Genomic DNA, 461373 nt, shown 5'->3' with positions numbered 1-461373 from the left:
TTCAAGAAATTCAATCCAAGCAGAATATATAGGGACGGCACTCCCTGACCAACTCCATGAAGTAGGAGTTAAAGGGATTCTTTCAAAGTTTTCAAATAACTGATTGTTTTCAAGAAATAGCCAAACATATTCTTTTTTTCTATCAATGCTTAACTTAGAGATGACCGAAAACAGGCAACGCATTTTTGTTGTATCGGCAGAGAACATTTGAATACAGTGTTTTATCCATTCATCTTGTTTTTTCAACAAGTTTTGTTTATTCTGAACGGGTAATAATAAAGATTCTAAAAAATATGGCACAGATATCGTAGGAAACTGACATTTTTCTATTAACTGTTCAAAAATCTTATTGTAAATTTCCAAGAAGCCATTCAGTTCAAAAAAGCAGCGATGCTGTTCTTGATAATCACCAAAAGAGCCATTACCCTTATTAATTAAATAATCTATATACTTGTCCAACATAGATGGTTTAACCGAATAAATCTCTTTTAAAAATTTGCCATTATAATCATGATGGTTATCGCATGACCACATTGCACAATAAATTTCTTCAAGCAATTCCAAGTTGCCATTGAATTTTTGGATAACTGTCTGTGGGGTATTATGTATGTGATTAAATAGCAAATCAAAATAAATATGTACCATAAAAGGAGCGTATTTCATCTTGGTTAAAATGATTCTACACCCTTTTATTAAAACATCTTTATCTACAACACTGTACTTCTCAAAAAAATCCACATCACGTAATGATGATGAAGTAATAACTCCATCAGAGGTATCTGCCAGAAAGTCATAAAGTTTCTGTAGATGTTCTTCTGTAATTAACTCTGATGGTAATTCGTGATAATATGCATACAACCACGCATTTTTTTGGTTATATGCACTGCTAATAATTAAACGAAGAACTTCCGAATCGGGCAACAAGGAAAAAAGAACACTTATCAAGCGATATGGGTTCAAATTGTTTGGCGTATCTTTTTCTATGTAATACTTAATTGCACCAACATAATAATCTTCTTTAAGAGAAATGGAATTAAAGGCAATGTCTAACCCCTTTCCAATTTTCCAAGCAGTATGACCATCAAGGTCATCAGTATCATGGCAAACATCAATTAACTGCTGGAACATTACTAAGTCACAATTGGAAACGTACTGCTCAATTGCTTGACGTTTTAAGTTTTCCAGTTCTTTGTAATCGATTTCTTCTGTGTAATCTGGTCCTTTGAGAAGATTATATAGCCGAAAGGCTTCTCCTTCAAAATATTCAGCAAATAATGCGTCACATGAAATGTTAATGCGGGTAAAAACTCTTGATAAACTACCTGCTAAAAGGCAATTGCGTAATTCATTTGTCGGAAAATATGATTCCAAAATACATTTAATATATATCAAGTCAAATTCTAAAACTGGAAGGCTTATTTCCTCAATCGTACCGCCATAAGAATCAAGAACGTATCTGATCTTTTCTTTATACTTATCGATTTTGCAAAGAGCAGACAAGGATTGCCAAATGAGCTTTCGATATCTTTCAACACCTTCAGATGTAACTAATGGGATTTGATATATAGTAAATGTGTGTTTTCGTCCCCCCTCCGTTGGGGAAAAATGTAATTTCAAGAATTCTTTTGCTACTTCTAAAAAAAGAATGACAACAGCTTCTTGTTTCCAATCATCTGAATATTCTTTTATCTTCTCAAAAAAAGTTATTTGTGTATAAAACCCATAGCACATAGAGTCTTTTTTTATACCAAAGTATTGATTAACTGCGTGATAAAATTGCATATACAAATCCGGGCGTTTTAAATAATACTGAAAAAATAAATCTAATGCCGTTGGAAAATCAGTCATATCTGCAAATCCGCCCAAAATTTCGATAACATCATTCGTTACGTTCTGATAGTTCTTTCCTTTTTCAGTATCAATATCCGAACTTTCAATAACTACACTTTCTTCAAACTCAACTTTATCTTGTAAAATCAAAAGTGCTTCGGTGGGACTAACACGAAAAAACACTTTGACAAATTCAAAGAAGTATGGAGATTCTTCTTGTGCCAATTCATCCCACAATATTTTAATTTCCTTCTCGACAAAACAGATGAGATCTTCATTCCTGAAAACATTAAGCAGGGTGTTAATGGATGTGATTGTTCGCTCCTTATAGCTTTGAAAACAGGCTTTAATCATCGCTGACAGGCTGATTAACTTTTTATCGAAGAAAACATATTTAAGCAAATAATTGGACAGACATTGCTCAGAAAAGCGAATAGCTTTATCATTGCAAATATCAACAATTTCTTGTTCATGAAGTTTACGAATATTTTCAATAAAACTATCCCGGCATAATCCTTTTTCCTGTAAAATTGGTAAGAACGAATCAATATGTTCTAAATGTATTGCTTCCAAAAAGGCAACTATACCAGCAGTTATACACATATTATTATCAATAAGCAATTGATATTTTTCTAATGAAGAGCCATAATAATCTTCATACAATTGTGATACATCATTAATAGAGTCCAAACGGTTTGAACGACAGGCCACTTTCCCTGCAAGTATGGCAATTCGTGCATTTCCCTCTGCGATTCTTATGATTCTTTCTTGATAATCTGAATTGGTAATGCCTAATGCGGTTTCAAGCAACTTCTTAATTTCATCATCTGTGAAAGCGATGATATTAACACTTTCATACAAAGCGATTTCCCGAACATCGTTTATCACTTTTTGAAGTGCATAATCTCGCACCGTAATAAGTATTTTTACATTATACCCTTCGGGTTTCCTGGTTGTATAGCGAACAATGTGCTGTAGTCCTGACAATTGATTTGCATCATCAATAAAAAGAAAATATTTCCCCGGACTATCTATGAAAAGCCTCAAGTCTTCATATATTGGCAAAGCATTACTATGAATACAGTAAAACTTTTCATTATGAGTATCTGAGTAATTTTTCGCATAATGCAAAGCCAATCGAGTTTTTCCTGTGCCCGCCGCACCACTTAGTATTACAATATCAACTTTTTGATAAGCTTCATTGATATTTTCAATTTCTTTATCTCTAAACAAAAATTTAGTGTCAATTGGTGCCGCCATTCTGTTCGAGTTATAATCCTTAACAAAATCATCACACGATTGAATTTGGTCAGTGCTTATTGATATTCCCAAAAAATCTCGAGCAATGATGTGATGAAAAAGATATAAATCTTCTGCAAGTTTGTCAATCCCTACAACTGTAAGCTTAATACCAGTATCTTCACATAAAGTTTTTACTTCATCATCTTGTGAAGGTGTAATGTTGGATGAAGTATGGCAATAAATGATTTCAGAAATTTTATCATGAGTAATGCCTGTTTTTGATGTATCCAGACATTTTACAAGGTCATCCTTAATTTTTGTAAAAAGACTTGCCTTTTGAGTTGTATATTCTACGAAAATATACTTTCCATCTAATGTATTAAAATAAGTGTCAGGTGTACCAGAAGTGGTTTTTCGTGTTCCTGCTTCTCCACCAAGAGAAACTATATTAGGATAGCCAATTTTATATAAATATGAATCGCAAAGATTTTGAAACGAGCCTGCATCCAACTGGAGTATTTTTTGTTTAATACTTTCAATATTAGCCATAATGCCACCTCTACTTCTCCGATTTAATTAGTGTATTTAAAATCCTGTTTGTACGCATCTTAACCGCAACTCTGCACTAGCTTTGGTCACATAGGCTAGTGATTCATCCCAACTCAAGCTGATAACCTCTAAACCTTTTTACCATCTCAAGCATAACCTCTGGAAACAGCCAAGCTCGAAATGCTTCTGCTATTTCTGGATGAGCCATTGTTCCGCCATTCTTGCCTGCTTTTGACTCGATGCCTGCTGCCTTAGTAGCACTAATCCATATCTTTGGCGTTAGGGTGGCGCTGCTTGTCCGGATGGTTTGAATGAGCTTTTCACACTCATCATCAAGAAAATTTGGATTAAACCTTTTCTCCCATAATCTTAAATATTCAATGGTATTGCTGCTACGCAGCCAACTTTGAACAAGATATCCTGGGGATTTGCTATTTTTTTCGCGTGCAATATTTGTAAGTGAAACATAAGGGCTGTGTCCGCAATTTGCGTTAATCATCTTTTCTCCAATAGAGGACAGATGTGAGCCGGGGACATCCAACAGATTCAGTTGTTCAAAGAGATAATCAGACATATAGTCGGCGTGCTCTTGTGTAAAGATTCCTTTCTCAACAAGGCGCTTTAGAACCTTTTCCTGCGATATCCTATATGTCCAAATTGCTTCAGCACGCCGTTTTTCAGCTTCAGTCATACCGCTCACCTCAATTCTACTTATACGAATATTATATCAAGATGAGCGTAACTTGCATAGATTAATATTCCAAAATATGCCTCATTTCGTGTTTATAGTCTATTTCTAAACTACCATCATGTCGAATAAGGATTCTCTCAATCGAGCTTCTGATAACTTCTTCATCCCATCCCGCTATATTAAGTGTAATGCAAATATGTTCCTTGATTGTAGTTTCACTGATAGACGGTTCGTTTTTACAGCCCTTCTTTCCATGCTCGACTTTATTGGCACAGCGCCAGACCACCTCACCGGAAGGGCGGGTGATGCGCCGATAATAAGCGCCGCATTCCGCACAAACTAAAAGGCCACTCAGTACATTATGTGAACTGTACCGAGTGGCCTTCCTCTGGTTAGTATCTTCATCTATGTTGCTGCGGTTTCCCTTGTCAACTTGAACGGCGAAGTAATCCTCGAAGCTGATGATATAGCCAATATACTTAGAGTTGGACAAAAGCTTGCTGATTGCCGGTCGCGTCCATCTTTCCTGCCCAGTGGGTGAGGGGATTCCTTGCACAAAGAGAAAATCAACGATGCCGCCAAGGCTATCGCCATTTGAATATCGATGAAAGATTGCTTGTACTACCTCTGCCGGCTTAGGGTCTACAAAGAGATCATCCTGCTTCTGAACAAAACCATATGGAATATATGCCATGATTCTCATCTCTCCTTCTTGAATTATAAAAGTCATGTATATTAAGATTTGAATTAAAGAAAGCACCAAAAGTCAAATATACGTGACTTTTGGTGCTTATATTTTGGTTTGATATTGGCTCCAATCCTGAATTTCGCATTACTTTCCTTATAAAATAGCAACAGACCTGTCTTTTGCTTCTGCGAAAAACAGGTCTGTTTACTTGACGGAGAAGGTGGGATTCGAACCCACGTGCCCTTGCGGACAACCGCATTTCGAGTGCGGCTCGTTATGACCACTTCGATACTTCTCCATGTAGGTAATATGCAATTCTAAATATTTGTCACATGATTTCAAGTGCGGCCCGTTATGACCACTTCCATATGCTTCCAATTATTTATCACCTGCACATAAAAAATACATCGTCCATCATATAAAAAGCACGAACGATACGATTATACACGATAATAGCAGTTTTGGGTAGTAGTTTTCATAAAAAAATTGTTTTTCCCCGAATAAGCATCTGTCCTGTGGAAATAATAGGGATGAATATAAAAATGTACATATTATATATAAATAATCCAATTATTATAAAATGAAAATTTGAAAACAAAGGTGATTATGAGAAGAGGTGCCTTAATGCAGAATATGAAATACACATTTTCTACCGTAGAAGAGTTGGTCGCATTTGTGGGAAGAGCGGAAAAATGCAATTTTGAAATAGATGTTATTTATAACCAATTGGTCATAGACGGGAAGTCCCTGATTGGAATCTTGATCATTGGAATCGGCAGGCAGGTGGAAATCGTATGCCATAATAAAGATGCCTGTCCGGAAAATCTGGTGGGGCTTGCTGCGTAACAGGCAGTACATCATTTCAAAAAAAGTCAGTCTTGTTTAATTTATAAAAGCAAGACCGGCTTTTTTTTCGTTTTTTTACTTTTTCTTGCAAACTTTGCTTATAAGGAATATAATTTTAAGTTGTTTGCAGGCAATACAGCAAAGCAATGAGTAAAGTAGGAGGATTAGATATGCAGACGGAAGAACATTCCATAAAAAACACCATTCATCGTTTCCACAGTTTTCGTTACGCATTGATATTTGAAGGGATCGTTACGGGAGCTATTTCTGGAGCCGTGGTGGTATTTTTCCGGTATTTATTGACCTATGCGGATGAGATGCTGCAGTCAATATTGACTTATGGGAAAAATCATATATGGGTAATCCCTGTATGTTTTGCCTTTTTGGCGGTGGCTGCCATAATGGTGGCCGGACTTTTAAAGTGGGAATCCTTAATATCGGGAAGCGGAATTCCCCAGGTGGAAGGAGAAATGATCGGAGAACTGGACCCTTGTTGGTGGAAAGTACTTTTGGCAAAGCTTGGCGGAGGACTTTTGTCCATTGGTTCCGGCCTGTCCCTGGGAAGAGAAGGTCCAAGCATTCAGCTTGGGGCCATGGCAGCCAAAGGCTTTTCTCGGATAACCAAAAGGGCAAGAACAGAAGAAAAACTTCTCATCACCTGCGGGGCCAGTGCAGGTCTATCTGCCGCATTTAATGCGCCCATTGCCGGAGTGCTGTTTTCCCTGGAAGAAATTCATAAACACTTTTCGCCGGAAATTCTTTTATCTACAATGGCTTCCTCTATTACCGCAGACTTTGTTTCCAGAAATGTTTTTGGATTAAAGCCTGTCTTTGACTTTCAGATTACTCAAATGATGCCTTTACATGCCTACGGTCATGTGATTTTATTTGGTGTGATTCTTGGAGGAATGGGGATTGTCTACAATACCTGTCTTTCAAAAACACAGGATTTATTTCAAAAAATCCCCTATCCGTCCGGCCGGCTTTTGATTCCGTTTTTACTGGCTGGTGTATTTGGCTTTACCTATCCATATGTACTGGGGGGCGGTCATCCTCTGGTGGAAAATCTGACCACTCAACAGATGATGGCAGGAACCCTGTGCCTTCTTTTTGTTTTAAAGTTTGGTTTTTCCATGATTAGTTTTAGTTCCGGAGCACCGGGGGGAATATTTCTGCCGCTGCTGGTTCTGGGGGCGGTGATCGGAAATATTTATTACAGTACGGTCAATCAGGTGACCGGCTCCCTGAATGGGCTTTTGGATAATTTTATCATACTGGGAATGGCTGGTTATTTTTCTGCCATTGTCCGGGCGCCCATTACGGGAATTATCTTAATCAGTGAAATGACAGGAAGTTTTTCACATTTGCTTACACTTTCAATGGTGTCACTGGTTGCCTATGTGATTCCTGACATGGTTCATTGTGCGCCGGTCTACGACCAGCTTCTTCACCGTCTTCTTTCAAAATTGGATCCTGAGAGAAAAAATGCTCCATCCGGACGGAAGGTTCTGGTGGAAGGTATGATTTTTCATGGAAGTGAAGCAGAGGGACGGAGAGTTTCAGAAATCTGCTGGCCGGAGACCTGTCTTTTAGTGTCACTCCTACGAGGAGATGCGGAATGTGTTCCAAGAGGGGATACGACCCTGGCAGCTGGAGATAAGATCGTGATACTCTGCGATGAAACGGCTCAGAAGAAGCTTCATGATGTTTTGCAGGATGTGTGTGAAACAGTGAAAATAGAATCTAAAGTCTGAATGTATCTGTAATCCTGAATTTTGGTTGACTTTCTCCTGTAAATTGACTTAAACTTAAAAAAAGCAAATCAGGAGTTTCAAATATGAAAAATCAGACGAATGAAAGCTTCGATGAACTGGAAAGGCGCCGCCGCGTCAGAGAGCGCCGCAGGAAGCAGAAGAAAAAACAAAAGCAAAAACAAGTGATATACATAGGGGGAAAGGTCCTGATCCTGGCGGCGGTTCTGACTGTAGTGTTATTTGTTGTAAATAATGTGTTCCAGAAAAATTATGTAGATGTAAGGGCTGTAAATATGCCAGAGTGGGTAAACCAGGAATTTATAACTCCCAATCCATACTCAAGACCAGGAACAGAACTAAAGCAGATCAATCAGATCGTGATTCATTATGTGGCCAATCCGGGAACTACTGCCAGACAGAACATGGCTTATTTTGACAGCTTAAAGGATCAGACAGGAGAGAAGAAGATATCGGCCAGCAGCCATTTTATCATCGGACTTGATGGGGAGATCATTCAGGGAATTCCTTTGTATGAGATGGCATATGCAACTTCAAAGGAAAAGAATGTGGATACAATTTCCATAGAATGCTGCCACCCTGATGAGACCGGAAAGTTTAACGATCATACATATGATTCTTTAGTCAAATTCACCGCCTGGCTGTGTCAGAATTTGAAACTGACGGAAAAGGATGTAATCAGGCACTATGATGCTACCGGTAAAGATTGTCCCCGCTATTTTGTAGCTCATGAAGATGAATGGAAAAAGTTTTTACAAGATGTAAAAGAGGCAAGAAAAAAAGAAATTAAATAAAGCGTGGAATTTAAAGATCCTCCATAAGAGGTTTCCAAAATCGGTCTTTGGATTTTGTAACAAAGATACTGGAAATGGAAACAGACTTATGCGGGGATTTTTTATGGCTTCTTATGGAAAGTATGATTTTATGAGACAATGGAGGGGAAAATATGGTTTTATTAGTTGTAGATACACAAAAATTACTTGTAAATGATCAGCTCTATAACGCCAGGTGCTTAATAAAGAATATAAAGGATCTGATCAGGAAAGCAAGAGAAAGAAATCTTGAGATTATATATGTCGTTCATGACGATGGAGTTAAAGGCGCTCTGACGCAGGGAAAAGAAGGCTTTGAGATTTTTGAAGATTTTAAGCCTTCCGGAAAGGAAAAGATATTTATTAAGAATGTAAACAGTTCTTTTCGAGGAACCGGTTTACTAAAATATTTAAAAAATAAAAATGAAAATGACATTATTGTCGTTGGTCTTCAGACGGATAAATGCATCGATGCTACCATAAAATCTGGATTTGAGCATGGATTTCATATGATCGTGCCAAAAGGCACGAATTCGACTATTGATAATAAGTATTTAAGTGCTGAGGAAAGTTATAAATATTATAATGAATTTATCTGGAATGGAAGATATGCAGATTGCATTCCGATTGATGAGGTCATGGAAATATTAAATAATATCTCCCAGGCCAGTCAATCCTTATAAAGCTCTGCTTCAATAATCCTTACCGCGTCTGCAATGCAGTCGTTGCAGGAACGGAGTACAGTTCCGGTTTCAATTCCCTTTAAATCCTTGCAGATCACACTGCCGTTTTGTTCCTTAAACGCCTCTAAGCATTGTTTGGACATCTGGTAGGATAGTTTCTTTGAATCCGGTTTTTCCAGATGGGCGGAGCTGTTTTTTAAGCCGGATAAAATGGAAGCGGCACCGATTGCCCCGCAGGTCCCTTCCATGCCCCCCATTCCAAGTCCCATTCCTTCGGTGATGCGGAACATGGTTTCTTCATCGATTCCGGTTTTATCACAGAATACGCAGGAAACGGCCTGTGCACAGTTGTAGCCCTGTTCGTGTTTTTTTAAAGCCTCTTTGACTCTTTTTGATGTTGTGTCTGTCATGTGAATATTCCTCCTTTAAAATAATCTTAAAAATCCCCTGCTTATAACACCGTCCGGTCAGACCGAAGATGGACCCGGTTGAAAATGCTGTGAAATAGAAAGCCTCCGAAACAGGTGGCAATTAAGTAGACCCCATTGCCGGCCGGTATGCCATATTGTAACGCAATTTCATGAAAAACGATCTGTGCAGAAGGATAATAAGGGGATATATAGAACATATCGGCCTGACCCAAAGGCTTTGCTGTTCTGTTTATTATAGAAGCAATGATGCAGCAAATCAAAAACAGAGGAAGTGTCCGGGCAAATCCCTTAAGAGATACGTCTGAATAACGGGAGAAGGCGATGACCAGTGCAATGTAAATCAGCAGCAGGTGCCAGATCAGCCCGTGGAGCGTTAAGAACCAGTAAGGGTGGAAAAGCCCGGAAGGCTCTGCCAGTGCCATAATGCCGCCCAGAAGGTTAAAATCCTGCATAAAGGTACACAATATGGTTTTGTTGCTTTTTCCGGGTGTAAAGGGAATGATCAGGCAGAAATACATGGGAAGGCTGCATAGCTGAAATGGAAAGTACCACCAGTTGTAGGTCTGTTCATTTACTACATAATATAGAAACAGCTGCTTCCATACTTCTGTGGCGGCAAGCACCACCCCGCAGAAAAACAGCAGGAGCGGGAGCTTCCTGTTATTTATGCTCCTGTTTGTATAATAAGCCAGCAGAACCACGGTTATAAGCCCTATGGCAACAAACAGGATATGAAACAGGGAATAAGGAACCGGCGGATTCATGGGCCATGCGGTTTTCTCAAGGAATTCCTTCATCAATCATTACCTTCATTTCATTGTTTGCTTCTAATTTGAGTTATATTATATAGGATTGGATAAAAACATGCAAGATAAATGAAAGTCTGTGTAAAATTAAGCGTTTTCTTCTGATGAAGTACTTGATTAATTCCGAAAATACTATATAATGTATAACTGATACTTGATTTTATAATTATGCAAATTCGTGCATATAAGGAGGAATCATTATGAAAAAGAACGTAATTACAATTGCCGCAGCAGTATGCATGGCCGCAGTTTTAACCGCATGTGGATCAGCGCCAAAGACAGAAACAACAGTAGCTGCAACAGAATCAGCAGGAGCAGAAAGCTCTGCAGCAGAAAGTTCCGCAGCAGAAACAAAGACATCAGAAAGTGAAGCAGCAGGCGGAAAGCTGGTTATGGTAACCAATGCAGAATTTCCGCCTTATGAATTCCGTGAAGGCAATGATATCGTGGGTATTGATGCAGAAATCGCAAGAGCCATCGCTGATAAATTAGGCATGGAGCTTGAAATCCAGGATATGGCATTTGATTCCCTGATTCCTGCAATCCAGTCCGGCAAGGCAGATTTTACGGCTGCTGGTATGACTGTCAATGAAGACCGTAAAAAGAATGTGGATTTTACAGATACTTACGCTGAAGCAGCGCAGGTAATCATTGTAAAAGAAGACAGTGCTATCAAGACTCCTGATGACCTGCAGGGAAAGAAAGTTGGTGTACAGTCAGGAACAACTGGTGATATTTATGCAGATGACATTGCGAATGCAGAAATTCAGCGTTTCCCTAAGGGCATAGATGCTGTTATGTCACTTACCCAGGGAAAACTTGATGCGGTAATCATTGACCGTGAACCTGCGAAGGTATTCGTAAAGGAAAACGAAGGATTACAGGTATTAGATGAGGCATTTACCGAAGAGGAATATGCCATTGCCGTTAAAAAGGGCAACACTGAATTATTGGAAAAAATGAACGGAGCCATTAAGGAATTAAAGGAATCCGGTGAACTGCAGAAGATTGTAGATAAGTACATTACTGCAGAATAAGAAAAAGGAAGAGTGCCATGTGGGAAAAGCTAAGAGATGATTTTTATCTGAATTTTATCACAGATGACCGTTGGAAATACATTGCCGATGGTTTGCAGAACACGCTGAAAATCACGTTTTTTGCAGTATTGATCGGCATTGTGCTGGGGTTTGTGGTTGCAGTCATTCGTTCGACGTATGAAAACACTCATAAGTTAAAGGTCTTGAATGCAATTTGCACCGTTTATCTGACGGTAATCCGGGGAACGCCGGTTGTTGTACAGCTCATGATCATGTATTTTATTATTTTTGCACTTCATGATCCTGGACAGGTGTTTACGGCAATTCTGGCATTTGGAATCAACTCCGGCGCCTATGTGGCAGAAATTTTCAGAAGCGGAATCAGTTCCATTGAACGGGGACAGTTTGAGGCAGGCCGGAGCCTGGGATTTAATTATGGTCAGACCATGTGGTTCATTATCATGCCTCAGGCTTTTAAAAATGTTGTTCCCACTCTGGCAAACGAGTTTATTGTGCTTTTGAAGGAAACATCCGTAGCAGGATACATAGGGCTGCAGGATTTGACAAAGGGCGGTGACATCATTAAGAGCCGTACTTATTCCGCATTTATGCCTCTGATCTCTGTGGCCCTTATTTATCTGGCCATGGTTACGGTATTTTCATATCTTGTAAAATTACTGGAGAGGAGGCTGAAGAGAAGTGAGCATTAATCATATTGGAGAGCCTCTAATTCAGGTACAGAATCTTGGAAAAAAATTTGGTGATATAGAAGTATTGAAAGATATTTCCGTGGATATCTATAAAGGAGACGTGGTCTGTGTGATCGGCCCCTCCGGTTCTGGGAAAAGCACGTTTCTCAGGTGTTTGAACCGTCTGGAGGAACCGACCAGCGGGCATATCCTGTTTGAAGGCGTTGATATTGTGGATAAAAAGACCAATATCGACAAACACCGTCAGAAGATGGGAATGGTATTCCAGCAGTTCAACCTGTTTCCCCATATGACCATATTAAAGAATTTGACCCTTGCTCCTGTAAAGCTCCAGGGCCGCAGTGTCAAAGAGGCAGAAGAGCAGGCATTAAAGCTGCTTGAAAAGGTTGGGTTAAAGGACCGGGCAGATTCTTATCCCAATCAGCTTTCCGGCGGTCAGAAACAGCGTATTGCCATTGTAAGGGCCTTATGCATGAACCCGGATGTCATGCTTTTTGACGAACCGACTTCTGCCCTTGACCCGGAGATGGTGGGCGAGGTGCTGACTGTTATGAGAGAGCTTGCCCAGGAGAAGATGACCATGGTGGTAGTTACTCATGAAATGGGATTCGCAAGAGAAGTGGGCACCCGTGTCATGTTTATGGACGGCGGATATTTCCTGGAAGAAAACAAGCCGGAAGAATTCTTTGCCAATCCCCAGAATGAAAGATTGAAACTGTTTTTAAGTAAGGTACTGTAAAAAAGCGTTCCCGGCAGCCAACACCGGGAACGTTTTTTGTATAGGATAGTTTCCTATACAAACTGTGCTCTTTATTCCAGAATTTTTGCCATGCAGTACTGGTCCACATACCTGCCGTTCACAACCATGGAGCGGATTAATGTGCCCTCTTTTTTAAATCCCATTTTTTCGTATAAGTGTACCGCCCTTTCATTGTGTGTCATGACGGTCAGCTCAAGTCTTGTGACACCGCTTTTGGCTGCCCATTTGTCAATTTCTTTAAAAAGGGCCTGTCCATACCCTTTTCCCCTGTAGTCCTTACGGATTCCAATAACAAGGTAGGCACAGTGTTTGGTCCGGTTCGCAGAGCCTCTTAGGGCTGACAGGAATCCGGCTGCCGTCTCCCCGTCATATAAGAGCAGAAGCAGGGAATTGGATTTTATCATTTGTTTGATACGTTTTTCCATATCTTCCGGCGTTGAGGTTCGTTCTCCAGGTTCCAGAAGCATAAATTCTGTCTCCTGATCCAATTGTTTCATTAATTCTAAAAATTGCTCCGAATCTTCCGGGGATGCGGGTCTGATTTTCATAAAATGCCTCCTGACTGCAAAAATTTTAATTATTATACCACACATTGACGCAAACGCAATTTTTTCTTCCTATGATTATTCATTGCCCTTTCCGACAAAATTGTGTTAGAATAGGAAAGAGTTTACATATTTATTGAGATTAAAGAGTAAGAAGGCTGAATAAAAATGATGTACTGTATGAGTGTGAGCCATAAAAAGGCTCCTGTTAAAATCCGGGAACGGTTTGCTTTTCGGGAGGAAGAAAAAAAGGAATTCATGGAACTGCTTGTCAGAAAAGAGGCAGTGACCGGAATTGTAGTCCTCTGCACCTGCAACCGGAGTGAGGTCTATGTTTCGGGAACGAAATACGCAATCGGGGAGCTGCAGCGGGAAATCGCAGATTATAAAAACATCAGGCTGGAGGAACTGTTAAAATACTTAAACATTTACAGCGGGGAAAGTGCCATCAGACACTTGTTTAAAGTGGCCTGCGGATTTGATTCCATGGTGCTGGGAGAGGACGAGATCCTGGGACAGGTAAAAGACGCTTATCAGATGTCAAAAGCCCAGAAAACCGTGGATTATGAGATGAATGTTCTCTTTCAGAAAGCCGTAACGTGTGCCAAACGCATCAAGACCGATACCAGGCTATCCAAAACTCCTCTCTCCATTGCTACCCTGGTGGCCAATGAGGTCTTTCGTTTTGAAAACGGAAGAGACATGAAAAAGGTCATGGTAATCGGAATGTCCGGAAAGATGGGAAGTATCATAACTAAAAATATTATTTCCAAACCGGGCATTGAGATTACAGGAACCGTCCGGAGGCATAATGCCTGCTTAACTGTCAATGTTCAAAGTGACCGGGTGAAGGTGGTGGATTACAGGGACCGCTATCAATATATGAATGACATGGATATCGTCATAAGTGCCACACTGGGGCCTCATTATACCGTAACTTATGAGGAGCTGTCCAAGGTCCTTGAAGATGGAAGGAAGCGTCTCTTTATTGATGTGGCGGTGCCTGTAGATATGGACCCTTCCATCGGAGAGATAGACGGACTGTCTCTTTTTGATATTGATTATTTTGATACGCTTTCAAAAAACAATACAAAGATCAAGTTAAAGGAACTGGACCGGGCAAGGGCAATTATGGAGGAGGACCTTGATGGGGCCATAAAAGAAGTGGTATTTCACCCTTACATTCAGCGCATGGAGGAGTTAAAGGCTGCGTTTTCCGGTAAGCGTCTGGAAACCCTTCTTTATCAGATCCGGGATCATGTCAGCAGTGAGGATTTGAAAGTGGTGCTTCGGACACTCGATGGGCTTGAGGACTGGATCAAGGAGGGCTGACCATGGGATATTTCCCGTTTTTTGTGGATATAGAAGGAAAAAGATGTCTGATTGCAGGAGGAGGAACCGTTTCTTACCGGAAGGTCTGTGTGCTGATGGATTATGGACCGGAGATCCGGGTGGTGGCACCCAGAATGGTTCCGGAGCTATATGAGCTGAAAAAGAAACTGGGAGGCAGGCTTATTCTTGAATGCAGGGACTTTTTGGAATCAGACCTTGACTATGCAGATTTTGCTGTGGCAGGAACTTCAGATGAAGCACTGAACAAACGGATCTCTCAGCTTTGCAGGGCCAGAAATATTCCGGTAAATGTAGTGGATGTACAGGAAGAATGCAGTTTTATTTTCCCGGCGCTTATTAAAGAAAAACATATTACCGTTGGAATCTCTACAGGTGGAGACTCTCCTACCATAGCAAAATATCTAAAGCATCGGTTTCAGGAAGCCATTCCGCCTGGATTTGGGAATCTGGCAGAACAGCTCGGCTCCTACCGGGATATGGTGAAGGAAACGGTTGATCTTGTATCCATACGGTCGGACATATTTAAAACCATGGTGGAAGAAGGAATCCGTCAGGGAGGAACTTACACCAGAGAACAGGCAAAAGAACTCATAGAGAGGAAACTTAAGGAACATGAAGGAAAAAACCATACGCATCGGAACCAGGAGAAGTGAGCTGGCGGTTGTCCAGACCAATCTGGTGGCAGAGGCTCTTTTAAATACCGGTATGGGGATAAAGACAGAGCTGGTGTTAAAGCAGACGGAAGGAGACCGGCTGCTTGATAAACCGCTTTTGGAATTCGGAGGAAAGGGCGTGTTCGTTACAGCGTTTGAACAGGCTCTTTTGCGTGGAGAGATCGATCTTGCAGTTCACAGTGCAAAGGATATGCCAATGGAGCTGGAGGAAGGTCTTAAGATTGCTGCAGTATTAAAACGGGAGGACCCTCGGGATGTGCTGGTGACTCTGGCAGGAAGTGATTTATCGGGAAACGGGGAAGTAGTCATAGGAACTTCCAGCTTAAGAAGAAGAATGCAGATACAAAAGGCCGGTGCAGATCTTTGGCCTGGTCAAACCGTTCGCTGTGAGAATTTAAGGGGCAATGTGCAGACCCGTCTTGGGAAACTGGCAGAGGGCAATTATGACGGAATCATTCTTGCGGCCGCAGGATTAAAGCGTCTGGGACTATGGGAAGACAGCCGGTATCAGTATCAATGCTTTGACTGTGAGACATTTATTCCGGCTGGCGGTCAGGGAATCTTAGCTGTGGAAGGGCGGATAGATTCTGGTCTGGATGCTGTTTTAAGGCTAGTGGATGATGAGGAAGCCAGACAGTGTCTTACCCTGGAACGAAAGGTTTTAAGACTTCTCAATGCAGGCTGCCATGAACCAATCGGTATATATTCAAGGATAAAAGACGGCAAGATGGAAGTATTGGGGATGAGCCATAGAGGGGAAGAAACAAAAAAAATCCATCTTTGGGGAGAAGTCACGGAACTGGATCATCTGGCAGAACTGGCGGCCAGAGGTCTTTCATAAAAGGAGGATGCAATGAAAGAAACAGGAGTTGTTTATCTGGTAGGAGCAGGCCCTGGTGATCCGGGGTTAATAACGGAGAAGGGATTGTCAAGATTAAAACACTGTGATGCGGTGGTCTATGACTCTCTGGCTTCCGACCGCCTTCTTTGGGAGGTTCCTGCTGATTGTGAAAAAATCTATGTTGGAAAACGGGCCGGCTCCCATTCCATGAAACAGGAAGAGATCAACCGCCTTCTGGTGGAACTGGCAGGGAAAGGGTATTCTGTTGTCCGGTTAAAAGGGGGAGATCCCTTTGTATTTGGCCGGGGTGGGGAGGAGATTCTGGCCCTTCAAGAAGCCGGAATTCCTTATGAAGTGGTTTCCGGTGTTACCTCTGCCGTAGCAGCTCTTGCAAGTGCCGGAATTCCAGTGACACACCGGGCGCTGAGCCGCAGCTTTCACGTTATGACCGGACATACCCTTTCCGGGGATGGGACTCTTCCATCTGATTTTAATGCATTTGCAAGGCTTTCCGGCACTTTGGTGTTCCTGATGGGCCTTGGGAACCTTTCCCTGATCGTGAAGGGCCTTAGAAAAGAAGGAAAGTCCGGGGAGACACCGGCAGCCGTTATTGAGAGCGGTACCCTTCCCGGACAGAGAATCGTGCGGGGAACGCTGGCAGATATTAAGGAAAAGGTCCTGGAATCAGGCATAAAAAGTCCGGCGGTTATTGTCGTTGGAGAGGCAGCTGCTCTTGACTTTTCTTCTACCCGAAAGGCTCCTCTGGAAGGATGCCGGATCGGGATGACCGGAACGCCTTCCTTTACCGGGAAGCTTCATAAGGAGCTGACTTTACTTGGAGCAGCCACAGAATATCTTTTAAGCCTTTCCGTAAAGTCCTATAAAACCGGAGACCGTATGAGAGAGGCCTATAAGAATCTGTCCGGTTATACCTGGATCGTATTTACCAGTGCCAATGCAGTCCGTGAATTCTTTTCCGGCCTTATGGAGTGCGGATACGATTCCCGTGCTGTCGGTCATGTGAAATTTGCTTCCGTTGGAAACGGTACGGCCAGAGAGCTTCTGCGTTACGGCTTCCGCGCGGATTACACACCAGAAACCTATCAGGTAAGAGATCTGGCAGTGGGGCTGAAAAAACTCATATCCGGAAAAGACCGGATATTGATTCCAAGGTCTTCCCGGGGTTCCAGAGAATTAAATCAGATCCTGGAGGAGACAGATGTCTTCTTTGACGATGTAGTTCTTTATGATGTGGTCAGCGGCAGTCTGGATTCAGGAAAAGAGAACGTGGCAGCAAAGGATCTGGATTATGTGACCTTTGCCAGCGCTTCTGGAGTGGAAGGATTTTTTGAAGCAGGCGGCAGGCAGGCAAAGGAATGGTTAGATGGTGTAAAAGTGGTGTGCATTGGAGATATTACAGCAGAAGCCTTAATAAAGCATGGAAGAAAAGCAGACTTAGTTGCGGAAGTATACAGCATCCCAGGGGTGGCAGAGGCCATATGCCGGGATTGGCAGTCAAGTACTATGGATAAAAGTATGAAAGGAAAAATACAGAATGAAGTTTGAAGAATCTGAGGCATTATTTGAAGAATCAAAAGACTATTTTCCAGGCGGTGTAAACAGTCCGGTACGGGCATTTGGTTCCGTAGGCGGGACTCCGGTTTTTGTGAAACGGGCATCAGGTTCTCATATCTTTGATGAGGATGGCAATGAATACATTGATTATGTAAATTCCTGGGGGCCATGCATTCTGGGTCACGGATACGGACCGGTGGTTGATGCGGTCCGGGAGGCATGTCTTGATGGCTTATCCTTTGGAGCTCCTACCAGAAAAGAGCTTACGTTAGGGCGGCTGATCAGGGAGTGCATTCCCTCCATGGAGATGATGCGCATGGTCAGTTCCGGAACAGAAGCAGTTATGAGTGCCATCCGTGCTGCAAGAGGATTTACGGGAAGAGATAAGATCATAAAATTTAAAGGCTGCTATCACGGCCATTCGGACGGACTCCTGGTAAAGGCCGGTTCCGGCGCACTGACAGGCTCAGCACCGGACAGTGCAGGCGTCCCTGCTTCTTATACGATGCACACGCTTCTTGCCCAGTACAATGGAGAAGCGTCGGTAAAAACCCTGTTTGAAGAATTTCCTGATGAAATCGCAGCGATTGTGGTGGAACCTGTGGCTGCGAACATGGGGCTGGTTCCGCCAAAGCCCGGTTTTCTGGAATTTTTAAGAGAAATCTCAACACGGTACGGGGCACTTTTGATCTTTGATGAAGTCATTACAGGCTTCCGTATGGGAATCGGCGGGGCACAGGAATACTATGGTGTGATCCCGGATATGACAACTCTTGGCAAGATTGCCGGCGGCGGCATGCCCATGGGTGTTTATGGAGGAAGAAAAGAGATTATGGAAACGGTTTCTCCTGTGGGTAAGGTTTATCAGGCAGGAACCCTCTCAGGAAATCCCATTGCAACAGCAGCAGGAATTGCCACGGTCAAGACCCTGATGGAACACAGAGAGTTATATTCTTCCCTTGAAAAAAAGGCGGAAAAGCTGATAAGCGCATTCACTCAGGCCCTTCCCCATACGCAGATCAATCAGGCCGGTTCCCTGTTCAGCGTTTTCTTTTCCAATACTCCGGTGGTGGATTTTGATACCGCCCTTACTTCGGATACCGGAAAATATGCAAGGTATTTCCATTATCTCTTGGAACACGGCATCTATACGGCACCGTCTCAGTTTGAGATTCTGTTTTTATGTGCGGCCCATACCGATGAGGACATAGAAAAAACCTGCAAGATCGTGAAAGAAGCGGCTGGAATCCTTTCCTAAAAGCATACGGATCAGGCTGGAGAATGGCAGATGAATGCATTCTCCGGCCTGTTTCGTTTTTCGTTTATAATCATAAAAAAATCCAATAAAAATCTAAAAGTTACATAAATTGTATTAACATTCGGATTATCTATTGATAAATAATCCACTTTGGTATATTTTATTCTTAGAGGAGGCTCAATATATGGACTATTTGGTTGTATATACTAGCAAAACCGGAAATACTCAAAAGGTAGCCATGAAGATATTCGAGATGCTTCCAGGAAAATCCAAAGATATTGTCAGTCTGGAGGAGTTGCATGGAGAGGAAGCGGATACGTATTTTGTTGGTTTCTGGAATAACCGCGGGACCTGCAAAACAGAGATGATGGATTTTCTTTCCGGTCTTCACGGGAAACGGGTCGCATTATTTGGTACCTGCGGACTTATGGGAAATAAAGAATATTTAAAACAGGTAGAACGGCAGGTCGTTGTTTTCCTTCCGGAAGATAATGAGTATCTCGGCTGTTTTTTATGCGGAGGAAAGCTACGGCCTTCCATACTTGAAAAATACAGACAGATGCAGTCAATAAACGATACCCCTCAGATCAGGGCCCTTATTTCCTCTTATGAAGATGCCATGCTGCATCCCAATGAGGAAGATTTAGAAAATGCGTGCCGGTTTGCCGAGTCTGTGCTTCGGTTAGTGACAAAAGAAAAGGAGGAGTTCGATGGGGTTGAAAGATGATAATGATTCCGGTAAAAAGCCGAACAAATCATTTTTATACTATTACACGATTGTTTTAATACTCATGATTATATTTAATGCCATGGCAGTGCCGTGGATGCAGTCAAAGACCATGACAGAGGTGCCGTACAGCACTTTCCTTGAGATGGTGGACCAGGGAAAGGTCCAGGCGGTTGCAAGGACGGAGACAGAGATTCAGTTCAAGTCTGATACAGGCAAAAAGGACTGGGAAGGAAAACCTGTATATCAGGTATATAAAACGGGACCATGGCCCGATGAAACTCTGACAGAAAGACTGGTAGCCCATAATATACAGTTTGAAAAGACCATTGTGACACAGATGTCTCCGCTGCTTTCCATTCTTCTTACCTGGATCATTCCGATTTTGATTTTTGTATTTCTGGGTAATTTTTTATCAAAGCAGCTGCAACGGCGGATGGGCGGTTCCAATGCCATGTCCTTTGGAAAGTCCAATCCCAAGATTTATGCGGAATCGGAAACAGGAAAGACGTTTCGGGATGTGGCAGGACAGGAAGAAGCAAAGGATGCCTTAAAGGAAATCGTGGATTTTCTGCATAATCCTCAGAAGTATGCAGATATTGGAGCGTCTCTTCCCAAGGGGGCTCTTTTAGTAGGACCTCCGGGTACCGGTAAGACACTTCTTGCAAAAGCGGTGGCAGGAGAGGCCCATGTCCCGTTCTTCTCCATATCCGGTTCGGAATTTGTGGAGATGTTCGTCGGTATGGGTGCGGCAAAGGTCCGGGATTTATTTAAGCAGGCCAATGAAAAAGCACCGTGTATCGTGTTTATTGATGAGATCGATACCATAGGCAAAAAGCGTGACGGCAACGGTTTTTCCGGAAATGATGAAAGAGAACAGACATTGAATCAGCTGCTGGCTGAGATGGATGGATTTGACGGTAGGAAGGGAGTTGTGATCCTGGCGGCAACCAACCGTCCCGATTCCCTGGATAAGGCACTGTTAAGACCTGGCCGGTTTGACCGGAGGATTCCTGTGGAACTTCCAGATTTAAACGGACGGGAAGCCATCTTAAAGGTTCACGGGAAGAATGTAAAGCTGTCTGATGACGTGGATTTCCACGGAATTGCGCTGGCTACGTCCGGTGCCAGCGGTGCAGAGCTTGCCAATATAATCAATGAAGCCGCCTTAAGAGCCGTCCGTATGGGAAGAAAGACAGTGACCCAGAGGGACCTGGAAGAAAGCGTTGAAGTGGTTATCGCAGGATACCAGAAAAAGGATGCATCTGTCAATGTGGAAGAAAAGAAGATCATTGCTTACCACGAAGTGGGGCATGCTCTGGTAGCAGCGTCTCAGACCCATTCGGCACCGGTCCATAAGATTACCATTATTCCAAGAACCTCCGGAGCCCTTGGTTATACCATGCAGGTAGACGAAGAAGAACGTCATCTGCTGACAAAAGAAGCGGCACTGAATAAGATTGCCACCTTCACCGGAGGGCGGGCGGCAGAAGAACTGATATTTGAAACGGTTACCAGCGGTGCCTCCAATGACATTGAACAGGCCACCAGGATTGCCAGAGCCATGGTAACCCGCTACGGAATGACCGATGAGTTTGATATGGTGGCTTTGGAAACCGTGACCAACCAGTATCTGGGAGGGGACACCTCTCTTGCCTGCGCACCTGAGACAGCGAAGAAGATTGATGAGGCAGTCATAAGAATTGTAAGGGAACAGCACCAAAAGGCCCTCCAGATATTAAAGGACAATGTGAAAAAGCTTCATGAGATTGCTGAATATCTTCTGGAACGGGAAACCATTACCGGGGAAGAGTTCATGGAGATTTTTAATAAGGAAATGGTGTAAAGGTTATTCCGCCCGGACGGAAAAAAGGAACCAGAGACAGAAAACCGTGTCTTTGGTTCTTTTTTATTGCCGGGAAATAAAAAATTTATAAAAATTAATGAACCGGATAAGATTCTGGTGACTCTAAGTATATAGATGCATCTAAAAAGGAAAGGAAACAGGTGATGGACGAAGAAAAAAAGGCTTTGGTAGAAAGCATGCTGCGCGGAAGCGAAGAAGCATTTGACGAACTATACCGTTCCTGTTCCGGAAAGCTATACCGTATGGCGTATTTTATCACCGGTAACCGGAGTGACAGTGAGGATATTCTGCAGGAGACATTTGTAAAATGCTTTCTCCACAGAGCTACCTTAAAACAGCCGGAACGGTTTGAATCGTGGCTGTACCAGATTCTGGTCAGGACGGCGTGGCGTCTGGAACGAAGAAAAAAGGGCAGGTCAGAACTCTCATTTGAAAGCATTTTGGAAAATGAAGACGATTGGAACCGGACAGAACGAATCCGGGAAGATGAGAATTCCAGGAGTCCGCTGGAGACGGTTTTGGAAGCTGAAACTGCTTCAGAGATTCAGAAGGCCCTAAAGCGGCTGGATATGAAATACCGGACTGTCATTCTTTTATATTACTATAATGAGTTGAGCACCAGAGAAATTGCAAAAATTACAGGAACCCTGGAAGGGACGGTAAAGTCGCGCCTTTATAAGGCGAGAAAACTGCTGAAGGAAAAGCTGGAAGCGGAAGGCAGGAAGAAATCAGAAAAGGAAAGGGGCGTTTGTCATGAATAAACTATCAGACCATCATTTAAAACATGTCATAAAGTCAGAAGTGGATTCCATAAAGCCGGATGCAGATTTGAACCAGCAGCGCCTTCAGGAAATTCATAAAAAAATAGGTCGAAGGAGTGATTTGATGAAACTTACAAAGAAAAAATTAGCAACTTCGGTGGCAGCTGTGATGGTCATTACCGTAATGGGAACGGTCACAGCGGTGGCAGCCGGTAAAATTACAAGTCTGATCAGTTTCAGCAGCCAGAATGATGTCATTGATTCTATGACAGAACTGGTTTTGCAGGCAAACGATCAGATGGGAGCGGTTCCAAAGCTGGTGGATGAATTTTCAAACGGAATGGCATTCCAGGAGGGAAATATTACAAAAGTAAATGGATTCGACGAAAATAACAACCAGATCATCACCTATCCGGAGCTGATGGCCAGCTATGGTAACGATTCTGAGGTTACTTTAAGCAGCCATGTGCATCAGGAGGTTTTGGCAGAGGAGTCTGATACAGCAGGAGAGCAGGAAGTCTATCAGAATGTTTCTTTGAATGCCATAGAAGAAAACTATCTCTTTCTTCCTGCGGATGCCAGTCCATCAGCGGAAGATCAGAAGCTTTATGACGAGGGAAAACTTCAGATCAGCTATGGAAGCAGCAAGGAAGAACGCAAGGTCTTTAAATCCGTAAGCTGGTCAGAGAATGGCATGGATTATCTATTGTACACATCAAAAGAGATTCCGTTAAAAACTCTGATTGATATGGCAAAAGAAGTGATTGACGCAAAGAAATAGCGCTATCGTTTCAGCCATTTGGCGGAAAAGAGAAAGTGAAACAGCCGTTCTGTTGTGGAATTCCCAAGAAGAAGGCATAAAAACAAAGACGGGAGCAGGCCGTAAACAACAATTTCATATCCGCCCCCATAAAACAGGCCGTTTGCCTTAGCCGCTTTAATAAAAAAGCCGTGTAAAAGGTAAACGGCTATTGTGTGGGTTCCGAAAGCCGTAAGAAAAGGAATCTTTTGGCTGGGAAGAAAAAGCAGAATGCCAAAAGTCCATACGCCGGCATTCAGCAGGAACAGGACACGAATCCAGACGGAGTAATGTCCTCTGGCATAGGAAAGCGAATGATACAGCCACTCCGGTTGAATTTCTGACCGGTACCTCCATAAGAGCCATGTACTTCCCGCCATCATTAAAAAGAGCAGGAAACTTATATGGGGAACCTTTTTAGAGAAAACCGGAAGCTGCTCTTTCCATACATTATTAGAGAGATACCCTGTCAGGAAAAAGGGAAATAAAACAATGGTTCTGGATAGGCTGAACGGATAGCCGATCCACGGAAAGCTGCCGGATAAAAGGGCTGAAAGGACGGCTCCTGCAAGCAGGCAAAACGGAATATGCAAATAACGGTTAATAAGAGGAAGGAGCAGATACCACAATGCCATGGAAACCAGATACCACATCAGCCAGTAAGGTCTGGTAAGAGGCTTAAAAGCCGTAACTCCAAGACCGTATTTTGCAAACAGCAGGTAAACAAGCTGAAAGCAGACATAAGGGTAAAAAATTTGTTTCACCAGCCGCCCAAAGTTCCATTTTGCAAAATACCCGGAGAAAAAGGCAAATGCAGGCATGTGAAAGGAATAAATCACTATATAAAGAAAGGATTCTAAATCCCCATGAAAAAGCTCCAGGATATGTCCGAATACCACGAGAAAAATTAAAATGGCTTTTCCGTTATCTATTTTATAGTTCCTTGCTGCCTGCTGCTCCATAGGTTATCTGCCTCTTATTTTTTCTTTAGTATTTCTGCATACATCCATCCGTTGTATTTAAACACGGATTGATCCTTCAGTATGGACATCTGCCTGCGCCAGTCCCTTGGGGATTTTCCCATGACAGCAAGAAAATGCCGGTTAAAGCTTGAGATGGAATGAAACCCCACCCGTTCCGAGATGCTTAATACCGAGCCTTCGGTCATGCGCAGTAAGTCTGCGGCTTTTCGAATGCGGGTAGCGTTTAAATATTCCAGCGGCCTGGTACCCATGACAGAGGAAAACAGCCTGCGAAAATGGGTAGGGCTTAATCCGCATAAGGCGGCCAGATGTTCCATAGGAAAGTCATCCATATAATGATACCGGATAAAATCCAGTGCCGGTGCAATGACCAGAGCGTTTTCCGGCTGCTGGTCTTTTTTCTTATCAGCAAGTGCAGCGGCCCGCATCAGATTGGAAGCCAGGGCAAGAAAAAGTCCCCGGACTCCCAGTTCATATCCAGGCTCTTTTCTTTTTATTTCTTCGATGATCTCGGACACCAGGGAATAGACGACCGGATACTCTTCTTTCCCCAGGATCAGACTGAGATGGTGCTCTGAGATAGAGAGAAAATCTACGTTATGTAAGTCGGCCCCGGAAAAAAAGGGGTGGAGCAGTTCCCCCATATCCACAAATATGTAGGACCATTTGCTGTTGGTACCCGGTGAGCTGCAGGTGGTGTGGGGAATGTCACAGGAAATGACGGTCACATCTCCCGCCTGAAAAGGACAGGACGTGTCTTCAAACTTCATGATCCCGCTGTCCGTCTCACAAATCCCGATTTCCAGACAGTTGTGGATGTGCAGACGTTCGGAAGGTACGTCGGATATCCGCCAGTGGTCACCTGTCAGAAGAAGAACAGGGAAGTGGGCCGGTAAGTCATAGTCCCGAAATTCAATGATCGTCTTTTTCTTTTTAGGCATATCTGCCTTATCCTCCTGAAATATACTTCAATTTATTATACATGATATCTAATCTCTATTTCAACCAAAATCACACGTTCAAAATAGGAAAGAAAAATGAAAATGGTTTAATAAAGTATGTGTTTTTCCAAAAAAATCTAAAACCGGAAAAAATCATGGGGCAAAGATTCAACGACAGTAATAATAAAAGGTTGAAATTGCATAGCTTTAATGGGGAATTGATTGGAAATGGGATTCTGTATTTTTTATAATATTGCTATAAATAAAATGCAAGGAAGGGGGATTGTTTATGAAAAATTCCGAAAAAAGGGCAAACCCGGGCATGGAATATGAGAGAAAAAGGCATGATGCTGTATGGTACTTGAGGCGTGACTGGCAGTTATACGTACTTATGATTCTTCCCATGCTGTTTATTCTGGTTTTTAAATTTCTGCCTTACAGTGGATTGTCTATTGCATTTAAGGATTATAAAGTTGCAAAGGGGTATGGGGGAAGCGAATGGGTGGGGTTTTCCATCTTTGAAAAGGTATTTCAGAAGAGGGATTTCGGCCAGGCTCTTGGCAATACGCTGCTTCTTAACGTTCTGGACCTGGTTTTTGGCTTCCCGATGCCGGTCATTCTTGCCCTCATACTCAATGAAATCAAAAACCGGTATTTCAAGAGCGTGATGCAGACGCTTTTGTATCTGCCTCATTTTTTATCCTGGGTCATCATTGGGGGAATCGGCTATTCCATGTTTTCCATCAGCAGCGGAGTGGTCAATGTCCTGATTCAGAATGCAGGCCACAGCCCCATTCCGTTTCTGCAGGATAACACCTGGTGGCTGGTCAGTTATGTACTGATTGGAGTCTGGCAGTCCATGGGGTGGGGAACTATCATCTATCTGGCGGCCATAACAGGTGTGAATTCTGAACTGTATGAAGCCGCAAGAGTTGACGGGGCCGGAAGATTAAAGCAGTGTCTTCATGTGACACTTCCCTGTATACGCAGCACCATCGTGACGCTTCTGATCATGAATCTTGGAAAGCTTATGGGAGGTTCCTTTGAAAGGATCTATGCTCTGGCCAATGCCAAAGCAACAGAATATACCACCACCATTCCGGTGCTTGTATACCGTTGGGGAATTGAAAGCGGGAAATTCAGTGAGGCCACGGCACTGGGACTGTTCCAGTCAATTATTGGCCTGGCACTGGTGCTGGCAGCCGATTATATTGCCAAACGTCTTGGTGAAGATGGATTGATTTAAGGAGGGAATGACTATGAGCCGCAATCAACAGAACAAACACAGGGTATGGACCAGGGCAAGGGTAAAAGATACAGCCATAGATGTATTTTTTCACCTTTTGCTTCTGCTCATTTCTCTTACCTGCCTGCTTCCCTTTATCCACATTTTTGCCAAGTCCATCAGCCGGGAAGCCTATGTCATTGCAAATAAGATTTTTTTGATTCCCAGAGAAATTAATTTTAATGCTTACAGCAAGGTGTTTCAGGATGCATCCATCGTCCGGTCTTTGTATGTATCCATCATTGTAACCGTTTCGTTTACGGTTATCGGAACATTTTTGACCATCAGTTCCGCATATGCCCTCAGCAGAGTCCAGCTAAAGGGAAGAAAGGTCATGACTTTCTTAATCATGTTCACCATGTATTTTACCGCAGGAACGATTCCCGATTACCTGCTGATGAATGATTTGCACATGCTGGATACCTGGTGGTGCATGATTCTGCCCCTTTCCTTTGCTGCTTATAACTTTCTGATCATGAAGAACAATTTCAAGGCCACGATTCCAGACAGCCTGATTGAATCCGCACTGATCGACGGAGCCAGCCATTTTAAGATATTAAGCAATATTGTGGTTCCGCTTACCAAACCGATCATTGCGACCATCGCCCTGTTTTACGCCGTAGGCCGGTGGAATGCCTATTCGGATGCGCTGTTTTATATCAAACAGCGGGCAGACCTACGTCCTCTGCAGCTGAAGCTTTATTATCTGGTGGTAGCTGCCAGTGAAACCTTTAAAGCAGAAGGCGGCGCAGCAACCGGACAGATTACCAACCCTGAGGTACTGAAGGCGTCCTGTATTATTTTTGCAACCTTGCCCATCATCTGTATCTATCCTTTTGTACAGAAGTATTTTGTACAGGGGACCATGATAGGTGCAGTGAAAGGTTAGAGATATTGGAATCAATATGAAGAAGGAGGAGGACATTCATGAGAAAAATGAAAGCATTAAAAAGAGCGGCTGCTTTTTTCATGGCATCCGCAATGGCCGCAGGGCTTATGGCAGGATGCAGCGGTAAGAAGGAAGAGGTTTCTGCTTCCAACGATCCGAAAACAGAGGAATCAAAGAAGACAGAAGATACGAAAGCAGGAGAAGGCGGAAAAAGCTATGGGGATTATTCCAAAGGGTTTCCGGAGAATGTGACGATTAAAATACCGGTGTATGACAGAGGATTTGAAGGCTGGGACCCGGTAAACAACTACTATACCCAATGGATACAGAAGGAATTCGGAGATAAATATAATGTAACCGTCCAATATGTGGCAATCAACCGCCAGAATGAGATTGCAGATTATATGCAGATGATTGCAGCAGGCAATGCTCCGGATATTATTTTCCATTATGATATGCCCCAGGCAGTCAATTACTATGCAGAAGGAGCCATGCAGGAGCTGGATCTTGATGAAATAAAGTATTATGCCCCTGATTACTTTAAGAAGACGGAAAAGATCATTAACACCTACGGAAGACTGGATGATAAGAACACTTTCTTCTTTGCGGAGCGGACTCCCATTTATTATAACTGGGTGACACTGATCCGCCAGGACTGGCTGGATAAGGTAGGGAAGGAAAAGCCGGTCACCAGAGAGGAACTGGATGACGCGGCAAAAGCATGGAAGGAGGCTGGTCTTGGGAAACTGGGCGCACAGATCGTCAATAAGAGCTACACCTACCAGTATCCGTTTATCGGGTCAGATCCGGATCAGAAGGAATTAAATCTATATCTGGACTTAAATGTAGCCCCTCTTACCTGGAAGGCCACAAAGGATTACTTAAAGACAATGAACCGGGAATTCAATGACGGCATTCTGGACCCGGAGTTTTACTTAAATGCCGACGATGCGGCCTGGAAGGCAGATTTTGTCTCCGGAAATGTCGGAACCTATTCTTTTTATATTACGTCTAATACAGATGCCATAAGCAGCTTAAAAGCAAATGACCCGGAAGCCGAAGTTTCTGTTCTCAGTCCGACGGCCCTGTCACCAGAGGGCAGCAATGCTTACTATTACAAGTACCCGCCTTTTGGCATGGTCATGGGAATCAACTCCAAGACAAGTGATGAGCAGAGAGCTGCAATCTGGATGTTCTTAAACTGGATGACCCAGCCGGATAATTTATTCTATCTGCAAAATGGAGAAGAGGGAAAAAATTATACCCTGGATGCGGATGGAATTGCAGTACCGGTCAAGGATTTTGCCGGTGAAACCAAGTTATCCAATAATAACAACAAGGATTACTGGTGTCTGGTTTCAGAGGTTGCTGATTATGGAGATGAAGAAAAGAACTTAAAAGCAAATACAAGAATCCTTGCCCCGGCAGGCTATGAGGATCTGATTAAGCAGTCCTATGATTATACCAAAGAATTGGAAAAATATGGTCTGGTCAGTCCCATCTTCACAAAGAGCGTAGAATCCACTGGTGAATACGCCTCCGATTTAACAGCAATGTGGCAGGAATTTTATGTGGATATGGTTACCTGTAAGCCGGAAGAGCTTGATGCAAAGTATGAGGAGTACTGTAAGGAGTATCTGGATAACGGATATCAGGAAATTCTTGACGAAAAGCAGAAGTTGATCGATTCAGGCGATTTTGTCGCAGAATAAGAGGTTAAGGGCTGCTGCAAATACGCATCAGCCCTGTTTTAAACATACAGCAGGCTTGTCTGCCTTAAGAAGTAGAAAAGGGAGTATTTCATGACAGAATATATATTTTACCAATCAGCTGCGAAAGGGGCAGAGGCGGTTTTAGTTCCCCCCGACAGGTACTATGATGCCGGTTCCGGCTTTGGCTTTTTTACAGAAAGCTCCAGAAGATCGGCAAAACATGGGGAATTGCCGGAACTGAATACAGGCTTTGTTCCTTCCGCCTGGTTTCAGAAAAAGACAGTGATAAGCCAGGATTCCCATGGCTGTTATGTGGATTCCAAAACCATACTGGCGGATAGGGGGATTTGGGGGAGGAGAAGGCTTCCTCTGTCCTTTCAAGCGGATTTAGACCTGCAGGGAAGCTATCTTTTGACTGTCACCCTTTATGCAGGAGAAGATGAAAAGGAAATCCTTTTGTTTGCAGGAAGGCGGCAGTTGATATGGAAAGGATGCTTAAAAAAGGGAGAAGAGTGGACCGGTTCTTTTCCTGTCACCATCTGCGACATCATTCCAAGGGGAGAAACTGCACGCCTGAAAAATCAGGCAGTAGCAGTAACCGTTATCAGCCGGTCGGCAAGGCTTTCTAAGCTGCGTCTGGAAGCGTGGAACGGAAAAACCCTGTTTATTGCCGGAGATTCAACCGTTACGGATCAAAGTGCAGAATATCCGTATGCTCCCGAAACCAGCTACAGCGGCTGGGGGCAGATGCTTCCTGCATGTTTAAACGGTGCTCTGGCAGTTTCCAACCATGCCCATTCCGGTCTTACCACAGAGAGCTTCCGGAAAGAGGGGCATTATGATATCCTGATGGACTATATTTGTCCTGGCGATATCTGTCTGTTTCAGTTCGGGCATAATGACCAGAAACTTGACCATTTAAAAGCGGAAGGTGGATACCGGGGAAACCTTTTAACCTATATTCGGGAAATAAGAGATAAGAAAGGGGTTCCTGTGCTGGTGACTCCTCTTGCCAGAAATACCTGGAAGGGCAGCGACGGAACCTATAACGATCTGCTGAAAGCGTATGCCGCTGAGGTCATAAAGATTGGAAAGGAACTGTCCGTTCCGGTTCTGGATCTTCACAGAAAAAGCATGGAATTTATTATAGCCCATGGCCTGGAAGCGTCCAAATTGTGGTTTTATCCTTCCGACTATACCCACACCAATGATTATGGTGCATGGCTGATGGCAGGATTTATCACGGAAGAATTAAAAACGGCCGGAATTATAAGTTCCGGGGGAAATGAGATTCCCTTCTGGGAGCCGGTTAAGGAAGTGACAGAAAGAATCCCGGATTGTTCTGTTTCCATGGATCTTCCCAAAGAAGCAGAAATCTTTCTGCCGGAACGGCCGGAAGATAATCTTACCCGTGTAGAAGCCCTGGATTTTGTGATACGGGCCGTTCATTTTTTCCCTACCAATGTGTACAATGATTTATTTTCCGATGTAATTGGACATGAGTGGTTTGCAGGAACTGTAGAATGTGCCGTTCAAAATGGACTGATTCCGCAGGAGATGGCAGCAGACGGACATTTTAATCCAAACCGGGATATTACCCTGGAAGAATTTTTATGGATAGCCGTGGCCGGATATAAGAGCAGAAAGCAGCTGCCTGAGAAAATAAGCACAGCACCGGAAGGAACCCTTCCATGGACCAGGGAATCTGCAGGCATTGCCTGTGCCCTTGGTGCAGTTGATCCAAAGGATAACTGGAAGAGAAGCATTACAAGAAGAGAAGCCGCCGCCATACTGGGCAGAATCGGCATTTGACAACTGAAAGGGAGAACATATATGACAAAGACAAAAAAAGGAAGCTTTACGCTTCCGGGAGAATCCGGCTATGAGGAACTGACTCTTAAGCTGGCAGACCGCTGGGGAGCCGATGTGATCCGGGACAGTGACGGCACTGTGCTATCTGAGGAGATTACAGGGGCAGGATACGGGATCTATTCCACCATTTGCCTGATCCGGGACCATAATGAATGGGCAAAAGCCCACCCGGAGCAGCTTCAGCAGACCTTTCTGATGACAGAACCAAGAACAGGAGAAAAGGAAACTCTTGTGATCCCCTTGATGGAAGATTTTTATGAGGAGCAGTTTTCCGTTAATGACAGCCCGGAATCCATGAAATACTGGCAGGTTTATGACCGCACAGAAGAGAAGGAATTATCCTCCCGTTTATGGACCTATGATGGGGAAACAAAAAATGTGACCATTCAGGAAATCATGCCTTTTCATCAGTATACGGTCAGCTTTCTGGCATACCGGATATGGGAGGAAATCTCCATGTACAACCATGTGACCAATCACTGGGAAAAGGAGCATCTCATGCCTGTGGACCCGCGTCATAAGGAAACCGCAGATTATCTGTACGGCTGGCTGAAAACCTGGTGTGAGGAACATCCGGTAACCACAGTCGTCCGGTTCACCTCTATGTTTTACAATTTTGCCTGGATGTGGGGAAGCAGTGAAAACAAGCGGAATCTGTTCAGTGACTGGGGGTCTTATGATTTTTCTGTCAGTCCCAGGGCGCTTGATGATTTTGAACAGGAATATGGTTATGCCCTGACTGCCGAGGATTTTATCAATCAGGGTAAATTCCATGTGACCCATATGCCGCCTGGAAAACATCAGCTGGATTATATGGCGTTTGTGAACCGCTTTGTGGTGGATTATGGGAAAAAGCTTGTGGAGCTGGTTCACAGCTATGGGAAAAAAGCCTATGTATTTTATGACGACAGCTGGATCGGAGTGGAGCCTTATAACTGCCATTTTAAAGATTTTGGATTTGACGGACTGATCAAATGCGTATTTTCCGGTTATGAGGCAAGGCTTTGTGCAGGCGTTGAGGTGGATACCCATGAATTACGGCTTCATCCATACTTATTTCCGGTAGGTCTTGGGGGAGCTCCTACCTTCTGTGAAGGCGGTAATCCCGTAAAAGATGCTAGGGAATACTGGAGCCGTGTAAGGCGTGCCCTTCTAAGGGAAAAGATAGACCGGATCGGTCTTGGGGGATACCTGCATCTGGTGGAAGGCTATCCGGATTTTTGCAGCTACATAGAAAAGATCGCAGATGAATTCCGTCAGATCAAAACCTTTCATGAGACAGGAGAGGTATACCGTCTTCCCATTAAAGCAGCCGTTCTCCACTCCTGGGGGAAACTCCGGTCCTGGACCTTATCCGGGCATTTTCATGAAACCTTTATGCATGATCTGATCCATGTAAATGAGGCATTGTCAGGACTTCCTGTTTCTGTGGATTTTATTAACTTTGAAGACGTAAAAGACGGTGCCTTAAAAGATGTGGATGTTCTTATCAACGCAGGTGCAGCCGGAACCGCATGGAGCGGCGGGGATGGCTGGAACGATACCTGTATTGTGGAAGAAATATCCCGTTTTGTGTATGAAGGCGGAGTTTTTCTGGGGATCAGAGAACCGTCGGCAAAAGAAGGATTTCACACCTTTTTCCGGATGTCTCATGTTCTGGGAGTGGATAAAGATACGGGAGCCAGAGTATGCCACGGGCGCTGGAAGCTTTTGGAGGAAAATATCAAGGGCCTGATTCCAAAAGGGGCAGGAGTCAAAGGAGAAAAAAACATTTATTCCACAGGGAAGGAAACTCATGTACTGGCCAGTGAGGAAGGAACCCCAACCATTGCCTTTAAGGAATTTGGAAGCGGCTGCGGAATTTATTTAAGCAGCTTCCAGCTGACCAATGAAAATACCAGAATGCTGCTGAACTTAATGCTGTATGGCAGACATATGGATCTGGAACAGAAGTATCTTACCGATAACCCTCATATGGAATGCGCATGGTATCCAAAGAGCTGTCAGCTGGTGGTGATTAACAACAGTGATAAAGTTCAAAGTGCCGCTGTAAAAACTGATTACGGGGTTTCTAAAGTCACGTTGGAGGCTTATGGTACTGCAATTATAGAGCTGCAATAAGAAGTCAAAAGCTTCTATGCTATATTGAGGACAATGCCGTAACTCAGATACTATGAAGCAGTAAATTTACTCCATACGGAAAAAATACACGGCAAATAAATAATAAAGTAACCGGAATATAGTTTTTTAAATGTCCATATTATCCAATTTAACGGATGATATGGACATTTTTAGATAAAGTAGTATATCTTTTTGATTTTTATTTTTCTGGCATTGATACATTTCTTTTCTAAAAATTCCTTCCAAACCTCTTAAGTTATATTGGTAATTAATTTCTTTATTATAATCACGTGGCTACCTGCGTTGGTTTTCATAAAATAAAGGTTTTTGTTTCAATTAATTTGAAAAAATCAAAATAAGAGATAAGCGTATATTTGCCTGTGGCAACAAAAATTACATTAGGATTTACCCACAAAAAACAAATAGTAGAAAAAGCTAAAAGAATTTTTAGACCACTTTTATCCAACCTTTCTCGAAAAATACAAACAAGATGTTATTTTATACATGTAATAGGTTATTTGTTACATTAAATGTAATTTTAACAATTTTTAGCGTAAAATGAAATTAAAAAAATATTGGAGGTTATAAAGGAAATCCAACCAAACGGGGAGGCTTTATTTTATGAATGCATTTACATCAGGAAATCTAATAATCAGCAGTGAATGGAACATTAGTGAAGTTCGGGAATTTGATATGAAGGTTGAGAAAAACTGCCATACAGTTGTCAGGATAGCAGGATTTATACCTGCTGAAGCAGGAGCGTCTCCTGTTTTTCAGAAACTGGCGGGAAGCAGTGTAACAGTTTCTGCAGCAGAAGAGAATGGAAACAAAGCAGTTTTGCCAATCTTCTGCGGTTTCATAAAAGATGTTGAAATCTGTCAGGAAGGAAATGGGTATAAAGCAGCGATTGAGGCAGTATCGCCTACGGAATTAATGGATTTAGAAAAGAAAAGCAGATCATTTCAAAACGTTGATATGACCTATCAGGAACTTGTGGGATGTGTGTTATCGGACACAGAAAATGCTGATGTAATCTTTCATATGGAAGACCGTAAGATTGGAAAACCAATCTACCAATATAGAGAAACAAACTGGGAATTTTTAAAGCGCATTGCATCGCAGTTAGAAACTTCATTGCTTCCAGGGGGAGGGTCTTTAAAACCGGAACTGTATTTTGGCCTCCCTCTTGGTGATTTTGCGGGGGTAAAAGGAATCCAACCAGAGAAAACATGGTTTGATAAAACTTACTATACCTATGACCAGAATCAATACCATTTTCAAAAGGGGCAATTCATCTGCTATGAGATTAGCAGCTATGAAAGCTGGAAGATTGGTGACCAAATATCCATGTGGGATGGGAAAACAATGGTCATCTTATCAAAAAGGTGCAGGTTGGAAAATGGCCTTCTGGTTTACCATTATACAGTGGGTTCTCCCAAGGTATTTGGGAAAGTACCATACGACAATCCTAAAATGGCAGGGGCTTCTCTGGCCGGAACAGTGCTGGAAACAAAACAGGAATCTGTACGGGTTCAGTTGGACATTGATGGGGAGCAATCTTCCGAGGAAGGGTATTGGTATCCCTGGATGCCTGAAACAGGTAATCTGATGTATTGTATGCCGGAAAAGGGAGAACGTATCACAATCACCTTTGATGATGGAGAAGGCAGTGCCAGGGCCAGCAGCAGTATCAGAAAAAATGGAACCGGCAATGCAGAGATGGGCGATCCTTCCAAGCGGTATTTTACAACGGCAATGGATAAACGTATGTATTTATTGCCGGACAGCTTGGGATTTGTGGATTTAAAGCAAAAAGTTCCGTTAAAAGCAGAAATACATGACAGAAGGGGGGCAGACATAGAGAGCAGCCGGGATGTGACAATCTTAGCCAAGAAAGGAGTCTGGCTGAAAGGCAGCAGGATATCTTTTCAAGCTCCCCAGGAGATTTCAATTGTAAGAAGGAATGTCCTGTCTCCTACGGTCATCAATATGTGCAATGGATTTGATTCCGTTGGAAAATTTGGAAAGGTAAAAATGGAAAAAAGCAAAGATACCGGATTTCCTGTGTTTGAACCTTCGGAATTAGAAAATTATGATATCAAGGGAGCAGAAAATGCTGTGATGGCTTCCACTCCCTGTTACGCTGGCTCTACCGAACTGGAACGGCAGATTATAGGAACAAAGGTGAATATGGTAAAGGCCAGATAGGGAAAGTCCTTAAAATTGGAGGTGATGAATCATGAGTAAAGTCATAAAAATCGGAGGAGTGGGGAAAAATCCTGCAATTGAAAAAATGAATCGTCTCAATGCAATCAGCAGCCAGTTGGATGCCGCAGCTGTGCTTGAACAGAAGATATTCTATTCTAAGCAGGATCAGGCACAGCAGCGCTTAGAGAATCGAAAGAAGATTATTAATGACTTTTCCATCAATTTTCAGGAAAAAGATGGGTAAGGGGTATGAACAATGAACATATTGTATGATTCGGATACGGAAGGCTGTATCCAGGAAGCAGTTGTCCTGGAACGGATTGTGTTGGCCGATGGAATCTTATCGGCAGAGATTCCGGCGGATCTAAAGGAGATGCCGGAAAGCATGAAAGAAATGTTTTACCCATATGAAGACCGGCCGGAGATGATTCTGGCAGATGCTGATGGAAAAAATCAGATGACGTTTCAGCGGATGGATAAAAAGCTTGGTATGGAAGAAACGAGAAATGCAGCAGAGGCGGTCAGGGAATACATCGGCAGAATAAATCCAAGAAGTGAGCTGTCTCTCGTTCATTTGTATGTGGATGGGCAATATCCCGCGGGCTGGTTTACTATGGAATTGGAGGAATCTGAAGAAAAACAGCAGCATGTAAAGGCGGTCTTATCCGTTTACAACAAGATGTGGCTTGTTACAGCTACCTATCCAGTGCAGGACCGTATGAAATGGGAAGTACTGTTGAAACATTTTTTTCACACATTACGTGAAGTTATTTAATATTTTATGCTAGATTCGGGGGAAACGAATGAAAGAGGTTAAAGATGATGATGTTGATAAAATATTCCTTCAATTTCAGAAGGAGCTGCAGAAAATAAAACAGGAAACAAAAGAACCATATAAAGAACTGGCTGGTTGGTCAGAGTTTCATGGCCCTGGCTTTGTTCTTAAAATACCCGATGGTTTTGAAGAAACCGGAAGGGAAAAGGCGGCATTCGTTTTCTTTTCCAAAAACCGGCCGGAAATGGTTCTCCTCAATCCGAAAGAACATGCAGGACTTACGTTCCAGGCGGCAAGACTGAAACATAAAATATCTGTTTTAAAGTTGGAGGATGAGGAGAAACAAATTCGGCAAATACTAAAACAGGCAGACGGAAAAATTGTTTTCTACGACCAGGGAAGTTTATCCGGAGATACTCCTGCCCTGTGGTTTGATTACAAAAGCTTTGCCGCTGACGAACGGGTGTATAACTTGATGTGCCTGTTTCTTTCCAATGAAAAATTAATGATAGGAACTTTTTACTGCATGTTTCAGGATTACGACAGATGGAAGCCTGCAATCCTGAAAATGCTGGAAACGATACAGACAGAGGAGACCGAAGGTGAAAGAATACAATCTTAGAACAGAACCGCTGCAGTTTTTAGAAATCAGAGAGCTTAGAGTTACCAGACAAATCAATGAGCATGGTACGGCAGTCATAAGCGGATATATTACAGATGAGGATGAAGAGGTATATGTAAGGCAGCTTGCCGGAGATGTGTGGGAGAAAATAGAGGAAATAGGAAAGGATGGGAAAACACAGACACTTTTCTGGGGGATTGTTACCGGATTTTCGATTGAAGGAAGAAGGGACCAGAAAAAAATGACGCTGGAGATCACTACGGGTACATACTTTATGGATTTAAAGCAGCATTTCAGGACCTTTCAGGATCATTCCGCCACATATGAAACCATATTTGAACAAATCACAGGGATGTATGAGAACTCTGGTGTAATTAAAAATCGGTCGCTTGCGTCTCCCATAGAAAAACTGGTGTTGCAGCACAGAGAAACGGATTGGGAATTTTTAAAGCGTCTGGCTGCCAGGTTTCATAGTTTTCTTGTACCAAGCACCATGATAAGCGGTGTGAAATATTTTTATGATTTACCAAAAGGGGATCACTATGAGATTTCAAATTCCATGAAATATACAGTAAAAAAAGATATGGGCGACTACCGGAGGAAACGAAATCAGGGGCTTTCAGAGATGCGGGAAGAAGACTGTCTGGAATATAGCTTGCAGAGCCGGGAGGATTATCAGGTTGGGGACGAGCTGACCGTAAATGGACTGCAGCTCATTGTCTGGAAAACAGACAGCAGGTATGAGAGAGGGGAGATGCTTCATACATGCCACTTAAAATCCAGACCCGGCATGGACGCTCTGGAAATATTTAAAGAAGACAGGTCCGGTTGTCTCTTCCCGGCAGAAGTTCTGCAGGTGAAAGAGGATAAAGTAATGGTAAAGGTCTTAACGGATGAAAATCAGGAACAGAATATTAATCTGTGGTATCCATATTCTACGGTTTATTCTACTCCTGACGGAACTGGCTGGTACTGTATGCCGGAAGTCGGTGATGCAGTCCGGCTGCATATACCGGAACATAGAGAAGAAGAGGCTTATGTGGTCAGCTCTGTTCATCTGAATACGGAAAGCCCGGACCGGAAAAATCCGGAGCACAAGATTATCAAGAATAAATACCAGAAAGAAGTCCGTTTTACATCAGATTCCATTGTAATTACCAACAACCAGGGAACAAAAATTGAATTAAATGACACAAAAGGGGTGCAGATTGTAAGCCAGAATGACATTGTAATCAAGGCGAAAGATGATTTGACGATCTCCAGTGAGACTGGTTCTCTCATAGCAGCAGGAACGTCCTCCGTAAATCTGAAACAGAAGACAACAAGCATTGACATTGATGAGGGGATTTCATTTACTGGAGGAGAACTAAAGGTACAATAAGCAGGAGGAAAGGTAATGGACCGGATAAAAGTATTGGAGAGGGCCGCCAAAGATGTGGAAGAAAAGTTATTTGCTTCTCAGTGTCGTAGGCTAGAGAGAGAATACCTGAAAAAGGAACGCAGGGGCGAGGCTGTAAATGCATTTGTTCGGTTGTTTAATCAGGCCGCAGATGAACAGAAAAAGTGGTCATGGCTGGGAATCACTTATCTCCATACCAGTCTCCAGACGAAAAGCTATGAATTTTTATTGTCTCTGTATGATGAAAAGTTCCTTTTTGATACGTCTCCATCAGAACTCTACTGGCGGCCTTCCTGCTTTTTTGAATGCTTTGAGGAAGATATAGAGTCTTTGATGGCAGGCCTGCAAAAACAGTATACCAGGATCTGGAGGTATGAGGAAGAGGCAGTACGCGGAGTTTGTGTGGAATATTACTATGCAGCGGTCAAGCAGCTATGCTTTGACCTGGCAGGGGAGATTATGAAAACAGAAGCTTTTCAAAAGGCAGTAAAGGAAGAAAATTTTACTGCCTTTTTTGGAAGATATCAGGGAGAGGGGGAGGTTCTTTGGCGTATGAAGGGAAAATGAAATATTTTATATTGACTAACGGAGATAAAAATCCTTTTCCGCAGATTATAAACTGGAGCCAGGCTATTGATGTAAGGAAGCTGACAAGGGAGGAGTACCAGAAAATGCCGCCTTTTATTCAGCTTAACGCAAAGCTTGGCATGGATGGGGTATTTCCTGATGTTATTGCTAAGCCCTTTCTCTTGTTTTCCAGGCCAGCGATGGAGGTGACGGCTTTATATGATCCAGATATTCCATTCTTATTTTTTGTACTTTTCGATACAGAGAAAGGAGAGTGTTCATCCTTTTTTGGGCCAGTACTAGAAGAAGAGGACTGTCTGGTAAGAGCACCTGGTCTCAGACAGTCTGAACTCATATTTGACAGGCAAAAAATGAGCGGGATTCCTTTCTTTCGCGTAAGGAATGGGCTGGAAAGTTATGCTATTGTTCGAATGGATCTGGCAGAAAGTCTTCTGGAGAGAAAAATTGTTGGTCTGGAACTGAAAGAAGTTTGTATGGCAGATAGAACGGTATGGAATATTGGAGAAAATTCATAAAGGACAAGGAGGATCTGTGATGAGCGATGCAGGGAAACTAAGTTATGGACCAGGATTAGGAACGGCTTTTAATCAGGCGCAAAAAACAGCGGACAGCACAGAGTATTTAGTGGAAGGAGCAAAGCTGTTTTGCGTGAATGGCAGCTGTATTACCCAGTTAAAGTTACCGGAAAATCATAATTATACCAGTGGCGGGAAACAAAAGGCAAATTGCAAGGATTGTAAGGCATGTGAGAATATTTCCTACTTTGGAAAGTGCCGTAAAAATGAGGACACTCATCAGTGCGAAGGATTTATGAATTTAGTGGAAAAGTGGGAGAGTACTGCAGTATCTGCTACAAAATCAGAAACGGTGGGTGGAGAAGATGCAATTAGTATGAGTTCCATTCTGGTGTGCAAAAAGGGTGGAATTATCATGCCGGTTACTTCCGGGCAAGGATATGATGGAAAGATTAACTGGGTGGCTTTTTTAAAGCGTTATCAGAATGTGGCTCGATGGGTGGCAGGAAAGAACATGCTCTGTCAGGTCTATGGCAAGGACCCTATCAATATGAATACCGGAAATTATATCTATGAAAAAGAAGACCTTGCTATAAAAGGAAATCTGCCTTTAAGCTTTCAGTTGTTCTATAATGCTATGGAATGTGGCGACCAGGAGGTTCTTGGAGAGGGCTGGAACCATAATTATGGAATCCGCCTAATAAAAATAGCGGAGGAGGAGCTATTAGGAATTGTTTTAGAGGATGGTAGGGAAATTTCTTACAGCAGAAAGTTGGAGGGAAACTATGCTCCAGTCATGGGAGACGGAGGAACTATTAGTAAATCGGAACGTGGTTACCAGTTTGCGCAGGAAGACGGCATGGTTTATGAATTTGACAATGATGGAAAGTTGCGTGGTCAGAAGAACAGAAATGGAAATTATCGAAAGTTTACTTACAACAGTAATGGACTTTTGGAGTGTGTAGAGAATAAGACGGGTGGCAGGCTGAATTATACCTATAACAAGGAAAAGAGGCTGATTTTTGTGGAGGACCATACAGGAAGAAAAATCAGCTTAAAATACCAGTATGGAAAGCTTCGGTGGTTAACTACTTCCATGGGAAATACCTATACCTATGAATATAATGAGAACGGAAAGCTGGATGGAATCATCACCCCCCGGGATATACTGGGAGTAAAGAATGAATATGATGGAGCGAACCGGGTAAGAAAGCAGATCATGCCTGATAGGGGAGTGACGGAGTTCCGCTATGATGATGAAAATAACCGCACTTACATGCTGGAGCAGAATGGAAATCTGGTCATTTATGAATGCGATAAGCGGATGCGTAATGTTCGAACCATTTATGAGAACGGGGAGGAGACGTTTGAATATAATGACAGGAACCAGAAAATTCGTTATACGGATAAAAACGGGAATACGACCCGGTATGCATATGATAACCAGGGAAATTTGGCTAAAGTTATTGACCCATTGGGACAAAAGTTTTACATGACATATGATAAGAGAAGCCTTTTGCTCAGTATAAAATATCCCAATGGAACGTCCATAAAGAACAGCTATAATGAGTATGGAAAATTGATTGAGACAGTGGATCGTCGGGGATATTCTACTAAAATAAAGTATGTGAATGGTCATAATATTGACAAAGTCCTGCAGGCTGATGGTACGGAGTGGAGATTTCAGTATGACGGGCAAGGAAATATCACCCAGGTGACAGATCCTATTGGAAATTGCAGAAGGTTTTTTTATAATGAATTAGGTCAACAGGAAAAATATTTAGATGGAAATGGCAATCAGACTTTGTATTCATACAATAAGAATGGTAAACTGGAAGAAATCACGAATGCAGCTGGAGACAAACGGAGTTATCAATATAATGATAGCGGAAGAATCAGTGAAATAAAGGATTTTGACAGCAGTATTCACCAAATGGAGTATGATGCGTGCAATCGCTGCTGTAAATATACGGATCCAGAGGGAAATGTTACCTCATATGAATACGATGGTATGGGGAAAATGGTTAAAAAGATCCTTCCTAACGGGGGAGCGTATCTGTATTCTTATTCTGGCTTGGGAAATATTGAGACTGCTGCTGACCCTCTTGGAAATACGACAAAGTTCTTGCATGACCCCAATGGGAACTGTATAAAAATCACAGAGTCAAATGGTGCGGAAACCTTGTATACTTATGATGCCTTAAATCGCCCTGTCCGTAAGACCGAGGCAGATGGTCTCATAACAACTTATGAATACAATAGTAATAACCATATAGTCAAAGTAATGGATAACTACGGAAATCAGTCTACGATTGAATACGATGATGCAGAGAATCCTGTTGGCGTGACGGATGTATATGGGAATCACACCTTGTATTCATATGATTGTTTTGGTCAGGTTGTGAGCAGAACAGATGGGGCAGGAAGAAAGACGGATTATAGCTATTATCCGGCGAAACTCTTAAAGAAAGTCCGGTACTGTGACGGGGCAGACAAAGAATTTTGGTATGATGGAAACGGGAATGTTATAAAGACAAAGAATCAAGATGGCTTTGTTGTATATTTTGCATATGATTGCCTGAATCGCTGTATTGAGGCAAGAGATTGCAGAGGATATAAGAAAAGTTATACTTATGACAAAACGGAAAATATTACTTCATTAACAGATGCTAATGGTAATATGACGCAGTATGAATATTCCCTGGGGGGAGCACTGAAAAAAATAACGGACCCATTAGGATCCATTACCTGTTATGAATATGACAGTATGAGTGACCTGATATCTGCAGTGAAATCAAAAGGAAAGCAGTCTGAAGCAACAGTTTATCAAAGAAATCTTATGGGGGAAATTGAGTCAGTAACCAATGCGCTGGGGAATACAGAATATTATGAATATGATACGAAAGCAAGGATAACAAAAAAGACGGATCGGGATGGCGGAGAGACATATTTCAGCTATTCTTTGACTGGACTCCTGGAAAAGATAAATTACCCGGATGGGCGAGAGGCTTTAATGGAATATGACGGTCTGAGAAGATTAAGAGTGATAAAAGACTGGCAGGGCTGTACCAAAATAGATTGGGGCTTATATAAACATTTGAAATCCATTACAGACCATAAAGAGCGTAAGGTTTCTTATGAATTTGAACCAATGGGAAATCTGACTGCAATTACATATCCCAATGGGAGGAAAGTAAAATATTCCTATGATGCGTGTCTGCGTCTGCTGAATCTTACCGATGGGGACCATGCTGTCAATTATCGGTATAATAAAAACGGATTACTGGAAGAGAAGCTTTTTTCAAATGAATTAAAGACAATCTTTTCTTATAATCAGGCAGGAAAGCTAACTGGATTAGTAAATCAAAGCAATGGTAAAATTTTAGATCAATACACCTATTCCTATGATCCGGTAGGAAATAAGACTGATATTGTAAAAATAAGATCAGGTGTTAAATCTGACAATGGTCATTTCCAATATGAATACAATTCACATAATCAAATGATCAGAGTGCTGAGAGATGGAGAGGCGTTGCGTGAATATGATTATGACGTATTCGGTAACCGAATTTTCAAAAGAGAAGGTGAAAATGAAACATTCTATACCTACAACTCAGGAAACCAACTGGTAAAGGAAATTGGAAGTGAGACAAAAGAGTATGAATATGATTTAAGGGGAAATCTGTCGGAGGTTTTAGTGAATGGCAGATTAAGCAGGAAATATGAATTTGATGCAGAGAACCACATGAGCGGTGTTTATGATGAAGACGGACTGCTTAGTATATATCAATATAATGCTTTAGGTCATAGAATCGGGAAAAGGGTTAGAAATAAAGATTTTCCTGGTGGTGAGAGTGAGCAGGAATATGTGCTCGATTTTACTAAAAGAGGAAAAAATCTTTTGGAGAAGATTGAAAACGGAGAAACAGAAGATTTTGTGTGGGATAAAAATGTTATAGGATCCATTGGGAAGTATACAAAAAAACAATTTCTGAATGACGAAATGGGAACTACTATCCGAGCCTGTTATAGCAATGGACGGCATGCTGGGGTATGGGAATACGATGAGTTTGGTGAAGTAGCAGATCAATGCGAGAGCACGGATCAGACATTTGGATTTACCGGATATCAATGGGATGAGTCCAGCAGGACCTATTATGCTCAGGCAAGAGAATATTCTTCCACTACAGGGACATTTATCAGTGAGGATGCTGTAAATGATATTATCGGACTCCCGCAGACTATGAATCATTATGCGTACTGCCATGGAAATCCCAATAAATGGATTGATGTAAACGGACAATTTGCCCAGCAAGAAGCGAATCAATTAATTGCTGACTATTTAGTGGAAGAATATGGAAGGGCATTTGAAGCTTGGAAGGATGATATTTCTGATAGAATTGATCAGGTTGGAAAAGCTGTGCATCATGGAGTAAATGTCACTGGGGATGCAGTAAAAGATGGGGTGGAAGCGGTAAAAGATGGAGTCAGTAATCTGGCCGTGTCAGCTAACGAATTATGGAATAATAAAATTTATGGAGTGGATACGGTGTTGTATAAGGATGATGAAACAAATCTTACTGTTAAATCGCATACGGGAGGAAATCTTATAGTAATTTCAAAAAATAAAAAGAATGTATTCCAGGGTTGGTCGTTAAATTTATCGATGGATGTACCGTATATCGATACTACGATAGGTTTTAACCTGTCAGGGAAAAATACAGATATTAATTCGTGGAAGACAAAGAACTATATAAAGGTAAAGGATGTAGACAAAAAACTTAATTATTCATCGGGGGTGGGGTATAACAAAGAGGGTGTTTATATTAATGAAAGCTGGGGAGGAGGTACAGATACACTGCCTCTTGCGCTTCCTAATGGGGTATCTATTGATTCACATACAAATGTTACATGGTCTATTTCTAAAGATGAAACAATAGTACCATGGGATACAGTAATGGAGTGTGTTAAGGTGGTAGCATTAGTTTCCATTGCGGTGTTCTTCATTCCTGAAACGGGAGGAGCATCCTTGGGCGTGCTATGTGGGGTATAGCATTAAATATTGAAGAATTAGGGTGTGTTGAGTAAATTGTAAAAGCCTAATGCTTGGATAGGCTACAATAAATTGGACAGATATTTTAAGGTCATGTAAAATAGAGGATAGAAAAGGAGAAATGATCATGACCGAAAAAAGAAAGCCCCGTTCTTATACGGATGAATTTAAACAGCAGTTAGTTCAGCTGTATCATAATGGAAAAAGAAAATGTGATATCTGTCGTGAATACGATATTGCCACCTCATTGCTGGATAAATGGCTCAAGCAGTCTGCCACCTCTGGTTCTTTCCACGAGAAAGATAACCGTTCCACAGAACAGCAAGAATTAATTGAACTGCGTAAACGAAATAAACAATTGGAGATGGAGAACGACATTTTACACCAAGGGTGGGCAGCGCCAAACAAGCAGCGCTGATTTTAGGACGAAAGTAAATGTGATCAAAGCAAATGCCCACAAATACTCTGTATCAGCAATGTGTAAAGTCCTAAACATTCCAAGAAGTTCTTATTATTATGAAGCAAAACAAAAACCACAGGAGAACCATCTGGCAGCTGAAATCCGGGAGATATTCCATCAGAGCCGGAATAATTATGGTACCCGGAAAATCAAGGTGGAGCTTTCCAAAAAAGACCTCAGGGTTTCCCGTAGGCGTATTGGGCGAATCATGAAACAGGAGGGACTTGTATCCTCCTATACCGTAGCACAATACAAACCACATGTGGATAAATGCAATGAATCCAAAGTGCAAAACATAGTAAACCGGGATTTCTCCGATCAGCCGCAATATAACGTTGTAGTCAGCGATTTGACCTATGTACGGGTAGGAAACAGCTGGAATTACATCTGTGTGCTTGTTGATCTGTTCAACCGGGAAATCATTGGTTACAGTGCTGGCAAGAACAAAGATGCCAAGCTGGTTAGTAAAGCTTTTTCCAGAGTCAATGTAAATCTGGAAAAAATACAGATTTTCCACACCGACCGTGGGAATGAGTTTAAAAATAAAACTCTGGATGAAACGCTTGAAACATTTCACATTCGCCGCTCTCTGAGCATGAAAGGGTGTCCTTATGACAATGCGGTAGCAGAGGCTACATTTAAAATCATTAAGACCGAATTTGTGAAAGGTCAGGAATATGAGACGCTAGAGCAGTTACAGTACGAATTGGCTGATTATGTAAACTGGTTTAATAACCATAGGATTCATTCCTCACTTGGTTATTTGACCCCCAAAGAGTATCGACTTACTAACCTTAAAAAGTTGTCTAAAAAAATGTTGACAATCCAGCTAAGAAGACAGGCTCAATATGAACCTTGAAAATAGAAACATTTTTGAAAGAAAGTTTAAATCCATGTAAAAAAAGCTACCTTAAACTCACGGTAGATGTAATGGAGCTTATATTTGTTTTTTTCATAATCATCTTTGAGGCGTTCCGGACGCTCTCCATATTTTTTGTCAGAAAAAGCATTTATAGTTGACGAATTTGTGAAGGAGAAAGAATTTGTGATTTTCTTAAGAACCAAAGTATGGTCCCAGTAAGAGTAGCGCAGGGTAATAGGTTTATTATGGCGAACGCTGTTAGAGGCAAAGTAGTTGGTCCAGACCTTGCCCAGGAGCTGTTGTTGGGGTATTTTTTGTACTTATGGAAATGAGAATGGTCGTAAGCCAACTGTTTAAGAGGGCTGTATCTGCAGATAAGATTAAGGAGCCAGCAAATAGTTTTATATTGTTACTGAATAATAGTGAATAAATATAATGCCCATAGCAATAAATTTACTTTATGGAATGTTTGGCGATTAACATTATACCCCAAAAACAAGGTCATTACTTTACTATTTGAAAACTTTCATAGAATTAATGTTTAACAATAAAAAAAGTAGTGAAACTTGACACTACCAGAATTAGCAGAAGGGAGATATTAATGAAAAGAATAGTAAAATATATAAGATTCTTTATGCTTGCAATGCTGGGATTATTTATAATACTGGTTATTTTGATTATATTTTCTACGTTTAGCTCAGAGAATAATAGAAGCAATGAAAGTGATTCTGGAAATATAATCGTGGAGTTTGAGAAAAAAAAGATGCCAGATCTTGAGAAAAAGGTACCAGTTTTTGCAGATACCATGGAAGAAGCACTTGCAGTGGTGAATCACGATCTTTATTTTGGAGATGATAAATATATTGATAAAGTAAGTTATACCCTAAAGGTTTTTGAAAATGATAAATATTCGACAATGTTTTATTTGTCTGATAAAAACTCAAAAGAAGGTGCATTTGTTGGAGCTAAGTTTAATATAAGGACTACAAACAATAAGAAACAATATGCATTACTTTATACAATGCACGTGGGATATGGTGACCATAGTAATAACAAAATGACGCCAGAAAAAGAATTTAGCCTATTTTGTCAGTACATACAAGCATTTGATATTGGTAATTTGAGTAAATATGGAATTAATGAAGGAGACCGTTTCATATTTGGAGGTATTGATACCGTAGATGTGAACCAACTAAAAATAGAAGGACAAAGTCCAACTGAAATTATTGAATTTTCACTTTATGGAGAAAAAAATTATTTCTGGTATTACGATAATTTAATAAGTGATAAACCAAGTTCGGAATTTGATATAGAAATAGAAGAAAAATAATGAGATGACGGTAATTTAAGAATTGTTATACCGATAAAAGTGGCAAAGTGACAAGATATCAATATGATTATTGGGGGTATTTAATCAATATTTTATGTTGTGAATTGGCCAAGGATTGTTCTCATTTTTTCTGTGGTTTCTGCTTCGGCTGTTATGTTTCTGAGGTAATGCTGAGTCATATTAAGGCTGGTGTGCGCCAGGAACTTTTGAAACTCAGTGTCTTTCATTCTATTTTGGAAGGACGATATTTCTAATAGAATTGATCAGGTTGGAAAAGCTGTACATTATGGCGTAGATGCAGTTGGGGAAGAAGTATAAGATGGAATAGAAGCAATAAAAAAATGGAGTTAGTAATGTGACCGTGTCAGCTAACGAATTTTTGAATAATAAAATTTATGGAGTGGATACGGTGCTGTATAAGGATGATGAAACAAATCTTACTGTTAAATCGCATACGAGAGGAGGGGACATAGTTGTAAATAGAAATATTTGAAATCAATTTACTGGTTGGTCGTTTAATTTATCACTGGATGTTCCGTATACCGATGCTTCGCTTGGTTTCAATCTATCTGGGAAGAATATGGATATTGATTCGTGGAAGACAAAGAGCTATATAAAGGTAAAAGATGTAGATAAAAAACTTAACTATTCAGCAGGCATTGGGTACAACAAGGAGGGGGTATATATCAATGAAAGCTGGGGAGGAGGATCAAATACGTTACCTTTAATACTACCTAATGGGGTAACTATCGATTCCCATACAAATGTTACATGGCCGATTTCAAAAGATGAAACAATAATGCCATGGGATGCATTTGCTGCTGCCTGTGTTGTAACTGCAGGAGTAGTCGTGTTGGCGGTTGCTGGTCCAGAAATTGTGCTTGGAGGATTGGTAGCAGAAGGTGGAGCGATAATAGCAGCAGTTGGAAATTATGTAGTTGCTGCATGTAGTGGTTGATGTTATTAAAAGCATTATTAGAAAATATTGCCACTAATAGATGGAGTCTCTATTTTTTCATGCGAATATAGTATTAGATAATTAGCCAGAAAGAGAGAATATTTGTGAAGAAAATAATTAAACACATAGGACTTTTTATACTTGCAATACTTGGATTATTCATGGGGGTGGTTGTTCTAATTATATTTTCTGGTTTAAGTTCGGAGAATAAGGAAAGCATCGGAAATAATTCAGAAAGCATAATACTGGAGTATGAGAGGAAAGGAAGGATTCCTACCTTTGAGGAACAGGAACCAATTTTTAAGGATACCATGGAAGAGGCTCTTATTGCTGTAGAGAATTATTACTTTAAAGATTATCCATACATGAGTAAAGTGGATAATATCATAAAAACTTTTGAGAATGATGAATATGCAGCATTGTTTTATCAATCTGTTAAAAACTCTAAAACAGATGGATTTGTGGCCAGTAAGTTTAAAATAAGAGTGTTTGACGGAAAAAAACAATATGCGGTGATTTTGGTGTTACCTGTTGAAAGTGGAGGAAAACAGGTGTCAAATGAATTAGATGCAATTCGTGATATGGCTGTATTCTTTGATTATTTTGGGGAGTTTGGAATTAGCAATGAAAGTCGCTTTATATTTGGTAGTATTCAGTCAGACAAGGTAAAAACATTAAAAATCGAAGGGCAAATGCCCACAGAGGTAATTGAATATTTTAGCAGTGGTAAAAAAGAGTATTTCTGGTATTACGAAAACTTAATCAGTGATAAACCTAGTACAGAACTTCACATAGAAGTGGGAGAATAGTAAAATGACGGTAATTTAAGGATTATTATACAAATAAAGGCAGAAATTTGATAAGGTATTTTACTATAACTGTGCGGATTTAATGCAAATTGGATTGTCAACACTTTTTTAGACAACTTTTTTAAGGTTAGTAAGTCGATACTCTTTGGGGGTCAAATAACCAAGTGAGGAATGAATCCTATGGTTATTAAACCAGTTTACATAATCAGCCAATTCGTACTGTAACTGCTCTAGCGTCTCATATTCCTGACCTTTCACAAATTCGGTCTTAATGATTTTAAATGTAGCCTCTGCTACCGCATTGTCATAAGGACACCCTTTCATGCTCAGAGAGCGGCGAATGTGAAATGTTTCAAGCGTTTCATCCAGAGTTTTATTTTTAAACTCATTCCCACGGTCGGTGTGGAAAATCTGTATTTTTTCCAGATTTACATTGACTCTGGAAAAAGCTTTACTAACCAGCTTGGCATCTTTGTTCTTGCCAGCACTGTAACCAATGATTTCCCGGTTGAACAGATCAACAAGCACACAGATGTAATTCCAGCTGTTTCCTACCCGTACATAGGTCAAATCGCTGACTACAACATTATATTGAGGCTGATCGAAAAAATACCGGTTTACTATGTTTTGAACTTTGGATTCATTGCATTTATCCACATGTGTTTTGTATTGTGCTACGGTATAGGAAGATACAAGCCCCTCTTGCTTCATGATTCGCCCAATGCGCCTACGGGAAACCCTGAGGTCTTTTTTGGAAAGCTCCACCTTGATTTTCCGAGTACCATAATTATTCCGGCTCTGATGGAATATCTCCCGGATTTCAGCAGCCAGATGATTCTCCTGTGGTTTTTGTTTTGCTTCATAATAATAAGAGCTTCTTGGAATGTTTAGGACTTTACACATTGCTGATACAGAGTATTTGTGGGCATTTGCTTTGATCACATTTACTTTCGTCCTAAAATCAGCGCTGCTTGTTTGGCGCTGCCCACCCTTGGTGTAAAATGTCGTTCTCCATCTCCAATTGTTTATTTCGTTTACGCAGTTCAATTAATTCTTGCTGTTCTGTGGAACGGTTATCTTTCTCGTGGAAAGAACCAGAGGTGGCAGACTGCTTGAGCCATTTATCCAGCAATGAGGTGGCAATATCGTATTCACGACAGATATCACATTTTCTTTTTCCATTATGATACAACTGAACTAACTGCTGTTTAAATTCATCCGTATAAGAACGTGGCTTTCTTTTGTCGGTCATGATCATTTCTCCTTTTCTATTCTCTATTTTACATGACCTTAAAATATCTGTCCAATTTATTGTAGCATATCCAGAATTACATAAAGGTAAAAGATATAGATAAAAAAATCAACTATTCAGCAGGAGTTGGATACAATAAGGAGGGAGTGTATTTCAATGAAAGCTGGGGAGGAGGAACAGATACGTTGCCTTTAGTACTTCCTAATGGAGTGACTGTTGATTCTCGTACAAATGTTACTTGGTCTGTTTCAAAAGATGAAACAATAGCACCATGGAATACTGTATTGAAATGTGTAGGTGTGGTAGTATTAGTTGCAGTGGCAATAGCACTAATTCCAGAGACAGGTGGGGGGTCCGTTGTTGTACTATGCGGAGCGTAGTACTGGAAATAATTAAGCGAGGGTGATATTAATGAAAAAAGTATTAAAATACATAGGTCTTTTTTTACTTGTAATACTCGGATTATTCATGATATTGGTTGCTTTAATTCTATTTTCTGCATTTAGTTCAGAGAATAATAGAAGTACTGGGAGCAATTCAGAAAACATAAAAGTGGAGTTTGAAGGAAATGGGAAGATACCCGGCTTCGAGGAACAGACCCCTATTTTTGCAGATACAATGGAAGAAGCACTTGCAGTAGTGAATCCCGAGATTTATTTTGGTGAAGATACATATATTGATCAAGTGAGTTATATCATAAAAATTTTTGAAAATGAAAAATATTCTACAATGTTTTATTTGTCTGATAAAAACTCAAAAGAAGGTTCATTTGTTGCAGCCAAGTTTAGTATAAAAATAGTTGATTCAAAAAAAACAATACGCTTTAATTGATATAATGCGTCAGGGATATGGTAATTCAAAGAAAAGAGAAGTTACCCCCGAAAAATCTCTAAGTATTTTTTGTCAATATATTCAAGTGTTTGATATGGCAAATTTGAGCAATTTTGGCATTGTCGAAGGAAATAGATTCATATTTGGGGGGATTGATACAGTGGATGTAAAAAGACTTAAAATAGAAGGTCAGAGTCCAACTGAAATTATTGAGTTTCCCCTCTATGGAGAGAAAAATTATTTTTGGTATTATGAAAATTTAGTTAGCGATAAACCAAGTTCGGAATTTAATATAGAAGTGGAGTAAGGGTGAAAAAGACAGAATTGGTTAAATGTCTGTGTTTTCTGGTCCCATATGGTAAATAAAGATCATCATTATTCCGGCAATTGTGATAATGAATTTCTTGTGACAACGACGTTTTTTGATGTAATAGAATCATTGATTAGGTAAGAACTTTCAGGAAAGCTGATGGAGAAGATTGGCCACCACCAAGAGCAAAATATAAAATACTGCCATTGTGATTTATTAATTTAATCATTCAAGAAGTGAATCATTTTAGCCTTTGATGTTTACTACCCAAAGCTTACATTTTATTGGAATGTGTAGGTGTGAGAGTGTTATTTTCTGTGTCCATAGCACTTATTCCATAGACAGATTGGGCAACCGTGGCTGATGCTCTATGGAGCATAGTATTAAAAATGATTAATCAAGGGAGATATCTATGAAGAAAGTTTTAAAATGCATAGGGCTTTTTATACTTGCAATATTTGGATTATTCATGGTATTGGCTGTTTTGATAGCATTTCTTGCATTGAAATCAAAAGGTAATGGAAGTACGGTAGATAATTATCAGCATATGATATTTGAGTTTGGTGCGAGGAAAATTCCGGCTTTTGAAGAGCCGGAGCTAGTTTATGCAGATACAAAAGAAGAGGCTCTTGTTTCTGTAAATCAGAAAATTTATTTTGCGGAAGATTATTTATATGCAAGTAAAGTAAGCGATATTATAAAAATCTTTGAAAATGATGAGTATGTAACAATGGTTTATTTTTCCAAAAGGGATCCAAAAGAGGGGGCGCTCGTTTTTGCTAAGTTTAAAATAAGCACAGTGGAGAATAAAAAGCAATATGCACTTCTTAATGCAATTGTTCAAGGACATGGAAGTCCAGGAGAGACTAAGATAACCCAAGATAAAGAATTTAGTATATTATGCCAGTTGATTCAAGTGTCTGACATACCTTATTTAAGGGATTTGAGTATCGTCGAAGGAGATCGATTTATATTAGGAAGCCTTAATGGAGAATACGTAAAAAGGCTGAAAATAGAAGGTCAGAGTCCAACTGAAATTATTGAATATACGCTTTATGGGGAAAGAGAATATTTTTGGTATTACAAAAATCTAATCAGTGATAAACCAAGTTCAGAGTTTGACATTAAAATTGAAGAAAGATAATAAAGTTAACGAGAATTTAAAATTGTTATACAGATAAAAGTGGGACTTTGCACATACACCAAGTAAGGGGATAAAACCCCTTACAAAACCCCTTCCAAGTCAAACGGCGGTGTATACTCTTCTTTCGCACTGCTTTTCTCCTGCATAAATCCCTGATCAAGTCCAAGCCGAATGGCCTCCTCAAGCACCTTATTATATTCATAGGAAGTAATCCTGCGGTTGATTTCAGGATAATCTTTGCTGTGGTAAAAGGGGGTATACTGGCTCATAAGGCTGATGTAAAACATTCCTTCCGGCAGTTCCTCCTTCATCCAGTGAAGAAGACGCAAAGAATCCTCTTTTGCTCCGGGAAGGACCATATGGCGCAGAATAACTCCTTTTTTCATGATGGTTCCGGAAGAATCAAACTGAGGTCTGCCTGTCTGAGTAACCATTTGAAGAATTGCTTTTCTGGCAGTTTCAAAGTAATTGGCTGCATTGCTGTAGCGCAGAGACAGCTCGGAACTATTGTATTTTAAATCAGGCAGCCATATATCCACGTAATCCCTTAAAAGTTTTACCGTATCTGGAGACTCATACCCACCGCAGTTATAGACCACAGGGATGAAAAGCTTTTCTTTTACGGAATCCAGGGCATTGAGGACCGAGGGCAGGTACTGGGTGGCTGTGACCAGATTAATGTTGTGTGCGCCTGAATCCTGAAGTCTTAAAAAGATTTGAGCCAGCTTTTCATCTGAGATTTCCTTTCCCCCTCCTTCCTGGCTGATGGTATGGTTCTGACAAAAACAGCATTTCAGGGTGCAGCCGGAAAAGAATACGGTGCCGCTTCCCTTGGTGCCGCTGATGCAGGGCTCTTCCCAGTGATGAAGTGCGGCGCGTGCCGCTTTTATGGTATCGGAACAACCGCAGTAGCCTGTGGTTACATGGCGGTTTACTCTGCAGTTTCGGGGACAGAGACTGCAGGCTTCATACATATAATCAAAATTCATATCGGTATCTCCTGTTGATTCAATATAGAAAAACGCTCTGGTCAGTACCCCTCCGGCAGCCCTTTCTGCTCCCGGTATTCCCTGGGAGAAAGTCCGAATTCCTTTTTAAATGCCCGGTAAAAGCTGGTATAATCCGAAAATCCATACTGGTGATACAGTTCTGTAAAAGGTATGCCGGACAGGACGCCGTTCTTGCTGGCATTCAGCCGTTTCTTTATAATATACTGATGTATGGAGATTCCCATATTGTCTTTGAACACATGTGAGAGATGGTATTTACTGGAATAAAAAAAGGAAGCCAGGTGATCCAGAGACAGGTTTTCATTTAAGTGGTTGTTGATATAGTCACATACGTTTAAATAAAGGACATTTTCATAGGCCTGGGGAACCTGGTGGAGCATCTCATAGGTAATGCGGTTGATATGAAGAAGAAACGAATGTACCAGCAGTTCCGCATTGAGCTCATGAAATGCTTTTTTTCCGTGAAGTTCTTCCAAAAGATCCAAAAGGCGTCCCTGGATGTTCTGAAAGGTGATAAAGTCTGTGCGGAACCGGTAATGCTTGTGTTCCTCCACATACCGGATCGTATAAGAAAAATCCCTGGACCAGGAACACATGGATTCGTAGTATTCCTTGCTGATCCAAAGCACAAAACGCTGATAATTCTCTCCGGAGGAATGAAAAATGGGATGGTGCTTTACGCCGGGGGGAATGACCAGATAGTCTCCGTACTGCAGAAGGTATCTGCTGCCTTCCACATCATAGGTCACATCTCCGTTTAAAAAGAAATACACTTCATAATAAGGATGGCTGTGATCCTGGATATGGTCCAAATTCATATCTTTATAAAAAAATACTTCAAATTCTCCTGAATTCATATACTGCCGTTCATTAAAACCGGTGGATAATTCCTTTTTCATAAAATTCCTCCTTCTGATTGATACATGCAGTAATTTCATTATAAAACACTACCGCAAGATTTGCAATGTGAACGGCAAATTCATCCATGGTATTCCGGTTGAAAGTTGTTTATACTAAATGCATACTTAAGATCCGAAAAAAAGGAGGTATTTTATGAAATTATCATTTAGATGGTATGGAGATGACGATAAGGTTACGTTGCAGAACATCCGTCAGATTCCAGGCATGCATTCCATAGTAACCGCTGTTTATGACGTTCCGGTCGGCGATGTGTGGAGCAGGGAGACCATTGCACATTTAAAGAAAGAAACAGAAGCAGCAGGCCTTGCGTTTGAAGTCATCGAAAGCATACCGGTCCATGAAGATATTAAATTAGGAAAGCCAGGCAGAGATCAGCTCATTGCCAACTATTGCGAAAATATCAGAAGAGTGGCTGAAGCAGGAATCAAATGTGTTTGCTACAACTTTATGCCTGTATTTGACTGGACAAGAACTCAGCTTGACCATGTGCTGGAAGATGGTTCCACCACACTTGTCTACTATCAGGATCAGGTGGATAAAGTAAATCCTCTGGAAAGCGATGGAGATTTAACCTTACCAGGCTGGGATGCCAGCTATACAAGAGAAGAACTGAAACAGGTAGTAAGTGAATACAACTCCATGACAGAGGAAGATCTTTGGAACAACTTAAAGTATTTTCTGGAGAAAGTCATTCCTGTGGCAGCAGAATGTGATGTGAATATGGCAATCCATGCCGATGACCCATGCTGGAGCATCTTCGGACTTCCAAGAATTATCACCTGCGAAGAGAATGTAGACCGTTTCTTAAAGCTGGTGGATGATCCGCATAACGGAATCACTCTTTGTACCGGTTCTTACGGCTGCTCCAATAAAAACGACGTGGTAAAGATGGCAGGCAAATATGCCGCCATGGGACGTATCCACTTCGTACATGCAAGAAATGTAGCAGTTTTAGATGGTGACAGGGGCTTTGAAGAACGTGCCCATTTATCAGAATGCGGTTCCCTGGATATGTTTGCCATCTTAAAGGCGCTTCATGACAATGGCTTTGACGGATATGTACGCCCGGATCACGGACGTATGATCTGGGGAGAGACCGGCCGTGCAGGCTACGGACTTTATGACCGTGCCCTTGGTGCAACCTATCTAAACGGACTTTGGGAAGCAATTGAAAAAACAAGCAAATGAGAAAGAAGGATAGTCACATGGCATTAACATTTGGAACAGATTTAAGCGGTAAAGTAGCAGTGGTAACCGGAGCAGGCGGTGTTCTGTGCGGTATGTTCGCCAAAACACTTGCACAGGCAGGAGCAAAGGTGGCAGTTCTTGATTTAAACGAGGCGGCAGCAAAGGAAGTGGCGGATTCCATCGAAAAGGAAGGGCTTACAGCCAGAGCCTATAAGGCAAACGTACTGGAACGGGGAAGTCTGGAAGAAGTTCACGCAAGAGTTCTGGCAGAGCTTGGTCCCTGTGATATTCTGATCAATGGTGCCGGCGGTAACAATGCAAGAGCCAATACCGATAAAGAATACTTTGAAATGGGAGATATCGAAGCAGATGTCAAATCCTTTTTTGATCTGGACCAGTCCGGTGTGGAATTTGTATTTAACTTAAATTTCCTTGGAACCCTTCTGCCCTGTCAGATCTTTGCAAAAGATATGATCGGAAGGGAAGGCTGCAGCATTTTAAATATTTCTTCCATGAATGCTTTTACGCCACTGACAAAAATTCCGGCTTACAGCGGGGCAAAGGCAGCCATCAGCAACTTTACCCAGTGGCTGGCGGTTCATTTCTCCAAGGTGGGAATCCGTGTCAATGCCATTGCTCCCGGTTTCTTTGTTACGCAGCAGAATGAGAAGCTGCTCTTTAAAGAGGACGGTTCTCCGACCGAACGTACGGAAAAGATTCTTGCTGCCACACCAATGGGAAGATTCGGGGAAGCAGAAGAATTAAACGGAGCATTGCTGTTCTTTTTAAACAATCAGGCGGCAGGCTTTATTACCGGCGTTGTTCTTCCCATCGACGGAGGATTCTCTGCATATTCAGGCGTGTAACGATAAAATTCACTCTGTTCATGACCGATTCGCTTTTAAAAATTGAATAAACAATTCATAAAAAAGATACTCTTTTTGATATTTGATAAAAAGGGTATCTTTTTGTATTACCGTGTCGAATTTTGTCAACTGTGAGATATGTTAAATTTTGTTTCCATTTTATAGAAACATTGACAATATATTACAAAATAGCGTATAATAATTAAAGCATTCTAAAATATGTAATGGTTTACATTTACCAAAGACAAGGAGCACGAGACTATGAAGACATCGGGGGAAAAGAAATGGTTTCAAAGAAAAGCCAAGGTGGAGAAAGGAGAAAAAAACAAAAAAACAGGTAAAAAGGGAGCATCGTTTGGCTCGCTGCTTTCTTTGAAGTCACTGAAGATGAAGATGCTTATGTTCATCATTTCCATTATTCTGGCACTGGCTGTCACCAATATGATTATCAGTATCTCCGTCAGCTATAAGGGGATCACGGATGTTGTAAAGAGTGACCTGGAATCCACAGGCAAGCTGGTAAACAGTCTGGTAGTACAAAACTTAGGCCAGATGAAGACAAATATTGAAGCCAGTACCCAGGGCGGAAGCTTGAAGTCCATTAACTCAAGAGTGGTTACGGAATATCTTAACAACCAGTGTCAGCTTTACGGTTACAAGGATTTGGAAGTTGTCAACCAGCAGGGTGTGGTTACCCGCAGCGCCAGTGGCGAACATATTGGAGACAGCTATGTCGACCGGGATTACTTTAACAAGGCATTAAACGGCACTACAGCTGTTTCAACCACGGAATTAAACGCCAATAATGAACTGGAGATCCGTGTTGCTGCCCCCTATGAACTGGGGATTTTAATCGCTACCTATGATGGTTCCGTATTGAGTGATTTAATCAAAGATCTCCGCATTGGAAAGACCGGCAATGCATATCTGATCGATCAGACCGGTACCATGATTGCCTGCATTTTTCCGGAGCTGGTCAATGAACGGCAGAACTTTATTGAGATGGCCAAGACGGATAAGTCCTATGCATCATCGGCCCGGATGTATCAGACCATGCTGACGGGAAAAACCGGAATCGGAACCTATGATTATCAGGGGGTCAAGCGGTACTGCTATTACAGCCCTGTAACCGGTACTGATGGATGGGCGCTGGGGGTTGTTGCTCCCATTAAAGAGACGACCACATCCATTTACAATGTAATATTTGCCATGATCATTCTTGCAGCCGTATCCGTTGCAGCCGGATGCTTTCTTGCGTTCCGTTTTGCAGCACCCATTGCAGGTCCGATTTCAGAAATTGCAAAACGAATGAAGCTCTTATCGGAAGGAGATTTACTCAGTGAGGTTCCGGTTGTAAAGAGGAACGATGAAATCGGTGTTCTGGCAGAAGAAGCCTCCAATTATGTAGAGAGCGTAAGAAAGACCAATCATACCATCATAACCGTATTAGACAAGATCGCTTCCGGAGATTTCCGCCGTTCAGAAATCACAGATTTCAAAGGTGATTATGTAATGATCCAGCAGGCCATTCAAAGAACGGAAGAAATGCTTTCCAAAACCATGGAAACCGTAGAAAATTCTGCTGATGAGGTGGCAAAGAGCAGTGCCCAGGTATCCCAGGGAGCACAGAACTTAAGTCAGGGAGCTGTGGAGCAGGCGGCAGCCGTGGAGCAGTTATCATCTTCTGTCAACGAGATTTCTGCCAGCCTCATGGATACTGCCAGATCTGTGGAAGGCATGAATAAACAGGCAGGCCACGTAGGAAAAGCAATGGAAGAAGGCAATGAAAAAATGCATGAAATGATGGAATCCATGGACCAGATCAGCAGGAAATCCAAGGAGATCGAAAAGGTCAATAAGCTTATTGAAGACATTGCATTCCAGACCAACATTCTTGCTCTGAATGCAGCCGTTGAGGCAGCGCGTGCAGGTGAGGCAGGAAAAGGCTTTGCCGTGGTTGCAGATGAGGTGAGAAACCTTGCAGGAAAGAGTGCAAATGCAGCAAAGGATACTTCCAGCCTGGTAGCAGACACCATTTCTGCAGTCAGCAAAGGAACGGATATTGCAGCTTCCACAGGAGAATCCTTAAATGGCATACTTGCTGAGACAAAGAGTATGGTTCTTGCCATCGAACAGTCAGCAAAGGAACTGAAAGAGCAGAGTGAGAAGGTCAATGAAGTGACTGTAGGCATTGGGCAGATCTCAGCGGTTGTACAGAGTAATTCCGCTACGGCTGAAGAAAGCGCTGCAGCAAGTGAAGAGCTTTCTGGCCAGGCAGAGAATTTAAGTGAATTGATGAGCAAGTTCCGGCTTCGTTAAATACATATTTTATAAAATCCGCGGCAACCGGAATGTAATCACATTTTGGCGCCGCGGATTTTTTGTTTTCCAATTCTAGTTGTTTCCTTATTTTGAATCGTCGTTATGGACTGCTTTTGCATGAGGAATATAGTTATAGATGTCCTGATATGCTTCCATCTCTTCTTCCGTCTCCGGAGTAGCCGGGATAAGTCCGGTACAATCCATGGCAGAGCAGGCCTGAATGTCAACATCGTAGTTGTTTTTTGCGGTGGTGGATTTCTTGTATTCCTTTTTTTCTTCTTTCTTTTCTGATTTCATATGAATTTCTCCTTCCAAGGGCTGTTTTAAGCTGGTATGAAATTAGTGTGGGGAAAAATGCCGTAATTATTCATCTTATAATCGCATTCATTCATTTCGTTATACCCATTCCTTTCAATCGTTATATAAGTTGCTAAGCGATAAATTCCATAAAAAATGGAATCATGGAGGAAATATGAGATGAAAATTGCTTTTTTTTCAAACGAAAAACAGCTGCCGGCTTTAAAAAAAGAAAAAATCAGCGGCATTGGGAACCTTTTGTTAAAGGTTGATTATTTTTCCATGGAAGAGAAGCTTCTTTTTGCGTTGGATTGCACCGTATACGATATGATAGTGATTTATCCAAAGGGTGGAGCAGTTTCCTGCGGGGAGATAATCAGACAGGTGAAAAAGAGAGGAAGAAACAGTGTGATCACTCTGCTTAATGGAACGGGGAATAACTTGAAACAAACAAAATATACCGTTTCTTTTAACGGTCAGTCCTATGTTCTTGATATCCGGGATATTCTTTTCCTGGAATCCTATTACCGGAAAACCAGTGTGGTGGTGGATAACGGCAGAATGAGAATCAGGGCCAGGCTTGACGAAGAGGAAAAGAAACTTCCCAAAGACCAGTTTGTACGAATCAACCGTCACAATATTATAAATATGCAGTATGTAAGAAATGTAAAAGGAGACGTCATTGAGATGCAGAACGGGGAGTGCCTCTATGTGAATACCAGAAGAAAAAAGAAATTTGAGGAAATATACCGGAAGTTTTTAGAGATAAATTTTATGCTTTTGTAAAAATATGTACAAAAACGCAATATGAAAGGCAAAAAACGCAAAGCGGATTGTCAGACCTTAAAACTGGTGATATTGTTGTTGCATGGAGGAGACAACAAATCCTATTCTTATTTCGGCAATTCACTTCTAAAGTTAAATCTAAGGTATTCTGGTAAGTTCAGAGCAGGCAGCGGAAATCAGCCGATTTCGCTGCCTGCTTTATATTTATTACCTGTATTTGTAAGAATTGGTAAAAAAATGTCAGAAACATTTCGAAAATTTTAGGGAAATATAAGGAATTATTCCTGATTTTAAAGGGAGTCTGTGATACAATCAGGTTAGTAACATGGATCTATGATAAAAAGGAGGCAGTGAACGGATGAAAATTGGCAGATTAATAAGAAGATTATTGTTTTTATTTGTCATGGTTTGTCTATTGACCGGATTCACTGTGGCGCATAAAGGTTATGAGCTTTACCGGCAGGCCCTTAAGACAGAAAGCCTTACGGAACAGGTGGAAGCCATACGGGAGAAGAAAGGATTTACTTCCTTTAAGGATTTACCCGGTGTCTATGTAAATGCAGTGGTATCGGTGGAAGACCACCGGTTTTTCAAACATAATGGAATCGACCTGATTGCCATAGGCCGGGCGGTTCTGCACGATATTCAGGCCGGACGGTATGTGGAAGGCGGAAGCACCATAACCCAGCAGCTCGCAAAGAATCTGTACTTTGGCCAGGAAAAAGAACTTACCAGAAAGGCAGCGGAGGTTTTTATGGCACTTGAACTGGAAAAGCAATATACCAAAGATGAAATATTTGAATTATATGTAAACTGTATTTATTTTGGAGACGGGTATTACAGCGTCGGAGAAGCCAGTGAGGGCTATTTTAAAAAAGCTCCGGGGGAAATGAGCGATTATGAAAGCACTCTCCTTGCAGGTGTCCCCAACGCACCGTCAAAATATGCTCCTTCGAAAAACTTAAGGCTTGCCCAGGAACGTCAGAAAAAGGTGATTGCCAGAATGGAAGCCTGCGGATATTTATCCGCAAAAGAAGCAGAAACCGTATCCGAACAGATTGTCGCTTTTAATTGATTTTGCTTGAAGATTAACGGAACAAAAGGTATAATAGAAGCACAACCATGCAGAACCTGTGCTGCAAAAAGATTACAGGGAAAGAGGGGAAACCGTATGGAGGATAAGAAAGTATACAACAAGATTATGTTCATTTCCTTTTGTTTGATCATTGTATTGCTTTGTGCCGGTTCCTACAGTTATTTCAACGGAAGAAAAAACGCACCGGAGATCAAAAGCCCGGTAAAGAATGCCAGAGTCCTTATATGGGAAGAACCAGTGAAGTGACGGATAAGAACGGCAATGATAAAAGAAATCAGATACCAGGAAGGTATGGGCGTTCCGATTGGATGCGTATGACTGCTTCTGGTATCTTTTTTGATACAGGAAAGGTTGAGGAATATGGATGTAAGAAACATGCTGAATCTGGTTAAGACCGGAGAAATGGACATAGAGGCAGCGGAACGGCTTTTAAAAGATCTTCCCTATGAAGATCTTGGGTATGCAAAGCTTGATCATCACAGGGAGCTTCGTTCCGGTTTTGGGGAAACGGTGTTCTGCCAGGGAAAGCCTGATCCCTATCTCGTTGAGATCTATAAGAAATTATATGAAAGAGATGGAGAAGTTTTTGGCACCAGGGCGTCAAAGGAACAGTATGAGCTGATAAAAGCGGTTGTACCGGAGGTGACCTATGATCCGATTTCCAGAATATTAAAGGCAGAGCGGCCAGGAAAGGAAAGAAAGGGCTGGGTATCGGTGTGTACCGGCGGTACGGCTGATATTCCGGTAGCGGAAGAAGCAGCCCAGACAGCGGAATATTTCGGCTGCTATGTTGACCGGGTCTTTGATGTGGGCGTTGCCGGAATACACCGGCTTCTGGCCCAGAGAGAACGGCTTTATAAGGCCAACTGCATCATCGCCGTCGCCGGAATGGAGGGGGCCTTGGGAACAGTGGTCGCAGGCATTGCGGACTGCCCGGTCATTGCTGTCCCCACATCCGTAGGATATGGCGCAAGCTTTCATGGGGTCTCAGCACTGCTTACCATGCTCAATTCCTGTGCCAACGGGATCTCTGTAGTAAATATCGACAACGGGTACGGGGCAGGATATTCAGCAACACAAATCAATCGACTGGCGGAGAGGTAAAATGAATAAAATACTGTATTTGGAATGTAATTCAGGCATTAGCGGAGATATGACAGTAGGGGCACTTCTGGATTTGGGTGCGGACCGCGATGTGCTTTTAAAAGCCCTTGAAAGCCTGGGCATCGGAGGCTATCATCTTCATTTTGGGAGAGCAAAGAAGTGCGGAATCGATGCCTTTGATTTTCATGTCCATCTGGAGGATGCTCCTGATGGGGAGCACGGTCATAGTCATGACCATAAAGAGAATCACACCCACAGTCATGAGCAGGTAAGAGATCACCACAGTCACCCCCATGGTCATCTTCACCGCAACTTACAGGACATCAATCAGATCATTGACCGTCTGGATTCCAATGACCGTGTGAAGACTATGGCAAAACGGATGTTTGAGATCGTCGCAGAAGCGGAGTCCACGGCCCATGGGATTCCGGTCTCTGAAGTTCATTTTCATGAGGTGGGGGCCATTGATTCCATTGTGGATATTATCGGAACTGCAGTCTGTATAGACGACCTGGGAGTGACGGATATTGTGGTATCTCCTTTGGCAGAAGGCTTTGGAAGTGTCAGATGCCAGCATGGGATCATTCCGGTCCCGGTTCCTGCCACTGCAAACATCGCCTCAAAATACAGATTAAAGCTGCGCTTTACAGACAGTAATGGAGAGATGGTAACGCCCACCGGTGCCGCCATTGCCGCAGCTTTACGGACAAGTGAGGAGCTTCCTGCCTCCTTCAGGATCTTAAAAACGGGGCTTGGTGCAGGAAAAAAGGATTTTGAACATGCCAATATCCTTCGTGCCATGATTCTCGAAGAGGAAGCAACGGATGAAGAAATGTGGATTTTGGAAGCCAACATTGACGATTGCAGCGGAGAGATGCTAGGCTTTGCTATGGAATCCCTGCTGGAAGCAGGTGCGGCAGATGTATGGAACACACCTGTTTATATGAAAAAGGGGCGTCCGGCCTACATGCTTTCTGTTTTATGTAAAAAAGAGTGCATACGTATTATGGAAGAAATCCTGTTTCTTCAGACTACCACCATTGGAGTCAGGAGACATTCTGTTGAAAGAACCATTCTGGACCGTGAGAAAAGAACCGTAAGTACAGAATGGGGCGAAGCGGAAGTAAAGATCTGTACCTTTAAGGATAAGGTGTTTTGTTATCCGGAATATGAAAGTGTAAGACGTATCTGTAAAAACAACGCCATAGACTTTCAGACGGTTTATGGAAGGATCCGGGATGAGGCTGTCACATCATGGAAAAGCAAATGACAGGTCAAAATGAAATACTGGGAGAGACAATAAACAATTTCACAAAATTTTAACGATGATTTTGGCGCATACAGTCGATAAATAATTGAATGATTCGATTATGAGGGGGGAGTATGAAAAAATCAATTATAGTTAAGATTGTGGTAGGAATTCTTATTTTTGTATGTGTGGTCTATGGCGCTTTGGTTTTCTTTATTTCCAATTTGTTTAAAAGCGGGAATGTTCCGGTCATGGATTTTAATGAGGAGCTTCACTTAAAAAGACCGGCTGAGGTAAAAACCAGTCCAACCATACTGTTTCTTGGTAATAGTATGACTTATATCAATGATCTGCCTGAGGTCTTTGGCCTTTTGAGTCAAAGCGGCGGATTTGAACCGGAAGTGTATGATTTAACGGAAGGTTCCTACCGGCTTCAGTATTTTGCAGACGAAACCGATGAAGTGGGAGCGCAGGTATATGCGGCACTGGAGAGTTACACCTGGGATTATGTGATCCTGCAGGAACAGAGCGGAATCGCCACCATGGGAGGAGAAGACCTGATGTACCCGGCTGCAAGAACTCTTGATGAAATGATACGTTCTGCAGAGGGAGAATCTGTGTTTCTCATGACGTGGGCTTATAAAGATGGATTTGCCCACAAGTTCTTAGGTGTGAATGTGGAGAAGACAACAGAAGAGATGCAGACCATGATTGCCGAGAATTACCGGAATATAGCAGGCGAACTGGATGCGCTGCTTGCACCGGCCGGAATCGCATTTATGAGGTGTGCAAAACTCTATCCGGAAATTGAGTTATGGGATGAGGATAAGACCCATCCGTCTCCTGCCGGAACGTATCTTGCGGCCTGTGTTCTATACAGGGTTTTATACGATCAGTCACCGGAAGGTCTTTCCTATACGGCAGATTTGAACGGGGAGACCGCATCAAAGCTGCAGCTTGTTGCTGCCGGCATAAATTGACAAGATATCAAACCATATTGGAGGATGGACGGAATGAAGAATAAATGGAAAGTCACCATTCATGGCAAGGAACATGAAATTTCTTTTAAACCAGGCTTTATTAAGGGAAAGAGATACGTTGATGGTGCTGCAACAGCAATAAAAAACACCAACTGGTATATACGCCTGTTTGATGATGTTTTTGAAATAGACGGACAAACCCTTCATCTTACGGCAGTAGGTGCGAAAGTAGACTTGGCTGTTGACGGAGTGTATGTTAATTCAAAAAAGCCATATACCCCATTTAAGACCGTACCGTCCTGGGCCAATATTCTCTCTGGTCTTTTGCTGATATCCGGGATGTTCTTAAGCGGTTTGACAGGTATGATGGTTGGTGTCATTGCAGGGATGTTACTGATTGTTCATTCCATATCCCCAAAAGCACATAACCCCATGCCTGCCTGCATCGCCCTTTCAGTAATCGGGTTCGCGCTGCAAATCGCTCTTTTTATCATGGCTTTGACTCTCTAGATACTGATTGGACTTTATGATATAAAGTTCTTATTCATGGCTTCTGGGTCCATATCCTTTTGATTTTTGATCCATTGTAACCAATAAGAAAATTCACATGCTAAATGCATTTGATGTGATTGAATAATGCTTGTAGGAGTAATTGAGGGAAATTCCACGGAAAGCTTAACTTTTATCCCGGTTTTTGTATCTTTGATCTGGTGGCGGACCCCACCGATGATGGTGCCATCTTTCAGACGGGCAACACCGGTTGATTCGTATTCATAAGAATGGTCTCTGGGTGTTTGCAGCCCGGTTTCATCGTCAAAAACAATAAAAAACTGAACCGGTAACGGAGAATTTCCGGTTGTCTCAATTACTTCCACATTTTTTTCCCCCAAAGGCCTTAATACATAGTGATCCGGGCAGGCAGCTAAATTCACCCGGGTGTTTTTAGCTGATTGATTTAACATCAGATCTTCGATGCCCTTTGCTGCCTTTTTCGCTGTTATACCGTCTAGATAGATTTCTGTTCGAGCAAACCTTCTTTTATTTCCAGATAAATAAGCGCCTGTTCCCATAATCATTTTACTTAATTCCAATTTTGTTTTCAATTTTTTATACATTTCTTGATAGGAGTAGCTCATTTTAATTTCAACTAGCTTTTTACTTATATTATTTAGATTTCTTATGTCAGCACTTTTATAGTTTAATACTTTCAATACCTTTTTTACGCGTTTTCGCTTCCACTCTGTCAGTTGTTTGGTTGTAATGTTTTTTCCGTCAATACAAATTTTCATATAAATTCTCCTTTTCCCCAAATCTTTAGATGTCATCTTTCTGATTGTATTATGGTATGTTTAATGCCATAATAAACTATCGTCTCCAAAAACGGGTGGATTAGTACATTAATGTACTTTCTGCTTAAAGTCGGTGAACAAAGGATTAATTATAGTTATCCGTTTGTTTTTCCTACATGGCCAGACTGTCAATAAAGGAGTCTGGTATTCCTGAAAATTGGACATCTAATGACATAATCCGTTAAATAAAATCATTAATTGAACAAAACATATAAAAATAAACCTATAATAATTATTAAACTATAATAAAATACATATTTTGAGTTGAAAGAACAAATTAATGGAATAATATTGACGAGCGAATGTTTTGAATATAACATTATTGTAGATGTAATGTACAAAAATACATCCATGACCATGTTTTGGACTTGGACCTTGGAGAGGAAAACTATGCGTTTGAATTATCAAATGAGGGTTATTCTTGAGGCCTCTAAAAACAGTGATGAGCCAATTGGTGTACACGAGGTAATGCAATACCTGGATATATCAAAAAGCGCAGCATATCTTCTTATACAAAACTGTCAGGTCTGGCTGAATGAAAATCAACTGGAGGAAGACCCGGCACAACAGCGGAGAGAGCTTTACATAGGGAAAGGAGAGTTAAAAAGTAAATTAAAGAATATTCTATCGAAAGCGAGTTGTGAAGAGTTTGATTTTTCCCCGGGAGAAAGAAGAATCTATATCATTGTTCTGCTGATTCGAAAAAAGCATGTTTCGACGCATGAAATCATGGAGCGGTTTCGCATCAGCAGGAATACCTGCATTATGGATCTGGCCGAAGTGAATCGTATTTTAGAAACCTTTCATGCAGGGTATACAGCAGGAAATCACGGGTATGCTCTGATGGGAAAAGAATATGATATCTACCGGCTTAGTTTATGGGTGGCTTCAAAGGTTTTTTCTGAACTGTATCCCCAAAATTATGAGATGGCAATGTCTTTGTTTGAGTTTCCTGAAAAAGATATAGAAGCGATCAATCAGATGCTTGGCACAGCTGCCAGGCAATTTGACCTTTTTGCCAACAGGGAGGCAATTTACGTCTTTGGTGTTTCCTGTACTCTGGTGTCTGAAAGAGTTCGTTTCGGCCACTGGATCACAGAGGAGATGATTCCGAATTATTACCGGATGAATACCTATAACTGCCGGATCCGCAGCATTTTGTACCAGACAGGGGTGGTAGAGGCTGTTTTTGGAAAACAGGCTTTTGAAGCAGGCAAACAGGGGATGGCTGAGTGCCTGACCAGAATGCTTGTATGTGTTTGTGAAGAAACGGGAGATGATATTGTCTCCATTCATGTAAAAGAAGAGAACTTAATCAATTATGCGGTTCAAATTGTACAAAGATTTGAAACATACGTAGGAATGCTCTTTGAGAATAAGGAGGAATTGGAAAAGAACGTGACCCTCAGCTTAAAGTGCATTCTGCTAAGAAAAAAATATGGTTTCCGGATATGCAATCCCTTAGTCCAGGAGGTAAAAAAACATTACATTCATATCATCGAACTGACCCGGAAGTCGGTAGAAGTAATCAGTGATCTTGGAGAAACAATCACAGAAGATGACTGTGTCCTGTTCAGCATTAATTTTCTGGGGGGGATGTTAAAGAATAAGCGTGTCACCGTCCAGACCCCTCATATTCTTGTGGTATATGGGGGAAATTCTGATACCAGTGTGCTGCTTCAGGGACAGATACAGAATCTCATACCGGGTGCACGGGTCCTTACTGCTTCCTTGTTTCAGAATTTGACCAGATTTTCGGAATATATGGATATGATCGTATCCACCATTCCAATTGACATACAGGGAATTCCTGTAATTGTGGTAAACACCTTTCTGACCGAGTATGACAAAGACCGGATAAGAAAACTGATCGAACATAAGATTTCCAGAGATGAAGATCTTATGAGGTTTTTAACGGATTTCACAAGGATGTCGGAAGAGTTTGTCCGTCTGGAGGACAGGAAATATCTTCGCCACAGAATAGAAGAATATTTTAAAATAAACAGGGTTAAAATTAATTATGGATCAGGAAGGCGACAGACGTTAAAAGACCTGCTGACAGAAGACAGGATCAGAATCGTTGATTCTGTAACAAACTGGCAGGAAGCGGTTCGTCTGGCGGCGGAACCATTAGAGGAAGATAAGAGTATCGAACCGGCTTACACAGAAGCTATGATCTTATCTGTTGTAAACTTAGGACCTTATATCGTACTTTCTCCTGGTATCGCAATTCCTCATGCAAGACCGGAAGCCGGTGTCCGGACCATGTCCATGTCATTGCTGAAAGTAAAGGAAAAGGTTTATTTTACCGAAGAAAAATATGCCAATCTGTTTTTTGTACTGGCTAGTGCAGATGGCAACAGTCATCTGGAGGCCTTGAAGGAGCTGACAGACATCTTTGCTGATAAAGCAGCCTATGATAAATTTATGAGAGCAGATACGGTAAAAGAGCTGCACAAGCTAATTTTATAAAGGGCCTGTTGGGAATATCGAAAATGCAAAAAGAAAGGTGATATTCAGATACGGGTCTAAAGAAATACTGAATACGGAAAATAAAGGGTAACGATAATGCTGAGGGAATTATGTAAAACAAGTCTGGAAGAGCAGATTAAGGAAATTGATTTTCGAATTGGTTATCTTAAGGAACGTAAAAAGCAATTGATTGTTGCAAAGGAACGGGAAGACCTCCGGAGGTTTGTGGAGGCTGCAGAAAAAAATGGGTTATCGCCGGCGGAACTGGCCAGGCAGCTCTTGGCCAGACAGGCGTAAGAAAAACAAATAAAAAGGCTGAGGTGGGGATCCTCGGCCTTTTTGTTATCCGCTCACAAATCTGTTTATAATTTTAATAATGCATCTCTTTGTAATATTCTTCCAAAATGTCCAGATATGCTTTGGCATACTTTGGAAGATACCGGTTTTTTTGATAGGCCGCAATCAATGTATTCTCAATCCGCTCCTTTCCAATGGACAGGCAGACCGATTCTTTCGGTTCCCGTTTCTTTAAATGCTGATAATAACTTTCCGGTGCAAATGCGGCCCCTAGTCCCTCTATGGCCAGGCGGATGGACATCTCGCTGTTTCTGGTATGAAGAAGGATATTTGGTTCCAGACCATAATCTTTAAAGAGCTTCAGAGCCAGACCGCCGGTATTCTGATCCGGATAGAGAAGAATAAAAGGTTCTTTGGCAAGCAGACTTAAGTCGATCCACGGATAATGAAATCCTTCCTTTTCTTCTGCAAAGGCTGTCAGGGGATTATCGGCGGATAAGATCAGTACCATCTCTTCCCTGCCGATGACCTGATATTCCAGATCCGTGGGGAACTCATGGACATTGTAAAAGGTAAGGTCCACCGTGTGGTCCGTCAGCGTATGCTCTGCCACAAAATTCACTTCTTCCATCATATTTACCTTAACGTGAGGATACAGCCTGTGAAATTTTAAAAGAGCAGGTCCGATTAAGCTGTTTCCAAGCATAATGGGAATGGCAATGTTTAAGCGTCCATGGTTCTGGTGCATAATATCATCAAACTCAATATCCCATTCCATACCGTATTCCACAATTTTTTCTGCATAGTGAATGTAACGTTCTCCAAGATAAGTAGGATGATAGCTGCTTCCGATCCGGTCAAACAAACGGGCGCCAAGCTGCTGCTCTAAGTTTTTTAAATATTTGCTTAATGACGGCTGGGAGATAAAAAGAGTCTCGGCGGCTTTGCTGATGTTCTTTTCTCTGGCAATGGCTATAATGTATCTGGCTTCTTTTAATTCCATAATAATTGTCTCCCCTTTGTGATAAATAATAACTTATAACTATAGCTTTAATGCATAGAAAATATAGATTATATGTATTTGACGTACAGTATATCATAATTTATAATAAAAGTATAGATATAAATTAATTGTACTTATAAATAATCATAAGGAAAACCAATGAATCACAGATAGAAAGCATGGAGAGGTAAAGATGAAGAAAAGTAGTGCATTTATCATGGTGGTGCCGGGACTTGTGATCCTGGCAGTTTGTCTGTTCCTTCCGCTTTTGAAGGTACTGGTACCGACTTTTAATATGGGAGATTATCCGTTCAGCGCTTATTTGGACTTTTTTAAGGACGGATATTATCTGAAGATCTTTTTAAGAACGGTAAAGGTAGCGGTAATCACAACCGCGGTCTGTATGGCTGCAGGGGTTCCGACTTCTTATTTTATCAGCCGGTGCGGAAAAAAATGGAGAGGGATTCTGCTTTCGGTTTCTATTTTTCCAATGATGACAAATTCGGTGATCCGAAGCTTTGCCTGGATCAACATTCTGGGCAGCAATGGAATTGTGAATAAATTCCTTATGGCCGCCGGTTTTGTGGATAAGCCGGTAAAGCTGTTATATACGGATTTTGCCATAATTATCGGTTCCGTATACTTATTTCTTCCTTTAATGATCGTTACGGTAGCCGGAATCATGGAAAATATCGGAGATGACATGATGGAGGCAGCCGTAAGCCTTGGGGCAGACCGGTTAAAGGCATTTATGAAAGTGGTTTTTCCTATGAGTCTTCCGGGTATCATTGTAGGAGGAATCCTGGTATTTACAGGAACCCTGACTGCTTACACCACTCCACAGCTTTTGGGAGGGAATAAAAATATGGTCCTTGCTACCTTCATTTACCAGAGAGCCATGAGTGTGGGCGACTGGAACGGCGCCGCCGTGATTTCCTTAATCATGATCGTCGTGACTCTGGCGGTGATCAAAGGGTTTAATGCTCTGGCAGCAAGACTGGACCGAAGAGGAGGAAGCCATGCGTAAAAATAAACTGCTTACTGGGTTTGCCCTGCTGGTATTTGCATTTTTAATTGTACCGCTGGTCATTATTACGGTAACGGCCTTTGGAGAGGGCTCTGCCATCACATTCCCCATTGAATCCTTTTCCGTAAAATGGTTTGTCAATGTATTTACCTTAAAATCCTTTCGGAGCTCATTTTTAACCAGTCTTCAGATTGGGCTGCTTGCTACGGTGATCGCACTTCTTGTAGGAATCCCGGCCGCGTATGCGCTGGCAAGATCCGGCATGAAAGGCAGAGGATTTTTAAAATCCGTATTTTTATCTCCAACCATTGTTCCAGGCATAGTCATTGGTTTTGTCCTTTACCAGTTTCTTGTGCTGACTTTACGGATTCCGGTATTTGCAGGACTTCTGGCAGGCCATTTTATGGTGACACTGCCTTATGTGATCCGGGTAGTGGGCTCAAGCCTTGACCAATTTGACTTTTCCGTGGAAGAAGCGGCATGGAGCCTTGGCTGTACAAGATCCGGAGCATTTTTCAGGGTCGTGCTCCCGAATATCACTTCGGGAATCTCTGCTGCATTTATGCTGGCATTTATCAACTCCTTTAATAATATTCCGGTTTCCATGTTTCTTACAGGTCCCGGTGTGTCCACATTTCCGGCAACTTTAATGAACTACATCGAATATAATTATGACCCTACCGTGTCGGCAGTTTCCGTGGTATTGATGGCGGTAACAGTTCTTCTCATGGTAATCGTTGATAAAACACTGGGAATTGCAGCTTTGGCAAAATAGGAGGAAAACCATGGCATTTATGACACTACAGGACATTGATGTCCGTTATGATAAAAAGAAACAGATTTTAAAAGGCCTTCATCTGGAGGTAAACCAGGGAGAACTGGTTTCTTTATTAGGGCCGAGCGGCTGCGGAAAGACTACGACGCTTCGTGTGGTTGCCGGGTTTATTGAGCCGGAGCAAGGAGTGTTTACTTTGGATGGGGAAAATTTAACAAAGGTTCCGGTTCATAAAAGAAACTTTGGCATCGTATTCCAGAGCTATGCCCTATTCCCTCATTTAAGCGTGTATGACAATGTGGCATTCGGTCTGAAGATGAGAAAGCTTCATAAGGCAGAGATCGATAAAAAGGTGAATCACATTCTTGAGGTATGCGGTCTTACGGAATTTTCCGGACGCTTTCCGCAGCAGATGTCCGGCGGACAGAGACAGAGAGTGGCACTGGCAAGAGCGCTGGTCATTGAGCCGAAGCTGCTATTGCTTGATGAGCCTTTGAGCAACTTGGATGCAAAGCTGCGCATCAACATGCGCATGGAGATCAAGAGAATCCAAAAACAGCTTGGGATCACCACCTTATTCGTCACACATGACCAGGAGGAATGCTTTTCCATCTCCGATAAGGTGGCAGTTATGAATCAGGGAGTGATCGAACAGTTCGATACTCCGGAAAATATCTATCACAGGCCAAAGACAGAGTTTGTTGCAAGATTTATCGGTTTTGAAAACTTTCTGCCCTTAAAAAAGCAGGGAGATGTATATAAATCAGAAGCCGGAGCAGTATTTACGGTAGAGCAGGCTCATGGGGAAGATACAGTCATGGGAACCATACGTCCGGAGGATATCCGTGTGGCAGAAGCCGGACAGACGAAAAATATACTGGAAGGTACCATTGGAGTGAGAACCTTTCTCGGAAAAACCTATCAGTATGAAGTACAGACGGCAGCAGGAAAATTCCTGGTAAACAGACCTGCGGAGGAAACCTATGAGGAAGGCTCCGCCATAAGCCTTTATCTGCCGGAAGGAAAACTGATCCTTGTTCAATAGGTAACATCGGCGTATCGCCGGTCAATGATAAAAAGAGAGGAATCAAATCATGAAAAAAGTATTGGCATTATCTTTATGTGCAGCAATCGTTTTAACAGGCTGCGGGAGCGCTGCTCCAAAGGGAGACAAGGAAACTGCAGCAGCAGAAAAGAAACTGGTTTTATCTACTTATGGTTTAAGCGAAGATATTTCGGAAGAAGAAGTGTACAAGCCCTTTGAGGACCAGTTTGGCTGCGAGATCGTGACAGAGACAGGAAGCACCAACGAGCGTTATACCAAGCTTTCTTCCAACGCGGAAAGCACCATTGATGTTATCGAGCTGTCCCAGGCAATGACTGCCAAGGGAATCGAAGAAGGTCTTTTCGAGCCCCTTGATTTAAGCAAGATCGAAAACAGCCAGTACCTGATCGGTGCGGCAAAGACCATGGCAGAAGCCGGCCAGGGAGTTGCCTATACCATCAACAGCATTGGAATCATGTATGATGCAGAAGCAGTCGGATTTGAGATCAAGAGCTTTGATGACTTATGGAAAGCAGAATTAGAAGGAAGCATTGCGATTCCTGATATCACGACCACCTTCGGTCCAGCCATGGTTTATATGGCAAGTGATTACAAAGGTGTTGACGTAACCACCGATAATGGAAAAGCAGCGTTTGAGGCACTGGAAGAGTTAAAGCCAAATCTGGTAAAAACCTATGCAAAGTCTTCTGACTTGATCAATATGTTTACTTCCGGTGAGATCAAAGCAGCAATCGTAGGTGATTTCGGCGTTCCCACAATCAAAGAAGCAAATCCAAATCTGACTTATGTAACTCCAGAGGTGACTTATGCGAATTTCAATACCATCAGCATTACCAAAAACTGCAAGGATAAAGAACTGGCTTATGCCTATATCAACTACCGTTTGAGCAAGGAGCTGCAGTCGAAGACGGCAAAGGCATTAAATGAAGCGCCTACCAACAATCAGGTAGAGGTGGAAGAGTCAAATGCCATCAGCATGACTTACGGCCCGGTTGCAGAAAATGCCAAAGTACTGGATTATTCCTTTGTAAATCCCATCTTAAGTGATTGGATCGACCAGTGGAACCGTATTATCAACAGCTAAGGAAAGTGAAAATATGAAGGTTGACTTATTAATTCAGAATGGATGGGTCTACCGGACATACAGGCAATGTTTTGAACAGGCGGACATTGCAATCGTGGGGGAAAGGTTTTACGACATTTCCCCTGCTTCCTGTTATGAGGCCGGTCTTGTGGTGGATGCAAAAGGAAAATATATCATACCGGGTCTTATCGATATTCATATGCATATCGAAAGCTCCATGACATATCCATTGGAATTCTCATCCGCAGTCCTTCCCCACGGTGTGACTGCTGTGGTTGCAGATCCTCATGAAATTGCAAATGTATTCGGGTTAGAAGGAATCAAAAGTTTTATGGAACAGGAGACGGAGCTGGATATTTTCTACGGGATTCCCTCCAGTGTTCCCTCCACCAGCCCTGGGCTTGAAACCTCCGGCGGCAGGATCGGGGAGGAAGAAGTCATGGAGCTTTTAAAGGATGACCGCATTCTTTGCCTTGGAGAGGTGATGAACGACACGGACCTGGTTTCTTTGGAGGATACCCTGATCAAGCGTATCGTAAAGCTATGTCAAAAGCAAGGGCGCAGGCTCCGGATCGAAGGCCATTGCCCGGCGCTTACCGGGGAGGAACTGGCAGCATTTATCGGGAGCGGTGTGGATGCAGACCATACCCAGCAGACAAAAGAATCTGTTCTTGAAAAAACAGATATGGGTATGTTTTTAGAACTTCAAAAAAAGTCTTTGACTCCTGAGGTCGTAGAAACGGTGGTTGCACATAATCTTTATGAAAATGTTGCACTTGTAACCGATGATACCATGCCGGATCATCTCATAGAGGGCCACTTAAACCAGATCCTTCGTCTTGCGGTGGAAAACGGTATGCCGGCGGAAAAGGCGATTTACTGTGGGACATTTACTCCTGCCCGGAGAATGGGCCTGCATGACCGGGGGATGATTGCTCCGGGGAAACTGGCAGATCTGGTCATTCTTGATAACCTGGCCGATTTTGTTCCTTCTAAGGTTTATAAAAACGGAAAAGCATATACTCCCTCTGTTCAGGTACCAAAGGCAGCATTTCCTGATCACTTTTACCAGTCAGTCAAATGCCGTCTGGCTCTGGCATCGGATTTTAACTTGAACCGGTGTGAGATAGAAGAAGGAACTGCTATTGTAAATGTGATGCAGATTCAAAATATGGGAACAAAGATCGTTTCCGTAAAGCGGGAGGTCCCGGTGAAAGGGGGCTGCCTCTGCTGGCAGGAGGCAGGGCTGTGCCTGGCGGCTGTTTATGAGCGTTACGGAAAGACGGGAGATATGGCTTACGGGCTATTGGAGCATGCCTTTAAGCTTCCCGGTGCGGTGGCTACCACCTGGAGCCATGACAGCCATAATCTGCTTGTCATTGGAAATTCTGTAAAGGATATGGTCCTTGCCCAGAATCAGGTAGTCCATATGCAGGGCGGTTATGTAGCAGCCCGGAACGGGAAGGTGACTGCAGCAGCATCTCTACCCGTAGGAGGTATCCTCTCCGATGGGAGCATTTCTAAACTTTCAAAAGAACTTGGGGCAGTCCGGCAGGAGATCGAAGCAATGGGATATGAAAACAGCAACGTGATCATGTCCATTTCCACCCTGACCCTTCTGGTGTCGCCGGAATTAAAGTTAAGCGACAAGGGATTGTTTGATGTGAAGACCAAAAAAAAGGTCCCTCTTGTGGAAAAATATAATCGTTTGTAAGGGAAAAGGTTGATAAGTGTGAAAACTGTAATTATAAATGTAATTGTGGTAACCATGAATGAAGCCCGGGAAATCCATAATCCGGGCTTTGTAATGTTTGAAAATGATACGATCCTGGCAACAGGACCTATGGAGTTACTTCCAAAAGAAGCGGAGGATTCCCGGATTCATTTCATCGATGGAAAGAACGGAATCTTAATGCCGGGAATGGTCAATATTCATACCCATATGGGAATGATCCCATTCCGGGGGCTGGGAGATGACTGCAAGGACCGTCTTCGGGTATTTTTGCTTCCCATGGAGCAAAAGGCCATGGACCGGGAACTGGTTTATCTATCCACCCGTTACGCCGCAGGGGAAATGCTGCTTTCCGGTGTCACTTCCGTCCTTGATATGTATTATTATGAAGAAGAGGCTGCAAGGGCAATGGATGAAATGGGAATGAGGGGAATTGCGGGCCAGACCATCATGGATGAGGGAGCCTGTGATTTTTCAGATCCTTATGAGGCCATCGCTTATGGAGAACGGCTTATAAAAAAATATGAATCCCACCCCCGCATTACGGCCTGTGTGGCTCCCCACGGAACCAGTACCTGTTCCGGAGAAGTTCTGCAGGCGGCTTACCGGATCGATTCCTCTTATCGTGTACCTTTTACCATTCATACAGCCGAAATGGAGTATGAAATGGAGTATTTCCGCAAAGACTACGGGATGACGCCGGTTCAGTATCTGGAAAGCATTGGAGTTCTTGGAGAAATGACGCTGGCTGCACACTGCATCCACATGACGGAAGAGGACATTCTTTTATTAAAAGAGAAAGGTTCAAAGGTGGCACACTGCATCGGCTCCAACACAAAGGCAGCAAAAGGAGTTGCACCTGTCACAGCCATGCTGGGGCATGAGATTCCCGTAGGACTTGGAACCGATGGCCCTGCCAGCGGAAATACTCTGGATATCCTGACCCAGATGAAGCTGTGTGCCGATTTTCATAAAAATGAGACAAAGGACAGAAGCGCATTTCCAGCTGAAACCATCGTTTCCCTTGCTACAATTAAGGGGGCAAAGGCGATGGGAATTGACCGTGTGACCGGTTCCTTAGAGCCAGGAAAACAGGCAGATATGGTTCTGGTTGAAACCGGTTCCGCCAATATGTTCCCTGTCTACGACCCCTATTCCTCCTTAGTCTACAGCGCCAATGCCTCCAATGTGGAGGCCGTGTATGTGGCAGGAGAATGTCTGGTAAAGAATAAGAAGCTGGTAAACGTGGAACTGAAAGAACTCAGAGATTCCCTGATACAGAAAATGAAAAAAACAGAATTTCGTAAACATATGGATTTTTATAAATAAGTGGTCAGATTCCGGTGCTTTTTGTCGGATATTCCCACTTTGTGCTGACAGAAATAATTGACAACCAAATTTCCCTGTGGTAAACTGTACAAGTATTAATTTGCGCCAATGCCCGGTATCTTGGATACTCCAACCAGTACTTGGTATGCGGTGAGAATCATTCATTAAAGGAGGAAATCAAAATGATTTCAAAGGAAAAGAAATCAGCTATTATTGCTGAATATGGAAGAAAAGCTGGCGACACAGGTTCTCCAGAGGTACAGATCGCGATTCTGACAGAAAGAATCACAGAATTAACCGATCACCTTCAGAAGAACCCAAAAGATCATCACTCCAGAAGAGGTCTTCTGATGATGGTTGGACAGAGAAGAGGTCTTCTTGACTACTTAAAGAAGACAAACTTAGACAGCTACCGTTCTTTGATCGAGAAGTTAGGAATCAGAAAATAATAAACCATTTAGGGTGGAGAACTTCTCCACCCTATCTGTATATTAAGAAAAGAATGTTAAAAGTAGAAGTATCCCCCGAGACCGCTGATGTGCGCGTAACAAGCAGAGCCATAAGTGAGTCATTCGGACAGGATATGCTCGCATACCCTGTCCGAATGACTCACTTATGGCGAGCAACCGCGAACGAGGGACTTATGTCCCGAGTCTGCTGTTGTGAATTCTGCCGAAGGCAGAATCTGCTTGTCCACTCACGGGCCGCATCCTCAAGTTCGGTATATCAAAACAAGAACGGGCGGTATTGCGCGTAGATCAGTAGTTTCGGCATCTTCTGCTATTTAATATAAATTAATGAATTATGTAAAAGGAGATCCAGTATGTACAAGAGTTTTAGTATGGAACTGGCTGGCAGAACATTGACTGTTGATGTCGGCAGAGTAGCGAAGCAGGCAAACGGCGCAGCGTTCATGCACTATGGTGACACTGTAGTATTATCAACCGCAACTGCTTCCGACAAGCCAAGGGATGGAATCGATTTCTTTCCTTTGAGTGTGGAATATGAAGAAAAGCTTTACTCCGTAGGAAAGATTCCAGGCGGATTTAACAAAAGAGAGGGAAAGGCATCTGAGAATTCTATTTTGACTTCCCGTGTAATTGACCGTCCCATGAGACCTTTATTCCCGAAAGATTACCGTAACGACGTTACGTTAGACAACATCGTTATGTCTGTAGATCAGGACTGCAGTCCGGAGCTTACCGCTATGTTAGGTTCTGCGATTGCCACTTCCATTTCTGATATCCCATTTGATGGACCATGTGCCTCCACTCAGATCGGACTTGTTGACGGAGAACTTATTATCAACCCGACACAGGCTCAGAAGCAGGCTTCCGATATGGCTCTTACGGTTGCTTCCACAAGAGAAAAGGTTATTATGATCGAAGCCGGTGCCAATGAAGTACCGGAAGACAAGATGATCGAAGCAATCTTTAAAGCCCATGAAGTAAACCAGGAAATCATTAAATTTATCGATACGATCGTGGCAGAATGCGGAAAACCAAAGCACACCTATACCAGCTGTGCAGTACCGGAAGAGTTATTTGCAGCCATTCGTGAAATAGTACCTCAGGAAGAGATGGAGGTTGCCGTATTCACTGATGAGAAACAGGTCAGAGAAGAAAACATCCGTAAGATCACTGAAAAGCTGGAAGAGGCTTTTGCTGATAAAGAGGAATGGCTTGCTGTACTGGGAGAGGCTATCTACCAGTATCAGAAAAAGACGGTACGTAAGATGATTTTAAAAGATCACAAGCGTCCGGACGGCCGTGCCATGAATGAGATCCGTCATCTGGCGGCTGAAATCGATATGCTTCCTAGAGTGCATGGTTCTGCCATGTTCACCCGTGGCCAGACACAGATTTTAAATATCTGTACCCTTGCTCCGTTATCCGAGAGCCAGAGATTAGACGGCATCGACGATCAGGAGACTTCCAAAAGATATATGCATCACTACAATTTCCCATCCTTCTCCGTAGGCGAGACAAGACCTTCCAGAGGTCCGGGACGCCGTGAGATTGGTCATGGAGCATTGGCAGAGAGGGCGCTTGTTCCCGTTCTTCCGACAGTGGAAGAATTCCCCTATGCAATCCGTACTGTGTCTGAGACTATGGAATCCAACGGTTCCACTTCCCAGGCCAGCATCTGTTCTTCATCCATGTCCTTAATGGCAGCAGGTGTTCCCATCAAGGCGGCTGTAGCCGGCATTTCCTGTGGTCTGATTACGGGAGAGACGGATGATGATTATATCGTTCTTACTGATATTCAGGGACTGGAAGACTTTTTCGGTGATATGGACTTTAAGGTGGGCGGTACTCACAAGGGTATCACAGCCATTCAGATGGATATTAAGATCCACGGCTTAACAAGACCGATCATTGAAGAAGCCATTCGTACCACAAGAGAAGCAAGACTTTACATCCTTGATGAGGTTATGGCTAAAGTAATCAAAGAACCCCGCAAGGAAGTTGGAAAATATGCTCCTAAGATTGACCAGATCAGCATTGATCCTCAAAAGATCGGTGATGTGGTCGGTAAGCAGGGCAAGGTCATCAACAAGATCATTGAAGAGACCGGCGTTAAGATTGATATCTCTGACGATGGAAGCGTATCTGTCTGCGGAACCGACCAGGCCATGATCGACCGTGCCATCCAGATTATTAAGAGCATCGTTACAGAGCTTGAGCCAGGACAGATTATGACAGGTAAGGTTGTAAGAATCATGAATTTCGGCGCTTTCGTAGAACTGGCACCCAACAAAGACGGTATGATTCATATTTCTAAGCTGTCTGAGAAGAGAGTGGCAAAGGTTGAGGATGTGGTAAACATCGGTGATGTTGTGACCGTAAAGGTGATGGAAGTCGATAAGATGGGCAGAATCAATTTAAGCATGAAGCCAACCGATCTGAATGCAAAAGCAGAAGATGGAAAAGAAGAGAAAGAAACAAAAGGAAACGAATAAATATCCGCTTGGATTTATCACAGGCAGCAGACAGAGCACACAGGTTCTGTCTGCTGCCTGTTTTCAATGGAACAGCAGATGAAAATTGCTGTGCCGGTGCAGGGAATTCACTCCCTGCGCAATAAAGTCCCAGGTATCATTATAATTGCCGGAAACCGTAAAATCGCTGTCTGAAAGAAAGGAAAGGAATCCTTCCGGGTCGGAGAGATAACGGTCTGCAAAATCATCTGCAAAATTGACCTTTTCTGCATCGGTCAGATTCCCGGTTCTGTTATGAAAGACATGCTCCAGATTCCGGGAGAAATAGTATACGCGGTAGGGGATAGTACCTACTTTTCCTGTTTCTGAAAGGCGGTTTAAAATCTGGGATTTTCGTTGGTTGCGGTCCAGAACACGTTTGGGAAACGGGGTTTCTATCCGGTCCTCGTAATATTGAATGTCTTTTCCCTGATTAAGGAGCACACGGTTTTCGGGAATGAAGACGCCATCCGTATCTACCAGATGAATGACTTTCAGAATATCATTTTTCTGAAATCCGTACCGTTTCCGCTCTGTCTCAATATGCTGATAAACAGTCTTCACCACACTGTTTACAGAGACAGACCAGTTGCTGGTCATATCGCCATGAACGATATGGAAGCGTACCTCTTCATTCTGAAATATCTTTTTTAAGATAGGGCTTAACGTGTCTTCATCGGTGGGGCCTTCTGCAATGAAAAGAATTACTTTTTTACTTCTGGAAATCATCAAAAGCCCCCTTTCCGGCACGGCGGAACGCACGGCTGATCTCAACCGTATCTGTCTCTGCATAAACCTCTTCCCGCTGGCCGCCCAGGGTGATGCTTCGTAAGTATAAGTCCCTTAGATTGTTGTTGTTTTTCACATTTTGCAGGCGCATGTAGCGGTTTAACGGATTGGTGGTGGAAACCACAATGCTTTTCTTGTGAAGCATCTCTAAGGCCCGCAGGTTATGGGAGGTAAAGATCAGCTGTCCCCTGGCCCCTTTTTCCATTACCGTAAGCAGTTCGCCCAGAAGGTATTCGTAAATGCCTGCATCCAGTTCATCAATAATCAGGCACATGGAAGGGTGGTTATAGATGCACATTAATACATTTAAGACAGATATTATCTTGATGATTCCTTCGGATTCGTATTTTAATGGAATGATAATGTCTTCCCGTTTTGAAATCAGTTCAATCTTAAATCCTTCCGATCCGTTTTCCAGAAGCTGCTCCCCAAAGTTGTGGATTCCGATGGAAAGTCCGGGAATCATTGCGGAGAGGACCGCATTCATGTCTTTGATGATATGATTTAGGATTTCATATTGTTTTTTCGTAATGGCAGAGGGACCGTCAAGGCGGATGGGCAGTTCTCCCTTCGCCACCTTTTCCCCCACTTCCAGCCGGAAAGCAAAGGGCAGCATGAAATTCATGCTGATGGAACCGGAGTGTGCGTTGGTAATTACAAACAGATTGATGCTTGCATACTGATGGAGTGCTTCTATAATATAAGCGTAATCCTCAGAAATATTATCGGGGGCTGATAAGAAAATGCTTCTGCCCTCTATTCCAAAGAGAAAGGAAACCATATTTTTCTGGGCCAGTTTTTTTGCAACGCTTAAGTTGATCCTGTTTTCTTCATTGCTGCGCACCAGTTCGTCAAACCGGTATTTGGGAGTAAAAACCGGACCTTTGGAAGAGAGGGAATAATCAATCAGATTTTTCTTGCTTTCAAATCTTTCCCCGTTAAAGAGAGACGTGGACAGGGTCTCATTAGAGATCTCAAGCGATTTGTCTGGCGTTTTCTGAAACTGGACCGTGTAATCTGCCATGGCTGATTTTGTGGGGGTCTGTATCATGAATTTCACATGGATCTTGCAGGAATCATGGTCTTCCGTTATATAATGACCAGTCTCCCTGGGCAGGGATTTCCCGGTCAAAAGCATCTGAATTACAGACATGGCCTCTACAACGGCCGTTTTGCCTGACCCGTTCTGACCGTAAATCCCAAGAATGTCGGCAGTTGTTGAAATGTAGTTTTTCTCAATGGCAGAGGGCATCTCAATATGACCATAGTGGGTATTCTTAAATCTGGATAGTTCAATCTCAATGATTCGGACAGTGGTATGGTTCATGGATTCGGCATCCTTTCCTTTTTGTTTCTATAGTAGCATATTACCTTTATATATCAAGAAAAAATTTGTGATTCGGTACATTTTATATCAATGGTTCCTATTATGTACGGATATAGCCTATTTATTCTTGTTAATGTGATCCATAGAATTGATTTTTCCCAAAACATGTCTTCCGTTTTAACCTTTCCTTCCATGGATTTATCCTTCCGGAAAGGTTACAGGTATCTTATTGACAAATTGCCGTTTACCACGTATAATGTCCTTACTTAAAGAAGTAGCTTCATATTAAATTTCATAAAGGCTTCATTAAAAGGGAGTAGTTTTAATGCATTGTCAACATCCTGGCTTTTATAGGCAGCCTGGTGGTGCATGCCAGCAATGGTTACCAGACTTTTAATGTATTTATTCTTCGTATTTTGTTATTTTGGAATAAATGCATTGAGAGTCTTTTTCTTTTTCCTTTTATGGCAATAATAATGAGAGAATGAAGTGCATTTTGGTGCGGCTGTCCCAATGAGACGGCAGAATGGAGGAAGGTTTGAAAGACTGGTATTTAAAAAGTGGTGAAGAAGTATTAACAGAGCTTCATACAACAAAAGAAGGATTAAGCTCAGAGGAGGCCGCAGCATTGCTCGCCAGGAAGGGAGAGAACGTTCTTTCCGAGGGCAGGAAAAAAAGCACTTTGCAGGTCTTTGCCGAACAGTTTAAGGATCTTCTGGTAATTATACTTATTGCAGCTGCCGTCATTTCCATGCTTTCCGGAAATACAGAAAGTACGGTGGTTATTGTGGCCGTCATCATCTTGAATGCCATCTTGGGCACTGTGCAGCATGAAAAGGCCCAGAAGTCTCTGGCAAGTTTAAAGTCCCTTTCCTCGCCAACGGCAAAGGTGATCCGGGATGGCCAAAAGATTGAAGTCGATTCCAGAAAGGTGGTACCCGGAGATATTCTTTTGCTGGAAGCCGGAGATATGGTGGCGGCAGACGGGAGGATTTTAAATAATTATTCCCTTCAGGTCAATGAAAGCTCTCTGACCGGAGAATCCACCAATGTGGACAAAGATAATAGTATGTTAGAGGAAGAAGCCCCTTTGGCGGACCGGACCAATATGGTCTATTCCGGCAGTCTGGTTACTTACGGCAGAGCCGTTGTGGTGATTACCGGAACCGGTATGAATACGGAAATCGGTAAAATTGCCAGCTTAATGAGTGAAACAAAGGAAAAGAAGACGCCGCTGCAGTCCAGTATGGATCAGTTCTCCAGCCGCCTTGCCATGGTCATTATGGTTATCTGCGCGCTTGTGTTCTTATTGAGTCTTTACCGGGAGATGCCTTTGCTTGATTCCCTCATGTTTGCCGTCGCGCTGGCAGTGGCTGCGATTCCGGAAGCACTGAGTTCCATCGTTACCATTGTTCAGGCCATGGGGACGCAGAGAATGGCAAAGGAACATGCGATTATTAAGGATTTAAAGGCGGTAGAAAGCCTGGGCTGTGTTTCTGTGATCTGTTCGGATAAGACGGGCACCCTGACTCAGAATAAGATGACGGTCCAGGAGGTGTATATTGACGGAAAAACAATAAAACCGGAGGAACTTGACATCAGCAGCCAGCTTCACCGGTATCTGATTTACGATGCGGTTCTGACAAATGATTCTGCTATTGTGGAAGGAAAGGGGATCGGGGATCCTACGGAATTCGCCCTTCTTGAAATGACAGGAAAGGTCAATGTGAGCCACCATTATTTACGAGATTTGATGCATCGTCTGGAGGAGCTTCCCTTTGATTCTGACCGTAAGCTCATGAGCACAAAGTACCATCTTCACGGTGTCCCTACGGTGCTCACAAAGGGCGCAGTCGATGTCCTTTTAGACCGTATGACTCATATCCGTACATCAGAAGGGGTAAGGGAGCTGACCCCAAAAGACAGGGAAGAGATCCTGCACCAGAATCAGAGGTTTTCAGAAAATGGTCTCCGTGTCCTTGGATTCGCTTACAAAGAGGTGGATAAGGATCATGTGCTTTCCCTGAATTCAGAAAATGGATTTACATTTCTCGGCCTGATCTCCATGGTGGACCCGCCGAGGGAAGAATCAAAGGAGGCTGTATCGGATGCAAAGCGTGCGGGTATCCGGCCGGTCATGATTACCGGTGATCATAAAATTACGGCGACGGCAATTGCAAAACAGATCGGTATTTTTGAAGAAGGAGACCTGGCAGTTACAGGTGCAGAGTTAGATGCAATGTCCGATGAAGAACTGGACCGGAATATTACAAAGACGTCCGTATATGCAAGGGTCTCTCCGGAGAATAAGATACGGATCGTAGATGCCTGGCAGAGGCGGGGCAACATCGTTTCTATGACCGGAGACGGTGTCAATGATGCTCCTGCACTTAAGAAGGCGGATATTGGAGTGGCAATGGGAATCACCGGTACGGAAGTATCCAAAGATGCTGCTTCCATGATCCTGTCCGATGACAATTTTGCTACGATTATAAAAGCGGTGGCCAACGGCCGTAATGTTTACCGGAATATTAAAAATGCCATACAGTTTCTCTTATCCGGCAATACAGCAGGTATCCTGTCGGTTCTTTATACCTCTGTCATGGCGCTTCCGGTTCCATTTGCACCGGTCCATTTGCTGTTTATCAATCTCCTTACGGATTCTCTTCCGGCAATTGCCATTGGTATGGAACCGGCGGAACACGATTTATTGGAGGAAAAGCCGAGGGACCCCAAAGAGGGGATACTGACCCGTGAGTTTCTGCTGAAACTGCTCTTGCAGGGAGCTTTGATTGCGGCAGGTACCATGACGGCTTTCCATGTGGGGCTTAAAACCGGCAGCTCCGCGACCGCCAGTACCATGGCATTTTGTACCCTGACCTTATCCCGGTTGTTCCACGGTTTTAACTGCAGAAGCAAATATTCTATTTTTAAGATTGGCTTTTCTACAAACTGGTACAGTCTGGGGGCATTTCTTGCCGGAGTGGTCCTGTTAAGCCTGGTGATGTTTGTACCGCTGTTATCCAGACTTTTTTCCGTCACAGCGTTAAATGGCAGTCAGATTGCCATCATCTATGGTCTTGCAGTGATTCCGACCATTTTGATTCAAATGGCAAAAGTCATAAAAAACAAGAACGAATGAATGGGTCCCAAAGGGAATCATGGAAAAAAATAGCCAAAATCAGTCGGATTGTGTTACAATAAGGTAAATCATTGAAACAGAGGAAGTAACTATGTTGTATCAGATCAAAGATGGGACAGTAAGCGCAGGCGGAACGCTCATACTGTCTCATATCGATTTTGAGATTCGTGGAAATGAAAAAATTGCAGTGGTGGGAAGCAATGGAGCCGGAAAAACCACGCTGTTAAGGCTGATAGCCGGAGAGCTTGACTTAGACAGAGATGATAAACGGAACGGTCCCGGGATTACCAGTGCCAGAAAGCTGACCGTGGGATATTTAAAGCAGCAGGCATTTCTTAAAAAGGACCGGACGGTGGAAGAAGAACTGCTTAAATCCTTCTCCTGTGAGGATGAGTATTCCTTGGAGCGTTTTGCATATGAACGGGAGTATGATATCCTGTTTACCGGGTTTGGTTTTTCAAAGGAAGATAAGAAACGAAGGCTTTCCTCATTCTCCGGAGGGGAGCAGACGAAGATTGCTCTGATCGGACTTTTATTGCAGAAACCGGATATTCTCCTTTTGGATGAGCCCACCAATCATCTGGATGTTCAGACCATCGAGTGGCTGGAGCAGTATATGCAGCAATATGAAAAAGCTGTTGTCATGGTGTCTCATGACCGTTTTTTTCTGGATCAGACGGTTTCTGTAGTCTATGAATTGTCCGGAAAAAAGCTTACCAGGTATTCCGGCAATTACACGCAATACAGGGAGGAAAAGAAAAAGACCATCAGGCTTCGTATGAAAGCATATGAGCGCCAGCAGCAGGAGATTGACCGGTTACAGGAACTGGTGGAGCGATTTAAAAACAAGCCTAAGAAAGCGGCCTTTGCCAGAGCCAAGAAAAAGGCTGCGGAGCGGATTCAGCCGGTGGAAAAGCCTCAGGAGGATGAGGTCCATATGTTTACCGGTTCCATGGAACCGGCCATCTTGGGAAGCAAATGGGTCTTTGAGTCGGAGCACTTAAAGATTGGGTATGACCGTCCGATTACGGAGCTTACCATGAGAATCCGGAGAGGACAGAAGATTGGAATCCTGGGAGCCAACGGAGCAGGCAAAAGCACGTTTTTAAAAACTGTGGCAGGCTTGATTCCAAAGATTTCCGGAGATTATTCGCTGGGAAACCAGATTACCATAGGATATTTTGACCAGCACTCTTCGGAGATCTCGTCTTCAAAAACCGTGGCAGAGCATTTCCATGATTTATTTCCCTCGTTTACTGAAAAAGAAGTCCGCAGCATTTTAGGTGCCTATTTATTTGGAGGAAAAGAAGCGGGAAAACGGGTGGATGTCCTGTCGGGGGGAGAAAAGGCCAGACTGGTTCTCATGGAACTGTTACAGAGCAGGCCCAACTTTCTGATTCTTGATGAGCCTACCAATCACATGGATATAAGGGCAAAGGAAACGCTGGAATCGGCGTTCACCGCCTATACGGGAACCATTCTCTTTGTATCTCATGACAGGTACTTTTTAAACCGGGTGGCAGAATCGATCTTGCTGTTTGAAGGACAGTCGGTGTTCTATTACCCATTCGGTTATGAGCATTATCTGGAACGAAGCAGGAAGGCGGAGAGCGGGGAGGGGATTGCAGCCCGCATCCGGGCAGAGGAGCAGGCTCTGATCGCAGGAATGAGAGCGGTTCCAAAGGCGGAGAGGCACCGGCTGAAGGAAATTTCTACAGAAGAAGCGTATCTGGATTGGAAGCTGGGGCTGGTACTTGAAAAACTCCTTCCTGCAAAAGAAAGAGTGGAACAGCTGACTTTTTCTATGGAAGCGCTTAGGAGGGAGTGGCTGGAATCAGAGGATTTCTGGCAAAACCGGTCATGGCAGGAAGCAGAGAGGCATGAGCAGTTGGGCAAAGAGCGGGATAAGGCATGGCAAGAGTGGAACCACTGGTGTATGGAATGGTATGATGCTGCGTATGGGGAAGACATGGATTAAAAAAGCGTAGAATAAGGACAAGTAATCTGTCATGATTCTACGCTTTCTATGTAACTGCTATGTGAATTTACGAAGTATGGGCTGCTTTTTTCTGACTGTAATCAGTATTTACCGGAATCGGTAACGGGTCCGGAATTGGAGCTGTATCCATAGACAGGTGCAGAAAAGGAATTGGAGGCCTCCTCTTTCTTTAGCTTGAATTTCTCCACCTCCTGCTGAAGTGTCTGGGACTGAGCGGCCAGTTCTTCACTGGATGCAGAGCTTTCTTCTGCAGTAGCGGCATTGGTCTGGATGACAGCAGTTACCTGAGACAGTCCCTGATTGATTTCTTCAATGGCTGCAACCTGACTGGAAGAAGCTGTTTCGATTTCCTGGATTGCCTGTTCTACCAGCTTGGATTTTTCTGTGACTTCTTTTAATATCCTCGCGGCGTCCAAAGCCATCTGTTCCCCTTCTGAAACGGCTTCTACGGAATGGCTGATCAGGTTTGCTGTTTCTTTTGCAGCTTCTGCGGATTTAATGGCAAGGTTGCGGACTTCATCAGCAACCACAGCAAAGCCTTTTCCGGCATTGCCGGCGCGGGCAGCTTCGATGGCAGCATTCAGTGCCAGAATATTTGTCTGGAAGGCGATATCTTCAATCACCTTTGTAATATTGGAGATCTCTTCGGATGCAGTGCCAATTTTATTCATGGAAATAGTAAGATTCTGCATGTATTCATTACTGGCAGCAACGCCGGCACCGCTTTGCTCTACATAAGATGAGGCCATACGGACGCTGGCTGCATTATGTTCTGCCTGTTTTACTACGGTGGTGATGGAGGCGTTCAGCTCTTCTACGGTTGCCGCCTGTTCTGTGGAACCGGATGCAAGTGCCTGGGCAGCAGAGGAAACCTGTTCTGCACCGGTATTTACCTGTTCGGCGGACATACTGATTAGGAGTAAGGTACTGTTTAGATCTCTTTCAATCTTACGGAGTGCAACTCCAAGAACATCTTCTTCCGAACGAAGAGGAACTTCTTTGGTAAAGTCTCCGTTGCTGATTTCTTCTGCGATCAATACCTGTTCCCGGATGCCCTGAAGCATTTCCGTGAAGGCATCAGCAAGCTGGCCGGTCTCGTCCTTTGAATCAATGTTCTTTAAATCCACATTGACGTGTCCAAGGGCGATCTTTTTAGCCGCGGTAACTACCTGTTCAATGGGGCGGCTGATCATTCTTGATATCCGCAGACTCAAATAAAGTGCAGAAATTGTGGCTGCAGCAAGGAAGATGCAAAGGATAATTGTGAGAGTGGCCGCGGTGGAGTCATTGCTTTGGCTTGTTTTTTTTGCATTGTCCATACGAATGGTAATTAACTGATCCATGTTGTCATAGATCTTCTGAATGTTTTGGGTATCTTCATCCAGTGCAGCTAATGCCGCTTTATTATTTCCCGCTTTTGCGGCCTCCAGGCATTTTTGAACCATTGGATCAAAGGAGTTGTCAAATAGCAGGAGTGCTTCATCAAGGATTGCTTTTGTAGATTCCGCTGTGATACTTTTTCTGTACTCGGCAGCATTTTGTTTAAACTGAGCCTTCTCATTTTGATAATTCTGCTCCAGAGCCGCCAGTTCTGTTTGGTTTCCGGCCTGGTTGATCATTGTCTGGATGCCGGTGCGGAGATTATAAAGATTTTTTGTGGAAACAAAGAGTTCATTCATAGGGGCAGTTTGATCTCTGTATAAAAATGTGTCCATCTGGTTGATGCGAATCATGCCGAAGATGCCCACACACCCAATAATTAACATAATTGTTACCATGCCAATAAAAGCTGTGAGCAGTTTCTTTGTAATACTGTAATCCCTGAAATTTTTCATGCGGATAGCCTCCTGATTTTAGTCGTTTCTTTTTGTGTGATTGTTTCCATTTGTTCTGCAAAAAAAGATAATTTTGTGTGCATGTGGGATTCGCAGTTTAACTAAGACTGTGCCAGCATGATAAAAATCTCAGGATTTCACAGGTTTTTAAAGGGACATGACGGAAATATCGACGGCGAATGATTAAAGCTGCATACTGGTATTGTGCATGTCATTGAATTTGTCGATGGCTATTTTTTTCTGTTCCATCAGAGAGTGGGCATATACGTTCATGGTAATAGCTACGTTGGAATGTCCCAGTATTTCACTAACGGTTTTGATATCAACATGAAGTTCCAGTGCTCTTGTAGCAAACGTGTGACGGGTGGAATGGAATTTCCGGTCTTGTACCCCTGCTTTTTGCAAGATTTTCTTATAAAGTTTCTGATAGGCCCTGGGATCAATGGGTACATCACTTCCTGTTAATATGTAAAAGTCTTCTTTTTTTCCACTTAGCATATGTTCCTTAGCCAGTTTTACAAGAAATGCAGGAAGTGGGATTTTTCTTATGGATGTCCGGCTTTTGGGAGTTCCAATATTTAACATGGTCTTATTATCTGTGACCGTAAAGTTTTTGGTTCGGGAAACCGTGCGCTTAATGGACATGGTAGCTGCTTCTAAATCAAAATCGCTCCATTTTAAGGCACAGAGTTCACCAAGACGGATTCCCGTATAAAAACACAGAACAATGCCCAGTGCCCGTTTATCTTTATCGTTCATGGCTGCCTGTTCCATAAGTCTTTGTTCTTTCATGGTAAATATCTGTACTTCCTTTTGATCTGCCTTTGGTAGTTTTACTGACTCCAGAATGGAAGAGCAGTCTTTCCTAGTTAAAAGAATCTCTTTCAGCGCGGTTTTAAAAACAGCCAGTATTTTTTTCTTATATGTTTCGGACAGAGAGGCATCTTCTTTCATGGAGGTTACAAACTCCAATACTGATTCTTCGGTAATTTCTTCGCTTCCGGTTCTTAAGTAAAATGGAATGATATATTTTTTTATGCAGTGATAATAGCTTTCATAGGTAGAAGGCTTGACCCTGTGTATGGCTTTGCATTCTAACCATGTATTAAACTGATAAACAGCATTATGAACCATTTTCTGGCTGTTTTTTTCTGCTGATTTTCCGTTTTCCAGGAAAAATTTCATTTTTTCTTTTACTTCCCGATAACTTTTGCCGTAAAAGTATTGGTATTTTCCGTCTGCTTTATGTTGCCGGCCTTCCCACCGTCCGTCTTTTCGTTTGTAAATATTCTCACCTCTGCGTGGCATCGCTAAAGTTCTCCTTTTTGACGTATTTTTTGACGGCGAATATTTTGAATTTCACCTAAAATGCTATGCATCTTTCGTATAAATGCATTTGAATTCTATTATCAATACTGTTTTTGTTAGGATTGACAAACAATAAATGAATATTATATAATGAGTGATGTCAAAATTTGTCTGAAAGTTGCGGCGTGGTTTTAGTTAAACTGCGCCTTTTATTGTTAAAAAAACAGCTGTTTTTATTAAAGTTTGGTTTTTAGCTATGTGTTTTGGGAAAGACTGTTTGTGAATACAAAGCAGGCATTGAATATAAGAAAATTGCAGCAATAGAACAGAATAATAAATTGTATCTACCTACACTTAGTACATAAAAAAGGGAGATAAAATACGTTTTGTTAATTAGATTTCAAAGTCTGATAAACTAATTATAATCATTTTTTTAAAACTTACCATACCTAAATTTTTCCAGTTTTTCTGTTGACGTTTGAAAATAAAAATAAAGACAAAAAAGCGGCCGTCAGGGATTCTGATTGCCGCCTTTTTATGAAAATATTTTGTATGGAAAAGATGCCTATTGAAACAGTTGTACCGCATTAAAACGGTCCTTCCGGTAAGGATCATAAAATCCGTCGCTGATTTCCCAGCCTTCAAACTCTTCTTTCTGAAACAGCAGGTGTTCCTCACGATGGGAGCGCATGGGGAGTTCTCCGATCAATACCCCTTTTTTCGCCACTCTTAAAAGTTCCTTTGTAGCAGCTTGTGCGTATTCCTTATTATCAAAATACAGATAGACACCATAGCAGATGACCTTGTCAAAGTATTTGTCTTTAAAAGGCAGGTCTGCAGCTTCTCCGGTGAGAACAGAATTATGGAGAATTTCAATATGTTTTTTTACCAGAGTGTGAGAGTAGTCAATTCCAACATAGTCGCAGTCCAGATACTGGGCCAGTGCCCCTGCGCCGCAGCCTACTTCCAATACTTTATCTTCCTTACGAATGTCCAGTCTTTTTACGATCTGACGGGCAACTTCTTCCATATCAACATGGGTGGCCTCATATCCATCATAAGCAAGTAAATCGGTGCTCTCTGCCTTGCCCTTTCTGGTCCAGATCTGTTTCCAGGTTTCCTTTGTTGTTTCCTGTGTGTTCATGTGTTATTGCCTCCTTATTAACGTAATATGTGTTTGAGTGCGTCTGCAAGCCGCTCATTGTCTGATTTTGTGCGGACTGCAATGCGGATAAACTCTCTTCCTTCCATTCCCGGCTTATGGGATAAATCTTTTACCAGAATGTTATAGCGGTTCAGCAGAAGTTCTGCGATCTGGGATGCGGAGCAGCCGTCCGTAATTTCACAAAGAATAAAATTGGCCTCTGAGGGATACAGCTTCAGCTGCCGGATGGAGCACAGCTCCTCGTACATCTCTTTTCTGGTCTTCTTGAATTTTTCCAGAGCCTCCACATAGTCTGACTGGTATTTCTCAAAAATCTGGAGAAAGTACTCGGCCAGGGAATTGATGTTCCAAACCGGAAGTTCCTCTCTGACAAGGCGGATCACCGTCTGGTCACTGCAGGCTAAAAGGCCCAGGCGAAGTCCGGGGACTCCGTAGGATTTGGAAATACTTTTTATGAGGACCAGATTGGGATATGCGTCAAGGGTTTCCTGATTCATCAGGGAGGGCGAATCTTCGGCGGAAGAGAAATCAAGGAATGATTCGTCCAGGATCAAAAATGCCTGTTTCTCCATGCAGTATGAGGCAAGAGAGAGCACTTCGGATCGTTTCATATAGCAGCCGGTAGGGTTATCCGGGTTTACCAAAACCAGAGCATCCAGTTCCTGATCCTTATAAAATTCCATCAGATCGTTTGCTGTGTAGGTGAAATCCGGTGTTGAGACCATAAAAGGAATGGGGAATCTGGCACAGTTTCCGTACTCTTCAAAGGAAGGCTTTATCACTCCAACACCTTTGGAAAAGGAACGGATCAGCGGCTTTATAAGCTCAGCGGCCCCATTGCCGGTAAGGACATTTTCTTTATAAAGTCCCAGGGATTTTGCCGCCAGTAAATTATTGATGTCAAGACCGGATGGGTAGCTGGTGCACAGCGCTTCAAAGCTGGCTTTGATCTCACCCATCAGCCGGCTGTTGGGAAAGTAGGGATTGACCAGATAGCAGAAATCGAGAAGTCCGGGATAACGCCAGTAACCTCCATAACGGCTGGAAAGTCTGGTAAGCCTGCTTTGGGAATCTGTGAAAATGGATTCTGCAATATCTAAGTCCTGCTCATCGTCGATCTCATACCAGAAACCATTTTCCAGTCTGGTGGCCTTTAGGTCGTGATCATCGAGCAGGGAGATGACTTTTAATACCTGCTCATAATATGCGTTATTCCCCAATGCCTTGCTGTAAGCTTCCAAAAATGGAACGTAATGAGTGGTGGAAAAGCTGCGGCTGAATTTATAAATGTTTACGGTCTTATAATAAGAATGAATGTCTTCAAAGCGGAAATCTTTTCTCGTCAGAAACTTCATAATATTGTCCTTCTCATCCAAAAGAACTACGGTTCCATCCATCCAGCTTTCAAAATGAGCCACCAGTGCCAGATTGGGATAGGGATCATTGATGATCTGGGTCAGGACTTCCTGTTCAAATATCAGGTCGGATTCCAGTAAAATCGTATCGTCCTGAAGAAGATGTTCTTTTGCCAGGTAAAGAGAATAAATGTTATTGGTCGTCTGGTAAACCGGATTGTCAATAAAGGTGACCGGCGTATGTAAGGACAGAGAACCGACAAAAGACTTGAGCTGTTCTCCTTCATGTCCTGTAACTAGAATGATTTTATTTAAATGATAGTGTTCCAGCTGTTTTAACATGCGTTCGATCATGGGAACTTCGTTTACCTGTACCATACATTTTGGCTGATGTTCCGTTAATTTTTTTAAACGCCGACCCATTCCGGCAGCAAGGATTATCGCCTGCATAATGCCTCCTTTGTTCAAAAATAAAACATATTAGTTATTTATGAACATAATAGCAGGTTCTTCCAGGTCTGTCAATGGGAAGAATGGAAGAAAGAGAAAAAATCAACGGGAGCGTGAACGGATTGAATCTTGACAATCTGAAATATCGTGCTATAATATGAAAATGATTTCTGATTTCAAAAACGAGGGAAGCATATGGCAGAGAGAGGCAGATACCGGACAAAGCAGCAGGAGATCATCCTGAGCTGTTTAAAAAAACAAAAAGAAACGTTCTGCACGGTAGAGCAGTTTATGCAATGGCTGCACCGTGATGGGATCCATGTTGGTCAGACAACTGTTTACCGGGCCCTGGAGCGGTTGACAGAAGATGGGGTAGTGGTAAAGATCCCGTCTGTCGATGGGTCAAAAGCTCAGTTTAAGTATATCGGTGAAGAAATAAATTGCAATGTGGGTAAGCTGGTGTGTTTAAAATGCGGCAGCATGATTCCGCTGGAATGCTCCAGGCTGGATGCATTTTATGAGCATATCCATGAGGATCATGGATTTTTGCTGGACCATAGGCACATGGTGCTTTACGGCTACTGCAGCCAGTGCCAGTAATGAACAGGAAGGGAGAGAAGGAGTATGGAGTATTTAAGGAATCGCAGGCGCAGTACAGCCCTGTTTCTTGCACTGCTTATAGCAGCTGCTCTTCTTTTTTCTTCTTTGTTTGTATTTACCCATCTGCAGCATGACTGTACAGGGAAAGGCTGCAGGGTCTGTTCGGAAATCGGAACGTCTATCCGCACCATTCACCTGCTTTCTCAGGCAATCGGATTGGGAGCAGCCGTAATATTTGCGTTTATCTGTGTAAAAAATCTTGGGAAATTCTATCTTGCCGGACTTTTTTTATGCCCGGCCTCTTTGGTTCGTTTAAAGGTACGTTTGAATGATTGAATTGTACGGATACCTGAATATGGCAGCGGATAAGATAATGAGATAGAAAATTGGAGGATCAATCATGAGAAAAAATGCAATAAGGACAAATTGCTTTCTGGCTTTTTCTGTCCTTGTTTTTGGTGCACTGCTTTCCGGATGTGCAGGAAAAGAAAAGGCGGCTGATGACGGGAAATTAAATGTAATGACGAGCTTTTACCCGGTTTATGATTTCACTGTAAAAGTGGGTGGAGATAAAGTAAACGTAAAAGATATGGTTCCGGCAGGGACTGAACCTCATGACTGGGAACCGGGGACCCGTGATATTGCAGATCTGGAAGAGGCAGATGTATTCGTATACAGCGGAGCTGGAATGGAGCATTGGACCGAATCGGTCATTCATAGTCTGGATAACAAAGACCTTCTGATTGTAGAAGCATCAAAGGGAATTTCCTTAAGAGAAGGCCACGGGGAGGAAGAAGAAGGGGAAGAGGAGCATGACCACGGGGAGTTTGATCCTCACGTATGGCTGGATCCCCAGAATGCAAAAAAAGAAATGGAAAATATCAAGGATGCCCTGTGTAAGGCGGACCCGGATCATAAGGATTACTATGAGTCGAATTACAAGACCTACAGCGAAAAGCTGGACCGGCTGGATCAGTCCTTTAAAGAAACGCTGGCTGCGGTTCCCAATAAATCCATTGTAGTTTCCCATGAAGCCTACGGATACTTATGTGCTGCTTACGGGCTTACCCAGGTGGGAATTGAAGGGCTGGCTCCGGACTCGGAACCGGATCCTGCAAGAATGGCAGAAGTCATTGATTTTGTCAGGGAAAACAAGGTAAAGACCATCTTTTTTGAAGAACTGGCAAGTCCAAAGGTAGCTGAGGCCATTGCAAAGGAAACCGGCGCGAAGACGGAGGTATTAAATCCGATCGAAGGACTTAGTGATGAAGAATTAAAAGCAGGAGAGGATTATATTTCCGTCATGGAGAAAAATCTCGCTGCATTAAAAGAAGCATTAGAATAAGCAGAGACAGGAGTAAGGATTGTGAATGCGATTGAAATAAAGGGCTTGACCTTTTCCTATGAAAATACACCGGTGTTAAAGGGAGCAGATTTTTCTGTTCCCCAGGGGCGGTTTGCTGCTCTGATCGGACCAAATGGAGCAGGAAAAAGCACACTGATTAAAATACTTCTGGGAGAGCTGCCATTAACGGGAGAAACAGGAACCGTGAAACTTATGGGCCGGGAGTTAAAGCAGTTTAACGGCTGGAGCCAGGTGGGATATGTTCCTCAGAACGGGATGGCAGTTTATAAGGATTTTCCTGCGTCTGTGGAGGAAATCGTTCAGGCCAATCTATACAGCCGGATCGGCAGGTTTCGTTTTGGCGGCAAAAAAGAAAAAGAACTGGTGGATTATGCCCTTAGCCAGGTAGGAATGGAGCCGTATAAGAAACGGCTCATCGGGAAGCTTTCCGGAGGCCAGCAGCAGCGGGTCCTTCTTGCCCGCGCACTGGTAAACGGTCCCAGGCTGTTGATTCTTGATGAGCCAACCTCCGGAGTGGATGAAGCCAATACCCAGGAATTTTACCGTCTGATCAGGAAATTCAATCGCAGCGAAGGAATGACAGTACTTATGGTCACCCATGACAAAAGCTGTTTATCCGGACTTGCCGATGATGTGTGGCAGATCGAGGAGGGCAGGATGGAATGTATATCGGAAGAAGGGGGAGAGAATTGCCATGGAAATATTTAGTTACGTTTTTATGCAGCGGGCATTTCTTGTAGGGATACTGCTTGCAATGGTGATTCCCTGCATCGGTGTCGTTATTGTACTAAAACGCCTTTCCATGATCGGGGATGCGCTATCCCATACATCTCTGGCCGGAGTGGCCGCCGGACTTATACTGGGAATCAATCCGGTGGCAGGCGCGGCGGCTGCCTGTATTCTTGCCGCCTTTGGAATCGAGGCGATCCGCAGAAAACTGCCCCGTTATTCCGAGATGTCCATTGCCATTATGATGTCTGCAGGCATCGGCCTTGCCGGAGTGCTTTCAGGGTTTGTGAAAAATTCTGCAAACTTTAACAGTTTTCTTTTTGGCAGTATTGTAGCAATCAGTGATATGGAGATGTACCTGGTCATAGGAGTTTCCTTAACGGTCCTTTTACTGTTTCTTCTTCTATATAAAGAACTTTTTTACATCGCATTGGATGAGAGAAGTGCAAGGCTTGCAGGCGTTCCGGTAAAACGGGTGAATTTTATTTTCACCATTTTGACGGCTGCTACAGTATCTGTTGCGGCAAGGACGGTAGGAGCGCTGATCGTATCCTCTATGATGGTGATTCCGGTGGCCTGTGCCATGCAGATTGGAAAGAATTATAAGCAGACCGTGATTTATGCGGTGAGTTTTGATGTGATATTTATGATAACGGGCCTTTTTCTGGCCTACTATTTTGGATTAAAGCCAGGGGGCACCATCGTTTTGGTGGGAGTTGCTTTCCTCCTTTTTATTTTTGTTGGGAAGAAGCTCCTTGGAATAAAGAGTTAGATTGCCGTAAGGAGTAAATAAATGACAGATCTTTATATTATATCTGGTTTTTTGGGAGCAGGGAAGACCACGCTGATACAGACGATGTCCGAACATGTTTTCCAGGACCAGAAAATCGTAGTCATTGAAAATGACTTCGGAGAAGCCGGAATTGATGCCAGCTGTCTGAAAAGCTGTGAGATTATGGTTACCAGCATCAATGCGGGATGCATCTGCTGCAGTATGTCCGGTGATTTTCATAAGGCCATCGGACAGATCGTAAAGGAATACGGACCGGATGTGATTGTCGTAGAGCCTTCCGGTGTGGGAAAGCTTTCGGATATTATAAAAGCCTGCTTAAAGAGAAAGGATCTTGTGATGATCCGCCGCTGCGTGACTGTCGTGGATGAAAGGAACTTTGATAAGTATAAGGAGAACTACGGGGATTTCTTTATGAACCAGATCCGCTATGCAGATTTGATTCTGCTGAGCCACCAGAGCGGCAATTTTGGGAAGGTGGAAGAGACCATAAAGAAGATAAGAGAGATGAATCAGGAAGCAAGAATAGAGGCGGATTTTTGGGACAGCATACCTTCTTCGGTATTTCTGACAGGGGAACGGACAGCGGCTGCAAAGGAGCTTGAACGGGAGTCTGTCCAGAGTCCTAAGATTCCGCGCTTTTTTAAGACACTTTCGTCTCCGTTTGGTCTTGCAAGAGAAATCTTTACTTCTGTTACGTTTGAATGTCATGATATTTTGACGGAAGAGCAGCTAAAAGAAAAGATCAACAGGGTGATCCGCCATGGGGACGGGACCATCCTCCGTGGCAAGGGAATTATGAGAGGTGAAACGGGCGGACTTTTGTTTCATTACATACCGGGAATGCTGAAAGTGGAGTCCAGTACGGCAGAAGGAAACAGCATCTGCTTCATTGGAACAGGGCTGAAAGAGCAGCAAATAAAATCGTTATTTCAAGGAGAATGATAACATGATTATTCCTGCATGGGTTATAACAGGATTGCTGGACGCAGGGAAGACCACGTTGATCAACCGGTTGGCGGAAGAAGAACTGAAGGAACAGGAAATCCTCGTCATACAGTTTGAAAACGGAGATGTTCCGTTAAAGGAATCAGAGCGGATCCGGCATTTAAGCTATACAAAAAGCCAGATTGAAGAAACTCCCTTTGAAGTCAGTGAAAGGATTTGTGAAGAACTTGAAAAGAATCCGGTGGATTTAATCCTGATTGAATGGAATGGGATGGAGCATTTTCATACCCTGGAACAGATGTTTCTGCAGTTTCGTACAAAGCCTCTGGTCAGCATTGAAAAGGTAATCTATGCTGCGGCCGGAGAGGCTCTTGAAAGCAGAATCGCAGACTCCGGAACCATATCCATGTCACAGGTGGCTGCAAGTGACTGTGCATATCTTCGCACAGATGGTACGGCAAAGCTGAAAAGAGAAGGCAGGGTGCGGTTAAAGGTCAGGTCAGATCTTCCGGTTTTTACGGACGATCATTGGGATAGGTTTATAAATAAGCTGCTCCGCTATGATTTAAAACCCCAGCTGTGGCTTTTGTCCGTATCTGCAGCTGCGGTTTTGTATCTGCTGGTGAAGCCGGTTCTTGGGCCTGCTGGTTATCCCCTTGATGTGTTTCTCACAGTATTCTTAGGAGTCTTTTTGCAGGCAATGCCGTTTCTTGCAATCGGAGTCCTTCTGTCTTCTGCCATTCAGGTATATGTAAGTCCGGACTGGATTCAGAGGAAGTTTCCAAAGAAGATGATTCCGGCCCAGTTGTTTGCCGTCTTTGCCGGGTTTTGCCTTCCGGTCTGCGACTGTGCTTCTATTCCGGTGTTTAAAAGTCTGGTAAAAAAGGGAGTTCCCATGTCAGCGGCCGTTACATTTATGCTGGTTTCTCCGGTCATTAATCCGGTGGTCATTCTTTCCACCTGGTATGCGTTCAATGGAAATGCAAAGATGGTCGGTGTCAGGTGCGGACTTGGAATTCTGTGTGCGGTGCTGACAGGGATCACTTATCTTTTGTTCCCTCCAAAGAAGGTGTTTGCCGGCGGAATGCTTGCAGGCAAGGCAGAGGGCTGGGAGGATTATACCTTATTATCTGGAAACCCGGAACGGTCTTCCCGGTTCTTTCAGCTGATGCGCCATGCTCAGAATGAATTTTTCAGTGTTGGAAAATATCTTTTGACAGGTATTTTCGTATCCACCCTGTTCCAGCAGCTTCAGCCTGCCATGGTCCGGTCGGGGACTGGGATCTCTATGGGAGCTTCCATTTTGTTTATGATGGCCATGGCTTTCGTTTTATCCCTGTGCTCCTCATCGGATGCGGTGGTGGCAAGAGCGCTGGCAGGAAGCTTTCCACTGGGTGCTGTTATGGGATTTTTGGTGTTTGGCCCCATGATGGATATTAAAAATGTGGCAATGCTGCTTTCCGGCTTCCGGAAAACCTTTATCGTACGTCTGATGGCAACGGTGTTTGTCATCTGTTTTACGGCGGTATTTCTCTTTGCCGCATTTGACAGCGGAGGGATCAGATTATGAGATTGAAAGGGAAAGGATTGAATCTGGAGGCACTGACAGAGTGTGCCTGCTATCTGATTTTCGGGATTTTGCTTTACCGTCTTACGGTTACAGGCATGTATCTTAATTATGTAACGCCCCGCATGAAGCCTTATTTGTATGGACTGTCTGCCCTTATGGTATTATGGGCGGCGGTGAATGGCAGAAATTTATTCCGTCCCAGATACAAAAGTCGGCTGAAACGGTGTCTGGTTCTGGTGATTCCTATTTTGCTTCTTTTGGTTCCGCCGTCTTCTCCTGCCTCGGGAGCCATGGTAAAAAGCATTTCCAGTGCCAATCTCACCTCCAAACCTTCCGGAGGCTATGAAAGCCAGGCAAATGAGACGGTGCCGGCGGCAGATGACTATGCCTTCTATGGGCAGGACGAACTGGAAAAGCCCGATGAAAGTACAAACGAAAGCCAGGAGGTTTCCGTACAGCAGCTTCCAGACCAGGCCCCATCATTTAAAAGCAAGGGGCTTAATGAAGAAACAAGAACAATCACCATTGCAGATGAGGATTTCAGCACCTGGGTCAATGAACTGAACATGAGCCCGGATAAATACGAAGGGTATACGGTTATTATCAAAGGCTTTGTCTTCTTAAACATGGAAGACCGAAGGGAGAATGAATTTGCTCTGGTCCGCTTGTCCATGTGGTGCTGTTCCGCAGATTTATCACCCATGGGACTGATTACGGAATTTACAGGCAATCTGTCCTTCCAGGAAAACGATTGGGTTACGGTTACGGGAACACTGGCCATAAAGGACGGGTATCCCACCATAGAGGCTGATAAGATAGAAGCAGCTGAAAAACCGGTGGAGGAATACGTTTACCCTTATTATTAAAAGGTGTAAGGCCCGGAAAGGATAGAGGATGAAGAAAAAGCCAGTTACGCTGTTAAGCGGTTATTTGGGAGCAGGGAAAACCACTCTGTTAAATCACATATTGGAAAATCAAAAAGGCAGCCGGCTGGCGGTCATTGTCAATGATATGGGAGCGGTCAATGTAGATGCCAGACTGATCCGCAGCCAGGCAGCCGCTGGTGGAAAGAATAAGGTTCTGGAACTGACCAACGGCTGTATCTGCTGTTCTCTGCGGGATGATTTTATCGGTGAAATCCGGAAAATTGCACAAGAGGAGGGAATCGACGGAATCGTTGTGGAGGCTTCCGGTGTCAGCAGTCCCATCAGCATTGCAGATGGGTTTGAGGAGGAAGGTGGCGAATTTCCCGCTTTTTTGGATGCTATTGTGGCAGTAGCGGATGCCAACCGTATCTCCTCGGAATTTATGGATGAACTGGAACACCGCCGGGACACCGATGAGGCCGGGGAGGAAGAGGATGTCATTAACCTTGTCATCGAGCAGATCGAGTATTGCAATATCATCATTTTAAATAAATGTGATCTTCTTACAGGGCCAGAGTTAGAACGGGTGGAGCAGGTGATCCAGACGCTGTCTCCAGAGGCAGAACTTATAAAAACCACCAACAGCGTGGTGGTGCCGGAACGGATCTTTCACCGGAGGCTCTACGATTATGACCGCCTGAACCGTTCTTCCGCCTTATCAAAGGCATTGCTGGGGGAAAAAACAGAGGAAGAAGGAGATTATGGAATCCGTTCCTTTGTTTATGAACGGAGAGAGCCCTTTGACGAAGCTTTGTTTTATGGGTGGCTGGAACAACACTACCCCAAAGAAATGATACGGGCGAAGGGGTATATCTGGTTTGTCCAGGATAGGAATCAGGCGGTTTTATTTGAACAGGCAGGAAACAGTGTCGCCATAACCCCCATATCTCCCTGGGTGGCTTCCGGAACGAAAGAGGAGCAGGAGGAAGTCTTAAAAAGCTATCCGGAGCTTATGGAAGACTGGGATGAAGAATGGGGAGACCGGATCAATCAGATCGTATTTATAGGAAAGATTCTGGATGAAGAGTCTGTCGTAGAAGCGCTTGACAACTGTCTTGTGAGATAGAAGAAAGAAAAACCGGGGATTTCTCAGTAATATGGGAAATCCCCGGTTTTTTTCTATGTATTTGAATGGGATACGTTGCGAAAATCTTTCGACATTTCAGCCAGAAAAGAGTTCCATAGATCAACGCTGAAATGCACTAATTTCATGTTGCTTTCTGTAATCACAGTTTTAAGATGATTGTTGATAATATCCGTTTTAAAATAATGGATTTTTTCCGAATCATCATCGGTGAGATAAATAATGCTCATTTCTTTTGCGCAAAGTACAGCAACCTTTGGAAATTCACTGTTTACCACCCGGATGTGGTTGATTTTATCTTTATGGATATAAGAATCAAATCTTTTTAAGTAAGGAATGCGTTTCTCTGGCGGAATATCTATTGTACCGAGTAAAGGGATGATGGCGTGGCCGCTGGATTGAAATCCAATCATGGCATCAATATTGACGTAAAATTCCGTTTCTTCCGTTAGTATGCCGTGAAATAGGTTGAGAATGGCTTTTTTGATTCCAGTGTCGATGTCAATCTCTTTTAATTCGTTCTCATGGATCAGATATCCGATGGAAATAAAATTATAGACCGCATCAACGGCTCCGTTGGTCAGGCGGGACAAAAGAGAAGGGTCCTTGATCAGAGCAGCTCTTGCTTCGTTTCCGTCATAACTGATCTTTCTGATTTTCTTCCGGATAAGGGAATTATAAAAGGTCGTCAGATAGCTTTTTTGAGTGATAAATGTCATTAGAGGAGTTCCGTCAAGCTGAATGCAAAAAAGCATGAGAAACTGATCTTTCAGCAGCAGAAATGGGCTGCCGGTTTCCTCGTTGATTTCCCATAGATTCAAGTCCAGATGTTTCTGTGCTTTGGCAATGGCCGTAAGCGTGGATAAATGGTAATCCGGACCGGAGGGTTCCAGGCAGGACATATGGATAAAGTGATTAAAGGGAACATTGTCCTGTTTTTTCGTGTCCGTTATTTTTATCCGCTGAAAGATATCAAAGTAAAGAGGATCCATCAGCGGCAGAGTGCTGAAAAATTCCAGGGGAATATCATTTTTACTGGTGATATGGTCTGAAACAAGGACACAGAATAAGTTTATAATATTTTTACTCCCAAGAAAGCTTGCTTCCCGGTCGGAAAGAACGGGATTTCCATCATTTTCGTCCTCATAGTCTTTGTCCAGTGCGTATTCTAAGGCACAGGAAAGAAACATTTCCAGTTCATATTTGGAACTGAAATCATAGATTACCGGAAAAAGAGGTAAAAACTTTAAATAGCAGCAATAACTGTAAAGGGATTCTGCAAAGTAAGCTGCCGCCTGTCTGCTAAAGCTTCTTTTTTCCTTGATGAAGGGGAGTCTGGCACCTTTTAAGATTTTACTTAAGCCGCTTGGTGTCATATTCATGTTGAGTGCGAAATCTGTTTTAGTCGTTTGTGCAGTATCAATAAGTTTTTCCAATAATAAGCCGATTTTCATTCTGTTTTTCCTGTTCTTTCTTGAGATGGAAAAATAGTTACAAGATTTTTCTAAACCTTACTTCTTATTGTAACCTTATTTTCCTGATTTTTCAAGCATTGCCTTTCTTTAGCAGATATAATTTTTGTTAGGATTTTTTTTCGTGGCATAAACCAGTGAAAAGAATGACTATACATATATGAGCTTTATAAAGGAGGGATTTGAGTTGAAACGAAAAAAACGAAAGCAGTTCATAAGCTGGTTCCTGGCGCTAATGATGGTATTAAATGTATTATTGCCGGTTCAGACAGTGTTTGCTGATGAAGCAGATCCGGCTGGAGGGATCACCAGCATGGATTCGGCAACCCCGTCAGATGCGAAACGGGAACCAGCGGCTTCAGGAACCCCTTCCAGTGCAGGGAAATCCTCCCGGGCAGATAAAATAAGACCGGGCGATCCCATGGCAACGCCTGCGGCAGCAAGATTGGCCGCTGGGGAAAGCGAAGACCGGACAGAGGATTTAGAGGGGCTTACGGTAGAAGTGAAGCAGAATGATGTGGTTATACCGGTAGGGGGAGAGATAAACGGCAATGACCCAATTTCTGTCTATGTATTTTTTAATGTGCCTGTAGAAGGAAATGATCCTACACCGCCAGTTACTGTAAAGAAAAATGATACGGCATATTTTGAGTTAAGCGATGCATTTAAGATTTTATCAGGAGCCACAGTCCCGTTAAAAGATGGAGGAGCGCTGGTTGGCCATGTGTCCTTTGTTACTGATCCGGATACCGGTATGGTTTCTGCCAGGGTCCTGTTTGATGGAGATGACGAAGTTTTTGATGGGACGGTAAATACGGTAAAGTGTAGGTTTGAGGCTCGGTTACAGTTTGATTCAACCGGAAGTCCCGTAACAGGTGAGGAACGGCTTGTGACCATACTCGATAAAGATTACACGGTGGTCATACCGCCTGCAGAGATCATTTATGAGGCAGAGAAATCAGGAACTCTGGATTTGACAAATCAGTGTGTGGAATGGAAAGTAAGAATTACCGCCACTCAGGGCGGCAGTGCCATTGATTTAGGGGGATATAAATTTTCTGATGATCTAAAGGATGTAGGAACCTATATTTCGGATTCCTTTGCAGTGACAGGGGATCCGTCTGCAGTGGCGGAGATAAATAATGGTCTTTTGGAGTATGTTTTTCCGTCTGGAGCAAAAGGCACCCAGACCGTGTCCTTTAAAACAGAAATCCCGGAAGAACTTTATTATGCGGCAGCCGGGGAACAGAAAATCTACAATAAAGCCGGTCTTTATGATAATGAAGATATTTTAAAAACAGAAGGTAAGACACAGGTTTCCTGGACGCCCAAGTGGATTGAAAAAGAAGGGGAAGCAAGCGACACAGGCAGTTCTGGCGTATATAATCCCAAAGACAGAAACATTACCTGGACGATTACTGCCAATCAAAATCAGGCATCTTTAAAGAATGTTGTTATCACCGATGTTCTCTCTCCTGGAATAAGTGATGCTGAAAAAAAGCTGGTCTTTGACTCAGCAACCCTGCAAAAATGGGAAGATTCTGATTTTGGAGATGCCATTGGCATAACTCCGGATGAAAACGGGAACTATGCAATCGGTGATATCGATACCAAAATCCTGCTGACCATTGTGACTAAAGTGCCGGATGATGTTCTGACCACAGGAACCGTCACCTATTACAATCAGGCTTCCATCAAATGGCAGGGTTCTTCCGGTACCAGTTCCGGAAACGTTGGTGTAGGCATTGGATATAATGCAATTAAAAAAACAGGTACGGCACATCCGTCAACAGGTACGGTTTCCTGGAAGGTGACAGTGGATCCAAAGCAGCAGACCATCCCAGACCCGAAGGTTTATGATCTTCTTGTCTATGGAGACGAATTCAGCGGATTTGATATTTCCTCAGTAACCGGAATCCCGGAAGGGATAGACCCCAAGGATCTAAAAGTAAGTTACGGTCTCAAATACATAGATGATACTTTTTCAGGGGATGGACTTCAAGTAACGGTCATTCCTGTTATGGAGGAAGGAAGACAGGTCGGAGATCTTTTGGAAGTTACTGGTTTTGTCACTGGTGCAGGCGCAAAAGAAAGTACTTTTACCTATGACAGCCAGGTCGTGGATCCAAAGATATTTGCCACAAACAATTGGACTACAATTTATAACACGGCCACACTTTTCAGCGGAACAGCCAAGCTTAATGAATCCACAGCAGGAGTCGATTACAACAGTAAGATGCTGTTAAAGGAAATGTTGAAACGGGAGGCCATATCCGATCCGGCAGCAGGAGTAAACAACCGTACAAGAAATGCTGGTGAAGGGTTTGATTACAAGGATAAATCCGTGATCTTCCGGCTGAATGTCAATGCCAATGGGTTAAAGCTTTCCCAGATGAAGGATTGGTCAGGAGATGAATTGGGAGAAACCACGGTTACGGATACTTTGCCGGAAGGCTGGGTGTTTGATAAGATTGACGGCGGCAGGGATTATCTGATTTTTGAAGGAACTGGAAATTGGGACGGAAGTGTGACGGCATCAGGCGGTGCATTAGAGTCCGTATCAGATCTTACTGCTGAAATCAGCGGCAGAACCGCTTCCTTTACCTTCCAGAACATGGATAGACCTTATGTCATTCTTGTAAAGGCCAGACCGGATGAAGCTACGGTGAAAAAATATTTTGCTTCCAATCAACCAACCATAGTACGAAACAATCTGAAGCTGGTCACCGAAAAATCTCCGGAAGTTACCAGTACTCAGGATATAACCATTGTCAGTGAGGTGCTGGGAAAAACATCAGCCATTCCAGGTGCCGGTGTATTGCTCTGGTCCGTGGAATATAAGCCTTCAGAGCTTATTACATCAGCAACCAGGCTTTATGATACCCTTCCTCTGGGGATTGATGTAAGAACCGATGCAAAAGGGCAACTGGATATGTCGGAAGGAAATTTCTCCGCCAACGAAATGACACTCCAGGCCAATGGAACATACGTCCTGGGGAAAGCGGTTCCGTTAAAGGCAGGAGAAACTATATTCTATGACAATGATTCCAGAGGGCTGACTTTTATGATACCCGACAGTCAGAAAGCATACCGTTTCAGCTATATTACCGATGTGACCGGTGAGCCGGGAACTATATCCAATAAGGTACTCTTATATGGAGGCACGTCCGAAGGCGTAGAGACCAGCAAACCTTACATGATCACTGATGCGGACGGTTGGGCAAGCATGCAAAGAAACGGCTGGATTTCCATTACCAAAACCGATATGGAAGGGATTCCTTTGAAACATGCGGAGTTTACTCTTTTCGCCCAAGACGGAAAAACCGTGATCAAAAAAGGATTGACTAGTGGTGACGGCACCTTAAAATTCAAGGTTATTCCTGACGGCAGTTATATTTTAAAAGAAACCGCAGCTCCGGCAGGTTATATTCTGGAGGGCGTATCCCATACCGTAACAGTCTCAAGAGAGGGCAGTGTAGTCACCTCTTCCATTGACGGAAAAACCGGAGGCGGCTCCAATGCCATAGTGGTGAGAAACCGATCCGAAGGTACTGTAGGAAATTTAAAAGTCATCAAGACCGTTGCGGGAAATGCAGCGGATACAGATAAGAAGTTTGATTTTACCGTAACTTTCCATGAAAATTCAGAGACCTATTCCTACCTTGCATATGACGTTTCCGGTAACGTGGTTAAAAACGACGGCACTATAAAAAGCGGTGATACCATTTCTCTGGCCCATGGGGAGAGCATACTCATACAAGGACTGCCAAAGGGTATGGATTATACGGTGACTGAAGCCGATTACAGGGAGAACGGTTATGTGACTGCCAGTACGGGAGCACAGGGTACCATAGAAGCAGATGGCACACAGACAGCTTCCTTTATCAACACGAAGAATGAAACTCCTCCAGTGGAGGCCCTTACTGGAAATCTGACCATCAGTAAAACAGTCTCCGGAAACGGAGCAGACTTGAAAAAGAAATTTGAATTTACCATAACCTTTGATCATGCACCCGATGCTTATTCCTATACCGGTAACGGCATAGGGGAAGGTTTGATTCGAAGCGGAGATAAAATATCTCTTGCTCACGGACAGAGCATTACCATCACCGGATTACCTGCTAATGCAGGCTATCAGGTAAAGGAAGGGGACTATACGGCAGAAAAGTATACGGCAGCCAGTGTTGGAGAGAAAGGCATCATAGAAGCAAAAGCTACTCAAATTGCTGCTTTTACCAACACAAAGCAGACAGATTCCATTTCCCCGCCCAAACCTGAAAAACCGTCCGGTGGAGGCGGCGGTGGCGGTGATAACGACGATATCGTTGTGAAAACCCCAGGTGTACCTAAGAGCGGTGCCACCCAGACTTTGAAAACCGATCCTCCGGAACCCGGTAGTACTTATCCGCCTGCCGAGACCGTACTTGTTTTCGATCAAGTTCCCAAAGGAACAATATACGGAAAGAACGGCGGATTGCCGAAAACAGGAGATGAAAGCGTCAGCTTTACAGCCATTTATGGACTGTTAATGATATTTGCAGGACTGGGGGCCTTCTGTCTTTTCCTCCTGACAATTAAGAAAACTTCCAGAGAAGAATAACCTGTGTTTATAAGGATTTCTGACAGAATAAGCCAGCCGGCCATAGCCGGCTGGCTTATTTTTGAATGAATAAACTCCTTCTTTGTCTGCAGGAGCTGCCAATTATAGGTATTTCTCCCAGTTTTTGCGCGCTATTCAAGGAATAACCATCATGGTATACTTGAAAAAACCATAAAGGAGAAGGATAACGAAATGAAAAAGTATAGGATGAAAACAGGGCTTTTAGCTGTATCCGTTTTTATGTTAATCATCTTCGGCTGCCGGAACAACAAAGATGCATTTGCTGAAAATGAAGCAGGCCCCTCCTCACAAATTCCACAGACGGAAGAAATCAGTGGGTTGCAGACGGATAAATTAGTGGGATATTATGCTGCGTGGTCGGCTTATTCCAATTTCTCCCCCAACCAGATTGATGTCTCCAGGCTGACTCATATCAATTACGCATTTGCAACTATTGATTCTGATTTAAAGCTGGCTATGGGATATCCGGATGTGGATCCTGAGAATATCCGAATATTAAATTCCTTAAAGCAGACCAATCCTGATTTAAAGACATTGATTTCCGTCGGCGGCTGGAACTGGTCAGGAAGATTTTCTGATGCAGCTCTGACAGAAGAAAGCAGAAGTGCTTTTGCAGACAGCTGTGTGGATTTTATAGTTAAATACGGGTTCGACGGTGTGGATCTGGACTGGGAATATCCGGTCAGCGGAGGCCTGACCACCAATGCCAGGCGTCCGGAAGACAAACAGAATTTCACCTTGCTTCTTCAGAAAATCCGTGAAAAGCTGGATACCAGAGGAACGCAGGATCAGACACATTATCTTCTTACCATTGCCGGAGGAGCGGACCGCTCGTATGTAAATAATGTGGAATTAAGAAAGATTGCCCCATATCTGGATTATGCCAATATTATGACCTATGACCTTCACGGAACCTGGGATACCCATACGGATTTACTGGCACCTCTTTATCCCAACAGTGATACGTCTCCCCAGTATAAAACAAGTGTGGAGCAGGCGGTCAATACCTGGTTAAATGCATCTTTTCCGGCGGAAAAGCTGGTGATGGGCATTCCGTTTTACGGTTACTTATATTCCTCAGTCGGTAATTCCAACCAGGGGATGTACCAGAGGTTTGGCGGAGCAAATTCCATCAGCTATCAGGACATTCAGACAAACTATCTACATAAATCAGGCTACACCAGATCCTTTCATTCCCAGTCCAAAGTTCCGTGGCTGTTTAACGGCACCATTTTCATAAGTTATGAGGACGCAGAATCGATTGGGTATAAATCAGAATTTATCAAGTCCAAAAAGCTTGGTGGGGCCATGGTATGGGAACTGAGCCAGGACCCGTCAGGGGAACTGCTTGGAGTGTTGTATCGTGGATTGAACCAGTAGTATCACCATATTTTGTTTAACAGCAAAGTTTTCAATGTTTAATATCTGTCTGTAGAAAAGAAGCTTGCTCAGCTTCTTTTCTTTATGTGTTTCTGTAATATGGAAGAAATAGCCTATTCTTCTTATATAGAGATATTTTAAAATCATTATCCTTGGGGCATAAAGCCGGAATTAAATAATACAATAGTCATATGAGAAGAAATATATATAAATATAGATAAAATTTATTGATAAAATTTGATATGAAAAAAACGATTTTTACAAAAAATATAAAATGAGTTATAATTAGGTATCTATAATATTTATGAGATAATTATAACAAAAAATTGTGAGGTAAGTTACTTGTATATCTGCAATAGTGTTAGCAAAAGATCATATAGAAAATTATTAATTCAAAATTGAGGAGGATTAGAATGGGATTTGATCCAGGAATATCAATTGGGGATGAGCTTACTAATGATGAGATGAGAACGTTATTCAAATGTGGCAATATGGGCGGTATGCGTCGTTCAAAGAAAACAGGAACATTGGTTATTATATCTGATGATACTAAAGGTTTATACCGTGATGAGTGGAAGAATGGTGTATTACATTATACTGGAATGGGTAAAATAGGTGACCAGGTCTTAGAAGGAAATCAAAATGGCACTCTTTATTATTCTGATACAAACGGAATAGACATACATCTTTTTGAGGTAATGAATAAATCTATTTATACATATCGTGGTGTTGTTAAGTTAGTAGACAAGCCCTATCAATCGATGCAACCAGATGATAATGGTAATATGCGAAAGGTATGGATGTTTCCGGTTAAGCCAATATCAAATGTAGATGAATTAATCGAATTGTCAGAAAGGGAAATTTCAAGATTATCTAATAGAGAATTAAACAGAAGATCTCAGATTAGTCAGGTAGAACGAAAGCCCCAAAGGAAAGAAACAACAATCTATTATCGAAATCCTTATTTAAAAGAAATAATTAAGCGTATTGCGGAAGGTAAATGTCAGTATTGTGGAAATGAAGCTCCATTTTATGATAAAAACAATAAACCTTATCTTGAAGAACATCATGTGAAAAGATTAGCAGATGGTGGAACAGATACACTTGATAATGTTGTTGCTGTTTGTCCAAATTGTCATAGAAAAATGCATGTTTTGAATGAGGAGACAGATATGATTATACTGGAAGGAATTGCAGCACAAAATGAAAATCGATTGAAGAGGCTGATGGCATATGAACGAGAAGTTCGAAAATAGAATTGTATGGAGAAAAATAAAAATATGAAAACAATACAGGTATCAGCGGCAATAATTATAAAAGAAAATAAGATATTAGCAACACAAAGAGGGTATGGAGAATTCAAAAATGGTTGGGAATTTCCAGGTGGAAAAATTGAAGAAGGGGAGACTGCAGAACAAGCATTAATTCGTGAAATAAATGAAGAATTAAATGTTTCTATTGAAATAAAATCTAAGTTAAAAATAGTGGAATATAATTATCCAGGATTTCATCTTACTATGCATTGTTTTTTATGTATAATAACTTCTGGAACACTGACATTAAAAGAACATAAGTCAGCAAGATGGTTATGCAAAGAAGAATTAGATGTAGTGAATTGGTTACCGGCGGATAGGGAAGTAATAAGTGAACTAGCGAATATTTCAAAGGAATTATGATTTATATTTAACTGCTTTGTAAAAGTGGCTTTTCTTATCTAATTAGGGTAAGGTTGTATATATTTGATTTAATAATAAGTGAATAATGAATATAATAAAAGAGCATGCAGACCTAATACTGCATGTTTGTTTTTTTAAGAATAATTATTTATAAATTTATTACATAAAAAAAACTTGACTTTGAGTTGACTCCAGGTATTACAATCAATACAGCAAGGAAAAAAGGAGGTCTTAGCGTGGCTTTAAAAAATCACATGTTTAAAGCGCATTTTTCACACAAAGGAGAGAATTACTCCGATGGCAGAATTGTGGAGCTGAATCCGGGTAATACTTCGCTTGTGGAAGAGTGTCAAGAAAAAAAGTAAAATCAAGGTCATGAAGCCAGAAGCTTTGTAAGAGGAATCCATTATGACAGTAAAAGAAGTAAGTGAAAAATATAACATAACACAGGACACACTTCGCTACTATGAGCGGGTTGGAATGATTCCCCCGGTAACACGGACTCCGGGAGGAGCAAGGAATTACCAGAAAACAGACCTGGAATGGGTGGAGCTTGCCATTTGTATGAGAAGTGCAGGACTTCCGGTAGAAGTCATGATTGAATATGTGAAACTGTATCAGGAGGGAGATTCCACGATTGCTGAAAGACTTCAGCTTTTGCAGGAACAAAGAGAGGTACTGTTTGAGCAGAGAAAACAGCTGGATGAAACTCTGGACCGCCTGAACTACAAAATCGAAAGATATGAAGCTGCGGTAGATACAGGGAAACTTACATGGAAAAAATGATACAAATAAAAGACAACAAGGAGAATGCAGAATGTATTTAGAAAAAATCAATCAGCCGTCTGATGTGCGGAAATTAAATAAGGAACAGCTTTTAGAACTGGCAGAGGAAATGCGCCGGGTACTGCTTGAAAAGTTAAGCAGGCGCGGAGGACATTTTGGACCTAATTTCGGAATGGTGGAGGCAACCATTGCGTTGCATTACGTGTTTGACTCCCCGGCGGATAAAATGGTGTATGATGTATCTCACCAGAGCTACTGCCATAAGATGCTGACAGGAAGAAAAGACGGTTTTTTGTATGAAGATCATTACGATGATGTGACCGGATACAGCAGTCCGGATGAAAGTGAACATGATTTCTTTACCCTTGGCCATACCTCAACTTCGGTCAGTCTTGCCTGCGGTCTTGCAAAGGCAAGGGATTTAAAAGGCGGAAAAGAGAATATTATTGCAATTATTGGTGACGGTTCTTTAAGCGGCGGGGAAGCATTGGAGGGACTGGACTTTGCTCCTGAATTAAACAGCAATCTCATCATCGTGGTTAATGATAATGATATGTCCATTGCAGAAAATCATGGCGGAATATATAAGAATTTAAAGCTTCTCCGTGATACCGAAGGAAAAGCGGAATGTAATTTATTCAAAGCCATGGGGCTTGATTATCTGTTTGTAAAGGATGGAAATGATACGGTTCAGTTAATTGAGGCTTTCAAAAAGGTAAAGGATCTGGATCACCCCATTGTCGTGCACATTTGTACCCAGAAAGGAAAAGGGTATTCTCCGGCAGAAAGAAACAGGGAGAATTGGCATTACTGTATGCCGTTTGATATAAAAACGGGAAAACCATCCCATTCCTTCTCCGGTGAGAATTACTCGGACATGACGGCTGAATTTCTTCTTGAGAAAATGAAAAAGGATAAGACTCTGGTTGCGGTCAGTTCGGGAACGCCTACCGTTTTTGGATTTACTGCCGAGAGAAGAAAAGAAGCCGGTGACCAGTTCGTTGATGTGGGAATTGCGGAAGAACATGCGGTGGCTCTTGCATCAGGGATTGCTGCCAATGGCGGAAAACCGGTATACGGAGTGAACAGTACCTTTATTCAGCGTACCTATGACCAGTTATCTCAGGATCTGTGCATCAATAACAACCCGGCAACAATCCTTGTATACGCGGCTTCTGTATACGGGATGAAGGATATCACCCATCTTGGAATATTTGACATCCCAATGATCTCAAATATTCCAAATATGGTATACCTTGCCCCTGCCACAAAAGAAGAGTATTTGGCCATGCTGAACTGGAGCATAGACCAGAAAAACCATCCCGTTGCAATACGTGTGCCGGGGGGAACTGTGATTTCTGATGGTAAGCCTGTAACAAAGGATTTCAGCATATTAAATAAGTATGAGGTAACGCAAAAAGGCAGCAGAGCAGCGATCGTTGCATTGGGTTCTTTCTATGGACTGGGAGAAGAAGCTGCCTTTGAGATCGCTCAAAGGACCGGGACAGCACCGACCTTAATTAACCCCATGTACATCACAGGAATTGATGAACCGTTACTGGAAGAACTGAAAAAGGATCATGATGTGGTGCTTACCCTGGAAGACGGAATATTAGATGGGGGCTTCGGGGAAAAGATTGCGAGATTTTATGGAGATTCTGATATAAAGGTCTTAAATTACGGTCTGAAAAAAGAATTTCTTGACCGGTATGATGTGAATGAAGTACTTCGCAACAATCGGCTGACAAAGGAACAGATTGCAGAAGATGTTATGAGACTTACCAGGCGTAAATAAAAGCCTGTGTTGGAAATTTCTATAACTTAAAAAAATAATATACAAAAGTACGTCTTGATTCGGGCTGTAAAGGCCAGGGCCAGGGCGTATTTTTTTGTCTCTATGACATTTCATAAGGTATTGTTGCGAGTTTATTTTATAACAGCGTCAATTCTATTAAAATAAGAAACGTTTTTGAAAAATAAGCGTCCATAGCTCAGTTACTAAAAAATTACCACATGTAGGGGCATATGTTTTTTGGCAGCTGTTGAAAAAAGGATGTTATTATCAATATATACAAATAATAAGGAGGTAAAAGCATGAAAATAGTTGGTATTACTGCATGTATTGCGGGAATTGCCCATACTTACATTGCAAAAGAAAAATTAGAAGGAGCAGCGAAAGAATTGGGTGATGAAATAAAGATTGAGACTCAGGGATCAATCGGTATTGAAAATGCGCTTACACAACAAGATATAGAAGAAGCAGATGTGGTTATCATCGCTGCAGATATCGGGATTACAAAGGACCGTTTTAAAGGGAAACCAATTATTGAGATTCCTATCAGCCTTGTAATGAAGTCCGCAAAGGGTGTTATAAAGAAAACACATGAGAAATTAGGAAAATAAAGAATTGAAGGAGAGGGTGGATCATGAAAAGTAGAAAAAATGATATTCAGCGTCATGTGATGACTGGTATCGCTTATATGATACCATTTGTAGTTGCAGGAGGTTTGCTGTGCGCACTTGCAAAGGCTTTGGGTGGATACGACATTGGCAATGCAGTAGAGGCGGGAGCAACCCCGTTCAGTAATTTAAATCCCTTTACCTGGCTGGGATTTTGGTGGGGAGTCAATAAGCTTGGGACCTTTGCCATGGATTTTGCGGTTGCAGTTATGACGGCAGGTGTGGCATATTCAATCACCGGACGTCCTGGTATTATGCCTGGTCTTGTAATCGGATACTGTTCTTCACAGTCTAAGGCAGGCTTTCTTGGGGGACTGCTGATGGCCTTTATCATCGGTTACTTTATTAACTGGATGAAAAAATGGAAAATTCCGAAATGGAGTCAGGGGCTTATGCCAGTCATGCTGATTCCTCTTATTTCCACTCTGGTGTGCGGAATGATATTCCTTTGTGTATTCTCCATTCCAATGTCCTTCCTTATGACCAAATTCCAGGCATGGATTATTACATTAAATGGCGGTGCAAAAGGAATTATTGGTGGTGTAATCGGATTTTGTATGGGGTTTGATCTTGGTGGTCCGGTAAACAAAACCGCCTCCATGGCAGCCAATGCTTTGCTGGCAGATCAGATTATGGGACCGGCAGCAGCGAAAATCATCGGTGGTATGACGCCTCCCATCGGAGCATTTATTTCTACACTGATTGCAAAGAAAAAGTTTGGAGCAACCCAGCGGGAAGCTGGAAAAGCGGCATTTCCTATGGGACTGTGTTTCATTACGGAAGGAGTATTGCCCTTCGCAGCGTCTGATCCTTTGCGTTTTATTCCGGCATCTGTACTTGGTTCCACCGTTGCCGGCGCCATCGCCGTTGGATTTGGCTGTGAAAGTCCGGCAGCAGCAGGCGGTATCTTTGTTGTACCGATGATGAAGAACCCCCTTGTGTTTATCATTGCCCTGATCATCGGTTCCGTTGTCACAGGCGTTGTGTATGCACTGATTAAGAAACCTCTCGATGAAGAGGATACGAACATAAAAGAAGACGAGGATTTTGATTTTAATATTGAAATCCAATAGTAAAAAGGAAAAGTGGAGGAATAAATATTATGCTGACTTCAATGAAAATAATTCTGGATCATGCCCATAAACATAACTATGCAGTAATGGCCATGAACAGTATTAATATGGAAATGGTAAGAGGCGCGATTATGGCAGCCCAGGAGTCATATTCTCCCATGATTATCCAGTTTGGCTGCGGACAGATGAAAAATCATGCTCATGCAGAGGAAATGCTTCCAATGATTAAAGAACTTGCGGAAAGGGTTTCCGTACCGGTCGCACTGAATCTTGACCACGCCACCGATTATCAGATTATTGCAGACTGCATCAACCGTGGATTTACCAATATCATGTTTGACGGTTCTTCCCTGACCTATGAGGAAAATGTAAAGAGAACTGCAGTGGTAGTAGCCATGGCCCATGCAGTCGGCTGTTCGGTGGAGGGAGAATTAGGCCATGTTGGAATGGCAGTTGATTCTGACGATACCAATCTGGATCTTTATACCAATCCGGACCAGGCTCTTGATTTTGTAAACCGGACAGGTGTGGATGCCCTGGCTGTGGCAATCGGTACGGCTCATGGCGATTACCCAAAGGGCAAGATTCCAAAACTGGATTTCGACCGGCTGAAATTACTGAAACAGACCGTTGATATGCCACTGGTTCTTCACGGAGGCTCCGGTTCTGGAGAAGAAAACTTAAAAAAGGCAGTCGAATACGGCATTAATAAGGTAAATGTGGCTACAGATGCATTTTCCGTAGGAAAAAAGGCAATGATGGAAGCACTGGAACGTGATCCGAATATGGACTATATGCACATGTGTATGGAAGCGGAAAAAGGAATCAAGGAATTTGTTAAACATTACATGGAGGTTCTTGGATCTGCCAACCAGTATAAGTTCTTAGATGCTATAGCGACAGGCAATGAATAATTTATATGGAGAATAAATGAGTAATACAGGTGAAAAGGCATACTTAAAGAAAATACTGAAAGCTCTTTTGGACAATGAAAATATCCCCGTATCAAAACTGGCCGATCTGCTTGGAGTCTCTGTAAAGACTGCAAGGACCAGAGTGGAGCAGGCAGATCAATGGCTGCGGCAGATGGAACTGGGACATATAGAAAAGAGGCCGGGACTTGGCATCCGTTTGTGTACGGCAAGACGTACAGAGCTATTGGCCATGGGTTATTCTGAAAGCAAGGAAGTGGCAGAAGACATTCCCAGGAACAATCAGGTCATTGGAATGCTTTTAAAGTATGCTCTGGATAAGCCGGTTACTCTTCAACAGCTGGCGGAGCGCCTGTATATGAGCGCTCCCACAGTGTCAGTTCTTGTAAGGTCTGTAGAAGGCTGGTTCCACAAATATAATTTAAAGATCGTGACGGTGCGCAGCAAAGGGATCATGATCCAGGGCGATGAGAAGTCCTGCCGGCAGGCCATGGTAAACTATATGGTCTATATCATGCCGGAAATCACAGATGCACTCTTTGAAACCTATTGTGCAGGAGTCAATTATGAAAGGGTAAAAAGCATCATTGTGGATATGGAAAACGCATGGAGGATCCAGTTTGCAGAAAATTCATTCCGGACTGCCTGGATTATGGTATGTCTGTCAATCAAAAGGGCCAGACACCCTCTAAGCGCAGAGGACAGCGAGACAGAGGAAAGCATGAGGGAATTTGCAGAATACTTATTTGCAAAGTCCATATACGACCGGGTGAAAGCAGAGTTCTCTCTCCAGGATATGGAGGAGGATACCCTGTTTCTCACCTCCATGCTGCTGTCTGCCAGGAAAATCGGAAATGACGGAACTGGGAATATGCGCACCAATCCGGGATATTTTAATCAGCTCCTTCATCAGTTTGTGAGGGAAGCCATCAACATTATCGCCAACGTTCTGAATGAAGACCTGTCTGAAGACCAGGTGCTCTACGACGGTCTGCTGATGCATATGCGTTCGGCCATATTCAGAATGAAGTACGGGGAAGAGCATACAGACAATATCAGTAAATTTGTTAAAACAGAATATAAGCAGGTGTATCTGGCCACATGGTCCACAAGCTCTCTCTTTGAATCCTACTACGGAATCCAGATTACAGAGGATGAGATATCAAATATCGCCCTGTATATCCAGTCGGCGCTTGTTCGCAAGACCATACCCATGAAAGCACTTTTTGTCAGCAACTCCGGAATGGGGTCTTCCCAGCTGATGATTGATTTAATCAAAAAGAACATCCCTGAGATTGTATCCGTAAAAGCCATCAGTGAACATGATTTCAAGCCATATATGTGTGACAGATACGATGTTGTTTTTTCCAATATCAAGCTGAAATACAACCATGACAGAATGATAAGCATCGGACAGGCTCCTTCGGATAAGGATATATATTCCATCAGAGAAGCCGTGACCAATATACGAAATATCAAGGGGAATATGCGCTTCCGGGCTTCAAGCATCTGCCATCAGCTCTTCCGTGCAGGATATATGCTGGTCCATCCCCCTGTTAAGGACAAGGATGAGCTTTTGCGTCTCATGGTGAACAAGCTGTTAGAGACCGGTGATGTGAGAGAGGATTATCTGCAAAACGTTATGGACCGGGAGAAAGCGACGACAACTGCGGTGGGGGGAGGAATAGCCATCCCTCACGGCAACAATCAGGCGGTGAATGAATCCCGGGTGGTGGTGGCAGTTCTTGATCAGCCCATCGCCTGGCACGAAGATATGGTAGACGTGGTTTTCCTGCTGGCACTTAAAATGGATACCAGTCTCCAGAAAGCATGTACCCAGCAGTTTTACAAGGACTTTATTTCCCTGACGGAAAATGATGAATTCATGAAACAGATTCGTCAGGTAAAGACAGGGCTGGATTTATATCAGTATTTTATTAAGTAGAGGAGTGAATATATGGCTGTAAAAGATATATTAGATAAAAAGGTTATTGATTTAAATATGGTTGCAGAGGATAAGGAATCAGCCATCCGGCATCTTTCCGGTCTGCTTTATAAAGCAGGATACATTACGGATATCGATGGTTATGTGAAAGACGTATTCGTAAGGGAAAGTGAAGGGATTACCGGAATCGGCAATCATGTGGCAATTCCCCACGGAAAGTCTGAACACGTAAAAGAGGTCGGCATTGCCATTGGAAAAACAGATAAAATGATTCCTTGGGAGTCTTATGATGAACAGCCGATTCACTATATATTCCTGTTTGCAGTACCGTCTGACAATGAAAATGCCATGGTACATTTAAAACTGCTTTCTGAGCTTGCAGGAAAGCTGGGCAATGAACAGACAATGAAAAAACTGGAATCCTGTAAGGATTATTCTGATATTGTAAAAGCTTTTGAGGCATAGGATAATCACGGAATAATGGAAGATAAGGAAAAGTATATGAAAATATTAGAATACCAGTATGATGGAGAAGCCTTGAAAAGGGTGTATGAAAATACCCAGTGGACCGTAGGAATCAAGAACTGGAAGCCTTCCAATGATATCGAACAGATTGGGAATCTTGAAAGGCACAATTGTACCGATGAGCTGTTTGTCCTCTTGGAGGGCTGCTGTACTCTTGTCTATGCAAATGAAAAGGAAAACGGTCTGGATCTGGAAATCATTGATATGAAACCGTATGCAGTGTATCAGATTCCGCCTTCCCTCTGGCATAATACGATTATGACAAAGGATGCGAAGTTACTGCTCATAGAAAACAGCGACACCTCCATGGAAAACTCAGAACTGCGGGATTTATCAGAAGAAGAGCTGATCCGTTTAAAAGACCAAATGAAGTAAAACGTATACTGGGGAGTATATTTGTTACGGCGCTGCCTTGTCAGATTGACAGGCAGCGCTATTTGTGTTTATTCACTCTTGTGTTTTTATTTGCCGGGAGCTATAATATGAATTGTAAGTACTTACATTCATGATTTTCCGACAGCGGATGTGATTGGAACTATTTATTTTAACAAGTCTTTATATATGGTATAAACAGCCTTCTTGCGGAAAATCATCAGATTGAAACTCAGGAGGCAAAAATATTTGTAAGGGTGGAGAAAAGATGTTTAGAAGGTTCATAAAGTACACAGACAAATACAAGAAGGAGTGGTCCATTGGTTTTTTTTGCTGTATTCTGGAAGCTGTTTTTGAAATCATGATTCCGTCTCTCATGTCAAAGATTATTGATTTTGGAATTGTAAAACAGGATTTTAATTACATCATGAAAATCGGAGGGGTAATATTGCTTCTGTCGATTCTTTCTTTCATATTCGGGAGAGGATGCAGCAGCAATTTTTCAAAGTTTGGTAATGGATTTTCGGCTGAGATCAGAGATGACGTTTACGGGAAGATCCAATCCTTTTCTTTTTCCAATATGGATCATTTTACCAACCCCTCTCTGATCACAAGGCTGACTTCAGACGTGATTATTATACAAAATGCGGTTACGCCTGGAGTCCGTTCTATTTTCAGAGCTCCCATTATGCTTATATCCGGTGTTATTATGGCTGTCTTAATGAGCAGAGAGCTGGCTGTGGTCTTTTTTATATCCATTCCCATATTGGGGATTCTGCTGTTTTTGATCATAAAAGCGCTTGCCCCCATCTATCATAAGATGCAGCGGACCGTTGATGTTTTAAACCGGGTAACGCAGGAGAACTTGAGAGGTGTCCGTCTGGTGAAGGCTTATGCAAGAGAAGATCATGAAGCGGCCAAATTTGAAAAGGTGAATCATGATCTCAAACAGATATCGACCCGTGCCTATTGCATTTCCATGCTGAATTCTCCGGTCATGCAGCTGGTCATGTACGGCACCATCGTCTCCATCATCTGGTTCGGCGGCAATCTCGTGATTACAGACCGGCTGCTGATCGGACAGCTGACTGGTTTTTTAAGCTACGTTCTTCAAATATTAAATTCACTGATGCTGATTTCTGCAGTTTTTATAAACCTGACAAAAGCAATGGAGTCATTTCGCCGTATTTCAGAAGTCTTAGAGGAAAGGGTTGAATTGGTGGATGAAGGTGATGAAAGGAACCAGATCAAACATGGTTCTGTAAGAATGGAACAAGTATCTTTTAAATACAGCAGGAAAGCAAAGGAATTTGTCCTGAAAGAAGTGAATGTCTTCATAAAACCAGGGGAAACGGTGGGCATTCTTGGCGGAACCGGGTCTTCCAAAACATCCTTCGTGCAATTGATTCCAAGACTCTATGATGCAACCGGCGGGACGGTGTATATAGATGATATTCCCGTAAAAAATTATACGCTGGAGCATCTGAGAGCAGGTGTGGGAATGGTGCTTCAAAAGAATATGCTTTTTCGGGGAACGATTGCGGAGAACCTGAGATGGGGAAATGAAAATGCCTCACTGGCAGACATGAAAAGAGCCTGTGAAGCAGCCTGTGCCAGTGAATTCATTGAGCAGAAAAAGGAAGGATATGAATTCTATGTGGAAGAAGGCGGGAATAACCTTTCCGGAGGGCAAAAACAAAGGCTTTGTATTGCAAGGGCGCTGCTTAAGAATCCTAAAATACTGATTTTAGATGATTCAACCTCTGCACTTGATATGAATACCGAAAAAAAACTGTACGAAAACCTGAAAGAACAGTACCCGCAAACCACCAAAATCATAATTGCACAGAGAATTTCATCCGTATCCCTTGCGGATAAAATCATCATATTCAATGAGGGAATGATCGATGAGATGGGAACCCATGAGCAATTGCTTTCCCATAATAAAATATATCAGGAAATCTATTATTCCCAGCAGAAGGGCGGTGTTCTTAATGATTAAGTCTTTGGAACAGAAGAATCTGTTTGCAACCATAAAAAGATTCAGCAGATATTTCGGACCCAATAAATTCTTTTTGATCCTTGTTGTGGTCCTTTCCGGACTCAGCGGTCTGGCGGGCATTGCCGGTTCTTATCTGCTGCGCCCCATCATCAACGACTATATTCTTCCAGGAGATGTGGCGGGACTGCGCACCGCAGTTCTTGCGCTGATTGCCATGTATTTGACCGGTGTGCTGTTTAACTTTTTAAGCAATCAGATCATGGTGAAAATAACCCAGAAAATCATCTTTGAACTTCGGAAGGATTTGTTTCAACACGTGGATTCCCTTCCCTTGTCCTATTTTGATTCCAACAGTGACGGGAATGTAATGAGTTATTTCTCCAATGATATCGATACGATTGAGAATGCCTTAAATACCTGTTTTTCTCTTATGTCCCAAAGCTTTATCACGGTCTTTGGCTCCATCGTTATGATGTTCGTTCTGGATGTACCTCTGACATTTTTTACGCTTATCTGTCTGGCGGTTATGATCTTTATTATTTATTATAATGGAAAACGTTCAAAGACCTATTACAGCAAAAGGCAGAAGCATACGGCTGCATTAAACGGTTTTATCAGAGAAATGATAGAAGGGCAGAAGGTTGAAAAGGTATTTGGCCGTGAAGCAAAGAACTTAAAGAATTTCCGGATTTACAATAACGACTTGCGGATCGCCTCCACCAATGCCTTTACCTATTCCAGTATTATGGGCCCTATGGTGGTAAGCATCGGATTCATCAACTATACATTTACCGTTTGTGCAGGCGGATTCATGGTCATAAAAAACCTGCTGGACCTTGGAACCCTGGCTTCCTATCTGATTTTTGTAAGGCAGTTTTCCGTACCGGTCAATCAGTTTACGCAGCAGATCAATCTTTTTCTTGCAGGGATTGCAGGAGCAGAGCGAATCCTGAACGTATTTGATATGGAAAAGGAACCGGATGAAGGAACCGTACTGTTAAGAAGGACCGGAACTGATGAAGCCACAGATTCCTTTGTATGGGAAAGACCGGGGAGCGCAAGCCTGACTCCGGTTAAGGGAGAGGTGCGGTTTCACGATGTAGTGTTTGGCTATGATTCCAGCCGGATGATTCTGAATAAAATTAATATTTACGCTAAGCCCGGACAGAAGATTGCATTTGTGGGAGCAACGGGAGCCGGAAAGACCACCATCATTAATCTGATCAACCGGTTTTATGATATTCAAAGCGGCGTCATCACCTATGATGGAATTGATATTAAAGAGATAAAGAAGAAAGACTTGAGAACTTCCCTTGCTTTGGTCCTTCAGGATACTCATCTGTTTACAGGTACAATTACTGAAAACATCCGATATGGAAATTTAAACGCCACAGATGATGAGGTGATAAAGGCAGCGAAGCTGTCAAACGCAGATTCCTTCATTCGGAGACTGCCCATGGGGTATGATACTATGCTGAAAAATGATGGAGATAATCTATCCCTTGGTCAAAGACAGCTGCTTGCCATTGCACGTGCGGCGGTTGCAAATCCTCCGGTTCTGATTCTCGATGAAGCAACCAGTTCCATTGATACACGAACGGAAAAGCTGCTGGAAGAGGGAATGGATGCAGTTATGAAAAACAAGACGGTATTTATCATCGCACACCGCCTTTCAACCGTTAAAAATGCCGATGTAATCCTGGTTTTAGATCATGGTGAAATCGTGGAGCGGGGAAATCATCAGGAATTACTTGAGCAAAAAGGCAGATACTATGAATTGTATACCGGTGCAAAGCTGCTGGTGTGATGGGCGGCTATCTTACCTGACATAAGGCGGGCCGGTCATTCCATATAAATATGTGTTTTCCAATAGGTGGCGGCCAGATGGATAAAGTCCCGGGAAGGGGCATTCAGGTAATGGTTCTTTGCATAAACAGCGCAAAGCTCCCAGTTGGCGCAGGAACCCAGGGAATAATAGGAAACATCGTCTCCTGCAGTGGCATAAGAACGGGGAATAATGGTGCAGCACTGGCCGTTGCCGGTCAGGAGACGCATGGTACGCATACTGGTGGACTCAAAAAGCAGGCGGGGAGTAAAACCGGCTTTTTCAAATAAACGGTCAATGAGTATTCGCATGGTAGATGATTTCTTAACAAGAGTGAAAAGCTCGTTGGAAAATTTTGACAGGGAAATCTCAGGATAGCAGTCAGTAGTGTCCGGAGTCTTATAAGACAGCGGGTGGCTTTTGGGAATGCAGAGATAAAAAGGCTCATGCAGAATACTTTCATAGGTCAGATGTTTGTATTTATGCTCTGCAACGGTATGAAACCCAAAGTCCAGGCGGTTGTCCGCTAACAGCTTTGCTTGCGTCTCTACAGAAGCCTCCAGGGGCTGAAAAACAGTATCTGGATATTTGGCGTGGATTTCCGGATAAATGGCGGTAAACATCTGGATTCCTCTTTCCGGTGTCAGGCCAATGGTTATGGTTCTATTCCAGTTTTTTGCAATGTCCTCTATCTGTTTGTAGGTTTCTTCCTTGATTTGAAGGATCTTTTTCCCGTTTTCTACATAAAGCTGCCCGGTTTCCGTCAGTTCCCAGTGGTTTCTGGTACGTATAAAAAGCGGCGCCCCCAATTCTGTTTCCAGCTTTAAGAGCTGCTGGTTCAAGGCGGATTGTGTTACATATAATTCTTCTGCTGCACGTGAAATGCTTTTATGTTTTGCAATGGCCAAAACATACTCGATCAGTTTTGTTTCCATATCTTTTTCTCCCTTTGTTTCATGACAATGGTTCTGTGTAATACCGTAAAACGAAATACATGTAATTTAGAAAAACTAAACACCATGTAATTTTAATTAAGTTGATTTTCCCATATCTTATTTATATAATGAAATTGCACAAAAGAAAAGGGAAAATACAAAATAAATGAATGAAATAACATAAAATAAAAATCTCATCCGGCAAAGCAGAACCGGATGAGGTGATTATTAAAAAACCCATACAGGTAAACAAAGAAAAAGGGAGTAGAGGTTCATGGAACAGAAGGAAACGAAAAAAACACCGCTTTTTATTCAGGTGAAGCCGGAAGATAATGTGGCAATCGCCATTCATGACCTGGAAGAAGGAATCGAAGTGCTGCCGGGAATTTTTACCCGCACCCCCATTCCCCAGGCCCATAAGATTGCACTGCGCAAAATCGGCAAGGGAGAAGCAGTCATTCGTTATGGGGTTGTTCTTGGTTACGCAAAGGAGGAGATTCTGGCAGGAGCATGGATTAACGAATATATGCTGGTGCTGCCGGAATCTCCGGCACTTGATGACCTGCCATATGGAACGCATCTTGTTCCGCCGGATGAGCTTCCGATGCCGCCCGTCCATACTTTTATGGGATATTCCAATGGTGAGGGATATGCAGGCACCAGAAACCTGCTTGGTATTATGACAAGTGTTCAGTGTGTGGCAGGCGTGGCCAGAGCCGCAGTGGAACGGATTAAAAAAGAATTGCTGCCAAAATATCCATATGTAGAGGATGTGGTTGCAATCACCCATTCCTATGGCTGCGGAGTCGCTATCAAGGCACCTATGGCCGATATCCCTATACGTTCTCTGAAGAATATCATGCGCCATCCCAATTTTGGCGGGGAAATTATGGTTCTGGGGCTTGGGTGCGAGAAGCTCACCTATGAATATCTGCTTGATAAGGAGGAGATCACGCCGGAGAATTGTATCACCATTCAGGATTGTCACGGACAGGATGAGATGATGAAGCAGATTCTTCAGATGGCGGATCAGAAACTCCAAAGGCTCAATGGCCGCCGCAGAGAAAAACTTCCTCTTAGTAAGCTTATGGTTGGAATGCAGTGCGGAGGCAGTGATGCTTTCAGCGGACTTACTGCGAACCCGAGTGCGGGCTATGCCGCAGATATGCTGGTACGTGGGGGAGCCACCGTATTGTTCAGTGAAGTAACCGAAGTGCGTGATGGAGTCCATTTACTGGCGGCCCGCTGTGTGGACCGGCAGGTAAGGGACCGGCTTGCAAAGGAGATGCAGTGGTATGACGATTATCTGGCAGACGGAGGAGTGGACCGGGATGCCAATCCCACACCGGGAAACAAAAAGGGCGGTTTGGCCAATATTGTGGAAAAGGCAATGGGGTCTATTGCAAAATCCGGTACTGCTCCCATTAAAGAGGTCATAGGCCCCGGGCAGCAGCCTTCTAAGCACGGTCTGATATTCTGTGCAACACCTGCTTCGGATCTTGTATGCGGGCCCTCCCAGCTGGCAGCAGGCATTGGCCTTCAGGTGTTCATGACCGGGAGGGGAACGCCCTATGGCCTGGAGATCGCACCTGTCATCAAGGTCTGCAGCAGAACGGAAATGAAGGAACACTGGTTTGATATGATTGACATTTCAGCCGGAGAGATCGCAACAGGGGAAAAGACCATTGAAGAGGTAGGAACGGAGATCTTTCATTATATTATCGATGTGGCTTCCGGCAGGAAACGGCCTTACAGTGATCAGTATGGATTCCATAACGATCTGTGCATATTTAATCCGGCACCTATTACTTAATGGATCCTGTTTAATGAAATAAACGGCTATTGATATATTGAAAATAAAAAGAGTATTAAAATAAGAAGGTATAGAATAAAATGATCTGTTGATACATGCATCAGATTCATTGGTTCTATACCTTCTTTTCGTCTTAGGTTTCGTTTCCGGTACCGTCATCAACGCCGGGGGTTCCATAAAGTTTTAAAAACTCTTTGACCAGAGCATGATCTGCTCTGCTGTCTTCCATCATGGGCCAGTATAAATCCTGCAAAGAGATATTATAGATATCCAGGGGCCTATAATCCGTTAATCCGTTGTAGAGGCCCTTTTTAAAATAGAAAAATGCATTATTAAAATCTCCGGTATGATAAAAGGCAAAGGACACAAAGAAACAGATATATAAAATACGGTCATAAATTCCGCTGTCCTGTAAGTACTTTAACAAACGGAGTCCCTCCATACAGACCGATTGATAGTTTTTGCTGTAGTAATAGCTGGTCAAAGCGTTGATATGGACTGCAATATGAGTCTGGTCATGATACATAATGGCTTTGTCGGGAATTAATTGAACAGCCTCAAACGTGGCTTTCTCTGCATCTTCAATATTGCCCAGAATGGTGTGACCGGTAGATAATAATACATAAAATCTGGCTTTTGATGCAAGGTCAACGAATTGCGTGGAAGAGTCAGATAAAATCTGGTTTAGTTTGGTGACACATTTCTCATGTTCCTTTTGTATAAACAACTGAATGGATAATTCATTAAGCAGAATTTCGGTATCCCAGGGTGCTATCTTAAAATCCTTCATGTTTTTTGCCTTGGAGTTAAGTTCCTTTAACTTAATATAATCTCCCTTCTGATGACACCAGTTAAAGCCATTGACCGTATGGCACACAGAAACTGGATCGATGCAGTCTAAAAACCTGTAATATTGAAATAAGTCCTCCTGCAGCATGTCGCTGAATTTATAAAGAATATGGGAGGAAGGAGAACGTTTCCCTGTTTCAATAAGATAAAGGTATTTTTCTGTGCAGATATGCTGAGACAGTTCGCTTCTGCTTAATCCGCAACGTTCACGGAAATTCCGGATAACCATACCAATATGTGCCATGTTTCATACCTCTTTAGAATGTGTGAATGAAAAATATAGTCCTATATTTTATACATTGCCTGGTTTGTAATACAGTCAGTGCAGGGTTACAAATTATTATATAAAAGTATTTATACATGTAATTTACCGGTTTGTCAAGAAAATGGTTTACGGATGATGGTAACAATTGTTCCGTTGTGTAACCGGATGATTTTCAACTATAATAAATTGATAGATAATTTTTTATTTTGTAACAATTAAGGAGCTTAACATGGAGTTTTATCGAGGGATAAAATATCTGGCATTGGTGTGTTTTGTTCTTTCCGCCTGTTTCTTATTTGGATATATGAATAGCAGAAGAGATTTTAAAGAGGCAAAGGAAGTATACAGAAGTGTGAACGGTTCATCTTTTTCAAAAATCCCGGTAATTCAGATACCGGAACACTCTATTTCAGCAGATCGGAAAGGGAAAGACCAGAAGGAAAAAGCCCTGGCTGATGAGCAGGAGGAATGGTTTCTTGAAAAAAAGTCTCAATGGCCTTCCATGGTAGGCTGGCTGTCCTGGGGAGGAGGAACGTACAGCTATCCGGTCATGCAGGCGGACGATAATGATTTTTATTTAAATCATTTACCTGACGGTTCCAAAAACAGACTGGGATCTATCTTTCTGGACAGCAGTGCCAATGAGGACTTTTCCTCGCCGGTATCGGTAATCTATGGACATATGGTCCAAAGCGGCGAGATGTTTGGCTCTTTAAAGGAATACCGCAGTCAGTCCTATTATGAAAAATATCCGGAAGCTGTTTTATATACGGACAAGGGCAGGAAGACAATTCAGATTCTGGCTTCCTATCTGGTAGATGGAGAAAGGGATGTCTATCCCCATGGTTTCGTTACGCAGAACGACTGGGAATCCTATATGGAAATGGTAAAAGAATCTTCATTGATTCATGGATTATGGGAGGAAGAACAGGGGGATAAGCTGGTCATTTTTTCCACCTGTGCCTATGATTTTGAGAATGCGCGTCTGGCAGTGCTTGGGCGTTTTGCAACAAAATAAAGTTGGGAGGATATGATTAAACAATATGAAACTACAAAGGAAAAAAGCGATAAGCAGGATCATTTCATTGATTTTGGCCTTTTTGCTGGTATTTAACGGGAATTATATTTCCGGTTACAGTGCACCTTTAAAAAGAGCATTGTATAAAGACGGAGAATTATTAAAAGACGGAGATGAGGTATCTGTTACAGACAAACTTTTCTGGCAGGTAACGATTGATCAGAAAAAGCTGGAGGAAGGGTATGTCGTTAAACTTCCCCAGGGAGTGATTCCAGATGTTACGGGCGGTAATGTGGACGGAATCCCTGCAAAGATAGTAGCAGGTCGTGACGTTCAATTACTTGCTGAAGAGGAGGAGTTACTTTCGATTCAAAGCAATCATGAAATTCTATCTCTAAAGGAAGATAACACGGAGTCCGAAGCGGAAATAGAATCAGAACCGGAAACAGAAATGAAATCAGAAACAGAATCCGAAACGGAAGCAGAATCCGAAACGGAAACGGATTCAGAAGCGGAAACAGAGCCAGAGTCAAAAGCAGAAACGTCTGAGGACATTTCAGAGACAGAAACAGGAGACAGCCCGGTAAGTGAAACGGAACAGGAAGCTGTCCGGGAAACAGACGTCCAGCCATCGTTAGAGAGCGGCGGAAATCTTGAAGAGAGCGGCCAGAATACAGAAGAAGAGGAGATTCAGGAAACCTTGGACAACTCCGTTAGAGAAGGAGAACAGGAAAGTAATTCAGTCTCAGATACAGGAGAAACGCTGCCACGAAAAAAAATTGAAAGCAAGGTTATTCTGGCAAGTGACTCTCAGGCATCGCTCCAGAGAGAATTGCAGACGGTGGAAATTCCCTGTGTGATTGATCCTTCCAAGGTGGTAAATGGAACGATTATGATAGACGGCATGATGCTGCTTGTCTCTCTGGTTCCGGAAGAAGGAATAGAAGTGCATCCAGATCTTGTTAAGCTGGTTTATCCAGAAGGCGATTCCGCGGACGCTTATCCAGAGGTCAAGGAGGGGTCTGACATCAGCTTAAAGGATCAGTTAGCCATCAGCTTTAAATGGGACAGCTTAGAAGAAGTAAAACCTGGTGATTACTTTGAATATGAGCTTCCGGATGCTTTTGGAATCCCTGGAAGCAGCGGCTCAAGTATGATGCTTGCAGATATTAATGCTCCGGGTTTTCCAAGAGAAAAGCCTTTTGCGCAGCTGTCATGGGAAGCGGGCAGTAAGAAGCTGAAAGTTGTTTTTCAGGACATGGGGGTATATCCTGATGGAACGGACAATGAAGCCCTTTCTCAGCTACATGATGCTTATGTCACATATAAGTGCACTTTGGATAAAGATGCGGATCATGATCCACAGGGGAAGGTAATTATCTCCCTTGGCAGCAGTTCTGTTACTGTAACAGTCACTGAATTTAAACCCAGTCCTCCAAAGATTAAAAAAGATGTTGGAGTTCTGGATGATAAGGGGGAAGTAGAATGGACGGTTACTTATACCCATCCTACGGATGCCTATACAGGTGAAAAGCCGGATAGGATTGAGGATATTCTGCCAAAAGGCTTAGAGTATGTAGCTGGAAGCGGAACGGTCATTCTGGATGGAACGGATGAAACCAGCCTTCGCTTCTCAGAGGAGAGTGGGCAACTTACCTGCAGTTTGGATGGGATTTCTGCAGGCCAGAAGATTGTCTTTACATATAAAACCAGGTTGTCTGATGAAGAACTTCAGAAAGTATGGAAGAATCCTAATATAACTATTCAATATGAAAATACGGCAAATGCTACAAATAATGGCAGTCCCGTATCTGTTGAGGGCAGCGGGAAAGCAACTCTGAAAGTAAGAGGGGACAGTTGGAATTCAGGAACCTTTATTAAAAAGGTAGGAACGCTGCCGAAGAATTTAGACCCTGACCAGGCAATTATTAAGTGGGAGGTCACTGTAAATACTGCCGGACGGAGCTTTAAGACCCTACAGATAGAAGATACGATGGGAAGGGGGCTTTTGCTGGATAAAGACAGCATTTCGGTAAATAATGCCTCACCAGTTTATCCTCCGGAGATTGAGAAGACAGGTGAAAAAACCCAAATGAATCTTCCGCTGATCAAAGCCAGCGATTCCCAAGCCGCAGAGAATACTTATACCATTAGCTATACAACAAAGATTGACCCGGAATACTTTAATCAAACCAGTGATTTGACGGATGAAGACATAAAAAATGAAGCCAGGCTGATTTATGAGTGGCCGTCCGGATCTGGTCTGACTCCGGTGGATATTCCTACTGTAACAAAGGCACCGGTTGGAATCAATAACAGCTTGCTGAATAAAAGAGGTGTAACTTATGATATGAAGGATCACTCTCTTACCTGGGAGGTTACAGTAAATCCAAACAAAGTCGATCTGACAGAGGTCACTCTGGTGGACGATCTGTCTGAAAGCAATGCTGGACACCGGTTTACATCAGATACGTTGAGCGAAGAGCAGGCCCGGGAAATAATTAAGTCTGAAGTGGAAAAAGCTCTTTCCTCCATTGGAACTGCAAAATTAGAATCTATAAATCTGGATGATAACAAGCTGACTTTGCACATAAAAGGTCTTGGGAATAATTTGTTTTCTGTTTCCTTTAAGACCTATATCAGTGACTCGGAGTTCTGGGCAGGTAACCAGTCAAAGGACTTCTTCAACACAATGACCATGCTTAAAGATGGCACGAATGTAGGAAATACACCTATAACAAAAGATATTTCCTCAGATGCAAAGATTTCTGCAAGCAGTGAAGTACTAAGCAAAGAAGCAGTTTTCTATAACCCGGAAACAAAAAGAGTAACATGGCGTCTTATAATCAATAACAATGAAACTGATTTAGGAACAGTAACCGTCACAGATCTTCCCGGTCAGTACCTAAGTGACCCCCAGGATGCCCGGTTAAATGGTGAACCATTTATGGAACCCAATACCTTTACGGCAGATGGAAATAAGATTACCATACACCTGGACGGAGTAAAGGAAAGGCAGGTGATTACCTATACAACAGCAGTTGATGTAGACGGTGCTGATTTTATCAATAAATCAGAGGTAGAGCTGTCCAATTCTGCGGAACTTACCAGCAGCAGCAACGCAGAAAGGGTCATATTAAATCCGGTTACAGTAAAGTTGTCAAATAAAGTATTAACAAAGAACAGTCCCGGAAGAGAAGGGTTAGTTGCTCATTATGCAGTGGAATTAAATCCATTGGGCCTAGATCTTTCCAGGGATATATCAGATCATAAGCTGCAGCTGGAGGACACCTTGCCAGACGGTCTTTATCTGGATCTGGATTCATTGAAAATGTATAAAGCAAATGTGAAAGAAAGTGAAATCGTTCCGGCAGGAGGAACCTGTACGGTCCAGTTGGAAAAAGGCGATGAAGTGATTCCTGCAGCCGCCTACGATTCCTCCAATCGTAAGCTTACCGTAGATATTCCTGATCCTGAGGGAAGATATCTTTTGTACTATGATGCCTATATCGTGCGTATTGGAGTAGAGTTAAAAAATGATATCCAGCTGATAGGAAGTGTTCTTCCTGACGGCGGAGAGCTTGGCAAGTCTTCCCGTGTGATGTCGGTTGCTTCCGCGGGAGGTGCAAGGCTTGGACTGCCGAAAGATAAGTTTATTTCTGTACAGATTAAAAAAACAGATAATAATGGAACTATTTTAAAGGGAGCGGAGTTCGGTCTTTTCCAATCAACGTCAGATACAGAACCCCTTGTAAAGGGAACAAGCGATGACACTACCGGAATCTGTACTCTTGGACTTAGCAAAAAATCCGTTAAAGGAACAGACTACCTGTACTGGAGGGAACTAAAGGCTCCCCAGGGCTATGCCCTCAGCGATGGCTGGCACACCATAAAACTTTCAGAACATGACTCCGATACGGTCCTTACGGCGGTCAATGTAAAGGAGGATGAGAAAAACAGCGGAGAGATCAGGATACGTAAGCTGGATGAACAGAATCTTCCTTTACAGGATGCTGTCTTTAGCGTGTACGAAGACGAGGCCTGCAAAAATCCTGTTATGGCAGAAGGCCAGCCGCTGACAAAAAGCAGCGATCCGGCTGGACAGGTCCTATTTAACGGACTTTATCCAGGTCAGACTTACTACGTAAAAGAAACCAAAGCTCCTGATGGTTATGTCTTATCAGATAAGATAACTGCTGTTGCTGCTGAGAAGGACTGGAGTGATCCCGATAAAATAAGGCTGATAAATGAAAAGGCTGACGTAACCTTAAAAGTCCAGAAAATAGACGGCCAAAATCAGAAAAAAACTTTGCCCGGTGCAGTATTTCAGTTGTTTGAAGATAACCAGTGTACCGTAGAAGCCAGCCAGCCGGTAACCTCCGGGGAAGACGGAAACGTATTGTTTACAGGTCTTTTGCCTCATCATACCTATTACCTGAAAGAAATCAAGGTTCCGTCCGGTTACATCATGAGCAGCGATGTGATTACGATTAGAACAGAGGAAAATCATCAGGTGCTGTCCTCCATGAGAATAGAAAATTATCCTGTGGGCTGGGATGAGAAAGCATCCATTCACGTAACAAAAACCAGTGAAGACGGTAAGAAAAAATTATCAGGTGCCACATTTGCCCTGTACCGTCAGGACCGGTTGACACTTACAGGAGAACAGACCACCGGAGAAGATGGAACAGCTGGCTTTGCCGGGCTGAAGGAGGGAACGTACTACTTAAAGGAAGTTGCAGCTCCGAAGGGGTACCAGTTGTCCGCAGACTGGATAAAAGTATCCGTTGCAAGAAATTCCGCAGAAAAGGTCTCTGTGAAAAATAAAGAGCTGCCGCCTAAACCCACTGAAGAATCAGGCAATCCGGGAGGCTCCAATGGTTCCGGAGATCCGGACGGTACCGGAGGTTCAGGCAACCCTGAAAGTCCAGGCAGTTTTGGAGGTTCCAGCAGTCCGAAAGGTCCAGAAGGCTCTGGCAAAAACAACCCGGGAGGTCCAGGTGTTTCCATCGGTTCAAACAACCCGGAAGACTTGGAAAGCTCCTATGCTGCGAATGAAACACAAGGTTCAGCAGAGGAAACAAACAGTATTACAGTTGAAACAGAATTAAAGCCTACCGGCAATATGACATCAGGAAAATCTTCCATTCCAAAGACCGGTATTTCGGATGATTCAGGCATATGGAAGGCTGGAGCAATGATTTTCTTTGCTGCAGGAGCAGCCCTGTGCTTCGTATGGAGGACTGGAAAAAAGAAAGGCCCTACGGCTGTAAGATTCCGCTTTAAAAAGAAAAATTAATGAAAGCACCTTGCATTCCACGAATGCAGGGTGTTTGTTATGTTGGCCTTTTTCCGGGACACAGGCCATTCCTTTCGATTAACATAAAAAGAAAGTTGACAATATCACTAATTAGTGATATATTTGAAATATGAAAAAAAATACAATATCTTATGGAAAAGAAAATGATTTTAATTTAAAAGCATTTATAGTACTTAGCAGAACGACTCAGGCACTTCATAGAAGAGCAGGTGCCATCTTTAACCAGGGAGGTCTTACAACGGCCCAATTTGCCGCACTGGAGGCATTGTATCACAAAGGTGATTTAACAATTAACGAAATTATTGACAGTATTCTTTCCACATCGGGAAATATGACGGTAGTAATTAATAACCTGGAAAAGGATGGCATGATAGAAAGACATCCGAATCCCAATGATAAAAGGTCCTGCATCATTGCGATCACGCAAAAAGGGAGAGAAAAGATAGAAGAGATATTTCCCAGGCATGTAGAAGATTTGGCAGAGAGCTTTGCCGGACTTAAGGAAGAGGAAAAAGAAATGTTAGTGCAGTTATTGAAAAAAATAGAGACGAGGAGTAAATCATATGAGCAAAGCAATAAAGACAATTGAAAAGATAGGATTTCAATGGGGGATGGACAGTCCGTTTCTGGCATGTATGCATCACCAGGATCAATACCCGGCAGGGAATGAGGTACAAGGGCCTGCGGTTTCCCTGGAAGGAAGAAGAATAGGGAATGATTTTTCCGGGAAAGACGGCTTTAGTATGTATCATGGAGAAAAGGTTCCGGGATTTCCCGTTCATCCCCACCGTGGGTTTGAGACAGTTACCATTGTACTGGAAGGAATCGTTGATCACTTTGATTCCAAGGGAGCGGAAGGACGTTATGGGAATGGAGATGTCCAGTGGCTGACAACCGGAGCCGGATGCCAGCATGTAGAGATGTTCCCGCTGGTTCATCAGGATAAGGGAAATCCTCTTGAATTATTCCAGATCTGGCTGAATCTTCCGGCAGGCAGTAAATTCACAGACCCGGATTACAAGATGCTTTGGGCAGAAGAAATTCCAGTGATAAAGCATTCCAATGAGAAGGGAAAGACTGCAACGATCCGATTGATCGCCGGGAAATATGGAGATAAAAAAAGCCTGGAGCCAACGGAACATTCCTGGGCAGCAAGGGAAGAAAATCATGTGGGGATCCAGCTTGTGGAGCTGGAGCCTGAGGCAGAGTTTCATATCCCGGCAGGTTCTAAGAGCTTAAACCGTAACCTGTATTATTATGAAGGAACCGGTTCTATTACCATAGATGGTAAAACCATTGATCCTTCCTCCCGGGTCAGGCTGTCAGGAGAAGATCAGATTACAGTGGTAAATGGAGACAGAGCCAGCTGCCTGTTACTGTTGGAAGGGGAGCCGATTCAGGAGCCGGTGGCTCAATACGGACCATTTGTTATGAATACCCAGCAGGAGATACAAGAGGCATATGTGGATTATCAGAATACCCGGTTTGGAGGCTGGCCATGGCCGGATGATGAGCCGGTTCATGAAAGGGAAACAGGAAGATTCGCCCGTTATCCGGATGGAAGAGTGATAAAAAAATAATAATCGGCCAATAGAATAAGATTAGTAAAGCAGAAACTCAGCATAAAAGGGCCCTTTTGATTTTTTTACGGAAATCAAAAGGGCCTGCGTGCTTCCAGGCTCCTTCTATTGAAGAGAGACACGGGGAATCATACGGCTTCTATAGGTAATGGCATAGATGCCCCTGCCCTCCCTCCGGTGAAGTTTTAAGTAAGTATCTGTAAAAGGGGTCCGGACAAAGCCGGTACAGGGACCATTCATAATAAATTCCCGTAAAATCCCATCCACTTTTATTTTTGGGGTGCCATCTTCAGAAACCAGAATTTCAATGGTGGTTCCTTCTCCTGATTCATAGGTGCCGGCGGCTTCCAGCAGGGTGGTTTTGTCCCAGCAGGTTTTATTCTGCAAATCTCTGCTTACAAGAGGGCTTTTTCCGCTATATGCCCGAAAGAGAGCATCAGAAATCAGACTGACCGGTACTCCGGAGGTATTGCACAATACAATGACTCCGGCTTCTGCCTCATAGGACCAGGCAATATGGGAAGAAACGCCGGGAAGGCTTCCCCCATGTCCATAAACCGTCAAATCATCGAACTGCATGGAATAAAGTCCGTACCCATAAGAGCCGTTTTCCAGATAAGGCTGTCTGGGCCGGCACATTTCATCGATCCGGCATTCACTTAAAATCTGTTTACCATCCTTCCCTTTTCCCTTATTCAAATACATCGTTACATAGTTTTTTAAATCATGGAGCGTAGACTTCATAGCGCCTCCCCCGTTTAAAACGAAAGCATTGTCATGATAATCCCGGGACCCGGTCATGACTTTGCCGGTTCTTTTATATAAGGTGGCGGCGTTGGGGTCCTGAGAAGGGCGGATAAAATCGCAGAAGCTTCGTTCCATATGGAGAGGACTTAGAATATGTCTGGTTATATAGTCCGCATAGGATTCTTCCGGCCCTGTTCTTCGGATGATTTCTGAGAGCAGGCCATAGCCGTCATTGCAATAGCTGAAATGCTGACCGGGAGTTCCGTTAAGTCCTCCGTTTTCAAAGGTCTGTGCATTTAGCCGTGCGGCCACCTGTCGGGCTCCTTCCTCAGCAATCCGGCAGTTATAAGCAAAATCTCCGCATACCGTTTCATCAAGAGACAATTCTTTTGCAACCTCCCCGATTAAGATTCTGGGAAGGGGGAAATATCCCCCGCTGTGGGAAAGAAAGTGTTCTATGGTTACCGGTATGGGACCATTACCGGTGAATTCCGGAATGTAACGGCTGACAGGGTCCGTGACCCGTAAAAGGCCCTTTTCCTCTAGCTGCATGATGGAAAGGGCAGTAAAGGATTTTGTAACAGAGGCAAGTCCGAAGATCGTGTGCTCATTCAGCCGCTTTTTTGATTCCAGGTCGCTAAAGCCGAAATATTTTTCATACGGTGTATTCCCGCTTTTGTCAATAATGGCAACGGCCATGCCAACGGCTTCAAATTCCTTCATAATCCGGTCAATCAGTAATTCAGTCTGCAGCATATTGGAGCCTTTCATACGGTTCATGGTTCATTCCTCCCTATGTGGTAATTAACTTAATAATATAGACCAAATATTTGAAAAGTCAAATACAATATCTGAATAAACATTATATGGATTAAGAATAAAGCCTTGACAGAAGGAAGGAGACATAAGATAATATCTCAAACAACTACAGGTTTCGGGAGGTATCATATGGAAACAGCACAGTTAAAATATTTCCTAAATGTGGCGAAATTTGAAAATATGTCTCAGGCGGCTCAGTATATGCATGTATCCCAGCCTTCCGTCAGCCGGGCCATACAGGCACTGGAAGAAGAACTTTCTGTCAAGCTGCTGCGAAGGAACGGGAAACGGCTCAGCCTTACGTATGAGGGACGTATTTTTCAGTCCAGGCTTGGTCCTCTTATGGCAGAGATGGAGCAGCTTTCCAAAGATATGAGCATTTTAGGCCGTCAGTCCATGGACATGATCAAAATCAATGCTATTTCAGCAGAGAACATTCTTAAGGATGCGATAGCAGAATTTAAAGAGGATCATCCGGATGTATTTTTTGAAATTATCTGCAGAAGAGAGGATACAGACTGGGATTTATGCATTCGCAGCACCCTTCCGGAGCTGGGGTATTTTGCAGATGCGGACAAGATTTTAGAAGAGGAGATATGCCTGGCAGTTCCTGATTCTTCCTGGCTGGCCTCGGCAGACATCGTGTCTCTAAAAGATTTAAAGAATGAAAAGTTTATTCTCCTTTCCAAAGGATTAAGCCTGAGAGATGTTGCAGATAAGCGTTTTAAGGAAATGAACTTCATTCCGGACCAGATTTTTGAGTGTGACAGAGGGTATATGGTCCGTTCCCTGATGCAGAAGGGGCTGGGGGTAACATTCTGGCCCAGGCTTTCCTGGAATAAAATAGAGCCTCATGAGCATATTGTACTAAAACCTCTGGATGTTCCCAATATGTACCGGTCCATTTATCTCCTGCGTCAGAGAGAACGTCATCTGACGGAAACAGCAGAGCAGTTCCGTGACTCTTTGATTCTCTGTTTTCAGAATAGGATGAAAGAAATTGAAAGAAATGGAAAAAATAAGCCGGACAGAGTATAAATACTTGAATTATATTCTTATTATGAATAAGAGGTATACAAAAATGTAATTGGACAGCAAGTTTTATTGATGATAGAATTAGGCTCATAAATTTAAGACTTCTTTTTAAGAATCCGTACGATGCCGTACAATTTTTAAAAAGAAGTCTTTTCGTTTATCAAGGGTTAATCGACGATAGGAGAGAATCAGGAGGAGATTATTATGAAGAAAATGCGTCAATGGACTATGATTTTGCTGACAGCACTTTTAACAGCAGGAGTTGTTACAGGCTGTAAAAGCTCTTCTGTCTCTACGCAAGGAAGCAAGGAAAGCGGAGAGGCTTCCTCTGAGCAGGCAGCGGGGACGGAAACAGCCGGCGGTGAAGTAAATGCAGCAAAGCCTGCAGATGGTATGGAATTAAAAGAAGACATTGTGATGGGAATGCTTTCAAAGCACACGACAGTCGATGAGATGGAAGCCAGCAATACGCAGCATAACTATGTATGGCGTATGGTGCTTGATACATTGACTCATTACAATAATAAGACCAAAGAAGTGGAGCCCTGGCTGGCTGACAAGTGGTCTACAGAAGATGGCGGAAAGACCTATACCTTCCAATTGAAGGAAGGAGTAAAATTTCATAACGGGGAGACATTAAAAGCCTCTGATGTAGTATTTACATTCAACCGAATGGAAGGGACCACAGCTTGTAACAACCTGTTTGAAAAAGTAGAAAGCGTTGAAGCAACCGATGACAGTACCGTGAAGATCGTATTAAAGAGCAGCAATTTGGACTGGCCTTATATGATGACCCTTCCTACCGCAAGCATTATGAATGAAAAAGCATGTACCGATGATCCTACAGACGGTCCGGCGGTGGGGACCGGTCCATGGAAGCTGGATTTTTATGAATTTGGAAATTTCACAAAGCTCTCTGCATTTGCCGATAGCTGGAGAAAGGCTCCCAATGCGAAGACTTTTACATTTAAATATATTCCGGATGATTCCGCACGATTGATTGCGCTGGAAAATGGGGAAGTAGATATTTGTCAGGACCCGTCAACCATAGAGCTTTCCACCATCACAGACGATCCCAGGCTGGACCTTATCTCTTATAAGGGAGGCTCGCTGACTTATATGGCCTTTAATACGAAAAAGGCACCTGCAGATAATGAAGATTTAAGAAAAGCCGTAGCCTATGGAATTGATATTGATTCTATTATTCTGGCAGCCGCAGATGGATACGGGACTAAGGCAACCTCCTTCTGGGGCTGGGATGAATTTGGATATTATGATTGCGGCGGCTATACCAGAGATGTAGAAAAAGCAAAAGAATATTTAGCAAAAGCATATCCGAATGGAGGCGCTTCCCTGGAGATCTCTGTAAGCGGTTCTGTTCGTAAGACCATTGCAGAAATGATGCAGAGCCAGTTAAAGGAAGTAGGAATTGAAGTTACCATTAATGAGATGGACTCTGCCGGAATCAGTACCAGTACGACCAATGGAGAGCATCAGGCATGTATCTACGGAATGGGATTTAATGTATTTGGTGATGATGCAAGAAGAATTCTGCAGCCTGGTTCTGCAGTAAATAAAGCACATTATGAAAGTGAAGAGGTCATGAATCTTTTAGACAAAGCCGTGGCGGAAACGGATGAGACCAAGCGAAAAGAAGATTATCAGAAGATTCAGGAAAATATTTATGAGAATGTACCTTATATTCCCATTTACTTTGCAGATGGATTCCTTGCGGCGAAAAAGGGGACTGGTGGAATTGATATCTATCCCACAAGCCACCATGATTTTTCTGAAACATTCGTACCGGTAAAGTAAGAGGTTTCAACGGGAGGGGGCTTAGGTGCCCTCCTTTTTTCTTATAGGAGAAATGAAAGAAGTTTATATAATCTGGAGGTATAACAATGTGCCGATATATTTTGAAACGGATTTTAATGATGATACCGGTTATCATAGGCGTTTCTTTTCTGGTGTTTTTCATCATGGATCTGGCACCGGGAGATGCCATTGACTTTCTTGCTCCGGAAGGTTCCACGAAAGAAGAGATGGAAGAACTTAGAAAAGAGATGGGGCTTGATGCTCCTGTGGTCGTGCGGTATGTAAAATATATGGAAGGAATGGTCCAGGGTGATATGGGAGTGTCTTATATTACCCAGAGAGATGTGTTTCAGACCTATATGATGGCATTGCCGAAGACCGTTAAGTTAGCTTTTGCTTCTGTATTTCTGGCCGTACTTTTATCCATTCCTCTCGGAGTATATGCAGCCCTTCACCGGGGGTCCATACAGGATAATCTATGTGCCGGTTTTACTATTCTGGGATTGTCCATGCCTAATTTCTGGCTGGGGCTGTTGCTGATCATTGTTTTCTCTCTGAAGCTTCACTGGCTGCCGTCAGTGGGGGATGAGCAGGCCACCTCCATAATCCTTCCGGCAATTACCATTGCTACAGGCTTGATGGCAACCCTTACAAGAACGACCCGTTCCACAATGCTTGATGTTTTAGGACAGGATTACTTAAGGACAGCCAGAGCAAAAGGATTAAAGGAGCGGCGGGTTGTTAATGTTCATGGTGTAAAAAATGCCATGATTCCTATAACCACCATAATCGGGACCCAGCTTGCGGGAGTTCTCGGCGGAAGCGTACTGACAGAAACGGTATTTTCCTGGCCGGGGGTAGGAAGACTCATTGTGGATTCTCTTAATATGAGAGATACGCCTCTTGTGACAGGAAGTATAATTATGACGACCATTCTGCTTAGTATTGTACTTCTTGCGGTGGATTTGCTTTATGCGGTCATTGATCCAAGAATCCGGGTACAGTATAAAAAAAGATAAACAGAGTGGACAGGAGGGATAGGATATGGACAACGTGACAGCAGTAAAAAAGGCCCACCGGGGCCGTGCCAAAGAGGTACTGGGCAGAGTTGCCCAGAATAAAGGTGCCTTAGCCGGAGGAATTGTAATCGTGATTCTGATTGTAATATCTCTGTCTGCCGGATTTTTTCTGGATTATGATACCCAGGTGATCGGACAGAATGTGGCGGAACGGCTGCAGGGACCAAGCCTGCGGCATTGGTTTGGAACCGATGAGGTAGGAAGAGATATTTTTGGAAGAGTTATGTACGGAACCAGATATTCCCTGTCAGTAGGTGTGGCAGCGGTTGCTATAGGACTTGTTCTTGGAGTAACGCTGGGAGCGGTCGCCGGATATTTTGGAGGAACAACAGAAAATATTATTATGAGAGGCGTGGATATTCTTGGAGCTATTCCTGGAATCCTTCTGGCTATCGTAATTGTTTCTGTTCTGGGGCAAAGCATTATGAATCTGATGCTTGCCATTGGTATTACCAGCGTGCCGCAGTTTGTACGGATCACAAGGGCTGCTGTGCTGACTGTAAAAAATGAAGAATATGCGGAAGCCGCCAAGACCATCGGACTTTCCCACAGAAAAATAATCTTTAAGCATATTTTGCCAAACTGTCTGTCTCCTATCATTGTACAGACCACTTTACGAATGGCTTCCGCCATTATTTCTGCTTCCGGACTCAGCTTTCTTGGGCTTGGAGTTCCGGCACCGGAGCCGGAGTGGGGGGCACTTTTGTCTGCAGGGAGGAAGTATATCAGAGAATATTCTTACATGACCGTATTTCCCGGACTTGCCATTATGATTACCGTGTTGTCCTTAAACCTGGTAGGGGATGGATTACGGGATGCATTGGATCCAAAGCTGAAAAAATGATTTCCGGCAGCTTTATAAAAAAGGAGGTACTCAGATGGAAGCTCAAAAGGAAAACATATTGGAAATTAAAAATCTACATACCTGGTTTCATACGGCAAACGGCATCGTAAAATCCGTAGATGGTGTGGATATCAGCCTGAAAAAAGGAACTACTTTAGGGATTGTAGGGGAGTCAGGAAGTGGAAAAAGTGTGACCGCCCTGTCTGTCATGGGGCTTCTCATGGGGACCAGAGGAAAAATAGAAGAGGGAAATATCTTTTTAGATGGAGAGGATATTGTCTCTCTTGATAAGGAAAAAAGACGGAAACTCCGAGGCGGAAAGATATCTATGATTTTTCAGGAGCCTATGACCAGCTTAAATCCCATTATGACAATCGGTAAGCAGATCGTTGAAGGGATATTGGAGCATCAGCAGATTTCCAGAAAAGAAGCAGAGAAAAAGGCACTGGAGATGATGAAGAAGACCGGGGTGCCAAGAGCAGAGCATATGATGAAGGAATATCCGTTCCAGCTTTCCGGAGGCCAGCGACAGAGAGTGATGATTGCCATGGCAATGGTGTGCAATCCGGAAATACTCATTGCAGATGAGCCGACTACTGCTCTCGATGTAACGATCCAGGCCCAGATTTTAGATCTTATGAATCAGTTGAAAAAAGAGACCAATTCTTCCATTCTATTCATTACCCATGATCTGGGAGTTGTTGCCGAAATCTGTGATGACGTGGCAGTCATGTATTGCGGGAAGGTGGTTGAAAGCGGTGATGTCAGGTCTATTTTCTTTCAGCCCACCCACCCTTATACCAAAGGGCTTTTGGCATCTGTTCCAAAACTGGGAGTGGAGGCAGATGAACTGGAATCCATACCCGGAAACGTTCCAAATCCTCAGGAACTGCCAAAGGGCTGTAAATTTGCACCAAGGTGTATGTTCGCAGAGGATAAGTGCAGACAGGAAGAACCACAGCTGTTTGATTTGGGAAATGGCCACTTGAGCAGATGCTGGCAGAGTGGGGGGCAATTATGATGAGAAAAAATCAAAAGAGTATTTTAAAAGTAGAAGGTTTAAAAATATATTATCCGGTATCCAGAGGCATTCTTAAAAAGCCCAAATATATAAAGGCCGTGGATGGGGTGAATTTTGAAGTAAGGGAAGGGGAGGTATTTGGAATCGTAGGAGAATCGGGCTGTGGAAAATCTACCTTAAGCAGGGGAATCTGCAGACTGGAATCCATTACGGAGGGAGGCATTATCTTAGACGGAGAGGACATTGCCCTTTTTAACAACAGAAAGATGCGCCCCATACGCAAAAAGGTCCAGATGGTATTTCAGGACCCCTATTCCTCTTTGAATCCAAGAATGACCGTGTTCGATATTATTGCTGAGCCTCTTTTGGAATATAAGCTGGTAAAAAACAGACAGGAGCTGGAGGAGAGAGTCACAGAGCTTTTAAAAAAGGTTGGTCTGGATACCTATCATGCATACCGTTATCCTCACGAATTTTCCGGAGGCCAGCGCCAGAGAGTGGGAATTGCCAGAGCTTTGGCCGTAGAGCCAAGGGTAATCATTGCAGATGAGCCGGTTTCTGCCCTTGATGTTTCTATTCAGGCCCAGGTATTGAATCTGATGAATCAATTAAAGAAAGAACTGAATCTGACTTATTTATTTATTGCCCATGATTTAAGCGTGGTGGAATTTATCAGTGACCGGATTGGAGTTATGTATCTGGGAGATTTTGTGGAAATCGGGGGGAAAAAGGAAATCTATAAAAATCCCTGTCATCCTTACACCCAGGGACTTCTTTCTTCGGTTCCTGTGCCGGATCCGGATGCCTCTAAGAACCGGATCCTTATGGAGGGAACCATTCCCTCCGCGATGAATCCCCCGGATGGATGTAAATTTCATACCCGGTGCAGAAAATGCATGGAAATCTGCACGGTGGAGACTCCGGCTGTATACCAGGCAGGAGAAGACCATTATGTTGCCTGTCATCTATATAAATAGGAAAGAATACCGTTGAGATACCCATAAAAGGAGGAAAAAGCAGATATGGAATCATTGGAAGAGCTAAAAGAAAAAATTAAAGAAACGGTGGACGGCAATAAGGAAGGTATCGTAAGGCTTTCCAGAGAAATCCACAGCCATCCGGAGCTTGGTTATGAAGAATTTCACGCAGTAAAATACATAAGCGGTTTTTTAAGAGAACATAACTATGAGGTAAAAGAATCCTATGGCAGCATTCCTACTTCATTTCGTGCAGATGCAAAAGGAGCAGAGACGAAAAAAGGACCTGTGGTTGCCATTCTTGCAGAGTATGATGCATTGAACGGAATCGGTCACGGATGCGGACACAATGTAATTGCTTCCTGTGCCGTGGGAGCATTTCTAGGTCTTTCCTCTGTAATAGAAAAGCTGGAAGGCAGTGTGTGTATCATCGGAACACCTGCCGAAGAGGGTGGGGCAGGAAAAGTAAAACTGTTGGAAAATGGAGCATTCGATGATGTGGATTTTGCAGTCATGATTCATCCCTCAGGAGCAGAAGGAAATATCTCAGGGAGAGGGGGGAGAGCCGCCTGCAGCGTGAATGTAAGTTTCCATGGAAAGGGCGCCCATTCCTCCGGGCCTCAAAATGGAATCAATGCTCTTAGCGCAGCCATTCATCTGTTTAATCAGATCGATATGATGCGTGCCGTATTTCAGGTTCAGGATAATATAAATGGCATTATCTCCAAAGGAGGAACAGCAGCCAATGTGATTCCTGATGAGGCAGAGTGCCAGTTTTGTATCAGAGCGGATACGATGAAGCGGATCAAAGAATTGATTGTACTTATAAAGACCTGTGCAGCCAATGCAGAGAACTTAACCGGAGCCAAAGCAAGTGTTACAGAAGGCACCATCAGTGCCGAACGGTATCCCAACCGGCCGATGTGCGAAAGCTTTAAGGCCAACATGGAGAATCTTTTAGTCTCCATGCACTGGGCAGACCCGGGAAAACTTTACGGTTCTTCGGATATCGGAAACGTTTCCATTAAACTTCCGGCTATTCACGAGTATCTTTCTATCACCAATGACTCTGGCATACAGGCCCATACCGTAGAATATGCAGAGGCTGCCAAATCACAGAAGGCGGATGAAGTGTGTATTTCAGGCGCCAAGGGTCTTGCCATGACAGGCTGTGACATTTTGTATGATAAAGAGTTCCAGGAAAAGATCAAAGCCTATCATAAGCAGCAGGTTCCAGATTTTTATTTTGATTCGGAAAATCAGCTCTTGAAGGGAGGGATTTAATCATGTACCAGGTTTCAGAATCTACAAAAAAGCAGTTTGAAAAAATGATGGGGATTGCCGCGGTAAGAGAGGGACTGGAGTTTATAAAGAAAGACCAGGAGCAGACCATTGCAGACCAGAAAGAACTGGTAGTAATAGAAGCGCCAACCTTTCATGAGGAAACAAGGGCAGCCTTTGTGGCTGAAAAATTTAAAGAACTGGGGCTGATGGATGTCCATATTGACAGAGGCGGCAATGTGACAGGAATCAGAAAAGGCAATAAAAACGGCCCTAAGATTTTAATAGAAGGGCATCTTGATACCGTGTTTCCCTTTGGGACCGTAACAGGAGTTACAGAAAAAGAAGGGTATCTTTATGCGCCGGGAATCGGTGATGACACCAGAGCCCTGGCTATGATGTTTGGTATCTTAAGAGTGCTTCACGCAACCGGAATCCAGACCGAAGGAGAACTGATATTTACGGCTACCACAAGAGAAGAGGGAGCAGGAAGCCTGGGGGGAATGAAAGATTTTCTGGAAGATCATAAGGATATCGACATATCCTTAAGCATTGATAATAATGACATGAGTATGCTGGTTTTTGAAGCTACCTGCGGGGAGACCTGGGAGGTGACTTTTAAGGGAATCGGAGGGCATGCCTACGGAGCCTTTGGTAAGATGGCACAACCCATTCATGCTGCGGCAAGGGCAGTGGCAAAAATTGCAGAATTTACGGTTCCGGAAGATCCAAAGACCTCCTTTTGTGTCTCTAATTTTCATGGTGGAACCGAGGCTGGAGTTCATGCCATTGCACCAGAGGCAGCCATTAAGATTAATTTCCGTTCCAATTCAAAAGAAGAATTGGAAAAACTGAAAAGCAAAATCTTTCAAGCCATAGAAGAAGGAGCAAAAGAAGAAAGTGATAAGTGGCAGAAAGACCGTATTACCTGTGAGAAAAAGCAGCTTGGAGAAGTACCGGGCGGAACACAGTCTCCCAATCTTCCTTTAGTGGAAGCAGCCTATCTGGGACTAAAGTCCCTGGATATAGAGCCGGTATTTGGAAAAGGCGGCTGCACCAATGCCAATGTAGCCATTTCCAAAAAGATTCCTTCCATCTGTATGGGAAGGGCTTTTGCACCGGATGAAAAATCAAAAGAAGTAAGAAATCACAGCATCAATGAAAGGTTTCCGGTGGAAGGTGCCTATAAAGCCGTACAGCAGGTATTTATGGTACTTTTAATGGCAGCGGGAATTCCGGGAGAATTTGATTCTGTTATGAGATAGGAAAAAAGGAGGAAATCCGGTTTGAGCAGGATGACATTTATTGCAACAGGAGATGCGTTTATTACAAGGCGGATTCCGGAAGATGGATACGACGGATACGAGGAACTTTGCCAGTGTATCAGAGAAAATGATGTTAAATTCACCAATCTGGAAATGACTTTTCATGACCAGGAGGGAGTTCCGGCAGCGGTCAGCGGGGGAACCTGGGCCATGGCAGAACCGGAAATCCTTGATGATCTGAAAAAAATGGGGTTTAATTTGTTTAATACGGCAAACAACCATTCCTGTGATTACAGCCACGGCGGCGTGCTGGCTACGATCAGCAATTTAAAGAAGAGGAATATGGTGTTTTCAGGTACGGGAAAGAACTTACAGGATGCTTCAAGACCCTGCTATCTGGAGACGAAAAAAGGAAGAGTGGCATTAATAAGCGTCTGTTCGACCTTTGATTTATCGGCAATGGCGGGAGGGCAAAGCGGAGACTTGCCCGGAAGACCGGGACTAAATCCTCTTCGTTATACCACCAGGTATCATGTGGACCAGAACCATTATGATATGGTAAATGCGCTGGCAAGACTGACCCGGATAAATGCGGCCAGAGATCATTCTGTGAAAAACGGATATGCAAGTCCTCTGGAACCGGGAATTATGCCGTTAGGAAAAAGCCTGTTCGTTCTGGATGAAAAAAACTGGGTGGAAAGCATCCCGGAGGAACAGGATCTGGTGCGTATTACAGAAGAGATCAAAGAGGCAAAAAGGCAGGCGGATGTGGTGCTTGTAAGTATACATGCCCACGAATCAGATACAGGTGAGACCAGTGTTCCCGCCCGGTTTATCGAGATATTTTCAAGAGCCTGTATTGATGCGGGAGCAAATGTGGTGATCGGTCATGGGCCTCATGAAGTAAGGGGCATTGAATGCTATCATAACGGAGTGATTTTTTATAGTCTGGGAAATTTTATTTTTCAGACGGAAACCGTAGGACTCCAGCCTTATGATGCTTACGCGAATAAGAAAATGCCCATTGATACGAAGGTTGGAGCTTATATGGATGCACGAAGTAAAAATGGTACTGCCGGTTATGGTGTCCTTCCGGAGATATGGAACTCTGTTATGGCCTCCTGGACCATAGAAGAGGGGGCCGTTACCCAGATCCGCTTATATCCGGTGGAGCTTTATATGAATGAGAAAAGGACGAAAAAAGGGATTCCACATCTAACAGGTGATGAACAGATTTTAGAAAAATTGAACAAACTGTGTCAACCCTATAACACTCAAATCTCCATAAAAAACGGAGTGGGGGTCATTGAGAGAAAAAAGGAGAATTCAATATGATATCAAAGGAAGTAAAGCAGTATATAAAAGAACAGGAAGAGGAGGCCTATGAACTGTTAAAAACTCTTGCACAGATACCTTCTCCGTCCAATCATGAAGAAAAGAGAATGGAATTTTGCAAGAAATGGCTGGAGGATGCAGGCGCCAAAGGAGTTTATACAGATGAAGCTCTTAATGTAGTCTATCCATACGGAGTTACAGAAAGTAATCCGGTAGTGGTGATTATGGCTCATATGGATGTCGTTTTTCCGGATACCCAACCGCTACCGTTTAAAGAGGAAGCGGGAAGGCTTTACTGTCCGGGAATCGGAGACGACACGGCAAACCTGGTCAACATCCTGTTGACGGCCAGATACTTAACACAAAATCACATTTTCCCAAAAGAAGTCGGCCTGGTATTCGTGTGCAATTCCGGAGAAGAGGGACTGGGAAACTTAAAAGGAAGCAAAAAGATCTGTCAGACCTATAAGGGGAGAATCCGGGAGTTTTACAGTATGGACGGAGGACTGGGAGGAGTCGTAAACAGAGCGGTAGGCTCCAGCCGTTTTAAGGTAACTGTGAAAACAGAAGGGGGTCATTCCTATGGAAGTTTCGGTAATGCCAACGCCATTGAAAAGCTGTCAGGGCTGATTCAGGAAATATATCAGATTCAGGTGCCTTTAGAAGGGAAGACCACGTATAATGTAGGAACCATTGAAGGCGGAACTTCTGTGAATACCATTGCCCAGGAGGCAAGCATGCTTTGTGAGTTCCGTTCAGACAGCAAAGAGTCTTTATTGTATATGGAAGAAAAGTTTAAGGAAATCTTTGATAAAGACGGAGTTACGGTAGAGGTAATAGGAATAAGACCGTGTGAAAACTTAAATGAAGAGCAGAGTGCGAAAAGAGAAGCGCTTCTTGTGAGGGCGGAAGAACTGCTTTACCGGGTAACCGGAAAAAAACCAGACAGGCATCCTGGCTCTACAGACTGTAACATTCCTCTTTCCCTGGGGATTCCAAGTGTATGTTATGGTACATATTACGGTAAAGGAGCTCATACCAGAGAGGAATATGTAGAAAAGGATTCTCTCTCAATGGGATATGAAGTAGCCTTTGAAACGGTTTTGAATTACACCGTTTGAACGCAGGTATGGCCGGAAAGATAAGACTTGACATAAAAAGTAAAAAGGTGCTATACTCTACCATGTAAAAAAGACAGTTCGTTAGTACCATCCTGTCTATAAACAAAACCAGGGCTGAATTTATATATTTGCATAATTAAGAAGAAATCAATGCTGCACGCAGACATTGAAGATTCTTTCTGGAATACATAAAGCAGGCATAGTGGTATGCCTGCTTTTTTTGTGGTATAGGAAATCCGGCCTTGTATTATGGATTGGTACAGAAAGGAAATGCTATGTATTATTTAAAATCAGAGCAAAGCTTTGATTCTGCACATTTTTTATCAGACTATCAGGGGAAATGCAGGAATATTCACGGGCACCGCTGGAGGGTAGTTATTGAAATAAAAAGCCCGGTATTACAGTCCCAGGGACCTTATAAAGGAATGGCAGTTGATTTTTCAAAATTGAAACAGGATATCAAAGAAGAGACCGGCTATTTTGACCATGCGCTCATTCTGGAAGCAGGAACACTTAAAAAAGAGGTTCTAAATGGGCTTACGGAAGGAAACTTTCGGTATGTTGAGGTGGAGTTTACGCCTACAGCGGAGGAGTTTTCCAAATATTTTTACTATAAGATAAAGAAAAAAGGATATGAAGTGGTGAGAGCCTGGGTTTATGAGACCCCTCATAACTGCGCTTCCTATGGGGAGGATTCCTGTGGCACAGTATAAGGTAGCGGAGCTATTTGAAAGCATTAACGGAGAGGGGCCTTTTGCCGGGCAGCTGGCGGTGTTTGTACGCTTTAAAGGCTGTAATCTGTCCTGTACCTACTGTGATACCGCCTGGGCTAATGAACCGGAGGCATTCTGCCGCATGATGACGGAATTGGAGATTTACCAGGCGGTTAAAGAGACCGGAATAAAAAATGTCACTCTGACTGGGGGAGAACCTCTGATTCAGCCGGATATTCTTACTTTGCTGGCTCTGCTTTTAAAGGATGGAAATTTAAGAATAGAGATTGAGACAAACGGCAGTGTCAACCTCCGGGAAATGAAACAGCTGTCCCCGCTCCTGTCCTTTACCATGGACTATAAACTTCCGGCAAGCGGAATGGAGAAAGGGATGTTTCCTGCTAATTTTCATCTTCTTACGGAAAATGATACGGTCAAATTCGTTGCGGGAAGTAAAAAGGATCTGCTGCGTGCAAAAGAAATAATAGAGCGATATGATCTGACCAACAAATGCCGTGTGTATATAAGCACAGTATTTGGCAGTTTGGATTTAAAGGAAGTAGTAGATTTTATGAAAGAAAAACGGCTGAACGGTGTGACTCTCCAGCTTCAGCTTCACAAGATCATCTGGGGAGAACAGGCAAGAGGGGTATAAGATGAGGAAAGGAGGAACCACATGGCTATTGACACGGAGGCAGTAAAAAAGCACGTAAGAGGGCTTTTGATTGCTCTTGGAGAAGATCCGGACCGTCCGGGACTAAAAGACACTCCCGGACGGGTAGCGGGGATGTATGAGGAAGTATTTGAAGGAATCAATTATACGAATCATGAGATTGCCCAGATGTTTTCCGCTGTATTTGAAGAAGAAAAACTGAATGATCCCCAGAGCAGTGATATGGTTTTTGTAAAAGGGATCGAGATATTCAGCTTTTGTGAGCATCATATGGCTCTTATGTATGATATGGAAGTGTCGGTCGCATACATTCCTAAGGGCAGGATCATTGGATTAAGTAAAATAGGCCGGATTGCAGATATGGTGTCAAAACGGCTTCAGCTTCAGGAAAGAATTGGCTGTGATATTGCTGAAATCATAGAGGAAGTAACAGGCTCCTCTGATGTGGCTGTTATGATTGAAGGAAGCCACAGCTGTATGGGAGCAAGAGGTATTAAAAAGCCCTCTGCACGGACGTATACCCAGACCCTTCGGGGGCGTTTTCGTTCGGAACCAGACCTTTTGCAGCGGCTAAAGAGTTAAATGACAGGAGGAACAGATAAAATGAAGGCATTAGTATTACTAAGCGGAGGAATTGACAGCACCACTTGTCTGGGAATGGCCGTTTCTTTATATGGAAGAGAAGAGGTATGTGCCTTGTCTTTGTCCTACGGTCAAAAACACACAAAAGAGTTAGAAGCAGCAGAGAAGACGGCAGAATACTATCAGGTGGAATGGCTTTCCATGGACGTATCAAACATATTTACTTATAGTACCTGTTCTCTTTTAAAGCATTCCCAGGAAGAAATTCCTCATGAATCCTATGCTGAGCAGCTGAAAAAACAGGAGGGTACGCCGGTATCTACCTATGTTCCGTTTCGAAATGGATTATTTCTGTCTGCAGCAGCCAGCATTGCCTTATCAAAGGGCTGCAGTCTGATTTATTACGGAGCACACAGCGATGATGCGGCAGGAAATGCTTATCCTGACTGCAGCAGTGAATTTCATCAGGCCATGAATCAGGCGATATACACAGGAAGCGGAAAGCAGGTAATGCTTGAGGCTCCCTTTGTTTCCTGGACCAAAGCGGAAGTGGTAAAAAAGGGACTGGAACTTGGAGTGCCTTATGCGCTGACATGGAGCTGTTACGAGGGGGGAGAAAAGCCCTGTGGAAGCTGTGCCACATGTATAGACAGAGCAGCGGCATTTAAAAAGAACAATGCGGAAGATCCGGCACTTTGAAAGGAGGAAAAATAATGGAACTTACTCTTTTGGGAAATCAGAATACCCGGTATGAAACGGATTATAATCCCGGCGTTCTGGAGACCTTTTCCAATAAGCATCCTGATAATGATTATTTTGTAAAATTTAACTGCCCGGAATTTACAAGTCTCTGCCCGGTGACCGGACAGCCGGATTTTGCCAATATAGTTATATCCTATGTGCCGGCAGAGAAAATGGTAGAAAGCAAGTCCTTAAAGCTTTATCTTTTCAGCTTTCGCAACCATGGTGATTTCCATGAGGACTGCGTGAACATTATAATGAAGGATTTGATTGCTCTTATGGCTCCGAAATATATTGAGGTGTGGGGAAGATTTACTCCAAGAGGGGGGATTTCCATTGACCCTTACTGCAATTACGGAAAGCCGGGAACACCATGGGAGAAGGTGGCCTGGAACCGGCTTACCGAACATGATCTGTACCCGGAGAGGGTTGATAACAGGTAAAAGACGAAGTCCAGCATCATTGCTGGATCGATAAAGGGGGCCTTTGCGGTAGGTGATTTGCTGCAAAGGCTCCCTTTGTCAGAGGGAAAAGTAGAAGTTTGATTTTTTTACCGGGAAAACCTTTGATACAAAGGTGCCAGTGATATTACCAGTCCTTTCCGTATTTTTCCCGTGTTTGCCGTATCCGTTCGTACAAATCTTTAAGCTCTTTATCGACTTCAGCCTTTTTTCCCCATTGAAATATGTTGAGTTTCATATTGACCTGTTCAAGCTCTTTTATTCGTTTCCTCAACGAATTCATGATATCGGTGTACTCTTGTTCAATGCGTTCTTTTTCTTCTTTGGCAAGTTCCATTGCAATGCGTTTTTCATTTGCCAGGGTGCGGCTTGTATTTGCTTTATCACTCGAATCTTTATATTCTTTTATGCTGTCAAATAATTTGGCAGCATATAAATATTCTGTATCGGTCTCAGCCGTCTGCATTTTACTTAATCCCGTTTGATAAATATCCTCTTTACGTTCACTTTCCAGCCGGTCTATAATTTTTTGATTGTAGCCTTCAAGGGTTGCTTTAAAACTATCATCGGCAAAACGAATAGCTTTTTTGTAATCAGGATATTCATTAAGAGGAGTATCAAGAGATGTGATTTCATCAGGATAATTCAGTTTTAACGTGACCAGGAGTTTATAGAAATACGCCTTTGCGTTTCTTGGCTCTAAGTCTAATGCCCGATTACAATATTCATTGGCTTCCTGATAATTACCATCTTCAAGAAAAAGGCTGGCGCGGTCTAACAATTGAGTAACACCAGGTGATAAGAGCGGCATATTGACAGTCCCCTGTGTCGGGCTGTCTGTTTTTTTATCGGAAGCGGATAGAACTTTATTAATTCCTCGTATCAAGTCCTGGATAAAGCCAATTTTTGTCATATCCTGGCTTTGAAATACAGATAACTCTTCCGGTAAATCGTAGGCATCCATATCGCTGTAGCAAGGAATCAGAACTTTGCTTCTATCTTTTTTTGCCATTGCCAGAAAGCGGCTCCATTCATTTTTGACCCATGTAGCATTAAAATGTTCTTGTTTTGTACCGATTACAACCATAACCTTTGCGCTATTTAAAGCAGCAAATATGTAAGGCTCATATTGTTGACCGAGCTTGTCCTCTAAAGAGATTCGAGCAAAAAATACTTTATAGCCTTCATCGGTTAACTGGTAATAGATATCTTGTGCTATAGTGCTGTCTTTCGAGCGGCTTCCACTTTCCGTTGTTTCCTTATAGCATATAAAAACATCATATGCCTCTTCTTTTGTGGATATCGAAAGAATACTTTTTTGTATTTCAGCAATGCATTTTGCTTCTGACTCATATAGCTGTTTCGTGTATAGGTCTTCTGCGTTTTCAATTGCTGTAAGATAATCGATATCTGCCAAAATGGAATCACTTTGTACACGATGGCAGGTAGGAATCCGTTCATGTGACTGCGGGTCTTCCACATATTCAATTCCATACCTTGACAACACCAGCCCCCAATGCGCTTCTGCTGATAAGGAATCAATATTAAGTATGTTCTCATATGCCATTATTGCTTTATCGAATTCGTTTTGGCGTCTAAAATGGTTTGCTCTGTTATAGAGGTTTGTTATTTGATCGTCAGTCGCTTTAGGTAAAGTCATTGTGCTGCCGCAATGATCACAGGTCCCGTATGTTTGATTAGCGGCTGCCTCAATATCCCCGCCGCACATTTTGCATTTTAATAATGCCATAGTAATACCTCCTCAATAATACGTTATTTCATTGTTTTACATATTCTGTTACGGTCAGTGATCAGTTGTTGAAGTTCGTCACAACTGGATTTTATTATAGATGTATCAAAGGCGGTTATTGCATCTGAAAGAACGATTATTTTTGATTTAATTTTGTTTTCAATTGCCGCCAGCTGCGGACTACTCATTGGATCGCTGTATCGGATTGCTTCCACAAGATTTTTTAACATTTTCTTTGTAACTTCATCCGGGGCTTTGTTAGCCAGGTTTTCTATATCTGTCTGTAAAGATTTGATATAAAAAACTTTTTCTTTTACCTTTAAATCAATTCGTTCAATTTCTTCTTTTGCAATTTCAGTAGAAACCAAGCCAATGATGCATACTCCAAAAAAAATCACATTTAATACAATTCCATACTGGAATGGAATTGAGTCTAAAATCATTTCTAACACACTGATAATTAGCTGCGCGATCAGATAGTACCATACAAGAGAAAGTAGCGAACAGCCATAGACTTTGCTTCTCAAACCTTCTCGTCCTAAAGCATAAAAGCCAACACCAGCACTCAGTATAATCGCTACCATTGAAAAGATGTATCCAGTCCAAAACATTATCCCTCGGTTGAATGGGAGCACAAAAGCAATTATATGATAAACAGCGAGAATGACAAACACTATTACGAGAGATAAGCCCTTATTTTTTGAGATATTCATAAATATAACCCTTTCTTTCATTGGTCCAATTACAGGCTGCTCAGCAGTTTTTTCTTTTCTTCATTGAATTCTTCATCAGAGAGAATTCCTGCATCTTTCATTAACTTCAGCTTTTCCAGTTTTTGTTTAAAAGAAGACATTTCATCAGATTCAGCAGGCATATTTGCAAAATTGTTTTTTAATTCGTTCGTTTGCGACATCACAGGTTGAATGGCTTCGGCAGTAATACCAGCCACCGCTGCCCCCATGCCGCCAGCAATTCCCCCCATCATTCCAAGCCCAATGCCGGCACTGGAAAAATTGCCGGATCCCTCATTTTGTGCAACCTTTTCAGCAATATCGTAACCTCGTTCCAATTGATAGGTATATCCTTCCTGCGCTCTTTTTTGCGCCATTGCAGCAGATTCAATAACCAATTTCTGCGCGCTGGTCTGCTGGTCGATGATTCCAACCTTTTGTCTTAATTGTGCATTTGCAACATCAGCATATTGCCGGATATGTATATCCTGAAAAGATTCATATGCTTTATCTCCTTCGGGCTTAACAATCGTTGTAACAAAAAAGCGTTCAAGTGACAGGCCATAATCAGCAAAGTCGGGAGTTAATTGTTTGTGCAAAGCAGTTGAAAGCTCATCCATATGCGAATCAACCTCAAATATGCTATATTCACTGTTCTGCATTGTCTGAGCCAGATATGGTTTTACTCTGGCCATTAGAAAAATGCGGAACATTTGCGTAAGCTTTGTCTTATCAAAGGATTTTTCCGTTCCAAGAAGTTTTATAAGCAGTTTTCTGGAATCGTCAACGCGTAAAGACATTTCACCCGACGCCCCAATTTTCAACGGAAATTTATAGGAAGGTTCCATGTACTGAACCTGACTATCTGTCCCCCATTTTATGGACATTAGCTCAGCCTTATTAATAAAATAGACTTCACAATGAAAAGGCGTCTGGTCATTCGTAGGTACACTCAGGAACTTTCTTACTAAAGGAATGTTTTGTGTTTCAAGTGTATGGCGTCCAGGACCAAACAGGTCTAACGCCTGACCATTCATAAAAAATATTGCTTCCTGTGACTCATGAACGATCAGTTGAGTTCCAGTGTTAAAATCTTCAACATCTGATTTCCATATAAATGTGCTGTTATCTCCTTCATACTTGACAATTTGAAATATATCTGCCATTGTGCACCCTCCCGAAACCGTATTTTTTTGATTAAATTTTCTAAACAATACTATTCCTTTTATAAGAATCAATTAATGAAATTATGACAAATATACTTTATGGTTTTAAAGTCAAGATCACATAATTGATAGCATATATAAAGGAAGAAAACTCTCTTATAGTTATACATTATGTCGTTAAATGTTTCAATATGTAAAGGATAATTTACCATTATCCTGAGTATGATCGTACTGCTATATGGCTGCATAGCAGATGAAATATTATTTATGATAAACCATTAATTACTGCGTTCAACGTTAAGGAGCTTTTGCAGCATGGCCCCCCCCATGCTGCAAAAGCTCCTTTTCAAAAAGTCTCAGTATTCTATGTCAGAAACCCATTTCACCCTTAGGATCAAAATGGTTGTAATGAGGGCGGCCATGTAATTGGAGAATAAGTTTCCCCAGAACACCGAATAAAAGCTGAGAAAGTGTTCCGTTGCCAAGATAAATATGTATCGCAGAAGCCATACCCGCAGCAGGCTGATGAAGAGGGTGATCCGTGTCTTCCCCAGACCGATAAAGGCTCCCTGCTGGACCATACAGATACCGAAGCCGATAACGGAGTAGGTATAAATATGAAGTGCATGGTTGGCCACAGCAAGGACAGAAGCATCCCTGGTAAACAGAACCGTAAGTTTTGATGACAGAGGCACGACCAGGGCGATTAAAAGTGCAGCAGTAATGGCACTGATGATACATCCCGCAAAACAGGCTTTTTTTGCCTTTTCCGGCTGTTTAGCCCCAATATTCATGCTTACCATGGTGGTGACTGCGGAACCGAAGGATGAGGGCAGTATAAAACATATGGATGTAATGTTATTGGCAATTCCCTGCCCATTTAAAACAATGGCCCCGTATTTTTCCACTTCGTTGTTGATCAGAAAAAATCCCAGGTTGAGCATCAGGCTGGAAAGCATTGCAGGAAAGCCTATACGCAAAAGGGTGTTAATGATGGACCAGTCAAAGCGGAAGCCCGTAAGAACAAAGCGTTCTCCCGACTTTTTCAGGAATAGTTCGTAATACATCCATCCCGTAATTAAAAAGTTGGATGCCAGAGAGGCCATAACAGAGCCGACAAGACCCCAGCGGAACACAGCAATAAAGAGGGCGCTGAAGATAATCTTTAATATCAGCATGATCACCATCCGGACAAATGTATCTTCCGGTTTGCCATTGGCATTCTTTATGGAATTATAAATAGATTCCATGAAGGAAAAAGGTGTCACACAGGCGCTTAATGCAAGATAGAGAAAAACATCATGGGAAATCTCTTTGTTTACATGGGCGGATATGGGAAAGGCAAGAGCAATCAGCAAAGGAGCAAGGAGAAATCCCAGTAAAAAAGTAAAAACGATAATTTGAGTGGAAATCTTCCGGCTTTTTTTAAAATCCCCATTCCCATTGGACTGGCCGATAATAGCCATTCCAGCCACACTCAGTCCCTGTGCCAGTGCAGAGACCATGTTTACAATAGGGGTGCAGTAAGTGACGGCACTTGCTGCACTGGTTCCTACAAGGTTGTTAAGAAACAAACCATCGATGACCGGTATTGCAGATTGGATGAGTCCCATCATAAGGGTGGGAACGGATAGGAATAATATGGTTGTAAAGACGGAGCCGTTAAGAATTAAATCCCGCCGCTGCCCGGTGCTTTGCTTTAAAAAGTTTGATTTCATGTAAATTCACCTGTTTAGTAGATTTGCGGTAGAGCTTTTGGCCAGTACCGTACAAATTAAAAATATACACTTAAGAATTTGGAAAGTCAAATTAAAAATTCATCTTTTTTAAAAATAAATTATTATAAGAAAAATATCTGTTTCAGTGAAACCAATCGCAATCAGGAAGAAAACAAGCTTAATCGGGTTTTGAAGAAAGTTAATTTAAGAGAGTTTGGCGGCTCGGATATTCGGGAGGGCAATGGCAGAGAGTTGCCATTGCAGGAGTAGGAACTCACGGCGAGCTATTAGAAAACAATTTGGTTTACCGGGAAATGTTTGAAGCACAGGCCCAGTGGTATCAATAATGTTTACAATTTCTTTATAAATTGTATAGAAAAAAAGAGCTTTTGCGACACATTGTATGCTGTTGCAAAAGCTCTTTTTTAGAAAATCAGTCTAAAACTTAATCCGTTTTTCTAACAAACTGATCCCCTGATACAAAACTGCCGATACAATACAAAGAATTACAATGCTCATTACCACCAGATCCATATGAAAGAGCTGTGGGTACAAAATGATATGGTCAGGGATAGTTGATGCTTATTCCTATACAAATGAATGATTAAATCTGTTATCCGGTTCTTTTTTAATAAATCACTATAATTTATTATGTCTATCTGAAAGAATACGAAATATTTGATTGCTTTTAATTTAACACCGCTTTTTAATAAAGATATCCCCTACAGCGCTTTCTGACGTATCATGCGTTTGCAAAGTTTTTCATCTGTTTTAATTCTTGGTCTGCTCCTTCCCCTTGAATACCGAAGTAAGCACTATGAATAGAAATGATTTTGGTCCTTAAGCAATTACGTGGATAAGTACTCAAAAGTATTACAAGTGATAACAAGAAGCAAATAGAAATTGTGTACAATCCATCCGGCATATCATAAAAGAAAAGGCTTTACAGTATGTGGGACAAATTTGAAGATAAGACGGACATACAAATGAGAAAGAACCTACAGGAAAAAGCAATACTGAGTCAGATAGCGATTTTATTGACTCAGGAGAAGCTAATCGATCCGGAAGAACAGATGCGTTTTTTAGCATGCTTGAAGGAGGAGGATTAACGTGGCTTTGTTGCGTGCAGTAATATATTGCAGATGCAGCACCGAAGAGGAATCACAGGTAGATGCGCTGAGAAATCAAATGATTGAAAGTGAAGCCTGTGTAAAGGCACAAGGCTGGCTTTTGATTGATAAATATGTGGAATCAAAAAGCGGTACGACTACCCGTGGAAGAAAAGAGTATAATCGTTTATATGAAGATCTTTTGTTTGACAAATTTGACGTTATTGTGATTAAAAGCCAGGACCGATTAATGAGAAATGTAAAAGACTGGTATCTTTTTCTGGACAGAATGATAAGTCATGGAAAACGTTTGTTTATGTACATAGAACACAAGTTTTATACAAACGATGATTCCTTAATTACTGGAATCAAAGCAATCCTGGCGGAAGAGTACAGTCGTGAGCTGAGTAAGAAAATAAATAATGCCCATCATTACCGGCAATTGAATGGAGGAAAAGCCATGCTTACCTCCAGAGTATTTGGTTTTGTAAAAATGCCAGATGGTTCCATTTCAGTTGCAGAGGAAGAGGCAGAAAAAATAAGAAGAATCTATGAATATTGTGCAGCTGGTTATGGCAGCCGCACAATTGCCAATATTTTATTAAAACAAGGGTATAAAAAGAGAAACGGAACCGCTTTAACGGCTACATCCATAGGCCGAATGATACGGAATCCGCTTTATAAAGGGATTCTTGTTATGAATCGCTTTCATTACGACTTTGAAATAAAACGTACGATTAAGACGCCAAAGGAAGAATGGATATACGGAACGGATATGGTACCAGCGATTGTAAGTGAGGAACTGTGGGAACAGGCGAATGCAGCTATGACACAAAGGGCAGAACGCTATCATCAAAATGGTGTTTATATAAAAGGAAGTAGTCCAGGAAAATATAATCTGTCTGGAAAAATTGTGTGTGGGCAATGTGGCAGCCCGTATTACAGGACAAGAAGACGTGGGTATGCGAACAAAAATGACATTGTAGTTGAATGGAAGTGCTCTACGTACATTGAAAAAGGAAGAAAAGAAAAAAACAGATTGAACAGCTTAAGAAAAGTTTCAGCAGAAATTAAAGAAGGCTGTGATAATGCACATCTGAAAGAAGATACATTATATTCGTTATTGGAACAAGTAAGTTCTAAGTATTATGATTTCAAGAATCAGGACAGGAACAGTATGATCAATCAAGCGGTCCGTATTTTAAGAAAAGCATTAAACGAAAAATCATCTGGCAATGAATGGGAACGGTTAGAAGTTGATGAAAAGAAAACAATACAGCAAAAAGATTTGTTATTGACAAAATTGTTAGATGGTGTTATTTCAGATGTGGATTATCAAAAGAGAAATGTTCAGCTGGAAGAAAAAATGTTGAATTTAAAGCTTCAAAGAAATAAGTTGAAGCAAAAGGAATGGGAAATAAAGAACCTTGAGCAAAGAATTGATAAAATAAAAAGACGATTGGATGAAGGAGGAATTGAAAGAGCTGCGGTGTCTAATATGCTGGAAGATATTAAGCAAATTACAGTCCATGAGTGGCATTTGGATATTACATTTGATCCATTTAAAATCATTGGTTTTTCAGAGAACAGACCAGATAGAAACATAACAGCGGCAGAAGATGTGGAAAAGGAATTTACAATTACAGTTAAATACCCGTTTTCTCCAATGACAGAACGTGGAAGATATTTGGATAAAGAAACGATTATAAAAATCATGAGAGAAACTCCTGATACGACGGCAAAGAAAATTGCTGTACAGATGAACCGCCCGGTTAAAGTTGTGCAAAATAGAATAAAAGAGCTGCGCATGGCTGGAACTATAAGATTTAACGGAAAGGGCGGACATGGATTTTGGGAGGTCTTAAAGTAACAGAACTCCCCATCCCTAACAAGTTTTTTCTTGTATCTTAAAGCTATTCAAGGTATAATAATGTAAGATTAACACATGAGAGGAGATGATTAAAATGGTTAAATCAAGTTTAGCGCAGGTATCCGAAGGCTTAACCTGTTCAGAAGCAGACGCAATCCATGCCTTAAAGTCAGAATTGGAAAAGGGAGTGGAAAGCATGAAACAAGATGATCTGTATACAATAGAAGAAGCATGGAAAGAAATTGATGCGATTTAGGAGAAACGATGGAACAGCCAACAAAGTACAAAATACGCCTGACGTCTGATGCAAAAGAGGACATTGCTCAGATAAAACGATACATTTTACATACATTCAAGTATCGGGAAACGGCAGAAGCGTTCTCAAGAAATATTAGAAATGCCATATTAAAATTGAGCCCTTTTTCTGAGGCCTATAAAAAAACAGGCCTGCTGATTCAAGGGCTCGAAGTATACTATAAGCCGTACAGCACCTATCTCATATTTTTTGTAATAAAACAGGACAAGGTCATTGTAATCAGAGTCTTAAAGGACCGTATGTACTGGCAGTCTATTATGAAACGAATCCGTTCTATCAATTAGAAATCTCTCAGAAATATCTTTTTATTAGAAAATCCCACAATCTTTAGAATCCCCAATCCTATCATATTGTACCCACAGCTAAATACCTGACTGCCGTAGATAATCAAATACCCAAGACCTTTATTGGCGGCTAAAAATTCTCCAATGATAACGCCTACCAGACAAAGTCCGATGTTGACTTTCATATTGCTGATAATCAAAGGCACAGAGCTGGGAAGCAGTACCTTTAACAGTACATCTTTTTTATTTCCCCCAAGAGAATAGATCAGCTTGATCTTATCCGGGTCAGTCTGTGCAAAGCCTGTGTGAAGAGTCATAATACAGCCAAAGACAGCCACTGAAATCGATGCTACAATAATGGTCTTAATGTTGTTGCCCAGCCATACAATTAAAATAGGAGCAAGTGCTGATTTTGGCAGGCTGTTTAGCATAACCAGATAAGGCTCCAAAACCTCTGATACGCTCCGGCTGGACCAGAGCAGTATGGCGGTCAGAAGACCGAATCCGATTACAAGGGCGAAGCTGACCAGTGTTTCCATTACGGTTACACCGGTATGGATAAAGATGGTTCTGTCCTTAACCATATCAAGAAAACATATGGTCACACGGGAAGGAGAACTGAAGATGAAGTCATTGATGATTCCAAGTCTTGCACAAAGCTCCCAAAGGGACAGAAGCAGGACTAAAAGCATCATGCGGATTACCCGGACATTGCGCCGGTGCAGCTTTTCTTTCAGAATAAATTCCTGCTGGGCTAATGAGGGATGAGTCTCAATCATGATTCTGCAGCTCCTTCCATACCTGATTGAAGTAGACGGAAAATTCCGGCATATTCCGCCTCATCAATGGTCCTTTATTCTCTTCGCCAAAGAAAACCGGTATGACGGCTTTGATTCTTCCCGGTCTTCTTGTCAGTACGATGACCCGGTCGGCCACGCTGATGGCTTCCGAAAGGTCATGAGTAATTAATATTGCTGTTTTGTGGGTGCTTTTTATAATAGAACTGATGTCATCACAGACAGATAGTCTGGTCTGATAGTCCAGTGCGGAAAACGGTTCGTCTAATAAAAGAAGGTCCGGTTCCAGGGCGAGGGTGCGGACCAGTGCGGCACGCTGCCTCATTCCTCCGGATAATTCGGACGGTTTTGCCTGCTCAAAGCTTCCCAAACCATAAGTATGAAGCATCTGGTGCAGTTTTTCTCTGGAATCGCTGTTTCGTTTTTTCTGAATTTCAAGCCCAAGCTCGGCATTGCCCATTATGGTGCGCCATTCAAAAAGATGATCCCTCTGCAGCATATAACCGATGTTCGATTCAGACTCTGTTTGTGGAACACCGTCAATAAAAATTTCACCTGTATCAGGAGTCAATAGTCCGCAGAGAAGGGATAAGAGGGTCGACTTCCCACAGCCGGATGGCCCGACAATTGCAAGGAATTCCCCGTTATCTGCCGTAAAAGATATATCAGAAAGGGCCAGTGTCTCACCCTCAAGGGAATGATAGGAGTAACTGACCCCTCGAACTTCCAGTTTTGGCTTCATGGGTCCTCCTTTTAGATGATTTAATCTGATATAGTGTTATAATATGTACAAAAAAATGGATTGTGAGGAAATGTCTCCAAAGCCCTTTTTAATTGTCAAAAGGTAGGGATGAATGTATAATTTTGAAATCCCCTTTCTTCCTTATATAATATATGACCATATTTTAATGAACTAATTGTGGGAATTATTGAAATGAACGTGATAATAAATCGAAAAAACTGGAAAAATAAGAAAAAACTCTTGCATTAGAAAAAAAATGGTGCTATACTACTATAGATAACATGACAGTTTGACGGATAAAGAGTGGGCGGAAGTCCACTCTTTCCATTTGTTTGGAAAGGTGGGAGGAAGATGGCAAAAAGGGAAGAGTACGAAGCAAAGACAGAGAGCTTTTTGATGCCCCTTATGAAAGAAAACAATTTTGAACTGGTTGATGTAGAATATATAAAAGAAGCAGGAAACTGGTATTTACGGGCTTATATAGATAAGGAAGGCGGAATCACAGTGGATGACTGTGAGATTATCAGCCGCAGGCTGGGAGACTGGCTGGATGAAAAAGATTTTATTGCCGACAGCTACATTCTGGAAGTCAGCTCCCCGGGGCTTGGAAGACCTCTTAAAAAGGATAAGGACTTTGAAAGAAGCATTGGAAAAGATGTGGACATCCGTTTATATAAGGCTATCAATAAACAGAAGGATTTTAATGGAACATTGAAATCCTATGATAAGGAAACTGTAACCATAACCCAGGAAGATGAAACCGAGCTCGTGTTTAACCGCCCGGATATCGCATTGATCCGTCTGGCATTTGATTTCTAAACAGTAAGAAATATTAGGAGGATAAAAAAATGAATAAGGAACTGTTAGAAGCACTGAATATTCTGGAAAAGGAGAATAATATCAGCAAGGAAACCCTTCTGGAAGCGATTGAAAATTCTCTCCTGACGGCGTGCAAAAATCATTTTGGGAAAGCAGATAATATCAAGGTCAGCATGAATCATGATACCTGTGATTTTAATGTTTTTGCAGAAAAAGAAGTGGTCGAAACAGTTGAAGATCCTCTGCTCCAGATCAGTCTTGCAGACGCGAAGATGACAGATCCTAAGTATGATTTGGGAGATGTCATTCAATGTCAGATAGATTCAAAGAAGTTCGGAAGAATCGCTACACAGAATGCAAAGAATGTGATCTTGCAGAAGATCCGTGAAGAAGGAAGAAAATCACTTTACAATGACTGGTACTGCCAGGAAAGAGAAGTCGTTACAGGAATTGTACAGAGATACTTAGGCAGAAATGTGAGCATTAATCTGGGAAAAGTGGATGCCGTTTTAAATGAAGCAGAGATGGTAAAAAGTGAAGTATTTAAAGCGACCGAGCGCATTAAGGTTCTTGTCCTGGAAGTAAAGGATACTCCAAAAGGACCCAGAATTTCCGTATCAAGAACCCATCCGGATCTTGTAAAACGCCTGTTTGAATCTGAGGTTGCGGAAGTCAAAGACGGAACCGTAGAGATTAAAGCCATTGCAAGAGAAGCCGGGTCCAGAACCAAGATCGCAGTGAAATCCAACGAAGCCAATGTGGATCCTGTAGGCGCCTGTGTCGGTTTGAACGGTGCCAGAGTGAATTCCATTGTCAATGAATTAAGAGGCGAGAAAATCGATATCATTAACTGGGATGATAATCCTGCTTATCTGATTGAGAATGCGTTAAGCCCTGCAAAGGTTATTTGTGTGGTTGCGGATGAAGAATCAAAAGAAGCTCAGGTTATTGTACCCGATTATCAGCTATCCCTTGCCATAGGTAAGGAAGGTCAGAATGCAAGACTTGCAGCAAGACTTACCGGATATAAAATCGATATCAAGAGTGAGACACAGGCAAGAGAACTTGGCCTTTTTGAAGAACTTGGACTGGAATACCAAGAGGTAAATGAGGAATTTGACAGCGGCTACCAGGAAGAAAGCCTGGACGTTGATAATCAGGAATAAAGAAAACAGGAAGTGATGGAAGCGTGAGTATAAAGAAAATACCCCTCAGACAGTGCATCGGCTGTGGTGAGATGAAAAATAAAAAAGAGATGATTCGTGTGCTGAAGACCTCGGAGGATGAGATCATTCTTGATGCAACAGGACGTAAAAATGGCCGTGGGGCTTATCTGTGCCCTTCTATGGAGTGTTTTAAGAAGGCAGTGAAAAGTAAAGGCCTGGAGCGTTCGTTCAAGATGGCGATACCGAAAGAAGTATACGAAACATTGGAAAAGGAGATGGAACAGCTTGGATAACAGACAGAAGATCCTGAATCTGATTGGTCTGGCCACCAAAGCAGGAAAAACTGCGAGCGGGGAATTTATGACAGAAAAATCTGTTAAGACAGGAAAGGCATCATTAGTGATCGTTTCTGAGGAAGCCTCAGATAATACCAGAAAGATGTTTACCAACATGTGTACTTACTATAAGGTTCCTGTTTACTTTTTTGCAAGTAAACGTGAACTGGGCCACGCCATGGGGAAAGAGATGAGGGCGTCTCTTGTTATCGAAGATAACGGGTTTGCTAAGGCAGTCGTGAAACTAATGAATACAATGGTCGGTAGTGATTGTGAGAAAGAGTCTTCACATCTGACCGCATGTGCTGTAGAATGTGCACAGAATGGAGGAAAGCATGAGAGTATATGATCTGGCAAAGGAACTTGGAAAAGACAGTAGTAAGGAGATACTGGATATATTGGAAAAGCATAGTATAAATTTAAAAAGTTCATCAAATATTACAGAGGAACAGGCAGCAATCGTGAAAAAAGAAGTGGGTGCCCACAGTAAGAGCAACTCTACAGGACATTCTGAAACCCCAGATGGTGATGACGATACACCAAAGAAAAAAATAGCAGCAGTATTCCGTCCGCAGAATGCACAGATGAAGCCTCAGGGCCAGAACGGGCAAAGACCGTCTCAGGGACAGAGAGGAAGAGACAGCAGACCGTCTCAAAGCTCCAATCCAGGTGCAGGGCAAAGAGAATATCCTGCCAGAAGCCAGCAGGTCACAGAACAGTCTGTGCCATCCGCAGGGGAAGCAGGCGGAGAACATACTCCAGCAGGCAATGACGGCGGAAGGCCCCAGAGCCAGGGAGGTTACCAGGGAAACCGTCCCCAGGGTCAGGGAAGCTATCAGGGAAACCGTCCGCAGGGCCAGGGAGGTTACCAGGGAAACCGTCCCCAGGGTCAGGGAAGCTATCAGGGAAACCGTCCGCAGGGCCAGGGAGGTTATCAGGGAAACCGTCCGCAGGGCCAGGGAGGCTACCAGGGAAGCCGTCCGCAGGGTCAGGGAGGCTATCAGGGAAACCGTGACGCCAGACCGCAGGGTCAGGGAGGTTATCAGGGAAACCGTCCGCAGGGTCAGGGAGGCTATCAGGGAAACCGTCCGCAGGGCCAGGGAGGTTACCAGGGAAACCGTCCGCAGGGTCAGGGAGGCTATCAGGGAAACCGTGACGCCAGACCGCAGGGCCAGGGAGGTTATCAGGGAAACCGTCCGCAGGGTCAGGGAGGCTATCAGGGAAACCGTGATGGAAGACCGCAGGGCCAGGGAGGATACCAGGGAAACCGTCCGCAGGGTCAGGGAGGCTATCAGGGAAACCGTGATGGAAGACCGCAGGGCCAGGGAGGATACCAGGGCAATCGTCCGCAGGGCGGAGGTTATCAGGGGAACCGTGATGGAAGACCCCAGGGCCAGGGAGGTTACCAGGGCAATCGCGACGGAAGGCCCCAGGGTCCGCGTACCGGAAGAGACGGTGCTCCAAAGAGCTTTGATACACCCATTCAGGCAAAGCCAACCAGTAACAGGGCAGTAAAGAATAATTATAAGAATGACCGTTTCGATAAGAGAGATAAAGATGATGACGCTAAAAAAGCTCAGGCTAAGGGCGGTAAGGGATTTAAGACTCCTATCCTGCCTCCGGTGCATAAGGAAGCTAAGGTGGAGGAAATTAAGACCATCACCATTCCTGAGGTACTGACCATCAAAGAGCTGGCAGAGAGCATGAAGCTTCAGCCATCCGTCATTGTAAAGAAGCTGTTCCTGCAGGGCAAGATCGTTACTCTTAATACGGAAATCGATTATGAGCAGGCCGAAGAGATTGCTATGGAATATGACGTACTCTGTGAGAAAGAGATTAAAGTAGACGTCATTGAAGAATTGTTAAAAGAGGAAGAAGAAGATGAGAAAGACATGGTTACCAGACCTCCGGTTGTCTGCGTTATGGGTCACGTTGACCATGGTAAAACTTCTCTTCTTGATGCGATCCGTCAGACCAGTGTAACATCCAGAGAGGCCGGAGGTATCACCCAGCACATCGGTGCTTATATGGTAGATATTAACGGACAAAAGATTACATTTTTAGATACACCTGGACATGAAGCATTTACCGCAATGCGTATGAGAGGTGCCCAGTCTACGGATATTGCAATTTTAGTGGTTGCGGCAGATGATGGTGTGATGCCTCAGACCGTGGAAGCTATCAACCATGCAAAGGCAGCAGAAGTAGAAATTATTGTTGCAATTAATAAAATTGATAAACCAAGTGCAAATATTGACCGTGTAAAACAGGAATTATCCGAATATGAACTCATTTCTGAAGATTGGGGCGGAAGCACCGTTTTTGTACCGGTTTCTGCACATACAAAAGAAGGTATCAAAGAACTTCTTGAAATGATTCTCCTTACTTCCGAAGTGAAGGAGTTAAAAGCCAATCCGAACCGCCGGGCAAGAGGTCTCATCATTGAAGCCGAGCTTGATAAGGGAAAAGGTCCTGTTGCTACCGTACTGGTACAGAAGGGAACCTTGCGTGTGGGCGATACGGTTGCTGCCGGTTCCTGCTACGGAAAGGTTCGTGCCATGATGGATGATAAGGGCCGCAGAGTAAAAGAAGCAGGTCCATCCACACCAGTTGAGATCTTAGGTCTGAACGATGTTCCAAATGCAGGAGAGGTTCTTGTTGGGACTGACAATGAAAAAGAAGCAAGAAGCTTTGCGGAAACATTTATTTCCGAAGGCAAGAATAAATTACTGGAAGATACAAAAGCTAAGTTATCATTGGATGATTTATTCAGCCAGATCAAAGCCGGCAATGTAAAAGAACTGCCGATCATTGTGAAGGCAGATGTACAGGGATCTGTAGAAGCGGTAAAACAGAGTCTTGTGAAGCTGTCCAATGAAGAAGTTATGGTTAAGGTGATTCATGGCGGTGTAGGTGCCATCAATGAATCCGACGTTTCCCTGGCTTCCGCATCGAATGCCATCATCATCGGTTTTAACGTAAGACCTGATGTAACAGCAAAATCCATTGCGGACAGGGAAAAAGTAGATATGAGACTTTACAAGGTAATCTATCAGGCGATTGCAGATGTTGAATCCGCTATGAAGGGAATGCTTGATCCGATCTTTGAAGAGCAGATCATCGGTCACGCCATTGTGCGCCAGACCTTTAAGGCGTCCGGTGTAGGTACGATTGCCGGTTCCTATATCATGGATGGTAAATTCAGCAGAGGCTGCAGTGTACGTATCACAAGAGCCGGAGAAAAGATTTACGATGGACCGCTTGCTTCCTTAAAGAGATTTAAAGATGATGTGAAGGAAGTAGCATCCGGTTATGAATGTGGTCTTGTATTTGAAAAGTTTAACGATATCCAGGAAGATGATATGATTGAAGCATATGCCATGGTAGAGGTTCCCCGCTAGGAACTTTCCGCCTGGAGTTTAAGAAGATGAGCCCGTATCTGCGGGCTGGTCTTTTTGAAAATGCGGATGAAAAGCGAAAGGAATAACATGCGTAAAAACAGTATAAAGAATACAAGAATCAATATGGAGGTCCAGAGGGAATTAAGTCAGATTATCCGTCTGGAAATCAAAGATCCAAGAATTCACCCGATGACTACCGTTGTTGCCGTACAGGTGACCCCGGACTTAAAATTCTGTAAGGCCTATATCAGTATTTTAGGCGATGAGGAAGCTGGAAAAGCAACCATTGAAGGCTTAAAAAGCGCAGAAGGCTATATCCGCCGGGAACTGGCAAGAAGAGTGAATCTTCGCAATACACCTGAAATTAAATTTATTCTGGATCAGTCCATAGAGTATGGCGTCAACATGTCCAGACTGATTGATGAGGTCACAAAAGACATCAAAGATTAAGGAGGTGCACCTTTGAGTACCCTTGATACAATCCTTGAAGATGTAAAAAAAGCGGCCATTATCGGCCATATCCGGCCGGACGGGGACTGTGTAGGTTCCTGTCTGGCGGTTTATAATTACTTAAGTGAGAATTATCCTGATGTGGAAGCCGTGGTTTATCTGGAAACTCCGTCGGATAAGTTTGGATACTTAAAAAATATTGATACCATTGTCAGTGATTTTACGGAAGACAAAGTGTATGATTTATGTATATGCCTTGACAGCAGCGACACCCTTCGGTTCGGGGAAGCGGTAAAGTATCTGATGTCTGCGAAAAAAAGTATTTGTGTGGATCATCATATTACCAACTTAAGGTATGCGGATAAAAACATTGTGGAAGACCACACCAGTTCCACCTGCGAAGTGCTTTACGGCCTTTTTGATGAAGATAAGATCAGCAGGGAAGTGGCAGAATGTATTTATACCGGAATCATTCATGATACCGGAGTGTTTAAATATGACTGTACCTCCAGGCGGACCATGGAAATAGCAGGAAAGATGATGGAAAAAGGAATCAATTTTTCCAGAATCATCGATGACAGCTTTTACCGGAAAACCTATCTCCAGAACCAGATCCTTGGAAGAGCACTGCTGGAAAGCATAACCTTTCATAACGGTCAGTGCATTTTCAGTGTAATAAGAAAAAAGGACATGGACTTCTACGGAGTGACAAGCGGGGATATGGATGGAATCATTGACCAGCTTCGTATTACGGAAGGTGTGGAATGTGCCATTTTCATGTATGAGACCGCCTGCAGAGAGTATAAGGTGAGCCTGCGTTCCACCACAGACCTTGATGTGAGCAAAATTGCCGTTTACTTTGGAGGCGGCGGTCATAAAAAAGCAGCTGGCTGTACGATGACAGGCAGTGTTCATGATGTGATCAACAATCTGTCCGACCAGATTGTAAAACAGCTAAATTAGGAGATAGGGCAATGGCAGACGGCATCATCAATGTTTATAAGGAAAAAGGATTTACCTCTCATGACGTCGTAGCGAAAATGAGAGGTATTTTAAAGCAGAAAAAGATAGGGCATACAGGGACTTTAGATCCCATGGCGGAAGGGGTTCTCCCGGTCTGCCTGGGAAAGGCCACGAAGCTTTGTGATATGCTGACCGACAAAACGAAAACCTATGAAGCAGTTATGCTTTTAGGGATGGAGACGGATACACAGGATGTTACCGGCCAGGTTCTGGCAGAATATCCGGTTGAAGCTGACGAGTCTATTGTGGAAGAAGTCATTCTTGGTTTTTTAGGCCGCTATGACCAGATTCCGCCCATGTATTCTGCTTTAAAGGTAGACGGCAAAAAGCTTTATGAACTGGCCAGAGCAGGAAAAGAAGTGGAACGGAAAGCAAGACCGGTGGAGATATTGGAAATTCGGGTGGACCGGATAGAGCTTCCCAGGGTTACGATGACTGTAACCTGTTCAAAGGGAACCTACATCCGGACACTCTGTTATGATATAGGAAGGAAACTGGGGTGCGGAGGCTGTATGGAATCCCTTCTGCGCACCCGGGTTTCCGAATTTTGTTTGGAAGAAAGCCTTACTCTTTCCCGGATTGAAGAACTTCGGGATGAAGGAGCGCTGGAGGAGCATATCCTTGCCGTGGACAAGGTATTTGAAGATTATCCGGTATTGATCATGAAGCCGGATTTTGATAAACTGGTGCATAATGGTAATCCGTTTTACCGGAATCAGGCGGTTGGAGAATACAGCCAGGAACAAGGGCCTGTCAGAGTATACGACAGCAGCAATCAGTTTATCGGGATATATGAACCAGGCAGCGAAAAGGACTTACTGAAGCCCCAAAAGGTATTTCTGGGAGGAAAATAAAGATGAAGTATATAACCGGAACCAGAGAATTTCAGATAGAAGAACCTGCAGTGGTAACATTGGGAAAGTTTGACGGCCGCCACAGAGGTCATCAGAAGCTGATTCAGACGATGGCAGAAGTCAAGGAAAAAAAAGGCTATAAGATGGCAGTTTTTACCTTTGATATGTCTCCCAATTCTCTATATAACGAAGGCCCTCAAAGGGTCATAACCACCAATCAGGAGAGAAAAAACAATCTGGAGAAAATCGGCATTGACTATCTGGTGGAATACCCCTTTACAAAAGAAACTGCACGTATGGAACCGGAGCAGTTTGTAAAGAATATTCTGGTTGAGCAGATGAATGCAAAGACCATAGTGGTAGGAACAGACTGTACCTTTGGCTATCGGGGCGCAGGAAATGCGGACAGCTTGAATCAGTGGAAGGCCCGTTACGGATACGAACTGGTCGTCATTCCCAAGGAAAAGGACGACCACCGTGACATCAGCAGTACATATATCAGAGAGCTGCTGGATGCAGGGAACATGGAAAAGGCCAATGAGCTTTTGGGGGAACCTTATTCCATCCATGGAACCGTGGTACACGGCAATCATCTGGGGGGGCCTGTATTGGGATTTCCCACAGCCAATATTATACCGGAACCGGAAAAGCATCTGCCTGTATTTGGGGTTTATGTATCCAGAGTTTATGTAGACGGTATCTATTATGGAGGAGTCACCAACATCGGAAAGAAGCCCACCGTGGAAGGCAGATCCCCTATTGGAATAGAAACTTACATTTATGGTATAAATAAGGATATTTATGGAAAGACTATAGAAGTACAGCTATTGCACTTCATCCGTCCGGAACGGAAATTCGACGGATTGGAGCAATTAAAGGTGCAGATAGAAAAAGACAGGGATTACGGAGCAGAGTATCTGAAAAAACTGTCTAAGCAGTAAAAAACAAATTGTAAAAAAGGGCGGCAGGTCCGCCTGGTTCAAAATCAAAAAACTTGCGAAGGAACGTGCATATGACTGACAAAGCATGGAAATTGCTGGGCTTTGCCATCGCATGCGGCAGTGCCGTATGGATGGCAGCAGCAGATGTGCAGGCCGCAGGTTCTGTGACGGCTGTGACTACCGGTTCTCCGGTAGCTGGTATTGAGGTCTATATGGACAAGTATCAAAAATCCCAGAATCAGAAGTCAGAAGAAAGCCCGGCCGGTCTTACGCAGGAAAAAATGAGGTATGGAACCTTTCACACCATTTTTAAAAATATTGGAGTGGCTAAAGTGGAGGATTCCTTAAACATCAGAAAAGAACCAAAGAATGACGCGGAAATCGTGGGAAAATTAAGACGCCATGCCGGCAGCAGCGTGTTGTCTGAGGAAAACGGCTGGTATAAAATAAAATCAGGGCAGGTAACCGGTTATGTGTATGGAGAATACTTAGCCACTGGAAAGGAAGCCAGAGCTATCGCTTACTATGATATGAAGCTTTTGCTCCGTGTCGATACTGAGACCCTTCGGGTCCGCAGTCAACCAAATACGGATTCGGAGATTTTAGGAAGAATCCATGAGGGGGAGACTTATAGCTTCCTGTCCAGCAAGGATGGCTGGGCCAAAATTGAATACAAAGGCCAGACAGCTTATGCCTATGCACCGGGATATGCAACCGTTGCATACACCATACCGGAAGCAGATAAAAATGATGACATTAGAAGCCAGGTAGTAAACTATGCCGTAAAGTTCGTAGGAAATCCCTACCGCTGGGGCGGAACCAATCCAAACACCGGTGCAGACTGTTCCGGATTTGTCCAGTATGTCATGGAACATGCAGCCGGAGTCCATCTGGACCGTACCTCCAGAGAACAGGCAGCAGAAGGCCAGGCCATACCGTCCTCCAGCATGGAGCCGGGAGATTTGTTATTCTACTCCAGCGGCCGCCAGATCGACCACGTCGCCATGTACATCGGAAAAGGTAAGATCGTCCATGCGGCCAACCGGAGAAGCGGAATCAAAATATCCTCCTGGAACTACCGAAAACCGGTGACCATACGCCGCGTGATCCCATGATGAAATCCGGTAAAGTACCGATTTTATATCCGCACATGAAAAAAGGAACTGTAACTTCATTGCATCTGTGTTACGCGCTATGAAGATACAGTTCCTTTCAATTGGCTCTATTTAAAAATTTCTTTCTTTATCTGCCATATACTTTCCATTCAAGTATGCCTGTTGAGCTGTTTTCTTTTGAATCCATTGTAATTGCTATGCCGTTTGTTGTTACGGGAGTAAAGGTAGTCGTATTGTATTTATTGATCTGCGTACCCAATCCTTTTGGATTTTTTACATTTTGCCATGCCGTTCCATCCCAGTATAATATTTGGTAGGAAGCGGGTACATCGATTCCCTGGCCATCCTTAAACCAATAGATATCACAGCTTGATATGGTGTGATTTTCCGGAAAGACGTATTGAACCCATTGTGTCCCTTTTTCCGGCCAGTTCCCATATACAGGGCCGCTTCTATCGCCAGAGTTTAAAGGCTCGATTCCATCATTTAATGCACGTATGTCTTCCCAATCGGATACATAAGAAGCAGATGCAGAAGCCTGTCCGGCTATATTTGTGAATTGAGGATCCGGGGTTTGACTGGAGGCTGATTGTATAAAGGTCATTTCATTTGCCAAATTGCTGATTTGTGAAATTTCTAAACCGGAAGCCGATTGATTCCACCATTTAGAATCCGGAGTGGTGCTGTCGGTAAAGGAATCTTTATAACCTCCCCGGAATAGATCTCCCCTGTTTCCTCCATTTCTATTTCTTTCCATATCAAAGGTTCCATCTGCCTGTTCAAGGGATACCAGGTAATGACTGTCAGGTGTCATATTGTTTTTGGAATTATCTCCCTTTTCGTCTATGTGCCAGATTGCAAGTCCTGCATCTGGAACGTCAGCGTACCTTCCTCTTTTTTGGATATTTTCTATAAGAAAGTATTCATCTGAGCCATTTCCGGACCATTTGTAGGAAAAAGAATCCCCATCTTCATCAGCAACTGCGGTAAATGCAGATCCTGCATCATAGGCGTTCATATTTATGGGTTTATTCCAACCGGAAATGACATTTCTGCAATAAGGATCTGGTGGTACGGGATTTTTTTCATTTGCAACTGTGCTCATTAAGCTGTAGGCTCCGGTTCCCTGAGAATCCCCGTCGTAATCGTACAGGTCCGGATATCCGTAGATCATATGTCCGCTTTCATGGCATATGGTATAAATCGATAAGTCATTTCCGATGTCCGATATCTCATATTTCTGGATTCTGGCACCATTGATATAATCGGATCCTGAATACCAGGACTGATGAGGCCATAATCCTTTTGCCCACCCTGCATCAGCGGTGCCGGCATAAAGGATATTGACGGCTTTTAAGTATCCCTTGGAGTCCGTTGTTAAAGTTGAAAGGTCAAAGCCTGTGGATTTCAGCCATTGAAAAGCTTCTTCTGCAAGTTCGTCTGACTTGGCATAGGAGCCTGTTTGCTCATAAATGTCATCATAATAAGATTTGGGATTTTTAGCGGTATAAAATCCTAATAGAGTGTTTGTATATGTAACCTTTCCGCCGGAAACATCGTAATAGTAATCCTTGATGGATCCATTGTTATTAAAGCCTGTATATCCGGTTCCGTTAAAAAAGCTATTTAATTCTGATTTGGAAATAGAACTTCTGGTATCCGGAAAATCGATGAGGATCGTCAATCCCTTTACGTCACCGGAAGCTTTTATTTTTGAATCCAGTAATCCGTTGCTGTTTTGGCTGTTGGATTGGGGAGTGTTCTTAAAATCAGAACCATGAAGTCTTTTTCTTACTTCATCAGCCTTCTTTTTTACTGCTTCATTCTTAATCTTTAAATGTTTTTCCAGGCGGTTGTTCCTCTGATCAACCTGGTCAATGGAGTTGACCGTTCTTCGGTTGTCACCGGCTTTATAAACGATTCCTGTAGAAACATAATCGGTTTCGTCTTCATTTAATTCTGCATAGCAGATCCAGCCGTCTTCATCACGGAAAAGGGTATATCCATCCGGGCTTTCAATATGCTGATAATATTCATCTCCTGTAATGTCAACTTGGACGAAAGTCCCGTCTGGCTGGATTAATTCCTGTTTTTTGTGATTATAAGGTGCTGCTAAAACTTCTGAGTTGGTAATCGTAAACATGGTTGTAACGGTGATCGCGGTTGCTAAAAGTTTCATCATTCTACGCATAATGTAGCCCCTTTCCATTTTGTCATATGCATTTTACATCTTTTTTCATGCATGCATCTTGAGTGTAGTGTTTGTTATTGTCATTTCTGCATTGTAATTCCTCCTTTTTTATTTAATTGTTACCTGATGTAATTATCGTATGTGTATGTTCATAGTTAATGTTGGTGTGAAAATATTAATAAATATTAATAGTTTTAGTACAATTGGTAAATATAATGTTAATTTGCTTAACAATAACTCGAAAAAAGCTGAAAAATGTCGAATATAATACTAAAAATATGTACTTCCGATCCTGTGAGTATCCGTGCAATGTGATAATGTTCTTTGAAGATTCCGACAAAAAAAGGCAGCAGATGGTTTTGCATCTGCTGCCTTAAATCTCAAATCGTTAAAATATTCAAACTTAATCTTTTTTCTTTCCAAGATAAGCTGCTTTCACTGACTCATCAGCCAGAAGTTCTTTTCCTGCTCCTGACAATGTAATCCGGCCTGTCTCCAGGACATAGCCGATATCTGCTGTGTGAAGGGCCATATTGGCATTCTGCTCGATTAAGAGCACAGTCACACCTTTTTTATTGATCTCCCGAATAATGGAGAACAGATCCTTTACGATGAGCGGAGCCAGTCCAAGAGAAGGTTCATCCATCATCAGGATTCTTGGCTTGCTCATCAATGCCCGCGCGACAGCAAGCATTTGCTGTTCCCCGCCGGAAAGCGTTCCGGAAAGCTGCCAGCTGCGCTCTTTTAATCTTGGAAAAAGGTCATATACCCAGTTGATATCGTCTTCCAGGCTGTCTTTTCTCAAATAAGCCCCGATTTTTATATTTTCAATGACGGTCATATCCGGGAATACGTGGCGGCCTTCCGGTACCAGTGCGATTCCCTTTGCTACGATTTCTGTCGTATCGGCGCCGATCAGCTCGTCCCCGTCCAAGGTGATGCTGCTTCCAGCAGAAGGCTTTACAAGCCCTACAATGGATCGGAGCGTTGTGCTTTTTCCGGCTCCGTTGGCGCCGATCAAAGTCACAATGCTTTTATCCGGGACTTCAAAAGAGATTCCCTTTACCGCTTCAATTCCGCCGTAATTCACTCGTAAATTATCAATCTTCAGCATCGTCACTCACCCCCAGATATGCTTCAATTACCCGCTCGTTGTTCTGGATCTCATCCGGTGTTCCGTGAGCGATCAGTTTGCCGAAATCCAGTACATAGATGCGGTCTGAGATCTGCATGACCAGATCCATATGGTGTTCAATCATAAATACTGTCAGGTGATAGGAATCACGGATCTGCTTGATGAAATCCGTAAGTTCCTGTGTCTCCTGAGGATTCATTCCTGCGGCCGGCTCATCAAGGAGCAGAAATTTTGGTTCTGTTGCCAGTGCCCTTGCAATCTCCAGACGTCTTTGTAAGCCGTAGGGAAGAGAGGAAGCGATCTCATCTTTTAAATGGAGGAGATTCTGTTCTTCTAAAAGGGCTGTGGTTTCTGCACGCATCCGTTCTTCCTCTTTATGATTGAGCCGCAGTGTGGCGGAAATTACATTCTGCTTTGCCCGCATATGCTTTGCAATAAGAACGTTGTCAAAGACCGATAACTGGCCGAAAAGCCTGATGTTCTGAAACGTACGGGCAATGCCTTTTTGTGTGATCTTATCCGGTGTATTGCGGATCACCGGAATGGATCTTGGAACAACTTCACCCAGATACATCTTCTGCATTTTCCCCTTAGGGGTATTGGAAAGAATGGTTTCTCCCATAAATTCGACCTGCCCGAAGGTGGGTTCATAGATTCCTGTAACGCAGTTGAATGCCGTTGTCTTTCCGGCACCGTTAGGACCGATTAAGGCAACGATTTCCCCTTCATTGACATCAAGGGTCAGACCGTTTACTGCCACAACGCCGCCGAACTGCATGGTTACGTCCTGCATGTGAAGGACGTTGACCGGAGTTTTTGCTTCTGCTGACATTATGCATTTTCTCCCTTCTGTGTTTTGTTTTTCTTCTTCAGCCTGTCTGGGATGCTGCGGATCAGCCGCCCAAGGCCGCTCCAGGAAAATTCATTGCTTCCCATAATCCCGCGGCGGTAGAAGAGTACCACAACCATCAAAAGGATGGAGAAGATGACCATACGGAAACCGGAGCGGAACAAAGGAATGTCAACACCTCCGATTACCAGCGGATTATCAAAGAAACGCAGCCATTCTCTTCCTGCTGTTACCAAAAAGGCACCGATCACGCTTCCGGTAATACTTCCGATTCCTCCAAGAACTACAATGAGAAGAATATCATAGGTCATATTGATGGAGAAGGTCTTGGAATCGATGGAACGCATAAAAATGGCCAGAAGGCCTCCGCCAACACCTGTAAAGAAGGAGGAGATCACAAATGCCAGTTCCTTGTAACGGAATAGGTTAAGTCCCATGGCCTGTGCGGCCACTTCATCCTCCCGCAGTGCTTTAAAGGCACGGCCGTAGGAGGAATTGATCAAAAGGACCATCAAAAGGATACAGAGGGCGCACAGTCCGAATGCAACATAAAGGTTTGGAAAACCAGGAATATTCTTAAGTCCGTAGGAACCGTTGGTTACCTTATTCAACTGAGGAGCCGCAATGACGGCGCGGATAATTTCAGAAAATCCAAGGGTGGCAATGGCCAGGTAATCACTTTTTAACCGAAGGACCGGAATTCCGATCAGCGCTGCAATGCCTGCGGAAATCAGTCCGGCAAAGATAAGTGCCAGCCAGAAAGGACACTGCAGGTTGGCGATTGCAGGAGCGATGCCATCTACGTAATACACACTGGCCCTGTTATCGACCGGAATGGTAAGAATGGCAACGGTGTAGGCCCCTATGGCCATAAATCCGGCCTGACCTAAGGAAAACAGTCCCGTAAAGCCGGTCAGTAAGTTCATGGAGACTGCAACCACGGCATAGATGGCACTTCGTTCCAGAATGGAAATCTGGTAGCTGTACTTTGCACTGTTTGCCTGCAAGATGCCCAGAATACCAATAACGAACAAAAGTGCGATCAGGGTATAAAGTTTGTTTTTGGATAATGTTTTCTTCTTCATAAAAGGCACCTCACACTTTATCGGTTGTTTTCTCACCGAACAATCCCGTAGGTTTGATCAGGAGAATGACTATTAGCAGAATAAAGGTAAATGCATCGCTGAAGGTGGAATAGCCCATAGCGACCAGAGCGGTTTCGCCCAGTCCCAGGATAAATCCGCCGATTACTGCGCCAGGAATGCTGCCGATTCCGCCGAATACGGCAGCTACGAAGCATTTTAAGCCCGGAAGGGAGCCGGAGAAGGGGAATACAGTCATACGGTCTGTAAAATAGAGCACAGAGCCTACCGCTGCCAAAAGAGAGCCAACTGCAAAGGTAAAAGTGATGACACGGTTGATCTTGATTCCCATTAATGAGGCGGTATCGTAATCCTTTGCCACAGCACGCATGGCCATGCCGATCTTTGTCTTATTGATCAGGATTATAAGTACATAAACAACAATCAGGGTCAGAACCGGTGTTAAAAAGGTAACAAAAGATGCGGAGAGTCCCCCGATCTGATAGATTTTCTTTAACCCCGGGAGTTCCGGATACCCTTTTGGCAGGGCGGTGAACAGATATGTAGCCAGATTCTGCAAAAGATATGAAACACCGATGGCAGAGATCATGACAGACATTCTGGGAGCGGTACGAAGAGGGCGGTACGCGATCCGTTCAATGGACACGCCCAATACGACCGTTATGAGTAATACCAGGGGAATGGAGATAAACCATGGAAAACTTGCCATGGCAAATATCATAAAATAACCGGCCATCATGAAAATATCGCCGTGAGCAAAATTAATCAGGCGGAGGATTCCATAAACCAGCGTATAGCCGATGGCTATGAGGGCATAAGCACCGCCTAAGGAAATACCGGTCAGACACTGCTGTAAAAAGGTTGAAAGACTCATGTGGCAAAAAGCCTCCTATCTGTAAAGTATGTGGTATAAGTACCTGTTACAAATGGAACGAGTGGGGAAGGAAATGCGTCCCCACTCATCCGTTGATGATGATATCATTAAAATGTTCTTAATTATTTTACGGTAGTAGTTGTTAAGAACTTAAAGTTACCGTCTTCTATTGTTTTGATAAATGCCATATCCTTTTTTGCATCTCCGTTTTCATCAAAGGAGATGGTACCGGTAACGCCGTCGATGGTAACACCCTTTAATGCATCCCTAATGGCTGTTCCATCGGTAGAGCCTGCAGTTTCAATTGCCTTCAATGCGCTTAAGTAAGCGTCATAGCCAAGTGCAGATACGGCCGGAATGATCTCATCCTGTTTTTGTTCTTTTAAATAAGTCTTAAAGCCGGAGATAAAAGCGGCAGCTTCGTCATTGGCTGGTGCAGCTTCATCAAAGAAAGTGGAAAGAACAACGCCTTCTGCGGAGGCTCCTGCATTTTCAATGATGGTTGAGTTCTCCCAGGTATCTCCTGCAGCGATGGTTGCGGTGATTCCAAGCTCACGGGCCTGTTTGATGATCAGGGGAGCCGTGGTAATGGAAGACGGTGCAAAGATGATGTCAGGGTTCTGAGCCTTGATATTGGTTAAGATTGCCTTAAAGTCTGTCTGGTTTGTCTGGAACTGTTCTTCGCTGACGACAGATCCGCCTAAGCCGGTAAAGGCTGTTTTAAAGAAGGAACCGAGTCCGGAAGAGTAGTCATCACCAAGCTGGGTAATGATGGCTGCTTTCTTAGCCCCATTGTCATTGGCATAGTTTGCCATAACGGTTCCCTGGAACGGATCAAGGAAGCATACACGGAAATAAAAATCATTTCCCTGAGTTACCTGAGGGTTGGTACAGGAAGCACCGATTGCAGGAATCTTTGCATCTGCAAAGATCTGTCCGGCAGCAATGGAAACACCGGAACCGTAGCTTCCAATAACAGCAGAAACTTTTTCGCTTACAAGCTTCTGTGCAGCATTGACAGCTTCTGTTTTATCAGATTTATTATCCACTTCTACTAATTCCACTTTATACTCTTCTCCGCCGATTTTAACTGTCGGGTGAGTCTGGTTGGCGTAACGGATCCCCAGCACTTCCTGCATGCCGCCGCCGCCATTCTCTCCTGTGGTCGGTTCAAATACACCGATTTTGACAACCTTTTCCCCATTGGCTGAAGATGATGAAGAACCTGAGTTACTGCAGCCGGCTACGAGACTGGCGCTTAAACATGCCGCAAGAGTGAGTGCAAATACTTTTTTTAATTTCATAATATATATCCTCCTTTATGTGTATCTCCTGCAAATACAACTGTCTTCCTAGTAGACACACGCTGCATTATATTATATCAGAAGATGAAAAAAGTGCAAGAAAAAATTAAAAGAAAATAATAATTTAAAGTAATTTCTTTTTTTCCAATAAAAACAGAGTCCGGTTCTTTTGCAAGAATACGGACTCCGTTGTCACGATTACCTTATTTATTTTCAACGGCTGCACGGATAAAATCACGGAACAGCGGATGAGGTCTGTTGGGCCTTGACTTAAATTCCGGATGAGCCTGGGTTGCGATAAACCACGGATGAGCCGGAATTTCCACCATCTCAACGATCCGTCCGTCAGGCGAAATACCAGAAAGCTTCATACCGGCCTTTGTTAAATCTTCCCGGTAATCATTGTTTACTTCATACCGGTGTCTGTGCCGTTCATGAATTAATTCTTCCCCATATACCTCATAGGATCTGGATGACTTGTCCAGAACACATGGATAGGAACCGAGACGGAGAGTTCCGCCGATATCCTCGATGTCGTTCTGGTCCGGCATCAGATGGATGACCGGGTGAGTGGTATGTTCATCCAGTTCTACGGTATGAGCATCGGAAAAGCCTGCCACATGGCGGGCAAATTCCACGATGGCCATCTGCATGCCAAGGCAAATGCCAAGGAACGGAATCTTATGTTCACGGGCATATCGAATGGAAGAAATCTTTCCTTCGATTCCGCGGCTTCCAAAACCGCCTGGAACCAGAATTCCGTTGACATCATGGAAATATTCATCTGCATTATCATCAGTAACAAGTTCAGAATCAATCCATTTGATATTCACGTCTGCGCGGTTATAAACGCCGCCATGCTTTAATGCTTCCACAACGGAAATGTATGCGTCATGAAGCTGAATGTATTTTCCTACAAGTGCAATGGTCACTTCCTTTTCCGGATGTTTCCAGTTATCGATCATGGCAGCCCATTCGGTTAAATCCGGAGTGGGGCAGGGAAGCTTTAAACTTTCACATGCGACCTGAGCCAGATTTTCTTTCTCCATGACAAGAGGAAGTTCATATAGTACTTCAACATCCAGGTTCTCGATTACATGGGTTTTGGGAACATTGCAGAATTGTGCGATTTTGCTTCGGATTCCGTCATCAAGGGGCAGTTCGGAACGGCATACGATGATGTCGGGCTGGATTCCCATTCCCTGTAAGTCTTTTACACTGGACTGGGTCGGTTTTGTTTTTAGTTCTCCGGAAACTTTCAGATATGGAACCAGGGTCACGTGAATGAGAATCGCATTTTCGTGGCCTACTTCATGTTGGAATTGCCGAATTGCCTCTAAGAAAGGCTGGCTTTCAATATCGCCTACCGTGCCGCCGACTTCGATAATGGCAATCTCTGTTTCAGAGGAATTGTGATTGCGGTGAAAACGGCTTTTTATTTCGTCGGTAATATGAGGGATAACCTGTACCGTGCCTCCCCCGAAGTCCCCGCGGCGTTCACGGGTCAGTACGGTCCAATAGACCTTTCCTGTTGTAACATTTGAATTTTTTGTAAGGCTTTCATCGATAAAACGTTCGTAGTGACCAAGGTCAAGGTCTGTTTCCACTCCATCTTCCGTGACGAAAACTTCTCCATGCTGGACCGGATTCATGGTACCTGGATCGATGTTGATATAAGGATCGAATTTTTGCATGGTGACTTTATAGCCTCGGGCTTTTAACAGTCGTCCAAGCGATGCTGCGGTAATACCTTTGCCAAGACCGGACACGACACCTCCGGTGACAAATACGTATTTCACTGACATAACAGTGTAACCTCCTTCTGTGGTGATGGTATGGGGATGTTTTCAAAGAAAGAATTATACATCTTATTTTAAAAAAAATCCAGTCTTTTTGAAAAAAATTTAAATAGTAAAGTATAACCAAGTTTATAGTCACATTGCATAAATATAAAAGTTGAAATTTGGTAAAAATATGCAAATGATATACTTGTAAGAGGGTAGTTGGCTATGTTGTATTGAAAAAATAATTTACATGTGATAATATAGTATATGTTGTACAGTGTAAGCGCTTACATTGGGTTTTATAGAAAATGCCTGGTATTTGTTCTGGCATATTAAGGTTATTCCATTTTACAAAATTGTATTTTGATATTATTTTTAGAATGAGGGGGATACCATGAAAAAAGGATATTTGACTAAAGTTTTGTCTTTTTGCTGTCTGTGCGGAATTTCGCTCGTTACGGCAGGAAGCGCGGCATGGGCTTCTGCTCCGAAGAATTCGGAGACGGCGGGAGAAAGGGCGTGGAAATTTGCATATTTCGGAACATCAACGAGTGGAAGTGTAAATACCATTAAGGAAGGCAGTTCCATTGATGGTACTGTAAGTCTTACCTCCTGTACCGTAAAGGCAGACGGGAGTATTGATAAGAAGGGAGGCAAGTTCGTATCTACCGACGGATATGACGGAATTTCCTATTATTATACAAGCATTGATCCGGAAACGGAAAATTTCTCTTTAAAAGCAGACGTGACCGTTGATTATATTAATCCATCTCCGGACGGACAGGAAGGATTTGCTTTATTGGCCAGAGACAGCATCGGAGAGAATAAGGTCAGTGATAAGGCATTTTATACCAATTCCATGGCGGCCATCGGAACAAAGCTTAGTTATAAGACAGAAGAAGGCGAGACGAAAAGCCTGAAAGACGGATTGGGATTCCGGTTCTTTTCCGGGATCAGTTCCACGGAAAAGGCTCCCGAGAAGAATAGTTTTACCGTTCAGGATGGGGTATTTGATCCCTCCATACTGATCAAGAAAAATGAAACCTATACCATGATATTAAAGCGCACCAACACAGGATATCATGCTTCCTATATTAATAAAAAGGGTGAGAAGATGGAGGAGGTCTACTATCTGGACGGTAAAGAAGACCCCCTTTGCAAAATTGATAAGGATAAGATTTATGTAGGTCTGGCCGCAGCCAGAGGATGCAATGTAACCTTTTCAAACATAGAATTTTCTGTAACAGACAGAAAAACTGATCCTCCTGCAATTCCTCGTCCCATCACCTATGTGGAGCCGGATTATGAGATCATATCTGCCTCCAGTTCTGCAACAGGCAGATATCAGGCGGTATTCAAGGCCAACGCAGATGGCTGGGTAACTCCAAAGTTAAATGGATTATCCATGCAGTCTATAAAGGTGAAGGCAGGACAGGAAGTGGTACAGCCCCTTTATCTTAACAAAGGAGAGAACCAGGTAACTATGGTTTTCACTCCGCAAGGATCGTTTCAGCCTGCTTCCTATACGAAATTAAGTTCTTACAGTTCACAGTCTGTTACAAAAACAGTTATATACAAGTCCTATCCGGAATCCGTCATTTATGTTTCTCCGGAAGGAACGGCGGACGGAGACGGAAGCAAGGCTTCTCCGATTCCCCTTGAAGAAGCGGTGAAATATGCGATGCCTGGGCAAAGCATATATCTTGCACCTGGCACCTATTACCTTTCCGGCCTTAACATGGAACGGGGCGTTGACGGTACGGCAGACCAGATGATTCGTATGGAAACTGACCCTTCGGAACATGGCCGTGCGGTTTTTGATTTCCAGAGAAAGGGTACCGGTGTTCAGCTTTGGGGAAGCTACTGGCATTTTAAAAATATTGATATTACCAATACAAAAGACTTAAAAGCAGGACTTCAGGTAGCAGGAAGCCATAATACCATTGAACAGGTAAATGCTTATAACAACGGAAATACAGGAATCCAGATCAGTGGAACATCGGAGGAACCGTTTGAAAAATGGCCTTCCAATAACCTGATCTTAAACTGCAGTTCCTATAACAATTCAGATGCTGCAATGGAAGATGCGGACGGGTTCGCAGCAAAGCTGACCTGCGGGGAAGGAAATGTATTCGATGGCTGTATCGCAAGCTATAATGCCGATGACGGCTGGGACTTCTTTGCAAAAGTAGGAACCGGTACCATTGGTTCCGTCACCATTCAGAATTGTGTTGCATACAAAAACGGCTATATCATCAGAGACGGCCAGATTATTGATGCAGGAAACGGAAATGGGTTCAAAATGGGAGGATCCGGCCTGTCCGGTCATCATGTGCTGAAAAACAGCATTTCCTATGAAAATAAAGCCAAGGGAATTGATTCCAACTCCTGCCCGGACATTGAAGTTTACCGTTCCATTTCCTACAATAATGAGGGACCGAATGTAGCTTTGTACAGCAATAAGGGAATCCCAACTGCATTTAAGGCGGACGGACTGATTTCTTACAGGGACAAATACCTTGATGTGGAAGAAAAAATTGATTTAAACGGTCAGGATGCCTCGGAGATTTACACCGATAACAATTACTTTTATCATGGGGGAAAATCGGTGAACAGCAAAGGAGAAGCGATCAGCGCCTCCATGTTTGAAAGTCTTGATACCAAAAGGATACCGGAGTGTCTGGAGGATGGCTCCATCGATATGAAAGGACTTCTTACACTGACCGCCCTTGCTCCTCAGTATGCAGGCGCAAGAAAAGGCGGAACACCGGAACGGCCTGTGGTATGGGTCGTGGGAGATTCAACAGTCAGTGCCTTCCAGGATGATTACTATTATCCCCGGTACGGCTGGGGAACCCAGCTGGGACAGTTCTTTCAGAATGTAAAAATAGAGAATCTGGCGGTGTCCGGCACCAGCTCCTTAAGCTTTGCCTCCACGGAACAGTATAAAACGCTGTTAAACGGCATGAAATCCGGTGATTTTCTTATCATTGGATTTGGCCACAATGACGAAAAGACAGAAGCAGAGCGGTATACAAATCCAAACGGAGGAATCGGTGACGCAGGGTCTTTTAAGAATTCCCTTTACACAAGGTATATTAAGAAAGCCCAGGATGTCGGAGCCACTCCGATTCTGTGCACGCCCATAGTCAGAAGAAATAAAGATAATAAGTATGACGGTCCCAGCGGCCACATTACCTCTGATCAGGTAACGGATCAGGGAACATATCCTGGCGGTGATTACGCACAGTCTATCCGTGATCTGGGTGCTGAGACAGGAGTAACCGTGGTGGACTTAACGGCAAGAACGAAAGCAATCTATGAGCAGCTTGGTGCAGAAGGGGTAAAAGACCGCCATGCGTGGACTTCCTCCAAGGAAATCAGCATTGATGATACACACACCAATCTTTACGGAGCTGCCTGCAATGCCTGGCTGGTGGCGGATGAACTGATGAAGAGCAGCAATCCGTTAAAGAATTTTATCAGACCGGGTGCTGCTGCCCCCAAAAGCCAGATGCTTACGGTCAACCCTCAGTATAAGGAACGGGTCTATGTTAGACCTTCCGGTGTCAGTGCTCTCTGGCCGGTCATTGATCCGTGGAAGGGAACTGTGTTTGGCAACGTAGGAGGAGACGGAAGCATTAATAAAGATAATTTTGCACTGGAAGCCGGGGAAAACGGAAGCATCCGCATAAGGGCAGGTGTTTTCACTTCCAATAAAGCCGGAAAAGGAGTTGGTAAGATTTCTTCTGCAAATGAAGGTCTTGCCATGTATTACCAGGCGATTCCGGCAGATAAGAACTTTACTCTGACCGCAGATGTGAAGATCAACAAACTGGTTCCCAACAATCAGGTTTCCTTCGGGTTAATGGTAAGAGATGATATTTATCTGGATATGCCTGCCAGTGAAACGCTGGGAGATTATGTGGCAGCCGGACCATTAAACCTGGCTTCGACCGTACAGACCAATTCCTTTGCCAGAAAAAATGGTGTTCTGATCAAAGGCGGGAACTGTACGAAGACTTATGGAGTGGGAGATACGGTCACTGTAAAAATACGCAAAAGCAGCGATGGCTACACCTGCACTTACGGGGAAAATGAACCGGTATCCGCAGGGTTTGACTGTAAACTGACGGCAATTGATCCTGAATTTGTATATGCCGGAATGTTTGCCAGCCGGAACGCAGATGTTACATTCCAGAATGTTCAGCTGACCCTGGATTAAGATCAGGCAGAACAGATTGTTAAAATTAAAGCAGACAGGAAGGAGAGCTTCCTGTCTGCTTTTTGCGTGAAGCCTGGTCTCAGCCCAAGAAAACTTTCTTTTTTGCCGGTCTGAGAGACATCGCGGGCTGCTTTGACAGAGACACACATCTGGCTTGTTAAAGGTGAAAATTCTGACAATAAAGAGAGCCATAACTCTGTAAAAAATTTGACATAATTTTCACTTATCAATAATAATTAAGTGTGCTTATGAGCAAAATAAATAGTACAGAAAATGACACAATTCGTATTGACAAGCCTTAAAAGAATGTTATACTGGGTAATGTAAATTTTACATTTCATAAGGGTTGACAAATGCGTCAGATATGCAAAGGGCAGTATCTGATGCATTTTTAAAAATCAACCGATGCACATGTTCGAGGAGGATTAGGTTATGAAATCAAAGAAGTTGGTTGGTCTGGCTTTGGCAGGTATTATGGCTCTGTCATTAACAGCCTGCGGTAGCTCCGGTTCCCCATCCGCCACTGGTACAGAGAAAACAGAGAATCAGACAACAGAATCCGGAAAAGCAGAGTCTGCTGATCCCAAGGGTCCAATCGCCAAAGAAGACATTAAGGTCGGCTTTATCTATATTGGTGATGAGAATGAAAGCTATACTGCTGCCCATTACAACGGCGCACTGGAAATGAAGAAGGCTCTTGGCTTATCCGATGACCAGATTATTGTAAAGTGGAATGTACCGGAAGATGAGACTGCAAAAGATGCAGCCATGGATCTTGCTGATCAGGGCTGTAACATTATCTTTGCCAACAGCTTTGGATACGAATCCTATATTATAGAAGCTGCAAAGGAATATCCGGACGTTCAGTTTTGCCATGCAACCGGTTTTCAGGCAAAAACAAGCGGCTTAAGCAATATGCATAACTACTTTACCAATGTATTTGAATCCCGTTACGTATCCGGTGTGGTGGCAGGGCTTAAGTTAAACCAGATGATCGAAGAAGGCAAAGTTAAGGAAGATGCTGTTAAAATCGGTTATGTTGGGGCTTATCCATATGCAGAGGTTATCAGTGGTTATACATCATTCTTCCTTGGGGTCCGCTCCGTATGTCCACAGGCTACCATGGAAGTGAAGTACACAAACAGCTGGGGCAGCTTTGATCTTGAAAAAGAAGCCGCTGATGCACTGATTTCCGACGGCTGTGTACTGATCAGCCAGCATGCAGATACAACCGGTGCTCCTGTTGCCTGTGAAGCCGCTGGTGTTCCGGACGTAGGTTATAATATTTCCATGCTTGCAGCTGCACCTAAGACAGCACTTACTTCAGCTTCCATGAACTGGGGTCCATATGTAACCTATGCGGTACAGAGCGTCATTGACGGCAAGGCCATTGACACCGACTGGTGCCAGGGCTACAAAGACGGAGCAGTTTCTATTACAGAACTGAACAAAGATGCAGTGGCTCCCGGAACTGAGGAAAAGGTAAAAGAAGTGGAAGAAGCAATCAAAGCTGGAACTCTTCATGTATTTGATACTTCTACCTTTACCGTAGGCGGTAAAAAACTGGAAACCTACAAAAAGGATGGAAGTGATGTGGAATATATCTCTGATGGATATTTCCATGAGTCTGAATACGGTTCTGCACCGGCATTTGATATTTTGATTGATGGCATCACAACCATTGACAATTAAATGCTCAGACGGAAATGAGTCAGACTTAAAAAGCGGCGTCAGAAACTCTGGCCCCGCTTTTTGCTATTATGAAATGGAGGTTCGTCCTGTGAATGAAAATTATGCCATTGAACTGAAAAACATCACCAAACAGTTTGGCAAGGTAATCGCCAACGATAAAGTCAGCCTCTCTGTAAAAAGAGGGGAGATTCTTTCCATTCTGGGTGAAAACGGAAGCGGAAAAACCACACTCATGAATATGATTTCAGGAATCTATTATCCTGATGAAGGGCAGATTGCCGTGAACGGGAAAGAAGTTTCCATACGGTCCCCCAAGGATTCCTTTGATCTTGGAATCGGCATGATCCACCAGCATTTTAAGCTTGTAGATGTATTTACCGCAGCGGAGAACATCATTCTCGGTCTGCCCGGCAAGGCACTTCTTGACCGCAGGGCAGTGATAGAAAAGATAAACAGCCTTACGGAAAAATACGGATTTGATCTGGATCCGGAACAGAAAATTTATACCATGTCTGTCTCCCAGAAACAAACGGTTGAAATCGTAAAGCTTTTATACCGCGGCGTGGACATTCTGATCTTAGATGAACCGACGGCTGTTCTCACGCCTCAGGAAGCGGAACGCCTGTTTGCAGTTCTTCGCAATATGAGAAAAGCCGGTCATTCCATTATTATAATCACCCATAAGCTGCATGAAGTGCTTACCTTATCTGACCGTGTTTCTGTCCTGCGGAAAGGAAAGTTTATTGGTACCATTGAGACAAAAGAGGCAACGGAAGAATCCCTGACGGAGATGATGGTCGGAAAAAAGGTCGACTTGAACATCGAACGTCCTAATCCTGTTTCCCCCAAAAAACGTCTGGTCGTAAACGGACTCAGCTATGTGAATAAGGACGGAGTAAAAACTCTTGACAATGCCGCTTTTACAGCAAACAGCGGCGAGATCCTGGGAATCGCCGGTGTGGCAGGAAGCGGACAGAGAGAGCTTTTGGAGGCCATTGCAGGACTGATTCCTTCTTCCTCCGGCTCTGCACTGTATTATCCGCCGGAGGGTGGAGAAAAAGAACTGACCGAAATGAATGCCGCAGATATTGCAAAGGCAGGGGTACGGCTTTCTTTTGTACCGGAGGACCGTTTGGGCATGGGGCTTGTAGGAACCATGGATCTAACGGACAATGTCATGCTGAGAAGCTATAAAAAGGGGCGTTCCATCTTTGCAGACCGCAGATCCCCCAAAGCCCTGGCAGAAAAGCTGATTCACGAGCTCGGAATCGCAGCTCCCGGCACTGCAACCCCTGTAAGAAAGCTTTCAGGAGGAAATGTACAGAAGGTTTTGGTGGGGCGGGAAATCGCTTTGGCACCATCGGTACTTTTGGTGGCCTATCCGGTCCGGGGATTGGATATCCATTCCTCCCACACCATCTATCATCTGCTGAATGAACAGAAGAAGAAAGGAACTGCGGTCATTTGTGTCGGAGAGGATCTTGATGTGCTGATGGCGCTGTGTGACCGTATTATGGTCATGTGCGGCGGAACGGTCAGCGGGATCGTAGATGGAAGAACTGCAACAAAAGAAGAAATCGGAGCGCTGATGATGAAAACAGGAGGAAATCAGGAATGATGAAGGCAAAAGAGCCGCTTTTTCAAATGGCAAAGCGGGAATCCATTGAACCGTGGAAGGCATGGGCGATCCGCCTGCTTGCGGTTTTTCTGTCCCTGGCTGTATGTGCAGTGGTGATTGTAGCACTGACAGGACTTAATCCTCTGGAAGTTTACAAAGGAATCGTCGAAGGTGCCATAGGTACCAAACGGAGAATCTGGATGACCATCCGGGATACTCTGGTCCTCCTTTGCATTGCAGTGGGAATCACACCAGCCTTTAAAATGAGATTCTGGAATATCGGTGCAGAAGGACAGGTGCTGATCGGAGGTGTTACCTCTGCAGCAATGATGATCTATTTGGGAAATACCCTTCCGCCGGTGGTATTGTTTCCTCTGATGTTTTTGGGAAGCGCGGTGGCAGCCATGGTCTGGGCGTTCATTCCTGCATTTTTCAAAGCATACTGGGATACGAACGAGACATTGTTTACCCTGATGATGAATTATGTAGCCATGCAGGTGATCACCTTTGGAATCATTTTCTGGGAGAATCCCAAGGGCTCCAACTCGGTTGGAACCATCAATTCTGCAACCAGGGGAGGCTGGCTTCCCAAACTGTTCGGCTTAGAGTATGGCTGGAATCTGGTCATCGTTCTGGGACTTGCCATCGCCATGTTCTTCTACTTAAAACACAGCAAGCAGGGATATGAGATTTCCGTTGTGGGAGAGAGCGGCAATACAGCCCGCTATGCCGGAATCAATGTGAAAAAAGTCATTATGCGTACGGTGGCACTTTCAGGTGCTTTATGCGGGATTGCAGGCTTTATCATTGTAAGCGGCGCCAGTCATACCATCTCTACTAGTACGGCAGGCGGACGCGGTTTTACTGCGATTATTGTTTCCTGGCTCAGTAAGTTCAACACCTTTGCCATGATTTTGGTTTCCTTTTTCCTTGTATTCATGCAAAAAGGTGCCGGTCAGATTGCTTCCCAGTTTAATTTGAATGAAAATGCTTCCGATGTTATTACGGGTATTATTCTGTTCTTTATTCTGGGCTGTGAATTTTTTATTGACTATCAAGTGAGATTCCGGGGCGGCAGACGTTCCTCGGCAGAATAAGGAGGAAGAAAAGATCATGGAATTTTTGGTAATATTTATTCAAAAAGTCATTGGTCAGGGAATCGGCATCCTGTATGGCGCACTTGGAGAGATTCTGACGGAAAAATCCGGGAATTTAAATCTGGGTATTCCGGGCATGATGTATATGGGCGGCATTGCCGGACTGATCGGTGCATTTTTATATGAAAATTCAGCAGCAGAACCAAGCGGGATCATTGGTATTTTTATTTCCTTTTTCTGTGCCTTTCTCTGTGCTGCCTTTGGAGGGCTGATCTACAGCATACTTACGATAACCTTAAAGGCCAATCAGAACGTGACCGGACTGGCGCTGACCACCTTTGGAGTGGGATTTGGTAATTTCTTCGGAGGTTCCTTATCAAAGCTTGCAGGAGGAGTTGGACAGATTTCCGTTGCTGTGACCGGAGGCGCATTTAAAACACCGGTTCCGGGACTTTCCAGTCTGGGTTTTATTGGAGAGGCGCTGTTTTCCTACGGGTTTTTAACTTATCTTGGAATCATACTTGCAATTGCACTCAGCTTTTTTTTAAACAAAACCAGAAAAGGTCTGAATCTGAGAGCCGTGGGTGAAAGCCCTGCAACGGCAGATGCAGCAGGAATTCGTGTTACAGCCTATAAATACCTGGCTACCTGCATCGGCGGCGGTTTAAGCGGGCTTGGAGGACTTTATTTCGTTATGGAATACTCTGGCGGAACCTGGACCAACAATGGGTTTGGTGACAGAGGCTGGTTGGCCATTGCTCTGGTAATATTTGCACTATGGAAACCGGTTGGTGCAATCTGGGGTTCCCTGCTGTTTGGAGGCCTTTATATTCTTTATTTATATATCCCTGGTCTAAGCCGTGGGACCCAGGAAATTTTCAAGGCTCTTCCTTATGTTGTGACCATCATTGTTCTGATTATTTCCAGTTTAAGGAAAAAAAGAGAGCACCAGCCGCCAGAAAGTCTCGGTCAGGCTTATTTCCGGGAGGAACGGTAAATACATTTATGAGAATTTAAACCAGTCCGGCTGTTTATAAGGATTTTATAATTCTTTTCTTGATTTATGGGGAGACTGACACTATAATGATAGAGATATAGAATGGGTAGAAACTATCCGGATTGGAGACTTTACACAGATGGATAACAAGAATCAGAATAAGATGCCGAAAAACGCTCAGGTGATCGTCGTATGGGTCGTTACGTTTCTGATTGCGGTGGCAGGGATCTCTTATCTGCACAATGCAATTACAACAAGGACCAATAAAGAACTGAGCTATGACACCTTTATGAATATGGTCGATGACAAACAGGTAGAATCGGTTCATGTAGACGATACAAAGATTACCATCAATCCGAAGAAGACCTGGGAGGGATATAAACCAGGTGTTTCTTATTATACGGTGCGTATGGATAATGATTTAAACCTTGCAGAGCGTCTTCGTGATGCAGGTGTGGAGACTGTCAGAACCCGCAGGGACAGTAATTTCTTCATACAGACCATTATCAGTTACCTGCTTTTGTTTGCTGCCATGGGATTTTTACTGAATTTCATGATGCGCCGGGTAGGCGGAGGCGGACTGATGGGCGTTGGAAAGAGCAATGCCAAGGTCTATGTGCAGAAGGAAACCGGAATCACCTTTAAAGATGTGGCAGGAGAGGACGAAGCCAAGGAATCCCTGACGGAAATCGTAGACTTCCTTCACAATCCTGGAAAATATACAAAGATCGGTGCAAAGCTTCCCAAAGGTGCCCTGCTCGTAGGCCCTCCGGGAACAGGAAAGACTCTTCTTGCCAAAGCAGTTGCAGGAGAAGCTCATGTTCCCTTTTATTCTCTGTCCGGTTCTGATTTTGTAGAGATGTTCGTTGGTGTCGGTGCATCCCGTGTCCGCGATTTATTTAAGCAGGCCCAGGAATCAGCACCCTGTATCATATTTATCGATGAGATCGATGCCATCGGAAAAAGCCGTGATTCCAGATTCGGAGGCGGCAATGATGAAAGAGAACAGACGCTGAACCAGCTTCTTTCTGAAATGGATGGGTTTGACTCTTCCAAAGGGCTTTTGATACTTGCAGCAACCAACCGTCCGGAGATCTTGGATCCTGCACTTTTGCGTCCGGGACGTTTTGACCGCCGGATCATTGTGGATAAGCCTGATTTAAAAGGACGTGTGGATATTTTAAAGGTCCATGCAAGAGATGTGCTGCTTGATGAATCTGTTGATTTGGATGCCATTGCCCTTGCTACTTCTGGAGCTGTTGGTTCCGATCTTGCCAATATGATCAACGAAGCAGCCATTTTAGCAGTAAAGAGCGGCCGTCATGCCGTATCCCAAAAGGATCTCTTTGAAGCTGTGGAAGTGGTTTTGGTAGGAAAAGAGAAAAAGGACCGGGTACTGAACAAAGAAGAACGCCGGATCGTTTCTTATCACGAGGTAGGTCATGCGTTAGTCAGTGCCCTTCAAAAGGATGCGGAACCGGTCCAGAAGATCACCATTGTTCCAAGAACCATGGGAGCTTTGGGATATGTGATGCAGGTGCCTGAAGAAGAGAAATTCTTAAATTCCAAGAAAGAGCTTCATGCCATGCTGGTCGGCTATCTTGCAGGCCGTGCAGCGGAGGAAATCGTATTCGATTCGATTACCACAGGTGCGGCCAATGATATTGAACAGGCCACAAAGGTAGCCAGGGCCATGATTACCCAGTACGGCATGTCTGAAAAATTCGGTCTTATAGGTCTGGCATCAAAGGAAGACCAGTACTTAAGCGGACGGACGGTCATGAACTGTGCGGAAGCCACCTCCTCCCAGGTAGATGAGGAAGTTATGAGAATGCTGAAGGAGGCTTATGAAGAAGCTAAGAGCCTGCTTATGGATAACCGTGATGTGATGGACAAGATCGCAGAATTCTTAATTGAAAGAGAAACCATTACCGGTAAGGAATTTATGAAAATATTCCGTGAAGTAAAAGGAATTCCTGAGCCGGCAGAGGGAGATAAGGATTCTGAGGGAAAAGACGGTTCATCAAAAAAGTTCAATGATCTTCAGGACTGGTCAGAAGACAAGACGGAAGAAAAAGCAGATTTAAAGGCTGAAGAAAAGGATTCTGATTTGGATATTGGAAGTGTAAAAAAATAAAGCGTATTTTCAGGGCCGCTGTAAGTGATTATTCTTGCAGCGGTTCTTTGCATTTCGTGGGATTTCCTTTTGCTGCAATAAGGTTCTGTTTTGATAATTTTATTGTAAGAAATGGGGAATTTTGTTATAATGGATATAAGAAGCCATAATAATTACAGCGGCTGTCATGAACAGGTGATAGCCGTTTCTTTTTGTCTGTTTCTGGCGGCTAAGTCCGTCAGGCCGGCAGGAACCATATGCAGGAAAAGACAGGAGAGGAAGCGAAAGAGAAATGATACTGATGAATGAGATACCGGACCGGTTCTGGGGATTGTTCCGATCTGTAAACCGGTCCACTTACATAGAAGCTCTGTTGAGAATCAACGAAGAGTATGAGTACAGCAATTACTTTTTAAGCCGGGAGGTCTGTCTCCAGGTGCTGGAGGATTATTTTGTCCAGAAGCGTTTTGTGATCTGGCAGGACGAACTGGAGGAAGAGGCCGATGAGTCAGAGCCGCCTGCTTCCAGAGTACTGAACTGGCTTTTAAGAGCCGGCTGGCTTCGAAAAGTAGATGACTATGCCTCCATGACCGTCCATATCGTAATCCCTGATTATGCGGCTGTTATGATCGAGGCATTTTTTAAGCTTACAAGCGATGAAGAGGATGAGACCCAGATTTATATTCAGAATATATATGCCATTCTGTTTTCTCTGCAAAACGATCCAAGAGCCAGCGTCAGTCTGTTAAATACCGCTTATATCAACACCAAAAAGCTCAATAAGACCTTACAGGACATGCTTCATAACATGGATAAATTCTTTGCCAGCCTGCTGGAACAAAAGGCATATGGAGAGCTTTTAAAAGAGCATCTGGAAGGCTATGTGGAGGAAATCGTAAAAAAGAAATATCACATCTTAAAGACTTCTGATAACTTCTATCTCTATAAAAATGATATTAAGCGGTGGATTGGCAGTATGCGGGAAGATTCCCAGTGGGTGGAGCAGATGAGCCGCCGAAGCGGGAATAAGGTCACGGCTGCGGATATAGGGGAAAAGCTGGATCAGATTGAGCGTGGATTTGATGACATTGAGCACCGGATCGCCAACATGGACAAAGAACATTCCAGGTATATCCGGGCAACGGTGACAAGGCTTAATTATCTTTTGAATCAGGAAGATAACATGAAGGGCCTTGTGATCCGGCTGTTGAACCATCTTTCTGATGCTGAGGATCAGGAACAGGCCATAAGGGAGGTAGGCAGCTGCATCAATCTGTCCCAGGTATCCATTTTATCTGAAAATGCTCTTTATAAAAAGAGAAAACCGAGGACCGTGTTTAAAGACCATCTGATGCCTGAGGAAGAATCCAGAGAACTGACCACAGAGGAGATCCTGAATCTAAACCGTTTAAAAAACCGTTACAGCAGGAAAGAGATTGAAAACTATATTGGATCCCATATGGAAAACGGACGAATGGAAGTTACAGAAGATACGGTAAATACTCCGGAAGACTTTGAAAAGCTGATTTTGGCCTATGATTATTCCACCAGGCAGAAAAGCCTGTATCAGGTGGAAGACGGAGAGCCGGAATTTATCGACAACGGCAGATACCGCTATCCCAGGCTGGTATTTGTAAGGAGGAAAGAATCATGACCTATGAAGAAACTGCTGGCAGCATCGGCCAGATCCCATATTTTGATACCTTAAATCAGGAGGAAAAAGGGGAAGTGACGGAAGGCTTAAAGCTTCTGCTGCGCCAGACCTTTGTACTGGAGCATAAATATGACAAGCGTTCCGGGCGTTTTAGCTATAACCCGGAGTTTAAGATATGCAACAAGCATCTGGAATTTATCCGTGCTTATTTTGCGGTAATCGGAGTGAGAGTTCTGGAAAACAGCCAGCTGGGACTGATCTATATCCAGGGAGAGACCACTATGGGAGAGAAGCTGCCCAAACTGGCCACTCTTTATTTACTGGTGTTAAAACTGATCTATGATGAACAGATGGCAGAGGTGTCCACCAGCATCAATGTGTATACTACATTAAGTGACATTCATGAGAAGCTGGGCAGTTACCGGCTGTTTAAAAAACAGCCTGCTCCAACGGAAATCCGCCGGACCATAGCGTTGCTGAAGAAATACCAGATCCTGGAACCTCTCGATCTGTTAGAGGATTTAGAAGGGGACAGCCGAATGATCATTTATCCCTGCATCAATGTGGTGCTGTTTGGCGAGGATGTCCGCGGCTTGTTAGAATCATTTGAAGAAGGAGATGACAGCGATGACGAACCAGAAATTTGAAGCCCTTTCCAGAATACTCCTTAACAACTGGCACTATATCAACCGGAAAACCTTATCCTTCCATAAAGAAATTAACTTTTTTACCGGACACTCCGGAAGCGGAAAGTCCACGGTCATTGATGCCATGCAGATTCTTCTTTATGCCAATACGGATGGAAGGGGATTCTTTAACAAAGCGGCAGCCGATGATTCGGACCGGAATCTCATTGAATATCTGCGGGGTATGGTCAATATTGGGGAGAATAACGAATTTGCTTATTTAAGGAACCAGAATTTTTCCACCACCATCGTACTGGAATTAAAGCGGACAGATACGCAGGAGTGCCAGTGTGTGGGCGTTGTCTTTGATGTGGAGACAGCCACCAATGAGATATCCAGAAAGTTCTTCTGGCATAAAGGCCCCCTCTGGGATAATGGCTACCGGACCGGTTCAAGAACCATGACCATAGAAGAGGTCATTTCGTATTTACAGACGTTTTATTCCAAAGAAGATTACTTTGCGACCTCCCATAATGAACGGTTCCGCAGGCAGCTCTACGATGTGTATCTTGGAGGACTGGATTCAGAGAAATTTCCTCTTCTGTTCAAACGTGCCATTCCCTTCCGCATGAACATCAAGCTGGAGGACTTTGTAAAGGAATACATCTGCATGGAGCAGGACATTCATATCGAAGATATGCAGGAAAGTGTCATGCAGTACGGGCGTATGCGCAAGAAGATCGAGGATACTTCCATTGAAATCGGCATTTTAAAGGATTTATCCCGAAAATTTGAGGCGGTTCAGGAGCTGGAGTCGGAAATTCAGAAACATATGTATTTCTTTCACAAGGCAGAGATTCTGGATTACCAGACAAGAATACAGGCGCTGACGGATAAGACACGGCTTGCCAGAGAAGATCTCCTTCGTCAGGAAGAACAGAAGGTAAGTCTGGAAGGCCAGATTCAGGATCTGACCGTTCAGGGGGAAGAGCTTTTAAGGCGGATATCCTCCACCGGATATGAGGACTTGAAAAATCAGTTAAGCTCCGCCGAAGAGCTGCTTGGTCATTTGAATAAAAGTGCCGTCAAATGGTCCCAGACATCAGAACGGCTTTTGAAATGGGTGGATGAAGAAACAACCTCCAACCAGACCATCTGGGACATTGAGGCGTTTCAGAAAAACCGGGTGGATGAAGAAACTCTTGTTCGTTTAAAGCGTTCCATTGCAGAGATGCAAAAGGAAACGGAAGAGACGAAAAAAGAGGCAGAGGGAGTGCTTCGCGATATCCGGAAAAAGGAGCGTCAGACCGGTGAGGAGCTTGCCCAGCTGAAAGCAGGAAACAAGGCTTATCCCAAGTATCTGGAACGGGCAAAGTCCATCATTCAGCAGCGTCTTCTGGAGGACACCGGAAAGGCTGTGGAAGTCCATGTGCTGGCAGATCTTTTAGACATCAGGGATGAGACCTGGAGAAATGCAGTGGAGGGCTATCTGGGCAACAATAAGCTGTCTTTAGTAGTCCCCCCGGCTTATGCGAAAGCGGCACTGGCCATTTACGGGGAACTGGACCAGAACGAATATTATAATGTGGCAATTCTGGATACGGAAAAGGTATCTGAAAATACCAGTGAAGTGACGGCTGGTTCCTTATCGGAAGAAGTGATTGCCAGTGAAGCCTATCTTCAGCCATACATTGATCTTCTCTTAGGCCGGGTAGTAAAATGCCAGGACCTTAATGAACTGCGCCAATGCCGCGTCGGTGTGACTCCGGATTGCATGCTTTATCATACGTTCCGGCTCCAGCACATGAATCCGGACAATTATACAAAGTTTGCCTACATCGGAAAGGACAGTGTCCGCAGGAGAATCCGCCTCTTAGAAAAGAATCTGGTATCCATGGCGGAGGAGAAAAAACCTCAGGAAGCTATTTTGAAGGAATGTGAGCGGATACTTTCCATGGAGGGCCTGTCAGAGGATACTGGTGTTTATCTGGAGTGGCAGCAGGATATGGCTGCATTAAAGGAAAAGGAAAAAGAAAAAAAGAAGCTGGAGCAAAAGCTTGAAAAATTAAAAGCCCAGAATGTCAGTGAATGGGAAAAAGAGCGGGAAGCCATCCTGCTTCTATGCGATCAAAAAAGGGCCGGGCAAAGAGCTGTGGAACGTCTGATGTTTGAGTGCAATGGAAGAATCGAGGGCTTTCAAAAGGAGCTCCTACAGCTGCAGGAGGAGCTTGTCATAAAAATGAAGTCTCTGGAGCGGGATGAAGAACTGGAGGCTGAGGCCAGACCGTACTTTGAGACAGAGGAACCGCCAAGATACGACCGGATGAAGGACCGTTTTTTTGCAATTGTGAAGAAAACGGAGGAAGCGCGCGACGAAGCCTTCCGTGAACTCCTGTCAGCAAGAGGGGAATATGCCAGAAAGTATCCGAACCGGAACTGTTCTCTCACTGCAAAGGACAATCAGGAGTATGACCGCCTGTTGGAGATCATGGAATGCGGTGATCTGGAGAAATATAAAAAGATTGCCGCAGAGCAGGCCAAGTCGGCGGTGCTTCATTTTAAAGATGACTTCATGTTTAAAATCCGGAGTGCCATAAGAGATGCCTTACAGCGAAGGGATGAACTGAACCGGATCATCAGTCGTCTGGATTTCGGTAAGGATAAATACCAGTTCGTTATTGGAAAAAATAAAGGTCCTGACGGAAGATATTACGATATGTTCATGGATGATTCTCTGGAAGTAAATCCATCCCAGCTTACAGATTCTGTAGATGACCAGATGAATATTTTCACTATGGAACATGAAAACCAGTACGGGGAAATCATAAATGATCTGATCAATATCTTCATTCCGCCGGAAAATGCAACTCCGGAGCAGATGGAGGAAGCCAAAAGAAATATGGACCGGTATGCTGATTACCGCACGTATTTGTCTTTTGACATGCAGCAGCTGATTCAGAATGAGGATGAAGTCATTAAAATCCGGTTAAGTAAAATGCTTAAGAAAAATTCCGGCGGAGAGGGGCAGAATCCTCTTTATGTGGCTCTTCTGGCGAGTTTTGCCCAGGCATACCGTATTAGTTTATCTCCGAAGATACAGAGAAACCCTACCATTCGTCTTGTAGTGCTTGATGAGGCATTTTCCAAAATGGATGGGGAAAAGGTAGCAAGCTGTATCGAGCTGATCCGGGGACTTGGCTTCCAGGCCATTATCAGCGCCACCAACGACAAGATTCAAAATTACGTGGAGAACGTGGATAAGACCTTTGTGTTTGCCAATCCAAATAAGAAGTCCATTTCCATTCAGGAGTTTGAAAGAGAAAGCTTCCCGGAGCTGATGCAGGAGCTTGATGAGGAAGAAAATGAGGGGGATTCATAAGGAATGGTGATGTTGAACCATATGCTCTGATAATAAGAGAATGGCGGTTAGAATATTATAGGAATAACCATTGAACCGTCTGCTGACATTCTTCTGCTATGGCTATTGAGAAAAGAGAACTTTTCCTTTGGTTATACACATGAAATACCGGAATTTATAACCTGTGAATTATGAATGGATGCGATTTCATAATTTCTTTTGTCTGGTTTTGGGTATATAATGAGCAAGGCGTGTCTGTTTCAATGCTGTGATCCTTAGAGGGCAGCAGGATTGGAATGATTAGTACCGAACAAATGTTTGCAATCAAAAATAAAATGTGTTATAATTGGGAAAATCAGTTGTTGCATTATGAGGAAACGGGCCGGACAGGTCCCGGTTCCAAAGCAGTGATATCAGGATATCAGTTTATTACAGGAGTACATTATGGCAAAACAGTATATTAAGATAAGAGGTGCCAACGAGCACAACTTAAAGAACGTTTCCGTGGATATTCCAAGGAATGAGCTGGTTGTTTTAACCGGCTTAAGCGGATCGGGAAAATCTTCCCTTGCTTTTGATACGATTTATGCGGAAGGGCAGAGGCGTTATATGGAGTCTCTGTCTTCTTATGCCCGGCAGTTCTTAGGACAGATGGAAAAGCCGGATGTGGAGAGCATTGAAGGGCTTTCCCCTGCTATTTCCATTGACCAGAAGTCAACCAACCGTAACCCCCGTTCCACAGTAGGTACGGTTACAGAGATTTATGATTATATGAGGCTTCTCTATGCCAGGATAGGAATTCCCCATTGTCCCAAGTGCGGCAGGGAGATCCGCAAGCAGACGGTGGATCAGATGGTGGATCAGATCATGGAACTGCCGGAAAGGACGAAGATCCAGCTTCTTGCCCCTGTGGTAAGAGGAAGAAAAGGTGAGCATGCCAAGGTATTGGAGAGTTCCAGAAAAAGCGGTTATGTAAGAGTACGTATTGACGGAAATCTTTACGAACTTTCCGAGGAAATCAAACTGGATAAGAATATCAAGCACAACATTGAAGTGGTTGTGGACCGTCTTGCCATTCGGGAAGGGATAGAAAAGCGTTTGACAGACTCTATTGAGACTGTCATGGAACTGGCGGACGGATTGATGACCGTAGACGTGATCGACGGAAAGCCGATTAATTTCAGTCAGAGCTTTTCCTGTCCGGACTGCGGCATCAGTATTGATGAAGTGGAGCCAAGAAGCTTTTCTTTCAACAATCCTTTTGGAGCCTGCCCGGATTGTTTCGGACTTGGTTATAAGATGGAATTTGATGAAGATTTAATGATTCCGGATAAGAGTCTGAGCATTGACGAAGGGGCTATTGTGGTATTGGGCTGGCAGTCCTGTACCGATAAAGGAAGCTATACCAGGGCAGTCTTAGAAGCTCTGTCCAGGGAATATAATTTCCGACTGGACACTCCTTTTGAGGACTATCCTAAGGAGGTTCATGATATTCTTATCCATGGAACCAAAGGAAAGGAAGTTAAGGTTTATTATAAGGGACAGCGGGGTGAGGGCATTTACGATGTGGCATTTGAAGGTCTGATCCAGAATGTTGCCAGAAGATACCGGGAGACTTATTCCGAATCCTCCAAAGCAGAGTATGAAACCTTTATGCGGATCACGCCATGTCCTTCCTGCGGCGGCATGAGACTGAAAAAAGAGTCTCTGGCAGTGACTGTCGGGGATAAGAACATTTACGAAGCCACCAACATGTCCATTGTCCGGTCACGGGAATTTATCGATGAGCTGAAGCTTTCACCCATGCAGCATGCCATTGGGGACCAGATATTAAAAGAGATCCGGGCCAGAATTTCATTCCTGATTGATGTAGGGCTTGATTATCTGACTTTGAGCCGTGCTACAGGAACGCTTTCAGGAGGAGAGGCCCAGAGAATCCGTCTGGCTACCCAGATCGGCTCCGGTCTTGTAGGCGTTGCCTATATTCTGGACGAGCCAAGTATCGGCCTCCACCAAAGAGATAATGATAAGCTGTTAAATACCCTCCTGCATCTGCGTGACCTTGGCAACAGTGTGCTTGTGGTAGAACATGACGAAGATACCATGATGGCGGCTGACTACATCGTGGATATCGGTCCCGGAGCCGGAGAACACGGCGGAAGGGTAGTGGCAGTCGGTAATGCAAAGCAGATCATGAAGAATAAGAATTCCGTAACAGGCGCCTATTTGAGCGGACGAATCAAGATTCCGGTGCCCAAAGAGCGAAGAAAGCCTACTGGATTTTTAAAGGTTACGGGAGCTTCTGAGAATAATTTAAAGAATATAGATGTAGCTTTTCCTCTTGGCGTCATGACCTGCGTGACCGGAGTATCCGGTTCTGGTAAAAGCTCTCTGGTCAATGAGATACTTTACAAGGCTCTGGCTAAGAAACTGAACCGTGCAAGAACTGTTCCCGGAAAGCATAAGGCGCTGGAGGGCGTCGAACAGCTGGATAAGATCATTGCCATTGACCAGTCTCCAATCGGCCGGACCCCAAGGTCCAATCCAGCGACCTATACCGGTGTATTTGATCTGATCCGTGATTTATTTGCGTCTACCTCAGATTCAAAAGCAAAAGGATATTCTAAGGGGCGTTTCAGCTTTAACGTAAAAGGCGGAAGGTGTGAAGCGTGCAGTGGTGACGGGATTATTAAGATCGAGATGCATTTTCTTCCGGATGTCTATGTTCCCTGCGAGGTCTGCGGCGGAAAACGCTATAACCGTGAGACATTGGATGTAAAGTATAAAGGCAAAAGCATCTATGATGTTTTAAACATGACCGTGGAAGAGGCTGTGAAATTCTTTGAGAATGTACCTTCCATTTCAAGAAAGATCTCCACGCTTAATGAGGTAGGACTTTCCTATGTAAAACTCGGACAGCCTTCCACGGAACTTTCCGGAGGCGAAGCCCAGAGGATTAAACTGGCTACGGAATTAAGCAAACGCGGAACCGGTAAGACCATCTATATTCTGGACGAACCGACGACAGGACTCCATTTCGCAGATGTACATAAGCTGATTGAGATTCTGCGGAAGTTGTCTGATGGAGGTAATACGGTGGTAGTTATCGAACATAACCTGGAAGTAATAAAAACCGCTGATTATATTATTGATATCGGTCCTGAAGGCGGAGACAAGGGTGGTACCGTAATCGCCCAGGGCACACCGGAAGAGGTGGCACAGTGTCCAGCTTCCTATACCGGACAATACGTGAAAAAATATTTAGAATAAATTATAAAGGTACTGAAAATTCCGCATTTCAAAAAAATACTGTTTTCAAAAATGGAAGAGTATTGAGAAGCGGAATTTTCTGTTAGAGACGAAATCGTCATAACGGAATAAAAGTAATACGTTTTTGATAAACTTTTGGGAATATATTATGAAAAAGAGGCTGGCAGAGGGGAGGTTCTGCCAGCATGATAGGAAAAAGTATTAAGAAAAAAATGGCATTTCTTCTTTACAATTCATATCTTAGCTTTTTGATGTGATGAAACTATGATAAAAATGTGAAATAACCGTGAAAAGTAAAAAAAGAAAATGCTTGTCAAGCCAATGGAAGTAGAATATAATGTAACCCAAAGCGCAATTTGTTAAAGATGAAATTAGGAGGAATACCCGTGAAAAGAGAAATGATTATCGTTCTGGATTTTGGCGGACAATATAACCAGCTGATTGCCAGAAGGGTCAGAGAATGCAACGTTTACTGTGAGGTCCATCCTCATACACTGTCTCTGGACAAGATTAAGGAAATGAATCCAAAAGGAATCATCTTTACCGGTGGTCCAAACAGTGCATATAAGGAAGATTCCCCTCGCTGTGAGAAAGAGATCTTTGAAATGGGCATCCCGATCCTGGGAATCTGTTATGGTTCTCAGTTAATGGCACATATGCTTGGCGGTAAAGTATCTACAGCTCCTGTCAGTGAGTATGGTAAGACAGAAGTGGACGTAGAAGCCAACAGCAGGATTTTAGAAAATGTAAGTCCAAAGACCATCTGCTGGATGAGTCATACGGATTATATAGAAAAGGCACCGGAAGGTTTCCGTATTACTGCACACACTCCGGTTTGCCCGGTTGCGGGTATGGAATCCGAAGAACGCGGCCTTTATGCAGTTCAGTTCCATCCGGAGGTTATGCACACTCAGGAAGGAACCAGGATGCTTTCCAATTTCGTTTACAATGTGTGTAAATGTTCCGGCGACTGGAAGATGGATTCCTTTGTAGAAACTTCTATTCAGGCAATCAAGGAGAAAGTTGGAGACGGCAAGGTCCTTTGTGCATTATCCGGCGGAGTGGATTCTTCGGTTGCTGCTGTTATGCTGGCAAAGGCTGTTGGAAAACAGCTCACCTGTGTATTTGTGGATCACGGCCTTCTCCGTAAGAACGAAGGCGATGAAGTAGAAGCCGTATTTGGACCGGAAGGCCATTATGACCTGAACTTTATCCGTGTCAACGCCCAGGAACGATTTTATAAAAAGCTGGAAGGTGTGGAAGATCCGGAGAAAAAACGTAAGATCATTGGGGAAGAATTTATCCGCGTATTTGAAGAGGAAGCAAAGAAGATTGGTACTGTGGATTACTTTGTACAGGGAACCATCTATCCTGATGTTATAGAGTCCGGGCTTGGAAAGTCAGCGGTCATTAAATCCCACCATAATGTAGGCGGCCTTCCGGAGCACGTGGATTTTAAGGAAATCATCGAACCTTTGAGACTTCTTTTTAAGGACGAAGTAAGAAAAGCAGGTCTGGAACTTAATATTCCAGAGTATCTGGTATACCGTCAGCCATTCCCGGGTCCGGGACTTGGTGTTCGTATCGTCGGTGCGGTTACTCCCGAAAAGGTAAGGATCGTGCAGGAAGCGGATGCCATTTATAGAGAAGAGATTGCAAAAGCCGGAGTAGACAAAGAACTTGGACAGTACTTTGCGGCACTTACCAATATGCGGTCTGTCGGCTGCATGGGCGATGAGAGAACCTATGATTATGCCGTTGCACTCCGTGCTGTGCTTACTTCTGACTTTATGACGGCTGAGTCTGCGGAGTTACCTTGGGAAGTTTTGGGGACGGTGACAAGAAGAATCGTGAATGAAGTGAAGGGCGTGAACCGGGTGCTGTATGACTGCACGGGGAAACCGCCGGCTACGATTGAGTTTGAATAAAGTATTTAGAGCCAGAAAACCTTGTAAGATCAAGGAAATCTGGCTCTTTTCTTTTTGAAATGGAACTAAAATGGAACTAGAAACAATCCTGGAGCTTTTCCGCCACCTCATCACGCTTGTGTGGGAACAGATGGGAATAAGTGTTTAGCGTGGTTTCTACCTTCTCATGGCCCAGGCGGTCAGCTATGGCCAGAGGGGAGAATCCCAACTCTATCAATAGGCTTGCATGGCTATGTCTGAGATCGTGCAGGCGGATGCGCTTCACTTCCCCGTCTTTGGTTCCCTGGCGCATTTCATGCTCAAAGAAATGTTTGGTATAGGGAAATATCCGGTCATGTTTATGGAGCTTGTATAGCTTGTTTGAATAGTCTTTTAATTCATCACGAAGGAATTCCGGTATAGATATCATTCGGACGCTCCTGGGGGTTTTGGGTGGCGTTATAATGTCCCTGTCACCGATACGCTGATATGACTTATTGACGTAGAGTTTGCAATCCTCAAAGTCTATGTCTCCATATTCCAGGGCCAGAAGTTCACCGATTCGTAGTCCGGTATAGTAAAGGGTGAGGAATCCGGCTCTGGCCTGCGGTTTGACTGTGATTTTTTCCAAGAACTTTTTGAATTCTTCCGTTGTCCAAAACTGCATTTCTTCTGCATGGCCTTTGCCTATGCTTCCGGCCTTTCTGCAGGGATTTTCTTTTAAGTTGTAATACCGAACCGCATAATTCATGATTGCGGTAAGTTGGTTATTGATTGTTCTTAGATAGGTTTCAGAATATGCCTTGCCATTATCGCCCCGGTAGGCCATAAGCTCATTTTGCCATTTTCGGACGTTGGCCGGGGTGATCTGGGAGACAGGCAGCTTGCCAAAGAAGGGGAGCAGCTTCTTGTCAATGACATATTGTTTTTGAACGTAGGTGTGTTCCCGTAATCGGTGCTTCATATCCTCGTTGTATATTCTGACGAAATTATCAAAGGTCATTGTAAGATCAGCTTGCTGTGTTTCAAGGAAATTACGTTCCCATTCCTTTGCTTCTCGTTGAAGCTTAAAACCTCGTTTTTTTCGTTGACGTTTGGTTCCGGTGTAGTCAATATAATAGCATTTTACATACCATGTTTTTGTTTTTTCTTCATAATGCACTGGCATTAATATCATTCCTTTCTTTAAGTGAACATGTGTTTAGGGTTCACGAAATAAAGGAAACCGGGTATAATAATGGTGTAATGGTAATCCGGTTCCTTATGGGTATCGTGATTATTTTTAGGCCCTGGGAGTTGCAGCTCCTGGGGCTTTCTTTTTTAGTATAAAAACTTATTTCTTCTTTTTTAAATATTCAGGTATTTTAGTAAGGTCATAAGCATATTTTACAACCTTCTCTTGGTTAATCTCATTTAATAAATGAACATAGTCTAAAAGTTCTTCATCTAGTCTCTTTTGCGCTTCTTCTTTCGACAATATTAACATTTCATTTTGCTCATCAATTGAAAGAGTAAAATCTTCTATAAAATCTTCCGTTGAATATTGGCTCCAATCTGCTAAATCGTATAACTCAACATTTAATGCTTTCGCAATGCGGCGAAGAGTATCAATTTTAGGATTTCTATCACCTCTTTCGTATTGCCCAATCATTACTTCTGACATGTCCAATAAATCACCAAGTTGTTTTTGAGTTAAATTCTTTTCTTTCCTAAATTTTCTTATGTTATCACCAATTAGAGATTTCTCCATTTTATCACCTCAGTGTTAGTGTAGCATATATTAGATAAAAACAAAAGCAAATGTTTCTAAAAACTAATTGACAAAAGCAAATGTTTTTGATAATATCAGAATAACAAAAGCAAATGTTTTTGTCAAGCTGATATGAAGGGAGGTATGTAAAATGAGAATAGATCGTAAGAAACTGGTGATTGCTATGATGGATAGAGATATGAATGCGAATCAGCTTGCAGAGCTTACAGGGCTTTCAAGGGCTACAATAAGTGGTATAAGGTGTGGTAAATCTTGCGCTAAAGACACATTGGTTCGTATATGTGGGGCTTTAAAATTAGAACAGGAAGAAATTGTTGAATAAACACAATTAATATGCCGGGCGGGCATGGAATGGGTGGAAATCACCCAGAAAGAATTTCTCATCTCGTCAACCAAGGACATTCGTCCCTGGCTTGATTGACCGTTCTGGTCAGCCGTAAGAAGTTGTAACATCGCAACTAAAAGGGTACTGCAAAAAGGAGCACCCCTTCATATCGTCCGTTTTGGACGGTATGAATGCAAAATCTAAAAGGGTATATGCGAAGTAAATATCCTCTCATATCAACCGGGGACATTCGTCCTGGTTCTCACCGCTCAGGGTGAAATGGTGGCTGTTCTGGCCATGTGGTAACTTTCAGTCTCGTATCAGGCAGAAAGTACCGGGTAATAACAGGTAGTAGATCAGTTACATGCAATAGATTTTAAATGAAAGGAGCGGAAAGAGTGAGTAAATTAATGATGAATGCTGCAGAGGTAGCAAGTATTATGGATTGTTCAGAAAGACATGGTTACGCAGTAATAAAAGGCTTAAATGAAGAGTTAAAGGCGAAAGGCTACATAATCAGAGCTGGGAGAATTCCCCGGAAGTACTTTTTTGAAAGAGTGGGTCTTGAAGATCAGGAAGGTGTTTCTTAATGAATCTGTCACAGCGCAGAAACATGACAGATGAAGAAGCAGCGGAAATGCTGTCCTACATGGATCAGGCGGAGCGTGAAGGTATGTTTCATAATCTGTTTTGTAGAGAACAGGTTGTAATGGAGGTTCCGGCCAGTAGGGAGCGGCTCCTACAAAGCATAAGCCCTGATATGAAACTTACAAAGGGATTCTTCCGGAAGATATACGGGTATGAGATTTCTTTCCCAGGATTCCGGGAACAGGCCATAAGCGCACTGGAAGCAGCAGGGTGCACCATGGCAAGGATTTATTATGATGATATTATCGGTGAGTGTCAGAGGGCCACAGAAGAGAGTTTGAAGCCCGTGGCAGCTTCCTATTTGAAAGAATGCGATCAAATGTGGGGGCAGAGACAGAAAAGAGGTGAGGAACAACGGAATCAACGAAAAATTCAGCTACTATCAAGAAAGAAAGAGCTTTTGAAGTTGCTGAAATCAACAGAGAATTAGAGTCATTGGAAAACGAGACAGAATTTATAGACGCACCTATGACGCTGAATTGTGGAAAGTGGTATTGTGATGAAACCGGAGTATATAAAATGCTTCCGAGCAAAAACGATCCGGATTTATTAGTGAGAGTTGAAGCCACTCATCAGCAGGTCATGCCTACGGGAATTGTTGAGAATATCGATACAGGAGAGCAGAAATACATAATTTCATTCAGTGTAAAACGGAATGGTAGATTCCTATGGAAGAGCATTAAAGTTGAACCGGCTATCTGCTGTTCTAAGACAAAGATTATTTCCATGGCTAATTTAGGCATATCGGTAACTGACAATACGTCTAAGCAGATGGTTTCCTACTTGGCAGATATGAGAAGGCTAAACCAGGAAGGAATCCCCCTTCATCATTCTGTATCGCATTTAGGGTGGGTTAAGGATAGGTTCTTTCCTTACGCAGAAGGAATAATCTTTGATGGTGATAATGAACAGGAAAAGATTGTTCAGGCAATTACTCAGGTAGGGGATTTTGAAATATGGAAAAAGGCGTGTAGACATTTTAGAAAGAATTTAAGTGTACGATTGATGATTGATGCAAGCCTTGCTTCTGTATTGATAGAAAAAATAGGTGGTCTTTGTTTTGTAGTTCTGTTTTGGGGTCCGTCTGGCACCGGAAAAACTGTAGGGCTTTTGGTTTCTGGTTCTGTTTGGGGGAATCCTGATATGTTGTATACTTCCGTGGATTCGACTATGAATTATTTTACCAATAGAGCTGCCTTTTTAAAGAATCTTCCGGTGCTGATTGATGAAACACAGTTATCCAAAGGAGATATGGATAAGCTTATATATTCCATGGCAGAGGGCAAGACCAGGGGAAGACTGGGGAGAGATAGCAAAGAGAAAAACAGCAAGGCCTGGGAGTGCATAAGTATTTTTACTGGAGAGCAGCCGATTGTAAATGCACATTCCGGAGCCGGAGCAATAAACAGGGCTTTGGAAATTGAAATCACTGGACCGCTGTTTGAAGATTTTCAATTCACTCTGGAATCGGTCAGATCAAATTATGGTCATGCCGGACGAGTGTTTGTAGAATATGTGCAGCAAGCGGATGTGAATGCCTTAAAAGCTGAATATATGGAAATTTGTAAAGAGTTAGGGAATTATGACAGCACAGGTAAGCAGATTCAGAACCTTGCCTTTCTGATTCTGGCAGATAGGATCGCAGGCCGTTGTATTTTTGATGGAGAGCAGCCACTTAAAATATCTGATATATCCGGGATATTAAAGAGCAATAAGGAAATTTCAGAGCCAGAAAGGGCTTATGAGTTTATTATAGGGTGGATAGCTGCCAACAAAAACTGTTTCAGTCAAGAATCTCCCAAGATATACGGAAAACTGGAAGTGGATAGCTGTCTATTTAATCAGAATGAACTTATCCGGGTTTTAAATGAGAATGGGTATAGCTTTGATTCTATCAAGAAGGAATGGGATAGACTGGGGTATTTAAGGAGAAATTCAGCGGGAAAGTATCAGCATTATAGCACTATATTTGGAGGACCCAGGGCCAAATACATAAAGATATGCTTAATTGATGAGGAACAGCCCACTGGATTTGTAGAAATAAGAGAAAATGATCAAATTGACTTGCCTTTTAAATGAAAATGTCAGCGAGGTCAGCGAAAGTCAGCAGTATGTCAGCAAAGAAAAGCTAGATTCTATAGGGGTTAGAGGTATGTTTCTGACATTTCTGACATTTCTGACATAAATTTAATACTAATATATATTTACACTCTATATGCGATTGTTTTATATATAGTGCTCTACAACGAAAAATCATGTCAGAATGTCAGCGAAGACTGGAAAAGCCTTATTTTATAAGGAAAATCAGGATGACATTTATAAAAATTAGGTCAAAATCAATGTCGAAATGTCAGCGAATAGGGTCTATTGCAAAGAAGAGGAAGGAGAAATACAGGAATGAATAAACATTGTTACGTTGTGCAGAACGAAGGGAATAAGGCTAAGAAAGAGTATCTAGTAGGCTTCATGTATGGAAATCCAAATGCCACAGAGGAGGAATTGACAGAATATACTAAGGCTTATTGTGAAGAAAAGAAGTATAGGCTTGCTTTGTTGGTGCAAATACCTTCTAACCTACCAATTATGAACCAAATATATCCCCATGAGAGAACAGAAGAAACAATAAGGTGTTTGGAATATGTCCTACAGGCAGCTATGAAGGAAGGTGAAAACCATGGCTTACGGATATAACCGTCCTGATCCTGCAGACGCTTTCCGGAATTGGCTTCGCTTTCAGTCGGACTTACTTTTGATAGCAACCCAGGAAGGTTACACAGAAGAACAGGCAATAGAAATGCTTAAGATTTATGCTCTGGAAGGAATCAAGACCAATACCGGACTAATTGGAGGAAACTATTAAAAATAGCCCCATAGGAAGCACCACCTTCCCACAGGGCCATAGCAGCCGAAACCGCTACACATAAGCACTTACATAATAGCATGGTTCCGGCGAGAAATCAAAGGAGGATTTTGTAAAATGAATTTTAAAATTGTTAATGCAGAATTAGGGATTGCTTCCTGCAGCAGAGATCAGGTTGCGGAGGATATCCGTAATCCAAGTACCGTTATCTTTTTCTATTATCAGAAAAGAGACTGGATCGTCTTTAATGAGGAACGCCGGGATTATGAGTTGTTTTTAGAGCTTGTCCAGGGATATATGGAACTTAATGATCGGCAGCGTAAAATATTTTTGAATCAGGTAGATATTGCCGAGGTCCGCAAGATGATTGATACCCTTAACCGGATTTTACGGATACGGCGGAAATGGCACCAGAAAATGAAAGCAGCATAAGAGGAGGAAAGGCTATGCAAAAAATGATTTTAGTTCCGGTTGAGCAGTACAGTCGCATGATTGAAAGCTATGATAAGGCTATGGAGGAGTTGCAGGAGCTAAGGGAGCAACTTAAGGCAATGGCAGGCCAGGACGAAGATGTGACCCAGGAACTTAAACTCTATGATCTTATGGACAAGCATAATTGTGATCGGGACGTTGCAGAGCTTCTTCTCCGGGATCAGGAGGAACATGATTAACCGGGTGTACTACCAAGAGCCGGGTTGCGATATCGCAACAGGAAGAGAGGAACACATGAATATTTTCTTATACAGGCTTACCCTTTGCTCCATGGTCATTAATTGCCTTCTGGCGGCGGCATTCGGCTATTTGGTGAGGGTAATGCCATGATAAAGATTAAAGTATCCTATGAGCGGCCGGAGGAGCTTAAGCGGATATTGGACAGGCTCCGGCCGGAGGTTAAGAGTATGAAGGTTGCCAGGAACAAGGAAGGGCAGTTTAAAAAGGCATATATTGAAGTGAAAGAGTAAGAGGGAGCACCTGGGAAACTGGGTGCTTTTCTTCTGGAAAAATATGGTATATGATTATAGAAAAACGACGAGGAGGAGAAATGTTTTCACGAAAGAAAGAGTTAAAGGTTGGTTATGGCTCCTATTGGGAGAGAATGTTAGGATATAATTACAGTAGAGAATTTGCAATATACAATTTCCTATGCGGGCAGGAGCTTAAGAAGAAGGAATTAATGAAAATTCCTATAGATAAGAAGTTTAAAACCTATTCTGCATGGGAATGTTATGTAAAATCTTTGTACCAAAATGGACCATTAAGCGAATTAGGTGAATTTATTAAATATTTAAACTTTAGAAAGCGAATTGATAGTGCGTCCAGTATTTTAACACATAATCTACTAATACCATTAATGATTACACTGTTGTCAGTGTGGGTGATGCCAGCTCTTAATGATATTCCTCAAAATGGTGTTAAGATAGACAACTTGGGCTTGAGCAGTTTGGTTATGGAGATAGGAGTGAGTCTCTTTATATTTTTGCTGCAATTTGGCTTTGTGATTGGAAGTATTGTCGGGATTGTATTAATGATTTCAAAAGCAGTTTTTAATTCTAAGCAGGTGGAAGTGTTTTATGAAGATTATATGAAAATAATTAATGATATTATAGCAGATAAGAAGAACTGTATCGGATCTTTTAAATATAAAAATGATATTAAAAATCCTTATAATCCCTTATGAAACCTAAGAAATCTCTTGTATACCCCCTCCCCTTCTGGTATAATAATCATAGGTTCTTTGAGGTGGAGGAATTCGTACAGTCCACACGCCGATGGCTTGACAGGGAAAACCCGAGAGACGCAGGAGAGGTGTACGCCTGCCAAGGAACTTATAAAGCAAACAAAATATTGAAGAGTACCCCAGGTCATAACCTGGAAGCCATATTAAGGCGTGGGAATAGGATGATCCAGTTTTGGATTTTCTTGTTCCTGCGTCTTTTTTGTTTGTGAAATCAAGAGAGGAAGGAGTGGATGGAATGTTTACCGGAAAAGTAGAATGGTTTGACCAGAAGAAAGGTTACGGCTTTATAGCCGGACCAGATGGAAAGAATGTGTTCGTGCATTATTCAAATATTCTGGCTGATGGATATAAGACTTTAGAAGCTGGCCAGAGTGTCAGCTATGATGTGGAGCAGACAGGGAAAGGCCCTAAGGCAATTAATATTATGATCCAGTAGGAAAGGAAGGATACGCAATGAGTAAGAAAACAGAATTAATCAATCTTTTTAAAGAATTTAAGAACCGGTATGAGACGGTGCAAGCCCAGGTGGAAGAAATCCGTAAAAGTGCAGCTTATACGGAGATTGGCAGGAATCAGGCCATAAAGCAGCTTCTTGATGGATTCGCCCCTACGGTTCAGCTTTACCATGATAAGTCCATAGCTGCCATAGATCAGGGCCTTGAAGGACTGGCAGAGAAGTGGAAGAAGGGCAGCACCGGGCAACTCTTTGATGCAGGATACCAGGCCGGGCTTACCAATGTGGTGAAGATGTTGGAAATGGGAGCCGTCACCGGAAAAGAGGACGTACAGAACATCATTGATACATACACAGGGGATTATAGTGCCCTGGCTCTCATTAAGACGGTTCTGACTAAGAGTGAAAACATAGCCTTGAAGGATTGTGCTCTCCTGATCCCAGCAGATAACCGGGAGTATAACAGACGGCTCCTGGGACAGCTCCGGGACAATGTGGATCAGAGCATGAACATTTATACTTTTAATCAAGGAGTGGTTCCAATGTCTATAGACGGCATGATCCAGTTCGTAACGGATCGCCTGGGGGATAACCTGGAATTGACTGCTTAGAGAAGGAGAGGAAAATAATATGGTTAAGTTTGTAGAAGAAATCAGAAAGATTATAAGAGAGTTTAATGCGCTGCGTGAAGCAATGAAAGAAAAGACAGCTTCCATCATGAAGGATGAGCGGTATTCCGATGATTTTAAGCGGAATCTGATTGCCCAGGAGAAACAGGCCTGCAAGGCGATCCAGGATGAGCTTATTTCAAAGGCAAAGAAGATCACAGAGGACGCAAAGATTGAGCAGTTAAAGGGCAAGACGGTAGGAACCAGGGATCAGGCTTTCGATATCAAGTTAAGCAATGCCCTGCAGCTTCTTAAGACAATCGGGGACTCCATGACCTTAGAAGAGCTTACCGAGTTGGTGGAGCCGTTCCGACAGGACTACCATACCATGAACCTGCTGCGGAGAGTATTTATTAAAGGAAATATCCAGGGAGTGATGGAGATATTCGGAATTGACAGAATTGATCACAACGTATCAGCCATGGACGAGCTCATGAAGCACATATCCCAGGAGTTTAACCGGGACATTGATCAGGCAGATACCATGCGGTTACTGATAACATTAGAGGTCATGAAGGAGTGATGCCCTTTGTATGAAAGAAATGCCCCGGACTTTCCTCTGTGATTGCCTGGGGCATTTTGTTAAGATTTGTTAAGGTCTGAATGCTAACAAATGCTAACTTTTGATGCTAAGAATTGCTAAGGTATTCGGAGATTCCGGAGGCCCCAAAAAGAATAAGTTGACATCGTTATACGCGCGGAATATTCGGACATCGTTACGCGCGCGTGAAGAGGCGGTGTACATACAAAAGTAAAAAAAAGTGCGCACCGGAATATAGCATTACGAGGATTCCCAGAACAAACACATTGGGAGTAAGAACCTAACAAAACCTAACTTTCTACACAATAACAGAAAAAGTGGTTATGGGTTGAACTCCGGACGAACCCCGGAGAAATCACACCGGATCAGGAGCTTGAAGCCCGGAGGTTTTAACGAACAGAGAGCGAACAGAGAAATCAAAGCGAGAGGGAAGCAAGGAGGAGACCAGGACATGACCAACGAGCAACTTGTAATAAGAATTAAAGCCGGGATAGATTCGGCAGAGAATATGCTTACCCTGTACAACCAGGTGAAAGCCTTTATTCATACAATAGCCTGGAAGCACCGGAGCTATGAAGATGTAGAGGACTTGGAGCAAGAGGGGTATCTTGCCTTGTATGATGCCATAGACGGCTATGATCCAGAAGCCGGCTGCAAGTTCCTTACCTATGCAGAATATTGGATCAAACAGCGCATTGTCAGGTACATAGAACGGAACTCTTCTTGCCTACGCCTTTCCTTCCAGAGCCAGGCACGTTTAAGGCAGTATAAGCGGTTCTATGATTCCTTTATGAAAGAGCATGGCCGGGAGCCATCAGAGGAGGAGACAGTTGCCCAAATGGGCTTAAGTATAGATCAGGTCAGGGATATCCATAGAAACGCCTGTATGGCGAACCTGGGAAGCCTGGACGCTCCTGTAAAGGGATATGAAGAGGAAGTTTTCTCCCTGGGTGATAGTGTTCCTTCCGGGGAGGATATGGAAGGGAATACGTTTGATCGGCTGCAGCATGAGCAGCTTAAGGCGGTGCTATGGGAATGTGTGGATAGTTTACCGGATCGTCAGCAGGAGATAATCCGGAAGCGGTACCAGGATAATATGACCATGGCAGAGATCGGGAGAGAGCAGGGCGTTACTCTGGAAGCTATACGGCAGCATGAAGCCAAAGCCATGAGGGAGCTGCGGAAGCCTAAGCGATCAGATAGGTTAAGGCCATTCTTGCCAGAGGAGGACCGTATTTACAGTATGGGCCTTTCCGGAAATGGTGTGGGGCGGTTTAATAGGACCTGGACCAGCTCCACGGAGAGGGCGGTTATAGCAAGGGAAGAATTAGCGGAACGAATGGCAGAGCATAAGCGGCAGCTTGAAGAGATCAGGGAGGAGTTGCGACGGTCGCAATAGGCCAGGAGGGAAAGAAAGGCAATGTCGGGGTAACAGATTGACACTCAGACCTATAATAACGGGTGCTCAGTTCATACCCCCGTCAGGGACAGATTGTCCCCTTTAGATTGTAGGGGTCAACATGACGTAGAACCCTGGTACTCAACAATAGGGTTAAATGGGGGCACGGATTGAGATTCCTACCGTTCATCATTAGGACGAGTGCAGGGACCTTTTAAGAGTTGTTATGACGAGCAAGGGTCGGTATTTTGTACAGGCTCCGTACAAAACTTAATAACAATACGGTATCCATTGCCAGAAGCGGCAACGGGAATAAATAGTACACCTGTCTAAAGACGGGTGTTTTCTTTTGGGGGGAATTGGTGTATTATGAAAAGAAAATATAGATTTAAATTTAGGGGGATTCTATGAAAGAGGATAAATTGATTGAAAACATAAAATCAAAAAATTTTTTTGTGGATTGTGATTATGATAAGTATTATCCTCGAAGTAGGTTTATAACAAGCTTAGGGAATGGGACAGTAGTATATGTATTAAATGAAGACACAAAGGAATGGGATAATTGCATTAATGAACTTTACAAGAGTCTATGCAAAGTAGAAAAGGATGTTTCATTTCAAGAATTCACTGATTATATACATAAATTAATAAGGTTAGATGAATTTAGTGATTTTAATAGTATAATAAGTTATTACGAAAAGCTGCCTCTAAAAGAATTTGATTTTATAAAAGTTGCTTATGGTATGACTATAAATGAAATTGATTATATAGATCATAATGGAATGACTCTAATAAAAAAAGGTTATTTAGAAGAATATTTAAAAAAGAACATATCAGATAGTGAATCTGCCTCCTTTTTCTATACTAAACTTAAGACAGACGATAATGTAATTTATATGAAGATAAGCTGCACGGCAAAAGACAGTCAAAAAGCACATGAATATGCAATTCAAAGGTTTAAAATAATTGATATTTGCTTTAGGTTTTTACTTAAAAAAGATAATTCGAATGAATTGCGTATTGGCTTTTATAATCTAAATTATGAGTCTATTTCTGGAATGTTAGGATACAACAAAAATACTTTTATTTCAATCTCCGAGAATAAAAATAGTGTTAATATTGATAAGTACATTAATTACATATTTGAATCTAATATATCAATAAACGTTTGGAGTTTAATGGGAAAGCAAGATTTGAACGATATGCAAAAGAGGATAAAAGAAGCTATAATATGGATATCAGAAGCTACTCATCAAAATGATGATGGAATTGCATACATGCAATGTTTTTTAGCCTTAGAGGCCTTATTGATGGAACAAGATGGTTTTATAAATAAGAGTATTACTGCTCAAATTAGTGAGTATGTAGCATTTATTCTCAGTGAAGAAAAGAGAGAAAGAATAATTATTGAAAAGGAAATTAAAAGATTGTATACGATACGTTCTTCAATAGCTCATGGTAAAAATAAAAAAGATGTATATGTAGAAATAGAAAAAATTTTTGGAACTGTAAAGGCAATTGTGGTGAAGTTTCTTACTGACAAAAAATTAATGGGTATACATAACGTAAGGGAATTAAGGGAATATATTACAGATTTAAAATTCAAATGATTTGATTTATGAAGTTGTGTAATCATATAGTTAAGAGATAGTAGGCGGGTATTCGGCATTCCGGACACACCTTTGCGGAACTAAAATGGAACTACAAAATTGTACATACATTGCAAAACAAACATACTTTCGAGTATACATCATAAAATACACTGTAAAACAGTGCTTTCACGATACATCAAAGTATAAAGACGTGAGTTTGAGTGACATGAAGAAACGCTACATCCCAGTAATATTAAGGGGTGTAGCGTTATTTTTTTGCTTGTGATTCTAGTTTGATTCTATTTTTAAATATTGAATTACTTGTGAATATAAAACACGTAGTTCTTCAAGAGACATATCTACTATAGGTTCATACATAAATGAATTAATATGTATATTTTCAGGAACTTATTACTGATACCAAGAAACTTGCATTGGAGAAATTGGAATTACTTCAATCCAAGGATGAACTAAAGGAAGAACGTCAAATGTTGAATAATGAGATTCTGCATATACAAGAAATGCAGAAGGTGGTTCAGCAAGATATTCGAAGATATGATTATCCAGAATGGACACTTCCAGAACCAAGTGGTTTTATGAGTGCCAAGACATTTTATGAAAGTAAAGCATTTCCCTTGGTGGCAAAATTTAAAGATGCTATCAAGAAAATAGCGGCTCAATTAACGGTGTTAGAGGAGAAAATTAAGACTTTAACAGAAGATGTAACTTGGTATAAGGCTAAGGTAAAAAAGCTAGTTGAGGAGCTCTTTGAAAAGGATAATCGAATTGAGAAGTTACAGGAAAAAGCAGATGATCTTGAACGAGTGAAACGCCATGCTGGAGCAGATCAAGTTGATAAGATTATTGAAATTGAGAGACAGCGTGATGGATTTTACAGTTTTAATAGAAACCAAGAAGATAAGCATAGATAAGAAAGAGGAATTGTTATGGATGATATGAAAAATATTATTGGTTGTGAGTTTAATGATGATAACGGATGTGTGGAGGTTGCCTATAAAGACGGCAACTTCCTAAAAATCAGATGCGAGGAAGTGGAAGCGAAACTTCGGACAACGGAGCAGTAACTGACAAAGCTGCATAGATTACTGGAAAATAATCCGCTTGAATATGCTGCTATGGCATTATCAGGAGAGATGCAGGCGTATTGTGATATCGAGGCTGAGATGGTCAAAGATATGTTTGGGAATATTGTGCAGGGGTATTTGAAAAAAGGATATAATTTGGCAACAGCGAAGATGATGGCGAGGGAGTTTTTTCGATATGAAAGTTGATTTATGGAAGATCTTCAAATAGTGCAGCTATCGAAATACCAAGTGCTTGTGAAATCTTATTACATAGATCAAGTGTAATACTATTCTCTCCACGCTCTAATCTACCATAGTATGCACGACTAACATTGCAAAATTCTGCAAACTCTTCTTGAGTCATTTTTCTTGTTTCGCGAGTTTTCTTTAAGATATTTCCAAAATCGACATTTATATTTGTTTTTTGCATACTACAAATCCTCCTCATTCAAACATTATACCATAATTTTCAAAAAACGTCATATATAGCGTTGAGAATGCGAATGTTATAGTGTATTCTGTCAATATAGATGGTGATTTAAGTCACGTATCTAAAATTTGATAGTGTCCTGAGAGACACAGAAAGGATTTAATTATGGTAAACGAGGAAAGAAGAGAATTGACATTTAAGGCACAGTCTTTTAGAAAAGTGCCGAACCCTTACTTAAAATCAGAGGAGGGAGAAAAAGAAGCAGCAATGTATATGGTTATTTGTGATATAAAAGATATTCCAGATAACTTTCCTATGGAAACAAATCCACGCGAACAAAAATTAACAACAAATGTGGCTAAAAAAATCAAAGCCTCACTTCTTGACACAAATGAATTAAATTTTTATTTGCTGAATCGAGGAATTCTTTTGTCTGCAAAAGATGTTACTTTTAATAACTATTCAAATGAAATGACTGTTGTTTTTGATGATTTTGAAGTTCATGGAAATGTAGATGGGGGTCATACATATAAAACAATATTAGAAAATCGAAATATGATTGATAATGGAAAGCAATACGTAAAAATCGAGATATTGACTGGAGTAGAGGGGATATTCCAAAGCTTAGCAGCAGCTAGAAATACATCTGTTCAAGTTCAAGATAAATCTATAGCTGAACTAGAAGATAGATTTGAAATAATAAAAAACACCTTAGCTGGTGAAAGCTACATGAAACGTGTATTTTTTAAAGAAAATGATAATGGCGACATTGATGTTGCAGATCTATTAGCAGTATTAAACATGTTCAATATAAGCCGTTACAATGCCATGGATTCATTTCCTATTAATTCATATAGTTCAAAGAAAAAATGCATTGATTTATATATAAATGAGCATAAGGAATATGGTGAATCAATAGATAATCCATATGTTAAAATGAAACCTATTATGGCAGATATTTTTAAGCTTTATAATGAGATTGAAAAAAATATGAATACATATTATCGTCAAAAAAATCCTAGTGGAAGATATGGAGCAACAAAAGGTGTGACGACACCAAAAGCAGGACAAGTGTTTAAGTCCAAATTTATGAATGAAGAGATTGAAGTGCTATCACCAAACGGATTTATATATCCAATATTAGGGGCATTCCGTGCTCTTGTTGAAGAGAAAGATGGAAGCTATTTCTGGATAAAGAATCCGTTTTCGGTTTTGAATAATATAGGACCTGACCTTGTTGAATCAACTGTATCTATGAGTAGGTCTTTGGGGAATAACCCACAGTCTGTTGGTAAAGACGCAAATATGTGGAAGACTTTATATATGACAGTTGCATTTGCACTAATGTCATAAATTAATTATACTTTAAGCAGAGAGGAAAAATCTTATGAAAAGACAAGAATATAAAGAGAAATTATACGAAGTTTTCAGAATGAATGTAGATGGATATAATTACGATAGTAAAATTGAATTAATTGAAAATATCTTACTTGATTTTCAAGAGGAAAGTGAAGAATTGCGAGATGTATCAAACAAAGGACAGAAATGGTCTGATGAAGAACTTAAGATTGTTTTATCTGATGCACCAACAAAGAAAAATTGTATGAAGTATGCAAAACTTTTCAAAAGAGGATATGGAAGCATAGAACAGATATACAGATGGTCGACTACACCAAATAAAGAATTATCTGATGTAAGAAAAGAAGATAGTTTTATACAGCAAATAAAGAAGGTCGCAAAAGAACTAGGTTTAAGAGGATAAGTTGATTCTATTTTGATTCTAAAATTCATCCACGCCATAAGATAAACAAAATAATACACGGAATTCAGCGATTTAAAAACACTAAACAGAAACAAATGTATCTGTAAAATGATTCTAAGCGCTGAGTTTGAATAACATGAACCGGTGCAAGAGTGCGATTCAGTCACTTGATTTTAAACCATTCAACAGCTCGAAACCTTGCGAAAATGTGAGGTTTTGGGCTGTTTCTTTAGGCTCTGTTGACATAGAGCCTAAAGAAACACCAATCAGACAATTTGCCCATCTTAATTATTTCTTCATTCTACTTTTCCATAAGAATTCTCATAATTATTCGTATTATAAACTTTCGTAAATCCTTTTGCTGGTGCCAGATAATTTAACACCTCACCATCTTCATCTTTGGCTAGTGCAAGAGAACCTATATAATAGCTTGTATGGGGTGGTTGATTATATCCGCTATTTTGAGAAGAAACCTGAGCACGATATTGAGCATCATGCATTAATGTTGTATTTCTATATGTGGTATGCCATGCAGTGGTAAACATTCGAATACCACCCTCCATAGGAAACAACGCTTCTTCACGCCAATCCCCCAGAATATCAGCAGTTAAACAAGGCTGCGCTTTTGTTCCATTATTCGTTCCTACTCCAGGAAACTGAGCCCAACGTCGATCAAATGCCAATCTCTCTGTCCAGCCGCTTATTGTCCCATCTTCATTGTCAATAAGGTGTGGTTTTGCAAGAACCGGCAATGGATTTCTTGCTCCAATACTACCCAGTAATTCTGTTCCTAAATCCCCATCCCATAGCAAAGTAAAATTCATTGCACTTCCGTTTTGCACATAAGGAACCACATTCTGGCCTTCGATTAAATTACCTTCCATATCAAATAATCCACTACCAATACTCCAAAATGCAGCTGATACATTGGGGTGTTTTAAGGCATAAGCATCGTCAATGTTACCGATCATACCTCTGCCAATATCGCCACCGCTTTCAAATATTGCTAAATCCTTAAAGCCATTTTCACTTGTAGGATCATACTGCCTCAAATCTGCTCCTACTCCATCTCTTCCATACTCGTGCACTTGATAAACTTCTGTTATACCGTCGTTATTATAATCAGAAACATGCATTGCATCACCATGCCCGCGCTCTGTTGAGTATAACACTGAACCATCGTGGTCAATAACTGCAGATCCTACAACAATTTCATCTTTTCCATCATTATCACAATCTGCTACCACAAGATTATGATTACCTTGTCCAAATGCCGTTTTTTCACTCATTTTTTGGGTTCCATCAGCATAAGTTACAACATTATTGGCTGTTGTCAAACCATTTATCGTATCATCTGGATGATAATTTTCACTGAACCAGTAGCGAATTAAATTTTCTCCATCCCACTTATACGCCGTATAGAAAGCATAAGTATAAATACCTCTATTGAATACTGCATAAGGATTGGTACCATCTAAGTAAGCAATCGTTGCATTATATCTTCCGCTTCTGTTATCAAACCCATCTCCCCAATTTATGTTTTTATAGTTTATTGGAGGGTCATAGTTTACCGTTTGCATAGCGGCCCCTGTTTCACCATTAAATATTGTTAGAAATTCAGGCCCATCCATGTTTTTACCACCTGGTCTGTGAATCCATTGTTTCGTATTATCGGTATTTCTTATTTCTTCTGTATTCCCAACTTCACTTACAAACTTTCCGTCGCCGCCTTTGCTTCCAGCAGATGTCTTAATCATAACTTCCGCTTTGTTATCGCCATCTAAATCATATACCAGGAAACAATTATAATGTTGCCCTGCTGTTACATTTGTACCCAGTGATATTTCCCATAATTTAGTCGTTTCACCAGTATCCCAGTCAACATCAAGCGCATAAAGATATGCGGGGCTGGTGTAGCCTGGCATATTCGTACTTTCTACAGCCAGCATTAACACAACCAATTCATACTCCCCGTCACCATCTAGATCACCTACTGATGTATCATCGGCATGATAAGGCGTATTCCATGTTTCCCCACTATTTTCCCATGTGTAAACATCATTTTCTGGAAAATCGAATTTGATATCAACATAACCAGCCCAGTTGGCACCATAACCAGCAACATTTTGTATAACCGCTGTAGTTTTTTCATTTTCGGGGCTTTCTCCAGTTCGCACAACTTGATAGGTATCCGTCACTTTTCCTTCATAATCAGCCCATTGTGTAGGATCATGGACTCCCGTTGTATGGATAAGTTCACCATTTCTATAAATGTCAAATGCCTGATTCTCCAGGCTTTCAGTTCCTAATAATCTCCATGATAGAAAGTTATTCCCCCATCCTTCTGTACCGATTACTACTAAACCTCTATCTAAATATTCCATTCTTTTGACTATATTATTTTCATTTTTTAAACTTGTTGAACTTTCATCATTACTTTCAGCAATAACTGGCGTTACCGCAAAAACCTGAACGATCAATGTTAAAACTACACAAACATATAATATCTTTTTTAATGTTTTCATTTTCCCACCATTTCATTCCTTTTTTAGATCTCTACTTCTTAATTCTAATATACAAAATAAAAATAAAGATCTACTATAATAAATGCTTTTCATTAAATCTTGTGAATAAGTTTTATTTATTGTTCATAAATTTTAATTCAATAGTAAGCACCATAACTTCTTATACTTTATATAAAAGTAATCTGGAATAAAGAACAGTTTCATTCTATGCAGTTTAGATATTTAAAAGGTAACATGTAATCTCTGCGTATGAATTATAAAAAAGCTGACTGTATAGAAAACATCGTAGTTCTTAGCAAATTTTGCTGATGCACAGTTAAAAGCATATATAAAACACGGTAGGGAGTTAAGAAATACTGGTATTGTAAATAATGAACCATCACATTTAGGACGAGGTATGTTTGATTGGTCAAAAGAAAAAGCTTTTTATAAAAATATTATAAAAGATCTTGCAAAAAAATAAAACTTCTCAGTAATCGATCTTATTTACATAAAAAAACTAAAAAGTCTTGGCCATATAATTTATATTATTACTGGAAGAAATCATGGAGAATGTGGTAACCCATATCAATTTATATTGGAAAGAATCTAATCATCACATATGTTAAATCTATTCATTGAGAATCAGTAAATACCTGAGTTTATCTTATAGGACATAAAAAAAATTTTTATGCAGGCTACCTTGTAAAAATATAATAGATGAAAGTATTGCATTAAAAGTGATAGAAGCACCTTAAAATAAAAGTTTATTTATTATAAAATCTTCTTTTTATCACTTATTAATAGTCAAAAGGTTTTAGTCTTTATCATAATAATGAGGATAAAATAGACGTTAGTTGCAAAAGCATAAAGACATACATAGGATATATAGACATGTTTGTTTATGAATATGTCTGTATATCTTAGAATGGAGGAATTAATATGGCAAATAGTGCGATGCAATTAGAGCTAAGTTCAGCTACGTCTGTTGCTTCTAATGCAAACGTCCTTTTTAACAATGTAGTGTATTCATCTGGAGGAATACTCTATGATACGGGAACCGGTGTTATAACGTTTACGGAGGCTGGAAGGTTTGTAATTGATTGGTGGCTGGCTACACAGTTTACGGCATCTACAAACGGAACGTCATTTGCTTTGGAATCATCTCAAGGGGATTCTTTGTTGGGGAATTCTCCGCTAAGAACCGGAGAGGTTTACGGTGTTGGAATTATTGAAGTTACAACGCCCCCAGTTAATTTGTCACTTGTAAATGTTAGTGATGCAGCGGTAACTTTTGCGTCAATTGTTCCGTTAACTGGAGCATTAGTCATTGTAGAAGACGATTTTACTTCAGAAGGCCCAACAGGAGATACCGGTCCTGCCGGCCCTATAGGTCCAACGGGAGATACCGGCCCAACAGGAGATACCGGCCCAACAGGAGATACCGGCCCAACGGGAGATACCGGCCCAACAGGAGATATCGGCCCAACAGGAGATACCGGCCCAACTGGTGCCACAGGCCCAACGGGAAATACTGGTCCTACCGGACCCACAGGCCCGATAATTACTAGTGATAGTATGTCGGCTTCAAACACGACTTCAGTATTAATTCCTGTAATTTTGGGAGGAACTAATATATCACTGTCTAATAACCAGAATCTTAATACTTTTATACCAGATGAAAATAATACAGAATTTATTGTACCTGCTACTGGTCAATATTTGATTAGTTATGCTATATCAACAACACTTTCAATTTTAGTATCTTCGAGGATTGTAAGAAATACAACCCCAATACCAGCATCAGTAATTACACCAGTTGCATCCATTAACAGATTAACAACATCATTTATTGCTCCATTAACAGCGGGTGATACTATTTCACTTCAGTTGTTTGGATTACTTGGCGCAGTAACCCTATTAGGTGGAGCCAGTACCTATTTGACGGTTGTGAGAGTTATTTAACAGTAATACTCAAGTTGAGGGCATCCCCCTAGTCTAAAATGACTAGGGGGATGCCCTCCTTCTTTTCATAGAAAATAGGGAACGGCTTTTTTATAAAATAGAAAAGTGTTGGAAAATTCTTGTGTCCCATCGTCTGAACGAACTAAAAAAATAGAAATCTTTGTCCCGAAGATTTGTTCTGGATGAAGAAATTACATCATTTTCTTTTACAAGAAGAGAATATAACCCTTATGTATTAAAAAAATCGTAGTTTTGGGATTTCAGGCATATTTTACCATATTTTCTTATTATAGAGAAAATACTGGCAGAAAAAGGGCTGCAAGGATACTTCTGGAGACAAGTGCAGGCTATTATGTAGGAAAAGTCGGATAGTCAGTATGTATGTAATCAGAAATTTCAAGTTAGTTTTGCAGCATATCGGACAGGCTATGGTGAAATTCGCTAAGTGTTAGTTTATATTGTTATGTAACATTCTTATTTGCTTCTAAAAACATAATAATTGTAATTTGTTTTTTCAGTCATTTCACCATCTGGATTACTTTTCAGATCCACTAAAAGAATTTAGGGAGATTCCTTACTTCTTCTCCTTTCTATAGAAAACCTCCAAGCTGAGTAATTTTATTTTACATCAGTTTGGAGGTTTTACCAAAACATTGGGCTGCGCCAATCATTGGAAATGTGTTTTGAAAAATATTATGAATCTTTTTCAAAATGCATATGCCAATATCCTTTGTTATTTAAATTTCAAAATAAAATTTTAAGTTTCATATAACCGTACCAATCGTATTGTAGCACTTGGAGTTGCAGCACCAATTATAGCACTTAATAAGGTTAAAGTTAATGTGGTGGATGCATTAATTAAAGAAACAGTATCACCTTCATTCAAATCTAATATAGCATTAATGACTATCAAGCCAGAGATATCAGTGATATTAGTTAAAAAGGCTCCGGAATATTCGGGTTCTATTCCACCATTATTTATCTGCAAACTTACAGCACCTGAATCTCCTTGAATTTGTACACGTCCGTCGACAAGATATACACCGGGAGTTTCAATTGAAACTTGACCGCCTGGAGTTATAGTGAATGCTCCAGCCGTGTTTGTACTGCTTGCAGTTGTCATTGGAATAATGACTCCTGAATTATAAGGTCCTATATCAGTTGTTTGAAAGGTGCCTTGAAGAACGAATCCTGGTCCAGTGGGTCCGGTGTCGCCAGTAGGTCCGGTAGGCCCGGTGTCGCCAGTAGGTCCGGTAGGCCCGGTATCGCCAGTAGGTCCGGTAGGCCCGGTATCGCCAGTAGGTCCAGTGGGCCCGGTGTCGCCAGTAGGTCCGGTAGGCCCGGTATCGCCAGTAGGTCCAGTGGGCCCGGTGTCGCCAGTAGGTCCAGTGGGTCCGGTGTCGCCGGTAGGTCCGGTATCGCCAGTCGGTCCAGTATCCCCGGTAGGCCCGGTGTCCCCGGTAGGTCCGGTATCGCCAGTCGGTCCAGTCGGTCCAGTATCCCCGGTAGGTCCGGTATCGCCAGTAGGTCCGGTGTCGCCAGTAGGCCCGGTGTCGCCGGTAGGTCCAGTATCGCCAGTCGGTCCGGTATCTCCAGTAGGCCCGGTGTCGCCGGTAGGTCCAGTGTCCCCGGTAGGTCCAGTATCGCCAGTCGGTCCAGTGTCCCCGGTAGGTCCGGTGTCGCCAGTAGGTCCGGTAGGTCCAGTATCACCAGTAGGTCCGGTATCCCCGGTAGGCCCGGTGTCGCCAGTAGGTCCGGTGGGTCCAGTATCCCCAGTAGGTCCGGTGGGTCCAGTATCACCAGTAGGTCCAGTGTCCCCAGTAGGTCCGGTATCGCCGGTAGGCCCGGTGTCGCCAGTCGGTCCAGTAGGTCCGGTATCGCCGGTAGGCCCGGTATCGCCAGTAGGCCCAGTGTCGCCAGTGGGTCCGGTGTCCCCGGTAGGTCCGGTATCGCCAGTAGGTCCAGTGTCCCCAGTAGGTCCGGTATCGCCGGTAGGCCCGGTGTCGCCAGTCGGTCCAGTAGGTCCGGTATCGCCGGTAGGCCCGGTATCGCCAGTAGGCCCAGTGTCGCCAGTGGGTCCGGTGTCCCCGGTAGGTCCGGTATCGCCAGTAGGTCCAGTATCCCCAGTAGGTCCAGTGTCCCCGGTAGGTCCAGTATCCCCAGTAGGCCCAGTGTCCCCGGTAGGCCCGGTGTCGCCAGTCGGTCCAGTAGGTCCGGTATCACCGGTAGGCCCAGTGTCGCCAGTAGGTCCGGTGTCCCCGGTAGGTCCGGTATCGCCAGTAGGTCCAGTATCCCCAGTAGGCCCAGTGTCCCCTGTAGGTCCAGTATCCCCAGTAGGTCCGGTATCGCCAGTAGGTCCAGTGTCCCCAGTAGGCCCAGTATCCCCGGTAGGCCCGGTGTCCCCTGTAGGTCCGGTATCACCAGTAGGTCCAGTAGGTCCAGTATCCCCAGTAGGCCCAGTGTCGCCAGTAGGTCCGGTATCGCCAGTAGGTCCGGTATCGCCAGTCGGTCCAGTATCCCCAGTAGGTCCGGTGTCGCCAGTAGGCCCTGTGTCGCCAGTAGGTCCAGTATCCCCTGTAGGTCCGGTGTCGCCAGTAGGTCCGGTATCGCCAGTCGGTCCAGTGTCTCCAGTCGGTCCGGTGTCCCCGGTAGGTCCGGTGTCGCCAGTAGGTCCGGTATCGCCGGTAGGCCCGGTATCCCCGGTAGGTCCAGTATCGCCAGTCGGTCCGGTGGGTCCAGTATCACCAGTAGGTCCGGTATCACCAGTAGGTCCAGTAGGTCCGGTATCGCCAGTGGGTCCGGTATCGCCAGTAGGTCCAGTGTCGCCAGTAGGCCCAGTGTCGCCAGTAGGTCCGGTGTCCCCGGTAGGTCCAGTATCCCCAGTAGGCCCAGTGTCCCCGGTAGGCCCGGTGTCGCCAGTCGGTCCAGTAGGTCCGGTATCACCGGTAGGCCCAGTGTCGCCAGTAGGTCCGGTGTCCCCGGTAGGTCCGGTATCGCCAGTAGGTCCAGTATCCCCAGTAGGCCCAGTGTCCCCTGTAGGTCCAGTATCCCCAGTAGGTCCGGTATCGCCAGTAGGTCCAGTGTCCCCAGTAGGCCCAGTATCCCCGGTAGGCCCGGTGTCCCCTGTAGGTCCGGTATCACCAGTAGGTCCAGTATCCCCGGTAGGTCCAGTAGGTCCGGTATCGCCGGTAGGCCCGGTATCGCCAGTAGGCCCAGTGTCGCCAGTCGGTCCGGTATCGCCAGTAGGCCCAGTGTCGCCAGTCGGTCCGGTATTCCCGGTAGGCCCGGTGTCCCCGGTAGGTCCAGTATCGCCGGTAGGTCCGGTGGGTCCAGTATCACCAGTAGGTCCGGTGTCCCCGGTAGGCCCAGTATCGCCAGTAGGTCCAGTATCGCCGGTAGGTCCGGTGTCCCCGGTAGGTCCGGTGTCGCCAGTAGGTCCGGTATCGCCGGTAGGCCCGGTATCCCCGGTAGGTCCAGTATCGCCAGTCGGTCCGGTGGGTCCAGTATCACCAGTAGGTCCGGTATCACCAGTAGGTCCAGTAGGTCCGGTATCGCCAGTGGGTCCGGTATCGCCAGTAGGTCCAGTGTCGCCAGTAGGCCCAGTGTCGCCAGTAGGTCCGGTATCGCCAGTGGGTCCGGTATCTCCAGTAGGCCCGGTGTCGCCAGTAGGTCCAGTCGGTCCGGTATCGCCGGTAGGCCCGGTATCGCCAGTAGGCCCAGTGTCGCCAGTCGGTCCGGTGTCCCCGGTAGGTCCAGTATCCCCAGTAGGCCCGGTGTCCCCGGTCGGTCCGGTATCGCCGGTAGGCCCAGTGTCGCCAGTCGGTCCGGTGTCCCCGGTAGGTCCGGTATCGCCAGTAGGTCCAGTATCCCCAGTAGGCCCAGTGTCCCCGGTAGGTCCAGTATCGCCAGTAGGTCCGGTATCGCCAGTAGGTCCAGTAGGTCCGGTGTCCCCGGTAGGTCCAGTATCGCCAGTCGGTCCGGTATCGCCAGTAGGGCCAGTGTCCCCGATAGGCCCGGTATCGCCAGTAGGCCCAGTGTCACCAGTAGGCCCAGTGTCGCCAGTAGGCCCGGTGTCCCCGGTAGGTCCGGTGTCGCCAGTAGGTCCGGTGGGTCCAGTATCGCCAGTCGGTCCGGTATCGCCAGTAGGTCCAGTCGGTCCGGTGTCCCCGGTAGGTCCAGTATCCCCAGTAGGTCCGGTATCGCCAGTAGGGCCAGTGTCCCCGGTAGGTCCGGTAGGTCCAGTATCGCCGGTGGGCCCGGTGTCGCCAGTAGGTCCGGTATCGCCAGTAGGCCCGGTATCCCCTATAGGCCCGGTATCGCCAGTAGGTCCAGTGTCGCCAGTAGGTCCGGTATCGCCGATAGGGCCTGTATCGCCAGTAGGCCCAGTGTCGCCGGTAGGCCCAGTGTCGCCAGTAGGTCCGGTATCGCCGATAGGGCCTGTATCGCCAGTAGGCCCAGTGTCGCCGGTAGGCCCAGTGTCGCCAGTAGGTCCTGTGTCGCCAGCAGGTCCAGTATCGCCGGTAGGTCCAGTATCGCCAGTAGGCCCGGTATCTCCGCCAGCAGGCCCAGCAGGCCCAGCAGGCCCAGTATCTCCGGTAGGTCCGGTATCGCCGGTAGGTCCGGTATCGCCAGTAGGGCCAGTATCGCCGGTAGGCCCAGTATCGCCAGTAGGTCCGGTATCGCCGGTAGGTCCGGTATCGCCAGTAGGGCCAGTATCGCCAGTAGGCCCAGTATCGCCGGTAGGCCCTGTATCGCCAGTAGGTCCGGTGTCCCCGGTAGATCCAGTATCGCCAGTCGGTCCGGTAGGTCCGGTATCGCCGGTAGGTCCAGTATCACCAGTAGGTCCGGTATCGCCGGTAGGTCCAGTATCGCCAGTAGGCCCAGTATCGCCAGTAGGCCCAGTATCGCCAGTAGGCCCAGTGTCACCAGTAGGTCCGGTATCGCCAGTAGGGCCAGTATCCCCGGTAGGTCCGGTATCGCCAGTAGGCCCAGTATCGCCAGTAGGCCCAGTGTCACCAGTAGGTCCGGTATCGCCAGTAGGGCCAGTGTCCCCGGTAGGTCCGGTATCGCCGGTAGGTCCAGTATCACCAGTAGGTCCGGTGTCGCCGGTAGATCCAGTATCGCCAGTAGGTCCGGTAGGTCCGGTATCGCCGGTAGGTCCAGTATCACCAGTCGGTCCAGTATCGCCAGTCGGTCCGGTAGGGCCGGTGTCGCCGGTAGATCCAGTATCGCCAGTAGGTCCGGTAGGGCCGGTATCGCCGGTAGGTCCAGTATCGCCAGTCTGTCCGGTAGGGCCGGTGTCCCCGGTAGATCCAGTAGGTCCGGTAGGTCCGGTATCGCCGGTAGGTCCGGTATCCCCGGTAGGCCCAGTATCGCCAGTAGGCCCAGTGTCGCCAGTCGGTCCGGTAGGGCCGGTGTCGCCGGTAGATCCAGTATCGCCAGTAGGTCCGGTAGGTCCGGTATCGCCGGTAGGTCCAGTATCACCAGTCGGTCCAGTATCGCCAGTCGGTCCGGTAGGGCCGGTGTCGCCGGTAGATCCAGTATCGCCAGTAGGTCCGGTAGGGCCGGTGTCCCCGGTAGATCCAGTATCGCCAGTAGGTCCGGTATCCCCGGTAGGTCCGGTATCGCCAGTAGGCCCGGTATCGCCAGTCGGTCCGGTAGGGCCGGTGTCCCCGGTAGATCCAGTATCGCCAGTAGGTCCGGTGTCGCCGGTAGGCCCAGTGTCGCCAGTAGGTCCGGTATCGCCGGTAGGGCCGGTATCACCAGTGTCACCAATAGGGCCAGTGGGCCCAGTGTCGCCAGTAGGTCCAGTAGGTCCGGTATCCCCGGTAGGCCCAGTATAGCCAGTAGGCCCAGTATCGCCAGTAGGTCCGGTAGGTCCAGTGTCGCCAGTAGGTCCAGTGTCGCCAGTAGGTCCAGTATCCCCGGTAGGTCCAGTGTTACCAGTAGGCCCAGTAGGTCCGGTATCCCCAGTCGGACCTGTAGACCCCTCATCATCATCTTCTACAATGACCAAGCTGCCATTTAATGGAAGAATTGTCGGTAAAAATATTGGTGCGTCACTTATGCTTATTAAAGATATGGTAGTTGGAGCTATAGTAACATCTACAATTCCAACCCCGACTACTTCACCAGTTTTCAGCGGAGAGCTTGCTATTATAAGATCTCCTTGTGAAGAGGACAAGGCAAATGCTGCTCCGTTTGTAGATTGAGAGGATTGTGTAGCAATCCACCAAGTTACTACAAATCTGCCGGCCTCAAGAAACGTTATTTCTCCATTTGCTGGATTGTAGGTTATGCTGCCAGCTGAATAGACTATGGTATCAAAAATAACATTGGCGTTTGGTTCAATCGTTGTAGCCGTATTTAGGTCTATTTGAAGTGCACTATTAGCCATAGTTACACCTCCATTTCATAATTTTTAAGACATATATTAATAAAAGTAATAATGTCTATATATATTTTATGAACTGCGGTTAAAAATGGCAACTTGATGAATTTACCGAGATTATCCAAAACGCTTATATTAAGTACAAGTGTAAAAGTATTTCTTATAATCTTTGGTTATATATTTACACACAAGGTTGATATATGTTCTGCAAATAAAGCCATGAGGATTTAAAATTTTCTCATGGCGGTGTCTCCTAAATACACAGCCGGAATAAAAAGATGATTACGGCGTTAAATAAGTGTTTGATTTTTTTGTGCATATAATTGTTTAAAATGCAGTAGCAGGCTATATTGCAGAAGGTAACAAAAATTTCACCTTTCTTATAGAATAACCCTTTAAAAACGATAAATTTTATTAGAATATTCTTTCTGAATGATAATAACCCCTTTTTATAATGATGTCATGTAGTCTTTAATAGAGGATTTATAAGAAATGAGTCTTTTTATAAGGTTTCTAAGGCACAGATTAAAAGATGTACTAGTTAAGAAAGAAGTAAAAGCAGTACTATACCCTGTTGCATAAATTAATTAAGCAAGTAATTAAAAGAATTAGTTACAAGGATAATAATGTCAATTCTTGAAATTCCCTGTTCTGCCTGTTAGCAGCAACTATTAAACCTTGTTTTCCTTCTCTCAAATCCAGAAGTGCAATAATATAATTGTCATTTAAAGCATTTCCTTAAAAGTAGCAAACATTGGTCAAGAGAACTTAAAATTTTATGTTAAGGCAGCCATAGACGAAAATGCTTACCATAAAATTGTATCTGAAAACCATTTAATTATAAAAATGCATGTACATAAGCGAATATAAAATTAATTTTTGTAAAAACAATAAAAAAATATCATAATTATAAAAAAATATTATGAAAGACAAAACGAAGGAATATACTTTTACAAACAGTTTCTAAGTCCTTAAGACATGGAACATATAGTAGACAAAGGTGTTTGCATAAAAGCAGGCACCTTTTTTGCGTATTAACAGAGTTAAGGACATTGAAATGTAGTTGATGAAAGCAGAGGCAGGAGGAGAAAAAGATGAAAAAGATTATAAAAAAGGCAATTCGTTCCGTAATGATTCTTACACTGGCAGTATTGTTGACAGCATGCAAAACGACCCAAAGCACGGGAGTCACAAAAGTGAAGGTGGGTACCGGCAACGCCATGCCGCCCTACTGTTCTCTTGATGAAAAGGGAGAACCGGTGGGATATGATGTAGCGGTATTAAAAGAAATCGATAAACGTCTGGACAAATACGAGTTTGATATTCAGTCCATGGATTTCAATACTCTGATTGTCTCCATCGGTTCGGGTGCCTTAGATGTGGTATCCCACCAGCTTGTGAAAAGTGATGCAAGAAAAGAAAAGTATTTATTTCCTGAACAGTACTATTGTCTTTCTCCCATGTCCCTGTGTGTAAAGAAAGATAGCAATATCAAATCCCTGACGGATATGGCAGGAAAAACCATCAATCAGTCGCCCACAAGCTACGAATATTCCATGCTGACAGTCTATAACGAAAATAATCCGGGAAAAGAATTAAAGATAAACGCAGTCAGTGATTTGTCTGCTGCAGATGGCTTTAAACAGGTTTCCAATGGTCAGATAGATGCAAGCCTTACTTATCTGTCCACTTATGAAAGCGTGCAGAAAGAGTTGAATCTGGATAATCTGTCACTTACCGGTGTAGTAATGGTAGAAGATACCTACATGATGTGTGCAAAGGGAAAAGATGACTTAAATGCTGCCATTGACGGAGCTTTAAAGGAAATGGTGACGGATGGAACCTTATCAGAGCTTTCCGCCGAATACCTGGGGCAGGATATATTTTCAAAGTATTCTGAAATGGTCAGCATTACTGCCAGATAAATGAATCCGCGTTATAAAGATGAAGTGAGAATGGAGGGAAAAGAATTTGGAGAACACGTTTAAGCCGGAGACGATTCCAGGTTATATTCCAAATATTTTAAGGGCTTTTCCTGTTACTATGGAAATTCTCCTGCTGTCTCTTTTCATAAGTCTGCTACTGGGGACGCTTGTTACCGCAGCAGTAATTGGAAAAAGAAAATGGCTGAAAGTCATTGCCAACAGCTATATTGCATTTATGAGAGGAATTCCCACGCTGGTTTTGATATTTCTCATCTACCTGGGACTTCCTCAACTGGCACAGACCATAGGAATTGATTTGTCGGAAGTCAGTAAGATTGTATTTATTGTCGCATGCCTGTCCATGGGAGCCTCTGCCAATATGGCGGAGATGATGAGAGCCTCTTATCTGGCAGTGGATAAAGGGCAGAGAGAGGCAGCCTATAGTGTAGGAATGAAGGAATTTACAGCATTTCGCAGAATTGTTTTCCCTCAGGCCTTCGGCATTGCCATTCCTGCCCTGGGAAATAACATTATCATGCTGTTTAAGGAAACCTCCCTGGCATTTGCAATCGGTGTGATTGATTTCATGGGAAAGGCAAGAGCCATCAGCTCTGCCAGTTATGGAGCAAACCGTCTGGAAGTCTATATTGCAGCCGGAATCATATTCTGGGCCGCCTGCGTAATTTTTGAATATGCAAGTAAGTTTATAGAAAAAATCTATACCAGAGGCCGGAAAAAAGCGGCAAGTTAAAGAAAGGGGGGAAAACGGATGGATTTTAAATTTATCATAGAAGCAATGCCAAAGATCGTGCTTGCAGTTCCCATCACGCTTTTCATGTCCTTTGTATCTGCAGCGGCAGGCTGGATGCTTGGACTTTTCATTGCATTGGTCAGAAAGCACCGGGTTCCTGTTCTTTCCCAATGTTCCGCTGTGTTCGTTTCCTTCATCAGAGGTGTACCTATGGTAATTCTTTTATACATATCCTACTATGCTCTGCCCATTCTTCTCTACAGCTATGGCCTGAGCATTGGAGTCACCATTGACATCAATGCAGTTTTGCCGATTGTGTACGCAATAATTGCTCTGACTCTTGATCAGGCGGCCTATTCTTCAGAAATTTTCCGTTCCGCCTTGTCAGCTGTTGATGAGGGACAGATGGAAGCAGCATTCAGTGTGGGAATGACCAGAACGCAGGCACTGGTAAGAATTGTATTTCCCCAGGCACTGGCCATGGCGGTTCCCAATTTGGGAGGAATCTTTGTTGGTCTGGTAAAAGGAACTTCACTCGCTTATTATGTGGGGGTCTATGAAATAACCGCAACGGCAAATTTACTGGCTATGCCGGCACTTAATTTCATTGAAGCATATATTATGACAACTTTGATTTATGAAGCAATCAGCTTTGTGCTGAATAAATTATTTCGTATCTGGGAGAACCGTCTTAAAAGGTTCCGGGCGGACGTATCTGCCTGACAGCAGACACGGATATGAGGAAGGAGCAGGTATTATGGCATATATGGTGGAACTGGACAATATCCATAAGTCATTTGGAAAAAATCACATTTTAAAGGGAGTCAATCTGAGGGTTGAAAAGGGAGAAGTAGTAGTAATCCTTGGTCCCAGCGGCTCAGGAAAAACAACGCTTCTGCGTACCATCAATTTTTTAGACAGTGCAGATGACGGAACGGTTACGGTCAATGGCTTTCTTCTGGATTGTAAAAAGCACTCAAAGACCCAGGTGATTGCGCTGAGAAGAAAAACTGCCATGGTATTTCAAAATTATAATCTGTTTCAGAATAAGACAATTCTTGAAAATGTAATGGAAGGTCTTGTAACGGTAAAAAAAACAGGGAAAACAGCTGCAGAAACGATGAGCCGTGAAATGCTGGCAAAGGTAGGTCTGGCGGAACGGTACGATTTTTATCCTTCCCAGCTTTCCGGCGGGCAGCAGCAGCGGGCGGGCATTGCCAGGGCATTGATTCTGGACCCTGATGTGATCCTTTTTGACGAACCAACCTCTGCGCTGGATCCGGAGCTGGTAGGTGAAGTTTTAAATACCATAAAGAACGTTGCCCGGACAGGAATTACCATGATCGTTGTGACGCATGAAATCTCATTTGCAAGAGAGGTCGCATCAAGAATTATTTTTATGGAAGGCGGCAGTATTGTTGAGGAAGGAAAGCCCTCTGAGATTCTTGTAAATCCAAAAGAACCAAGGACCCGGCAGTTTTTAAAGCGAATTACAGGGCCCCAGGCTGACGGCAAAGAATGAAAAAATAAGAACATGGAGGAAGAAACATGCACTATGATTTTGAAACCCTGGTAAGAAGAAATAATACAGGCTCATTGAAGTGGAATGATATGAAGAACAAAAATCCCAATGTAGAAGACTGTGTGGTACCGCTTTCCGTAGCCGATATGGAGTGGAAAAATCCGCCGGAAATAATTGAGGGATTGAAACAATATTTAGACCAGTCCATATTTGGATATACTGGAGCGACTGAAGCCTACTATGACAGTGTGACCGGCTGGATGGAAAAGAGGCACGGCTTTTCTCCGAAAAAGGAATGGATCGTAGAGACAGCAGGAGTCGTCCCCGGTCTTAGCCAGATGGTAGCCGCATTTACAAAGCCCGGAGATGCCGTTCTCATTATGACTCCGGTTTATTATCCATTCCGGCTGTCTGTAGAAAATAACAAACGGACTCTGGTTACATCGGAGTTGATTCATACAGGAAGTTCCTATGAAATCAATTTTGCGGATTTCGAGGAAAAGGCGGCAGGAGAAGATGTAAAACTACTTATTTTATGCAGTCCGCATAATCCGGTTGGGCGGATATGGACCAGGGAGGAACTCCTTAGGATTGCAGAGATATGTTTTAACAATCATGTTTTCATTATCTCCGATGAGATACATTTTGATCTGATTCTTCCCGGCTATCATCATGTTTCCATGGGAACGTTAGAAGAAAAATATGTGAATAACTGCGCAATCTGTACGGCTCCCAGCAAAACCTTTAATCTGGCAGGATTTCAGACATCGAACCATCTTATTGCCGATAAGGAAATGAGAGATAAGTTATCTGCAGCAAGAGGGTACCATTCTCTGAATATGATGGGGTACAAGGCATGTGAGATTGCCTATACCCGGTGTGAGGCATGGCTGGATGAATTACTGTTACATCTGGACGCCAATAAAAGATACGTGGAAACGTTTGTAGCTGCCAATCTGCCTGAGGCAAAGGTTTGTAATCTTCAGGGAACATATCTGCAATGGCTGGATTTTAGAGGGCTTGGCATGGATTACAGGGAACTGGAGAAGTTTATGCAAATGGAAGCTCAGCTGTTCTTAGATGAGGGATATATCTTCGGAGAAGGGGGCAGGGGATTTGAGCGGATTAACATTGCGTGTCCCTTATGGGTATTAAAGGAAGCGATGGAGCGGCTTCTGGAAGCTGTCATTCGATATAGGAAACGGAGGTAGTATATGGCAGCGGTCCATACGATCCGGTTTTTCCATACCTGTCATTGACATCCCCATGGGAATATACTAAAATAGCATTAACTGACAAATACTTTCAATATCAGCAGATGTTAATTCAGATAAGATGTTACATCAGACAAAAGGGGGAAGGTATCATGAATAATCAATTTACAGAAAATGAATTATTGGATTCTTTTTATAATGTAATACCATACTTATCAAATTTATTTGATGATGATGTAGCCTTCGCATTAACAGATACGGAAAAATTCATTCTGGTTGTCAACGGAAGCCGGTTGAGATTCAGCATTACGGCAGGCGAGCAGGTCCCGGCAGGCGGTGCGATCCGGGATAGCCTTAATTCCGGAAGAGTGACCATTAAGGACGTTCCGGAATCAGTATACGGAGTCCCGTTTAAGTCATATGCCGTTCCGATTATGGATAAAAGCAGAAAGGTTGTTGGAGTCTTGACCTTAGGAAAGAGCCTGGAAAAAAGAAATGAATTAGTCGGTTTAATCAACCGTCTTTCCAGTGGAATTCAGCAGATCACAGAATCTACCAATCGTGTGACTGAAGGCATGGAGAATCTAAAGAGCATGAACGAAGAGATATCTGCCAAAGTAAATGAAGCAAACGAAAGCGCCGGGAATACGGACGGTATTCTGGATTTTGTCAAAGATATTTCCATACAGACAAATCTCTTAGGCCTGAATGCAGCAATTGAGGCAGCACGAGCAGGCGAGGCAGGCAGAGGTTTTACCGTAGTCGCAGGTGAGATAAGAAAGATGTCCGCATCAACCACCGATTCCATCGGCCAGATCGATACGGTTTTAAAAAATATCAATGCTTCGATTACTACCATTAATAATAGGATCACTGAATCCAACCATATTTTTAATGAGGAAAATGACGAGTTCAGGAATATTGTAAACTCCATCAGTGAATTAAATACCACAGCAAAGAATTTAGAAAGCCTGCTGAAGCATATATAGATTTTAGATACGTACAGAATATAATCAAAACAATCAAACAGTCAGAACATTTATCAATAAGGATAGAGCAGAACACCGCACTATCCTTATTTTGCCGCAAAATCGCAGCAGCGCTTTATCAATTTTTAATAATCCTGTCTCAAAAATATTTTGATAAATTCCGGTTTTTGAGTTATGATAATTACGACTTAATCTTACAAAGAGGGAAAATAAACATGAAAATAAAAAAATCGAAAGTAGCAGTAGTCGGCTGCGGACTGGTAGGTTCATCAACCGCATTCAGTCTTGTGACCCAGGGAGTCTGCGATGAGATCCTAATGATAGATATTAATGAAGAAAGGGCTCTCGGCGAGGTGATGGATCTGCGTGATACCATAAAATATCTGGACCGCAATGTAAAAGTGCGTACCGCCTCTTATTCAGACTGTGCGGATGCAGATATTATCGTAATAACCGCGGGAGCACCGCCTCAGAAAGGCCAGACCAGGCTGGATACTTTGGAGGTCAGCGCTAAAATAGTAAAAACCATTGTAGACCCCATTATGGCAAGCGGGTTTGACGGTATCTTTATCGTTGTTTCCAATCCGGTTGATATTATGGCTCATTATGTTTATAAATTGTCCGGTCTTCCTAAGAACCAGGTCATCGGAACCGGAAGTGCGCTGGATACTTCCAGGCTTCAAAACTTCATTGCAGAACTGGTTCACGTAGACCCGAGAAGTGTGTATGCCTATTCCATGGGGGAGCACGGAGATTCTCAGATGGTTCCCTGGTCGACCGTAACCGTTGCCGGAAAGTCCTTCCAGGATGTAATTCTCGACAACAAAGAGATGCTGGGAGACGTGGATTTAGACGAGATCGTAAAGAAAACCACAAAAGAAGGCTGGGAGATCTATAACAGAAAAGGAACGACTTATTACGGAATCGCTACTACCTGCGTTGGTATCATCAAAGCCATTCTTTATGATGAGAACCGGATCATTCCGGTTTCCACACTGTTAGAGGGAGAATATGGACAAAGGGGAGTATTTGCCGGTGTCCCCACCATCTTGAACCGGACCGGTGCAGCAGACATTCTTGAGATCCATATGACAGAGGAAGAACTGGGAAAATTCATTGATTCTGTAAATGTAATACGTGAATACACCAACAAAGTTCTGTAAAGGACATTGTAAGAGCAGCCACATGATGACATGAAATACTAAAAAGCCTTTTGAATGGAATGAAAAACCATTGAAAGGGCTTTTTTGTTTAGATTTGCCCCTTTCTTTTTTAGACCTCCTTTTATATTTCCGGTAAATATACTGACTATGGAACCTGATATTTGGAAAAGCTATGCTTAATATGATACAAATATTGAAACGGATGGGAGAGTACGACAGATGTCATATCATAAGAAATCTTTTCCTTGCAAAAAGGGGAAACCCATAGCGGAAATAAAAAAAATCAATAAAAATATAAAAAACCGAATGATTTTATTGAGAGACAGCCTTAGAGATTTATGTGTAACCAGTTTTAACCGGATATTCAGATTTGCTGTTTTTGAAGGCTGGTATTATAAGCACCAGAACAAAGATTCGGTCCTGGCTCTGATTCCGGGCGCAAGTATTGATAAAAACGGTACCAGGCATCCGTTTTTGCAGATCATCTGGAATGAAACATCTTATTCCCTGGATTTTCCGGAAGAAGATTATCTGGTGGACCGAAGACAGCAGCGAATCATGCTGGGGCGCAATGTGTTTTCTATTCACGGTATTAAGTTAAATATACAGACTGAGGAACTGTCCATTCAGGGCGTGATTCGCTATGGAGCCCTAAGTCCGATTAAATATTCCATTATGGGGCCGTTGGAACTGGTGCCTTTTATGGAATGCAGACATGAAGTAATCAGTATGGCACACCCCCTTTCCGGCAGTTTGAAGGTCAATGGCAGAGTTTTGGATTTTAACGGAGAAAAGGGGTATATCGAAGGTGACCGGGGAAGGTCGTTTCCAAAGGACTACTTGTGGATAGAATGCAACCGGTTCCAGGAGGAGGCCTCCGTTATGATCGCCATAGCCCATATTCCTTTTATAGGGCACAGCTTTCAGGGCTGCATCTGTGTGGTCCTGTATAAAGGCAGGGAATACCGTTTTGCCACCTATCTGGGGGTACAGGTGGTATGTAAGAGACGGACCTCGGTTGTGTTAAAACAAGGCATATACAGCTTAAAGGTATACTTAACAAATCAGAACGCAGGCAGCAGGCCGGGATTTTCCCATAAGCTGCTGGCTCCCAGTCAGGGGAAGATGACACGGTTTATCAAAGAAGGACATCTGCAGCGGGGAAGATTTTTGCTGTATAAAGGGGAAGAACTGATCTTTAACCTGGCAAGTGATTATGTGAGTTTTGAATATGAGCCGGGAAAAGCATAACGTTTGACAGGTACACTTGCCATGGCTGGAATGTGATAAGTGTGCCTGTTTTATTGCACATATCTTTTGTATTAACAAAAGTTTTTGAAATTTTAACATATATTAATAAATGTTAAGATAAAATTGTCCATGAAAATGAATAGCTGTATTATAAGGGGAAAATTACCTTAAAGAATTGTAATGTTTGCGAAAAATGTTGAAAAGTGGCAGAAAATTGATATAATTAATACGTGATAGTTATATTTAATAACTCAGGATAAAAGGGGGGTTACCTATGGAAAAGCGCGGTAAATTAAAAATTTCCAGGCGTTTGAATCTGGTATTTGCAGTATTAGTATTTATTATTTTTTTATCGTCTGTGTTCTCGCTCATCAGTTTTCGGATCATCGGCAATAATTTTACAACCTTTTACAAGGTACAGTATGAGACAACTAAAAAACAGATGGAAATTCGAAAAGATGTCCAAACGATTAACAAACGGATTCTTTGGGCAATTATAAGCAATGATCCGGCAGTTACAGCAGAGGAAAAAGAGGATTTAGACAAAAGATATGTAAAAATACAGGAATACATAAACGCAATCAATACCAACTTAAAAAGTGACCAGACAGGTCAGACCCTGACCGGATTACTTGAAACGTTTAAAGAAGATACCAGCCGCCTGTTAGATTATGTGGAAGGCGGAGATATCAAAGGGGCAATAAGCTATTATAACTCAGACTTTAACAATACATCCGAAGCACTTGCAAACGCTCTTGATGATACAGGGACCAGATCGGATAAGGCTGCTTTGCTGAAATATGAGACAAGCAACGTGGTAGAGAATGTTGCCACAGTTTTACTGGCTGTATTTTCCGTCATTTCTTTAATTACAGCGATTGTTATGGCAAAAAAGCTGACAAAGGGAATTGTTGTTCCGTTACGAGAACTGGAAGCAGCATCGAAGGAGATTGCGGAAGGAAATCTTCATACCCGTATTGCCTACGAGTCAGGCGATGAAATCGGGCAGGTGGCAGACAGTCTGAGGACTTCCATTCAGAAAATCGCCTCCTATATTGAAGACATTGATGTTGTCATGGACCGCATGGCTTCCGGGAATTTCAATGTAAATTTCAAGCAGGAATTCCTTGGAGATTTCAGAAACATTGAAAAATCTCTGCAGATATTTACCAATAAGATTTCCAGGAGTCTGGGAGATATCAGTCAGGTTTCCGAACAGGTATCCAGCGGTTCTGTTCAGATTGCAGAATCCGCCCAGATGCTTGCAGAGGGTGCAGTCAATCAGGCTGAAATTGTAAAAGAACTTTCCGGCACTGTAGCGGATATCACTGCCCGGATTTCTGAAAACGCCCAGAATGCTGTGGATATCAGCGGCGAAGTCAGTACTGTAACAAAGAACATCACCCAGGAGAATGAGAACATGAAGGAAATGGTTCTTGCAATGGAGGCCATTAGAAATACATCTCATGAAATCAGTAAAATTATTCATACCATCAACGATATTGCTTCCCAGACAAATCTATTAGCGTTGAATGCCTCTATTGAAGCGGCAAGAGCCGGAGAAGCAGGAAAAGGATTTTCCGTGGTGGCAAACCAGGTAAGCCTTTTGGCCAGCCAGAGTACGGAGGCGGCTAAAATCTCCACCCAGCTGATTGGAGATTCCCTGCAGGCAGTGGAAAAGGGAGCAGTCATTGCAGATGCAGTGGCCAAAGAACTGAATGTGATCGTGGACAGGACCCAGGTGATTATGAGAAAAGTGGAGAGCATTGCTTCCGCTTCAAAGGATCAGGCCGTTTCAGCAACACAGATTGACGGTGGAATCGGTCAGATCTCCCAGGTTGTGGAAGTCAATGCTGCCACAGCGGAAGAAAACTCTGCAGCAAGTGAAGAGCTTACGGGTCAGGCCCAGTCTTTAAAAGATTTAATCAGCCAGTTCCGTTTTAAACAGTAAGCATGAAACAACCTTAAATTTCATACATATTATGGTAAACAGCATATAACAGTTGACAATATACGTGAACTGTTATATGCTGTTTATTAAGGAGGGATCATGTGAAGCTAATTATAAATAATTCATCCATGCAGCCGATCTACGAACAGGCCGCGGGACAAATCAAAGCCATGATTATGGAGGGGCAGTTAAAGGAAGGGGATATGCTCCCATCTGTACGGGCGCTGGCAAAAGATTTGAGAGTCAGTGCACTGACGGTAAAGAAGTCTTATGATGCTCTGGAACAGGAAGGGTTTGTTATTACGGTACATGGAAAAGGCAGCTTTGTGGCCTGTGCCAATCAGAGCCTGATCCTGGAAGAGAAGAAAAAAGAGATGGAAGCGGATATGGAAACAGCCATACGAAAAGGCCGGAGCTGCGGTATGAGTGACGAAGAGATTGCAGAGATGTTTCATATCATTTTGGAGGATTGACGATGTTATTAAAATTGGAAAACGTACAAAAACAATATGATGGATTCCGCCTGGACTGTTCTCTGGACTTAAAACCTGGATATATCACAGGACTCATTGGACCAAACGGTGCCGGAAAAACCACTGTGTTCCGGTCCGTTTTAGGATTAATTGCCATCGATGAGGGAAATATTGAGATTTTTGGAAAAAAATCAAGTGATTTGAGCCTTAAAGACAGGGAAGATATCGGGGTAGTACTGGCTGAATCAGGTTTCAGCGGTTATTTGACCATTCAGGATATCATTCCCATTTTAAAGAATCTGTATAAGAGATTTGATAAAGAAGAATTCATAAAACAATGCAGGGAGGCAGGTCTGCCCTTTCGTAAGAAGATCAAGGACTTTTCCACTGGAATGAAAGCAAAGCTGAAGGTGCTTGCTGCCATGTCCCATGATGCCAGACTCCTTATTTTAGATGAACCGACGGCAGGACTGGATGTAATTGCCAGAGATGAACTTTTGGATTATATCAGAAATTACATGCAGAACGGAGAACGTTCCATTCTGATCAGCTCCCATATCTCCAGGGATTTGGAAAGCCTTTGTGACGATGTGTATCTCATCGACCAGGGAAAGATCGTTCTTCATGAAGAGACAGATCACCTTCTTGACTGTTATGGGCTTTTGAAAGCAACGGAGGATCAGTATGAAGCGCTGGATAAAAAACACATCCTGCGCCGCCGGAAAGAAAACTATGGTTTTAGCTGCCTTACGGATAACAAGCAGTATTACTGTGAACGATATCCTGACCTGGTAGTGGAAAAAGGAGCCATTGATGAAGTGATAACCTTAATGATTCGAGGTGGACGTATATGAAAGGACTGTTGATTAAGGATCTGATGCTGTTAAAGAACCAGATGAGATTTTTCATTATGTTTTCCATGCTTTGTTTATTTATGCTGTTTATCAATTTTAATCCTGGATATGTGATTGGTTATATGACGTTGATCTTTGTAATGTTTACCTTTACCACCATCAGCTACGATGAATTTGATAACGGTTTTACTTTTTTATTTACGCTGCCTGTCAGCCGTAAGATGTATGTAAGGGAGAAATATTTATACGGAATTCTTTCAGGTATCACCGTCTGGACACTGGTTTTTCTTTTGGTAATTATTGATGCTGTCCTGACCGGCGGCATTGCTTACTTTGATGTTTTTACGACTGCACTCACTTACTTAATCATGATCCTGCTTTTTTTTGCAGTGAATCTGCCTCTTCAACTGAAGTACGGTGCGGAAAAAGGAAGAATTGTTTTGGTCGGGGTAACGGTTTCCGTATTTGCAGTGGTATTTGGTCTTGCCAAAATAGTTGAATCCTTTGATATGAATCTGTTGAAAGCAGTGGACACATTGGAACGTATGGGTTCTGTCTGGTTTTTTGGAATACTGATTGCTGCCTGTATTTTGATAATCCGTATTTCCTATTCCGTTTCTGTGAAAATAATGGAGAAAAGGCAATTTTGAAAAGGCATTGCTTATAAGTGGGCCAAAAAGGGAGAAGATAAGAAAAAGACGGTTTTGGGAGTAATGGAATGAATCTTATTTTTCTTATAATGGCCTGGCTTCCAATTGTGGTTGGAACGTTTGGAATTGTTTTGATATCCTATTATTTTTATAAATGGTGCAAAGGCGTAAGGGTTATAAAGCTGCGCATGGCAGGTGAAATCTGTTTTCTTGTGGTGCTTATATACTTTTTCATACTCTTTCTCCTGGGTTTTTATATACAGCCCAGATTGTTTTTATAAAATAAATTAACCATAATAAATACCGTATGTGCAGAGAACATGACAGATCTATCTGCACATACGGTATTTCTATTCCTGTTTTATGCAGTATTCCTTCCGGCCCTTTGTGATGCTCCGGTGCTTTCCAGGTGTAATATGAAATTCTCTTTTAAACAAACGGTCAAAATAGCTGGTGCTTTCAAATCCGGTGCGTTCAGCTATCTCCGAGATGGAGTGGTCCGTATGAAGAAGAAGCTTACAGGCCTGCTGGAGCCTGTATTTGTTTACATATTCAATGGGTGAGAGAGGGACGGAGCATTGGAAGCAGCGGAGTGCCTCCCGCTTGCTCACCCCAACAGAAGCGGCGATGTCTTCAAGCGTCAGCTTTTTCCGGTAATTCTGTTCGATAAAATAAGTCATACGGCGAAAACGGGCTTGTGATATCCGGTTGGTTCCTGTATTTTCCATGGTCACGAATTCCGTTTGGTGCTCATAAAGCACGGACCAGATCTGGCAGACCAGTGTATGAGCTTCCAATTCCCAGGCAGAGGCTGGGTTTTCACATAAACTGCAAAGCTTTGATAAAGCAAGAAGGATATGCTTTTGCCAGGGAATGCCGTTCTTTAATACCACATGGGAAATTCCCGAGTTGAGAAAAGGGGTCAGATAGTGCTCATAGATCAGGCTGTTTTCCGGAGCAATGAATTCCGGAGAAAATACCACATTGGGAATTACTCCTGTTCCGGCAGAGGCAAAACGGTGTATGGAACTTGAATTAATAAAAATGCCGTCCCCGGCCTCCAGAATATGGTTGATGTTGCCGACGGAGCACTGCACGATGCCTTTTCTCACTGTTACCAGTTCAAATTCTCTGTGCCAGTGCCAGTCGATGCAGCGGTTTTCAAATTTTCCCACATCTTCGTAATAATATTGGAACGGAAAGGCTGGTGAGCCGTGAGTAATCAGTTCCATCATGGACTCATCGGTCTGTATTCTGGTGCTTTGCATATAATTTCTCCTTTGAGTAATTGACTGGATTGTATCATAAATTGGCCATATTTTGCAACTGTTAGGAAGTATTATGCGGTATAATACAAAAAACAGAATGACAGGAGAATTAAAATGAACCCCAATTACCATAAAACAATTCGTGCCTGTTTTATGAGCTATATCGTGCAGGCCATTGTCAATAACTTTGTTCCTCTTTTATTTCTGACTTTTGAAAAAGAATACGGGATTTCTTTGCCGAGAATTGCTCTGCTGGTAAGCGTCAATTTTGGAATCCAGCTTTTGGTAGATCTTTTGTCTGCCGGAGTGATTGACCGGATCGGATACCGTATTTCCATGATTACAGCGCTCGGACTGTGTGCCTCAGGCCTTTTTTCTCTCACCATATTTCCGGAAGTTTTTTCTGATCCATGGTATGGCTTTCTTGGGGCTGTTATGATCTACGGGGCAGGAGGCGGGCTTTTAGAAGTTTTGGTAAGTCCTCTGGTAGAGGCATGTCCTACTGAAAATAAAGAAAAAACCATGAGTATGCTCCATTCCTTTTACTGTTGGGGGCATGTGGGAGTTGTTTTGTTATCCACCGTTTTTTTCGTGCTCTTTGGGCTGGAAAACTGGCGGATCATAGCTGCTTTCTGGACTCTTGTTCCGGTAGTAAATCTGATTTTGTTCTTTAAAGTACCCATTGCACCTCTTATTAAAGGAGAAGAAGGGATTTCGTTCCGTACTCTGATTGGAAAGAAAGTTTTCTGGGTGTTTATGCTCCTTATGGTATGTGCAGGTGCAGGAGAACAGGCGGTCAGTCAGTGGGCTTCTGCGTTTGCCGAGGAAAGCCTGGGGGTCAAAAAAGCCATAGGAGACCTTACAGGACCTATGTTTTTTGCAGGCATGATGGGAATCTCAAGAGCACTGTACGGAACGTATGGGGAAAGGTTAGACTTAAAGAAGATGATGATGGGCAGCGGGCTCCTGTGTGTTGCTTCTTATTTTCTGATTGCCTTGTCCTCTCACCCGGCGCTGGGGCTTCTTGGCTGCGGCCTGTGCGGTCTGTCTGTAGGAATTATGTGGCCGGGAACCTTCAGCATGGCCTCCGCCGCTATACGGGGCGGAGGTACGGCAATGTTTGCATTTCTTGCGCTGGCGGGAGATTTCGGATGCTCCGGAGGTCCTGCGCTGGTAGGCCGGATCTCGGCTCTTATGGGAAATAATCTTAAGATGGGAATACTGGCTGCAGTTATATTTCCATTTATATTTGTATTGGCCTTAAAAATGAGTGTTGGACGAAAAACTCATGCTTTGGAGTAAAAAAAGGAGAGAGCCATGGAAAAGGCTCTCTCTTTTTGCTAATATACCACAGCTTCATATCCTTCGGTCGACGGAAACTGAATGGTTACCGCCTGTCCCGGGTTGTGATAATCCAGGATCATGTTCATGGTCATGCCTGCGGTTTCATCGTCATCGACCATTGTCAGGTGAATGGCGATTTCCTCCCTTGAAAAATATCCTTCCGGTGTGATCACAGCTTTCCCGTTTATAGAATCGATCTTATAATCCACATCGTTGAGAGCCGGCCATATCTCACTGTTGATTTCTTCCAGATAAGACTCCATTCCTTCTGCATGATTGGAGTATAGGAGAATCTTACTCCCACCTTCCCCGTCTGCGGTCTGGACATTGTCAAGGAATGCCCAAAACTGACCGGTAAGTCCGCCCAGAGTAAGATTTTTTGTCATATCCTCATGCCCGATCTTCATCTTATACTTTTGATTGGGGCCCATATCCGAATAATAGGTGCCATTGGTATAAAATGAGGTCTGGGTGTCTTTAATTCCCATCATGTACATCTGTGTTTCTGAAAGAAATTCCATGTTTGGTGTGTTAAGGTCATGATATTTCAAGTGAAGCTCCATGGAAATCGGAATCTCCAGTTCGGAATAGGACAGGTTCATATGTATGTCTCCGTCGATATCCAGGCCGGGTAAGGCGGAGCTTTTCTTTATAGCGTCAAGATATAATTCTCTTCCGTTTTTTTTCGCTGCCGCTGCTGCTGCCGGATTGACAGCTTTTTGACGAACAATACCGTCAGCAACCCATGCTCCCTTCTCATTGACTGAGAATCCATCGGGAGTGGTCGTATTCATAAGTACATATCCATTTTCATCAAAATAATAGCATTCTGCCATTCCGTCTTCATTGGAATCGATCCATTCCCATTCTGATGCGGGAGAGGGCTCATTCTTTTCCTGCCATCGCCAGCCCCGGGAATCCTCTTTCCAGGTACCGGCAAATGCAGCGGATGCCATGGACACGGACAGAAGTGATGCAACGGCAAATATCTTTATTGATTGTTTCATCCTGGTTATATTCCTCCTGTTGTGCATTTCCAGGATAATAAAAAGGTCATGGAAATGCTTTTACCATTATGATTGGTTCATTGTACCATATTCTGGTAAATACAACAATGTATTTTGCAGAGGAGTGGTTATCTTAATGAGGATTTTAACTGTTCTATGAATTCCAGATCCGATGCTTTCAGCTTTAGATTGGTGGTAAGACTTTTTCCTTCGGGAGAGGTAACGTGAATTTCCACCACACTTTCTTCTTTCAGGGCACTGTTCGATACCGCATGGAGGAATAGGGGGAATTTTGGGTGATTATTTTTAAAAACAGTCCAGGCTTCTTTTAATTGCATGAGATTCATTAAATTCATTGAATCAAGTCCTTTCTTTATCAGTGATAGGCATATCCTAGCATAAAAGAAATAGGGAGTCAAATCCCGTTGAAAAGAAATGCTTTTCTGCAAAATAGTGGTGTGTTATAATAAAATTACAAAGATAAAAACACAGCTCGTGGCATCTGCCATGAAGATCCGGTTGGTAGTCCGGGCAGAAACGGGAGTTATGATACGTTTCTAAGTAACCCTCCTCCTTGGTCGTCCGTTCTTTGTTCAACAAGTAAAGGAGGAATTGTTATGGACAAAGTTACGGTTACGTTTTTCGTATTCTTCGAGGAACCATTCTGGGTAGGAATTTTGGAACGGATATCTGATGGGAAGCTTGAGGTATGCAAGGTGACATTCGGAGCAGAACCAAAGGACTATAAAGTGTATGAGTATCTTCTCAGAAATTATGAAAAACTGCGGCTGAGTCCAGCTGTGGACGCTGTTGTAACGAAAGAGGTCAAAAACCCAAAAAGGATGCAAAGGGAGATACAGCGGCAGGTGAAAAACCCTGGAATCGGTACGAAATCCCAGCAGGCTCTGAAATTACAGCATGAAGAAGTCAAACAGGAGCGTAAGGTATCTGCACGACAGAAAAAAGAGGTAGAGAAACAGCTTCAGTTTGAGCGGAAGCAGCAAAAAAAGAAAGAGAGGCACAGGGGCAGATAATGCCCCTTTTCTCTATAAAACAGATACAGGAAAAATTTTACCCATGGAATATCTGCTTTTGTGGTGTAGAATATATAGACATAAGGTATGCAAGAGAAAGAAAAGCAGGTGAATACATGTACATAGCAGATTTACATATCCATTCTCATTATTCCAGGGCCACCAGCAGGGATTGTACTCCGGAATCCCTTGACTTCTGGGCAAGGCGTAAGGGAATTGATCTGCTGGGAACCGGAGATTTTACCCATCCGGCGTGGCGGCAGGAACTAAAAGAAAAGCTGATACCGGCAGAAGCCGGACTTTATCGATTAAAGGAAGAGTATTGTAAGAAACAGGGACAGACGCCTGGATTTAAGTCACCCAGGTTTGTAGTTTCCGGCGAAATCAGTACCATCTATAAGAAAAATGGAAAGGTGAGGAAAATCCACAGTGTGATTCTCCTGCCAGGGATTGAGGAAGCAGAGCTTGTTTCAAAAAAGCTGGAAGCCATCGGAAACCTTCATTCTGATGGCAGACCCATATTGGGACTGGATTGCAGAAATCTTTTAGAGCTGGTTCTGGAATCATGCCCGGAAGCAATCTTTATTCCGGCCCATATCTGGACGCCCCATTTCTCCTTGTTTGGTGCATTTTCCGGATTTGATACGATTGAAGAATGCTTTGAAGATTTAACACCTTATATCCATGCACTGGAAACCGGGCTGTCTTCGGACCCTCCCATGATTTGGAGGCTGTCAGCCCTGGACCGTTTTCAGCTTATATCAAATTCCGATGCCCACTCCCCGTCAAAACTTGGCAGGGAAGCCAATCTTCTTGACATTGATCTGTCCTATGAGGGGCTGTCGGAAGCTGTATTAAGGGGGAATGGCTTAAAGGGAACCATAGAATTTTTCCCGGAGGAAGGGAAATATCACTATGATGGACACCGGAAATGTAATCTCTGTCTTTCTCCGGCAAAAGCCCGCCAGTATTCCGGCATATGCCCGGTCTGCGGACGAAAGCTGACCACAGGTGTATTCCACCGGATCGAACAGCTGGCCGACCGGGGGGAAGGCTTCGTGCTTTCCGGAGGGAAGGCGTTTGAACGCGTGGTTCCTTTGCTGGAAGTCATTGGCGCCTCCACCGGATACACCACTGCCAGCAAAAGAGTGCAGAGCCAGTATGAAACCATGGTGGAAACTCTTGGTTCGGAATTTGATATTCTGAGGAATCTGCCTGTGGAAGATATTAAAAAAGTTTCCGGGGAATGGATTGCCGAAGGAATCACACGTCTTCGGGAAAACAGAGTAAAGTTCAGTCCTGGTTACGATGGAGAGTATGGAACCATTCAGTTATTTGAACCTGGGGAGATTAAAAAATAAAATCAGTAAGGCTGTTGAAAATCATATCAGAAAATAAAAAGGAAAACAGATTTTCAGGAGGAAGTAAAGTACAAATGAAAAATGAACATGTTATTGATGTGCTGGATAAATTAGATGAGACCTATGGGGTTACAAAGGAAGGATTCTATCATAAGCAGCCCTGGCAGCTGCTGGCCGCAATTATGCTCAGTGCGCAGAGTACGGATAAGCAGGTGGAAGAGATACTGCCTCAGCTGTTTACGCAATTTCAGAATGCTGAAGACATGGCAGAAGCCTCTCTGGAAGAAATCGAAGATGCCATACGTTCCATCGGCCTTTATAAAAATAAAGCGAAGAATCTAAAGAAATGCTGTCAGCAGATCGTAGAAGAACTGGGCGGAAACGTGCCCGGAGACATTGACGGGCTTCTCCGTCTTGCAGGCGTGGGCAGAAAAACGGCCACTTTATTCCTGGCAGATTATTATGGAATTCCAGGCGTTACGGTAGATACCCATGTGTTCCGCATATCAAAACGGTTGGGTTGGGCCTTGGGGAAGAATCCGGCAGAAGTGGAACTGGAACTGCAAAAGGTATTGCCGCAAGAGCACTGGAACCGGATTAATTTTCAATTAATCTATCACGGCAGAGCGGTGTGCACTGCACGGAAGGCAAAATGCGAAGCGTGTATTCTGGCGGAATGGTGTGAGAAGAAGCTGGGATAAGTTATTTTTCAATGAAAAAGAAAGGAGCCGGAAAATTCGATGAAATTATTATTCAGACAACGTTTTTTCTCCTGGTTTGACAGTTATGATATATATGATGAAAGTGGAGCAACGGTATATACTGTAAGCGGAAAGCTGGCTTGGGGGCATAAGCTGGAAATCTATGACCGTTACGGGAATCATGTGGCAACCTTAAGAGAGCAGGTCTTCTCATTCCTGCCCCAGTTTGCCATTCAGATGAATGGGGAAACCATAGGAACAATTACTAAGAAATTTACATTTTTTAAGCCTTCTTTTACTGTTGACTGCAAGGACTGGCACGTGGAGGGGAATTTTTGGGAGTGGGATTACCAGATACTTAACTCTGGAGGAAGTGTTGTAGCTACGATCGAAAAGCAACTCTTTAATTTTACGGACACTTATCTCATCGATGTTTATGAGGAAACGGACAGCCTTCTTGCGCTAATGGTGGTCTTGGCAATTGATGCGGTCAAATGCAGCGATAATAGCTAAAAAAGGCCCAGGCAAAGCGGCAGTTAGATTGTTTTCAATGATATTGTTTCAAAAAATGGAAAAATTATACAATCATCATGGATCATTGTATTTATTTCAATAATTTAATAAAGTTTTTTTTGAAATACTTAATATTATCTGGAAGGTTCCGAAATATTATGAGATGGGTTCTTTCAATTCATACAAATGTTTGAGGGTTTTTGGCTTCAAACCCACTTATTTCTTTCCTATGTTATATCGTATTCCATAGCATACACGCCTTTTAAATGTACCAATCATTTTATCATACACGAATCATAGAATATCATAAGCAGGTGTAAGCTAAAATCCTGCCTCCATACACTGAGATTGAGGACAAGACATACATTATTAGCGGGCAGTAAATTTACTGGAGAAAGTAATGCACATGCCGTATTCAGGAAATGGATACACAACCATAACAGGATCGTATAATTGCCATTTGTAGATGCGAATTTGTATAACCGATCGTACCGGATCAAATACAGAATTTCCAGGTATCCTGCCGGACTGCAGTCATCGTAGCGATAACCTGCAGTCGGGTTTTTTGTATTTCTGCGGTGAACAACAACAAACAGGGGAACGGACAGATGATAAAAGCAAATGTGTCCGAAAAACAGGAACTGAAATGAGTATGGAGGAGTAAATGGAACAAAATAAAAGAAAACTGGAGATTCGTTTCGTTATATTTGGAGTTTTTGCTCTGGCTGCGGTACTTCTTCTGCTGCTGCAGGTATTTAAAAGCAGAACAAAGCCAATCTTTGATGAGAATGTCACCACAACCTTTTATGCGAAAACCAGCGTTGGGACAGCTTTGGATTTGAAAGCGGAAAGCTATTTTTCCTCAGAGCTTTATGATTATACAAAATTCCAGTTTGATCTGACCCGGTGTGACTGGAATACGCCTGGCTTATACCGTATACCGGTAATTTATGAAGGGCAGGAAACCAATTGTATCGTTCAGATTGAAGTAGAGGCAACCGATGCAGCTATGAATATAGAAGACCAGAATTTAAACAGCAATAGAGTAATTACAGGAAAGAACTGAATGGAGATAGAAGATGGCTCATAAGAATCTTACCACGCTTTGCTATATGGAACAGAACGGCTGCTATCTGATGCTGCATCGGATAAAAAAGGACCACGACATGAATCGGGACAAGTGGCTTGGCGTTGGAGGTCATTTGGAAGAAGGAGAAAGCCCGGAGGAATGCCTTTTACGTGAAGTAAAGGAAGAAACCGGTCTCCGTCTGATCTCTTATCGGCAGCGGGGGATCATTACCTTTGTATCGGATCAATTTCCCGATGAATATATGTTTCTATACACGGCCGATGAGTTTGAAGGTACCATAACAGAATGTGAGGAAGGACAGTTGGAATGGGTCCCAAAGGAAAAGATATCACAGCTTCCGCTTTGGGAAGGAGATCTGATATTTTTTGAACTCTTAAAAGACGAACTTCCTTTTTTCTCTTTAAAGCTTCAATACAGGGGAGAATTGCTGTCTGCCGCTTCTTTAAACGGAGAACCGCTGGAACTGTTAGAAGAGCGTGACTTAGAGGGAAGAAAAACGGGAAATATAAGGGCCAGGTTTATGGCTCACCGGGAAGGAACTCTTCATGGAACCTCTCATGTGTGGGTAATCAGATCCAATGAAAAAGGCAGATTTGACCTGCTTTTGCAAAAGCGCAGCGCAGACAAGGATTCTTATCCCGGGTGTTATGATGTTTCCTCCGCAGGACATATTCCGGCAGGCTGTGGCTATCTGGAATCTGCTGTCAGAGAACTGGAGGAAGAGCTGGGAATCCGGGCAGAACCTTATGAACTTACCTATGTAGGACTTCGGGAAGAACTTGATAAAACGGAGTTCTATGGAAAGCCCTTTTTCAATCATGAGATCAGTAAAGTTTATGTTTACGATAGACCTGTGAAGGAAGATGCCCTGGTTCTTCAGCCATCGGAAGTGGAGTCTGTACTATGGCTGGATTATGAAGAGTGCCTTTGTCAGATGAAAGCAGGAACGCTGGTTCATTGCCTGAATGAAAAAGAAATTCTTATGCTTGCTGACTGGTGGAATCAGCAAAAAAATCATTGACCTGCCGGTTATTTCGTGCTATATTGAGGAAAGACTAAGAATAGGAAGTGTGTGTATGTTAATTGTGTCTGAACATGGAGCATAAAGCAGTTATATATTGAGAACAGGAATCACGCAGGGAAAGCGGAATGGCTTATCCTTTGTTTTGTGTACCTGTTTTGCCCATGAAGATACAAAACAGACGGATTAGGTTTGAAACCTGGGAGATGTCGATTTGTGATCTCACAGGTTTTTTTGTTGTATAAAAGGGTGATTGCTGCCATGCTCCATGGTTTTTATGAATCTTAAAGAGGAATAAAACAAGGAGAAAGACATGGATCATACATTTCAAACATTAGAATTTTATCGGATTTTAGAAAAATTAGAGAACTTATCCCATACAGAAGCCGCAAAGGAACAAATCAGGAATCTGTCCCCCAGCTTAAAGGAAAGCCAGGTGCAAAAGGACCTTCGGGAAACTACGCAGGCGAGAACCATCATAGACCGGATGGGTCTTCCACCGGCAGTGGGAATGAAAGAACTTTCCGGCATTATAACGACGGTAAAACAGGGCGGCTGTCTCACAGCAGAGGAACTGGAACAGACGGGAATCATGCTTACGGGAGTCAAACGCTATAAGGAGTTTTTAAACCGGTGCAAGCATCTGGAGTTAAGCCTCCCTTATTATGAACTGGAGCTGGATTCCCTTGATGAGCTTTCCAGAGCTGTTTATGAAAGTGTCAGAAACGGAAGAGTAGAAGATTTTGCAAGCAGGAGTCTGAAAAACCTCCGTCAGGAAATAAAGCGGCTGGAAGAAAAGCTTCGGACAAAAGCAGAGAATCTTTTGAGAGCTAATAAAAAGTATTTTTCAGACTCCTATGTTACCATAAGAAACGGCAGAATCTGCCTTCCGGTGAAAAAGGATTATAAGTCAATGGTTCCGGGAAGTGTGATCGACCAGTCAACGACTGGTTCCACCCTGTTTATAGAACCGTCTGCCATTGCTGCATTGAACGGGGAACTGGAGCTTTTGCGGATCGAAGAGGAGAATGAAGTCAGAAGGATTCTTTATACGTTGACTGCCGGGGTAGAAGAGAACCTTCCGGCATTGGAAAAGAATAAGTATTATTTAGAAAAGCTTGATTTCCTGTTTGCAAAGGGACGTCTCAGTGCGGAAATGAATGCTGTGGAACCATCAGTTCAAACAGACCGGATCATACAGATCGTAAATGGACGCCATCCTTTCATGGACCCGGAAACAGTGGTGCCCCTCACCTTTTTACTGGGAAAAACAGAACGTGGCATCGTTATCACAGGGCCGAACACAGGAGGAAAGACCGTTGCCATTAAAACGGTAGGATTATTTTCTATTATGGCTCAATGCGGCCTTCATGTACCCTGCGACAAAGCGGATCTGTGTATGAACAGCCAGGTGCTTTGTGATATTGGAGATGGACAGAACATTACAGAAAATTTATCTACCTTTTCTGCTCATATCACCAATGTGCTGAAGATTTTAGAAGAAGCCGGAAAAGAAAGTCTGGTCATTATGGATGAACTAGGTTCCGGTACGGACCCGGCAGAAGGAATGGGAATTGCCATTGCCATTTTAGATGAACTGCGGCATAAAGGGTGCTTATTCCTGGCGACTACCCATTACCCGGAAGTAAAGACCTATGCCAAAGAAACAGAAGGCATTACCAATGCACGGATGGCTTTTGATAAAGAGACCTTAAAGCCTTTGTACCGCATGGAAATCGGGGAAGCGGGAGAAAGCTGTGCGCTCGCTATTGCAAGTCGGCTTGGAATGAAGGAAGAGATGATTAAAAAGGCAAGAAGCTATGCCTATGGGGAATGGAAAAACACCGATCACTCAATTCCTGGCTCCGATTCAGTAGAAAAACAATTTCAGCCATCAAAGGGCCCAAGAATAGAAAAAAAGAAATCGTCAGCAAAGAATAAAACTGCTATGGAAGAATTGTTCTCCATAGGTGACAGCGTGATGATATATCCAGGCAACAAAAAAGGCATCGTTTGCAGACCGGTCAATGAACAGGGCATAATGCAGGTCCAGATGCCGGATGAAAAAATATGGATTAACCATAAGCGGGTGAAACGCCTGGTTGCCGCTTCACAAATGTATCCGGAAAACTATGACTTTTCCATTATTTTTGATACGGTGGAAAATCGAAAAGCCCGGCATAAGATGGAAAAAGGATATCAGGAAGGTCTGGAAATCAGAACAGAGGGAACTCAGACCTTCCCTAAAAAACAGTAATTTATTATGTAGATCGACTGCTGTTAAATCCGGCACCGCCGGGTCTGACAGTGCCATTATTTTCTGCGGCTTTGAAGGTATTTGCAGTAACAGTGTTTTTTGTATCCTTTAAGGTATCCGCAGTAACAGTGGTTTCTTCATCCCTTAAGATATCCGCAGTAACAGTAGCTTTTGCAGCTTGAACGGTGTCCGCAGTATCAGCGTTCTCCAGGTTATCAATAGTATTAGCATTATCGATAGCCTTAGTATCATCAATAGCATTAACTGCTTCAGGCTGTCCGGCCTGATTTGCATCATTAAATGTTTCATCATTGCTTTTTAATTCTGCAGATTGGATAAAGGAATCCTGATTAAGCTCAGCCAGAATAGACCGGAATATTTCCACATGGCATAGTTCATCGGCGATGATCCGGTTCAGGATGGCTTTGATGCTGCAGTCATCGATCCATTCAGCCTGGGCCTGGTATTTCTTAATGGTTTCCAATTCCCCGTTTAAGGCATTGGTGACCAGGGCTCCGATCCTGGTGGGATAGCGGTTGCAGGCAGGGGACCAGTAGCACATGCGTCCATTTTGATAACTCCATAGTCTGGGGTCAGTTCCAAGCATAATGGAAAGCTCACCGAAGATATTTAGATGATGCATCTCCACGATACTGATTCTATGGAAGCACTCTGCGATATCAAAGAAGAAGTTTTTTGTAATGATGCTGTTGTAAACGTAAAGGCTGATTGCTGACATCTCAGAATTACAGGCGCCGATGTTTGACAGTATGGCTGCAGCATACCGTTGGTTTTTACCAGCGATTTCAATGGAAGGCCATGGAGAGCTGTCCTCAAATACCAGAGACGATAAATCCATATAATACCTCGCTTTATTTATTCATTAAAATATATCCACCAGTCCATATAGTATGACTGGAAAAAGAAAAACAAAGAAAGAAAAATAATAAAAGAACGAAAAAAGAAACGAAAGAAGAAAGAAAAATGCAAACTAGAACAAAAGAAGAAGGAGACCAGGGAACATGGACCAGAGAGGTGATTTGATTCAGGCGGTGGAAAAATTCTCCCCATGGAATGAACAGGAAACAAAAGATAAGGACCTCATTCTACGCTATCTGAACCAGGGAGATGCCTGTTTTTACCGGGATAATTACGAGGCACATTTTTCTGCCTCCGGCTGGGTGGTTAATTCCACCCGCGATAAGGTGCTGATGGCTTATCATAATATTTATGATTCCTGGGCGTGGACCGGGGGACATGCCGATGGCTGTATGGACTTGCTTCAGGTGGCCGTCAAAGAGGCCATGGAGGAAACCGGAATAAAGTATGCAGCACCAATCAGTAAGGATATATTTTCTCTTGAGATTCTTACGGTGGACGGACACGAGAAAAAGAGCGTTTATGTTCCTTCCCATCTTCATTTGAATGTGACTTATCTGCTGGAGGCGGATGAACATCAGCAGATTCGGAAAAAGGAAGATGAAAACAGTGCCGTAGGATGGTTTTCTTTCGATGAGTGTCTGAACGCGGTCAATGAACCGTGGATGAGGAATCGGATTTATAAAAAACTTCTTCAGAAGATGAAGAAAACAGGTTATTAACAGAAAACATTTAACTATTTATGGATTGGTTGTTTTATTTTTCCTTTTTATGCTTTATAATAGAATCAACAAATCAATGCAGTTTTGCCAAATAAAATAGCGAGGTGACCGATATGAAAATTATTTATGCAATCGTCAGTTCCGATGATGGGAACCGGGTGACTGATGCACTAAATGAACACCAGTACAGCGTGACAAAACTTGCCACTACAGGCGGTTTCCTGAAAAAAGGAAATACAACTTTAATGATTGGTACCGAAAACGAACAGGTTGAGGAAGTTATCACCCTTATTAAAGACACTTGCGGAAAACGCCAGAAAATAACCACCAACGTTCCGGCGCCCAATCTGGCATCGGTATCATCAGGTTTTATGATGATGCCCATGACCGTTGAGCTTGGCGGAGCTACTATATTTGTAACAGATGTAGAAAGATTTGAAAAAATTTAATGAACAGGGGAAGGGATTGCAAAGCAATCCCTTTTCGTATCAGGAGGAACGAATATGTCAGAGACAAAACGGGTATTTTTAATTGTTCTGGACAGCTTTGGAATCGGAGAGGCGCCTGACGCTGCCAAATTCCATGACGAAGGGAGCAATACCCTGGGAAGCATTGCAAAAGCAGAGGAGTTTTACACACCGAACTTGAAAAGACTGGGAATGTTTAATATAGATGGAGTGACCGCCGGAGAGAAGGAGCCTGCTCCCATTGGTTCCTATGGCCGGATGACCGAAAGGTCTCAGGGAAAGGATACCACCATTGGCCATTGGGAAATCGCAGGAATCATCTCTGAGGAACCGCTTCCCACATATCCCGATGGTTTTCCAGAGGAAGTGATTGAAGAATTTAAAAAGCAGACCGGGCGGGGCGTATTGTGCAACATGCCTTATTCCGGAACCGATGTGATCCATGATTTCGGTGAGGAACATGTAAAGACCGGAGATTTAATCGTATATACTTCTGCGGACAGTGTGTTCCAGATCGCAGCCCACGAGGACGTGGTTCCTTTGGAGGAGCTATACCGCTATTGTAAGATTGCAAGGGAAATATTAAAAGGAAAGCACAGTGTAGGCCGTGTCATTGCAAGGCCTTTTGAAGGAACGTATCCCGATTACAAAAGAACTCCCCACCGTCATGACTTTTCCTTACTGCCTCCAAAGACAACCATGCTGGACTGTTTAAAAGATGCTGGACTAGATACCATTGGAATCGGAAAGATCTATGATATCTTTGCAGGAAAAAGTATTGATAAGACAACATCCATCGTCAATAACACCGATGGTATGATCAAGACTTTAGAGGCCCAGAAGGAGGATTTCCATGGAATCTGTTTTGTAAATCTTGTGGATTTTGACATGGTATATGGACACCGCAACGATGTAAAGGGATATGCCCGGGCAGCAACTGATTTTGATGTACAGCTGGGAGAGTTCCTTGGTGCCATGAGACCGGAAGATGTACTGATCATTACCGCAGACCATGGCTGTGACCCTGGAACGCCAAGCACCGACCATTCCAGAGAATATACTCCCATGCTCATTTACGGCCAAGGAATCCGGGCAGGTGTTTCTGTGGGAACAAAGGATACCTTCGCAGATATTGCTGCCACGGTACTGGATTTATTTGGAGTAAAGGGCGGCATCGCAGGAAAAAGCTTTTTAAATGAAGTAGCAAAATGACAAGGAGGTAATTCTTTGAACATGGATGAAACAACGAAAAATATGCTGGTTGCAGAAGCCTATGAGGCTCAGAAGACGGCCTACGTACCCTATTCAAATTTTTCCGTGGGAGCAGCCCTTCTTGCAAAAAACGGAACTGTCTACCGGGGCTGCAACATTGAGAATGCCTCCTATTCTCCAACGAACTGTGCAGAACGGACGGCATTTTTTAAAGCAATATCCGAGGGCGTTACGGAGTTTGAGGCCATTGCTGTTGTGGGAAATAAAAAAGGAGAAAAAGGTGGCTTTTGTGCTCCCTGCGGAGTCTGCAGGCAGGTTATGGCTGAATTCTGTGATCCGGATGAGTTTTTGATCCTGTTGGGTGCGGGAGACAGAACATCGGTATACACCTTAAAGGATATGCTTCCGCTGGGCTTCACCAATAAAAATTTAAAATTCAGGGAAAAGGATGAGAGGCTTTTATAACCATGAGGATGTATGATATTATTGCAAAAAAGCGGAATGGAGAGACTCTGAGTGAGGAGGAAATCCGTTTTATGGTGTCTGGCTATGTAAAGGGGGAGATTCCCGATTACCAGATGTCAGCCATGCTGATGGCAATTTACTTTCAGGGAATGGACGACAGGGAAACCGCCATTCTCACCAATGAAGTGGCCCATTCCGGGGATATGGTGGATTTATCACCTATTGAAGGAATAAAAGCAGATAAACATTCCACCGGAGGTGTGGGTGACAAGACCACCCTTGTGGTAGCGCCTATTGTGGCGGCCTGCGGTGTCAAGGTAGCAAAGATGTCAGGACGCGGCTTAGGCCATACCGGAGGGACTGTGGACAAGATGGAATCCATTCCCGGCATGAAGACCACACTGTCGGAAAAAGAATTCTTTCGGGTGGTGAATACCGCAGGACTTTCCGTGATCGGTCAATCCGGCAATCTGGCTCCGGCGGATAAAAAGCTTTACGCGCTCCGGGATGTGACGGCAACGGTGGACAGCATTCCCCTGATTGCCGCATCTATCATGAGCAAGAAGCTGGCAGCAGGAAGTGACTGTATACTGCTTGATGTAAAGACCGGAAGCGGAGCATTTATGAAAACCCTTGAAAATTCCGTTACACTGGCGGAAAAGATGGTCGCCATCGGGGAACAGGAAGGCAAAAAGACCATGGCTCTGATCACCAATATGGACATTCCGTTGGGCAACCGGATCGGCAACAGCTTAGAGGTCATAGAGGCGGTGGAGACGCTGAAAGGGAGAGGACCAGAGGATTTAACCGAGGTCTGCCTGCAGCTTGCTGCCGGAATGCTTTTTCTGGCAGGAAAGGGCAGCTTGACAGAATGCAGAGCGCTTGCAGAAAAGGCCATAGAGGATGGCAGCGCGCTGAGCCGCCTGATCGCCATGGTAGAGGCCCAGGGAGGAGATACCTCTGTTATTAAGGATACCTCTCTCTTTAAAAAAGCACCGTTCCATAAAGAGGTGATAGCCGAAAAAAGCGGTTATATCACCCATATGAACACAGAACTGTGCGGAATTGCGTCCTCCCTTTTAGGGGCAGGAAGGCTCACCAAGGACAGTCTTATTGATCATACAGCCGGAATTGTCCTCTGCAAAAAAGTGGGAGATCAGGTTCAGAAGGGAGATGTCATTGCGGTTCTTTATGCATCAGAGGAAGAATTGTTTGCGGCATCGGAAAAAGAACTTATACGGGCGGTTGAAATCCATGCAGACCGGCCTGAAAAAATGCCTCTTATTTATGCCAGAGTTACAAAGCAGGGCATTGAACGCCTGATATAACAGAAAGGAATGATAACCAATGACAGATTTAGATATGTTACATTACGTAGATCATACGGTATTAAAGGCAGCAGCATCATGGACGGAGATCAAGACCCTTTGTGAGGAAGCCGTGGAATATCAGACAGCTTCTGTCTGCATTCCTCCCAGTTATATCCGCAGAGTGCATGAAGAATTCCCGACTCTTACCATCTGTACGGTAGTTGGTTTCCCTCTTGGCTACAGCGTAACCGAAGCAAAGGTTCTGGAAGCCAGGAACGCGGTATTGGACGGAGCTTCGGAAGTGGATATGGTAATAAATTTAGGTGATGTGAAAAACGGGGACTACGGAAAAGTGGAGGAAGAGATCAGGCAGCTGAAGCAGGCGGTTGGTGACAAGATCTTAAAGGTCATCATTGAGACCTGCTACTTAACCGAGGCAGAGAAGATTGCCATGTGCCGGGCAGTAACTGCCGCAAAAGCGGATTATATTAAGACCTCGACCGGCTTTGGTACTGCAGGAGCCGTTCTTTCGGATATAGAGCTGTTCAAAAAAAATATCGGCCCGGAGGTAAAAATCAAGGCAGCCGGAGGAATCAGGACTCTGGAAGATTTAAGAGCGTATCTTGAGGCTGGCTGCAGCCGTGTAGGTGCTAGTGCGGCCGTGAAGCTGGCAGCGGAAAAAGAATCATAGCATCAAATGCCCCAAATATCTGACATTTTAAATATGTCTGACTATTTGGGGCGTTTTTGTGGGAATTATAATGAATTTGCACAAATAATACCCGACACTGTACTGGTGAAATTTCACGAAAATAACGAAAAGTCAAAATAGTACTAACAAAACATGGTTCAAAGTGTTACAATTAAGTAAGAGTAGTTGTAACTTTGGTATCTTTGTGTGTTATTCAGTCAGGAGGAATATGTTATGTTTCAGGTAAATGATCTGGTTATGTTCGGTACCCATGGAATCTGTAAAGTGAAGGATATTGGATGCCTTGCCATGTCAGCAGCGGATGAGGATCGGCTCTATTATACGTTAAAGCCGCTTTATGAAGAGCAGCAAAGCGCGGTTTATACACCCGTAGACAATAAGAAGGCCCAGATGAGAGCGGTCTTTACCAGAGAGGAAGCCTTAAAACTCATTGACCGGATTCCAGAAATTGAGACCATATGGGTGCTTGATGACAGGCAAAGAGAAGGAAAATACAAAGAGATCATGCAGAGAAATGAATGTTCCGGCTGGATGCAGATCATTAAGACACTATATTTGAAAAAACAGAAACGTTTGGCAGAAGGAAAGAAAAGTACGGCAAAGGACGATTTTTATTATAACATGGCACAGGAACTTCTCTATGGGGAACTTGCGGCGGCTCTTCTGGTAGACCGGACCGGAGTGAAGAACATGGTTGAACAACAGGTGAACCGTGTAGCAAATTAAGGGATTGTCCAGAATATTCTTAATAAAGATGCGTCTTGATACAGGCTGTAAAAGCCTGCGTCAAGGCGCATTTTCACGTGAGCCATATGACTTATAAAGAAACTTTTCTGGCAGAATCATTATGCCAAAGCCCTTACTTAGTGGTAGATCTTCTTTTCCTCGTATAATGGTTCACAGGTCAGGTTTACCCCCAGCTTTTTAAAGATATTCATATCCACATCCGAAAGGATTACGGATGTGTGTGCTTCACATCCCTTCAATCTGGGAAGCTGTTCCAGTGCGGTCTGAGCATTTGGGTCAGTGGCTGCACAGGCAGACAATGCGATTAAAACTTCATCGGTATGAAGTCTTGGATTTTTGCTTCCAAGGTACCTGGTCTTTAATTTCTGAATAGGTTCAATGGCAGACGGAGCGATCAGATGAACATCATGAGGAATTTGCCCAAGCACTTTGACTGCATTCAGCAAAAGTGCAGCGGAGGCTCCCAGTAAATTGGTGGTCTTTCCTGTAATAACGGTGCCGTCTTCCAGCTCGAGAGCAGCGCAGGGAGAGGCTTTTTCCCTGGCCAGAGCATTGGCGGCATTCACGACCTTCCGCCTGTCTGTGGTGATTTTGGCCTGTTTTAAGAGAAGTTCGATTTTATAAACCTCCTCCTTGCTTCCCATATCCTTTGCAAGCCTTAACAGTGCCTGATAGTACCGTCTTAAGATTTCCTGACTGGAGGCTTCCTTGCAGGCTTCATCGTCTATGATGCAAAAGCCGGCCATATTTACTCCCATATCGGTAGGAGATTTGTAAGGGCACTCTCCATAGATCTCTTCAAAGATGGCACTGAGCACAGGAAAGACTTCCACGTCCCGGTTGTAATTAACTGCAGTATTTCCATAGGCTTCCAGATGGAAGGGGTCGATCATGTTGACATCGTTTAAGTCTGCAGTGGCGGCCTCGTAAGCTAAGTTTACCGGATGCTTTAAGGGAAGGTTCCAGACCGGAAAGGTTTCAAATTTCGCATATCCGGCTTTGGTGCCCCGCTTGTTCTCATGATAGAGCTGGGAAAGACAGGTAGCCATCTTTCCGCTTCCCGGTCCGGGAGCTGTAATAATTACAAGCGGTTTGACTGTTTCTATATAATCGTTTCTGCCGTATCCCTCATCGCTGACAATAAAAGGGATATTGCCCGGATACCCGTCGATGATGTAGTGACGGTATACACGGATACCCATGGATTCCAGCTTGGTTTTAAAAACATCGGCAGATTTCTGACCGGAATACTGGGTAATTACAACGCTGCCTACATAAAGTCCTTTGTCCGTAAAGGATTTTATGAGGCGGAATACATCTGCATCATAAGTAATGCCAAGGTCATGACGGATCTTGTTCTTTTCGATATCGGCTGCATTAATGGCAATCACGATTTCCGCCTGGTCAGAAAGCTGCATCAGCATGCGGAGTTTGCTGTCAGGCTCAAATCCCGGGAGCACTCTGGAAGCGTGGTAATCATCAAAAAGTTTGCCTCCGAATTCCAGATAAAGCTTTTCTCCGAATTGGCTGATCCGCTCCTTGATATGCTCTGACTGCATGTTTAAATACTTGTTGTTATCAAATCCAAATTTCATTTGTACCTCCATTGCGTGTGCTTTTTTCGCTTTCCTGAACTCTTTGACCGTAATACCCATAAATTGTATCATATAAAAAATGGAATTGCCATGGGATTTTTCCGGATTCTTTATTTGAATGAAATGCTTTACATTCGGGCATAAAAATGATAAAACGGTGTAGTAAGAAGGAGGTATCAAATGCTTAAAACAGGTAGAAACGATGCATGCTGGTGTGGCAGCGGTAAGAAATATAAGAATTGCCATCTGGCGTTTGACCAAAGAATTGAGAATTATGAAATTATGGGAGATGAAGTCCCGGAGCACAATATGATAAAAACACCGGCTCAGATCGAAGGAATCCGTCAGGCCGGCATTGTCAACAATCAGATCCTTGATATCGTAGGAGAACATATAAAGGCAGGAATCAGTACAGAGGATATCAATACGCTTGTTCATGAAAATACCATTCGTCTGGGAGGAATTCCGGCGACCCTGAATTTTGAAGGATACCCAAAGAGCGTATGTACTTCCATCAATGAAGTTGTATGCCACGGAATCCCGACCCCGGACCGGATCTTAAAAGACGGTGATATCATCAATGTGGATGCAACCACTATTTATAATGGCTACTATGCAGACGCCTCCAGAATGTACTGTATCGGAAATGTATCCGAAGAAGCCAAAAGACTGGTCCGCGTGACAAAAGAGAGCGTGGATTTAGCTCTCAAAGAAGCACGGGCCTGGGGACATCTGGGAGATATCGGTGCTGTGATCTCTGAATATGTCTATGCCAACGGATATACCGTTGTACGGGAAATTGGAGGACATGGAGTGGGCCTGGAATTTCATGAGGAGCCATGGGTGAGCCATATCGGTACAAGAGGAACCGATATGCTTTTAGTACCCGGCATGGTATTTACCATTGAGCCTATGGTCAATGCCGGAAAAGCAGATGTGGTACAGGACAGCAAAGATGGCTGGACGATTTACACAAAAGACGGAAGTCTGTCTGCCCAGTGGGAGTATACCATTGTAATCACGGAAGAGGGACCGGAGGTACTTGCCAGGTAATGGAGAAAAAACGCTGTATCTGGGTAGATGAAAAATCACCGGTCTACGTAAAATACCATGATGAAGAGTGGGGCGTGCCGGTTCATGATGATAAGAAGCTATATGAAATGCTTCTTTTGGAAACGTTTCAGGCAGGTCTTTCCTGGATCACCGTATTAAGAAAAAGAGAGGAATTCCGCAAAGCCTTTGATGGTTTCGATGCAGAAAAAACAGCTTCCTACGGGGAAGACAAAATTAAAGAGCTGATGCAAAATCCAGGTCTGATAAGAAACCGGAAGAAAATCGAAGCCGCTGTAAAGAATGCCAGGATTTTCTTACAGATTCAAAAGGAATTCGGATCTTTTTCAAATTATTTATGGGGGTTTACGAACGGAGAAATTATCCTGAATCAGGATGATAATTTCCCGGTTAAAACCGAACTGTCGGACCGGCTTTCCAAAGATTTAAAAAAGAGAGGTATGGCCTTTGTAGGTTCTGTCACCCTGTATTCTTATCTCCAGGCAGTAGGCGTTGTAAACGATCATGAACGTTCCTGCTTCTGCCGGAAGCGTGTACAGGAAAAAGGAGATATGCAAACTTGAGCATTGTAGAAATAAGTGATAAATCCATTTTAGAGCCTTTGTTTTCCGGCTGGGAAGAAACCATGATCTGGTCCTGCCTCCAGGGAATCATGGGAAGGGCCTATGCGGATGACGGAATATCTCCTCAGTCCGCTCAGGTGGTTATAGGAGATTTCAGCTTTTTCTCTGGAAAGCCTGACAAAGCGCTGATTTGCAATAAACCGTCAGGACGGGAATCTGACTTTATCATTATGGTACCCAGAGATACCAATTGGGCATCTGCAATTGAAGAAGTCTGGCAGTCTCATGCAAAAAAGGCAACCCGCTATGCCATTAAGAAAAATCCCAATGGTTTTGACCGGGAGCATTTGGAAACAATCATAAAGAGGCTTCCGGCACCGTTCTCTCTGCGCATGATTGATCAGGAACTCTATGAGCAGATCATGGCGGAGCCGTGGTCCAGAGATCTATGTTCCCAGTTTGACGGATATGAAGATTATAAAAAACGGGGACTTGGCGTTGCTGCTTTGGTGGATGGCCAGGTGATTTCCGGCGCGTCTTCGTATTCTGTATACAATGAGGGAATAGAGATTGAGATCGATACGAGAGCCGATTTCAGACGCCGTGGAGCGGCTCTTGCCTGTGGCGCGAAGCTGATTCTGGAATGTTTGAACAGAGGGCTGTATCCAAGCTGGGATGCCCAGAATAAGGAATCCGTGGCACTATCTGAAAAGCTTGGTTATACCTTTGATTATGAGTACATTGTATATGAAATAAGAGGCTATTAAAATAAAGCTGCATCCGGTACATATAATTTTTATTTGGAAAATTTTACAAATTGTGGTAAAATGTTAAATAATTATTACAATACAACACCTAAAACCATAGAGAAAGTGAACAAAGTATTATGAAAAGATGGCTTTTGGCAGTAATTGTTTGCTCGTTAATGGCATCCGGATGCAGCAGATACAAAAAGGTTTCCGACTTTGAGGAGACAGACCGTTCGTCAGAAGAAACAGAAGAAAGTACTGTGGCAGTTTCCGCCGAACCGGAAAAAAAACCAGTGAAGGTAAAGGGAATCTATATTTCTGGTTATATGGCAGGTTCTCAGGGGTTTCAGTCAATTCTTGATGAAATTGAAGGAACGGAGATCAATACAGTTGTCATTGATGTGAAAAACGATGACGGAAAAATCACCTTTGCCATGGATGGTGCCCCTACGGTCAGTGAGATCGGTGCAGAAGAACGGTATATAAAGGATATAGATGCTCTCATGGCGGAATTAAAAAAGAGGGGGCTTTATACCATTGCCCGGGTGGTGGCTTTCCGTGATCCTTATCTGGCGGAAAAAAAGCCGGAATGGAGCTTAAAGAACAAGGACGGAAGTCTCCACAGGGACAATAAAGGGCTGGCCTGGGTAAATCCTTACCGTCAGGAAGTATGGGATTATCTGGTGGAGGTAGGTACTGAGGCTTCCAGAGCAGGCTTTGATGAAGTTCAGTTTGATTACATCCGGTTCGCCACGGACAGTTCCATGAAACAGGTGGCGTTTGATGAATCAGATACCAGAGGCAGGTCCAAAACAGATATTATTACAGAATTTATCGAGTATGCTTATGAGAAACTTTCCAGTCAGGATATTTTTGTATCTGCCGATGTATTCGGCACTATTATTGGCAGCAGGGTCGATGCGGAGGCGGTGGGACAAGTCTATCATGATATGGCACAGCATCTGGATTATATATGTCCTATGATTTATCCATCTCATTATGGAGACGGAAACTTTGGCATTGACCATCCGGATACGGAACCGTACCGTACCATTTTAGCGGCTCTTGAACTGTCAAAGAAGGACTTGTCTGAGGGCGGAAAGAACGGCCAAAAGCAGGCCATTGTTCGTCCATGGCTTCAGGATTTTACCGCTTCTTATCTTAAAAACCACATTTCATACGGTCCGAATGAGGTCCGCGCACAGATACAGGCAGTCTATGATGCCGGATATGATGAGTGGATTCTTTGGAGTGCATCAAACCGTTATACATGGGAAGGGCTTTTGAGCGAAGAAGAAGGGAAAAAGGAAGAAAAAGAGATTGTCCGCAAAAGGCAGTCTGAGAAGGCTGCGGCCAGCACAGAAGAGACCGGTGCTGCAAAAACAGAGTCAAGTTCCGTCAGCCGCGGTACAGAAGCAGATAAGAGTCTGGAAGGAAAAATCGCAGTAGAAGAAACCGTATTGGAAGATAAAAATAAAAAAGCAAGAAAAAAACCCGAAGTAGTAATTATTACTACAGGAAGTTTTGGAAATTAGGAAGTGAGGGAAGCGATGGACAGAACGCCCAGACCAGGAGATTTTTACAGGCATTTTAAAGACAGGCTGTATCAGGTAATCGCTGTTGCCGTTCATTCGGAGACCAGAGAAGAGATGGTGGTCTACCAGGCACTTTATGGAACCTTTGGAATCTACGTCCGCCCTCTTGACATGTTTGTCAGTGAAGTGGACCATGAAAAATATCCGGAGGTGAAGCAAAAGTACCGGTTTGAAAAGGTGAGTATGGCTGCCGGTGCTGTGCAGCAGAAAGAGCCGATGCTGCCGGTAATGGAAGATGAAAATACAGGATCCAATAAAAATCTTCTTGCATTTCTTGATGCGAGGACGTATCATGAGAAGTTAGAGATCCTTCGCCAGAGAAAAGAAGATTTTTCTCCGGAGGAGCTTTCCGCCATTTGCGAGATTATGGAAATCGGAAGAGCGGATTTAGAACCGGAAGAGAAATATTACGCAGTGGAACGATATCTGGAACTGCAGAATAAATACGATGGAGCAAGATTAAGGTGAATTTGACGGACCACATCGAATTTAATATAGAAGAAGAGTTAAAAAAACTGCCGTCCCAGCCTGGCGTGTATATTATGCACGACAAGCGGGACGAAATTATCTATGTAGGGAAAGCAATCAGCTTGAAAAACAGGGTCAGGCAGTATTTTCAGAGCAGCAGAAACAAGACGGCAAAAATCGAACAGATGGTATCGAGAATCGCCCGGTTTGAATACATTATAACAGACTCGGAATTAGAAGCCCTTGTGCTGGAATGCAATCTGATCAAGGAACACCGGCCCCGCTATAACACCATGCTAAAGGATGATAAGACCTATCCCTATATCAAAGTGACGGTATATGAGGATTATCCAAGGATTTTATTTTCCAGAGAAATGAAGAAAGATAAAAGCAAATATTTTGGACCTTACACAAGTGCAGGCGCAGTGAAAGATACTATAGAACTGATTCATAAGCTTTATCAGATCCGTACCTGCAACCGGAATCTGCCAAAGGATATCGGAAAAGAGCGTCCCTGCTTATACTACCATATCAAGCAGTGCTCGGCCCCTTGTCAGGGATATATAAGCAAAGAGGAATATTGGAATTCCATTAACCAGGCACTTGAATTTCTCGGTGGGAAATACACTCCTGTGATACGCCTTCTGGAAGAGAAGATGCAGGCAGCTTCGGAAGCCATGGATTATGAAAAAGCCATTGAATACCGGGATCTGCTAAACAGTGTGAAGCAGATCGCCCAAAAGCAGAAGATTACGGACAGCGGAATGGAAGACCGGGATATCATAGCCATGGCAAAGGACGAAAAAGATGCTGTGGTTCAGGTATTCTTTGTCCGGGAGGGAAGGCTCATCGGCCGGGAGCATTTCCATGTGAACATCGGGGCTGCTGATGACAACCGGCAGATACTTACCAGTTTTGTCAAACAGTTCTATGCAGGCACTCCCTTTATTCCAAGGGAGCTGTGGACACAGCTGGAGCTTGAGGAGGAAGCCGTGATCGGAGAGTGGCTTTCCGCCAAACGGGGCCAGAAGGTAAAACTTGTGGTTCCCCAAAAAGGCCAGAAAGAGCGTCTGGTAGAACTGGCGGAAAAAAACGCTGCCCTTGTCTTATCACAGGATAAGGAAAAGATCAAGCGGGAAGAACTCCGTACCATCGGTGCCATGAATGAAGTTGGCAGCTGGCTTGGCCTTACGGACGTGAAACGGATCGAAGCCTTTGATATATCCAACATAAGCGGTTTTGAGTCAGTAGGATCCATGATTGTCTATGAAAATGGAAAACCAAAACGGAACGATTACCGGAAATTTAAGATTAAATGGGTCAAGGGAGCCAATGATTATGCTTCCATGAATGAAGTTCTGACCCGTAGATTTTCCCATGGATTAAAAGAAGCGGAAGAATTAAGGGAAAAGGGAGTGGATGAAGAGTTTGGCAGCTTCACCCGTTTTCCCGATCTGATCATGATGGATGGCGGACGGGGCCAGGTAAACATTGCTCTGGCTGTAATCCGGGATCTGGGACTTTCCATTCCAGTCTGCGGCATGGTCAAGGACGATAACCACCGGACCAGGGGGCTTTATTATAACAATGTGGAGATTCCCATCGACAGGCATTCCGAAGGATTTAAGCTGATCACCAGAATTCAGGATGAAGCACACCGGTTTGCCATTGAATACCACAGAAGCTTAAGGAGCAAAGGCCAGGTAAGATCCATTCTTGATGATATTCCTGGTATCGGGCCGAACCGGAGGAAAGCACTGATGCGTGAATTTAAGGGAATAGAAGCCATAAAAGAAGCTACCGTGGAAACCCTGGAAAAGGTGCCCGGAATGAATGCCAGGTCCGCAAAGAATGTCTATGATTTCTTTCATTGACCATTATAGCTTTTCAAAATACGGAATCTGTGTTAGTATGAAAAAAACAGATGGAAAAAGGAGCGTATCGCCATGCATGGAGTAGCGATTACAGATTTGATTGAAAAGATGAGTCTTCGGAATATGACTCCGGAGATTGATGCAGAAAAAATCGTGCTAAGTCATCCGGATGTCAATCGTCCGGCGCTGCAGTTGGCCGGATTTTTTGATCATTTTGATAATGAACGTGTGCAGATCATCGGTTATGTGGAGCAGGAATATATTAATCAGATGAGTCAGGAGAGAAAGCTTGAGATGTACGAAAAGCTTCTGGCATGTCAGATTCCCTGTCTGGTATACAGCCGCAGTCAGGTGCCCGATCAGGATATACTTGCACTCTGCAACCATTATAACGTTCCCTGTCTGGTGTCGGATAAAACTACTTCAGACTTAATGGCAGAGGTCATCCGTTGGCTGAAAGTAAAACTGGCTCCCTGCATCAGCATCCACGGAGTTTTGGTGGACGTATTCGGTGAAGGCGTGCTGATCATGGGAGAGAGCGGAATTGGAAAAAGTGAAGCAGCACTTGAACTGATTAAGAGAGGCCACCGTCTGGTAACGGATGATGTGGTGGAGATCCGCAAGGTGAGCGATGCGACGCTCATCGGAAGTGCTCCGGAAATCACCAAGCATTTTATCGAACTTCGGGGAATCGGCATCATTGATGTGAAGACCCTGTTCGGTGTGGAAAGTGTAAAAGATACCCAGGCCATTGATATGGTAATCAAATTAGAGGACTGGGATAAGGATAAAGAATATGACAGACTGGGGATCGAGGACCAGTATACAGAATTTTTAGGCAACCGGGTCGTATGTCATTCCATTCCGGTACGTCCCGGACGTAATCTGGCCATTATCGTTGAATCCGCGGCTGTCAATTACAGACAAAAGAAGATGGGGTACAACGCGGCTCAGGAATTATACAACCGCGTCCAGGCAAACCTGTCAAGAAAACAGGATGATTGAGGTGTCTGATGACTGATATTTATAAAAAACTTCTTGGTGCAGCCGATGAAAACCATATAAAGGTGGGGGAAGAGATGCGCAAGCATACCTCATTTAAGGTAGGCGGACCTGCCGCCTGCTTTGTCACTCCGGCAGATGAAAAGGAACTTGCAGCGGTGCTGCTCCTTTGCCGGAAGGAAGAGGTGCCTTATTTCATACTCGGAAACGGAAGCAACCTTCTGGTCGGGGATGAAGGTTTTGACGGAGTTGTGATTTCCATGGACGGCTTTAACCGCTGTGAAGTGGACCGGGAGCGGGGGATCATTAAGGCGTCGGCCGGATTATCCTTAGCCCGGATCGCACAGGAAGCTTATAAGGCTTCATTGACCGGCTTTGAATTCGCAGCCGGCATACCAGGCACTCTTGGCGGTGCAGTGGTGATGAACGCCGGTGCATATGGCTCGGAGATGAAGGAAGTCTTGCGTTCTGTACGGGTTCTGACTCCGGAAGGGGAAGAAAAAGAGATTCCTGTAAAAGAACTTTCTTTGGGATACCGGACCAGCTGCATTATTCCAAACCAATATGTGGTACTGGAAGCCGATATCCGGTTAAAAGAAGGGGATGAGGTCTCCATAAAAAGCCGGATGGATGAACTTGCATGCAGAAGAAAAGAAAAACAGCCTCTGGAATATCCAAGTGCAGGAAGTACCTTTAAAAGGCCGGAAGGTTATTTTGCCGGAAAATTAATTGAAGATGCCGGTTTAAGAGGTTTTTCTTTAGGAGGCGCCCAGGTATCAGAAAAGCACTGCGGGTTTGTGATCAACAAAGATCATGCCACAGCGGCAGAGATTATCGCGCTATGTGAAGAGGTAAAGGAACGGGTACGAAAGAAATCCGGAGTACAACTGGAGATGGAAGTAAAGACACTGGGAAAGTTTTAACAGTGCAAAGGAGAACGAAGTGAGGCTTGTAATCGTAACGGGAATGTCAGGCGCAGGAAAGACACAGGCGCTAAAGATGTTAGAAGATATGGGGTTTTACTGTGTGGATAATCTCCCCATTCCCCTGATCGAAAAATTTGCAGAACTGACCCTTAATAATCCGGATGCCACGCCCAATGCCGCTTTGGGGATTGATATCCGAACCGGAGAAGATCTGTCTGTTTTGAACCGGATATTTGATGAGTGGTCAAGAAAACGGGTGCCCTTTGAAATTCTTTTCCTTGATGCCGGAGACGAAATACTGATCAAAAGGTATAAGGAGACCAGAAGGGCACACCCGCTTGCTGCGGGAGGGCGTATCGACAGCGGAATTGCAAAGGAGCGGGGAAAGCTTGCGTTTTTAAAGGAAGAGGCAGAATATATCATTGACACCAGCAAGCTTCTCACCAAAGAACTCAGGCAGGAACTGGAAAAGATTTTTGTAAATCATGAATCTTACCGGAATCTGTACATTACCTTGCTCTCTTTTGGTTTTAAATATGGAATCCCATCGGATGCAGATCTGGTATTCGATGTCCGGTTTTTGCCCAATCCCTACTATGTAGAAGAACTGCGGCATAAGACCGGAGAAGAGAAAGCCGTGCGGGACTATGTGATGCAGCATGGTACCGCTGACCAGTTTCTGGACAAACTTTATGATATGCTGGATTTTCTCATTCCCAATTATGTGCTGGAGGGGAAAAACCAGCTGGTCATTGCCATTGGCTGTACCGGAGGCAGGCACCGTTCGGTGACCATCACAAAAGCAGTTTACGAAAGATTAAAATCCAGGGAAGAGTTCGGGGTTAAGATAGAGCACAGAGACATTGACAAGGACAATATACGGAAAAGGATCGGATAGAGATGTCATTTTCTTCCAAATTAAAAGAAGAGCTTTCCAGGCAGATCAGCCCGGCAAGGCATTGCCAGATTGCAGAGATGGCCGCAATCATCAGCTTGTGCGGAAAAATAATCATATCCGAAGATGACCGCTATACGATTAAAATTCATACGGAAAATGTGGCAGTTGCAAGAAAGTACTTTACATTATTGAAAAAAACATTTAATATAAGTACTGATGTTTCTATTAGAAGAAACGCATACTTAAATAAAAACCGTACGTATACGGTAACCATCCGGGAGCATGAAGATGCCCTTCGGGTTTTGCATGCGACGAAACTTCTTGATGAAAACGGAGAAGTAGGGGAAAACTTAAATGTAGTCCAGAACGTAGTCATTCAACAGTCCTGCTGCAGAAGGGCGTTTATCCGGGGAGCTTTCTTATCTTCGGGTTCCTTAAGCGATCCTGAGAAGTTCTATCATTTTGAAATCGTGTGCGCCACAGAAGAGAAAGCGGAACAGTTAAAATCCATTATTGCGACCTTTGACCTTGAAGCAAAGATTGTAAAGAGAAAGCGGTATTTTGTTGTTTATATCAAAGAAGGAAGCCAGATTGTGGACATACTGAATGTTATGGAAGCGCCGGTCACCTTGATGGAACTGGAAAATATCAGGATTTTAAAGGACATGCGTAACAGTGTCAACCGCCAGGTCAACTGTGAGACGGCCAACATTAATAAAACGGTATCAGCTGCGGTTAAGCAGATAGAAGATATAGAATATATCAGAGATACAATCGGACTTGATAAACTTCCGGAAAACCTAAGCGAGATTGCCAGGGAGAGGCTGGAAAGACCGGAAGCGACGTTAAAGGAGCTTGGAGAAGCTTTGGACCCGCCTGTAGGAAAATCAGGAGTGAACCACCGGCTTAGAAAGCTCTGCGATCTGGCAGGCCGGCTGCGAACGACAGGCATGAGCAGCAGAATCGAATAGATTTGTTCATTGGAATGAGGAGGATAATTATGGTAAGAAAAACAGTCACTGTGGAACTTGCATCAGGTTTAGAAGCCAGACCGGTTGCTATGCTGGTCCAGGTTGCGAGCCAGTATGATAGCAACATTTATGTTGAAATCGAATCCAAAAGGGTCAATGCCAAAAGTATTATGGGTATGATGACTCTCGGTCTTGCAGCCGGAGAACAGATTACGGTCACTGCTGATGGCAGCGATGAGGAGCAGGCTGTTGCCGAGATAGAAAAGTATTTAAGCAATAATGATTAAATCTGAAAAAATATGAAATTTATAAGGCGGAGACTTCCATTGGCATAGATGGAGACTCCGCCTCTTGTGCGCCCCTGGGAAAGTTTGCACAAGGTGTTTCAGGGCACCTTTGTTTATGTTATAATAGAAGAAATGAGAACAAAAGGAGATACGGACAGATGGCATTTACGCATTTACACGTCCATACGGAATATAGTCTGTTAGATGGTTCCAGTAAGATCAAGGAGCTGGTGCACAGGGTGAAGGAACTGGGCATGGACAGCGTGGCAATTACGGACCATGGTGTCATGTATGGAGTGATTGATTTTTACAGAGCTGCCAGAGAAGCGGAAGTGAAGCCCATTATCGGGTGTGAAGTGTACGTGACCTCTGGCTCCAGGTTTGACAGAGAGAACGTAAGCGGAGAAGACCGGTACTACCATCTGGTTCTTTTGGCGGAGAATAATCAGGGCTATCAGAATCTCATGAAGATCGTTTCCAAGGGATTTGTGGATGGTTTTTATTATAAACCGCGAGTGGATTATGAAGTCTTGCAAGAATATCATGAAGGTATCATTGCCCTGAGTGCATGTCTGGCTGGAGAGGTGCAGCGGTTTATCAGCCGTGGCATGTATGAGCAGGGAAAGGCAGCAGCTCTTCATTACCAGGAGATATTCGGTAAGAATAACTTTTTTCTGGAGTTACAGGATCACGGCATTCCTGCCCAGAAGACGGTAAATCAGGGCCTTCTTCGCATGAGCGAGGAAACCGGGATTGAATTGGTTGCCACCAATGACATTCATTACACCTACGCAGAGGATGTGGCTCCCCATGATATTCTTTTATGCATACAGACAGGAAAAAAGGTGACGGACGAAAACCGCATGCGCTATGAGGGAGGGCAGTATTACTGTAAATCGGAAGAGGACATGAAAAAACTCTTTCCTTACGCAGGACAGGCCATAGAGAATACCCATAAGATTGCCATGCGGTGCAATGTGGAGATAGAATTTGGAGTGACGAAACTTCCAAAATATGACGTACCGGAAGGATATGATTCCTGGACTTACTTAAATAAGCTTTGTACGGAAGGGTTTGAAAACCATTATCCGGATGACGATGGGACCTTAAAAGAACGGCTTGATTATGAACTGGATGTTATTCACTCCATGGGCTATGTGGATTACTTCCTGATTGTGTGGGATTTTATCCATTATGCAAGGTCCAGGGATATTATGGTAGGTCCGGGACGGGGATCGGCTGCCGGAAGTATTGTTTCCTATTGCCTGGGAATTACCAATATTGATCCCATCCGCTATAATCTCCTTTTTGAGCGTTTCTTAAATCCGGAACGTATATCCATGCCCGATATTGATATCGATTTCTGCTTCGAACGGCGGCAGGAGGTCATTGATTATGTGGTACAGAAGTATGGGAAGGAGCAGGTGGTGCAGATCGTCACCTTTGGTACCCTTGCGGCAAAAGGTGTGGTCCGTGACGTTGGAAGGGTTCTTGATATGCCCTATGCGCGCTGTGACGCCATTGCAAAGATGATTCCGGGAGATCTTGGCATGACCCTTGAAAAGGCCTTAAAACAAAGCCCTGATCTGCGGAATGCATACAACGATGATCCAGAGGTAAAGTATCTGATTGATATGTCCATGAGACTGGAAGGGCTTCCAAGGCATACCTCCATGCATGCGGCGGGAGTTGTGATCAGCCGGACGTCTGTGGATGAATACGTTCCTTTATCAAGAGCCTCTGACGGAACCATTACCACGCAGTTCACCATGACAACTCTGGAGGAGCTTGGTCTTTTAAAGATGGATTTTCTTGGCCTTCGGACCCTGACTGTCATTCAGAATGCGGTAAAGGGCGTAGAGAAAAACAGGAATATAACCATTGATATGGACCAAATTGATTATAACGACAAGGCTGTCCTGGATTCCATCGGAACCGGTAAGGATGAAGGCGTGTTCCAGCTGGAAAGTTCGGGAATGAAAAGCTTTATGAAGGAGCTAAAGCCGGAGAGCCTGGAAGATATTATTGCCGGAATCTCTCTTTACCGTCCGGGTCCCATGGATTTTATTCCCAAATATCTAAAGGGAAAGAATGACCGGAACTCCATCACCTATGACTGTCCCCAGCTGGTGCCCATATTAGGGCCTACCCACGGATGCATCGTGTATCAGGAACAGGTAATGCAGATCGTAAGGGATCTGGCCGGATATACTATGGGACGAAGCGATCTGGTCCGCAGAGCCATGTCAAAGAAGAAGACTTACGTCATGGAAAAGGAACGGCAGAACTTTGTCTATGGAAACAAGGAGGAAGGCGTTGCCGGATGCATTTCCAACGGAATCGATGAAAAGGTCGCCAACCGCATCTACGATGAGATGATTGACTTTGCAAAATATGCGTTTAACAAGTCCCATGCGGCGGCCTATGCGGTGGTTTCCTACCAGACGGCCTATTTAAAATATTACTATCCACAGGAATTTATGGCAGCCTTATTAACGTCTGTTATGGATAATGTTTCAAAGGTTTCGGAATACATTCTAAACTGCAGACAGATGGGGATATCCATTCTTCCGCCGGATATCAACGAGGGGGAAAGCGGCTTTTCCGTATCAGGCAATGCGATCCGGTACGGTTTATCAGCCATTAAAAGCGTTGGAAAGTCGGTGGTAGAGCTGATTGTTTCAGAACGGGAAGAGAATGGTATATTCCATGATCTGGAGGATTTTATTGACCGCATGAGTAATAAGGAAGTCAATAAAAGAACTCTGGAGAACTTTATAAAGTCAGGAGCCCTTGACACTCTTCCCGGCACGAGAAAGCAAAAACTGATGATTGCACCGGAACTTCTGGAACAAAGGAACAAGGAGCGCAAAAGTACTATGGATGGCCAGATGACCTTGTTTGACTTCGCAGGAGATGAAGAAAAAAGCCGTTATCAGGTCACGTTTCCGGATGTGGGAGAATTTTTAAAAGAGGATATTCTGGCATTTGAAAAAGAGACGCTTGGCATCTACTTAAGCGGTCATCCGCTGGAAGCCTATGAATCCACCTGGAGAAATAATATTACGGCAGTTACCAATGATTTTATTGTGGATGAAGAAACGGAAGCAGCCAAGGTCATGGACGGTGCCTATGTGACCATCGGAGGTATGATTACCGCCAAAACCGTAAAAACTACAAGAAACAATAAAATGATGGCATTTATTACTCTGGAAGATCTTTTAGGTTCTGTGGAAGTCGTTGTTTTTCCAAAAGATTATGAGAGCAAACGGGAGCTGTTTGTAGAAGAATCCAAAGTGTTTATCCAGGGAAGGGTTTCCATCGGCGATGATCCGGTAGGAAAACTGATCTGCGAGCGGGTAACTCCTTTTACGGACCTGCCTAAGGAGCTTTGGCTGAAATTCCCGGATAAAGAAGAATACGTGTCAAAAGAACGGGAGATTCTTGATGACTTAAAAGAATCCGAGGGAAATGACTCTGTGATTATTTATCTGGAGAAGGAGAGGGCAAAAAAGGTACTGCCTTCCAACCGGAATGTGAATGCCGATGGAGCGCTTGTGGATCATCTGGTAAAAAAACTTGGTGAAAAAAATGTCAAAGTTGTGGAAAAAAAACTTGAAAAGATTGGGAAAATGAATTAGAATACAACATGTACGAAATGAAAAACAAATAAAAATAGATATCCGTAAATCAGGAGGAAGTTACTATGGCAAATCAAGTTAAAACCATTGGCGTATTAACCAGCGGCGGCGATGCACCTGGGATGAATGCTGCGATCCGTGCCGTTGTCAGGACTGCAATCCATAAAGGGTTAAAGGTAAAGGGAATTATGAGGGGATACGCGGGCCTTCTGCAGGAGGAAATTGTGGATATGGACAGCACCAGTGTATCTGATATCATTCACCGCGGAGGAACCATTCTTTATACAGCCAGATGTCAGGAGTTTATCACAGCCGAGGGACAGAAAAAAGGCGCTGAGATCTGCCGGAAGCACAATATTGACGGCATTGTTGTAATTGGCGGAGACGGTTCCTTTCGCGGGGCCGGTAAGCTGTCTGCACTTGGAATCAATACCATCGGACTTCCGGGAACCATAGATTTGGATATTGCATGTACGGACTACACCATTGGTTTTGACACTGCCGTAAATACGGCCATGGAAGCCATTGATAAGGTCCGTGATACATCGACCTCCCACGAACGCTGCAGCATCATTGAGGTAATGGGACGCAATGCAGGCTATATTGCTCTCTGGTGCGGCTTTGCCAACGGTGCGGAGGATATTCTTCTTCCGGAGCGGTATGACGGTGACGAGCAGTCTTTGATCAACCGTATCATAGACAACAGAAAGCGCGGGAAAAAGCATCATATCATCATCAATGCGGAAGGAATCGGCCATTCTGCATCCATGGCAAGAAGAATTGAGGCTGCAACCGGCATTGAAACTAGGGCAACCATATTGGGACATATGCAAAGAGGCGGAGCGCCTACCTGCAAAGACCGTGTCTACGCTTCCATTATGGGGGCAAGAGCAGTGGAACTTCTTTGCGCGGGAAAAAGCAACCGTGTCGTGGGCTATAAGCATGGAGACTATGTTGATATTGATATCCAGGAAGCTCTGGCTATGACAAAAGACATTCCGGAAGACCAGTATCAGATCAGCAAGATGCTGGTGAGATAAAACAGCCATAGATAAATAAGAAATAAAAAATGCGTCTTGATAAGGCTTACAGGCCCTGTCAAGACGCATTTTTTGTATATCCTGTTGTTACAGATTTTCCATCCAGGTATGAACCAGAGGAATCCAGCTTTGACACTGAGGAACAATGTATTTTCCGTCTTCTCCGGAGACCTCCGGTGTCGCCAGAGATAACCCGTGGCAGCCTACCGGATAGATATGCATTTCCACATTTACTCCGTGCCCGGTGAGCGCGTCGGCCAGCAGATAGCTGTTTTTTACGGGAACCGCATCGTCCGTGGAGGTATGCCAGATAAATGTCTTTGGAGTATGGGGTCCAACCTGGTGCTCCAGGGATACAAGACGGCGGCTGGCTTCATCCTCTGCCCTGGTTCCTAACAGATTGATAAAGGAACCGGGATGACAACAGGGACCGGAAGAAATGACCGGATAACCAAGAATCAGACCATTCGGCTGGATATCGCCGGGAGTAACCTTAAGAGGGCCGTAAAGAAATTCCTGATTCCAGAAGGCCCCAAGGCTGCAGGCCAGATGTCCGCCAGCAGAAAAACCGGCCACAATGATTTTTTCCGGGTCAATCTGCCATTCCGATGCACGGGAGCGAACCGATGATACGGCTGCAGCCAGCTCCATCTGGGGATAAGGAAAAACATCGGGAGCCACGCTGTAATGCAAAACAAAGGCATGGTATCCCATAGACAGAAACTGCATGGCTACCGGTTCCCCTTCCCGGTCCGATAAATGCCCGTAACCGCCGCCCGGGCAGATAATCACTGCCGGACGTCTGCGGTCACTGGAAAGGGATATCGGATCAAGGATATAAGCGTTCAGACTGGCGGGAGCAGTTGATTTTTTATGACCTGCCTGCTCCTCTGAAACGAAAATCTTCTGTGTAAACTGCTTCATAATCCGGCCCATCCTTTCTCACAGCATAATAAATGTATTAGTCTTCTTCTAAAATGGTTACTACACCATCGTATAAAGTTTTTGCAGCTTCCTCTGGAGTAATATCCTTTGAGCTTAATTTACCGAATACTTTGTAATACAATCCGTCTGGGTTTGCTTTTAATTCGCTGTTGTCGAACTGAGGATCCTGAAGGAATTTGCAGTAATCCAATACTTTTGCATTTGCTTCCTTAGTCATAGCATCACCGATATTCTTTTCTTCAAGAACCTTGATAGCAGCAGCAGAGCAAGGAACACCGCGGGTCGTTGATAAAATTTCCACACCCTCCGGATCATTTAAGAGATAGTTTAATAACATGGCAGCTTCTTTTGGATACTTTGTAGATGCTTTGATTGCAAAGTTCATGGAAATCTTGGTGGAACCACCGTTAAAATCACCAAATTTGATGAAGTCACCAATGATGAATTCCTGTCCCGGCTTGTTCACACTTCCTTCCAGAGCAGCTTTTACCTTGGAAACGCCGGAATCCCATTCTAAAAGTCCTGCATATTTACCGTCGATCCATTTTGCATTCTTATCAAGGGAATCAGCCATATCACCGCTGATGGTTGCGATCGTAGGAATTACATGTTCGTCTTCTAATTTTCTTAAGAAATCCATACCTTCCTTGATCTCAGCTTCCGTGTAGTTTAATTTACCGTCTTCGATCCACTCTTTTCCGTACTTGGATTCCAGATAGTATACCATGAAGATGGCACGGTCATATTCGCCCAGAGCCAGAGGATAGTAGTCATCGCCATATGCCTTGAAAGCAGCACCGGCAGCCAGAAGAGATGCTTCATCTGTTGGAATTGCAGCCCCAACCTCATCAAAAGTGGTCTTGTTCCAGTAGAATAAACGTCCGGTTAAGGAAATCGGAACAGCCATCAGCTTTCCGTTGATTTCATTGGATTTTAATTTATCCTGTGGAAACTGAGTCAAATCAAGAACATCGGAGTACTGGTTAAGGTCTAAGTAGGATTCTCCGCCTCTGCTGTAATCCTTTACCCAGTTGGAACCGATCTGAATGATATCAGCACATTCTCCGCTTAAGATGCCAAGAGACTGTTTCTCTTCCCAGCCTGTCCATGCGCCGTATTCTGTTTCAACCTTAATGTTCGGGTATTTCTCCATAAATTTCTTAACTGCTTCTTCGGTTGCAGTATGTCTGTCATCACCGCCCCACCAGGAAATACGAAGCGTTGCATCACCGCCTTCTCCGTCTGCCTGAGCTGTGTTTTCCGCTTTCCCCTGGGAACCGCCGCATGCTGTCAGGGATAATCCCATAGCAGCTGCTAAAGCGATTGCCATAACTTTGGTCAGCTTTTTTTTCATAATTTGTTCCTCACTTTCTTTTGCCGTATGTTTTAGCAAGTAGTTACGGCTTTCTGCCGAATTTCTAAATAGAGTGTAAGCACTTACACACTCCAACTATATTACCATAAGTTACAAAAGATAAAAGGTAAAAAATGAATAAAAATAGAATAATTTATTATGAATATTATCCAAAAGAAGGCCGGATTTTGCGTGTTAAAAATCTAACATTTTGAAGTATAATGAAATAAGCATAAAATAATGCCATATAATTATGAAAATAAATAAGAAATACACAAAAAACTTCCGATTGGTTGCAAACCTTTGCAACAAGGTTCATATATGCTATGATAGTCTTAAAGGGAGGGGATAGGAATGTCAGTAACGATAAAAGACATTGCTGTTTGCGCAGGCGTCTCTTATTCCATGGTCTCACGGGCTTTAAACGGCAGCGGGTCTGTGGAAGAAAAGAAAAAGGAGAAGATTCTTAAGATTGCCCGTGCACTTGAGTATGTGCCGAATCAGGCGGCAGTTACTTTAAAAAAGTCAAGATCAAATATTATCGGGCTATGCTTTTCCACCATAAGCAGGTCCACATCACCGTTTGTTCTGCACAACGTGCTGATTGGTGTAAACAGTGTCATTGGAAGTAAATATCATGTGATCGTAAAATGTATGGATATGCATGAGCCGGGAACCTTGAACCGGAGCAATTTTGATGGTCTGCTAATCATGTCCCAGGGAGACTGGGATGGGGAATTCATAGAGGAAGCCTGGGAGAAAAAGATCCCCATGGTAGCCATCAGCCGGAGGGTATCCAAAGATATCCCTGCGGTTGTTACGGATGAGCAGGGAGGAATGGAAAAAGCCATGGAGCATCTTTTAAAAAACGGGCATAGAAAGATTGGAGTGATAGAAGGTGACCCTGATCTGGAGGCAACGCTGCTCCGCCATGAGGGCTTTAACCGGGCAGCAAAACGGTGGGGACTTGATGCCGGAAGCATTCCCGTAGAATACGGGAATTACCGCTATAACAGCGGAAGGCTGGCCGCAGGAAGACTTCTTGACAATCATAAGGAGTTGACCGCATTGTTGTGCTTTAACGATGAGATGGCCGCCGGTGCGGCCAATGCTGCTGCGGAGAGAGGGCTGAAGGTGCCGGAGGATATTTCATTGACAGGATTTGACAACCTGGATATTTCCGGTTATGCTGATATGAGGCTGACCACCGTGGAACGGAATGCCACAAGGATTGCCGTGGAGGGAACGAAAATGCTTCTAACCTACATGGAGGAGGGAATCCGGCCGGAAGATGTATGGCTGGAAAACCGCCTGGTGGAAAGGGAATCCGTAAAAAACCGAATTTGTATGGAACAGCCGCAGGATAAATAAATTCAGACAAGAACGCAGAGAGAGGAAGACGAGCATGGATGCAATTGAAAGGTATATCAATGAGCTGATGGAGAAAAGCACGCCGGACCGTCCGGTCTGGAACATTGAGAAGATTCTTCAGGGGGAAAAGTCAGGCTGGAATTATATAGACGGCTGTATGATCAAAGCAATCTTAGAGATGTATGCCATTACAAAAAATTCCAGATATCTGGAATTTGCCGATGCTTTTATTGATCACCGGGTGAGAGAGGATGGCACCATCGACGGTTATGACGTGGAGGAGAAAAATATTGACAATGTCAATGCAGGAAAAACACTGTTTGAACTTTATGACCTGACCGGTAAGGAAAAATACAGAAAAGCCATTGATCTGGTTTACAGCCAGATCGAAATGATGCCAAGAACCAAAGAAGGCAATTTCTGGCATAAAAATATATATCCCAATCAGGTATGGCTTGACGGCCTTTACATGTGCCAGCCGTTCTATATGGAATATGAGACCCGTTTCAATAACAAAAAGAACTGCAGTGATATCTACCGCCAGTTCATGAATGTAAAAGAGCACATGAAGGATACGGAGACCGGCCTTTATTATCATGCCTATGATTCCGAACGGGAGATGTTCTGGTGCGATAAGGTTACCGGATTATCCCAGAATTTCTGGCTGCGGGCACTTGGCTGGTATGCCATGGCTTTACTGGATACCATGGACAAGGCCGATCCTGCCGATGCAGAAGAATTAAAAGGGATGAAAGAAGAATTTATAGATCTTATTGATTCCATGCTAAAGTACCAGGATGAAAGCGGTATGTGGTATCAGGTAGTCAATTTAGGCGGAATGGACCAAAATTATCTGGAAACCAGCGGCAGCGCCATATTTTCCTATGCGATTTTAAGAGGGGTGCGTTTGGGATATCTTCCCGAATCCTATGCTCAGTACGGCAAGAAGGCATTTGAGGGAATCTGTGAAAGGTATCTTGATCTTGAAAAAGGCAACATGAGCCTTGGCGGTATTTGCCTTGTAGCAGGACTTGGGGGAAAGGGAAGAAGAAACGGCACATTTGACTATTATATGTCAGAGCCCGTTGTAAAAGATGATGCAAAGGGAGTGGGACCGTTCCTTCTGGCCTATACGGAGATGAAACGGACTGGCTGGGAATTTCATTGCTGATCAATAACCGAAGGACCGGAGCCAATCCATACAGGCTCCGGTCCTTCGGTTTAGCTTAAGCTGTTCTGGGCATATTTTTTCGGAGAAATACCGGTTTTTTTGGTAAATGCTTTAAAAAAATTGCTGTAATCATTAAAGCCGCACATGCTGTATACCTCATTGACGCTGTAGCCGCCTGACAAAAGCGTCTGGGCCAGTTCAATGCGGCGGGTTGTGATATAGGAGTTAATCGTAGTCCCGGTCCCTTTCTTAAAAAGTCTGCAAAGGTAAGAAGAACTTAGATAAAAATGAGCGGCTATTTCACCAATGCTTAGGGGGGAATCGATATTGTGATGGATATAGGTGATAATATCGGCTACTTTACTGTTGAAATACTGTCTCTGATCTTTGGTTGCATCACCAAGAGATGCATCAATCGTCATTTTTGTAATAAAGACCATAAATTCTGCAAAGGCAGAACGCTCCTCCACATCTTGTCCAAAGCCTCCCTCTGTGGATAATTTATTAATATAGTAAGTAAGACGTCTCTGCTGGCTCTGGTTCAATGCAATGCGGTGGGAAAATTTCTCCGGCCGGTGGGTAAAGCAGTAGGTCAAGTCCGTCAATGGTGTTGAAATGGATTTCAAATAACCGGGATCAATAAAAACAGCATACCGTTCATGGGGCGCAGAAGTATCCATCTGCAGTACCTGATGCTTTTCGTGCTGGTTGATCATAAACAAATTGCCAGGTTCTATCCGGTAATTTTTTTCATCTATTAAAAATGTCCGCCCGCCGCTGATGGAGAAGTAAAATTCATAGCATTGGTGACTGTGCATACTTAATATGCCTGATTCCTTATGAAGATGTGCAATAGAGAAGTATCTGGAGGCCATACAGTGGTCAATTCCGTCTGAATATGAGGTAAGTACTTTCATAAATCGTAATCTCCTTGGCTAATATTACTAAAATTATATCATAGGATGTCAATATATGCAATGTTTTGTGCTGTATTTGAAATGAATTATAACATAAGAGGTGTTATAATATAGAAAAAGCACAGTGTAAGCGCTTACGCAGAAGGGTAGAAAATTGTCGAAATGTGTAAATATTGCACCGGGCTTTTTAAGAACTCATTTATGAGTGTAAGAAAAAAGGAGAGAGAAAGATGAGAAAAATCAAACAGTGGACAGCGATGGGGTTAGCGGCTGTTATGGCTATGTCTTTGTCTGCCTGCGGAAGCAGTAAAAGCAGCACCACAGAATCTACCGGTGCAGCTGAAACGACCAAAGAGGCAGAGACAACTTCGGCAGAGGCTTCAGGCACAACTTCCGGAGAGCCGGTGGAACTCAAGTTTTCCTGGTGGGGTGGTGATACCAGACACGCAGCAACAGAAGAGGCAATCAAAGCTTTTGAAGCAAAGTACCCGAATATTAAAGTAACTCCGGAGTACGGTGCATGGACAGGCTGGGAAGAAAAGCAGTCCTTAAATATCTTGGGCGGCAATGCGGCTGATGTTATGCAGATCAACTGGAACTGGATTGAATCTTACAGCCAGGGCGGTAAATCATTCGCTAATCTGGAAGATTACTCCGACGTTCTTGATTTGACACAGTTCACACCAGAAAGTCTTAACCTTTGCAAAGTGGATAACAAATTAATGGCTGTTCCGATTTCTTTGACCGGACGTTTGTTCTACTGGAACAAGACTGCTTTTGATGAGGTTGGAGTTGCAATTCCTACCGATCTCGATTCTCTGTATGCAGCTGGGGAAGCATTTAAGGCAAAAGATCCTGATATGTATCCGCTTGCACTTGGCGAATATGACCGCATGATCTTAATGGTATATTATCTGGAATCTAAATATGGCAAAAACTGGGTAGAAGATGGGGCAATTAATTACACTGAAGATGAAGTAAAAGACGGTATGGATTTCATTACCGGACTTGAAACAAAGCATGTCATTCCGACTCTGGCTACCATTCAGGGCGATATGGCTGATTCTCTTGATAAGAATGCAAAATGGATTGACGGAAAGTATGCCGGTATCTTTGAATGGGATTCCTCTGCTTCCAAATTCAAAAAAGCGCTTGAAGGCAGTGTAAACAAGCCAGGACAGGAATTTGTAGTTGGTGATTTCGTTAAGATGGGCGACAACAACGGCGGATTTACTAAAATTTCTATGGCATTTGCAGTTTCAGCCAATTCTCAGCATCCAAAGGAAGCTGCTATGCTGATCAATTTCCTGTTAAATGATGAGGAAGGCGTTAAGATCAGTTCAACAGAGCGTGGAATTCCATGTTCAGCAGCTGGCTTAAAGATTCTTGAAGACAATAAGCTTGGAGATCCGCTTACTATTGAAGCCAATACAAAGGTTATGGAGTACAGCAAGTTTACTCTGGACCCCAAATTTGAGCACAATGATTTAAAGGCGAATCCAGACGGCGTTTACTACAAAGTATTTGGTAAGTTAAGTGCCGGTGAAATTGATTCTAAAGAGGCTGCAAGCGAGCTGATCAAGGGAGTTACTGATACATTGGAAAGCTGATTTGACGAGACGTTAAAAAAGCAATAAATATTTCATAAGAGCCGCCATAATGATATGGCGGCTCCCATAGAGAAAAGGGCAGACAAAAGTCATGGAATGCAGAAACGAGACATTGAAACCATACCAGCTGACAGGAGCGGTACAGATGTATGAGGCTACCGGAGAAGAAGCTTACAAAGAATTTGTGCTGACCCGTTTAAATACGCTGGAGGCCCCGGAAGGGACGGCAGAAGGTCTGCCGATGCAGGATTATTTAGCTTATTTTTTTGCTTATGGGCAAACAGACAATGAGGAATACAGGCAGAAGATTGAGTCAGCAGTCAATTCAAAGGAATGGTCTTTGGATTTCATGCCATTTATCACGGCGTATGAGACAAAGTATAAAAGAAAAGAACATTATAATGAAATTGCTGCCATGTTTCGGAATAAAGCATCATTTACAGGAAGTGAACTGATTGCTTTGATCGAAACCATCAGTCAGATGTCAGAAGAGATCTATGAATATTATAGGGAATTAAGGGATTTGTTTAAGGTTATAGTCACGGAGAAGATGAAAAACCTCCCGAATTCTTCTGAAATTTTGGAAATCGGTTATTCCATCCTGAGGGCATGCAATATCGGCGTGCTTCAAACGGAGAAATACAGCAATTTCGGGGAACTTGCATGGCAAACTATCGCGGGGAACGATAATCAAACATGGGCTGGGTTAGAAAACATGATCCGCGCACAACATATTATACTTAAAAAACAGGAGGTATAAGCAGTATGAAGTCTAAGGGTATTCACAAGTTCCTGACAGAAAATGCAGGATTCTTCTTCGTATTACCGTGGCTGATTGGATTTATACTTTTTAAGGTTTATCCGTTCGCTTCTTCACTGTACTACAGCTTTACAAATTATGATCTGTTTAATGGTGTTACAAAAACAGGTCTGATGAACTATGATAAGATTTTCACGGATTCTGATATTAGAAGAGCTTTCTTTGTAACATTCAAATATGCTATTTTTGATGTTCCGTTAAAGCTGTTATTTGCATTGTTCATTGCATATATTCTAAATTTTAAACTAAAAGGTGTTAACTTTTTCAGAACTGCATATTACATTCCTTCCATTTTGGGCGGTTCCATTGCAATTGCCATTTTATGGAGAGCTGTATTTAATACCGACGGTCTGATCAATACTGTAATTGGTGTTTTCGGTGCAGAAAAAATCAACTGGATGGCAACTCCAAACGGTGCGTTGGCTGTTATCGTACTTCTTCGTGTATGGCAGTTTGGTTCTGCCATGGTTATCTTCCTGGCAGCTTTAAAGGGAGTATCGGAAGATTTATACGAGGCGGCTTCAATCGACGGAGCAGGAAAGTGGACTCAGTTCTTCAAGATCACAGTGCCGCTTATCACACCGGTTATTTTCTACAATCTGATTACTCAGTTATGCCAGGCGTTCCAGGAATTTAACGGACCATTCCTTGTAACAAAGGGTGGACCCAACGGAGCAACAACATTGATTTCCATTTTAATCTACAATAATGCGTTCTTACGTCATAAGATGGGTATGGCAAGTGCACAGGCATGGATTCTGTTCCTGATCGTCATGACCTTTACGGCAGTAGCGTTTGTAAGCCAGAAGAAATGGGTTTATTATTCAGATGAGGACGGGAGGTAGATGACATGACGAAAGAAACAAGAAGACAAATCAGCACAGTAATCCGTTATACATTACTTATCTTGGTTGGCTTTATTATGGTATATCCCCTGATCTGGATGGTGGGAGCTACTTTTAAGACGAACTCAGAGATTTTTACCAGTGCATGGTTCTGGCCTAAGAATCCGGTAATGGATGGCTATGACAACGCATTTGTTGATTACGGCGGAAAGATCAATCTGATCAAATCCATGCTTAATACCTATAAGATCGTAGTACCGAAGGTTATATTTACTGTTATATCTGCTACACTTACTGCTTACGGTTTCGGACGTTTTGAATTTAAAGGAAAAGCAATCCTTTTCTCTTTAATGATTTCCACTCTGTTCTTACCTCAGGTAGTTTTAAATGCACCTCAGTATATTATGTTTAACCAGTGGGGCTGGACTAACTCTTACCTTCCCCTGGTAATTCCTTCTCTGTTTGCAGGTGATACCTATTTCTTATTCATGCTGGTACAGTTTTTAAGAGGTGTTCCAAAGGAACTTGAGGAAGCTGCAAGGATTGACGGATGTAATTCCATTAAGACCTTATGGTATGTAATTGTTCCTATGTTAAAACCATCACTGGTTTCTGTTGCGCTTTTCCAGTTCATGTGGACGTGCAATGATTTCATGGGACCCCTTATTTATGTTTCCGATATGCCCAAATATACAAACTCCATATACTTACGTATGTCCATGGATGGTGATGTCGGATTTCAGTGGAATAGAATTTTGGCAATGTCCTTAATTTCCATCATTCCATCTCTGATCGTGTTCTTCTGTGCACAGGATGCATTTATCGACGGTATCGCTGCCGGAGGCGTAAAAGGTTAATTTAAAAAAATGGGCGTAGTATACGATTGCTGCGCCCTTTTTGAATATTCAAAAAAGAAAAGATGAGGTTAAGTCAGAATGAAACTTAGGGTTGCTTTAAAGACTGCACGTTCTGTAACCATTGAAACAATCACAGAGCAAATCTATGAGTATGAGACTCCGGGAACAATTTTTGTAAACGGAGAGAATTATGGAACTACAACAAAAGTCGTATTTACTTTATTTGACTTAAAGCCGGATATGGATTATAATATCTGTTTGGAAAGAGACGGAGAAAAAGCAGAAGCAGCCTTCCATACAGATTATGAGTTTGTAACAGTCAATGTGCGGGAGGTCGGTGCAAAGGGCGATGGCATCCAGGATGATACTTCTTTCATTCAGGCGGCAATCATGGCCTGCCCCAAGGATGGAAGAGTGCTCATTCCAAGAGGTACCTACCGTATCACCAGTCTGTTTTTAAAGAGTCATATTAAGATAGAACTTGCCGAAGGCGCTGAACTTCAGGCGGATACGGACCGTAACAAATTCCCCAGATTTCCAGGCGTCATAGAAAGCTATGATGAAAAGGAAGATTATAATCTGGGAACGTGGGAGGGCAACCCCCTTCCGATGTTTGCAGGGATTATTACCGGTATCGATGTGGAAGATGTTGTAATTTACGGCAGAGGACTGATCAATGGACAGGCGGATTTTGACAACTGGTGGCACGATGTCCGCCAGATGAAGATTGCCTTCCGCCCCCGTATGGTATTTTTGGAAAGATGTAAGAATGTCCGCTTACAGGGATTTTCTTTAAAGGACAGCCCTGCATGGGTGCTTCACCCATACTTCAGTCAGGATTTAAAATTTATTGATCTGACTATCAATAATCCTGCCAATTCCCATAATACAGACGGACTGGATCCGGAGTCCTGTAAAGATGTTGAGATACTTGGCCTTCATTTTTCCTTAGGAGATGACTGTATTGCTATTAAGTCCGGCAAGATTTATATGGGAAGAAAGTTCAAAACTCCTTCTGAAAATATTATGATCCGTCAGTGCCTGATGGAAAACGGACACGGAGCAGTTACCGTAGGAAGTGAAGTTGGGGCAGGAGTAAAGAACATCCATGTGGAAAACTGTCTGTTCCGTCATACGGACAGAGGTCTTAGAATTAAGACCAGAAGAGGGCGGGGCAAGGACTCTGTGCTTTCCGAGATTTATTTTGACCATATCCATATGGATCATGTCATGACGCCATTTGTGGCAAACTGCTTTTATTTCTGCGATCCGGATGGAAAATCCGAATACGTACAGTCCCGGAAAGCGCTTCCTGTGGATGAGCGGACACCTGAAATTAAAAGACTGTATTTTACCAATATTAAAGCAGAAAACTGTCACGTGGCAGCTTCCTTCTTTTACGGACTTCCGGAAAAGAAAATTGAACGTATTGAATTGAGGAATGTGGAAGTTTCCTTTGCTGAGGATGCGAAAAAAGGAACTCCTGCCATGTTAAGCGGTATGGATGAGTGTTCTAAAAAAGGATTCCTGATCAATAACGTAGAAACCCTGGTTTGTGATAATGTAAAGATTTCCGGCCAGGAAGGGGAAGCCTTTGAGACAGCCAATGTGGATCATTATGAAGTGAAATAAAGGAGGGGTTTATTATGCAGATTGGAATTCGGTTACACGATGTTGCTCCTGGAACCATTGAGGAGAGGGTAAAAATAGCCCACGAACAGGGATTTACCTGTGTTCATCTGGCTTTATCAAAAACAGTCAAAGATCATTCAGTGGAGAATACTGCACTGACGCCTGGCTATGCCACCTATCTGCGCAAGCTGTTTGAAAAATATGATATGGATATTGCGGTATTGGGATGTTATCTGAATCTGGCTCATCCGGACCCGGAAGAGCTTAAGAAAATCCAGGAGCGTTATTTTGCACATCTTCGGTTTGCTTCTATGTTAGGCTGCAGCGTTGTAGGAACGGAAACTGGAGCCCCTAATGCGGAATACCGTTTTGTACCAGCCAGCCATACAGAAGAATCTCTTCAGATTTTTATTAAGAATCTGCGCCCGGTTGTGGAATGTGCGGAAAAGTTTGGTGTCATTATGGCGATTGAGCCGGTATGGAGCCATATTGTTTATGATTCCAAGCAGGCTTTAAAGGTATTAAAGGAAATTGATTCTCCGAACTTGAGAATCATACTGGATCCGGTGAACCTTCTTTCCGTGGAAAACAGCGGACATTATGAGGAAGTGATTGCAGAAGCCATCAAAGACCTGGGAGAATATACCGATGTGGTACATATGAAAGACTTTGTAATTGAAGGTGAGAAAGTAGTTTCCAGTGCACCGGGAACTGGTACCATGAAGTATGATACGATTCTGGATTTTGTAAAAAAAGATAAGCCATTTGTTCAGATGACAATTGAAGACAGCAAACCAGATAATGCAGAATGGTCAAGGAAGTTTCTTGAAGATTACAAATTCTGATATTACCTGAAGAAAAAGGACCTCCAGGAGTTAGACCTAAAATCCAACTTATGGAGGTCAGCTTTAATCCCCAGAAGTCATGTTTTCTCTGATAGAGGAAACAATATTTTCTGGTGCAGTTTTTCACCATAAGCTAATGCTGCGGAGTCTACTCCATGAGTAAGGGTCCAATCTAAAATATCCAGAACAATATCCGTTCCGAACGTCGCTATTAGTTCCGTAGATACCGCCGTTTCTGTAAATTGAATATCCAAATATTTTTTCCAGTAGTAAAAGAGAGTTTCTTTATAGTTTTTCTTTAAATCATAACCTTGTTCTGTAACATGAAAAAGTGATTGTATGATGTCTTTTTGTTTTTCGATTTCATTATAAAATTCAATTAATGAAATTTCAAAATTATTATTAAATAATGAGTTGATCCGTTTTTTTACAATATCCTGAAACAGGGCGGTCTGATTTGAAACTATTTTTTCCAGCAGATCATATTTATCAAGGTAATGCAAATAAAAGGTTGATCTGCTGGTTAACGCTTCTTCGCAAATATTTCCAATGGTAATGGATCGAAACTCTTTTTTATTGAGCAGTGCCAACAATGCTTTCTCAATATTTTGTTTTGTTTTTTTTATCCGAATGTCTTGAGCCAATTAAATACCCCCTTTTTGTCAGATTGCGGTCATTAATAGTACACATTGTCCATTTATAGACATCGTATCATATTTTGATAATTGATTCAAGGGTTAATGATGGCTATAATGAAGTCATATAACAATGAAGGGAGTAAGAAAAATGTTTTATGAATATGTTAAAGGAAATCAGCAAATGAACTTACAAATGAATCGGCAATTGTCCGCTTTTAAAGATGACTTACGGGTAAAAGAAGATCTGTCAGGTATTATTCCAAGTTTAACTGATTTAAATTCGTGGTTTGAAACATGGTATAGATTCGGAGAAAAACGGGAATTAAATGGAGATTATGATTTGGCCTGTGTATACTTTTCCTTGGCGCAGTTTTATCTGAAAAAGAATGATGAAAATAAGAAAGATACGGTCCACCGCTACTTGAATAATTTTTATCTCAGTTATAAAGGACTGGAATATGAATCATATGAAGTTCCATATGATAATTCTTTTTTGCCTGCCATAAAAATCGAAATGAATCCGAATGCAACAAAAACATTACTGGTAATCAGCGGGTTTGACAGCTTTATGGAAGAAATTCTCGCAGTAATCGGCCTGTTTAAGGGAACGGATTATAATATCATTCTATTTGATGGACCAGGTCAAGGGCGTGCTTTAATTGATAATGATTTAAAGTTTACTCCCTACTTTGAAAACCCGGTTTCTGCTCTTTTGGATTATTTTGGGTTAGATGAGGTTGACGCAATGGGAGTTTCCTGGGGTGGATATTTTGTAGTTAGAGCGGCGGCCTATGAAAAGAGGATCAAACGTGTTGTTTGTTTTGATTTCTTTTATGACGGCTTAAATGTTTTCCTAAATGGAATAGAAAAGAACTTAAAAGAGAGAATCATACAGCTTTTACATCAAGGTAACTCAGAGGAAGTAAATAAGTTGGTAAATGACGTAATTGGTGATAATCTGGATGCTCAATTCAAATTTAATAAAGGTTATGAAAATACAGGTGAAAATATCCCTTATGATCTGTTAAAAAATGTAGCGAACCATAATATAAGAGGATTGGGGGAACTGGTAACACAAGATGTCCTTTTATTAGCCGGAAAGGAAGATCAATATGTACCATTTGAAGATCTTATTTTAGAACAAAACGAATTAATAAATACAAGATCATTAGTGACAAAGATTTTCACGAAAGAAACCGGCGGAGAACAGCATTGTCAGGCAGGAAGATATGATCTGGCAATCAATGAAATCCGTTTATTCTTAGGAGAACCCGGATTATTATAATGGAAATGGAAAGAATGCAAAATAGTCTTGCGGCAAAATAGTGTGAAAAATGCGTCTTGATTCAGCTTTAAAAGCTGTTTCAAGGCGCATTTTCATACTATTAATAAGATTGTTTTTTAAAAGTGCTATCGCATATTCTTTTTGCTACAGCCTTTGCAGATCGGTTAGTTTAAGCAGTCTTTCATTACTTCATATGCACCTTTTTCTTCAATGGCCTTTAAGTATCCGGCTACTGCCTCTTCAAAACCAGGAATCTTGCTTAAATCCTCATCCCAGAAGTCAACATTGCTGCAGACTGCATGAGCAAGAGTCTGTGCATCATCATCCTTGTGGTCATAGAAGAATTGAAGGATCGGTTTATCATCCTTTACAGTATATTCATTGCCGGCAGGACGGGTTGCTACCAGGCCGTCATCGGTTAAATTCTTTCCATGATAGAATGCGATGTAGAATGCAAAAGATGCTGTGATACATTTTGGAAGAGTTCCTGTCTTATCGATATAACCCTTAAAGGAGGGCATAACCCTTGCTTTCCACTTGGAAGTAGAGTTAAGGGAGATGGCAAGCAGAGCATGATCGATGAATGGGTTTTTGAAGCGTTCTGTAACAGAAGCAGCAAAGCTCATAAGCTCCTCTTTTGGAAGAGTCAGAGTAGGAATGATCTCATCGTAAATGGTCTTGTTCATGAATCCACAGATCACTTCATCATCCATGCAGTTGCGGACAATATCCTGTCCAGCCAGGTATGCACCCAGTACAAAGGAGGTGTGGGCACCGTTTAAGATGCGGACCTTTCTCTGCTTATATGGCTTATGATCGTTGCAGATTAAGACCGGGAGGCCGGCTTCTTCAAATGGAAGTTCTTTCTTTAAATGCTCAGGACCTTCAATGACCCAGAAACCAAAGATCTCACTGGTATTGATGATGTTATCCTGATATCCTAATTCTTCGCAGATAGCAGCAGCTTCATTCCTTGGATATCCGGTTACGATTCGGTCTACCAGAGTGGAACAGAAGATATTTTCTGCCTTGATCCAGTTGATGAATTCTTCACCTAATTTCCACTGTTCTGCATATTTTAAAACACATTTTTCCAGTTCTTTTCCGTTATTGTCGATCAGCTCACAGGAGAGGATAACAAATCCTTTTCCGGCTTCTTTTCCGAACTTCTCAAATCTTCTATATAAGAACTGAGTCAGTTTTCCGGGATAACTGTCAGCCGGAACATCGGTAAACTGGCAGGAAGGATCATAGGCAATTCCTGCTTCGGTTGTGTTGCAGGCGATGAAGCGCAGCTCTGGATTATCTGCACAGGCAAGAACTGCTTCATAATCCTTATATGGATTTAAACATCTGCTTACACAGGAAATCACACGTTTTTCATTTACCTTTTTTCCGTTCTCGAATCCGCGGAGGAAGAGGGTATAAAGACCTTCCTGTTCGTTAATCATATCTGCAAGACCTGGGGCAATGGGCTGGCATAAAACGACTTTGGAGTTGAAACCGGTTTTTTCATTCAGCATATCAATAAAATAATCAACAAACGCTCTTAAAAAGTTTCCTTCTCCAAACTGCAGAACGCGCTCCGGTGCCTCTTTTAAAAGGTATCCGTCATAACCCTGCTTTTCCAGTGTTGCATAACATAACTTTTCCATTTGAATTAATCTCCTTTTTCCTTGTCACATAAATATATTATAGAGTCACGCCCCGCTTAAAGATAGCCATGTCGTGGAAGCCTGCTTCTTCGGATTTGACTTTTTTGCCGGAAGCTACTTCAATTACAAAATCAAAGAACTGATTCTTGAGAGTATCCATGTCTGTGCCTTCGACCAGGACTCCGCAGTTAAAATCGATCCAGTTACTCTTTTTGGTCGCCAGAGCCGTGTTGGTGGCAATCTTCATGGTTGGTACCGGACAGGCAAATGGAGTTCCGCGGCCTGTGGTAAATAGTACGATATGAGCTCCGGAAGCAGCCAGTGCTGTGGCAGCAACCAGATCATTACCAGGAGCGCTCAATAAGTTTAAGCCTTTGGTAGTTACGGCTTCGCCATATTTTAAGACATCTACGATGGTTGCACTTCCTGATTTCTGAATGCACCCTAAGGATTTGTCCTCAAGAGTGGAGATACCGCCCTTTTTGTTGCCCGGAGACGGATTTTCGTAAATGGTCTGATTATGGCTGGTAAAATAGTTTTTAAAGTCATTGATCAAGTTCACGGTCTTTTCAAAGGTCTCCTCATTCTGGCAGCGGTTCATGAGAAGTGTTTCCGCACCGAACATCTCAGGAACTTCTGTAAGAATGGTAGTACCGCCTTTGGAAACCAGCATATCAGAGAAAGCACCAACGGTAGGGTTGGCTGTGATTCCGGATAATCCGTCGGAACCGCCGCATTTCATTCCGATGATCAGCTCGCTGCAGCTGATTGGTTCCCTGTGAAAGGTGCCTGCATATTCCACTAACTCTTCAATCATTGCCATCGAGTCTTCCATCTCATCCTCAGATTCCTGAGCAACAAGGAATTTGACTCTGCGTTCATCATATTCCCCGATGTAGCGCTTTAATTCCTGAATGTTGCTGTTTTCGCATCCGAGTCCGAGTACCAGAACGCCTCCGGCGTTTGGATGGTTGATTAAGTCTGCAAGAATGGTTCTTGTATACTCCTGGTCATCGCCCATCTGGGAACAGCCGTATGGATGAGGAAAAGCTGCTACTTCGTCAATGGAACCGGTAACATATTTCTGTGAGGCCCGTTCAATGGCAGAAGCAATTTTATTCACGCATCCAACGGTTGGAATGATCCAGATCTCATTACGTACGCCAACTTTTCCGTTGGGTCTGCGGTATCCTAAAAAAGTACGGTCTTCTGTGGGAGCAAGATTAATTTCCTGTTTGTTATAAGTATAAGTAAGTAAGTCTCCTAAACCAGTTTTTAAATTGTGTGTGTGAATCCAGGCCCCTGCCGCAATATTCTCCTTTGCTATGCCAATGGCACAGCCGTATTTAATGACGGATGAGCCGGCAGGTATATCGGTAAGTGCAAATTTGTGTCCCTGAGGGATTTCTTCCAAAAGAGTTACTGCTGCCTGATCCACTTTCAAAGCAGAGCCGGACGCAAGAGGCTTTAATGCAACAGCTACGTTATCTTCCGGATGAATTTTGATAAAATCCTGCATAAGCTTCCTTTCCTTTCTTAGTACCAGTTTTTATATATTTACATTCAATGTAAGTACTTACATAAAACATACACCATTTTAACCTCATAGTCAATAGGGAAAGAGAAAAGAAAGGTTTTTCTTTTATGTAAGCCAAATGCGGCACAAATAATAACTCTTTTATTCCTATGTAAATAGGGAATAGCAGTTGATTTATCTGTAAATTTCCTGTATAATTGATTGAGAAAAGTGTAAGCGCTTACGCTCTCTTTCATAGCTGACGGAAAGCTGCCTTACCAACGTTGAAATTTATAATGTAAGAGGGACTACGATGAACATTTATGATATTGCACAGCTTGCGGGCGTTTCGATTGCTACTGTGTCCCGGGTGGTGAATGACAGCCCCCGTGTCAGTGAAAAGACAAAACAAAAAGTCAGGGTCATTATGGAAGAAAATGGCTATACACCGAACGTATTTGCCAGGGGGCTGGGACTGGATTCCATGAAAACTATTGGAATCATGTGTCCCGATGTGTCGGATGCCTATATGGCCGCGGCAGTAGCACATTTAGAGAGCCGCATGCATGAGTACGGTTATGACTGCATTTTATGCTGCAGCGGATTTGAGCAATCGGTCAAGGAAAAGTACGTGAGTCTTCTTCTTGCGAAAAGGATTGATGCTCTTATTATGGTCGGTTCCGTTTATGCAGGTTCCGGAGAGGATGACAGTACCGTCCAGTATGTCCGTGATGCGGCAAAGCAGGTCCCTGTATTTTTAATCAACGGATATCTTGATCATGAAAATGTTTACTGTTCTTACGGAGACGATTATCAGGCTACCTATGAAGTGACCAGTCAGATGATCGAACAGGGAAGAAAAAGAATTCTTTTTCTCTGTGATTCCCACTCCTACAGTGCGACCCAGAAGCTGGAAGGATATGAAGCCGCTTTAAAAAGTCATGGACTGCCTGTGCTAGGGGATTTAAAGCTCTATGTAAAAAACCGGATACATACGGTCCGGGATATTTTATTAGAACGCCGTGATTTGAATTTTGACAGCGTGGTTGCTACTGATGACGGTCTTGCAGTGGGAGCGATCAAGTATGCAAATTCAAAGCTTTTAAAGATACCGGAGGATTTATGCATCACCGGTTTTAACAATTCTGCCCTTTCCGTCTGCAGCGATCCGGAGCTTTCTTCTGTGGATAATAAGGTAGAAGAAATATGCAACTTAACCATCAGCAATATGATGAAAATCCTTCATGGAGATGCCGGTGAAGTCATTCGGGACAACAAAGTCCCCTGCAAGCTGATGAAGCGTTGCACCACGGATTTTTAATCTTGTTTTTTCTTTTTTGTTATGCTACAATATAAAGCCAGTAAAACATATGAAATCACCCTTTGGGCATGTTTTTACGCCTTAAAAAAGAAGGGTGTTTAGAAAGAAAGTGCGGTGTCAGGAATAAAGATGGAACATGATGGAGACAATGTGGTGCTGTGTGGTGCCAATTCCTATGAACAGAAATATTACTTTAACCAGCAGTTTTCAAGTCTCCCGGAAAGCATCAAGCAGGAACTGCAGATCATGTGTGTGCTTTATACGGAGGATGTGGGCGGAATTCTGATGCTTGAGTATAATCCGGACGGCACCCTGGAATTTAAAGTAACAGCACCGGAAAGCGATTATCTGTTTGATGAAATCGGAAGCGTGTTAAAGATCAAACAGTACCGGAGAGAAAAAAGAGAACTTCTGGAATCTTTAGAGATGTATTACCGGGTGTTTTATCTTGGAGAAGAATTGAATTACGGAGAGAAAGATACGTGAAGCTGAAAATTGGAAATGTCACGCTTGACAATAACCTGATACTGGCGCCGATGGCAGGAGTTACAGACCTGCCATTTCGTTTTCTCTGCAGGGAGCAGGGCTGCGGTATGGCAGTCACTGAGATGGTCAGCGCCAAAGCAATCTTATATAAAAACCGAAATACAAATGAACTGCTTGAAGTGGCAGAAGGAGAAGGCCCTGTAAGTGTTCAGCTTTTTGGGTCAGACCCCTCCATTATGGCAGCTATGGCAGCCCAGATTGAGTCCGGGCCTTTTGCATTCTTAGATGTAAATATGGGCTGTCCGGTGCCAAAGATCGTTAATAACGGCGAAGGTTCCGCTCTTATGAAGGATATCAAGCTGGCGGAGCGTATTTTATCTTCCATGATAAAAGCCGTAAAAAAGCCTGTGACGGTAAAGTTCAGAAAAGGATTTACGGAGAATGACATCAATGCGGTGGAGTTTGCTAAGATGGCTGAAAGCTGTGGAGTTGCAGCCGTCGCTGTCCACGGGCGGACCAGGGAACAGTACTATTCCGGTACTGCAGACTGGGATATCATCAGGAAAGTAAAGGAAGCGGTAGCCATTCCTGTTATAGGCAATGGGGATGTGTTTAAGCCGGAGGATGCAAAGGCACTTCTTGAAAAGACCGGATGTGACGGTGTCATGATCGCCAGAGGTGCCAAGGGAAATCCATGGATATTTAAAAGAACCCTTCATTATCTGGAGACAGGAATCCTTCTTCCGGAGCCGGATGCAAAGGAGATCAGCAAGATGATCCTCCGGCATGGCAGCATGCAGATGGAACGGAAAGGGGAGGAAGTTGCCATGAGGGAGATGCGCAAACACATGGCATGGTATACCGCCGGACTTCCTCATTCTGCCAAGCTGAGAAATGATATTAATCAGGTAGAAACCATGGACGAATTAAAGCGTTTCGTGGAAGAAAGAATCGGAGCTTTGTAACCAGTAAAACCAAGCAGAATTCTTGACATTTTCAGATGTTTACGCTATAATATCTGGAATGCGGATGAGCGAGTAAGAAACCAGGAGGAATCGAAAACCATGGTAGATAAGAAAAATATTTTAACCTACGAAGGTCTTAAAAGATACGAAGATGAGCTTCAGAACTTAAAAGTAGTTAAGAGAAAAGAAGTTGCCCAGAAGATCAAGGAAGCCAGAGAACAGGGCGACTTATCCGAGAATGCTGAGTATGATGCCGCTAAAGATGAGCAGAGAGATATTGAGCTGCGTATTGAAGAACTGGAAAAACTGCTCAAGAACGCAGAAGTCGTTGTTGAGGATGAAATCGATTTGGATAAGATTAACATCGGCTGTAAGGTAAAGGTCTACGATGTGGATGAAGATGAAGAGATGGAATTCAAGATCGTAGGCTCAACGGAAGCAAACAGCCTTCAAAATAAGATTTCCAACGAATCTCCGGTTGGTCAGGCGCTGATTGGCAAGAAAGTGGGAGACGTGGTTGATGTAGAGACACAGTCTGGTGTGATCCAGTATAAGGTTTTGGAGATCCAGCGAGTGTCATAGGCAAGATTTACTTAATGAAGTCGGACAAATCCAACTTCCTTCATAAAGTTCACAAAGGAGTGCAGACAGGTGGCAGAACAACAGAATCAAAACCAGAATCAGGTCGCAGAAGAGGATTTAAACCATTTGCTGAAGGTTCGCCGCGAGAAGCTGGCAGAACTTCAGGAATCCGGGAAAGATCCATTTAAAATAACAAAGTACGATGTTAATGTACACAGCAGTGAAATTAAAGATCATTATGAAGAATGGGAAGGCAAGGAAGTATCCATTGCAGGACGTTTGATGTCCAAGCGTGTCATGGGAAAAGCCTCATTTTGTAATGTTCAGGATTTAAAAGGCAATATTCAGTCTTATGTTGCCAGAGACAGCATTGGAGAAGAGGAATACAAAGAATTCAAAAAGCTGGATATCGGTGATATCGTAGGCTTAAAGGGAACCGCATTCACTACAAAGACCGGTGAGATTTCTATCCATGCAGAAAGTGTACAGTTGCTGAGTAAGAGCCTTCAGATCCTTCCTGAAAAGTTCCATGGGCTGACCAATACAGATCTTCGTTACAGACAGAGATATGTGGACTTAATTATGAATCCTGAGGTAAAGGATACATTTGTTAAAAGATCCCAGATCATTAAATCCATCCGTAACCATCTGGATGCACAGGGCTTTATGGAAGTGGAGACACCGATGCTGGTTGCCAATGCAGGCGGTGCAGCAGCAAGACCATTTGAAACTCATTACAATGCTCTTGATGAAGATGTGAAGTTACGTATTTCCCTGGAACTTTATCTGAAGCGTCTGATTGTAGGCGGTCTGGAACGGGTTTATGAAATTGGACGTGTTTTCCGTAATGAGGGCGTTGATACCCGTCATAATCCGGAATTTACTTTATTGGAATTATATCAGGCATATACCGATTATCACGGTATGATGGACCTGGTTGAGAATCTGTACCGTTCGGTGGCTTTGGAAGTTCTTGGAACGGCGAAGGTTATGTATGATGGTGTGGAGATTGACTTATCCAAGCCTTTTGAAAGAATCACTATGGTAGATGCATTAAAGAGATATAAGGATATTGATTTCAATGAGATTCATACCGATGAAGAAGCAAAAGCGCTGGCAGATAAGTACCATGTTGCTTATGAAGCCCGCCATAAGAAAGGTGATATCTTAAGCCTTCTTTTTGAAGAGTTCGTAGAAGAACATCTGATTCAGCCTACCTTCATTATTGATCATCCGGTGGAGATTTCTCCTCTTACCAAGAAGAAACCGGATAATCCGGATTATACCGAGCGTTTTGAGCTGTTTATCACAAAGCGTGAGATGGCTAATGCTTATTCTGAGTTAAATGATCCGTTAGATCAGATCGAACGTTTTAAAGCTCAGGAAGCACTTCTTGCAGCAGGAGATGACGAAGCAAATTCCATGGATGAGGATTTTGTAAATGCATTGATGATCGGTATGCCTCCGACAGGCGGTATTGGCATCGGTATCGACCGGTTTGTTATGCTGCTTACAGATTCTTATGCCATCAGGGACGTGCTTTTGTTCCCGACAATGAAGAGCATCGACAAGTAAGAATGCAGTAAAATCAAGGGTTTCAGGGCATTGTAGAACGGAAAATATACGCTTACTACAACGCTTACTACAACAAATTTGTAAGTTGATATGAAGAAATATGATGTCAACTGACGAATAGCTTTAAAAACTATAGATTGAAATTCAATGAAAAATGAGGACTTTTCTTCAGATTTATATCTGAGGAAGGGTCCTTTTTTTCGTGTTCGTATATTTGATAATTTATACGAATTCTTGCGATGTGGTATACGGAATTTATACGAAGACAGAAAGGAGATGAAGCAAATGTTACACACAGCGTTAAGTGCAACTCATATGGTAGACATTTCACTGAGAGATCCTGGAGGTGGAGAGATGATCAAAGTGAGATTGCAAGGAACCAAGGAAGATATGGAATGGTTGGAGAAACAATTATCAGAATGTCCGCAGATTAAGATTAGTCAAAGGTCGGAGACATTCAGCAACAAAGGAACGAATAAGTATTTCAGAAAATATCTAGAAATCAATAAATCAGAAGAAAAGTAGAAAAGGAGAATGAACCATATGAGTAAAGTAATAATTTGTGCAAACCAGAAAGGTGGCGTAGCCAAGACCACCACAACAGTAAATCTTGGCATTGGTCTTGCTAGATTAGGCAAGAAAGTATTGTTAATTGACAATGATCCTCAGGGATCTCTTACAGAGGCATTGGGATATCAGCAGCCAGATAGTCTTGATACAACATTAGCTAATATCATGGATGCGGTATTAAATGAAGAGCTTGTTAATGTAGAAGCAGGTATTCTTCATCATGAGGAAGGCGTGGATCTCATGCCAGCCAACATCGAATTGTCCGGTGTAGAAACATCCTTGATTGGCATTATGAGCAGTGAGACGATTTTAAAAGAGTATATAGAAATGATTGGACCAAGATATGACTATGTTATTATCGACTGCTCGCCAAACTTAGGTCAGCTTACATTGAATGCACTTGTAGCAGCGGATGAAATTATCATTCCAGTACAGGCCGCATATCTTCCAATTAAAGGCTTGGAGCAGTTACTTAAGACAATCAGCAAAGTAAAGAGAAAAATGAATCCTAAGCTTCATATCATGGGTATCTTGCTGACAATGGTTGATTACAGAACCACTTATGCGAATGACATTACAGAAATCTTATATCAGGTAAATGGAGATAGCATCCATATATTTGAAGAAGTGATTCCGATGTCAGTCAGAGCGGCTGAAACACCTGCAGAAGGTATCAGCATCTATAAACATGATCCGAAGGGAAAAGTAGCGCAGGCGTATGAAGAATTAACATTGGAGGTAAGCAAATCATGAGTAAGAGAAACTTAGGAGAGAAGATAAAATTACAGTCATATAATGACATGTTTGGAGAAGATGAAAACGCAGAAGTTATTGTTCAGGAACAGATAAAGGATGTGGCTCTTTCAGAGCTGCATACCTTTAAGAATCATCCATTTAAGGTCAGTGATGATGCGAAGATGGAAGAAATGGTAGAGAGTGTAAAGCAGTATGGAATCCTCGTTCCTGCAATAGCAAGAGAATGCGCAGAAGGTGGCTATGAACTGATATCTGGTCATAGAAGACACCATGCAGCTACACTCGCAGGTCTTGAGACAATGCCAGTAATGGTTAAGGATTGCAGTGATGATGAAGCTACTGTGATTATGGTGGATGCCAACATTCAGAGAGAGGATATCAGCATCAGTGAAAAGGCAAAAGCTTACAGAATGAAATATGATGCCATGAAACATCAGGGAATGGCTGGTGGAATCACACTCGAAGAAATAAGTGATTCAGCAGGAGAAAGCAGAAAGACAATCCAGAGACTGATCTGCTTATCTAATTTATCAGATGAATATCAGGAACTTATTGATGGTAAGAAGCTTGGAATCGCCCAGGGAATTGATCTTTCCTATATACCAGAGGAACATAGAGAAATCGTTCTTGAAGTTATGAAGGATATGGGAATGATGATAAATATGGAACAGTCTGCAAGAATAAAGAATGCTTCGAAAGAAGGATTGTTCAGTGAAGAGTGGCTTAGAGAAATCCTTAATTATAAGAAGCCAGTTATAAGAAAAGTCGTATTTAATCAGAATCGTTTGGATTCATACTTTGAACCCAATATGACAAATGAGGATATCGAAGGAATCATTGTAAAGCTACTTGATGAATGGAAAGCGAAAGGAGGACGAGATTAGTGGAGAAGTTAGAACTTGATTTTTATTATGGAAGGGAATCAGAGCAGTTTACATTTTATAGATTGCCAAAGGCGCTTATCACAGATGAACGCTTTAAGGGAGTCTCAAACAATGCGAAGCTTCTCTACGGTCTTATGCTCGACCGCATGTCACTTTCCAAGAAAAGAGGATGGCTTGATGAGGACAATAAGGTCTTCATCAAGTATTCTCTTAATAATATAGAAGAAGATTTGAATGTCAGCCGTAAAACTGCAGGAAACATCTTGAAGGAGCTTGAGAGTATCGGTCTTATTGAAATGGTTCAGCAGAACGGCATAGCCAATATAATATATGTGAAGAATTTTGTTACAGAAACACGCGAAAACACTGAGAAATCAAAGGCTTCAAAGGACAAGTGTAAAAAGGCAACCGGTGAAGAAATGTCACCAGTAGAAAATATGCACCAGTGTAATAATGATACCAGTGAAGAATTTACACCAGTGGAAAATATACACCAGTGCAACGATTACACCAGTGAAAATATGACACCAGTGCAAAACTTTCACCAGCGTAATTATGACGCAGCAACCAGTGTAGAAAGTGAACCGGTACCAGGGGAAAATCTACATACGAATAATATAGAATCTAAGAATAATTTGATTAATAATAATCTTATCAGTCAATCTTATCAGCAGGTGGATTCGATGGATGAGGCATCAGCATACATGGAACTCATCAGAGAGAATATTGAGTACGACTGTATGATGTCAGACAGAAGCTGGCGTGATGCAGAGATGTATGATGAGCTTTATCAGATTATTTGTGATGTGGTATGTGTTCCTCGAAAGACAATCAGAATTGCAGGAGAAGATTATCCATATAGCCTTGTAAAGAGCAAGTTCTTGAAGCTTAACAGCAGTCATCTCCAGTATGTAATCAGCTGCATGCAGAACAACACTACCAAGGTTGCTAATATTAAGGCATATCTGATCACAGCACTTTATAATGCACCGAATACAATAAGCCATTATTATACTTCTGAGGTTAATCACGATATGTACGGCATCAACTAAAGCACTTTTGGTCAACTTGGCCAAAAGTAAATAGTGGTTGTCGGTAATGGGATTATTCAGTAAAATATGTATGAGAGAAAGAAGGTACCCATATGGCAAAATATATTGTTGAGGACAGTTACAAACCCTCATATGAAAAGAATTATAAGCTTCCGTTAATCAACATAATACCTGCAGTTGTATGGAGCATTCCGGTTCATCAGAAGCTGTTCCCAGATGCAGGATGGTGGGCGACATTTGGATTATGTGCGTTATTTGTGATTGTATATGTGACACTTAGTTATCTTCCTATTATAGTTGCAGTTCCAGGAATAGCAGGTGTGATTATCTTTACGGCACTGTTCTGGGTGTTTGCAGATTACATAGGTAATTCAGTTGTAAGGATTATAGTGAAGATATTGATCGCAGCATTCTTTGGATTCATGGAACTGGCGATCTTTGCAAACGCAACAGTACCTTGGTTGGAGGGGAAGGAAGCAAATAAGCCACGGATCAGGGTGGAGAAATAGAATAGTACTATATTCGAATTGAAAATAAATAAAGGCTAATCCTAGAATATCTTGGATTAGCCTTCGTACTTATGCAACACTTATTTCAAAATCAATCATCAAATTTCCAAAATTACTTATAAAATATTGGTATTGTACAGGGTGCGTTTCTTTTAATCGTTGGTATCTATTTTGACCGTTTGGTTCGAGATGAACCCCAAACCCGCAGTACATGCAGCCATTTCTTGAATATCCCATATCATATAGTCTTGGAATTTTTACATTATATTTATCTATATATTCTAGAATGTCTTCGTCGTTCCAAAAGGAGAGAGGACGACTCTGGTTATCTTTGCGTTCATGAAAAACATTACAACCATACTCCAACCAGTCTTTTTCTCTTTGGTAACTTTCAGATGCTAGGATTCCAAGTATGGCACAATCTAAACCTAGTTCTTTAGCCTTTCTTCGAAGTGGCTCTTTTTTAAGCTTATCACAACATTTATCCGAGATAGGAAGGTTTTTGTATTTTTCGTATTTTTTAAAATTTCTATCAAGATAGTCTTGGGAGTTTTGCTTTGTTCTTTCAGAAAGTGCATGTTGATAGGTGCGGATAGCATTTGATACTCTTTTGGAGTACATTGGATAGCCGTATGTATCAACAACCTTTTTAAAAGTCCAGGTATTGCCTTTGGCATCTGTAGGAAGCACTACGATAATGTTGGTGCCATTTTCTTCTTTTTCCCATTTAATGTGCTGAATGGTTTCTGGATATTCGTTGGTTGTGTTTGCAAATAAGTGCAGGATATCAGGATACATAGTCTTTGCAATATGTGAGAGAACTGTAGAATCCTTACCGCCAGAGTATGAAATATATACTTTATCAAGTCCGAACTCCATAACTGCACGTCTGATTAAATATTTAGTTTGTATAATTTTTGATTCTAAATTCATTTCTCGAAGTGAAGTCAATGTTTGTCTACGTTCAGAAAGATATGTTGAGTGCTCTGTGCTGCACATAATACAGTACCTGTGATCGGATGGATAAATATTAGTGGAAGTAAGTTCTTCCATACATTTTTTACATAACATTATTGTTTTTCTCCTCTCTATTAGCACATAAAGTAACAATATATTTGTATATATTATATAATACAAATATATTGTTAGTCAATACCTAAAAAACACAAAAAACTTGTATTTTGTGTACCTTTTAGGTATAATTAATAATTGGTATGACTATGCATACTGGGTGAATTGTGCCCGTTGTATCCTTTAATTTAATGGAGTAGAAAGAATATGCAAACAATAGGAAAACGATTAGCAGAAATAAGAAAAAGCAGAAATTATAAGCAAACAGAACTTGCTGAAATGTTAAATGTATCACAGCAAGTTATAAGCAATATTGAGAGGGGTGTTACAGCACCTGATATTGAACAATTGAAATGTTTTGCAGATATTTACAAGATTTCATTAGACCAGTTGGTAGGTAGGGAATTTTTCTGCGATGATGAAGATGATGTTGAACGTAAAATAATAAGTTATATCAAACAAATGGATAACGAAGGGAAAGAGCTGAGTCTTGGATTATTATGTCAGGTTGCTCAGCATCGAGGTAACAATGATGGCAACGAATAGTTATTTTAATGAGAATACATTGGAAGAACTGATAGAAGAGATTAAGTATGTCTATCAGTCAGATAAGCGTCCGTGGGTGATAGGATATAGTGGAGGAAAGGATTCTACTGCTGTCGTTGAATTGGTTTATAAGATGTTGTTGACCCTTCCAAAAAAAGAAAGAAATAAAAATGTTTATATAGTATCGTCTGACACACTTATAGAGAATCCATTGATAAAGATATATCTTAGTAAGATGAATAAACTTTTAGGTGAAGCAGCAATTAATGATGAAGTGCCAATCATTTCAACTATGGTTACGCCGCCAGCAGATAATTCATTTTGGGCGAATGTAATTGGAAGAGGTTTTCCAACGCCAAGAATGAATGGAACTTTTAGATGGTGTACAGACAGATTGAAAATAAATCCAAGTGCTGATTATATAAGAAATGTTATAAAAAAAGAAGGCGAGGAAGTAGTAGTTCTTTTAGGTGTTCGAAAAGCAGAAAGTGAAGCCCGTAGGAGACGAATAGAAGGAAGAGAACTTGCAAATCGTCTTATGAATAGACATGAAACTATTCAGGATGCATATGTATATAATCCTATTGTTGAATTGACAACTGAGGATGTTTGGGATGTATTATTGAGGCTTGACGGAGGAAAAACACCTTGGGGGTCTAATAATAATGAATTAGTTGCACTTTATGCAGGTGCGGACAGTGGTGAGTGTCCTTTTGCTGGAATGCATGCTGGTGGACAAACACAATCGTGTGGTAATTCAAGATTTGGATGTTGGGTATGTACAGTTGTAAAAGAAGATAAATCATTAAACGGATTTATTAAAAGTGGACACAGAGAATTAATTCCGCTAGCAGAGTTCAGATCATGGCTTATGAATATTCGTGATATAGATGAATACCGCGAGAAGAAACGAAGAAATGGTACAGTTTATGAAACGAAGACTGGTGAAATGGGATATGGACCTTTTACGTGGGAAGCAAGAAAATTAATTCTGACAAGGCTTATAGAAACACAACAGAAAATGGGATATGAGCTTATCACAATGGAAGAATTAAAAGCAATTGATGAAATATGGGATGATGAGTTAGATCTTTCAAGAAGAACACTTGTTGATTTGTACAAGGATTTAACTGGAGAAATCTTGCCTTGGTATCAGTATAAGGAATCACTTATTGATAAAGAAACTGTGGATGAATTAGAAAAAATGGCACAGGAAAACGATGTACCATTTGATTTGGTTAGAAATATTATTTTATCTGTTTATCATAATAAGAATTATTCAAACCAAAGAATTATGAAAGAGGCGATGGAGAGATTGCTTAATCAGCAATGGCTACATCACGAAATCTTAAAGGAGATTGAAAATGAAAATAAATAGAATAGTGTTATATAATTTCAACTCCTATGAGGGATTGAACGAGTTTGATTTTACAAGTAATGATGGTGATAAAAACATCATTTTAATAGGAGGAAAGAACGGTGCTGGAAAGACATCGTTATTTACGGCTATTAAGATTGCACTGTATGGACCTTTAGCATTTGGCTATGTTGGTGTGAATTCAACCTACATTGCTAAAATAAAAGATTGTATAAATTCTAAGACCTTTCAAAAAGATGTTGTTAAATCTTACGTTCAGATATCCGTATCATTGATGGTAGAACGAGAGATTAAAGAATATGAAATAACCAGAGAATGGGATTATACGAAACAAAAACTTGAAGAAGATTATTTTGTAATATCTGAAGGCCATAGGCTTGATGAACAAGAGCTGTCTTATTTTCAGAACTACTTACAGGGGATGATTCCACCAGATTTATTTGAATTTTTCTTGTTTGATGGTGAAGAGGTTGGAAGTATTTTTTCAACCAGTACTTACAATACTTATGTGAAAAATGCAGTATATACACTGTGCGGATTAGATGTTTTTGAGATTATTCGTAAATATACTACTGGTTATGCGGGTAAATCTAATAGCGTAGACGAAGATGAAATACATGCGAAGTATGAAGAACTACGTTGCAACACTGAAAAAATAGAGGCAGACTATGCAGAACTTGAGTCCCAAAATGTAGTAAATCAAGAAGAACTAGAAAAAATCGAAACAGAATTGACTGAAGTTGAGACTGCGTTTAAAAATGCTGGGGGAATAACAGAAGCTGAAAGACAAACTCTTTTAAAAGAATTTACAGAGGCTGAGCATATTAAAACAGAATCCTTGACAAAAATTAAATTATTTGTAGAAGGATTAATGCCATTTTTTATTCTTAGAGATTTTACCGGGAAAATATCAGACCAATTAGATTTTGAAGAGAAGGGTGAAATTTTTTATTATATTCAGCAAAAACTTAAAAAGCATGAAATCAAAGAAACATTAAACGAAAGTCAGAATGTAAGTGACGAGACTGTCGATGATTTGTTAGAGTTCATATTAAAGAAATTCAAACCGAAAGGGTTCAAGGAGGGAGATCAACCTGTTCATGACCTTTCAAAAGAAGGAATTGGGAGAGTTAATGCGATGATTTCTTCAATTGATGACTTTGATGTCGAAGCAATGATTCAGCTGGTTGAAAATAGAAAAGCTGCAGCTGAAAAGACAATGGAAATTAATCGTATACTTAAAAATGCAATGACAGACGAGGATGCCGGAAAATTTTCTGAAAAGGAAAATGCATTGTTGAAGAAGAAAGATGAGATTACATCAAGAATTCACGCGTCAGAAATGCATTTGGCTAATATGAAAGATGAATTAACAATTGCTACTCAGCAAAGAGATCGTGCATTCCAAACGATTAAGGATAACGCACAGAATAAGCATGTATTTGAGTTGAGTTCTGGATTATCTCAGATGATGGGATCAATGCTAAGCGTTAAGACAGAATCAATAAAGAGAAATCTTGAAAAACTTATTGTTGAGAATTTACAACACATTTATAGGAAAAATAATCTTATTACACATATAGAAATAGAAGATGATTTCCAGTTTAATCTTTATCAGAATGTCAGATATAGTAATACAGAATTGCTCCATTTAATAAGAAATTTGGGAAAAGATGTGTTTGCAACAGAGATTGGCAAAAAGGGAATGGAGATATTGTGTAAAAAGTATAAGGTTGATTCGGTTCAGGCATTGCAACAGGAATTATCTTCAGATGAGTATAAAAATACCCATAATTTATATAAACGCATAGATATTAGTAGACTTTCTAAAGGTGAGCGACAGATATTTATTCTATCACTATATTGGGCAATTATTGAGTTGTCAGGACAGGATATTCCATTTATTATTGATACTCCGTATGCACGTATTGATGCGAATCATCGAAAAGAAATATCAGAAAAGTTCTTCCCTAATATCAGCAAACAGGTAGTAATCCTTTCAACGGACGAAGAGATAAATGAAGAGTATTATGGAATAATTAAGCCACACATTGCTAAAGAATACCTTCTTATTAATGACGAGAGTCAAAACAGAACTACTGTTGAACAACATTATTTTTTCGAGGTGTAGTCAATGATATTTAGATTAAAAACATCAAAGAGAACTCAAGAAATATTTCAAGAGTTAGAGAACAGAACAAATTATAAACCATACACATTGGTTAAACATGCAATTGCATGGTCGATAAAAGAGAATAGCTCTGTTGAAAATTATGAATCTGATTCAGATGGATTAGACCTTAATAGACAGACAATTACTGGTGATAATGAGACATACTTTAAGGTATTAATTGAGGAAGTAGAAGGACGATATTTGCCGGAAGAGGAGTTCTTTCCTAAGTATGTAAAGGCGCATATTGATCGAGGCAGTGAGTTGCTGCTTGATATGTACAATCATGCTGGAAATATGGATAAATATATACTTCAAGTGTTGGGAGTGGGGGATACAGTATGATTTATTTTGATAATAGTGCAACTTCTCCTGTAGATGAAGAAGTGTTGGATGCAATGCTACCATTTCTTAGAGAAGAATATGGGAATCCATCAAGTAAGTATTATTGCAAAGCAGTAAACGCTAGGAATGCAGTAGAAGTAGCGCGTGCTAATGTTGCAAAATTATTAGGTGCTAATCCGGAAGAAATTATTTTTACAGCAGGAGCTACAGAAAGTACAAATTTTATTATTAAAGGATATATGGACTATCGTCGCTATTATGGAGATGGTAAGAATCACATTATTACCTCTGTGGCAGAACATAAGGCGACCTTAAATGTTTGTAAATATCTTAATGGTGATTTGTATTCAAATAATGATCCTACAGTTAATCTGTTTGGCGAGAAAAAGACTGTTGACAGAGGGTACGAGGCTTCATTTATAGGAATCACTGAAATAGGCGAGATACTTCCTACGACGGTAGAAGAAGCTATTAGATCAAATACTGCAATGGTTTCGATAATATATGTGAATAATGAAATTGGATCCATAAGTGATGTTTCACAAATTGCAAAGATATGTGCTGAAAAAGGAATAGCAGTTCATTCTGATTTAACGCAAGCAATTGGAAAAATGTCAATTAATGTGCATACAATGGGGATAGATTATGCTTCCTGTTCAGCACACAAAATATACGGACCTAAAGGCATTGGAGCTGCATTTTTAAAAAGTGATGCATATGGTATTCCACCTATTACGGCGTTTATGCATGGTGGAGAGCAGGAAAATGGATTTAGAGCAGGTACGCTTTCTGTCCATAATATTGTTGGATTCGGAAAAGCTGCAGAAATTGCGTTAAGAGATTTAAAAGTTAACGAGAAGAAGATTATGAAGAATGATCAACTACTTGTAAAAGAATTAATGGGAATGTCTGAGATAAAACTTACGAATCCATCAGAAAAAAGAATGCCGGGAATTATAAGCATTGTAATTGAGAAGAATGATTTCAACAATGAAAGATTTATAAAACGTATTAGCGATAGATTAGCTATATCAACTGGATCTGCATGTAGTGCAGGGGAACCATCATATGTAATTTCTGCGCTGGGTTTAGAAGACAAGGTTTCAAAGGTGTTAAGAATATCAATAAATAAAAACACAACAGAAGAAGAAATTAATCAGTTGATAAAGATATTTAAAGAAGAATTGTAGAAGGTGAAAGTATGAGAATTGTAGATGCATTGGTTGAAGTTCTTAAAGAAAATGAAAGTTTAACTTATAAAGAAGCATATGTCAAAATCATAGAGAGAGACTTATACCAGTTCGGGGCTAAGGAGCCAGAGGCTGCAGTCAATGCAAAACTACGTTGCCATTGCGAAGGTTTAGATTTTCCAGGAGCATCACCAGTTAAGTATTTTAAAATTGTGGGGCAAAAAGGAACAATAAATCTCTATGCGTTAGTGAAAGAAGGGCAAGAAAAAGTTGACGCTGAAGGAGATGTTAACAAGAAATCAAAGCCTGTATCGGAAGATGATTTGTTGCCGGAAGAAAAAATAGATCTGACGTATTTATTTTATAAGAATAACATTAAGAGACAAATATTGGATCACATCCTAGAGTGTCATCCAAGTTTCTTCGAACAGTTAGTAGTTAATCTTTTGCTAGAGATGGGATATGGTTCAGATGAATTGTCCGGACGAGTATTGGGAAAATCACATGATGGTGGAATAGATGGTGTTATTTATGAGGACAAGCTTGGATTAAGCAAAATTTATATTCAAGCAAAAAGAAATGACAACAGTAATACAATAGGAAGACCACTTCTACAAGCATTTGTTGGTGCAATGCAGGATGTGCAAAAGGGTGTGTTTATCACAACGTCAACTTTTACAAAAGAGGCTAGAAAATATGCAGAGAGTCAGCAACAAAAGAGCCTTAAACTTATCGACGGAGATTTGTTGGCCGAGTTGATGATTAAATACGGAATAGGCTTAGAAAAAGTGCAAACATATACTGTTTACAAGATAAATGAGGACTTTTTCGAATAGTCAATATTGGAGGAAATTACCATGGCACTTATGATTGATAAAAAACCGGATTTTAAAGGTGAGGGGAAAGTTTGGGAGAGCTTTTCTAATAATTTACCATCAGAAGTTGTTGTGTACAATGGACGAGAGGTAAATGGTAGAGAATTTGATTTTTGTATTCTTATGAAGAATGTTGGATTAATTGTTGTTGAGGTAAAAGGCTGGCTAGCAGACTCTATTTTTGATGTTGCTGGTGTAGATGAAATTATTATTCAAGGATATGATAAACCAGAAAAATCACCTAAAAAGCAGGCTAGGGCATATAGATTTGGACTTCTTAATTTGATTAATGACAGATACAATGTAAGTCCGCTTATTTTCGATTTGGTATGTTATCCATTCATAAGTAAAAAGGAATATTATGATAAGAGATTAGATATTGTTTCTGAGGAAACTTTGACTATTTTTAAAGAGGATTTGGAAGACTCTATGAAACTTGGAAACAAGCTTCTTACTGCGTTTAATCAGTGTAAATCAATACCACATGCTGAAATGGATGAAATTTTGATGGGGAAAATACGTCAACATTTTGAACCACATTTCCAGGTGAAAAAGCCAATGGAATTAACTAATCAGATTCCATACTCTGTACTAATCGCAGAGCCTAATAGGATGAGCAAGAAAGTTATTCATGACATTGTAAATGGATATGTATCAGGAACAAAAGCAGTAATTTTTGTTGAATCAATTGATTTGGCAGATTCTGTATTATATGTGCTAGAGGGAGAATTAAGTGATAAGGGAATAGCAATAGATAAAAGTAATCTTAAATTTAAGAAAGAAACAGAAAATGATTTTTCTGTAAAAAATGGCTCTTTTAGGATATTTAATTTCGAATTGTATGTAGTGGAGAATCTGAGAGATTATATCGAAGATGCTTTGACTATTTATGAGGGCGATTGCACCGATGAGGAAAAGCAGTTGCTGAAAGTATTATCTAATAAGAGCTCATTTAATATGCAGCAATATTTTATTGAACATGCAGCTGTAGAAAAAAATATTTTAGTACGAGCTGGCGCAGGAACAGGAAAAACCTATTCTATGGTTTCGAGAATTGCGTATTTGTGCAATAAATACGCGAATCCAACGGTGAATCTTATAGATGATATAGCTATGGTTACATTTACAAATGATGCTGCAGATAATATGAAAAACAGATTAAAACAATTGTTTATTAATTATTTCGTATTAACTAGCAATCCCAAATATCTTAAGTATATAGAAGAAACTGATTTTATGCGTATTTCAACAATACATAAATTTGCTCGTGAGGTTATTAAAGAGGCCTCAATGCAAATGGGATTAGGAGATAATTTTGCAATAACATCAGGAGATTTTAACAAAGAACAAATCTATGAAAAGTATTTGAATATTTTTATTGAAAAGAAAGAAAATGAGAATCCAAACTTTATTAATGAGATAAAGCTACCACTTTATCAGTTTAGACATATGTTGGTAGAATTCTCGAATCAGTTGTATAACAAGAGTATTGATATAAAGAAAATCAAGGCAGATGAACTTGGAGTAGCCCCATCATTAATGCCGTTTTTTAATGAAATAATCATAGATGTCATTATTGCAGCAGAGCTTGAATATGAGCAGAAAATCCAAGAAAACAATAAAATAGACCTTAGAGAAACTATGATTTTATTAAATGAAGTAGTTAATCAAAAAGATAAGAAGAAAACACATCTTGATTATAAGTACATATTTATTGATGAATTTCAGGATACAGACGATGCTCAGATTGATTCATTTTTAAAAATACAGAAGTTAATAGGAGATGAATGTGAATTATTTGTTGTAGGAGATCTTAAGCAAAGCATTTATAGATTCAGAGGTGCTACTATTAGTGCTTTCAAACAGTTGGGAGCAACGCCGGACAAGTGGGAAGAACATACAATTAATACTAATTATCGTACAGACTCAAGATTACTTGAAATAATGGATGAAATATTCCAAGGAATGGGTTCAAATGCATGGCTTCCATACTCATATGACGCAGATCATCTGGTAAGCAATCTTGAAGGTGGAGCAGATGAGAAAGATTTATTTCAATGCATTCCTTACCATGGCAAAAATGATGAACAAATAGAAGTATTGCTCAAATTGTTACTGAATGAGAAAAAGAAAGTATTGGATTTAGAACAGAAGAAAAAACTGTCTAAAGAAGAGAAAACAATAGCAATTTTGGTTAGAGAAAATTGGCAAATTGAGAACATTATCAAAGGTTGCAAAGAACTGAATCCAGATATTGAAATAGAGACAAAAGTTGGAGGAGATTTATACCAATTAGAATCAACAATTGATTTTTGTAAGTTGTTGTTGGCACTTACAAATCCAACTGATCCAGTACATTTGGTAAATTTTATCGAAACTAACTATATTGACATAGAGGTTAAATATCAAGGGCTTCAAAATTTAGAAAAGAAAGAACAGATAGATTTATTAACAGGAATATTAGATGACTATTTTACTATTAGAATGAATAAGTCATGGAATGATCTTGTTGCTTATGTTCAGGCTAATCCAGTGTTGGTGGTGCTTAAGTCGATATATGAATTGCTTCAGCCATGGTTGCAGTATAGTGATGATGTAGAAAAGCAAAGATTTTATAAGTCTAATTATGAATTGCTTATAGAGAGAATTATTAAAACGTATAGTGTTGATTATTTGACATTGACAGTAATTGCAAATTCAATACAGATAAATGTACTTACAAAGCAACATGAGCTTGCTCGTGGAATTGCAGAAGATGAAACTGGAATTAGATTTTTGTGTACTACGGTTCATAAGGCAAAGGGGTTAGAATACGGAACTGTTATATTGCCATATACAGGGCAAGCTATAGATAACCTAAAAAAAGCTAATACAGATGTAAATTATTCAGAGTCAAAATTGGCATACTCAATTAAGGTGGATGAAAACAAAAAAGACTGCAATTCAAACTATGACTCGCAAGAGGAAATAGGTCAAAGAGTATGCGAGGAAGCAAGAATATTGTATGTAGCGCTTACTAGAGCTATCAGAAGCTGTATATGGATGAAAGATGTAGATAAAAAATCCAATATGAGTTGGAGTAAATTTTTGGAGGTATAGGAATGCCATTTTCTATTTATACATACAGTAATCCCTATGAAATAGATAAAGAACTATATTGGGATTCTATTAAAAATTGTCCGCATTTTTGCGTTTCTCAAACTATGGCAAACGGAATAATGGGAACCTATACAGACATGACAGCCGGTAAGGTATCAACTGTTGAAAATCTTGTTAAAGGACTTTTTTCTTATTGGGAAAGCAGTGAATGCAAGATTAAGCAATATGCAGATATAGATTGGGCAATAGGAGAACTTGATATACAGGACAACGCGGCAAAAGTACGTCAATCATTACGTTTTAACAGAAAAGGACTGAGCAACAGCCTAAGAATATTATTTGAACTTGATATGAGTCTCGATGATATGAGAGTAGATTTGATGTCGGAAGAACAGAAACATCTTGTGCAGCTTTATAGATTGATACAAAAATCGGAAAGATTAAATGATTTCAGATTAAAAAGGAAGTTTTCCAAAGAAGAAATTGAAGAGGCCATAAAACAGGGAATGCTTCTGGGAAGAGATGGAGCGGATTTAAGTTCTGTAGATATAGATTCTATTGTTGTTCATGGAGTGCATCAGTTTTCACCAATGATTTTACAGACATTGGAGATTATTTCAAAGTACAAAAGAGTCGTGTTGCTCTTTAATTATCAGCAACAATATAAAAATGTATATCAAACATGGATTGATGTATATTCATCATTTGATTTACCGATAAAGAGTCAGTTTATCAATGAATTCAAGCCAAATCCTTTGTTGTCAAATAGTTATGATGGTAATTTATTGGCTGAGAGAATGGCGAATCTTGTTGAAGGTAGACCTGAAGAAAATGATATGGAAGTACCATTTGAGATAATGGAGTTCGACAATAATACAGAATTTGCAAGCTATGTTGCAAAAGTATATGAAGATGCCATGAAGAGACAAGAGAAAGATCAACATGGAAAGCGGTCTGCACTCTACTACATGAAAGAACAGTTTTATGCGGCCAATAACAGTGTGAATAATATACTTAAAATATACTATCCAGGACAGTTCGGAGAACGTCATTTTTTAACATATCCAATAGGACATTTCTTCTTGTCTATTACGAATATGTGGAATCCAGATGAGGGTGGTATCAGAATTGAGAATATGAACGATATAGTTGAATGTCTGAATTCTGGATTTGTTAAGGAAAAGGTACCAGGAAGCTTATATGCAATATTTAATAAAACAAATGAATTCTTTATTAGAGCAGAAAGCATAGAGGAAATTGTAGAGCTACTTGGCAAATTAAGGAAAAGAATTGCAAAAGCTGAAAAAGATGCAAATGAAAAGCGCATTGGAAGAAGACTAATTTACTTTGACGTAACGGCAGAGGAAATTGATTTATTGATCGATGCATTGGAGCAATTAAATAAAATAACGAAAGTGTTTTATGAAGATTTTGAGGATGCAGAGAATAATTTCAAGAAATTTTATAAGAAAATAAAGGAATTTTTGGAAACTCGTTTATTAGAAGCTGAGGATTTAGAGGATGAATTTAGAGATGTTGTAAAACGTGTTCTCATAAGGTTAGAGGAAGTGGATAATATTGATGCTTCAGGTTCATTTGATGTTCTAAAAGAGACAATGTCATATTACTTAAAGCAAGAAAGTAAAAAGGGAGTAAGTGCAAATTGGATTGTAAGAGATTTTGAACAGATTGATGGAGATATATTGAAAAGTCAGCATCAGTATAAGGATACAGTATATCATTTTGCGAGCTTATCAGACAATGATATGAATGTGACAAATAGAGATAGGTTTCCTTGGCCGTTAGACGTGAATTTCTTTGAAGTTGCGCAGGATCCGATAGATTGGAAATATCAGGTCTATGTAAAATCACGTAGAGAGTATAAGAACTTTAAAAGATATGCACTTATCTATGGATTGCAGTTTAATCGAGTTAAATTCAAATTAAGTTATGTGAAAAATGTTGATGATAAAGAAAATGAAATGTTTTATTTGTTCAAGATATTACAGGCTAGCAAGACATTTCCGGAGAATAGTATAGGAAATGTAAGTAGCGTACAAAAAAGAGATTGCTCATTGGAGATTGATACTACAGCTAATTATGGGCAGTATGATTATTCTCGTTACAAAATCTGCAAATACAGATTTTTACTTGAATCTACAATCGAGAAGAGAACCGTTTACAGAGATCATTTTCTTTTACTTAAATATCTTGAAATTTTATTGGAAAATCAAGCAAGGGTAACATTGCAAGGACAGATTGCAACAGAAGATATACTTTTAGAAACATTAAATGATGAGTTAAAAAAACTGGAAAGAAAATTTGAATTTGTAAGAGATATGCATACAGAAAGAATGGATGCAATTACAAATGCTAAGAACTATTTATTGAAGAGCGTACTTAAAAATGGTAGTACTTTCCCTAATGTTACATTAAATGATGAAACTTACATGAAAAAAAGAGAAGAGTTTATCTATCTTCAGTTAGGTAATGGAGATAATAGTTTTTACAATAATTTCAAGGATGTTTCTCAGTCGGAAATAGATAACAGATTAGGCAGTGAAAAGGTCAATAAGGCAGGATATGGAAAGTCATGTGACGAATGGTGCCAATATTGCGCTGTTAGAGAAATTTGTATGGAACCATATCGCTACACAACAAATCAATAAATGGAAAGGGGTGAGTAAATGTTGTTAGAAAAAATGTATGTTAGATGTCCAATAGATCATGACATGATAAATCCACGAGATTTTTTAACTGGACAGATTACGAAAATTGACACATTTGCAGATACAGTGGAAGTTGTATTTAATGACCCATTTAATTATAGGTTTTACTATGATGGGTTCCCTAAAAGTGCACCATTGCCAACAGCGCTGGTTCAAAGATGTACTTTCTTTACAGGTTCAATTGTATTATATGAAAGAGAAAAATATAAAGTTGTATCATGTGTTAAGAGTGAAGATGCATATTACGATTATTACATCGAAGATTTGTATAGTAAAGAGCTTATTAGGGTTCCTGAGAACAAAATAATAGCTCCATTTACTGTAGGTAAAGTGGATCCAGCGTCACAGCTACAGAAGTATGAATTTCAGAATCCTTGCTGGATATTTGGACGAAGCATTGTAACGAAGACAATGAATGTCTTGGATAATTCCATTATGGGATTTAAGGAACTTGCTGGTTGTAAAATTTTTCTTATGCCGCACCAGCTTAAATCAATTATGAGGTGCTTACAGGACGATACTTGCAGATATATGTTGGCAGATGAAGTTGGTATGGGTAAGACAATAGAAGCTGCATCAATTTTGAAAGTGTATTTCTCTAGACATAGTGATGTTAACGCACTTATAGTTGCTCCAAAATCACTTTTAGAACAGTGGAAAACGGAACTGTTTTTGAAGTTTGATTTGTTTGAGGGTGAAAACGAGAATAATAACTACATTACATTTGCAGAAATGGAGAGTGCATCATCGAAAGAGTGCAACCAAGATTGGAATTTTACAATAATTGATGAAGCACATAGATTGCTTAGATATAGGGCATATTACGATGCTTTTCATAAGCTTAGCAAAAATACAACAAATCTTTTGCTTTTAAGTGCTACTCCGGTTCAACAAAAGCGTGCGGATTATCTGGATTTACTGAGATTAATACTTCCTTCAAAATATGACTATTGTACAAAAGAAGTGTTTGATGTTTTAGTTGAAAAGCAGGGAAATATTACAAAAGCAGCAGCAATGGTTCTATCAAATATAGAGGATATAGAAGAAGCCATTCAGGAATCGAGAGATTCTCAAGAGGATCCTCATGAGAATGAAGATTGTGAAGATTTCTTTGATGATATTCAAAGTGGATTTAAAAAACTCTACAAAATTGTAGAGAATGATATGCTAAAGGAAATGTACGAACAAGCAGATTTTGATGCTGATGATTTAGGCGTGCATCATTTCAAGGTTGCTATTTCTTATTTGTGTGAGAATTATCAGATAGAGAAGAATATTATAAGAAACAGGCGTGAGACATTAGAGGACCTTCCAGAACGTCAACTTGAAACTATTCCATACGCATTAGATCCAGATAAGAATTTTTATGAGTATGGAACATATCAGGATTTAGTGAACTGGATTACCGAAAAAGAACTTACAGAAGACGAGTTCGAAAAAACATTTAAGCCATTGTTTGGTGCTTTCTTTAGTTCTCCATGGGCATTCAAAAAAGTGTTAGACGAAGTATCAAGATCGATTGAGGTGGCAGATAACTTAAAGGAAAACTTACGACGATGGATGATTTACGAGCAGGATATCGCAGATAACATCGTAGATGCACTTGATACACCAGAAGAATATTCATCAAGAATTGTGCGAACGATGTATTATTTGGATGAATATGCAAGTGATGCAAAAATTGTTTTGTTTACAAATTTTAAAGAAACCTTTGATGTGTATGAAGAAATGTTAAAAGACTTTTATACAGAGGAAGGATTTAGCTTTTTTAGAAAAGGCATGAGTGCAGATGAATTGGAATTGAATGTTTGCAAATTCCAAAATGATAAGAACTGTACAATTATGCTTTGTGACGAATCGGGTGGTGAAGGTAGAAACTTTCAGTGTGCAGATTACGTAGTACATATTGACCTTCCGTGGGATGCCAACGCAATTGAACAGCGAATTGGACGACTTGACCGTATGGGTAGAGAAAGCGGTAGACCGATTATTTCTGTTGTCCCATACGCGGAGGAGTCATTGGAAGAAGAGTTACTTAAGTTTTGGAATGAAGGTCTTAAGATTTTTGAACACTCATTAAGTGGCTTGGAAATCATCATGAACGATATAAACAATGCTATTGTCTCGGCAATCATAAAAGATTTTAGATTTGGTTTAACGAATGAAATTCAAAATGTTATAGAGAGATCCGCAAAGCTGAAAGAAGAGGTCAGAGAAGAGCAGCATTTTGATACGGCAGCTTATATTTATAGACCGATGAATCAAGAACTTATTAGCCTTGTTAAGTACTATAACAGAAATGAAAATAAAATGTTTGCTGATGCAATGCTGCAATGGGCGATGTTATCAGGATTTAGAGATGTTATAGAAAAAGATGGAGTAATCAGCTTTAATGATAATTCTTTTTCTACCAAGTCTGCTGAAAATTCTCTGCTAATTCCACCAGATTGGGATACATATTTTGCACAGAGACAGAATCAGTTTATCAGGAAAATACATGAAATGAGGCAAGATAAGCAGGATAAAAATTCATCACATTATAGCAGGTCTATAGATGGAACTTTTAGCAGAAAGAAAGCTATTGAAAATGACTATATTCATTTCTTTGCTCCAGGTGATGATATTTTTGACTGTATTGTGGATAATGCTATGCGATCATGCCGTGGTCAGGCAGCTGCCTTTGCAATGAAAGCTGGAATTAATTGGACTGGATTTGTTTATACATGGTCATTATATCCGAATGAGAGATTACTTATAGAAAAAGAAGTACCATTGTCTTATTTGAGCGCATTTAGGAATTATTTGGCAGTAGAGCAGGTGCAGATTCCGGTAAGAGTAAGAGCTGAAGGTGAAATACCTGATGATAAGGTTATCAGAGAGTTTAATGAGATGCTCCAAAGAGACTTTGAAAGTAGCAAGGATGACATTGAACATTTGGGAAGGAGAAGTAGGCAAGAAGGATTTTTGCATATATTCTCTCAATACAGAGCATCAAATGTAGATTATTTTAAGAGTAGTTATCCACAAGAAAGATGGGATGATCTTGTTAAAAAATCGAGGGGAGTAAGTAAGAATAAGGCACTGAAAGCCCTGAGAGAGAGATCCCATGTGTCTGAAGCAAAAGCAGAAGTAGACAGAATTATTACTTCTATAATTGCCACAGCTAAGTATTATGATCAAGAAGTTGAAGATTATGACAGAATAAAGGAGATATATGATGTTGTAATCGAAGCATTAGAAAAGCCAACTGTAAGACTTGAGTCGGCTTGTTATGTTTGGATGGTGAAACGCTAATGGATGTTAAGAATTTAGAAGAGTATGCAGAAAAATATATTAATGGAACATCATCAGGTTCTTTAACTAGTATAAGTGCAAATGCGAGCGCATTAGAGTCTTTTTATTACAATACAGTAAAACGTCTACTTATCTGCTTTGATAAGTATAAAAAGAACAACGCATCTAAGGATGTTTTCCTGTGTTCACTTCGCAATTATCTTTTAGTGTTTCAGAATGAAATACGTCTTGATAATGAAGATATTGATCCGGAAAATGAATATGGATTAATGAAAAATGTAGAAGGTAAGTATTATGCCAATTTGGATATTCCAGAATACATAGATTCGGATTTTGTAGACCAGGCATATCAGAGGAAAAATACAAATAGAACGTTACCAAAACAGAATGATGTTTTTTATGGTAATAATGCTTTTATTTATAGTTTGACGCATTACAAGGAATTCAAATCATTAGAACAAAAGATAGCCGTTTTTGGAGCGTTAAATACTCCCGAGGGATATACCACATTGGTTTCATTACCAACAGGTGGTGGAAAAAGTTTAATAACTCAGACAATGGCTTATCAGAAGGATGGACTTACCATCGTTATAGTTCCAACTGTTTCTTTGGCTATCGATCAGGTTAGAAATGCGAAAAATAATGTCAAACATAATGCTGATGAAGAAATATTCTGTTATTACAGTGGTATTGAATTGGTCAGAAAAAATGCACTAAAAAATGCAATAAAGAATGAAACTGCCAGGCTATTATTTATATCGCCAGAAGCTTTAATCCGAAATAATGAGTTTGAATCGATGATAAATGAAGCAAATAGCAAGAAGTACTTGAAGAATCTTATCATTGATGAGGCACATATTGTAATTGAGTGGGGAGATTTCTTTAGAGTTGATTACCAGTGTTTAGAAGCCTGGAGAAAAGAACTCTTATCGATAAATTCGCAACTTAGAACGGTGTTACTATCAGCTACTTATACTCAGACCGCAGTAGTAAAATTAAAGCAGATGTTTGTTGATAATGGCAAGTGGATTGAAGTTAGATGTGATGCACTGAGAAAGGAACCTCGGTTTGTCCTTGTTAAAGCCAAGAGTTATATGGATAAGAAGAAAAAGATGGTTGAATTGGCAAAAAAGCTTCCTCATCCAATGGTAATTTATATTAACTCTCCTAAAGAAGCTGAAGAAATAAAGAAAACTTTGACAGCAGCTGGGCTAAACAGTTTGGAGACATTTACCGGAAATACAAAGTCAGTAGAGCGAGAACGAATAATAAAGGATTGGACAGATAATAAGATTGATCTAATGATTGCAACATCTGCATTTGGCGTTGGAGTTGATAAAGCAGATGTAAGAACTGTTCTTCATTTATATATACCGGATACACCCAATCAGTATTATCAGGAGTTAGGACGAGGAGGAAGAGATGGTCTTACAAGCCTAAGCGTAATGTGTATTAATCCTGTAGATGATATTGATTCTGCATACAAAAGAATGAATAAGGTTCTTAGTGCAGACAAGATTTGGGGACGATGGTTGAGTATGTATAAGAGTCCGACTTCATCATGGTTTAAAGGGATGGTCACACTGGATACAGCAGTTAAACCAATCTATAACGCGACAAATGAAGATGATGATGCAAGTGAAATTGATATTCAATGGAATGTATATGTAATTCTTCTGTTGAGACGACATAATATGATTTCGATAAAATCAATGATTTATGATGCTAATAACGAATGCTACAAGATTCGAGTAGAAATATTGGAGGATGAACTTAGAAGTGAATCCACGAAAGTTCCTAGTACTATTTCGGAAATGAGAGATAACGAGGCGACAGGATTTGAGAGAGAAATTAAACGTATAAAAAATGGAATCGAATATGATGAGAAGATTTGCTGGTCAGAAATGTTTTATTCAACATATGATAAAGTTTCAATCTATTGTGGAGGATGTGGAAGACATCATTATCCAGAGTCTATGGAAGAAGGCAAGTTTCCTTTACTTCTTCCAGTAAGAGAACCTCAAAAAATTATATCCGCAGAGCTTGATAAACTATGTCAGAGTGAGAAGGAAGTAATGGTTATATCTGAAGATGACGATTATTCAATTCTGAATAGGTATCTAAGTGCAGGCGTGTCAATTATTGTTCTTGAGGATACAAAAATGGACGATGATTTTGACTTGATTCTTAATATGGATAAGAGAAGTAATATTATGATAATGGGAATGACTGAATATAAAGAATTTTGTAAGCAGGCTTCAGGATATTATGTCTCTGGTGGTGTTGTTGCATTGTATAATTCGGGTGCAAATAAAGCATATGAGTTTTGTAATGCTCTTAGAAAATATAGAAACGAAGGGATCAAACTTATTCATATTGTAAAAGAAGATTTCTTTATACAGAAGGTGCAGAAACCACTGTCAAGCGTGATAGAGGGACCAAAGATTGATAGCTATATTTTAGAAAGGATGTAGGGAATATGTTTGGAAATAGAATGCAAACATCAGCAATACCTGAAAGAGTGTATGCCTTATGTAGAGAAGTTGCCAGTAAGCCAATGGAGGAAAATGCATTGAAAGCTTTATTGGAGCCGCAAAACCTTGGAGGAAAAACTTCCTATTTCGGTATTGTGAGAACAGCTGCAGAACAATTGCAACTTATAAATACAAAAGAGAATACAATATCACTTGCTGTAAGCAAGGATGTTGTAAAATCAATGGATAGTATGCGCCATTACATAAATATGAATCTTGAAAATGTATCTGATAGCCTTTTTTATAAAGTGACAAAAGGATATTTGGAGATGGATACAGAAGTATTGGAACACAACAGTGTATCAAAAATGAGTGATATTATTGGAAGAAACATTGGTGAGAAGGTCATAGAAGACGATATGCGAGCATGGCGATTTTGGATGGCATTTCTTGGTTTTGGATATATGCATGATTCCCAAGCTGGAGCTGCAGGTATTCTGTTGCCTAATACGGCTATTTTTTTAAGAGATATACTTGAAAATCTAAAATTGAAGAAGCAAACCGTGTATAGAATAGACGAATTTGTTGATATTATTTCACCATATGCTAATATTGCATTTTGTAATGCAAAGGATAATAAGAAATTCAATTATGGATTTTCTAATGCATTACGTATGCTTAATGATTTGAATATCATAAAAGCAGAGCATAGATTGGATGCTCAAGAGATTTGGTCTTTATATCCATGTGAAGGTCATGATTTGGAAAGCACGATTACTCATATTACAATAGGAGGCTAGCTATGAATTCTGAAATTGCAAAACAAAGATTATCAGAAGTTGTACGTATTGATACAATCACAAGTTCATATGGTGATTTCATGGCAACTCATGTGCCATTTAAACAAATCCAATTGCAAAAGGAATATGATGCATCATCGACTTCTTCGAAGACTTATACAGAAGAACAAATCTATAAGAAGATTGTGCTTAATCCTAAAAACGAACATCAATTTGTACTTGTGGTAGGGTCAAGTGGCGCAGGTAAATCTCATCTAATAAGATGGTTTGATGCTAAAATAGAGAAACAGAAGCCAGAAAGTGAGGTTGTTCTGTTTGTTAGAAGAAGTGACAATACGTTGAAAGGGACTATCAAGCAGTTGCTTGAAAAGCCAGAAGTTGAATCCATCCAAAATAAGGATTTGTATGACAGATTGGTAAATGCTACATCCACCATAAGTGAAAGTAAGTTAAAAAATGCCATTTATCATCAATTTATTGTTGAAATAGAGGATGATAATGGTGAGGATATTGATTATATAAACAATGCGGACAGGAAGAGAATTGCACCGTTACTTAATAATGAATTATTTAAGAACCGAATGATGGCAGATGATGGTCCAATTGAAAGAATTTATTCTAAGGTGGCTGAGAATAGTACAGCTGATACAAGAGATGTTGTTGCTGAATTTACTTCTGAAGACTTTCATATTGATATTGCTTTTTGTGATAAAGTTCAATATGACGGTGGAGATAAAAAAGCGGTTAGATTGCTTGAAAAGCTTTATATGGAGCCTGAGGTTGCAGACTCAGTCGCCAAATATTTGAATTCTAAAGTCGATACAGTAATTCAGAGCTGTGCAGGACTTGAGCCAGGTGACTTCGAACAGGTTTTTAAGGAAATTAGAAAAGAGTTAAAGAAAAAGGGCAAGTCATTAACATTGTTAATAGAGGATATTACTGCATTCACAGGTGTAAATGAAGCATTATTAAATGTTCTAACAACCTGGCATACAGGTGACTATGAACAAGAGGGGATGTGCAGGATTTCCTCGATAATTGGTACAACAAGCGAGTATTATAAGAGCAATTTTCGTGATAACTATAAAGATCGTGTTACGCAATTTATTGTTATTCCAGAAGATGTTTTTGGTGCTAATGAAAATGATTTATGTGAATTTGTAGGTCGTTATCTTAATGCTATGTCTTTACCAAAGGATGAGATTGATATTTGGGCAAATGGAGATGCTTCCGGTGCAACACTGCCACTTCATGAAGTAAAACAAGGTGATGGATGGGATACAGTGCAGACCGAGGATGGAAAAGAGCTTAATTTGTTCCCCTTTTCAAGAAATTCCATTGTATATTTGTACAATAATTTATTACAGGAAAACTATAGAACACCGAGATATTTGCTTAGGGATGTTGTAGAAAAAACTGTAAGAGATGCACTTTGGAATTTTGAAAGCTTTCCTGGGTTCAAGATCGTTAACACGAATATAAATTCAAATCTTCGTGATGCAATTCAAAAGACTGGCGTATCAAATGATGTATTTGAAAGAATGTATCTTTTCATGTGTGTATGGGGAGATGCTACAACTAATACATATGAAAGCAATGGTGTGACTTATGTTGCAGGATTATCAACAAATGTATATCAAGATATGGGATTTCCGCTTATCAATGGAAAGAAGGTAACAGGAAAACCTGAAGTAAAGCCACCAACAACACAACCAGTTAATCAGGGTGGGACTCCGGGTACTGTAGTTAAAACACCGGCTCAGATTGCAGCAGAGAAAAAATTGCAAGAAGAAAGAGCACAATTAAATGATAGCCTTCAAGTAATTGAAAACTGGATTGCAGGAGGGACAATTAACGTTGGTGCAACGACTGGAAATGTTGTGCTTATTTCAAAAGCAAGAGAGGATATGTGCAGTTATCTTTATTCTGCAATTGATTGGCAGGCTGAAGGTGTATCAATGGATAATATTGATAAGATTAAAAAGGTTAAAGATAGATTAGTTGGCTTTGATCGTCAGAAGCGTGGTGCAGATCAAATGTTTTATAAACTTCCTGCTGATAGAGAAACTCAGGGTGTAGTAGAAGCATTTTTAGAGTGGAATGTTTTAGGAAAACGTAGCTGGAATTTTGATGGAGCTGATAAGAGGGTTTACAAAGTTCAGCTTTGGACAGAAAAAATAAAGAAACCATTAATAGAAGCAATTACAACATTTGAAGATGGAGAAATTGACTATTTCAAATGTGCTATGATGGCTGAATTCTATCGAGTTATCCTTTTTGGATCAATAAAAGCAACTACGCTTGATGGCTTAAAACCTGAACATATCATAGATAATGGTATTAGAGGATTAGGCGTGAATTCTCATTCCACAGCATGGAATCAGCTACTTGGAATTATTGCGCGAGGTGAAAATGACAAAATAAACAGAGATACTGTTATACAGTATTGTAACGTTATACAGGGAGAGAGTCATGCACAGGTTTTCTTGGATAGAGAGAAATTTGATGCAATGGTTAGAACTGTTAAAAATGAAAAATTATTTGTTGATACGGAAACACTTGATTTAGTAGATCCGGTGAAACCACGTAGAGATGCAAGAGATTATCTGAGAACAATATTGGATCGTTTAGATAAGATACAAGAAGATGAACTTGCTAAGGCTGCTGAATTAATGAAAACTATAGAAGATAACTTTGGAACTACTGATATAGATGATGAAGATATCGAAGATATGGTGGAAAAAATAGTAGAGTTTTATAGAACGGCTGAGGATGGAAAATTTCCAGGGAAGTATGATCAGGAATTGTTTGATGATGTAAAAAAATATTCAACCTCAACTAGTAAGGCAATTAAAGAAATTGTGAATGCACAAAAAACAGATACAGCGATAGAATGTATTCTTGCATTTTCTCAAGATCCAATCAGAAAGGTAGAGAAACTGGATCAACTGCTCAAAAAGGTTGTAGCTGATATGAGTAAGATAAAATCAGAAGTTGATGTACGACAAGCAAAATTTGGCAGTGGTACTACTGCATCTGGTACAGATAATGTATTTGAGAATGAGAAAACAATTATTAGCAATTGTTCTGCGATTATTGCTGGATTGGAGGGACTAGGATGTTAATTGATACATTAAACGAATATATAATTGACATGAAAACTGTACATGAGTTAGAAACAGCATCTGCTGACAACAAAAAGCAAGCAACGGCTGATTATAACTTTAAACAGTTAATAGTTAGCCTTCAACAAATGGTTAATGAATTGAAACTTGCAGTAGACAATTCTGAATTTGTTCCATCAACTAATGTGTTAAGTGGATTTAAGAGCTTTTTGGCTTCTTGCGACAAAGTTGTTCAAGCAGGGGCTGCCAATAATGCTACGACGCAATTTGTTTCATCTGAGTCTAAAAAATTATATGCAGTTATGGGACAAGAATGGAGCGAATACTATACAAAAAGTACATCTAATATTCTTGGACTTATTGAAACTGTAAAAGGAATATTACCTGATGAGAATAAGGCGACTTATGCAACTAATAAGATAAAGAAAGCAGTGACATGGAATACCTCAGAAGAGAATTATAATTATCTGAAACAAGGCATTGCAGAGGCTGATAAAATTCTTGAAGATTTGGATTTAGACAAAGATTCTGAAATTTTGGCTTTTTTGAAACTTGTAAGCGAAGGAAAGGCAACGATTTTAAACTTAAATGAAGAAATTCTTGCATGGATAAAGGCTGAAAAATTAGAGAGTAAAATATACTTGAATTTTTAATTGCAAAGGAGAAAGATAAAATGGATATTACTCCATCATATGTGGAAATAGGAAAACTATTTGAACGAAATGTTTTATTTGACATTCCTAAGTATCAAAGATATTATGCGTGGGACGATGAACAAGTTGAAGATTTTATTGAGGACATATCAAAATTAATTAATCAAAATGATAAAGATCATTTTTTTGGTGGGATTGTTTGTGTTGAGAAAATTGTTGAAGGATCCAATCGACAGCAGAGAGAAATAGTTGATGGTCAACAGAGAATAACGACAACAATGCTTCTAGTAACTGCAATATATTATTCGTACCGTCAAATAAAAGATGACATACAAGATGAAGAACTCTTAGAACTAATAAGCGTTAGAATGACTAAAATTGAAAGAAAGTATTTTGTTTATGATGACGAGATAAACAGAAAACCAGTCAAAGTTAGACATCTTACAGTATCTGATGCAGATAAAGAATGTTATGAAGCAATAATAAGGGGCGAAACAATACCTGAAAATAGAGATTCTCACAAAAAACTTAAGAAAGCATATGATAAAATCAGACGCTTTGTTGCTGAGAATGTTAGTCAAAGTGATGATGTGTCTGAAAAATTGAATATGTTAGCCGCTATAGAAGAAGTAATAGACAGAAGTTGTACGGTTATCTTTATTGATGCAAAGACCAAAAAGGACGCATATGCATTGTTTCAAGTTTTGAATGATAGAGGAATGGGATTAACAGTGGGCGATTTGTTGAAATCTAAAACACTAGAGATTGTGGCAAAAGATGATAGTACATTTGATGAAGAGGCGCTGTTAAGAAAATGGGATGAAATACTTTCGGGCGAAAATAAGGCTATTGATAGATTCCTAAGATATTATTATATGTCTGTAATGGGGAAAAGGGCCGGAACTAACTCTCTTTTTGATGATTATATTGAAAAAATATTTGGTGTTGAAGAACGTAAACCAGAGTATACAGATGAAGAAATTAACAATGTAAATATGTGTGTAGATATTATTCATGAAGCGAGTTTAAAATTTTACTCAATTGAATCAGGTGAATGGCCATATGAAGATATGCAACCGATTACTTTATGGGATAGAAATAGATTAAAAAACCTAATTAGTTATCTTGATTATGATATAACATTAGCTTTATTAATTGCATCAACAAAACTTTCTCATGATAAGTTTAATGACATTGTGCAAGTATTGGAAAAGTTTATGTTTAGATACAAGGGAGTATGTAATAATAAACATCAAAAGCTAGGTAATATTTTTATGAAAGAAGCGCTTAAAATAAGAGAAAATCCTGGAGCGTATAGGATAAGTAGTTTGACTGCACAACTACGGCCATTAATTAATGAAAGTGCTGGAGATGATGTGTTTAAAGAGAAACTAAAGTCTATGAAGTATGTTGAGAGAGGAAATAATAAATTAATAAAGTATCTTTTTGCGACTTTAAATGAATATCATAAATGGTATGATGATAATGCTGAAGGAAAACCAAAAGCTGAGAAGGGGAAAATAATAAATTTCGAAGATGTTTCAATTGAGCATATTTTTTCGCAGTCTCCACAAGATGGAGATACAATACCAGATGGCTTGGATGACGTTAATGAATTGAAAAATTTGACGATCTTAACCTTAAAAGAAAATGGAGATCGTGTTAAAAATAAGAAATATGAAATAAAAAGAGATGTGTATATTGATTCAGAGTATGATATAAATACAAGATTCAGTCAGTATGAAGAATGGAATAATGAGGCTATGAATGATTGGTTAAATTACATATTAGATTTAAGCTGTAAGATTTTTGTGATTTAAGCATCACGTTTTTTTAGAATAGATTTATCGAATATAAAGAAGAACACAAGCAGAAAGGTAATAGTTTGGGCTTTTCACTTTTCGCTATTTAGTGTGGATTTCAATAAAATGGGTAAAACTATTGAATCAACTTGAAAAGACATTAGAAAAGTAAAGGATAACGATATGACACCATTAAGCTGGCAAGAATATGTATCGCATTTTGATGAATGGTCAGAGAGTACGAGAGCGAGTTATGTTTCTCGTCTTTCTGATTTTGGGAATCATAATGATGTAGCATGGTATGCTAACAACTTATTTAATATGAGTGCTTCATCAAGGCTTGTGAACATGGCCCTTGACGCAGGAGTGCGATTCGATTCAGAAGATATTTATTTAATGGAGTTTGCATTAAATGAAAGTACTATGCAGCGTGTAAATGAATTGAAGGATGATTTTGGCTTGCGCAGAAAAATTAAGAAGGAAAAGAAAAATGCATTCTGGCAAGGTGTAGCAGAGACGGAGTTCTTTGACACCTTTATTGATGATGTATTTAAGAGGAAAAAATGAAGTTATTAGTCTTAAAAATCCAGGAACCAGATTATGGTTGTGAAGAACGTCCTGCTGATTACATCATGATGGATAGGGTTGTTCTTTGTGGTGATGACCACGAGGAAATTGTTATGGAGATTTCTGATGCGAAACTCTATGAGAAGGATATCAATGAAGGTGACTGGGTTTACTTCGATGTTAATAATGTGATTTATAAAGAGTAATTGTTTGGAAGGAGGATGTCTTTGTGAGTAAGATACATGATTTTTCAATGAAATGGTTTGATGCACTCCGTAATAACAATACCAAGGATATGGATATAGTAGATGATCAATCATTTGCAGACGATTGTTTCTCTTTTGAATTCAAGATGGACTGTGGTGAAGCTATCATAAAGGCGTTTCCGGATAACAATGTTTTTAATGATTGGCAGGAGTTAGATAAGGTAATAGATACGATTGATGATGTTCAACTATTGGGATCTGCTATTTTTTCAAAATGGAGATATTTCAATCACTGGGCTGGTCTAGGAGAATCTATTACAGATGCGGCTAATAGAGCATGGTTCATTACTGCATTTGGAAGACTGGAAAGAATAACAGCTGAATCAGAAGATGAGGGATTTTTGTTTTCTGGTAGCATCAGAAAGATGAGACTTGTTGCTAATTGTCTTGGATATGGTCCATGTCCAGAAGAATCGGATGAAGTTGAGCAACACCTTACAATTACATCTGATGGGAGAATATATTATTCTGATTATTGTTTTGGCGATGGAAGTAAATATAGAAAGATTGATAGTAAAAACTATAGGATTGACATAGCGACAGCAACAAAAATGCTTTCTTTATTGGAAGAATACTTTTCAAATGAATTTGAAGCTGCGTTTGCAACAGATGTAGGTTCATGGGAATTAGTTCTTACAAATGCAGAGGGAAAAGAATTTTTGTTCAGAGGTTCTCTATGTCCTATAGTTGATAAACTGATAGATATATCAGAAGATTTTAGAACACTATTAGAAAAGCCTGGTTTGTTTATGTTTGATGGACAGGAATCACCGGATCAGATTGAATCATTAAAGATTAATTATCATCGAGTGACAAAAATAAAGCCTGGTGCCTTGCCAGAAGATGCTACATATGAGTATGTTACATGGGACTATAGTGAGAATATTGTAATCGACCGTGCTACTGAGACATTAACTCATATTCAGAATGTTGGAAGCGGATGTAAGATAAAACGAGAATATGAGATAGAAGGCGGTATTTCGTCACTTTTGGAAGGAATGGAAGAGGAAGAATTATTTACATTCACCGAGGGAAATGACGATGATGCATTATTTAATTCCTTAGAGACTAAAGATTATGAAATTGAAATCCAGTATAAGAGAGCTGGCAGAAAGGTTCTTACGGGAACATTTGACAAAAACGGTTTGCCTTATGATTTTGCTGAAGTAGCGGATAGTATTCGCGAATTTATGCTGTTCTATGGAATTGGAGAAATTCTTGATCCAGCAGTTTATAGTAAAAGAATTCGCAAAAAAGATGAATTGATTTTTTGCTACGTTGAGTTTGATTCAGAAAAGACGTATTGCTATTTGACTGATGATGACAAGATTGAGGCAGGAGATACGGTAATGGTTCCAGTGGGATATAATAATAAGGAAGTAGTCGTTGAGGTTGATAGAGTAGAATATCACACAGCTGAAAACGCCCCTTATCCGATTGATAAGATAAAAAGAGTTATCAAGCGTTGTGAAGATGAAGAATAGAAACTTTTGGTCAACTTGACCAAAGGTTGTCTTGTAGTGGAAGGTGTAGAATATGGAATCACAGTACATTAGAGTTGAATGTATTGATAATACTACGGGAGAATCAAAAGGTGGATATATGTGTGCTATGATGATGATAATGGCATTAAAACTTAATCTTTCTCCTGATATTGGAAATGAAAAGTTATTAGAAGAACTATCTAAATCAAATGACCCAGATCTTTAAGAGTTGATTCCTTTGCTTGGAACACTTAGCGATATTCCGCAGCCAGAGATTTACATTGCGGATAAAAAGAATCACGTATGTTTATATCAGATGTCGGAATTCTATGAGGAAGTCGATGATTTAGCGGAGGTATCTTTCATCTTGGAAGAAACTTCTGAAGAAAGGTATTCATTATGCTATAAACGATTTGATATTGATGAAACAGAGATTCTCTATGAAGATCCATTTCAAATTGTAATATCAAAGGAAACGTATGATGAAAAGAATGACGACTTAGATTATATTGACGTTGCTTTTGCAGTTGAAGAAACAGATGAGTTTGATGAGGAAGATTGGGACGAATAAAGAAAATATTCATATGTTTACTGTAGGGGCAGTTGTGCTAAGCTTGTCCTGTAGCGGAAGGCTCTTATTGTCAGGCATTATTGCTTGGGAGTGAGGGCCTTCTCTTTTTGCCTTCAAGCACAGCTGCGGGTTCATGCAGTCAACATATGAGTGACAACTTTTGGTCAAGTTGATCAAAGGTTCTGCTTGGGTATTAGGGTGGAAACCTTACGCGGACGACATAGGAGTACGGTATTTTCTGCCGATAGTTCATGCAACTATAGGCGTATCCTGTTATTCTCTTTACCAGTGTAGCGTTATGGTTGACCGGAAAAAAGTATGATTGGATGGAGTGTAGGAAATACAAGGGATTCAAAAGTCCAGAGCTTTGGAATCTGGTGAAATTGAAAGAAATATTTGTTTGGGACTTAGTCTGATTGGCTGGAAGAAATTCCAGTCGGTTGGACTATTTTTTTTGCCCTATTTTCTGTAATCACGATTTTTAGGCTCCAAGTACATATTAGAGGGCAAGGAAAGGAGATGGTTATATTGATTGAGAAAATTAAAAGCCTTCCAAAATATATTGGTGTTTACCAGAGTATTGGCAATGAATCGCTAACGAAATCTAATCTTTCTAAGAAACTGGAATCTTATTATGGGAAGTCAACAGTTATTGAAAAAACAAAGCAAGCTTTAGATGGACAGATTCCAATGGTGATTTCAAAGGATGACAAGGTAAGCATCGATTATGAAGAATTTAGAGGAGTAGTTGAGGGATTGTGCAAGTTATTTGGAACAGATGCAGCTGTTCTATTTACGGGTCCAGCCCCAGCACCTGGTGGTAGAAAAGGTGATAATCCTCAGATTGCCAAGGTTCCTAACAAAGTGGAGAATCCGCAGTTTACGGAATGTAAGAAGAAAAATATGGAACTGAAAAATGAAGTGGTGGCGCTTAAGGCAGAAAAGGAAAATCTTGAGAAGCAGATTATGAAGCTGAAATCAGAGAAGATCATTGCAGCTATGGCGGAACCTACTGTTCGGATCGATACTGCTCGTATTATTGGCAAGGATGTCAGAGAGGATATCTTTCTTCATAACGTGTCAGATGTACTTCCAGGAGAAAGAGATCGAAGCAAGGTAGGTGGTTGCCGCGACAGTTTTTATAAGAAAGATGCAGATAAGTCTCATCAGCTTACTGTCGCAAATGGCAGAAGGAGAATATCAGAGTTCTTATGCAAGAGCAGATTCTTTGAAAAGTTATTTAACGATTGCAAGGCTGCTGAAAGTCAGAATGCGATTAAGGGTGAGATTACACCTGAGAGAATCAGTGTAAACAGAAAGAAGTCCATTGATATGCTTCTGAAAGATGGTTCGCTTAATAACCAAGCAAAGCTGGCTTTATATGCAGGATGGCATGAGTATCACGGAACCGAGATGGAGGACTTACTTAATTATGCCGGAGATCATGGTGGATTGTCAACACTTTTTTAGACAACTTTTTTAAGGTTAGTAAGTCGATACTCTTTGGGGGTCAAATAACCAAGTGAGGAATGAATCCTATGGTTATTAAACCAGTTTACATAATCAGCCAATTCGTACTGTAACTGCTCTAGCGTCTCATATTCCTGACCTTTCACAAATTCGGTCTTAATGATTTTAAATGTAGCCTCTGCTACCGCATTGTCATAAGGACACCCTTTCATGCTCAGAGAGCGGCGAATGTGAAATGTTTCAAGCGTTTCATCCAGAGTTTTATTTTTAAACTCATTCCCACGGTCGGTGTGGAAAATCTGTATTTTTTCCAGATTTACATTGACTCTGGAAAAAGCTTTACTAACCAGCTTGGCATCTTTGTTCTTGCCAGCACTGTAACCAATGATTTCCCGGTTGAACAGATCAACAAGCACACAGATGTAATTCCAGCTGTTTCCTACCCGTACATAGGTCAAATCGCTGACTACAACGTTATATTGCGGCTGATCGGAGAAATCCCGGTTTACTATGTTTTGCACTTTGGATTCATTGCATTTATCCACATGTGGTTTGTATTGTGCTACGGTATAGGAGGATACAAGCCCCTCTTGCTTCATGATTCTCCCAATGCGCCTACGGGAAACCCTGAGGTCTTTTTTGGAAAGCTCCACTTTGATTTTCCGAGTACCATAATTATTCCGGCTCTGCCGGAATATCTCACGGATTTCAGCTGCCAGACTATCTTCTGGTTGTTTCTGCGTTGCTTCATAATAATAGGAACTTCTAGGGTTGTTTAGGACTTTACACATTGCTGATACAGAGTATTTGTGAGCATTTGCCTTAATCACATTTACTTTCGTCCTAAAATCAGCGCTGCTTGTTTTAAAATGTCGTTCTCCATCTCCAATTGTTTATTTCGTTTACGCAGTTCAATTAATTCTTGCTGTTCTGTGGAACGGTTATCTTTCTCGTGGAAAGAACCAGAGGTGGCAGACTGCTTGAGCCATTTATCCAGCAATGAGGTGGCAATATCGTATTCACGACAGATATCACATTTTCTTTTTCCATTATGATACAGCTGAACTAACTGCTGTTTAAATTCATCCGTATAAGAACGGGGCTTTCTTTTTTCGGTCATGATCATTACTCCTTTTCTAGCTTCTATTTTACATGACCTTAAAATATCTGTCCAATTTATTGTAGCCTATCCACAGTTCCGGAGAATGCGGTGAAGTCATTAGGTGATTTGTCTAAGGATGGATTTTATATTGAGGATTCCATGAAGAAGTCTCAGATGGTTCTAACAGATAACCTTGCAGGCAAGGATGAAGTGATGGATAAGTACTTAAGTGGTTATGAAGTAACATCCTTTGATGCGCAGAACTTTGCTGATGTTGTAAATGGTAGCTTAAGAAAAGGTGACATCGTGAACGTGTTTGCACTTGATCCCGCAACAGAGCTTTTAACCTTATATGCAGAGAACGTGTATGTGGCTGAAGTATATGATAATGCAGGGAATAAGGTTACGGAGCATGATGGTATTGCAACAAGCTTTACCGTGTGGGTGACACCAGATGAGGTGGAGAATCTGAACCTGGCGGTTGTGTATGGTGGGGTGCAGATGTATTTAAAGACGGAGTAAGGATTGAACCTGAAAAAAGTTAGTGGGGAGTGTGCTGTTGTAAAATGGTACACTCTTTTTTATATGTAGGAATAATTTGCAAAGCCTATTCTTAAAAACAGATAAAACAATGGCGAAGAGAGTGGATTGAGAATAAAAATGAAAAAATATTCTTAAAACTATTGACAAAAGAAAAGGGTGAGAGTATATTATAAAAAGAATAAAGCAATTGAATTATTCCTGAAAGAAATAAAAAAACGGAGGGAAGAGCGAAATGACGGAATATAAAGTTAATATGATTCTTGATGGCGGTAATTACAAGCTGTCTTATTCCAAGGATGGTAAGCAGAATAAAGTGACGATAGGTAATGAGAAGAACATTACAGTTATGGCAGCAAGAAGGGTAAGTTCAGAGGTTGAGGAATTGCTACATTCAGATTTATCATTTGATCTTCTGAAGAAAATGAGAACAATTAACACGGATGCAGAAAAGTGTGGCTATCATAGTTCAGTGTTAAAGTATCAGACATTATCAATAGAGCTGGTAACGAAGGTGTTATATCCAGAGAAATATGAAGATTTTCTAAACGACGAGTATTCGATAATTAAGAAGGAAGAAGATCCTTTTGAAATTTTGAATGTTGGGTGTACTGGATCCGGAAAAACAAGGTTTATATTGAGTGCTGTGTTATCTCCGGAAGCTTTGAAAAATTTTGTTCCGGCATTGACAAGCCTTAGAGAAACAACAGCATGTTCTATTCTTTACCACATCAACTCAGCTAGAGTTTTTATTCAGGATGGGTATGACTTTAGAGTGAAGACAGTGCTGAAGAATGAGGAAGAAATCAGATATAGTATTAAGGGACTTATTATTGAGGCAGTTGAAGAGTATATTGTTACAGTTAAGGAAAACTGTAAGAGTATAGAAGATATTGAAGAATTATGTGAAAGGTGTAGAGGCGCAGTTGTAAAAAGACTTGAGATGAATTATGACAAGACTTTTGGACTTGGAATAAGAAAAATCAATGAGATTCTTGCTTCATCAATAGAGAAATTAACAAAAGATGCACTGATGGGATTCTATGGAAGTAGCAAATCAATTGATAAACTTGCTATTGAAGATACAAACTACATTATCAAGCAGCTTGTTCGGGATTATGACGATGACCAGTTTAATATCAGTAGTGAAGATGTTAATACGATGTTAGTAGGATTTGATTATTCGGATATGGTTGAGCAGTTGTATGAAGAATTGATGGCAGATCTAGCAAAATATAATGCAGAATATTCTCAGAACGGACAAGTTGGAGAAGAAATTGATTATTCTGGAAACACAGAGGATTCATCTACATTGTTGTATCTCAGCCACGTTTTTGGAAATAAGTCAAAGCAAAGAAAAGGTGAATTCTATACAATCGAGCCTATAGTAAAGAGTGCGGAATTCTTCTTGAAATCAAACAAGATCTCGTATGAGAGAGAGGTGATTCTCTCTGACAGTGTGGGAATTAATCAGGGACAGAAAGATGCTGCGAGAATAAATGAGGTTGTATTTAATAGAGTTCAGGAGTCGGTTCAGAATCGCAAGCCGGATTTGATTCTATACCATACAAAAATCAATAATAAAGATGATTATATGTTGGATGTTGTAAAGAAATTGAATGCACAAGGGTATGGAAAGAGTACCTTTATTGTAGCTGGAAGATTGGATGAAGTATTTACAACATACATAACAGATAATTTTATTGATGAATCGGAAGTAGACGAGGAAATGTTCGATGAATTTATCGCTGAAACAAAGCAGATTTATGTGGACTCGGATGTTACCTTGAATTCAATCATTGGTTCTCATTACTTTATGTGTGACAAAACCAATAAGTTAGCGGACAAACATTTGTATGCTAGAAAATATACCTGTCCAAGCATTCTGGAAGATATTTTGATTGAAAAACTGAATGTGGGGCAGACCCCTTGCCAATATAATGATGTTGATTTTATGCAGATCATTGAGTGCAATAATGTAGCAGGAAATGTATATCAAAGATTTTTGGATAGTATCCCGAATATGATTCCGCTTTTATACAGTAAAATGAGATGGAACACATTGCAGAAAGCAATTGAGGTATTGCGATGGAACGGATATGGCTTTGATGTTTTATATCCAGCATTTAATATTAAGAATGCAATTGCAGATGAATTAAGCAGCGATGAAATCAAAGCGGAGTTTGTGAGATTATTTGGCGACGATGCAGATGAGATGAAGAAGAGATACTTGCTTGAAGTGGCAGATGCTTCTCAGATTGTCTTGGTCACAGAATATCGTACTTTTATGAAGAGATTATTGGATATGAGATATGATTCGTCCCTTAGAACTAATCTTGGGATTTCCATGACTGATGATCGCAAGCATAATTTGCAACGACTCTACGTTGGTTGTTTGGAGCAAGAGGGATTAAAAGGGGCGCATGCATTAAAGATAGTTTTCCATATTGCATGGATTAGAACTTTAGACTTTTTCAGAAGACAAGCACAGTTTTCTATGCAAGCAAAGCTGTAAATTAAGGGGGTAGGATTATTTGAATGAAGAATTAGTTATATTAAGTAAACTGAAGCCGACAGGAACGATTTCTTGCCCATATTGTAATAAAGGGAAATCGTATTCCTTTGGCTGCACTGGGAAACAGTCACAGCCATGTGACAAGTGCCATAATATGGTCCTTTGGGATTATAATAACATGAAAGGCTATAAAGCCAGAATTCGTGAATATGCAAGTTAATACAATTGCCACCTGAGCAAATAGGAGCTATAAGCTACCACATAGTCGGGGCAGATGAGATGAGAAGTACAGATTACTTCTATCTTGTTTGCTCCGTTTTTTTTGTTGCCAATCAATGTCTTCTAAAGACATTAGATTTATAAATTTATTTTTGCACTGAAAGGTGCATAAAATCTTTATTCGAGAGAACTTGAGAGGGAAGACACGAAAATTATGCTTGAAAAATTCTTCACAGCAGAGTATTATACATACAGAACATATGTTTGGGCAATGAAAAACATATGGGATCAGCTAGAGTATTCTGCAGTGGGGGACATGGGCTCGGTGTCTATCGGAAAACCTGCTTCATTAGCCGCTGGATCAAACGGCTATGGCTACATTTGCACGAGAATGACAATTCCCTTTTTTCTCGATGAAGATGAACATTATTTTTTATCTTTTTTGGAGGTGAATTCTGATGCAAGAGATCACATTTTATTGCAAGAATTGTAAGAAGAGCTTACACATGTCTTATCAGCTTACTGGTAATGATGACACTCCGGTTTTACCTAATATCATCATTAAGTGTACTCATTGTAAGCGAGCATTATGTTTAAAGAAGTACACAGAAAAACAGTTATTAGAGCATGCTGTTGGAGACAGATATTATATCTAAGCAGCTGCAAACACACAATTGAATTAGTGCTCATCACGATACACGGGCATGACCCAACAGAGGCGTGAAAAACAATACCAGTGAAGAACTGGGCGTTTTTCTCGTCTTATTTTTTTGCAACAATATAATACAGAAATTGAAGGCTTTTCTTCCTGGTATGCAACCGGGAGGGAGGCCTTTTCTTTTATGCCAATTTAATACCCAGAGGATGTGTGCGCTTCCTCCCAAGACAAATTTACAAGTCGCAGGAGGAAAAGAATTATGCGTACAACATTCTCTTTTAACAGTAACATTGAAACATTATCTGATTATATGACTAGGGTTATTGCAATCCTTAGAGCAATCAGAGATAACGTACCAGCAGCAGATGGTATTGATTACAGCGTGGAGCTTACAGATGCAGAGAAGTTAGAACTTCATCAGAGGGTGCTTACAATGGCGATTGATGAGATGGAAAAGACAGCAGGAAAACATTGTTTATTTAAACACGATTTTGGTCAGGATAGAGAGGACTTTATCAGTAACTTCAAGATTGTTATTGCTGGTAATCTGCTGAGCTTTAATGATTCTGATCACTTAGAAGATGGAGAGAAGCAGTATCAGTTCACAACATTTTTGAAACATTTATCATCTGAGGCAGTAGTTCTTACTTATGCTGGAATTCATGGCATAACCAAGGACGTGGAGAAAAAATTCAACCTTATTCTTAGCACAAGAAGAAAACTAGCTAAAACAAAGCAGATTGATATTTACGAAGTGACACCAGAGATGATTCATGAGGTAAGAGAAGAGATTTCAGTAAGAGATATCAAGGCGGTTATGGATTATCTGGATGGCAGAATGTCAGTTGATCAGTTAATGGACGAGGATGGACTCGAAGGTGATGCTTTTGAAGACAAAAACAACGAAGAACCTGATCTTAGAAATGAGATTATGGACATCAACGTGGAAAGGTTGTTTGATACTTTTCTTGGCAAGCTAACTGACGTGGAGAAATTTTTTGCTCTGATTGAAGTTGGTTGCTCAGAGAAATATGAAACGATGACTGTATCTCAATTCTCTGTAGATAGCTTGTTTCTTAATATGATTGCAGCAGATGAAAAGTATGCGAAGAATATTCAGGTAGGGGATGTTGTAATCAAGAGACCTAATCGTCATTCTTATACAGACAGAGATGTTGCACTGAAAGATGTTAAGTATGTAGCTGGTAATGTGGTCAGATATCAGAGAGAACAGTCAAGAAGTAGATGGTCTAAGCTGGCGGCTGTGCTTTCAGAAGAGGATATTACTGGGAATAAGAGTGTGGAACATTTTCAGGGAAAATGGAATGAATTAGTGGAAAAATACAATTAGTTGTTTGAATTTATGATTTATTTATGATGCCGTTTGGTAAGATGCCAGACGGCATTTTGCCGTTGAAAGGTCTTGGAAATAATAAAATATTAGTTGCATGTGATGACAGAAAATATCCATCTAGAAGGGATTGGATGTGGCTTTTGTAAACAGGTTTCGTCCGGTATAGTCTTTTATGAGTGTTTGTTTAAAATGCATATTATATCGCGCAATTGGAGTTGAAAAAAGGCAAAATGCACAATTACACATTGACAAAATTCGGTTGAGAGAATATAATTGTTTTATACGTGAATTACATACTAATTAGGCAAAGCAATTGAAAGATTGTGACGCAAAACTATAGGGTCTTTAAAATGATAGCCAGTTGCACGTTTATAGCATTGTTAGCTTAATTTTGTGTTAAGCAACAGTGCGTTTTTTATTTTAGTGAGGTATATAAAATGATAAACGGATATTTTGAAGTAAATGAAATAGCTGAAAAGTGGAATGTTACGACACGTAGAGTGCAAATTATGTGTGCTGAGGGACTAATTCCAGGAGCAGTAAAGTTTGGTAGATCGTGGGCGATTCCAGAGGACGCAGAAAGACCTACAGATGGAAGGGTAACCACCGGCGAATATAAAAATTGGAGAAAAACCACTCAAAATAATTCAGAGTGACAGTTTCTGTCATACTAATTTGATAGACTGTGTTTATCACATAGAACAGGAGTGAAGCCATGGATAATGGAAAGGTTGATAGAACACTAGGAATTTATACAAAACTTTTAGGTGGTTATTCAGTGAATAAAGCTGAAGAAGCACAACAGTATGGCGTGAATGAAAGAACTATTCAAAGAGATATAGATGATATCCGTAACTTTTTAGAAACTGATATGACAAATACTGGAATAGTTAATTCTGTTGTATATGATAGGATAGAAAAAGGATATAGGCTTGAACAAATATATCAACTTAAACTATCAAACAGCGAAATTCTTGCTATTTGTAAAATATTGTTGGACAGCAGAGCATTCAAGAAAGAAGAGATGGTGTCTGTACTAGATAAGCTTATCTCCTGTTGTGTTCCAGAAAAAAATCAGAAATTGGTTAAGGACTTGATAGCGAATGAAGAATTTCACTATGTTGAGCCAAGACATCAGTCAGATTTTCTAGATAGAATGTGGGATATAGGACAGGCTATTAGGAATTGCATGTTTATTGAGATTGATTATGAGAGAACGAAGGACAAAAAAGTAGTACATCGAAAAGTTAAGCCAGTAGCTATTATGTTTTCAGAATATTATTTTTATCTCACGGCATTCATTGATGATGCAGAAGTAAAGAAAGATTTTGATGTAATTAATGATTCGTTTCCGACCATTTATAGAGTTGATAGAATAAAAGAGATAAATAAATGTGAAGAACATTTTCACATACCATACAGTAGTAGATTTGAAGAGGGAGAATTTAGAAAAAGAATTCAATTTATGATTGGGGGCAAAATAGAGAAAATTAAATTTTGGTATTTAGGTAATGATATTGATGCAATTTTAGATAGACTCCCTACTGCTAAAATACTAAGTGTTGAGGAAAAAGGTTATCTGGTAGAAGCAGAGGTTTTTGGAAAAGGAATAGACATGTGGATAAGAAGTCAAGGAAATTTAGTTGAATTGATTGACAGCTGAGGAGGAAGTAGATGCAAACAGAAATACTTAGGGCAGCACAGTATGTTCTCAAACATCCTGTGCTTGCTGAAAATGAAGATTATAAAAAAAGATACATCAATACGTTGGAATATTTTGTGAGGAAGTATTCGGGGAATGATTTGTATGCAAAGAGTATGTTGGAATTGTATAAGAATAAAATGCTAGAAAATCCCGAAAAATATGATTATAAGGATGAAGAGTTAAAGAAAATATCGAAGGGCATACTATCGTGGAAAATGAAAAAATTCAAGTTTTTCTCATACAGATATTGCTTATTGGTAGATGTTATATTTATATGCTCTTACTTGAATCTTGAAAAATCCGAAAAAATATATGCTGAAATATTGGAAATCTATAGCAAGCGTTATTGGAAAAAACTTGAAGAGTTGTTTTCCTATGTTGTAGGCAAGACATCAGAGTGTGAGACGCTTGATCAGACGGATTATATAAAAGAGTGTATTACTAGGAATAGGAGATTTATTGAAAGTAAAGAAAAGAGAATTTTGATTACGGCTAATATGAGTGCCGGTAAATCAACATTACTTAATTCTTTAATTGGAAAAAAAGTCAATAAGACACAAAATGATGCATGTACAGCAAAAACGCATTATCTATTTAATAAAGCTTTTGAAGATACATTATCCTATGAATATGATTATGAACTAGAACTTGATGCAAGTTATGAAGTCCTTATGGAAGATAATGATGGTAATCAATCTAATGAAATTTATGTTGGCACAAGATTTCGTTCTATTGCTGATACAGGAGTGGCAGTATGCTTTATTGATACACCAGGGGTGAATTCTTCGCAAGATAAAGTTCATCAAGAGATAAGTGAGCAAGCAATTTCTAATTCCACATATGACACATTAATGTATGTAATGAATAGTGAAAATATTGGAACTGATGATGATAGAAGACACTTAGAATATGTTTCTGAAAATTATAAAGGAAGAATCATCTTTGTTGTTAATAAGTTAGATAGATTTAGAAAAGAAGATTCTGTTGTAGATACGCTCGAACAAGTTAAGAAAGATTTAATTGATATTGGTTTTGTTGATCCTTTTGTTTGTCCAGTTTCAGCATATGCTGGGTACTTGGCTAAGATGAGTCTTTATGGCGAATTACTTAATGATGATGAACAGGATGAACTTGAAGGGTTTTATCGTAAGTTAAGTAGGGAAAAGTATCAATTTAATAACTATTATCCAGAGGGTTGCAAAGATATAGCAATCTCAGAAGATAAAAACGAACAATTACTTTTGCATTCTGGAGTGTTGTCATTAGAAAAAATACTATATGAAGAGAGGTAAGGGAAATGAGAGAAATTTTTATTAAATACAATCCGTATAAACTTGTAACAGAAATCAAAATTGATGGTGAGCCATTAAAAAAGAACAGTAAACTTAATTTTGAAGATAGACGATTACAGGAATGGGTAGAAACATTACCAGACTTATTATTTGAAGAATGTAGTACAAGAGATTTCAAAATAATATTTCATGGAACAATCCCAGATTATGAGGATATGGTTGGCATGGTCGAGGATGCTGAAAAAAGAGATATTCATATTGAACTTGAACATATTCCGGCTAAAGAGGTAAAAGATAAAGAAGATGCAATACAGGAAGTTTTTGATGAGATTCAAAATGGACCATTTGACGAATTGAGACAACCCGATGTTATAAAGGCTTTTAATCTTGCAAAGAGCAGTGATTTTGAAGTTAATGTTGTTGCTACAATGAGCGCTGGAAAATCTACATTGATAAATTCATTGTTACAGCAAAGACTAATGCCGGCAAAGCAGGAGGCTTGTACTGCAACAATTACAGAAATAAAGGATAATGATGCAGAGCACTTTATGGCAAAAGTATATGATAAAGACGGACACTTAATCCAGACTCATCCTGAATTAACATATGCTATAATGGATCAGCTTAATTCAAATCCAGACGTTTCTAAAATACATGCAGAGGGAAATATACCGTTTGTAACCGCAGATGATGTAGCACTTGTTTTAGTAGATACTCCGGGTCCAAACAATTCAAGAGATCCTGAGCATAAAGCAGCTACATATAGAATGCTTTCGGAATCATCAAAAACTGTTGTGCTTTATATTATGAATGCAACCCAGTTGGCTGTTAATGACGATTTTAATTTATTAAGCCATGTAGCAGATAGTATGAAAGTGGGTGGTAAACAGTCAAGAGATAGATTCATCTTCGTAGTGAATAAATTAGATGATTTTAAGAAAGGTGAAGATAGTGTAGAAAGCGCTATAACAAAAGTTCGAGATTATTTGAAAGATAATGGAATTGAAAATCCGAACATTTATCCGGCTTCTGCGTTAACAGCATTGAATATTAGAACAATTCTTTCTGAATGTGACTCTATTGCAGCAGATGATGATGATGAGGAAGATGTTGATGAGGCAAAGGCAAAGGCTAGAAAATTCACCAAAAACGAGGAAATGTTCTTTGAAAAAAGAGCACCATTAACACCATCTGCTCGTGGACAAGTAGAAAATATGCTTGCTGAAGCTATAGCCAATGGAGATAAAAAACAACAAGCATTGATTCATTCCGGGATTATTTCTATTGAGGCTGCTATAAAGATGTATGTTCAAAAATATGCAAAGACTGCTAAAATTAAGAATATTGTAGATACATTTATTAAGAAATTGGAAAGTGCTCATTCTTTTGAAACTACTAAGCAAGAAATCGCTACAAATCAAGATAAACAGCAAGAAATCCTAGAAGAAATAGAAATTATAAAGAAAAAACTTGCTAGTGGAGAAGATGCTAAGAAATTTAAAGGTCAAATTGAGAAAATAAATTATGATAAAGAAATTCGCAAATTGGCTGATAGTGTAATGGAAGGAGCGCAAGCAAAAATAACACAACAGTTAACATCAACTGATGTAAAACTTTCAAAAAGAGATGCGGAGAGCATATGTCAGGTTTTTGCAAAATTTGCTGAAGGATTGCAAGCTGAAGTTCAAGTAAAACTTGAAAATTTAATATCTAATCATATACAAAAAAATGCAGAAGATTTGTTAGGTGAATACAAGAAAAAAATTGCAGAATTAGCTCAAGATATTAAAGTTGGAAATGTTGAATTAAATCCATTTGAAATGATGCAAGGAGACATTATCTCTGATACAAGTTCATTAATAGGTGAAATGACTAGATCAGAAAGAGTTAAGGTTGGAGAAGAATGGGTAGAGAATACAAGCAAGAAATGGTATAAGCCATGGACGTGGTTACAGGAGAAGGGACACTATAAGGATATTTACGAAGATAAAGAATATGTGGACGGTACAGAGTTAGCACAAAGATTTTTTGCTCCAATTCAGGAACTTTTGTATGAAAACAGCGCAAGTGCGGTTGAATATGCGAAAGAACAAACACGCGCAATCAAAAAAGCTTTTGCAAAGAAGTTTGATGAACTTGATGCAGTTTTATCAGAAAAATTAAAGGAACTTGAAGCCTGTGCAAAAGATAATGCAAATATTGAAGCAAGAATTAAAGAGACACAAGATAGATTAGCTTGGCTTGAAAATATTCAAGAAAAAGTAAATAATATTCTTGAAATATAAGGGAGGCAGAAACAATGGCATTAACAAAAGAATTTGTTGAGGCAGTTTCACACGGAAATTTACTGCGTGTCCGTATTATGTTGAAAGACAGCTTACTAGTTGATACTTCATTCAATCAATTTAATGAGATGTTACATTATGCAGAAAGCAGATTGAATGGGTTATGGATAAGCAATGAAGAAGATGACGAAGTGTTCTCCCAATCAACAGAAGATTTAAATAATATTTTGGTTGGATTGGTAAACAGTTTTAGTAAAAGAAGGATAAATCATTTAATGGGACTAATCCATAAAATGTATCCACCAAAACCTGCTGGCATCAAAAATGATAAGGAATACAGAGAACAGGCTGTGGTGATAAAAAGAACCAGAGATGTTGTTATGGAAATGAATGCAATATTTTCTGATAAAAAGAAAATTAATGAGACTTGTTCAAAAATAGTATCGAAAAATCAAATGGATACGAGTGAAATTAGAACAATAAGAGAAAGTGCAATGAGCATAATTAAGCATTGCGATAATATTAGCGGAAAGTAGGTGTTTTGAATGGCAATAACTAATGAGTTTAGAGAGGCTGTTGAGTCAGGAAAGAAAGTTCGTGTTCGAATTATGTTGAAAGACATGATGCTTGTGGATCCAACTATGAGGCAGTTTGATGAGATGCTAGATTTTGCTATAGGTAAAATCCCAGATTTGTATGATGAGCACGATGAGGAAGAATTGAAGTTTAACTCATCAGAGTGGAATGAAGCTTATTTAAACAGTCAGATGGTGGCGGTTGTAAGTAATTTTTCTAAGGAACGTGTGGATCTATTGAGAAATATGGTCAAATATCTGTATAGAAATAAAGCAGAGCATATTAGAAGTAATGAAACATATAAACCAAATTCATCAATATCAAGAAAGCAAATAGGAATTGGTGTTACTGCAGTTGGTGCGGCTGCAGCAGTAGCTGGTATATGTGTGCATCAAGGAGCGCTTATTGCTGGAGGAGTAGTTGTCGCAGCTGTTGGAGTAGGTATTATTCTTACGGATAAGGAGGCATAATGTATGGGCGAAATTGAAGAGTATAAAGAAGAAGTAGCCAATATACAAGGTGACCTTGGAAAAATAAGGTATGGTAGCATAACTTCCGGTTATCAAGCTGCATTACAAGTTGTAGATGATGTAGTTCTCAAAAATTATATTGGAACATTATCTTCGATGCCTGTTGTTCCGCTATCTGGAGAAATATTAGAAAAAAATATCAGAGACAATGTTAGATTTTTCAAGATAACAGAGATGGTATATGAGCAAGAAGAATTTGCAACTTATAAATTTGCCAGTGTTTTTAATTCTTTGGCTACTACAGAAAGTGCAGTTTTTGTAATAATCGACAGCAATGGAACAAAAACAGATTTTTACATGGGAATAAGGTCACTTGATTCTGATAGAACAACAAGTTCTTTAAAAGATACAGTAGAAAATGCAATGAAGGGACAATTCCCGGGTATCAAAATACAAGACGATTATACTGTTGAAGAAATACAAGAAAAACTTGTTAATTTAAAGCATAATAGTATTTCAGCAGTATCATGTGTTGCCAACAGTCGTGCGACAAATATTGATAAAAACCAAAGTTTCGTTCAGGGACTTGAAAAACTTGTTCTTTCAATGCAAGGAAAAAAATATACAGGAATTATTATTGCTAATGGAACAACACCTTCACAACTTAAAGAGCTGAGAAGAGGTTATGAAAATGTATATACACAAATGTCTGCATTTGCAAGTACGCAAGTAAATTATACAAGTAATAAATCTGTTAATTTTTCTTTTGCAGAAACTGATAGTACAAATAAATCAACAACGAACACAACAACTAATACGGAAACAGATGGTACAACTACATCTTCTGGTACTAATTATACGCATGGAACATCAAAAGAAAGTGTAGCCGGAAAGACTATAAAAGGAGTTGCTAGTGCTGCGTCTATTTTAGGAGCTGCATTGGCTCCTGTAACTGGTGGTGCAAGCCTTGTGGTTGGAGGTGTTGTGTCTGGAGCAGCAGGTATGCTTGGATCAGCTGTTTCAAAGACGGTTAGTGATTCAGAAACAGTAAACGAATCGATATCAAGAAATCTCGCAAAGTCAACAGGAGTGAGCGAAGGTATTACTGAAGGAATGAGCCATGGAAATACAAAGACAGAGGGATACTCAAATGGTATGACTGAAGGAATGACCCTTACTTTGCATGATAAAGCTGTTGAGGGAACGCTTCAACGAATTGATAAACAACTTAAACGAATTGATGAGTTTGAGAGCCTTGGAATGTATGAGTGTGCGGCATACTTCCTTTCAGATGACCAATATGCAGCGGAAGTAGCAGCTTCTACATATAAGGCTCTTATGCGAGGTGAAAATTCAGGCGTTGAAATTGCAGCTATTAATTCATGGGGAAATGCAGAAAAAGAAACAACAGAATTGATTAGCCAATATGTTACTAATTTAATACATCCTGTCTTTAAGTATGAAGGTCCAGTTGGAAATATTGAAGTAACACCTTGTTCTTTAGTAAGTGGTAGTGAATTAGCTATTCATATGGGCTTGCCTAGAAGGTCTGTTTGTGGGCTTCCTGTTATTGAACATGCGGATTTTGGAAAAGAAGTTGTTACTTATGATACAGAGAATAAAGGCTCTTCTATTAAGCTTGGTAAGGTTTTTAATATGGGAAGTGAATGTCCTAATGACGTTCGTCTTGATATCAAGAGTCTTTCAATGCATGCATTCGTAACCGGATCAACAGGTTCTGGTAAAAGTAACACAGTATACGAACTGATAAGACAGTTGGATAATGCGGGAGTGAATTTTATGGTTGTAGAACCCGCAAAAGGCGAATACAAGAATGTATTTGGATTATCCTCAAGTGTGAGAGTTTTTGGAACAAATCCTGCATATTCAGAATTGCTTAGAATTAATCCTTTTAAGTTTCCGAAGGGAGTTCATGTTCTAGAGCATGCAGATAGAATTGTAGAAATCTTTAATGTTTGTTGGCCAATGTATGCTGCTATGCCTGCGGTCTTAAAAGATGCTGTATTGCAAGCATACAAAAAGAGTGGTTGGGATTTGATTGAGTCAACAAATTTGTATTCAGAAATGCTGTTCCCAACATTTCAAGATTTATTAGATGAGTTGGTGGATGTAATTAACAAATCTGCTTATTCAGAGGAAGTAAAAAGCAATTATATGGGTTCTCTTGTGACGAGAGTAAAATCACTTACAAATGGACTTAATGGATTAATTTTTTCGGCACAGGAAATTGACAACGAAATATTGTTCGATAAAAAAGTTATTGTTGATTTAAGCAGAATTGGTTCATTAGAAACAAAGGCGTTGATTATGGGTGTTCTTATTATGCGATTGAGCGAGTACAGAATGTCCAATAGTGTTAGCATGAATGTTCCATTGAAGCATGTAACTATTCTGGAAGAGGCTCACAATATCTTGAAACGAACTTCGACAGAACAAAACTCGGAGGGCGCAAACATGACGGGTAAATCTGTTGAGATGATATCAAATGCTATAGCAGAGATGCGTACGTATGGTGAGGGATTCTTGATTGTCGATCAGTCACCTAGTGCTGTAGATGTTTCTGCTATCAGAAATACAAATACCAAGATAATTATGAGACTTCCTGATGAGCAAGATAGAAGAATGGCAGGTAAATCGGCAGGATTAAAAGACGAGCAACTTGATGAAATTGCTAAACTTCCAAAAGGAGTTGCTGTTGTATATCAGAATAATTGGGTTGAACCTGTTTTATGTAAAATTCAAAAATATCGTGGTGAAGAAGGTGTGTATTCATACGACAGTGGAATGTCTAGACAAAGTACTAGTTATGCAATGAAACTATCGTCTAAAGTCGATATCTTAAAAGCTTTATTAGATAAGGCAAAAGGTGAAAAACTAGATATGAATATATCTGAACTGTCTAAAATAATTCTTGGTGCTGATTTGAAGACAGAAACTAAAAAATTGGCACTATCAATTATTAATGGAAGAATAAATCATTCATTGGAAAGCGTAAGTAGACCTATATTTGATATTGTTTGCGATGATGAAATGATTGAAGAATTGGGAGATACTACTTCTATAGAGGAATGGGAAGAAAAATTTGTATCACAAGCAGATTCCTATTTGGACTTGCTTCCAGAAGAATATAAAAATGAAGTTATTGAATGTGTTGTGCGTGAACAGGCAAAGTTGACAGATGAACCAGAGAAATACATTGATATATGGAAAGAGTTCAAGAAAGGAGATGTTTGCTAATGGGATTAGAATCTTTTGTGAGTAACTTGGAAAAAACAGCAGAAAATGCGAGAGCAAACCAAGCCGCAAACTTTGAAAAAGCCTTTCAGAATAGTAACAATGAGGGGGTAAAACCCCGTCATATTCCTACAATTAATGAGGGGCATGCGGGAGAAAAAGTAAATGGTGTTACGTTTGCAAGAAGAGTGTTCACGCTAAATGGCGAAAAGGTAGAGGGTGTTTTTCCAGTGTTTAAATCGGAATTTAACTGTAAACTACCTGAAAATATGTATAAGGCTTCTGATAATGACCAGATGAAGTATTGCACAAAGAAACTAGCGGAACGAATAGAAAGAGACCCTGAATTTGCAAAGAAATTTAATTCAAGACAATTAGAGCAAATTAAAAATGGAGAACCTAGAATTAGTGGTTTGACTTGGCACCATAGCGAAATACCAGGTAAAATGCAATTAGTTAATGCGTACGACCATAGTGCTGCTCGCCATACTGGAGGTAGAAGTATTTGGGGCGGCGGAAGTGATAGCAGATAGGAGGCAGAAAGATGAGCATAGAATGGAAATATAAAATCGATTTAGTTGATGGTGCAATTGCAAATGTATCAAATAAGTATGGGGTGAAAATTCCAGAAGACTTAGTAAAGTTACTTGAAAAGGCAAATGGAGCTACACCTTCAAAGACAAAATTTATGGTGAAGGTTGATGAGAAGTTGTTAGGTGCAATCTTATCATTTAATCCAGAAGAACGAGAAGCAGATAGTTTTGACACTGCAATGATGATGAATTTTGATAAAAATATATTGCCATTTGGAATAGATCCATTTGGAAATTATATATGTTATAATGTTAATAGTGGTCATATTGTGTTTTTTGATCATGAAGAAAATGCAACAATTGACATTGCTGAAAACTTGAAAGACTTTATAAATATGCTGTATGAATAGTATGTCATAGAACTGGGTGGGGATTGGGCGATTTGTTCAGTTCCCATTTTGGTGCGTGATGATAGTGAGTAATTTGCCGATTTGTTCTCGTGTACGAGCATAGGGCAAAAATGTCTTTGATATGTTCCTACGCACGAGGAAAAGGCAAAAATGGTAGTGGATATGTTTATTGTTACAAATAGGGCATAAATCTAGGATGCGTTGTTATCTATACCTTTATCTCAAGCGACATAGATATTGGTGGAATAAATATAATCATTGTTGATATTGTTGCTCTGATTTAAAATTAAAGAAAAAATTATCGTTTTTTCTGTAATCACGATTTTCAGGCTCCAAGTACATATTAGAAGGTCAAATAGAACCTTACTAATATGGAAAGGAGCTTTTTGTATGGCAGAACAGAAGAAGCAGAATCTTGCAGATCCTAAGATACGAAAGAGATTTGTTACTTATAAAGAAGCAGCTGATCTTTACAGTATCGGACTTACAAAAGTTCAGGAATATGCAAAGATAGCAGGAGCAACATACAAGATGGGAAATAAGGTGCTTGTAAATACAGATATATTTGAAGCGTATTTGGAGCAGTATAGAATACCAGGAGAGTTTGAGGTTATGGCAAAGAAGTTTATTCCGGATCTTGCTGGTATGTATAGATAATTATTTTTATTAAATGTTAAACAATTGTTGAACATTTAAAGAGAATGATGTATACTATATGTAAGATGATGATTCGGAGGTGAAAGTTCTTATGGCAAATCCAAATGGTAGACCACAGGTCGATAATCCAAAGCAAAGTGTTCTTGGAGTCCGTGTGACCGCGGAGGACCATGAGAAGATTAAGCAATATGCCAGTGACCATCATCAAACCATATCGCAAGTTGTGCTTGATGGTTTAGATTTACTCTACAGTAAAGAAGAAACTAAAGCACAGTAGAGAACTTCTTTCCTTTCCTATATAAAAGGAGAGAAAAGATGGCAAAAGCAAAAGTGAAACAAAGGAAGGACGACAAAGGAAGAGTTCTTCAAAAGGGCGAAAGCCAAAGAAAGCTGGACGGGATGTACATTTATACATATGTTGATCCCTATGGCAAGCGTTGTTACGCATACTGTTATCCAGCAAATTAAAGGTTGCTTTATCCGGCACTTTATTTTCAGCCATTTAGCTGTATCAAAAGGTTATCCAGCCACTTTAAACGAAGCTGTTTAAGCAGTTTATTTTAAGAAAGGATTTTCTCCCGCAAATTAATTGAGGAAGAAAATCCCGAGATTGTGTTTATCCCAGCTCACAGTCATTGACGGCCTGCATAGCGATATCGGAGGAAATCTGCTCAGCTTTGCAGCTGCCGCCAATCAGCAGGCTGGCATTGCATAGCTTGTTGATTATACGGGGAATCCCGTCAGCTGCGTTGAGGATTGCTTCCAGTGCGTTGTCATCAAAAACAGTCTGCCTGCACCCTGCTCCATAGAGCTTTTCAGAGACATACTGCCGCCCTTCTTCCTTAGTCAGGCCTTCCATGTTGTAATTCATTACAATACGTTGCCGGAAAGGCTCATGGATGCTCAGACGGAGTGTGGAATTAAGCTGCGGAAGTCCGGCCAGGAGGATGACAGCCCTGTCACGGGAGTCCATTTCAAAGTTGAACAGGAGCTTCAAATCGTTGAGGACAGCATTGCTGATATAGTTGGCTTCATCAATGATGATGACAGGTATCCTGCGTTTTTCCACCGAAAGCCGGGTGACCTCTTCCTGGATCATCCGGAAGTTGTCAGGCTTACGGAAAGCGGGCTGTGCGCCAAGTTCAAAGGCCAGGTTCCGGTAAAAGTCCTGTACCGTCAGCGTGGAGAGGCTGGAGTAGATGACCTTGTAAAGGGATGGGTTAAGGCTGCAGGCCCAGGAACGGATGGCGGTTGTCTTACCTCTGCCTGGGGAACCAGTAATGAGTCCGAATCCCCTGGTTTTTGAAAGGTAATCCAGGCGGAAGATCACTTCGTTGTATTCATGAGTCTTTATGATAAGCTCCCTGGAATTCTTGAGAAAAGGGTTGAATTCCATGCCATAACGGGTGTAGTAGTCCATTATTCATCACCTCTGCATAAATGTATTTTTTCGCGTTTGACAAAAGCGTTTTCCTGCTTATTTAAAAGCCGGATGGGAGTAAGGGAAGCGTCAGCCTCCACGATAAAGATTTCTTTCAGATCCGGAGAATACCGAAGGCAGATGCGCTGCTTTGCAAAGCGGCAGTCCACTTCATATTCCACGTGATCAATGACGATGACACAGTCGGCAGAGACACGGCGTTCAATTTCCAGAAGAAAATCGGTATCCAGTTTATCTTCCGAAAGGCGGCGCATCCGTTCTGGTTCAGAAAAATATCTGTCCTGTGGGGATTTTCCGCCAAGGGAAGCATGAGGGGAGCGATTATAAAGCTGGACATAGGCCATGAGGCTGCCTCTTAGCTCCTCGAGGGAATGGAAATCACGGAGGTCAAGAGCTGCCATCCACTGGTCTTTCATGGTGCGGAACCAGCGCTCAATCTTGGCTTTCTGGGTAGGAGTATAAGGCTGGTTATAGTGGAGGGCAGAACCAATCCTGGCGGCAAGGAGCTCCATCTGCCGGTTCTTGTAGGAACTGCCGTTGTCAAAGTTGAACAGCTGCGGGCGTCCGTATTTGGCGACTGCGGACTTCATGACAGACATGAGGTTAACGAAGTTATCGTTGAAAAAGAGGTCGATGCCTACAATGAAACGGCTGGCATCATCAATGAGGGCGATGATGAAGATCTTGTGTTTCTGCCCGTCAGCAGTACGCAGATATGGCCCCACGCTGGAATCCCCGCACCAGACCTCATTGATGTGGGGACGTTCATAACGGCGCATATCCTGATTGCTGGTAGTCTTCATTTCGGCAGCCAGGAGTTTCATGTAGCGTGTAACTGTGGATTCTGAAATCTCACCATTAGCAATGCTGCCATTATCCTTAAGCTGGCGGAAGATGGCAGCCGCAGATATCCGCGGATAATTCGCTTTTAAGTAACGGATCTGTTCCTGAAGAGCATCATCCAGTTTTCTGGGTTTACCCAGATCGGAACGTCCGGAAGGGAGGAGCCCGTCAAAGCCGGATTCCTTGTAACTGTAATACCATTTTTCAATGGTGCCGGGTGCGTAGTGCTTAACGGAGCCGTCCGGTGCGGTGACGCCCTTGATAGAGGCATCACGAAAAAAGGCATCCCTGGAGGAATAATCTTCCTGAAGGCCGGTAATGAGAGGGGCAATGGCTGAATATCGCATCAGAGCAACAGCCTGCATTTTTTCCTGTTCCATAAGTGGAACCTCCTTTACTTTTTTATCAGTATAGGAGACACTGACTGAAATGTCCCGTAAGGTTATGTGGTTTTTAGAAAAAGAAGATTTGGAGTGCATTTAATCTGCAGAAACTGTCTTTGAAAAGCATCAAAGCATCGGCAGACCAGCAGAGGAAGGGGCGTGATGGGGATGGACTCGGAAAGAAGCCGCTGCCGCCAGTACCGCCGGTAACGGCGCAGGATGCAGGAAACGTTGTTTTCATCAATGGAAGGAGTCCTTGCCATAACCGCAGCGGCAGATGTTCCGAATTCAACAGAGGAGATGATTTCAACCTGATCCGGCAGGGAAATCTGGGAGTAAGGGACAAGGGAGGAAGGGATAAGGGAATGAGTCCGTCCGCAGACGGAGCATCTGACCCGGCAGATGCAGAGACGCAGGATTCCGTTTTCATACTTAAGCCCTCTGGTATAATAGCCATGTATTTTCAGGCAGCCGGAATGCCCGCAAGTGCAGGGAAGCTGGTGAAACTGGATGCCCGCGATGAGGTTATCATAAAAATCCTGGGATATGGGATTGTAAAAATCAGTGGATAAGGTTATCATAAGCATGTATGCAGTTCATCCAATGCGTGAGAGTGCAGGAAGACTGTATGTGTGTTTATGGCAGGAAACCAAACTTTGGTCGGGGCGGTTCCTGCCATAGCTGTTTTCTGGTATCAGGGGTATAATACCACAGGGAAGCGGGATAAAACAATCTGCTGTGAAATACATCAGATAGCTTTATACTGTTTCCCATTTTTATTTGACTGAAAGATTCAAAATCAGAGGTGGAGAATTTGCTTGTTTACAGCATACTCCAAAGACCTGTTCACACTAAGAGAGAAAGAACAAGACTTAATGCGTGCACAGATGGATGGATTGGATTATTATGTTGGTGGCAAAGCGACGATTAATATGGTATTCGATAGATACATGAGTACCAAATATAATCTGAGAGCAACTACAAGATCCAATTACATTTATATGTACGACAGATTTGTTCGAGAGGAATTCGGTAATAAGCTTCTAACGGATGTGAAGTATACAGATATTAAGTTGTTTTATTATCATCTGATTAATGAAAAGGATATCGCTATCAATACACTTGATACGATTCATACCGTGTTGCATCCGATATTTGACATGGCAGTTCGAGATGACATTATCAGAAAAAATCCTAGCGATGGTGTGATGGCTGAGATTAAGAGAAACAGTGGTAAGAACAAAGGAATCAGACATGCTCTTGCAGTAGAACAGCAGAAAGCATTTATTGATGCAGTGAAGTATTTTCCTGAATATGTTCATTGGTATCCATTGTTTGCAACACTTCTTGGTACAGGAATGAGAATTGGAGAGTGCACCGGGTTGACCTGGAAGGACGTGGATTTTAAGCATCGATGTATTAGCGTAAATCATGCAGCTACTTATTACACCAGAAACGGTGTGGCAGGATTTGGTATATCACAGCCAAAGACGGAAGCGGGTATCAGACAGATACCGATGATGGACACAGTATATGATGCACTGTTAAATGAATATGAGAGACAGAAAGAAGAAGGGTTCTGCACATATGAACTTGATGGCTTTACGGGATTTGTTTTTTCGAACAAGCTTGATGGGTTGCATAATCCGCATTGTGTGAATCTGGCAATCAAGAGAATTTACGAAGCACATAATGCTAAGGAAATTATTGATGCAAAGAGAGAACATAGAGAACCTGTTATCATTCCTCATTTTTCATGCCACGTATTAAGACATACATTCTGCTCAAGACTTTGTGAGAGCGATATGAATGTGAAAGTGATCCAGGAGATTATGGGACATAAAAATGTAGAAACAACATTAGACATTTACACAGAAGTTAATTTTAACAAGAAGCAGGAATCCTTAGAAGAGTTGGCTAAGAAAATCGACTTCTTCTAGGCACAATTACAAATAGTTTGGGAAGGAAAGTTCTCAACTATAGTGATTAGAGCTACTACAACAAAATACCCCAAGGTACAACGCGTACTGCAACAAAACAGTACTTTTATATGAAGTAATATGGGGTGATATGAAGTAGGTAGGAAATCCTGAAACCCCTTATATAAAGCGATTTGAAGAGTTGTGAAGAGGTACTATCCAGTATTCCCGACCATGAAAAGTCTGGAGAAATAAAAGCCTCTCCCTATCTTGCGTTGGCTGAATCTTGTGTGTGTTGGATCTCCTTGAAGCCGGGATTTGGCAACAGATGGGCTAGAGCCTTTGTATGATATAAAAAAATAGAAATGATAAATGATATTTAAACAATTGTAAAAGTCCTCTATCAGTTATGGGAACATAAGTGATAGGGGGCTTATTTTAGTGTCTTAAATTCCTTTGTAAATATCAACCCAGTCTATCATGAAAATGTCTATATGGATATTCTTATGCATCATAACGGCATTGTAACAGCCTTATTTTATAAAAACTAGCAACTGGCATACAGCTATTTTATAGCAGCCATTAGCATCCAATAACTAAAAGAAACGGTTAAGAATAATTGGAGAAGTAATAAGGGGTTATTGAGAGAAAGATTATGAATTTTAACGAATTTTCCAAGGAAAGAAAGGATAATAATACAGCGGATAGGCCATAATGGCATAGAAAAAAGAGTAAATAACGGATATAGCCCCCTTAATAGTCGAAAATATAGTGAAAACTATAAAAATATGTAGAAGTATGAAAAAATATTACAAAAATTGACAAATTATGAGAATAAGTGTATTATAAAAAATATAAATAAAACATAAATCGAGGTGGAGAGTATGAAAAATTTATCTATATCTAAAAAACTTACGTTATCTTTTTCGACAATTTTGATTCTTTTCGTTATTACCGTAGTAATTTCGGTTTTTACAGGGCAGCATACAATAACAGCATCTTTTGATCAGTTTGTTTCAAGTCCATATACGGTCACGAATTCCGTAAATAATATGCGAACACAGCTTCAGGGCATACAGAAAGATATGTCATACATCTTAATTGACGATGCGTCCAACCGTCAGACCTGGTTGGACGATATGGATAAAAGGGCAGTGGATTTTAATGCATTGATTACCAAGATTGAGCCGCTTTTGATGTCTGATAAGGGAGTTGAACTGGTTAGTGAAATAAAGGATGAATGGGCCAGGCTGGAACCTGTTAGAGAAAAGTATCGGACAGCTTTGAACGATAATGATACCGGGGCTGCAAAGACAATATTAATAAATGAATATTATCCTGCTTCTTTAACTCTGGTAGACCTTACCAAGCAGCTTATTGATGCGGCTGATGAATTAGCCACTAATTATTACAGCAGTGCCCAAACGATGGCTCAGACTGTGTTTATTATTTCGATTATTCTTTTTACAATATCTCTGATTTTAGGAATTATATTATGTCTTTATATTATACAATCCATTGCAAAACCTTTAAAGGAAATTGAGATGGCCTCAATTATGCTGGCAGATGGTAATTTTAATACAAATATTACATATGAATCAAAGGATGAGTTTGGAATTGTAGCGGATAGTTTTCGAACAGTCATTGAAACCTTGAGGGTTTATATCTTTGATATCTCTGAAAAACTGGGTGAAATAGCAAAAGGAAATTTAGATTTAACGGTTGAAACAAATTATAAAAATGATTTTTTGCCTATAAAAAAATCACTTGAAAATATTATTGCATCCCAGAGTGCTGCATTTTCACAAATTGCCATTTCAGCAGACCAGGTGAATTCAGGAGCAGAGCAGATGTCATCATCGGCTCAGATTCTGGCTTCAGGAGCTACGGAACAGGCTGCCACCGTGGAAGAACTGAATGCTTCCATTGCAAGCGTGACGGAACAGGCAGAGCAAAATGTAAAATTTGTTGAAGTTGCGAGTAATTACGTGCTTGATGCAGAAAGCGGCATACACAACAGCAATGAATATATGCGAAGATTGAATTCCGCAATGAAGGAAATCGGAGAATCCTCTGCGAAAATATCAAGCATTACAAAAGTCATTGAAGATATTGCATTTCAAACCAATATTCTTGCATTAAATGCAGCGGTAGAATCTGCAAGGGCCGGAGAAGCAGGCAAGGGATTTGCCGTTGTGGCTGATGAAGTTCGTAATCTGGCTGCAAAATCAGCTGAAGCTGCAAAACAAACCTCTGATTTAATACAGACTTCTGTTTCAAACGTTTCGGAAGGAGAAAAAATTGCAATTGAGACAGGTAAAGTGCTACAAGAGGTAGCGGATAAAGCACTTCGAGCTGTAGATGCAATTAAAAAGATTGAGGAATCATCGACTGCTCAATCTTTATCAATTGAGGAAATTAATCAGGGGTTATCACAGGTTTCAGCTGTCGTTCAGTCCAATGCGGCCACCGCCGAGGAAACTTCAGCTTCCAGCGAAGAACTTTCTGCTCAGGCTAACACACTGAAAGAAGAAATCAGTAAATTTAAACGAAAAGACATGGGGGTAAGAGAAGAAGCTGGTACAAGGATTGAATTAAATAAAATAAAAAGTGATGACGTTTTTGAATCAGATACTACAAGCCAATCTGGTAAGTATTGATGAGTAAAAAACAGGCATATTAGATAGAAGATATCTGGTATGCCTGTTTTTTTGTGTGGCATGATTGGACATAGAAAAAATATATTTATATGGGGTAGGGCGTGTATGATATTGTTGAAGGGATTACGGGCCTTGTTATTTTAGGGGGATTGAGTCCATAACATAGGAAATGGAATAACGAATATTGAGATATATCATTGCTAAATAATTGCACATAAGATAAAATGACAATATCAAAATATTTGCAAGTATATTCGATTACAAGGGGGCATTTATGAATAAGGATAGTAAATTAAGCCCGATACAGGCTGCTATAGGGCCGATGAAGTGGTGTCAATATATCGTAAAAGCTGGCTATTTAACCGTTGGAGCTATGACGATCGCTCATGTCGTGTGGTACTTTGCCGCGAGAAAAATTCTTGCGTGGCCGGCTGAAATATATTTATGGCATTATATTATTTATCCTACCATTGGACTTCTTTCTTTAACCGTAATCGTGGATCTGCTTATTCAGTCCAGCCGTCTCCCTTTAATTGCAAAGGAATATATGTCATTGCTGTTGTTTTTTCTTTTTTCTTTTTATTTATGCTTAACTCACAGGATTGCTGCAGTTTTGCTTGGTTCTTTTTCTTTGACGATTTTTGCTTCCTGTATTTTTGCCAATATCCGTATCACCCGCTGGTCCTTTTTCATGAGCAGTCTTGCATTGCTGCTTACCGGCGGAAAGATATATAGTGAGGGGAATTTAGACAAAGATATGATTATGGAACTATTTGTTGCATTTTGTATCTTGCTATGTTCCTATTTTCTGGCTAAGGCTTTAATTCGCAGCGGACATGATAATTTAATGGCGCTTATGCAATATCAAAACCAGCAAAAGAGTATGGAAGAACAATTAAAGCTTGATCCCTTCACAGGACTTTATAATAAAAAAACCTTTGATGAATGGCTTCCCCAATTGATGGAAGGGTGCAGGAAGTCTAATATATGTCTTTCATTGGCAATCATAGATGTGGACAAGTTTAAACACGTGAATGATGTCTATGGACACACGGAAGGAGACAGGGTATTGCTTCATTTGGCACATATTCTAAATAGCAACAGCAACGACAATATTCTTGCTTTTCGGATTGGCGGAGATGAGTTTGCTATTATTTTTAAAGGCTATTGTGTAAAAGAAGCATATAAGATTTGCGAAGGCCTGCGTTCCATAATGGATATTTCGTTAGTCAATGATATAAATAAATTACAAGTGACTTTTAGCTGCGGTTTGGCATGTATGAATCTTAACCATACCAGCCCCATGGAACTTTTAAAGGCAGCGGATTCAGCATTGTATACAGCTAAAAAAAAGGATTATATAAAAGTGGTGACTTATGAAGGGGCTGTAGAATGTGTTAAGCAGGAGAGATGATTTTCCGGTTTGTTACCAATGAACAGCAACAGAAGAGAGCTTTTGGAAGTTAAAGATAATTATAGCGTTTGAATAAGACAATATAAAAGTAAAGGGGCTGTTTCAAATTGACTGCTTTTTGTCATTGAACAAGGCCCCTTACGTTACACCAGTATCAATTACGGCCGGAGATATACCCCTGATACAACTGGTTTGCACGGCACCAGTCTACGACCTGGAACCAGTCATCAATATAGGCAGACCTCTCGTTATAATGTTTTAGATAATATGCATGTTCCCACACATCAATATTGATGATGGGGCAGAGATTTTTTACGATGGGAGTGTTTTGATTTGCAGAAGTAACAAATTTAAGCTTCCAGTTATTATCCATGACCAGCCAGGCATATCCAGAACCGAATACGGATAATGCTGCTTCTTTAAATTCCTCGTAAAAGTCTTCAATGGAACCAAAATCATTGATAATGGCAGGGTAGAGCATTCCTGCAATGCGCCGCGACTCTAAATCGGACATTCCGTTAAAATAAAAGATATGGTTGTAGACACCACCTGCATTGTTTATGATGGATTGGCAGATACATTCCGGCAGACAGTCTGCTTTGCAGATCAGCTTCTCCAGGGACCAGTCCTGCAGATCTGGCCAGTCTTTTAATATATCATTTAAATTATTCACATAAGTCTGTAAGTGCCTGTCATGATGAAGACACATGGTTTGTGTATCAATATATGGCTCCAGCGCATCGTATGCATAGGGCAGCGGTGGGTTTACAAAAGGGTAATGCTCGTTCATAGAATAGACCTGTTTTTACATTTTGGTATATATTATTCCTGGAAATCAGATGTGTGTTGGTAAAATATAAAGATGTTCTGGAAAATTCAATCCTGCATCAATGAGTTTTTGAAAGACATATGAAACCGTAAGGTGCTGTTACCTGAAAAAAAGGTGGCAGCACTTATTTATTTTAATTCCGTTAAAATTTACCACAAAAGTGTTGACATTCCAGTAAAATCCTAATAACATATATAATTAATATGTATATATGTTAGGGGGTGGCAATATATATAAGAGAAGTCAGCAGATTTTCAGGTAAAGCTGCTTGATCTAAAGTGAGAATAGGCAATGTTTTCACATTTTATGTATATTTGTGCAAATGCACGCAAAAGGAGGAAATGATGAGAAAGTTTAAGAAAAGGTTGTTCTTATTCCTGGTACCTGCTGTGGTGCTTGGTTTGGCAGGGTGTGCGAAGCCAACCGGGAAAGATACTTCCGGAACCATCACCATTACGAATGTTTCCTACGACCCTACCAGGGAATTCTATGTTGCCTACAATGCACTGTTTGAAAAATATTATTCGGAAAAGACAGGAAAGCAGGTGGAAGTTGTCCAGTCTCATGGAGGTTCCGGTGGTCAGGCAAGATCAGTCATTGAAGGAGCCAAAGCAGATGTGGTGACCCTGGCCCTGGCCCATGATATTACACTGATTGAAAAAGCAGGGCTTATAAAGCCGGGCTGGATCGAGGAATTTAAAGGGAACTCTTCTCCCTATACTTCCAGCATTGTTTTTCTGGTCAGGAAGGGGAATGAAAAGGGGATCAAGGATTGGGATGATCTGATCCGGGACGGCGTATCCGTGATTACACCGGATCCGAAAAGCAGCGGAGGTGCCTGCTGGAACTTTTTAGCGGCCTGGTATTATGCAGAAAACCAGTTTGAGGATCAGGAAGATCAAATGAAGGATTTTATGGCAAAGCTTTATAATAACGTAACAGTTATGGACTCAGGTGCCCGGGGAGCCACTACCACCTTTGTAGAGAATGGCCAGGGAGATGTTTTGGTTGCCTGGGAGAATGAAGCGATTATGACTGTAGAAGAATACCCTGATGAGTATGAAATCGTTTCCCCAAGCCTCAGCATTTTGGCGGAGCCAAGTGTAGCGATTGTAGATGAAAATGCAGATAAGAATAATACTCAGGATTTAGCAAAAGAATATCTGGATTATCTTTATACCGATGAAGCTCAGAGAATGATCGGGGAATACGGATACCGGCCATCGAATCAGACCATATTGAAGGAATTTTCTGATAAGTTTGATTTAAATATGAAACTATGCACCATCGATGATTTTGGCGGCTGGGATGCGGTATATGATAAATTTTTTGTTGACGGTGGCGTGTTTGATGAGATTTATGGAAATTAGAACGAAATTCTATAAGCAGAAGGAACTTGAATGGAGATGGGTATGACAAAACGTATCATAAAGAAACACCGAAAAAAAGACAGAGTGATTCCGGGCTTTGGACTTTCCCTGGGAATCACACTCATGATGCTTTCCCTAATTATTTTACTGCCGTTACTATCTGTCCTTGTTTTTTCCCTGAAACTTTCGCCTGAAGAATTCTTTCGGCTGATCACAAAGGAGAATGTGATCCATGCTTTTTTGACCAGTATTACCAGTGCTTTGATTGCAGCGGTCGTCAACTGTTTTTTTGGAATGATTCTTGCATGGGTGCTGGTGAGATATGATTTTCCGGGAAAGCGGATCATGGATGGGCTTATTGAATTGCCCTTTGCTCTGCCTACCGCAGTAGCCGGAATTACGCTGTCAAAGCTGTATTCGGATACGGGTATGATTGGGAAACCGTTGAATGAGCTGGGCTTAAAAGTCTCGTATACAAAGACCGGGCTTGTAATCGCCCTTATCTTCATCGGAATTCCTTTTGTGGTCAGAGCCATTCAGCCGGTGTTGGAAAAGCTGGACGGTCAATACGAAGAAGCAGCCTACATATTGGGAGCAGGGAAAATAAGAACGTTTTTTAAGGTCATATTACCGGAATTAAAACCGGCCTTACTGACTGGTTTTGGTTTGGCTTTTGCCAGAGGGATCGGTGAATACGGAAGTGTGATTTACATATCGGGCAACAGCGCAAAGGAACAGACACAGGTGATTTCCTATGTGATCATGCAAAAACTCAATTATGTGGATTACGCCAGTGCCACTGCAATTGCGCTGGTCATGCTGATTATATCTTTTGCCATATTGCTTTTCGTAAACATGATTCAGATCTGCCAGTCCAGGCGTACCAATTTTATTTAGGAGGCTTTTCATGGAAAACAGCAGAAAGAAAAAAAATAAAATAGTTCCGGTCGTTTTAATAACCATAAGTGTTTTGTTCCTTGGACTGATGCTGGTATTGCCGTTGATATCCGTAATCATCAATTCTTTCAGTGAGGGCTTTCATTTTTACTTCATCTCTCTGCGGACGGAATATGCAATATCTGCATTAAAAGTAACATTGCTGGCAACGGTCATTGCAGTTTTGGTTAATACCTTCTTTGGTATTATGGCAGCATGGGCGATTACCAAGTTTTCTTTTAAAGGAAAGCAGGTGCTGTCTGCACTGATCGATGTTCCTTTTTCCATATCACCGGTCATCGCAGGTCTGGCTTTTCTCATGACCTTTGGCCGTTTAGGCTGGGCAGGAACTTATATCAACCGGATCAATGATTTCCTTGGAACCAATATACAGATCGTTTTTGCTGTACCGGGAGTGGTGCTTGCAACCATATTTGTAACCTTTCCCTTTGTTTCCAGAGAAATCATCCCGGTCCTCAATGCGGAGGGAAAGGATGAAGAGGAGGCGGCGGCTCTTATGGGAGCAGGAGGCTTTACCATCTTCCGGAAAATCACATTTCCCCACATAAAATGGGCACTGCTGTATGGGATCATCCTGTGTACGGCACGGGCGCTGGGGGAATTTGGGGCAGTCAATGCATTATCAAAAACAAGAGGTGAGACCTTTACCCTGCCCCTGGAAATCGATGCACTTTATCTGTCTGGTTCCAGTGATTCTATTACAGCGGCATTTGCAGTATCTTCAATTCTGGTAATCATCGCGGTAATTGTCATTATCGCCAGAAATATCGTGGAATATCAGGCAAAAAAGAAACTTAAAAATGTCTGAGGGTGTGAGAAAAGGAGGGATTTATGTACGTTGAATTGAAACACATTGATAAGACCTACGGCGAATACCAGGCTTCGGAAAATATCAATATTGGAATTGAAAAAGGAAAGCTGGTGGCTCTTCTTGGACCAAGCGGCAGCGGAAAAACCACCATACTTCGTATGATCGCAGGACTTGAGACTCCGGATTTTGGAGACATCATCATTGACGGGAAAAGAGTTAATGATATCTCTCCGGCGGAAAGAGGGATCGGGTTTGTATTTCAAAACTATGCACTGTTCCGTTATATGACGGTTTACGAAAATCTGGCCTTTGGACTTGAAATTAAAAAGGTTCCTAAAAAGCAGATTCGGGAAAGAATTTCAGAACTGATGAAATTGACCGGATTGACCGGTCTGGAAAAAAGATATCCCAATCAATTGTCGGGAGGACAGAGACAGAGGGTGGCATTTGCCAGAGCGCTTGCCCCAGATCCCAGCCTTCTTTTGCTTGATGAGCCTTTTGCAGCCATTGATGCAAAGGTGCGTGCAGAGCTTCGGTGCTGGCTGCGTGAGATGATTCACAAAGTAGGGATCACCAGCATCTTTGTCACCCATGACCAGGATGAGGCGGTGGAGGTGGCGGATGAGATTATTATCACCAATAAGGGGCGTATTGAACAGGCGTCCTCCCCCATTGAGATCTATAAAAATCCCGCAACGCCTTTTGTGGCAGAGTTCATCGGACAGTCCTCAAAGGTGAAAGAGTATTATAAGCTGAAAGGCTTTGAAAAGGGAGATTATAAGGGGGCGATTATCCGGCCGGAGTTTGTGGAGAGCTTTAAAAGTGATAACATAAAGTTTAAGGATGTTATTAATTATTCCGAAGAAGGAGTCATTGAAGACATTTCTTTCCGGGGAAATTGTCTTGAAGTGAAGTTGAGAGTGGGAGATATGATACTTACCACCCACCGGTCTCTGGAACGGAGACCGATTGAAATAGGAGAACGGATGCACGTCATCGTGTACCGGATGTATGCGTATGATAATGAAAGGGCGTATCTGTTAGAAAATTCAGAACTGGAAGGAAAGGAACTGGTAACCTTTTAACAGACAGCGCCTGGGAAGGTTTGGTAAATAAAATGTATAGAAAACTGGGTCATACCGTCATTACAACGGATGTTCTTATTATAGGCGGAGGGACTGCCGGATGTTTTGCGGCTCTTACCTTAAGTGAGAATTCAGACTTTTCCGTTGTGATAGCAGAAAAGGCAAATATAAAAAGAAGCGGTTGTCTTGCGGCAGGGGTCAATGCCATCAACGCTTATATCGTGAAAGGCAGAACGCCCCAGGACTATGTGGATTACGCAACAAAAGATGCAGCAGGCATCGTCCGAAAGGATCTTCTGCTTACGGCAGCAGAACGTTTTAATTCTGTAACAGAAAAGATGGAGCGGCTTGGTCTTGTCATTTTAAAAGATGAGCAGGGGAATTATGCTGCAAGAGGAAACCGCAACATAAAAATCAATGGAGAGAACTTTAAGCCTTTGCTGGCAAAAGCCGTAGAGGAAGCTTCCAATGTAACTGTGTTGAACCGGGTAAATATTACAGATTTACTGGTGGAGGAGAACCAGATCAAAGGAGCCATTGGTTTTAGCATCGCAGAGGAACGTGTCTATGAAATCAGAGCCCGGGCGGTGATCGTGGCAACGGGAGGAGCTGCCGGACTTTATAAGCCCAATAATCCGGGATTTTCCCGTCATAAAATGTGGTATCCCCCATTTAACACAGGGGCCGGATATGCCATGGGGATTCTGGCAGGTGCGGAAATGACCACCTTTGAGATGCGCTTTATTGCTTTAAGATGTAAGGATACCATCGCCCCCACCGGCACCATCGCCCAGGGAGTGGGAGCAAAGCAGGTCAATTCCCACGGCCAGGTCTATGAAGATAAGTACGGTATTACCACCAGCGAACGGGTATACGGTACGGTCAGGGAAAACCAGTTGGGAAACGGTCCCTGTTATTTACAGACCAGTGTTATGGGAAAAGAAAAGGATGAAGAACTGTTAAAAGCCTATTTGAATATGGCGCCCAGCCAGACCTTAAAATGGCTGGAGAGCGGAAAAAATCCAAGTGAGCAGGATGTGGAGATCACAGGAACCGAACCCTATATTGTGGGAGGCCATACGGCAAGCGGTTATTGGGTGAATACAAAAAGAGAGACAACTATTAAAGGCCTGTATGCAGCAGGTGATGTAGCCGGCGGCTGTCCCCAGAAATATGTGACCGGTGCCCTTGCAGAAGGGGAGATCGCAGCTCTTGACATTATAAGCAGACTGCATAAGAATACGGACCTATCGGTAAACACTGGATTTATAGATTCCAAGATTCTTGAATACGAGGAAATCTTAAACCGGGATCATTCTGCATTTTCTGCTGAGGAGCTTGAGGAAGCCATGCAGAAGGTGATGGATGAGTACGCAGGAGGAATCTCTGTTCTTTACCAGTTTAATGAAAAGCAGCTTTCTTTAGCAGATGAAAAAATAAACCAGATTATGGACCTTGCGAAAGATTTAAAGGCAGGGGATATGCATGAGCTTATGTTTGTTTATGAGCTTAGGGAACGGCTGACCGTATGCAAATCGGTGATCGCCCATCTGCGTCACCGGAAGGAAACCAGATGGCATTCCTTTAATGAGAACCTGGATTACCCGGATACTGACCGTAATTACTTCAAATATGTCAATTCCAGGCTTGTAGACGGAGCATTGAAGATGATCGAAAGAGACATTGTTAAGGAGACAGAATATGAGCATAAGGATTGATCCGAAAAAATGTGTAGGCTGTTTGAAGTGCATCAATGTCTGCCCGGGCAGTCTGATTGAAGAGAAGGAAAAAAAGGCATACATCAAATACCCAAAGGACTGCTGGGGCTGTGTATCTTGTGTAAAGGAATGCAGATTTTCAGCCATTGATTTTTACCTGGGAGCAGATATCGGCGGCAATGGGAGCACCATGAATGTCTTATATGAAGGTGATATTCTTCACTGGAACATAAAAAGAAATGACGGAACAGTAACGACCATTGATGTAGACAGCAAAGATTCAAACAAATATTAGGAGAAATGATTATGAGTGGATTATCCCATCTGGATGAGTTAGAAGCAGAAGCAATATATATTATAAGGGAGGTAGCGGCACAATGCGAGAATCCGGTCATGCTTTATTCCATTGGCAAGGACAGTTCGGTTATGCTGCATCTGGCAATGAAGGCATTTTATCCGGAGAAGCCTCCTTTTCCTTTTCTTCATGTAAATACCACATGGAAGTTTAAGGAGATGATTGAATTCCGGGACAGAACGGCAAAAGAGCTTGGAATTGAAATGATTGAGTACATAAACGAAGAGGGAGTGGCAAAGGGAATCAATCCGTTTGATCATGGCTCCTCCTATACGGATATTATGAAAACACAGGCCTTAAAGCAGGCACTTAATAAATATGGATTTACGGCTGCTTTTGGCGGCGGAAGGCGCGATGAGGAAAAAAGCCGTGCAAAGGAACGGATTTTTTCATTCCGGAATGCGTCTCATGCCTGGGACCCGAAAAATCAGAGACCTGAGATGTGGAAATTATATAATACTGAAATAAACAAAGGAGAGAGCATCCGTGTCTTTCCAATTTCCAACTGGACAGAAAAGGATATCTGGCAGTACATAAAGCAGGAAAATATTCCAATCGTTCCCCTCTACTTTGCGGCAGAAAGACCAGTTGTATACCGGGACGGCAATATTATCATGGTAGATGATGACCGGATGAAGCTGAAACCGGGTGAGATCCCGGAAATGAAGAAAGTCCGCTTCCGAACCCTGGGCTGTTATCCTCTGTCCGGTGGTATCTTATCCGAAGCGTCCACTTTGGATGAAATCATAGAAGAAACTTTAAGTTCTGTTGAATCAGAAAGGACCAGCCGTGTCATTGACAAGGACGGCGGTGCGGCCAGTATGGAAAAGAGAAAGAGAGAAGGGTATTTCTAATGAATGGATTGCTTAAATTTATCACTTGCGGCAGTGTAGACGACGGAAAATCAACACTGATCGGACATATTCTTTATGATTCCAAGCTGCTATACGCAGATCAGGAAAAGGCTCTGCTGCTTGACAGCAAGGTAGGATCACGGGGCGGAGCGATTGATTACTCCCTTCTTTTAGACGGTCTTATGGCAGAAAGGGAACAGGGGATTACCATTGATGTGGCTTACCGCTATTTTACAACGGACAAAAGAAGCTTTATCGTGGCTGATACCCCCGGACATGAAGAATATACAAGAAATATGGCCGTTGGAGCGTCTTTTGCCCAGCTGGCAATTATATTAGTGGATGCCACACAGGGCGTTCTGGTCCAGACAAGACGCCACTCAAGGATCTGTTCCTTAATGGGGATCAATCATTTTGTTTTTGCAGTGAATAAAATGGATCTGGTGGATTATAAAGAAGAGAGGTTCCTGGAAATAAAGAAAGATATTCTGGAGCTGGCAGAGGAATTATCCCTAAAGAACATTAAAATCATTCCTGTCAGCGCTACGGAAGGTGACAATGTAACAAAAAAGTCCGAACATATGAATTGGTACAAGGAAGAGATTCTAATGACACATTTAGAAACTGTAGATGTTTCAGAATGTAACGAGTGCACGGATTTTTATATGCCGGTACAGAGAGTATGCCGCCCAAGTCATGTTTTCAGAGGCTTTCAGGGACAGATCGAGTCAGGAAGCGTAACGATCGGTCAGAAATTGTATTCTCTTCCGGGCAATGAGAGCGCTACGGTAGTACGGATCCTGGTTGGGGATAAGGACCGGACCGAGGCAGCCGCAGGCCAGGCGGTCACTCTCCAGCTTGACCGGGAAATGGATGTGAGCCGGGGCTGCGTCCTGACGGACAACAAAACACTTCCGGTTGGAAAAAACATTCAGGCTACCATACTGTGGATGGATGATGAGCCCTTAAGTGCAGGAAAGGATTATCTTGTAAAACTGGGAACCAAAATGATCCCTGCCATTATTAACCGGATCGTGTATAAGATCGATGTGAACTCCGGTGAACATCTCCATACCAATAAGGTGGCTAAAAATGAGATCATTCTATGTGAGATCGAATTTGCAGAGAAGATAGTGACGGATGAATTTAAAAAGCATAAGACCCTTGGAGAACTGATCATGATCGACCGGGTCAGCCATATGACTTCTGCCTGCGGTGTGGTTGAACAGGTGGATACCCAGAATGAGAAGCCTTATTTTGAAAAAGGTTCCATTCGGGCAGGAGGGTATATTTTCGAGGAATTCTATTTTAATATTGAAAATGCATTTTTATCAAAAATAAAAACAAAAGACAAAACATTTCATGTGGGCGACCCCGTTCCCACAAAAGGAGACAGCTTCAATTATCCGGATTACTTTGATATCATTGTAGTGGAAGACAAAGCTGCAATCCTTATTAGGAATGCAGAGATTGCGGATATTATTGATTTGAAGGATTATGAATATGCCGGTCTGCCCATACTGGATGAAAGAGGATTTGCCCTGGATGTAAAATCCAAAGCCGATTTCAATAACTTCTTAAATGAATATAACCATATTGAGAAGGAAAGCAGGGTAGCGTTTGTGAATAAGTGGTCAAGATTTGAAGTCTATCGGAGTATTGTATGCAATGATAATTTCTGGATGATATAAAATTTCATATGAATATAAAGCTTCCTATATCTGCTATCAGACGATATAATAGATTAGGAAGCTTTTTATTTTGCTGTATTTTCTCAAAGAGGTGCTTATGAATAAGAATATACCAAATATATTATCTGTTATAAGAATCGTGTTCTCCTTTCTGCTTCTGCTGACGCAGCCTTTTTCCCCTGTTTTTTTTATGCTGTATCTGATCTGCGGAATCAGTGATGGACTGGATGGCTTTTTTGCAAGGAAATATCAGTTAAGCAGTGAGCTGGGGGAAGTATTGGACAGCGTTGGAGATTTTTTCATGGTTGTAATCGTGCTGTATTTGTTATATCCTTATCTTAATGTAAAGAGTCATATTCTTTACTGGATCCTGTTGATTATGGTTATCCGGATAAGTGCTCTGGCTGTTGCTTTTATAAAGTACCGTACATTGGCCTTTTTGCATACTTATGCCAATAAAGCTACCGGCTTTTTACTATTCTGTTATCCTATATTTCATATGGCTGCAGGACCGGAACTTACTGCGGAAGGGCTGTGCCTGATCGCAACCGCATCAGCGGTGGAGGAACTGCTCATTCAGCTGAAATCCAAAGAATTGGACCGCAATGTTATTTCTATATTTAAGTTATAATGGTCGGAACCTTCTTTGGAATTATAAAAGAGAGGGTGTTTTTTTCGGCTTAGTTTAAAAAATATAAAAATTTAGAAAATTATAAGAAATTCATACTTAAATTTCTTGTGTTCACCCGTTATAATTAAAAAAAGCGGTCGCATTAACCAGGAGGGAAAAAGAAATGAATATATTTGAGCGAAAAGGCAAAGAAAGCCACGGAATGCTGGAAGCGGAAGCACTGGCAGAACCAATGCCCGATGAAGTATTTGACCAGGAACTGCAGAATCTGATGAAAGAGGAAAGCAGCGGAAATAAAAAAAAGAAGGCAAGAAAAAAATGGAGCAAAAAAAGAAAGATCATTACCATTGGAGTGGCAGCTTTCTTTGGACTCTTCCTTGTTTTTAAAGTATCAGGAGGAGGTGGTGGAGCTATGATGGTTACGGTATCCCCTCTGAAAAAGGGAGAAGTGGTAGAGGAACTTTCGGTCAGCGGACCGGTTCAGGGAACAGATAGTGTGGAGGTAGTTTCCAATCTTCACGCGGAAATACTGGAACTTCCCGTGAAGGAAGGGGACCGTGTGGAAAAAGGCCAGGTACTGGCTGTCTTAGATGATAAAGATGTGAAAAAAGAACTGGATATCGCTCAGAATGCCTATGAATCAGCGGTCAGCACTTATCAGGATAAACAGCTCGAGGCAGAAAACGGATATGCCAAGGCAAAGCAGGATTACGAGACAGCAAAAGCAAATTATAACCGGACTCTGACTCTGTTTCAGGCCGGAAGTGCTTCCCAGGTAGAATTAGAGACGGCATCCAATGCCATGGATGATGCGAAGCGTCAGATGAGTACATACACACTAAAAGATGGAAGACCTGTTGCCAATGAATCCTATGCCCTTCAGATCGAAAAAGAGGCATTTGAAGTGGAACAGAAAAAAGAGGCACTTACGAATACAAAGGTTACTAGCCCGATTGCCGGAACGGTTGTCCGTGTAAACTGCAAAGTCGGACGTTTTGCCGATAAGACCGATGATGACAAACCCATGTTCATTATCAACAATCTGGATGTACTGGAGATGAAGATCAATGTCAGCGAATACTCGATCGGAAAGGTGGCGATCGGCCAGCCGGTGGAAATCAGTGCTGACATCTTAAACGGAGAAACCGTAAAAGGAGAAGTCACTTCCATCTCTCCTACTGGTGAAGAAAAAGGCAGCGGTTCTACAGAACGTGTCATTCCTACCACCATAAGGATCATCGACCAGAACAGCCGCCTGATCGCCGGAATTACGGCAAAGGCCAGGATCGAACTTAACAAGGCAGAAAACGTATGGGTCGTTCCGTTTTCTACCGTGATCCAGAAGCCTGACGGAACCATGGCCATTGCAGCGGTGGAGGAGAATAAGGTGAAGATGATTCCTGTAACGACAGGAGTGGAAAGTGACATTGAAACAGAAATCATACCGGTAGAAGAAGGTGCCCTGAAAGAAGGGATGCAGGTGATCGATACTCCTTCTGATCTGTTAAGGGATGGAATGGCGGTGGTGATTGCTCCGTCCGCTCAGTAAAGGGGGAGGCAGCATGTGGAAAAAGAAAGAAAAGCTTCCGTCCTATGTAACGGAAAATGTCAAAGAAGATTTGATAAAACTGGTGGATATGGTAAAGGTGTATGATACCGGATCCATTAAGGTACTGGGGTTAAAGCGGATAAATCTAACGATCAAACGGGGGGAATTTGTCGCAATTATGGGGCAGTCCGGTTCGGGTAAGTCAACGCTTATGAACATTTTGGGCTGTCTGGACCGTCCCACCATGGGACATTATTATCTGGATGGCATTGACACGGCAAATCTTTTGCCGGATGATCTGTCAGCCATCCGGAACCGGAAGATCGGATTTGTTTTCCAGTCCTTTAACTTAATATCCCGGACATCGGCGCTTAAGAATGTGGAACTGCCCATGACCTACGCCCGTATTTCAAAAAAAGCAAGGGAAAAGCGGGCACTGGAGCTGCTTGATCGAGTGGGCCTTGGAACCCGGTATGAACACATGCCCAATGAGCTTTCCGGAGGGCAGAGGCAGAGAGTGGCGATTGCAAGGGCGCTGGCCAATGAGCCGCCCCTCATACTTGCCGATGAGCCTACGGGAAACTTAGATACGGCTTCCTCCGTGGAAATCATGGAATTGTTTTCCCAGCTTCATAAGGAGGGCGCAACGGTGGTTTTAGTAACTCATGAAGAAGATATTGCAGCATTTACGGAACGGATCATTCGGTTTCGCGATGGGAAACTGGTAAGTGACACCCCCAATGTCCCTCAAAACCTGACACCGGAGGAAGCCGCTGCAATGCAGAAAGAAGGGCGCCATGCTGATTGAAAATATGAGTATGGCTCTTCATGCCATAAAAGCCAATAAAATGAGGTCCTTTCTGACCATGCTTGGGATTATCATAGGAATCGGTGCGGTGATTGCCATTGCTGCCGTAGGCGACAGCATGAGAAACTTATTTACAGATGCCTATAAAGATGTAGGCTTTAACCGGGGCAGCGTTATGGTATCCTGGGAAGTAGATGATTTTCGTGAATCTGACAATTTTACCAGAGCTGAAATGGAACGGATCAAAGAAATCTATAAGGACCGGATCGAATATATTGACAGTGATTCAAGCGTAGAAGCAGAAGCAGTCAATGGACGCCGGAAAGTCATGTACCAGTTTCAGGGTGTGGATTATAACTATACGGACGTGCAGCCTGTAAATATCGTTTACGGACGGTTCTTAAATGAAGCGGATGTAAAAGGCGCTTCCAATCATGTAGTGCTGGAGGACAAAGGCGCCATTCAGCTATTTGGAACCGCAGACTGTGTGGGGCGGACATTCCGGATGACTGTTAAAAAGGTGACTCAGGAATATAAGGTGGTCGGAGTTTACCACAAAGACATTTCTCCGATGGTAGCCATGATGCTGGGAAACGGTCAGAGGCAGGCAGGTTTTATTCCCGATACGGTACTGGTCAAAACAAATGATACCTTCCAGAATGTGAATTTTTATGCCCGGGACGGAGTGAACATGAAACAGCTCATGATGGATATGGCGAAATACGTTGCAAAGCTGAAAAACAGGCCGGAATCTGAGATCAGGGCCATGTCTGTTGTGGAGCAGATGGGCAGTGTTGATACCCAGCTGGGGGCCATGTCGGCTGCCGTAGGTGGAATTGCCGCCATTTCCCTTTTGGTAGGAGGAATCGGGATCATGAATATCATGATGGTTTCTGTTACGGAACGGACCAGAGAGATCGGAATCCGAAAGGCTCTGGGAGCGAGAACGAGAGACATTATGATCCAGTTTTTGACGGAATCGGCATTCATGTCTGCCAGCGGCGGCATCATCGGAATTATTCTGGGAATTTCTCTTGTCAAAATCGGAGGCATTCTATTAAAAATGACGGTGGTGGTCAATCCGGCCGTGGTGATACTGGCAGTTGGTTTTTCCGCTCTGGTGGGAATTTTCTTTGGTCTTTATCCGGCATCAAAGGCCGCCAAAGCAGACCCCATTGAAGCGCTGCGCTATGAATAGGAGGAAGCATCATGTTATTTGAAAATATGAGTATGGCTGTTCAGGCAATTAAAGCCAACAAGATGCGGTCCTTTTTAACCATGCTTGGTATTATCATCGGCATCGGTGCTGTCATTGCCATTGTATCTATTGGTGATACCATGCGTTTTATGGTGTCAGACCTTTATAAGAACGTGGGAATGACTCTGGCCTATGTTTACGTCTGGCCCCAGGATGGAGATGATATGAGATCAGGGGATTACTTCAATCTTGATGAAATTGGCCGGATCAAAGAAGTGTTTCCGGAAGATATCGTTTATATTGACAGCAATGCCAGTTACGGCACAGAGGCCATTTACGGACGCACCAAGGTAAAATATAATTTTGAAGGAATAGACGCCAATTATCCCGATGTCAATAAGATCGATATTATTTACGGGCGTAATTTAAACGAAAGCGATATAAAAGCAAGAAAGAATAATGTGGTCCTGGAAGCGGAGGGAGCCAGAGATTTATTTGGTACGGAAAATGCAGTAGGAAAATCCTTCCGCACCACCATCTATGGAGAGACCGGTTATTATAATGTGGTAGGCGTGTACCGTCTGGACCAGACCCCTATTGAGGCAATGATGATGGGAACCAGCAAAACAAAGGCCGGTTATCTTCCCTATACACTGCTGACATGGCCCAATGACAATATTTACTCCGTTCGCCTGTATGCAAAAGAAGGAACGGATATGGACGCCTTTGCTGCAAGGTTCACGTCTTATGTGGCCAAAACAAAGAACCGGAGCAAAGAGGACATTACCTTTTACTCGGCGGCTTCCGAGATGAAAAGTGTGGATACCGTTATGGGCGGATTATCGGCTGCTGTAGGTGGAATCGCAGCCATCTCCCTGCTGGTGGGAGGAATCGGAATTATGAATATTATGCTGGTATCCGTTACGGAACGGACCAGGGAAATTGGAATCCGAAAGGCACTTGGAGCAAAAACAACGGATGTGTTAATTCAGTTTCTGACGGAATCAGCCATTCTTTCTGCATTTGGAGGAATTCTCGGAATTGCAGCAGGAGCAGGGCTTGTATTGCTGGGAGGCACATTGCTTGGCATGCATGTGGTAATTAAGCCAGTGGTCATCATGGTAGCGGTAGGCTTTTCTGCTCTGGTAGGCGTATTTTTTGGGATTTATCCTGCGTCAAAGGCTGCAAGTGCAGATCCTATTGATGCTTTACGATATGAATAAAGAAGCGCAGCGTTTTTGCTGCGCTTTTTTGCTGTTTGAAATCATTATGCCCGGTTGAATTCTAATGGTCTTCTGTGTTACTATAAATTTATTATGGGGATAACGGGGGAAAGCATGAATGGTTATATAAAAAAAATTGGGGGTTCCATAACAAAAAAGATTTTGCTTCTGATCGTGCTGTCCATAGGGGCTTCTTTTCTGGTCAGTATTTTAATTATGAAAAAGGTACAGGATTCCTATTCCGACTATGTATATGAGACAAAGACGGACCTGCTCAATAATTCAATGGCAGGAATTGAGGAAATACTTTTGGGATATGAGAATTCCACCTATCAGTTTATTACGGGGAGCAAAACTCAGCAGCTGATGTCCCGGTTTCTTGAGGCGAGTAACAGGTATGATGCGGCAGAGGAACAATTGAGTCGGGGAGAGGTGGATGATCTGCCCTCTGTGATGGCGGAAAGAAGAAGTGCCAGAGGCTTAAAGGCTGGCAGTGTTATAAAGATATTAAAAGAACTTGATACCTATCTTTCCAGAATCTATCAAGCGGATACTGGATATTTTATCGACAGGAATAACAATCAGTACAGCGGATACGGAAGCTCCCGGGTGGAGGTATCAAAAGAGATACTTCACCAGATTTCAGAAGAGGCGAGGGAGAGAAAGGGAGGTCTGGTTTATAGGGTGATTGATATCCGGTACGGTGTAAAGGGAGAGCAGCGAAAGGAAGTTGTCATTGCCAGGTCTGTTCAGGAGAAGCAGAACCTGACCATGGAATACTGCGGGACAGTGATCTATATGATAAACCCGGAGATGCTGGCTGCCTCATACATGACGGATTTAAACGGTCTTTTTATTCTGGAAGAGAATGGAGGAGTGGTCTTTTCCAGCATAAACAAGGAAGAACGGGAGGAATTTCTCAAAAAGATTCCCTGCATCAATGATAAATACAAAATCGTCCGGTTGGCTGGAAAAAAGTATTTCATTACGTCCATAAAATCAGACAAGCTGAATTGGAGGTATTATAACATCTCCGATTATAACCAGCTGTTTTCCGGTATTCAGAATATGGCTGTCCTCTATTCCGTTCTTCTTCTGGCGGTTCTGGTGGGGATTGGGGGGATCGCATCTTCTGTCTCCGTAACATTGGTAAAGCCTGTGGTCACACTTTCCGAGAAGATAGCTTCTATTCGGAAAGACAAGGATCCGGTAAAGGCCCTGGAGACGCTGGAGATAAAAAAGAAGAAAAGGGATGATGAGATCGGACGGCTGGAGGAAGAGTTTTCTAAGATGATCTGTGAACTGAGCGAGCTGATCCATGAAAACTATGAACAGAAAATCTATCTGCAAAATGCACAGCTTTCCGCGCTTCGTTCCAAATTAAATCCACATTTCCTTTACAATACCCTTGATACCATACGCTGGCTGGCAAGTGACCAGACTTACCGCCAGATTCCTTCGGTAGTAAAGGCATTGGGAGATATTCTCCGCATTTCCATAAACAGCAGGGAATCCTTGATTCCCCTGGAACAGGAGCTTGAATATATGAGAGGATATTTAACCATACAAAGAGCAAGATTCGGACAGAGGCTAAACGTGCAGATCGATGCAGAGGAACATTTCATGGAAGTAAAAATTCCTGCCTTCAGTCTTCAGCCCCTTGTGGAGAATTCTGTTCATTATGCGCTGGAGAGAATGTCTGGAGTATGTACCATTCTGGTGACTGTAGCGGAGGAGGAGGAAGACCTGCTCTGTACGGTCTCTGATAACGGAACCGGATTGGATCCCGACATTTTAGACAAGCTGAGACTGGGGACAATAAAAGCAGAAGGAAGTGGAATCGGGCTGACCAACTTAAATGAACGCTTAAAGAACTTATACGGCAGGGAGTACGGGCTGTCTGTGGTCAACGGTCCGTCAGGAGGCGCTGTCATCAGTTTTCGAATCAAAAGGGAGGCGCTGGATTGTTATGAAACTGATCAAAGTGATGATTGTAGATGATGAGGCAATTGTAAGAAGCGGGCTACAGGGCTGCATCGACTGGTCCTCCAATTGTTTTGAGATTGTGGCGGTGAAAGAAAATGGTATCAGCGCGCTTACATATTTGAGCCGGAATCCGGTGGATCTGGTGGTGACTGATATTAAGATGCCGCAGATGGATGGGCTGGAGCTTATAAAGCATGCCAGACAAGCGGAATGTCAGGCCAAATTTTTGATTCTTTCCGGATATGATGATTTTGCCTATACGCAGAAGGCCTTGCGTTATGGGGCAGCGGACTATATTCTAAAGCCCATAAAAGAAGAGGAACTGCTTAATTCGCTTTTACGGATCCGTATGGAGTTTTTCCCGGAGATTCAGTCCAATCTTCTGCTGCATCCGGAGCGGTATTCCAAGACCATCCGGCAGGTTCTGTCCTATGTTGATATGAATATGGATCAGCCGGAACTGTCATTAAAGCTGATAGCGGATAACATTCTATTCATTAGCGGAAGCTATTTATCCAAGCTTTTTTTGAAAGAGACAGGCTACAAATTTTCTACATTCCTTACCATAAAAAGAATGGAGAAAGCCTGGCTTTTGCTGCACACCAGCAGAGATGCTGCTATCTATGAAATTGCCGAACAAACCGGATTTGGAAACAATCCTCAGTATTTCAGTACGGTATTTAAAAAATATTATGGAAAATCACCTACAGAGTGTAAATTTTAAAAAGAGTCATCTTCCCGGGGCTGTTGCCGGGGGATGACTCTTTTTTATACAAACTGTTCTCTATTTTAGATTAAAACCCTGGGATTTTTAGGTATAATTGAAAGTGTAAGGAAGTAAAAACTCATGGAGAAAGGAAACAAAGATATGAAAAGAAAGTTTGGTTTCTTATTGGCAGCCGCAATTTTGATATCACTTGCAGGCTGTTCCGGGGCAAAGGAGACGGGGGGTTCAAAAACAGAGAAACACGTGGAGACAGGAAGCAGCTCCCAGGAGGAGAAAAAACAGCAGAACGGAAAAGAAATCCGTGTGTCATGGTGGGGAAATCAGAAACGTACCGATGCTACCATTCAGGTATTTGAGACATTTGCCAAAAATAACGGAGCAAAATTTAATTATGAATACAATAGTTACGATGCATATTGGGAAACTCTTGCCACTCAGTCGGTGGGCCGTAATCTTCCAGGCATTATACAGCAGGTGACAGATCAGTTTGCAGGGTACATAAACAATGAATTATTGATGGATTTAACTCCGTATGTGAAACGAGGAGTTCTGGATTTGACGGACTGCGATGATGTGTATATATCCGGAGGAAATTATAACGGTGGATTTTATGGAGTTTCTCTCGGAACAAATGTAATGACCTTTATGTATAATAAGGATCTGTTTGCAGCAGCAGGAGTACAAGAGCCATCCATGGGGTGGAAGTGGCCTGATTTTGTAAAAACAGCCAGGGAAATCTACAGCAAAACCGGAGTAAGAACAGAAAATGTTGCCCTGGGAATGCCCAGATATCTGATCGAGCCGATGATCCGGTCCAAAGGCCAGTCTCTTTACTCAGAGGATGGAAAAAGCTTTGGTTTTGATGATGAAACAAAGGCGGATATCGTAGCGGTCATTCAGGATTGCTATGACCTGGCTCAGGAAGGGGTATTTGTGGAAGCAGGAGATCAGCTGTTGTGGAAGGATAATTCTGAAAGGGGAATTTGTACGGGAGATGCAGCCATGGGCATGAACTGGAGTTCTCAATTTTCCAATTTTTCCGGATATTATGATCAGAAACTGGAGATGACCACCCAGCCGGTACTGGAAAATGCCACAGAAAAAGGGATGTACTTAAGACCGGCACAGTTTTTTTCCATAACCAGCGATTGTCCCGATCCGGAGATGGCTGCAAAGGCAATCAGTTATTTCATCAACGACATATCGGCCAATGAAGTATTAAACGGAGAAAGAGGAATCCCTGCTGCAGGAAAGGTGAGAGAGGCTCTGAAAGAAAAGGCAAGCGAAACAGAAAAGAAAGTATATGATTTTATGGATTCCGTAGTGGACTACTGCCGTGATTCAGACCCGGCGGAACCGTCTGCCTCCAGACAGTGTATTGAGGTTTTAAATAACAATATAAATGAAGTGATGTACGGTCAGATGACAGCACAGGAGTGTGTGGACAGCTGGATGGCCCAGTCTCTGGAAATTTTATCCAGATAGAAAACTATAATGCAGTTAGGAGCAAGAATATGAAACACACCAGGAAACGGATATCCATTTACAACCAGAATGTGGTGGGATATGCTTTTATTCTGCCATGGCTTGCAGGGTTTTTATGTTTTACGCTGATTCCATTTATCATGTCGTTTGTACTGTCCTTTACAGACTTTAATATCCTTTCAAAAAGCACCAGATTTGTAGGCTTTGATAATTATATTAAGCTGTTTACGGAAGATAAATTATTTTTAAAATCCCTGCAGGTTACGTTTAAGTTTGCGTTTTTATCCATTCCCCTAAGACTTACCTTTGCGTTGATTGTAGCGTTAATATTAAACCGAAAGAGCAAAGCAGTTCCAATTTACCGGGTGGTGTACTACCTGCCTTCCATTATAGGCGGATCCGTGGCAGTTTCCGTTATGTGGAGAAGCCTTTTTACAAAGGCCGGCGTGGTAAACAGCCTGCTTCAGGCAGTGGGAATTGACTGCCAGCTCAACTGGCTGTCCAATACAAAAACCGCTCTGTTGACTCTGGTTCTGCTGTATGTTTGGCAGTTTGGATCTTCCATGCTGATTTTTCTTTCCGGGTTGAAGCAGATACCTTTATCCTATTATGAAGCCGCAGAAGTGGATGGCGCGGGGAAAGTAAGGCAGTTCTTTTCCATCACCCTGCCGCTTTTAAGTCCCATCATTCTGTTTAACTTGATCATGCAGATCATTAACGGTTTTATGGTATTTACCCAGGCTCAGATCATTACAAACGGCGGACCGGTAAATGAGACTCTGGTTTATATTTTATACCTGTATCAGAACAGCTTTAAATATTATGAGATGGGCTACGGCTCTGCAATGGCGTGGATATTGCTTATGATCGTAGGTTTTTTTACCGCTCTTGTGTTTAAGTCTTCCAAACAATGGGTGTTTTATGAAAATAATGCATCAGGCGGGAAAAAGAAAAAGGGAAAAGGAGGAAATCCGGACTGATATGGGAATGAAAGCAAAAAAAAGACGAAATATGATTATTTTTCATATAATTGTTGGAAGTATTGCAATATTCATGTTTTATCCGATTATATGGATGCTTTTAAGCTCCTTGAAACCATCGGACCAGGTCATGACAACGGCTGCAGTACTTATTCCTAGGCAATGGACAATCCTTAATTATTTTACCGGCTGGAAAGGATTTGGAGGTGTGACCTTTTCCACTTTTTTTAAGAATTCTCTCATCATTACAGTACTTGCTACGGCAGGAGCGGTTTTGTCCTCCACTCTTGTGGCATATGGATTTGCCAGAATCCAGTTTAAGGGGAAACAATTGCTGTTTTTATGTATGCTGACCACAATGATGCTGCCTCACCAGGTTATTATGATCCCTCAGTATATTATCTTTAATCTGTTTGGCTGGGTTAATTCTCCTTTGCCCATTGTGGTGCCGGCATATTGTGCAAAGCCTCTGTTCATCTTTATGATCATTCAGTTTATTGAAGGCATTCCAAAAGATCTTGATGAGGCGGCCAAGATGGACGGCTGCAGCCCCTATTCCATTTTTTCAAGAATTATCTGTCCTCTTGTAAGGCCGGCCATGGTCACCTGTGGGATTTTTGAATTTTACTGGAAATGGGATGATTATATGGGATCACTGCTATATTTGAATTCACCGGATAAATATACGGTTTCCATCGCACTTAAGAATTTTACGGATCCAATGAGCTCCTCGGATTACGGAGCAATGTTTGCAATGTGTGTATTATCCCTGCTTCCTATCATCGTTATTTTTCTGCTTTTGCAGAAATACATTGTTGAGGGAGTGGCATCCACCGGCATAAAAGGTTAAAAGGAGGAAACAATGAAGGATCAGATACTGTTTGAAGAAGACTTTATGGGCTTTGCCATCGGGGAATTTCCATACGACAAAGATCATTCGGCAGCTGGAGAGTATCACTATGTGGTGCAGGAAGGAAATCATGGCAGATGGACCGATCAGGTCTGCAATTTCCGCTACAATGGCCATGGTCCGTCCTGGATCATTACCGGAGACAAAGAAAAACACTATATGGAACAGTGCAGAATTGAAAAGGGATTGCCTCACCGTATTTTCCCGACGCTTCAGACCGGATCGGTTTTTTGGAAGGATTATGATTATTCTGTTACGGTACGAAGACTGTCCACCAAGGGAATGGCAGGGATTGCGTTCTGCATGAATGACAGCATTGATACATTGGTGCTGTCTATGGAATACCGGGATAAGGCCCAGCTTGCATACCGTCACAAAGAGGAACTGACGGTTTTACAGTCCGTTCCCTTTGTCTCTGATGCGGATTCCTGCTATACTCTTAAGGTTTCCGTTATGGGAGACAGGGCAGAGTGCAGGATCAACGGGCAGCTTTTATTTAATTACAGCAGCAGCCTCATATCCCGGGGAGGCAAGGTGGCTCTGACGGCCGATTGTCCCACCCAGTTTTCAGAGGTTCTTGTGACTGCAGAAGAAACAACCATACAGGAAATCAGAGAAAAAGAAGAAAGAGAAAAAGAACGGATAAAAGCTCTGCAGGAAAGCTATCCGTCCATGAAGTTATGGAAGAAAATTGATTTTAAGGATTTTGGGACCAGCCGTCAGATCAGGTTCGGGCATCTGACCGGTACAAAGGAGTGGTATGTAGTAATTCCTCAGGCCCAAAAGCGGGTGGACCGGGATGCCTATGCCCACATAAGCTGTCTCACCGCTATTGATCTGGATGGGAATATTCTGTGGCAGAGGGGAGAGCCTTCTGAAAAATCCAGCGTATTGGGAAAAATCAGTGCAGATTTGCCTTGTCAGGTTTACGACATTGACGGGGATGGAATTGATGAAGTGATTACCGCCCATAATTTTAAACTGTTGATCCTTGACGGACGTACCGGAGAAGTGAAAAGATCCGTACCCACGCCGTTATCGGATGAAGCAGATGAAACTATCATCGGCCTTCCTTATGGAATTTATGCCTTTGACCGGATCAATCCCGATGGAATCCGGATTGCCAATTTCAGAGGAAACAAACGGCCTTCCGATCTTCTGATTAAAGACCGTTACTGCCGGATTTATGCCTTTGATTCGGAGCTGAACCTGCTGTGGAAGTATCAAAGTCCGAAAAATACCGGACATTACCCGATGACCCTGGATATCAATGGAGACGGGAGGGATGAAGTGCTGGCAGGATATACCCTTTTAGATGCAGATGGAGTTCCTGTCTGGACCTATCCCATCGATGTTGACCATACGGATGAGATTGTTGCCGGAAAGTTTCAAAGCGGCAGTGACAAAGGGTACTTTGCCTGTGTTTCAGGAACCCAGGGGTTTTTTATCGGAGATTTTCAGGGAAATATCGTGGCAAGAGATTACATTGGCCACGCTCAGAGAGTGAGCGTGGGAAATTACATACCGGAAAAGCCGGGCTTTGAGTTTGCAGTAACCAACTTCTGGGGACATCAGGGAGTGATTTATCTGTATGATGATCATGGGAATCTGTTATGGGAGAAGGAAAATGAGCGGAATGGAAATGTTCTGGCACCGGTAAACTGGCTGGGGAACGGCGTGGATTTCTTCCTCACCAATGCCGATCCTGAACGGGGAGGCCTTATGGATGGACATGGGGATATCGCTGTTTCCTTTCCGGATGACGGGCATCCGCTCCTGTGCTGCGAGGCCATGGATTTGTGCGGAGATGACAGGGATGAGCTGATTGTGTGGGATTATCATGGACTTTTTATCTATACCCAGTCTGATGGAGAAAAGAAAACCTCTTATCATCCGGTCAAGTATCCATGTTATAACGCCTCCAATTACCGGGGAGAGTACTCATTCCCGGACCAGTCCTATCTTACATTTAGTGAAAATACAGGGGAGGAATCGAAATGATTTATAAAGAGAACCGTTGCACCGATGTAAAAATTGCTTATATTGGTGGAGGAAGCCATGCCTGGGCCTGGGTATTCATGACGGACCTGGCCGGGGAAACAGAGCTTTCAGGAACCGTCAGGCTCTATGACATCAACGAAGAAGCTGCCAGATTAAACCAGGAAATCGGCACAAGGCTGTTTCAGAGAGAAGAAGCAAAGGGGGACTGGCGGTTTGAAACAAAGTCCTCTTTAAAAGAAGCTTTGGACGGAGCAGACTTTGTTATTATTTCTATTTTGCCAGGCACCTTTGAGGAAATGGAATCCGATGTACATCTGCCGGAAAAATACGGGATATACCAGTCGGTAGGAGACACGGCAGGCCCGGGAGGCATTGTAAGGGCATTAAGGACCATCCCCATGTATGTGGATATTGCAAATGCGCTGAAAACATACTGTCCGGAAGCATGGGTAATTAATTATACCAATCCAATGTCCCTGTGTGTGAAGACCTTATACCATGTGTTTCCTCATATTAAGGCGTTTGGTTGCTGTCATGAGGTATTTGGAACCCAAAAGGTATTAAAAAATATTTATATGCTGGAATCGGGTGAGACAGATATCAAACGGGAGGATATCCATGTAAATGTTGTGGGAATCAATCATTTTACATGGTTTACCAAAGCCTCCTGCAAGAGCTCGGACTTATTTCCCGTGTACCGGAAGTTTATCAAGGAACATTATGAAGAGGGGTATCATGACCCGGACCGGAACTGGATGAACGGAACTTTCAATTGTGCCCACCGGGTCAAATTTGATCTTTTTAACCGGTATGGTGCCATTGCGGCTGCCGGTGACCGTCATTTGGCTGAGTTCTTACCCGGTGACCGGTATCTAAAGGATAAAGAGACAGTAAAAAAATGGAAGTTTGCCATGACCCCTGTTTCCTGGAGAAAGGAGCGGCAGGCCGATAAAAACAGCCAGGCCCTGAGACTTGCAGGCGGGAAAGAAGAACTGGAGCTTAAGGATACGGGGGAGGAGGGAATCCGCCTGATTAAGGCCCTGTGCGGTCTTGGACGGTTTGTCAGCAATGTCAATATACCAAATTACGGCAGACAAATATCCAATTTCCCCCAGAATGCAGTTGTGGAGACCAATGCGGTATTTTCCAGAGACGAAATAAATCCTGTTTTTTCAGGAACCTGTCCGGAAGAAATAAAAGCGCTCACCATGCCTCATATAGAAAACCATGAAAGAGTTCTGCAAGGAGCATTAACCTGTGATTTTGAACAGATATACCTGGCCTTTATGTCCGATCCGCTGGTAAAAGGACGGATCAGCTTTGGGGAGGGAGAAGCTTTATTAAAAGAAATGTTAAGAAATACGGCAGCTTATTTGCCGGAGGGTTGGAAAAAGCATATATAATAAGACACAAACAGGAGATCCGGAACCCATGTTCCGATTTCCTGTTTTCTCTTTTTATCTGGTTGAATGGCATAAGGATTGATTTCCACTGTATGGAAATTCGGGATTCATTACAAAATAATAAAAATTCCTTATTTGACTCGCAAAGTCTTAAGTTATATGCTATAATAAGTTGATATCTTATGGTATAGTGAGGAAAACCATATGCTTAGTGAAGAGAAAATTAAAATAATGACCAGTCTTGCAATGTTTGAAAAGCATGAGGGAAAAAAGATATTTTCCATTAACAGGTACTTTCGAAGCGATTATATCGGCAACAAGCTGTTTCAGTCCTTTTTCAGTTACACTCTGAGCTTTGTTTTGTGCCTTGTTTTATGGGGACTGTATTATATGGAACGATGGCTTACTACAATGGATGTTGAGATTCTGACTGCTACCGGAATACGTGTCGGTATCATTTATATTGCCGGACTGGTGGTTTATCTTGGAATCAGCTTTCTGATTTATAGAAAGAGGTATGAACGTGCTGCCCGGGGAGGAAAGGTATACTTATCCAGGCTGAAAAGACTGGACAAGCGCTACGAAGGGAATACCAGACCGTTAAAAAGAACAAAAGGAGGGCGTATATTATGATGGGCCTTCTTGTATTAAAAGAGCGGTTGAAAGAGTTTTACGCAAGATTTGATATTTATGTGACGCCTGTAATCAAGTTTATTTTCAGCGGTATGGCATTTTTTTTGATGAATGGCAATATTGGATTTACGGCAAAACTGACAGAACCTTTTGTTCCGCTGGTTCTGGCTTTGGTGTGCTCATTTTTGCCTTATGGAGCCATTTCATTTTTGTCAGCCGGATTTATGCTTCTTCATCTGTCAGGCATATCCATTGAGATCACTCTGGTTATGGCTATTTTTATTGTGGTAGTGGGGCTCCTTTATTACGGATTTCAGCCAGGTGACAGCTATCTTCTGGTGCTGACTCCTATCTTTTTTCTTTTGAGGATCCCTTATGCGATTCCGCTGATCGTAGGGCTGTCTGGAAGTGCCATTTCTGTTATTCCTGTAAGCTGCGGTGTATTTATTTATTATACGCTTTTGTATGTGAAACAGAACGCAGGGGTTCTGACCAATGATATGTCCGTCGACGCAGTGCAGAAATTTATGCAGATCATGAACAGCCTTCTGGCCAATAAGCAGATGTTACTGATGGTTGCAGCGTTTGCCCTTTCCCTGGTGGTTGTAGTGATCATACGGAATTTATCCATGGATTACTCCTGGATCATAGCGATAATCGGAGGAACCATTACACAGCTTAGTGTCATATTTATCGGTGACATTGCTTTGGATATTTCAGTTTCCGTAATCCGGCTTCTGCTTGGGATGCTTATATCCATACTGATTGCTGCGGTTTATACATTTTTTGTGTTTGCAGTGGATTATTCCCGGACAGAGTACGTACAATTTGAAGATGATGATTATTATTACTACGTCAAGGCGGTTCCTAAGCTGACGGTCAGCGCGCCTGATGTAAAGGTTCAGAAAATTAATGCCACAAAACTCCAAAAGCCGCAAAAGTAGGGAAGAAATAAAAGGGAGGTGGTTGGAATGGCAAATTTTTTAGATGGGATGTATTCCTGGGTATCCTTTCTTCCCAGGATTTCAAAAACAAACCTGGTTGAGATCGTAATTATAGCATTTTTGCTGTATGAACTGCTGACCTGGATCATGAATACAAGAGCGTGGACACTTCTTAAGGGGATCGTAGTAATCCTTCTTTTTTACGTCTTTGCCTATGTGTTCCGGCTGGATAATCTTCTTTGGATACTGAATAAGATTGCAACTCCGGCAGTGACCATGGCGATTGTGATTTTCCAGCCTGAGTTAAGAAAAGCTCTGGAACAGCTGGGAAGCAAGAACCCTTTTACCGGAATTTTAACATTTGACGATGGAAGAGATAATTCCGGCTTTACCGATAAAACCATTAATGAAGTGATAAAAGCCACCTTTGAGATGGCCAAGGTAAAGACAGGAGCCTTAATGGTAATTGAAAGAGGAGATTCTTTAAAAGAGATCGAACGGACAGGAATTGAAGTGGGTGCCATTGTCAGCAGCCAGCTCCTTATCAATATTTTTGAACATAACACTCCCCTTCATGACGGTGCAATCGTGATCAGAGGCAACCGTGTGACTGCCGCAACCTGTTACCTTCCTCTGTCTGATAATATGACGATCAGTAAGGACTTGGGAACCAGGCACAGGGCAGCCGTGGGAGTCAGTGAAGTCAGTGACAGCATTACCATCGTTGTATCAGAAGAGACCGGGCGTGTGACGGTTGCTCTTGAAGGCAGTTTGAAGCGGATTGCAGATGCAGATATGCTGCGGTCTGTTCTTTCTGAGGTGAAAAAGTCGGAAGAGGAAGGAAGCAGATTCAGGATTTTGAAGGGAAGGCGGAAGAATGAAGGAAAAGCTACTAAATAATTTTGGACTTAAGGTTGCTTCCCTGGTGCTTGCCTTTGCAGTATGGATGGCTATTGTAAACATTTCCAATCCGGTCATTGATGATTCCCAGACGGTTCCGGTAGAGGTGAAGAATGAGGAAGTGCTTAAGGCTGCCAATTTGACCTACGAGATGGGAAAAGATGTGGTGACAGTCAGTTATCAGGTGAGGACCAGGGAACGGTCTTTGGTAAAAGCATCAGATTTTCATGCATATGTTGATTTAAATGATTATAATGTAACTGGTGCGATTCCGATTACCGTAGAGATAAACAAGGATAAAGAAGCGTTGGTCAAAAGCGACACCATTACGGCAAAGCCCATGGTGATCCGCATTAAAACGGAAGCGCTGCAGCGTAAAAAGTTTGACTTACAGGTCAAAACAGAGGGGGCTCATGAGGATGGATATGCCCCGGGCCCAATCATTCCTTCATCAAGCAGTGTGACAGTGGAAGGGCCGGAAAGCCTCATCGGACAGATAAACCGTATCGGAGTGGTGGTCAACATAGAGAATAAGAGCGTGGATTTTGATGTGACTGCAGCTCCCGTACTTTATGATGCCAACGACAACGAGCTGGACTTTGGAGATAAGGTAAGTGTCAGCCCTCATGAGATCGAATGTCGCGTATCCATACTGAAGGCCAAGAATTTGTCTCTGAATTTTGAAGTATCAGGCGAAGTGGCAAAAGGATACCGGTATACGGGCGTGGAAAGCAGTGTGAAAACTGTACCGGTGGTAGGTACCAAATCTGTTCTTGCTTCCTTATCCACCCTGTCGGTAGCCTCGGATAAGCTGAATATCAGCGGTGCGACTGCGGATAAAGTGATCGAGCTGGATTTAAGCCAATATCTGCCTCCCAATACCTCTATTGCGGGCAATGAATATAAAAATGTCACAGTGAAACTCAAAGTAGAGCCTTTGACCACCAAAACTTTTACACTGGACTTAGAGAGTCTGGACAAAATAGGGTTGGAAGAAGATTATGAGTATGGCTTTGACAAGGAAACTGCAGATGTTACCATCAGGGGATTGAAAGAGGATCTTGATTCATTGGATATCAATAAGCTGAATGCGGTTCTTGATGTAACAAATCTTCATACCGGTCAGAATCCAGGAGTCTTGAAGTTTGAGGTTTCCGGAGGCTTTGAAGTGGTTGGCTATACGCCGTTTACTGTAATTCTGGCCCATAAGGAGCCTGCGACTACGGCTGTAGAGAGCTCCACAGCATCAACAACAGAAGCGGCGGAGTCGCAGTAGAATGACTATTCTTTCTTTTCAGGGAAAGAATGATAAATGAAGGGAGAAAATTCCGTATGGTCAGTGCTAAAGTTGTTATAAAGAATCCGACCGGTCTTCATTTAAGACCGGCAGGGATTCTTTGTAAGGAAGCCATGAACTTTAATTCCACAGTGAGTTTTCGTTTTAAGAATACCACTGCCAATGCAAAAAGCGTGCTTAGTGTATTGGGCGCCTGCGTAAAAAGCGGCGATGAGATAACCTTTATCTGCGAGGGGGCGGATGAAGAGGAAGCTCTGGCGGCCATGGTCAAGGCTGTAGAGGAGGGCCTTGGCGAATAGATGACGCTATAATAATTAATAAGGAGGAAATGCAATGTTTAAAGGAACAAATGCATCTGCGGGAATCGGCATTGGGAAAGCCGTTATCGTAGAAGAAACAGAACTGGTTATTAATAAAGGGAATGTAGAAGATACGGAAGCAGAAAAAGCCCGTTTCCAGGCAGCTGTAAAGCAGGCTATGGAACAGACCGATGCTCTGGCTAAGGATCTGGCAACAAGAGTTGGGGAAAAGGAAGCGGAGATTTTAAATGGACATATTCTTCTCCTTTCCGATCCGATGCTGATTGGTGAGATTGAGAATGCGATTTCCGGGGAGAAGGTCAGCAGCGAATATGCGGTTGAAACCGTTTGCAACACCTATGCAGATATGTTTGCCTCCATGGGAGATGAGCTTATGCAGCAGAGAGCTACTGATATGCGTGATATTAAGACACGGATTCAGAAAATTCTTTTGGGAGTAAGTTCTGTAGATATCGCAGCCCTTCCAGAGGGAAGCGTAATCGTAGCCAGAGATTTAACCCCTTCCATGACGGCAGGAATTAATCCGGCTAACGTGACCGGTATTGTAACAGAGCTGGGAGGAAAGACTTCTCACAGTGCAATCCTTGCAAGAGCTTTGGAGATTCCGGCAGTTGTGGCACTGGAAGGATTTTTAAGCAAAGTGAAGGATGGAGATGACCTTGTGCTTGATGGTTCTGACGGAACGGTTTATGTCAATCCGGATGAAGCTGTAAAAGCGGACTATGCTGCAAAAAGAGAATTCTATATAAAAGAGAAAAAAGAACTGGAGCAGTATATCGGAAAGCCAACCATTACAAAGGATGGTGTGGAGGTTGAACTGGTAGCAAATATCGGGAAACCGGAAGATGTGGAAAAGGTTCTTCAGTATGACGGAGAAGGCGTTGGATTATTCCGTACGGAATTCTTATTTATGGACCGTGCTTCTATGCCTACGGAAGAGGAACAGTTTGATGCTTACAAAAAGGTTGCGGTCGCCATGAACGGAAAGCCAGTCATCATCCGTACGCTGGATATTGGCGGTGACAAAGAGATCCCGTATATGGGGCTTAGTAAGGATGAAAATCCATTCTTAGGCTACCGGGCCATTCGCTTTTGTTTGGACCGTAAAGATGATGTGTATAAGCCTCAGCTTCGTGCTCTTTTAAGAGCCAGCGCATTTGGCAATATCCGCATCATGGTACCGATGGTAACCTGTATTGAAGAGTTTCGGGAAGCAAAAGCACTTGTGGAAGAAGTGAAAAAGGAACTGGATGAAAAGGGAATTGCTTATAAGAAAGACATCCAGATCGGTATTATGGTGGAGACAGCCGCCGCTTCTCTCATGGCAGATGTATTTGCAAAAGAGGTTGATTTCTTCAGTATAGGAACCAATGACTTGACGCAGTACACCATGTCCGTAGACCGTGGAAATGATAAGGTATCTTACCTGTATTCTCCATTAAACCCGGCAGTTTTAAGGAGCATCCGTCATGTCATCGAATGTGGCCGTAAGGAAGGCATTATGGTGGGAATGTGCGGAGAAGCGGCAAGCGATCCTGTCATGATTCCTTTGCTTCTGGCTTTTGGCTTGAATGAGTTCAGCATGAGTGCATCCGCTATTTTGAATGCAAGAAAGCTGATTACCGGATACAGCACCAAAGAGTTACAGGAAATAGCAGATAAAGCAATGTCCTTTGCAACCGTAAAGGAAGTTGAAGACTATATGAAAGAGTTCATCAGCCGTTCTTAATGAATTCAAAGGGAAAGGGCAGCTGCCGCCTGGCGGCGGCTGCCTTTTTTCCATAGGAAGGATGTGCTGTGATTATTTACCAAAGGGGATTAGAATGATGAGTGTTTATCTGATCAGTTATGCAGCATCTTTTTTGTTTGCAAGAGCAGGATTTTATTGGCTGTCAGGCCTTGTTTTGATGCTGACAGCTCTTTTTCTGTACTGGTACGATTATCGGAGGACGGAAAATATTATTCATCTGAGAGGATTATTTTCCTTATTCTGGGTAGGCGGGGAAGGCATTGCCTGTTTAAAACTTTCAGAGCTGTCCAGTGACTGGAACATTATTACGTGGCTCTGCTTTTTCGTGGCATATCTGGGCTTTTTTATGGCATTTGAATTCATGGCAAGAATGCAGGGGGAATCAGGAGGACAACGTTCCAGCTGGTTCAGCTTTAAGGGCTATGAAAGACCTCTGTTTTATTCCATGCTTCTGGTCACCGTTCTCTCCCTGGCAGCATTTCTTATTGAGGCTGTGATTCTGGGATTTATCCCGTTCTTTGTAAAGGGAGTTCCCCATGCCTACTCTGCTTTCCATATTACAGGCATTCATTATTTTACCGTATCCTGTGTTTTGGTACCGGCAATATCGGTGCTGTATTTCAGCATAGAGCAGGGAAGGAACGGACTGCGGTTCGTATTGGCTGTTCTTATGAATATTGTTGCTCTCGCCATCCCTGTGCTGTGTGTATCCCGTTTTCAGCTTATACTGGCAGTGGGACTGGCGGTTCTTACCTATATTGCAATGGAACACAGACTGAGAATTGCTTATGCGGCAGGGCTGGCTATTGGAATGATTCCGATCTATGTGATCCTGACCATAGCAAGAGGACATGATGTGTCATATTTAAATGGGATTTTTCAGATGAAAAACAGTAATATGCCGATATTCATCACTCAGCCTTATATGTATATAGCAAATAATTACGATAATTTTAACTGCATGGTGGAGTGGCTTCCTTCTCATACGTTTGGTCTTCGCATGCTGTTTCCTTTATGGGCACTGACCGGACTGAAATTCCTTGTGCCTGCTCTTGTTGATTTTCCGATTTATGTGACAAAGGAAGAACTGACAACGGTTACGCTTTTTTATGATTCGTTTTATGATTTTGGCATTGTCGGGGTGTTGCTTCTTGGCTGTATTTTGGGAGTAGCGGCATTTTTCCTAATGCGTACGGTCAAGCGGGTCCGTAACCCGATTGGCTACCTGTTTTACGCCCAGTTTGCCATGTATATGATCCTGTCATTTTTTACCACATGGTTCAGCAATCCGGCTACCTGGTTTTATCTTGGACTGACCGGCCTCTTATATCTGTTCTGTTCTTGGCGTAACAATGGAAGACATGGATAAATGAAGATAATATGTTGAAGTAAAAACAGTTATGAAAAATCATATAGTAGAAAATACGCTTTTAAACGGTTGGCAACCGGTTAAAGGCGTATTTTTTATTTTATAGGAAAGTTCTACGGACTATCCTATAAAATAAAAGCACGATGCGCATGGTGTTTAAGAGGAAGATGTCACTGAAGAGTCAAAATCTTTCTTGTATTAATCATGTGTTTGAATTATGCGTTCATTATTCAGAGCCAAAGCCTTACAGGAGGGAAACGGTATTCCTGATGAAACAATATAAAGTGCGCAATAATGAATATATTGTTCAAAAATGCAATGACTTAGAATTGGAAAAATATATTTTTGTGATAATATCACATAAAAAACTCTTTACATATGGTAAAAAATGTCATAAAATACAGATGTAGTGCAATGTACATTGCGCAATACATGTATATTGTTCATAATCGAAGACAGAAGGGGAAATTATATGAGCAAAAAAAGAAAGTGGAAATGGGTAACTGCGGGGATGACAGCGGCGCTTGCCATAATTGGAGGTTCCGCAATGTCTTTAGGGTCAGATTTTGAAGTAAAGGCAGCACAGGATCAAACAGGAATCACAAAAAGCTTTATTCGGGGAGTTGATATCTCCAGTATTCTTTCGTTTGAGGAGATGGGACAGAAATTTTATTATGCAAATGGAACACAGGGAGATATATTTGATATTTTAGAGGAGGCAGGAGTCAACTATATACGTGTACGTGTGTGGAATGACCCTTATGACTCAAAAAGCAAAGCTGGCTATGGGGGAGGAAATAATGATCTTTCAAAAGCGGTCGTTATAGGGCAGCGGGCGAAGACACATGGTATGAAGCTGCTTGTGGATTTTCAGTATTCCGATTTCTGGGCAGATCCTGCAAAGCAATATGCGCCAAAGGCATGGAGGGGTTACACGCCTCAGCAAAAAGCAGACGCGGTTTATGATTTTACCTATAAGTCTCTTTCCCAACTTCTTTCGGCTGGAGCAGATGTAGGAATGGTTCAGATTGGAAATGAAACAATGGGAACCATGGCCGGGCTGGGCGGACTTTATGATGGAGTATGGAATCTTACCAGCGGAGTTGGAGCGGCCATGCAAAAAGGCTGTGAGGCCGTAAATAATATTAACAGTCAATATGGTTTGACTGGTGATAAGGCTGTTTTAAAGGCACTTCATTTTACAGATCCGAATACAACTGCTTCCTGGTATGCAGAACAGGCTGCTTTACAGGGGATTGATTATGATGTAGTTGCAGTATCGGCTTATCCGTTCTGGCATGGCAGTCCGGATGATCTGGCTGATTCCCTGAAAAGTATTGCAAAAACATATAACAAGAAAGTAATGGTAGCGGAAACGGCTTATCCCTATACCTTTAAAAATGCAGACTCTACAAAGAATAATATTGGTTCATTGGCAGATATGTCATTTTCCGGCTATGAAGTCAGTGTTGCCGGGCAAAAAAAGGCTGTGGAAGCAGTCTTTATGGCGGTTGCATCTGTAAACAAGCAGGAAGGGACAAAAGGTTACGGTCTGGGCGGATTTTATTGGGAACCTGCCTGGCTTGGAACAGATCCGGTGAGCGGCGGATTATACGGAACGGGGTTTGCATCCGGAGCATCGGGGAATTATGAATTGCTCTTTCACGATACGGTAAAAGAGTATTCGACAAAAGATGAGGGGAGCAGCTGGGATAATATGGCTTTGTTTGATTCTTCAGGAAGGGCATTGGATTCCCTGAACGTATTTCGCAGTATTAAGAATGGGGCCTCCGATTAGCTGCTTTTTCAAAGCAGCCGTCAATATCGGCAATATGGGCGGAGAAAGGATGAGTTTATGAATGGCTTTCTGAAAAAAGTAAAAAAGAATAAGACGCTTTTAATGATGTTAGTGCCTCCGGTTATATTTGTTATTGTTTTCAGTTACATCCCAATGGCTGGGATTGTTGTAGCGTTTAAAAATTATAATTACTACGACGGCTTTTTTAGAAGCCCCTGGGTGGGATTTGATAACTTCCGTTACCTGTTTGTAACTGGTAAGATTTGGGAACTTACCAGGAATACCTTGCTTTACAATATGGCATTTATTTTCTTTGGATTGATTTTTGAAGTTGGATTTGCACTCATACTCAGCGAAATGACCGGAAAGATATTTAAGAAGACTGCACAGGGGCTTATTTTTCTTCCGTATTTTATTTCCTGGGTTGTTGTTTCAACAATTATGCTTAATATTTTTGGACAGAACGGAATCTTAAATTCCATATTAGGAGCGTTTGGAATCAACGGGTTCAGTATCTATCAGCAGGTAACCATCTGGCCGGTTATTATGCTTTTGGTCAGGTTGTGGAAGCAAACGGGATATGGAACCGTGGTCTATCTGGCGGCGATTGCAGGAATCAGTCAGGAGATGACAGAGGCAGCGCAGATTGACGGAGCATCTGTGTGGCAGAGAATGCGGTATATTACAGTACCAAGTTTAAAACCCACTATTTTTATCATGACATTGCTGGCGGTCGGTAATATTTTCCGGGGGGATTTTGGAATGTTTTACCAGCTGGTTGGCTCCAATCAGCTGCTGCTTCAATCTTCGGATGTGATTGATACCTATGTTTACCGGTCGCTGATTACAACACCAAACATTGGAATGTCCACGGCTGCAGGTTTGTTTCAGTCCGTATTGTGTTTTGCTACCATCTGCACAGCAAATTATATTGTGAAAAGAATTGATCCGGATTATACACTATTTTAGGAGGCGGGGGAATGAAAGTAAAAAAAGGAACAGATATGATGGTATTTAATCTGATTGCATACATATTCGTTGGTATTTTTGCTCTTGCCTGTTTGATACCTTTTTATTTGATTATTGTGGGATCAGTAACAAAAGAAAATACAATTATTACAGAAGGATATCAATTTTTTGTTTCAGGAAAAAAGTTCTCCCTGGATGCATACAAAATGGCATTGAAAAACCCGGAGAGCATCCGCAATGCTTATGCAGTAACTATTTTTGTAACTGTAACCGGAACAGCCCTGTCTATCTTTTTTACTGCAATGACCGGATATGTGCTGTCAAGGCCTGATTTTCCGTGGAGAAACGGGGTTTCGTTTTTCTTTTTCTTTACGACGCTCTTTAGCGGCGGTCTTGTTCCATGGTATTTGCTTTGCACAAAATATTTGAATTTCAGCAATCATATTTATTCTCTGATCATTCCGGGGCTATTTTCAGTCTGGAATATGATTATTGCAAAAAGCTTTATGAAAGGGATTCCTTTTGAGATGACAGAGGCTGCTAAAATTGACGGAGCAGGAGACTTTTTTATCTTTTACAAGGTAATATTGCCGATGGCAAAGCCACTGGTTGCAACACTGACTCTCTTTATCGCTTTGTCCTACTGGAATGACTGGTATAATTGTATGCTGTTTATGAGCACCAGTGATAACTGGAATCTGCAGTATACCTTACAGAACATTTTAAACAGTGCAAATGCGCTGAAACGTGTTGCAGCACAAACGGGAATGCAGGTCGGGCAGCTTCCGTCTGAAGGGCTAAAGTTTGCAATGACTGTAATTGCAACCGGACCGATCATATTGCTTTATCCGTTTTTACAGAAGTATTTTGTAAAGGGGCTTACAATTGGAGCGGTGAAAGGCTGATTGCTTTAACGATGGATCTGGCACTGGGAACAGGTGCTTGAATGGTATAAAAAAGAAAGATTATGGAGGCATCATAATGAAACAGAAAGTAAGATGGTTTTTTACGTTTTTCCTTGCTTGCATAACGGCTGCTGCTCTTGCAGGATGCAGTTCAGGAAAAAATGCAGAGGAAGCATTAAATAACGGAGCAGACAGCACAGGCTCTGTTCAGATAGCAAGTGATAGTCCGTATGCCGGAAAGGGCTATGACCTGTCAAAAAGAAAAACAATCATCATGTATGCCCTGGGAGATGAGCCGACAGACTTGCAAAAGGTCGTGGATCAGGCAAACGCTGATTATTTTGAACCTAATTTAAATACAACGGTTGAAATAAAGTTTTTGAACTGGAGTGATTATGCGACGAAGTATACGCTTTTGCTTTCCGGCGGTGAACCGGTGGATTTAATCTATACGGCGGGCTGGTGTTATTATAATGAAGAGGCAGCAAAGGGAGCGTTTAAGGAGCTGACAGAAGATTTCTTAAAAGAATACATGCCTTATACTTATGAGCAGCAGCCAAAAGAAAGCTGGAGCCAGATTTCAATTGACGGAAAGATATATGCTGTGCCAAAGGCAAAGGCCACGTTCACTGCATATAAGGTTGTGGCCGTGCGTCAGGACCTGATCGATAAATATAATTTAACGGTACCGGACAGCTGGGACAATTACCAGAAATATCTGGAGGAATTGGCAGCGATAAAGGGAGAAACCGGCGTAGTGCCTCTTAATACCAACGCAAATCGTGAACAGTTGCTTACGGTTTTCCTTCAGACAAAAGGAATCCAGGGTCTTACGGAAGGATATGACTGGATGTACTATCACCATGGTAAGGAAGATGCACCGGCTGCCTCGGATATCTTTTATTTCTATGGTTCTGATTTGAATCTTGAATACTGCAGGGAGATGGCGGATTTCGCAAAAAGAGGCTTCTGGTCAACGGATGCAATCAATGATACAACGGATGCCCAGGCATATTTTGAAAACGGAACTTCCGGTTCCTTTGCATGGAATACCAGCGTGTTCCAGGCGGGGAAGAATTTAGAGGATGCAGGCATTGGCACATACGCAGTATATGATCTGACACCTGATGCACTTAGAAGCCGCTCCAGTTACGCAACAGATGCAATTGCAATTACGACCAAGTCAAAGGACCAGCAAAGAGCGGCGCTTGTACTTGATTATATGAAAAGTGATGTGAATTTGAACCGTTTGCTGCTTGGAGGAATCGAAGGAACTCATTATAAGCTGACAGAAGTCGGAACCCATGCCAAGCTGGCTGAATCAAAGAATTATACCTGGAATAACTGGGCCTGGGCCTTAAACCGGGAGGATGAACCTGAGGAAGATGGACTGGATGAAAGGCAGGTGGCGATTTCAAAAATAATGACGGACCATGAGTATCACCCTCAGGTAGCAGGTTTTACCTTTGATCCTAAAAATGTGGAAACGGAATATACCGTAATCAAATCAATTGTTGAAGAATATAAGCAAAGCTTTGCATTAGGCATCTATGGTGACAACACAGAGAAAGAGTTTGCCGGTTTTCAAAAAAAGCTGTCTGATGCAGGAATTGACAAAGTGAACGATGAGTTAAAAAGACAGTATGAAGATTATTTACAGCGTATGGGATTAAAATAAAGTGACAGATCGTCCATAATTATCTTCTTTCCGGACCCGAAAACAGGTATAATGGTATCAATAAAAAACGAAAGAAATCAGGAGGTAATTATGCGATTACGGTATGGAAACGGCAATACAGGCAGGAAAATTACAATACAGGAAATTGCAGAGCGGTTAGATCTGTCTCCTACAACTGTATCACGGGCTATTTCGGGAAAGGGCCGGATCAGCAAAGAAACCAGAGATAAGGTATTTCAGTTTTTAGAGAAAAATCAGTATGTTCCAAATACAATAAAAAAAACGGGGAAAAAGTCCAAAAACATCTGCGTGCTTTTGCCTGGAGAGGAAGGCCATGCAATGCTGCCTTATTTTCAGGAGATTTTACTAAGCGTATACGACAGTTTCTCCGCATGGGGATATGGTGTACTTGTTGTTAAGGCTACTGCAACCAATATCCAGAACTTAAAGCCGTTGGTTGAACAGCAAAAGATAGATGGGGCAATATTTACCAGAACCATAGAAGGGGATTTGGGAATACGGTATTTGCAGCAGCAGAAGATTCCGTTTGTAGTGATCGGCAGCTGGGCTGAGGATCAGGTCATACAGGTGGATTTTGACCAGGAAGGAGGCTGCAGAGATTTGACCTCCGTTCTTTTGCGTATGAATATTAAAAAAATCGCCTGTATCTGCGGGGATGCAGGACATATAGTCACCCAGAACCGTTTAAGGGGAATCTTTGCTGCATACGAGGAAGCCGGAATTTTTATGGATGAAAGCTTACTCTATACGGGTGCGGTCTACCCCTCCATCGTGGAAAAGGACGTTGCAAAGCTATTAAAAAAAGGCGTGGAATGTATTCTTTGTCTCGATGATAATATCTGTTTGGGAGTTATCAATGCGCTGAATAAAAATCACGTAAAGATTCCCGGGGATGTTAAGGTTGTATCCTGTTATGGCGGCAGGCTGCTGGCAAACTGTTATCCGCCTGTCACCTGTCTGGAATTCGACATCAGAGAAATTGGCGGAGTCGCTTCAAAAAAACTGTTCGATGCTATCCATGGTAATGCGGATTATAATAAAATTATCCTGGGCTATAATGTGCTGATTAAGGATTCTACAAGATAGCGGTTCAAATGGGGGCAATGAATTTGAAAAATAGGGAGATAAATATGGAGAAAAATGCGGAAATCGGATTGGATCAGCTGCTTCATGGCGGTGATTACAATCCGGAGCAATGGCTGGATTCGCCGGAAATTCTTAAAAAAGATCTGGAGTTATTCTTAAAAGCAAAAATAAATGTAATCACCTTAGGGATGTTTTCCTGGAGTTTCCTGGAGCCGGAGGAAGGAACGTACCAGCTTGAATGGCTTTTAAAAATAGTCGATAAAATGTACAAACACGGGATATATACGATTCTTGGTACTCCATCAGGAGCAAGACCCCAGTGGCTTGCCAAAAGCTACCCGGAAGTTCTGCGGGTGAATGAAAACCGGGAGAGGGCACTTTTCGGCTCCCGCCATAATCATTGCTATACTTCTTTGGTGTACCGCAAAAAGGTTTATGATATCAACCGGCTTCTTGCAAAGGAAGTGGGGAATCATCCAGGGGTTTTGCTGATACACCTTTCCAATGAATATGGGGGAGATTGTCATTGCCCGTTGTGCCAGGCTAAATTCAGGCAGTGGTTAAAAGCGCGTTATAAAACGATTGAGGAATTGAACCGCAGATGGTCCACCGCTTTCTGGAGCCATACTTACCAGAGCTTTGAACAGGTGGAAAGCCCTTCTCCCAAAGGGGAAATGCTTTTGCATGCACTGAATTTAGACTGGAAAAGGTTCGTTACCTCCCAGACCGTAGATTTTGCCCGGATGGAAAAACAGGCAATCCGGGAAGGCGGCTGTGATAAGCCGGTTACTGCCAACTTTATGGGAGATTATGGGGGCCTGAATTACAGAAAGTTTAAGGAGGTGCTAGATATTGCTTCCTGGGACAGTTATCCGGAATGGCATAGAAAGCCGGAGATAGAAACAGCAAGAGAGACAGCCATGCAGCACGATTTTATGCGCAGCTTACTAAAAAAGCCGTTTCTTATGATGGAGTCCTCCCCGTCCTCAACCAATTGGCAGGAGGTAAGCAAATTACGAAAGCCGGGAATCCTTCACGCGGCATCCTTGCAGGCCATTGCCCATGGCTCCGATGGAGCACTGTATTTTCAAATGCGTCAGAGCCGGGGAGCGTCTGAAAAACTTCATGGGGCGGTAATCGATCATTATGGAGGAGAGGACACAAGGATCTTTAAGGAGGTCTGTCAGGTGGGGGATACGCTTTCTGACCTGGCTGAATTGAGAAATACAGTTCAAAAGCCAAAGGCTGCACTGGTCTATGATACGGAAAACAGATGGGCACTTATGGATGCCCAGGGACCGAGAAACTGCGGGCTGCCCTACAAGGAAACGGCGGACAAAATGTATGGGGCTCTTAGAAAGCAGGGATTGGATACCGATGTCATTGATATGGAGGATGAGTTTTCTGATTACCGTATTTTAATGATTCCCATGCTTTATCTGTTCCGGGCGGGAGTCGAGAATAAGATAAGGAGGTTTGTGGAGCATGGAGGGACGGCAGTTATGACTTTCTGGTCCGGGGTCGCAGACGATACGGACCGCTGCTTTTTAGGAGAGACTCCAGGGAATATTACCGATGTATTAGGGCTTAGAAGAACAGAAATCGACGGACTTTATGATGAAGAGGAAAATGCTGCGGTTCCTATGGACAGTAACTCGCTTTTTCTGAATAAAAAATATACCTGCCGGAATCTGTGTGAATTAGTAAAGGTTTCAAGCGCAGAAGTTCTTATGACGTATGAAAGAGATTTTTACAAGGGACTTCCGGTCTTGACCTGTAACAAATACGGAAAAGGAAAAATGTATTATGTATGTGCGGATATGGAGGAAGGCTTTTATGCGGATTTGATGGAGGCTGTCCTGAAAGCGGAGCACATGGAAAAGCCGCTTCCTTTTATCCCCGAGGGCATTGAAGTAACAACAAGAGAATCCGGTAAGGCCAAATACCTGATCATACAAAACTTTAACCGGCAGACCGTGAAGCTGGCTTTGCCGCAGGACGGCTATAAGGTCATTTATGGAACAGAAGGGGAGGAACTGGAACGTTTTTCAACCCTTATTCTTAAGAAAGATAAATAGTGACAGCAACGCAGATCTCTGTGTTGCCGGAGTTAAAAATCCTCCCGTTAAGGACTTTCAAATGGGAGGATTTTCTTTTATTGTCTCAGAAGGCGAAATATGAAAATGTTTTTTGTAAGCTCTGGAAAACGTGGAGTAATTTTTAAAGCCGCTTTGAAAGCAGACTTCGGTGACGGAGCGCCCGGTTTTTAAAAGATCTCTTGCCAGCAGCAGCCGTTTTTCCGTGATATAGTCGAAAAGAGTGTAACCAGTCTCGTTCTTAAATAAGTGCATCAAATGGTATCTGCTGATGTAACAGGATTCTGCGATAGCATCAACAGTCATATCTTCTATTAAGTGGCTGTTAATATAATCCATGACAGCTAATATTCTGCGGTCACCGGTCACCGGCGGTAAATACTTTACAAGATTTGTCAGGGAAGCCCTGTTCAGCTGAATCATGAATTCCAGAAAGACTACCTGACAGTATAAATCTCTGGCATAACCGTCATGAGTGCAGGCGTATTCCAGATCTGTGAGAGTGCGGTACAAACTGCTTTTTTCCATGGAGTGAAGTCTGAGTACATGAGAATGAAGTTCTTTTGATTTTTTAAAGCAGGCACTCAAATCATAGGTGTCTGACTGATACGCCTGTAAAAAACCGGGAGATAAGTAAACGATGATTCTCTCATAAGGTACCGATGGGTCAATGTCCGGCTTATGGATATCGTTATGGTTTACCAGTAAAATATCATAGGGCTCCAACTGATAGGCACAGCCTTCGATCCGGTAGGTCACGTTTCCCTGAATAAAAATGATGATTTTATCGAAATCATGGTAGTGGTACTCAAAATCCTGCCTTTTTGTGTCAAGGATATGAAACAGCTTAAAATCACTGTTTAAATATCCCCGCTTTTCATAGTTGTCCATAGGTGTCTTCTCCCTCCATGTTCTTTCTTTTATAATACAACACTATTTGCAATATAAAAAGCATTATATTGGTAGAAGTGATAAAATGTGCTGTATATAATGATGGTATACCACTTATATCCAATAAAACATAAAGGGACTTGTTATTCATGCGCAGACCTATGTAATGATATTGTCAATCACGGGAAAGGAGTTTTATCATGAATATAACTTTGGAAAAATACCACGGACTGGGGAATGATTATCTTATTTTTGATCCCAATAAAAATGATTTGAAGCTGACCGAAGAAAACATCCGTCTGATCTGTAACCGGAATTTTGGTGTGGGCTCTGACGGTCTTTTGGTTGGCCCTATTCTTGGCCAGGATAAGCTGGAGGTAAGGATTTTAAACCCGGACGGAAGTGAAGCAGAAATCAGCGGCAATGGAGTCCGTATTTTTGGCAAGTATTTAAAAGATGCCGGATATGTACAGAAGAACCGGTTTATCATCAATACCTTAAGCGGGCAGCAGACGCTGCAGTACTTAAATGAAGAGGGGACCAGAATCAAAGTCTCCATGGGGAAATTAAGCTTTTACAGCGACGAGATTCCCGTTACAGGACCGAGAAGAGAAGTGCTAAATGAGACAATGATGTTTGGCAGCATTCCTTACCGGGTGACCTGTGTAAACATAGGAAATCCTCATTGTGTAATCTGGCTGAACGACATTTCAAAAGAACTGGTATGCCGGATCGGGAAGTATTCGGAATCCGCCGAGTATTTTCCGGAAAAGATCAATACCCAGCTTTTGAAGGTAGTGGACCGGACCAATATTGAAATAGAAATCTATGAACGGGGCGCCGGATATACACTTGCTTCCGGGACCAGCGGCTGTGCGGCAGCAGGTGCTGCTTACCGGATGGGCCTGACGGACCCGAAGATGTATGTGCATATGCCTGGTGGAGTCCTGGAAGTGGAGATTGAAGAAGACGGCAATGTTCTGATGACAGGAGAAGTAGGGTATGTAGGAAGGTTCTCGCTTTCCCATGAACTGACTGAGCAGTTGAAAGCGCTCCAGTAGTGCCATGTAACGAAAATAGATTCAGAAATCCTTAAACCGGCTGTTTGCAGAGTGAGATGAAAAATTCCATCTGCATGCAGCTGATTTTTTTTAATATATTTGTTCAGATTTTTCTTATAAATCCAAAAAAATATGAATAATATAAAAAAATATTGCATAAAAATACTGATCCATCCAATTGCGAATCTGTTGACGGAAACATCGTTTTCATACTATAATATTACAATCATTTAGTAGGTGCGTAGTTAATGAAATGCAGGAGAGGCGGAAATGTATGAACAAAATGTCGGCTGATAATGGAGAGGCCGGTATCTATATCATTGACCAGGAATACAGGATCATTTATATGAATGATATGGCAAAATCATATTATCCCGATCTGGAAACAGGAATGAGCTGTTTGGAAGAACCGGGAAAAGGTTCTGGACTCTGTAGGGTCTGTACGGAGTTTGATAAGGATTCCGGACATTCGATATTTTACGATGCTGCCTCCGGGCTGTGGCTGAATCTATCCTCCGGCCTGATTGACTGGCCCGGTTACCAGGGAAGCAGGCTGATCATGTTTTGGCCTGTGGGGGAACAGGATAGAAATTTGTTTTATAATCTGACAGATAATACCGTATACGATGAGTTGTTTGAACTTGATCTGATATCCAATACATATAAGATTCTTTTTTATGAAAAAGACAAATTTAAAATGCCTGCTCTGGAAGGACCGCTGGATCAAATGTATACAGAGGTTTCAGAAGCCATGATTCATCCGGAGGACAGGGAAGAGTTTATGAAATTTTGGGAGGGGACAAGTCTTCTCGATCGATTATCCGCCAATGGCAGAATCATGAAAGGGGAATTCCGTAAGCAGCTGTTAGACGGCAGCTACCGCTGGATCAGTCTGGCGGCAGTCCTGTTTCGCAGCGGCGACTGTGACGATCCCATCATCATGTGTTATGTCCAGGACATAGACAGCTTAAAAAGGAAGGAGGAAGAACAGAAGATCCAGCAGGAAAAGAGGGAAGAGACGGATTCCTTAACAGGACTTCTCCGGTACGGCCCTTTTTTTGAAAAAGCCAGAAGATTCCTGGAGAGGAAGCCGGAAAAATCCTATTTTATGGTTGCCATTGATATTGAGCATTTTAAACTCTATAATGAATGGTATGGCGAGAAAGAAGGTGACCGGTTCCTGATAAAGATCAGCGACCATTTAAAAGAGATGGAAAGCAGCTTTGAATCCATAGCCGGCTATATGGGAGGCGATGATTTCGTTATTATTCTGCCTGATGACTGTTCTCTGCTAAAAGAGCTGGAGGAGCAGATCAACTGCTATGCAAGACAGTATGGCGGCAATGCGGGATTTCTTCCGGCTTTTGGTGTTTTCTTTATTAACAACCGGTATCTTTCAGTCAGTACCATGTATGACCGGGCAATTATTGCATTGAATTCAATAAAAGGCAACTATGCAAAGCGGATTGGCTGGTATGATCCGGGAATGAAGCAGAAGATGGAGAACGATCAGGTTCTTTTATCAGAGATCCAAAGGGCGCTTGAGAATCAGGAGTTTATCTTTTATGCCCAGCCTCAGTGCAACATGCTGACAGGAAAGATCATTGGTATGGAGTCCCTTGTCCGTTGGAAGCATCCGGTCCGGGGATTAATTTCTCCTGGTGAGTTCATTCCGCTTCTGGAGCGGAACGGTTTTATCACCTATCTGGATATCTATATATGGGAAATGGTGTGCCGTCAGCTGAGCGCCTGGAAAAAGGCAGGATGCCATCCAATACCGGTCTCTGTCAATATGTCCCGTATGGATATCTACGGCATCAATGTGGTGGAAAAGTTCAAACAGCTGGTGGAACAGTATGAGATCGAGCCCAGATATCTGGAAATTGAAATTACGGAAAGTGCTTATGCAGAAGATTATGAACTGATCCGAAACGTTGTGGAGGAATTGCGGAAGGCCGGATTTCCGGTATTTATGGATGACTTTGGAAGCGGCTATTCTTCTCTTAACATGCTCAGGGATGTAAACGTGGATGTTATAAAAATCGATACCAAATTCCTGGATATGAACGAAAACAGCATGAGACGGGGAATGGGAATTCTGGAGACCATTGTAAGGATGGCCAGAGTCATGCAGTTTAAGGTGGTTGCAGAAGGAATCGAAGAAAAGGCGCAGGCGGATTTTCTGATCAATATTGGCTGTATATACGGACAGGGCTATTATTATTATAAACCAATGTCTGTGACAGAGATTGAGGAACTTTTAAAAAATGACAGCAATTTAGATTACAGGGGAATACAAGCCCGGCAGATGAAGCAGCTGAAACTGGAGGATCTGTTTAATGAAAACCTTACCAGTGAGACAATGATGAATCATATGCTGGGAGCCATCGCTCTTTATGAGGTCCATGAGGACAACTGCGAGATTCTTCGGGTCAATGAAGAATATTACCGGATTACCGGGGATAATCCGGTGGATATGGGAGAGCGCAGAGGATTTTTGATGCACAAGGTCTATAAAGATGATATGGACTGGGTGCTCCATATCTTTGAAAATGCATATAAGAATCCGCTTCACGGGGCGGAAGGAATCTTCAGGCGCTACCGGTTAAGCGGAGAGCTTATGTGGGTCCATCTGCGTGTGTTTTTTTTACGGGAACAGGATGAAAGGCGCCTTTATTACGGAACGGTCAGAGATGCCACGGAGCAGATGGAGCAGAGAAAGAAACTGGAGGATTCCCAGAAGATTTTAGGCGAAGTCATGAGGCTTGCAGGAAGAAAGCTCTCCTTTGATAATATTGCAGAGGAAAACCAGTGGGCCGCCAGTGCTATCTTTGCCCAGGCAGCCCCCGGAGGGCTTTTGGGAATATATTGCGAAGAAGACCTTCCTTTGTATTTTGCCAATCATGAGATGCTTCATTTAATGGGTTATGACACTTACGAGATGTTTACAAGGGATATTGGCGGAAGGATTATTGATATCATCCACCCGGATGACAAGGAGCTCATTCGGGAAGAGGTCTTGCGCTGCGGTTCTCCTGGCATGGAATATAATTTCCGCCACCGGATCAGGAAACGGGACGGAAGCTTTTTGTGGATTATGACCAAAGGCCGCTGGATACAGGCGGAAGATGGAAGGATGGCAGTTGTAAGTGCATGTATGGATGTTACAGATACTGTCCTTGCCGAACAGAAGCTGAAACATACGGTAGAGATTCTTGGTAATAAGGAAGATGAACTTGAGTTTTTGAGTTCGGGAACACCGGGAGGATATTTCCGCTGCAGCAGGACCGCAGACATGAAACTCCAGTATACCAGCACCCGTTTTCATGAAATCATCGAATATACAAAAGAAGATCTTTCTGTCCAGTTTCAGGAGAATTTTGCGGATATGATCCACGCGGATGAACGGGAAAATATATTTACCATGATACAGGAACTAAAACCGGGAAAAACTATGTGGGATACTCAGTGCCGGGTCTTGACAAAGCATGGCTATATAAGGGTATTGTGTAATTTCAGATTGTCGGCAAGGGATCAGAACACCCTCTATGGAGTGATGTTTCATATAGACGATGGGGAAAGGCTTTCCTGCCAGGAAAATTCTAATCCTGTAGGCGGCCTTCCGGACCGTCCGCTGGCTGTTGCCATGATGAATGAGTTCCTGGGACGCCGCAGGTTCCAGACGTCTGCGCTGGTTCTTTTTTTACTGAGCCGGCCGAAAAAACAGGGGATCGAAGATGGTAAGGGTCCGAAAACACTGTTTGTAAAGCAGGTGGAGCGTCTGAAACGGTTCTTTCGCCAGGATGATATCTTCTGCTTGAATGGCGGCTATGAAGTCATGGTGCTTTGTAAAAATATCCGGAAAGAGGATATGGAGAATAAAAAAAAGCGGATTGTTGAGAATATGAACCAGGAAATGTCTGCGGAAGAGAGAAAGATCTTTTTGCCGGTACGTGCTGCATATTCCATGATTTCCATGGAAGACAGGGATATAGAAAGCTGCTGCAAAGCTGCTAGATGTTTTTTTATGGATAATTCCGAACTTTAACGTGAGAAAGTGCTAAAATGCAATAGACCGTTCCCTGCACTTGTGATATAATTCCCATAAAACCATTTCAGGATAAAGGAAGGAATAAGATTATGATAGCAGACAGGATGAGACCCCTTGTAGAAAACAATTCCGCAATCCGTGCCATGTTTGAAGAAGGAAAGAAGATGGCTTTGCTTCATGGCCGGGAGAATGTATATGATTTCAGTCTGGGAAATCCCAATGTACCCGCTCCGGAAGCAGTCAATAAAGCCATACTGGACATTGTAAAAGAAGAGGAGACGACTCTGATTCACGGCTATATGAGCAATGCAGGGTACGAGGACGTAAGAGATGTGATCGCTGGTTCCTTGAACCGGAGATTTGGGACTCATTTTCATCTGGAAAATATTCTTATGACAGTTGGAGCCGCCAGCGGTATGAATGTAATATTAAAAACCATACTGGATCCGGGAGATGAGGTGGTGGTATTTGCCCCTTACTTTATGGAATATGGCTCTTATGTAAGAAACTATGACGGTGTGCTTGTGACTGTGCCTCCGGATACCAGGACCTTTTATCCTGACCTTGAAGAATTTGAGCGGCGGATCACGGAAAAGACAAAAGCCGTTATTATCAATACGCCCAACAATCCTACCGGAGTCATCTATTCCTTAGAGACTCTTAAAAAGATCGCCGGAATTATGGAAAAGAAGGAAAAAGAATTTGGTAAATCCATCGTACTGATTTCGGATGAGCCATACAGAGAACTTGCATATGACGGAGCAGAGATTCCTTATGTGACACCACTTTACCACAATACCTTTGTATGCTATTCCTATAGTAAATCCCTATCTCTGCCGGGAGAGAGAATCGGTTATCTTGTGATTCCTGATGAAGTCGATGACTCACAGAATGTAATTGCTGCAGCAGCCATCTCAAACCGCGTGCTGGGGTGTGTCAATGCGCCTTCCCTGATGCAGAGAGTGGTCATGCGCTGTGTGGATGAACAGGTGAATCTGGAAGCCTATAACAGAAACCGGGAGCTTCTTTACAGCAGTCTTACAGAATATGGATTTGAGTGTATTAAGCCACAGGGGGCTTTTTATATGTTTGTTAAAGCTCCGGTGGATGATAAGGAATTCTGTAACTACTGCAAGGAATACCGGGTGCTGGTGGTTCCGGGAAGTTCCTTTGCATGTCCGGGCTACGTTCGGATCGCATACTGTGTTTCTTATGACCAGATTGTCCGTTCTCTTCCTGCATTTAAAAAAATAGGGGAAGCTTACGGACTTCTGGAGAAGAAGGGGGAAAAGGAATGAGGCCCTGGGAAAAAAATATACGGAGGGTTGCTCCTTATGTGCCGGGAGAACAGCCAAAAGGCGATAATCTGATCAAACTCAACACCAATGAAAATCCGTATCCCCCGGCTCCGGGGGTGAGACAGGCTTTAAAAGAGATGGACTATGACCAGTTTCGCAAATATCCAGATCCGACTTCCAATGAGCTTATAAAGGTCCTTTCGGAATATTATCAGGTCAATGAGAATGAGATCTTTGTGGGTGTGGGATCTGATGATGTGATCGCAATGGCTTTTATGACCTTTTTCAATTCAGAGCTGCCTATACTTTTTCCGGACGTAAGCTATTCTTTCTATAAGGTTTGGGCGGAGCTGTTTCACATACCTTATGAAACACCGGTCCTTGATGATAATTTCTGCATTCATAAGGAAGATTATTACAAGGCAAATGGGGGGATCATATTTCCGAATCCCAATGCTCCCACCGGTCTGCTGCTTCCGCTGGAAGAAGTAGAGGATATTATTGCCCGAAATCAGAATTCTGTGGTGATCGTTGATGAAGCATATATTGATTTTGGCGGAGAAAGTGCAGTGAAGCTCACGCGAAAATATGAGAATCTTCTGGTGGTACAGACCTTTAGCAAATCCCGTTCCTTAGCGGGCATGAGGATTGGATATGCCATTGGACATCAGAATTTGATACAGTCGGTCAATGATGTAAAGTACTCCTACAATTCCTATACCATGAACATGCCTTCTTTAAGATCGGGCGTGGAGGCGGTAAAAGATGACCGGTATTTTAAGGAAAGTATTGGACGAATTGTAAAAACCAGGGAAGAAACCAAGGGAAGGCTGAAAGAATTGGGCTTTTCTTTCCCGGATTCCATGGCGAATTTTATTTTTGCATCTCACAGGGAACGTAAGGCGGAAGAGATATATAAGGCTCTTCGCGAGAACCACATATATGTCCGCTATTTTAATCAGCCAAGGCTCGACAATCATCTGCGGATTTCGATTGGTACCGATGAGGAGATGAAGGAATTTTTTGGATTTTTAGAGGGTTTTCTTTCGAATTAATTCATTTGTCAGGAAGCTTTTGGGATAGTATAATAAAAACAGGTGATGGAAATGGAATATGTGAAAAAGTATTTAAAACTGATACTTAATATTGTGATACCCATTCTGTTCTTATACTTGATCTGTGTATGGGGACCAAGATTGTTGAGATTTTTTCTGCCGTTTGTGATTGGCTGGGTCATAGCAGCCATAGCCAATCCATTGGTGCGCTTTCTTGAAAAACGCTTAAAGATCGTCAGGAAACACAGTTCTGTACTGATTGTGGTAACTGTGCTCTCTCTCATTATAGCGGCGCTTTACTTCCTTGTGTCCAAGCTGGTTTATGAAACCATTGGATTTGTGGGAGATATTCCCCAGTATTACGAAGCGGCCTGGGTGGAAATTCAAAAGATTCTGTTAAACGTACAGGGAATTATGCAGTTTTTACCGATAGGGATTCAGGATTCGGTGAATCAGTTTTTCTCCCATATGGAACAATATTTAAATGTAGCGGTGCAAAAAATCGCCTCTCCTACGGTTATGGCAGCAGGAAATGTGGTAAAAAGCATACCGGCGGCCTTAGTTTATACGATTGTTACGATTTTTTCTTCCTATCTGTTCATTGTGGACAGAGATAAGATGATGGAAATCATACATCGTTATATACCGGAGGGCGGAACCAGATATTACCGCTATCTGAAAAAAGATGTGAGGCATCTGGTTGGGGGCTATTTTGTTGCCCAGTTTAAGATCATGTTTATCATGGCAGCTGTTCTGGGAATTGGATTTCTGGTTCTGGGAGTGGATTATGCTCTATTGCTTGCCGTGCTCGTAGCGGTCCTTGATTTTCTGCCCATAATCGGTACCGGTACGATTTTGATTCCATGGGCGTTGGTGCGCATGGTTTCCGGAGAGTTCGCTTTTGGTTTTGGACTGATTGCCATTTATGTGCTGACCCTGGTAATCAGGCAGGTCATACAGCCGAAGATTGTAGGCGATACCATGGGACTAGATCCTTTTATGACCTTGCTGTTTTTGTATCTTGGATTTAAAATAAGCGGGATCGCAGGAATGATTTTGGCAGTGCCCGTTGGCATGCTGATTCTTAATTTATATGAATTCGGGGCTTTTGACTTGTTTTTTGACAGCGTAAAGACATTGATCCACGACATCAATGTGTTCCGGAAGGAACCTGATGAAAAGCCGTGAAAAAGCTGTGTTTGGAGGAAATCATATCATGAACATAAGAGTGAAAATTGCCGCAGGTATCATTGTTGGCTTTATTAGTTCTGCAATGATGGCGACGCCTATGAATGGATTTTCAGGGGAAGCGTGGAACCTGGAAAATGGAAAATATGTGGATGCATCCGGCCAGCCCATTGCCGGTGCACTGGAAAAAGGAATTACAGTATCAAAATATCAGAACCGTCAGAATGAAGCCGGAGGCGGCATTGACTGGGACCGGGTAAAAAGATCCGGAGTATCCTTTGCCATGATCCGGCTCGGCTATTTAAATGACAAAGATCCCTATTATTCTGTCAACATGACGAATGCGGCAAAAAGCGGCTTAAAGACAGGGGTATTTTTCTATACCCAGGCTCTGGATACCCAGACTGCAGAGCAGGAAGCAGAATATGTGCTTCAGGAAGTAAAGGATTATCCCATATCTTACCCGATCGCCTATGATGTGGAGTCGAAATACCTTCTGGACAATCATCTTACCAGACAGCAGATTACGGACAATATCAATGCTTTCTGCAAGATCATTGCGGATGCCGGTTACCGGCCTATCGTATATGCCAATAACAAATGGCTCACTTATCACATTGATATGAATCAGATCCCATATGATGTCTGGTATGCCAGATATGGAAGTATCAATGACTGTAAGAACCGCACCATCTGGCAATGTACGGACCAGGGAAGAGTGGACGGGATCGATGGGGATGTGACGATCGAATTTGCCTTCCAGGATTACAGCAGTCTTATTTCGGCTGAGGGCTGGAAGACGATTGACGGAAAACGGTATTATACGAGAAATTACTTAAAGCAGACCGGATGGGTTGAAGTGGGAGATGCATGGTATTATTTTGATGAAGATGGAATCATGGTTCATGATACGTCCTTGGAAATAGACGGGAAGACTTATGCTTTTGGCACAGACGGAGCGATGATCCGGTAAAAAGCTGCAAGTGTTCTTTTGGATATTAACGGTTGCTTTAAATTCTGTTTTAATCAAAGGATGGTTCAATAAAGTGTGGCGTAGCATACGAAGCTACGCCATTTCTGTCGCCTGGTGGATTTTGCTGCCGGTGTTTGCCCGGTCATTTTTAAAGTTTCCGTTGTTTTGAAGAGGTTTTAAGCTCTGATAGAAATAATCCTGTTAAAGTAAGTAAAATTCCAAATATCCCAATTCCGGTAATGGTCTCTTTGAGCACAATGACAGAAGTGACCACGGTTATGACAGGGACGATGTAAATATAAACGCTGGTTTTTACTGCGCCCAATAGTTTAACTGCAAAATTCCATGTAACAAAGCACAGGGCAGATGCACCCAGTCCCAGGAATAGGATGTGAAACAGATTCAGTGGCTGAACCATCCGACTGACATCTGGTTTGAACCCAAATATAAGCAAGGCAGGTATCATAAACACAAGTCCATAAAAGAATATCCTTCGGGTCGATTGGATGGTATTATAATGAAAACTGCTGATTTTCTTTGTCAGAATAGAATAGGCTGCCCATACCATAGAAGCGGTAACGGCTAAGATATCTCCCAGGGGATTTAATTGCAGGTTGCTGCTTCCGTTAAAACTAATGAGAAAGATTCCAGCAGCCGCAGCCCCAAAGCCTGTAAAGAATTGTGGCCTGAGTTTTTCACCAGCTAAAAAGAAGTGGGCGAAAATAGCAGTAAAAAACGGTGCTATAGAAAGAACGATCCCTACATTAGAAGCAAATGTATAGGTCAAGGCAATGTTCTCAAGCAGATAATACAGTGTAATACCACATAAACCGGCAGCAGCAAAATATAATTCTTGTTTTCTATCCTTGATTCTCATCCGGTGAGGATAAACTGTAAGCAACACGACAAAACCGATTGTAAATCTTAAGAACAGTATTTCTATTGGAGAAAAGTCTTCTAAAAGTACCTTTGTTGATATAAAAGTAGTACCCCAGATGAAAATTGTAATAAGTGCAGATAAATGTCCCGTAATTTCTTTTTTTCTGTCCATGAAAGTCCTCTCTATATAAATACTCAGCTGTGAGTATTCTTAAAAATATTCATATATTGCTTTGGTGTCAGCCCTATAAATTTTTTGAAAAAGTTTGTAAAGTGGCTCTGGTCGTTAAAGCCTGTATGGAAAGCCACATCGATTGGCAGCATGCCTTGCTCCAGCATTTTCTTTGCATGGTCGATACGTATGGTTTCCAAATAACTATAGGGAGAAATCCCTTTTTGCTTGGTGAATGAGCGGAGAAGATAGTATTTGCTTAGTCCTGTCAGATTGCAAAGGTCATCAAGAGTAATATTATCCTTGTAGTGCGTTTCTAAGAATTCGCAGATTGCCTTTGCCTTTGTGCTTTGTTCTGAGGGCTCTGACGGCATGGCCTGTCCAGTATATTCTTCCATGAGCTGTTCCAGAAGGAAAAAGAAGATTTCCTCTTTTCTAAAATCCGTTTCATCTTCCATAATGATCTGGTGTAAATCCCGAAGTATGGAAACCAATTCGCTATGAAAAATGACCTGCGGGGCAAAATATGGCAGGGATTCTTTTCCTGTTATTTCAAAGACTGCCTGGCTCATGATTTCCGGTTGGATATTGATACAGCGGTAATCCAGCGTTTGCCCGTCAATTTGTTCACACCTATGATTGTCACGCGGATTAAACAACAGCAAATCCCCTGGCTCTATGGTATACTCCCTGTTCCTGCAAGACAAAAACCGCCGCCCTTTTTCTATAAAACCAATTACATAATATTCGTGAAAATGATTAGGAAATTTCTGCATAATGCCTTGAAAGTGATAGGCTTCCACCTTTAACTCATTATCATATTTTACCGTTCGGATTTCTTGTTTCAGAAAAATGTCCTCCTTTCCTGGCAATCTGATACATAGTGTACCATAAAAAGCAATGATATTCTTGTATGATATTGCTCTTTTATCTGGCAGGCAAGAGCGGAGAATGCTCTAAATAGTGGTATGAGACAGAAAAGAAAAAATAAGCGCATCGCTCATTGGAAACGATACGCTTATTTGGGATATTTTTATGGTAACTGTACCGGTTGCACAGGCTAAACTATGTTTCAGAAGTCTTTTTATAAGCATAGACCCCCAGCCGGTTATTCGTTATGTACATAACAGGGATGAGAAGCTTTTTAACACCGGGAAGTAGATATTTCATCTCATTAGTAAAATTAATAAGGCCAATCTGCCTGATGCCAGGACAAAGCGCTGCCACTTCACTGCCGTCTTTTACTCCCCAGTGAAACTGAGCACTTGTTTTTTTCAGAGTATCGTGAATCTTTCCCTTGTTGACCAGTCCCTTATAAAGAAGGTCAAACTGTGCCTCAAAGCGGTCGAATCCGTCTGTCAGTATCTTTAGAAACTTTTTTACTTCATCTTCTCTTAAATACATCATCATGCCTTCTGAAAGAATCAGCAGCTTTTTTCCATTTGTTTTCACAGCCGAAGGCCAGGTGGGATCTAAGGCGGATTTAGGGATGTTCTTCACCCGTTCATTGGGTTCAAAGAACACTTCCCGCTGCGCAATTACTTCCGGAAAATCCAGATTGTACCACTGTATTCTGCCGTTATCCACTCTTGAAAATCGGGTGTCAAGACCGCACCCAACCGAAACAATCACGCAATCCGGGTACTTTTTAATAAATGCTCTTGTCTGGTCATCCATGGTCTTTGCCCGCGCCAGAACTCCGTAATAGGACATAAAGCCGCTGTCAAATTTCTTAAAATCATAGTCGATCCGTTTTACCATTTCTGCAGCTTTTTTGTCATTGATGACAGGGTTGCTGGTTTCTGCGTCTTTTGCACGGATGTATAGCGTAATCAGGAGTGTTTCCATGACTCCGCTGAGTTTTTCAGACATAATGCCCCTCCTCTCGGTGAATGATACCGCCTTGGTTAGCTTAAACTAACTATCTGTACCATATTATACGCTTATGCATTTTCATTGTCAAGAACCGGTGGAGTGATATCTGGAAAGCCCGAACCGCCATAAAAGTATGGCAGGAAGGAGAAAAAGGCAACCGGCAACGGGAAGAAGAGCGTACCAGGGGGTTTCCACTTTTCCTGTTACATACAAAAACGGGTAGTACTGGAACAGGGAAAAAGGAACCAGATAAGTACATATGGTAAGCAGGGTCTTGCCGTAGATGCCAATGGGATATTTGCCGTATTCCCGTGCTCCGTCTGTAAATACATTCATAAACTCCAACCCTTCCAGTGTAAAAAAACATATGGAAGCGAAGATTAAATAGATGGAAGCAAATACCACCACACCTCCTGCGATCATAAGTACTGCAGTAACGATGCGGGCCAGGTTCCACTCAATGGAACTGGCGGATACTCCGTAGGCAAACATAACGGCAGCCTGCAGCAGACGGCCGGTTCTTGTAAGGTCAATTTTACTGCACAGAACAGTAAACAGACAGTTTCTGGGGCGCAGCAGCATCCGGTCAAATTCCCCGTTTCCTATAATGGTTTCAAAGGTGTCAAGGCTTCGGAAGATGGTTTCCGCTATGGTAAATGCTATCAATGTAATGGAAAAACAAAGCAGCACCTCCTCATAGGTAAACCCTTTCACCTGCCGGAACCGGTCCATCATGAAATAAACACCGAGAAATATATTAAAGGAAATAAGAAATTGTCCTACGGTGGTCAATAAAAATGAAACCTTGTGCTGCATAATGCTTTTCAGATGAATAAGAAAATATTTTTCGTATAAACGTATGGAATTCATGTCGTACCTCCTTTCAGCCCCCCTGAATCACAATTCGTTTCAAAGCAAGTTTCTCCAACCCCCGTCCGATGGCCAGGAAGGCAAAAAGCCAGAATACCTGCAGAAAAAGGCTGACATACATCTCCGTTCCTGTTAAATCTCCGCCGAAGATCCGAAAAGGAACGTTCTGGGCAGAAGCAAAGGGCAGCAGGCTTACAAATTCACGAATACCACCAGGAAGGAAGGGCAGAGGGATTACCGAACCGCTTAAGAATTCCGACAGGGAGGTAACGAGCAATTTGGTCCCCTGGGAGGATATGGTGTAAAATACGGACATATAAACAACCATACCAAAGGCCACTACAAAGAGCAGTCCCAAAGTCATGGATAACAGGGTAAGCAGCCAGATTTTCACATCCCCTGGCAGGGATAGACTGTATGGCTCAGGAAGAAACCAGGCGAACACCAGAATCGGCATGCACCGAAGAACTGCTTTTGAGAGGCGCACGGCAAGTCCTCTCACAAACCACATGTTATAAAGGCGGACGGGACGGCATAGTTCATAAGCCACATTCCCGGTGGTAATGGATTCAAAGAGCTGGGATTCCCAGAACCATGTCATGAAAAGAGCCAGAAACGCCTGCTGAAGCCATATGTAGGTGGTTAGAGCCTGAAATTCCATCGGAAAGTTTTCCGGGGAAGCCTCATAAAAGGCGCGGAATAAAAGGATTTCCATGGTGCCCCATACAAACTGGGTGACCATACCGGAAAGGGCGGCTGCCCGGTACTGAAGCCCGTGGATAAAACGGATGCGGAAAAACGACCAGTATTTTTTCATATTCAGCCTCCTAAATCTCGAAATCCCGGTAAAGGGCCGCAATGATCTCATCTAAGGCTGCGTCTTTGCTTGGCCTGTGGGATTTCAAATCATCAAGAGTTCCGTCCAGAAGAAGCCGGCCTTTGCCGATTAAAAGGACCCGGTCTGCCAAAGCTTCAATATCCTGCATATCGTGCGTCGTAAGCAGGACGGTGGTATTGTGCCTCGTATTCTGCCTGCGGATGAAATCTCTTACCGCCAGCTTGGAAACAGCATCTAAGCCGATGGTCGGTTCATCCAAAAAAAGAATCTTCGGATTGTGAAGCAGTGAAGCGGCGATTTCGCAGCGCATTCTCTGGCCGAGGGATAATTGTCTGGCAGGGGTGCGCAAAATCTCTTCCAGAGACAGCAGTTCCGTCAGTTCACTTAAAGTTTCGTGGTAAGATTTTTGGGGAATGTCGTAGATGTCACGGAGAAGTTCATAAGAGTCTATGATGGGAACGTCCCACCAGAGCTGGGTCCGCTGTCCGAACACAACGCCTATGTCCTTTACATGTTCTTTCCGTTCCTTCCATGGGATACGGCCGTTAATGATACAGGTGCCGTCATCCGGGGTAAGGATGCCGCTTAGAATCTTTATGGTAGAGCTTTTACCTGCCCCGTTGGGACCGATATAGCCTACCATTTCTCCGTCTCCTATAGAAAAGGAGATGTCTGATAGTGCGTGGATAAGTTCCACTTCTTTGTGAAAAAGTGCCTTCACAGCTTCTGAAAATCCGGCGCTTCTTCTGGTGACTTTAAAAGTCTTGTTCATGTGATCCACTTGAATCATGTTGGTTCCTCCTGGTAGTAATATTTTTGAACGTGATCCTTCCGGCAGCGGACAACAAATCTGTCTTAACCGGTGAACGCATTCCAATATCTTGCCAAGCGGTGAGCGCAGCCTGTAAAATATTGCTGGCGCTGCTCTCCGGGGGGATTTAAAATTGGTCCCGGGGACTCTACCGTGGTATTAATATTCTCTTTTCCTGAATATGAGATGTGAAAATAGAATGGAAAAGGAATTTTAGTTTACCACCGCTGATTTTTACTGTCAAGTAGATGAAAAAATCCTTGACATTTTCAAAGAAAATGATAATATAAACATATGAACAGTTATTCATATATTAATAGTATCACAAAGGAGGTGTGGAATGGAAGTATACGGGAAAAAAAATATAACAGATTCTGAAGTCGACCAATGTGATTTCATCTGCATTCATGAAGGGATTGTAAACAAGGTCATAAAGGCGATGCCAAAGGAACAGGAGCTTCTTGATCTGGCGGAATTTTATAAAATTTTCGGCGATCCTACCAGGGTGAAGATCCTTTATGTTCTCAGCCAGTCTGAGATGTGCGTGTGCGATATCGCAAATCTGCTCGGAATGGGGCAGTCAGCCATCTCTCATCAGCTTCGTGTCTTAAAGCAGATGCGGCTTGTGAAGTTCAGAAGAGAAGGAAAGACGGTTTTTTATTCGCTGGCGGATGGGCATATTGAGACCATTCTGGCTCAGGGAATGGAGCACATTAACGAGTAATGAATTCATTTATATAAAGGCATAAGGAGAGAATAATTATGAAAAAGATTGTTAAACTGGAAGGTTTATGCTGTGCAAACTGTGCGGCCAGAATTGAAGAAGGCGTTAAAAAACTATCTGGTGTGGAAAGCGCTTCTTTAAGCTTTATGACACAAAGGCTGACGGTAGAGGTTGAGGAAAACAAGACAGATGAGGTGATGGAAGCTGCAAGAAAAATTGCAAATAAAATCGAACCGGAAGCCGAGTTTAAGATACTTCGGTAGGATCAAAGGAGCCACTATGACAAAGAAACAAAAAAAGATGGTACTCAGGCTGGCAGCCAGTGCTGTATTTTTTGCAGTCGGTATGATTTTTGAAGGGAAAAATTCATGGTATCTGGTTCCTTTCATTATTTCTTATCTGGCAGCAGGATATGATGTTCCTTTGCGTGCACTGCGCAGCATGAGAACCGGCCAGTTTTTTGATGAGAATTTTTTGATGTCCCTGGCTACGTTCGGTGCCATTGGCATCGGTGCTATGGAAGAAGCAGTGGGAGTTATGCTGTTTTATCAGATCGGCGAGCTCTTTAATGATTATGCAGTTAACAAATCAAGAAAATCCATTACAGAACTTATGGATATTAATCCCGAATATGCAAATCTTATAATAGACGGAAAAGAGGAGCAGGTGGATCCTTATGAGGTTCAGGTGGGAGATATTATCGTAGTAAGACCGGGAGAAAAAGTCCCATTGGACGGAATCGTCATCAAAGGAGCCGCCGGCCTTGATACGAAGGCTTTAACCGGAGAATCCATGCCTGCAGAAGTAACGGAAGGCGATGAAGTGCTAAGCGGTTCCATCAATTTAAACAGTGTGCTTGAGATTCAGGTAACAAAGCTGTTTGATGATTCCACCGTGGCAAAGATTTTAGAACTTGTGGAAAATGCCAGTTCCAGAAAGGCAAAGGCGGAGAATTTCATTACCCGGTTCGCAAGAGTCTATACTCCGGCCGTTGTAATCCTGGCAGTGATTTTAGCCGTTGCCCCCCCTCTTATTTTTGGAGGCAGCTGGGGTACCTGGATCTACCGTGCCTGCAGCTTCCTTGTTGTTTCCTGTCCCTGTGCACTGGTGATATCTGTGCCTTTAAGCTTTTTTGGAGGACTTGGTGCTGCGTCCAGACAGGGAATCCTTTTAAAGGGAAGCAATTATCTGGAATCCATGGCTTCCTTAGATACCGTAGTATTTGATAAAACAGGTACGCTTACGACAGGTAAATTCAAAGTAACCGGTATAGAAGCGGTGTCAGTCAGCAAAGAAGAATTACTTGAACTGGCAGCGTACGGGGAGTTCCACTCCAATCATCCGATCGCCCAATCCGTGAAAGAGGCTTATGGGAAACCGGTGGATCAGACAAAGATCGGAAATGTGGAGGAGGTTGCCGGTTACGGCATTCGGGCGGAGCTTTTATTTGAAGAGGGAAAGCGCAGTCTTTCTGTTGGAAATAAACGGCTTATGGAGCAGCTTGGGATCGCTGTTTCCGGCAATGAGCCTGTGGCAGGAACCACTCTCTATGTAGCAGAAGATCAGTCTTACCTTGGCTCCATTACCATCTCCGATACCATCCGGGAAGATGTGCCTGTGGCCTTAAAGGGACTGAAAGCAGCCGGTGTGAAAAAACTTATTATGCTTACCGGAGATAAACAGGAGGTTGGTCAGGCGGTCGGTGAAACGCTGGGACTTGATGAAGTTCACGGCGGACTGCTTCCAGGAGATAAAGTCGGAAAGGTGGAGGAGCTTTTAAGAAAGAAGGAAAAAGGCACCATGCTGGCTTTTGTAGGTGACGGCATCAACGATGCACCGGTCCTCGCCCGTGCAGATGTGGGAATCGCAATGGGAGGCATCGGCTCTGATGCAGCGGTGGAAGCAGCTGACGTGGTCATTATGACGGATGAACCTTCAAAGCTTACGGACATCATTCTGATTGCCAGAAAAACCATGGTCATTGTAAAGCAGAATATCGTATTTGCAATTGGTGTAAAAGTTCTTATCCTTATATTGTCAGCGCTAGGAATCGCAACCATGTGGGCGGCTGTATTTGGGGATGTAGGTGTTTCTGTACTGGCCATTTTAAATGCCATTCGAGCGTTAAGGTATGGGAAGAAAGATGAAAAAACAGATTGACAAATTTTTTTCCAGCTGATATATTTTACACATATTGCGGGTGGTGCGAAGACGGTCCATTGTTGTAAGGCTGTGTTTGCCCACCCCTTTTTTGGAAATACTTCTTACTGGAAATCTGGGTTTAAGAAAGGGAGATTGTATTATGAGCAAGTATAGCAAAGAAGACATATTCCGTATTGTGGAAGAAGAGGATGTAGAATTTATCCGTCTTCAGTTTACGGATATTTTCGGTATGATGAAAAACGTCGCTATCACCAAAAGCATGCTTTCCAAGGCTTTAGATAACCGCTGCATGTTTGATGGTTCCTCCATTGAAGGCTTTATCCGAAGCGAAGAATGTGATATGTATCTTTATCCGGATCTGGATACCTTTGAGATTTTTCCATGGCGCCCCCAGCAGGGAAAAGTAGCAAGACTTATGTGTGACGTATACTCTCCGGATAAGACTCCTTTTGAAGGTGATCCAAGGTACGTGCTGAAAAAGGTACTGAAAAAGGCTGAGGATATGGGGTTCGTATTTTATGCAGGCCCGGAATGTGAATTCTTTCTGTTTCATACCGATGAGGAAGGCTGTCCCACCACTCATACCCATGAGACAGCAAGCTATTTTGATGTAGCACCAATCGATCAGGCAGAAAATGTCCGCCGGGATATGGTATTATCCTTAGAAGAGATGGGCTTTATGATTGAAGCCTCCCATCATGAGATTTCACCCGGACAGCATGAGATTGATTTTCAATATGCAGAAGGCATTGTAACTGCAGATAATATTATGACCTTTAAGATGGCGGTAAAGGCTATTGCAAAGCGTCATGGCCTTCATGCTACCTTTATGCCAAAGCCAAAGGCAGGAGTCAATGGTTCCGGCATGCATATCAATATGTCCCTGTCCGATTTAAACGGGCGGAATGTGTTTGAGGACTCCAATGATGAACTTGGATTAAGCAAATATGCTTACCAGTTCATTGCCGGCATTCTTCATCATATGAAGGGAATGACGATTTTGACCAATCCCCTGGTCAATTCCTATAAGCGTCTGGTTCCCGGGTACGATGCTCCCGTTTATATCGCATGGTCTGCCAAAGCAAACAGAAGTCCTTTGATCCGTATTCCATCCTCCAGGGGAGAAAGCACCAGAATTGAGCTTCGCTGCCCGGATTCTGCTGTGAATCCGTATCTGGCACTGGCTGCATGCCTGGCGGCAGGTCTTGACGGAATCGAAAAGGAAATGACACCGCCGGAAAGTGTGGACAGCAATGTATTTGCCATGCCACGTGAGGAGATCCTGAGCAAGGGAATCCAGCAGCTTCCGGGAACGCTTGGGGAAGCCATTGAGGCATTTCGCAGGGATGAGTTTATGAGAGAAGTTCTAGGCGAGCATATTTTCACCAAATATTTAGAAGCCAAAGAAGCCGAGTGGCGCATGTTCCGGGCCCATGTAACGGACTGGGAAGTGGAGGAATACTTAAATAAGTATTAATCTTTTGTGTCCCCGATACGGTTATCTGGAGGTGAGAGTGTTTGACCAATGTGATAGTGGCATTTTCCAAGGCGGAGGATGCGAAAAATATTAGAAATATTCTTATGAAAAATGGCTTTTCGGTCTCCGCAGTCTGCACCTCCGGCTCCCAGGCAGTCAACAGCGCCGATGAATTGGGCAGCGGGATCGTGGTATGCGGCTGCAGATTTGCTGACATGGTATATCAGGAACTCTATGAGTGTCTTCCTCCGGGAATGCAGATGCTTCTTGTGGCTTCCCCCAGCCAGTGGACCGGAAGAGCGCCGGAAGATGTGGTCTGCTTAGGACTTCCGTTAAAAGTCCAGGATCTTGTAAGCACTCTGGAAATGATGATGGAAACGCTGGCCAGAAGACGAAAAAAATCAAAAAACCAGCCTAAGGAGCGCAGTAAGGAAGAAGTGGATCTGATTAAGCAGGCAAAAGAACTGTTAATGGAGCGGAATCACATGTCCGAATCAGATGCACACCGGTATATCCAGAAATGCAGTATGGACAGCGGTACCAACATGGTTGAAACTGCCCAGATGATTATGAGTTTGATCAATCGGTAGAAATTGAGGAAATAAAAATGAAATTTACAAAGATGCAGGGAATCGGCAACGATTATGTTTATATCAATTGTTTTGAAGAGACGGTAAAGAATCCGTCGGAGCTGTCTAAAAAGGTCAGCGACCGACACTTTGGAATCGGGTCTGACGGCCTGATTCTTATCTGTCCTTCAAAGACAGCAGACTGTCGGATGCGCATGTTTAATGCAGACGGATCGGAAAGCGCAATGTGCGGCAACGGAATCCGCTGTGTGGGGAAATACGTATTCGACCACCATATGGTGGAAAAGACAGAATTTGACGTGGAAACAGAGGCTGGTATCAAGCACTTGAAGGTTACGGAAGAAGACGGCAGAGCAGTAAAAGTTACTGTTGACATGGGAATACCGGAAGTGACCAGCAAGCTGCCGGAACCGATCTGTGTTTCCGGCACTGATTACGAATTTATAGGGATCTCGGTGGGGAATCCTCATGCGGTATACTATATGGACCGCATTGATGAACTGGATTTAGAATCCATTGGTCCGGCTTTTGAAAATCATGAGCGGTTCCCGGAAAGAACCAATTCCGAGTTCATTGAAGTTATAAATAAAAACTACATCCGGATGAGAGTCTGGGAACGGGGCAGCGGGGAGACCTGGGCCTGCGGGACAGGGGCAACTGCCAGTGCAGTGGCTTCTGCACTGAGCGGACGCACGGAGAATACGGTAGAGGTAGAATTAAAAGGCGGTAATTTGACCATACACTGGGACAGGGACGGAAGCGGCCATGTGTTCATGACCGGTCCGGCAGTTGAAGTGTTTCAGGGAGAATTCGACATAAAAAATCTATAAGACAATACAGGAGGATACTATGGTAAAGATCAATGAAAATTATTTAAAGCTTCCGGGAAGCTATTTGTTTTCTACAATTGCAAAAAAGGTAAACGCTTACATAGAAGCAAATCCCGATAAAAAGGTCATAAGACTGGGCATCGGTGATGTTACCCAGCCTTTGGCACCGGCCATTATCGAGGCTCTCCATGGTGCTGTTGATGAGATGGGGAATGCAGAGACCTTCCATGGCTATGCACCGGACCTTGGCTATTCATTTTTAAGAGAGACCATTGCAGATTCGGATTATATTTCCAGAGGATGCCAGATCGGGGCAGATGAGATCTTCGTTTCTGACGGAGCAAAGAGCGACTGCGGAAACATTCAGGAAATTTTTGATGAGAACTGTACCATAGCTGTTTGTGATCCGGTGTATCCTGTATATGTGGATTCCAATGTTATGGCAGGAAGAACCGGTGAATACGATGAAGTTACCGGAAAGTGGAGCAATGTCATCTATATGCCATGTACGGCAGAGAATAAATTTGTTCCGGAGCTTCCGGAAAAGACACCAGACTTAATCTATCTGTGTGTGCCAAACAATCCGACCGGTACTACCCTGACCAGGGAGCAGTTAAAGGTATGGGTGGACTATGCCAATCAGACCGGTGCGGTAATTCTTTATGATGCCGCTTATGAGGCTTATATTGCAGAAGACGATGTTCCCCATACCATTTATGAGATCGAGGGCGCAAAGACCTGTGCCATTGAATTCCGCTCTTTCTCAAAGAATGCAGGCTTTACCGGAGTCCGTCTGGGCTTTACTGTAATTCCAAAGGAACTGGTCAGAGGCGGTGTGTCTCTTCATTCTCTGTGGGCAAGACGTCACGGAACCAAATTTAACGGTGCTCCGTACATCATCCAGAAAGCGGGATTGGCCGTTTATTCCGAAAAAGGGAAAGCACAGTTAAAGGATCAGGTGGCTTATTACATGAGAAATGCAAAAGTCATCTATGACGGATTAAAAGAGGCAGGCTGTGAAGTTTACGGAGGAGTAAACGCTCCTTATATCTGGTTAAAGGTGCCGGGGGGCATGACTTCCTGGGAGTTTTTTGACCTTCTTCTTGAGGAAGCAAGCGTAGTTGGAACTCCTGGAAGCGGATTTGGACCGAGCGGAGAAGGATACTTCCGTCTGACTGCATTCGGAACCTACGAAAATACCGTGGAGGCTATTGAAAGACTCAAAAAAATGCCTTCCCTAAGAAAATAAAGGTTGACAACTATTTGATAATTCTATATTATTAAGTGTAAGAAAGATTTATAAGATTGCAGCTTAATTTGTAAGAACAAAAGCGTTCAGTACTTAGGTAGTACTGGCGCTTTTTTTATTTCAAGGAGGAAGATATGGACGACATCGATAAGAAAATAGTACAGACCCTGCAGAAAAATGCCCGGGCGTCCTTAAAGAATATAGCAGAATATACCTTTTTGTCTTCGCCAGCAGTTTCCTCCAGAATCGAGAAGCTGGAGAGAGAGAAAATCATCACAGGATATCATGCACAGGTAGACCCCATGAAGCTTGGATATCATATCACGGCATTTGTAAATCTGGATGTCTCTCCTATGGATAAAATACAGTTTTATTCCTATATGGAATCCATACCCAACGTGCTGGAGTGCAACTGTGTGACTGGAGATTATTCCATGCTGATAAAAGTGGCCTTTCAAAGCACTATGGAACTTGATGTTTTCATCGGACAGCTTCAAAAATACGGAAAAACCAATACTCAGATCGTATTTTCTACTCCTGTAGGACCCAGAGGCGTGGACGTTATGGCGGAATTGGGAGAAAAAGAATAAATTTTATGCAAAAAGTGGTACCGGAGAAACATCTTTCACATACGTTATAGAATAGAGGTATGTGAAAGGAGTTTTTCTTTTGGCTGAGAGACAGATCGTAGTAATAGATGCCGGACACGGCGGCGCAGATCCGGGTGCAACCTATAACGGGCGGCAGGAAAAGGATGATAACCTGAAGCTTGCGCTGGCCGTAGGGAAGGTTCTTGCAGACGGCGGAGTAGATGTCAGATATACCAGAGCTGACGATACCTACAATACACCTCTTGAGAAAGCCATGATGGGAAATGATGCAGAAGCAGACTTTTTTGTTTCCATACACCGCAATGCAATGCCAGTTCCTGGTGCCGGTTCCGGAGCAGAAGTCCTTGTGTTTGAAGATAAAGGAATTCAGTCAATGCTGGCTAAAAACATTATGGAAGCCTTAAGCGAAACAGGATTTACCGATTTGGGAATCATTGAACGCCCGGGTCTGGTAGTTCTTAGAAGGACAAAGGTGCCGGCGGTTCTGATAGAAGCAGGGTTTATAGACAATGAAGCAGATAATTACCTGTTTGACCAGAATTTTGATGCGATTGCAAAGGCAATCGCTGATAGTATAATAAAAACCATTCAGGAGCAGGAAGAGACTCAGACTGAATATTATCAGGTTCAGACCGGAGCTTTCCGGGTCCGCTCTCTGGCAGAAGCCCAGCTCAATGAATTAAAGGCACAGTCATTCCCTGCTTTTGTTGTTCTGGAAGACGGCCTTTATAAGGTTCGGGTAGGTGCATTCCGTAACATCGATAATGCAGTTCGTATGGAACAGGCGCTCAGAAGGTATGGATATAATACATTTATGGTGAAAAGGCCGGCTGTATACTGAAATTTATGGGTCGCCGGGACGCAGGCTTAAAAAAGCCCCGCCCCTGCGGCTTTTTACGTTTTTATGCTTGACAAAAGCCGCCCGTTCCCTTAATGTCTGAATCAGAAAGACGGAAGAAGGAGAGACAACATGATTCAGGCAGTTATATTTGATATGGATGGAGTTTTGATCGACAGCGAAGGCGTTTATCTGGAATATCAGCTGGAATTTGCAAGAACCAAGAACCCGGATGTAAAAATGGAGCAGCTTTATCCTATGGTAGGAGCCACAAAAAAGGATTCCTGGGAGGTTTTGGAACGGGCAGTGGACAATGGACAAACCTGGGAAGAATTAAGAGATGAATTCCGGAAAAAAGACATTTATCAGACGATTGATTACAAAAAGCTGTACCGTTTGGAAGCTACGGAGGTCCTTTCACAGTTAAAAGCAGACGGATACCGGCTGGCTCTTGCCTCCTCCACCCATTTAGAACTGGTGGAGCGGGTGCTTAAGGAAAACGGAATCCGGTCATATTTTGAACAGGTGATCAGCGGCAGCCAGTTTAAAAGGAGCAAACCTGATCCGGAAATTTATCTTCATACCGCCGCATGTCTTGGCCTTGCTCCAAAAGAATGTCTTGCGGTGGAGGATTCCACCATTGGAATTACGGCTGCATACAGAGCAGGAATGAAGATTGCCGCGATCATTGATGAGCGGTACGGATTTGACCAGAGCCTTGCGGATTACAGGCTCAGTCAGGTAAAAGATGTATTAGAAGCTGTAAAAAAAGCATAGGATATGATATACTACCGAATTCAGGAGGAATTTTTTGAAGTATATCAGCGAGCTTTTAAAAGGTGTCATCATAGGCGTGGCCAACATACTTCCCGGCATCAGCGGAGGGATGCTCGCCATTACCATGGGAGTGTACGATAAGATCATTCATGCGGTGAACCGGCTTTTTAAGGAACCGGTGAAAAGCATACGGATTCTTCTTCCATATGGAATCGGAGCGGTCGCAGGTATTATTTTTCTTTCTCTGGTTTTTGAATATCTTTTTCATACATATCCGCTTCAAACGAAACTGTCATTTTTAGGATTGATCGGCGGAGGGCTTCCCACCTTATTCCGGAAATCCTTTTCAAAGGAGCACTCGGACTGGAAGAAGGGGATTTTTACGACAGTGGTCACCTGTTGTCTGGTGGTCTTCATTACCTTCGTGGCAGAAACGGCGATTGCTTCCGGCAGAAGCGGTGATGCAATGAATCTGGCAACCGGAGCCGATTATCTTTCTTCCGGAAGGTTCTGGTTCCTCATCCTGTTTTTGATCGGCCTTGTGGCAGCAGCAACGATGATCGTGCCAGGAGTCAGCGGTTCTATGATCATGATGATGCTGGGGTTTTACGAACCCATTCTTCAGGCCAATAATGCATGCATCAGAGCGTTATCTGTTCTGGATTTTCCCACACTTTTTTTTAATGTTATGGTACTGGCTCCGTATTTTGCCGGAATGGTGACCGGTGTGTTTTTATTTGCCAGAGCAGTAGAACGGCTCTTGATCCGCCATGAGTGCCAGATGTACCGGATCGTGACCGGTCTGGTATTTTCTTCCCCCTTTGTGATTCTGTGGGACGTTTCATGGAAAAGTGTTGCGTTATATGAACTGCTGGGAGGGATCGCACTGGCTCTTTTGGGCTATGTAGCTGCTGATTTATTAGGCGGAGAAGGGTGATTGCCAGTGTGCCAATACGGATCTTCATAAAAGGAGGAAAGGCTCCTCAAATGCAGACAGAAGTTTCACAACTGCATTTGAGAGGTCTTTCCTTATTTTATTAGAGATAATATGTTTTTTACGAATATTCGGCGATACGGGTAATGCCGACATAGATGTGGGAAATCCGGTACCAGGTGGCAAAATCGATGATCCCTGTGACAGGTAGTTTGAAAATAGTCTGGAACTGGCGGACGGCTTCTTCCGTATCCGGGCCAAAGATACCGTCAGCGGTGATTCGTGGAATTGCCGTATAGACTCCGGCAATAGTATCTAACTGCTCCTGTACCTGCCGGACCTTATCTCCGCTTGCGCCAATGGTCAGGTTATAACCCGGGAACGAAGAAGGAACCCCGGAAACCTGTTCTGCCGTATTGATGTATATATCGCTTCCATAATAGTTCCGGAGAATCTGGATGGCGGTGTAGCCCTGTTCCCCTAAGTCGCAGCTTCCCCATTGGGACATCCAGTTCGGACAGCTTACCCGCTGGCCGTCGCAGTACTGGGTGAGAATTGGCTGCCGGATACCTGGACGGGATAAATAGCTGTTGAAGATTTCATCAACTACCTGGGAAATGCTTTCATAGATGTTGCGCCCGTAGATCCACTTATGGTCAAAAGCAGTGGAAGAGGTGATGGTAAAATCATATCCCTGATTACGGTACCATTCGGTATAGACCCGGTTCAAAGTGAAGCTCATAATAGCAAGAACGTTGGCAATGATGGTTTCTCTGGGCCAGGTGGCATAAATTTCACTGGAAGCGACATTTTTAATGTAGTCTCCGTAAGGTACGTAATAATTTGGTGCCGTTGGGTCTGTAGGAACTCCGTCATGAACGATAATGGTCTGAGGCACCACCACCTGACTAAGTACAATTTCCCCTGTTTCCGCAACAGGCTTTACCTCTGCTTCTGCTATTTTTGGAGGATATTCTCCATAAAGCGTGTGGTCCGGGATAACAATTGGGACATCGGGAGATACTTCATCTGCGATAGGAACCATCCGCACCGGCTGGAGTGCCAGGGTGTCTGCAAGGATTTCCGTACCGGAGATGGCAACCGGTTCAAATCCCTGGGCGCGAACCATCAGTGTGTATTGAGAGTAGGGCTGAATGAGGCTGGGAGCCAGGCTTAAGTCTACTGGAGGTGCAGAAAGGCTTACCTGCTCCGTTTGCCCGGAAGAGTTGGTAACAAGCTGTTCCAATGTGCTTTCCGGGTCTCCGGTATAGGAAACGGAAATTTCTGCATCCTGAATGGGAAAGTTGTTTTCATTGGAAACAACATTTACAAGGAGAGAGCCGGTTGCACTGGTTTCCTGTGCTCTGGCTGTCATGTATGGATTCATAGAATGCCCCTTAATGGAATGATTATTATAAATATATTACAGGGCAGGGGGAATGATTACAAAAGCCCCCCGGAGAATCATAAAAAAATCGATTCTCCGGGGAACTCTTTAGAAAAAGGACGATTTTGGTTCATAAAACATGGATTCCACGTAATTGCGCATTTCCTGACGGCTGTTAATATCTCTTGCACCCTCTATGATGGCATTTCTCTCAGATTCGGAAAGGCCTGCAAATCGGTTGAGAATGTCGGAGTGCTGTGCAAGTTCCATGGTGAATCCAATTGGAAGATCGCTGTTATCAATCATATTTATCACCTCAGTCATATTTTTTCCGAATTGACCGGAAAGTATACCTTTGAATATAATACCAGAGATGGATTGCATAATTATACAAATTAATTTAAGAAATATCTGGAATATTCAAAAAACATGAATAAAAAAAGAAAAAAGAAATGCGAAGAAAATGGTTGAAAAATGTCACAGGATAATGTATAATCTATTCAATTTGGGCTGATATCAGTCAGCCTGATAACCATAGCATTAAGAAAGGATTGGGACTTTGCGTATGAAAGCTTTTTTAATACTGGAAGACGGTACTGTGTTCACAGGGACAAGCATTGGTTCCACACGGGAGGTTATAAGCGAGATTGTATTCAATACTTCCATGACGGGATATTTAGAAGTTCTTACCGACCCCTCTTACGCGGGGCAGGCAGTTGTGATGACTTATCCGTTAATTGGTAATTACGGAATTTGTCAGGAAGATATGGAATCATTAAAACCGTGGCCGGATGGCTACATTGTCAGAGAATTATCTAGAATCCCCAGCAATTTTAGATGCGAGGATACCATTCAGCATTTCTTAAAAGAAAACGACATTCCAGGTATCAGTGGTATCGATACGAGAGCCCTAACAAAAATATTAAGAGAAAAAGGTACAATGAACGGCATGATTACAACCAATGAAGGTTTTGATCTTGATGACGTCATTTCACGTATGAAAAAATATTCTGTTACCGGTGTGGTAAAGGCAACCACTTGCAGAGAAAAGTATGTCCTTCCCGGCAGCGGAAAGAAGGTCGCTCTTCTTGATTTAGGGGCAAAGAAGAATATCGCACGCTCCTTACATGAAAGAGGCTGTGAAGTAACCGTATATCCGGCAGGCACAAAAGCAGAAGAAATACTTTCCGGAGGGTTTGACGGCATCATGCTTTCCAACGGACCTGGTGATCCCAAGGAGTGCACGGAAATCATTGCTGAGATAAAAAAGCTGTATGAATCCAATGTTCCCATTTTTGCGATCTGTCTCGGACATCAGCTCATGGCACTTGCAACAGGAGCGGATACTCATAAATTAAAGTATGGACACCGCGGCGGAAACCATCCGGTAAAAGATCTGGAAACCGGACGTGTGTACATTTCCTCCCAGAATCACGGTTATGTGGTTGATGAAGCCACTGTGGACCCGGCAGTTGCAGTTCCTGCATTCGTTAATGTCAATGACGGGACCAATGAGGGATTAAAGTATACCAATAAGAACATATTTACCGTACAGTATCATCCGGAAGCCTGTCCGGGACCACAGGATTCCAGCTACTTATTTGACCGGTTTTTAAATATGATGGAGGAGGGAAAATAATGCCGAAGATTCAGGATATAAAAAAAGTACTCGTTCTTGGCTCCGGCCCGATCATCATCGGCCAGGCAGCAGAATTTGATTATGCCGGGACCCAGGCCTGCCGCTCCTTAAAAGAGGAAGGCGTAGAGGTTGTTTTGTTAAACTCCAATCCTGCTACCATCATGACGGATAAGGATATTGCAGATAAAGTATATATCGAGCCTTTGACGGTTGAAGTGGTGGAGCAGCTTATCTTAAAAGAAAAACCGGACAGTGTCCTTCCGACTCTGGGCGGTCAGGCTGGATTAAACCTTGCCATGGAGCTTGCCGATAACGGCTTTTTGGAAAAGCATAATGTCCGCCTCATCGGAACTACGGCTCTTACCATTAAAAAAGCAGAAGACCGTGAGATGTTTAAGGAAACCATGGAAAAAATCGGAGAACCGGTTGCTCCTTCTGATATCGTTGAGAATGTGGAAGACGGACTCCGGATCGCAGAAGAGATCGGCTATCCAATTGTTCTTCGTCCTGCTTACACTCTGGGAGGTTCCGGCGGCGGTATTGCTGAGAATCCAGCCCAGTGCCGTGAGATTCTTGAGAACGGACTTCGTTTATCCCGTGTGGGGCAGGTCCTGGTGGAACGCTGCATTGCAGGCTGGAAAGAAATTGAGTATGAAGTGATGCGCGACGGTGCCGGTAATGTGATCACCGTATGTAATATGGAAAATATTGATCCGGTGGGCGTCCATACCGGAGACAGTATCGTAGTTGCACCGTCTCAGACGCTTGGAGACAAAGAATACCAGATGCTGCGGACTTCTGCATTAAAGATCATCAGCGAGCTGGGAATTACAGGCGGCTGTAATGTACAGTATGCCCTTCACCCGAACAGTTTTGAATACTGTGTAATAGAGGTAAACCCCCGGGTAAGCCGTTCTTCTGCCCTTGCATCAAAAGCTACCGGCTACCCGATCGCAAAGGTTGCAGCAAAGATTGCCTTAGGATATACGCTTGATGAGATTAAGAATGCGGTAACGAAAAAGACGTATGCAAGCTTTGAACCCATGCTGGATTACTGTGTGGTGAAGATGCCCCGTCTTCCTTTTGATAAATTTTTAAGTGCAAAGAGAACTCTGGGAACCCAGATGAAAGCCACCGGCGAGGTCATGAGTATCTGCACCAGCTTTGAAGGCGGTCTTATGAAAGCAATTCGCTCTCTGGAACAGCATGTAGACAGCCTTCTGTCTTATGACTTTACGGGCCTTACGGATGAAGAACTGACAGAAACCCTTCACCTTATTGATGACAGAAGAATCTGGGTCATTGCAGAGGCAATCAGAAGAGGTTTTTCTTATGAGACGATTCACGAGATCACAAAGGTCGATGTGTGGTTCATTGACAAGCTGGCCATTCTCGTGGAGATGGAAGAGGCTTTGAAACAAGGCCCTCTGACTGCTGAACTGTTAAAGGAAGCAAAACGTCTGGAATTCCCGGATACAGTAATTTCCAGACTGACCGGAATCTCTGCAGAAGAGATTCATCAAAAAAGAAAAGACAACGGCATTACAGCAGCATTTAAGATGGTAGATACCTGCGCGGCTGAGTTTGCTGCAGAAACACCTTATTATTACTCCTGTTTTGGAAGTGAGAATGAAGCCATTCAGACTTCAGGAAGAAAGAAAGTTCTGGTTCTCGGTTCCGGTCCTATCCGTATCGGACAGGGAATTGAATTTGATTTCTGTTCCGTTCACAGCACCTGGAGCTTTAGCCGGGAAGGATATGAGACAATCATTGTCAATAACAACCCTGAGACCGTAAGTACGGACTTTGACATTGCAGATAAACTGTATTTCGAGCCTCTTACCCCGGAAGATGTGGAGAGCATTGTGGACATCGAAAAGCCGGACGGAGCCGTGGTACAGTTCGGCGGACAAACTGCCATCAAGCTGACAGAGGCTCTGATGAAGATGGGCGTCCCCATTCTTGGAACTGCAGCAGAGGATGTAGATGCAGCAGAGGACCGGGAGCTTTTTGATAAGATCCTGGAGGAATGCCAGATTCCAAGACCAGCCGGACAGACCGTATTTACAGCGGAAGAAGCGAAGAAGGTTGCAAACCAGCTTGGTTATCCTGTCTTAGTAAGACCTTCCTATGTACTTGGGGGCCAGGGAATGCAGATTGCGATTTCCGATCAGGATGTGGACGAATTTATTGGAATTATCAATCAGATCGCTCAGGAACACCCGATCCTGGTAGACAAATATATTATGGGAAAAGAAATTGAAGTCGACGCAGTCTGCGACGGCCAGGATATCTTGATTCCGGGCATTATGGAGCACATCGAGCGTGCCGGAGTCCACTCCGGTGACAGTATTTCTGTCTATCCGGCCCAGAGTATTGATGAGGAAGTCAAGGAAGTGCTGGTAGAATACACCAGAAGACTGGCAAGAGCCCTTCATGTAAAGGGTATGATCAACATTCAGTTCATTGTAAGCGGAAAAGACGTATATGTCATTGAAGTAAATCCACGTTCTTCCCGTACGGTGCCATACATCAGCAAAGTGACCGGAATTCCTATCGTTCCTCTGGCGACCCAGGTAATCTGCGGTCATACCATTAAGGAACTTGGTTATGAACCGGGATTGCAGCCAGAGGCAGATTATATTGCCGTAAAGATGCCGGTGTTCTCCTTTGAGAAGATCCGCGGGGCAGATATTAATCTGGGACCGGAGATGAAATCCACCGGAGAATGTCTTGGAATCGCAAGAACCTTTAATGAAGCCCTTTACAAAGCCTTTGCAGGAGCAGGCATCAAACTGCCAAAGCATAAGAATATGATCATTACCGTAAAGGATTCCGACAAGGAAGAAATCATTGAAATTGCCAGAAGGTTCCAGGCACAGGGATATAAGATATTCTCCACCTCAGGAACGGCTAAAGTATTAAATGAAAATGGTGTAAAAGCCCTTATGGTGCGGAAACTGGAGCAGGAGTCTCCGAATCTGCTGGACCTGATCCTCGGTCATGAGATCGACCTGGTCATTGATACGCCGCCCCAGGGAGCAGACAGAAGCAGGGATGGATTTACGATCCGCAGAAATGCCATTGAAACCGGCGTGACGGTTCTTACTTCTCTGGACACGGCAGCAGCCCTGGTAACCAGTATGGAAAACCGGGCTAATGAACTGACTCTTATTGACATCGCACAAGTTAAAAATGTATAAGGAATTGCTCTATGATATTTTACATCAACAAACAGGCGGTAGAAATTAAAACCAGATTTGAAAATGCACCACTGACTTCACCCAATGAGGCCTGTGCGGCTATGGGAATGCTCTACAAGCTCTTTGGACTGTCCATTCCGGAAAAAAGGGACATGGTAAGCCAGATGAAAGAGGATTTTCATGCAGCAGTGAAAGATCTTCCGGTTCCGTCGGAGTTTGCTGCGAAAATCATAAGTCTTCTTGATGGATATTATAAGGACGATCCAGTTACGGATGAGATATACGAATTGTTAAAATACAGTTATGAGGAACAGAAATAATATTAATATTGAAGAAAGGCCGGAAATACAGGAGTTCCTGTTCCGGCCTTTTTTCTATGACTGATATTAATTCATTTACTGTACAGGTTTCTTGACAAATTGTTTGTCAAATTCCGGGTTGAAATAATAGAAGTTCTTTGCATCCAGATCAGATTTGATTTTTTCAAGTGCTTCACCAAATCTCTGGAAGTGGACGACTTCTCTTGCCCGAAGGAATTTCAGAGGTTCTCTTACGTCTGGATCTGTAATGATACGGATCAAGTTGTCATAAGTGGTTCTTGCCTTTTGTTCTGCGGCAAGATCTTCAATTAAATCTGCGATTGCATCACCTTTTGACTGGAATTCACAGGCATTAAAAGGAACTCCTGCAGCAGCAGTGGGCCAGAGCGCCGTGGTATGATCAATGTAATACGCATCAAATCCGGCTGTTTTTGCCTGTTCCGCCGACAGGTTTTTTGTCAGCTGATAGATAATGGAACAGATCATCTCAAGATGGCCTAATTCTTCTGTACCGATATCAGTCAAAAGTCCTCCCACTTCTTTGCATGGCATGGTGTATCTTTGGGAAAGATACCGCATAGAAGCTGCTAATTCACCATCAGGGCCACCAAACTGGCTGATGACCAGTGATGCAGTTTTAGGGCATGTTTCTTTAATATTTACTGGAAACTGCAGTCTTTTTTCATAACTCCACATTATATATTACCTCCTTCCCATGGCAGCGGGCCATCGCCCCAGGTGAAATGCTTCTGTCCAGGGTATTTTGTGTTACTGTCATTTTTGTTATTGGTGTCCGGGCAGACACAGTCCATGGTGAGCGGTTCAAAATTTTCTGCGTAGTTTTTTAAGAGCTGCTTTCTCTGTTCCATGGCTTGTTTAAATGCAGTCAGCGCCTCCTGATCCACAGGATGAGTATCTAAATATAAATTCAGATCATTGACGGTAAAACTGATTTCTGTAATCTGTTTTAAAAGACTGTTGCGGTCTGCCATTATAAATCACCTCCCGTAATATAGAATGGGAGATTAAGGCTCGGGAATATGGTCCCGTTTTTTAAAGCTGCTGCCGGGTCATATGGCTGTTCCCAGGGCTGCATAGGCACAGTTGCAATTGCAAGCTGAACCGACTGCGTCGGTGTTGCAGGAATTCCTTTTGTTGTATCGCTTCCGCATGAATTACATGAATTCATAATAACACTCCTTTCAGTTCTATCATTGATCGTTCCTTTTTATTATGAACATAAGAAAGAAAAAAACCTTATAAAAATTCTCCCATATTAACCACTGCGATGTTATTGTAATAAATGGAAAAATGAAATATAATAAAATAGATTACAAGGGAAAAGACAGAATATGGAAAAACAATTTAAGACGGGAGAGCATAGGTTTGAGTGACAAAAAGTTTGCAGTATTAATTGATTCTGATAATATTTCAGCCAAGTATATTACATGTATCCTGGATGAGATGACCCGATATGGTGTCATTACCTACAAAAGGATTTACGGTGATTGGACAAGCGCCCAGATGGGGAAATGGAAGATGGAGCTATTGGAAAATTCCATCACTCCCATTCAGCAGTTTTCCAATACTGTTGGAAAGAATGCTACGGATTCAGCACTGATTATTGATGCGATGGACCTGCTTTATACAGATCATGTGGATGGGTTTTGTATCGTATCCAGTGACAGCGACTTTACCCGTCTTGCCAGCAGGCTTCGGGAATCAGGAAAAGAAGTCATTGGTATGGGAGAAGAAAAAACTCCCAAATCTTTCCGTGCTGCCTGTACGGTTTTCACTAATTTGGAAGTGCTTCTTGATCAGGATGAAGAAGGAACCGGTGGAGGAGCTATTGGAAAAGAGGTAATTGAACAGGATATTGCATCCATTATCTTGGAAAATGACGATAAGAACAAGGCGACCGGACTGGGTGAGATCGGCAACCGTCTTGTGAAAAAATATTCTGATTTTGATGTAAGAAACTATGGTTACAGCTCTTTGTCAAAGTTTCTGGAAGAGATGGACAGCTTTGAACTGAGAAAATCCAATAATGTGGTAACTGTCCGCATGAAGGATAACCGCACAAAACGGCAGGAGCTTGATGATTATGCGGTAAAGTTAGTCAAAGGCAGCGGAAAAAATGGTATGGAGCTTGCTGCGCTGGGCAATGGCATGCACCGGAAGTTCGCGGACTTTAAAGTTAAGGATTACGGATATTCCACTTTTTCCAAATTTGTTCACAGTATTGTTCAGTTGGAAGTGCGTGAAAATAAAAACAATAGTAAAGCAGTATTTTTGAAAAAAGAATAATAAAAAAGCCATCCGTGAAGCAGTATTTTTTTCCGCGGATGGCTGCTTTTCCAGGGCTTTCAGAGGGACATGGGAAAAAGGAAAAAAATTGACAAAAAAGTGTTGACAATTGATACAATTCATATTATACTAATGAAGCAGTCGGGAACGAGAGATAAACAAACGTCCGGACAAGCACTGGGATCTTAGCTCAGCTGGGAGAGCATCTGCCTTACAAGCAGAGGGTCACAGGTTCGAGCCCTGTAGGTCCCACTGATAAATAAAACTTATTTATCACACAATTTTATATGGCGGAATAGCTCAGTTGGCTAGAGCACACGGTTCATACCCGTGGTGTCGAGAGTTCGAATCTCCCTTCCGCTACTTAAGACCCTGTAATCCTTTGATTACAGGGTTTTTTCTTTTAGAAAAAGAGTCTTTTTTTGGACTCTTGCGCCGGAGGCGGCAGCCTATTTCCATTTTTTTTATATTCATTTCTGCCGTTTTATGATATACTAACAAATAGCAAAAAGCGGAGGGATTCCATGTACAATTTTATTGTAAACCCCAACTCACGCTGCGGACGTGGACAAATTATATGGAGAAAGCTGGAAGAGGTGTTAAGAACTTCCGGAGTGGAGTATCAGGCTTTCTTAACAGAAAGGCCGGGAGATGCCAGAATCTTTGCCAGTGAGCTTACGAGCGGCTGCAGGGAATCCAATGTTATCGTCGCAGTAGGCGGAGACGGAACAGTGAACGAGATCTTAGATGGACTTTCCTTTTGTGGTTCTATTACATTAGGGTATATTCCTGCCGGATCAGGTAATGATCTGGCAAGAAGCTTAAAACTGCCGAGAAATCCGGTCCGGTGTTTGAAAAAGATCCTTCAACCAAAATATTATAAGCTGATGGATTATGGAGTACTGACTTATGGAGAAGGAGAAATCTCCCACAGGCGGTTCATCGTAAGTGCCGGCATCGGAATGGATGCGGCTGTTTGCCATAACATTTTATTTTCAAAAACCAGGGGGCTGCTCCATAAGCTCCATATCGGGCGCCTGGCTTATCTCCTGGTGGGAATAAAACAGCTGGCCCTGGCGAAGCCGTCAAAGGGATATATTCTTTTGGATGGTGTTCAAAAAGTGGAATTTAACCACGTGTATTTTATATCTGCCCATATTCATCCCTATGAGGGCGGGGGATTTAAGTTTGCCCCGGACGCCAGCTTTGAAGACGGGAAACTCACGGTCTGTATGATGAATAACAGAAAGAAGCGGAAGCTGATTCCGGTTCTTGCCTGTTCCCTTTTAGGCAGAAAATCCTCGAATACGGGGATTCGATTCTATACCTGTGAAGAAATTGCGGTTCACATGGAGCACCCTATGGCGGTTCATGCCGACGGAGAAAGCTGTTTTTGCCAAAAGGATGTACAGATTCGCTGTATCAGTAAAAAATTGCGGGTGATTGTGTAGCAATGTTTGTATATATATAGAAGAAAGGATAAATTATGAGAATTGGACAGGGATATGATGTTCATAAATTAGTAGAAGGAAGAGATTTAATTATCGGGGGCGTTAAAATTCCCTATGAAAAAGGGCTTTTGGGCCATTCGGATGCAGATGTACTGACCCATGCGGTGATTGACGCACTGTTTGGCGCGGCCGCATTAGGGGATATCGGAGAACATTACCCGGATAACGACCCTCAGTATAAAGGCATTTCCAGCATTGAACTGTTAAAGCTGGCAGCAGGACTTCTGGAAGAGAAGGGCTATATTGTTGAGAACATTGATGCTACGGTCATTGCTCAGAATCCAAAGCTTCTGCCCTTTCGGCCCCAGATGATTAAGAACATTGCAGATGCCCTTAATCTGCCGGTGGGAAAAGTGAATGTAAAGGCGACTACAGAAGAGGGGCTTGGCTTTACCGGAAGCGGAGAAGGAATTTCCGCTCAGGCAATCACCCTTCTTACTTCTGTAGAGGATTACTGTTATGATGATAAAATCATGGGACCGGATTGCGGGGGCTGCGGAGGCTGCTGTAAGAAATAGGAATTGGTAAGACAGGAGGAAAATATTGTGAAGATATTTAATACATTATCAAGACAGAAGGAAGAATTTGTACCGTTAGAGCCAAAGAAGGTCAAGATGTATGTCTGTGGTCCTACGGTTTACAATTATATACACATTGGCAATGCAAGACCTATGATCGTATTTGACACCGTAAGAAGATATTTTGAATATAAAGGTTATGAGGTTAACTTTGTCTCTAATTTTACCGATGTAGATGATAAGATCATAAAAAAAGCAATTGAAGAAGGAGTAGATGCAGATGTCATATCCAAGCGTTACATTGAGGAATGCAAAAAGGATATGAATGCCCTGAATATAAAGCCTGCCACAAAGAATCCTCTGGCAACGGAAGAAATCTGCGGAATGCTGGATATGATAAAGGAGCTTATAGATTCCGGCCACGCCTATGAGGCAAAGGACGGGACTGTATATTTCCGCACCAAGGCTTTTGAAGGCTACGGCAAGCTGTCTCACAAGAATCTGGAAGACTTGCAGTCCGGTTTTCGGGAAATCAAGGTGACAGGGGAAGACGGCAAAGAAGCCCCTTCGGATTTTGTTTTATGGAAGCCAAAAAAAGAAGGAGAGCCTTACTGGGAGTCTCCATGGTGTGAAGGCAGACCGGGATGGCATATTGAATGTTCCGTTATGTCAAAGAAGTATCTTGGAGACCAGATCGATATCCATGCAGGAGGGGAGGATTTGATTTTCCCCCATCATGAGAATGAAATCGCTCAGAGTGAAGCGGCCAATGGAAAAGAATTTGCAAAATACTGGATGCACAATGCATTTTTGAACGTAGATAATAAAAAGATGTCCAAATCGCTTGGGAATTTCTTTACGGTCAGAGAGATCGGAGAGAAATACGATTTAAGGATTCTGCGTTTCTTCATGCTCAGCGCCCATTACAGAAGCCCCCTTAATTTCAGCGCTGATTTGATGGAATCTTCCAAGAGCGGTCTGGACCGGATTATAACAGCCGTGGATAAGCTGAAGGACCTTCAGGCCAGAGCCAAGACCAGGAATCTTCGTGATGGTGAGGATAAAAAGCCTGTAGAAGAACTGGTTGCCAAATATGAGGCTGCCATGGACGATGATTTCAATACAGCAGATGCAATTTCTGCAATTTTTGAACTGGTAAAATTAAGCAATTCCACAACGGATGAAAGCAGTTCTGCTGAATATGTGATTTATTTGAAAGAAACCATTGAAAAGCTTTGCAATGTTCTTGGCATCATTACGGAAAAGAAGGAAGAGATTCTTGATGGTGAGATCGAGGCCATGATCGAAGCAAGGCAGCAGGCCAGAAAAGATAAGAATTTTGGCCTGGCAGATGAAATCCGGGGAAAGTTACTGGATAAGGGCATTGTTCTGGAGGACACCAGGGAAGGTGTAAAATGGAAGAGAATGTAATATCTTTGTCTGGGTTCTCTGATTTAATGAAAGAAACCCTGCATTTAAAAGCTGTGGATATAAAAAGCTACTCCCCCCTGGCGCTGGCTTATATCGGAGATGCCGTTTATGAACTGATCATACGCACAAAGGTGATGAACCATGGAAGTACCCAGGTCAACAATATGCATAAGAAAAGTGCCAAACTTGTCAATGCAGGAACCCAGGCGGACATCATACGCCGGCTTTTGGAAGAGGAAGATTTAACGCCGGAAGAGATTGCTGTTTACAAGCGGGGGCGCAATGCGAAATCCGTAACAACGGCCAAACATGCCACCGTGGCAGATTATCGGACGGCCACTGGATTTGAAGCGCTTTGCGGCTACCTTTATTTAAACGGTGAATTGGAAAGGCTCATAGCCGTTGTGGGCAAAGGACTTGAAAGAATAGGAGAACTGGAATGATAGAGGAATTTACCATAGAAGGAAGGAACGCAGTATTGGAGGCGTTTCGTTCCGGAAAGACAATCGATAAGCTGTATGTACAAAAGGGAGTCCAGGATGGCCCCATTCAGTCCATTGTCCGGGAAGCGAAAAAGAAGGATACCATCATTAACTTCGTAGAGCGGGAGCGGTTAGACCAGATGTCAGAGGAAGGCCATCATCAGGGGGTTATCGCTCATGCGGCGGCCTATGAATATGCAGAAGTGGAAGATATGTTAAAGGCAGCAGAGGAAAAAGGGGAACCGCCGTTTTTGTTTCTGCTTGACGGAATAGAAGATCCCCATAACCTGGGAGCCATTATCCGTACTGCCAATTTAGCCGGAGCCCATGGGGTGATCATTCCAAAGCGCCGGGCGGTGGGCCTGACTGCTACGGTTGCAAAGACCTCTGCAGGCGCCCTTAACTATACACCGGTTGCCAAGGTAACCAATTTAACTGCCACCATGGAGGAGCTGAAGGCAAAAGGTATGTGGTTTGTCTGTGCCGATATGGAGGGAGAGACCATGTACCGTCTGAATCTAAAAGGACCCATCGGCCTTGTCATCGGAAGTGAAGGAAGCGGCGTGGGAAGACTTGTAAAAGAAAGCTGTGATATGGTTGCTTCCATTCCGATGAAAGGGAATATTGATTCCCTCAATGCTTCGGTAGCAGCGGGAGTACTGGCTTATGAGATTGTGAGACAGCGTTTGGTATAACGCACGAGGAGATGATAAGTATGAAAAGGTATGGTGCGGCTTTGGCAGCAGCCTGTGTGGTTTTTTTATTAACCGTCATCGGCTGCAGGCCGGAAGGAACTATTGCTGCAGCAGAAGCTACAAAGGAAAGCATTGAGTGGAAAACCGTAGTAAGCATAAAGGACGAAGCAGTTCCTCTTTATTCCAAACCGGCAGGCGGCAGTGTGAAAATGCCCCAGGCCTCAGGGACCGTAACCTTTCGCAGCAATTCTGCTACCCTTGATGCATCAAATGCAAGCCACGGCTATGTGATGGTGCAGTATACAGGAAGTGCTTCCAAGATAAAGGTGCAGGTAATAAAAAATGGCGGTGAGACTTATACGTATGACTTAAATGCAAGATCCGCTTATGAAGTATTTCCCCTGACCGAGGGAAACGGAACTTATACGGTCCGGGTTCTGGAACAGGTACAGGGAAATCAGTATGCGATAAAATCAAGCAATCAGATTCAGGTAAATCTGGTCAATGAGTTTGAACCGTTTCTTTATCCTAACCAATATGTGAACTTTTCTTCTGGCAGTGCGGTAGTCCAAAAAGGCGGGGAACTTGCGGCCCAGGCAGAAGATTCTCTTACTGTCGTGAATAATGTTTATAATTATGTAGTAAGGAATTTTACTTATGATACGGCCCTTGCCAATTCGGTTCAGTCCGGTTACCTGCCCAATGTGGATCAGGTGCTGGAAAGGAAAAAAGGAATCTGTTTTGACTATGCGGCAGTGATGACTGCCATGCTGAGATCACAGAACATCCCTACAAAGCTTGTGGTAGGCTATACAGGAAGTCTATACCATGCCTGGGTCAATGTTTATATTGAAGGCCAGGGCTGGGTGGATAACATCATTTATTTTGATGGGTATAACTGGAAGCTTATGGACCCGACTTTTGCCTCATCAGGAGGCAACGATCCGGCAATCAGAGACTATATTACCAACAGCTCCAATTATAAAGCAAAATATACTTACTAAAGAAACGAGACAGGAATAGGAGAAATGACATATGGCAAAGGATGCGAAAAAAATATATTCCTCAAAGGAAATTTCCGCTTTCTGCCTTCAGATATCAATTCTTCTCCATGCGGCGATCCCTCTTGACGAGGGATTGTCTGTTATGGCGGAAGATGCGGTATGGGAGGAAGAAAAAAAGATCCTGATGCAGATGGCAGAAGAAGCGGAGCTTGGCAGTCCGTTTTCAGCAGTGCTGGAACATGCGGGAGTTTATCCTCCTTATGTGGTCCGAATGGCAAGGCTTGGAGAGGAAACCGGCAACTTAGACCGGATCATGGAAGCTCTGGCCGATTATTACGGGAAAGAGCATATATTTTTTAAAAATTTAAAAAATGCAGTTACGTATCCTTTGATTATGATTACCATGCTTTTGGTGGTGCTTTTTGTTTTGTTTACGAAAGTAATGCCCGTATTTGAGCGGGTCTATGAACAGCTGGGGACAGAGATGTCGCCGGTTTCTCTTGCTGCAACTAAGATGGGAAGTATTTTCAGCGGAGCAGCACTGATTCTGGGCGGGGTTCTTGCAGCTGTGGTTTTTGTGGTATGGAGCATTGGAAAAAGCGGAAAAAAGGTTGGGGCAGCAGAATCATTGATGCAGTGGATCAAAAGAAAGAATAAGATCGCACTTGCAGTAGCCAAGCGCCGTTTTACTGCAGTTATGGCGCTTACTTTAAAAAGCGGGCTGGATATGGAAAAGGGAATGGAACTTGCCGGCAGCCTGGTTGAAAATAAGTCTGTGGAAGAAAAAATCAGACATTGCTCTGCCGAGCTTGAAGCAGGAGCTGATTATTATACGGCGATGAAGAACACCGGAATGTTCAAGGGCTTCTATGTACAGATGATACGTGTAGGCACAAAGAGCGGGCGGCTGGACAGTGTAATGGAAAAAATCTCTGAAAATTATGAAGAAGAAGTAGATGTGGCCATGGAGCATATGGTCAGCCGGTTTGAACCAACCGTAGTTGCCGTTCTTGCAGTGGCAGTGGGACTGATTCTTTTATCCGTTATGCTGCCGCTTGTGGGTGTCTTATCTGCCATCGGTTAGAAGGAGGCTTCGATGAAGAATGGAAATTCCCTTAAGGAAATGGCCGGCAGTCTGATTCCTCTGGCTGTATTTGCAGGAATGATTGCAGTATTTCTCTCAGGAACTCTTTTATTTTCCCGGAAGGCGGATTTAAAAGGTGCCGAAACTCTGCGGGACGCAATTCGGAGAGCATCCGTACAATGTTATGCAATAGAAGGAAGATATCCGCCCAGTGTGGCGTATCTGGAAGAAAATTATGGAATACGGATTGACAAAGAACGATATGATGTTTTTTACAACGGCTTTGCCTCAAACTTCATGCCGGATATCACGGTCAATCTCCATGAACAATGACCGGGAGGTGGAACATGAGCGGGAGAGAAGATGATAGAAGCCGTATGGCAGGGACTCTTTTTACCCTCTTACTGTTTTTGGTATTTATATTAAGTGCCCTTTTTCTGGTGCTCATAGGAGGAAGAGTTTATGAGAATATCAATGCGAGAGCGGAAAATACCTACCGGGAAGATACCGCTTTAAGCTATATTGCCAATAAAGTGAGACAGGGAGATGAACAGGGAGCCGTTTCTTTAAAAGAGGAATCAGGAATCACAGTTTTAGAATTGAAACAGACCATCAATGGAGCTGTCTATGTGACAGATATTTACTATCAGGATGGTAAATTGTGGGAGCTGTTTACCGATGTTCAAAGCGGCCTATCCATAGGCGATGGCAATGAAATCCTCTCCTGCAGTCCGGTCTCCATGACAATGAAGGGAAGACTTCTTCATATAAGAACAGAGGGGGAAGCAGGAGGGTCGGTCTGGTTATCTTTAAGAAGCGGAGGACCGGAAGATGAATAGAAAAAGCCATTCCGGCGTATTTATGATGGAAATGATAGCGGTCGTTTTCTTCTTTATCCTGTGCGCAGGGATCTGCACTCAGATGTTTGCCAAAGCGGATTTTATAAGCAGGGAAGCCTCGGACTTGAACCGGGCAGTTTTCCTCGCTCAAAGTGCAGGAGAGGTTTTTAAGGCAGAAGGCAGAGAAGGGCTTAAGGATTTTGCTGCATATGGAAAGCAGAAGGCAGGAAAATCCTTGCACCTGGGATTTGATAAGAACGGGAATCCGTGTGAAGAAGGTCAGGCAGTTTATCTTGTAAAAGCAGAATTTCCTATGGAGACGGAACTGGCACTGACTGTTGTAAAAGATACAAAAGAATTATATACCCTTACGGTAAAGCGGCATGGGCAGGACTGACGGAGGTGGATTCATGGCAGAACAGAAAAACAAATACAGAGCCAATATCGGCGGTCCTTCCCTCATTCTTATCTTTATTGTCATGTGTCTCGTAACATTTGGAATGCTGTCTTTAAGCACAGCAAAAAGTGAACACAATCTGGCAGTACGTAACGCCTCTGCCATAACCGAATATTACCGGGCGGATGGGGAAGGGGAAGCCTTCTATCAGATGGTTTTAAATAAAGTAAAATCGGTAAAAGAAAAAGGCCGGGGGCAAACAGAATATGAAGATCTGCTGGCACAGGAACTTGGGGATTATTACCACAAAGAAGAGAAAACAGTAATCACCCAGATTCCGATGGAACGTTCCCAGGCCCTTTTCATTGAACTGGTCCCTGACTTTGGGGAGAATGGAAAAGTTCGGATTTCCAAATGGAATGTGGTTCCGTCTGAGGATTATGAGGTTGATAATTCCATGGACGTATGGGGTGGAGAATCAAAGAGGCAGGAGACAGGAAAATGAAGGTAGAGGAGTTATTAAGCGCTGCTGTGGCTCAGAATGCATCGGATATCTTTCTGGTGCCGGGCATGCCTTTTTCATATAAAATCGGAAGCAGAATTGTTAATCAGAATGAAGAAAAGCTGTTTCCTGCACAGATGGAAAAGCTGATTGAAGGAATATATGAACTGGCGGGAAAAAGAAGTATGGATAAGGTAAGGGAACACGGTGACGATGATTTTTCTTTTGCCCTTTCCGGGATATCCAGATTCCGTTCCAGCGTTTTCCGCCAGAGAGGTTCCCTGGCGGCTGTGATACGGGTAGTTACCTTTGATCTGCCGGATTACAAAGCACTGAACATTCCTGAAACCGTTATGGGAATATCAAAATTGACAAAGGGGTTTGTTCTGGTGACAGGTCCTGCGGGAAGCGGAAAGACAACTACCCTTGCCTGTATCATTGATAAGATAAACAATACCAGGAATGCTCATGTAATTACCTTAGAGGATCCCCTGGAGTACCTTCACCGTCATAAACAGAGCGTGGTAACCCAAAGGGAGATCACTACGGATACGGACAGTTATGTAACTGGACTGCGGGCGGCTTTAAGACAGGCTCCCGATGTAATCCTGGTGGGAGAGATGAGAGATTACGAGACCATCCGCATCGCCATGACGGCTGCGGAAACCGGTCATCTGGTGATTTCCACCCTTCACACGGTAGGGGCGGCCAATACCATTGACCGGATCATCGATACGTTTCCTCCGAATCAGCAGCAGCAGATCCGGATGCAGCTTTCCATGGTGGTTCAGGCAGTGGTCTCCCAGCAATTGATTCCCACAGTCGATGGGAACGTGGAACCGGCCTTTGAAATCATGTTTTTCAACAATGCCATACGGAATATGATTCGTGAATCAAAGACCCATCAGATCGATTCTGTCATAGCTACCGGGCAGGCAGAAGGTATGGTTTCCATGGACTCAAGCCTTTTGCATCTGTACAAGGAAGGAAAGATCACCAGGGAAAGCGCTGTAATATACAGCAGTAACAGTGAATTGATGGCAAAAAAAATCGACCGGGGAATATAGAAGTGTATAGTTTCCATGATGCATGATAAAATAACTATAACAATAACAGGAGCGTGATTGATGATGAGAACAGATAAAAGAAAAGTCGCATTGGTGGGCACAGGTATGGTGGGAATGAGCTATGCGTATTCCATGTTGAATCAGGGCGTTTGTGATGAACTTGTTCTGATTGATATTAACCGGAAAAGAGCAGAGGGGGAGGCCATGGATTTAAATCACGGATTGGCTTTCTCCGGATCCCACATGAAGATATATGCCGGGGAGTACAAAGACTGTACCGATGCGGATATTGTTGTGATCTGTGCCGGTGTGGCTCAAAAGCCTGGAGAAACAAGGCTTGATCTGTTAAAACGCAATGCGTCCGTATTCCGTTCCATTATTCAGCCCGTAACAGAGTCAGGATTTAATGGATTGTTCCTTGTGGCAACCAATCCGGTGGATATTATGACAAGAATTACCTACGAAATATCCGGTTTTAATCCAAAACGGGTGATTGGAAGCGGTACCACTTTGGACACTGCAAGGCTTCGTTATCTTCTTGGAGAATCCTTACGGGTGGATCCGAGAAATGTTCATGCCTACGTGATTGGAGAACATGGGGACAGCGAGTTTGTTCCCTGGAGTCAGGCGATGATTGCAACAAAGCCAATTCTGTCACTTTGCGGAACCGGCGGGGAGGAAGATATGGTAAGCCGTCAGGAATTAAAGCGAATCGAAGAAGAGGTGCGTACTGCGGCGTACAAGATTATAGAAGCCAAGCAGGCTACTTATTATGGAATCGGTATGTCTCTTACCAGAATAACAAGAGCTATATTCGGAGATGAGAACAGCGTCTTTACTGTTTCGGCCATGCTAAAGGGAGAGTATGGACAGACCGGTGTATATGCCGGTGTTCCCTGCATTATAAATAAGAACGGAATTCAGCGTGTTCTGCCTTTATCTTTGACGGAAGAAGAGATGGAACGGTTTAACAGTTCCTGCAATACTCTGAATGAAAGCTTTAAGGGTATTTTGTAAAGGAATGCTTTTCCCATGCAGAGTTTGAAGTTTTTGCAATTGTGTACATTTTAGTAAATAATTGAAAATAATGTTGACAAACAGATTTTCCCATGCTATGATATACGAGGTTCAAGCGAGGAACCATTCATAAGCTGATGTGGCACAGATGGTAGCGCACCTCATTGGTAGTGAGGAGGTCACGGGTCCGATTCCCGTCATCAGCTCTGAAAACAAACGGGAAGTCTTAGATAAGAGACTTCCCGTTTTTGTCATATACAAATTATAAGAAGGAGGCACATCGAAATGGAGAAACGAAAAAAAAAGAAGAAAAGTATGTGGTCTGTATTTTTTAAGCCCATAAAAATTATTCTTTTTATGTTTCTGGCGGTTATGGTTTTAGGGTGCCTGGCCGGCGGTGCCGTATTTTTAAAATATCAGGATGAAATCCTGGCCTGTAAAGAAAAGGCCGATTCCATTATGAGTAAGACAAGCAAGACAGACTTTTCACAGCCAACGGACACAAGAATCTATGATTCTTCCGGAACTCTGATCGGAACCATCAATTCCGGCCATTATGAGTATGTTCCCATCTCAGAAATCAGTGAAAATCTTCAGAAAGCTTATGTAGCTCAGGAAGACAAGAGATTTTATAAACATCATGGGATTGATTATCTTGGTCTTCTTCGGGCAGGGCTGGTGTATGTAAAGAATAAAGGCACCATAACTCAGGGAGGCAGTACGATTACCCAGCAGGTAATTAAGAATACCTATTTAACCCAGGAACGGACCTTTCAGAGAAAACTGACCGAGTTTTTTGCGGCTCCCCAGATGGAGAAGAAGTATTCAAAGTCAGAAATACTTGAATTTTACTGTAACACCAACTTTTACGCCAATCGCTGTTACGGCGTATCGGAAGCCAGCCGGTATTATTTTGACAAAGAAGCTAAGGATCTAACCATATGGGAAGCGGCGACTCTGGCAGGTATCAGCAACAATCCTTCCAGGTATGATCCTGTGGCCCATCCGGAGACATCTCAGAAAAAGCGGGATCAGATCATTAACAATATGGCTGCCAACAAGCTGATTACGGAAGAAGAAAGAGATTATGCAAAGGCACAGCCCTTGACCGTTGCAAAAATTTATGAGCCTGGGACCAAAGAAAACTATCAGACCAGTTATGCCATTCATGCTGCCACGTTAGAGCTGATGAAGAACGATGGTTTTGTGTTTAAATATGTGTTTAACAATAAGGCTGCGTATGATAGCTACAAAGAGCAGTATCAGGAGGCTTACCAGTCTAAAAGCGATTTGATAAGAAGCGGCGGATTTGAAATACATACGAGCCTTGATACGAACATACAGAATGCCCTGCAGAGCACCATTGATGAGCGTTTGAAAAAGTTCAAAGAGGTTCAGGAAAATGGAAAATTTGCCTTGCAGGGAGCGGCTGTCTGCATCGATAACCGGACCGGTTATGTGGTCGCCATTGTAGGAGGCCGTGGAACTGACGATGAGTATAACCGAGGATTTTTAAGCAAACGGCAGCCTGGTTCCACCATTAAGCCTCTGATTGATTATGCACCGGCCTTTGAGACAGGATTTTATTATCCCTCCAGACTGGTAAATGACCATTTGTTTGATAAAGGCCCCAAAAACAGTGGTGGAAAATATTATGGTCCTGTCTCCGTCAGAGAGGCATTAAACCGAAGCTTAAATACCGTCGCCTGGCAGGTGCTTGCAGATATCGGTGTGGATAAAGGAATCGGATATCTGGGGAAAATGCACTTTACCGGCTTAAGCTACATGGACAATGGAAATATCAGTATGAGCATCGGAGGCTTCACAGAAGGGGCCCGCGTGATCGATATGGCAAAGGGGTATTCGGTTTTGGCAAATAAGGGGTTATACAGCAGCAGATCCTGTATTACCAGTATTAAAAGCCAGTATGATGGAGAGATATATAACGAGAGTCCGGCTGATGAGAGAATCTTTACCGAAGATACGGCTTATATGATTACCGATGTATTAAAAGGAACCCTTGATAAGCCTTACGGAACAGGCTACGGCCTTGGCCTTACCGTTCCTGCCGCAGGTAAGACCGGTACGACCAACAGCAATAAGGATACCTGGTTCTGCGGATATACCAGATATTATACAACCGCCATCTGGGTAGGTTATGATACGCCGAAAGCAATGCCCGGCGTATATGGAAAGACCTATTCCGGAAGGATCTGGCATGATTTTATGGCAGGAATCAATAAAGACCTTCCGGCCTTAGACTGGGATATGCCGTCTACGGTCTATGTCTCCAATGTGGATTCCAGGGGGGAAAAGACTGCCAAGGAAACAGGAACCAAAGATTTGTTCTCCTCGATAGCAGAAGCTGCGGCAAAAGCGGATGCCACCAAATGGAAGGAAGAGGAGGAAAGGAAAAAGCTGGAGTCCCAGTCCCAGAAAAACCTGGAGAATTCCCTGGCCGCCCAGCAGGCATTGGAACAGGCAGCAGCAGCTCTCCAGTCTCTTATTGGAGAGATGAAAGGTCTGGAATACCAGGACAGCACAGCGGAAGAAAAGGTAAACACCGCCCAGTCACTGCTTGCCCAGCTAACCGGTACTCCCTATTATGACAGCTTGAAGCCTCAGCTCGATGAGGCCATCAGCTACGTTTCTTCCCTTCCAAAGAAAGAGGATTCTACCAAGCCTCAGGAGATCGGTCCCGGAATAACAAAGCCTGCGGAAACCACGGCTCCGGTATTTCCGGGAGAAGATGATACGGGAGTGGATGCAGAGCCTGGCTTTAGTCCGGGAGATATTGAAGATGCCCCCCAGTTCGTTGGACCCGGCATGTAATCGTAAGATAATTTTTCCAAATCATTGTTTTTTTTAGTGGTTCGGTATATAATGGGCTATGCGGCTTCCGGATTCAGCCGCATGGCTGATTCTTTTCATCAGCCCATCATAAGAAAGAAGATATAGGAGTGTGTTCACAATGAGTAAAATAAGAACAAGATACGCACCGAGTCCTACTGGCCGCATGCACGTGGGAAATTTAAGGACCGCAATGTACGCGTACCTGATTGCAAAACATGAAGGCGGTGATTTTCTTCTCCGCATTGAAGATACGGATCAGGAACGTTTCGTGGAAGGCGCTGTCGAGATTATTTACAGAACCCTGGAAGAGACAGGTTTAATCCATGACGAAGGTCCTGATAAGGATGGCGGTGTGGGACCATATGTCCAGAGTGAGCGTCAGGCCTCCGGTATCTATTTGGATTATGCGAAAAAGCTGATCGAAAAAGGAGAAGCATATTACTGCTTCTGCGGTCAGGACCGGCTGGATACATTAAAAAAAGTCGTAGATGGACAGGAGATCATGACCTATGATAAACACTGCCTCCATCTTTCAAAGGAAGAAATAGAAGCAAATCTGGCATCAGGAATGCCTTATGTTATCCGCCAGAACAATCCGACCGAAGGAACGACCACATTCCATGATGAGATTTACGGCGATATTTCTGTAGATAACTCGGAACTGGATGATATGGTATTGATGAAATCCGACGGATATCCTACCTACAATTTTGCAAACGTTGTGGATGATCACCTGATGGGGATTACTCATGTGGTAAGAGGCAATGAGTATTTATCCTCTTCTCCCAAATATAACCGCCTTTACGAAGCGTTTGGCTGGGAAGTACCTGTGTACGTCCATTGCCCCCTGATCACCAATGAGGAGCATAAGAAGTTAAGCAAGAGAAGCGGACATGCCTCCTATGAGGATTTGATTGAGCAGGGCTTTATTTCCGAAGCAGTTGTTAATTATGTGGCTTTGCTTGGCTGGTCTCCGGAGAGCAATCAGGAGATTTTCTCTCTTGAGGATCTTATAAGGGAATTTGATTACCATAACATCAGCAAGTCTCCGGCTGTTTTTGATATGGCGAAGCTTCGATGGATGAACAGCGAATATATGAAATCCATGGATTTTGATAAGTTCTATAAGCTGGCAGAGCCTTACTTAAAGGCAGTGATCAAAAAGGATCTGGATTTAAAGAAAATTGCAGCCATGGTAAAGACAAGGATCGAGGTTTTTCCGGATATTGCAGACCACATTGATTTTTTTGAGGCTTTGCCTGAATATGATATTTCCATGTATACCAATAAAAAGATGAAGACAAACAGCGAAACCGCTCTTTCTTTATTGCAGGATGTACTTCCGATTCTGGAAGCTCAGGAAGATTACAGCAATGATGCGCTGTATGGTGCCCTTTCCAGGTATGTGGCAGAAAAAGAGTATAAGACTGGATATGTGATGTGGCCGATCCGTACGGCAGTATCCGGTAAACAGATGACTCCTGCCGGTGCAACAGAGATCATGGAAGTCCTGGGAAAAGAAGAATCCTTAAAGCGAATCAGAGAAGGAATCAGGCTTTTAAGCAATGGGACTTTATAAAAGAGATAAAGAAAGAAAAGCAGAGGCTCCGGCAGTGACCGGGTCCCTGCTTTTCTTTCTTTACAATGGAGGAATGAATGAAGGAATTTACATATGAAGGAGCCCAGAAGGAAGCAATTCTTCACCATCAGGGCCCGATGCTGGTTCTTGCAGGACCGGGATCAGGAAAAACATTTACAATCACTCACCGCATTCGTCATCTGATCGAGCATCATGGGGTAAATCCTTCCAATATTCTGGTCATTACATTTACAAAAGCGGCGGCGGCTGAGATGAAGGACCGTTTTGAAACACTGATGGATGGAAACGCGTCTCCCGTCAGTTTTGGGACTTTCCATGCCATATTTTTCCGTATTTTAAAATTTGCCTACCGCTACGATGCCAGAAGCATTGTAAGAGAAGAGCAGAGGATCCAGTATTTGAAGGAAGAGATGGATCAGTGTAAAATAGAAGTGGAGGATGAAGCAGACTTTGTAAGCTCGGTCCTTTCTGAGATCAGCGCTGTAAAGGGGGAGATGATCGGGCTCGATCATTATTATTCCAAAAACTGTTCCGAAGAAATATTTAAACAGCTTTATTCCGGTTATGAAGGACGGCTTCGGAGAGCGGGATTGATAGATTTTGATGATATGCTTGTCATGTGTTATGAATTATTCACTCAAAGAAAGGATATTCTGGAAGCATGGCAGAAAAAATATCAGTATATTCTCATCGATGAATTTCAGGATATTAACCGGGTGCAGTATGAAATCGTGCGGATGTTGGCGGCACCGGAAAATAATTTGTTCATTGTAGGAGATGACGACCAGTCCATCTACCGGTTCCGGGGAGCCAGACCTGAGATTATGCTGGGCTTTGAGAAGGATTATACGGATGCAAAGAAGGTCCTGTTAGATATTAATTTCAGAAGCACCAGGGAGATCGTAGAGACAGCAGGAAGGCTGATTGTTCACAATGAGATGCGGTTTCCTAAAACTATTAAAACCATCAAAGGAACAGGAAAACCGGTCATCACCAGAATGTGGCAGGATCCCAAAGAAGAGACCATGGAAATCGTGCAGGAAATCATGGATTACCGGAAAGGGGGGTATGACTGGAAAGAGATGGCAGTCCTCTACCGGACCAATCTTGGCCCCAGAATGCTGATTGAAAAACTGATGGAGTATAATATTCCGTTTTGCATGAAGGATTCCGTCCCCAATTTATATGACCACTGGATCTGTAAAAATATTACCGCATATATCAAAGGAGCCATGGGAGATTTAAGTAGGGGAAATGTGTTCCAGTTCTTAAACCGCCCAAACCGGTATGTAAGCCGGGATGCCCTTGATGGAAGTACGGTCAGCTGGGAGTCTGTAAAGTCCTTTTATCAGGATAAGGGGTTTATGGTGGAAAGAATCGAGCAGCTGGAGTATGATCTTAAGATGATTAGGAATATGGCGCCGGTTGCCGCCGTAAATTATATCAGAAAAGCGGTGGGATACGATGATTACATCCGGGAATATGCCCAGTACCGCAGGATGAAGCCGGAGGAACTGCTGGAGATTCTGGATCAGTTACAGGAAAGTGGGGCAAATTATCCTGACTTTGACCAGTGGTTTTGTCATATGAAGGAGTATGGGGAGGAACTGAAAGCCCAGGTACAGGCAAAAGAACGCAATATGGACGGAGTTGCCCTTATGACGATGCACAGTTCCAAGGGCCTTGAATACAGGATCGTGTATATTTTAGATGCCAATGAGGGAATAACCCCCCATCATAAGGCAGTTCTGCCTGCCGATGTGGAGGAAGAACGGCGTATGTTTTATGTAGCCATGACAAGGGCAAAAGAACGCCTGCATGTCAATTATGTCCGTGAACGGTACAGTAAAAAACAGGAAGTTTCCCGTTTTGTCCGGGAGTATCTGGATCGGGATTAAAGGAAGGGAGAAATGATTATGAAGTCCTGCGTACACATATACTGCGGAGATGGAAAGGGAAAGACCACCGCAGCCGTCGGCTTGTCCGTACGTGCCTGCGGCTGCGGAAAGAAAGTCCTTATTACCCGTTTTTTAAAAACCGATCATTCGGGAGAGGTGAAGGCATTACAGGCATTGCCTGGCATTACGGTTACTCCCTGTGAACGAAGTTTCGGCTTTTTTACAAGGATGTCGGAACAGCAAAAAAAAGAAGCAAAAGTCTATTATTCACAACTGCTTCAAACTACTTTACAAAGAGCGGTTGAGGGAGCGTATGATCTTCTTGTAATGGATGAAATTATGGCGGTATGCAATTATGGATTAGTCGAAGAACCGGTTGTCCTTGATTTTCTGACCAGCCGTCCGGAGGGATTGGAAGTTGTTCTCACAGGAAGGAATCCTTCGGATAAACTGATAGAACTGGCTGATTACGTATCAGAAATTAAAAAAATCAAGCATCCGTATGACCGGGGAATTGCTGCAAGGCAGGGAATTGAATATTGAGTGCGAAATCCCTTGATTTTTGACGAATTGTTTGATAGAGTGGATGCAGGCATACAAAGTACGCCATGAGAACTAGATTAATTTAAAAAGAGAGGTATCAGGATGGCACAGGATCCTAATTTAGAGCGCGATGAGATGGAACCCCAGGAGGAGATGACAGTTACACTGACCCTTGATGACGGATCAGAACTGGAGTGTGTAGTACTTACCATTTTCACGGCAGGCGAAAGGGACTATATTGCCCTGCTTCCAATGGATGGCCCTGAGGCAGAAGAAGGAGAAGTTTATCTGTATCGTTATTCTGAGAAAGAAGACGGACAACCGGATCTTGAGAATATCGAAAATGATGATGAATATGAGATCGTTGCAGATGCCTTTGATCAATTACTGGACGAAGCAGAATATGATGAGCTGGTAGGCGAAGACGAGGAATAAGCAGATGAGAGCCGGGGCAGGTCCTTTTAAGGGCCGGTCCCGGTTTTGGATTATACAGAGTCTTTTGCGGCGGGAATAAAGTTTGGGGAATACAATTTACAGTAAAGCTTTTGAAGCAGCATGGCACAGGACAGGATAAAAAATATTTCCAGTGCGGTACTCACAATGCCTGTTAATATTAAAAGCAATGAAGATAAAACTGTAATACCAGCAAGACCCAGCAGGTAAAGACGATAGGCAATGTGATTCATGCAGTACAGTTTCCAGATAATCATGGACAGGCAGATAAGAAGAGAAACCGATGCCATGAAGGATAATACCACGTGCAGAACCGAGCGAAACGGCTGGGAATTTGGAAGATAAGGTGTCAATACTCCCAAGGCAAGAAATAAAAGGGCAGAGTTGCTGATTGCCTTTTCTTTTTCATTCCGGGGAAGTCTGGATATAATTTGTTTCAGAACATAATAAAAGTAAGTTCCTACAATAATCCCCCATATGAGAAATAGGTTTTTACGGCTGGAGATGTTCCCCAGTACGGAAAAATTTAATGAAAACCAGTCGGTCCCCCAGGCAAAAAGAATGGTATAAAGGGGGATGATAACGTAAGCGGTAATGGTTATTAAGAGCATGCAGCACCTCCCAAAGTTCATCTCTTACTATTCTGTCAATATCTTGGAAAAATAACAGCAAATTTTGATATTTCATAAAAAATATAAAATTCAGAGGATTAACGATGATTCAAATACCAGATGCATTCAGGGAAAAAATGAAACGTCTTTTAGGAGATGAATATGATTCATTCATAGACAGCTATGAAAAGGAAAGGGTTCAGGGACTTAGACGAAATCCGCTTAAGGTTTCGGAGGAAGAATTTAATCACATATGTCCCTTTGACCTTCAGAGAATTCCATGGGTGAAAGAAGGGTATTACTATAACGCAGGAGAGCGTCCGGGGAAACACCCTTACCATGAAGCAGGTCTTTATTATATTCAGGAGCCAAGTGCCATGGCAGTTGTGGAACTGCTGGACCCCAGGCCTGGAGAGATAATCCTTGACTTGTGTGCGGCTCCGGGAGGAAAAACCACCCACATCGCAGGGAAGATGAAGGGAAAGGGGTTTCTTGTAAGCAATGAGATTCATCCTGCCAGAGCTAAGATCCTTTCTCAGAATGTGGAGCGCTTTGGAATCGGCAATGCGGTGGTGACCAATGAAGATTCCGGCCGTCTATCGGCACGTTTTCCCTTATTCTTTGACCGGATCGTGGTGGATGCGCCCTGCTCCGGGGAAGGTATGTTCCGAAAGGATGAGTCTGCAAGGCTGCAGTGGTCTTTGGAACACGTGGATATCTGTGCCAGAAGGCAGGAACAGATTCTGTCAAATGCAGCGGCTATGTTAAAGCCCGGCGGAACTATGGTCTACTCTACCTGTACCTTTTCCCCGGAAGAGAATGAGCAGGTCATAGAAGCATTCCTGCTTGCCAATCCGGATTTTTCCATTATGGATATGGGAGAGCGCCAGGGGTTATTTAAAGGCCGTCCGGAATGGAGCAAAACCGGGCGCAGTGATTTGAGCAGGACCTTTCGGATATGGCCTCACCGGTCAGACGGAGAAGGGCATTATCTTGCAGTATTGAAAAAAGAAGGAACCAAAACCGGCCGCTTAAAACGGACGTATCCTTCCTACTGTACGGAGCCTGCTGTAAGAAAGGAGGCAGAAGGCTTTTTAAAAGAACTTTTGATTCAGCCGGAATCCTTTCTGCAGCAGAAGGAGTACATTCTTTTTGGGGATCAGCTTTACCTGATTCCTCCGGAAATGGTTGATTTTAAGGGGCTGAAGATCGTCCGTCCGGGCCTTCACATAGGTACCATAAAAAAGAACCGGCTGGAACCTTCCCATGCTCTGGCTCTTTTTCTGAAAAAGGAAGAAGTAAAGCAATGGGCTGATTTTCCGGCTGACGGAATGGAAATTGTTAAATATCTAAAAGGAGAGACACTTTCTGAAAAAGCCCCTCTCCGTTCCCGGCTTTCTAAAAAAGGCTGGGTATTAATGAACACAGACGGCTTTTCCATCGGCTTTGCCAAGCTGTCTGGAGGTATCTTTAAAAATCACTATCCCAAAGGCCTTCGGTGGATGTGACTCCGATAAACTGCATATCTTTTGGAAGCGGTGCCTCAAAGGAAAGAGGCACCCTTTTTATGGGGTGATAAAAATCAAGACGGAAAGAGTGGAGCGCCTGTCTTTTGATGTACCGGTAGTCCGGATGATAAAGAAAATCTCCAGGCAGTGGAAATCCGATGGATTTTAAATGAACCCGGATCTGATGGGTACGTCCGGTTTCCAGACGGAGTCCTGTAAGAGAGTGCCCTGTAACAGGGTCATAATAAAGCCGTTTATAGTGGGTACGGGCCGCCTCCCCGGTTTGGTCCGCGCACCGTTCAATGGTGGACCCCTCCACTCTCTTGATGGGCTTGTCAATAATCCCGCTCTCCGGCAGCTTTCCGCAGACAATGGCAAGATATCTTCGGTGGATATCCCGACGTTTTACCATATCGGAAAGGAGGCATGCGCTTAATGGATTTTTTGCCAGGATCAAAAGTCCAGTCGTATCCCGGTCCAGCCGGTTGATGGCCCGGTAAACAAAACTTTCCCCCTTTTCCTTAAAATAATGGGCCACACCATTGGCCAGCGTATGCTCAAAATTCCCCTGTGAGGGATGAATGGGAACACCAGCGTCTTTATTTATTACTAACAGATGTTCATCCTCATATACGATGTGAAGCGGCATAGGAGTAGGAACAATATGCCTTGAACTTTCTTCGTCTTTTAAAAGAGCGGTAAGAGTCTCTCCGCACTCCAGCCGGTGAGTGGTATAAACCAGCTTTCCGTCAATGGTCAGTCCGTTTTCCGTATTTCTTAAATGCCGGATTAGCCCCCTGGAATAACCCTGATCTAAAAGATACCGTTCCACGGTCATATCTTTTTGTTCTTGTGTTATGTGGTAAGTCATGATCATTTTCATAAAGCGATTCTATCATGGCACCATGGGATTGACAAGAAAAAACGAAAGGTTATAATTAGCTTGTAGAAAATTAAGGAGGATATGGGTCATGCTCAATCAGGATATTTATGATTTATTAGAAAAAGAATTTGAAAAGAATGGAATAGAGGAAGATGTAGAAGAAATTTTATTGGATATGGCAGAAGCTCTGGCCGATCAGGGAATTATGGATAAAGAAGTGCGTTTAAAGGAATCCTATGGAAAGACACCGGTTGAAGTGACAGGAATCTGTTCCGTAGAAGAGGGGGAAGAAACCGTTCTCATAAAGACCTTAAAGATCGGCAAAAAAGAATTTGTAATTGAAGATTATTTTCTATGATGGAACAATCAGGAAGTGGAAATGGAGGCCCATACTTATGAAAGGAATCAGGCAGGAATACCCGCTGAAAGAATTGGGAATGGATCTGTTATGTGATCTGGCGGGAGCATTTTTGTTCAATATAGGAATCTACAACTTTGCGGTAAATGCAGAGTTTGCACCTGTAGGCATATCAGGTGTTGCGCTGATTTTGCGCTATCTTTTCGGTCTGCCCATGGGAATTGTGTCCATCGTCTTAAATCTTCCTATCATATTGGTCAGCTACCGGCTTCTGGGCAGACGGTTTTTGCTTCGCTCCATGAAAAGTATGGTGATTTTTGCCCTGGTGCTTGATTATGTGGTTCCCATGCTTCCCGTCTATCATGGAAATCCTCTGTATGCATCTGCCTGTACGGGAATATTCTCCGGTTTAGGCTTAACGATTGTCTATTTAAGAAACTGCTCTACCGGAGGAACGGACTTTCTGGTCATGGCAATCCGCAAGATCTTCCCCCATTTCACCATCGGCCAGATATCTCTGGTCATTGATTTCATTGTCATTATGGCAGGTGGTCTGGTCTTCCGTAACGTGGATGCAGTTATTCTGGGAATGATCTCCTCCATCGTAACAACCATGGTAATTGACAAAATCATGTACGGACTGGGGGCAGGGAAACTGGTCTTTGTCGTAACCTCCCATGAAAGAGAAGTGGCCCTTCACATCGAGGAAGCAACCGGGAGAGGCTGTACCTTCTTAAAAGGACAGGGTTCCTATTCTCTGGATGAAAAGAAAATCGTCATGTGCGCATGCAACAACAGCCAGGTGGTACCAATCAAGCGAGCCATCCATAAGGTGGACCAGGATGCGTTTTTGATTATAACGGATTCCAATGAGGTTTATGGGGAGGGATTTAAGTCCATCGGGGGACAGTGGTAAGGGAGAAGAAATCTTACAAATGCTTTCCCTTCCCGGTTACATGATCCACAATCGTGTCTCCCTTCAAAAAACTTGCCCGCATCACACTATCCGTTCCGAATTTATTCCGTATATGGTCCACTGCCTTTTCCATCTCTTTCATCTTCCGTACCTGTTCGGATTCAAACAGGCTTAACTGATCATACCCTTCTTCAATTATTTTTGTGGCCCGGACCCCGATGAGCCGCAGGGGCGTACGGTCCCAGAAGTCTTTCAGGAGCTTGCAGGCATTATCATAAATCATGGCGGTGGAATCCGTAGGATTATTTAAGGTCGTCTGATGAGACTGGGTGTGAAAATCCCAGTCTTTGATTTCTACGCATACACAGTCGCACAGAACATGGTCATGGCGGAGTCTTGCTCCTACGGTTTCGCACAGGGAAAGCAGGACCTGACAGGCAGTATCATAATCATCGATGTCGCGGGACAGGGTGGTGCTGTTCCCGTAACCCTTGTACAGCGGTTCCCGTTCGCCTACCGGAGAGTTGTCGATGCCGCAGGCATAGTCGTGGATGAGTATGGCATACTTTTCCCCAAGCAGATGTTTTAGATAATTCACGTTGCAGGCGGCTAATTCCCCGATGGTGTGGATGCCGATACTTTCCAGTTTATTTTTCGCGGAGTGGCCTACAAAAAACAGTTCTCCGATGGGAAGAGGCCACATCTTTTCTGCAATTTCGTCGGCAAATAAAGTGTGGCAGAGGTTGGGCTTTTTAAAATCAGAAGCCATCTTTGCCAGAAGCTTATTAGGCGCAAGGCCCACATTTACCGTAAAACCAAGCTCTTTTAAGACCCTTTCCCGAATCTGGTTTGCCACAGCTAAGGGAGGGCCGAACAGATGGATGGTGGAGGTCATATCAAGAAAAGCTTCGTCAATACTGAACTTTTCAATATCAGGTGTGTAATTGGATAAGACCTCCATCAGCTGCCGGGACTTTTCCGTATATATTTGAAAATGGGCTGGCACAACGGTTAGCTCCGGGCATTTTTGTAAAGCAGTGACGATGGGTTCGCCGGTGGTGATGCCGTATTTTTTGGCAGGCGTGGATTTGGCTAAGACAATTCCGTGTCTTGAGGCGGCATCTCCTCCGACTGCTGAGGGAATGGTTCTTAGATCCAGGGCCTCCGGATCCTTCTCCAGTCGGTCCACGGATTCCCAGCTTAAGAATGCAGAGTTCACATCAATATGAAAAATCAGTCGTTGCGGTTCCATGATCTCCTCCTTTCTTTTTTATTATACCGAAAATACGTTCGAATTGTAAAGGGAATAATTAAAAAAACTGCGGAATAGGATAAAATAAAGTCAAGCGGGAGGCTCTTTCATGAGGCATGTCATAGGAGTGTTTCTGGCGGTAATTGCCTTTGCTCTTTTTTTACAGGCTGGGACCTGGGCATTTAGGCTGGCAGAAAGAGAGACTGTCAATGGAGAAGTAACTGTAGAAGAAGAAAAGAAAGATAAAAACCAACCGGTACAGACAAAAGATGAATTGAATCTTTATGCTCAGTCAGCGGTTTTAATGGATGCCTCGACCGGCCGCATTTTATATGGAAAAAATGAGGATCTGGCACGTCCTATGGCCAGTACTACAAAGATTATGACCTGTATCATAGCGCTGGAGCATGGAAACCTTTCCGATACGGTAACAGCCAGTCAAAAGGCAGCATCTCAGCCGAAAGTTCATCTGGGGGTCTATAAAGGGGAAACATTTTTATTAAAGGATCTGCTCTACAGCCTGATGCTGGAATCCCATAATGATGCCGCTATGATGATTGCCGAGCATGTGGGAGGAAGCATGGAGGGCTTTGCAGAGCTGATGAATCAGAAAGCCAGAGATTTGGGCTGCAGCAATACATACTTTATTACGCCAAACGGACTGGATGCCAAGGAAGAAAAAGATGGACAGGTGAAGGAACATTCCACCACAGCAGCAGATCTTGCCAGAATTATGAATTACTGCATCGGTCAGTCCCCAAAGAAGGATGAATTTCTGGAAATAACAGGAACACAAAATTATTCCTTTCAGGATCTGGAAGGCAAACGTTCCTTTGGGTGCACCAACCACAATGCCTTGCTGACTTCTATGAACGGCGCATTTTCGGGGAAAACAGGATTTACCGGAGGGGCCGGATATTCTTATGTGGGTGCGTTAAGAAATGACGGAAGGGTTTACACCATTGCCTTGCTTGGCTGCGGCTGGCCTCCTCATAAAACTTATAAGTGGTCAGATGCAAGAAAATTGTTTCAATATGGACTGGACCGCTACCATTATAGAGATGTATACCAGGAAACGAAGTTTGGAGATATTTTAATAAGAAATGGAATTCCTCCTTCCGGCAGGCTGGAAGATCCGGTGCTGGTACCCTGTGATATCGGAGAATCGGAAGAACGAAGCTTAAAGGTTCTTCTTGCAGATGATGAAAAAGTAACGGTGGACATGGAGATACCAAAGGAACTGGACGCTCCGGTAAAAAAAGGCCAGACCGTTGGATCGGTAGTATACCGGTTAAATGGGGAGGTTCTAAAAGCCTATCCGGTTTCTTTGATGGCTGGGGCGGACCGTCTCACACCATTGTGGTATATAAAAACAATTATCAGAAATTATCTTTCCATGCCGGGAATAGACATATTTTCTTTCTCTTAAGGAATTCGTATGGTATACTGGTGAAAGTTACTGGCTGTGTAATTGCATTAGGAGGTTGACATGAAGATGAAAGCGACAAGAAACAGCACCGGGCGTATTGCCTTAGAGAATCTTCCCAACACCAGGGATCTGGGAGGATTAAGAACGATAGACGGCCGACGCATTCTTCCGAACAGGCTGATCCGCAGCGGAACCTTATTTGGTGCCACAAAAAGGGATATTCAAATACTGGCAGAGCAATACGGTCTGGGAACTGTGATCGATTTCCGTACGGAGACGGAACGCAGACAGAAGCCTGATCCTGAGATTCCTGGAATCAGGAATATCTTCAATCCCATACTTGATGAAAAGACGGTGGGAATCACATTTGAAGAGGGAGAAAAGCAGGACAGGGAAAAGGCGGAAGAGATTTATGCAGGAATCATGGGCCATGCAGTAACTCTTAAAGGGAAACCGGAGCAATACATAAATAAGCTCTATGAGGACCTTGTGCTCAGTGACTGCGCAGCCAGACAGTACGGACGATTTTTTGATCTTCTGCTTGAAGCAGATGACAGAGCCGTGCTATGGCATTGTAGTGCCGGTAAGGACCGGGTCGGCATTGGGACCGCACTGCTTCTTTCGGCGCTTTTGGTAGACCGTGACACCATTGTAAATGATTTTGCAGTAACCAATGATTATGTCATGGAAGGTGCAGAAAAGATTTCTTTGCTTGTAAAAGAAAAGACCGGAGATCCTATCCTTGGGGATTGTGTTCGGGTACTTTTAACAGTCTCAGAAGATTATATCCTTCATGCATTTTCAGCCATGGAAAAGTGCTGTGGAACTGTAGATACATACCTGACTGAACGCATTGGCCTGTCTATGGACAAAAAACAGCAGCTGAGAAGAAAGTTTTTAACGGAATCGGCTGCAGAATAATTCTTTCTATAAACGAACCTCCGTACCTGGCATTGACCGGCACGGAGGTTCGTTTTTTTTCTTTTTTACGGGCAGTATAATTATTTAATCGGATGAAGTTCTATATATCCTCTTTCACCTGTAGGCTCCAGCTGAATGCGGGGATTTGTTTTATCCCATTGTGCGCCGATTATACTGGGGTCATATTTTTTGATGGCAGCCTGCAATTCTTCAATGGCCTGGCAATAGTCTTCCTCCTCAAACGGTTCTCCTTTGAACATCAGATATTTTGCGGCGGGAAGTTTTATGATGTCAAATCCCTCAGGAAGTGGGCCGTCATAGTCGGCAGAAACTTCCACACCCTGAACGTATTCAGAGGTTCCAGGCAAAATATAAGCTGGCGGAAGCCACAGACAGACGGGTTCGCCGCTGATGGATTTTATGCTGGTAAGCAGCCCCCATACCTCACATCCGACTTCTTCACAGTAAGCAAAATAGCCGGCTGCCTTCACCCCTCTTTTCAAAATGACTTTTCTTTCTGGTTTTTCGATTGTCTGAATGAATACATGTTTTACTTTTTCCATTGTTTTCTCCTTTCCTGGGGTTCGATATTTAACTCCATAAGGGGTGAAAAGATAGACAGGAATGGGATTTTTGGCATACTTGCGGGGATTGCATTTAAATTCACGAAAAAATGCACGTTGATAGCCGTCTGTACTTCCAAAACCCAGGTCCAGTGCAACATCAATCACTTTGCAGCAGTTATCCCGTAACCGCAGTGCGGATTTTGAAAGCCGCAGCCGTCTGATATAATCAGCAGGCGTCATTTCCGTCCATTGCAAAAACAGCCGGTAAGAATACCACGGTGAGAATAAAGATGCCCTTGATAAGTCTGCAAGTGTAAGCCTTTCTGAAAGATGGGCTTCAATATAGTCCTGCATTCTCTGGACCGCTTCCATTTGTTCCTCCGATCGTTCTTCCATTTTGCACCTCCTTACATTACCTATCATACAATGACGGAAAGAATAATTCTCGACTATTTTTGCTCAGTAAAACCAATGAATTCATGTACAATAAAAGCCTTGTTTTATGCATTCAGAATCAGACGGTCCCCATCCTTTACACAGGTCTGACCGTCGGGGATGAGAGAGTTTCCAGATCGTTGAATGAGAAAGATCAGGGTATCCTTGGGCAGTGTCAGATCGCTGATTTTCTGATTGACCCATGGATGGTAGGGGCCGATCTGAACCTCTCTGAGTTTCATACTGCTATCTGTATAGGCCGTACTGTTTAAGATAATCGTATCATCTGCCAGTATCATGGTATCTCCTCTGGGAATCACTGTTTTTCCGTCTCTCAAAATCATAACAGCCATCATCCCGTCAGGAATAATAATATCTTTTAAGGTATGGTCGATCCATGGATGGCCCTTTGGCAGCCTGATTTCTGTCAGATGGACAGCAGGGTCTGCACTGTAATCATTAAAGGTCCTGAAGATATCGTCCGTAGGCCCGATCACATTCAGTTTCTTTGCCATCCAGGGCAGTAAAGATCCCTGAATGGATACGGAAAGCAGACAGACACAAAATACAATGTGGAAGATATCAAGTTCAAGTGCATTGGGACTTAACACGGCCAGTATGGCAAAAACAATGGATACGGCTCCCCGCAGGCCGGCCCATGAAACTAAAAGCTGTTCCCGGAAAGGAACTTTAAAAGGAGTAAGAATGAGTGCAACAACGATCGGCCTTGCGATAAACAGCATAAAAGTCCAGATGCCTGCGGCGGGTAAGAGGACCGGAATGATTCTGGAAGGAAAACAGAGCAGTCCCAGAAGGAAAAACAGTACGATCTGCATCACACCTGTGATTCCGTCAAAAAAGTGAACCATCTCCGCTTTATAATGAATTTTACTGTTTCCAATGATGATTCCTGCTATGTAAACACTCAAAAATCCATTTCCGCCTATGGAATTGGAAAGTCCGTAGGTCAACAGAGCCATGGACATGCCAAGAATGGGAAGCATCTCTCTGGATCTGAAATGATCGATTCGGAAAATAAAATATCCG

Annotated in this window: 395 protein-coding genes, 4 tRNA genes, 6 pseudogenes and 1 riboswitch (2 of these 406 cut by a window edge); of the genes and pseudogenes, 326 read left to right on the top strand and 79 right to left on the bottom strand. The window is 42.4% G+C overall.

Annotated elements, in window-relative coordinates; translation table 11 throughout:
* The 4 genes from ACLTWA_RS07080 to ACLTWA_RS07065 all read right to left on the bottom strand — a co-directional run.
* Window positions 1-3621, bottom strand: the 5' portion of a protein-coding gene (locus ACLTWA_RS07080; RefSeq protein WP_412326904.1) for an ATP-binding protein. It extends 123 nt beyond the left edge of the window; the window shows 3621 of its 3744 coding nt (coding positions 1-3621); the start codon lies at window positions 3619-3621; the stop codon falls past the left edge of the window.
* 103 nt (window positions 3622-3724) lie between these two features.
* Window positions 3725-4312, bottom strand: a complete 588-nt coding sequence (locus ACLTWA_RS07075; RefSeq protein WP_412326903.1) for a KilA-N domain-containing protein — start codon at window positions 4310-4312, stop codon at window positions 3725-3727.
* Window positions 4313-4373: 61 nt separating this feature from the next.
* Window positions 4374-5006, bottom strand: a complete 633-nt coding sequence (locus ACLTWA_RS07070) for a recombinase zinc beta ribbon domain-containing protein (RefSeq protein ID WP_412326902.1) — start codon at window positions 5004-5006, stop codon at window positions 4374-4376.
* A 206-nt stretch (window positions 5007-5212) separates the two neighbouring features.
* A tRNA-Ser gene (locus ACLTWA_RS07065) sits at window positions 5213-5298 on the bottom strand.
* A 326-nt stretch (window positions 5299-5624) separates the two neighbouring features.
* Here ACLTWA_RS07065 and ACLTWA_RS07060 point away from each other — a divergent pair.
* The 4 genes from ACLTWA_RS07060 (at window position 5625) to ACLTWA_RS07045 (ending at window position 9113) form a co-directional block, all read left to right on the top strand.
* Complete coding sequence (locus tag ACLTWA_RS07060) at window positions 5625-5846, top strand: HPr family phosphocarrier protein (RefSeq protein ID WP_412326901.1); 222 nt, start codon at window positions 5625-5627, stop codon at window positions 5844-5846.
* A 170-nt stretch (window positions 5847-6016) separates the two neighbouring features.
* A complete protein-coding gene (locus ACLTWA_RS07055; protein ID WP_412326900.1) occupies window positions 6017-7600 on the top strand; it encodes a ClC family H(+)/Cl(-) exchange transporter in 1584 nt (527 codons plus the stop codon).
* An 83-nt stretch (window positions 7601-7683) separates the two neighbouring features.
* Complete coding sequence (locus tag ACLTWA_RS07050; protein ID WP_412326898.1) at window positions 7684-8412, top strand: N-acetylmuramoyl-L-alanine amidase family protein; 729 nt, start codon at window positions 7684-7686, stop codon at window positions 8410-8412.
* Between the two features lie 152 nt (window positions 8413-8564).
* Window positions 8565-9113, top strand: coding sequence for a cysteine hydrolase family protein (locus ACLTWA_RS07045; protein WP_412326897.1), 549 nt, complete (start codon window positions 8565-8567; stop codon window positions 9111-9113).
* Here ACLTWA_RS07045 and ACLTWA_RS07040 read toward each other — a convergent pair.
* Window positions 9101-9523, bottom strand: coding sequence for a C-GCAxxG-C-C family protein (locus ACLTWA_RS07040; protein ID WP_412326896.1), 423 nt, complete (start codon window positions 9521-9523; stop codon window positions 9101-9103). The two genes, ACLTWA_RS07045 and ACLTWA_RS07040, sit on opposite strands and share 13 nt — an antisense overlap.
* A gap of 41 nt (window positions 9524-9564) precedes the next feature.
* Entirely contained in the window at window positions 9565-10341 is a 777-nt protein-coding gene (locus tag ACLTWA_RS07035; RefSeq protein ID WP_412327195.1) for a hypothetical protein, read from the bottom strand.
* A gap of 209 nt (window positions 10342-10550) precedes the next feature.
* Here ACLTWA_RS07035 and ACLTWA_RS07030 point away from each other — a divergent pair, with 209 nt between their 5' ends.
* The 3 genes from ACLTWA_RS07030 to ACLTWA_RS07020 are packed head-to-tail and all read left to right on the top strand — an operon-like array spanning window position 10551 to window position 12836.
* Complete coding sequence (locus tag ACLTWA_RS07030) at window positions 10551-11387, top strand: basic amino acid ABC transporter substrate-binding protein (RefSeq protein ID WP_412326895.1); 837 nt, start codon at window positions 10551-10553, stop codon at window positions 11385-11387.
* A gap of 17 nt (window positions 11388-11404) precedes the next feature.
* Window positions 11405-12097: an amino acid ABC transporter permease gene (locus tag ACLTWA_RS07025; protein WP_412326894.1), complete on the top strand. Its 693-nt coding sequence runs from the start codon at window positions 11405-11407 to the stop codon at window positions 12095-12097.
* Window positions 12087-12836 (top strand): amino acid ABC transporter ATP-binding protein, encoded by a 750-nt coding sequence (locus tag ACLTWA_RS07020; RefSeq protein WP_412326892.1) that lies wholly within the window; start codon window positions 12087-12089, stop codon window positions 12834-12836. Before ACLTWA_RS07025 ends, ACLTWA_RS07020 begins: the two co-directional genes overlap by 11 nt.
* A 71-nt stretch (window positions 12837-12907) precedes the next feature.
* On the opposite strand, the gene ACLTWA_RS07015 is transcribed toward ACLTWA_RS07020, so the two are convergent.
* On the bottom strand, window positions 12908-13405 hold the full coding sequence (locus ACLTWA_RS07015) for an N-acetyltransferase family protein (RefSeq protein WP_412326891.1): 498 nt from the start codon (window positions 13403-13405) through the stop codon (window positions 12908-12910).
* A gap of 165 nt (window positions 13406-13570) precedes the next feature.
* On the opposite strand from ACLTWA_RS07015, the gene hemA reads away from it, so the two are divergent.
* From hemA to ACLTWA_RS06970, 9 genes are all read left to right on the top strand, one after another.
* Window positions 13571-14734 (top strand): glutamyl-tRNA reductase, encoded by a 1164-nt coding sequence (gene hemA / locus ACLTWA_RS07010; protein ID WP_412326890.1) that lies wholly within the window; start codon window positions 13571-13573, stop codon window positions 14732-14734.
* A gap of 2 nt (window positions 14735-14736) precedes the next feature.
* Window positions 14737-15408 (top strand): bifunctional precorrin-2 dehydrogenase/sirohydrochlorin ferrochelatase, encoded by a 672-nt coding sequence (locus ACLTWA_RS07005; protein ID WP_412326889.1) that lies wholly within the window; start codon window positions 14737-14739, stop codon window positions 15406-15408.
* Window positions 15368-16270, top strand: a complete 903-nt coding sequence (gene hemC / locus ACLTWA_RS07000; RefSeq protein WP_412326887.1) for a hydroxymethylbilane synthase — start codon at window positions 15368-15370, stop codon at window positions 16268-16270. The genes ACLTWA_RS07005 and hemC overlap by 41 nt, the downstream gene beginning before the upstream one ends.
* A gap of 12 nt (window positions 16271-16282) precedes the next feature.
* Window positions 16283-17836 carry a uroporphyrinogen-III C-methyltransferase gene (cobA, locus tag ACLTWA_RS06995; RefSeq protein ID WP_412326886.1) on the top strand — a complete coding sequence of 518 codons (1554 nt, stop codon included), beginning with the start codon at window positions 16283-16285 and terminating at the stop codon, window positions 17834-17836.
* Entirely contained in the window at window positions 17826-19103 is a 1278-nt protein-coding gene (gene hemL, locus ACLTWA_RS06990) for a glutamate-1-semialdehyde 2,1-aminomutase (RefSeq protein WP_412326885.1), read from the top strand. Before cobA ends, hemL begins: the two co-directional genes overlap by 11 nt.
* Window positions 19104-19287: 184 nt before the next feature.
* On the top strand, window positions 19288-19830 hold the full coding sequence (gene bilS, locus ACLTWA_RS06985; RefSeq protein WP_412326884.1) for a flavodoxin family protein BilS: 543 nt from the start codon (window positions 19288-19290) through the stop codon (window positions 19828-19830).
* A complete protein-coding gene (ftsH, locus tag ACLTWA_RS06980) occupies window positions 19814-21676 on the top strand; it encodes an ATP-dependent zinc metalloprotease FtsH (RefSeq protein WP_412326883.1) in 1863 nt (620 codons plus the stop codon). The genes bilS and ftsH (ACLTWA_RS06980) overlap by 17 nt, the downstream gene beginning before the upstream one ends.
* Before the next feature lie 164 nt (window positions 21677-21840).
* A complete protein-coding gene (locus ACLTWA_RS06975; RefSeq protein WP_412326882.1) occupies window positions 21841-22458 on the top strand; it encodes an RNA polymerase sigma factor in 618 nt (205 codons plus the stop codon).
* Window positions 22451-23239 (top strand): hypothetical protein, encoded by a 789-nt coding sequence (locus ACLTWA_RS06970; protein ID WP_412326881.1) that lies wholly within the window; start codon window positions 22451-22453, stop codon window positions 23237-23239. Before ACLTWA_RS06975 ends, ACLTWA_RS06970 begins: the two co-directional genes overlap by 8 nt.
* Window positions 23240-23241: 2 nt before the next feature.
* Here ACLTWA_RS06970 and ACLTWA_RS06965 read toward each other — a convergent pair whose 3' ends face one another.
* Both ACLTWA_RS06965 and ACLTWA_RS06960 read right to left on the bottom strand, forming a co-directional pair.
* Entirely contained in the window at window positions 23242-24219 is a 978-nt protein-coding gene (locus ACLTWA_RS06965; protein ID WP_412326880.1) for an acyltransferase family protein, read from the bottom strand.
* A gap of 14 nt (window positions 24220-24233) precedes the next feature.
* Window positions 24234-25181 (bottom strand): helix-turn-helix domain-containing protein, encoded by a 948-nt coding sequence (locus tag ACLTWA_RS06960; RefSeq protein ID WP_412326879.1) that lies wholly within the window; start codon window positions 25179-25181, stop codon window positions 24234-24236.
* Between the two features lie 289 nt (window positions 25182-25470).
* Between ACLTWA_RS06960 and ACLTWA_RS06955 the strand changes: the two genes are divergently transcribed.
* The 17 genes and pseudogenes from ACLTWA_RS06955 (at window position 25471) to ACLTWA_RS06875 (ending at window position 48639) form a co-directional block, all read left to right on the top strand.
* Entirely contained in the window at window positions 25471-26427 is a 957-nt protein-coding gene (locus ACLTWA_RS06955; protein WP_412326878.1) for an ABC transporter permease, read from the top strand.
* Window positions 26428-26440: 13 nt separating this feature from the next.
* Window positions 26441-27355: a carbohydrate ABC transporter permease gene (locus ACLTWA_RS06950; RefSeq protein ID WP_412326877.1), complete on the top strand. Its 915-nt coding sequence runs from the start codon at window positions 26441-26443 to the stop codon at window positions 27353-27355.
* Between the two features lie 38 nt (window positions 27356-27393).
* A complete protein-coding gene (locus ACLTWA_RS06945; RefSeq protein ID WP_412326876.1) occupies window positions 27394-29067 on the top strand; it encodes an extracellular solute-binding protein in 1674 nt (557 codons plus the stop codon).
* Between the two features lie 90 nt (window positions 29068-29157).
* Window positions 29158-30879 (top strand): GDSL-type esterase/lipase family protein, encoded by a 1722-nt coding sequence (locus ACLTWA_RS06940; protein WP_412326875.1) that lies wholly within the window; start codon window positions 29158-29160, stop codon window positions 30877-30879.
* 21 nt (window positions 30880-30900) lie between these two features.
* Window positions 30901-33060 (top strand): 1,3-beta-galactosyl-N-acetylhexosamine phosphorylase, encoded by a 2160-nt coding sequence (gene gnpA / locus ACLTWA_RS06935; RefSeq protein ID WP_412326874.1) that lies wholly within the window; start codon window positions 30901-30903, stop codon window positions 33058-33060.
* 621 nt (window positions 33061-33681) lie between these two features.
* A complete protein-coding gene (locus ACLTWA_RS06930; RefSeq protein WP_412326873.1) occupies window positions 33682-35268 on the top strand; it encodes a hypothetical protein in 1587 nt (528 codons plus the stop codon).
* Window positions 35269-35299: 31 nt separating this feature from the next.
* The gene (locus ACLTWA_RS06925; RefSeq protein WP_412326872.1) at window positions 35300-35512 is read left to right on the top strand and encodes a hypothetical protein; all 213 of its coding nucleotides are present in this window, start codon (window positions 35300-35302) and stop codon (window positions 35510-35512) included.
* A gap of 12 nt (window positions 35513-35524) precedes the next feature.
* Entirely contained in the window at window positions 35525-36043 is a 519-nt protein-coding gene (locus tag ACLTWA_RS06920) for a hypothetical protein (protein WP_412326871.1), read from the top strand.
* 28 nt (window positions 36044-36071) lie between these two features.
* Window positions 36072-36665 (top strand): hypothetical protein, encoded by a 594-nt coding sequence (locus tag ACLTWA_RS06915; RefSeq protein ID WP_412326870.1) that lies wholly within the window; start codon window positions 36072-36074, stop codon window positions 36663-36665.
* Window positions 36646-38046 carry a contractile injection system protein, VgrG/Pvc8 family gene (locus ACLTWA_RS06910; RefSeq protein ID WP_412326869.1) on the top strand — a complete coding sequence of 467 codons (1401 nt, stop codon included), beginning with the start codon at window positions 36646-36648 and terminating at the stop codon, window positions 38044-38046. The genes ACLTWA_RS06915 and ACLTWA_RS06910 overlap by 20 nt, the downstream gene beginning before the upstream one ends.
* A 15-nt stretch (window positions 38047-38061) precedes the next feature.
* The gene (locus tag ACLTWA_RS06905) at window positions 38062-38631 is read left to right on the top strand and encodes a hypothetical protein (RefSeq protein ID WP_412326868.1); all 570 of its coding nucleotides are present in this window, start codon (window positions 38062-38064) and stop codon (window positions 38629-38631) included.
* Complete coding sequence (locus tag ACLTWA_RS06900) at window positions 38610-39167, top strand: hypothetical protein (protein ID WP_412326867.1); 558 nt, start codon at window positions 38610-38612, stop codon at window positions 39165-39167. Before ACLTWA_RS06905 ends, ACLTWA_RS06900 begins: the two co-directional genes overlap by 22 nt.
* A gap of 19 nt (window positions 39168-39186) precedes the next feature.
* A complete protein-coding gene (locus tag ACLTWA_RS06895) occupies window positions 39187-44220 on the top strand; it encodes a DUF6531 domain-containing protein (protein ID WP_412326866.1) in 5034 nt (1677 codons plus the stop codon).
* Between the two features lie 127 nt (window positions 44221-44347).
* Window positions 44348-45539 (top strand): annotated as a pseudogene (locus tag ACLTWA_RS06890) (IS3 family transposase).
* A gap of 604 nt (window positions 45540-46143) precedes the next feature.
* Window positions 46144-46872 (top strand): hypothetical protein, encoded by a 729-nt coding sequence (locus tag ACLTWA_RS06885; protein ID WP_412326865.1) that lies wholly within the window; start codon window positions 46144-46146, stop codon window positions 46870-46872.
* A gap of 580 nt (window positions 46873-47452) precedes the next feature.
* On the top strand, window positions 47453-47830 hold the full coding sequence (locus ACLTWA_RS06880) for a hypothetical protein (protein WP_412326864.1): 378 nt from the start codon (window positions 47453-47455) through the stop codon (window positions 47828-47830).
* 104 nt (window positions 47831-47934) lie between these two features.
* Window positions 47935-48639 carry a hypothetical protein gene (locus ACLTWA_RS06875; protein ID WP_412326863.1) on the top strand — a complete coding sequence of 235 codons (705 nt, stop codon included), beginning with the start codon at window positions 47935-47937 and terminating at the stop codon, window positions 48637-48639.
* Between the two features lie 108 nt (window positions 48640-48747).
* On the opposite strand, the pseudogene ACLTWA_RS06870 reads toward ACLTWA_RS06875, so the two are convergent.
* Window positions 48748-49891 (bottom strand): annotated as a pseudogene (locus tag ACLTWA_RS06870) (IS3 family transposase).
* A 411-nt stretch (window positions 49892-50302) separates the two neighbouring features.
* Between ACLTWA_RS06870 and ACLTWA_RS06865 the strand changes: the two are divergent.
* The 3 genes from ACLTWA_RS06865 to ACLTWA_RS06855 all read left to right on the top strand — a co-directional run bounded on the left by ACLTWA_RS06865 (window position 50303) and on the right by ACLTWA_RS06855 (window position 52176).
* Window positions 50303-50722 carry a hypothetical protein gene (locus ACLTWA_RS06865; protein WP_412326862.1) on the top strand — a complete coding sequence of 140 codons (420 nt, stop codon included), beginning with the start codon at window positions 50303-50305 and terminating at the stop codon, window positions 50720-50722.
* On the top strand, window positions 50691-51029 hold the full coding sequence (locus ACLTWA_RS06860) for a hypothetical protein (protein ID WP_412326861.1): 339 nt from the start codon (window positions 50691-50693) through the stop codon (window positions 51027-51029). The genes ACLTWA_RS06865 and ACLTWA_RS06860 overlap by 32 nt, the downstream gene beginning before the upstream one ends.
* A gap of 415 nt (window positions 51030-51444) precedes the next feature.
* Entirely contained in the window at window positions 51445-52176 is a 732-nt protein-coding gene (locus ACLTWA_RS06855; protein ID WP_412326860.1) for a hypothetical protein, read from the top strand.
* An 80-nt stretch (window positions 52177-52256) separates the two neighbouring features.
* On the opposite strand, the gene ACLTWA_RS06850 is transcribed toward ACLTWA_RS06855, so the two are convergent.
* The gene (locus ACLTWA_RS06850) at window positions 52257-53165 is read right to left on the bottom strand and encodes a radical SAM protein (RefSeq protein WP_412326859.1); all 909 of its coding nucleotides are present in this window, start codon (window positions 53163-53165) and stop codon (window positions 52257-52259) included.
* Window positions 53166-53206: 41 nt separating this feature from the next.
* Complete coding sequence (locus tag ACLTWA_RS06845) at window positions 53207-54085, bottom strand: helix-turn-helix domain-containing protein (protein ID WP_412326858.1); 879 nt, start codon at window positions 54083-54085, stop codon at window positions 53207-53209.
* A gap of 154 nt (window positions 54086-54239) precedes the next feature.
* Here ACLTWA_RS06845 and uxuA point away from each other — a divergent pair, with 154 nt between their 5' ends.
* The 3 genes from uxuA (at window position 54240) to ACLTWA_RS06830 (ending at window position 58480) form a co-directional block, all read left to right on the top strand.
* Window positions 54240-55295: a mannonate dehydratase gene (uxuA, locus tag ACLTWA_RS06840; RefSeq protein WP_412326857.1), complete on the top strand. Its 1056-nt coding sequence runs from the start codon at window positions 54240-54242 to the stop codon at window positions 55293-55295.
* 17 nt (window positions 55296-55312) lie between these two features.
* Window positions 55313-56161 carry an SDR family oxidoreductase gene (locus ACLTWA_RS06835; RefSeq protein ID WP_412326856.1) on the top strand — a complete coding sequence of 283 codons (849 nt, stop codon included), beginning with the start codon at window positions 55313-55315 and terminating at the stop codon, window positions 56159-56161.
* 261 nt (window positions 56162-56422) lie between these two features.
* Window positions 56423-58480, top strand: a complete 2058-nt coding sequence (locus ACLTWA_RS06830) for a methyl-accepting chemotaxis protein (protein WP_412326855.1) — start codon at window positions 56423-56425, stop codon at window positions 58478-58480.
* 87 nt (window positions 58481-58567) lie between these two features.
* Here the strand turns inward: ACLTWA_RS06830 and ACLTWA_RS06825 are convergent, their stop codons facing one another.
* Complete coding sequence (locus tag ACLTWA_RS06825) at window positions 58568-58780, bottom strand: hypothetical protein (protein WP_412326854.1); 213 nt, start codon at window positions 58778-58780, stop codon at window positions 58568-58570.
* Window positions 58781-58960: 180 nt separating this feature from the next.
* Here ACLTWA_RS06825 and ACLTWA_RS06820 point away from each other — a divergent pair, with 180 nt between their 5' ends.
* The 7 genes from ACLTWA_RS06820 to ACLTWA_RS06790 all read left to right on the top strand — a co-directional run bounded on the left by ACLTWA_RS06820 (window position 58961) and on the right by ACLTWA_RS06790 (window position 64505).
* Window positions 58961-59566 (top strand): LytR/AlgR family response regulator transcription factor, encoded by a 606-nt coding sequence (locus tag ACLTWA_RS06820; protein ID WP_412326853.1) that lies wholly within the window; start codon window positions 58961-58963, stop codon window positions 59564-59566.
* A 358-nt stretch (window positions 59567-59924) separates the two neighbouring features.
* On the top strand, window positions 59925-60641 hold the full coding sequence (locus tag ACLTWA_RS06815) for a transglycosylase domain-containing protein (RefSeq protein ID WP_412326852.1): 717 nt from the start codon (window positions 59925-59927) through the stop codon (window positions 60639-60641).
* A gap of 96 nt (window positions 60642-60737) precedes the next feature.
* Window positions 60738-60908, top strand: coding sequence for a hypothetical protein (locus tag ACLTWA_RS06810; protein WP_412326851.1), 171 nt, complete (start codon window positions 60738-60740; stop codon window positions 60906-60908).
* Window positions 60909-61022: 114 nt separating this feature from the next.
* A complete protein-coding gene (gene larB, locus ACLTWA_RS06805; RefSeq protein WP_412326850.1) occupies window positions 61023-61766 on the top strand; it encodes a nickel pincer cofactor biosynthesis protein LarB in 744 nt (247 codons plus the stop codon).
* Window position 61767: 1 nt separating this feature from the next.
* Window positions 61768-63036, top strand: coding sequence for a nickel pincer cofactor biosynthesis protein LarC (gene larC, locus ACLTWA_RS06800; protein ID WP_412326849.1), 1269 nt, complete (start codon window positions 61768-61770; stop codon window positions 63034-63036).
* A 113-nt stretch (window positions 63037-63149) separates the two neighbouring features.
* A complete protein-coding gene (locus ACLTWA_RS06795) occupies window positions 63150-63995 on the top strand; it encodes a DUF4886 domain-containing protein (protein ID WP_412326848.1) in 846 nt (281 codons plus the stop codon).
* Window positions 63996-64028: 33 nt separating this feature from the next.
* Window positions 64029-64505, top strand: a complete 477-nt coding sequence (locus ACLTWA_RS06790; RefSeq protein ID WP_412326847.1) for a hypothetical protein — start codon at window positions 64029-64031, stop codon at window positions 64503-64505.
* Between the two features lie 14 nt (window positions 64506-64519).
* Here ACLTWA_RS06790 and ACLTWA_RS06785 read toward each other — a convergent pair whose 3' ends face one another.
* Window positions 64520-65284 (bottom strand): hypothetical protein, encoded by a 765-nt coding sequence (locus ACLTWA_RS06785; protein WP_412326846.1) that lies wholly within the window; start codon window positions 65282-65284, stop codon window positions 64520-64522.
* A gap of 450 nt (window positions 65285-65734) precedes the next feature.
* Between ACLTWA_RS06785 and ACLTWA_RS06780 the strand changes: the two genes are divergently transcribed.
* Together ACLTWA_RS06780 and ACLTWA_RS06775 are read left to right on the top strand one after the other, a co-directional pair.
* Window positions 65735-67816 (top strand): BglG family transcription antiterminator, encoded by a 2082-nt coding sequence (locus ACLTWA_RS06780; RefSeq protein ID WP_412326845.1) that lies wholly within the window; start codon window positions 65735-65737, stop codon window positions 67814-67816.
* Window positions 67817-67912: 96 nt separating this feature from the next.
* Window positions 67913-68113, top strand: coding sequence for a hypothetical protein (locus tag ACLTWA_RS06775; RefSeq protein WP_412326844.1), 201 nt, complete (start codon window positions 67913-67915; stop codon window positions 68111-68113).
* A 73-nt stretch (window positions 68114-68186) separates the two neighbouring features.
* Here ACLTWA_RS06775 and ACLTWA_RS06770 read toward each other — a convergent pair whose 3' ends face one another.
* Entirely contained in the window at window positions 68187-69116 is a 930-nt protein-coding gene (locus ACLTWA_RS06770) for a LysR family transcriptional regulator (RefSeq protein ID WP_412326842.1), read from the bottom strand.
* 193 nt (window positions 69117-69309) lie between these two features.
* On the opposite strand from ACLTWA_RS06770, the gene ACLTWA_RS06765 reads away from it, so the two are divergent.
* From ACLTWA_RS06765 to ACLTWA_RS06730, 8 genes are all read left to right on the top strand, one after another.
* Window positions 69310-70143 carry an ABC transporter permease gene (locus ACLTWA_RS06765; protein WP_412326841.1) on the top strand — a complete coding sequence of 278 codons (834 nt, stop codon included), beginning with the start codon at window positions 69310-69312 and terminating at the stop codon, window positions 70141-70143.
* Window positions 70136-70918, top strand: coding sequence for an ABC transporter permease (locus ACLTWA_RS06760; RefSeq protein WP_412326840.1), 783 nt, complete (start codon window positions 70136-70138; stop codon window positions 70916-70918). The genes ACLTWA_RS06765 and ACLTWA_RS06760 overlap by 8 nt, the downstream gene beginning before the upstream one ends.
* 10 nt (window positions 70919-70928) lie before the next feature.
* On the top strand, window positions 70929-71963 hold the full coding sequence (locus ACLTWA_RS06755) for an ABC transporter ATP-binding protein (RefSeq protein WP_412326839.1): 1035 nt from the start codon (window positions 70929-70931) through the stop codon (window positions 71961-71963).
* A gap of 49 nt (window positions 71964-72012) precedes the next feature.
* Complete coding sequence (locus ACLTWA_RS06750; protein WP_412326838.1) at window positions 72013-73068, top strand: polyamine ABC transporter substrate-binding protein; 1056 nt, start codon at window positions 72013-72015, stop codon at window positions 73066-73068.
* Window positions 73069-73081: 13 nt separating this feature from the next.
* Window positions 73082-74782, top strand: a complete 1701-nt coding sequence (locus ACLTWA_RS06745) for an adenine deaminase C-terminal domain-containing protein (protein WP_412326836.1) — start codon at window positions 73082-73084, stop codon at window positions 74780-74782.
* A gap of 18 nt (window positions 74783-74800) precedes the next feature.
* On the top strand, window positions 74801-76129 hold the full coding sequence (locus ACLTWA_RS06740) for an amidohydrolase (RefSeq protein ID WP_412326835.1): 1329 nt from the start codon (window positions 74801-74803) through the stop codon (window positions 76127-76129).
* A 182-nt stretch (window positions 76130-76311) separates the two neighbouring features.
* Window positions 76312-76578 (top strand): 30S ribosomal protein S15, encoded by a 267-nt coding sequence (gene rpsO, locus ACLTWA_RS06735; protein WP_412326834.1) that lies wholly within the window; start codon window positions 76312-76314, stop codon window positions 76576-76578.
* A gap of 374 nt (window positions 76579-76952) precedes the next feature.
* Window positions 76953-79091: a polyribonucleotide nucleotidyltransferase gene (locus tag ACLTWA_RS06730; protein ID WP_412326832.1), complete on the top strand. Its 2139-nt coding sequence runs from the start codon at window positions 76953-76955 to the stop codon at window positions 79089-79091.
* A gap of 63 nt (window positions 79092-79154) precedes the next feature.
* Here ACLTWA_RS06730 and ACLTWA_RS06725 read toward each other — a convergent pair whose 3' ends face one another.
* Both ACLTWA_RS06725 and ACLTWA_RS06720 read right to left on the bottom strand, forming a co-directional pair.
* On the bottom strand, window positions 79155-79838 hold the full coding sequence (locus ACLTWA_RS06725; RefSeq protein ID WP_412326831.1) for a hypothetical protein: 684 nt from the start codon (window positions 79836-79838) through the stop codon (window positions 79155-79157).
* Complete coding sequence (locus ACLTWA_RS06720) at window positions 79822-81225, bottom strand: AAA family ATPase (protein ID WP_412326830.1); 1404 nt, start codon at window positions 81223-81225, stop codon at window positions 79822-79824. Before ACLTWA_RS06720 ends, ACLTWA_RS06725 begins: the two co-directional genes overlap by 17 nt.
* A gap of 526 nt (window positions 81226-81751) precedes the next feature.
* Between ACLTWA_RS06720 and ACLTWA_RS06715 the strand changes: the two genes are divergently transcribed.
* Both ACLTWA_RS06715 and ACLTWA_RS06710 read left to right on the top strand, forming a co-directional pair.
* Window positions 81752-84367 carry a cation-translocating P-type ATPase gene (locus tag ACLTWA_RS06715; protein WP_412326829.1) on the top strand — a complete coding sequence of 872 codons (2616 nt, stop codon included), beginning with the start codon at window positions 81752-81754 and terminating at the stop codon, window positions 84365-84367.
* Window positions 84368-84458: 91 nt separating this feature from the next.
* Window positions 84459-86345, top strand: coding sequence for an ABC-F family ATP-binding cassette domain-containing protein (locus ACLTWA_RS06710; RefSeq protein ID WP_412326828.1), 1887 nt, complete (start codon window positions 84459-84461; stop codon window positions 86343-86345).
* A gap of 101 nt (window positions 86346-86446) precedes the next feature.
* On the opposite strand, the gene ACLTWA_RS06705 is transcribed toward ACLTWA_RS06710, so the two are convergent.
* The 4 genes from ACLTWA_RS06705 to ACLTWA_RS06690 all read right to left on the bottom strand — a co-directional run bounded on the left by ACLTWA_RS06705 (window position 86447) and on the right by ACLTWA_RS06690 (window position 92479).
* Window positions 86447-88201, bottom strand: coding sequence for a methyl-accepting chemotaxis protein (locus ACLTWA_RS06705; RefSeq protein ID WP_412326827.1), 1755 nt, complete (start codon window positions 88199-88201; stop codon window positions 86447-86449).
* Window positions 88202-88384: 183 nt separating this feature from the next.
* Entirely contained in the window at window positions 88385-89509 is a 1125-nt protein-coding gene (locus ACLTWA_RS06700; protein ID WP_412326826.1) for a tyrosine-type recombinase/integrase, read from the bottom strand.
* Window positions 89510-90074: 565 nt separating this feature from the next.
* Window positions 90075-90653: a class I SAM-dependent methyltransferase gene (locus tag ACLTWA_RS06695; RefSeq protein ID WP_412326825.1), complete on the bottom strand. Its 579-nt coding sequence runs from the start codon at window positions 90651-90653 to the stop codon at window positions 90075-90077.
* 17 nt (window positions 90654-90670) lie between these two features.
* Window positions 90671-92479 carry an aminotransferase class I/II-fold pyridoxal phosphate-dependent enzyme gene (locus ACLTWA_RS06690; RefSeq protein ID WP_412326824.1) on the bottom strand — a complete coding sequence of 603 codons (1809 nt, stop codon included), beginning with the start codon at window positions 92477-92479 and terminating at the stop codon, window positions 90671-90673.
* Between the two features lie 195 nt (window positions 92480-92674).
* Between ACLTWA_RS06690 and ACLTWA_RS06685 the strand changes: the two genes are divergently transcribed.
* The 9 genes from ACLTWA_RS06685 (at window position 92675) to ACLTWA_RS06645 (ending at window position 100474) form a co-directional block, all read left to right on the top strand.
* A complete protein-coding gene (locus ACLTWA_RS06685) occupies window positions 92675-93079 on the top strand; it encodes a Fur family transcriptional regulator (protein WP_412326823.1) in 405 nt (134 codons plus the stop codon).
* Between the two features lie 24 nt (window positions 93080-93103).
* Entirely contained in the window at window positions 93104-93415 is a 312-nt protein-coding gene (locus tag ACLTWA_RS06680; RefSeq protein ID WP_412326822.1) for an AraC family transcriptional regulator, read from the top strand.
* A 64-nt stretch (window positions 93416-93479) separates the two neighbouring features.
* The gene (locus ACLTWA_RS06675; protein WP_412326821.1) at window positions 93480-94424 is read left to right on the top strand and encodes a metal ABC transporter substrate-binding protein; all 945 of its coding nucleotides are present in this window, start codon (window positions 93480-93482) and stop codon (window positions 94422-94424) included.
* A 21-nt stretch (window positions 94425-94445) separates the two neighbouring features.
* The gene (locus tag ACLTWA_RS06670) at window positions 94446-95153 is read left to right on the top strand and encodes a metal ABC transporter ATP-binding protein (RefSeq protein WP_412326820.1); all 708 of its coding nucleotides are present in this window, start codon (window positions 94446-94448) and stop codon (window positions 95151-95153) included.
* Window positions 95140-95946, top strand: a complete 807-nt coding sequence (locus ACLTWA_RS06665; RefSeq protein WP_412326818.1) for a metal ABC transporter permease — start codon at window positions 95140-95142, stop codon at window positions 95944-95946. Before ACLTWA_RS06670 ends, ACLTWA_RS06665 begins: the two co-directional genes overlap by 14 nt.
* 21 nt (window positions 95947-95967) lie before the next feature.
* Complete coding sequence (locus ACLTWA_RS06660; RefSeq protein WP_412326817.1) at window positions 95968-96909, top strand: CobW family GTP-binding protein; 942 nt, start codon at window positions 95968-95970, stop codon at window positions 96907-96909.
* A 4-nt stretch (window positions 96910-96913) separates the two neighbouring features.
* On the top strand, window positions 96914-98482 hold the full coding sequence (locus tag ACLTWA_RS06655; RefSeq protein ID WP_412326816.1) for a permease: 1569 nt from the start codon (window positions 96914-96916) through the stop codon (window positions 98480-98482).
* On the top strand, window positions 98479-99348 hold the full coding sequence (locus tag ACLTWA_RS06650) for a TIGR03943 family putative permease subunit (RefSeq protein WP_412326814.1): 870 nt from the start codon (window positions 98479-98481) through the stop codon (window positions 99346-99348). The genes ACLTWA_RS06655 and ACLTWA_RS06650 overlap by 4 nt, the downstream gene beginning before the upstream one ends.
* A gap of 28 nt (window positions 99349-99376) precedes the next feature.
* The gene (locus tag ACLTWA_RS06645) at window positions 99377-100474 is read left to right on the top strand and encodes a CobW family GTP-binding protein (protein ID WP_412326813.1); all 1098 of its coding nucleotides are present in this window, start codon (window positions 99377-99379) and stop codon (window positions 100472-100474) included.
* 53 nt (window positions 100475-100527) lie between these two features.
* Here the strand turns inward: ACLTWA_RS06645 and ACLTWA_RS06640 are convergent, their stop codons facing one another.
* A complete protein-coding gene (locus tag ACLTWA_RS06640) occupies window positions 100528-101946 on the bottom strand; it encodes a hypothetical protein (RefSeq protein WP_412326812.1) in 1419 nt (472 codons plus the stop codon).
* Window positions 101947-102151: 205 nt separating this feature from the next.
* Between ACLTWA_RS06640 and ACLTWA_RS06635 the strand changes: the two genes are divergently transcribed.
* The 15 genes from ACLTWA_RS06635 to ACLTWA_RS06565 all read left to right on the top strand — a co-directional run bounded on the left by ACLTWA_RS06635 (window position 102152) and on the right by ACLTWA_RS06565 (window position 121543).
* Complete coding sequence (locus ACLTWA_RS06635) at window positions 102152-106564, top strand: SpaA isopeptide-forming pilin-related protein (protein ID WP_412326811.1); 4413 nt, start codon at window positions 102152-102154, stop codon at window positions 106562-106564.
* 192 nt (window positions 106565-106756) lie between these two features.
* Entirely contained in the window at window positions 106757-107965 is a 1209-nt protein-coding gene (locus tag ACLTWA_RS06630) for a glycoside hydrolase family 18 protein (RefSeq protein ID WP_412326810.1), read from the top strand.
* A gap of 413 nt (window positions 107966-108378) precedes the next feature.
* Window positions 108379-109221 (top strand): HNH endonuclease, encoded by an 843-nt coding sequence (locus tag ACLTWA_RS06625; protein ID WP_412326809.1) that lies wholly within the window; start codon window positions 108379-108381, stop codon window positions 109219-109221.
* Window positions 109222-109245: 24 nt separating this feature from the next.
* Window positions 109246-109641 carry an 8-oxo-dGTP diphosphatase MutT gene (gene mutT / locus ACLTWA_RS06620; RefSeq protein ID WP_412326807.1) on the top strand — a complete coding sequence of 132 codons (396 nt, stop codon included), beginning with the start codon at window positions 109246-109248 and terminating at the stop codon, window positions 109639-109641.
* 236 nt (window positions 109642-109877) lie between these two features.
* The gene (locus tag ACLTWA_RS06615) at window positions 109878-110006 is read left to right on the top strand and encodes a hypothetical protein (protein ID WP_412326806.1); all 129 of its coding nucleotides are present in this window, start codon (window positions 109878-109880) and stop codon (window positions 110004-110006) included.
* 43 nt (window positions 110007-110049) lie between these two features.
* Window positions 110050-110427 carry a MerR family transcriptional regulator gene (locus tag ACLTWA_RS06610; protein ID WP_412326805.1) on the top strand — a complete coding sequence of 126 codons (378 nt, stop codon included), beginning with the start codon at window positions 110050-110052 and terminating at the stop codon, window positions 110425-110427.
* Window positions 110428-110458: 31 nt separating this feature from the next.
* Window positions 110459-112222: a 1-deoxy-D-xylulose-5-phosphate synthase gene (locus tag ACLTWA_RS06605; RefSeq protein WP_412326803.1), complete on the top strand. Its 1764-nt coding sequence runs from the start codon at window positions 110459-110461 to the stop codon at window positions 112220-112222.
* Window positions 112223-112521: 299 nt separating this feature from the next.
* Window positions 112522-112830 carry a PTS fructose transporter subunit IIB gene (locus ACLTWA_RS06600; RefSeq protein ID WP_412326802.1) on the top strand — a complete coding sequence of 103 codons (309 nt, stop codon included), beginning with the start codon at window positions 112522-112524 and terminating at the stop codon, window positions 112828-112830.
* A gap of 23 nt (window positions 112831-112853) precedes the next feature.
* Window positions 112854-113960 carry a PTS fructose transporter subunit IIC gene (locus ACLTWA_RS06595; protein WP_412326801.1) on the top strand — a complete coding sequence of 369 codons (1107 nt, stop codon included), beginning with the start codon at window positions 112854-112856 and terminating at the stop codon, window positions 113958-113960.
* A 29-nt stretch (window positions 113961-113989) separates the two neighbouring features.
* Window positions 113990-114874 (top strand): class II fructose-bisphosphate aldolase, encoded by an 885-nt coding sequence (locus ACLTWA_RS06590; protein WP_412326800.1) that lies wholly within the window; start codon window positions 113990-113992, stop codon window positions 114872-114874.
* Window positions 114875-114890: 16 nt separating this feature from the next.
* Entirely contained in the window at window positions 114891-116837 is a 1947-nt protein-coding gene (locus ACLTWA_RS06585; protein WP_412326799.1) for a BglG family transcription antiterminator, read from the top strand.
* Window positions 116838-116849: 12 nt separating this feature from the next.
* Window positions 116850-117302 (top strand): PTS sugar transporter subunit IIA, encoded by a 453-nt coding sequence (locus ACLTWA_RS06580; protein ID WP_412326797.1) that lies wholly within the window; start codon window positions 116850-116852, stop codon window positions 117300-117302.
* A gap of 36 nt (window positions 117303-117338) precedes the next feature.
* Window positions 117339-117737 (top strand): cupin, encoded by a 399-nt coding sequence (locus tag ACLTWA_RS06575; protein WP_412326796.1) that lies wholly within the window; start codon window positions 117339-117341, stop codon window positions 117735-117737.
* A 265-nt stretch (window positions 117738-118002) separates the two neighbouring features.
* A complete protein-coding gene (locus ACLTWA_RS06570; protein WP_412326795.1) occupies window positions 118003-119736 on the top strand; it encodes an ABC transporter ATP-binding protein in 1734 nt (577 codons plus the stop codon).
* Window positions 119729-121543, top strand: coding sequence for an ABC transporter ATP-binding protein (locus tag ACLTWA_RS06565; RefSeq protein WP_412326794.1), 1815 nt, complete (start codon window positions 119729-119731; stop codon window positions 121541-121543). Before ACLTWA_RS06570 ends, ACLTWA_RS06565 begins: the two co-directional genes overlap by 8 nt.
* Window positions 121544-121578: 35 nt before the next feature.
* Here ACLTWA_RS06565 and ACLTWA_RS06560 read toward each other — a convergent pair whose 3' ends face one another.
* On the bottom strand, window positions 121579-122496 hold the full coding sequence (locus tag ACLTWA_RS06560; RefSeq protein ID WP_412326793.1) for a LysR substrate-binding domain-containing protein: 918 nt from the start codon (window positions 122494-122496) through the stop codon (window positions 121579-121581).
* 274 nt (window positions 122497-122770) lie between these two features.
* Here ACLTWA_RS06560 and garD point away from each other — a divergent pair, with 274 nt between their 5' ends.
* Window positions 122771-124309, top strand: a complete 1539-nt coding sequence (garD, locus tag ACLTWA_RS06555) for a galactarate dehydratase (protein ID WP_412326792.1) — start codon at window positions 122771-122773, stop codon at window positions 124307-124309.
* 133 nt (window positions 124310-124442) lie between these two features.
* Here the strand turns inward: garD and ACLTWA_RS06550 are convergent, their stop codons facing one another.
* On the bottom strand, window positions 124443-125402 hold the full coding sequence (locus tag ACLTWA_RS06550) for a helix-turn-helix transcriptional regulator (RefSeq protein ID WP_412326791.1): 960 nt from the start codon (window positions 125400-125402) through the stop codon (window positions 124443-124445).
* Window positions 125403-125652: 250 nt separating this feature from the next.
* On the opposite strand from ACLTWA_RS06550, the gene ACLTWA_RS06545 reads away from it, so the two are divergent.
* The 4 genes from ACLTWA_RS06545 (at window position 125653) to ACLTWA_RS06530 (ending at window position 133341) form a co-directional block, all read left to right on the top strand.
* Window positions 125653-126441: a class B sortase gene (locus ACLTWA_RS06545; RefSeq protein ID WP_412326790.1), complete on the top strand. Its 789-nt coding sequence runs from the start codon at window positions 125653-125655 to the stop codon at window positions 126439-126441.
* A 25-nt stretch (window positions 126442-126466) separates the two neighbouring features.
* Window positions 126467-131740 (top strand): SpaA isopeptide-forming pilin-related protein, encoded by a 5274-nt coding sequence (locus ACLTWA_RS06540; protein WP_412326789.1) that lies wholly within the window; start codon window positions 126467-126469, stop codon window positions 131738-131740.
* Window positions 131741-131870: 130 nt separating this feature from the next.
* Complete coding sequence (locus ACLTWA_RS06535; protein ID WP_412326788.1) at window positions 131871-132350, top strand: MarR family winged helix-turn-helix transcriptional regulator; 480 nt, start codon at window positions 131871-131873, stop codon at window positions 132348-132350.
* Window positions 132325-133341 carry a pirin family protein gene (locus ACLTWA_RS06530; RefSeq protein WP_412326787.1) on the top strand — a complete coding sequence of 339 codons (1017 nt, stop codon included), beginning with the start codon at window positions 132325-132327 and terminating at the stop codon, window positions 133339-133341. Before ACLTWA_RS06535 ends, ACLTWA_RS06530 begins: the two co-directional genes overlap by 26 nt.
* 105 nt (window positions 133342-133446) lie before the next feature.
* Here the strand turns inward: ACLTWA_RS06530 and ACLTWA_RS06525 are convergent, their stop codons facing one another.
* Window positions 133447-134868 (bottom strand): serine hydrolase domain-containing protein, encoded by a 1422-nt coding sequence (locus tag ACLTWA_RS06525; protein WP_412326786.1) that lies wholly within the window; start codon window positions 134866-134868, stop codon window positions 133447-133449.
* A gap of 168 nt (window positions 134869-135036) precedes the next feature.
* Here ACLTWA_RS06525 and ACLTWA_RS06520 point away from each other — a divergent pair, with 168 nt between their 5' ends.
* The 15 genes from ACLTWA_RS06520 to queF all read left to right on the top strand — a co-directional run bounded on the left by ACLTWA_RS06520 (window position 135037) and on the right by queF (window position 149832).
* Window positions 135037-135945, top strand: a complete 909-nt coding sequence (locus ACLTWA_RS06520; RefSeq protein ID WP_412326785.1) for a LysR family transcriptional regulator — start codon at window positions 135037-135039, stop codon at window positions 135943-135945.
* A 201-nt stretch (window positions 135946-136146) separates the two neighbouring features.
* Window positions 136147-137757: an ABC transporter substrate-binding protein gene (locus ACLTWA_RS06515; protein WP_412326784.1), complete on the top strand. Its 1611-nt coding sequence runs from the start codon at window positions 136147-136149 to the stop codon at window positions 137755-137757.
* An 86-nt stretch (window positions 137758-137843) separates the two neighbouring features.
* Window positions 137844-138776 (top strand): ABC transporter permease, encoded by a 933-nt coding sequence (locus ACLTWA_RS06510; protein WP_412326783.1) that lies wholly within the window; start codon window positions 137844-137846, stop codon window positions 138774-138776.
* 25 nt (window positions 138777-138801) lie between these two features.
* The gene (locus tag ACLTWA_RS06505) at window positions 138802-139680 is read left to right on the top strand and encodes an ABC transporter permease (RefSeq protein WP_412326782.1); all 879 of its coding nucleotides are present in this window, start codon (window positions 138802-138804) and stop codon (window positions 139678-139680) included.
* 34 nt (window positions 139681-139714) lie between these two features.
* Entirely contained in the window at window positions 139715-140701 is a 987-nt protein-coding gene (locus tag ACLTWA_RS06500) for an ABC transporter ATP-binding protein (protein ID WP_412326781.1), read from the top strand.
* Window positions 140701-141678: an ABC transporter ATP-binding protein gene (locus ACLTWA_RS06495; RefSeq protein WP_412327194.1), complete on the top strand. Its 978-nt coding sequence runs from the start codon at window positions 140701-140703 to the stop codon at window positions 141676-141678. The genes ACLTWA_RS06500 and ACLTWA_RS06495 overlap by 1 nt, the downstream gene beginning before the upstream one ends.
* A gap of 45 nt (window positions 141679-141723) precedes the next feature.
* A complete protein-coding gene (locus ACLTWA_RS06490) occupies window positions 141724-142962 on the top strand; it encodes an amidohydrolase (protein ID WP_412326780.1) in 1239 nt (412 codons plus the stop codon).
* A 2-nt stretch (window positions 142963-142964) separates the two neighbouring features.
* Window positions 142965-144224, top strand: a complete 1260-nt coding sequence (locus ACLTWA_RS06485) for a M20/M25/M40 family metallo-hydrolase (RefSeq protein ID WP_412326779.1) — start codon at window positions 142965-142967, stop codon at window positions 144222-144224.
* A 30-nt stretch (window positions 144225-144254) separates the two neighbouring features.
* Window positions 144255-145559, top strand: a complete 1305-nt coding sequence (locus ACLTWA_RS06480; protein WP_412327193.1) for a CapA family protein — start codon at window positions 144255-144257, stop codon at window positions 145557-145559.
* The gene (locus ACLTWA_RS06475; RefSeq protein WP_412326778.1) at window positions 145556-146680 is read left to right on the top strand and encodes a M20/M25/M40 family metallo-hydrolase; all 1125 of its coding nucleotides are present in this window, start codon (window positions 145556-145558) and stop codon (window positions 146678-146680) included. Before ACLTWA_RS06480 ends, ACLTWA_RS06475 begins: the two co-directional genes overlap by 4 nt.
* Before the next feature lie 275 nt (window positions 146681-146955).
* A complete protein-coding gene (locus ACLTWA_RS06470) occupies window positions 146956-147393 on the top strand; it encodes a 6-pyruvoyl trahydropterin synthase family protein (protein ID WP_412326777.1) in 438 nt (145 codons plus the stop codon).
* Window positions 147380-148048 carry a putative 7-carboxy-7-deazaguanine synthase QueE gene (gene queE, locus ACLTWA_RS06465; RefSeq protein WP_412326775.1) on the top strand — a complete coding sequence of 223 codons (669 nt, stop codon included), beginning with the start codon at window positions 147380-147382 and terminating at the stop codon, window positions 148046-148048. The genes ACLTWA_RS06470 and queE overlap by 14 nt, the downstream gene beginning before the upstream one ends.
* Before the next feature lie 21 nt (window positions 148049-148069).
* A complete protein-coding gene (gene folE / locus ACLTWA_RS06460; protein WP_412326773.1) occupies window positions 148070-148648 on the top strand; it encodes a GTP cyclohydrolase I in 579 nt (192 codons plus the stop codon).
* 21 nt (window positions 148649-148669) lie between these two features.
* On the top strand, window positions 148670-149347 hold the full coding sequence (queC, locus tag ACLTWA_RS06455; RefSeq protein WP_412326772.1) for a 7-cyano-7-deazaguanine synthase QueC: 678 nt from the start codon (window positions 148670-148672) through the stop codon (window positions 149345-149347).
* A 14-nt stretch (window positions 149348-149361) separates the two neighbouring features.
* A complete protein-coding gene (gene queF, locus ACLTWA_RS06450) occupies window positions 149362-149832 on the top strand; it encodes a preQ(1) synthase (RefSeq protein ID WP_412326771.1) in 471 nt (156 codons plus the stop codon).
* Window positions 149833-149977: 145 nt separating this feature from the next.
* On the opposite strand, the gene ACLTWA_RS06445 is transcribed toward queF, so the two are convergent.
* The 4 genes from ACLTWA_RS06445 to ACLTWA_RS06430 form a co-directional block, all read right to left on the bottom strand.
* Window positions 149978-151600, bottom strand: a complete 1623-nt coding sequence (locus tag ACLTWA_RS06445) for a TIR domain-containing protein (RefSeq protein ID WP_412326770.1) — start codon at window positions 151598-151600, stop codon at window positions 149978-149980.
* Between the two features lie 23 nt (window positions 151601-151623).
* Window positions 151624-152184, bottom strand: coding sequence for a hypothetical protein (locus ACLTWA_RS06440; protein WP_412326769.1), 561 nt, complete (start codon window positions 152182-152184; stop codon window positions 151624-151626).
* A gap of 158 nt (window positions 152185-152342) precedes the next feature.
* Window positions 152343-153497 carry an SPFH domain-containing protein gene (locus ACLTWA_RS06435; RefSeq protein ID WP_412326768.1) on the bottom strand — a complete coding sequence of 385 codons (1155 nt, stop codon included), beginning with the start codon at window positions 153495-153497 and terminating at the stop codon, window positions 152343-152345.
* 356 nt (window positions 153498-153853) lie between these two features.
* Entirely contained in the window at window positions 153854-155215 is a 1362-nt protein-coding gene (locus tag ACLTWA_RS06430) for an MATE family efflux transporter (RefSeq protein WP_412326767.1), read from the bottom strand.
* Between the two features lie 950 nt (window positions 155216-156165).
* On the opposite strand from ACLTWA_RS06430, the gene ACLTWA_RS06425 reads away from it, so the two are divergent.
* The 4 genes from ACLTWA_RS06425 to ACLTWA_RS06410 all read left to right on the top strand — a co-directional run bounded on the left by ACLTWA_RS06425 (window position 156166) and on the right by ACLTWA_RS06410 (window position 158794).
* Window positions 156166-156324: a hypothetical protein gene (locus ACLTWA_RS06425; protein ID WP_412326766.1), complete on the top strand. Its 159-nt coding sequence runs from the start codon at window positions 156166-156168 to the stop codon at window positions 156322-156324.
* A 1-nt stretch (window position 156325) separates the two neighbouring features.
* Window positions 156326-158194, top strand: a complete 1869-nt coding sequence (locus tag ACLTWA_RS06420) for a recombinase family protein (protein ID WP_412326765.1) — start codon at window positions 156326-156328, stop codon at window positions 158192-158194.
* A gap of 94 nt (window positions 158195-158288) precedes the next feature.
* Complete coding sequence (locus tag ACLTWA_RS06415; RefSeq protein WP_412326764.1) at window positions 158289-158450, top strand: hypothetical protein; 162 nt, start codon at window positions 158289-158291, stop codon at window positions 158448-158450.
* A gap of 8 nt (window positions 158451-158458) precedes the next feature.
* Window positions 158459-158794 (top strand): type II toxin-antitoxin system RelE/ParE family toxin, encoded by a 336-nt coding sequence (locus tag ACLTWA_RS06410; RefSeq protein ID WP_412326763.1) that lies wholly within the window; start codon window positions 158459-158461, stop codon window positions 158792-158794.
* On the opposite strand, the gene ACLTWA_RS06405 is transcribed toward ACLTWA_RS06410, so the two are convergent.
* Both ACLTWA_RS06405 and ACLTWA_RS06400 read right to left on the bottom strand, forming a co-directional pair.
* On the bottom strand, window positions 158791-159573 hold the full coding sequence (locus ACLTWA_RS06405; protein ID WP_412326762.1) for an ABC transporter permease: 783 nt from the start codon (window positions 159571-159573) through the stop codon (window positions 158791-158793). The two genes, ACLTWA_RS06410 and ACLTWA_RS06405, sit on opposite strands and share 4 nt — an antisense overlap.
* Window positions 159566-160333, bottom strand: a complete 768-nt coding sequence (locus ACLTWA_RS06400; RefSeq protein ID WP_412326761.1) for an ABC transporter ATP-binding protein — start codon at window positions 160331-160333, stop codon at window positions 159566-159568. Before ACLTWA_RS06400 ends, ACLTWA_RS06405 begins: the two co-directional genes overlap by 8 nt.
* A 351-nt stretch (window positions 160334-160684) precedes the next feature.
* Here ACLTWA_RS06400 and rimP point away from each other — a divergent pair, with 351 nt between their 5' ends.
* The 10 genes and pseudogenes from rimP (at window position 160685) to ACLTWA_RS06350 (ending at window position 170437) form a co-directional block, all read left to right on the top strand.
* The gene (gene rimP / locus ACLTWA_RS06395; RefSeq protein ID WP_412326760.1) at window positions 160685-161152 is read left to right on the top strand and encodes a ribosome maturation factor RimP; all 468 of its coding nucleotides are present in this window, start codon (window positions 160685-160687) and stop codon (window positions 161150-161152) included.
* 29 nt (window positions 161153-161181) lie between these two features.
* Window positions 161182-162318 (top strand): transcription termination factor NusA, encoded by a 1137-nt coding sequence (gene nusA, locus ACLTWA_RS06390; RefSeq protein WP_412326759.1) that lies wholly within the window; start codon window positions 161182-161184, stop codon window positions 162316-162318.
* Window positions 162319-162341: 23 nt separating this feature from the next.
* Window positions 162342-162611, top strand: a complete 270-nt coding sequence (rnpM, locus tag ACLTWA_RS06385) for an RNase P modulator RnpM (RefSeq protein ID WP_412326758.1) — start codon at window positions 162342-162344, stop codon at window positions 162609-162611.
* A pseudogene (locus ACLTWA_RS06380) lies at window positions 162604-162936 on the top strand (L7Ae/L30e/S12e/Gadd45 family ribosomal protein); the annotation flags it as partial. The gene rnpM and the pseudogene ACLTWA_RS06380, both read left to right, overlap by 8 nt.
* Before the next feature lie 52 nt (window positions 162937-162988).
* Entirely contained in the window at window positions 162989-166054 is a 3066-nt protein-coding gene (gene infB, locus ACLTWA_RS06375; protein ID WP_412326757.1) for a translation initiation factor IF-2, read from the top strand.
* 87 nt (window positions 166055-166141) lie between these two features.
* A complete protein-coding gene (gene rbfA / locus ACLTWA_RS06370) occupies window positions 166142-166504 on the top strand; it encodes a 30S ribosome-binding factor RbfA (RefSeq protein ID WP_394527401.1) in 363 nt (120 codons plus the stop codon).
* A gap of 12 nt (window positions 166505-166516) precedes the next feature.
* Window positions 166517-167467: a DHH family phosphoesterase gene (locus ACLTWA_RS06365; protein WP_412326756.1), complete on the top strand. Its 951-nt coding sequence runs from the start codon at window positions 166517-166519 to the stop codon at window positions 167465-167467.
* An 11-nt stretch (window positions 167468-167478) separates the two neighbouring features.
* The gene (gene truB / locus ACLTWA_RS06360; RefSeq protein ID WP_412326754.1) at window positions 167479-168381 is read left to right on the top strand and encodes a tRNA pseudouridine(55) synthase TruB; all 903 of its coding nucleotides are present in this window, start codon (window positions 167479-167481) and stop codon (window positions 168379-168381) included.
* Window positions 168382-168383: 2 nt separating this feature from the next.
* Window positions 168384-169322 (top strand): bifunctional riboflavin kinase/FAD synthetase, encoded by a 939-nt coding sequence (locus ACLTWA_RS06355; RefSeq protein WP_412326753.1) that lies wholly within the window; start codon window positions 168384-168386, stop codon window positions 169320-169322.
* A 71-nt stretch (window positions 169323-169393) separates the two neighbouring features.
* Window positions 169394-170437, top strand: a complete 1044-nt coding sequence (locus ACLTWA_RS06350; protein WP_412326752.1) for an NlpC/P60 family protein — start codon at window positions 169394-169396, stop codon at window positions 170435-170437.
* A 127-nt stretch (window positions 170438-170564) separates the two neighbouring features.
* On the opposite strand, the gene ACLTWA_RS06345 is transcribed toward ACLTWA_RS06350, so the two are convergent.
* The 7 genes from ACLTWA_RS06345 to ACLTWA_RS06315 form a co-directional block, all read right to left on the bottom strand.
* Complete coding sequence (locus ACLTWA_RS06345; RefSeq protein ID WP_412326750.1) at window positions 170565-172628, bottom strand: M6 family metalloprotease domain-containing protein; 2064 nt, start codon at window positions 172626-172628, stop codon at window positions 170565-170567.
* Between the two features lie 403 nt (window positions 172629-173031).
* The gene (locus tag ACLTWA_RS06340; protein WP_412326749.1) at window positions 173032-173742 is read right to left on the bottom strand and encodes an ABC transporter ATP-binding protein; all 711 of its coding nucleotides are present in this window, start codon (window positions 173740-173742) and stop codon (window positions 173032-173034) included.
* Window positions 173729-174595 carry an ABC transporter ATP-binding protein gene (locus ACLTWA_RS06335; protein ID WP_412326747.1) on the bottom strand — a complete coding sequence of 289 codons (867 nt, stop codon included), beginning with the start codon at window positions 174593-174595 and terminating at the stop codon, window positions 173729-173731. Before ACLTWA_RS06335 ends, ACLTWA_RS06340 begins: the two co-directional genes overlap by 14 nt.
* Complete coding sequence (locus ACLTWA_RS06330) at window positions 174595-175698, bottom strand: branched-chain amino acid ABC transporter permease (RefSeq protein ID WP_412326745.1); 1104 nt, start codon at window positions 175696-175698, stop codon at window positions 174595-174597. Before ACLTWA_RS06330 ends, ACLTWA_RS06335 begins: the two co-directional genes overlap by 1 nt.
* Before the next feature lie 10 nt (window positions 175699-175708).
* Window positions 175709-176590 carry a branched-chain amino acid ABC transporter permease gene (locus tag ACLTWA_RS06325; protein ID WP_412326743.1) on the bottom strand — a complete coding sequence of 294 codons (882 nt, stop codon included), beginning with the start codon at window positions 176588-176590 and terminating at the stop codon, window positions 175709-175711.
* A 122-nt stretch (window positions 176591-176712) separates the two neighbouring features.
* Window positions 176713-177894, bottom strand: a complete 1182-nt coding sequence (locus ACLTWA_RS06320) for an ABC transporter substrate-binding protein (RefSeq protein ID WP_412326742.1) — start codon at window positions 177892-177894, stop codon at window positions 176713-176715.
* Window positions 177895-178097: 203 nt separating this feature from the next.
* Window positions 178098-179699: a CTP synthase gene (locus ACLTWA_RS06315; protein ID WP_412326741.1), complete on the bottom strand. Its 1602-nt coding sequence runs from the start codon at window positions 179697-179699 to the stop codon at window positions 178098-178100.
* 373 nt (window positions 179700-180072) lie between these two features.
* Between ACLTWA_RS06315 and ACLTWA_RS06310 the strand changes: the two genes are divergently transcribed.
* The 12 genes from ACLTWA_RS06310 (at window position 180073) to guaA (ending at window position 202259) form a co-directional block, all read left to right on the top strand.
* Window positions 180073-183903 carry a right-handed parallel beta-helix repeat-containing protein gene (locus ACLTWA_RS06310; protein WP_412326740.1) on the top strand — a complete coding sequence of 1277 codons (3831 nt, stop codon included), beginning with the start codon at window positions 180073-180075 and terminating at the stop codon, window positions 183901-183903.
* A gap of 432 nt (window positions 183904-184335) precedes the next feature.
* Window positions 184336-185595 carry a BMP family ABC transporter substrate-binding protein gene (locus ACLTWA_RS06305; RefSeq protein ID WP_412326739.1) on the top strand — a complete coding sequence of 420 codons (1260 nt, stop codon included), beginning with the start codon at window positions 184336-184338 and terminating at the stop codon, window positions 185593-185595.
* Window positions 185596-185683: 88 nt separating this feature from the next.
* Window positions 185684-187213, top strand: coding sequence for an ABC transporter ATP-binding protein (locus ACLTWA_RS06300; protein WP_412326737.1), 1530 nt, complete (start codon window positions 185684-185686; stop codon window positions 187211-187213).
* Entirely contained in the window at window positions 187210-188310 is a 1101-nt protein-coding gene (locus tag ACLTWA_RS06295) for an ABC transporter permease (RefSeq protein ID WP_412326736.1), read from the top strand. The genes ACLTWA_RS06300 and ACLTWA_RS06295 overlap by 4 nt, the downstream gene beginning before the upstream one ends.
* A 16-nt stretch (window positions 188311-188326) precedes the next feature.
* Window positions 188327-189307, top strand: coding sequence for an ABC transporter permease (locus ACLTWA_RS06290; RefSeq protein ID WP_412326735.1), 981 nt, complete (start codon window positions 188327-188329; stop codon window positions 189305-189307).
* A gap of 139 nt (window positions 189308-189446) precedes the next feature.
* Window positions 189447-191444, top strand: coding sequence for an ATP-dependent zinc metalloprotease FtsH (gene ftsH, locus ACLTWA_RS06285; protein ID WP_412326734.1), 1998 nt, complete (start codon window positions 189447-189449; stop codon window positions 191442-191444).
* 129 nt (window positions 191445-191573) lie between these two features.
* Window positions 191574-191732, top strand: a complete 159-nt coding sequence (locus ACLTWA_RS06280; RefSeq protein ID WP_412326733.1) for a hypothetical protein — start codon at window positions 191574-191576, stop codon at window positions 191730-191732.
* Window positions 191716-193077 carry a Wadjet anti-phage system protein JetA family protein gene (locus ACLTWA_RS06275; protein ID WP_412326732.1) on the top strand — a complete coding sequence of 454 codons (1362 nt, stop codon included), beginning with the start codon at window positions 191716-191718 and terminating at the stop codon, window positions 193075-193077. Before ACLTWA_RS06280 ends, ACLTWA_RS06275 begins: the two co-directional genes overlap by 17 nt.
* Window positions 193074-193724: a DUF4194 domain-containing protein gene (locus ACLTWA_RS06270; RefSeq protein ID WP_412326731.1), complete on the top strand. Its 651-nt coding sequence runs from the start codon at window positions 193074-193076 to the stop codon at window positions 193722-193724. Before ACLTWA_RS06275 ends, ACLTWA_RS06270 begins: the two co-directional genes overlap by 4 nt.
* Window positions 193705-197082, top strand: coding sequence for an ATP-binding protein (locus ACLTWA_RS06265; RefSeq protein WP_412326730.1), 3378 nt, complete (start codon window positions 193705-193707; stop codon window positions 197080-197082). Before ACLTWA_RS06270 ends, ACLTWA_RS06265 begins: the two co-directional genes overlap by 20 nt.
* 423 nt (window positions 197083-197505) lie before the next feature.
* Complete coding sequence (gene uvrA, locus ACLTWA_RS06260) at window positions 197506-200331, top strand: excinuclease ABC subunit UvrA (RefSeq protein ID WP_412326729.1); 2826 nt, start codon at window positions 197506-197508, stop codon at window positions 200329-200331.
* Between the two features lie 386 nt (window positions 200332-200717).
* Window positions 200718-202259 (top strand): glutamine-hydrolyzing GMP synthase, encoded by a 1542-nt coding sequence (gene guaA / locus ACLTWA_RS06255; RefSeq protein WP_412326728.1) that lies wholly within the window; start codon window positions 200718-200720, stop codon window positions 202257-202259.
* Window positions 202260-202335: 76 nt separating this feature from the next.
* On the opposite strand, the gene ACLTWA_RS06250 is transcribed toward guaA, so the two are convergent.
* Window positions 202336-203406, bottom strand: a complete 1071-nt coding sequence (locus ACLTWA_RS06250) for a tyrosine-type recombinase/integrase (RefSeq protein WP_412326726.1) — start codon at window positions 203404-203406, stop codon at window positions 202336-202338.
* Window positions 203407-203571: 165 nt separating this feature from the next.
* Window positions 203572-203988, bottom strand: a complete 417-nt coding sequence (locus ACLTWA_RS06245) for a helix-turn-helix domain-containing protein (RefSeq protein WP_412326725.1) — start codon at window positions 203986-203988, stop codon at window positions 203572-203574.
* Window positions 203989-204139: 151 nt separating this feature from the next.
* On the opposite strand from ACLTWA_RS06245, the gene ACLTWA_RS06240 reads away from it, so the two are divergent.
* The 17 genes and pseudogenes from ACLTWA_RS06240 (at window position 204140) to ACLTWA_RS06160 (ending at window position 215526) form a co-directional block, all read left to right on the top strand.
* Window positions 204140-204331, top strand: a complete 192-nt coding sequence (locus tag ACLTWA_RS06240) for a helix-turn-helix domain-containing protein (protein ID WP_412326723.1) — start codon at window positions 204140-204142, stop codon at window positions 204329-204331.
* Between the two features lie 401 nt (window positions 204332-204732).
* Complete coding sequence (locus tag ACLTWA_RS06235) at window positions 204733-204924, top strand: LysR family transcriptional regulator (RefSeq protein WP_412326721.1); 192 nt, start codon at window positions 204733-204735, stop codon at window positions 204922-204924.
* Window positions 204924-205412 (top strand): hypothetical protein, encoded by a 489-nt coding sequence (locus ACLTWA_RS06230; RefSeq protein ID WP_412326720.1) that lies wholly within the window; start codon window positions 204924-204926, stop codon window positions 205410-205412. The genes ACLTWA_RS06235 and ACLTWA_RS06230 overlap by 1 nt, the downstream gene beginning before the upstream one ends.
* A gap of 38 nt (window positions 205413-205450) precedes the next feature.
* Entirely contained in the window at window positions 205451-207061 is a 1611-nt protein-coding gene (locus tag ACLTWA_RS06225; RefSeq protein WP_412327192.1) for a DUF927 domain-containing protein, read from the top strand.
* A 318-nt stretch (window positions 207062-207379) separates the two neighbouring features.
* The gene (locus ACLTWA_RS06220; RefSeq protein ID WP_412326719.1) at window positions 207380-207673 is read left to right on the top strand and encodes a hypothetical protein; all 294 of its coding nucleotides are present in this window, start codon (window positions 207380-207382) and stop codon (window positions 207671-207673) included.
* On the top strand, window positions 207657-207842 hold the full coding sequence (locus ACLTWA_RS06215) for a hypothetical protein (RefSeq protein WP_412326718.1): 186 nt from the start codon (window positions 207657-207659) through the stop codon (window positions 207840-207842). Before ACLTWA_RS06220 ends, ACLTWA_RS06215 begins: the two co-directional genes overlap by 17 nt.
* Window positions 207843-207959: 117 nt before the next feature.
* Window positions 207960-208274, top strand: a complete 315-nt coding sequence (locus ACLTWA_RS06210; protein ID WP_412326717.1) for a hypothetical protein — start codon at window positions 207960-207962, stop codon at window positions 208272-208274.
* 14 nt (window positions 208275-208288) lie between these two features.
* Complete coding sequence (locus tag ACLTWA_RS06205; RefSeq protein ID WP_412326716.1) at window positions 208289-208513, top strand: hypothetical protein; 225 nt, start codon at window positions 208289-208291, stop codon at window positions 208511-208513.
* A 147-nt stretch (window positions 208514-208660) separates the two neighbouring features.
* Window positions 208661-208804 carry a hypothetical protein gene (locus ACLTWA_RS06200; protein WP_412326715.1) on the top strand — a complete coding sequence of 48 codons (144 nt, stop codon included), beginning with the start codon at window positions 208661-208663 and terminating at the stop codon, window positions 208802-208804.
* Window positions 208805-208854: 50 nt separating this feature from the next.
* Window positions 208855-209520 (top strand): hypothetical protein, encoded by a 666-nt coding sequence (locus ACLTWA_RS06195; protein ID WP_412326714.1) that lies wholly within the window; start codon window positions 208855-208857, stop codon window positions 209518-209520.
* Between the two features lie 232 nt (window positions 209521-209752).
* Complete coding sequence (locus ACLTWA_RS06190; protein WP_412326713.1) at window positions 209753-210016, top strand: cold-shock protein; 264 nt, start codon at window positions 209753-209755, stop codon at window positions 210014-210016.
* 17 nt (window positions 210017-210033) lie between these two features.
* Window positions 210034-210645, top strand: coding sequence for a hypothetical protein (locus ACLTWA_RS06185; protein WP_412326712.1), 612 nt, complete (start codon window positions 210034-210036; stop codon window positions 210643-210645).
* A gap of 19 nt (window positions 210646-210664) precedes the next feature.
* Window positions 210665-211225, top strand: a complete 561-nt coding sequence (locus ACLTWA_RS06180) for a hypothetical protein (protein WP_412326711.1) — start codon at window positions 210665-210667, stop codon at window positions 211223-211225.
* A 469-nt stretch (window positions 211226-211694) separates the two neighbouring features.
* Window positions 211695-212642: a sigma-70 family RNA polymerase sigma factor gene (locus tag ACLTWA_RS06175; protein WP_412326710.1), complete on the top strand. Its 948-nt coding sequence runs from the start codon at window positions 211695-211697 to the stop codon at window positions 212640-212642.
* 407 nt (window positions 212643-213049) lie between these two features.
* Window positions 213050-214252: a hypothetical protein gene (locus ACLTWA_RS06170; RefSeq protein ID WP_412326709.1), complete on the top strand. Its 1203-nt coding sequence runs from the start codon at window positions 213050-213052 to the stop codon at window positions 214250-214252.
* Window positions 214253-214722: 470 nt separating this feature from the next.
* Entirely contained in the window at window positions 214723-215166 is a 444-nt protein-coding gene (locus ACLTWA_RS06165; protein WP_412326708.1) for a hypothetical protein, read from the top strand.
* Window positions 215167-215181: 15 nt separating this feature from the next.
* Window positions 215182-215526: pseudogene (locus tag ACLTWA_RS06160) on the top strand (DUF6061 family protein).
* A gap of 1 nt (window position 215527) precedes the next feature.
* Here ACLTWA_RS06160 and ACLTWA_RS06155 read toward each other — a convergent pair.
* The gene (locus tag ACLTWA_RS06155) at window positions 215528-215749 is read right to left on the bottom strand and encodes a helix-turn-helix domain-containing protein (protein WP_412326707.1); all 222 of its coding nucleotides are present in this window, start codon (window positions 215747-215749) and stop codon (window positions 215528-215530) included.
* A 165-nt stretch (window positions 215750-215914) separates the two neighbouring features.
* On the opposite strand from ACLTWA_RS06155, the gene ACLTWA_RS06150 reads away from it, so the two are divergent.
* The gene (locus ACLTWA_RS06150; protein ID WP_412326706.1) at window positions 215915-217102 is read left to right on the top strand and encodes an AIPR family protein; all 1188 of its coding nucleotides are present in this window, start codon (window positions 215915-215917) and stop codon (window positions 217100-217102) included.
* Window positions 217103-217136: 34 nt separating this feature from the next.
* Complete coding sequence (locus ACLTWA_RS06145) at window positions 217137-217511, top strand: hypothetical protein (RefSeq protein ID WP_412326705.1); 375 nt, start codon at window positions 217137-217139, stop codon at window positions 217509-217511.
* 296 nt (window positions 217512-217807) lie between these two features.
* Here ACLTWA_RS06145 and ACLTWA_RS06140 read toward each other — a convergent pair whose 3' ends face one another.
* Entirely contained in the window at window positions 217808-220036 is a 2229-nt protein-coding gene (locus ACLTWA_RS06140) for a hypothetical protein (RefSeq protein WP_412326704.1), read from the bottom strand.
* A 921-nt stretch (window positions 220037-220957) separates the two neighbouring features.
* On the opposite strand from ACLTWA_RS06140, the gene ACLTWA_RS06135 reads away from it, so the two are divergent.
* On the top strand, window positions 220958-221980 hold the full coding sequence (locus ACLTWA_RS06135) for a BclA C-terminal domain-containing protein (protein WP_412326703.1): 1023 nt from the start codon (window positions 220958-220960) through the stop codon (window positions 221978-221980).
* A 757-nt stretch (window positions 221981-222737) separates the two neighbouring features.
* Here the strand turns inward: ACLTWA_RS06135 and ACLTWA_RS06130 are convergent.
* From ACLTWA_RS06130 to ACLTWA_RS06120, 3 genes are all read right to left on the bottom strand, one after another.
* A complete protein-coding gene (locus ACLTWA_RS06130) occupies window positions 222738-223103 on the bottom strand; it encodes a hypothetical protein (RefSeq protein ID WP_412326702.1) in 366 nt (121 codons plus the stop codon).
* A gap of 29 nt (window positions 223104-223132) precedes the next feature.
* Window positions 223133-226021: a hypothetical protein gene (locus tag ACLTWA_RS06125; RefSeq protein ID WP_412326701.1), complete on the bottom strand. Its 2889-nt coding sequence runs from the start codon at window positions 226019-226021 to the stop codon at window positions 223133-223135.
* A gap of 261 nt (window positions 226022-226282) precedes the next feature.
* Entirely contained in the window at window positions 226283-227974 is a 1692-nt protein-coding gene (locus tag ACLTWA_RS06120) for a hypothetical protein (protein WP_412326700.1), read from the bottom strand.
* A 1491-nt stretch (window positions 227975-229465) separates the two neighbouring features.
* Here ACLTWA_RS06120 and ACLTWA_RS06115 point away from each other — a divergent pair.
* The 12 genes from ACLTWA_RS06115 (at window position 229466) to ACLTWA_RS06060 (ending at window position 241114) form a co-directional block, all read left to right on the top strand.
* Complete coding sequence (locus ACLTWA_RS06115; RefSeq protein ID WP_412326699.1) at window positions 229466-230296, top strand: transporter substrate-binding domain-containing protein; 831 nt, start codon at window positions 229466-229468, stop codon at window positions 230294-230296.
* Window positions 230297-230342: 46 nt separating this feature from the next.
* Window positions 230343-231047 carry an amino acid ABC transporter permease gene (locus tag ACLTWA_RS06110; RefSeq protein ID WP_412326698.1) on the top strand — a complete coding sequence of 235 codons (705 nt, stop codon included), beginning with the start codon at window positions 230343-230345 and terminating at the stop codon, window positions 231045-231047.
* A gap of 18 nt (window positions 231048-231065) precedes the next feature.
* Window positions 231066-231770 carry an amino acid ABC transporter permease gene (locus ACLTWA_RS06105; RefSeq protein ID WP_412326697.1) on the top strand — a complete coding sequence of 235 codons (705 nt, stop codon included), beginning with the start codon at window positions 231066-231068 and terminating at the stop codon, window positions 231768-231770.
* Between the two features lie 43 nt (window positions 231771-231813).
* Window positions 231814-232569, top strand: a complete 756-nt coding sequence (locus ACLTWA_RS06100; RefSeq protein WP_412327191.1) for an amino acid ABC transporter ATP-binding protein — start codon at window positions 231814-231816, stop codon at window positions 232567-232569.
* Between the two features lie 26 nt (window positions 232570-232595).
* On the top strand, window positions 232596-233780 hold the full coding sequence (locus tag ACLTWA_RS06095; RefSeq protein ID WP_412326695.1) for a MalY/PatB family protein: 1185 nt from the start codon (window positions 232596-232598) through the stop codon (window positions 233778-233780).
* A 155-nt stretch (window positions 233781-233935) separates the two neighbouring features.
* Window positions 233936-234772: a methyl-accepting chemotaxis protein gene (locus ACLTWA_RS06090; RefSeq protein WP_412326693.1), complete on the top strand. Its 837-nt coding sequence runs from the start codon at window positions 233936-233938 to the stop codon at window positions 234770-234772.
* Between the two features lie 215 nt (window positions 234773-234987).
* Window positions 234988-235935, top strand: coding sequence for an L-lactate dehydrogenase (locus tag ACLTWA_RS06085; RefSeq protein WP_412326692.1), 948 nt, complete (start codon window positions 234988-234990; stop codon window positions 235933-235935).
* 219 nt (window positions 235936-236154) lie between these two features.
* Complete coding sequence (locus ACLTWA_RS06080; protein WP_412326691.1) at window positions 236155-237186, top strand: tocopherol cyclase family protein; 1032 nt, start codon at window positions 236155-236157, stop codon at window positions 237184-237186.
* 274 nt (window positions 237187-237460) lie between these two features.
* Window positions 237461-239137 (top strand): methyl-accepting chemotaxis protein, encoded by a 1677-nt coding sequence (locus tag ACLTWA_RS06075; protein ID WP_412326690.1) that lies wholly within the window; start codon window positions 237461-237463, stop codon window positions 239135-239137.
* A 101-nt stretch (window positions 239138-239238) separates the two neighbouring features.
* A complete protein-coding gene (locus tag ACLTWA_RS06070) occupies window positions 239239-239610 on the top strand; it encodes a GntR family transcriptional regulator (RefSeq protein ID WP_412326689.1) in 372 nt (123 codons plus the stop codon).
* 2 nt (window positions 239611-239612) lie between these two features.
* Window positions 239613-240464, top strand: a complete 852-nt coding sequence (locus ACLTWA_RS06065) for an ATP-binding cassette domain-containing protein (protein WP_412326688.1) — start codon at window positions 239613-239615, stop codon at window positions 240462-240464.
* A complete protein-coding gene (locus ACLTWA_RS06060) occupies window positions 240461-241114 on the top strand; it encodes an ABC-2 transporter permease (protein WP_412326687.1) in 654 nt (217 codons plus the stop codon). Before ACLTWA_RS06065 ends, ACLTWA_RS06060 begins: the two co-directional genes overlap by 4 nt.
* A gap of 350 nt (window positions 241115-241464) precedes the next feature.
* Here the strand turns inward: ACLTWA_RS06060 and ACLTWA_RS06055 are convergent, their stop codons facing one another.
* Window positions 241465-242382, bottom strand: a complete 918-nt coding sequence (locus ACLTWA_RS06055; RefSeq protein WP_412326686.1) for a helix-turn-helix domain-containing protein — start codon at window positions 242380-242382, stop codon at window positions 241465-241467.
* 114 nt (window positions 242383-242496) lie between these two features.
* On the opposite strand from ACLTWA_RS06055, the gene ACLTWA_RS06050 reads away from it, so the two are divergent.
* Entirely contained in the window at window positions 242497-243684 is a 1188-nt protein-coding gene (locus ACLTWA_RS06050) for an MFS transporter (protein WP_412326685.1), read from the top strand.
* Between the two features lie 38 nt (window positions 243685-243722).
* Here ACLTWA_RS06050 and ACLTWA_RS06045 read toward each other — a convergent pair whose 3' ends face one another.
* Both ACLTWA_RS06045 and ACLTWA_RS06040 read right to left on the bottom strand, forming a co-directional pair.
* On the bottom strand, window positions 243723-244733 hold the full coding sequence (locus ACLTWA_RS06045) for a hypothetical protein (protein ID WP_412326684.1): 1011 nt from the start codon (window positions 244731-244733) through the stop codon (window positions 243723-243725).
* 128 nt (window positions 244734-244861) lie between these two features.
* Window positions 244862-245089, bottom strand: coding sequence for a hypothetical protein (locus tag ACLTWA_RS06040; protein ID WP_412326683.1), 228 nt, complete (start codon window positions 245087-245089; stop codon window positions 244862-244864).
* A gap of 261 nt (window positions 245090-245350) precedes the next feature.
* Here ACLTWA_RS06040 and ACLTWA_RS06035 point away from each other — a divergent pair, with 261 nt between their 5' ends.
* From ACLTWA_RS06035 to ACLTWA_RS06005, 7 genes and pseudogenes are all read left to right on the top strand, one after another.
* Window positions 245351-245767 carry a YjdF family protein gene (locus ACLTWA_RS06035; protein WP_412326682.1) on the top strand — a complete coding sequence of 139 codons (417 nt, stop codon included), beginning with the start codon at window positions 245351-245353 and terminating at the stop codon, window positions 245765-245767.
* 116 nt (window positions 245768-245883) lie between these two features.
* Window positions 245884-247119, top strand: a pseudogene (locus tag ACLTWA_RS06030) (endonuclease Q family protein); the annotation flags it as partial.
* 83 nt (window positions 247120-247202) lie between these two features.
* Window positions 247203-247829 carry an endonuclease III gene (gene nth, locus ACLTWA_RS06025; RefSeq protein ID WP_412326681.1) on the top strand — a complete coding sequence of 209 codons (627 nt, stop codon included), beginning with the start codon at window positions 247203-247205 and terminating at the stop codon, window positions 247827-247829.
* Between the two features lie 39 nt (window positions 247830-247868).
* A complete protein-coding gene (locus tag ACLTWA_RS06020) occupies window positions 247869-248342 on the top strand; it encodes an LURP-one-related/scramblase family protein (RefSeq protein WP_412326680.1) in 474 nt (157 codons plus the stop codon).
* 664 nt (window positions 248343-249006) lie between these two features.
* Entirely contained in the window at window positions 249007-249408 is a 402-nt protein-coding gene (locus ACLTWA_RS06015) for a hypothetical protein (protein WP_412326679.1), read from the top strand.
* A 13-nt stretch (window positions 249409-249421) separates the two neighbouring features.
* A complete protein-coding gene (locus ACLTWA_RS06010) occupies window positions 249422-250453 on the top strand; it encodes an NUDIX domain-containing protein (RefSeq protein WP_412326678.1) in 1032 nt (343 codons plus the stop codon).
* Window positions 250454-250766: 313 nt separating this feature from the next.
* Window positions 250767-252710, top strand: a complete 1944-nt coding sequence (locus ACLTWA_RS06005) for an endonuclease MutS2 (RefSeq protein ID WP_412326677.1) — start codon at window positions 250767-250769, stop codon at window positions 252708-252710.
* Between the two features lie 4 nt (window positions 252711-252714).
* Here ACLTWA_RS06005 and ACLTWA_RS06000 read toward each other — a convergent pair whose 3' ends face one another.
* Window positions 252715-253569: a hypothetical protein gene (locus ACLTWA_RS06000; protein ID WP_412326676.1), complete on the bottom strand. Its 855-nt coding sequence runs from the start codon at window positions 253567-253569 to the stop codon at window positions 252715-252717.
* A 163-nt stretch (window positions 253570-253732) separates the two neighbouring features.
* Between ACLTWA_RS06000 and ACLTWA_RS05995 the strand changes: the two genes are divergently transcribed.
* From ACLTWA_RS05995 to ACLTWA_RS05965, 7 genes are all read left to right on the top strand, one after another.
* The gene (locus tag ACLTWA_RS05995; protein ID WP_412326675.1) at window positions 253733-254311 is read left to right on the top strand and encodes an NUDIX hydrolase; all 579 of its coding nucleotides are present in this window, start codon (window positions 253733-253735) and stop codon (window positions 254309-254311) included.
* Window positions 254312-254424: 113 nt separating this feature from the next.
* Window positions 254425-254760, top strand: a complete 336-nt coding sequence (locus tag ACLTWA_RS05990) for a cyclic-di-AMP receptor (RefSeq protein ID WP_412326674.1) — start codon at window positions 254425-254427, stop codon at window positions 254758-254760.
* A 54-nt stretch (window positions 254761-254814) separates the two neighbouring features.
* Window positions 254815-255990 carry a phosphopentomutase gene (locus ACLTWA_RS05985; protein ID WP_412326672.1) on the top strand — a complete coding sequence of 392 codons (1176 nt, stop codon included), beginning with the start codon at window positions 254815-254817 and terminating at the stop codon, window positions 255988-255990.
* A gap of 21 nt (window positions 255991-256011) precedes the next feature.
* Window positions 256012-256455: a cytidine deaminase gene (locus ACLTWA_RS05980; RefSeq protein WP_412327190.1), complete on the top strand. Its 444-nt coding sequence runs from the start codon at window positions 256012-256014 to the stop codon at window positions 256453-256455.
* A 2-nt stretch (window positions 256456-256457) separates the two neighbouring features.
* The gene (locus ACLTWA_RS05975) at window positions 256458-257783 is read left to right on the top strand and encodes a pyrimidine-nucleoside phosphorylase (protein ID WP_412326671.1); all 1326 of its coding nucleotides are present in this window, start codon (window positions 256458-256460) and stop codon (window positions 257781-257783) included.
* 19 nt (window positions 257784-257802) lie between these two features.
* Window positions 257803-258456: a deoxyribose-phosphate aldolase gene (gene deoC / locus ACLTWA_RS05970; RefSeq protein ID WP_412326670.1), complete on the top strand. Its 654-nt coding sequence runs from the start codon at window positions 257803-257805 to the stop codon at window positions 258454-258456.
* Between the two features lie 234 nt (window positions 258457-258690).
* Window positions 258691-259203, top strand: coding sequence for a CarD family transcriptional regulator (locus ACLTWA_RS05965; RefSeq protein WP_412326668.1), 513 nt, complete (start codon window positions 258691-258693; stop codon window positions 259201-259203).
* Window positions 259204-259340: 137 nt separating this feature from the next.
* Here ACLTWA_RS05965 and ACLTWA_RS05960 read toward each other — a convergent pair whose 3' ends face one another.
* Window positions 259341-260819, bottom strand: coding sequence for a DUF1846 domain-containing protein (locus ACLTWA_RS05960; protein WP_412326667.1), 1479 nt, complete (start codon window positions 260817-260819; stop codon window positions 259341-259343).
* A 180-nt stretch (window positions 260820-260999) separates the two neighbouring features.
* Between ACLTWA_RS05960 and ACLTWA_RS05955 the strand changes: the two genes are divergently transcribed.
* From ACLTWA_RS05955 to pfkA, 13 genes are all read left to right on the top strand, one after another.
* The gene (locus ACLTWA_RS05955; RefSeq protein ID WP_412326666.1) at window positions 261000-261872 is read left to right on the top strand and encodes a methionyl aminopeptidase; all 873 of its coding nucleotides are present in this window, start codon (window positions 261000-261002) and stop codon (window positions 261870-261872) included.
* The gene (locus ACLTWA_RS05950; protein WP_412326665.1) at window positions 261872-262453 is read left to right on the top strand and encodes a DNA-3-methyladenine glycosylase I; all 582 of its coding nucleotides are present in this window, start codon (window positions 261872-261874) and stop codon (window positions 262451-262453) included. Before ACLTWA_RS05955 ends, ACLTWA_RS05950 begins: the two co-directional genes overlap by 1 nt.
* Window positions 262450-263220, top strand: coding sequence for a GNAT family N-acetyltransferase (locus tag ACLTWA_RS05945; protein ID WP_412326664.1), 771 nt, complete (start codon window positions 262450-262452; stop codon window positions 263218-263220). The genes ACLTWA_RS05950 and ACLTWA_RS05945 overlap by 4 nt, the downstream gene beginning before the upstream one ends.
* Before the next feature lie 119 nt (window positions 263221-263339).
* Window positions 263340-264737, top strand: a complete 1398-nt coding sequence (locus tag ACLTWA_RS05940) for a putative glycoside hydrolase (protein WP_412326663.1) — start codon at window positions 263340-263342, stop codon at window positions 264735-264737.
* Between the two features lie 15 nt (window positions 264738-264752).
* Window positions 264753-265265 carry a DUF1653 domain-containing protein gene (locus tag ACLTWA_RS05935; RefSeq protein ID WP_412326662.1) on the top strand — a complete coding sequence of 171 codons (513 nt, stop codon included), beginning with the start codon at window positions 264753-264755 and terminating at the stop codon, window positions 265263-265265.
* Window positions 265262-267139, top strand: a complete 1878-nt coding sequence (uvrC, locus tag ACLTWA_RS05930) for an excinuclease ABC subunit UvrC (protein WP_412326661.1) — start codon at window positions 265262-265264, stop codon at window positions 267137-267139. The genes ACLTWA_RS05935 and uvrC overlap by 4 nt, the downstream gene beginning before the upstream one ends.
* A gap of 72 nt (window positions 267140-267211) precedes the next feature.
* On the top strand, window positions 267212-268144 hold the full coding sequence (gene hprK / locus ACLTWA_RS05925; RefSeq protein WP_412326660.1) for an HPr(Ser) kinase/phosphatase: 933 nt from the start codon (window positions 267212-267214) through the stop codon (window positions 268142-268144).
* An 8-nt stretch (window positions 268145-268152) separates the two neighbouring features.
* The gene (gene murB / locus ACLTWA_RS05920) at window positions 268153-269064 is read left to right on the top strand and encodes a UDP-N-acetylmuramate dehydrogenase (RefSeq protein ID WP_412326659.1); all 912 of its coding nucleotides are present in this window, start codon (window positions 268153-268155) and stop codon (window positions 269062-269064) included.
* Window positions 269065-269083: 19 nt separating this feature from the next.
* Window positions 269084-269965, top strand: a complete 882-nt coding sequence (gene rapZ / locus ACLTWA_RS05915; RefSeq protein ID WP_412326658.1) for an RNase adapter RapZ — start codon at window positions 269084-269086, stop codon at window positions 269963-269965.
* A gap of 2 nt (window positions 269966-269967) precedes the next feature.
* A complete protein-coding gene (gene whiA / locus ACLTWA_RS05910; RefSeq protein ID WP_412326657.1) occupies window positions 269968-270936 on the top strand; it encodes a DNA-binding protein WhiA in 969 nt (322 codons plus the stop codon).
* Window positions 270937-270965: 29 nt separating this feature from the next.
* Window positions 270966-271223: an HPr family phosphocarrier protein gene (locus ACLTWA_RS05905; protein ID WP_412326656.1), complete on the top strand. Its 258-nt coding sequence runs from the start codon at window positions 270966-270968 to the stop codon at window positions 271221-271223.
* Window positions 271224-271381: 158 nt separating this feature from the next.
* Entirely contained in the window at window positions 271382-274864 is a 3483-nt protein-coding gene (locus ACLTWA_RS05900) for a DNA polymerase III subunit alpha (RefSeq protein WP_412326655.1), read from the top strand.
* A 65-nt stretch (window positions 274865-274929) separates the two neighbouring features.
* Window positions 274930-275904: a 6-phosphofructokinase gene (pfkA, locus tag ACLTWA_RS05895; protein WP_412326654.1), complete on the top strand. Its 975-nt coding sequence runs from the start codon at window positions 274930-274932 to the stop codon at window positions 275902-275904.
* Between the two features lie 87 nt (window positions 275905-275991).
* On the opposite strand, the gene ACLTWA_RS05890 is transcribed toward pfkA, so the two are convergent.
* Both ACLTWA_RS05890 and ACLTWA_RS05885 read right to left on the bottom strand, forming a co-directional pair.
* Window positions 275992-276828, bottom strand: coding sequence for an alpha/beta hydrolase (locus tag ACLTWA_RS05890; protein WP_412326653.1), 837 nt, complete (start codon window positions 276826-276828; stop codon window positions 275992-275994).
* 37 nt (window positions 276829-276865) lie between these two features.
* On the bottom strand, window positions 276866-278206 hold the full coding sequence (locus tag ACLTWA_RS05885) for an ABC transporter substrate-binding protein (protein WP_412327189.1): 1341 nt from the start codon (window positions 278204-278206) through the stop codon (window positions 276866-276868).
* Window positions 278207-278557: 351 nt separating this feature from the next.
* On the opposite strand from ACLTWA_RS05885, the gene ACLTWA_RS05880 reads away from it, so the two are divergent.
* Window positions 278558-279574 (top strand): LacI family DNA-binding transcriptional regulator, encoded by a 1017-nt coding sequence (locus ACLTWA_RS05880; protein ID WP_412326652.1) that lies wholly within the window; start codon window positions 278558-278560, stop codon window positions 279572-279574.
* 34 nt (window positions 279575-279608) lie between these two features.
* On the top strand, window positions 279609-280745 hold the full coding sequence (locus ACLTWA_RS05875) for a glycoside hydrolase family 105 protein (protein WP_412326651.1): 1137 nt from the start codon (window positions 279609-279611) through the stop codon (window positions 280743-280745).
* 50 nt (window positions 280746-280795) lie between these two features.
* On the opposite strand, the gene ACLTWA_RS05870 is transcribed toward ACLTWA_RS05875, so the two are convergent.
* Window positions 280796-281662: an AraC family transcriptional regulator gene (locus ACLTWA_RS05870; RefSeq protein WP_412326650.1), complete on the bottom strand. Its 867-nt coding sequence runs from the start codon at window positions 281660-281662 to the stop codon at window positions 280796-280798.
* A 230-nt stretch (window positions 281663-281892) separates the two neighbouring features.
* Between ACLTWA_RS05870 and ACLTWA_RS05865 the strand changes: the two genes are divergently transcribed.
* The 6 genes from ACLTWA_RS05865 (at window position 281893) to ACLTWA_RS05840 (ending at window position 288271) form a co-directional block, all read left to right on the top strand.
* On the top strand, window positions 281893-283272 hold the full coding sequence (locus ACLTWA_RS05865; protein ID WP_412326649.1) for an ABC transporter substrate-binding protein: 1380 nt from the start codon (window positions 281893-281895) through the stop codon (window positions 283270-283272).
* Between the two features lie 91 nt (window positions 283273-283363).
* The gene (locus ACLTWA_RS05860) at window positions 283364-284032 is read left to right on the top strand and encodes a hypothetical protein (protein ID WP_412326648.1); all 669 of its coding nucleotides are present in this window, start codon (window positions 283364-283366) and stop codon (window positions 284030-284032) included.
* 5 nt (window positions 284033-284037) lie between these two features.
* Entirely contained in the window at window positions 284038-284937 is a 900-nt protein-coding gene (locus ACLTWA_RS05855) for a carbohydrate ABC transporter permease (protein WP_412326647.1), read from the top strand.
* A 5-nt stretch (window positions 284938-284942) separates the two neighbouring features.
* Window positions 284943-285794 (top strand): carbohydrate ABC transporter permease, encoded by an 852-nt coding sequence (locus tag ACLTWA_RS05850; RefSeq protein WP_412326646.1) that lies wholly within the window; start codon window positions 284943-284945, stop codon window positions 285792-285794.
* Window positions 285795-285872: 78 nt separating this feature from the next.
* The gene (locus tag ACLTWA_RS05845) at window positions 285873-287426 is read left to right on the top strand and encodes a glycoside hydrolase family 28 protein (protein ID WP_412326645.1); all 1554 of its coding nucleotides are present in this window, start codon (window positions 285873-285875) and stop codon (window positions 287424-287426) included.
* Between the two features lie 14 nt (window positions 287427-287440).
* The gene (locus ACLTWA_RS05840; RefSeq protein ID WP_412326644.1) at window positions 287441-288271 is read left to right on the top strand and encodes a sugar phosphate isomerase/epimerase family protein; all 831 of its coding nucleotides are present in this window, start codon (window positions 287441-287443) and stop codon (window positions 288269-288271) included.
* 77 nt (window positions 288272-288348) lie between these two features.
* Here the strand turns inward: ACLTWA_RS05840 and ACLTWA_RS05835 are convergent, their stop codons facing one another.
* Window positions 288349-288915, bottom strand: coding sequence for a TetR/AcrR family transcriptional regulator (locus ACLTWA_RS05835; protein ID WP_412326643.1), 567 nt, complete (start codon window positions 288913-288915; stop codon window positions 288349-288351).
* 142 nt (window positions 288916-289057) lie between these two features.
* On the opposite strand from ACLTWA_RS05835, the gene ACLTWA_RS05830 reads away from it, so the two are divergent.
* Window positions 289058-290194, top strand: a complete 1137-nt coding sequence (locus tag ACLTWA_RS05830) for an alpha/beta fold hydrolase (RefSeq protein WP_412326642.1) — start codon at window positions 289058-289060, stop codon at window positions 290192-290194.
* Window positions 290195-290358: 164 nt separating this feature from the next.
* Here the strand turns inward: ACLTWA_RS05830 and ACLTWA_RS05825 are convergent, their stop codons facing one another.
* Complete coding sequence (locus ACLTWA_RS05825) at window positions 290359-291849, bottom strand: tagaturonate reductase (RefSeq protein WP_412326641.1); 1491 nt, start codon at window positions 291847-291849, stop codon at window positions 290359-290361.
* Window positions 291850-291886: 37 nt separating this feature from the next.
* Window positions 291887-293368, bottom strand: coding sequence for a UxaA family hydrolase (locus ACLTWA_RS05820; protein WP_412326640.1), 1482 nt, complete (start codon window positions 293366-293368; stop codon window positions 291887-291889).
* Between the two features lie 310 nt (window positions 293369-293678).
* Here ACLTWA_RS05820 and ACLTWA_RS05815 point away from each other — a divergent pair, with 310 nt between their 5' ends.
* From ACLTWA_RS05815 to ACLTWA_RS05770, 10 genes and pseudogenes are all read left to right on the top strand, one after another.
* Window positions 293679-294686 (top strand): LacI family DNA-binding transcriptional regulator, encoded by a 1008-nt coding sequence (locus ACLTWA_RS05815; protein ID WP_412326639.1) that lies wholly within the window; start codon window positions 293679-293681, stop codon window positions 294684-294686.
* Window positions 294687-294815: 129 nt separating this feature from the next.
* Window positions 294816-295172, top strand: a complete 357-nt coding sequence (locus tag ACLTWA_RS05810) for a DUF6145 family protein (RefSeq protein ID WP_412326638.1) — start codon at window positions 294816-294818, stop codon at window positions 295170-295172.
* Window positions 295169-296137, top strand: a complete 969-nt coding sequence (gene dusB, locus ACLTWA_RS05805) for a tRNA dihydrouridine synthase DusB (RefSeq protein ID WP_412326637.1) — start codon at window positions 295169-295171, stop codon at window positions 296135-296137. Before ACLTWA_RS05810 ends, dusB begins: the two co-directional genes overlap by 4 nt.
* Before the next feature lie 99 nt (window positions 296138-296236).
* Window positions 296237-296719: a transcription elongation factor GreA gene (gene greA / locus ACLTWA_RS05800; protein ID WP_104436990.1), complete on the top strand. Its 483-nt coding sequence runs from the start codon at window positions 296237-296239 to the stop codon at window positions 296717-296719.
* A 69-nt stretch (window positions 296720-296788) separates the two neighbouring features.
* Window positions 296789-298285 (top strand): annotated as a pseudogene (gene lysS / locus ACLTWA_RS05795) (lysine--tRNA ligase); the annotation flags it as partial.
* A gap of 294 nt (window positions 298286-298579) precedes the next feature.
* Complete coding sequence (locus tag ACLTWA_RS05790; protein ID WP_412326636.1) at window positions 298580-298819, top strand: hypothetical protein; 240 nt, start codon at window positions 298580-298582, stop codon at window positions 298817-298819.
* Between the two features lie 18 nt (window positions 298820-298837).
* Window positions 298838-299617, top strand: coding sequence for a ParA family protein (locus ACLTWA_RS05785; RefSeq protein WP_412326635.1), 780 nt, complete (start codon window positions 298838-298840; stop codon window positions 299615-299617).
* Entirely contained in the window at window positions 299614-300504 is an 891-nt protein-coding gene (locus tag ACLTWA_RS05780; protein ID WP_412326634.1) for a ParB/RepB/Spo0J family partition protein, read from the top strand. Before ACLTWA_RS05785 ends, ACLTWA_RS05780 begins: the two co-directional genes overlap by 4 nt.
* Window positions 300504-301556: a DUF6017 domain-containing protein gene (locus ACLTWA_RS05775; RefSeq protein WP_412326633.1), complete on the top strand. Its 1053-nt coding sequence runs from the start codon at window positions 300504-300506 to the stop codon at window positions 301554-301556. Before ACLTWA_RS05780 ends, ACLTWA_RS05775 begins: the two co-directional genes overlap by 1 nt.
* Before the next feature lie 92 nt (window positions 301557-301648).
* Window positions 301649-302065 (top strand): hypothetical protein, encoded by a 417-nt coding sequence (locus ACLTWA_RS05770; protein WP_412326632.1) that lies wholly within the window; start codon window positions 301649-301651, stop codon window positions 302063-302065.
* A 69-nt stretch (window positions 302066-302134) separates the two neighbouring features.
* On the opposite strand, the gene ACLTWA_RS05765 is transcribed toward ACLTWA_RS05770, so the two are convergent.
* Complete coding sequence (locus ACLTWA_RS05765; protein ID WP_412326631.1) at window positions 302135-303136, bottom strand: phosphoadenosine phosphosulfate reductase family protein; 1002 nt, start codon at window positions 303134-303136, stop codon at window positions 302135-302137.
* Between the two features lie 207 nt (window positions 303137-303343).
* Here ACLTWA_RS05765 and ACLTWA_RS05760 point away from each other — a divergent pair, with 207 nt between their 5' ends.
* The 20 genes from ACLTWA_RS05760 (at window position 303344) to ACLTWA_RS05665 (ending at window position 331974) form a co-directional block, all read left to right on the top strand.
* Window positions 303344-303682 carry a helix-turn-helix domain-containing protein gene (locus tag ACLTWA_RS05760; protein WP_412326630.1) on the top strand — a complete coding sequence of 113 codons (339 nt, stop codon included), beginning with the start codon at window positions 303344-303346 and terminating at the stop codon, window positions 303680-303682.
* A complete protein-coding gene (gene dndC, locus ACLTWA_RS05755; RefSeq protein ID WP_412326629.1) occupies window positions 303666-305060 on the top strand; it encodes a DNA phosphorothioation system sulfurtransferase DndC in 1395 nt (464 codons plus the stop codon). Before ACLTWA_RS05760 ends, dndC begins: the two co-directional genes overlap by 17 nt.
* Window positions 305047-307191, top strand: coding sequence for an AAA family ATPase (locus ACLTWA_RS05750; protein ID WP_412326628.1), 2145 nt, complete (start codon window positions 305047-305049; stop codon window positions 307189-307191). Before dndC ends, ACLTWA_RS05750 begins: the two co-directional genes overlap by 14 nt.
* Window positions 307192-307194: 3 nt before the next feature.
* Window positions 307195-307575: a DndE family protein gene (locus tag ACLTWA_RS05745; protein ID WP_412326627.1), complete on the top strand. Its 381-nt coding sequence runs from the start codon at window positions 307195-307197 to the stop codon at window positions 307573-307575.
* Window positions 307572-308765 carry a cysteine desulfurase family protein gene (locus ACLTWA_RS05740; RefSeq protein ID WP_412326626.1) on the top strand — a complete coding sequence of 398 codons (1194 nt, stop codon included), beginning with the start codon at window positions 307572-307574 and terminating at the stop codon, window positions 308763-308765. The genes ACLTWA_RS05745 and ACLTWA_RS05740 overlap by 4 nt, the downstream gene beginning before the upstream one ends.
* A gap of 11 nt (window positions 308766-308776) precedes the next feature.
* On the top strand, window positions 308777-309601 hold the full coding sequence (locus ACLTWA_RS05735) for a restriction endonuclease (protein ID WP_412326625.1): 825 nt from the start codon (window positions 308777-308779) through the stop codon (window positions 309599-309601).
* A gap of 21 nt (window positions 309602-309622) precedes the next feature.
* On the top strand, window positions 309623-312739 hold the full coding sequence (locus tag ACLTWA_RS05730) for a UvrD-helicase domain-containing protein (RefSeq protein WP_412326624.1): 3117 nt from the start codon (window positions 309623-309625) through the stop codon (window positions 312737-312739).
* Window positions 312740-312741: 2 nt separating this feature from the next.
* Window positions 312742-315408: a hypothetical protein gene (locus tag ACLTWA_RS05725; protein ID WP_412326622.1), complete on the top strand. Its 2667-nt coding sequence runs from the start codon at window positions 312742-312744 to the stop codon at window positions 315406-315408.
* An 18-nt stretch (window positions 315409-315426) separates the two neighbouring features.
* Window positions 315427-318762: an SNF2-related protein gene (locus tag ACLTWA_RS05720; RefSeq protein ID WP_412326621.1), complete on the top strand. Its 3336-nt coding sequence runs from the start codon at window positions 315427-315429 to the stop codon at window positions 318760-318762.
* Window positions 318762-321236 (top strand): DEAD/DEAH box helicase, encoded by a 2475-nt coding sequence (locus ACLTWA_RS05715; RefSeq protein WP_412326620.1) that lies wholly within the window; start codon window positions 318762-318764, stop codon window positions 321234-321236. The genes ACLTWA_RS05720 and ACLTWA_RS05715 overlap by 1 nt, the downstream gene beginning before the upstream one ends.
* Window positions 321237-321241: 5 nt before the next feature.
* On the top strand, window positions 321242-322036 hold the full coding sequence (locus ACLTWA_RS05710; RefSeq protein WP_412326619.1) for a hypothetical protein: 795 nt from the start codon (window positions 321242-321244) through the stop codon (window positions 322034-322036).
* Between the two features lie 2 nt (window positions 322037-322038).
* Window positions 322039-325161 (top strand): hypothetical protein, encoded by a 3123-nt coding sequence (locus ACLTWA_RS05705; RefSeq protein WP_412326618.1) that lies wholly within the window; start codon window positions 322039-322041, stop codon window positions 325159-325161.
* The gene (locus tag ACLTWA_RS05700; RefSeq protein WP_412326617.1) at window positions 325155-325814 is read left to right on the top strand and encodes a hypothetical protein; all 660 of its coding nucleotides are present in this window, start codon (window positions 325155-325157) and stop codon (window positions 325812-325814) included. Before ACLTWA_RS05705 ends, ACLTWA_RS05700 begins: the two co-directional genes overlap by 7 nt.
* Window positions 325815-325834: 20 nt before the next feature.
* Window positions 325835-327634, top strand: coding sequence for a DUF262 domain-containing protein (locus tag ACLTWA_RS05695; protein WP_412326616.1), 1800 nt, complete (start codon window positions 325835-325837; stop codon window positions 327632-327634).
* A 165-nt stretch (window positions 327635-327799) separates the two neighbouring features.
* Window positions 327800-328183, top strand: coding sequence for a hypothetical protein (locus ACLTWA_RS05690; RefSeq protein WP_412326615.1), 384 nt, complete (start codon window positions 327800-327802; stop codon window positions 328181-328183).
* On the top strand, window positions 328180-328389 hold the full coding sequence (locus ACLTWA_RS05685; RefSeq protein WP_412326614.1) for a hypothetical protein: 210 nt from the start codon (window positions 328180-328182) through the stop codon (window positions 328387-328389). Before ACLTWA_RS05690 ends, ACLTWA_RS05685 begins: the two co-directional genes overlap by 4 nt.
* 23 nt (window positions 328390-328412) lie before the next feature.
* Entirely contained in the window at window positions 328413-329933 is a 1521-nt protein-coding gene (locus tag ACLTWA_RS05680; protein WP_412326612.1) for a hypothetical protein, read from the top strand.
* A 52-nt stretch (window positions 329934-329985) separates the two neighbouring features.
* Window positions 329986-330159 carry a hypothetical protein gene (locus tag ACLTWA_RS05675; RefSeq protein WP_412326611.1) on the top strand — a complete coding sequence of 58 codons (174 nt, stop codon included), beginning with the start codon at window positions 329986-329988 and terminating at the stop codon, window positions 330157-330159.
* A gap of 12 nt (window positions 330160-330171) precedes the next feature.
* Window positions 330172-330504 (top strand): hypothetical protein, encoded by a 333-nt coding sequence (locus ACLTWA_RS05670; RefSeq protein ID WP_412326610.1) that lies wholly within the window; start codon window positions 330172-330174, stop codon window positions 330502-330504.
* 528 nt (window positions 330505-331032) lie between these two features.
* On the top strand, window positions 331033-331974 hold the full coding sequence (locus tag ACLTWA_RS05665) for a hypothetical protein (RefSeq protein WP_412326608.1): 942 nt from the start codon (window positions 331033-331035) through the stop codon (window positions 331972-331974).
* Here the strand turns inward: ACLTWA_RS05665 and ACLTWA_RS05660 are convergent.
* Window positions 331971-333094 (bottom strand): IS3 family transposase gene (locus ACLTWA_RS05660; protein WP_412326607.1). Its coding sequence is split into 2 segments (ribosomal slippage): window positions 331971-332836 and window positions 332836-333094, totalling 1125 coding nucleotides; the frame shifts between segments, so codons are not numbered across the junction. The two genes, ACLTWA_RS05665 and ACLTWA_RS05660, sit on opposite strands and share 4 nt — an antisense overlap.
* Before the next feature lie 90 nt (window positions 333095-333184).
* On the opposite strand from ACLTWA_RS05660, the gene ACLTWA_RS05655 reads away from it, so the two are divergent.
* The 16 genes from ACLTWA_RS05655 (at window position 333185) to ACLTWA_RS05580 (ending at window position 350013) form a co-directional block, all read left to right on the top strand.
* A complete protein-coding gene (locus ACLTWA_RS05655; RefSeq protein WP_412326606.1) occupies window positions 333185-333598 on the top strand; it encodes a hypothetical protein in 414 nt (137 codons plus the stop codon).
* Window positions 333599-333851: 253 nt separating this feature from the next.
* Entirely contained in the window at window positions 333852-336131 is a 2280-nt protein-coding gene (locus ACLTWA_RS05650; protein WP_412326604.1) for a hypothetical protein, read from the top strand.
* A gap of 433 nt (window positions 336132-336564) precedes the next feature.
* The gene (locus ACLTWA_RS05645; protein WP_412326603.1) at window positions 336565-336843 is read left to right on the top strand and encodes a hypothetical protein; all 279 of its coding nucleotides are present in this window, start codon (window positions 336565-336567) and stop codon (window positions 336841-336843) included.
* Between the two features lie 424 nt (window positions 336844-337267).
* The gene (locus tag ACLTWA_RS05640; RefSeq protein WP_412326602.1) at window positions 337268-338359 is read left to right on the top strand and encodes a hypothetical protein; all 1092 of its coding nucleotides are present in this window, start codon (window positions 337268-337270) and stop codon (window positions 338357-338359) included.
* 296 nt (window positions 338360-338655) lie between these two features.
* A riboswitch (cyclic di-GMP riboswitch) is annotated at window positions 338656-338731 on the top strand.
* Between the two features lie 68 nt (window positions 338732-338799).
* Window positions 338800-339018, top strand: a complete 219-nt coding sequence (locus tag ACLTWA_RS05635; protein WP_412326601.1) for a DNA-binding protein — start codon at window positions 338800-338802, stop codon at window positions 339016-339018.
* 59 nt (window positions 339019-339077) lie between these two features.
* Window positions 339078-340025 (top strand): helix-turn-helix transcriptional regulator, encoded by a 948-nt coding sequence (locus ACLTWA_RS05630; RefSeq protein WP_412326600.1) that lies wholly within the window; start codon window positions 339078-339080, stop codon window positions 340023-340025.
* 11 nt (window positions 340026-340036) lie between these two features.
* Window positions 340037-341359, top strand: coding sequence for a dynamin family protein (locus ACLTWA_RS05625; RefSeq protein WP_412326599.1), 1323 nt, complete (start codon window positions 340037-340039; stop codon window positions 341357-341359).
* A 5-nt stretch (window positions 341360-341364) separates the two neighbouring features.
* Window positions 341365-343644 (top strand): dynamin family protein, encoded by a 2280-nt coding sequence (locus tag ACLTWA_RS05620; RefSeq protein WP_412326598.1) that lies wholly within the window; start codon window positions 341365-341367, stop codon window positions 343642-343644.
* A gap of 14 nt (window positions 343645-343658) precedes the next feature.
* Complete coding sequence (locus ACLTWA_RS05615; RefSeq protein ID WP_412326597.1) at window positions 343659-344180, top strand: hypothetical protein; 522 nt, start codon at window positions 343659-343661, stop codon at window positions 344178-344180.
* 9 nt (window positions 344181-344189) lie between these two features.
* Complete coding sequence (locus ACLTWA_RS05610; RefSeq protein WP_412326596.1) at window positions 344190-344690, top strand: hypothetical protein; 501 nt, start codon at window positions 344190-344192, stop codon at window positions 344688-344690.
* 3 nt (window positions 344691-344693) lie between these two features.
* Entirely contained in the window at window positions 344694-347948 is a 3255-nt protein-coding gene (locus ACLTWA_RS05605) for a helicase HerA domain-containing protein (protein ID WP_412326595.1), read from the top strand.
* Window positions 347948-348478, top strand: coding sequence for an HNH endonuclease (locus ACLTWA_RS05600; RefSeq protein ID WP_412326594.1), 531 nt, complete (start codon window positions 347948-347950; stop codon window positions 348476-348478). Before ACLTWA_RS05605 ends, ACLTWA_RS05600 begins: the two co-directional genes overlap by 1 nt.
* Window positions 348479-348489: 11 nt before the next feature.
* A complete protein-coding gene (locus ACLTWA_RS05595; protein WP_412326593.1) occupies window positions 348490-348888 on the top strand; it encodes an SMI1/KNR4 family protein in 399 nt (132 codons plus the stop codon).
* Window positions 348889-349278: 390 nt separating this feature from the next.
* Window positions 349279-349545 (top strand): DUF6462 family protein, encoded by a 267-nt coding sequence (locus tag ACLTWA_RS05590; RefSeq protein ID WP_412326592.1) that lies wholly within the window; start codon window positions 349279-349281, stop codon window positions 349543-349545.
* 91 nt (window positions 349546-349636) lie between these two features.
* Window positions 349637-349822, top strand: coding sequence for a hypothetical protein (locus ACLTWA_RS05585; protein WP_412326591.1), 186 nt, complete (start codon window positions 349637-349639; stop codon window positions 349820-349822).
* Between the two features lie 38 nt (window positions 349823-349860).
* Window positions 349861-350013 (top strand): integrase DNA-binding domain-containing protein, encoded by a 153-nt coding sequence (locus ACLTWA_RS05580; protein WP_412326590.1) that lies wholly within the window; start codon window positions 349861-349863, stop codon window positions 350011-350013.
* Window positions 350014-350161: 148 nt separating this feature from the next.
* Here the strand turns inward: ACLTWA_RS05580 and ACLTWA_RS05575 are convergent, their stop codons facing one another.
* The 3 genes from ACLTWA_RS05575 to ACLTWA_RS05565 form a co-directional block, all read right to left on the bottom strand.
* Entirely contained in the window at window positions 350162-350965 is an 804-nt protein-coding gene (locus ACLTWA_RS05575) for an ExeA family protein (RefSeq protein WP_412326589.1), read from the bottom strand.
* Complete coding sequence (locus ACLTWA_RS05570; protein ID WP_412326588.1) at window positions 350965-352209, bottom strand: DDE-type integrase/transposase/recombinase; 1245 nt, start codon at window positions 352207-352209, stop codon at window positions 350965-350967. The genes ACLTWA_RS05575 and ACLTWA_RS05570 overlap by 1 nt, the downstream gene beginning before the upstream one ends.
* A gap of 62 nt (window positions 352210-352271) precedes the next feature.
* Window positions 352272-352793 (bottom strand): DUF6431 domain-containing protein, encoded by a 522-nt coding sequence (locus ACLTWA_RS05565; protein ID WP_412327188.1) that lies wholly within the window; start codon window positions 352791-352793, stop codon window positions 352272-352274.
* 294 nt (window positions 352794-353087) lie between these two features.
* Here ACLTWA_RS05565 and ACLTWA_RS05560 point away from each other — a divergent pair, with 294 nt between their 5' ends.
* The 3 genes from ACLTWA_RS05560 (at window position 353088) to ACLTWA_RS05550 (ending at window position 358205) form a co-directional block, all read left to right on the top strand.
* Entirely contained in the window at window positions 353088-354152 is a 1065-nt protein-coding gene (locus ACLTWA_RS05560) for a tyrosine-type recombinase/integrase (protein WP_412326587.1), read from the top strand.
* 863 nt (window positions 354153-355015) lie between these two features.
* Window positions 355016-356791 carry a methyl-accepting chemotaxis protein gene (locus tag ACLTWA_RS05555; protein ID WP_412326586.1) on the top strand — a complete coding sequence of 592 codons (1776 nt, stop codon included), beginning with the start codon at window positions 355016-355018 and terminating at the stop codon, window positions 356789-356791.
* Window positions 356792-357065: 274 nt separating this feature from the next.
* The gene (locus ACLTWA_RS05550; RefSeq protein ID WP_412326585.1) at window positions 357066-358205 is read left to right on the top strand and encodes a diguanylate cyclase; all 1140 of its coding nucleotides are present in this window, start codon (window positions 357066-357068) and stop codon (window positions 358203-358205) included.
* Window positions 358206-358359: 154 nt separating this feature from the next.
* Here the strand turns inward: ACLTWA_RS05550 and ACLTWA_RS05545 are convergent, their stop codons facing one another.
* Entirely contained in the window at window positions 358360-358995 is a 636-nt protein-coding gene (locus ACLTWA_RS05545; protein WP_412326584.1) for a superoxide dismutase, read from the bottom strand.
* Between the two features lie 383 nt (window positions 358996-359378).
* On the opposite strand from ACLTWA_RS05545, the gene ACLTWA_RS05540 reads away from it, so the two are divergent.
* The 33 genes from ACLTWA_RS05540 to ACLTWA_RS05380 all read left to right on the top strand — a co-directional run bounded on the left by ACLTWA_RS05540 (window position 359379) and on the right by ACLTWA_RS05380 (window position 398524).
* Window positions 359379-360404: a sulfate ABC transporter substrate-binding protein gene (locus ACLTWA_RS05540; protein WP_412326583.1), complete on the top strand. Its 1026-nt coding sequence runs from the start codon at window positions 359379-359381 to the stop codon at window positions 360402-360404.
* Window positions 360405-360446: 42 nt separating this feature from the next.
* Complete coding sequence (cysT, locus tag ACLTWA_RS05535; protein ID WP_412326581.1) at window positions 360447-361301, top strand: sulfate ABC transporter permease subunit CysT; 855 nt, start codon at window positions 360447-360449, stop codon at window positions 361299-361301.
* Window positions 361302-361311: 10 nt separating this feature from the next.
* Window positions 361312-362169: a sulfate ABC transporter permease gene (locus ACLTWA_RS05530; RefSeq protein ID WP_412326580.1), complete on the top strand. Its 858-nt coding sequence runs from the start codon at window positions 361312-361314 to the stop codon at window positions 362167-362169.
* A gap of 23 nt (window positions 362170-362192) precedes the next feature.
* Entirely contained in the window at window positions 362193-363257 is a 1065-nt protein-coding gene (locus ACLTWA_RS05525; protein ID WP_412326579.1) for a sulfate/molybdate ABC transporter ATP-binding protein, read from the top strand.
* A 32-nt stretch (window positions 363258-363289) separates the two neighbouring features.
* The gene (locus ACLTWA_RS05520; protein WP_412326578.1) at window positions 363290-364975 is read left to right on the top strand and encodes an adenylyl-sulfate reductase subunit alpha; all 1686 of its coding nucleotides are present in this window, start codon (window positions 363290-363292) and stop codon (window positions 364973-364975) included.
* Complete coding sequence (locus ACLTWA_RS05515; protein WP_412326577.1) at window positions 364959-365270, top strand: indolepyruvate ferredoxin oxidoreductase subunit alpha; 312 nt, start codon at window positions 364959-364961, stop codon at window positions 365268-365270. The genes ACLTWA_RS05520 and ACLTWA_RS05515 overlap by 17 nt, the downstream gene beginning before the upstream one ends.
* 11 nt (window positions 365271-365281) lie before the next feature.
* Window positions 365282-366184 carry a sulfate adenylyltransferase subunit CysD gene (cysD, locus tag ACLTWA_RS05510; RefSeq protein WP_412326575.1) on the top strand — a complete coding sequence of 301 codons (903 nt, stop codon included), beginning with the start codon at window positions 365282-365284 and terminating at the stop codon, window positions 366182-366184.
* On the top strand, window positions 366184-367875 hold the full coding sequence (locus ACLTWA_RS05505) for a sulfate adenylyltransferase subunit 1 (RefSeq protein WP_412326573.1): 1692 nt from the start codon (window positions 366184-366186) through the stop codon (window positions 367873-367875). Before cysD ends, ACLTWA_RS05505 begins: the two co-directional genes overlap by 1 nt.
* Before the next feature lie 97 nt (window positions 367876-367972).
* The gene (locus ACLTWA_RS05500) at window positions 367973-368506 is read left to right on the top strand and encodes a CDP-alcohol phosphatidyltransferase family protein (RefSeq protein ID WP_412326572.1); all 534 of its coding nucleotides are present in this window, start codon (window positions 367973-367975) and stop codon (window positions 368504-368506) included.
* Window positions 368507-368669: 163 nt separating this feature from the next.
* Window positions 368670-370055 carry an efflux RND transporter periplasmic adaptor subunit gene (locus ACLTWA_RS05495; protein ID WP_412326571.1) on the top strand — a complete coding sequence of 462 codons (1386 nt, stop codon included), beginning with the start codon at window positions 368670-368672 and terminating at the stop codon, window positions 370053-370055.
* Window positions 370056-370068: 13 nt separating this feature from the next.
* Complete coding sequence (locus tag ACLTWA_RS05490) at window positions 370069-370863, top strand: ABC transporter ATP-binding protein (protein WP_412326570.1); 795 nt, start codon at window positions 370069-370071, stop codon at window positions 370861-370863.
* Entirely contained in the window at window positions 370853-372061 is a 1209-nt protein-coding gene (locus tag ACLTWA_RS05485; RefSeq protein ID WP_412326569.1) for an ABC transporter permease, read from the top strand. The genes ACLTWA_RS05490 and ACLTWA_RS05485 overlap by 11 nt, the downstream gene beginning before the upstream one ends.
* Window positions 372062-372072: 11 nt before the next feature.
* Entirely contained in the window at window positions 372073-373284 is a 1212-nt protein-coding gene (locus ACLTWA_RS05480) for an ABC transporter permease (RefSeq protein WP_412326568.1), read from the top strand.
* A 114-nt stretch (window positions 373285-373398) separates the two neighbouring features.
* The gene (locus ACLTWA_RS05475) at window positions 373399-375285 is read left to right on the top strand and encodes a sensor histidine kinase (RefSeq protein ID WP_412326567.1); all 1887 of its coding nucleotides are present in this window, start codon (window positions 373399-373401) and stop codon (window positions 375283-375285) included.
* On the top strand, window positions 375254-375994 hold the full coding sequence (locus tag ACLTWA_RS05470; protein WP_412326565.1) for a response regulator transcription factor: 741 nt from the start codon (window positions 375254-375256) through the stop codon (window positions 375992-375994). Before ACLTWA_RS05475 ends, ACLTWA_RS05470 begins: the two co-directional genes overlap by 32 nt.
* Window positions 375995-376117: 123 nt before the next feature.
* Complete coding sequence (locus tag ACLTWA_RS05465) at window positions 376118-377482, top strand: ABC transporter substrate-binding protein (RefSeq protein ID WP_412326563.1); 1365 nt, start codon at window positions 376118-376120, stop codon at window positions 377480-377482.
* A 29-nt stretch (window positions 377483-377511) separates the two neighbouring features.
* Complete coding sequence (locus tag ACLTWA_RS05460) at window positions 377512-378462, top strand: carbohydrate ABC transporter permease (RefSeq protein WP_412326562.1); 951 nt, start codon at window positions 377512-377514, stop codon at window positions 378460-378462.
* Window position 378463: 1 nt separating this feature from the next.
* Window positions 378464-379312 carry a carbohydrate ABC transporter permease gene (locus ACLTWA_RS05455; RefSeq protein ID WP_412326561.1) on the top strand — a complete coding sequence of 283 codons (849 nt, stop codon included), beginning with the start codon at window positions 378464-378466 and terminating at the stop codon, window positions 379310-379312.
* Window positions 379313-379324: 12 nt separating this feature from the next.
* The gene (locus ACLTWA_RS05450; RefSeq protein ID WP_412326560.1) at window positions 379325-381373 is read left to right on the top strand and encodes a hypothetical protein; all 2049 of its coding nucleotides are present in this window, start codon (window positions 379325-379327) and stop codon (window positions 381371-381373) included.
* Window positions 381370-382776, top strand: coding sequence for an alpha-glucosidase/alpha-galactosidase (locus ACLTWA_RS05445; RefSeq protein ID WP_412326559.1), 1407 nt, complete (start codon window positions 381370-381372; stop codon window positions 382774-382776). Before ACLTWA_RS05450 ends, ACLTWA_RS05445 begins: the two co-directional genes overlap by 4 nt.
* 204 nt (window positions 382777-382980) lie before the next feature.
* The gene (locus ACLTWA_RS05440) at window positions 382981-383409 is read left to right on the top strand and encodes a hypothetical protein (RefSeq protein WP_412326558.1); all 429 of its coding nucleotides are present in this window, start codon (window positions 382981-382983) and stop codon (window positions 383407-383409) included.
* Window positions 383406-384353, top strand: a complete 948-nt coding sequence (locus ACLTWA_RS05435) for an ABC transporter permease (RefSeq protein WP_412326557.1) — start codon at window positions 383406-383408, stop codon at window positions 384351-384353. The genes ACLTWA_RS05440 and ACLTWA_RS05435 overlap by 4 nt, the downstream gene beginning before the upstream one ends.
* A 27-nt stretch (window positions 384354-384380) precedes the next feature.
* Window positions 384381-385253 (top strand): diadenylate cyclase CdaA, encoded by an 873-nt coding sequence (cdaA, locus tag ACLTWA_RS05430; protein WP_412326556.1) that lies wholly within the window; start codon window positions 384381-384383, stop codon window positions 385251-385253.
* A complete protein-coding gene (locus ACLTWA_RS05425) occupies window positions 385231-386529 on the top strand; it encodes a YbbR-like domain-containing protein (RefSeq protein WP_412326554.1) in 1299 nt (432 codons plus the stop codon). The genes cdaA and ACLTWA_RS05425 overlap by 23 nt, the downstream gene beginning before the upstream one ends.
* A gap of 56 nt (window positions 386530-386585) precedes the next feature.
* On the top strand, window positions 386586-386849 hold the full coding sequence (locus ACLTWA_RS05420; protein ID WP_412326553.1) for an HPr family phosphocarrier protein: 264 nt from the start codon (window positions 386586-386588) through the stop codon (window positions 386847-386849).
* Window positions 386850-386883: 34 nt separating this feature from the next.
* On the top strand, window positions 386884-388599 hold the full coding sequence (gene ptsP, locus ACLTWA_RS05415) for a phosphoenolpyruvate--protein phosphotransferase (RefSeq protein ID WP_412326552.1): 1716 nt from the start codon (window positions 386884-386886) through the stop codon (window positions 388597-388599).
* A gap of 97 nt (window positions 388600-388696) precedes the next feature.
* A complete protein-coding gene (locus ACLTWA_RS05410) occupies window positions 388697-389989 on the top strand; it encodes an O-antigen polymerase (protein ID WP_412327187.1) in 1293 nt (430 codons plus the stop codon).
* Between the two features lie 472 nt (window positions 389990-390461).
* Window positions 390462-391787, top strand: a complete 1326-nt coding sequence (locus ACLTWA_RS05405) for an arabinogalactan endo-beta-1,4-galactanase (RefSeq protein WP_412326551.1) — start codon at window positions 390462-390464, stop codon at window positions 391785-391787.
* Window positions 391788-391844: 57 nt separating this feature from the next.
* Window positions 391845-392756: an ABC transporter permease gene (locus ACLTWA_RS05400; protein WP_412326550.1), complete on the top strand. Its 912-nt coding sequence runs from the start codon at window positions 391845-391847 to the stop codon at window positions 392754-392756.
* A gap of 11 nt (window positions 392757-392767) precedes the next feature.
* Window positions 392768-393661 carry a carbohydrate ABC transporter permease gene (locus tag ACLTWA_RS05395; protein ID WP_412326549.1) on the top strand — a complete coding sequence of 298 codons (894 nt, stop codon included), beginning with the start codon at window positions 392768-392770 and terminating at the stop codon, window positions 393659-393661.
* A gap of 76 nt (window positions 393662-393737) precedes the next feature.
* Window positions 393738-395339, top strand: coding sequence for an ABC transporter substrate-binding protein (locus ACLTWA_RS05390; RefSeq protein ID WP_412326548.1), 1602 nt, complete (start codon window positions 393738-393740; stop codon window positions 395337-395339).
* Window positions 395340-395429: 90 nt separating this feature from the next.
* Window positions 395430-396446: a LacI family DNA-binding transcriptional regulator gene (locus ACLTWA_RS05385; RefSeq protein ID WP_412326547.1), complete on the top strand. Its 1017-nt coding sequence runs from the start codon at window positions 395430-395432 to the stop codon at window positions 396444-396446.
* 44 nt (window positions 396447-396490) lie between these two features.
* Window positions 396491-398524 carry a beta-galactosidase gene (locus tag ACLTWA_RS05380; protein WP_412326546.1) on the top strand — a complete coding sequence of 678 codons (2034 nt, stop codon included), beginning with the start codon at window positions 396491-396493 and terminating at the stop codon, window positions 398522-398524.
* A 57-nt stretch (window positions 398525-398581) separates the two neighbouring features.
* Here the strand turns inward: ACLTWA_RS05380 and ACLTWA_RS05375 are convergent, their stop codons facing one another.
* Complete coding sequence (locus tag ACLTWA_RS05375) at window positions 398582-399433, bottom strand: helix-turn-helix domain-containing protein (RefSeq protein ID WP_412326545.1); 852 nt, start codon at window positions 399431-399433, stop codon at window positions 398582-398584.
* A 200-nt stretch (window positions 399434-399633) separates the two neighbouring features.
* On the opposite strand from ACLTWA_RS05375, the gene dapF (ACLTWA_RS05370) reads away from it, so the two are divergent.
* From dapF (ACLTWA_RS05370) to ACLTWA_RS05345, 6 genes are all read left to right on the top strand, one after another.
* Window positions 399634-400494, top strand: coding sequence for a diaminopimelate epimerase (gene dapF, locus ACLTWA_RS05370; RefSeq protein WP_412326544.1), 861 nt, complete (start codon window positions 399634-399636; stop codon window positions 400492-400494).
* Window positions 400495-400768: 274 nt separating this feature from the next.
* Window positions 400769-404542, top strand: coding sequence for an EAL domain-containing protein (locus ACLTWA_RS05365; RefSeq protein ID WP_412326543.1), 3774 nt, complete (start codon window positions 400769-400771; stop codon window positions 404540-404542).
* 92 nt (window positions 404543-404634) lie between these two features.
* Window positions 404635-405843: a pyridoxal phosphate-dependent aminotransferase gene (locus ACLTWA_RS05360; protein ID WP_412326542.1), complete on the top strand. Its 1209-nt coding sequence runs from the start codon at window positions 404635-404637 to the stop codon at window positions 405841-405843.
* Entirely contained in the window at window positions 405840-406898 is a 1059-nt protein-coding gene (gene hisC, locus ACLTWA_RS05355) for a histidinol-phosphate transaminase (RefSeq protein WP_412326541.1), read from the top strand. The genes ACLTWA_RS05360 and hisC overlap by 4 nt, the downstream gene beginning before the upstream one ends.
* A 51-nt stretch (window positions 406899-406949) precedes the next feature.
* Complete coding sequence (ytvI, locus tag ACLTWA_RS05350; protein ID WP_412326540.1) at window positions 406950-408086, top strand: sporulation integral membrane protein YtvI; 1137 nt, start codon at window positions 406950-406952, stop codon at window positions 408084-408086.
* 28 nt (window positions 408087-408114) lie between these two features.
* Complete coding sequence (locus ACLTWA_RS05345) at window positions 408115-409059, top strand: GH25 family lysozyme (protein WP_412326539.1); 945 nt, start codon at window positions 408115-408117, stop codon at window positions 409057-409059.
* A gap of 148 nt (window positions 409060-409207) precedes the next feature.
* Here the strand turns inward: ACLTWA_RS05345 and ACLTWA_RS05340 are convergent, their stop codons facing one another.
* From ACLTWA_RS05340 to ACLTWA_RS05315, 6 genes are all read right to left on the bottom strand, one after another.
* Window positions 409208-410110, bottom strand: coding sequence for a DMT family transporter (locus tag ACLTWA_RS05340; RefSeq protein WP_412326538.1), 903 nt, complete (start codon window positions 410108-410110; stop codon window positions 409208-409210).
* 23 nt (window positions 410111-410133) lie between these two features.
* Window positions 410134-410964 (bottom strand): AraC family ligand binding domain-containing protein, encoded by an 831-nt coding sequence (locus ACLTWA_RS05335; protein WP_412327186.1) that lies wholly within the window; start codon window positions 410962-410964, stop codon window positions 410134-410136.
* A 211-nt stretch (window positions 410965-411175) separates the two neighbouring features.
* A complete protein-coding gene (locus tag ACLTWA_RS05330; RefSeq protein WP_412326537.1) occupies window positions 411176-411982 on the bottom strand; it encodes a class I SAM-dependent methyltransferase in 807 nt (268 codons plus the stop codon).
* Between the two features lie 87 nt (window positions 411983-412069).
* The gene (locus ACLTWA_RS05325; protein ID WP_412326536.1) at window positions 412070-412855 is read right to left on the bottom strand and encodes an ABC transporter permease; all 786 of its coding nucleotides are present in this window, start codon (window positions 412853-412855) and stop codon (window positions 412070-412072) included.
* 13 nt (window positions 412856-412868) lie between these two features.
* The gene (locus tag ACLTWA_RS05320) at window positions 412869-413672 is read right to left on the bottom strand and encodes an ABC transporter permease (protein WP_412326535.1); all 804 of its coding nucleotides are present in this window, start codon (window positions 413670-413672) and stop codon (window positions 412869-412871) included.
* Between the two features lie 10 nt (window positions 413673-413682).
* The gene (locus ACLTWA_RS05315) at window positions 413683-414483 is read right to left on the bottom strand and encodes an ATP-binding cassette domain-containing protein (protein WP_412326534.1); all 801 of its coding nucleotides are present in this window, start codon (window positions 414481-414483) and stop codon (window positions 413683-413685) included.
* 361 nt (window positions 414484-414844) lie between these two features.
* Between ACLTWA_RS05315 and ACLTWA_RS05310 the strand changes: the two genes are divergently transcribed.
* The 11 genes from ACLTWA_RS05310 to ACLTWA_RS05260 all read left to right on the top strand — a co-directional run bounded on the left by ACLTWA_RS05310 (window position 414845) and on the right by ACLTWA_RS05260 (window position 424700).
* Complete coding sequence (locus tag ACLTWA_RS05310; RefSeq protein WP_412326532.1) at window positions 414845-415228, top strand: ArsR/SmtB family transcription factor; 384 nt, start codon at window positions 414845-414847, stop codon at window positions 415226-415228.
* A gap of 38 nt (window positions 415229-415266) precedes the next feature.
* Entirely contained in the window at window positions 415267-415491 is a 225-nt protein-coding gene (locus ACLTWA_RS05305; protein WP_412326531.1) for a cation transporter, read from the top strand.
* Between the two features lie 16 nt (window positions 415492-415507).
* Window positions 415508-417388: a heavy metal translocating P-type ATPase gene (locus ACLTWA_RS05300; RefSeq protein WP_412326530.1), complete on the top strand. Its 1881-nt coding sequence runs from the start codon at window positions 415508-415510 to the stop codon at window positions 417386-417388.
* 142 nt (window positions 417389-417530) lie between these two features.
* Entirely contained in the window at window positions 417531-418868 is a 1338-nt protein-coding gene (gene glnA, locus ACLTWA_RS05295) for a type I glutamate--ammonia ligase (RefSeq protein ID WP_412326528.1), read from the top strand.
* A 41-nt stretch (window positions 418869-418909) separates the two neighbouring features.
* Window positions 418910-419458 (top strand): ANTAR domain-containing response regulator, encoded by a 549-nt coding sequence (locus ACLTWA_RS05290; protein ID WP_412326527.1) that lies wholly within the window; start codon window positions 418910-418912, stop codon window positions 419456-419458.
* A 17-nt stretch (window positions 419459-419475) separates the two neighbouring features.
* Window positions 419476-420288, top strand: a complete 813-nt coding sequence (gene dapF / locus ACLTWA_RS05285) for a diaminopimelate epimerase (protein ID WP_412326526.1) — start codon at window positions 419476-419478, stop codon at window positions 420286-420288.
* A 19-nt stretch (window positions 420289-420307) separates the two neighbouring features.
* The gene (locus tag ACLTWA_RS05280) at window positions 420308-421537 is read left to right on the top strand and encodes an LL-diaminopimelate aminotransferase (RefSeq protein WP_412326525.1); all 1230 of its coding nucleotides are present in this window, start codon (window positions 420308-420310) and stop codon (window positions 421535-421537) included.
* A 134-nt stretch (window positions 421538-421671) separates the two neighbouring features.
* Entirely contained in the window at window positions 421672-422127 is a 456-nt protein-coding gene (locus ACLTWA_RS05275) for an Lrp/AsnC family transcriptional regulator (protein WP_412326524.1), read from the top strand.
* Window positions 422128-422206: 79 nt separating this feature from the next.
* The gene (locus ACLTWA_RS05270; protein ID WP_412326523.1) at window positions 422207-422989 is read left to right on the top strand and encodes an N-acetylmuramoyl-L-alanine amidase; all 783 of its coding nucleotides are present in this window, start codon (window positions 422207-422209) and stop codon (window positions 422987-422989) included.
* A 129-nt stretch (window positions 422990-423118) separates the two neighbouring features.
* Window positions 423119-423763 (top strand): HAD family hydrolase, encoded by a 645-nt coding sequence (locus ACLTWA_RS05265; RefSeq protein ID WP_412326522.1) that lies wholly within the window; start codon window positions 423119-423121, stop codon window positions 423761-423763.
* 34 nt (window positions 423764-423797) lie between these two features.
* Window positions 423798-424700: a DUF368 domain-containing protein gene (locus tag ACLTWA_RS05260; RefSeq protein ID WP_412326521.1), complete on the top strand. Its 903-nt coding sequence runs from the start codon at window positions 423798-423800 to the stop codon at window positions 424698-424700.
* A 118-nt stretch (window positions 424701-424818) separates the two neighbouring features.
* On the opposite strand, the gene ACLTWA_RS05255 is transcribed toward ACLTWA_RS05260, so the two are convergent.
* A complete protein-coding gene (locus ACLTWA_RS05255; RefSeq protein ID WP_412326520.1) occupies window positions 424819-426084 on the bottom strand; it encodes a peptidoglycan-binding protein in 1266 nt (421 codons plus the stop codon).
* Between the two features lie 108 nt (window positions 426085-426192).
* Window positions 426193-426390, bottom strand: coding sequence for a hypothetical protein (locus ACLTWA_RS05250; RefSeq protein WP_412326519.1), 198 nt, complete (start codon window positions 426388-426390; stop codon window positions 426193-426195).
* Window positions 426391-426649: 259 nt separating this feature from the next.
* On the opposite strand from ACLTWA_RS05250, the gene ACLTWA_RS05245 reads away from it, so the two are divergent.
* From ACLTWA_RS05245 to ACLTWA_RS05235, 3 genes are read left to right on the top strand one after another with little or no spacing between them, the layout of a single operon-like run.
* Complete coding sequence (locus tag ACLTWA_RS05245; RefSeq protein WP_412326517.1) at window positions 426650-427723, top strand: carbamoyl phosphate synthase small subunit; 1074 nt, start codon at window positions 426650-426652, stop codon at window positions 427721-427723.
* Window positions 427723-430926, top strand: coding sequence for a carbamoyl-phosphate synthase large subunit (carB, locus tag ACLTWA_RS05240; protein WP_412326516.1), 3204 nt, complete (start codon window positions 427723-427725; stop codon window positions 430924-430926). The genes ACLTWA_RS05245 and carB overlap by 1 nt, the downstream gene beginning before the upstream one ends.
* A gap of 11 nt (window positions 430927-430937) precedes the next feature.
* A complete protein-coding gene (locus ACLTWA_RS05235) occupies window positions 430938-431246 on the top strand; it encodes a DUF3837 family protein (protein WP_412326515.1) in 309 nt (102 codons plus the stop codon).
* Window positions 431247-431321: 75 nt separating this feature from the next.
* Here ACLTWA_RS05235 and ACLTWA_RS05230 read toward each other — a convergent pair whose 3' ends face one another.
* From ACLTWA_RS05230 to ACLTWA_RS05220, 3 genes are read right to left on the bottom strand one after another with little or no spacing between them, the layout of a single operon-like run.
* Window positions 431322-431942, bottom strand: a complete 621-nt coding sequence (locus ACLTWA_RS05230; protein ID WP_412326514.1) for a manganese catalase family protein — start codon at window positions 431940-431942, stop codon at window positions 431322-431324.
* Entirely contained in the window at window positions 431942-432238 is a 297-nt protein-coding gene (locus tag ACLTWA_RS05225; RefSeq protein WP_412326512.1) for a spore coat protein CotJB, read from the bottom strand. The genes ACLTWA_RS05230 and ACLTWA_RS05225 overlap by 1 nt, the downstream gene beginning before the upstream one ends.
* Complete coding sequence (locus tag ACLTWA_RS05220) at window positions 432238-432435, bottom strand: spore coat associated protein CotJA (RefSeq protein ID WP_412326510.1); 198 nt, start codon at window positions 432433-432435, stop codon at window positions 432238-432240. The genes ACLTWA_RS05225 and ACLTWA_RS05220 overlap by 1 nt, the downstream gene beginning before the upstream one ends.
* A gap of 197 nt (window positions 432436-432632) precedes the next feature.
* Here ACLTWA_RS05220 and ACLTWA_RS05215 point away from each other — a divergent pair, with 197 nt between their 5' ends.
* From ACLTWA_RS05215 to ACLTWA_RS05110, 22 genes are all read left to right on the top strand, one after another.
* Window positions 432633-433553 carry an NYN domain-containing protein gene (locus ACLTWA_RS05215; protein WP_412326509.1) on the top strand — a complete coding sequence of 307 codons (921 nt, stop codon included), beginning with the start codon at window positions 432633-432635 and terminating at the stop codon, window positions 433551-433553.
* 179 nt (window positions 433554-433732) lie between these two features.
* Window positions 433733-433805, top strand: a tRNA-Val gene (locus ACLTWA_RS05210).
* 37 nt (window positions 433806-433842) lie between these two features.
* Window positions 433843-433916: transfer RNA gene (locus ACLTWA_RS05205), tRNA-Met, on the top strand.
* Between the two features lie 161 nt (window positions 433917-434077).
* Window positions 434078-435004 carry a diacylglycerol/lipid kinase family protein gene (locus ACLTWA_RS05200; RefSeq protein WP_412326508.1) on the top strand — a complete coding sequence of 309 codons (927 nt, stop codon included), beginning with the start codon at window positions 434078-434080 and terminating at the stop codon, window positions 435002-435004.
* Between the two features lie 35 nt (window positions 435005-435039).
* Window positions 435040-435582 (top strand): 2-C-methyl-D-erythritol 2,4-cyclodiphosphate synthase, encoded by a 543-nt coding sequence (gene ispF, locus ACLTWA_RS05195; protein WP_412326507.1) that lies wholly within the window; start codon window positions 435040-435042, stop codon window positions 435580-435582.
* A gap of 27 nt (window positions 435583-435609) precedes the next feature.
* Window positions 435610-437013, top strand: coding sequence for a cysteine--tRNA ligase (gene cysS, locus ACLTWA_RS05190; protein ID WP_412326506.1), 1404 nt, complete (start codon window positions 435610-435612; stop codon window positions 437011-437013).
* The gene (locus ACLTWA_RS05185) at window positions 436998-437456 is read left to right on the top strand and encodes a Mini-ribonuclease 3 (RefSeq protein WP_412326505.1); all 459 of its coding nucleotides are present in this window, start codon (window positions 436998-437000) and stop codon (window positions 437454-437456) included. Before cysS ends, ACLTWA_RS05185 begins: the two co-directional genes overlap by 16 nt.
* Window positions 437453-438190, top strand: a complete 738-nt coding sequence (rlmB, locus tag ACLTWA_RS05180) for a 23S rRNA (guanosine(2251)-2'-O)-methyltransferase RlmB (protein ID WP_412326504.1) — start codon at window positions 437453-437455, stop codon at window positions 438188-438190. The genes ACLTWA_RS05185 and rlmB overlap by 4 nt, the downstream gene beginning before the upstream one ends.
* A gap of 20 nt (window positions 438191-438210) precedes the next feature.
* Entirely contained in the window at window positions 438211-439194 is a 984-nt protein-coding gene (locus ACLTWA_RS05175; protein WP_412326503.1) for a transglutaminase-like domain-containing protein, read from the top strand.
* 31 nt (window positions 439195-439225) lie between these two features.
* Window positions 439226-440278 (top strand): type II secretion system F family protein, encoded by a 1053-nt coding sequence (locus ACLTWA_RS05170; RefSeq protein ID WP_412326502.1) that lies wholly within the window; start codon window positions 439226-439228, stop codon window positions 440276-440278.
* 12 nt (window positions 440279-440290) lie between these two features.
* Window positions 440291-440611, top strand: coding sequence for a hypothetical protein (locus tag ACLTWA_RS05165; protein ID WP_412326501.1), 321 nt, complete (start codon window positions 440291-440293; stop codon window positions 440609-440611).
* A 14-nt stretch (window positions 440612-440625) separates the two neighbouring features.
* Complete coding sequence (locus ACLTWA_RS05160) at window positions 440626-441117, top strand: DUF4860 domain-containing protein (RefSeq protein WP_412326500.1); 492 nt, start codon at window positions 440626-440628, stop codon at window positions 441115-441117.
* Entirely contained in the window at window positions 441110-441514 is a 405-nt protein-coding gene (locus tag ACLTWA_RS05155; RefSeq protein ID WP_412326499.1) for a hypothetical protein, read from the top strand. The genes ACLTWA_RS05160 and ACLTWA_RS05155 overlap by 8 nt, the downstream gene beginning before the upstream one ends.
* A gap of 13 nt (window positions 441515-441527) precedes the next feature.
* Window positions 441528-442019 carry a short-chain dehydrogenase gene (locus ACLTWA_RS05150; RefSeq protein ID WP_412326498.1) on the top strand — a complete coding sequence of 164 codons (492 nt, stop codon included), beginning with the start codon at window positions 441528-441530 and terminating at the stop codon, window positions 442017-442019.
* Complete coding sequence (locus ACLTWA_RS05145) at window positions 442016-443083, top strand: type IV pilus twitching motility protein PilT (RefSeq protein ID WP_412326497.1); 1068 nt, start codon at window positions 442016-442018, stop codon at window positions 443081-443083. Before ACLTWA_RS05150 ends, ACLTWA_RS05145 begins: the two co-directional genes overlap by 4 nt.
* Before the next feature lie 63 nt (window positions 443084-443146).
* Window positions 443147-444100, top strand: coding sequence for an L-lactate dehydrogenase (locus tag ACLTWA_RS05140; protein WP_412327184.1), 954 nt, complete (start codon window positions 443147-443149; stop codon window positions 444098-444100).
* Window positions 444101-444233: 133 nt separating this feature from the next.
* Window positions 444234-444306, top strand: a tRNA-Thr gene (locus ACLTWA_RS05135).
* Window positions 444307-444385: 79 nt separating this feature from the next.
* On the top strand, window positions 444386-446932 hold the full coding sequence (locus ACLTWA_RS05130) for a transglycosylase domain-containing protein (protein WP_412326496.1): 2547 nt from the start codon (window positions 444386-444388) through the stop codon (window positions 446930-446932).
* 139 nt (window positions 446933-447071) lie between these two features.
* Window positions 447072-448532: a glutamate--tRNA ligase gene (gene gltX, locus ACLTWA_RS05125; protein WP_412326495.1), complete on the top strand. Its 1461-nt coding sequence runs from the start codon at window positions 447072-447074 to the stop codon at window positions 448530-448532.
* Between the two features lie 77 nt (window positions 448533-448609).
* Window positions 448610-450451 (top strand): ATP-dependent helicase, encoded by a 1842-nt coding sequence (locus ACLTWA_RS05120; RefSeq protein WP_412326494.1) that lies wholly within the window; start codon window positions 448610-448612, stop codon window positions 450449-450451.
* An 18-nt stretch (window positions 450452-450469) separates the two neighbouring features.
* The gene (locus tag ACLTWA_RS05115; protein ID WP_412326493.1) at window positions 450470-450994 is read left to right on the top strand and encodes a cob(I)yrinic acid a,c-diamide adenosyltransferase; all 525 of its coding nucleotides are present in this window, start codon (window positions 450470-450472) and stop codon (window positions 450992-450994) included.
* 102 nt (window positions 450995-451096) lie between these two features.
* Entirely contained in the window at window positions 451097-451429 is a 333-nt protein-coding gene (locus ACLTWA_RS05110; protein WP_412326492.1) for a DUF1292 domain-containing protein, read from the top strand.
* A gap of 50 nt (window positions 451430-451479) precedes the next feature.
* Here the strand turns inward: ACLTWA_RS05110 and ACLTWA_RS05105 are convergent, their stop codons facing one another.
* Window positions 451480-452058, bottom strand: coding sequence for a hypothetical protein (locus ACLTWA_RS05105; RefSeq protein WP_412326491.1), 579 nt, complete (start codon window positions 452056-452058; stop codon window positions 451480-451482).
* Between the two features lie 104 nt (window positions 452059-452162).
* Between ACLTWA_RS05105 and ACLTWA_RS05100 the strand changes: the two genes are divergently transcribed.
* On the top strand, window positions 452163-453566 hold the full coding sequence (locus ACLTWA_RS05100) for an RsmB/NOP family class I SAM-dependent RNA methyltransferase (RefSeq protein ID WP_412326490.1): 1404 nt from the start codon (window positions 452163-452165) through the stop codon (window positions 453564-453566).
* On the opposite strand, the gene ACLTWA_RS05095 is transcribed toward ACLTWA_RS05100, so the two are convergent.
* Window positions 453529-454449, bottom strand: a complete 921-nt coding sequence (locus ACLTWA_RS05095; RefSeq protein WP_412326489.1) for an RluA family pseudouridine synthase — start codon at window positions 454447-454449, stop codon at window positions 453529-453531. The genes ACLTWA_RS05100 and ACLTWA_RS05095 overlap by 38 nt on opposite strands.
* Before the next feature lie 88 nt (window positions 454450-454537).
* On the opposite strand from ACLTWA_RS05095, the gene ACLTWA_RS05090 reads away from it, so the two are divergent.
* Window positions 454538-454807 (top strand): U-box domain-containing protein 56, encoded by a 270-nt coding sequence (locus tag ACLTWA_RS05090; protein ID WP_412326488.1) that lies wholly within the window; start codon window positions 454538-454540, stop codon window positions 454805-454807.
* A 37-nt stretch (window positions 454808-454844) separates the two neighbouring features.
* A complete protein-coding gene (locus ACLTWA_RS05085) occupies window positions 454845-455723 on the top strand; it encodes a YitT family protein (RefSeq protein WP_412326487.1) in 879 nt (292 codons plus the stop codon).
* Window positions 455724-455736: 13 nt separating this feature from the next.
* Here the strand turns inward: ACLTWA_RS05085 and ACLTWA_RS05080 are convergent, their stop codons facing one another.
* Window positions 455737-456975: a DNA polymerase thumb domain-containing protein gene (locus tag ACLTWA_RS05080; protein WP_412326485.1), complete on the bottom strand. Its 1239-nt coding sequence runs from the start codon at window positions 456973-456975 to the stop codon at window positions 455737-455739.
* A gap of 109 nt (window positions 456976-457084) precedes the next feature.
* On the opposite strand from ACLTWA_RS05080, the gene ACLTWA_RS05075 reads away from it, so the two are divergent.
* Window positions 457085-458404 carry a D-alanyl-D-alanine carboxypeptidase family protein gene (locus ACLTWA_RS05075; RefSeq protein WP_412326483.1) on the top strand — a complete coding sequence of 440 codons (1320 nt, stop codon included), beginning with the start codon at window positions 457085-457087 and terminating at the stop codon, window positions 458402-458404.
* A gap of 60 nt (window positions 458405-458464) precedes the next feature.
* Window positions 458465-459325 (top strand): tyrosine-protein phosphatase, encoded by an 861-nt coding sequence (locus ACLTWA_RS05070; RefSeq protein WP_412326482.1) that lies wholly within the window; start codon window positions 458465-458467, stop codon window positions 459323-459325.
* Between the two features lie 80 nt (window positions 459326-459405).
* Here ACLTWA_RS05070 and ACLTWA_RS05065 read toward each other — a convergent pair whose 3' ends face one another.
* A complete protein-coding gene (locus ACLTWA_RS05065; protein WP_412326481.1) occupies window positions 459406-460287 on the bottom strand; it encodes a helix-turn-helix domain-containing protein in 882 nt (293 codons plus the stop codon).
* Window positions 460288-460391: 104 nt separating this feature from the next.
* Window positions 460392-461373, bottom strand: partial view of a potassium/proton antiporter gene (locus tag ACLTWA_RS05060; RefSeq protein ID WP_412326480.1) — the 3' portion only. It continues 608 nt past the right edge of the window; 982 of the gene's 1590 nt are visible here — the last part of the coding sequence; its start codon lies beyond the right edge, outside the window; the stop codon is at window positions 460392-460394.

Origin of the sequence: Lacrimispora sp. (assembly GCF_046972725.1) — a bacterium.
Taxonomy (GTDB): Bacteria; Bacillota; Clostridia; order Lachnospirales; family Lachnospiraceae; genus Lacrimispora.
The sequence above is the reverse complement of the archived record's forward strand: the minus strand, read 5'-3'. Positions and strand labels throughout refer to the sequence as shown.

What these genes read in the sequence shown, in the direction of transcription:
- ACLTWA_RS07075 (WP_412326903.1), bottom strand. Translation starts at nt 4,312, where the DNA reads ATGACTGAAGCTGAAAAACGGCGTGCTGAAGCAATTTGGACATATAGG.
- ACLTWA_RS07070 (WP_412326902.1), bottom strand. Translation starts at nt 5,006, where the DNA reads ATGGCATATATTCCATATGGTTTTGTTCAGAAGCAGGATGATCTCTTT.
- ACLTWA_RS07060 (WP_412326901.1), top strand. Translation starts at nt 5,625, where the DNA reads ATGCAGAATATGAAATACACATTTTCTACCGTAGAAGAGTTGGTCGCA.
- ACLTWA_RS07055 (WP_412326900.1), top strand. Translation starts at nt 6,017, where the DNA reads ATGCAGACGGAAGAACATTCCATAAAAAACACCATTCATCGTTTCCAC.
- ACLTWA_RS07050 (WP_412326898.1), top strand. Translation starts at nt 7,684, where the DNA reads ATGAAAAATCAGACGAATGAAAGCTTCGATGAACTGGAAAGGCGCCGC.
- ACLTWA_RS07045 (WP_412326897.1), top strand. Translation starts at nt 8,565, where the DNA reads ATGGTTTTATTAGTTGTAGATACACAAAAATTACTTGTAAATGATCAG.
- ACLTWA_RS07040 (WP_412326896.1), bottom strand. Translation starts at nt 9,523, where the DNA reads ATGACAGACACAACATCAAAAAGAGTCAAAGAGGCTTTAAAAAAACAC.
- ACLTWA_RS07035 (WP_412327195.1), bottom strand. Translation starts at nt 10,341, where the DNA reads ATGAAGGAATTCCTTGAGAAAACCGCATGGCCCATGAATCCGCCGGTT.
- ACLTWA_RS07030 (WP_412326895.1), top strand. Translation starts at nt 10,551, where the DNA reads ATGAAAAAGAACGTAATTACAATTGCCGCAGCAGTATGCATGGCCGCA.
- ACLTWA_RS07025 (WP_412326894.1), top strand. Translation starts at nt 11,405, where the DNA reads ATGTGGGAAAAGCTAAGAGATGATTTTTATCTGAATTTTATCACAGAT.
- ACLTWA_RS07015 (WP_412326891.1), bottom strand. Translation starts at nt 13,405, where the DNA reads ATGAAAATCAGACCCGCATCCCCGGAAGATTCGGAGCAATTTTTAGAA.
- hemA (WP_412326890.1), top strand. Translation starts at nt 13,571, where the DNA reads ATGATGTACTGTATGAGTGTGAGCCATAAAAAGGCTCCTGTTAAAATC.
- ACLTWA_RS07005 (WP_412326889.1), top strand. Translation starts at nt 14,737, where the DNA reads ATGGGATATTTCCCGTTTTTTGTGGATATAGAAGGAAAAAGATGTCTG.
- hemC (WP_412326887.1), top strand. Translation starts at nt 15,368, where the DNA reads ATGAAGGAAAAAACCATACGCATCGGAACCAGGAGAAGTGAGCTGGCG.
- cobA (WP_412326886.1), top strand. Translation starts at nt 16,283, where the DNA reads ATGAAAGAAACAGGAGTTGTTTATCTGGTAGGAGCAGGCCCTGGTGAT.
- hemL (WP_412326885.1), top strand. Translation starts at nt 17,826, where the DNA reads ATGAAGTTTGAAGAATCTGAGGCATTATTTGAAGAATCAAAAGACTAT.
- bilS (WP_412326884.1), top strand. Translation starts at nt 19,288, where the DNA reads ATGGACTATTTGGTTGTATATACTAGCAAAACCGGAAATACTCAAAAG.
- ftsH (WP_412326883.1), top strand. Translation starts at nt 19,814, where the DNA reads ATGGGGTTGAAAGATGATAATGATTCCGGTAAAAAGCCGAACAAATCA.
- ACLTWA_RS06975 (WP_412326882.1), top strand. Translation starts at nt 21,841, where the DNA reads ATGGACGAAGAAAAAAAGGCTTTGGTAGAAAGCATGCTGCGCGGAAGC.
- ACLTWA_RS06970 (WP_412326881.1), top strand. Translation starts at nt 22,451, where the DNA reads ATGAATAAACTATCAGACCATCATTTAAAACATGTCATAAAGTCAGAA.
- ACLTWA_RS06965 (WP_412326880.1), bottom strand. Translation starts at nt 24,219, where the DNA reads ATGGAGCAGCAGGCAGCAAGGAACTATAAAATAGATAACGGAAAAGCC.
- ACLTWA_RS06960 (WP_412326879.1), bottom strand. Translation starts at nt 25,181, where the DNA reads ATGCCTAAAAAGAAAAAGACGATCATTGAATTTCGGGACTATGACTTA.
- ACLTWA_RS06955 (WP_412326878.1), top strand. Translation starts at nt 25,471, where the DNA reads ATGAAAAATTCCGAAAAAAGGGCAAACCCGGGCATGGAATATGAGAGA.
- ACLTWA_RS06950 (WP_412326877.1), top strand. Translation starts at nt 26,441, where the DNA reads ATGAGCCGCAATCAACAGAACAAACACAGGGTATGGACCAGGGCAAGG.
- ACLTWA_RS06945 (WP_412326876.1), top strand. Translation starts at nt 27,394, where the DNA reads ATGAGAAAAATGAAAGCATTAAAAAGAGCGGCTGCTTTTTTCATGGCA.
- ACLTWA_RS06940 (WP_412326875.1), top strand. Translation starts at nt 29,158, where the DNA reads ATGACAGAATATATATTTTACCAATCAGCTGCGAAAGGGGCAGAGGCG.
- gnpA (WP_412326874.1), top strand. Translation starts at nt 30,901, where the DNA reads ATGACAAAGACAAAAAAAGGAAGCTTTACGCTTCCGGGAGAATCCGGC.
- ACLTWA_RS06930 (WP_412326873.1), top strand. Translation starts at nt 33,682, where the DNA reads ATGAATGCATTTACATCAGGAAATCTAATAATCAGCAGTGAATGGAAC.
- ACLTWA_RS06925 (WP_412326872.1), top strand. Translation starts at nt 35,300, where the DNA reads ATGAGTAAAGTCATAAAAATCGGAGGAGTGGGGAAAAATCCTGCAATT.
- ACLTWA_RS06920 (WP_412326871.1), top strand. Translation starts at nt 35,525, where the DNA reads ATGAACATATTGTATGATTCGGATACGGAAGGCTGTATCCAGGAAGCA.
- ACLTWA_RS06915 (WP_412326870.1), top strand. Translation starts at nt 36,072, where the DNA reads ATGAAAGAGGTTAAAGATGATGATGTTGATAAAATATTCCTTCAATTT.
- ACLTWA_RS06905 (WP_412326868.1), top strand. Translation starts at nt 38,062, where the DNA reads ATGGACCGGATAAAAGTATTGGAGAGGGCCGCCAAAGATGTGGAAGAA.
- ACLTWA_RS06895 (WP_412326866.1), top strand. Translation starts at nt 39,187, where the DNA reads ATGAGCGATGCAGGGAAACTAAGTTATGGACCAGGATTAGGAACGGCT.
- ACLTWA_RS06885 (WP_412326865.1), top strand. Translation starts at nt 46,144, where the DNA reads ATGAAAAGAATAGTAAAATATATAAGATTCTTTATGCTTGCAATGCTG.
- ACLTWA_RS06880 (WP_412326864.1), top strand. Translation starts at nt 47,453, where the DNA reads ATGGATATTGATTCGTGGAAGACAAAGAGCTATATAAAGGTAAAAGAT.
- ACLTWA_RS06865 (WP_412326862.1), top strand. Translation starts at nt 50,303, where the DNA reads ATGAAAAAAGTATTAAAATACATAGGTCTTTTTTTACTTGTAATACTC.
- ACLTWA_RS06855 (WP_412326860.1), top strand. Translation starts at nt 51,445, where the DNA reads ATGAAGAAAGTTTTAAAATGCATAGGGCTTTTTATACTTGCAATATTT.
- ACLTWA_RS06850 (WP_412326859.1), bottom strand. Translation starts at nt 53,165, where the DNA reads ATGAATTTTGATTATATGTATGAAGCCTGCAGTCTCTGTCCCCGAAAC.
- ACLTWA_RS06845 (WP_412326858.1), bottom strand. Translation starts at nt 54,085, where the DNA reads ATGAAAAAGGAATTATCCACCGGTTTTAATGAACGGCAGTATATGAAT.
- uxuA (WP_412326857.1), top strand. Translation starts at nt 54,240, where the DNA reads ATGAAATTATCATTTAGATGGTATGGAGATGACGATAAGGTTACGTTG.
- ACLTWA_RS06835 (WP_412326856.1), top strand. Translation starts at nt 55,313, where the DNA reads ATGGCATTAACATTTGGAACAGATTTAAGCGGTAAAGTAGCAGTGGTA.
- ACLTWA_RS06830 (WP_412326855.1), top strand. Translation starts at nt 56,423, where the DNA reads ATGAAGACATCGGGGGAAAAGAAATGGTTTCAAAGAAAAGCCAAGGTG.
- ACLTWA_RS06825 (WP_412326854.1), bottom strand. Translation starts at nt 58,780, where the DNA reads ATGAAATCAGAAAAGAAAGAAGAAAAAAAGGAATACAAGAAATCCACC.
- ACLTWA_RS06820 (WP_412326853.1), top strand. Translation starts at nt 58,961, where the DNA reads ATGAAAATTGCTTTTTTTTCAAACGAAAAACAGCTGCCGGCTTTAAAA.
- ACLTWA_RS06815 (WP_412326852.1), top strand. Translation starts at nt 59,925, where the DNA reads ATGAAAATTGGCAGATTAATAAGAAGATTATTGTTTTTATTTGTCATG.
- ACLTWA_RS06810 (WP_412326851.1), top strand. Translation starts at nt 60,738, where the DNA reads ATGGAGGATAAGAAAGTATACAACAAGATTATGTTCATTTCCTTTTGT.
- larB (WP_412326850.1), top strand. Translation starts at nt 61,023, where the DNA reads ATGGATGTAAGAAACATGCTGAATCTGGTTAAGACCGGAGAAATGGAC.
- larC (WP_412326849.1), top strand. Translation starts at nt 61,768, where the DNA reads ATGAATAAAATACTGTATTTGGAATGTAATTCAGGCATTAGCGGAGAT.
- ACLTWA_RS06795 (WP_412326848.1), top strand. Translation starts at nt 63,150, where the DNA reads ATGAAAAAATCAATTATAGTTAAGATTGTGGTAGGAATTCTTATTTTT.
- ACLTWA_RS06790 (WP_412326847.1), top strand. Translation starts at nt 64,029, where the DNA reads ATGAAGAATAAATGGAAAGTCACCATTCATGGCAAGGAACATGAAATT.
- ACLTWA_RS06785 (WP_412326846.1), bottom strand. Translation starts at nt 65,284, where the DNA reads ATGAAAATTTGTATTGACGGAAAAAACATTACAACCAAACAACTGACA.
- ACLTWA_RS06780 (WP_412326845.1), top strand. Translation starts at nt 65,735, where the DNA reads ATGCGTTTGAATTATCAAATGAGGGTTATTCTTGAGGCCTCTAAAAAC.
- ACLTWA_RS06775 (WP_412326844.1), top strand. Translation starts at nt 67,913, where the DNA reads ATGCTGAGGGAATTATGTAAAACAAGTCTGGAAGAGCAGATTAAGGAA.
- ACLTWA_RS06770 (WP_412326842.1), bottom strand. Translation starts at nt 69,116, where the DNA reads ATGGAATTAAAAGAAGCCAGATACATTATAGCCATTGCCAGAGAAAAG.
- ACLTWA_RS06765 (WP_412326841.1), top strand. Translation starts at nt 69,310, where the DNA reads ATGAAGAAAAGTAGTGCATTTATCATGGTGGTGCCGGGACTTGTGATC.
- ACLTWA_RS06760 (WP_412326840.1), top strand. Translation starts at nt 70,136, where the DNA reads ATGCGTAAAAATAAACTGCTTACTGGGTTTGCCCTGCTGGTATTTGCA.
- ACLTWA_RS06755 (WP_412326839.1), top strand. Translation starts at nt 70,929, where the DNA reads ATGGCATTTATGACACTACAGGACATTGATGTCCGTTATGATAAAAAG.
- ACLTWA_RS06750 (WP_412326838.1), top strand. Translation starts at nt 72,013, where the DNA reads ATGAAAAAAGTATTGGCATTATCTTTATGTGCAGCAATCGTTTTAACA.
- ACLTWA_RS06745 (WP_412326836.1), top strand. Translation starts at nt 73,082, where the DNA reads ATGAAGGTTGACTTATTAATTCAGAATGGATGGGTCTACCGGACATAC.
- rpsO (WP_412326834.1), top strand. Translation starts at nt 76,312, where the DNA reads ATGATTTCAAAGGAAAAGAAATCAGCTATTATTGCTGAATATGGAAGA.
- ACLTWA_RS06730 (WP_412326832.1), top strand. Translation starts at nt 76,953, where the DNA reads ATGTACAAGAGTTTTAGTATGGAACTGGCTGGCAGAACATTGACTGTT.
- ACLTWA_RS06725 (WP_412326831.1), bottom strand. Translation starts at nt 79,838, where the DNA reads ATGATTTCCAGAAGTAAAAAAGTAATTCTTTTCATTGCAGAAGGCCCC.
- ACLTWA_RS06720 (WP_412326830.1), bottom strand. Translation starts at nt 81,225, where the DNA reads ATGAACCATACCACTGTCCGAATCATTGAGATTGAACTATCCAGATTT.
- ACLTWA_RS06715 (WP_412326829.1), top strand. Translation starts at nt 81,752, where the DNA reads ATGGAGGAAGGTTTGAAAGACTGGTATTTAAAAAGTGGTGAAGAAGTA.
- ACLTWA_RS06710 (WP_412326828.1), top strand. Translation starts at nt 84,459, where the DNA reads ATGTTGTATCAGATCAAAGATGGGACAGTAAGCGCAGGCGGAACGCTC.
- ACLTWA_RS06705 (WP_412326827.1), bottom strand. Translation starts at nt 88,201, where the DNA reads ATGAAAAATTTCAGGGATTACAGTATTACAAAGAAACTGCTCACAGCT.
- ACLTWA_RS06700 (WP_412326826.1), bottom strand. Translation starts at nt 89,509, where the DNA reads ATGCCACGCAGAGGTGAGAATATTTACAAACGAAAAGACGGACGGTGG.
- ACLTWA_RS06695 (WP_412326825.1), bottom strand. Translation starts at nt 90,653, where the DNA reads ATGAACACACAGGAAACAACAAAGGAAACCTGGAAACAGATCTGGACC.
- ACLTWA_RS06690 (WP_412326824.1), bottom strand. Translation starts at nt 92,479, where the DNA reads ATGCAGGCGATAATCCTTGCTGCCGGAATGGGTCGGCGTTTAAAAAAA.
- ACLTWA_RS06685 (WP_412326823.1), top strand. Translation starts at nt 92,675, where the DNA reads ATGGCAGAGAGAGGCAGATACCGGACAAAGCAGCAGGAGATCATCCTG.
- ACLTWA_RS06680 (WP_412326822.1), top strand. Translation starts at nt 93,104, where the DNA reads ATGGAGTATTTAAGGAATCGCAGGCGCAGTACAGCCCTGTTTCTTGCA.
- ACLTWA_RS06675 (WP_412326821.1), top strand. Translation starts at nt 93,480, where the DNA reads ATGAGAAAAAATGCAATAAGGACAAATTGCTTTCTGGCTTTTTCTGTC.
- ACLTWA_RS06665 (WP_412326818.1), top strand. Translation starts at nt 95,140, where the DNA reads ATGGAAATATTTAGTTACGTTTTTATGCAGCGGGCATTTCTTGTAGGG.
- ACLTWA_RS06660 (WP_412326817.1), top strand. Translation starts at nt 95,968, where the DNA reads ATGACAGATCTTTATATTATATCTGGTTTTTTGGGAGCAGGGAAGACC.
- ACLTWA_RS06655 (WP_412326816.1), top strand. Translation starts at nt 96,914, where the DNA reads ATGATTATTCCTGCATGGGTTATAACAGGATTGCTGGACGCAGGGAAG.
- ACLTWA_RS06650 (WP_412326814.1), top strand. Translation starts at nt 98,479, where the DNA reads ATGAGATTGAAAGGGAAAGGATTGAATCTGGAGGCACTGACAGAGTGT.
- ACLTWA_RS06645 (WP_412326813.1), top strand. Translation starts at nt 99,377, where the DNA reads ATGAAGAAAAAGCCAGTTACGCTGTTAAGCGGTTATTTGGGAGCAGGG.
- ACLTWA_RS06640 (WP_412326812.1), bottom strand. Translation starts at nt 101,946, where the DNA reads ATGAAAATCGGCTTATTATTGGAAAAACTTATTGATACTGCACAAACG.
- ACLTWA_RS06630 (WP_412326810.1), top strand. Translation starts at nt 106,757, where the DNA reads ATGAAAAAGTATAGGATGAAAACAGGGCTTTTAGCTGTATCCGTTTTT.
- ACLTWA_RS06625 (WP_412326809.1), top strand. Translation starts at nt 108,379, where the DNA reads ATGGGATTTGATCCAGGAATATCAATTGGGGATGAGCTTACTAATGAT.
- mutT (WP_412326807.1), top strand. Translation starts at nt 109,246, where the DNA reads ATGAAAACAATACAGGTATCAGCGGCAATAATTATAAAAGAAAATAAG.
- ACLTWA_RS06610 (WP_412326805.1), top strand. Translation starts at nt 110,050, where the DNA reads ATGACAGTAAAAGAAGTAAGTGAAAAATATAACATAACACAGGACACA.
- ACLTWA_RS06605 (WP_412326803.1), top strand. Translation starts at nt 110,459, where the DNA reads ATGTATTTAGAAAAAATCAATCAGCCGTCTGATGTGCGGAAATTAAAT.
- ACLTWA_RS06600 (WP_412326802.1), top strand. Translation starts at nt 112,522, where the DNA reads ATGAAAATAGTTGGTATTACTGCATGTATTGCGGGAATTGCCCATACT.
- ACLTWA_RS06595 (WP_412326801.1), top strand. Translation starts at nt 112,854, where the DNA reads ATGAAAAGTAGAAAAAATGATATTCAGCGTCATGTGATGACTGGTATC.
- ACLTWA_RS06590 (WP_412326800.1), top strand. Translation starts at nt 113,990, where the DNA reads ATGCTGACTTCAATGAAAATAATTCTGGATCATGCCCATAAACATAAC.
- ACLTWA_RS06585 (WP_412326799.1), top strand. Translation starts at nt 114,891, where the DNA reads ATGAGTAATACAGGTGAAAAGGCATACTTAAAGAAAATACTGAAAGCT.
- ACLTWA_RS06580 (WP_412326797.1), top strand. Translation starts at nt 116,850, where the DNA reads ATGGCTGTAAAAGATATATTAGATAAAAAGGTTATTGATTTAAATATG.
- ACLTWA_RS06575 (WP_412326796.1), top strand. Translation starts at nt 117,339, where the DNA reads ATGAAAATATTAGAATACCAGTATGATGGAGAAGCCTTGAAAAGGGTG.
- ACLTWA_RS06570 (WP_412326795.1), top strand. Translation starts at nt 118,003, where the DNA reads ATGTTTAGAAGGTTCATAAAGTACACAGACAAATACAAGAAGGAGTGG.
- ACLTWA_RS06565 (WP_412326794.1), top strand. Translation starts at nt 119,729, where the DNA reads ATGATTAAGTCTTTGGAACAGAAGAATCTGTTTGCAACCATAAAAAGA.
- ACLTWA_RS06560 (WP_412326793.1), bottom strand. Translation starts at nt 122,496, where the DNA reads ATGGAAACAAAACTGATCGAGTATGTTTTGGCCATTGCAAAACATAAA.
- garD (WP_412326792.1), top strand. Translation starts at nt 122,771, where the DNA reads ATGGAACAGAAGGAAACGAAAAAAACACCGCTTTTTATTCAGGTGAAG.
- ACLTWA_RS06550 (WP_412326791.1), bottom strand. Translation starts at nt 125,402, where the DNA reads ATGGCACATATTGGTATGGTTATCCGGAATTTCCGTGAACGTTGCGGA.
- ACLTWA_RS06545 (WP_412326790.1), top strand. Translation starts at nt 125,653, where the DNA reads ATGGAGTTTTATCGAGGGATAAAATATCTGGCATTGGTGTGTTTTGTT.
- ACLTWA_RS06540 (WP_412326789.1), top strand. Translation starts at nt 126,467, where the DNA reads ATGAAACTACAAAGGAAAAAAGCGATAAGCAGGATCATTTCATTGATT.
- ACLTWA_RS06535 (WP_412326788.1), top strand. Translation starts at nt 131,871, where the DNA reads ATGAAAAAAAATACAATATCTTATGGAAAAGAAAATGATTTTAATTTA.
- ACLTWA_RS06530 (WP_412326787.1), top strand. Translation starts at nt 132,325, where the DNA reads ATGAGCAAAGCAATAAAGACAATTGAAAAGATAGGATTTCAATGGGGG.
- ACLTWA_RS06525 (WP_412326786.1), bottom strand. Translation starts at nt 134,868, where the DNA reads ATGAACCGTATGAAAGGCTCCAATATGCTGCAGACTGAATTACTGATT.
- ACLTWA_RS06520 (WP_412326785.1), top strand. Translation starts at nt 135,037, where the DNA reads ATGGAAACAGCACAGTTAAAATATTTCCTAAATGTGGCGAAATTTGAA.
- ACLTWA_RS06515 (WP_412326784.1), top strand. Translation starts at nt 136,147, where the DNA reads ATGAAGAAAATGCGTCAATGGACTATGATTTTGCTGACAGCACTTTTA.
- ACLTWA_RS06510 (WP_412326783.1), top strand. Translation starts at nt 137,844, where the DNA reads ATGTGCCGATATATTTTGAAACGGATTTTAATGATGATACCGGTTATC.
- ACLTWA_RS06505 (WP_412326782.1), top strand. Translation starts at nt 138,802, where the DNA reads ATGGACAACGTGACAGCAGTAAAAAAGGCCCACCGGGGCCGTGCCAAA.
- ACLTWA_RS06500 (WP_412326781.1), top strand. Translation starts at nt 139,715, where the DNA reads ATGGAAGCTCAAAAGGAAAACATATTGGAAATTAAAAATCTACATACC.
- ACLTWA_RS06495 (WP_412327194.1), top strand. Translation starts at nt 140,701, where the DNA reads ATGAGAAAAAATCAAAAGAGTATTTTAAAAGTAGAAGGTTTAAAAATA.
- ACLTWA_RS06490 (WP_412326780.1), top strand. Translation starts at nt 141,724, where the DNA reads ATGGAATCATTGGAAGAGCTAAAAGAAAAAATTAAAGAAACGGTGGAC.
- ACLTWA_RS06485 (WP_412326779.1), top strand. Translation starts at nt 142,965, where the DNA reads ATGTACCAGGTTTCAGAATCTACAAAAAAGCAGTTTGAAAAAATGATG.
- ACLTWA_RS06480 (WP_412327193.1), top strand. Translation starts at nt 144,255, where the DNA reads ATGACATTTATTGCAACAGGAGATGCGTTTATTACAAGGCGGATTCCG.
- ACLTWA_RS06475 (WP_412326778.1), top strand. Translation starts at nt 145,556, where the DNA reads ATGATATCAAAGGAAGTAAAGCAGTATATAAAAGAACAGGAAGAGGAG.
- ACLTWA_RS06470 (WP_412326777.1), top strand. Translation starts at nt 146,956, where the DNA reads ATGTATTATTTAAAATCAGAGCAAAGCTTTGATTCTGCACATTTTTTA.
- folE (WP_412326773.1), top strand. Translation starts at nt 148,070, where the DNA reads ATGGCTATTGACACGGAGGCAGTAAAAAAGCACGTAAGAGGGCTTTTG.
- queC (WP_412326772.1), top strand. Translation starts at nt 148,670, where the DNA reads ATGAAGGCATTAGTATTACTAAGCGGAGGAATTGACAGCACCACTTGT.
- queF (WP_412326771.1), top strand. Translation starts at nt 149,362, where the DNA reads ATGGAACTTACTCTTTTGGGAAATCAGAATACCCGGTATGAAACGGAT.
- ACLTWA_RS06445 (WP_412326770.1), bottom strand. Translation starts at nt 151,600, where the DNA reads ATGGCATTATTAAAATGCAAAATGTGCGGCGGGGATATTGAGGCAGCC.
- ACLTWA_RS06440 (WP_412326769.1), bottom strand. Translation starts at nt 152,184, where the DNA reads ATGGTAGCGATTATACTGAGTGCTGGTGTTGGCTTTTATGCTTTAGGA.
- ACLTWA_RS06435 (WP_412326768.1), bottom strand. Translation starts at nt 153,497, where the DNA reads ATGGCAGATATATTTCAAATTGTCAAGTATGAAGGAGATAACAGCACA.
- ACLTWA_RS06430 (WP_412326767.1), bottom strand. Translation starts at nt 155,215, where the DNA reads ATGAAATCAAACTTTTTAAAGCAAAGCACCGGGCAGCGGCGGGATTTA.
- ACLTWA_RS06425 (WP_412326766.1), top strand. Translation starts at nt 156,166, where the DNA reads ATGTGGGACAAATTTGAAGATAAGACGGACATACAAATGAGAAAGAAC.
- ACLTWA_RS06415 (WP_412326764.1), top strand. Translation starts at nt 158,289, where the DNA reads ATGGTTAAATCAAGTTTAGCGCAGGTATCCGAAGGCTTAACCTGTTCA.
- ACLTWA_RS06410 (WP_412326763.1), top strand. Translation starts at nt 158,459, where the DNA reads ATGGAACAGCCAACAAAGTACAAAATACGCCTGACGTCTGATGCAAAA.
- ACLTWA_RS06405 (WP_412326762.1), bottom strand. Translation starts at nt 159,573, where the DNA reads ATGATTGAGACTCATCCCTCATTAGCCCAGCAGGAATTTATTCTGAAA.
- ACLTWA_RS06400 (WP_412326761.1), bottom strand. Translation starts at nt 160,333, where the DNA reads ATGAAGCCAAAACTGGAAGTTCGAGGGGTCAGTTACTCCTATCATTCC.
- rimP (WP_412326760.1), top strand. Translation starts at nt 160,685, where the DNA reads ATGGCAAAAAGGGAAGAGTACGAAGCAAAGACAGAGAGCTTTTTGATG.
- nusA (WP_412326759.1), top strand. Translation starts at nt 161,182, where the DNA reads ATGAATAAGGAACTGTTAGAAGCACTGAATATTCTGGAAAAGGAGAAT.
- infB (WP_412326757.1), top strand. Translation starts at nt 162,989, where the DNA reads ATGAGAGTATATGATCTGGCAAAGGAACTTGGAAAAGACAGTAGTAAG.
- rbfA (WP_394527401.1), top strand. Translation starts at nt 166,142, where the DNA reads ATGCGTAAAAACAGTATAAAGAATACAAGAATCAATATGGAGGTCCAG.
- truB (WP_412326754.1), top strand. Translation starts at nt 167,479, where the DNA reads ATGGCAGACGGCATCATCAATGTTTATAAGGAAAAAGGATTTACCTCT.
- ACLTWA_RS06355 (WP_412326753.1), top strand. Translation starts at nt 168,384, where the DNA reads ATGAAGTATATAACCGGAACCAGAGAATTTCAGATAGAAGAACCTGCA.
- ACLTWA_RS06350 (WP_412326752.1), top strand. Translation starts at nt 169,394, where the DNA reads ATGACTGACAAAGCATGGAAATTGCTGGGCTTTGCCATCGCATGCGGC.
- ACLTWA_RS06345 (WP_412326750.1), bottom strand. Translation starts at nt 172,628, where the DNA reads ATGCGTAGAATGATGAAACTTTTAGCAACCGCGATCACCGTTACAACC.
- ACLTWA_RS06340 (WP_412326749.1), bottom strand. Translation starts at nt 173,742, where the DNA reads ATGCTGAAGATTGATAATTTACGAGTGAATTACGGCGGAATTGAAGCG.
- ACLTWA_RS06335 (WP_412326747.1), bottom strand. Translation starts at nt 174,595, where the DNA reads ATGTCAGCAGAAGCAAAAACTCCGGTCAACGTCCTTCACATGCAGGAC.
- ACLTWA_RS06330 (WP_412326745.1), bottom strand. Translation starts at nt 175,698, where the DNA reads ATGAAGAAGAAAACATTATCCAAAAACAAACTTTATACCCTGATCGCA.
- ACLTWA_RS06325 (WP_412326743.1), bottom strand. Translation starts at nt 176,590, where the DNA reads ATGAGTCTTTCAACCTTTTTACAGCAGTGTCTGACCGGTATTTCCTTA.
- ACLTWA_RS06320 (WP_412326742.1), bottom strand. Translation starts at nt 177,894, where the DNA reads ATGAAATTAAAAAAAGTATTTGCACTCACTCTTGCGGCATGTTTAAGC.
- ACLTWA_RS06315 (WP_412326741.1), bottom strand. Translation starts at nt 179,699, where the DNA reads ATGTCAGTGAAATACGTATTTGTCACCGGAGGTGTCGTGTCCGGTCTT.
- ACLTWA_RS06310 (WP_412326740.1), top strand. Translation starts at nt 180,073, where the DNA reads ATGAAAAAAGGATATTTGACTAAAGTTTTGTCTTTTTGCTGTCTGTGC.
- ACLTWA_RS06305 (WP_412326739.1), top strand. Translation starts at nt 184,336, where the DNA reads ATGAAATCAAAGAAGTTGGTTGGTCTGGCTTTGGCAGGTATTATGGCT.
- ACLTWA_RS06295 (WP_412326736.1), top strand. Translation starts at nt 187,210, where the DNA reads ATGATGAAGGCAAAAGAGCCGCTTTTTCAAATGGCAAAGCGGGAATCC.
- ACLTWA_RS06290 (WP_412326735.1), top strand. Translation starts at nt 188,327, where the DNA reads ATGGAATTTTTGGTAATATTTATTCAAAAAGTCATTGGTCAGGGAATC.
- ftsH (WP_412326734.1), top strand. Translation starts at nt 189,447, where the DNA reads ATGGATAACAAGAATCAGAATAAGATGCCGAAAAACGCTCAGGTGATC.
- ACLTWA_RS06280 (WP_412326733.1), top strand. Translation starts at nt 191,574, where the DNA reads ATGGATATAAGAAGCCATAATAATTACAGCGGCTGTCATGAACAGGTG.
- ACLTWA_RS06275 (WP_412326732.1), top strand. Translation starts at nt 191,716, where the DNA reads ATGATACTGATGAATGAGATACCGGACCGGTTCTGGGGATTGTTCCGA.
- ACLTWA_RS06270 (WP_412326731.1), top strand. Translation starts at nt 193,074, where the DNA reads ATGACCTATGAAGAAACTGCTGGCAGCATCGGCCAGATCCCATATTTT.
- ACLTWA_RS06265 (WP_412326730.1), top strand. Translation starts at nt 193,705, where the DNA reads ATGACGAACCAGAAATTTGAAGCCCTTTCCAGAATACTCCTTAACAAC.
- uvrA (WP_412326729.1), top strand. Translation starts at nt 197,506, where the DNA reads ATGGCAAAACAGTATATTAAGATAAGAGGTGCCAACGAGCACAACTTA.
- ACLTWA_RS06250 (WP_412326726.1), bottom strand. Translation starts at nt 203,406, where the DNA reads ATGCCAGTGCATTATGAAGAAAAAACAAAAACATGGTATGTAAAATGC.
- ACLTWA_RS06245 (WP_412326725.1), bottom strand. Translation starts at nt 203,988, where the DNA reads ATGGAGAAATCTCTAATTGGTGATAACATAAGAAAATTTAGGAAAGAA.
- ACLTWA_RS06240 (WP_412326723.1), top strand. Translation starts at nt 204,140, where the DNA reads ATGAGAATAGATCGTAAGAAACTGGTGATTGCTATGATGGATAGAGAT.
- ACLTWA_RS06230 (WP_412326720.1), top strand. Translation starts at nt 204,924, where the DNA reads ATGAATCTGTCACAGCGCAGAAACATGACAGATGAAGAAGCAGCGGAA.
- ACLTWA_RS06225 (WP_412327192.1), top strand. Translation starts at nt 205,451, where the DNA reads ATGACGCTGAATTGTGGAAAGTGGTATTGTGATGAAACCGGAGTATAT.
- ACLTWA_RS06220 (WP_412326719.1), top strand. Translation starts at nt 207,380, where the DNA reads ATGAATAAACATTGTTACGTTGTGCAGAACGAAGGGAATAAGGCTAAG.
- ACLTWA_RS06215 (WP_412326718.1), top strand. Translation starts at nt 207,657, where the DNA reads ATGGCTTACGGATATAACCGTCCTGATCCTGCAGACGCTTTCCGGAAT.
- ACLTWA_RS06210 (WP_412326717.1), top strand. Translation starts at nt 207,960, where the DNA reads ATGAATTTTAAAATTGTTAATGCAGAATTAGGGATTGCTTCCTGCAGC.
- ACLTWA_RS06205 (WP_412326716.1), top strand. Translation starts at nt 208,289, where the DNA reads ATGCAAAAAATGATTTTAGTTCCGGTTGAGCAGTACAGTCGCATGATT.
- ACLTWA_RS06200 (WP_412326715.1), top strand. Translation starts at nt 208,661, where the DNA reads ATGATAAAGATTAAAGTATCCTATGAGCGGCCGGAGGAGCTTAAGCGG.
- ACLTWA_RS06195 (WP_412326714.1), top strand. Translation starts at nt 208,855, where the DNA reads ATGATTATAGAAAAACGACGAGGAGGAGAAATGTTTTCACGAAAGAAA.
- ACLTWA_RS06185 (WP_412326712.1), top strand. Translation starts at nt 210,034, where the DNA reads ATGAGTAAGAAAACAGAATTAATCAATCTTTTTAAAGAATTTAAGAAC.
- ACLTWA_RS06180 (WP_412326711.1), top strand. Translation starts at nt 210,665, where the DNA reads ATGGTTAAGTTTGTAGAAGAAATCAGAAAGATTATAAGAGAGTTTAAT.
- ACLTWA_RS06175 (WP_412326710.1), top strand. Translation starts at nt 211,695, where the DNA reads ATGACCAACGAGCAACTTGTAATAAGAATTAAAGCCGGGATAGATTCG.
- ACLTWA_RS06170 (WP_412326709.1), top strand. Translation starts at nt 213,050, where the DNA reads ATGAAAGAGGATAAATTGATTGAAAACATAAAATCAAAAAATTTTTTT.
- ACLTWA_RS06165 (WP_412326708.1), top strand. Translation starts at nt 214,723, where the DNA reads ATGTTGAATAATGAGATTCTGCATATACAAGAAATGCAGAAGGTGGTT.
- ACLTWA_RS06155 (WP_412326707.1), bottom strand. Translation starts at nt 215,749, where the DNA reads ATGCAAAAAACAAATATAAATGTCGATTTTGGAAATATCTTAAAGAAA.
- ACLTWA_RS06150 (WP_412326706.1), top strand. Translation starts at nt 215,915, where the DNA reads ATGGTAAACGAGGAAAGAAGAGAATTGACATTTAAGGCACAGTCTTTT.
- ACLTWA_RS06145 (WP_412326705.1), top strand. Translation starts at nt 217,137, where the DNA reads ATGAAAAGACAAGAATATAAAGAGAAATTATACGAAGTTTTCAGAATG.
- ACLTWA_RS06140 (WP_412326704.1), bottom strand. Translation starts at nt 220,036, where the DNA reads ATGAAAACATTAAAAAAGATATTATATGTTTGTGTAGTTTTAACATTG.
- ACLTWA_RS06135 (WP_412326703.1), top strand. Translation starts at nt 220,958, where the DNA reads ATGGCAAATAGTGCGATGCAATTAGAGCTAAGTTCAGCTACGTCTGTT.
- ACLTWA_RS06130 (WP_412326702.1), bottom strand. Translation starts at nt 223,103, where the DNA reads ATGACAACTGCAAGCAGTACAAACACGGCTGGAGCATTCACTATAACT.
- ACLTWA_RS06120 (WP_412326700.1), bottom strand. Translation starts at nt 227,974, where the DNA reads ATGAGGGGTCTACAGGTCCGACTGGGGATACCGGACCTACTGGGCCTA.
- ACLTWA_RS06115 (WP_412326699.1), top strand. Translation starts at nt 229,466, where the DNA reads ATGAAAAAGATTATAAAAAAGGCAATTCGTTCCGTAATGATTCTTACA.
- ACLTWA_RS06105 (WP_412326697.1), top strand. Translation starts at nt 231,066, where the DNA reads ATGGATTTTAAATTTATCATAGAAGCAATGCCAAAGATCGTGCTTGCA.
- ACLTWA_RS06100 (WP_412327191.1), top strand. Translation starts at nt 231,814, where the DNA reads ATGGTGGAACTGGACAATATCCATAAGTCATTTGGAAAAAATCACATT.
- ACLTWA_RS06095 (WP_412326695.1), top strand. Translation starts at nt 232,596, where the DNA reads ATGCACTATGATTTTGAAACCCTGGTAAGAAGAAATAATACAGGCTCA.
- ACLTWA_RS06090 (WP_412326693.1), top strand. Translation starts at nt 233,936, where the DNA reads ATGAATAATCAATTTACAGAAAATGAATTATTGGATTCTTTTTATAAT.
- ACLTWA_RS06085 (WP_412326692.1), top strand. Translation starts at nt 234,988, where the DNA reads ATGAAAATAAAAAAATCGAAAGTAGCAGTAGTCGGCTGCGGACTGGTA.
- ACLTWA_RS06080 (WP_412326691.1), top strand. Translation starts at nt 236,155, where the DNA reads ATGTCATATCATAAGAAATCTTTTCCTTGCAAAAAGGGGAAACCCATA.
- ACLTWA_RS06075 (WP_412326690.1), top strand. Translation starts at nt 237,461, where the DNA reads ATGGAAAAGCGCGGTAAATTAAAAATTTCCAGGCGTTTGAATCTGGTA.
- ACLTWA_RS06065 (WP_412326688.1), top strand. Translation starts at nt 239,613, where the DNA reads ATGTTATTAAAATTGGAAAACGTACAAAAACAATATGATGGATTCCGC.
- ACLTWA_RS06060 (WP_412326687.1), top strand. Translation starts at nt 240,461, where the DNA reads ATGAAAGGACTGTTGATTAAGGATCTGATGCTGTTAAAGAACCAGATG.
- ACLTWA_RS06055 (WP_412326686.1), bottom strand. Translation starts at nt 242,382, where the DNA reads ATGCAAAGCACCAGAATACAGACCGATGAGTCCATGATGGAACTGATT.
- ACLTWA_RS06050 (WP_412326685.1), top strand. Translation starts at nt 242,497, where the DNA reads ATGAACCCCAATTACCATAAAACAATTCGTGCCTGTTTTATGAGCTAT.
- ACLTWA_RS06045 (WP_412326684.1), bottom strand. Translation starts at nt 244,733, where the DNA reads ATGAAACAATCAATAAAGATATTTGCCGTTGCATCACTTCTGTCCGTG.
- ACLTWA_RS06040 (WP_412326683.1), bottom strand. Translation starts at nt 245,089, where the DNA reads ATGAATTTAATGAATCTCATGCAATTAAAAGAAGCCTGGACTGTTTTT.
- ACLTWA_RS06035 (WP_412326682.1), top strand. Translation starts at nt 245,351, where the DNA reads ATGGACAAAGTTACGGTTACGTTTTTCGTATTCTTCGAGGAACCATTC.
- nth (WP_412326681.1), top strand. Translation starts at nt 247,203, where the DNA reads ATGAAAAATGAACATGTTATTGATGTGCTGGATAAATTAGATGAGACC.
- ACLTWA_RS06020 (WP_412326680.1), top strand. Translation starts at nt 247,869, where the DNA reads ATGAAATTATTATTCAGACAACGTTTTTTCTCCTGGTTTGACAGTTAT.
- ACLTWA_RS06015 (WP_412326679.1), top strand. Translation starts at nt 249,007, where the DNA reads ATGGAACAAAATAAAAGAAAACTGGAGATTCGTTTCGTTATATTTGGA.
- ACLTWA_RS06010 (WP_412326678.1), top strand. Translation starts at nt 249,422, where the DNA reads ATGGCTCATAAGAATCTTACCACGCTTTGCTATATGGAACAGAACGGC.
- ACLTWA_RS06005 (WP_412326677.1), top strand. Translation starts at nt 250,767, where the DNA reads ATGGATCATACATTTCAAACATTAGAATTTTATCGGATTTTAGAAAAA.
- ACLTWA_RS06000 (WP_412326676.1), bottom strand. Translation starts at nt 253,569, where the DNA reads ATGGATTTATCGTCTCTGGTATTTGAGGACAGCTCTCCATGGCCTTCC.
- ACLTWA_RS05995 (WP_412326675.1), top strand. Translation starts at nt 253,733, where the DNA reads ATGGACCAGAGAGGTGATTTGATTCAGGCGGTGGAAAAATTCTCCCCA.
- ACLTWA_RS05990 (WP_412326674.1), top strand. Translation starts at nt 254,425, where the DNA reads ATGAAAATTATTTATGCAATCGTCAGTTCCGATGATGGGAACCGGGTG.
- ACLTWA_RS05985 (WP_412326672.1), top strand. Translation starts at nt 254,815, where the DNA reads ATGTCAGAGACAAAACGGGTATTTTTAATTGTTCTGGACAGCTTTGGA.
- ACLTWA_RS05980 (WP_412327190.1), top strand. Translation starts at nt 256,012, where the DNA reads ATGGATGAAACAACGAAAAATATGCTGGTTGCAGAAGCCTATGAGGCT.
- ACLTWA_RS05975 (WP_412326671.1), top strand. Translation starts at nt 256,458, where the DNA reads ATGAGGATGTATGATATTATTGCAAAAAAGCGGAATGGAGAGACTCTG.
- deoC (WP_412326670.1), top strand. Translation starts at nt 257,803, where the DNA reads ATGACAGATTTAGATATGTTACATTACGTAGATCATACGGTATTAAAG.
- ACLTWA_RS05965 (WP_412326668.1), top strand. Translation starts at nt 258,691, where the DNA reads ATGTTTCAGGTAAATGATCTGGTTATGTTCGGTACCCATGGAATCTGT.
- ACLTWA_RS05960 (WP_412326667.1), bottom strand. Translation starts at nt 260,819, where the DNA reads ATGAAATTTGGATTTGATAACAACAAGTATTTAAACATGCAGTCAGAG.
- ACLTWA_RS05955 (WP_412326666.1), top strand. Translation starts at nt 261,000, where the DNA reads ATGCTTAAAACAGGTAGAAACGATGCATGCTGGTGTGGCAGCGGTAAG.
- ACLTWA_RS05950 (WP_412326665.1), top strand. Translation starts at nt 261,872, where the DNA reads ATGGAGAAAAAACGCTGTATCTGGGTAGATGAAAAATCACCGGTCTAC.
- ACLTWA_RS05940 (WP_412326663.1), top strand. Translation starts at nt 263,340, where the DNA reads ATGAAAAGATGGCTTTTGGCAGTAATTGTTTGCTCGTTAATGGCATCC.
- ACLTWA_RS05935 (WP_412326662.1), top strand. Translation starts at nt 264,753, where the DNA reads ATGGACAGAACGCCCAGACCAGGAGATTTTTACAGGCATTTTAAAGAC.
- hprK (WP_412326660.1), top strand. Translation starts at nt 267,212, where the DNA reads ATGCATGGAGTAGCGATTACAGATTTGATTGAAAAGATGAGTCTTCGG.
- murB (WP_412326659.1), top strand. Translation starts at nt 268,153, where the DNA reads ATGACTGATATTTATAAAAAACTTCTTGGTGCAGCCGATGAAAACCAT.
- whiA (WP_412326657.1), top strand. Translation starts at nt 269,968, where the DNA reads ATGTCATTTTCTTCCAAATTAAAAGAAGAGCTTTCCAGGCAGATCAGC.
- ACLTWA_RS05905 (WP_412326656.1), top strand. Translation starts at nt 270,966, where the DNA reads ATGGTAAGAAAAACAGTCACTGTGGAACTTGCATCAGGTTTAGAAGCC.
- ACLTWA_RS05900 (WP_412326655.1), top strand. Translation starts at nt 271,382, where the DNA reads ATGGCATTTACGCATTTACACGTCCATACGGAATATAGTCTGTTAGAT.
- pfkA (WP_412326654.1), top strand. Translation starts at nt 274,930, where the DNA reads ATGGCAAATCAAGTTAAAACCATTGGCGTATTAACCAGCGGCGGCGAT.
- ACLTWA_RS05890 (WP_412326653.1), bottom strand. Translation starts at nt 276,828, where the DNA reads ATGAAGCAGTTTACACAGAAGATTTTCGTTTCAGAGGAGCAGGCAGGT.
- ACLTWA_RS05880 (WP_412326652.1), top strand. Translation starts at nt 278,558, where the DNA reads ATGTCAGTAACGATAAAAGACATTGCTGTTTGCGCAGGCGTCTCTTAT.
- ACLTWA_RS05875 (WP_412326651.1), top strand. Translation starts at nt 279,609, where the DNA reads ATGGATGCAATTGAAAGGTATATCAATGAGCTGATGGAGAAAAGCACG.
- ACLTWA_RS05870 (WP_412326650.1), bottom strand. Translation starts at nt 281,662, where the DNA reads ATGAAAGTACTTACCTCATATTCAGACGGAATTGACCACTGTATGGCC.
- ACLTWA_RS05865 (WP_412326649.1), top strand. Translation starts at nt 281,893, where the DNA reads ATGAGAAAAATCAAACAGTGGACAGCGATGGGGTTAGCGGCTGTTATG.
- ACLTWA_RS05860 (WP_412326648.1), top strand. Translation starts at nt 283,364, where the DNA reads ATGGAATGCAGAAACGAGACATTGAAACCATACCAGCTGACAGGAGCG.
- ACLTWA_RS05855 (WP_412326647.1), top strand. Translation starts at nt 284,038, where the DNA reads ATGAAGTCTAAGGGTATTCACAAGTTCCTGACAGAAAATGCAGGATTC.
- ACLTWA_RS05850 (WP_412326646.1), top strand. Translation starts at nt 284,943, where the DNA reads ATGACGAAAGAAACAAGAAGACAAATCAGCACAGTAATCCGTTATACA.
- ACLTWA_RS05845 (WP_412326645.1), top strand. Translation starts at nt 285,873, where the DNA reads ATGAAACTTAGGGTTGCTTTAAAGACTGCACGTTCTGTAACCATTGAA.
- ACLTWA_RS05840 (WP_412326644.1), top strand. Translation starts at nt 287,441, where the DNA reads ATGCAGATTGGAATTCGGTTACACGATGTTGCTCCTGGAACCATTGAG.
- ACLTWA_RS05830 (WP_412326642.1), top strand. Translation starts at nt 289,058, where the DNA reads ATGTTTTATGAATATGTTAAAGGAAATCAGCAAATGAACTTACAAATG.
- ACLTWA_RS05825 (WP_412326641.1), bottom strand. Translation starts at nt 291,849, where the DNA reads ATGGAAAAGTTATGTTATGCAACACTGGAAAAGCAGGGTTATGACGGA.
- ACLTWA_RS05820 (WP_412326640.1), bottom strand. Translation starts at nt 293,368, where the DNA reads ATGCAGGATTTTATCAAAATTCATCCGGAAGATAACGTAGCTGTTGCA.
- ACLTWA_RS05815 (WP_412326639.1), top strand. Translation starts at nt 293,679, where the DNA reads ATGAACATTTATGATATTGCACAGCTTGCGGGCGTTTCGATTGCTACT.
- ACLTWA_RS05810 (WP_412326638.1), top strand. Translation starts at nt 294,816, where the DNA reads ATGGAACATGATGGAGACAATGTGGTGCTGTGTGGTGCCAATTCCTAT.
- greA (WP_104436990.1), top strand. Translation starts at nt 296,237, where the DNA reads ATGGTAGATAAGAAAAATATTTTAACCTACGAAGGTCTTAAAAGATAC.
- ACLTWA_RS05790 (WP_412326636.1), top strand. Translation starts at nt 298,580, where the DNA reads ATGTTACACACAGCGTTAAGTGCAACTCATATGGTAGACATTTCACTG.
- ACLTWA_RS05785 (WP_412326635.1), top strand. Translation starts at nt 298,838, where the DNA reads ATGAGTAAAGTAATAATTTGTGCAAACCAGAAAGGTGGCGTAGCCAAG.
- ACLTWA_RS05780 (WP_412326634.1), top strand. Translation starts at nt 299,614, where the DNA reads ATGAGTAAGAGAAACTTAGGAGAGAAGATAAAATTACAGTCATATAAT.
- ACLTWA_RS05770 (WP_412326632.1), top strand. Translation starts at nt 301,649, where the DNA reads ATGGCAAAATATATTGTTGAGGACAGTTACAAACCCTCATATGAAAAG.
- ACLTWA_RS05765 (WP_412326631.1), bottom strand. Translation starts at nt 303,136, where the DNA reads ATGTTATGTAAAAAATGTATGGAAGAACTTACTTCCACTAATATTTAT.
- ACLTWA_RS05760 (WP_412326630.1), top strand. Translation starts at nt 303,344, where the DNA reads ATGCAAACAATAGGAAAACGATTAGCAGAAATAAGAAAAAGCAGAAAT.
- dndC (WP_412326629.1), top strand. Translation starts at nt 303,666, where the DNA reads ATGATGGCAACGAATAGTTATTTTAATGAGAATACATTGGAAGAACTG.
- ACLTWA_RS05750 (WP_412326628.1), top strand. Translation starts at nt 305,047, where the DNA reads ATGAAAATAAATAGAATAGTGTTATATAATTTCAACTCCTATGAGGGA.
- ACLTWA_RS05745 (WP_412326627.1), top strand. Translation starts at nt 307,195, where the DNA reads ATGATATTTAGATTAAAAACATCAAAGAGAACTCAAGAAATATTTCAA.
- ACLTWA_RS05740 (WP_412326626.1), top strand. Translation starts at nt 307,572, where the DNA reads ATGATTTATTTTGATAATAGTGCAACTTCTCCTGTAGATGAAGAAGTG.
- ACLTWA_RS05735 (WP_412326625.1), top strand. Translation starts at nt 308,777, where the DNA reads ATGAGAATTGTAGATGCATTGGTTGAAGTTCTTAAAGAAAATGAAAGT.
- ACLTWA_RS05730 (WP_412326624.1), top strand. Translation starts at nt 309,623, where the DNA reads ATGGCACTTATGATTGATAAAAAACCGGATTTTAAAGGTGAGGGGAAA.
- ACLTWA_RS05725 (WP_412326622.1), top strand. Translation starts at nt 312,742, where the DNA reads ATGCCATTTTCTATTTATACATACAGTAATCCCTATGAAATAGATAAA.
- ACLTWA_RS05720 (WP_412326621.1), top strand. Translation starts at nt 315,427, where the DNA reads ATGTTGTTAGAAAAAATGTATGTTAGATGTCCAATAGATCATGACATG.
- ACLTWA_RS05715 (WP_412326620.1), top strand. Translation starts at nt 318,762, where the DNA reads ATGGATGTTAAGAATTTAGAAGAGTATGCAGAAAAATATATTAATGGA.
- ACLTWA_RS05710 (WP_412326619.1), top strand. Translation starts at nt 321,242, where the DNA reads ATGTTTGGAAATAGAATGCAAACATCAGCAATACCTGAAAGAGTGTAT.
- ACLTWA_RS05705 (WP_412326618.1), top strand. Translation starts at nt 322,039, where the DNA reads ATGAATTCTGAAATTGCAAAACAAAGATTATCAGAAGTTGTACGTATT.
- ACLTWA_RS05700 (WP_412326617.1), top strand. Translation starts at nt 325,155, where the DNA reads ATGTTAATTGATACATTAAACGAATATATAATTGACATGAAAACTGTA.
- ACLTWA_RS05695 (WP_412326616.1), top strand. Translation starts at nt 325,835, where the DNA reads ATGGATATTACTCCATCATATGTGGAAATAGGAAAACTATTTGAACGA.
- ACLTWA_RS05690 (WP_412326615.1), top strand. Translation starts at nt 327,800, where the DNA reads ATGACACCATTAAGCTGGCAAGAATATGTATCGCATTTTGATGAATGG.
- ACLTWA_RS05685 (WP_412326614.1), top strand. Translation starts at nt 328,180, where the DNA reads ATGAAGTTATTAGTCTTAAAAATCCAGGAACCAGATTATGGTTGTGAA.
- ACLTWA_RS05675 (WP_412326611.1), top strand. Translation starts at nt 329,986, where the DNA reads ATGGAATCACAGTACATTAGAGTTGAATGTATTGATAATACTACGGGA.
- ACLTWA_RS05650 (WP_412326604.1), top strand. Translation starts at nt 333,852, where the DNA reads ATGACGGAATATAAAGTTAATATGATTCTTGATGGCGGTAATTACAAG.
- ACLTWA_RS05645 (WP_412326603.1), top strand. Translation starts at nt 336,565, where the DNA reads ATGCTTGAAAAATTCTTCACAGCAGAGTATTATACATACAGAACATAT.
- ACLTWA_RS05640 (WP_412326602.1), top strand. Translation starts at nt 337,268, where the DNA reads ATGCGTACAACATTCTCTTTTAACAGTAACATTGAAACATTATCTGAT.
- ACLTWA_RS05635 (WP_412326601.1), top strand. Translation starts at nt 338,800, where the DNA reads ATGATAAACGGATATTTTGAAGTAAATGAAATAGCTGAAAAGTGGAAT.
- ACLTWA_RS05630 (WP_412326600.1), top strand. Translation starts at nt 339,078, where the DNA reads ATGGATAATGGAAAGGTTGATAGAACACTAGGAATTTATACAAAACTT.
- ACLTWA_RS05625 (WP_412326599.1), top strand. Translation starts at nt 340,037, where the DNA reads ATGCAAACAGAAATACTTAGGGCAGCACAGTATGTTCTCAAACATCCT.
- ACLTWA_RS05620 (WP_412326598.1), top strand. Translation starts at nt 341,365, where the DNA reads ATGAGAGAAATTTTTATTAAATACAATCCGTATAAACTTGTAACAGAA.
- ACLTWA_RS05615 (WP_412326597.1), top strand. Translation starts at nt 343,659, where the DNA reads ATGGCATTAACAAAAGAATTTGTTGAGGCAGTTTCACACGGAAATTTA.
- ACLTWA_RS05610 (WP_412326596.1), top strand. Translation starts at nt 344,190, where the DNA reads ATGGCAATAACTAATGAGTTTAGAGAGGCTGTTGAGTCAGGAAAGAAA.
- ACLTWA_RS05605 (WP_412326595.1), top strand. Translation starts at nt 344,694, where the DNA reads ATGGGCGAAATTGAAGAGTATAAAGAAGAAGTAGCCAATATACAAGGT.
- ACLTWA_RS05600 (WP_412326594.1), top strand. Translation starts at nt 347,948, where the DNA reads ATGGGATTAGAATCTTTTGTGAGTAACTTGGAAAAAACAGCAGAAAAT.
- ACLTWA_RS05595 (WP_412326593.1), top strand. Translation starts at nt 348,490, where the DNA reads ATGAGCATAGAATGGAAATATAAAATCGATTTAGTTGATGGTGCAATT.
- ACLTWA_RS05590 (WP_412326592.1), top strand. Translation starts at nt 349,279, where the DNA reads ATGGCAGAACAGAAGAAGCAGAATCTTGCAGATCCTAAGATACGAAAG.
- ACLTWA_RS05585 (WP_412326591.1), top strand. Translation starts at nt 349,637, where the DNA reads ATGGCAAATCCAAATGGTAGACCACAGGTCGATAATCCAAAGCAAAGT.
- ACLTWA_RS05580 (WP_412326590.1), top strand. Translation starts at nt 349,861, where the DNA reads ATGGCAAAAGCAAAAGTGAAACAAAGGAAGGACGACAAAGGAAGAGTT.
- ACLTWA_RS05575 (WP_412326589.1), bottom strand. Translation starts at nt 350,965, where the DNA reads ATGGACTACTACACCCGTTATGGCATGGAATTCAACCCTTTTCTCAAG.
- ACLTWA_RS05570 (WP_412326588.1), bottom strand. Translation starts at nt 352,209, where the DNA reads ATGGAACAGGAAAAAATGCAGGCTGTTGCTCTGATGCGATATTCAGCC.
- ACLTWA_RS05565 (WP_412327188.1), bottom strand. Translation starts at nt 352,793, where the DNA reads ATGATAACCTTATCCACTGATTTTTACAATCCCATATCCCAGGATTTT.
- ACLTWA_RS05560 (WP_412326587.1), top strand. Translation starts at nt 353,088, where the DNA reads ATGCGTGCACAGATGGATGGATTGGATTATTATGTTGGTGGCAAAGCG.
- ACLTWA_RS05555 (WP_412326586.1), top strand. Translation starts at nt 355,016, where the DNA reads ATGAAAAATTTATCTATATCTAAAAAACTTACGTTATCTTTTTCGACA.
- ACLTWA_RS05550 (WP_412326585.1), top strand. Translation starts at nt 357,066, where the DNA reads ATGAATAAGGATAGTAAATTAAGCCCGATACAGGCTGCTATAGGGCCG.
- ACLTWA_RS05545 (WP_412326584.1), bottom strand. Translation starts at nt 358,995, where the DNA reads ATGAACGAGCATTACCCTTTTGTAAACCCACCGCTGCCCTATGCATAC.
- ACLTWA_RS05540 (WP_412326583.1), top strand. Translation starts at nt 359,379, where the DNA reads ATGAGAAAGTTTAAGAAAAGGTTGTTCTTATTCCTGGTACCTGCTGTG.
- cysT (WP_412326581.1), top strand. Translation starts at nt 360,447, where the DNA reads ATGACAAAACGTATCATAAAGAAACACCGAAAAAAAGACAGAGTGATT.
- ACLTWA_RS05530 (WP_412326580.1), top strand. Translation starts at nt 361,312, where the DNA reads ATGGAAAACAGCAGAAAGAAAAAAAATAAAATAGTTCCGGTCGTTTTA.
- ACLTWA_RS05525 (WP_412326579.1), top strand. Translation starts at nt 362,193, where the DNA reads ATGTACGTTGAATTGAAACACATTGATAAGACCTACGGCGAATACCAG.
- ACLTWA_RS05520 (WP_412326578.1), top strand. Translation starts at nt 363,290, where the DNA reads ATGTATAGAAAACTGGGTCATACCGTCATTACAACGGATGTTCTTATT.
- ACLTWA_RS05515 (WP_412326577.1), top strand. Translation starts at nt 364,959, where the DNA reads ATGAGCATAAGGATTGATCCGAAAAAATGTGTAGGCTGTTTGAAGTGC.
- cysD (WP_412326575.1), top strand. Translation starts at nt 365,282, where the DNA reads ATGAGTGGATTATCCCATCTGGATGAGTTAGAAGCAGAAGCAATATAT.
- ACLTWA_RS05505 (WP_412326573.1), top strand. Translation starts at nt 366,184, where the DNA reads ATGAATGGATTGCTTAAATTTATCACTTGCGGCAGTGTAGACGACGGA.
- ACLTWA_RS05500 (WP_412326572.1), top strand. Translation starts at nt 367,973, where the DNA reads ATGAATAAGAATATACCAAATATATTATCTGTTATAAGAATCGTGTTC.
- ACLTWA_RS05495 (WP_412326571.1), top strand. Translation starts at nt 368,670, where the DNA reads ATGAATATATTTGAGCGAAAAGGCAAAGAAAGCCACGGAATGCTGGAA.
- ACLTWA_RS05490 (WP_412326570.1), top strand. Translation starts at nt 370,069, where the DNA reads ATGTGGAAAAAGAAAGAAAAGCTTCCGTCCTATGTAACGGAAAATGTC.
- ACLTWA_RS05485 (WP_412326569.1), top strand. Translation starts at nt 370,853, where the DNA reads ATGCTGATTGAAAATATGAGTATGGCTCTTCATGCCATAAAAGCCAAT.
- ACLTWA_RS05480 (WP_412326568.1), top strand. Translation starts at nt 372,073, where the DNA reads ATGTTATTTGAAAATATGAGTATGGCTGTTCAGGCAATTAAAGCCAAC.
- ACLTWA_RS05475 (WP_412326567.1), top strand. Translation starts at nt 373,399, where the DNA reads ATGAATGGTTATATAAAAAAAATTGGGGGTTCCATAACAAAAAAGATT.
- ACLTWA_RS05470 (WP_412326565.1), top strand. Translation starts at nt 375,254, where the DNA reads ATGAAACTGATCAAAGTGATGATTGTAGATGATGAGGCAATTGTAAGA.
- ACLTWA_RS05465 (WP_412326563.1), top strand. Translation starts at nt 376,118, where the DNA reads ATGGAGAAAGGAAACAAAGATATGAAAAGAAAGTTTGGTTTCTTATTG.
- ACLTWA_RS05460 (WP_412326562.1), top strand. Translation starts at nt 377,512, where the DNA reads ATGAAACACACCAGGAAACGGATATCCATTTACAACCAGAATGTGGTG.
- ACLTWA_RS05455 (WP_412326561.1), top strand. Translation starts at nt 378,464, where the DNA reads ATGGGAATGAAAGCAAAAAAAAGACGAAATATGATTATTTTTCATATA.
- ACLTWA_RS05450 (WP_412326560.1), top strand. Translation starts at nt 379,325, where the DNA reads ATGAAGGATCAGATACTGTTTGAAGAAGACTTTATGGGCTTTGCCATC.
- ACLTWA_RS05445 (WP_412326559.1), top strand. Translation starts at nt 381,370, where the DNA reads ATGATTTATAAAGAGAACCGTTGCACCGATGTAAAAATTGCTTATATT.
- ACLTWA_RS05440 (WP_412326558.1), top strand. Translation starts at nt 382,981, where the DNA reads ATGCTTAGTGAAGAGAAAATTAAAATAATGACCAGTCTTGCAATGTTT.
- ACLTWA_RS05435 (WP_412326557.1), top strand. Translation starts at nt 383,406, where the DNA reads ATGATGGGCCTTCTTGTATTAAAAGAGCGGTTGAAAGAGTTTTACGCA.
- cdaA (WP_412326556.1), top strand. Translation starts at nt 384,381, where the DNA reads ATGGCAAATTTTTTAGATGGGATGTATTCCTGGGTATCCTTTCTTCCC.
- ACLTWA_RS05425 (WP_412326554.1), top strand. Translation starts at nt 385,231, where the DNA reads ATGAAGGAAAAGCTACTAAATAATTTTGGACTTAAGGTTGCTTCCCTG.
- ACLTWA_RS05420 (WP_412326553.1), top strand. Translation starts at nt 386,586, where the DNA reads ATGGTCAGTGCTAAAGTTGTTATAAAGAATCCGACCGGTCTTCATTTA.
- ptsP (WP_412326552.1), top strand. Translation starts at nt 386,884, where the DNA reads ATGTTTAAAGGAACAAATGCATCTGCGGGAATCGGCATTGGGAAAGCC.
- ACLTWA_RS05410 (WP_412327187.1), top strand. Translation starts at nt 388,697, where the DNA reads ATGAGTGTTTATCTGATCAGTTATGCAGCATCTTTTTTGTTTGCAAGA.
- ACLTWA_RS05405 (WP_412326551.1), top strand. Translation starts at nt 390,462, where the DNA reads ATGAGCAAAAAAAGAAAGTGGAAATGGGTAACTGCGGGGATGACAGCG.
- ACLTWA_RS05400 (WP_412326550.1), top strand. Translation starts at nt 391,845, where the DNA reads ATGAATGGCTTTCTGAAAAAAGTAAAAAAGAATAAGACGCTTTTAATG.
- ACLTWA_RS05395 (WP_412326549.1), top strand. Translation starts at nt 392,768, where the DNA reads ATGAAAGTAAAAAAAGGAACAGATATGATGGTATTTAATCTGATTGCA.
- ACLTWA_RS05390 (WP_412326548.1), top strand. Translation starts at nt 393,738, where the DNA reads ATGAAACAGAAAGTAAGATGGTTTTTTACGTTTTTCCTTGCTTGCATA.
- ACLTWA_RS05385 (WP_412326547.1), top strand. Translation starts at nt 395,430, where the DNA reads ATGCGATTACGGTATGGAAACGGCAATACAGGCAGGAAAATTACAATA.
- ACLTWA_RS05380 (WP_412326546.1), top strand. Translation starts at nt 396,491, where the DNA reads ATGGAGAAAAATGCGGAAATCGGATTGGATCAGCTGCTTCATGGCGGT.
- ACLTWA_RS05375 (WP_412326545.1), bottom strand. Translation starts at nt 399,433, where the DNA reads ATGGACAACTATGAAAAGCGGGGATATTTAAACAGTGATTTTAAGCTG.
- dapF (WP_412326544.1), top strand. Translation starts at nt 399,634, where the DNA reads ATGAATATAACTTTGGAAAAATACCACGGACTGGGGAATGATTATCTT.
- ACLTWA_RS05365 (WP_412326543.1), top strand. Translation starts at nt 400,769, where the DNA reads ATGAACAAAATGTCGGCTGATAATGGAGAGGCCGGTATCTATATCATT.
- ACLTWA_RS05360 (WP_412326542.1), top strand. Translation starts at nt 404,635, where the DNA reads ATGATAGCAGACAGGATGAGACCCCTTGTAGAAAACAATTCCGCAATC.
- hisC (WP_412326541.1), top strand. Translation starts at nt 405,840, where the DNA reads ATGAGGCCCTGGGAAAAAAATATACGGAGGGTTGCTCCTTATGTGCCG.
- ytvI (WP_412326540.1), top strand. Translation starts at nt 406,950, where the DNA reads ATGGAATATGTGAAAAAGTATTTAAAACTGATACTTAATATTGTGATA.
- ACLTWA_RS05345 (WP_412326539.1), top strand. Translation starts at nt 408,115, where the DNA reads ATGAACATAAGAGTGAAAATTGCCGCAGGTATCATTGTTGGCTTTATT.
- ACLTWA_RS05340 (WP_412326538.1), bottom strand. Translation starts at nt 410,110, where the DNA reads ATGGACAGAAAAAAAGAAATTACGGGACATTTATCTGCACTTATTACA.
- ACLTWA_RS05330 (WP_412326537.1), bottom strand. Translation starts at nt 411,982, where the DNA reads ATGTCTGAAAAACTCAGCGGAGTCATGGAAACACTCCTGATTACGCTA.
- ACLTWA_RS05325 (WP_412326536.1), bottom strand. Translation starts at nt 412,855, where the DNA reads ATGAATTCCATACGTTTATACGAAAAATATTTTCTTATTCATCTGAAA.
- ACLTWA_RS05320 (WP_412326535.1), bottom strand. Translation starts at nt 413,672, where the DNA reads ATGAAAAAATACTGGTCGTTTTTCCGCATCCGTTTTATCCACGGGCTT.
- ACLTWA_RS05315 (WP_412326534.1), bottom strand. Translation starts at nt 414,483, where the DNA reads ATGATTCAAGTGGATCACATGAACAAGACTTTTAAAGTCACCAGAAGA.
- ACLTWA_RS05310 (WP_412326532.1), top strand. Translation starts at nt 414,845, where the DNA reads ATGGAAGTATACGGGAAAAAAAATATAACAGATTCTGAAGTCGACCAA.
- ACLTWA_RS05305 (WP_412326531.1), top strand. Translation starts at nt 415,267, where the DNA reads ATGAAAAAGATTGTTAAACTGGAAGGTTTATGCTGTGCAAACTGTGCG.
- ACLTWA_RS05300 (WP_412326530.1), top strand. Translation starts at nt 415,508, where the DNA reads ATGACAAAGAAACAAAAAAAGATGGTACTCAGGCTGGCAGCCAGTGCT.
- glnA (WP_412326528.1), top strand. Translation starts at nt 417,531, where the DNA reads ATGAGCAAGTATAGCAAAGAAGACATATTCCGTATTGTGGAAGAAGAG.
- dapF (WP_412326526.1), top strand. Translation starts at nt 419,476, where the DNA reads ATGAAATTTACAAAGATGCAGGGAATCGGCAACGATTATGTTTATATC.
- ACLTWA_RS05280 (WP_412326525.1), top strand. Translation starts at nt 420,308, where the DNA reads ATGGTAAAGATCAATGAAAATTATTTAAAGCTTCCGGGAAGCTATTTG.
- ACLTWA_RS05275 (WP_412326524.1), top strand. Translation starts at nt 421,672, where the DNA reads ATGGACGACATCGATAAGAAAATAGTACAGACCCTGCAGAAAAATGCC.
- ACLTWA_RS05265 (WP_412326522.1), top strand. Translation starts at nt 423,119, where the DNA reads ATGATTCAGGCAGTTATATTTGATATGGATGGAGTTTTGATCGACAGC.
- ACLTWA_RS05255 (WP_412326520.1), bottom strand. Translation starts at nt 426,084, where the DNA reads ATGAATCCATACATGACAGCCAGAGCACAGGAAACCAGTGCAACCGGC.
- ACLTWA_RS05250 (WP_412326519.1), bottom strand. Translation starts at nt 426,390, where the DNA reads ATGATTGATAACAGCGATCTTCCAATTGGATTCACCATGGAACTTGCA.
- ACLTWA_RS05245 (WP_412326517.1), top strand. Translation starts at nt 426,650, where the DNA reads ATGAAAGCTTTTTTAATACTGGAAGACGGTACTGTGTTCACAGGGACA.
- carB (WP_412326516.1), top strand. Translation starts at nt 427,723, where the DNA reads ATGCCGAAGATTCAGGATATAAAAAAAGTACTCGTTCTTGGCTCCGGC.
- ACLTWA_RS05235 (WP_412326515.1), top strand. Translation starts at nt 430,938, where the DNA reads ATGATATTTTACATCAACAAACAGGCGGTAGAAATTAAAACCAGATTT.
- ACLTWA_RS05230 (WP_412326514.1), bottom strand. Translation starts at nt 431,942, where the DNA reads ATGTGGAGTTATGAAAAAAGACTGCAGTTTCCAGTAAATATTAAAGAA.
- ACLTWA_RS05225 (WP_412326512.1), bottom strand. Translation starts at nt 432,238, where the DNA reads ATGGCAGACCGCAACAGTCTTTTAAAACAGATTACAGAAATCAGTTTT.
- ACLTWA_RS05220 (WP_412326510.1), bottom strand. Translation starts at nt 432,435, where the DNA reads ATGAATTCATGTAATTCATGCGGAAGCGATACAACAAAAGGAATTCCT.
- ACLTWA_RS05200 (WP_412326508.1), top strand. Translation starts at nt 434,078, where the DNA reads ATGTACAATTTTATTGTAAACCCCAACTCACGCTGCGGACGTGGACAA.
- ispF (WP_412326507.1), top strand. Translation starts at nt 435,040, where the DNA reads ATGAGAATTGGACAGGGATATGATGTTCATAAATTAGTAGAAGGAAGA.
- ACLTWA_RS05185 (WP_412326505.1), top strand. Translation starts at nt 436,998, where the DNA reads ATGGAAGAGAATGTAATATCTTTGTCTGGGTTCTCTGATTTAATGAAA.
- rlmB (WP_412326504.1), top strand. Translation starts at nt 437,453, where the DNA reads ATGATAGAGGAATTTACCATAGAAGGAAGGAACGCAGTATTGGAGGCG.
- ACLTWA_RS05175 (WP_412326503.1), top strand. Translation starts at nt 438,211, where the DNA reads ATGAAAAGGTATGGTGCGGCTTTGGCAGCAGCCTGTGTGGTTTTTTTA.
- ACLTWA_RS05170 (WP_412326502.1), top strand. Translation starts at nt 439,226, where the DNA reads ATGGCAAAGGATGCGAAAAAAATATATTCCTCAAAGGAAATTTCCGCT.
- ACLTWA_RS05165 (WP_412326501.1), top strand. Translation starts at nt 440,291, where the DNA reads ATGAAGAATGGAAATTCCCTTAAGGAAATGGCCGGCAGTCTGATTCCT.
- ACLTWA_RS05160 (WP_412326500.1), top strand. Translation starts at nt 440,626, where the DNA reads ATGAGCGGGAGAGAAGATGATAGAAGCCGTATGGCAGGGACTCTTTTT.
- ACLTWA_RS05155 (WP_412326499.1), top strand. Translation starts at nt 441,110, where the DNA reads ATGAATAGAAAAAGCCATTCCGGCGTATTTATGATGGAAATGATAGCG.
- ACLTWA_RS05150 (WP_412326498.1), top strand. Translation starts at nt 441,528, where the DNA reads ATGGCAGAACAGAAAAACAAATACAGAGCCAATATCGGCGGTCCTTCC.
- ACLTWA_RS05145 (WP_412326497.1), top strand. Translation starts at nt 442,016, where the DNA reads ATGAAGGTAGAGGAGTTATTAAGCGCTGCTGTGGCTCAGAATGCATCG.
- ACLTWA_RS05140 (WP_412327184.1), top strand. Translation starts at nt 443,147, where the DNA reads ATGAGAACAGATAAAAGAAAAGTCGCATTGGTGGGCACAGGTATGGTG.
- ACLTWA_RS05130 (WP_412326496.1), top strand. Translation starts at nt 444,386, where the DNA reads ATGGAGAAACGAAAAAAAAAGAAGAAAAGTATGTGGTCTGTATTTTTT.
- gltX (WP_412326495.1), top strand. Translation starts at nt 447,072, where the DNA reads ATGAGTAAAATAAGAACAAGATACGCACCGAGTCCTACTGGCCGCATG.
- ACLTWA_RS05120 (WP_412326494.1), top strand. Translation starts at nt 448,610, where the DNA reads ATGAAGGAATTTACATATGAAGGAGCCCAGAAGGAAGCAATTCTTCAC.
- ACLTWA_RS05115 (WP_412326493.1), top strand. Translation starts at nt 450,470, where the DNA reads ATGAAGTCCTGCGTACACATATACTGCGGAGATGGAAAGGGAAAGACC.
- ACLTWA_RS05110 (WP_412326492.1), top strand. Translation starts at nt 451,097, where the DNA reads ATGGCACAGGATCCTAATTTAGAGCGCGATGAGATGGAACCCCAGGAG.
- ACLTWA_RS05105 (WP_412326491.1), bottom strand. Translation starts at nt 452,058, where the DNA reads ATGCTCTTAATAACCATTACCGCTTACGTTATCATCCCCCTTTATACC.
- ACLTWA_RS05100 (WP_412326490.1), top strand. Translation starts at nt 452,163, where the DNA reads ATGATTCAAATACCAGATGCATTCAGGGAAAAAATGAAACGTCTTTTA.
- ACLTWA_RS05095 (WP_412326489.1), bottom strand. Translation starts at nt 454,449, where the DNA reads ATGAAAATGATCATGACTTACCACATAACACAAGAACAAAAAGATATG.
- ACLTWA_RS05090 (WP_412326488.1), top strand. Translation starts at nt 454,538, where the DNA reads ATGCTCAATCAGGATATTTATGATTTATTAGAAAAAGAATTTGAAAAG.
- ACLTWA_RS05085 (WP_412326487.1), top strand. Translation starts at nt 454,845, where the DNA reads ATGAAAGGAATCAGGCAGGAATACCCGCTGAAAGAATTGGGAATGGAT.
- ACLTWA_RS05080 (WP_412326485.1), bottom strand. Translation starts at nt 456,975, where the DNA reads ATGGAACCGCAACGACTGATTTTTCATATTGATGTGAACTCTGCATTC.
- ACLTWA_RS05075 (WP_412326483.1), top strand. Translation starts at nt 457,085, where the DNA reads ATGAGGCATGTCATAGGAGTGTTTCTGGCGGTAATTGCCTTTGCTCTT.
- ACLTWA_RS05070 (WP_412326482.1), top strand. Translation starts at nt 458,465, where the DNA reads ATGAAGATGAAAGCGACAAGAAACAGCACCGGGCGTATTGCCTTAGAG.
- ACLTWA_RS05065 (WP_412326481.1), bottom strand. Translation starts at nt 460,287, where the DNA reads ATGGAAGAACGATCGGAGGAACAAATGGAAGCGGTCCAGAGAATGCAG.